At 58.2% G+C, this 370,092-nt stretch carries 272 protein-coding genes, 7 tRNA genes, 9 pseudogenes, 1 CRISPR repeat array and 4 riboswitches; of the genes and pseudogenes, 92 read left to right on the forward strand and 196 right to left on the reverse strand.

From position 1 onward, the window contains the following. Positions 1-5: 5 nt before the first annotated feature. The 4 genes from CUU80_RS03365 (at position 6) to CUU80_RS03380 (ending at position 3,558) form a co-directional block, all read left to right on the forward strand. Positions 6-78 (forward strand) — tRNA-Ala (locus CUU80_RS03365). Between the two features lie 50 nt (positions 79-128). Beyond that, positions 129-201, forward strand: a tRNA-Ala gene (locus tag CUU80_RS03370). A 182-nt stretch (positions 202-383) separates the two neighbouring features. Continuing rightward, a complete protein-coding gene (gene pta, locus CUU80_RS03375) occupies positions 384-2,054 on the forward strand; it encodes a phosphate acetyltransferase (RefSeq protein WP_100495983.1) in 1,671 nt (556 codons plus the stop codon). A 274-nt stretch (positions 2,055-2,328) separates the two neighbouring features. Beyond that, on the forward strand, positions 2,329-3,558 hold the full coding sequence (locus CUU80_RS03380; protein WP_100495984.1) for an acetate/propionate family kinase: 1,230 nt from the start codon (positions 2,329-2,331) through the stop codon (positions 3,556-3,558). Between the two features lie 83 nt (positions 3,559-3,641). Here the strand turns inward: CUU80_RS03380 and aroA are convergent, their stop codons facing one another. After that, positions 3,642-4,982 carry a 3-phosphoshikimate 1-carboxyvinyltransferase gene (aroA, locus tag CUU80_RS03385; RefSeq protein ID WP_100495985.1) on the reverse strand — a complete coding sequence of 447 codons (1,341 nt, stop codon included), beginning with the start codon at positions 4,980-4,982 and terminating at the stop codon, positions 3,642-3,644. Positions 4,983-5,051: 69 nt separating this feature from the next. On the opposite strand from aroA, the gene CUU80_RS03395 reads away from it, so the two are divergent. Next, the gene (locus CUU80_RS03395) at positions 5,052-5,930 is read left to right on the forward strand and encodes a hypothetical protein (RefSeq protein ID WP_207760074.1); all 879 of its coding nucleotides are present in this window, start codon (positions 5,052-5,054) and stop codon (positions 5,928-5,930) included. A 176-nt stretch (positions 5,931-6,106) separates the two neighbouring features. Here CUU80_RS03395 and CUU80_RS03400 read toward each other — a convergent pair. Then, positions 6,107-6,183 (reverse strand) — tRNA-Pro (locus CUU80_RS03400). Positions 6,184-6,504: 321 nt separating this feature from the next. Here CUU80_RS03400 and CUU80_RS03405 point away from each other — a divergent pair. Continuing rightward, entirely contained in the window at positions 6,505-7,671 is a 1,167-nt protein-coding gene (locus CUU80_RS03405; protein ID WP_100495986.1) for an ABC transporter permease, read from the forward strand. Positions 7,672-7,875: 204 nt separating this feature from the next. Here the strand turns inward: CUU80_RS03405 and glgX are convergent, their stop codons facing one another. The 6 genes from glgX to CUU80_RS03435 all read right to left on the reverse strand — a co-directional run bounded on the left by glgX (position 7,876) and on the right by CUU80_RS03435 (position 15,658). Then, complete coding sequence (gene glgX, locus CUU80_RS03410; RefSeq protein WP_165775846.1) at positions 7,876-10,008, reverse strand: glycogen debranching protein GlgX; 2,133 nt, start codon at positions 10,006-10,008, stop codon at positions 7,876-7,878. 72 nt (positions 10,009-10,080) lie between these two features. After that, on the reverse strand, positions 10,081-10,755 hold the full coding sequence (locus CUU80_RS03415) for an NUDIX hydrolase (protein ID WP_100495988.1): 675 nt from the start codon (positions 10,753-10,755) through the stop codon (positions 10,081-10,083). Between the two features lie 47 nt (positions 10,756-10,802). Next, the gene (locus CUU80_RS03420; RefSeq protein ID WP_165775816.1) at positions 10,803-11,711 is read right to left on the reverse strand and encodes a Nif3-like dinuclear metal center hexameric protein; all 909 of its coding nucleotides are present in this window, start codon (positions 11,709-11,711) and stop codon (positions 10,803-10,805) included. A 104-nt stretch (positions 11,712-11,815) separates the two neighbouring features. Then, a complete protein-coding gene (gene polA / locus CUU80_RS03425) occupies positions 11,816-14,677 on the reverse strand; it encodes a DNA polymerase I (protein ID WP_100495990.1) in 2,862 nt (953 codons plus the stop codon). Between the two features lie 54 nt (positions 14,678-14,731). Beyond that, positions 14,732-15,517 (reverse strand): ANTAR domain-containing response regulator, encoded by a 786-nt coding sequence (locus tag CUU80_RS03430; protein ID WP_100495991.1) that lies wholly within the window; start codon positions 15,515-15,517, stop codon positions 14,732-14,734. Positions 15,518-15,584: 67 nt separating this feature from the next. After that, positions 15,585-15,658, reverse strand: a tRNA-Leu gene (locus CUU80_RS03435). A 203-nt stretch (positions 15,659-15,861) separates the two neighbouring features. Between CUU80_RS03435 and CUU80_RS03440 the strand changes: the two genes are divergently transcribed. Then, positions 15,862-16,461, forward strand: coding sequence for an NUDIX domain-containing protein (locus tag CUU80_RS03440; RefSeq protein WP_100496365.1), 600 nt, complete (start codon positions 15,862-15,864; stop codon positions 16,459-16,461). Between the two features lie 168 nt (positions 16,462-16,629). On the opposite strand, the gene pyk is transcribed toward CUU80_RS03440, so the two are convergent. From pyk to CUU80_RS03470, 6 genes are all read right to left on the reverse strand, one after another. Then, positions 16,630-18,072, reverse strand: coding sequence for a pyruvate kinase (pyk, locus tag CUU80_RS03445; RefSeq protein WP_100495992.1), 1,443 nt, complete (start codon positions 18,070-18,072; stop codon positions 16,630-16,632). A 166-nt stretch (positions 18,073-18,238) separates the two neighbouring features. Further along, positions 18,239-19,225 (reverse strand): TerC family protein, encoded by a 987-nt coding sequence (locus CUU80_RS03450; RefSeq protein ID WP_100495993.1) that lies wholly within the window; start codon positions 19,223-19,225, stop codon positions 18,239-18,241. 234 nt (positions 19,226-19,459) lie between these two features. Then, positions 19,460-21,571, reverse strand: coding sequence for an excinuclease ABC subunit UvrB (gene uvrB / locus CUU80_RS03455; protein WP_100495994.1), 2,112 nt, complete (start codon positions 21,569-21,571; stop codon positions 19,460-19,462). A 29-nt stretch (positions 21,572-21,600) separates the two neighbouring features. After that, positions 21,601-22,215, reverse strand: coding sequence for a dephospho-CoA kinase (gene coaE, locus CUU80_RS03460; RefSeq protein ID WP_100495995.1), 615 nt, complete (start codon positions 22,213-22,215; stop codon positions 21,601-21,603). A gap of 73 nt (positions 22,216-22,288) precedes the next feature. After that, positions 22,289-23,764, reverse strand: coding sequence for a 30S ribosomal protein S1 (gene rpsA, locus CUU80_RS03465; RefSeq protein ID WP_100495996.1), 1,476 nt, complete (start codon positions 23,762-23,764; stop codon positions 22,289-22,291). 415 nt (positions 23,765-24,179) lie between these two features. Further along, a complete protein-coding gene (locus CUU80_RS03470) occupies positions 24,180-25,055 on the reverse strand; it encodes a bifunctional methylenetetrahydrofolate dehydrogenase/methenyltetrahydrofolate cyclohydrolase (RefSeq protein WP_100495997.1) in 876 nt (291 codons plus the stop codon). Positions 25,056-25,163: 108 nt separating this feature from the next. Between CUU80_RS03470 and CUU80_RS03475 the strand changes: the two genes are divergently transcribed. From CUU80_RS03475 to CUU80_RS03485, 3 genes are all read left to right on the forward strand, one after another. Further along, positions 25,164-26,450, forward strand: coding sequence for a metal ABC transporter solute-binding protein, Zn/Mn family (locus CUU80_RS03475; RefSeq protein ID WP_100495998.1), 1,287 nt, complete (start codon positions 25,164-25,166; stop codon positions 26,448-26,450). Positions 26,451-26,641: 191 nt separating this feature from the next. Continuing rightward, positions 26,642-27,505 (forward strand): ABC transporter ATP-binding protein, encoded by an 864-nt coding sequence (locus CUU80_RS03480; RefSeq protein WP_100495999.1) that lies wholly within the window; start codon positions 26,642-26,644, stop codon positions 27,503-27,505. A gap of 37 nt (positions 27,506-27,542) precedes the next feature. Continuing rightward, the gene (locus tag CUU80_RS03485; RefSeq protein WP_100496000.1) at positions 27,543-28,379 is read left to right on the forward strand and encodes a metal ABC transporter permease; all 837 of its coding nucleotides are present in this window, start codon (positions 27,543-27,545) and stop codon (positions 28,377-28,379) included. A 25-nt stretch (positions 28,380-28,404) separates the two neighbouring features. On the opposite strand, the gene CUU80_RS03490 is transcribed toward CUU80_RS03485, so the two are convergent. Both CUU80_RS03490 and CUU80_RS03495 read right to left on the reverse strand, forming a co-directional pair. Then, complete coding sequence (locus CUU80_RS03490) at positions 28,405-28,914, reverse strand: 2-C-methyl-D-erythritol 2,4-cyclodiphosphate synthase (protein WP_100496366.1); 510 nt, start codon at positions 28,912-28,914, stop codon at positions 28,405-28,407. Between the two features lie 126 nt (positions 28,915-29,040). Further along, positions 29,041-29,634, reverse strand: a complete 594-nt coding sequence (locus tag CUU80_RS03495) for a CarD family transcriptional regulator (RefSeq protein ID WP_100496001.1) — start codon at positions 29,632-29,634, stop codon at positions 29,041-29,043. A gap of 176 nt (positions 29,635-29,810) precedes the next feature. Here CUU80_RS03495 and glgB point away from each other — a divergent pair, with 176 nt between their 5' ends. The 4 genes from glgB (at position 29,811) to CUU80_RS03515 (ending at position 34,407) form a co-directional block, all read left to right on the forward strand. Continuing rightward, positions 29,811-32,063: a 1,4-alpha-glucan branching protein GlgB gene (gene glgB, locus CUU80_RS03500; protein WP_100496002.1), complete on the forward strand. Its 2,253-nt coding sequence runs from the start codon at positions 29,811-29,813 to the stop codon at positions 32,061-32,063. Positions 32,064-32,091: 28 nt separating this feature from the next. After that, complete coding sequence (locus CUU80_RS03505; RefSeq protein WP_100496003.1) at positions 32,092-32,814, forward strand: response regulator transcription factor; 723 nt, start codon at positions 32,092-32,094, stop codon at positions 32,812-32,814. Continuing rightward, positions 32,811-33,881, forward strand: a complete 1,071-nt coding sequence (locus CUU80_RS03510) for a sensor histidine kinase (RefSeq protein WP_100496004.1) — start codon at positions 32,811-32,813, stop codon at positions 33,879-33,881. The genes CUU80_RS03505 and CUU80_RS03510 overlap by 4 nt, the downstream gene beginning before the upstream one ends. A 109-nt stretch (positions 33,882-33,990) precedes the next feature. Beyond that, the gene (locus tag CUU80_RS03515) at positions 33,991-34,407 is read left to right on the forward strand and encodes a LexA family protein (protein WP_243388619.1); all 417 of its coding nucleotides are present in this window, start codon (positions 33,991-33,993) and stop codon (positions 34,405-34,407) included. Here the strand turns inward: CUU80_RS03515 and CUU80_RS03520 are convergent. Next, positions 34,314-35,084 (reverse strand): ComF family protein, encoded by a 771-nt coding sequence (locus CUU80_RS03520; RefSeq protein ID WP_341476114.1) that lies wholly within the window; start codon positions 35,082-35,084, stop codon positions 34,314-34,316. The genes CUU80_RS03515 and CUU80_RS03520 overlap by 94 nt on opposite strands. A 6-nt stretch (positions 35,085-35,090) precedes the next feature. Next, on the reverse strand, positions 35,091-35,903 hold the full coding sequence (locus CUU80_RS03525) for an HAD-IIB family hydrolase (protein ID WP_100496006.1): 813 nt from the start codon (positions 35,901-35,903) through the stop codon (positions 35,091-35,093). 95 nt (positions 35,904-35,998) lie between these two features. Between CUU80_RS03525 and CUU80_RS03530 the strand changes: the two genes are divergently transcribed. Next, complete coding sequence (locus CUU80_RS03530; protein WP_100496368.1) at positions 35,999-36,427, forward strand: metallopeptidase family protein; 429 nt, start codon at positions 35,999-36,001, stop codon at positions 36,425-36,427. A gap of 36 nt (positions 36,428-36,463) precedes the next feature. Here CUU80_RS03530 and CUU80_RS03535 read toward each other — a convergent pair whose 3' ends face one another. From CUU80_RS03535 to CUU80_RS03545, 3 genes are read right to left on the reverse strand one after another with little or no spacing between them, the layout of a single operon-like run. After that, entirely contained in the window at positions 36,464-38,017 is a 1,554-nt protein-coding gene (locus CUU80_RS03535) for a DUF5719 family protein (RefSeq protein WP_100496007.1), read from the reverse strand. Further along, positions 38,014-41,109 (reverse strand): glycosyltransferase family 2 protein, encoded by a 3,096-nt coding sequence (locus tag CUU80_RS03540; RefSeq protein ID WP_100496008.1) that lies wholly within the window; start codon positions 41,107-41,109, stop codon positions 38,014-38,016. The genes CUU80_RS03535 and CUU80_RS03540 overlap by 4 nt, the downstream gene beginning before the upstream one ends. A 42-nt stretch (positions 41,110-41,151) precedes the next feature. After that, entirely contained in the window at positions 41,152-41,451 is a 300-nt protein-coding gene (locus CUU80_RS03545; RefSeq protein WP_100496009.1) for a WhiB family transcriptional regulator, read from the reverse strand. Positions 41,452-41,737: 286 nt separating this feature from the next. On the opposite strand from CUU80_RS03545, the gene CUU80_RS10945 reads away from it, so the two are divergent. The 3 genes from CUU80_RS10945 (at position 41,738) to CUU80_RS03560 (ending at position 45,660) form a co-directional block, all read left to right on the forward strand. Continuing rightward, the gene (locus CUU80_RS10945) at positions 41,738-43,234 is read left to right on the forward strand and encodes an LCP family protein (RefSeq protein WP_165775817.1); all 1,497 of its coding nucleotides are present in this window, start codon (positions 41,738-41,740) and stop codon (positions 43,232-43,234) included. 275 nt (positions 43,235-43,509) lie between these two features. Beyond that, a complete protein-coding gene (locus tag CUU80_RS03555) occupies positions 43,510-45,279 on the forward strand; it encodes an ATP-binding protein (protein ID WP_100496010.1) in 1,770 nt (589 codons plus the stop codon). A 102-nt stretch (positions 45,280-45,381) separates the two neighbouring features. Further along, positions 45,382-45,660 carry a WhiB family transcriptional regulator gene (locus CUU80_RS03560; protein ID WP_003835265.1) on the forward strand — a complete coding sequence of 93 codons (279 nt, stop codon included), beginning with the start codon at positions 45,382-45,384 and terminating at the stop codon, positions 45,658-45,660. A 203-nt stretch (positions 45,661-45,863) separates the two neighbouring features. On the opposite strand, the gene CUU80_RS03565 is transcribed toward CUU80_RS03560, so the two are convergent. From CUU80_RS03565 to CUU80_RS11295, 4 genes and pseudogenes are all read right to left on the reverse strand, one after another. Next, entirely contained in the window at positions 45,864-47,351 is a 1,488-nt protein-coding gene (locus tag CUU80_RS03565) for a sensor histidine kinase (RefSeq protein WP_100496011.1), read from the reverse strand. Positions 47,352-47,397: 46 nt separating this feature from the next. Continuing rightward, complete coding sequence (locus CUU80_RS03570; RefSeq protein ID WP_243388620.1) at positions 47,398-48,402, reverse strand: serine hydrolase; 1,005 nt, start codon at positions 48,400-48,402, stop codon at positions 47,398-47,400. Between the two features lie 93 nt (positions 48,403-48,495). After that, positions 48,496-49,635: a serine hydrolase gene (locus CUU80_RS03575; protein WP_165775818.1), complete on the reverse strand. Its 1,140-nt coding sequence runs from the start codon at positions 49,633-49,635 to the stop codon at positions 48,496-48,498. Positions 49,636-49,746: 111 nt separating this feature from the next. Next, positions 49,747-49,815 (reverse strand): annotated as a pseudogene (locus CUU80_RS11295) (zinc-ribbon domain-containing protein); the annotation flags it as partial. A 221-nt stretch (positions 49,816-50,036) separates the two neighbouring features. On the opposite strand from CUU80_RS11295, the gene trhA reads away from it, so the two are divergent. Continuing rightward, positions 50,037-51,011: a PAQR family membrane homeostasis protein TrhA gene (gene trhA, locus CUU80_RS03580; RefSeq protein ID WP_243388623.1), complete on the forward strand. Its 975-nt coding sequence runs from the start codon at positions 50,037-50,039 to the stop codon at positions 51,009-51,011. 84 nt (positions 51,012-51,095) lie between these two features. On the opposite strand, the gene CUU80_RS03585 is transcribed toward trhA, so the two are convergent. The 3 genes from CUU80_RS03585 to CUU80_RS03595 form a co-directional block, all read right to left on the reverse strand. Next, positions 51,096-51,575, reverse strand: coding sequence for a GreA/GreB family elongation factor (locus CUU80_RS03585; RefSeq protein WP_100496013.1), 480 nt, complete (start codon positions 51,573-51,575; stop codon positions 51,096-51,098). 122 nt (positions 51,576-51,697) lie between these two features. Then, on the reverse strand, positions 51,698-52,105 hold the full coding sequence (locus tag CUU80_RS03590) for an FKBP-type peptidyl-prolyl cis-trans isomerase (RefSeq protein ID WP_100496014.1): 408 nt from the start codon (positions 52,103-52,105) through the stop codon (positions 51,698-51,700). A gap of 129 nt (positions 52,106-52,234) precedes the next feature. After that, positions 52,235-52,804: a cadmium transporter gene (locus tag CUU80_RS03595; protein WP_100496015.1), complete on the reverse strand. Its 570-nt coding sequence runs from the start codon at positions 52,802-52,804 to the stop codon at positions 52,235-52,237. A 260-nt stretch (positions 52,805-53,064) separates the two neighbouring features. Between CUU80_RS03595 and CUU80_RS03600 the strand changes: the two genes are divergently transcribed. Beyond that, positions 53,065-53,143, forward strand: a tRNA-Leu gene (locus CUU80_RS03600). A 2-nt stretch (positions 53,144-53,145) separates the two neighbouring features. On the opposite strand, the gene CUU80_RS03605 is transcribed toward CUU80_RS03600, so the two are convergent. From CUU80_RS03605 to CUU80_RS03645, 9 genes are all read right to left on the reverse strand, one after another. Beyond that, the gene (locus tag CUU80_RS03605; RefSeq protein WP_100496016.1) at positions 53,146-54,147 is read right to left on the reverse strand and encodes a Ppx/GppA phosphatase family protein; all 1,002 of its coding nucleotides are present in this window, start codon (positions 54,145-54,147) and stop codon (positions 53,146-53,148) included. A 49-nt stretch (positions 54,148-54,196) separates the two neighbouring features. Further along, complete coding sequence (locus CUU80_RS03610; protein ID WP_100496017.1) at positions 54,197-54,763, reverse strand: DUF501 domain-containing protein; 567 nt, start codon at positions 54,761-54,763, stop codon at positions 54,197-54,199. Beyond that, positions 54,760-55,428 (reverse strand): FtsB family cell division protein, encoded by a 669-nt coding sequence (locus CUU80_RS03615; protein WP_165775819.1) that lies wholly within the window; start codon positions 55,426-55,428, stop codon positions 54,760-54,762. The genes CUU80_RS03610 and CUU80_RS03615 overlap by 4 nt, the downstream gene beginning before the upstream one ends. Positions 55,429-55,526: 98 nt before the next feature. Continuing rightward, positions 55,527-56,825, reverse strand: a complete 1,299-nt coding sequence (gene eno, locus CUU80_RS03620; protein ID WP_100496018.1) for a phosphopyruvate hydratase — start codon at positions 56,823-56,825, stop codon at positions 55,527-55,529. 250 nt (positions 56,826-57,075) lie between these two features. Continuing rightward, positions 57,076-58,014, reverse strand: a complete 939-nt coding sequence (locus tag CUU80_RS03625; RefSeq protein WP_100496373.1) for an aldo/keto reductase — start codon at positions 58,012-58,014, stop codon at positions 57,076-57,078. A 136-nt stretch (positions 58,015-58,150) separates the two neighbouring features. Continuing rightward, positions 58,151-61,714 (reverse strand): transcription-repair coupling factor, encoded by a 3,564-nt coding sequence (mfd, locus tag CUU80_RS03630; protein ID WP_439329971.1) that lies wholly within the window; start codon positions 61,712-61,714, stop codon positions 58,151-58,153. Positions 61,715-61,790: 76 nt separating this feature from the next. Further along, a complete protein-coding gene (gene pth / locus CUU80_RS03635; protein WP_100496020.1) occupies positions 61,791-62,390 on the reverse strand; it encodes an aminoacyl-tRNA hydrolase in 600 nt (199 codons plus the stop codon). A gap of 119 nt (positions 62,391-62,509) precedes the next feature. Continuing rightward, the gene (locus CUU80_RS03640) at positions 62,510-63,061 is read right to left on the reverse strand and encodes a GNAT family N-acetyltransferase (RefSeq protein ID WP_100496021.1); all 552 of its coding nucleotides are present in this window, start codon (positions 63,059-63,061) and stop codon (positions 62,510-62,512) included. Between the two features lie 72 nt (positions 63,062-63,133). Then, positions 63,134-66,409: a UPF0182 family membrane protein gene (locus CUU80_RS03645; protein WP_100496022.1), complete on the reverse strand. Its 3,276-nt coding sequence runs from the start codon at positions 66,407-66,409 to the stop codon at positions 63,134-63,136. A 169-nt stretch (positions 66,410-66,578) separates the two neighbouring features. Here CUU80_RS03645 and CUU80_RS03650 point away from each other — a divergent pair, with 169 nt between their 5' ends. Beyond that, on the forward strand, positions 66,579-67,877 hold the full coding sequence (locus CUU80_RS03650; RefSeq protein ID WP_100496023.1) for a glycoside hydrolase family 3 N-terminal domain-containing protein: 1,299 nt from the start codon (positions 66,579-66,581) through the stop codon (positions 67,875-67,877). A 58-nt stretch (positions 67,878-67,935) separates the two neighbouring features. Here the strand turns inward: CUU80_RS03650 and nadD are convergent, their stop codons facing one another. The 4 genes from nadD to glyA all read right to left on the reverse strand — a co-directional run bounded on the left by nadD (position 67,936) and on the right by glyA (position 72,007). After that, complete coding sequence (gene nadD, locus CUU80_RS03655) at positions 67,936-68,682, reverse strand: nicotinate-nucleotide adenylyltransferase (RefSeq protein ID WP_100496024.1); 747 nt, start codon at positions 68,680-68,682, stop codon at positions 67,936-67,938. Then, complete coding sequence (locus CUU80_RS03660) at positions 68,679-69,251, reverse strand: phosphoribosylglycinamide synthetase (RefSeq protein WP_100496374.1); 573 nt, start codon at positions 69,249-69,251, stop codon at positions 68,679-68,681. Before CUU80_RS03660 ends, nadD begins: the two co-directional genes overlap by 4 nt. Positions 69,252-69,277: 26 nt before the next feature. Then, on the reverse strand, positions 69,278-70,573 hold the full coding sequence (locus CUU80_RS03665) for a glutamate-5-semialdehyde dehydrogenase (protein ID WP_100496025.1): 1,296 nt from the start codon (positions 70,571-70,573) through the stop codon (positions 69,278-69,280). Positions 70,574-70,699: 126 nt separating this feature from the next. Further along, positions 70,700-72,007: a serine hydroxymethyltransferase gene (glyA, locus tag CUU80_RS03670; RefSeq protein WP_100496026.1), complete on the reverse strand. Its 1,308-nt coding sequence runs from the start codon at positions 72,005-72,007 to the stop codon at positions 70,700-70,702. A 339-nt stretch (positions 72,008-72,346) separates the two neighbouring features. Here glyA and thrC point away from each other — a divergent pair, with 339 nt between their 5' ends. Continuing rightward, entirely contained in the window at positions 72,347-73,837 is a 1,491-nt protein-coding gene (gene thrC, locus CUU80_RS03675; protein ID WP_100496027.1) for a threonine synthase, read from the forward strand. A 188-nt stretch (positions 73,838-74,025) separates the two neighbouring features. Next, positions 74,026-75,744: an ATP-binding protein gene (locus CUU80_RS03680; RefSeq protein WP_165775820.1), complete on the forward strand. Its 1,719-nt coding sequence runs from the start codon at positions 74,026-74,028 to the stop codon at positions 75,742-75,744. Positions 75,745-75,814: 70 nt separating this feature from the next. Here the strand turns inward: CUU80_RS03680 and CUU80_RS03685 are convergent, their stop codons facing one another. From CUU80_RS03685 to CUU80_RS03700, 4 genes are all read right to left on the reverse strand, one after another. Next, positions 75,815-76,534: an ABC-2 transporter permease gene (locus tag CUU80_RS03685; protein ID WP_100496029.1), complete on the reverse strand. Its 720-nt coding sequence runs from the start codon at positions 76,532-76,534 to the stop codon at positions 75,815-75,817. After that, entirely contained in the window at positions 76,534-77,253 is a 720-nt protein-coding gene (locus CUU80_RS03690; protein WP_100496030.1) for an ABC-2 transporter permease, read from the reverse strand. The genes CUU80_RS03685 and CUU80_RS03690 overlap by 1 nt, the downstream gene beginning before the upstream one ends. After that, positions 77,250-78,182, reverse strand: coding sequence for an ABC transporter ATP-binding protein (locus CUU80_RS03695; RefSeq protein WP_439329972.1), 933 nt, complete (start codon positions 78,180-78,182; stop codon positions 77,250-77,252). The genes CUU80_RS03690 and CUU80_RS03695 overlap by 4 nt, the downstream gene beginning before the upstream one ends. A 101-nt stretch (positions 78,183-78,283) precedes the next feature. Further along, positions 78,284-78,664 (reverse strand): GntR family transcriptional regulator, encoded by a 381-nt coding sequence (locus tag CUU80_RS03700; protein ID WP_100496032.1) that lies wholly within the window; start codon positions 78,662-78,664, stop codon positions 78,284-78,286. Positions 78,665-78,912: 248 nt separating this feature from the next. Here CUU80_RS03700 and CUU80_RS03705 point away from each other — a divergent pair, with 248 nt between their 5' ends. After that, positions 78,913-79,533: a GNAT family N-acetyltransferase gene (locus tag CUU80_RS03705; RefSeq protein ID WP_100496033.1), complete on the forward strand. Its 621-nt coding sequence runs from the start codon at positions 78,913-78,915 to the stop codon at positions 79,531-79,533. Between the two features lie 81 nt (positions 79,534-79,614). Here CUU80_RS03705 and CUU80_RS03710 read toward each other — a convergent pair whose 3' ends face one another. Genes CUU80_RS03710 through CUU80_RS03720 form a run of 3 tightly spaced genes read right to left on the reverse strand, consistent with a single transcriptional unit; the run spans position 79,615 to position 83,081 of the window. Continuing rightward, positions 79,615-80,274, reverse strand: coding sequence for an HAD family hydrolase (locus CUU80_RS03710; protein WP_100496034.1), 660 nt, complete (start codon positions 80,272-80,274; stop codon positions 79,615-79,617). Positions 80,275-80,310: 36 nt separating this feature from the next. Beyond that, positions 80,311-82,128 (reverse strand): DNA repair protein RecN, encoded by a 1,818-nt coding sequence (locus CUU80_RS03715; protein WP_100496035.1) that lies wholly within the window; start codon positions 82,126-82,128, stop codon positions 80,311-80,313. Beyond that, positions 82,128-83,081 (reverse strand): NAD kinase, encoded by a 954-nt coding sequence (locus CUU80_RS03720; RefSeq protein ID WP_100496036.1) that lies wholly within the window; start codon positions 83,079-83,081, stop codon positions 82,128-82,130. The genes CUU80_RS03715 and CUU80_RS03720 overlap by 1 nt, the downstream gene beginning before the upstream one ends. A 253-nt stretch (positions 83,082-83,334) precedes the next feature. Between CUU80_RS03720 and CUU80_RS03725 the strand changes: the two are divergent. From CUU80_RS03725 to CUU80_RS03735, 3 genes and pseudogenes are all read left to right on the forward strand, one after another. Continuing rightward, positions 83,335-84,802, forward strand: a pseudogene (locus CUU80_RS03725) (TrkH family potassium uptake protein). Between the two features lie 91 nt (positions 84,803-84,893). Further along, on the forward strand, positions 84,894-85,565 hold the full coding sequence (locus CUU80_RS03730; RefSeq protein ID WP_100496037.1) for a potassium channel family protein: 672 nt from the start codon (positions 84,894-84,896) through the stop codon (positions 85,563-85,565). A 180-nt stretch (positions 85,566-85,745) separates the two neighbouring features. Further along, positions 85,746-86,423 (forward strand): bactofilin family protein, encoded by a 678-nt coding sequence (locus tag CUU80_RS03735; RefSeq protein ID WP_100496038.1) that lies wholly within the window; start codon positions 85,746-85,748, stop codon positions 86,421-86,423. Here the strand turns inward: CUU80_RS03735 and CUU80_RS03740 are convergent. The 28 genes and pseudogenes from CUU80_RS03740 to CUU80_RS03870 form a co-directional block, all read right to left on the reverse strand. Then, positions 86,405-87,178, reverse strand: coding sequence for a TlyA family RNA methyltransferase (locus tag CUU80_RS03740; RefSeq protein ID WP_100496039.1), 774 nt, complete (start codon positions 87,176-87,178; stop codon positions 86,405-86,407). The two genes, CUU80_RS03735 and CUU80_RS03740, sit on opposite strands and share 19 nt — an antisense overlap. Positions 87,179-87,274: 96 nt before the next feature. Beyond that, positions 87,275-87,442, reverse strand: coding sequence for a hypothetical protein (locus CUU80_RS10765; RefSeq protein ID WP_165775821.1), 168 nt, complete (start codon positions 87,440-87,442; stop codon positions 87,275-87,277). 3 nt (positions 87,443-87,445) lie between these two features. Continuing rightward, positions 87,446-88,489: an HAD-IIA family hydrolase gene (locus tag CUU80_RS03745; protein ID WP_100496040.1), complete on the reverse strand. Its 1,044-nt coding sequence runs from the start codon at positions 88,487-88,489 to the stop codon at positions 87,446-87,448. An 11-nt stretch (positions 88,490-88,500) separates the two neighbouring features. Next, complete coding sequence (locus CUU80_RS03750) at positions 88,501-90,234, reverse strand: hypothetical protein (protein WP_100496041.1); 1,734 nt, start codon at positions 90,232-90,234, stop codon at positions 88,501-88,503. A 76-nt stretch (positions 90,235-90,310) separates the two neighbouring features. Then, positions 90,311-91,633, reverse strand: coding sequence for a tyrosine--tRNA ligase (tyrS, locus tag CUU80_RS03755; RefSeq protein WP_100496042.1), 1,323 nt, complete (start codon positions 91,631-91,633; stop codon positions 90,311-90,313). Positions 91,634-92,261: 628 nt separating this feature from the next. Then, positions 92,262-92,769, reverse strand: a pseudogene (locus CUU80_RS11215) (putative ABC transporter permease); the annotation flags it as partial. Continuing rightward, a complete protein-coding gene (locus CUU80_RS03765) occupies positions 92,769-93,338 on the reverse strand; it encodes an HD domain-containing protein (protein WP_100496375.1) in 570 nt (189 codons plus the stop codon). The pseudogene CUU80_RS11215 and the gene CUU80_RS03765, both read right to left, overlap by 1 nt. A 214-nt stretch (positions 93,339-93,552) precedes the next feature. Beyond that, positions 93,553-93,903 carry a rhodanese-like domain-containing protein gene (locus CUU80_RS03770; RefSeq protein WP_100496043.1) on the reverse strand — a complete coding sequence of 117 codons (351 nt, stop codon included), beginning with the start codon at positions 93,901-93,903 and terminating at the stop codon, positions 93,553-93,555. 60 nt (positions 93,904-93,963) lie between these two features. After that, positions 93,964-94,773 (reverse strand): thiazole biosynthesis adenylyltransferase ThiF, encoded by an 810-nt coding sequence (gene thiF / locus CUU80_RS03775; protein WP_100496044.1) that lies wholly within the window; start codon positions 94,771-94,773, stop codon positions 93,964-93,966. Between the two features lies 1 nt (position 94,774). Beyond that, the gene (locus CUU80_RS03780; protein ID WP_100496376.1) at positions 94,775-95,644 is read right to left on the reverse strand and encodes a thiazole synthase; all 870 of its coding nucleotides are present in this window, start codon (positions 95,642-95,644) and stop codon (positions 94,775-94,777) included. Between the two features lie 92 nt (positions 95,645-95,736). Then, the gene (gene thiS, locus CUU80_RS03785; RefSeq protein WP_100496045.1) at positions 95,737-95,931 is read right to left on the reverse strand and encodes a sulfur carrier protein ThiS; all 195 of its coding nucleotides are present in this window, start codon (positions 95,929-95,931) and stop codon (positions 95,737-95,739) included. Positions 95,932-96,099: 168 nt separating this feature from the next. Beyond that, a riboswitch (TPP riboswitch) is annotated at positions 96,100-96,200 on the reverse strand. Positions 96,201-96,293: 93 nt separating this feature from the next. Then, entirely contained in the window at positions 96,294-97,766 is a 1,473-nt protein-coding gene (argH, locus tag CUU80_RS03790) for an argininosuccinate lyase (RefSeq protein ID WP_100496046.1), read from the reverse strand. A 592-nt stretch (positions 97,767-98,358) separates the two neighbouring features. Continuing rightward, the gene (locus CUU80_RS03795; protein WP_100496047.1) at positions 98,359-99,597 is read right to left on the reverse strand and encodes an argininosuccinate synthase; all 1,239 of its coding nucleotides are present in this window, start codon (positions 99,595-99,597) and stop codon (positions 98,359-98,361) included. A gap of 128 nt (positions 99,598-99,725) precedes the next feature. After that, positions 99,726-100,241 carry an arginine repressor gene (locus tag CUU80_RS03800; RefSeq protein ID WP_100496048.1) on the reverse strand — a complete coding sequence of 172 codons (516 nt, stop codon included), beginning with the start codon at positions 100,239-100,241 and terminating at the stop codon, positions 99,726-99,728. After that, positions 100,238-101,203, reverse strand: coding sequence for an ornithine carbamoyltransferase (gene argF, locus CUU80_RS03805; RefSeq protein WP_100496049.1), 966 nt, complete (start codon positions 101,201-101,203; stop codon positions 100,238-100,240). The genes CUU80_RS03800 and argF overlap by 4 nt, the downstream gene beginning before the upstream one ends. A gap of 104 nt (positions 101,204-101,307) precedes the next feature. Further along, on the reverse strand, positions 101,308-102,603 hold the full coding sequence (locus tag CUU80_RS03810) for an acetylornithine transaminase (RefSeq protein ID WP_100496050.1): 1,296 nt from the start codon (positions 102,601-102,603) through the stop codon (positions 101,308-101,310). Then, the gene (gene argB, locus CUU80_RS03815) at positions 102,593-103,549 is read right to left on the reverse strand and encodes an acetylglutamate kinase (protein WP_100496051.1); all 957 of its coding nucleotides are present in this window, start codon (positions 103,547-103,549) and stop codon (positions 102,593-102,595) included. Before argB ends, CUU80_RS03810 begins: the two co-directional genes overlap by 11 nt. Positions 103,550-103,693: 144 nt before the next feature. Beyond that, on the reverse strand, positions 103,694-104,869 hold the full coding sequence (argJ, locus tag CUU80_RS03820; RefSeq protein ID WP_100496052.1) for a bifunctional glutamate N-acetyltransferase/amino-acid acetyltransferase ArgJ: 1,176 nt from the start codon (positions 104,867-104,869) through the stop codon (positions 103,694-103,696). Then, positions 104,866-105,960, reverse strand: coding sequence for an N-acetyl-gamma-glutamyl-phosphate reductase (gene argC / locus CUU80_RS03825; RefSeq protein WP_100496053.1), 1,095 nt, complete (start codon positions 105,958-105,960; stop codon positions 104,866-104,868). Before argC ends, argJ begins: the two co-directional genes overlap by 4 nt. A gap of 193 nt (positions 105,961-106,153) precedes the next feature. Beyond that, positions 106,154-106,843, reverse strand: a complete 690-nt coding sequence (locus tag CUU80_RS03830) for a hypothetical protein (protein ID WP_100496054.1) — start codon at positions 106,841-106,843, stop codon at positions 106,154-106,156. A 74-nt stretch (positions 106,844-106,917) separates the two neighbouring features. Continuing rightward, positions 106,918-109,527: a phenylalanine--tRNA ligase subunit beta gene (pheT, locus tag CUU80_RS03835; RefSeq protein ID WP_100496055.1), complete on the reverse strand. Its 2,610-nt coding sequence runs from the start codon at positions 109,525-109,527 to the stop codon at positions 106,918-106,920. Positions 109,528-109,534: 7 nt separating this feature from the next. Further along, positions 109,535-110,629 (reverse strand): phenylalanine--tRNA ligase subunit alpha, encoded by a 1,095-nt coding sequence (gene pheS, locus CUU80_RS03840; protein WP_100496056.1) that lies wholly within the window; start codon positions 110,627-110,629, stop codon positions 109,535-109,537. 185 nt (positions 110,630-110,814) lie between these two features. Beyond that, positions 110,815-111,681: a TrmH family RNA methyltransferase gene (locus CUU80_RS03845; protein ID WP_100496057.1), complete on the reverse strand. Its 867-nt coding sequence runs from the start codon at positions 111,679-111,681 to the stop codon at positions 110,815-110,817. A 208-nt stretch (positions 111,682-111,889) separates the two neighbouring features. Then, positions 111,890-112,744, reverse strand: a complete 855-nt coding sequence (locus tag CUU80_RS03850) for an energy-coupling factor transporter transmembrane component T family protein (protein WP_100496058.1) — start codon at positions 112,742-112,744, stop codon at positions 111,890-111,892. Between the two features lie 120 nt (positions 112,745-112,864). Next, positions 112,865-114,403 (reverse strand): annotated as a pseudogene (locus CUU80_RS03855) (ABC transporter ATP-binding protein); the annotation flags it as partial. Positions 114,404-114,406: 3 nt separating this feature from the next. Next, on the reverse strand, positions 114,407-115,033 hold the full coding sequence (locus CUU80_RS03860) for an ECF transporter S component (protein ID WP_100496060.1): 627 nt from the start codon (positions 115,031-115,033) through the stop codon (positions 114,407-114,409). Between the two features lie 283 nt (positions 115,034-115,316). Further along, the gene (locus CUU80_RS03865) at positions 115,317-122,723 is read right to left on the reverse strand and encodes an Ig-like domain-containing protein (protein WP_117434575.1); all 7,407 of its coding nucleotides are present in this window, start codon (positions 122,721-122,723) and stop codon (positions 115,317-115,319) included. Between the two features lie 200 nt (positions 122,724-122,923). Further along, positions 122,924-124,315, reverse strand: coding sequence for a dipeptidase (locus CUU80_RS03870; RefSeq protein WP_100496062.1), 1,392 nt, complete (start codon positions 124,313-124,315; stop codon positions 122,924-122,926). Between the two features lie 93 nt (positions 124,316-124,408). On the opposite strand from CUU80_RS03870, the gene CUU80_RS03875 reads away from it, so the two are divergent. The 4 genes from CUU80_RS03875 (at position 124,409) to glnA (ending at position 129,422) form a co-directional block, all read left to right on the forward strand. Further along, positions 124,409-125,029: a DUF3043 domain-containing protein gene (locus CUU80_RS03875; protein WP_100496063.1), complete on the forward strand. Its 621-nt coding sequence runs from the start codon at positions 124,409-124,411 to the stop codon at positions 125,027-125,029. Positions 125,030-125,221: 192 nt separating this feature from the next. Beyond that, positions 125,222-126,709 carry a dihydrolipoyl dehydrogenase family protein gene (locus CUU80_RS03880; RefSeq protein WP_100496064.1) on the forward strand — a complete coding sequence of 496 codons (1,488 nt, stop codon included), beginning with the start codon at positions 125,222-125,224 and terminating at the stop codon, positions 126,707-126,709. Positions 126,710-126,856: 147 nt separating this feature from the next. Next, a complete protein-coding gene (locus tag CUU80_RS03885) occupies positions 126,857-127,639 on the forward strand; it encodes a DUF4191 domain-containing protein (protein WP_100496065.1) in 783 nt (260 codons plus the stop codon). A gap of 346 nt (positions 127,640-127,985) precedes the next feature. Then, positions 127,986-129,422, forward strand: coding sequence for a type I glutamate--ammonia ligase (glnA, locus tag CUU80_RS03890; protein ID WP_100496066.1), 1,437 nt, complete (start codon positions 127,986-127,988; stop codon positions 129,420-129,422). Positions 129,423-129,581: 159 nt separating this feature from the next. Here glnA and CUU80_RS03895 read toward each other — a convergent pair whose 3' ends face one another. The 5 genes and pseudogenes from CUU80_RS03895 to CUU80_RS11225 all read right to left on the reverse strand — a co-directional run. After that, entirely contained in the window at positions 129,582-129,956 is a 375-nt protein-coding gene (locus CUU80_RS03895; protein ID WP_100496067.1) for a hypothetical protein, read from the reverse strand. Between the two features lie 29 nt (positions 129,957-129,985). Next, entirely contained in the window at positions 129,986-131,125 is a 1,140-nt protein-coding gene (locus CUU80_RS03900) for an Mrp/NBP35 family ATP-binding protein (protein WP_100496068.1), read from the reverse strand. A 56-nt stretch (positions 131,126-131,181) separates the two neighbouring features. Then, positions 131,182-133,869 carry an NAD-dependent DNA ligase LigA gene (gene ligA, locus CUU80_RS03905; RefSeq protein ID WP_100496069.1) on the reverse strand — a complete coding sequence of 896 codons (2,688 nt, stop codon included), beginning with the start codon at positions 133,867-133,869 and terminating at the stop codon, positions 131,182-131,184. 83 nt (positions 133,870-133,952) lie between these two features. Continuing rightward, positions 133,953-135,470 (reverse strand): annotated as a pseudogene (locus CUU80_RS11220) (tetratricopeptide repeat protein); the annotation flags it as partial. 86 nt (positions 135,471-135,556) lie between these two features. After that, positions 135,557-137,483, reverse strand: a pseudogene (locus CUU80_RS11225) (tetratricopeptide repeat protein); the annotation flags it as partial. Between the two features lie 257 nt (positions 137,484-137,740). Between CUU80_RS11225 and CUU80_RS03915 the strand changes: the two are divergent. Further along, the gene (locus CUU80_RS03915) at positions 137,741-139,888 is read left to right on the forward strand and encodes a hypothetical protein (protein WP_243388657.1); all 2,148 of its coding nucleotides are present in this window, start codon (positions 137,741-137,743) and stop codon (positions 139,886-139,888) included. A gap of 40 nt (positions 139,889-139,928) precedes the next feature. Here CUU80_RS03915 and CUU80_RS03920 read toward each other — a convergent pair whose 3' ends face one another. The 3 genes from CUU80_RS03920 to ppgK all read right to left on the reverse strand — a co-directional run bounded on the left by CUU80_RS03920 (position 139,929) and on the right by ppgK (position 142,970). Then, positions 139,929-140,732: an ATP-binding cassette domain-containing protein gene (locus CUU80_RS03920; RefSeq protein WP_100496378.1), complete on the reverse strand. Its 804-nt coding sequence runs from the start codon at positions 140,730-140,732 to the stop codon at positions 139,929-139,931. 29 nt (positions 140,733-140,761) lie between these two features. Then, the gene (locus CUU80_RS03925) at positions 140,762-141,934 is read right to left on the reverse strand and encodes a pyridoxal phosphate-dependent aminotransferase (protein ID WP_165775823.1); all 1,173 of its coding nucleotides are present in this window, start codon (positions 141,932-141,934) and stop codon (positions 140,762-140,764) included. Between the two features lie 268 nt (positions 141,935-142,202). Next, positions 142,203-142,970 carry a polyphosphate--glucose phosphotransferase gene (gene ppgK / locus CUU80_RS03930; RefSeq protein ID WP_100496071.1) on the reverse strand — a complete coding sequence of 256 codons (768 nt, stop codon included), beginning with the start codon at positions 142,968-142,970 and terminating at the stop codon, positions 142,203-142,205. Between the two features lie 243 nt (positions 142,971-143,213). Here ppgK and CUU80_RS03935 point away from each other — a divergent pair, with 243 nt between their 5' ends. Then, the gene (locus tag CUU80_RS03935; RefSeq protein WP_100496072.1) at positions 143,214-143,999 is read left to right on the forward strand and encodes a nitroreductase family protein; all 786 of its coding nucleotides are present in this window, start codon (positions 143,214-143,216) and stop codon (positions 143,997-143,999) included. A gap of 276 nt (positions 144,000-144,275) precedes the next feature. On the opposite strand, the gene CUU80_RS03940 is transcribed toward CUU80_RS03935, so the two are convergent. The 5 genes and pseudogenes from CUU80_RS03940 to CUU80_RS03960 form a co-directional block, all read right to left on the reverse strand. Further along, complete coding sequence (locus CUU80_RS03940; protein ID WP_100496073.1) at positions 144,276-145,289, reverse strand: glycosyltransferase family 2 protein; 1,014 nt, start codon at positions 145,287-145,289, stop codon at positions 144,276-144,278. Positions 145,290-145,341: 52 nt separating this feature from the next. Then, the gene (locus CUU80_RS03945) at positions 145,342-146,109 is read right to left on the reverse strand and encodes a cell surface protein (RefSeq protein ID WP_100496074.1); all 768 of its coding nucleotides are present in this window, start codon (positions 146,107-146,109) and stop codon (positions 145,342-145,344) included. Positions 146,110-146,271: 162 nt separating this feature from the next. Further along, positions 146,272-147,102 (reverse strand): annotated as a pseudogene (locus tag CUU80_RS03950) (class C sortase); the annotation flags it as partial. A 72-nt stretch (positions 147,103-147,174) separates the two neighbouring features. Then, the gene (locus CUU80_RS03955) at positions 147,175-148,956 is read right to left on the reverse strand and encodes a SpaH/EbpB family LPXTG-anchored major pilin (RefSeq protein WP_100496076.1); all 1,782 of its coding nucleotides are present in this window, start codon (positions 148,954-148,956) and stop codon (positions 147,175-147,177) included. Positions 148,957-149,063: 107 nt separating this feature from the next. Beyond that, complete coding sequence (locus CUU80_RS03960; RefSeq protein ID WP_341476118.1) at positions 149,064-157,337, reverse strand: cell surface protein; 8,274 nt, start codon at positions 157,335-157,337, stop codon at positions 149,064-149,066. A gap of 646 nt (positions 157,338-157,983) precedes the next feature. Continuing rightward, positions 157,984-158,136: riboswitch (FMN riboswitch) on the forward strand. 6 nt (positions 158,137-158,142) lie between these two features. Between CUU80_RS03960 and CUU80_RS03965 the strand changes: the two genes are divergently transcribed. From CUU80_RS03965 to CUU80_RS03985, 5 genes and pseudogenes are all read left to right on the forward strand, one after another. Then, positions 158,143-158,790: an ECF transporter S component gene (locus CUU80_RS03965; protein WP_100496077.1), complete on the forward strand. Its 648-nt coding sequence runs from the start codon at positions 158,143-158,145 to the stop codon at positions 158,788-158,790. A gap of 251 nt (positions 158,791-159,041) precedes the next feature. After that, positions 159,042-161,336: an energy-coupling factor transporter ATPase gene (locus CUU80_RS03970; protein WP_100496078.1), complete on the forward strand. Its 2,295-nt coding sequence runs from the start codon at positions 159,042-159,044 to the stop codon at positions 161,334-161,336. Between the two features lie 75 nt (positions 161,337-161,411). Beyond that, complete coding sequence (locus CUU80_RS03975; protein ID WP_100496079.1) at positions 161,412-161,717, forward strand: YhbY family RNA-binding protein; 306 nt, start codon at positions 161,412-161,414, stop codon at positions 161,715-161,717. Positions 161,718-162,010: 293 nt separating this feature from the next. Next, positions 162,011-162,552: pseudogene (locus CUU80_RS10620) on the forward strand (TM2 domain-containing protein); the annotation flags it as partial. A gap of 370 nt (positions 162,553-162,922) precedes the next feature. After that, a complete protein-coding gene (locus CUU80_RS03985; protein ID WP_100496080.1) occupies positions 162,923-163,342 on the forward strand; it encodes a glycerophosphodiester phosphodiesterase in 420 nt (139 codons plus the stop codon). Positions 163,343-163,548: 206 nt separating this feature from the next. Here CUU80_RS03985 and CUU80_RS03990 read toward each other — a convergent pair whose 3' ends face one another. The 6 genes from CUU80_RS03990 to fruE form a co-directional block, all read right to left on the reverse strand. Next, positions 163,549-164,535, reverse strand: coding sequence for a D-2-hydroxyacid dehydrogenase (locus CUU80_RS03990; protein WP_165775824.1), 987 nt, complete (start codon positions 164,533-164,535; stop codon positions 163,549-163,551). A gap of 158 nt (positions 164,536-164,693) precedes the next feature. Continuing rightward, complete coding sequence (locus CUU80_RS03995) at positions 164,694-166,160, reverse strand: MFS transporter (RefSeq protein WP_100496081.1); 1,467 nt, start codon at positions 166,158-166,160, stop codon at positions 164,694-164,696. 380 nt (positions 166,161-166,540) lie between these two features. Next, the gene (gene fruG / locus CUU80_RS04000; protein ID WP_100496082.1) at positions 166,541-167,560 is read right to left on the reverse strand and encodes a fructose ABC transporter permease FruG; all 1,020 of its coding nucleotides are present in this window, start codon (positions 167,558-167,560) and stop codon (positions 166,541-166,543) included. Further along, a complete protein-coding gene (gene fruF / locus CUU80_RS04005) occupies positions 167,557-168,627 on the reverse strand; it encodes a fructose ABC transporter permease FruF (protein WP_100496083.1) in 1,071 nt (356 codons plus the stop codon). The genes fruG and fruF overlap by 4 nt, the downstream gene beginning before the upstream one ends. A 1-nt stretch (position 168,628) precedes the next feature. Further along, on the reverse strand, positions 168,629-170,170 hold the full coding sequence (gene fruK / locus CUU80_RS04010) for a fructose ABC transporter ATP-binding protein FruK (RefSeq protein ID WP_100496084.1): 1,542 nt from the start codon (positions 170,168-170,170) through the stop codon (positions 168,629-168,631). Between the two features lie 150 nt (positions 170,171-170,320). Next, entirely contained in the window at positions 170,321-171,301 is a 981-nt protein-coding gene (gene fruE, locus CUU80_RS04015) for a fructose ABC transporter substrate-binding protein FruE (protein ID WP_100496085.1), read from the reverse strand. A gap of 335 nt (positions 171,302-171,636) precedes the next feature. Here fruE and CUU80_RS04020 point away from each other — a divergent pair, with 335 nt between their 5' ends. Continuing rightward, positions 171,637-171,906, forward strand: coding sequence for a hypothetical protein (locus CUU80_RS04020; protein WP_100496086.1), 270 nt, complete (start codon positions 171,637-171,639; stop codon positions 171,904-171,906). A 177-nt stretch (positions 171,907-172,083) separates the two neighbouring features. On the opposite strand, the gene CUU80_RS04025 is transcribed toward CUU80_RS04020, so the two are convergent. From CUU80_RS04025 to CUU80_RS04050, 6 genes are all read right to left on the reverse strand, one after another. Next, on the reverse strand, positions 172,084-173,832 hold the full coding sequence (locus tag CUU80_RS04025) for an LpqB family beta-propeller domain-containing protein (RefSeq protein ID WP_100496087.1): 1,749 nt from the start codon (positions 173,830-173,832) through the stop codon (positions 172,084-172,086). Next, positions 173,829-175,541: an MtrAB system histidine kinase MtrB gene (gene mtrB, locus CUU80_RS04030; RefSeq protein ID WP_100496382.1), complete on the reverse strand. Its 1,713-nt coding sequence runs from the start codon at positions 175,539-175,541 to the stop codon at positions 173,829-173,831. Before mtrB ends, CUU80_RS04025 begins: the two co-directional genes overlap by 4 nt. 4 nt (positions 175,542-175,545) lie before the next feature. Then, positions 175,546-176,277 (reverse strand): MtrAB system response regulator MtrA, encoded by a 732-nt coding sequence (gene mtrA / locus CUU80_RS04035; RefSeq protein WP_100496088.1) that lies wholly within the window; start codon positions 176,275-176,277, stop codon positions 175,546-175,548. Positions 176,278-176,399: 122 nt separating this feature from the next. Then, the gene (locus CUU80_RS04040; RefSeq protein WP_165775825.1) at positions 176,400-177,845 is read right to left on the reverse strand and encodes a replication-associated recombination protein A; all 1,446 of its coding nucleotides are present in this window, start codon (positions 177,843-177,845) and stop codon (positions 176,400-176,402) included. A 50-nt stretch (positions 177,846-177,895) separates the two neighbouring features. Continuing rightward, positions 177,896-180,466 carry a DEAD/DEAH box helicase gene (locus tag CUU80_RS04045; RefSeq protein ID WP_100496089.1) on the reverse strand — a complete coding sequence of 857 codons (2,571 nt, stop codon included), beginning with the start codon at positions 180,464-180,466 and terminating at the stop codon, positions 177,896-177,898. Between the two features lie 87 nt (positions 180,467-180,553). Further along, positions 180,554-181,594 (reverse strand): PPK2 family polyphosphate kinase, encoded by a 1,041-nt coding sequence (locus CUU80_RS04050; RefSeq protein ID WP_100496090.1) that lies wholly within the window; start codon positions 181,592-181,594, stop codon positions 180,554-180,556. 154 nt (positions 181,595-181,748) lie between these two features. On the opposite strand from CUU80_RS04050, the gene CUU80_RS04055 reads away from it, so the two are divergent. Next, positions 181,749-182,822, forward strand: coding sequence for a zinc ribbon domain-containing protein (locus CUU80_RS04055; protein WP_133119391.1), 1,074 nt, complete (start codon positions 181,749-181,751; stop codon positions 182,820-182,822). 41 nt (positions 182,823-182,863) lie between these two features. Here the strand turns inward: CUU80_RS04055 and CUU80_RS04060 are convergent, their stop codons facing one another. The 9 genes from CUU80_RS04060 to hisS form a co-directional block, all read right to left on the reverse strand. After that, on the reverse strand, positions 182,864-184,435 hold the full coding sequence (locus CUU80_RS04060; RefSeq protein ID WP_100496092.1) for an acid phosphatase: 1,572 nt from the start codon (positions 184,433-184,435) through the stop codon (positions 182,864-182,866). 100 nt (positions 184,436-184,535) lie between these two features. Next, positions 184,536-185,780, reverse strand: coding sequence for an amino acid ABC transporter permease (locus tag CUU80_RS04065; protein WP_243388625.1), 1,245 nt, complete (start codon positions 185,778-185,780; stop codon positions 184,536-184,538). 4 nt (positions 185,781-185,784) lie between these two features. Further along, positions 185,785-186,462 carry an amino acid ABC transporter permease gene (locus tag CUU80_RS04070; protein WP_100496093.1) on the reverse strand — a complete coding sequence of 226 codons (678 nt, stop codon included), beginning with the start codon at positions 186,460-186,462 and terminating at the stop codon, positions 185,785-185,787. After that, complete coding sequence (locus tag CUU80_RS04075; protein ID WP_100496094.1) at positions 186,462-187,301, reverse strand: glutamate ABC transporter substrate-binding protein; 840 nt, start codon at positions 187,299-187,301, stop codon at positions 186,462-186,464. Before CUU80_RS04075 ends, CUU80_RS04070 begins: the two co-directional genes overlap by 1 nt. 45 nt (positions 187,302-187,346) lie before the next feature. After that, positions 187,347-188,147, reverse strand: coding sequence for an amino acid ABC transporter ATP-binding protein (locus CUU80_RS04080; RefSeq protein ID WP_100496383.1), 801 nt, complete (start codon positions 188,145-188,147; stop codon positions 187,347-187,349). A gap of 136 nt (positions 188,148-188,283) precedes the next feature. Continuing rightward, positions 188,284-188,835 carry a YbaK/EbsC family protein gene (locus CUU80_RS04085; RefSeq protein WP_100496384.1) on the reverse strand — a complete coding sequence of 184 codons (552 nt, stop codon included), beginning with the start codon at positions 188,833-188,835 and terminating at the stop codon, positions 188,284-188,286. A 232-nt stretch (positions 188,836-189,067) separates the two neighbouring features. Then, positions 189,068-190,666 (reverse strand): ATP-binding cassette domain-containing protein, encoded by a 1,599-nt coding sequence (locus CUU80_RS04090; protein ID WP_243388627.1) that lies wholly within the window; start codon positions 190,664-190,666, stop codon positions 189,068-189,070. A gap of 249 nt (positions 190,667-190,915) precedes the next feature. Then, positions 190,916-192,715 carry an aspartate--tRNA ligase gene (aspS, locus tag CUU80_RS04095; RefSeq protein ID WP_100496095.1) on the reverse strand — a complete coding sequence of 600 codons (1,800 nt, stop codon included), beginning with the start codon at positions 192,713-192,715 and terminating at the stop codon, positions 190,916-190,918. 52 nt (positions 192,716-192,767) lie between these two features. After that, positions 192,768-194,168 carry a histidine--tRNA ligase gene (hisS, locus tag CUU80_RS04100; RefSeq protein WP_100496096.1) on the reverse strand — a complete coding sequence of 467 codons (1,401 nt, stop codon included), beginning with the start codon at positions 194,166-194,168 and terminating at the stop codon, positions 192,768-192,770. A gap of 121 nt (positions 194,169-194,289) precedes the next feature. On the opposite strand from hisS, the gene CUU80_RS04105 reads away from it, so the two are divergent. Further along, a complete protein-coding gene (locus tag CUU80_RS04105; protein ID WP_100496097.1) occupies positions 194,290-195,738 on the forward strand; it encodes a DUF349 domain-containing protein in 1,449 nt (482 codons plus the stop codon). Between the two features lie 385 nt (positions 195,739-196,123). Here CUU80_RS04105 and CUU80_RS04110 read toward each other — a convergent pair whose 3' ends face one another. Next, entirely contained in the window at positions 196,124-197,962 is a 1,839-nt protein-coding gene (locus CUU80_RS04110) for a bifunctional metallophosphatase/5'-nucleotidase (protein ID WP_100496386.1), read from the reverse strand. Positions 197,963-198,157: 195 nt separating this feature from the next. Here CUU80_RS04110 and CUU80_RS04115 point away from each other — a divergent pair, with 195 nt between their 5' ends. Then, complete coding sequence (locus tag CUU80_RS04115) at positions 198,158-199,846, forward strand: acetolactate synthase large subunit (RefSeq protein ID WP_207760076.1); 1,689 nt, start codon at positions 198,158-198,160, stop codon at positions 199,844-199,846. 218 nt (positions 199,847-200,064) lie between these two features. Here the strand turns inward: CUU80_RS04115 and CUU80_RS04120 are convergent, their stop codons facing one another. Then, entirely contained in the window at positions 200,065-202,683 is a 2,619-nt protein-coding gene (locus CUU80_RS04120; protein WP_100496099.1) for an ATP-dependent Clp protease ATP-binding subunit, read from the reverse strand. Positions 202,684-202,826: 143 nt separating this feature from the next. Here CUU80_RS04120 and CUU80_RS04125 point away from each other — a divergent pair, with 143 nt between their 5' ends. The 3 genes from CUU80_RS04125 to CUU80_RS10955 all read left to right on the forward strand — a co-directional run bounded on the left by CUU80_RS04125 (position 202,827) and on the right by CUU80_RS10955 (position 205,184). Beyond that, positions 202,827-203,792, forward strand: a complete 966-nt coding sequence (locus CUU80_RS04125; RefSeq protein WP_100496100.1) for a universal stress protein — start codon at positions 202,827-202,829, stop codon at positions 203,790-203,792. 438 nt (positions 203,793-204,230) lie between these two features. Continuing rightward, on the forward strand, positions 204,231-204,620 hold the full coding sequence (locus CUU80_RS10950; protein WP_243388628.1) for a hypothetical protein: 390 nt from the start codon (positions 204,231-204,233) through the stop codon (positions 204,618-204,620). A 135-nt stretch (positions 204,621-204,755) separates the two neighbouring features. Next, the gene (locus CUU80_RS10955) at positions 204,756-205,184 is read left to right on the forward strand and encodes a putative endonuclease domain-containing protein (RefSeq protein ID WP_243388629.1); all 429 of its coding nucleotides are present in this window, start codon (positions 204,756-204,758) and stop codon (positions 205,182-205,184) included. A gap of 303 nt (positions 205,185-205,487) precedes the next feature. Here the strand turns inward: CUU80_RS10955 and CUU80_RS04135 are convergent, their stop codons facing one another. The 5 genes from CUU80_RS04135 to CUU80_RS04155 form a co-directional block, all read right to left on the reverse strand. After that, positions 205,488-206,969, reverse strand: a complete 1,482-nt coding sequence (locus CUU80_RS04135; RefSeq protein WP_243388630.1) for a DUF3027 domain-containing protein — start codon at positions 206,967-206,969, stop codon at positions 205,488-205,490. A gap of 8 nt (positions 206,970-206,977) precedes the next feature. Then, positions 206,978-207,367, reverse strand: coding sequence for a cold-shock protein (locus CUU80_RS04140; RefSeq protein WP_100496101.1), 390 nt, complete (start codon positions 207,365-207,367; stop codon positions 206,978-206,980). A gap of 75 nt (positions 207,368-207,442) precedes the next feature. Further along, entirely contained in the window at positions 207,443-209,428 is a 1,986-nt protein-coding gene (locus CUU80_RS04145; RefSeq protein ID WP_165775849.1) for a sensor histidine kinase, read from the reverse strand. Between the two features lie 211 nt (positions 209,429-209,639). Then, entirely contained in the window at positions 209,640-210,371 is a 732-nt protein-coding gene (locus CUU80_RS04150) for a response regulator transcription factor (protein ID WP_100496102.1), read from the reverse strand. Then, complete coding sequence (locus CUU80_RS04155; RefSeq protein ID WP_165775850.1) at positions 210,364-211,017, reverse strand: TPM domain-containing protein; 654 nt, start codon at positions 211,015-211,017, stop codon at positions 210,364-210,366. Before CUU80_RS04155 ends, CUU80_RS04150 begins: the two co-directional genes overlap by 8 nt. Positions 211,018-211,351: 334 nt before the next feature. Between CUU80_RS04155 and CUU80_RS04160 the strand changes: the two genes are divergently transcribed. Further along, on the forward strand, positions 211,352-211,642 hold the full coding sequence (locus tag CUU80_RS04160; protein WP_100496104.1) for a WXG100 family type VII secretion target: 291 nt from the start codon (positions 211,352-211,354) through the stop codon (positions 211,640-211,642). A 139-nt stretch (positions 211,643-211,781) separates the two neighbouring features. Here CUU80_RS04160 and groL read toward each other — a convergent pair whose 3' ends face one another. The 3 genes from groL to CUU80_RS04175 all read right to left on the reverse strand — a co-directional run bounded on the left by groL (position 211,782) and on the right by CUU80_RS04175 (position 214,930). Then, positions 211,782-213,407, reverse strand: coding sequence for a chaperonin GroEL (groL, locus tag CUU80_RS04165; RefSeq protein WP_100496105.1), 1,626 nt, complete (start codon positions 213,405-213,407; stop codon positions 211,782-211,784). Positions 213,408-213,719: 312 nt separating this feature from the next. Then, positions 213,720-213,956, reverse strand: coding sequence for a cold-shock protein (locus CUU80_RS04170; RefSeq protein WP_100496106.1), 237 nt, complete (start codon positions 213,954-213,956; stop codon positions 213,720-213,722). A 272-nt stretch (positions 213,957-214,228) separates the two neighbouring features. Beyond that, the gene (locus CUU80_RS04175; RefSeq protein WP_100496107.1) at positions 214,229-214,930 is read right to left on the reverse strand and encodes a LytR C-terminal domain-containing protein; all 702 of its coding nucleotides are present in this window, start codon (positions 214,928-214,930) and stop codon (positions 214,229-214,231) included. Positions 214,931-215,045: 115 nt separating this feature from the next. Here CUU80_RS04175 and CUU80_RS04180 point away from each other — a divergent pair, with 115 nt between their 5' ends. From CUU80_RS04180 to CUU80_RS04225, 9 genes are all read left to right on the forward strand, one after another. Then, the gene (locus CUU80_RS04180; protein WP_100496108.1) at positions 215,046-215,735 is read left to right on the forward strand and encodes a uracil-DNA glycosylase; all 690 of its coding nucleotides are present in this window, start codon (positions 215,046-215,048) and stop codon (positions 215,733-215,735) included. 115 nt (positions 215,736-215,850) lie between these two features. After that, positions 215,851-216,945, forward strand: coding sequence for an AAA family ATPase (locus CUU80_RS04185; protein WP_100496109.1), 1,095 nt, complete (start codon positions 215,851-215,853; stop codon positions 216,943-216,945). Next, entirely contained in the window at positions 216,942-217,892 is a 951-nt protein-coding gene (locus CUU80_RS04190; RefSeq protein ID WP_165775826.1) for a DUF58 domain-containing protein, read from the forward strand. Before CUU80_RS04185 ends, CUU80_RS04190 begins: the two co-directional genes overlap by 4 nt. Beyond that, complete coding sequence (locus CUU80_RS04195; RefSeq protein WP_243388631.1) at positions 217,889-218,470, forward strand: hypothetical protein; 582 nt, start codon at positions 217,889-217,891, stop codon at positions 218,468-218,470. The genes CUU80_RS04190 and CUU80_RS04195 overlap by 4 nt, the downstream gene beginning before the upstream one ends. Beyond that, positions 218,467-219,525, forward strand: a complete 1,059-nt coding sequence (locus CUU80_RS04200) for a vWA domain-containing protein (RefSeq protein ID WP_100496389.1) — start codon at positions 218,467-218,469, stop codon at positions 219,523-219,525. The genes CUU80_RS04195 and CUU80_RS04200 overlap by 4 nt, the downstream gene beginning before the upstream one ends. Then, the gene (locus CUU80_RS04205) at positions 219,522-220,553 is read left to right on the forward strand and encodes a vWA domain-containing protein (protein ID WP_100496110.1); all 1,032 of its coding nucleotides are present in this window, start codon (positions 219,522-219,524) and stop codon (positions 220,551-220,553) included. Before CUU80_RS04200 ends, CUU80_RS04205 begins: the two co-directional genes overlap by 4 nt. Positions 220,554-220,636: 83 nt before the next feature. After that, a complete protein-coding gene (locus CUU80_RS04210; protein WP_100496391.1) occupies positions 220,637-221,143 on the forward strand; it encodes a DUF6466 family protein in 507 nt (168 codons plus the stop codon). A 231-nt stretch (positions 221,144-221,374) separates the two neighbouring features. Then, positions 221,375-221,704: a hypothetical protein gene (locus CUU80_RS04220; RefSeq protein ID WP_100496112.1), complete on the forward strand. Its 330-nt coding sequence runs from the start codon at positions 221,375-221,377 to the stop codon at positions 221,702-221,704. Positions 221,705-221,710: 6 nt separating this feature from the next. Beyond that, positions 221,711-223,321 (forward strand): PGAP1-like alpha/beta domain-containing protein, encoded by a 1,611-nt coding sequence (locus CUU80_RS04225; protein ID WP_100496113.1) that lies wholly within the window; start codon positions 221,711-221,713, stop codon positions 223,319-223,321. Between the two features lie 123 nt (positions 223,322-223,444). Here CUU80_RS04225 and CUU80_RS04230 read toward each other — a convergent pair whose 3' ends face one another. The 4 genes from CUU80_RS04230 to CUU80_RS04245 all read right to left on the reverse strand — a co-directional run bounded on the left by CUU80_RS04230 (position 223,445) and on the right by CUU80_RS04245 (position 227,346). Further along, on the reverse strand, positions 223,445-224,416 hold the full coding sequence (locus tag CUU80_RS04230; RefSeq protein ID WP_207760077.1) for a sensor histidine kinase: 972 nt from the start codon (positions 224,414-224,416) through the stop codon (positions 223,445-223,447). Next, positions 224,410-225,282, reverse strand: coding sequence for a hypothetical protein (locus tag CUU80_RS04235; protein WP_100496114.1), 873 nt, complete (start codon positions 225,280-225,282; stop codon positions 224,410-224,412). Before CUU80_RS04235 ends, CUU80_RS04230 begins: the two co-directional genes overlap by 7 nt. Continuing rightward, on the reverse strand, positions 225,279-226,226 hold the full coding sequence (locus tag CUU80_RS04240) for an ATP-binding cassette domain-containing protein (protein ID WP_100496115.1): 948 nt from the start codon (positions 226,224-226,226) through the stop codon (positions 225,279-225,281). The genes CUU80_RS04235 and CUU80_RS04240 overlap by 4 nt, the downstream gene beginning before the upstream one ends. 268 nt (positions 226,227-226,494) lie before the next feature. Then, positions 226,495-227,346 carry a response regulator transcription factor gene (locus CUU80_RS04245; RefSeq protein ID WP_207760078.1) on the reverse strand — a complete coding sequence of 284 codons (852 nt, stop codon included), beginning with the start codon at positions 227,344-227,346 and terminating at the stop codon, positions 226,495-226,497. Between the two features lie 98 nt (positions 227,347-227,444). Between CUU80_RS04245 and purB the strand changes: the two genes are divergently transcribed. The 3 genes from purB (at position 227,445) to CUU80_RS04260 (ending at position 232,014) form a co-directional block, all read left to right on the forward strand. After that, positions 227,445-228,881: an adenylosuccinate lyase gene (purB, locus tag CUU80_RS04250; protein ID WP_100496116.1), complete on the forward strand. Its 1,437-nt coding sequence runs from the start codon at positions 227,445-227,447 to the stop codon at positions 228,879-228,881. Between the two features lie 163 nt (positions 228,882-229,044). Continuing rightward, on the forward strand, positions 229,045-231,537 hold the full coding sequence (locus tag CUU80_RS04255; RefSeq protein WP_100496117.1) for a lysylphosphatidylglycerol synthase transmembrane domain-containing protein: 2,493 nt from the start codon (positions 229,045-229,047) through the stop codon (positions 231,535-231,537). 195 nt (positions 231,538-231,732) lie between these two features. Beyond that, positions 231,733-232,014 carry an HU family DNA-binding protein gene (locus tag CUU80_RS04260; protein WP_094667237.1) on the forward strand — a complete coding sequence of 94 codons (282 nt, stop codon included), beginning with the start codon at positions 231,733-231,735 and terminating at the stop codon, positions 232,012-232,014. 123 nt (positions 232,015-232,137) lie between these two features. Here the strand turns inward: CUU80_RS04260 and CUU80_RS04265 are convergent, their stop codons facing one another. From CUU80_RS04265 to CUU80_RS04320, 12 genes are all read right to left on the reverse strand, one after another. Beyond that, entirely contained in the window at positions 232,138-234,720 is a 2,583-nt protein-coding gene (locus CUU80_RS04265) for a glycoside hydrolase family 2 TIM barrel-domain containing protein (protein WP_100496118.1), read from the reverse strand. A 361-nt stretch (positions 234,721-235,081) separates the two neighbouring features. Continuing rightward, a complete protein-coding gene (locus tag CUU80_RS04270) occupies positions 235,082-238,282 on the reverse strand; it encodes a beta-glucosidase (protein ID WP_100496119.1) in 3,201 nt (1,066 codons plus the stop codon). Positions 238,283-238,337: 55 nt separating this feature from the next. Beyond that, complete coding sequence (locus tag CUU80_RS04275) at positions 238,338-238,994, reverse strand: hypothetical protein (protein WP_243388633.1); 657 nt, start codon at positions 238,992-238,994, stop codon at positions 238,338-238,340. Next, positions 238,978-240,588 carry a family 43 glycosylhydrolase gene (locus CUU80_RS04280; RefSeq protein WP_100496120.1) on the reverse strand — a complete coding sequence of 537 codons (1,611 nt, stop codon included), beginning with the start codon at positions 240,586-240,588 and terminating at the stop codon, positions 238,978-238,980. Before CUU80_RS04280 ends, CUU80_RS04275 begins: the two co-directional genes overlap by 17 nt. 124 nt (positions 240,589-240,712) lie before the next feature. Continuing rightward, positions 240,713-242,104 carry a sensor histidine kinase gene (locus tag CUU80_RS04285; RefSeq protein ID WP_100496121.1) on the reverse strand — a complete coding sequence of 464 codons (1,392 nt, stop codon included), beginning with the start codon at positions 242,102-242,104 and terminating at the stop codon, positions 240,713-240,715. Next, the gene (locus tag CUU80_RS04290; RefSeq protein WP_100496122.1) at positions 242,101-242,826 is read right to left on the reverse strand and encodes a LytR/AlgR family response regulator transcription factor; all 726 of its coding nucleotides are present in this window, start codon (positions 242,824-242,826) and stop codon (positions 242,101-242,103) included. Before CUU80_RS04290 ends, CUU80_RS04285 begins: the two co-directional genes overlap by 4 nt. A 92-nt stretch (positions 242,827-242,918) precedes the next feature. After that, positions 242,919-244,424 carry a Pup--protein ligase gene (gene pafA, locus CUU80_RS04295; protein WP_100496123.1) on the reverse strand — a complete coding sequence of 502 codons (1,506 nt, stop codon included), beginning with the start codon at positions 244,422-244,424 and terminating at the stop codon, positions 242,919-242,921. Continuing rightward, on the reverse strand, positions 244,424-244,627 hold the full coding sequence (locus CUU80_RS04300; RefSeq protein ID WP_100496124.1) for a ubiquitin-like protein Pup: 204 nt from the start codon (positions 244,625-244,627) through the stop codon (positions 244,424-244,426). Before CUU80_RS04300 ends, pafA begins: the two co-directional genes overlap by 1 nt. A 42-nt stretch (positions 244,628-244,669) precedes the next feature. Further along, positions 244,670-245,530 carry an inositol monophosphatase family protein gene (locus CUU80_RS04305; RefSeq protein ID WP_100496125.1) on the reverse strand — a complete coding sequence of 287 codons (861 nt, stop codon included), beginning with the start codon at positions 245,528-245,530 and terminating at the stop codon, positions 244,670-244,672. A 17-nt stretch (positions 245,531-245,547) separates the two neighbouring features. Beyond that, positions 245,548-247,275 (reverse strand): depupylase/deamidase Dop, encoded by a 1,728-nt coding sequence (dop, locus tag CUU80_RS04310; protein ID WP_100496126.1) that lies wholly within the window; start codon positions 247,273-247,275, stop codon positions 245,548-245,550. Positions 247,276-247,318: 43 nt separating this feature from the next. Next, positions 247,319-248,887 (reverse strand): proteasome ATPase, encoded by a 1,569-nt coding sequence (arc, locus tag CUU80_RS04315; protein WP_100496127.1) that lies wholly within the window; start codon positions 248,885-248,887, stop codon positions 247,319-247,321. 65 nt (positions 248,888-248,952) lie between these two features. Then, a complete protein-coding gene (locus CUU80_RS04320) occupies positions 248,953-249,672 on the reverse strand; it encodes a DedA family protein (RefSeq protein ID WP_100496128.1) in 720 nt (239 codons plus the stop codon). A gap of 107 nt (positions 249,673-249,779) precedes the next feature. Here CUU80_RS04320 and serB point away from each other — a divergent pair, with 107 nt between their 5' ends. Continuing rightward, positions 249,780-250,466, forward strand: coding sequence for a phosphoserine phosphatase SerB (gene serB / locus CUU80_RS04325; RefSeq protein WP_243388662.1), 687 nt, complete (start codon positions 249,780-249,782; stop codon positions 250,464-250,466). Positions 250,467-250,519: 53 nt separating this feature from the next. Further along, entirely contained in the window at positions 250,520-252,892 is a 2,373-nt protein-coding gene (locus tag CUU80_RS04330; protein WP_100496130.1) for a primosomal protein N', read from the forward strand. 7 nt (positions 252,893-252,899) lie between these two features. Here the strand turns inward: CUU80_RS04330 and CUU80_RS04335 are convergent, their stop codons facing one another. The 9 genes from CUU80_RS04335 to CUU80_RS04375 all read right to left on the reverse strand — a co-directional run bounded on the left by CUU80_RS04335 (position 252,900) and on the right by CUU80_RS04375 (position 262,761). Then, positions 252,900-253,829, reverse strand: a complete 930-nt coding sequence (locus CUU80_RS04335; protein ID WP_100496131.1) for an RluA family pseudouridine synthase — start codon at positions 253,827-253,829, stop codon at positions 252,900-252,902. After that, entirely contained in the window at positions 253,826-254,383 is a 558-nt protein-coding gene (locus tag CUU80_RS04340; protein ID WP_100496132.1) for a signal peptidase II, read from the reverse strand. The genes CUU80_RS04335 and CUU80_RS04340 overlap by 4 nt, the downstream gene beginning before the upstream one ends. A 20-nt stretch (positions 254,384-254,403) precedes the next feature. After that, positions 254,404-255,771, reverse strand: a complete 1,368-nt coding sequence (locus CUU80_RS04345; protein WP_100496133.1) for a DivIVA domain-containing protein — start codon at positions 255,769-255,771, stop codon at positions 254,404-254,406. Between the two features lie 190 nt (positions 255,772-255,961). Then, positions 255,962-256,264, reverse strand: coding sequence for a YggT family protein (locus CUU80_RS04350; protein WP_100496134.1), 303 nt, complete (start codon positions 256,262-256,264; stop codon positions 255,962-255,964). Between the two features lie 112 nt (positions 256,265-256,376). After that, on the reverse strand, positions 256,377-256,856 hold the full coding sequence (locus tag CUU80_RS04355; protein WP_100496135.1) for a cell division protein SepF: 480 nt from the start codon (positions 256,854-256,856) through the stop codon (positions 256,377-256,379). 12 nt (positions 256,857-256,868) lie between these two features. Next, the gene (ftsZ, locus tag CUU80_RS04360) at positions 256,869-258,083 is read right to left on the reverse strand and encodes a cell division protein FtsZ (protein WP_100496136.1); all 1,215 of its coding nucleotides are present in this window, start codon (positions 258,081-258,083) and stop codon (positions 256,869-256,871) included. Positions 258,084-258,236: 153 nt separating this feature from the next. Beyond that, on the reverse strand, positions 258,237-259,478 hold the full coding sequence (dusB, locus tag CUU80_RS04365) for a tRNA dihydrouridine synthase DusB (protein WP_100496137.1): 1,242 nt from the start codon (positions 259,476-259,478) through the stop codon (positions 258,237-258,239). Positions 259,479-259,723: 245 nt separating this feature from the next. After that, positions 259,724-261,199, reverse strand: a complete 1,476-nt coding sequence (locus CUU80_RS04370) for a glycine--tRNA ligase (RefSeq protein WP_100496138.1) — start codon at positions 261,197-261,199, stop codon at positions 259,724-259,726. Positions 261,200-261,315: 116 nt separating this feature from the next. Beyond that, positions 261,316-262,761, reverse strand: coding sequence for a C1 family peptidase (locus tag CUU80_RS04375; RefSeq protein ID WP_100496139.1), 1,446 nt, complete (start codon positions 262,759-262,761; stop codon positions 261,316-261,318). A 173-nt stretch (positions 262,762-262,934) separates the two neighbouring features. Next, a riboswitch (TPP riboswitch) is annotated at positions 262,935-263,042 on the forward strand. On the opposite strand from CUU80_RS04375, the gene thiM reads away from it, so the two are divergent. The 6 genes from thiM to CUU80_RS04405 all read left to right on the forward strand — a co-directional run bounded on the left by thiM (position 263,034) and on the right by CUU80_RS04405 (position 271,309). Next, positions 263,034-263,966 (forward strand): hydroxyethylthiazole kinase, encoded by a 933-nt coding sequence (gene thiM / locus CUU80_RS04380; protein WP_100496140.1) that lies wholly within the window; start codon positions 263,034-263,036, stop codon positions 263,964-263,966. (Overlaps the previous riboswitch by 9 nt.) Positions 263,967-264,118: 152 nt before the next feature. Continuing rightward, positions 264,119-266,854 (forward strand): phosphomethylpyrimidine synthase ThiC, encoded by a 2,736-nt coding sequence (gene thiC / locus CUU80_RS04385; RefSeq protein WP_100496141.1) that lies wholly within the window; start codon positions 264,119-264,121, stop codon positions 266,852-266,854. A 34-nt stretch (positions 266,855-266,888) separates the two neighbouring features. Then, positions 266,889-267,683, forward strand: a complete 795-nt coding sequence (gene thiD, locus CUU80_RS04390) for a bifunctional hydroxymethylpyrimidine kinase/phosphomethylpyrimidine kinase (RefSeq protein WP_100496142.1) — start codon at positions 266,889-266,891, stop codon at positions 267,681-267,683. Positions 267,684-267,694: 11 nt separating this feature from the next. Continuing rightward, positions 267,695-268,066: a thiamine-binding protein gene (locus tag CUU80_RS04395; RefSeq protein WP_100496143.1), complete on the forward strand. Its 372-nt coding sequence runs from the start codon at positions 267,695-267,697 to the stop codon at positions 268,064-268,066. A 359-nt stretch (positions 268,067-268,425) separates the two neighbouring features. Next, the gene (locus CUU80_RS04400) at positions 268,426-269,805 is read left to right on the forward strand and encodes an MFS transporter (RefSeq protein WP_100496144.1); all 1,380 of its coding nucleotides are present in this window, start codon (positions 268,426-268,428) and stop codon (positions 269,803-269,805) included. A 136-nt stretch (positions 269,806-269,941) separates the two neighbouring features. Further along, positions 269,942-271,309, forward strand: coding sequence for a serpin family protein (locus CUU80_RS04405; protein WP_100496145.1), 1,368 nt, complete (start codon positions 269,942-269,944; stop codon positions 271,307-271,309). Between the two features lie 89 nt (positions 271,310-271,398). On the opposite strand, the gene CUU80_RS04410 is transcribed toward CUU80_RS04405, so the two are convergent. The 8 genes from CUU80_RS04410 to CUU80_RS04440 all read right to left on the reverse strand — a co-directional run bounded on the left by CUU80_RS04410 (position 271,399) and on the right by CUU80_RS04440 (position 280,532). Next, positions 271,399-272,463 (reverse strand): ABC transporter substrate-binding protein, encoded by a 1,065-nt coding sequence (locus CUU80_RS04410; protein ID WP_100496146.1) that lies wholly within the window; start codon positions 272,461-272,463, stop codon positions 271,399-271,401. Between the two features lie 286 nt (positions 272,464-272,749). Then, positions 272,750-273,460 carry a PaeR7I family type II restriction endonuclease gene (locus CUU80_RS04415; protein ID WP_100496147.1) on the reverse strand — a complete coding sequence of 237 codons (711 nt, stop codon included), beginning with the start codon at positions 273,458-273,460 and terminating at the stop codon, positions 272,750-272,752. Next, positions 273,457-275,058, reverse strand: coding sequence for an Eco57I restriction-modification methylase domain-containing protein (locus tag CUU80_RS04420; RefSeq protein WP_100496148.1), 1,602 nt, complete (start codon positions 275,056-275,058; stop codon positions 273,457-273,459). Before CUU80_RS04420 ends, CUU80_RS04415 begins: the two co-directional genes overlap by 4 nt. A gap of 51 nt (positions 275,059-275,109) precedes the next feature. After that, the gene (locus CUU80_RS04425) at positions 275,110-275,892 is read right to left on the reverse strand and encodes an ABC transporter permease (RefSeq protein WP_100496149.1); all 783 of its coding nucleotides are present in this window, start codon (positions 275,890-275,892) and stop codon (positions 275,110-275,112) included. A 236-nt stretch (positions 275,893-276,128) separates the two neighbouring features. Next, entirely contained in the window at positions 276,129-277,700 is a 1,572-nt protein-coding gene (locus CUU80_RS04430; RefSeq protein WP_100496150.1) for a glycoside hydrolase family 32 protein, read from the reverse strand. Positions 277,701-277,778: 78 nt separating this feature from the next. Then, positions 277,779-277,913: a hypothetical protein gene (locus tag CUU80_RS11095; RefSeq protein WP_279324975.1), complete on the reverse strand. Its 135-nt coding sequence runs from the start codon at positions 277,911-277,913 to the stop codon at positions 277,779-277,781. A 13-nt stretch (positions 277,914-277,926) separates the two neighbouring features. Beyond that, the gene (locus CUU80_RS04435; protein WP_100496151.1) at positions 277,927-279,267 is read right to left on the reverse strand and encodes an MFS transporter; all 1,341 of its coding nucleotides are present in this window, start codon (positions 279,265-279,267) and stop codon (positions 277,927-277,929) included. Between the two features lie 224 nt (positions 279,268-279,491). Then, complete coding sequence (locus tag CUU80_RS04440) at positions 279,492-280,532, reverse strand: LacI family DNA-binding transcriptional regulator (protein WP_100496152.1); 1,041 nt, start codon at positions 280,530-280,532, stop codon at positions 279,492-279,494. A gap of 205 nt (positions 280,533-280,737) precedes the next feature. Here CUU80_RS04440 and CUU80_RS04445 point away from each other — a divergent pair, with 205 nt between their 5' ends. Next, entirely contained in the window at positions 280,738-281,880 is a 1,143-nt protein-coding gene (locus CUU80_RS04445) for a nucleoside hydrolase (protein ID WP_243388663.1), read from the forward strand. Positions 281,881-282,038: 158 nt separating this feature from the next. Here CUU80_RS04445 and CUU80_RS04450 read toward each other — a convergent pair whose 3' ends face one another. The 7 genes from CUU80_RS04450 to CUU80_RS04480 all read right to left on the reverse strand — a co-directional run bounded on the left by CUU80_RS04450 (position 282,039) and on the right by CUU80_RS04480 (position 291,410). Next, positions 282,039-282,827 carry an isoprenyl transferase gene (locus CUU80_RS04450; RefSeq protein WP_100496154.1) on the reverse strand — a complete coding sequence of 263 codons (789 nt, stop codon included), beginning with the start codon at positions 282,825-282,827 and terminating at the stop codon, positions 282,039-282,041. Positions 282,828-282,829: 2 nt separating this feature from the next. After that, positions 282,830-283,549 carry a DNA repair protein RecO gene (recO, locus tag CUU80_RS04455; RefSeq protein WP_100496155.1) on the reverse strand — a complete coding sequence of 240 codons (720 nt, stop codon included), beginning with the start codon at positions 283,547-283,549 and terminating at the stop codon, positions 282,830-282,832. 60 nt (positions 283,550-283,609) lie between these two features. Next, a complete protein-coding gene (locus CUU80_RS04460; protein WP_205832491.1) occupies positions 283,610-285,343 on the reverse strand; it encodes an alpha/beta hydrolase family protein in 1,734 nt (577 codons plus the stop codon). Between the two features lie 173 nt (positions 285,344-285,516). Beyond that, positions 285,517-286,740: a flavodoxin-dependent (E)-4-hydroxy-3-methylbut-2-enyl-diphosphate synthase gene (gene ispG / locus CUU80_RS04465; RefSeq protein WP_165775828.1), complete on the reverse strand. Its 1,224-nt coding sequence runs from the start codon at positions 286,738-286,740 to the stop codon at positions 285,517-285,519. Continuing rightward, positions 286,737-287,927 (reverse strand): 1-deoxy-D-xylulose-5-phosphate reductoisomerase, encoded by a 1,191-nt coding sequence (dxr, locus tag CUU80_RS04470; RefSeq protein ID WP_100496157.1) that lies wholly within the window; start codon positions 287,925-287,927, stop codon positions 286,737-286,739. Before dxr ends, ispG begins: the two co-directional genes overlap by 4 nt. Next, positions 287,924-289,588: a DivIVA domain-containing protein gene (locus CUU80_RS04475; protein ID WP_100496158.1), complete on the reverse strand. Its 1,665-nt coding sequence runs from the start codon at positions 289,586-289,588 to the stop codon at positions 287,924-287,926. The genes dxr and CUU80_RS04475 overlap by 4 nt, the downstream gene beginning before the upstream one ends. A gap of 109 nt (positions 289,589-289,697) precedes the next feature. Then, entirely contained in the window at positions 289,698-291,410 is a 1,713-nt protein-coding gene (locus tag CUU80_RS04480) for a zinc-dependent metalloprotease (RefSeq protein ID WP_100496159.1), read from the reverse strand. A gap of 133 nt (positions 291,411-291,543) precedes the next feature. Here CUU80_RS04480 and CUU80_RS04485 point away from each other — a divergent pair, with 133 nt between their 5' ends. The 3 genes from CUU80_RS04485 (at position 291,544) to CUU80_RS04495 (ending at position 293,192) form a co-directional block, all read left to right on the forward strand. Further along, entirely contained in the window at positions 291,544-292,404 is an 861-nt protein-coding gene (locus CUU80_RS04485; RefSeq protein WP_100496160.1) for a YlbL family protein, read from the forward strand. 113 nt (positions 292,405-292,517) lie between these two features. Then, positions 292,518-292,934, forward strand: a complete 417-nt coding sequence (locus CUU80_RS04490) for a DUF3052 domain-containing protein (protein WP_100496161.1) — start codon at positions 292,518-292,520, stop codon at positions 292,932-292,934. A 184-nt stretch (positions 292,935-293,118) separates the two neighbouring features. Continuing rightward, positions 293,119-293,192: transfer RNA gene (locus CUU80_RS04495), tRNA-Val, on the forward strand. Positions 293,193-293,203: 11 nt separating this feature from the next. Here the strand turns inward: CUU80_RS04495 and CUU80_RS04500 are convergent. Further along, positions 293,204-294,772, reverse strand: a complete 1,569-nt coding sequence (locus tag CUU80_RS04500) for an ATP-dependent helicase (protein WP_100496162.1) — start codon at positions 294,770-294,772, stop codon at positions 293,204-293,206. Between the two features lie 95 nt (positions 294,773-294,867). Between CUU80_RS04500 and CUU80_RS04505 the strand changes: the two genes are divergently transcribed. Beyond that, complete coding sequence (locus CUU80_RS04505; RefSeq protein ID WP_100496163.1) at positions 294,868-296,670, forward strand: phosphotransferase; 1,803 nt, start codon at positions 294,868-294,870, stop codon at positions 296,668-296,670. A 103-nt stretch (positions 296,671-296,773) separates the two neighbouring features. Beyond that, a complete protein-coding gene (locus CUU80_RS04510; protein ID WP_100496164.1) occupies positions 296,774-296,998 on the forward strand; it encodes a DUF3107 domain-containing protein in 225 nt (74 codons plus the stop codon). A 161-nt stretch (positions 296,999-297,159) separates the two neighbouring features. On the opposite strand, the gene CUU80_RS04515 is transcribed toward CUU80_RS04510, so the two are convergent. From CUU80_RS04515 to CUU80_RS04525, 3 genes are all read right to left on the reverse strand, one after another. Further along, positions 297,160-298,155: an AEC family transporter gene (locus tag CUU80_RS04515; protein ID WP_100496165.1), complete on the reverse strand. Its 996-nt coding sequence runs from the start codon at positions 298,153-298,155 to the stop codon at positions 297,160-297,162. A 109-nt stretch (positions 298,156-298,264) separates the two neighbouring features. After that, on the reverse strand, positions 298,265-299,602 hold the full coding sequence (locus tag CUU80_RS04520; RefSeq protein ID WP_100496166.1) for an MATE family efflux transporter: 1,338 nt from the start codon (positions 299,600-299,602) through the stop codon (positions 298,265-298,267). 266 nt (positions 299,603-299,868) lie between these two features. Further along, on the reverse strand, positions 299,869-302,025 hold the full coding sequence (locus tag CUU80_RS04525) for a GTP-binding protein (RefSeq protein ID WP_100496167.1): 2,157 nt from the start codon (positions 302,023-302,025) through the stop codon (positions 299,869-299,871). A 226-nt stretch (positions 302,026-302,251) separates the two neighbouring features. Here CUU80_RS04525 and CUU80_RS04530 point away from each other — a divergent pair, with 226 nt between their 5' ends. Further along, complete coding sequence (locus CUU80_RS04530; RefSeq protein WP_439329966.1) at positions 302,252-302,986, forward strand: 3'-5' exonuclease; 735 nt, start codon at positions 302,252-302,254, stop codon at positions 302,984-302,986. Between the two features lie 313 nt (positions 302,987-303,299). Here CUU80_RS04530 and CUU80_RS04535 read toward each other — a convergent pair whose 3' ends face one another. Next, positions 303,300-304,589: an ATP-binding protein gene (locus CUU80_RS04535; protein ID WP_243388635.1), complete on the reverse strand. Its 1,290-nt coding sequence runs from the start codon at positions 304,587-304,589 to the stop codon at positions 303,300-303,302. 227 nt (positions 304,590-304,816) lie between these two features. On the opposite strand from CUU80_RS04535, the gene CUU80_RS04540 reads away from it, so the two are divergent. Next, entirely contained in the window at positions 304,817-305,095 is a 279-nt protein-coding gene (locus CUU80_RS04540) for a helix-turn-helix domain-containing protein (RefSeq protein WP_243388636.1), read from the forward strand. Between the two features lie 34 nt (positions 305,096-305,129). On the opposite strand, the pseudogene CUU80_RS04545 reads toward CUU80_RS04540, so the two are convergent. Next, positions 305,130-307,944 (reverse strand): annotated as a pseudogene (locus CUU80_RS04545) (DNA methyltransferase). Between the two features lie 127 nt (positions 307,945-308,071). Continuing rightward, positions 308,072-309,937 carry a dihydroxy-acid dehydratase gene (ilvD, locus tag CUU80_RS04550; protein ID WP_100496168.1) on the reverse strand — a complete coding sequence of 622 codons (1,866 nt, stop codon included), beginning with the start codon at positions 309,935-309,937 and terminating at the stop codon, positions 308,072-308,074. A 216-nt stretch (positions 309,938-310,153) separates the two neighbouring features. Between ilvD and rpoZ the strand changes: the two genes are divergently transcribed. Together rpoZ and metK are read left to right on the forward strand one after the other, a co-directional pair. Then, positions 310,154-310,468 carry a DNA-directed RNA polymerase subunit omega gene (gene rpoZ, locus CUU80_RS04555; RefSeq protein WP_100496169.1) on the forward strand — a complete coding sequence of 105 codons (315 nt, stop codon included), beginning with the start codon at positions 310,154-310,156 and terminating at the stop codon, positions 310,466-310,468. Between the two features lie 207 nt (positions 310,469-310,675). After that, a riboswitch (SAM riboswitch) is annotated at positions 310,676-310,744 on the forward strand. Beyond that, a complete protein-coding gene (gene metK, locus CUU80_RS04560; protein ID WP_100496170.1) occupies positions 310,740-311,963 on the forward strand; it encodes a methionine adenosyltransferase in 1,224 nt (407 codons plus the stop codon). (Overlaps the previous riboswitch by 5 nt.) Before the next feature lie 79 nt (positions 311,964-312,042). Here the strand turns inward: metK and guaD are convergent, their stop codons facing one another. The 4 genes from guaD to ileS all read right to left on the reverse strand — a co-directional run bounded on the left by guaD (position 312,043) and on the right by ileS (position 319,521). Then, positions 312,043-313,425 carry a guanine deaminase gene (gene guaD, locus CUU80_RS04565; RefSeq protein WP_100496171.1) on the reverse strand — a complete coding sequence of 461 codons (1,383 nt, stop codon included), beginning with the start codon at positions 313,423-313,425 and terminating at the stop codon, positions 312,043-312,045. A 113-nt stretch (positions 313,426-313,538) separates the two neighbouring features. Beyond that, a complete protein-coding gene (locus CUU80_RS04570) occupies positions 313,539-314,948 on the reverse strand; it encodes an MFS transporter (protein ID WP_100496172.1) in 1,410 nt (469 codons plus the stop codon). A 59-nt stretch (positions 314,949-315,007) separates the two neighbouring features. After that, on the reverse strand, positions 315,008-315,964 hold the full coding sequence (locus CUU80_RS04575; RefSeq protein ID WP_100496173.1) for a nucleoside hydrolase: 957 nt from the start codon (positions 315,962-315,964) through the stop codon (positions 315,008-315,010). A 191-nt stretch (positions 315,965-316,155) separates the two neighbouring features. Next, entirely contained in the window at positions 316,156-319,521 is a 3,366-nt protein-coding gene (gene ileS / locus CUU80_RS04580; RefSeq protein WP_439329967.1) for a mupirocin-resistant isoleucine--tRNA ligase, read from the reverse strand. 502 nt (positions 319,522-320,023) lie between these two features. Here ileS and CUU80_RS04590 point away from each other — a divergent pair. Beyond that, positions 320,024-320,728, forward strand: a complete 705-nt coding sequence (locus CUU80_RS04590; RefSeq protein ID WP_100496175.1) for an HAD family hydrolase — start codon at positions 320,024-320,026, stop codon at positions 320,726-320,728. Between the two features lie 180 nt (positions 320,729-320,908). Next, on the forward strand, positions 320,909-321,907 hold the full coding sequence (fmt, locus tag CUU80_RS04595) for a methionyl-tRNA formyltransferase (RefSeq protein WP_100496176.1): 999 nt from the start codon (positions 320,909-320,911) through the stop codon (positions 321,905-321,907). A 207-nt stretch (positions 321,908-322,114) separates the two neighbouring features. Here fmt and gmk read toward each other — a convergent pair whose 3' ends face one another. The 6 genes from gmk to efp form a co-directional block, all read right to left on the reverse strand. Continuing rightward, the gene (gmk, locus tag CUU80_RS04600; RefSeq protein ID WP_100496177.1) at positions 322,115-322,711 is read right to left on the reverse strand and encodes a guanylate kinase; all 597 of its coding nucleotides are present in this window, start codon (positions 322,709-322,711) and stop codon (positions 322,115-322,117) included. Positions 322,712-322,806: 95 nt separating this feature from the next. Further along, positions 322,807-323,724 (reverse strand): orotidine-5'-phosphate decarboxylase, encoded by a 918-nt coding sequence (pyrF, locus tag CUU80_RS04605; RefSeq protein ID WP_100496178.1) that lies wholly within the window; start codon positions 323,722-323,724, stop codon positions 322,807-322,809. Further along, positions 323,724-327,107, reverse strand: coding sequence for a carbamoyl-phosphate synthase large subunit (gene carB, locus CUU80_RS04610; RefSeq protein WP_100496179.1), 3,384 nt, complete (start codon positions 327,105-327,107; stop codon positions 323,724-323,726). The genes pyrF and carB overlap by 1 nt, the downstream gene beginning before the upstream one ends. Before the next feature lies 1 nt (position 327,108). Then, positions 327,109-328,359 (reverse strand): glutamine-hydrolyzing carbamoyl-phosphate synthase small subunit, encoded by a 1,251-nt coding sequence (gene carA, locus CUU80_RS04615; protein ID WP_100496180.1) that lies wholly within the window; start codon positions 328,357-328,359, stop codon positions 327,109-327,111. Between the two features lie 189 nt (positions 328,360-328,548). After that, positions 328,549-329,067: a transcription antitermination factor NusB gene (gene nusB / locus CUU80_RS04620; protein ID WP_100496181.1), complete on the reverse strand. Its 519-nt coding sequence runs from the start codon at positions 329,065-329,067 to the stop codon at positions 328,549-328,551. 39 nt (positions 329,068-329,106) lie between these two features. Then, positions 329,107-329,670 carry an elongation factor P gene (gene efp, locus CUU80_RS04625; RefSeq protein WP_100496399.1) on the reverse strand — a complete coding sequence of 188 codons (564 nt, stop codon included), beginning with the start codon at positions 329,668-329,670 and terminating at the stop codon, positions 329,107-329,109. A gap of 557 nt (positions 329,671-330,227) precedes the next feature. Here efp and CUU80_RS04635 point away from each other — a divergent pair. After that, on the forward strand, positions 330,228-331,340 hold the full coding sequence (locus CUU80_RS04635) for a CTP synthase (protein WP_133119392.1): 1,113 nt from the start codon (positions 330,228-330,230) through the stop codon (positions 331,338-331,340). Between the two features lie 223 nt (positions 331,341-331,563). Here the strand turns inward: CUU80_RS04635 and CUU80_RS04640 are convergent, their stop codons facing one another. Both CUU80_RS04640 and CUU80_RS04645 read right to left on the reverse strand, forming a co-directional pair. Beyond that, complete coding sequence (locus tag CUU80_RS04640) at positions 331,564-334,218, reverse strand: FtsX-like permease family protein (protein WP_165775830.1); 2,655 nt, start codon at positions 334,216-334,218, stop codon at positions 331,564-331,566. A 20-nt stretch (positions 334,219-334,238) separates the two neighbouring features. Beyond that, positions 334,239-334,940, reverse strand: coding sequence for an ABC transporter ATP-binding protein (locus tag CUU80_RS04645; RefSeq protein WP_100496185.1), 702 nt, complete (start codon positions 334,938-334,940; stop codon positions 334,239-334,241). Positions 334,941-335,228: 288 nt separating this feature from the next. Between CUU80_RS04645 and CUU80_RS04650 the strand changes: the two genes are divergently transcribed. The 3 genes from CUU80_RS04650 to CUU80_RS04660 all read left to right on the forward strand — a co-directional run bounded on the left by CUU80_RS04650 (position 335,229) and on the right by CUU80_RS04660 (position 337,513). After that, complete coding sequence (locus CUU80_RS04650; protein ID WP_100496186.1) at positions 335,229-335,858, forward strand: TetR/AcrR family transcriptional regulator; 630 nt, start codon at positions 335,229-335,231, stop codon at positions 335,856-335,858. Between the two features lie 134 nt (positions 335,859-335,992). Beyond that, entirely contained in the window at positions 335,993-336,844 is an 852-nt protein-coding gene (locus tag CUU80_RS04655) for a LysR family transcriptional regulator (protein WP_243388639.1), read from the forward strand. Between the two features lie 99 nt (positions 336,845-336,943). Then, positions 336,944-337,513, forward strand: a complete 570-nt coding sequence (locus CUU80_RS04660; protein ID WP_100496188.1) for a sugar O-acetyltransferase — start codon at positions 336,944-336,946, stop codon at positions 337,511-337,513. Between the two features lie 21 nt (positions 337,514-337,534). Here the strand turns inward: CUU80_RS04660 and CUU80_RS04665 are convergent, their stop codons facing one another. Together CUU80_RS04665 and CUU80_RS04670 are read right to left on the reverse strand one after the other, a co-directional pair. Further along, on the reverse strand, positions 337,535-337,849 hold the full coding sequence (locus CUU80_RS04665; protein WP_240950969.1) for a cupin domain-containing protein: 315 nt from the start codon (positions 337,847-337,849) through the stop codon (positions 337,535-337,537). 165 nt (positions 337,850-338,014) lie between these two features. Beyond that, a complete protein-coding gene (locus CUU80_RS04670; RefSeq protein WP_100496190.1) occupies positions 338,015-338,827 on the reverse strand; it encodes a class I SAM-dependent methyltransferase in 813 nt (270 codons plus the stop codon). A gap of 247 nt (positions 338,828-339,074) precedes the next feature. Here CUU80_RS04670 and CUU80_RS04675 point away from each other — a divergent pair, with 247 nt between their 5' ends. Beyond that, the gene (locus CUU80_RS04675) at positions 339,075-340,154 is read left to right on the forward strand and encodes an aldo/keto reductase (protein ID WP_100496191.1); all 1,080 of its coding nucleotides are present in this window, start codon (positions 339,075-339,077) and stop codon (positions 340,152-340,154) included. Between the two features lie 230 nt (positions 340,155-340,384). On the opposite strand, the gene CUU80_RS04680 is transcribed toward CUU80_RS04675, so the two are convergent. Next, positions 340,385-340,921: an aldo/keto reductase gene (locus CUU80_RS04680; RefSeq protein WP_100496192.1), complete on the reverse strand. Its 537-nt coding sequence runs from the start codon at positions 340,919-340,921 to the stop codon at positions 340,385-340,387. Positions 340,922-341,074: 153 nt separating this feature from the next. Between CUU80_RS04680 and CUU80_RS04685 the strand changes: the two genes are divergently transcribed. Then, positions 341,075-341,548 carry a GNAT family N-acetyltransferase gene (locus CUU80_RS04685; RefSeq protein ID WP_207760081.1) on the forward strand — a complete coding sequence of 158 codons (474 nt, stop codon included), beginning with the start codon at positions 341,075-341,077 and terminating at the stop codon, positions 341,546-341,548. Positions 341,549-341,615: 67 nt separating this feature from the next. On the opposite strand, the gene CUU80_RS04690 is transcribed toward CUU80_RS04685, so the two are convergent. After that, positions 341,616-341,981 (reverse strand): winged helix-turn-helix transcriptional regulator, encoded by a 366-nt coding sequence (locus CUU80_RS04690; RefSeq protein ID WP_100496193.1) that lies wholly within the window; start codon positions 341,979-341,981, stop codon positions 341,616-341,618. Positions 341,982-342,124: 143 nt separating this feature from the next. Between CUU80_RS04690 and CUU80_RS04695 the strand changes: the two genes are divergently transcribed. Together CUU80_RS04695 and CUU80_RS04700 are read left to right on the forward strand one after the other, a co-directional pair. After that, positions 342,125-342,640: a flavodoxin family protein gene (locus CUU80_RS04695; RefSeq protein WP_100496194.1), complete on the forward strand. Its 516-nt coding sequence runs from the start codon at positions 342,125-342,127 to the stop codon at positions 342,638-342,640. A 51-nt stretch (positions 342,641-342,691) separates the two neighbouring features. After that, positions 342,692-343,411, forward strand: coding sequence for an SDR family NAD(P)-dependent oxidoreductase (locus CUU80_RS04700; protein WP_100496195.1), 720 nt, complete (start codon positions 342,692-342,694; stop codon positions 343,409-343,411). A 223-nt stretch (positions 343,412-343,634) separates the two neighbouring features. Here CUU80_RS04700 and CUU80_RS04705 read toward each other — a convergent pair whose 3' ends face one another. Together CUU80_RS04705 and CUU80_RS04710 are read right to left on the reverse strand one after the other, a co-directional pair. Continuing rightward, complete coding sequence (locus CUU80_RS04705; protein WP_100496196.1) at positions 343,635-344,066, reverse strand: nucleoside 2-deoxyribosyltransferase; 432 nt, start codon at positions 344,064-344,066, stop codon at positions 343,635-343,637. Between the two features lie 106 nt (positions 344,067-344,172). After that, positions 344,173-344,245: transfer RNA gene (locus CUU80_RS04710), tRNA-Arg, on the reverse strand. 226 nt (positions 344,246-344,471) lie between these two features. On the opposite strand from CUU80_RS04710, the gene CUU80_RS04715 reads away from it, so the two are divergent. Beyond that, the gene (locus CUU80_RS04715; protein WP_100496197.1) at positions 344,472-345,659 is read left to right on the forward strand and encodes an endonuclease/exonuclease/phosphatase family protein; all 1,188 of its coding nucleotides are present in this window, start codon (positions 344,472-344,474) and stop codon (positions 345,657-345,659) included. A 74-nt stretch (positions 345,660-345,733) separates the two neighbouring features. Here the strand turns inward: CUU80_RS04715 and CUU80_RS04720 are convergent, their stop codons facing one another. After that, positions 345,734-346,702 (reverse strand): Ppx/GppA phosphatase family protein, encoded by a 969-nt coding sequence (locus tag CUU80_RS04720; RefSeq protein ID WP_100496198.1) that lies wholly within the window; start codon positions 346,700-346,702, stop codon positions 345,734-345,736. 138 nt (positions 346,703-346,840) lie between these two features. Then, the gene (locus CUU80_RS04725) at positions 346,841-348,085 is read right to left on the reverse strand and encodes a pyridoxal phosphate-dependent aminotransferase (protein WP_100496199.1); all 1,245 of its coding nucleotides are present in this window, start codon (positions 348,083-348,085) and stop codon (positions 346,841-346,843) included. 274 nt (positions 348,086-348,359) lie between these two features. Here CUU80_RS04725 and CUU80_RS04730 point away from each other — a divergent pair, with 274 nt between their 5' ends. Together CUU80_RS04730 and CUU80_RS04735 are read left to right on the forward strand one after the other, a co-directional pair. Further along, the gene (locus CUU80_RS04730; protein ID WP_100496200.1) at positions 348,360-349,418 is read left to right on the forward strand and encodes a Gfo/Idh/MocA family protein; all 1,059 of its coding nucleotides are present in this window, start codon (positions 348,360-348,362) and stop codon (positions 349,416-349,418) included. Positions 349,419-349,527: 109 nt separating this feature from the next. Then, positions 349,528-350,031: a GNAT family N-acetyltransferase gene (locus tag CUU80_RS04735; RefSeq protein WP_165775853.1), complete on the forward strand. Its 504-nt coding sequence runs from the start codon at positions 349,528-349,530 to the stop codon at positions 350,029-350,031. A gap of 155 nt (positions 350,032-350,186) precedes the next feature. On the opposite strand, the gene CUU80_RS04740 is transcribed toward CUU80_RS04735, so the two are convergent. Then, positions 350,187-354,317: a DEAD/DEAH box helicase gene (locus tag CUU80_RS04740; protein ID WP_100496201.1), complete on the reverse strand. Its 4,131-nt coding sequence runs from the start codon at positions 354,315-354,317 to the stop codon at positions 350,187-350,189. Between the two features lie 103 nt (positions 354,318-354,420). Between CUU80_RS04740 and CUU80_RS04745 the strand changes: the two genes are divergently transcribed. Next, the gene (locus CUU80_RS04745) at positions 354,421-355,524 is read left to right on the forward strand and encodes a helix-turn-helix transcriptional regulator (RefSeq protein ID WP_100496202.1); all 1,104 of its coding nucleotides are present in this window, start codon (positions 354,421-354,423) and stop codon (positions 355,522-355,524) included. Between the two features lie 250 nt (positions 355,525-355,774). Beyond that, complete coding sequence (dapD, locus tag CUU80_RS04750; RefSeq protein ID WP_100496203.1) at positions 355,775-356,794, forward strand: 2,3,4,5-tetrahydropyridine-2,6-dicarboxylate N-succinyltransferase; 1,020 nt, start codon at positions 355,775-355,777, stop codon at positions 356,792-356,794. A 416-nt stretch (positions 356,795-357,210) separates the two neighbouring features. Here dapD and CUU80_RS04755 read toward each other — a convergent pair whose 3' ends face one another. The 3 genes from CUU80_RS04755 to CUU80_RS04765 form a co-directional block, all read right to left on the reverse strand. Next, positions 357,211-358,503 (reverse strand): citrate synthase, encoded by a 1,293-nt coding sequence (locus CUU80_RS04755; protein WP_100496204.1) that lies wholly within the window; start codon positions 358,501-358,503, stop codon positions 357,211-357,213. A 303-nt stretch (positions 358,504-358,806) separates the two neighbouring features. After that, the gene (map, locus tag CUU80_RS04760) at positions 358,807-359,589 is read right to left on the reverse strand and encodes a type I methionyl aminopeptidase (RefSeq protein WP_100496205.1); all 783 of its coding nucleotides are present in this window, start codon (positions 359,587-359,589) and stop codon (positions 358,807-358,809) included. Between the two features lie 24 nt (positions 359,590-359,613). After that, positions 359,614-360,501 carry an HdeD family acid-resistance protein gene (locus tag CUU80_RS04765; RefSeq protein ID WP_165775832.1) on the reverse strand — a complete coding sequence of 296 codons (888 nt, stop codon included), beginning with the start codon at positions 360,499-360,501 and terminating at the stop codon, positions 359,614-359,616. A 185-nt stretch (positions 360,502-360,686) separates the two neighbouring features. Here CUU80_RS04765 and CUU80_RS04770 point away from each other — a divergent pair, with 185 nt between their 5' ends. Beyond that, positions 360,687-362,870, forward strand: a complete 2,184-nt coding sequence (locus CUU80_RS04770) for a M13 family metallopeptidase (protein WP_100496207.1) — start codon at positions 360,687-360,689, stop codon at positions 362,868-362,870. 147 nt (positions 362,871-363,017) lie between these two features. Here CUU80_RS04770 and CUU80_RS04775 read toward each other — a convergent pair whose 3' ends face one another. From CUU80_RS04775 to CUU80_RS10655, 5 genes are all read right to left on the reverse strand, one after another. Next, on the reverse strand, positions 363,018-363,653 hold the full coding sequence (locus tag CUU80_RS04775; protein WP_100496208.1) for a single-stranded DNA-binding protein: 636 nt from the start codon (positions 363,651-363,653) through the stop codon (positions 363,018-363,020). 282 nt (positions 363,654-363,935) lie between these two features. Beyond that, entirely contained in the window at positions 363,936-365,738 is a 1,803-nt protein-coding gene (locus CUU80_RS04780; RefSeq protein ID WP_165775833.1) for a proline--tRNA ligase, read from the reverse strand. A gap of 53 nt (positions 365,739-365,791) precedes the next feature. Next, entirely contained in the window at positions 365,792-366,874 is a 1,083-nt protein-coding gene (gene amrS, locus CUU80_RS04785; protein ID WP_100496209.1) for an AmmeMemoRadiSam system radical SAM enzyme, read from the reverse strand. Beyond that, positions 366,861-368,744, reverse strand: a complete 1,884-nt coding sequence (gene amrB / locus CUU80_RS10965; RefSeq protein WP_439329968.1) for an AmmeMemoRadiSam system protein B — start codon at positions 368,742-368,744, stop codon at positions 366,861-366,863. The genes amrS and amrB overlap by 14 nt, the downstream gene beginning before the upstream one ends. An 11-nt stretch (positions 368,745-368,755) precedes the next feature. Continuing rightward, positions 368,756-369,328 carry a PBECR4 domain-containing protein gene (locus CUU80_RS10655; protein WP_133119393.1) on the reverse strand — a complete coding sequence of 191 codons (573 nt, stop codon included), beginning with the start codon at positions 369,326-369,328 and terminating at the stop codon, positions 368,756-368,758. A 408-nt stretch (positions 369,329-369,736) separates the two neighbouring features. Then, positions 369,737-370,092: a CRISPR direct-repeat array (repeat unit 36 nt; unit sequence GCTGGGAATTAGCATTCACCCTTCTTGATAAGCTTG).

Here is a 370,092-nt window from a genome sequence, read left to right on the forward strand (position 1 = left end):
ATTACGGGGCTATAGCGCAGCTGGTAGCGCATCTCCATGGCATGGAGAGGGTCAGGGGTTCGAATCCCCTTAGCTCCACAAAGAGACCACGGTCTCCCCCGATTCCAACGAATCGATAACTGAATTACGGGGCTATAGCGCAGCTGGTAGCGCATCTCCATGGCATGGAGAGGGTCAGGGGTTCGAATCCCCTTAGCTCCACAGATTAAAGGCCGGTGCTTATTAGTACCGGCCTTTTGTTGATCCATCACCATGATGATTTCTCTCACAGAGCAGCCGGTGAATCACGACACCTGCGTAAACGGTAACACTGATTCCCCTGTCGAAGCCATTACAATGAGGGGTGGTCCTGACAGTGTTATTTATCAAAGGAGACAAACATCGTGACCGCTACCCGTGTATATATCGCCAGTCCTGAAGGCGCCAATGGCCGCAACGTCGTGGCCTACGGCGTACTCAATGCGCTGACCTCGAAGTACAAGACCATCGTGTTCCGTCCAGCAGTATCCAATCATGATGATTTCACACCGGTACTGCTTTCCGCTTCAAACGCCGGCCTTGGCGTAGCTCTGTCTACCGGCCTCGACGTGCACAAAGTGCGTGCCGATAAGGACACCGCTCGCGGCGACATCATCGGCGCCTTCAATGATGCGATGGACGTCGCCCGTGCGGATGCAGCGTTGATCGTAGGCACGGACAAGTCACACGTGAACGACCCGACCAGCTACGAATTCAACGCCAATGTGGCTGCGGATTTGCAGGCTGGTGTCTTTCTGGCCGTATGCACCATCGACCGTTGGCCGCATGAGCTGGACGAGACCGTTCAGCTGTCCATTGAAGGCATGGAAGCCGCCGGCAACAGGGTTCTCGGCATCTTCGTGACCGGGTGCGAGCCGCGCCATGCCGTATCCGTCAAGGAGACATTGGCCAAGTATGGACTGCCGGTCTGGACGATTCCGCAGGTGTCCTTCACCGACGCCTCCTCCAAGGATCTCGCTTTGGAGACCTTCCGCAAGAACGCCCCCACTGAGGAGGTACTCGCGGCCCTCAACGTGGATATAGAGCCCCCAACCACCCCATACGCGTTCCAGTTCGGACTACTGGGCAAGGCCAAGACCAACAAGAAGACCATCGTGCTGCCCGAAGGCGAGGAAGACCGCATTATCAAGGCGGCCGATTACCTGCTGGAACGCGAGATCGTGAACCTCATCATCGTTGGCAACAAGGAATCCATTCTGGCCCGAGGCAAGGAACTCGGTCTGAACTACCTTGAGCGCGCTCGCTTCCAAGCCATGGACGACGAAAATATTCTCAAGCCGATGGTCGCCAAGCTGTGCGAGCTGCGCGCCAAGAAGGGTATGACCGAAGAGCAAGCACGCAAGCAGCTGACTGATGCCAGCTACTTCGGCACCATGCTCGTGGTGCTCGGCTACGCTGATGGATTGGTGTCTGGTTCCGTAAATTCCACCGCTAACACCGTGCGACCGGCTCTGCAGGTTATTAAGACCAAGCCTGGACAGAAGCTAGTGTCCGGCGCATTCCTCATGTGTTTCAAGGATCACGTGGCCGTGTTCGCCGACTGCGCCATCAACCTGAACCCGGATGCAGAACAACTCTCCGAAATCGCCCTGCAGTCCGCGGAGACTGCACGCGCTTTCGGCATTGATCCGAAGGTCGGCATGCTCTCCTACTCCACACTCGGCTCCGGCAAGGGCCCCGATGTGGATGTAGTCGAAGAAGCCACGAAGCTGCTCAAGGAGAAGGCCCCGGATCTGCCGGTTGTCGGTTCCATTCAGTTCGATGCAGCCTGGTCCCCCACCGTCGCTGCCACCAAGGCCAAGGGCAACGAAGTGGCCGGACACGTCAATGTGTTCGTCTTCCCGGACCTGTGCGCCGGCAACATCGCGTATAAGGCAGTACAGCGCTCTTCCGGAGCCCTCGCCATTGGCCCGGTGCTGCAGGGTCTGAACAAGCCGGTCAACGACCTGTCTCGCGGCGCTCTAGTGCAGGACATCATCAACACCATCGCCCTGACTGCCATCGAAGCCCAGTGACCATTCTGCTCCATCAACTAATTGCCTAGGTAGCATTTCTGAGGCAGAGTGGAAAGTTTGGGGATGCGATGCGGGACCGTAAGCTTGGCCGAACGGCCTTGAGTGTGTCCAGCATCGCATTCCCAAACTTTCCACGGTCCAATTGCAATCAAATATGCAATGCAGCTCTTTCTTATGCAAAGAACCGCATTTTGTAGCAACTAGCGAGTAATCTAATCAACGGTAACCCGCGTATTCGCGGGACTGAAATATATCACAATGGAGGATGCCCACAATGGCGAAAACCGTCCTTGTCATCAATTCCGGTTCCAGCTCGATCAAGTACCAGCTGGTGGATCTCGAATCCGGCGAAGGCCTTGCTTCTGGTCTGGTCGAGAAGATCGGCGAGCCTGTCGACGGCCACTACAAGCACGAGTACAACGGCGAGAAGCATGAGCTTGAAGAGCCGATTCACGACCACGAGCAGGGTCTGAAGCGCGTGCTCGGTTTCTTCGAGGAGTATGGCCCGAAGCTGTCCGACGCAGGTATCGTCGCCGTCGGTCACCGTGTGGTGCAGGGTGGCTCCATCTTCCCGAAGCCGGCTCTGGTTACCGACAAGACCATCAACCAGGTCAAGGATCTGGCTGTGCTCGCCCCGCTGCACAACGGTCCGGAGGCCAAGGGCGCTGAGGTCATGCGCGCCCTGCTGCCGGATGTGCCGCAGATCTTCGTCTTCGATTCCTCCTTCTTCTTCCAACTGCCGAAGGCTGCCAGCACCTACGCTCTGAACAAGGAGATCGCCGATCAGTACCACATTCGCCGCTACGGCGCTCATGGCACCTCCCACGAGTTCATCTCCTCCGTGGTGCCGGAAGTCGTCGGCAAGCCGGCTGAAGGTCTGAAGCAGATCGTCCTGCACATCGGCAACGGCGCTTCCGCTTCCGCTGAGATCTCCGGCAAGCCGGTTGAGACCTCCATGGGCCTGACCCCGCTTGAGGGCCTGATGATGGGCGGCCGTACCGGTGACATTGACCCGGCTGTGGTCTTCCACCTGATCCGTAACGCCCACATGAACGTGGATGAGCTGGATGCCCTGTTCAACAAGCGTTCCGGCATGATGGGCATGACCGGCTTCGGCGATCTGCGTGAGGTCCACCGTCTGGTGGCCGAAGGCAACGAGGACGCCAAGCTGGCTCTGGATGTCTACGTGCACCGTATCGTCAGCTACATCGGCAACTACACCTACCAGATGGGTGGCTGCGATGTGATCACCTTCACCGCTGGTGTTGGCGAGAACGACGACATCGTGCGCAAGATGGTGTGCGACAAGCTCGCTCCGTTCGGCGTCAAGCTGGACGAAGAGAAGAACGCCACCCGTTCCAAGGAACCGCGCGTCATCTCCACCCCGGACTCCTCCGTGGTCATCGCCGTGATTCCGACCAACGAGGAGCTGGCCATCGCCCGCAAGTCCGCTGCCATCGCCGAGGCCGGCGAAGACACCTACGGCAACAAGTTCGCCAAGTGAATCAACTACCGCTGATTCGCTAACAGAAAGACCCTGATGAATTCCAACAGGATTCATCAGGGTCTTTCTCTAATTATCGTGGACTACTCCCCCAGCATGCCGTTCCACATACCGACGAAGTCCGGCAACGTTTTACGCGTAGTTGTCACATTGACGATTTGTATGCCAGACACCGCCAGTCCGATCATTGCGGCAAACGTAGCCATACGATGATCAGCGTACGATTCCATCACCGCGCCGTGCAGAGATGCCCTTGGCACCGGCGTAATTTCAATGCCATCAGGCAGCTCACGGGCTACTCCCCCGATACGCCTGATCTCGGTGACCAGCGCTTCAAGCCGATTCGTCTCATGCCCGCGCAGATGTCCAATGCCAATCATGCTCGTTGGCTTATCGGCAAATACAAGAATCGCTGCCAAGGATGGTGCGATCTCGCCGGCTGCAGTCAAATCGAAATCGTCAAGACCATGGATATGCCCATCTGACGTCACTTCACAGTAACGAATGCCGTCCTGTTCGGGAAATACGACCTTTGCCCCCATACGCTCCAAATAACCGGGCAGCAGTCCACCCGGTTGAGTCGTTTCGACCGGCCAATGCGGTACACGCACGGTACCACCGGCAATCAGTGCAGCTCCTAAGAACGGTGCCGCATTTGATAGATCCGGTTCCACAACCACACGTTCAGGCAACTGCAACGCACCCGGTTTTACCGTCCACACACGAGCGTCTTCGTTAGCGAGCGCATGGCCGCCGGCACCATTCACATCGGCGACGGTCATACGGATGTGTGGCAGGCTTGGTGTCTTTTCACCCGTATGCTGCAATGTCAATCCGCCGGACAGACGGGATCCGATCAACAACAATCCGGAAATGAACTGCGAAGAGCCGGAGGAATCAATGCTCACTTGGACGTGATCTGCAGGAAGCACAGCAGGTGGAGTAATGGTAAACGGCAACTTGCCGATTTCACCGTGATAATCGACAGTTGCGCCAAGCTGTTCCAGACCGTCAAGTACGGGTTTCATCGGACGTGCATATGCCTGTTCATCACCGTCAAAATGTACTGGTCCATCGGCGAACAGTGCGAGTCCGGGCACAAAGCGCATCACGGTGCCGGCCAAACCACAGTAGACATCAGCATTCCCATGGAATCGACCACCTGCAGGAGGCGTTACGGTAACGGTTGTTTCGTTATCCGGATCGATATCGCAACGCACGCCGAGAGAGACGAGCGCTCCCATCATAAGTTCGGTGTCCCGTGAGCGCAGCAGACCGACGAGCGTAACCGGCTGGGAACCGAGAGCCGCAAGGATGAGATATCGATTGGACAGCGATTTGCTGCCAGGGATGGTGACGGTGGCGTCGAGTGACCCGTTCGCCGTTGGTGCGGGCCATAGTTGGAGATTGTTCGTTTCACTCATGTGCTTTATCGTATCGGTTTCGGTGAAAAACGACGACTGTACGTCCGCTTTCGCGTTATGGTTGATGGCATGAGGGTGATTGAGCGTTTCTGCCGAGGCAAGCGAGACGATCAGTCGTTGAATGAGGATGGGCTGATTGTCACCGATGATTTCGCAGCCGTGGTGGATGGTGTGACAAGCAAAAGCGTACGCCATGTATGGCAGCCGAGCGGCGGAGTCGTCGCGAAAAATATATTGCTGAACGCTATCGCCGGATTGTCCGCGGACGCATCAATGCGGCAGGTGCAGGCGAAGCTGGACGCATGTTTGCGAATACAGTACGGCACGGGTGCCGATGCATCGTTGTTTGAACATGAACCGTGGGAGCGTCTGCAGGCGAATGCAGTCGTTTACGGTACGTATCGGCACGAGGCGTGGCTGTTCGGCGACTGTCAGATCATGGTGAACGGCGTGCAGATGCCAACGGTGAAACGTGTAGATGAGCTGCTCGGCGAACTGCGATCATTCGCCGCTCAAGCGTTGACGCTGCAAAAGGAAAGCTGCGTATCTATGGATAGCGATGAAGATGTCCGACCATCCGACAGCGCCAATGGCCCGGACATACGAACACGTCAGGTCAATGATCCGGCTCGTGACATGATACTGCCGTTTCTGCGTCTGCAGTCGCAGTTTGCGAACAAAACCGGCATGTACGGATATTTCGTTTTCGACGGATTCACCGATCCAACGTATCCGATTCGCACGGTCCCAGTGCACCCCGGCGACGAGGTAGTACTCGCCTCGGACGGTTATCCTCTGCTACGACCGACACTTGCCGAATCGGAACGCGAATTAGATCGTCTGCGCCATGACGATCCGCAACTCATCCGAGACTATCGCACTACCAAAGGTTTCGTTCCCGGTCAGGAATCGTTCGATGACCGCACCTACATGCGATTCATCGCTTAAGCGTCTGCTCTTCACCTTTGAAGTTGTTGCTTACGGCTTAGGGATCCTGACAGGGGATACCGATGAGTGCACACCAGAGGCCGTTCTCCGGCTGTGGTCATCGAATCAAATCGGATGCATCACCTCAAGCCGGGTAAAAGCAGAATCCCCTATTCCCTATGCGGGAGTAGGGGTTTTGGTCGGGCTAGCGGGATTTGAACCCACGACATCCTGCTCCCAAAGCAGGCGCGCTACCAAACTGCGCTATAGCCCGTTTGCCATTGTCTAAATCACTGAGCCAACGGCACAAGCCATTATTGTACCGCATGTACGGACTACGACACGTTCAAAACCGAAATAAGGGTAGAATGTCATAGTGAGTCGAGCGGATCACACGGCAAATGCATGCACGAAACCTGCATACTTCATGTTGTCGGCGTGCCTCAATGCCGCAAAGACATACTGCTGAACTGACGTAAAGTCGTATTTCAGCCGAGTTCGACGAGAAGTCCATACCAGGTTCCATCAGTCGGCTGGACGGACTGCCAGTCGAAAGACGCCCGTATGGGCCGGATGGATATGAGGAGGAGCACGCATGGGAAGGCACCAACGCGCCGAAACCTACGGTTTGGTCTCATTCCTGTTTTGCGCCGCGATAGGTGCCGTATCCATGAACGCATATATGGAATATGCGCCGGCCATTTGGCAGCTCACTCAACGTCGATTCATGGTCTGCTCGGGCATTGTTGCCGGCTGCGGCGTCATCTCGTTCATTATCGGTTATGCCAGCAAATCCCGTTCCTTGAATCTCAACAACGGATGGTTGGCACCGATTCGCCGCATCGTGGAGATCGTAGCTCTTTCAGTAGTGTATGCCGCCACGATATTCCTCTCCTCGTTTGCATTGATGGGTGCCGTGAACGACATGATGGGCAACGCCATTTTTGCCGGATACATCTCCAGCATATGCGCAGGTTTTTCCGGCGTCGTGGGTTATATGACGTTCGTCCAGGCTGAGCTTATGAACGCCAAAACATTGGCCAGCCTATTGCCGTTCTTCGTTATCTCCGGTGTAGCCACCGCAGGCATGACCACCGACGACCCCTACTGGTATCACAACAACTTCTCCCAGCTCGGCGACCGCACCACATTCGCCGCCCGCATGTTCAATTCAACGCTTATGCTGGCGGGAACCTGCATCATCATCGTCAGTTACTTCGCCATATCCGAACTAGTGACCACCGAACGCCTACAGCGACTCTGGCACGATCGCACCAACAAAGACCCGAATCGCGGCTATGATATCCCACATTTCATGGTGCGTACCACCATTCTTTCGGCGCTACTTACCATATCCGGCTTGGCATTCATCGGTATCGGCGTATTCCGATACACACCACACAATCTCCTGCACAATATATGCGCCAAGGGTCTGCCCTTCGTCATGTTGATCCTGTTTGTGTTCCTGCCATGGCTTGCGCCGCGTCTGTCCAAAGCAGTGATGGTCGCCTCCGATCTTGCGGCATTGGTGTGTGCAGGATTCTGGGCCAACATGATGATGGGCCACAACACGCTCACTAACGTGGAAGCGCTGGCCGGTCTTATGTTCTTGGGGTGGTTCATCGTCTTCTCACGCCAGATCGCGGCCATCGAAGCCGATCGAGTCGCAGCACAGTTGCTCCACGCGCAAATGCTGGAAAACGGTTTGACGGACACCCCTGCGGGCACTCCGATTGAGTCGCGTATCGCAGCGGATCGCTAGATTTCCGCCATAGCGGCGCTCTCTTCCCTACTTCCCCGTTTCCCGATACAAGTGCCTTTAATACACCATAGCGGGAAGTCGTAAACGCAGTCTGGGAACGAACTACGCCATCGTAAACTGCTCGTCGGCACAACAGGATGGGGTCCGTCACAGCATTGATAGATAGCCGCGACGGACCCAATCCATATTCGAAACTCAGCCCGGTCAATCCGTCGCGGAACCAAACAACTTCTTCTTCGGCTTCTTGGCACTCATCAGCATCAGGAAGCTTCTGGACGGTGCGGTAATCATGAATCCGGCCTCATAACTCAACTCCGGACCATTGGGATTATGCGTGTCCACGATGAGTTGCCATTTGCGGCCATACCGCTCATCCGGCAACGTGAACATAATCGGCTCATAATGCGCGTTGAAGATCAGGATGAAATCGTTATCGACCATACGGTTGCCGTACCAATCGACTTCCGGAATGTCGGAACCATTGAGGTAGATCATCATGGAGAATGCATGCGTATTCTGCCAATCTTCCATATCCATGATGGAACCGGTATGGTCGAACCACTCGACCTGTGGAATCGTATTGGAGTCATCTCCCGGCTCACGACCAGTGAAGAATCGACGACGATGCAATACCGGATGGTCCAAGCGCAAATGAACCAGACGGGAGACGAATTTCAGCATCTCCTTCTGATCCTTGTTCAAGTTCCAGTTGGTCCAGGAAATTTCGTTGTCTTGACAGTAGGCGTTGTTATTGCCCTGCTGGGTGCGGCAGACCTCGTCGCCCCCGCAGATCATCGGAATGCCTTGGCTGAACAATAACGTGGCGAACATGTTGCGCATTTGGCGTTGGCGCAGATCGTTGACGTCAGGAATGTTCGTAGGACCTTCCACACCGCAGTTCCAGGACCGGTTGTTGGATTCGCCGTCCCTGTTGCCTTCGCCATTGGCCGCGTTATGTTTGTCGTTGTAGCTCACCAAATCGTTGAGCGTAAATCCATCGTGCGCGGTGATGAAATTCACGGACGCTACCGGTCGGCGGCCGTTGACCTGATACAGGTCGGAGCTGCCCATAAGTCGTGAAGCGAATTCCGGCAACGTAGACGGCTGCGAGCGCCAGAAGTCGCGGACGGTATCACGGAACCGACCATTCCATTCGGACCAGCTGGAGGGGAAGCCGCCTACCTGATAACCGCCGGAGCCCAAATCCCACGGTTCGGCGATCAACTTGACGCGAGAAATAACCGGATCCTGTTCCACGATGTCAAAGAACGCAGACAGCTTGTCTACTTCCTGGAACTGTCGGGCCAGAGTGGCCGCCAGATCGAAGCGGAAGCCGTCCACGTGCATTTCGGTGACCCAGTAACGCAGCGAGTCGGTGATGAGCTGCAAAGCGTGCGGCGAACGCATCAGCAGCGAGTTTCCGGTGCCGGTGGTGTCGAAGTAGTGCATCGGATCGCCGTCCACCAGTCGGTAGTAGGAGGCGTTGTCAATGCCCTTGAAGCTCAAGGTCGGGCCCATGTGGTTGCCTTCAGCGGTGTGGTTGTATACCACATCGAGAATCACTTCCATACCGGCACGATGATAGGCCTTGACCATGGATTTGAATTCGTTGACCTGCTCACCGCGTTCTCCGGAGGAAGAGTAGGCGTTGTGTGGCGCGAAGAAGCCGATGGTGTTGTATCCCCAGTAGTTGGACAGGCCCTTCTCCTGAAGGAACGAATCGTTGACGAACTGATGGATCGGCATCAGTTCGATGGCCGTGACGCCAAGCTTCTTCAGATACTCGATGACGCTTGGATAGGCAAGACCTGCATAGGTGCCACGAATATCCGGCGGCACATCCATATTGAGGTTGGTCAGACCTCGCACATGGGCTTCGTAAATAACCGAATCATGGTAGGGAATGTATGGATGCTGATCGTTGCCCCAATCGAAATAGGGGTTGATGACAGCTGATTTCATGGTATGCGATGCTGAGTCCAGCGTGTTCATCGCTGAATTGTCGTCGGGACTTCTGAACCAGTATGAGAACAGGCTTTCGTCGCCGTCGATATTGCCTTCGATCGCTTTGGCGTATGGGTCGAGCAACAGCTTATTGGGGTTGCATCGAAGGCCATGTACCGGGTCGTACGGGCCATACACACGATAGCCGTATCGTTGTCCGGGCTGAAGTCCGGGAATATAGTTGTGCCAAACATACGAGTTCTGTTCGGTCATTTCGATGCGCGTCTCGTTGTCTTGTTCGTCGAACAGGCACAATTCCACTTTTTGGGCGACTTGCGAATACAACGCGAAATTCACGCCGGCACCGTCATAACTGGCACCCAAGGGGTACATTGATCCGGGTCTGAGCTGCATAGTTTCAGTATCCCACTTTCTGATATTGCCGTTGCGTTTGATTGATGAAGGTTAGGCAAACAGTGTTGGCTTATCCGTATCCGAATGCTTGGCGATGAGTCTTCTCAACGCCTCATGCTGAATCGCGATCATCGAGTTTGACGCGGTGATGCGCGTGGCGGTCAGCTCGCTCCATGGAATCCATGTGGATTCCACATGTTCATCCGGGTCCATATGACGCTCTTTGTGCCGGAATGGCCCCAGATGCAGCACCATGATATGCGCCAATTCATCACTCATGCCCTCTGAGGAATAGAAATCTCCGATATAGTCGACACCCATGGCATCACGGTCCGGGACCACACCGGTTTCCTCGGCGAGTTCTCTCAACGCCGCGTCCAGTATGTCTTCGCCCTCGTCCATCAGTCCTGCGGGAAGCCCGTAGGCGAATATATCCGATCCAACACGATATTCGCGTTCGATAAGATATCGATCGGTGGACATGTCATGTACAAGCATCACCACGCAGGGTGCGTGACGTACTACCTGACGATTGATCTCATGGACCCCACCTTGCTTATCGCTCAGGGCGAGCGTCATATCGTCCACATGGAAGACACGACCCGTGTATACGGTTTCGCTACGCACCACTGAGGCTGGCACATCCATGTCGATGCCGTCTGAGGAAGCATTCAACCTGCGATCGAGCTTACGCTCCAATCGCTGCTGCTTATCATCACCCACCATGCTCTCTCCTTAGGCAAACGTTTTCATTATTCTACCGCAGCAACTCATTATTCCTCTGAAGTAATGGTCAGTGTCCACGGATCGGTTGTCTCATGAATCCACTCGACTTCTGGTCTTTGCCCTGTCGCCTGTTCGACGGCCAACGGGACATCCTCGATCGCGTAATTGAACCAAATGGATTCAATCGCGGCATGCGGCGTGTTGATCAGGTTCGGCCGAAGACGAGCATCTCCCGCGCCAAGCATTATGGCATGTGCGCGCATTCGTGCTTCATACCGGGCTTGTTCAATGGCATCCGTCGCCGGATGATGTCTCAAATCGCTGGTCACATACACGTCCACGCCGGCTGCGCGAACCTCATTGAACAGCGAATCACCTGAGCCCGGCAATACGGCAACTGTTTCCACTGATTCATCAAGATCACCGCATACCTGAATCCCGAGCTTGGTAGTCATTCCGCGAGTATTTACCGCGTTGAATACGCTGAGCGCGAAATCCTTAAGAGATACCGGTTGCGGCAACCGTCCGACCCGCCCCAATCCAGCCATCGCGTTGGACTGCGGATCATCGATCGGAACCAAAGGCCGTTGATCGATCAGGCCGAAAGCGTCGGCCGCCGCCTGACCGACGCCACGTGGCGAGGCATCAGCGTTAGTGTGCCCCACCCATAATCCGCATCCGTTCTGGTAGAGTCTGCGCACTATGTCGCCACGGAAACCCAAGCCACCGGTCTCATGCACGGCACGAAAATACAGAGGATGATGGGTGACGAGCAGGTCTGCTCCGGCTTTGATAGCTTTATCTACTATCGAGGATGTCGGATCCGCCGCAAACACGATTTTGTGGACGTCATGACTCAAATCGCCTACGATCAGGCCCGGCTCATCCCATTGTTCGGCGTAACGAAGCGGGTAGAGGGTTTCAAGGACGTCAATGACTTGCTTGAGATTCGGCATATGCCACATTGTAGTGGCCCAGACTGCGAGGCACGGCCAATCCGAGAAGGCGGCCACACTTCACAGCCTGGAACTACTGGGTTACGAACACGGATGGAATGGCATCAGTGCGCAGCGAGCTGCCAGTCAGCACCTATGCCGCAAGACACATCCAATGGCACGGCAAGCTCCACGGCATGTTCCATGGCGTTTCTGACCAATGCGGTAACCTGATCAGCCTCCCCCGGTGCGACTTCAACCACAAGTTCATCATGAATCTGCAGAATGATGCGGCTCCGTACATCAGCCTCCTGCAAAGCCCGTGAGGCCTGAATCATGGCAATCTTCATGATGTCGGCCGCCGACCCCTGAATCGGAGCGTTGAGCGCCGCGCGTTCGGCCGCGTCTCGCGCCACTCGATTCGTGGATTGCAAAGCCGGGAAGTATCGCCTCCGGCCAAACATGGTTTCGGTGTATCCCTTGCTTCGCGCAGTGGTAACCAACGATTCCAAGTAATCATGTACCTTGCCGAAGGTCTCGAAATAGCGGTTCTTCAATGATTCGGCTTCACGCGGAGCAATCTTCAGCTGTTGAGCCAAGCCATAGGTACTCAGCCCATAAGCCAGACCATAGCTCATGGCCTTCACATGGCTGCGCTGGTCTCCAGTGATCTCCTCAACCGGAAGCTTATAGACCATCGACGCCACATATTTATGGAAGTCCATGCCGGATCGGAATGCCTCGATAAGTGCTTCGTCTCCCGACAGATCAGCCATGATACGAAGTTCCACCTGTGAATAATCACAGCTTAGCAACGATTCGTAGCCGTCTCCCGGTACGAAAACGCCGCGAATTTCACGACCGGCAGCGTTCCTGTTAGGGATGTTCTGCAGGTTAGGGTCCACAGAGCTGAGCCGCCCGGTCGCCGCAACCGTCTGCTCAAACGTGGTGTGGATACGCTCATCCGCAGGGTTGACGGCATCGATCAGACTTTGCACGATCTGCTTGAGCTTGTTGGTTTCACGATGCCGAAGCAAGGCACCGAGGAAACCATTCGCCTGTTCATTGTCCACGGATCTTATGTACAGATCCTGCAACGCTGAAGCATTGGTGGTATAGGATCCTGACTTGGTTCGTTTCGTGGGCTTCAGGCCGAAGTCCTCGAACAGCACCTTTTGCAGCTGCTTGGGGCTCTGCAGATTAAGCTGGCTACCGGCAAACTGCCATGCCGTCTCCTGAGCGAAGCGGGCATCCTGAGCGAACTGGTCGCGCATGCTACGCAGACGTACTGTGTCGATTTTCGCTCCGTCTCGCTCCATCTCGAACAGTACGCGAGAGACCGGCAACTCGACTGCGCGCATCAGCCAGTATTGCTCACGCTGATCAATGATCGGGGCGAGTGTGCCAGCCAACTCGCGAATGATGGACAGATCACGCAGTCGCTGTTCATCCGCGTCAGGTTGCGTTGATTCAGCATCGAAATCCAGCATCCCCTGCGCAGGTTGAGTCTCCTCGTTCACCTGAATATCAAGAAAATGCTCAGCAGCCTGAATGAGACCATCGGCATGGAAATCCGGCTGCGCCAAATAACCGGCTAGCTTGGTGTCGAACAACGGCAAATCGAGATCCAGATGAGCCGCGGCAAGCAGGTGCAGCAACTCCTTATACCCATGTACGATGATGCGGCCGTGTTCTTGGCTCAGAAATGTATTGAGCGTCTCATGCAGTGCTGCCTCGCATGGGAGCGCGATCATAGCGGCGTGTTTCCCGGCTTCAATCGCGAGCGCCTGCACATGAGAGCGACCGGGGCGGTCATCGCCCCAAGCGGCAAGCGTCCATGCATGATGGACGTTCTCGCCAACACTGATGTGAGTATCGTGGTCGGAGAAATCCATTGCCTTGAATGTCGCGACATCTTCGCTCACGGCGATGTCGTGGCGATGTTCATCAATCCATGCATCGAACTGCTGCACAGTTGATATCGCGGTGTTGTCCGGCAGATTCAGGGCAGGTTCTGCTTGACTCTGATTATCCGACCGTCCCTCGCCTTGATCAGTAACAGTCTGTCCGCCTCCGGTATTGAAGGTTTTCAGTACACGCGTCTTGGTTCTTGCGCCAAACTCAAGATCCTTGAACAAGGTGTCAAGAGCGCCGGCATCTATCGAGCCAAAGGTCAGGTCGTTCAGTGCTACGCCGAGATCGATGTCTCGTACCAAAGCGTTTACCTTGCGATTGAGCATCACCTGATCGATGTTGGCGCGCAGGGATTCGCCCTTCTTGCCACCGATTTCATCGGCATGTGCCGCGATGCCCTCCAGTGAGCCGTACTGATTAATCCACTTGGCGGCGAATCCATCGCCCACGCCCGGTACTCCGGGAATGTTGTCGGCGGTTTCCCCCCTCAGTGCAGCCAGATCCGGATATTGTGCAGGCGTCACCTTGTATTTATCGATGATGGCCTGCGGATCCATATGCTTCAGATCTTTGAAATGGTGGCCCGGGTAAAGCACGGTGACATTGTCGTCCACAAGTTGGAAAGCGTCTCTGTCGCCGGAAAGCACAAGGGTGTGATACCCTGCATGATCTCCCATTGTGGCGAGCGTGGCGATAATGTCATCGCCTTCATAGCCCGGCTTTTCGATATAGGTGACGCCCAATGCCGTAAGCAGCTGTTGAATCAGCGGCAGCTGGGTAAGCAGCTCTTCCGGTGCCGCCTCACGGGTGCCTTTGTACTGAGGCAGCAACTCGTTGCGGAACGTTCCGCCCTTGACATCGAAAGCCACGCCAAGCAGATCGGGCTGCTCGGCATCGATCACTTGGGCCAACATGGTGGCAAAGCCCCAAACAGCATTCGTGGCTTGCCCTGTTGAGGTGCTGAAATTATCGACCGGCATGGCGAAGAACGCGCGAAAAGCTAGGGAGTGGCCATCCACTACCAATAAAGTGTGCTTGGAACTTCCGGAATTCAAGGTCACAGTATCAGTCATTCTTTTCTATGAAATACGTAAGCCCCGCATGAAGCGGGGCTTGATGGTCAACTATCAGCGCTCATCCGAATCTGAAGGCTTCGGATCACCATATTTGGCGATGATGGCAAGCGCGAGACGCTTCTTCGGAATACGCTGATCCATGGAAGTCTTCTGAATCCAACGGAATGCACCCTGCTCGGAGAAGTCCGCCTTATCCATCAGCAGCCCCTTGGCACGATCCACAAGCTTACGCTCTTCAAGCGTGTCCTCAGCCTTCTTAAGCTTCTCCTCGGTTTCACGCAACTGGTCAGTGGTTTCCTTGAGTTTACGCTCGCTGCGCTCAACGTTGTCCAGCAGATCGTTGATTTCGGCGAAACGGCCCATCGCCACTTCCAGCGTAGGCAGCAGTTTGGATTCCTCATACGGCTTGGTCACATAAGCCATGGCTCCTGCACCGGTGGCTTTCTTTACCAAGTCGGTCTGGGAGAATGCCGTGAGCATCACCACAGGGGCGATGTTTTCATCGCAGATGATACCAGCAGCGGCGATGCCATCCATGCGTGGCATCTTCACGTCCATGCACACCACATCCGGACGGTACTTGCGCGTCAATTCGACGGCTTCCTCACCATTGGCGGCCTGTCCGACCACCTCATAGCCGTTATCTTCCAGCATAGCCACGAGATCCATACGATTCACGGCTTCGTCTTCGGCCACTACAACCGTACGCGGGCCGTTTGGCGTCTTGGCTTCAGCTTCGACTGGTTCATCCGTGCCAGCAGCTGCCTTCAGTTCCTCGTCGGTTAGCACCTCGTCGATGTCGATGCTCGGTTCCTCGGACTTCTTCCTCGCAGCCATGCCAGCCTCTTTTCTTCGACTAACTAACAAAAAGCCTCACCACAATGCGGTGAAGCTCATTACAAAGTGCCCCCGGTGGGACTCGAACCCACACTGCGCAGATTTTGAGGCTGCTTCCTCTACCAATTGGGATACAGGGGCGTGCTTGGCACTCTGAAGAGAGTAACACAAGTTACAGACTGTCACTACAAAGACACGCGCTGAATCGAAAAAACATACAGACAGGATATGTGATTTCGTCGCATGGTTTTCCTACAAACCAACAATGTACAGGCTTACAATGGAGCCGGTTGTGATGTGCGCCAATGTAAGCAATGCGCACGACCGTCATCGAGGAGGGGCATATGAACAACACGACCTATCGTTCTTTCGATCCTTGGCGTCCGTCTCCGGTTAAGGAAACCGTTCGCAAACAGACCACGGAAACCCATTATTTCAATATCGATGAGGTTTCCTACGAATCCAATGACGGCAAGCAATTCACTCGGTACTGCATTCAACCAAACAGTGGCGATGCCGTAGCGGTATTGGCCGTGACCGACGACGGACGCATTCCGCTGGTGGAGCAATACCGCATAGCGAGCCATCGCTGGACGTTGGAGATTCCTGGAGGACATGCCAAGAATCGCGACGAGCAGCCTGCCGATGTGGCGCGCCGCAAGCTTGCGGACGAGGCCGGATTCACGGCCGCACATCTTACTCAATTTGCGCGCTTCCTCAATACACCGAGCTACTCCACGCAGCATACGGCCATTTTCTATGCCACCGGACTCACACCTGCCGATCGGCAGTCGATCGGGCCCGAGACTCCACGTTCCGATGTTCGTCTGGTTTCTGTAGATGAGGCGTACCAGATGGTGATTAACGGTACTATCGTGGACGCCAAGACGATTATCGCCATTCTCAGACTGAAAAGCGGCAGTCTGGATAATGTAACCGACTGAAGCAATCAATCAGCCAATCAGTGTCAATCAGCAAAGATTACGCTTTTGCGGCACTGACGTCCGCAACTCGTTACGTGCATATACGAGAAGGAGGTTCCCACCCGATTTGGGGTGGGAACCTCCTTCTCATTCACGCTCTATGACGCGTTTGACGATTCCTCAAGAATCTCAGTCGCAAGCGCCGACGGTGTGAACGTAGATGGAATCGGTGCGGCCCGGCTGGTGATCGCCCTGAGCGGAGCTCAGGATGACGATCTTGTCACCGTCAACAACCTTACCAGCGTCCTTGAGGATCTTGTCGGTGAAGACCATGAGATCCTTGCGGGACTTGTCGTGGTAGTCTTCCTCGGTCAGGAAGGCCTCGGTACCCCAAGACAGAGCCAGCCAGTGGAAGGTGTGCTCGTTGTTGGTGATGCCGTAGATCGGAGCGGCCGGACGCTCACGGGACACACGGTGCACGGTGGAGCCGGTCTGGGTGTAGGCAACGATGGCCTTGGCGTTGAGCTTGTCAGCCAGATCAACGGCAGCGGAGGACACAGCGCCGGTGGAGGACATGTCCAGGTTCTTGAGCTCCGGAATACGGTCGAAGCCGTGATCGGTGGCGTAGCCGGAGATGCGGGACATGGTGTCCACAGTGACTGCCGGGTACTTGCCGACAGCGGTCTCGTTGGAGGTCATGGTGGCGTCGGCACCGTCGAGAACAGCGTTGGCGCAGTCAGAGGCCTCTGCACGGGTCGGGACCGGGTTGTTCACCATGGAGCCGAGGACCTCGGTAGCCACGATGACCGGCTTGGCGTACTGGCGAGCCAGCTCGATGATGCGCTTGGTAGCCAGCGGAACCTCTTCCAGCGGGCACTCGACGGCCATATCGCCACGAGCGGCCATCACACCGTCGAAGGTCTTGACAATGTCTTCGAGGTTCTCCAGAGCCTGCGGCTTCTCGATCTTGGCGACGATCGGGATACGGCGGCCTTCTTCGTCCATGATCTCGTGAGCGCGATCAATATCGGTGGCGAAACGCACGAAGGACATGGCGATGATGTCGGCACCGGTGCGGATGGCCCAACGCAGGTCAGCCTCATCCTTCTCGGTCAGAGCAGGCAGAGAAACGGCAACGCCCGGCAGGTTGATGCCCTTGTGGGAGGACACCGGACCGGCCACGACGACCTTGGTGTGCACGTTGTTGCCCTCGACCTTGGTGACCTCAAGACGGACCTTGCCGTCGTCGATCAGAATCGGGTCGCCCGGGTGGCAATCGCCCGGCAGACCCTTGAAGGTGGTGGAGGTGATGTGCTCGTCACCCTCGATATCGTCGGTGGTGATGACGAACTCCTGGCCAAGCTGCAGCTGAACCTTGTCCTCGCCCTCGGCGTTCTTCTTGAACCAACCGCAGCGGATCTTCGGGCCCTGCAGATCGACAAGCGCGGCAACGTTGCGGCCGGTTTCCTTGCTGGCCTTGCGAACGTTGTTGTAGACGCGGAGGTGATCCTCAGGAGTGCCGTGGGAGCGGTTCAGACGAGCAACGTCCATACCGGCTTCAACGAGCTTGAGAAGGTTGTCGTATTCCTCGGTGGCGGGACCGATGGTGTCAACGATCTTGGCTTTACGCATGAATGCCTGCCTATTCTAATTGTTGAGTTCCGAGGCCGAAGGCCTCACTTGCCGAAAACCAGTTTACTAGCGCTCACAGCGATATGCCAAGTTTTTCTCTCGGTGTGTTGTGAGCGCTCACATTGTTGCGGATATTAGGTTTTCAGGTTCTATTTTCCTGATTATTTCAGGCTTTCTTACCGGATTCCAAAGTCTTCATCTTGATGACGGATGCAATTGACGCTCCACCGATTGCTACCACAATCACCGCAAGGGACAACCACGTAGGAACCTCAGGCACCCAATGCACGCCATGGCCGCCGTTGATGAACGGCAGCGTATTGCCATGCAGCGCCTCCATGACCAGTTTGACTCCGATGAATCCGAGTACCACAGACAGTCCGGCAGGAAGGTAGACGAGCTTGTCCAGAAGCGCACCCAGCAGGAAGTAAAGCTGCTGAAGACCGAGCAGCGCAAACACGTTAGAGGTGAACACCAGGAACGGATCCTTAGTCAAGCCGAAGATCGCCGGAATGGAATCGAACGCGAACATCACATCGGTGGTACCGATGGTCAGGAACACGATAAGCATCGGAGTCCAGTAGCGTACACCGTTTCGCGTGGTCCTCAACTTCTCACCATCGTAGTCATCGGTGATCTTAATGACTTTACGCAATGTACGAATCAGACCGTTTTCATGATATTCCTCATCGTCATCGCCACCGATCACCAGCTTGACAGCGGTATAAATCAGGAAAGCGCCAAAAATGAAGAACACCCACGTGAATCGGGAGATCAACGCCGCACCGATGAGAATGAAGATGCCACGGAAAATCAAGGCGATGGTGATACCCACCGACAACACATACTTCTGCAGCTGTTTGGGCACTGCGAAATTCGACATGATGATGACGAATACGAACAGATTGTCAATGGACAATGAATATTCGGTCAGCCAGCCGGAGTAGAACTCTATGGCCGGCTTCGATCCGGCGAAGAACCAGATGCATCCACCGAAGATCAGCGCCATGACCACAAAGAAAGCGATATGCTGCACGCATTCCTTGGTGGACGGCACATGCGGACGTCGGCCGATGACGAATAGGTCGACGATGAAGAACAACGCAAGCACCACAAAGGTGATGATTTCAAATGCAAGAGGGGTTTCTGCCATGATTCACTACCCTAATTTATGGAGTTGACGGGCGGGCCGTTCCGTTACCGTTGATTGGTGGAGGGCCGGGGTATGTGCACCTCCACCTCCGCATCGCAGCGTATTCAACCGCAATCACGATGCGGATGGTTATGGGATGTGCTGTAAGACCGTAGGCTTGGCCGAACGGCCTTGAATGTGTCGCACGGCACATCCCATAACCATCCGCAGGTCAATCTTCACGGAACCTAGAACCTACTTGTTTGCCTCGGTCATTTGGCGGAGCTCCTTTTTGAGGTCGCGGATTTCGTCGCGCAGACGGGCTGCAAGCTCGAACTGGAGCTGTTCGGCGGCAGTGTGCATCTGTTCAGAGAGCTGACGGATGAGATCCGCCAAATCCTGAGCCGGCAATCCAGCCTTGAGGATTTCCTCATGACGCTTGTCGGCTTCTTCGGCGTTCATGGTGGGGACACCCAGATGCGTGTTGCCGGCTTTGCCCGCATTGCGATAGCCACCCTCAAGCAGGGTCTGCGTGTCCACATCCTCCTTGGCGAGCATATCGTTGACATCACTGATCTTCTTGATCAATGGCTTGGGATCGATATGATGCTCCTGATTGTATGCCATCTGCTTGGCACGACGGCGATCGGTTTCGTCGATGGCCTTGCGCATGGCATCCGTAGTCTCATCGGCGTACATGATCACCGTGCCGGAAACGTTTCGCGCAGCGCGGCCGATGGTCTGAATCAACGAACGATAAGAGCGCAGGAAGCCTTCCTTGTCAGCATCCAGAATGGCGACCAGCGAGACCTCCGGCAAATCCAATCCCTCACGCAACAGGTTGATACCGACGATCACATCGATCTTGCCTTCGCGCAGCATACGCAACAGTTCCACACGACGCAATGTATCCACATCGGAATGCAGATACTCGACTTTGATACCACGTTCCAGCAGATAATCAGTCAGGTCCTCGGCCATCTTCTTAGTCAGCGTGGTGACCAGCGCACGTTCGTTCTTTGCCACACGATCTTTGATCTCAGCCAACAAATCATCAATCTGGCCTTCGACCGGACGCACGTCGATTTTCGGATCCAGCAGACCGGTCGGTCGGATGATCTGTTCCACTACCCCATCCGACAGACCCAGTTCATAATCGCCTGGAGTGGCGGAAAGATATACCGTCTGCCCTACTCGCTGCAGGAATTCCGGCCACTTGAGCGGCCGGTTGTCCATGGCCGAGGGCAAACGGAACCCATGCTCCACCAATGTGCGTTTACGGGAGGCATCGCCTTCATACATAGCACCGATCTGAGGAACCGTGACATGGGATTCGTCGATGACCAACAGGAAATCATCCGGGAAGAAATCAAGTAGCGTGTGCGGCGGAGTGCCTGGTGCGCGACCGTCGAAATGCCTTGAATAGTTTTCAACGCCGGAGCATACGCCCACTTGGGTAAGCATCTCCAAATCATACGTGGTGCGCATGTTGAGACGCTGCGCCTCAAGCTCCTTGCCTTGCTTATGCAATTCGGCAAGACGATCATCCAACTCCTCACGAATGGTTTTGAGCGCACGTTCCATACGTGCCGGTCCGGCTACGTAATGGGAGGCCGGGAAAATATGGACTTCGTTTTCCTCCGCGATCTCGTCGCCGGTCAATGGGTGCAAAGTGGAGATGCGATCGATCTCATCGCCGAAGAATTCAATGCGTACCGCCAGCTCCTCATAGACTGGGATGATTTCCACGGTATCGCCGCGCACACGGAATGTTCCGCGAGTGAAGGCGATATCGTTCCGTTTGTATTGCATGGCGACGAACTGGCGCAATAGGTCGTCCCGGTTGATCTCCTGCCCCACCTTGAGCAGCAGCATTCGACCGGCGTACTCTTCCGGAGTACCCAAACCATAGATGCAGGAAACCGTAGCGACGACCACGCAGTCTCGGCGGGTCAACAGGTTCGCCGTGGCTTGGTGGCGCAAACGCTCCACGTCGTCGTTGATGTTGGAGTCCTTCTCGATATAGGTATCGGTCTGCGGAATATAGGCTTCCGGCTGGTAGTAGTCGTAGTAGGAGACGAAATAGCTGACGGCGTTATCCGGCATCAGTTCGCGGAACTCTGCGCACAGCTGTGCAGCAAGTGTCTTATTGGGTTCGATAATCAGCGTCGGCCTCTGCAAACGCTCGATAAGCCAAGCGGTGGTGGCGGTTTTGCCGGTACCGGTGGCACCCATCAACACCACATCGTTTTCACCATTCTCGATGCGTTCGGCCAGTTCCTCGATGGCCTGAGGCTGGTCACCAGACGGCTGGTACGGCGATTTGACGACAAAAGGTTTATCCGCACGCTCAATGTTGAATCCCATGGGATCAATCTTAAGGCCATCCCCGAAGACTATGATGCATGAACCTGCGAGCGAAAACCTCGGTAGATATCATCCACTTGGGCCATCATGCGCTCCATAGGCTGAGCTGAATCGATAATGATGTCCGCAATCGCCCGGCGTTCGGATTCGCTGGATTGGTGTCGGATACGGCCCTCGGCCTGTTCAGGACTCATGCCGCGTTCTTCAATCATACGTTCAAGACGCATGCATACCGGCGCCTCCACCGTAATAATGTGGTCGAAATTAAAGGGAATGCTGTCGATGACTTCGGCGAGTAACGGCACATCATGAATGATGATGTCTGACGGGCTGCATGACCGTTCTTGTTGGGCGGCAAGTTGATAGATGAGTGGATGCTCGATGGCATCCAGCCGCTCCCGCGCCCCCGGCTTGGCATGAGCGCCGAAAACATGGTCGGCCATCCAGGAACGATTCAGGCTACCATCCGACAGCAACGCATCCGGTCCAAAGGCCTCGGCGATTTGTGCAATGGCCTCTCCCCCGGGCTCAACAATCCGATGCGCCAGTGCATCATAGTCGATAATCACCGCTCCCAACTTCGCAAAACGCGATGAAACCGTGCTTTTGCCCGCTGCGATCCCGCCTGTCAGTCCAATTCTCATATGGACATGCTAATACGAAAAACCCGGCCCATAAGGACCGGGTTCTCATTACGCACTAAGCGTCAGCAACAGCTCACTTGCCGAGCAGCTGGTCGCGCAGAGCGGCGAGCTGATCGGAATCGGCGAGAGTGCCGGTAGCCGGAGCAGCGGAAGAGTAGTTGGAGGTCTCCTCGACCGGCTTCTCTTCCTTCGGGCCCTGACCGTCGGCGGCAGCAGACTCGGCTGCGTTCGCCAGTTCCTTGGCCACGAACTCCTTGTGCTCCTCCCACAGCTCGTGAGCGGCAGCATACTGAGCTTCCCACTCCTCGCGCTGCTTCTCGAAGCCAGCGATCCACTCGTTGGTGTTCGGGTCGAAGCCTTCGGGGTACTTGTAGTTGCCCTGCTCGTCATACTCGGCCGGCATGCCGTAGATAGCCGGATCGAAGTCCTCGGAAGCCGGATCAACGGAATCGTTGGCCTGCTTGAGGGACAGGGAGATGCGGCGACGATCGAGATCGACGTCGATCACCTTGACGAACACAGTCTCGCCCGGCTTGACCACGGTCTCCGGGTTCTCGACGTGACGGTTGGCGAGCTCGGAGATGTGCACCAGGCCCTCGATGCCGTCCTCGACGGAGATAAAGACACCGAACTGGACGATCTTGGTGACCTTGCCCTTGACAATCTGGCCAGGAACGTGGGTGCGAGCGAAGCGCTGCCACGGATCTTCCTGGGTGGCCTTGAGGGACAGGGAGATGCGCTCACGATCGAGATCGACGTCGAGCACCTCAACGGTGACCTTATCGCCGACCTTGACGACCTCGGACGGGTGATCGATGTGCTTCCAAGACAGCTCGGAAACGTGAATCAGGCCGTCAACGCCGCCCAGATCGACGAAAGCGCCGAAGTTGACGATGGAGGACACGACGCCCTCACGGATCTGGCCCTTCTTGAGCTGGGACAGGAAGGTCTCGCGAACCTCAGACTGGGTCTCCTCCAGGTACTGGCGACGGGACAGGACCACATTGTTGCGGTTCTTGTCGAGCTCAAGGATCTTAGCCTTGATCTTCTGACCGATGTACGGGGACAGGTCACGCACACGACGCATCTCAACGAGAGAAGCAGGCAGGAAACCACGCAGACCGATGTCGACGATGAGGCCGCCCTTGACGGCTTCAATGACGGTGCCCTCAACGACGCCGTCGGCTTCCTTGATCTTCTCAATGTCGCCCCAGGCGCGCTCGTACTGAGCACGCTTCTTGGACAGGATCAGACGGCCTTCCTTGTCTTCCTTGGTGACGACAAGAGCCTCGATGGTGTCGCCGACTTCGACGACCTCGTCCGGATCGACGTCCTTCTTGATGGAAAGCTCACGGGAGGGGATGACACCCTCGGTCTTGTAGCCGATATCCAGGAGAACTTCGTCGCGATCAATCTTGACGACGGTACCCTCAACCAGATCACCATCATCGAAATTCTTGATGGTGGAATCGACTGCCTTGATGAAGTCCTCTTCGGTGCCAATGTCGTTGATGGCAACCTTGGCGACTTCAGTGTTGTTCTCTGCCATGTAAATACTATGGTTTCTCAATAGATGGATGGATAATTACTCGATATTCAATTATGCTTGCATGCCCTTTGAGACATACAAGCATTCAGAATACAGAGAGCTATAGCCAAGAAACCATTGCAATACAAAGGCGTGTCGCGCATTCTCTTTTTGCACGTGGCCACCGGCGGGCGAGGATGTGCATGCCTCGACACACTCAAGGCCGTTTGGCCTCGCTCCGGTGCGTGCTCGCAGAGCTTAGCACACACCTGCGCTGCTCACAGTCGAGGCATGCACATCCTCGCCCACCGGCTTCGCGCTATACATTACGCAAGTCGGAGGTGTCTGGTCATGGTATGCGTTGCGGGGCCGCAGGCTTGGCCGAACGGTCTTGAGCGTGTCGAGCAACACATACCATGACCAGACAGCAGTCAACTCACAGGGAGCGTTCGGCCATTTCCACTACGTTAGCCAGCAGCATGGCGCGAGTCATCGGGCCTACGCCACCGGGGTTCGGCGTGTAGGCAGAGGCCTTGTCATAGCAGGCCTTGTCCACGTCGCCCTTGATACGATAACGTCCGGCTTCCTCGTCGAAGACGCGGCTGACGCCGACATCGACCAGCACCGCGCCCTCCTTGATTTTATCTGGGGTCACGAAGCCAGCCGAGCCCATGGCGGCCACGATCACATCCGCGCGACGCATATGATCCGCTACGTCCTTGGTACCTGTGTGACACAAAGTCACCGTGGCGTTCACAGCATTGCGAGTCAGCATCAGGCCGATGGTACGGCCAATGGTAATGCCGCGACCCAGTACACATACTTCTTTGCCGTTGAGGTCGATATCGTAGGCTTCAAGAAGCTCGATAACACCGCGCGGCGTACACGGCAACGGCGTGGTGATATCGCCGCGCACATGAAGCACCAGCTCACCAAGATTGTATGGATGCATGCCATCGGCGTCCTTGGCAGGATCGATGAGATCAATGATGGCGTTCTGATCAATGCCTTTGGGCAACGGCAACTGCACGATGAAGCCGTTGCAAGCCGGATCCTCATTGAGTTCACGCACCGCGGCGGCGATGTCATCAAAAGAGGCATCAGCCGGCAGGTCCTTGCGGACGGAATTGATGCCGATTTCCGCACAATCCGCATGTTTTCCGGCTACATACTTGACCGAACCTGGATCCTCACCCACCAACAGCGTCCCCAGCCCCGGCGTCACGCCCTGCTCCTTCAACCGGTTCACACGCTCGGCTAAATCGGCTTTAATCGCCGCAGCCACCTGCTTTCCGTCAATTCTCGTAGCCATAGCTCCCCTTTCGCTTCTTCGTTGCGGTGATTATTCGAAACGATAGGCTATCGTTAGAACAAATCACATGCGTTCATTCGTCCATAGCTGAGGCAAAGAAGGCGTTCCATGGGAATTCGATTCATGCATTGCTTGAGGTATGCAGCCGCTGCCCTGAGCGTCACGGCTCTTCTGACCGTCACGGCATGCGGCACCGAAGAGAGCACGCCCGCCGATTCCAACAAGCAGCAGACGGCCACCGAGCAGACCAGCCCGATTACGGTGGTCGCTTCGATCAATCAATGGGGCGCTTTGGCCGCGGAGCTTGGTGGAGAAGACGTGACCGTGACCTCCATTGTGAACACCACAAATGTGGACGCTCATGATTTCGAGCCCAAGACCTCGGATGTGGCGAAACTCTCCAAAGCGCAAATCGTAGTCGCCAATGGTGCAGGATACGATTCATGGGCCACCAAATCGTTGACCTCGTCGTCGAACATAGTTTCCGCGGCCTCCGTAATGGGTGCCGTAGAGGGAGACAATCCACATCTGTGGTTTTCCAAAGATGCACGCGTCGGCATGGCGGAGGCCCTTACCGACGCATTCAGCAAGACGCTGCCCAGCAAAAAAGCAGAGTTCAAGAAACGCCTCAAGCTTTGGAAACAGTCTGAGCAGTCTATGGAAGACTGGGCGGATGACTTCATGAAAAACCATACCGATCTTGCCTACGCCGCCACCGAGCCAGTGGCATACTATCTGATGGCCGACCTGGGATTCAAGGACTCCACCCCCAAAGGATACGCGCAGTCCACTGCGTCAGGCGGAGAGGCCGCTCCAGCCGATCTGCAGTCGTTCCAGAAGATCATCGAAGACCGAGACATCGATCTGCTTATCAACAACACGCAAGCCGCCAACGAAGCGACCAATCTCATCACCGGCGCCGCAGGACGTTCCGAAGTTCCGGTGGTGAAGGTGTCCGAACAGATGCCGTCCGACTCCAAGACCTTGGATGCATGGATCAACCAAATCATCAACAGCATTGTCGACGCCGTCGACCCGGATTATGGCTGCGACACCGATCAGGACGACGAGTCCGCGGACGGGACGGACGCCGACGACGCCGATAAGACCACGAGCAGCGATGACAAGTCCGGGTCCTCATCCGCCGGCGACACCAGTGGCACCGGCGAGAAATCCAACGACAGCGCTTCAACGGAACCGGATTCCTCCGACGCCACCAACGCCGACGAGGAAGATCAAGACATAACCTATATTCGCGAATGCAAATCTTCATCGTCGAATACGTCCACCGATGAGAACAGTAGCGGCAGCACAAACAACGACGGCTCGGGTGCTGACGCCAACAAGGACGACGCTCAATCCTCCGGCGACGACCAGCCCGATCCAGGTAAATAGCCGATAGTCGGGAACATCCTCGGCACTCGGCATCACACAATCGACAACCGAGACGAGAGACCGAGGGACGATGCCCGTTGTTGAAGCACACGATTTCACGGCAGCATCATCGTGGGCAACATATGCTCGTCCACATGGGAACAACACTCTATTGAGAACGATTGTCAGCATCATTTGACACAATCGCGCATATGAGCAAATCCGATTGCATCGTGTTCCGCGATGCCGCTGTACGACGTGGCGAACGCATCATCTGGCAGCATGGCACATTCTCCATTCCCTCGGGGTCGGTGACCGCAATCGTAGGCACCAACGGCACCGGCAAAACAACCATGATGAAAGCCGAGCTGGGGCTGCTTCCCCTTGCCGCCGGAACGTTAACCGTTTTAGGCAAACCCGCCGGAAGCATGAACCATCAGATCGGATATGTGCCGCAAAGCTACGCCTCAGACATCGATTCCAACCTCACTGCCGAACAATCAGTATTGCTGGGCCTGACCGGCACCCGTTTCGGCATTCATATGATCACCAAGGCACAACGGGCCAAGGCTCGCGAAGCGATGGAATTTACGGGCATCGCGGACAAGGCCAAATACCGTCTTTCGGAGCTGTCCGGCGGTCTGCGCCAACGTGTGGCCATTGCACAGGCACTGGCATGCGATCCCAAGCTGCTCATGCTTGATGAACCACTGGCCAACCTTGATCTGGCCAGTCAACGCTCCACTGTTCACGTGCTCGCCAAACTCAATCAAGAACTCGGTATGACCATTCAGGTGGTAGCCCACGATCTCAATATGCTGTTGCCGATCCTGACCGGCGCGGTATACCTGCTGGACGGCCATCCGCATTATGCGGACATGGGAAAGGTGCTCGACTCCGATCTGCTGACGCATCTCTACGGCACGCAGGTGCAAGTAGTCACCACCCCTCAAGGCGACATGTTCGTCACGCCCACACCAGACGAGCCGCGAAACCAGACACAGGACATGCACTCCGCCGACGAAGTGGCGCAGATGCATCACCACGTCCATGCCAGCACAAGCTCCGATCGGTAAAACGTCGCCGGGCAGATATCAACGCAAGGGAAATCCTATGAATGCCATTGATTTTTCGTTTGATCCCGAATGGATGGATACGCTGATGGCTCCATTCATGTCCAATGCCTTCGCAGCCGGCTTGTTTATCGCGCTGGCAGCCGGCGTTATGGGATATTTCACCATAGCGCGTCATTCCACGTTCGCGGCACATGCACTGGCGCATATCGGCCTGCCAGGAGCCACCGGCGCAGTACTGCTAGGATTGCCGGTCTCGTTAGGCATGGGCGTATTCGCGTTAGGTGGGGCACTCGTTATCGGCGCATTGGGCAAACGCGTCTCCGAGCGCGAAATCGCCACCGGCACCGTATTGGCTTTCGCCACCGGCTTGGGTCTGTTCTTTGCGCGTCTGTCCAGTTCCGCATCACAGCAAATGCAATCGATCCTCTTCGGTTCGATTCTGACCATAACCACTGATCAGATCATCGGTTTCGCGCTCTTCGACGTGTTGCTGTTGGTTCTTCTCGCGGTAATCTACCGCCCGCTGCTGTTCAGCTCACTCGACGAACAGGTAGCGCAAGCCAAAGGTGTACCGATTGGTCTGATGAGCGTAGCGTTTATGGCCATTATGGCCGGAGTGATCACCATCGCGGTGCCGGCCGTCGGTACGCTGCTGATTTTCGCTCTGGTAATCACTCCGGCGGCAACCGCCAATATTCTCGCAGGCTCCCCGTTCAAAGCCATGGTGATCGCAAGCGTACTCTGTCTGACCTCAATCTGGCTGGGACTGGTGCTTTCCGCGATGTTCCCCGCTCCCCCGAGCTTCATCATCGTGACGTTGTCCACCCTGTTCTGGGCAATCGCCAAGGGAATCAACACTCTGAAGACTCGTTAAACCGCCGCGATACCGTCGCTCAACGTTACTGTCGAATAACCAGCGCGTTGGCGATAGCGGCGATACCCTCACCACTGCCGGTGAATCCCATATGATCGGTGGTGGTGGCGGTCAGCGAGACGCGGCATCCAACCGCTGCGGAAAGCACAGTCTCGGCTTGCGTGCGACGAGTGCCGATTTTCGGGCGATTGCCGACAATGGCAACGGAGGCGGAAACCGGCTTATACCCGTTGGCCGTCAGATAAGCCGTCGTCTCCTTGAGCATATCCGCACCATGCATGCCGGCACCATGAGCCTCCGCGCCTACACCGAACAACGATCCGATATCCCCAAGCCCGGCGGCGGCGAGCAACGCGTCAATCAATGCGTGGGCGGCGACATCACCATCGGAATCCCCCTCGATGCCTTCATAATATGAAGCTTGCAAAGGATCTGCGTCCTCAGGCACCGGCCAGAGCAACCCAGCCAGCCAAAGCGGACGTCCCGTACCGGGAGTCGCAAAGCGATGTGCATCAAATCCCTGACCGATCATCATATTGACGATATTGGCTTCTGCCACATCAAGATTCATGACGAGTTCCTTCCAGTACAGACGCGAGCACGGTACAGACGCAAATAAAAAAGCCCCGGTCATCGTTTCCGATGAACCGAGGCCCATACATCACTTCTTCTTGGATTTCTTCTGTGCCTCAACACGGGCCAAAGTATCAGGAGCCGCTTCTTCCGGCTCGGCAGTGTGATGTTTTTCATCGCCTGGCTGAGCGGGCTCGTACCCCAGATTCACATCAAGCAGCCGCTGGGCCTCAGTCTCGTCGATCTTCTCCGACAATGCGATCTCCGAGGTAAGAATGGCACGAGCCTTGGTCAGCATACGCTTCTCTCCGGCGGACAGACCATGTTCATCCACATCACGCTGAGCCAGATCCCTCACTACTTCGGCGATTTTGTTGACATCGCCCGTGGCAATCTTCTCGACGTTCAGCTTGTACCGGCGAGACCAGTTCATTTCCTTTTCGATGATCGGCGTGCGCAGAATCTCAAATACCTTGGCCACTTCCGAAGCGGAGACAATGTCTCGTACGCCTACTTTTTTGGCGTTATCCACCGGAACATTGATCACCAAACCGTCGGATGAAAGCACCGACAGCTGCAGGTATTCGCGCGTCACACCTTTGACAGTCCGCTCGGTGATGGCCTCCACCTTCGCTGCCCCATGACGTGGATAGACGACCATATCGCCGACTTTGTAAGACATGTACCCTCCGAGAACTGTTCGGCTTACACACAAAAACTCGATTGATTATGCCATGAGGCCAAGACCTCGTCATTGAGAGCGCTCACAAACCGGCAACACGCCGTAAGTGGCGCAAATTCGCCATTTTTTGAGCCACAATACGGCATTTTCCACTCGACGCACGTAGACTTTGGGACATGGCTAAAGAAACGAAGATCAAGGAAGATACCGTCACCGTGCCTGTCGCCCAAAGCGAACTTGACGCGGTCAGCAACGCTGAGTTCTACAATCCCCATGCGGTACTCGGCGGGCATCTCGGCACCGGCAAGCATGCGGACACCGTCACCATTCGAGTGCTCCGTCCGCTGGCCAAGTCGGTGACCATCGTCACCCAAGATGGCGAATATGCGATGACTCACGAACACAACGGCGTGTTTGTTACCACCGTTCCTGCCGCCGGCACCAAGAAGGAACCGACCATTCCGGACTATCGCGTCCGCACCGAGTGGGAGGACGGCGAAGTGCTCGTCGAAGACGATCCCTACCGCTATCTGCCCACGCTCGGCGACATGGACACCTATCTGTTCGGCGAAGGACGTCATGAGAAGCTTTGGGAAGCTCTTGGCGCACATGTGCTGCGTTTCGACGATCCGATGGGCGGAGCCGATGGTACGCCCGGCGAACAGGTCACGGGCACCGCTTTCTCCGTATGGGCACCAAACGCCCACGCCGTACGCGTGGTCGGCAACTTCAACGCATGGGATGGCCGGCGTCACGCCATGCGAGCCTTGGGGTCCTCCGGCGTATGGGAGATCTTCATCCCCGGTGTCGGAGCAGGCGAAGCTTACAAGTTCCAGATTCTCAACGCCAATTACGTGTGGGAGATGAAGGCCGACCCAATGGAACGCCAGCACGAGGTTCCGCCGAACACTGCTTCCATCGTCACCGAATCTACCTATGAGTGGGGTGACGACGCCTGGATGCAGCATCGTCGTGCGACCAACCCGCACGATGGCCCAGTCGCCATCTACGAGGTCCATGCCGGCAGCTGGCGCAAGGGCCTGACCTACCGCGAACTGGCCACCGAACTGGTGGAATACGTCAAGCAGGAAGGTTTCACGCACGTCGAGTTCATGCCGCTGGCCCAGCACCCGTTCTCCGGTTCTTGGGGTTATCAGGTCACCGGCTATTATGCAGTAGACTCCCGCCTCGGCTCCCCCGATGACTTCCGCTATCTAGTGGACCAACTCCATCAGGCCGGCATCGGCGTGATCATGGACTGGGTGCCCGCCCACTTCCCGAAGGACGCTTTCGCTCTCGGTCGATTCGACGGAACCCCGTTGTACGAGGATCCCGACCCGTTGCGTGGCGAACACCCGGATTGGGGCACCTACGTATTCAACTTCGGCCGTCGCGAGGTGCGCAACTTCCTCGTGGCCAACGCCCTGTTCTGGCTTGAGGATCTGCACATCGACGCACTGCGCGTAGACGCCGTCAGCTCCATGCTCTACCTCGACTACAGCCGCGAACCCGGCCAGTGGAGGCCGAACATCTACGGTGGCCGTGAGAATCTGGAAGCCATCGACTTCCTCAAGGAAGCCACCGCCACAGCGTACAAAAACAACCCGGGCATCATGATGATCGCCGAGGAATCCACTGCATGGCCGGGCATCACCGCCCCCACCTCCGCCGGCGGCATCGGCTTTGGCTTGAAGTGGAATATGGGTTGGATGCACGATACGCTGCAGTACCTGCACGAGGAACCCATCAACCGCAAATGGCATCATGGTGAGATCACCTTCTCCATGGTGTACGCGTACTCCGAGCATTACGTACTGCCGATCAGCCATGACGAGGTCGTGTACGGCAAGGGGTCCGTATACGGCAAGATGCCTGGCAACGGCTGGCAGAAGTTGGCAGGGGTCCGCTCCCTGTTCGGATACCAGTGGGCCCATCCAGGCAAGAAGCTCTCGTTCATGGGCAACGAACTCGCCCAATGGGGTGAGTGGAACCACGATGCCTCTATCGACTGGGATTGCCTGAATTGGGAGGAACATCGCCAGATTCAGAAGTATGTGGCTGACCTCAACGCCTTCTACAAGGCCAACCCGGCCCTGTGGAGTCAAGATTTCGACCCAGCCGGATTCGAATGGCTTACGAGCGATGACGCCGACCACAATACGCTGAGTTTCCTGCGCATCGGCACCAAGGGCGAAACCTTGGCTGTGGTAGTCAATTTCTCCGGTGAAGCTTGGTCCGACTATCAAGTGGCGCTGCCCACCGGCGGTAAGTGGACCGAAGTGTTCACCTCCGACGACGCTGCATACGGCGGATCGGACATCCACAACGGCACGTTCGAAGCGGTTGAGGGCGAATACCATTCACGCCCGTTCTCCGCGAAGATCACCGTTCCAGCACTTGGAGTTGTATTCTTGAAGCCAGAAGACTGAACAGGTCAAGGCTGAAAGGTAACTGTTTATGCTCAATACCACAGCGCGTCAGAATACAGCGCCGCGCACGGTGCTGGTGGTCGAGGACGAGCCCACGCTCGCCACGGCCATCGCCCAGCGCATCACCGCCGAAGGCTGGACGGCCCGCGTAGCCGGAGATGGCGCATCCGCCGTCCAGGCCGCTGCCCAGTTGCGCCCTGATCTGGTGATTATGGACATCATGTTACCGGTGATGGACGGGCTTGAAGCCACCAAGCGTATCGTCGCTGAAAGGCCTGTGCCGGTGCTGATTCTCACCGCTCGCGACGACGAGGCCGATAAGGTTATCGGCCTCGGAGCTGGCGCAGATGACTATATGACCAAGCCGTTCTCCATGCGTGAGCTCATCGCCCGCTGTAAGGCGTTGTTGCGCCGCGTGGAGCGAGCCAAGGTCATAGCGAAGAACTCTGAGAACGAGAAGATTCTCGATTTCGGTTCCATGGTCATTGACCCTGCTCAGCGTATCGTCACCATGAATGGCGAACAAGTGCATCTGACCCCCACCGAATTCGATCTGCTGGCCACTCTGGCGCGCAGGCCAAAATCCGTGCTCACAAGGGAAAAGCTGCTCGAAGAGGTCTGGGACTGGGTGGATGCCTCCGGTACCCGCACGGTGGACAGTCATGTCAAAGCACTGCGCCATAAACTCGGTGCCGATACGATTCGTACCGTGCATGGCGTCGGGTACGCCTTCGAGCCGCCTGCCGCATGAGCAAGCAGCAACCCAAACCCCGGCTTGACACCGTCAAAAGACGTGTCAAGCCGGTCGATTTTTTCTCTTCGCTCAAGCTTGAATTGAGCGCTCTGATTGTAGTAGCCACAGCCATAGCGTTCGCCATGTGTTGGTTCCTGCTGAAATTCGGATGGTCCGGTTGGATCGCCATGCCGTTGACGCTGATCGTGGCTTTGGGCATCACTTATTTCTTCTCCCGAGGTATCACCGCTCCCCTACGCCAGATGCGGGATGTAGCCGAAGCTATGGCCGAAGGCGATTACACCGTGCGTGTAGACATCGATCAGGATCGTCATGATGAGGTCGGCCAGCTCGCACGTTCCTTCAACGCAATGGCCGGAGAACTTGAACATGCCGACAAGATGCGTTTGGACATGATCGCCAACGTCAGCCATGAGCTACGCACTCCGGTCTCCGCCTTACAAGCCATGGTGGAGAATATGGCCGACGGCGTCACCGAGCCGACACCGGCTAATCTGGAGAGCATTCTCACCCAGACTCAACGGCTTTCCGACCTCATTGCGTTTCTGCTTGATCTGAGCCGCATGGAAGCCGGTGCTGCAAGTCTGAACATCGAACAGTTCAACTTCGCCGAATTCCTCGACGAGACCGTGGAGCCCTTGGAAATAGCCGACGGAGGGCACGCTCATGACATCCATCTGGAGGTTCCCGGCAACATCATGGTGGAAGGCGATCAGGATCGCCTTCGCCAGCTGTTCACCAATATCATCGCCAACGCACTCAAACACTCCGCCGACGGGACGACAGTTCTCATCGAAGCTCACGAAGAAACCGACTACGGCACCGTCGTGACCAATGTCGTCAATTTCGGTTCGCAGATCGCTCCTGCCGATCGGTCGAACATCTTCCGACGTTTTGTCACCGGCAAGGCTGGTCCGGGCACAGAATCCGGAGGCACGGGACTGGGACTGTCCATTGCACGCTGGGCTGCGCAACTGCACGGAGGCACTGTCCGCGTGGTGGACGATGAACGAGGAGCCGACTTCGAAATCGCATTGCCGAAATACCATATTTCGGCATCCTAGCGTTGTCTCTTTTGCCGCCTCATAACAATGTGATGATATCTGTTGTTTTGCCCCTCCTCCTACGATATTCGAACGGATGTACTAATATTGTAGGAGGAGGTGAGCACTCATGAACGAATCGGCATACGCGTTACAGTCTCAACATGCCATGTCGTCCCGCGCCACGAACCACACGCTGTATCTGATGCAGATGGCCGGAGATTCCATGATGAACGCCGGCATCCGTAATGGTGATCTGCTTATTGTGGATAAGTCTGCAGCTGCTCATCATGGCGATATCGTGGCCGTAGTATTAGATGGCGAGATCGCCATTAAACGTCTGGCTGTCACGCCACATACCACATTGTTGCGCGCCGATAACCCCTGTTTTGCCGATTATGCAATGCCCGATGGCGCAGCCCCAACGATCTGGGGTACAGTCACTGATGTCATTCACCCGTTGCAATCGTCATCGTATCGGGGCACCACGGCATCCGCCAGCACTATCGCTCCCAGCACACTGATACCCTGCCGTCGCAGCGCATAGGCGCATTCCTTCAGTGTGGCGCCTGTAGTGACAATGTCGTCCACGAGCACCGCCCCGTCACCTGCGCCATATGCCTCGATACGGGCATTTGCAACAATGTGACCGGATACACGCTGCATCCGCTGGGCCGGAGAAATCTGCTGCACTGACTTTCGTCCACCAGCCGTGTGGACAAGCAGACGGCTTACACGCGCATTGATTCCATCGGATCGAAGCGCCGACGCAACGGCATATGCCAGCGGAAGTGTGTGATACCGTCCTCTACGTCGTATCGAGGCAGACGATGAGGGCACGGGAATCACCGCAACAGCAGCATTGCCGTCATACACATTCGCTGCTCTGTCCAAGCAATGCAACAGACCGTGTTTCGTCACCTCGGCGACGACATGCATCAACGGGGTATCCAATTCCACATCGTCATGGTCTTTCCATCCCAGCACCGCATGACGCACCAGGCCTTGATATATCGCCGCCGACCAGACTCGCACCATCGGCTCGCCGCCTAGTATGCGCTCCCTGCAACCGGAGAACATATGCAGGCAGTCCTCGCATAACACGGTATCCGGTCTATCGCAGCCGGCACATCCGCGAGGGAACAGTACATCGCGCACCATACCAACCGCTCCATGCCACACATGTCGCGTATGGCGCGGGTCCGGTATCGATGCGGGGCACATGGCATATCACCGCTCTACACCGAACGTATCCAGACAGGCCAGCAATGCATCCATCAGCGCCAAGGTATCCTGCGGCTCACGTACCATGATGCCTGCGGCTCCGGCGGCGACCGCTGGATAATCGTTGCCGTCTGCGGACATACGGTCTCCCACGAACGCAATCTCATTGGTTTCAATGGACAGCATTTGCGCCAATCGACGTACCGCATATGCTTTGTCCAGCCCATACATGCTGACATCTACGCTGGAATATCCTCCGGCACGTACTCTCAGATCCGGCAAATCACTGCTGACCGCACGAACCAACGCCTGTTTCTTGGTGTTGTCAATGTCCCAAGTCCGTTTGACTTCTACCGGAGCGTATTGGCCCAGTGCCGAAAAAGTGATCTGACTTCCTCTGTTTTCAATGCGCGGCCCCCAAACCTGTTCCTCCCACAAGCCAAGCGCCCTAGCGTGCTTCTCCAAACTGGACCGCACGACGCGCACCGTCTCAGCATCCAAATCATGTGCGTATATCAAAGACCACTGCGAGCCGTTCCACTGGTAATATCGCGAGCCCGACGTGGGCATGACATGCAACTGCTCCCGTCGAGCCTCATCGCCGAGCTGGTCCAATACCTGAGAGGTGACCACTTCCATGCTGCCGCCGGAAATCAGCGCTATCGGAATCCGGTCAAGCAAGGAGATGAACCGTTGCGTCATCTCCGGAGCCATTGGTCGTTTGGAGCTGGCAAGCGTATTGTCCAGATCAAAGCCAAATACCTTGACGCGCGCGCATACGTTATCCAGATCAAGCTCGGTCCAGTGATGCACCATCATCGCGTCAAACCCCCTTGTCGGTATCAGCCATTGGCCCTTTACCAATGAACCTATCCTAACGCAAGTTGCCTGTGCCTTGGCCTATGGTGGAAACCATGCTTCAGCCACCTTGGACCAATCACGTATATCGGAACCGGCATGGACGGGGTATGCGGACCCCGATGTTCGGCACACGTCTGCCTCGATATCGCACTCGTACCGGCATGTTTGATGATATGGTGGCGGCACAGGTGCGTCGACTTCATGAGGCTTGGCCTGAGCTGATACGTCCGCTCCAGTTCGCCGTCGAAGATGTGCCGCCTTCTGATCCTGCCCCTTGGCAATCCGAGCCCAGCATGACCTCGCGCTGCTTCCCCGCAAGCCACGGCATTCCAGCTCGCGTTGTGCTCTATAGAATGCCATTACAGACCGAGACACGCAGCAAGCTTGAATTGCAGCTGGCCATACGAGATGAAATCGCAGCTCGCGTGGCTGAGCTTTACGGACGGCGGCCCGAAGAAATCGATCCAGACTGGGGTCTGTGATCATCACCCATAGTTCGCTGGCCAGTTAGCCGACGGTCAGCGAACTATGGCATCGTTGGCTCGTGCCCAAACGTACGCTGTAGACGGCATCAATGAGGACGCATTGACCATCGCCAACCCGGCAACGGTTCCGTCTCCCAGACCATCATGACCCAAGCGCACACCCCAAGCCACGGCACCGGATTTGTCTTCCAATCGCAGTGCGGCAACCGTATCATGCTGAGACAAATCACCGACTGCATCGGACCATGCCGAATTGGCGTCAAGAGTAATATCCCTGTCGTCTATTTCCTTGCCGGTCTCATCGTAAGCGGTTATTGTCACCGTCTGTTTCACGTTGGTGACATTAACCAACGTCACGTCGGCGTCTACATCATTTGCAAGAGCCAGACCTGAGTAGGCGGCAGGCTCGGCGGCCTGTCCCAATGCGAAATCGGCCTGACCATTCTCGCCGGAGCGGACGGCCCGCACCGAAAACGACAGAGCGTCCTCAGCGGTGGACAGTACGCCCAGCGCACCGTCTGGCGCCTTGCCCAGATCTACAATCTGGACCTTGCCTGCCTCGACCTCGACATTCTTAGCAGATACCAAACCATGATTCGTAACCCATGAAAGCGTGGTTTTTGTTTGCTCATGAGCAAACAGATAAGCGGTAACCGCATCGCCTGAAGCAATTGCCGGTACTGCTGCGGTATCGGACTCGGCAGCTAACGGCACAGCGAAATCCGAGCCTTGCGAAGTCAAACCGTCCATCGAAACCGTACGCACCATAGCGGCGAGGGGAGTCTCCTTGCTTGAGACTGTAACGTACAGACCGTTTTGCTTTTCCGCAGCCGCCGAAAGATCGACGGACGTCTCCCCCTTTGCGGGCACCGACACCGTCGATTGGGTGGATAACGCCATTTTTCCAGCCTGTTCGCTACCCCATGCCATGATATCCACGGTGGTCGCCTTGGCAGAGGGATTGACCACCACAAGTTGCTGTGTAGTGCCGGTGCCGGTGCCGGTAAGCAGGAAGGATCGACTCAATGCGGTAGCCGTGCACGATGCGGCGGAAACTCCCTTGAGATCGCCCTCATCCGCCCAGGAGACAACAGTACCTGCCGTTCCGGTTCCTTGCGCTGCCTGCAGCATATGCGTATCGATGAGTGAATCGGACTGAGCATTGGATTGAGTGCCGATTTTCACATCCGCATCATCGCTGGGATCGCCGTCTTTCAGCGTTATGCTCGTATCCGAGGCGTTAGCAGTGCCGAAAGGCGCTACCGTTGCGCTGTATACCGAGCCAAAAGCCGCAAACCGCTCCTGAGTGCTCAGATTGCCCGCCGTTGCCTGAAAGGCGCTGTCGCCATATGTACCGGTATCCGCCAACTGCATCGGGGCCGGGCAATAGCTTTCTATCTGAGTAGTGCTGACGCTCTGGCCAAGCGCATTGTTTTTTGCCCGCACCGTATCCACCCATGCGATTGGCACCGGCAAGATCATCAACGCGGCGAATGACGCCAACAGCACCAGCATGGTGATGGCGCCCAGCACTGCGGTATAGACCCGAGAACGCCGTGAACGACGGGTAGCGTTGCCTCTGCTCATGCTTGCTCCTCCAATCCACGGGTAAGACGTCTACGCGGCACGGCTACCAGGCAGTACAACACCACTATCACCGCCAAGCACGCCAACCACGCATAACGCCAGGCACTTTGCTGCGCACGCTGCTGCCACGAGGTATCCACGTTCTGCTCGGAGTAGGAACGTAGCGTCAGCCGATAATAGCTGCCAGTATCCGTGGATACCAATGATTGAGTGCCCTCCGTTGCCGCGATGTTGGCTTTCAGCTGCTCATACGGCGAACTGTCCGCCGAGCGAGAGTCGGGAACTACGTATATGCCGCCAAAGCCTAATTCACTGATTGTCGCGATGGCCTGCTCATTCGGATTGGATAGCAATGTAGCGCACACCTGAGCCAGCTGTTGATCAATCTCATCCGGTTTTCCATCAAGGGCACGTACCCTTTGCACCGGCGAACTGTCGATAAGCTCACCGCGGGAGGTGCGCATAATCGAATAGTTGACACTGTTGCGTGTCTCGGCACTCACGGCAAGTACCCGGTGATCATCTCCCGAGTTCAAGTAATCAGTGGTCACCATCGGCAAACCATCGCGAGAAACACCGAGCCCGCCGTCTGCATGACGCTCCAAACCGAACCAGCATTGCACTGCAACGCAACAAGCCAGAACCACCGCCAGCAGGGCACGTCCACAGACAATCAATCTACGGGTACGGGCTTCATCGGCACGCGTGCCGGCATCATCGTACGCCGATGCGTGCAAGGGGTGGAATCGTTTGACCGCACCTCCCGCCACGAGACAGGCACAGGCAAGGAAGCCGAGAATCATCAGCGCGATACCGGGCTGCGCGGACCCGGCCACCACACCGTCATCATCCACAGCAATGGCTACCCGGGCGGAGACCAGGGCGAGCGCTCCACCGCAGACGATGAGCACCCACATCAGTCGTGATGCGCGTAGCGCAAACGGCAGGACCAGCGAAGCGATAGCCAGCAGTGTCATCAATCCGAAGAGTACGGCAACTGCTATGTCGGATGCCGCCCCCTGTGCAAGACGCCAGTCCAAGGCACGCTGCACCGATTGCAACAAGCTCATGGAGGAGGGCTCACCATTCAACGCCGACTGCGGAATCGTGATGTCTGCGAACAGCTGCCGCCACATTCCCTGATTCGCATAACGGACGGCATTGAGTATGGTGGGAGCCACCGCGAACGCGGCAGGCAACGGGATAAGCAGCAGCATGGCATGCTTACGACGCACAAACACAAAAAACACCGGGAAGGCCACGATCAAGGCAAGCAGCAGTTGGGGTTCAGCGGCGATCGGCGGGATGAAACACATCGCGCCTATGGCTGCAGCCTGTACCGATGGCCGAGGCACTAACGGATCTTCCGTGTGGTACATGCCTACGGCACGGAACACGAAAGCGAACGCCGCCGGAAGGAACACCATCACCGTAAGCATCGGCATATTGGCCTGCGCATACCAACCGAACATAATGCCGCTGGAAGCCCATAACAGGCCGCCGAGTACACGCACCACATCAGAACGGGTGAATATGCCTGCTAACGCCCAGAACGAAAGCGCACTCAATGGTGCCGCAGAGAACAGGATCAGCGACAATGCCGCGGCAACATTACCCAATGTGACCAGCGAAGCCACCATAAGCACCAGCAACCAAGGAGTGGGAGGGGCGGGAATACTTGCGCCGAACACCCACTGCGTGGTGGCCGATTGCACCAGCTGCCGATAACTGGCACCGGTCGGCAGCAATACATCCGAATATATCGATCCACCGGAGAACACGGCCCGGAACACAGGCCAGTGCAATGCCGCCACGGACATGAAACACACCAAAGCCATGGCCAGTGCACCACTCCAGCGACGAATCACGCGGGTGCGCAGATGGGCACGTTCCAAAGGACTGAGCAGCACCACATCCCGTTGGCTCAGGAAGGCTTCACGTCGATCGTGGAATTGCCGGATCTGCTGCTGATCTGCGCTGAGCACCTGCAGCGAAGACATCGAGACCTTTGACTGTCTTGCGACGAGCCGTCGCGAGCGTATAGCACCGGGAATAGCGAACAAAGCCAACCAAGGCAGACACAGTTCGACCCACGCCCGATACGGCTTCTTGCTGAACAACATGGCGAGCGCCATGCCAAAGCTACGCAACAAACGCCACAGCCACAGCACAATCCATGATGACATGGCTTTATCGGTGTACAGGTATCGCTGTTGCGAACGAGTCACGGCCATAGCCGGATTGACGACATGATCGGGATTCACAGGTTCTCCGTTACGAGTACGGACACCCTCGTAACGAGCGCGACGGTGAGCGATCTGCGCCTGTGGAACCACCACCACACGACCGCCGCTCAGACATACACGACGGCAGAAATCTATGGATTCGCTGTATGTGGTCATCCAAGGGTTCACGCCACGCAGCCTGATGAATTGTTGCAAAGACACCAATGCGCCAGCCAAGGACACGGCAAATACATCTTGGCGGCCGTCATACTGTTCCTGATCCGGTTCGCCGTCCACCACCAGGGAATGCACGGCATGCCTGCCGGCATACATACCGACATCATGCAGATGTTCACCATCCCAATCGCACTGTTTGCATCCCAGCACCGTGGCACCCGGAGTGTTTCGCCATGCTTCAAGCAGACGCTCCAGACAGGCGCTGTCGCTGGGTCTTGAATCGTCATGCAGCAACCAGAGCGCGCGGGCACCAGCGTCAAGCTTGGTACGGTCCAATGCCCGTTGCACGGCGTCGCCGAAGGAACGCGCGCCTCGCACCGATACGACATGAACCGTCACCTGTTTGGACTGCGGCATACGCGTTACCGGTCCGGACGGCGAAGGAATGACCTCAAATGCACTGGTTTCTTCACGGCCCGTACGCCCCGAGGCATCGGCGATGATCACCTGGGAAGGCAGTGTAAGCTGCGTGAACAGCGCTTCCAACGTGCGTTCCAAGAAACGCATATCGTTTTCGACAGTGACCACGGCAGCCACGCCCTCGTCTACATCCTGTCTGTGCGTGTACGGACGATTGGCCAGAGCCTGCGCCAGCGCCTCGCGAATATCGCTGTTACCTGTCGGATTCATAACCCCCCAGTGTACGCACCGTATATGAAAGAGCCTTCCAGCTCATGCCTGTTCTCGGTGCTCTCTTTTGTATCGGCGGCGTTCGCGTTCGCTCATTCCGCCCCAAATACCAAAACGTTCATCGTGGTCGATGGCCCATTGCAAGCATTGTTCCCGCACCTCGCATTTAGCGCACACCCGCTTGGCGTCACGGGTGGAACCACCCTTCTCCGGGAAGAACGCTTCAGGGTCGGTCTGCGCGCATAATGCCTTGTGCTGCCAAGAGACATCCCCATCCGGCCTGAACAGGCCCCACAGTTCACGTAACGGCTCTTCGGCTGAATCGTCGACCACACCCCACATGCGATTCTCCTTGCCTATTGAGCTTTTCATACGGACTAAATTACACACATGTGACTTCACATTTGTCAAATGCCGTCTCGTGTCATTACCTGTTTTTTCTCTTATCTGTGCTATACACGCTCTGTGCACGAGAACAGTCCGGCGCACGGCTGCAAAACCATGTTCCATGTCACGACGCGCGAATGATATTGTGCCGTTCCTGCGCAGGAACACCACACTGCCAAGGTATTCGGCAGACACTGTGTAAAAGTGGCTTTCAGGCAATCGGCATTAAAGGGAGGTTTGCATGATGCAGGAATCAGGTGGAGCGGATCCGCAGAACAATCCGCCGAGCTTTATTCCCGCAGGTGCCCGACGTACACGCCCTTCCGGTCAAGTTCCCCGATCCTATGCCCCGGCCAATGGGGCACGCACCCGGCACAGTGCTTCTGATCACGCCAATCTCGCTTCGCATACAGCATCGGCCGCCGGCGCATCGAGCACAACCGGCGGCGCAATTCCTCCCAGCTTTTCACCCAACGCCAGTCGAGCCGGACGTCTGGCCGGCTCCCAAACATCGACGAAAGCCGACCCTGTACACGCATCTCAATCCAGTATGGCCCCTTCATCGCGATCAGGGACCCGCGGCATGCCGAACAGCCAACCTGATGGGGCTATGCCACGCAGCATTCCGCCCGCAGCCGCCCGCCGGTCCTCTAGCTCAGCGAGCAACATTGCACGCGTCCGTCAAGCCTCTTTACCCGCCGCCAAGCCACAAGCTTCCCTGAAGCAGGCATCGGCGACAATCGGCAGAGGGTACGGATCCTTATCCTCTGCCGCAACGCCGCGCAAGCGCCATGCCGCACGAATCACAGCCTGCGCAATCGCCGTATTGCTGGCGACGCTGGTGCTTTCCGTATTCGGCGCATGGAACTGGGTGAACGGGCGACTCACCAAAACGGATTGGCTGACCGATGCAGCCGACACGCCGGCACAGACCTGGCTGATCCTAGGTTCCGATGAGCGCGACGGCTCTACCCAATATGGCGGCGTAGAGGATATCTCCGGATTCCGCACCGACACGATTCTTGTGTTGATCAAGCCAAAGAGCGGGCCAAGCTCACTGATTTCCATCCCTCGTGACTCCCTGATTAACATCGACGACCAGTACATGAAAATCAATGCCGTGGCACAGTTGGTGAGCAAACAGAGCCTGGTGAGCACAGTCGAGCAGATTTCCGGACAAAAAATCGATCATGTGGCGCAGGTCAAATTCGGCGGACTGCAGAACGTGGTAGACGCTTTGGGCGGTGTGGAGCTGTGTTACGACCAGGATGTGCAGGACGCCTATTCCGGTCTCGACTGGAAAGCGGGATGCCATACCGCGAATGGTGCGACCGCCCTGTCATTCTCCCGCATGCGTTACGCCGACGTACAAGGTGACTTCGGCCGAAACGCCCGTCAGCGTCAAGTTATCTCCGCCATAGTCAAGAAGGCCTCCAGCGCTTCGACATTGACCAATCCTTCCAAGGTGTTCAAAGTCGCCGATGCCTCGATGAATGCGTTGACCGTGGATGAAAAAGCCACTCCATTCACTTTGCTATCCATGGCGTTGGCATTCAAGGACGCCACCGGCTCTTCAGGTATTTCGGGCAGCGTGTACTGGTCAGATCCGGATTATTACGTGGATGGTGTGGGTTCATCGGTGTTGCTTGACGACACCAAGAACACGGAACTGTTCAAGGAATTAGCCTCCGGCACCCACAAGGCTGGACAAGTAGGCAATCTCGCGGACAACAGCTGATAGCGCACGCTAAGCGATTCAAACAGGCACCCATGTGTCTTTGCAGGTATGCTCAGGTATGCTTCGGACACGAGCGGGTGCGGACGCCGCCAAATATATGTGGATAACTCGTCAAGCTGGGACCACATTCCCCGTTTCGGCTTGCGCCGGAACGCCGGCACATTCACGCTGAATGTATGAACCGCAACCATCGAACGAGATTCCGTTCCCGTACACGTCGCTCCCATAACCCGGCGAAGCAACGCGCTGGTAGGCGAACACGAGCAGAGCGCCTCATGGTGTTCGCCACGGTATGTCCGCTTGCAGCTCAAGTGTTGATGATCATCATCATGGCAATCCATGGGCAGTGGCTGTTCGCAGCGATGATCGTTCCCGGCGCGATCGGCTATCTTGCTTCCATGCTCTCATCCGTCTCCGTGGGAAAACACTCATCGCAGTCCACGCTTGCCCCAGCGCACGAGCACGTTCCTTCCGCAGAAGCAATCACCGGCGAATCATCTCATGAACCTCAGTCCATGGAAGCCGCACCGACATGCACTGTCGAAGCATTGTTGGATTTTGACCATCTGCCGTGGCGCACCATCATCGGCTATTGGACGAATCAGAGTCATCCGGTCGACCTCGCCGTACCCATTGGCATGACGGCTCACGGTCCGTTCATCCTTGATTTGGCGAAGCAAGGGCCCCATGCGCTGGTTGCGGGAACCACCGGATCGGGTAAATCGGTGTTGTTGCAGAGCTGGTGCCTTATGCTAGCGGCGAAGAATCGCCCGGAACTGGTGAATTTCGTCTTTCTGGACTTCAAAGGCGGTTCGGCGTTTCAATCATTGGAGCAGCTGCCACACACTGTAGGCAGCGTCAGTGATCTGGATCTGGCACATGCCGCCCGTGCGCTGCGTGCGTTGGAAACCGAGCTGACCCGTCGCGAGCAATTGGTCGCTACGGCCAAGGCATCCTCAATAGACGATATGCCATCACCTCCTGCACGATTGATTGTGGTTATCGATGAATTTCATGCGCTCAAGGATCGGCTTGCGAATTACATAGACCGTCTGACCCGTATCGCATCGCTCGGTCGTTCTTTGGGAATGCATGTGATTGCATGCACCCAGAATCCGATAGGTCAGGTCAATGCCGATATGAAAGCGAACATGTCGATAAGTATTTGTTTGCGAGTGCGTGATCGTATGCAATCCATAGAGCTGCTTGGCGACGGCAGAGCCGCACGGATCAGTCCATCAGCACCGGGAGCTGCGTTCTGCAACGACGCCGAAGCGGTTACGGCGCTGCGATGCGCTTCGATATGCGATATCGGACGAGTGCAACGACACATCGGATGGGCGTCACGCTTCATGGACAGCCCCGCACAACCGCTGCTTTTTACCGCTCCCCTGCCCCGTAAGGTATCTGATCAGACAAATGCAACCATGACTGGTATAGCTTCAGACCATATCTGGTTCGGGCTTGCCGACAACGGCATCACCCTCGACAATGCTGAAATATCGCTGCACCGCGGCAATGTCGCCGTTATCGGAGCTATAGGCCGGGGCAAAACCACACTGTTGAATGTACTCGCCAGACATGCCGTCAGCGCATCAGGGCTCGTCGTATATCTGTATATCGCACAGCGCAATGGGCGGATTGTGCAACGACTTCGCGCCGAAACCTCATATGACGCATCGCCGAATGTGCGTATGCGAGATGTACCGAAACCGCCGCACACGGTATGGATCGTTGATGATGCCGACGACCTGCTTGATCCGTTCAACACTGCGACGGAAGCGCTGACATTCCGCCGCGCATTGGCGGATAGCCAGATCAGCGTAGTGTTCGCCGTCAGCGCACCGAAGCTCGTTCGTGTTCCCGAGCACTGCACCACTCGGATAATCTTCCCGTTCGCGGACCGCACCACGGATCTTATGACCGGGATTCCAGCGGATCTGCTGCATCAATTCGGTGCGACTGATATGAATATCGCCGGACGGGGCGTATTCATCGATGGCGGCACAGCCTGTCTGGTGCAGTGCGCCGCACAGAATCTGTGACTTTCTCAAGGCAACCTCTTGAAAAACCGCTCGGTTCGTGGTTTCCTTGTTACTGGACTTTAGGAATAACACCAGCCACGGGGCTTTTAAGGGAGGCAAGCAATGAGCAGCGCTTTTGATTGGCGAGCCAAGGCCGCATGTCGTGACAAGGATCCGGAACTTTTCTTCCCTGTGGGCAACACGGGTGCCGCTTATCAGCAGATTGAAGAGGCCAAAGCCGTATGCCGCACCTGCAAGGTGATCGACGCATGCCTCAAGTGTGCGCTGGACACCAATCAGGATTACGGTGTCTGGGGTGGTTTGAGCGAGGACGAGCGTCGTGCTCTGAAGCGTCGCGCCATGCGCGCCCGCCGTTCGCAGGCCATGCAGATGCAGATCTGATTCATTGTCGCCAGTCGCGTTATCCGACACTGACAGCATACGGAAATCGGGGATCCTTCATACTGGAGGGTCCCCGATTTCCGTTATGGGCAGTGTGGGCAACATAGGTAAGCCACATAATAGTGATTGCTTGCTTTCGCCGTTCTTGATGGAGCAAGGGGCAATAAGCAAGCAATCACAGATGCTTAAAATACCGTGTTCGATCACTCCTCCTGAGCAGCCCGAAGCTTCATATCAAGCACCACACGGGTACCGCCTTCCCGCCGCGGCTCCCAATGCACCGAACCACCGAAATCGTTGGTCACGAACGTATTGATGATTTGTGTGCCCAGACCGGAACCGGAGGATCGTGCCAAGCCGCCTTGCTCTTCGGAGCCCAGACCGGAACCATCGTCTTCCACCACTACATTGAGATTCGGGCCGGAACGTCCAACGGAAATGGTGATCTGCCCCTCCTTGCGCCCCTCGAAACCATGCTCCACGGAATTGGTGATAAGTTCTGTCAGCACCAACGACAACGGCGTGGCGTCCTGCGCCGGCATCATGCCGAACTTACCGATGAATCCGATGGAGATATGCTGGTCCTTCATAGTGGCCAAATCCACGGCCATACGCAGCAGGTTGGAAATCACCTTGTCAAAATCGATGATCTCATCAGCGGTCTGGCTTAAGCCCTCGTGGACCATAGCGATGGTCTGCACGCGGCGCTGCGCCTCTTGCAGTTCCTTCTTGACCTCCTCGGATTTGGTTTTACGCGCCTGAAGACGCAACAAGGCAGATACGGCCTGCAGATTGTTCTTCACACGATGGTGAATTTCGGAAATCGTAGCGTTCTTAGTCTGCAGTTCCTGCTCACGGCGTCGCAACTCGGTGACATCGCGACATAGCAGAATCGCCCCGACACGGCCATTGTTGTCATATAACGGCAGCGAGCGCATGGAGACGGCCGACCGGTTGGCGTTCAATTCAGAGTCCACCGCCGCCTTGCCGGCGAGTACCAGCGGCAAGGTTTCAGGAACCGGATCGTTTTCCTGAAGCAGCTGGGTGCCGAGCTCGCTGAGGTAATGGCCCGGCATGGTGGTCAACAGACCAAGACGACGGAAACAGCTGATGGCGTTGGGAGACGCATACCGCACTACACCATCCATGGTGAGAATAATGAAGCCATCCGCCACTCGTGCGATATGGCGCTGGCTCATCACCGCATCCTGATAGGGGAACTGTCCGCGTGGGATCATCTCATACAGTTGCTTACCGGCATTGATGCTTTCGGATTCGTACCGGCCATTGGATTCACGGGTGGCCATATTGGTCTCCCTCACCACCAGACCAAGCGTCTTGCCATTGTGCCGGACCGGAGCATACACATTGCAGACCGTAGCCTTGCCCACGCTGCGCAAGACGGTGGAACGGAACACGACGCTCGACTGCATGGCGGCGTCCAGTTCGCCGGCCATATCCTCGGGCATGATGTCCCCCACCACGTCTTCGGCGCGCAGCGTCATCACCGTGGAGGGACGGCATTGTTCCGCCACCACATATTTACCGTCACCGTTCTGTACCAGCAGCAACAGGTCGGCAAAGCTCAGGTCGGCGATGACCTGCCAGTCGGCGACCAAATGATGAAGCCATTCGCGGTCCTCATCGTCGAAATCAGGACGTGTTGCGAGGATATGTGAAAAATCAGCCATGCCTTCTATCATACGCAGACGAACGGTCTCAACCGAACCGTTGCCGTCAAGATGTCATTGACTCATACACCTGAGCAGACAACGTCGCAATCTGTTGTTGCGCCACTGAGGAAACCACGCCTGAGGTCATGACGACCATCACATAATCATGATCACCGCCACCGGCATCCTTACCCCAGATAATGGCAGCATCATTCTCAACACCAGGCAGCTCACCGGTTTTATTGGCCACCTGAATACCGTTGGGTACACCGGCCGGGATCTTGGAGCGGCGCGTCTGTCCGAGCAACAAGTCGAGCATGGACCGGCTTGCCTGTTCAGATACCAGTTTTCCTTGGTAAAGCTCTTTGAGGAATCGGCCGCAATCGGCGGCGGATGTCCAATTCTCGGTACCGGTGCCGTCCGTTCCGGTATCAGCGAGCGCACGTAGCTGACGAGAATCCCGGAATCCGTATCGGGCCGCGGTCTGTGTGACTCGTTGCATGCCGGTGGCCATATCGCCATCGCCAAGCATAAGTACCAGCTGATTGGTGGCCGAATTCGAGCTAACGGTAATCATCTGGTTCATCAGCATATCGATGTCTTGTCCGTTGGTGTTCAATGTCCCCTGCTCGATACCGTCCTGAACGGCAAGCATGACGTACAGTTTGATCTCTGAAGCAGCGGCCATCGGCTGATTATTGACGTTGACGATTGCGCCCGTGGCCAGATCTTCGACATAGACGGACCACGTGCCACCGTTGTTCTGGACTGCTGTATCGACTGCCGACTGCACGGCGTGGATACGATTTGAAGCTTTCTGCAATGTTGCGTTTGGCGAGGGGACAACATCGCGGTCTAAGGTGTCGGAGCGCGACCCCTCAGCCGCGTTCTGATCCGACTGCGTATGTCGTTCGGCCGATTCGCGCGTATCGGCGGCTGATGATGCAGGAGACTGGTTTTGGTCCGCCGAATCATGCGCGTATAGCACGTACAGGCAACCGGCGCCGAGCGCCAAAGCCACAAGCAAAGCCATGACAATAATCACAATCACATGGTTTTGTCTCTTCATGGCTGCGCCAACCGGCCTGGCATGTTTGCGTCCGGTCTTGTGTGATTGCGGATGAGACTGGATACGTCGAACCATGATTCTCTACCGTTTCACTCATTGATCCAGCGTGCTGTCCACACTGGCCAGCACTTTGCTCATAAGTTCCGCAGCTACCGCTTGCCCCTGATTCTGTGTAACCACCGACACCGCTGCCTTATGGCCATGAGCTTCTACCACGGCAAAATAATTCCATGTATTCTGTATGCCCTGTCCTCGATGGGCATGTACCGTCATACCTGAGGGGATCACCACTCCCTCGGACGCGATATCCACATTCATCAGGTCCGATGCACCTTTGGCATCGACAGCGGCCAACATGCGCGTAGCGTCCTTGGCGGAAGAATAGTTCTCGTATCCGGCGTTGCTGGCGGCCACATCACCGTAATCACGGTTGAACGTTGTATTGCCGTAACCATTCGAGGATGCCCAGGAATTGACGCTGGACCATCCGCCCAACGCTGCTGCCGCGGCATTGCCGGCACCATTATCCATGTCGCTCATCATCACACTTGCTTGGGATTTGGCGTTGTCATCGCCATTGGATTGAGCGGCGAGATAAACCGGCAGGTACAGGCCGGCGGCTACGAACTGGGTTCCAGCCTGTGTGGTTGCGGCGACGGTGGCATCCGCGGCATCGGTATCATCATCAATGACCAGCGCCGCCACGGCAACATCTGACGATGAATACGAATCGGCAATGTCAGACAGCTGGCTGGATGTGATTACCGGCACTGCAGGTTTGGATTCCTTACCGGTCTCTTTCTTGGTGTCGCTCTTGGATTTGTCTGCTCCCTCGGAATCCTCGGATGTGTCTTTCCCGCTATCGGTTTTCTTTCTGTTCTTGGAAGAGCTTCCTTTCGAGTCGGCAGAGTTATCGCTCTGCTCGTCGTTCTCCACTGATTCAGCCGAGGACGTCTGCGCGGTCTGTGTCTGGTCGGATGAGCCCCACACGCCCATGGCATGAGTGATGAACAAACCGATCGCCAGCGCCACCGCGCAGATCGAGACGAGCAGAACTACTATCAGCGCATTGCTGCCCTTGTTGGTGCCGTCGACGTGTCCAGCCCCAACAGATTGCACCGCTGCGGGGATTGCCGGCGTATTGGTCGAGATATTGGACGGCGACGATACGCTCGAAGCGGCGGTTGCCGGCATAGGCATCGGCATGGCGCCTTGAGCGGTGGACCCCGACATATTTGCCGTTGATTGTCCGTTCGCGGCATCCGGATTCATCAAGGTTGGCCCATCACCTTCAAAGCCCGGCATCGGAGGCGCGGAGACGCTGCCGGAAGGGCGTTCCAAAGGAGATCCGCACTGCGAGCAAAAGGTGTCATGCTCATTGTTGGCAAATCCACATTCCGTGCAGTACACCATGTTGCTCTCCCTTTGCTCCCCGCGGACCGATAAATCAATACCCTCATCGTATCGCCGCACGTTCTCTTGTGGCTGCGCGGTCCCGATTTTGCGCGCAACGGCAATGCCACCTGTCCGGAGAGTACTGTTTTCGGTGAGGAATTATTGACAAAGGCAAAAGTTACGCTAACGTAGGTTACGGGAACGTAAGGAAACGTTTGCTCTGGTGAAACGAGGGCCATATGGCATCAGCAAGCAGCGAGGCACACGCCTCCACAACATCGTCCGGAACACAATCCGAGCCGACGACTCCTCATGGATTCAAGCGTATCGGTCACACGTCAGACCCCAGCGTGGAAGCAAAACGTCAGGCCGCCATCGAGGCGCGCGAACAGGCGTTGCAGGCCAAGGCGGACGCAATTCGTGCCAAGGGGCAGTTCAAAGCCGAGACCATTCGCGCCAAAGCCGAGGAGAAGGCACGCCGCGTACTGGCCAAATCGGAAAACCATGCCTTGAAGGTAGAAGGCATAGCCCCTGCGGAAGTGGCACGCAAGATTCGTCTGGACGTGCACGGTCGGCCTAAGCCGCTCATGCGCGGTTGGATTCACGCCATAGCCTCTCCCCTATCGTTGGCCGCCGGTATCGTACTCATTTGCCTGGCACAGGGTGCAGGACTCAAATGGGCGTGCGCGGTGTTCATGACCGCATCATTGGTGTTGTTCACAAACTCGGCCTGCTATCATCTCGGCGATTGGAGCCCCCGTGTAACCGACGTATTGCGCCGCATCGACCATGTGAACATCTTCCTGCTCATCGCGGGTACATACACACCGGTCTCGTTTGCACTGGAACCGTTCTGGCGTAATTTCATCATCATCTCAATGTGGGCGTGCACAACGGTGGCATTGATTATCCACGTCATCTGGATCAATGCGCCTCGTTGGCTGTACACCGTGGTGTACATCATCTTCGGCATCTACGGGCTGGCCTTCATGATGCTGTTCTGGAATTCCCCATTTGCCGGTCCGGCAGTGGTCATTCTGCTGTGCTCGGGCGGCGCATGCTATATTCTCGGCGCCATCGTCTATGCCCTGCGCAAGCCTGATCCTTGGCCACGCGTTTTCGGCTTCCATGAGATTTTCCATTGCGGCACCGTCGCCGGATACGCTTGCCATATGGTGGCGATTTACATGGTGATCGTGTCATTGTGGAGCTGACCGGCACTTGTTGCACGATGATGGGTGGCACCTACCAAAAAGCCTCTCCCCGCCGGGGAGAGGCTTACCAGCATCACAAGGCCGTCAGGCAAGCGGCTTCGCAGCCTTGACCGTCACGGACAGTTCACGACCGTTCGGCGCGGTGTAGGAGACCACATCACCAACCTTCGCACCTTCGATGGCCTTGCCGATCGGCGAATCCGGGGTCATGATGTCATAATCGGTACCGGCCACAATGTCACGGCTGCCCAGCACATAGGTCATCTCATTGCCGTTGAGCTCGATGGTGACCACGGAACCGTTGCCTACCGTGCCTTCCGGGGCATTTTCGATAATCTTGGAATCACGAAGCTTCACAGTGAGCTCGGTGATGCGGCCCTCATTCTTGCTCTGAGCCTCACGCGCGGCCTGATAGCCGCCGTTCTCGGACAAATCGCCTTCGGCGCGAGCCACAGCGATCTTGTGCGCGATCTCCTCGCGCAATTCGCCTTCGCGGTACGCAAGCTCTTCCTTCATCTTGTTGTATGCTTCCTGCGTCAGCAGGTAGACCTTATCTTCAGCCATATTGTCCTCCTGAACCATGGTTGAAATCAGTTGAAACTATTCGTATCAAACTCTTGTGCACATGCTGTGCAATATGCAAAAACGCCGGCAAACACCGGCGTTCCCTTATCCGACGCGAATCGTCAGCGGGTGGAAATGATGTCGATGACGAACACCAGCGTGTCACCGCCGCCAATGCCGGCCTGCGGAATGCCGCGAGAACCATAACCATACTCCGGCGGGATGGAAACCACCAGACGCGAGCCCACATTATGGCCGGGAACGGTCTGATCCCAGCCCTTGATGACCTGGCCGACGCCGATGCCGAAGCTGGCCGGCTGATGACGAGCAAAGCTGGAGTCGAACGGCTCCTCCTTGCCCCACACCACACCGTGGTAGTTCACCGTAACGGTATCGCCACGACGAACCATCGGGCCATCACCTTCGGTCAGCTCCACGACTTTCAGTCCCTTCGGGGCCTCAGGAGCGGGAAACTCAATGACGGGCGTGGTACCGAACTCAGCGTTCACGTTGGGCATCTGTTCTGCCATTAGTCCTCCTTGTACAAACGCAACGCGCCCTACAATAGCACTATTGCACGATTGGATGAAACGGACGATACCGAAATTTCACGGGTTTCTTTGCAAAACAATCCACCGGCGTATCGCCACTATCAGTGGCTAACGGCCAAGTGCCGAAAACATCATTACCAGCACCGCAATACCGGCAATGGCCAAGACCAATTGCACCGCCAGCAGGCCGAAAGCCAACGCCTTGCGCTTGGCAAGCTTGACTCCGTACAACTGCGCCAGCAGGAAGGCAATGAAGCCAAAGACAGCATAATTTGCAGTAAGTGCCATGACATCACCGTTGGCAAGCACCACGCCGTTCAACGGCTGGTCCAATGAGTTCATCAACGAACTCATCACCAGCATGCCCCAAACGCCATATGCGATGGCACCCACTGCGGCGTATACCCACGGTCTGACTGATTCCTTAGTGCGCACGGTCAGAGACTCGGCGCACCACAGCAAGGCAAAACCAACGACATACGAGAACGCCACCGCGACAAACACCACCGCAAGCGTCCAAGGCAGCAACGCCGCCACATTGCCGATCATGGACAGATAAAAGCCTGAGCAAGCGATGGCACCAACGGTCAGAGCAGTGCCTACCATAATGCCTTGGGCAAGCATGGTGGGCAGCATGCCCGTTTCGACTCGTTCGACTTCGGTCCAGCGTGAAGCCATGACATTCCTCGCTTCTCATTGACGGTTCATTACAACGTGGAACAGGGTAACGTGCGTTTGTTTCGAAACAATCCGCCCGTTCACAATGAAGTATAAGAAGCCATAAGAGGATTATGCCGTGCATCCAATTTCAGGTGCCTCCGGTGGGCTGTCCGTAGGCGAAGGGAGCGGCTATGCCGCGACGGCTGAGCGAAGCTCGGCAACCCGCAAGCCGCATCCGTCTCGGGGTGACGTACAATGGTACGGTTGGTTTATCCAACGCCTCCGTGGCGAAATGGTATACGCAGTCGACTTAAAATCGATCGCTTCGGCTTGTGGGTTCGAGTCCCATCGGAGGCACCTTACTGCGCGAGTAGACGACGCCCATAATCGAGCACAATGCCGTCCAACAGGCCATGCTCACTGGCCACATACGAATCGATGGCGGTACCATGATCGGCTTTGGCGGCCTCACTGACCCGTGCAAGCACACGATTCCAAACCACCGCGCCGCCGCCGACCACATCGATACGACCCGGGTGAATGGTCTTGTATTCACTGCGTTCGGCGCGAGTCATGTTGAGGAACTGGTCGTCCACCGCATATGCCGCGTCCAAACTCATCCGATGTCCGTCCACCAGCGTGTGGTCATATTCGGTCAATCCCATGGCCAAGGCGGTCATCGTGGTGACGGTGCCGGACACGCCGATGATGGTACGCGCTTTGCCGGCATCCACATGCGCAAACGCTTCATCGATATGTCGATCGATATCCTCATAGGCTTCCGCGATTTCGCTCTCGGTCGGCGGATCGGTTTTCAGATGGCGTTCAGTCATGCGCACGGATCCGATATTCATGGAGAACGCACCTTGCACTTGCGTGGTAGGCGCACTGACTCCGTCACCGCCAATGACCAGTTCGGTGGATCCTCCTCCAAGATCCACCACCAGATACGGCGCTGGCAAATCTCCTCGGTTGACCACCGAAGTGGCGCCCAAGAAGCTGAGGTCCGCCTCTTCGGTACCGGGGATGACCTCGGGGCGCACACCGAGAATGGATTCGATGCCGTCTTCAAATTCTTCACGGTTCTCGGCATCACGCGTGGCGGACGTAGCCACGAAACGCAATCCGTCCACCGGATGCTCAGCGAGTACTCCGGCAAATTCACGGGCCGCTTCATACGCGCGTTCCAAGGCTTCCTCGGCGAACCGATGGGTTTTGTCTACGTCCTGTCCCAGACGAATTACACGAAGAATACGCGGCACGATAGTGTGCATGCCGCCGGCGTCTACTCTCGCGATTTTCAGCCGAATCGAATTGGTACCGCAATCGATGCCCGCTACGGTTACGCATTGCTTGCTCATGGTTCTCTCCCTGACTTTGCAGTGTATGTTTCCGCTCACTGATCGAGATTTATGCTTCCAACGTGCAACGGCAAACGGTGGGATCGAATTCGTCCTTGACGCGTGCAAGCACCATGTCTCCAATCGGATTGGAGCCCGGTCCCATCACCAGACTCTGGGCCAGCAACGCATGGAGGCACTTGACACGTACGGGCATGCCGCCGGCGGAGGTACCTTCGATATGCTCCTCGCTATCGCCGAGGCGACCGGCGAGTTCATGTCGGAATGCCAGATACAATTTGTGGGCGCGTTCATAAGCCGCCCGCACATCATCCTCGGCGGCGAGCATGTCATTGTATTGCTGCATGACGCCTGCAGCCTCCACATGAGAAGCGGCCTTGACCGCTTCCGGTCCGGTCAAGTAGCACGTAGTGGGGAAAGGAATGCCTCCGGGCAACACCGGACGCGTAATCACGGCCAAAGGACGGCCACATACGCAGCGGGCTCCCACAGCCACCATGCCACGGGGATAGCGGCCGAGCTGACGGTTCACCATATCGATGTCCTGTTCGGTCGCCGGTTCGGCAAGTACACGGTCTACGAGGGCCTTGGCTTGAGCGGTGATGTCAATGGTCACTGTTGAGTGTCCTTCCCTGTGTTCTGGTCAGTGTTTTGCTGTTCAGTATTGTGATCGGTGTTATCTTGCCCATCTTGGCTGCTCTGGTCGTCAGATTCGTTCGATGATGAGCTTTTATGGTCGTCCGAGGATGTCGTGTCTGATGAGTCTTTGCCGGAGGTATCGTTCACCGGTTGGTCCGCCTGTTGGAACGCGTAGGCGAGTTCCTTATACCAGGGCAGCACTTTCTTGTCGGTTCCGCTGGACGACGAGGAATCACCATCCGTGTTCTGCCCGCCTGTGACCGCCTCAGGATGCAGCACCCGCACCGCCTGTTCTCCAGGGAACACGAAGCCGAGACGCTCACGCGCTTGCGCAGTGATATAGGCTTTATCATTCCAACGCTTGATATCGTTCTCCAAATCCTGTTTTTTGGCGATCAGCGAAGCTTCCTCACGCTTCAAACCGTTGAGTTCGGCAAGATTCAACGCGTACGTATGGAACGTAGCAACTAACTGAATGGTGCCAAGCGCCACAATAAACAATGCCACGAAAAATGCTATGGGCCCTGCACTCAGCGTTCTGCGAGCCTGCACCTTGCCATTTCTGCCCGAAGCCGCGGATTTGCCGGTCTTGTCGAGCGCTCCGGACTTACCAGACATGCCGTTTCGGGATTGCTTGCTCATGACATACGAAAATACCCGCCGCATTCGACTGAATGAATACGGCGGGTATTGCAATCACAGGAACATCACACCTTTACAGGCGTTTCAGTTCCTTGAAATCACTTAGCCAGGTACTTCTTGCAAGCCTTGAAGGCGCTGTAGCCGGCGTACTGAGCGGTGGAGCCGAGCTCCTCCTCGATCTCCAGCAGGCGGTTGTACTTGGCAACGCGCTCGCCACGGGCCGGAGCACCGGTCTTGATCTGACGGGTGTTCTTAGCAACGGCCAGATCGGAGATGGTGGTGTCCGGGGTCTCGCCGGAACGGTGGGAGACCATGGAGGTGTAGCCAGCGGTGGTGGCCAGCTCGATGGCGTCGAGAGTCTCGGTCACGGTACCGATCTGGTTGAGCTTGACCAGCAGGGAGTTGGCGGCACCCATCTCGATGGCCTTGGCCAGACGAGCCGGGTTGGTGACCAGCAGATCATCGCCGACGAACTGCAGACGATCGCCCAGCAGCTTGGTGATGGCGGTCCAGTCTTCCCAACCCTCTTCCTGGAACGGATCTTCGATGGAGACGATCGGGTACTCCTCGATCAGCTGCTCGTAGAAGTCGAGCATGTACTGGGAGTCGCGGTCGTCACCCTCGAAGTGGTACTTGCCGGTCTCCTTGTTGTAGAACTCGGAGGAAGCGACATCGAGGGAGATGCCGATCTGCTTGCCGGGCTCATAGCCGGCAGCAGAAATGGCGTCCATGATGTAGTTCAGGGAGTCCTTGTTGGACTTCATCTTCGGAGCGAAGCCGCCCTCGTCGCCAAGGCCGGTGTTCAGGCCTTCCTTCTTCAGGACGTTCTTCAGGGTGTGGTAGACCTCGACGCCGGCACGCAGGGCCTCGGAGTAGGTGTCGAAGCCGTACGGGGAGATCATGTACTCCTGGATGTCGGTAGCGAAGTCAGCGTGAGCGCCACCGTTCATGATGTTCATGTTCGGCACCGGCAGGATGTGACCGTTGGTGCCACCGATGTAACGGTACAGCGGCAGGCCGGCGGACTCGGCGGAAGCGTACAGGGCGGCCAGAGAGACACCCAGAATAGCGTTGGCGCCCAGCTTGCCCTTGTTCGGGGTGCCGTCGAGCTCGATCATCAGGTCATCCAGAGCGCGCTGATCAGCGGCGTCCATGCCGATGACCTTCGGAGCGATAACCTCGTTCACGGCCTTGACAGCGTCGAGAACGCCCTTGCCGCCGTAGACGGACTTGTCGCCATCGCGACGCTCCCAAGCCTCGGCCTCACCGGTGGAGGCGCCGGACGGGACCAGGCCACGACCCTCAGCGCCGTCCTCGGTGTCGAGGATGACCTCGACGGTCGGGTTGCCGCGGGAATCGAGAATCTGACGCGCGTACACGCTTTCAATTACTGCCACAACTACTCCTTAAAACGGTTGTGTATCTAATGACAGTCTTAAGAGTAGTGCGATTTGTGGACGTTACGCACAACACGCCCAAAATTTGGTGTTAGCGCTCACATTTTGAGTTCACATATTGCGTTCACATATTGCGTTCATGTGTTGCGCTCGCACATCGTCGCCATTGCTGTGTCTTGACATGCCATGCACACCACGACACAAATACCGATGGCACCGGCGACGCCCCACCGCCGGTGCCGCCCGTTTTTCATCGAGCCGCATTCCCATTGAGATACTCGATTTCCCCCTGAGACAGACGCAGGTCCACCGCTTGGAACGAATCTTCGATCTCATGTGGATTGCGCGCGGAGGGAATCGTGAACAGATACGGGTATTGTGCCAGCTCCCAAGCAAGCGTGATCCGCTGATACGAACAGTCATGGGCCGCGGCGATTTCGCGGAAACGGTCGAACAGATGCTCGTTGAAAGGATCGAGGAACCCACCGAGCGGCGACCAGCAGACAAAAGCCAGTCCCAGTTTGCTACAGGTTGCCATCGTGTGTTCAGGATCTCGATGAACCGGTGAGAACTGGTTCTGAACCGCCACAAGACGGCTTCCCAGAATGCGGTGAGCAGTTGCGATGTCTGCATTACCGATTCTGGAGATGCCGACGGTTTTGGCCACCCCCTCATCCACAAGCTGTTTGAGCGCACCCATCTGATCTTCGTAGGGCACTTGCGGATCGTTGCAGTGCGAGTACAACAGATCGATCGCATCCACACCAAGACGAAGCGCCGATTCCTTGGCGTTGGCGATCATAGTCTCCGGACGAGCATCTGCTTGCCAGCCATAGTTGCCTTCACTGTCGAGCGTGCGCAACCAGCCGGTTTTGGTAGCTACAAGCACCTCGTCCCGAGGACCGTTCCAACTGGCGAGCGCGTCACGAACCAGATATTCACCGTAGCCCATATCATCTGGCTCTCCAGTACCAGGCTTGCTGGGAAGATAGTAGGACCAAGCGGTATCAAGGTAACGCACACCGGCATCAAGGGCGGCATGAATGGTCATGATGGCTTGCTCTCGATCAGCAGGTCGCCCCTCGATGGCGAGCGCCATCGTGCCCATGCCAAGGCGAGGAATACTGAATCCAGCCAACTCGGCTACCTGGGATGGATAAGGGGGTTCCGCGGCGACCGCATCACCCATACCGCCGCGCATTCCATCCTTCATTGCAAAAGCATCATCACTCATGCATGCCATCGTACCCGTACCACAGTCCCATCCCACTGTGTGGGCATGGCTGTCGTCTCGCGCCCCATGATTCATGGGCCGCGAGACGACATTAGCGTTTACCAGCCGACGGCTTCCATGCGAGATCATCGAGCAGCTGATTGGCCCATAGCACTATCTGGTCGGAGCTCATCGGCCCTTGACCAAGGGATCCGTTGAAGGGTGCGGACACCAGAAGCTGATGGGTGACCGGACGATACTGGGCACCCTTGTAGATGCGGGCCATGCGCATCTGTACGGATTCAGGCATATCGATACGGCCGATGCGTACGCGGTTGGATTGAGCCAAAATCTCCGAGACGCCGAGTTTGCGGGCCTTAAACTTCAGACGCGCCACGTCGAACAGGGTCTCGAATTCCACCGGCGGCTTGCCATAACGGTCAGTGAGCTCCTCCTGCAGATCCTTCAAATCAGCCTCGTTCCGGGCGGAAGCGAGCTTGCGATACGCTTCCAGACGCAACTTGTCTGAATCAATATATTCCACCGGAATGGACGCCTCAATGGGCAGGTCCACGGACACGGCGATCGGCTCAATGTTCTCTTCGGGCTCCTTGTATTTCTCCACGGCTTCGGAAACCATGCGCACATACAGGTCGAATCCCACACCCTCAATATGGCCGGATTGTTCATCGCCGAGCAAGTTGCCGGTGCCTCGCAATTCCAAATCCTTCATAGCCACATCGAATCCTGAACCGAGCGCAGTGTTTTGTGCGATGGTACTCAAACGGTCATGCGACTGTTGAGTCATCGGCTTGGCCGGGTCATACAGGAAATAGGCATACGCGCGTTCACGGCCTCGTCCCACACGACCGCGCAGCTGATGGAGCTGAGAAAGACCGAAGCGATCGGCATGATCCACGATCAGTGTGTTGGCATTGGAAATATCAAGGCCGGTTTCGATGATCGTGGTGCATACGAGCACGTCGATGTCGCGGTGCCAGAAGTCACGAATGATCTGGTCGAGCTGCTTCTCCCCCATCTTGCCGTGGGCGATGCCCACCTTGGCTTCGGGCACGAGTGTATGGATCTTGTCCGCCACATGCGAGATATCCTGCACACGGTTATGCACGTAGAACACCTGACCGCCGCGCAGCAGCTCGCGACGTACAGCCGCGGTGACTTGCGCATCCTCGTAGGCACCTACGTACGTGAGCACCGGCAGACGGTCTTCAGGAGGCGTGGCCAACGTAGACATTTCGCGGATGCCGGTCACGGCCATTTCCAGCGTGCGCGGGATAGGGGTGGCGGAGAGGGAAAGCACGTCCACGTTGGTGCGCAGAGCCTTGAGGGTCTCCTTGTGTTCCACGCCGAAGCGCTGTTCCTCGTCGATGATCACAAGGCCCAGATCCTTGAACTTGATCTTGGGGTTCAGAAGCTTGTGCGTGCCGATGACTACGTCCACCGTTCCTTCTTCAAGGCCGGCAATAGTCTCGTTGATTTCCTTGGTGGTCTGGAAACGGCTCATGGCTGCCACATTCACCGGGAAGCCTTCGAACCGTTCGGAGAATGTCTCGAAGTGCTGCTGCACGAGTAGCGTAGTAGGCACGAGCACCGCCACCTGCTTGCCGTCCTGCACTGCCTTGAATGCGGCGCGCAACGCGATTTCGGTTTTGCCGAAGCCCACATCGCCGCAGATGAGACGGTCCATCGGTACGGGTTTCTCCATATCCGCCTTGACCTCGTCGATGGTGGTGAGCTGATCGGCGGTTTCCTGATACGGGAAAGCGTCCTCCAATTCCTTCTGCCACGGAGTATCCGGGCTGAAGGCGAACCCGCGGGCACGCTGACGTGCGGAATACAGTTTGATCAGGTCGTCCGCAATTTCGTGAACATGCTTGCGAGCTTTCGCTTTGGTGGCCGCCCAGTCAGAGCCACCGAGCTTGTTGAGCTTCGGGGCTTCCGCACCGATGTACTTGCTGACCTGGTCGAGCTGGTCGGTGGGGATGAACAGCTTGTCCGCAGGGGCGCCACGTTTGGACGGAGCATACTCGATGACGAGGTATTCGCGAGTAGTGCGGTTCGCACCGGTGCCGATGGTGCGTTGGCGCATCTCTACGAACCGTCCGATGCCATGCTGTTCATGGACCACGTAATCACCGGCCTTGAGCTCCATGAGATCGATGGCTTTACGACGACGCTTCGGTGTCTTGGCCACGGCTACCGCCGAAGTACGCCCGGTAAGGTCACGCTCGGTCAGGAGTGCGACCTTGGCGGCACGGTCCACGAATCCGTCGATGGCGCGGGAACGAATGGTCTCGAACGTTGTGATGCCGGTAGTGTTGATGGCGCGCTTGAGTCTGGCAAGCGTGCCCGCCGCGGCGGCGGTGATGGTTACAGCGAAGCCGGCATCGATGAGTCCTTCGATACCTCGCGTAGCTTTGGCCTCATCGCCTCGGAATTCGGCCGGATTCTGCGCGTCAAGCTGTACGTGGCCGGCCAACGTAGTGTCAACGCCAAAACTGGTGAGACGAATCACCTCATGTGCGGAATATTCAAGGGAGCTGATGGTTTCCTCGAAATCCAGAAAACTGGCCTCATCGAAGCTGATGGGCGCTCCGGCACCGTGCCCAGATGCAGCCACATGCCAACTGGCGGCAAGGAACTCGTTGGCGGTTTTGGCTAAGTCCTCGGCTGACCGACGCAGTTTCTCCGGATCACTGAGCATGATGACAGCGTGTTCGGGCAGCAAGGCGCTCACCGGCTCCAAATGGTCCACCAGCGCAGGCATCAAAGATTCCATGCCTTCCACCGGGATGGCGTTGGCAATGGATTCGAGCATATCCTCAGCATTGGGGATCGAGCCTATCAAGGCTTTGGCGCGTTTGCGTACGGCGTCCGTGAGCTGCAGTTCGCGGCAGGCCGTAGCCCAAATGGTGGCAAGCCCGGTACCGTAGGTGCGCTGGTCGGAGGCGTGGAATTCCTTGATGGTGTCGATTTCGTCACCGAAGAACTCGATACGCACCGGATGCGGTGCAGTAGGCGGGAATACGTCAAGGATGCCGCCACGCACTGCAAATTCACCACGATCCATCACGAGGTCTACTCGCGTATATGCATTCTCGATAAGACGCTTGGCCGCCTCATCCAGCGCCAATTCCTCTCCGGTCGTGAACACCAGCGGCTCCACGTCACCCAAGCCCTTGACCACAGGTTGGATGAGAGAACGTACCGGCATCACCAATATGCGAATTGGACCGAACATCGGATCGGTTGCGCTGGGGTGTTTCAGACGACGGAATACCGCCATGCGGCTGGCCACAGTGTCCGCACGAGGGCTCAGACGCTCGTGCGGCAATGTTTCCCAAGCTTCGAGTTGAGCGATGTCGTTCGGGTCGCCGTCATACCAGGAACGCAATGCGCCTACGGTTTCTTCGGCCTCACGCCCGGAAGCCACAACCAACACTACCGGTTTGCGCTCGGTGTGGTGATTTCCCGTGCCATCCGAACCGTCTTCGAAACCGCTCATACCTTGCGCGACTGCGGTAGCGAGCGCAGGACGCAGACCTTCGGGGATGCCGACGGTGATGGACGGGTCGGCAGCCGCTTCTTCGGAGGGCTGCACATCACCGGATGCCACTCTACGAAAAACGTCATCTTGCATCAGATCGTGCAGCATGCCGGTCAGCGAACCGTCGATAGGTTCACCGTTGAGTGCTGCAGACGGCAGGGATGACTGTTGAGAGGAACGGGCGTCAGCGGCCATTGAACTTCTCCTGGGTTTTGGCAAGCCCCTTGAAGATGATGTCTTCAGCGGCATCAGCGCCATCAGCCAGGAAGTCAGGCAGCTGTTTGCGCTGGTCGGGGCCGAATCCGCCGAGCACCCAGTTCACCGTGTTGTCGTGCGCGTTGGGGCCACGCTTGGCATGACCCACGCCCATGCGCACTCGTGCATACTTCGGCGTGCCAAGGGACCGATCGATGGATTTGATACCGTTGTGGCCACCTGCAGAACCACCGGATTTGACTTTGATGCGACCGAACTCCAAATCCATGTCATCATGAATGATCACGATATGATCGGGATCGATCTGATAGTAGGCGCTGATGGAGGCCACGGCGTTACCGGAATCGTTCATGTAGGTCAGCGGCTTGGCTAGGAAGAACTTGATGGTCCGCCCGTCGAGATTCATGGCACCCTTGCCAAGCATGGCCAGTCCTTTATGGTCGGCGAAGTGCACCGACCAACGTTCGGCCAGCAGGTCGGCGGTCATGAAGCCCATATTATGCCGGGTGTCCTCATACTTCTTGCCCGGGTTGCCCAGACCCACGATCAGCCAGAAATCCGATGCCATATCCGCTCCTTTACTCGGTCAAACCGTACAGATTGTACTCAACGCCGCCGCCAAGGATGTTGGCGGTCCAAATCCGGCACGCATGACTGCACGTCTGCCATACGCCAGTGCAATGCGCACTACAGGTCGAGATACCAATAGGACATGTCTCGCATGGTGCCGGTCGAATCGGTTGCGGCTGCCGGCATAAGACCGAACCGGGTGAATCCGAACCGATTCATCAGGGCGATGGATCCGGCATTATCGGCGAAAATGATGCCGCATGCCTTACGCATATGGCGGCTGCGGGCCTCGTCCAGCAAATTGGACAGAAGGAACGTGCCCACGCCTTTTCCCTGCCATTCGGGGGCTATGTAGTAGGCCAGATCGGTGACACCGTCATAGCCTGCACGGTTGTAGAACACCGACAATGCGCCGAAGCCCACAACCGGTGAGGCCGTATCGAACGTTTCGAACGGCCCGGGCAACCCATCCGGCTCAGTCGATTCATCTGTGGCTTCCACCACGAAAACGCCGTATGGGGGCTTATGCGATTCCAACCACTCACGGCGCTGTTCAAAGGTGCGCGGTGTCAGGTCGGCGGTGGAGCCGCCGGCCAGTACGGAAGCATTGTAAATATCGGTGATCGACCGTACATCCCGCGGTTCAGCTGGACGAAATGTGTACGCCATAGCAGATCCTTTGCCGTATGCCTGTGGCCCGTCCCTTATATGAGGGACGGGCCACAGGGAGCATTGCATTACTTATTTATCAAGCTCAAGAGCCTTGTTGAGGGCTTCCTCAAGCTGCTGCTGCGCCTTGCCATAGGCGGTCCAGTCACCGTTCTTCATGGCGGACTGACTGTCTTTCATGGCCTGCGCAGCATCATTCAGCGCCTGTTGGAGTTCGGCGCTGCCTGTACCGGAACTTCCACCGGACTGCCCGGATTGATTCTGCTTGTCGGATTGATCGGTCTGCCCGGATTGGCCAGACTGATCAGCCTGATTATCGTCGGACGAGTCGGCCGAACCAGATGAACCAGTGGAGCCAGTCGATTCCGATCCGCCCGCGTTTTGCGCGTCGCCTGCAGAAGCACCGGAATCGCCACCGAATACTTGATCCAACGCCTCGTCAAGCGTGTCGGCAAAGCCCACCTGATCACCGAAAGCAACCAGCGTCTTCTTGAGCAGCGGGAAGGACGTGGCACCCGAAGATTTCACATACACCGGCTGCACATAAACCAGTCCGCCACCGAGCGGCAGGGTGAGCAGATTGCCACGCACCACCTGCGTATCACCGGACTGCAACAGGTTGAGTTCCTTGGAGACATCCGCATTGGCGTTGAAGTTGTTCTGCGCCTGTCCAGGACCTGGCACGTTGGAATCCTTAGGCAACTCCTGCAAACGGATGGTGCCGTAATTCGGGCCTATCTTGCCTTGCTCATTGCCTGCATCAGAATCGACGGAAAGGAATCCAGTGAGAATCTCACGGGTCGACTGTCCTGCCGGAATATATGTGGACGTCAACGAGAAGATAGGCTCTTCGGTGCCGCCGGTCTGCAACGTCAGATAGTAGGGCGGCTGCAGAATGTCCTGATCCTGCTGCGCCTGTGATTCGGTGGGGTCCACCGGTGTTTGCCAGAAGTCTTCGCCGGAGTAGTACTGGTTGGCCGAAGTGACATGATACTTGGACAGCAACTCACGCTGCACCTTGAACAAGCCCTCCGGATAACGCAAATGGCTCATCAAATCGCCGGAGATCTCGCTGAGCTGATGGTATTGGCCGGGGAAGATCTGTTCCCATGCTTTGATCACCGGGTCGGAGACATCCCATACATACAGGTCCACGGAACCGTCGTAGGCATCAACGGTGGCCTTTACCGAGTTGCGGATGTAGTTCGCCTGCTGTGATCCCAGCGAGGAGACCGTATCCGAGGAGACCGTAGTGGAATCCTGCGTCGAGGTGCCGAGGTTGGTCATCTGCGAATACGGATAGGCGTCGGAGGTGGTATAGCCGTCCACGATCCACTTGACACGACCGTCGACCACCGCCGGGTATACACGACCGTCGAGTGTCAGGTACGGAGCTACCTTGGCAACACGCTCCTTGGGAGAACGATCGTAGAGAATCTGCGATTCGCTGGTCACGCGGTCGGAGAAGAGAATCTGATCTGAACCAAAACGAATGGCATAGAGGATTCGAGAGAACAGATTGCCTACGGACGGTCCGCCATCACCCTTGAACGTGGTGAGCGCGCCTTCCGAACCGGTCGGGTAATCGAATTCCCAAGCCTGCGTACCTTCAGGAGCGCCGACAATCGAATATTCAGTGGTGTTGGGAGAGAAATAGATCCGTGGTTCATACTCCTCGGAATCGGCGAGCTTACCTTGTGTGGGAATGCCGGATTCGAAGAACTCCGGCTGACCGTCCGCGGTCACCTTGTTGCCGTAAGCGGCCACGACGCCGTAACCATGCGTGTAGACAGTATGGTCATTGACCCAGTTGCGGTTATCATTGCCGTCAAGATCCAGCTCGCGGGCGGCGATTACCGTATCTTGGGAGACGCCGTCGATTTCGTATTTATCTACGGCAAGCGTGTCTGCGAAGGTGTAGTACTGCTTGGACTGCTGCAACTGTTTGAATGTGGGGCTGACGACCTGTGGATCAAGCAGACGAATCTGCGCGGTGGTGTCCGCTTCCTTGGCCAAGGCACCCTGCTCGCCCTTGTTGGTCACCTCATACTGCTCGGTTTTGAGCTTGTCGAGACCATAAGCGGCACGCGTGGCGTCAATATTGCGCTGAATGTACGTGGATTCCATTTCCTGCGCATTCGGATTCACGCGGAACCGTTGCAGCAGCATCGGCCATGCAACGGTCAGCACCATGGAAATCACCACCACCGTGGCAATGGAAATGACCGGTACACGCCAGGCTTTGAGCGCCGCGGCGGCACGAACACCGATCGAGGCCTGGCCTTCCAACGCATGCGAGCGCATAAGCCACACACCCAACACTACGCCGAGAATGGCGGTCAAGGCGGCCATGATGAACGTAACCGGAATATTGGCGTGTACGGCGGTATAGGAAGCACCGGTGATGCGCGAGCCTTGCACGGTGAGCTGGTCGAATACGCCAATCACCTGACGGGCGGCCCAGGCCAGCATGTTCAGGATCAGCCAGATGCCCAGCTGACGGCGTGCTCGCTTGGTGATGGCGAACAGGCCACGGCCGTGCACCGGCATGGTGATGCGGATGCCTCCCATAAGCACATGGGTGATCAGCGAGAATACAATGCCTACGCCTAGTAGCATGGCCGCGGCCGCCATCACGAGTTTCAGTCCCGGCAACACGAAGACATAGAAGCCATTGTCAAGGCCGAATTGAGGGTCGTTGGTGCCGAAATGCTGTGCATGGAACATCAGCAAAATCTCACTCCAATTGGAGTTGAACTGAGAACCGAAGACCACACCCACGATGGCGGATATCGCCACGGCCACACGACGCGCCGTCTTCGAACTCACTGATTTGCCGACTTCGATCACATCGCCGTTAATACGAATCGTAGAGCCGTCGGCGGAATCAGGGCGTGCTCGAATCGCCAGCCAGGCGGAGACGAAACCGGTCAATGCCATCAGCAGCGCATACGCCACCCACAAGCCCACCTTGACACCGAGCTGAGTCCACACCACCGACTGGAAGCCGAGCTGTCCGTACCACATCAGATCGGTGATGAACCGGGACAAGCCGAAGAACAGACCGACGATGATCACCAGCGCCAGCACCACACCGATCAACACCTTGGATCCGCGTCCTGAACCAGCGGATCCGCGATGAGGCTCCAGACGGCGCGTCAGCCGCGGACCGGAAGGCCCGCGCGGAGGGCGGCCAGAACCGCTGCCGCTTGTATCACGCTGCGAGTTCGCGGGACCGTCCCCATCGGCCTCGACATTGAGAATGATCGGATCATCATCGTTCGCATCGTCTCGGCGGGAACTTCCGCCATTGCCGAACAGGATTGAGAAAGGATCGTTAAAAGACATGTTCTCAGCCTACAGACAGCCCCCGAACGGTAATTATGCCGCCAGCGCATAGGGTGCAGTCTCCATATGTCCAGCACAGTTTCAGCGTTTCGCCTATTTTCCGACGTTCTCGACAGTTGCGGATGCAAGCAAAACGCTACAGAACACGCCATGGCATAGGCTAAGAGGCATGAGAAGAACACGACCACAGCATCTGCATGCCTCGCCCACCCTTCGCAGGGCCTCACATATCGGCACGATAATCACAGCCGTGATCTGCACACTGGTAGTGATCGTTGCCGGCACGTTGGCCTATGGATGGCATACCGGCGCACTTGACGCAGTGCTGGGTCGCCACAAGCCCACGACGTCATCGGCAGCCGGCACAGCCGGTGACGCAGGCGAATCATTGCAACGTTCGGCTTCCCCTACACCGGCGCAGAAGGACTCTCCCAGAACACAGGCAGAACGACTGGTGTCGGCTATGTCGCTCGACGAACAGGTAGGGCAGCTCGTGATGGTGCCGCTGTTTGCTGGTACTGATCCATCCGCGCTATCCACGGCGATTGCCGATTATCATGCCGGTTCCGCACTGATGATCGGCAACTGGACCACTGGTACGGAAGGCGTCAAAGCCGCTACGGATCAGCTTCAGCAATATGCGCCGGCCAATAATCGGCTCATCATCGCCACTGATCAGGAAGGTGGCCAAGTACAGCATCTGACCGGCAATGGATTCGACACCATGCCGTCCGCGACTGAACAGGGAACAATGTCTTCCGATCAGTTGCGCACCGCCGCCAAAGGCTGGGGCTCGCAACTGTCTGCCGCTGGAGTGAATGTGGATCTGGCTCCGGTATTGGACACAGTGACCATAAATCGCGCCGCGAATGCGCCGATCGGCGCGCTGGATCGCGACTTCGGTCTAGATGCCACCGGCAATGCGTCGCATGGTACGGCGTTTATTCAAGGCTTGCGGGACGCCAAAGTCGAATCCACCATCAAACATTATCCGGGACTGGGTTCAGTGACCGGCAATACGGATTTCACCACAACCGGCATTGTGGACACGGCCACTACGCTGGGCGGCGATGAAATCCGTGCCTTTGACACAACGATTCAACAGGCCTCCCCTGCGATGGTGATGATGGCATTGGCCACGTATCAGGCCATCGACCCAGATAACCCCGCCGTGTTTTCGTCCACGATCATCACACAACACCTGCGCACGGATCTGGGTTATGACGGCGTGATCACATCCGACTCATTGTCGGCCGAAGCTTTGAGCGGATACGACACCACCCAGCTTGGCGTGAAGATGGTCGAAGCCGGAGGCGACCTTGCCTGTATTGGCCAGACTGACTACGTGGAACCGATCATCCACGGACTTCGTACCCGTGCAGCCGAAGATCAGGATTTTGCCAAAAAGGTGACGGCATCCGCAGTGCGCGTGATGACGCTGAAAATAGAAATGGGTCTGGCCCGATAATCCCCCGACGTTTCGCAGTCACAGCCGCAACAGTCAACGGCCGCGTTATCAACGGCCGTTACTCTTGTGCATCCTGTGCATACAGACCGTGCTTGCCAATATACTGCACCACGCCGTCGGGTACCAGATACCAGACCGGTTCGTTATGCTCGGCACGACGGCGGACATCGGTCGAAGAAATGGCCAAGGCGGGAATCTCCAGTGTATCCACCTTGCCCTCAGGAAGAGTCACTCCGTCCGGACTGGAATATCCGGGCCGTGTGACGGCGACGAAATGGGCGAGATCCCACATCTTCTCCGCATCCTTCCACTGCATGATCTCGGCCACCGCGTCGGCACCGGTGATGAAGAACAATTCGGCGTCCGGATGCTGTGCTCTGATGTCGCGCAACGTGTCGATGGTGTAGGTCACACCAGGGCGGTCGATATCCACTCGCGAAACGGTAAACTTCGGATTTGATGCCGTGGCGATCACCGTCATCAGATACCGGTCTTCCGCGTTGGTCACATGTTTGTCCAACTTGAACACAGGCCTACCGGTGGGAACGAAAATGACTTCATCGAGATCATATACCCAAGCCACTTCGGATGCGGCGACCAAATGTCCATTGTGAATCGGATCAAAAGTGCCACCCATAATACCTATGCGCAGACGCGTATGCCAGTTACCCCGCGCGGACAGTCTTCCTCGATTGTGAATGCCGGATTCAGACGACCGCACCGACAAATCGGACATCCGGCGTCCACCCTGATCGGTCGCTGCCTGAGACACAGCGACAATTTCCGTAGGCTCATCCACGCTCATGCCTGTCCGCCTTCGTCGGCCACCTGAGTCTCCTGCTCAATTTGGTCGGCGGTGGGATCGGAATCATGCGCATCAATCTTGCCCATATCCTCATCCCATTCGTCCTGCACCACGCGGCGAATCTCGGCAAATGTAGGCAGAGGGAAGTCAGGCTGATAAAGGCGACGCACTTCAGCCACACGCTCGGTGATACGAATCAGCGTATCGGTCATGCCGTCGATGTCGCCACCGTGTTCCATCTGCGTGTATTTGCCGATATAGCCTTCCATCAGTTCCATATGCTCACGCACCGTGTGCAGTTGAGTCTCACTCAGGTCCACGACCTCGGGAGAATCTGTTTCCGGCCAACCGATGAGCACGGCATCAGCGTATTCAAGCGAGGCACGCTGCGCCGCGGAAGCGATGCCGTCTTCGATCTGCACCAAAAACACGTAACGAACGATGCTCAGGCGTTCGGCGGCAATCTTCAATCCCAGCTTAGGATCGTTCAGATCCAGATCGGATCGCAGATCGGTGATGGCGGGCTGTGCCGCGTTTTCAGCGGCTGCGACGGTCGTGTTGCCTGTCATGTTGTCGCCTGTGTTGCCGTTACCACTCATGCTCGCACCTGCCCTGTTCCGTAGCCTATCCATTTGGTCGTGGTCATTTCACGCAATCCCATAGGGCCTCGGGCATGCATTTTTTGCGTGGAGATGCCCAGTTCTGCGCCGAAGCCGAATACGCCGCCGTCCGTGAAACGAGTGGAGGCGTTGACCATGACCACTGCCGAGTCTATACGGTTGGTGAACTGTTCGATGGCCGAGTAATCCTCGGCGATGATGGATTCGGTATGCCCGGTGGAGTGTCTGTTGATGTGGGCAATGGCCTCGTCCAACGAATCGACCACCTTGACGCCCATCTTCAACGCCAAGTATTCGGTATCCCAATCCTCTTCGGTGGCATGGTTGAGCTCGATGCCCTCGATGGCGGCACCTTGAATGATGTCATAGGAAATCGTGTCCGCCTGCAGTACGACGTCTGCCTGCGCTAGAGCCTGGGCGATAGCCGGCAGAAAATCGGCAGCCACGTCTTTATGGATCAGCAGTTTTTCTGCGGCGTTGCACACGCCGACACGCTGAGTTTTCGCATTCAAAACGATGGGAATTGCCTTGGCAAGGTCGCCGGATTTATCGATGTAGATGTGCACGTTGCCGGCACCGGTTTCGATAACGGGAACCTTGGAATTGCGCACGACGGCTTGGATGAGGCCGGCACCGCCACGAGGCACCAGCACGTCGATGTGTCCGCGTGCCTCCATCATGGCGGTGGCACCCGCACGGCCATATTGATCGACGGATTGCACCAGTGCGGCACCGAAACCGTGCGACTCAAGTACCGGGGCAATAACACCAAGCGTTGCGGCGTTCGTGCGTTCCGCAGCATGACCGCCACGTAGCATCGCGGCATTACCTGATTTCAGACACAAACTGGCCACGTCAACGGTGACGTTCGGGCGGGCCTCGTAAATCATGCCGATGACGCCCAGCGGCACACGAGACTGTGTCAAGCGCAGACCATTAGGCAGATTGTAGCCACGCACGATCTCCCCCACGGGGTCAGGCAATGTGGCCACATGACGTACACCTTGCGCCGCGGCGGCCACACGCGGCACATCGAAAAGCAGGCGGTCGAGCTTGCCGGCATCCATACCACTTTCCTTGGCCTCAAGCATGTCCAGAGCGTTGGCCGCCTCGATGTCTCCGGCATGCTCATCCAATGCGTCGGCGATAGCCAGAAGCAAATCATTCTTGGACTCGGTGTTCGCCCTGGCAAGCGATTCCTGTGCACGTGCGGCCTGATCGGCCTGACCGCACACCGCGCGGAACACTTCAGGACTCAATGCTTCACTCATAACAGACAAGGGTAGCTCACCATGCGGCACATCGCTTGTTTCGGCTCGGTTTTAAGCATAGAAAAGGCTCCCTTTTCTGGGAGCCAGTATGTCATCACGGCTCAAGCCGAAGCTTCAGCGAGCCGATCAGTGAATCTGATCGAGTTCCGGGTACAGCGGGAAGTCCTCTACGAGCTTATCCACGCGAGCTTTCAGGGTTTCCACATCGGCAGACGGGCCGGCGGCGAGAGCGGTGCCAATAATGTCGGCCACCTCCTCGTATTCCTTCGGTCCGAAGCCGCGGGTGGCCAATGCGGAAGTGCCGATGCGCAGACCGGAAGCAACCGAGGCCGGACGCGGGTCGAACGGCACGGTGTTGCGGTTGATGGTGATGCCGCACTGGGCGAGCAGGTCTTCGCCCTGCTTGCCATCCATCTCAGAGTTGCGCAGGTCAACCATCACCAGATGCACATCGGTGCCGCCGGTCAGCACGGAGATGCCGTTGGCCTTGACGTCGTCGGCCATCAGACGATCCGCCAGAATCTTGGCACCGTCGAGCGTGCGCTGCATGCGATCCTTGAAGGCCTGAGTGCCGGCCACCTTGAAACTGACGGCTTTGCCGGCCACCACGTGCATCAGCGGACCGCCCTGCTGGCCGGGGAATACGGAGGAATTGAGCTTTTTAGCATACTCCTCCTTGGCCAGGATGAAACCGGAACGCGGGCCGCCGAGCGTCTTGTGGGCGGTGGAGGAGACCACGTCGGCGTACGGCACCGGGCTCGGGTGCAGGCCCGCAGCCACCAGGCCGGCAAAGTGGGCCATGTCCACCCAGAACTTTGCACCCACCTCATCGGCGATCTCCTTGATGGCCTTGAAGTCTTCGATACGCGGATAAGCGGACCAGCCACCGATGATCATGGCCGGGTGCACTTCCAGCGCGCGCTGGCGGATGATCTCCGGATCGATGCGGAAGGTCTCTGGGTTCACGCCGTAGGCTTCGGCATGGTAGAACTTGCCGGAGAAGTTGATCTTCATGCCGTGGGTCAGGTGGCCGCCGTGGTCAAGAGCGAGACCGAGCACAGTATCGCCGGGCTTGACGAGCGCCTGATAGACGGCGGCATTGGCTTGAGCACCGGAGTGCGGCTGCACGTTGGCGTATTCGGCGCCGAACAGCTTCTTGGCACGTTCACGGGCGATCGTTTCGATCTGATCCACGAACTCGCAGCCACCGTAGTAACGACGTCCGGGATAGCCTTCGGCGTACTTGTTGGTGAGCACGGACCCCTGGCACTGCAGCACGGCGCGAGGCACGAAGTTCTCGGAGGCGATCATCTCCAAGCCGTTTTGCTGACGATGCAGCTCATCGTCGAGCAGAGCGGCGATTTCGGGGTCGGTCTGGCTGATGGGCGCATTGAAAGCGTCCGTTGCGGTCTGGGCGAGGGGTGAAGCGGTCATTTCACGTTCCTTTGTCGGTCAATACAACAACCCGCTTGAGCGGTTGTGCTTCAGTGTAAGACGGCAATTGCTTCCACGACATTTCCGTCTCATGTCTGGGCCGGTGTTCGATGGCATTCCGCATGCTCCCAGCCACAGATATGCCATAGAGCATTGGCGGGCGCAGTTTCCAATTTGCGGGAATCACCGTGGAGCCGCCGCAAAACATCACACGATACGCATGATGAAGCCAAACCGTGCTTGTCGTCCACCATTATGCGGGAGAGGTTCCGCCGTTCGACATGGGGCACGATACACTGGAACAGATTCATTTCTCCCCTGCAAGCTAAGGATTTCATCGTGGCATTCACCTTCCACTCCACCCGCAGCACGACAGATTCGCTGACCTCCAAGCAGGCGATTCGAAAGGGCATTGCCGACGACGGCGGCCTGTTCGTCTCGGACGCGCTGGGGTCCAAGAAGGTTGAGATCGCCGATCTTGCCGGCAACACCTATCAGCAGATCGCGGCCAAGGTACTCGGCGCGCTGCTGCCGGACTTCACCGCCGAGGAGCTCGCCCAATGCATTGCCGACGCCTACGGCTCCCAGTGGTCCGATGAGCGTATCACCCCGTTGAAGCCTCTGGGCGATGATTACATCCTCGAACTGTTCAACGGCCCGACTTCCGCATTTAAGGACGTGGCGCTACAAATTCTGCCGCGTTTCATGGCGCACACCACTCCGGCCGACGGGGACAGCGACGAGAAAATCATGATTTTGACCGCCACTTCCGGCGACACGGGCAAGGCTGCGCTGGCTGGTTTTGCGGACGCTCCGGGCACCGCCATCACCGTCTTCTATCCGGAAGGCAAGGTGAGCCAGGTGCAGGAACTGCAGATGACTACGCAGTCCGGCGCCAATGTGAATGTTGCAGCCGTGGAGGGCAATTTCGATGACGCCCAGTCCGCGGTCAAACGCATCTTCGGCGATAGAGTCCTGGCCGAGCGACTTGCCAAGGATTCGCATGTGGTGCTTTCCTCCGCCAACTCCATCAACGTGGGTCGTTTGGTGCCGCAGGTCGTCTATTACTTCTCTGCATATGCCCAACTGCTCGCCGATCAGGTGATCAACGTTGGCGATGAGGTTGAGTTCGTGGTGCCGACCGGCAACTTCGGCGATATTCTCGCCGGTTACTATGCCAAGCTGCTCGGCCTGCCGGTGAAACACTTGGTGGTGGCTTCAGACAAGAACAATGTACTGTTCGAGTTCCTGACCACAGGCACCTACAACCGTCAGCGTCCGTTCTTCCAGACCATCTCCCCTTCGATGGATATTCTCATTTCCTCGAATCTGGAGCGTATGCTCTACTACTTCTCCGAGGGCGATACCCGTCTGATTTCCATGCTGATGAACGATCTGAAGAATTGGGGCACGTACGAGATTCCGGAGCCTTTGCTCGCCAAGATTCGCCAGCTGTTCGGTTGCGGTTGGGCCAATGAGGATCAGGTGCGTGAGATGATCGCCGACTGCTGGAACAAAAACCGCTACGTGATTGATCCGCACACCGCCTGCGCGTACTTCGTGGCCCAGCAGATGCCGCGCGATCCGCTGACCCCGCGTGTGATTCTGGCCACTGCAAGCCCGTACAAGTTCCCCCGCGTGGTGAACGAGTCGCTTGGGTTCGACGCCACCGGCACCGATTTCGAGTGCATGGATGTGCTCTCGCGCGAAACCGGCACCACCGCTCCGGCGGCATTGCGTGGACTGGAGAGCGCCGAGGTGCGTTTCGACACGGTCGTACCGATCGAAGGCATGGAACGTTTCGTGGCCAACGCCGCCGAAGCGCTGTGAAGTAAAACTCAGTTTTCTTAACGAAGACGATTGAGGGGGAGCCCAGGCGTGTTGCCGGACTCCCCCTCAGCTGTATTACACCCGGTAATCCAATTGAAGAGACATCATCATATCAAACATAGTAATTTGTTTGATATGTTTGATATGATGATATTGATATGTACGAGTATCCGATGATGGAGGCGAGCATGTGGACGGAAGAAGAAATCGATGCCCTGCTGAACCCCCTGCGCTCGGCACAATCGGATACTCAATCCATTGAAATCAAGGAAGCTGCAGGAGGTTTACCTGCTTCTCTGACCGAAACCATTTCCGCATTTGCCAATGGCACAGGCGGCACTATCATTCTCGGCATTTCAGAACACGACGGCTTCTCCCCCATCCAAGGCTTTCAGGCGAAACCCATTGCCGAAGCATTGGCACAGATGTGTCGGGATAAAATCACTCCTCCCCTGCAACCACTTATCGACATAGCAACATATCGCGATTCCGCTATTGTTATCGCGGTTATTGATGAAATTGATCCGCTCAGCAAACCCTGCTATATCCGTACTCGAGGACGCTACAGCGGCTCTTTCATCCGTGTTTGGGACGGCGACCGCAAACTCAGCCATTACGAAATCGACCGTTTGCTGGAAAACCGGTCACAACCCACGCATGATCGAGCATTAGTTGCAGACGCCACCATAAGCGATCTCCTACCTGACTTGCTGCAGTCCATTCTCGTTGCACGGCGAAAGCAAAGCCCACGCATTTTCGGCAATCTCTCCGATGAAGAAGCTCTTCAATCGTTAGGAATAGTAAAAGTTGACAGCACTGGTACACTTCGGCCAACCGTGGCAGGTCTGCTGGTTGCCGGCAATTACCCTCAGCAATTCATGCCACGGGTAAATATCACGTTCACTTGCTATCCGGGATATGACAAGGTTTTTGCAGGCGGGGTGAAGTTCATCGACAACTGCTCGTTTGACGGCCCAATTCCGGAAATTCTCGACAACGTATTGAGCTCCGTAAGAAAGAACATGAGAATCGGCGGCGTATTGGACGGCCCGTTCCGCAAAGACACCTACGAATATCCTGAGGATGCGGTGCGCGAAGCTGTAGTCAATGCCATCATGCATCGCGATTACTCACCGATGGCCCAAGGCGGGCAAATTCAGGTCAATATGTACAAGGACCGATTGGAGATACTCAATCCGGGTGGGCTTTACGGCGACGTGACGTTGCAGTCCCTCAGCAGCCCCGGAGCCACATCCACTCGCAACCAGACGCTCGCCAAACTACTGGAATGCACCCCGTTCCACGGTGGCATGGTGGCGGAGAACCGTGGCACCGGCTACAGCCTCATCAATCGTCTGCTGCAAGACAACGGCAACGGCGAGCCGGAAATCTACAGTACATTGAACATATTCTGCGTCACCTTCCGTTCGGCAGATACCTCCCACCTGCCAGACAGTCGTAGAGACCCGAAATATGCAACATGGTCGGATCGCCCTGATGTTGATTACAGCGCCAAACGAGGTTTATCCCACGGAGAATCGGCCACCACACCCCGGCCGAAAATCATCCCCTTCCCACAAAGCGCCGTTCACGGTGTCGAATTATCGAATCAAGAGATGTATGACAGGTACGCAAAAGGCGTTCCCGGATTGGACGAGGCCTATGCGCGCATTCTCGGCGTTCAGGCCAAAGCCTTCGCGGGCAGTGGCGAATCCACTTTGGAAGAAACACTGATTCAGCTGTTGACGGTACGTGGAGTAGCGCAAACACCCGAGTTGGTGAAAGCCACAGGAGCCCCGCGATCAACCGTCACCTATCAATTACGCAAAATGCTGGATAAAGGCATTATTGAACGTACGCAGCCAGCGAGAAGCCCCAAACAATCGTATCGGCTGAAGACCGCATAGGCGAAAAGAGTCCGGGATCTTTCAAAGAAAATACCGGACTCTTCGGCATCGCTTTACGCCCTATGCAGAATCACAGTTCTTTGGCGCTCCAGATGCGCAGGGAGACGCGGTAGGAGACGATCAAAGACAGGATTGCGATGACCGCGATCACAATCCAGCCGATTGGTGACAACGTAATTGACGTGGACAATATCTGCGAACGCAACCCGTCAGGCAACAACAGCAGAATGATCTGCGCGGCGAAGAACAGGGTTATCGCACCGGTGAACAGCCTCGAGTATGCCTTGGTGAAATCGCTGCAGGAGTAGAACACCGGAATCACTATGGTGGCCAGTATTATGAAAGAAGCCATGGCGAGCGGCACGACTGTGGCGAGCGCGCTCAAGCCTATGCCGAACCACAGTCTGGACAATGCGATTTCAATGCCGAGTTCCGCAAAGCAAATCACGAACAGCACGCCGGCGGAACAGTAGCGCATATTGACCTGCGTGCGTCGAGATACCGGCATTACGCCAATCATTCGAGCTGAGGCCAACTGATTGTCACTGTTGAATTGGAATAATACGGCGATAGATGCAATCCAGTACATAACGGTCAGATACGACATAACCGTGAGCGGCAGGCCTGATTCATCCTGCCCTGATTGCCAGGTGAACGCGGTGAATACCAGCGGGGCCAGAAATGCGATAACGTTCGTCACCGCGGAATTGCCAGTGAGGGCAGCGAAATCCATTCGGACAGCGATACGCTCGGCACGCATATGAATACTGTTATCTGCCATAGATGCCATCAGAACTCCTTAGCGAGATAGATGCGCGACGAAACGGCGAACGAGACGGCTGCAGTAACGGTTGCCAGAAACACTCCACCCAGAGCCGGCCACACCACACCTACACCCGACGTGATCTCGGCCAACGACACCATCCATGATATGAGAGCGTCAATCGAAGCCGGAGCCAGTTTGGCGAACAGTGCGAATACAGCGGCTATCGCCGCGCCGAGCCCAATGCAGATGAGCATCATCGTCAGCAACGCCTTCTGATACGTGAACCGGTAGCACAGTGGAATCAGCACCGATTCAAGCAGCGCATACATCACGACCGCAGTCAGCACAGATATTGCCAGCGCTGAAAACTGAATCATTCCGGATTCAAATACCATGCCAGCGCCAACGCAAACCGCAACTTCCAACGCCAGTATCAGTATGCATGCGCCGACCACGAGATACCGGCCAATCACCTGATGGATACGACGAACGGGAATGACACCGTTCATCCAATTGTTCTGACCCTGCTGTTCAAAAGTGAACGCGTTAAGCGGCAACAAGGCGAGCATCGCGAAAACACCACCGATAGCGGCTCCGGGCATATAGCTGACGCCGCCCGAGGTGCTTCCGAGCAGTATTATCGCCGCGGGAAACCCTATAAGCAGCACCAGTATCGAGAACACACCCTGTGAAGTGATTCGCCGCACATCCAGTGCAAAGGCACGCCGTATCCCAATCATCATGCCACCTCCATAGCATGTGCGACGTCACCCGTATTGGTCAGGCGGATGATGTCGTCAATGGAGGCAGATTCGGCGGTGAGAGGCGCCATCCAATGCAGCCCGTCTTCGGCTTTAAGCCCGGCGATTTTGCCGAGATCTTCGGCGCGCACGAGTGCGTCGAAACCAGTCTCATAGCGATGTATACCGACCGCAACGCCCTTGACGTCAGGCGCAAGGTCTTCCGGTCCGCCTTTGACCAGACGGAAGGATTCCTCGAATTCGTCCTTGGGACCGGTGAAGTAGAGTGTGCCACGCGTGATGTAGGTGATGAAGTCGGCGGCACGCTCCAGGTCGGCGGTGATATGGGTGGAGAACAGCACGCTACGTTCACCGTCCGCGATGTAGTTCTGGAGGATGTCCATGAGCTCATCGCGGGCTAGCACGTCGAGACCGCTCGTGGGCTCGTCCAGCACCAGCAGTTTGGCGTCATGGCTCAGTGCCACGGCGAGCATGAGCTTCATCTGCATGCCACGGGAGAGTTCCTTCACGCGCTTCTTGCGGTCCAGGCCGAAGCGTGTGAGATAGCCGTCGAAAGCGGCGTGGTCCCATGCCAGATACATCGGAGCCATGGCCCGTTCGACCTTGTTCACCGTCCAGGTCTCGATGAAATAGCTGGAATCGAACACCACGCCGAGATTCTCCTTGACGTTTTCCTCATCGGCGATATTATCAAGGCCGAGCACATGGATTTCGCCGGAATCGCGATGAATCATGTTCAAGATAAGTTTGATCAGCGTGGATTTGCCTGCACCATTCGGACCAATAAGACCCATGATGTAGCCGGCTGGCAAGTCGAAGGTGATGTCATCCAGCGTGAAGCCGGAATCATAATGCTTGGTTGCGCCGGTGATGGATAACGCCATCGGCGATTGATCAATGGTCATAGCAATGCCTTGCCTTTCATCGGATAACACGCAATAACACATGCACGTCATCCATGTAACTACCCCTCAGTCATACTTCGCACAACAGCTCCCCTAACAAGGGGAGCCTAGGAAGGAAGTTTCTGGTATTCCTCGGCGAGCATCGTTTCCAAATCATCAAGCGAAATGTCGGCGGCTTTGGCTACGCGGACGGCTTCGACAAGGTTCGTGAGGGCCTGGGCTTCCAGCTGATTGCGCATCAGCTCGTTACCCTTGTCCATTACGAACGTGCCTTTGCCTTGGATGTTCTGCACCACGCCCTCATCGGCCAGTTCGTTGTACGCCCTGGTGACGGTAAGTACGGAGATGCGCAGTTCCTTGGCCAGCTTCCGCAGCGAAGGCAACGCCTCCCCCGCTTTGAGTTCGCCATTCAACACACTCGCACGGATTTGGTTCTTGATTTGCTCGTAGATGGGTTCACCGGACACGGATGAGATGATCAGTTTCACCTATGCCCCTTTCGGTTGTTTTTTCGTTTATAGCGCTCGCAGCTGTTTAGCTGTTATACAACACAGTATAACTGTTATACACAACTGTCAAGGTGTGTTATATAACAGTAGAACAGTGAATTGCGATCGAAAAGCAATGCTTGCGCAGCAACGCATGAACACTTGGCGAACAATGCCCGTATCAAGTCCATCTGTCCACGAGTCGAAACATAAGGCATGCCTACAATGACAGCGGAAAGGGGCCTGATATGCCAAACAACGTTGTTACCTTGCGCGCAACAGAGCCAAATGATTACCCATACCTTGAAGCTTGGTGGAATGACCCGTCCGTTGCGGATGGGTGCCGCATCACCACCGATACCATCCCACGAGAACGAGTGGACGCCCAGTTCCACGGCTGGAGTGACACCGACGACGATCACCGATTCGGTCGGACCGTGTTGGACCCAGGCGGCATGCCTATCGGGCATATCGCCGCATGGGACTGCGAAGATCCGGAACGTGACGCCACGATGGGTATTCTCATCGGCCCGTATTTCCAAGGCCTTGGCTACGGCAATCAGGCCATGAAACTCGGCATTAGGCTCGCCGCCGACCAACTCAAAGCGAAGACCATCACCGTCAAGGTCTGGTCATTCAACCTTCGCGCACGGCATATGGTTGAATCTCTGGGATTCAAAGAAGTCTCCCGCAAGTCCGAAGTCGTGGAGCGAGATGGTCATGTCTATGACGAGGTCGTCTACCGCGCGCCGACCGCCACGCTGCTGGAACGCATCGCCTCCGAAAAGGTGGAACGTCAGGAAGGCGAGGAACTGGAACGTCAACGGTTCGAGTCAAACCGCAGCGCAGATCTGCAATCGATTTTCTAACAGTTCCCTTACATAAATAAAGCCGTCAGCATCACATTTCTACGATGCTGACGGCTTGCTGTTGTTTTCGGCAGTCACATGCTACAGGCGTGGCGCATCACGGAAGTCGTGGAGCACGCCATCGGCAACGCGTGTGATTTCAGGCCAGTCGGAGGCCGAGGAATCGTCATACATGGCCCAAGCCTGCATGCCAGCCGACTTGGCGGAACGAATCGCCACCAGCAAATCTTCAAACACTGTGCAGTTCTCCGGCTTCACTCCGAGGCGGCTTGCAGCCAACAGATACACATCCGGCTTGGCTTTACCTACTCCCCCGGCATCATCCACCGAGACGATCGTATCGAAGTATTCGCTCATACCCAGATGATCAAGAGCCGCGATACGCAGCTGCGGCATCAACGTGGTTGCAACACCCAAGCGCACGCCGGCAGCCTTGAGCTCGCGTAAATAGTCCATCGCCCCCGGCTTGGCTTGGACCGTGGTGCCATAAGCGGTGCGAGCCATCTCGTCCCATTCGGACATCAATGCCTCGGGCGTATCCGGCAGACCAAAGCGAGCGATGGTATATTCGGCAATCTGCCTGAACTGCATGGACGCCACTGTAGACATGTAATCATCCGGCACATCAATACCACGACGGCCCAAAAAATCGATGTCGATCTGATTCCAGACGCCCATCGAATCAAGCAGAGTACCATCGAGGTCGAAGATGGCGGCTTTCACAGATTGCAACTGAGCCATTGCTCTCCTTTTGCATTTTGCAGTCCATAGAACCAATCAGAGTGTCGACGAAGCAAGCAGCTCACGAGCATGGTCGAGGGAGGCTTCGGATTCACTGCCGGAAAGCATACGGGCCACTTCATGCACACGTGCGTCATCACGTACCTCATTCACAGTGGTTACCACACCCACAGCATCATCATCGGCATCCGGCGGGATTTTGGTCACCACGAACTGCGCGTCCGCCCATGAAGCCACCTGCGCCAAATGTGTGACGACGATGACCTGCGAAGTTCTGGCGAGACGGGCGAGACGGCGTCCCAGTTCCGCCGCCGTCTTGCCGCCCACACCGGCATCGACTTCGTCAAAGATGAATGTCATATCGGAAGTCGCGGCATCACCGAAGCTCCCGGAGGTGGACTCACGTTTTTTTTCTCTCTCACCGTCCGCACCGGCATGCATATCTGCCGCCGACAGCTCCAAAGCAAGCATGAGTCGGCTCAATTCGCCACCGGACGCGCTCTTGCCCATCGGCAGCTGCGGCGAGCCTTCATATGGCGTGAACAGGAAGGCGATATCATCACCACCATTCTGGTCGAGCGCCCGCTCCTCTATCGCTTCTCTCTTGCCGCCCCCTGTCGTCCCCGAAGTCGCGCGCGGCGTAACGCGAATTTCCAAGGACGCGCCTGCCATGGCCAGCGACTCCAACTCGGCGGTGACCCGTGCGGCCAGACGCGCGGCCGAATCCGCACGAACCGCACTCAATGCATCAGCTGCCGCAACAGCAGCACGATACAGTTGTTCACGCTCCGCTTCCAACTCCGCCAACTTCTCCGGCGAGGCATCCAGATCCTCGATTTCAAACGCAGCTTTGTCGCGCCAAGCCACCACGTCGGCGAGAGTTGGCCCCCAACGCCGCGTGAGTTCGCCGAGTTCATGAATACGCGCGTTGAGCGTGTCCAAATCGGCATCGCCGAAGTCCTCGTCCAGATGCCCGGAAAGCGCGAACACCACATCCTGCAGTTCGGCGTTCAATGATTCCAGACGATCCGCCAGCTCGGCGAAATCGCCAGAAGCTCGAATGCCACGCAACGCCTGGGCCGCCTGCAACAGCAAGTCGGAAGCACCGGCGTTTTCCGAAGACGAATCGTATTCAAGCTGCGATGAGTCCAATGAGGCAAGCGCCCGAGAGACACCCTCAGCGATCTCAGCCGCGTTTTCGATGCGGTCACGCTTGGCCTTGAGCTCCTCATCCTCGCCGGGATGCGGATCCACCTCGTTGATATGATCCACGGATTCACGCAGATAATCGGCGCGCTGCCGGGCGGAGGATTCCTGCGAGCGCAATCGGGCCAAGCGCTCGTCCATTGCCGCGAGCGCACGCCACGCCTCGCGATAGGCGTCCAGTTCCGCATCATCGCCCGCAGCTCGGTCCAGAAAGTCGCGCTGGCGTGAAGGCGAGGCGATTTTCAATTGTTCGGCCTGACCATGAATCGTGATGAGTTCGCCGGCGACCGCGACGAGTACGGATTTCGGTAGGCTTTTGCCGCCCAGCACGGCACGAGAGCGACCGGCAGCACGCACGGTGCGCGAGAGGAACAACTCTCCATCTTCCGGTTCTACACCGGCTTCCCGCGCGATAGTCGCCGCAGTCGAATGATCGCTTACTGCAAAAATCCCCTGCGCCCATGCTTCGCTGGCTCCAGCCGAAACACGACCCGCATCTGCCGGACCGCCTGAAATCAAGTTGAGCGCGGACAGCAGCATGGATTTGCCCGCACCAGTTTCGCCGGTGATGGCGGTCATGCCCGCAGCCGGAGTGATGGTAGCTTCGCGAATCGGTCCAAGATTACGGATATCGAGCTCTTCAAGCATCAGGAAGCCACCTTGCCGGACAAATCCGCAGGAAAAACATGCCCATGGCGCGGCGCATCTGTTTTACCCGCTTCCGCGCGAGCATGTTCACGCCAGCCGACCACGGGAAGATCGAACTTGGACACCAGACGATTCGTGAACGGCACACCGGACAGTCGCGCCAATCGCAAGGTATCGCGTGATTCACGCACGACGACCCGCGTCCCCTGCGGCAACGCCCGTTGACGACGGCCATCACAGCAAATCCACCCTTCAGACATCGATTCGTCCAGAATATCGATGGTGAAGGTCGAGCCGGAACCGATAATCAAAGGACGCGCGAACAGGGCATGCGCCGCCAGCGGAATCAGCTGTAACGCCTTGACATTCGGCCATATGACCGGTCCTCCTGCGGAGAAGGCATACGCCGTGGAGCCGGTCGGCGTGGACACGATCACGCCATCAGCACCGAAGGAATTCATCTCCACATCATCTACCCGGATAGACAGCTCCACCATCTTGCCCCGGTCAGCGCGCTCCAGCGTGATGTCGTTCAAAGCCCAGTCTTCGATAGGCGTGCTTGCCCCCGGCAGCCAAACATCCACGTGAGCGATCATGCGCTCATCGATCGAATAATCATGGGTGGCCACACGACGAATCGCCTCGTCAATCTGGAAGCTTTCAAACTCCGCCAGGAATCCCACGTGGCCCATGTTGACGCCAAGAATCGGCACTTGCGTGCAATGCACCAGTTCGGCGGCACGCAAAATTGTGCCATCGCCTCCCAACACCACGACGATTTCGGTGTCATCGGACACACATGTCGGCCGCATTCCGAAATCGGGTGCCTCGGTGTTGTCGATAATCGTGACCTCGAATCCGGCCACACGTAACTGACTGACCGCTTCGGCCACTACGGTGCCGGACTGCCTGAGCCGGGTATGCGTCACCACCACCGCATTGCGCTTGGCCATAGCATCCTCCTGTCGAATCGGTAGCACATGCCACTATTCTAACCACAAACACCCCACTTATCGTACATGTGTTCGAATATTCATGCCGTATCGGGACGCACGTCAGCCACAACCAGTCGGAAATCGGCCATAACGACCGACTCTTGTTCCACCACTTCGCCTATCGTGGAGCAACGTCGTACAATACAGACGGCATAATCATCGTCGCGTCAGCGTCAACGTCAGTAACGAACAGTGCAAAGGCAGGACATTCATGGCCAACGACTTCGACGAATCCTCCTCGAATGAGGAGTCCTCGCAAGGACTCTCATGGTGGTATTCGGCCGATCCGATGAGCCAGAACAAGGAGATCAAGACCGCTCGCCGTATCCGCCGCATATCGCTTGCGGATCGGCTGCTCACCCATCCGGGCCGGCTTGTCCATCCTGTACTTCTGCATACTCATCGCACTGGTCACGCTGCTGTTGCTATTGCCGTTCTCCACTCATGACTGGGTGTTCACCAATTTCCCCGTAGCGTTCTTCACTGCGGTTTCGGCACTGTCCACATGCGGCATCCCTGTGGTGAACACCGCCGAATACTGGTCTATGTTCGGCCAGGTGGTCATCCTCTTTTCCATCCAGTTCGGCGGCTTGGGCGTCATGACGTTCGCCTCCATCGTGGCGCTCGGGGTGTCCCGACGACTCAAGGTGTCGCAACGCATGCTCACCGCCAGCGAGCTGGGCACCACCAAGCTTTCCGAAATCAAAAGCGTACTCACCGTGGTGTTGGGTACTTCGATCATCGCCGAAGTCGTTACCTTTACCCTGCTGCTTCCCGAATTATTCCGCGTCAATCACGGACAGATCGGCCGGACGCTGTGGCAGGCATTGTTCTACGCTGTCTCCGCCTACAACAACACCGGCTTCACACCGGACGCCACCGGACTTCATGTGAACCGATGGGGTGTCGGATTGCCTATTCTCATCAGCGCATTCGTGGGCACGCTCGGTTTCCCGGTAGTGTTGAACATCGTGCAAAGTGTACGCCGTAGGCTTAGCCCCAAACGATGGACCCTGCATACCAAACTCACCTTGGTCACCACCGGGATTCTGGTGCTTACCTCCCTCGCCTGGTTCCTGCTGGTCGAATGGGGTAACGTCGCCCTCTTCCCCGCGGACGACCCTGGTATGAAGCTCAGGCGCGCATTGTCCGCCGCGGTGATGCCTCGCTCCGCAGGATTCGATATCTCCTGGGTACCGGAAGTAACGCCTGAGACCAAGGTCTTCATGAGTCTGCTGATGTTCATCGGCGCCGGCTCTTCCTCGACCGCCGGTGGCATTCGCGTCACGACGTTCGCCGTGATCATCCTTATCTGCGGAGCCTCGTTCACCGGTCACCGTGACGTGGTCGTGTTCCGTCGTCGCATTCCCCGACGCATACAGATGACCGCCGTGTCGGTAACCACTGCGTGCTTCGCGCTGGTGGTCGTCGGCGCTACCTCGTTGATGTTTGTGACCGGGTGCGATTTCGTGGACGCCGTGTTCGAAGCGTGTTCCGCATTCTCCTTGGGCGGCTATTCCGTAGGAGTGGCCAGTGCCGGCAATCCAAGCAGCATGTTTATTCTCGCCGGCGAAATGATCGTCGGCAGACTCGGACCGCTTACCATCGCGTACGCGATCAGCAGACCGATGGCTCCCGAACCGATCCGCTACCCGCAGGAGAACATCATCGTCGGCTAAATACGGTCAATCATCCGGTCGGAATAAGGTCAGACCAGGTCAGACCAAGCATCACACTCATCACCACCAAATATATAAGGAGACCAATCACATGGCAGCACAATCACATGGCAGCAAAAGCAGTAAAAGCGTGCTGGTCATTGGACTGGGGCGCTTCGGCGGATCGGTGGCATCGACTCTGGATCTTATGGGTCAGGATGTGCTTGCCATTGACAAGGATCCGGAAATCGTGGCGCGCTGGAGCGCGCATCTGCCTACCATCCAAGCCGATATGACCGATGTGATGGCCATCGAGCAGATCGATGCCTCCCAGTTTGATACGGCCGTCGTGGCCATCGGCGACAGCATCGAGGCATCCGTGATCATCACCGGCAATCTACTGGATGCCGGAATCTCCGACCTATGGGCCAAGTCGGTCTCGCAAGAGCACGCGCGTATCCTGCAGCGAATCGGCGCCCGCCATATCATCAATGCGGAAACCGACGCCGGCAAGCGTGTGGGTCACCTGGTGGCAGGCAACTATCTGGATTACATCGAAATCGATGGCCCGTACACCGTAGTGAAAATTCACACCCCGTTGTATGCAGTGGGCCGCAGCATCGAGGACGTGCAGGTGCATGACAAGTATGGCGTGACCGTGGTAGGAGTCAAGGCCCCGGGCAAGGAATTCCAATACGGCTCGAAAGAATTGATCATGCATCGTAACGATGAATTGATCCTCATGGGCAAGCAGGACCAGATCGATCATTTCATCCAAGGCTGATAACGGCTGAGCTGCGTCGTGCGCAAAGCACCGGACACCGGCACGGCCGGCGTTTTGCGCACGACATCCTCTACCTGAATACCGTATGAATACTCAATGAACACATGATGATCACATCGTGAACGTTCGTGCAATGCCATATTCCGGTCTTCCTAGGGTGAAGAAAGGGGGCATAAGCACATGAACGATCATCCACAGACTTGTATATCAGTACATGGCGGAACATACGGGACCATCGCGATCAGCCAACATTCACAACTTGAGGACGGCGTACGTTTCCGGACCATGCTGGTTACCAGCGAACTTGAGGCAGACGAAATCAACGGTGATGAATTAATCGTCGCCAATGGCGCGGTGCGATGTACCGGCGATGTTACCGTACCGACTATTTCCGGCCGTGGACAGCTAGATATCGGCGGCAACATCGTTTGCAATCAGATGACATTCACCGGTACCGTGCATTGCGAAGGCGATATTCGATGTAACGGAACACTATCGGTCAATGGCTCACTCAAAAACGCACAGCATATCAGCGCACAAACCGTGCATCTCAATGGGGTCCTGCACGGACGTGACATCGCAGGTCAAGAGCTGGAAGTGCAACCATTGCGCAGCCAGATGTTCTCCCGATTCAATATGAACGAATATGAATCCGGCCGCTCTGCCGCCACCATCAATGCCTCTACCGTACGAGCACGAGGGCTGACCTGTCGTCTGATGCATGCCGATTCGGTCACATTACGCGAAGGCAGCACTGTGGAGCATGCCACATGCACCATCTCACTGGGCACTGATCGCACTTCCAGCGTTCTGCTGATGGGGCATAATTGCCGGCGGGTTCATCTTAAAACGGCGTAAAGCAGATACTCCGCATTGCCATGCGTACCGGCGATAGGACTGTCCGCGGTGGCCTGCACATCCAAACCATGCTGTTGCGCACACTCCACGACGTCAGCCAGCGCCTGTTCGCGCAGCACCTGGTCTTCGACAATTCCATTTTTCCCTAATCCCTCGCGACCTACCTCGAACTGTGGTTTGACCAGCAGTACGATATGCGCGCCAGGGGCTGCGATCCTCGCGATAACCGGGATTACATAGGTCAGGGAAATAAACGAAACGTCCGAAACGATCATTTCAGGGGCGAAAGGCAAATCATCGGATTTGACCTCACGTATGTTGACGCCGCTCATTTCGATCACGCGATCATCATTGGCGATACGCTGGTCAAGCTGCCCATGACCTACATCCAAGGCGATGACTTGCGCCGCACCGTTACGCAACAGGACTTCCGTAAAGCCGCCGGTGGATGCACCGATATCAAGGCAACGCAGTCCACGCGGTTCAGGCAGTCCTGATGAGGCGAACGCGGTAAATGCGCCGATCAATTTGTAGGCGCCCCGGGAGACGTAATCGTCTCCCTTGTCGACGGCAAGTTGATTATGACCTGCTTTGACCATGAATGATGGTTTGGTGATGGTCATGCCATTCACACGTACATGACCTGATTTGATCAGCCGTTGCGCCTTGGCCCGAGATTCCACCAATCCGGAAGCAACCAACATCAGGTCAAGCCGATCCAACGGAGTGGATGAGTCAAGCGTCTGTTCGCTCATGGTAATCGCCATTCCTGGTTTCAACGGGCAAAGCACATCGCCGAGGGCATCGTGCACCAGTGCGGATTGATCGCCCCTGCCTACAGGTGTCGCCGGTTACCTACGCAAGGTATCCAGTTCACGCCGCAGCTCAGCAAGCACGTCACGATATGTGTCGAGTTGCTGTTCGACAGGCTGATGCTCGATGCCCTCAAGCCTGGGGAATCGCTGCATAAGTGGCATGCGCTCCCCCGGCTTGTGATCAATCGATTGTTGCTCTGCCATCGATCAATGTTCCAAGGCAAAAGCCGGAACCGACGAGGCATCCAACGATGCCTCACCTTTGTCGCTGGCCTCCCACGCGGCGCACAACGCGGCGCGCAACGCGTCCACACTGGTCGTATCGCTGGCATGCACGCTGCCGTTTTCAAACCATGCGCATTCGCGACGGCACTGCCAAGTACCGTCCTCGGCTCGCACCGGTTCAGGCTGCACTTCCAGCAGACCACGCAAATCCGGGCTCACGAACGTGGGACGAAGATGCGCGGGGGCAAGCATGAGTTCGGTAGGGTTGGTGACGCCGGTCAGCACGGCCAACGAATCATAACCGCCTCGATTGCCGGCTTCAATATCCGTGTCCAGACGATCGCCGATGGCAATCGACGCGTCTTTGGCCACGAGCTCATGGCCTTCCGCGGCATTCAATTCCCGGGCCTCGTCATACATGAATGATTCAGGCTTGCCGGCGGATGCCACCGGTTCGACGCCGGTGGCGGCGATCACGGCACGAATCATCGAGCCGCATCCGGGAGCGATACCCAGTTCGCGCGGAATAGTCAGATCACGGTTGGTGACGAAGTAGGTTGCGCCGGCCTCAACCGCAAACGCGACATCAGCCATCATCTGCCAAGTCATCTGCGGATACCAACCCTGAATCACCGCATCCGGATGATCTTCCGGACCATTCACCACGGTCAGACCGTTACGGCTCACCTCTTCACGTAAATGTTCGGCACCCAATACCAGCACTTTGGCGCCTTTTGGCATCGCTTTGGCAACCATGCGGGCGGCCACCACCGAAGAAGTGATGACCTGCCACGGCTGTACATCAAGACCGAAACCTTTGAGCTGATCCGCGACTACATGCTGGAACCGCGAGGAATTGTTCGTCGTGTACTCGATGGTCATGCCCGCCTGCTCGGCGGCACGAATCGAGTCGGCGGCGTGATCCACCGGGTTCTTGCCCCGATACACCACGCCATCCAAGTCCAGCAACGCCAGCTGATAGGCCTCAGCCAGCGGTCGGTCTGTTCCTTTGAGGAAACGAGTCATTCCCGATGCTTTCACTCTGCGGGCTGTTCAGTCGGTTCGTCTGCGGAATCGTTCGTCTCATCCGTAGCGTCTTCATCCGATTTTGACGACTCAGCGGCTGATTCGTCCTCAGATGCACTCTCAACGTCCTCAGCGTCCTCAGTCTCGGATTCGTCCGCTTCGGCTTCAGGCTCCGGCGCATACTGGGCGTCTTCGGGATCGATGCCCAACTTCTCCAGCACCTCGGTATCGTCGGTGATATCAGCCAGATCGTGGTCAATCACCACATCGTCGCTGTTCTCATCGATTTCCTCATCGGCGTACTGATCCTCAAGGCGATCCAGCAGATCGTCGAGCTTCATGGCCTCATCGGAGCGTCCCGCCTCTTCCAGGAAATACTGTTCGGCCTGCACGGCGCGCATACGATACTCGCCAGGAAGCCCTTGGGAGCGGGCCACAGTGTGGGCCACTTCAATGGCCTTGTCCCACAATTCCAAATCGCCCAGAGCGCCGGCGTAAACCAGGAACATTTCGACCTTGGGAGCGCCATGCAGCTGCTTGCCTTCATCAGACAGCGCCATTTCCACGGCCTTCTTCGGGTTGCCCACGCCACGCTCGCAGTCGGCGATGAACGGCAGGTAATCCAGGAAGCCATTCATACGGTAGGCGGTACGGAACTCACGCAACGCCAACTTGTAGTCGCCCTGACGGTAGGCTACAAAAGCCAGCGTCTCACGTGCGAAGTCGATACGGGAGGCCTGACGGGCAACCCATTTGGCATGTTCGAGAGCCGCGGAGGGATCGGTCTCCTCCAGCGCAAAGGCCGCAAGAATATGCAAGCCGATGTTCTCTGCGTGCTCCTTGGACAGGCCGCGCAGACGTTCCTTCTCTTCACGGGAGAGCATCGACCATTCCATGCCCTTTGGCATCTTGGGCTCATCGGGGCGGCGAGCGGTATACGGGTCCTGCGAGGGGAAGCTCATCGTACCGTCGGAGTTGCGACGCGGACGGCTCATATATTCGCCGCGCTTCTGCTCGCGATACTCGCGCTTCTCCTGGGCGGTGAACTCGCGACGCTCACCATCACGGCGATCATCGCGGCGGAAATCCTTACGGTCGTTGTCGCGACGGAAGTCACGACGATCGTCACGATGGAAGTCACGACGATCGTTGTCACGCTTGAAACCACGGTTGTCACGTCGGTCGTCGTCGCGTCGGAAGTCACGACGATCATTATCGCGACGATCATCGCGGCGGAAATCCTTACGCTCGCCATCGTGACGGAAGTTGCGACGCTCACCGTCGCGATGGAAGTCACGACGGTCGTTGTCGCGATGGAAGTTGCGACGCTCACCCTCACTGTGCTGGTAGCGCGGGTTTTCGCCGGCATCGCCGTCACGACGCGGCTTGAAATCGCCGTCGCGACGTGGCCCCTTGTGGAAACCACCGTCACGGCGGAATCCGCCACGCTCGCCGTCCTTGCGGAAACCACCCTTGTGGAAGCCACCGGACTTGCCGTAAGACTTATGGAAGCCACCACGGCTGTTCTCGTTGCCTTCACCATCTCGACGCGATGCGAAACCTTCGCCATCGCGGTGACGAGGCTTGAAACCTTCACCGTCGCGACGCGGCTTGAAGCCGCCCTTGCCACGGGATCCGCCGAATGACTTGCCGCCGTTGCCACGCGGCTTGAAGCCCTTGCCGCCACGGTTGGACGGACGACGATCTCCGTACGACTTGCCGGAACGTTCGTTTCCTTCTGCCATCTACGATTCCTTACTTGTATTTACGTTACTGGAGTATTGATGAAAGTGTGAACACTGACGATGTCAGTACTTGCCGTCAGTGCTTTTCGACCGCGCCGAGCGCCTTCTTGCCGCGACGGATGAGTGCGAAACGGCCAGCGAGGAAATCATCCTCAGCGAGTGCACGCTCCTCATCCTCGACGCGATTGTTGTTGAGATACACACCACCGGACTTGATGGCGCGACGCGCCTCGGAAGCGGACTTGAACAAACCAGCCGACTGGGCGGCGTCGATGACACGATCACCCGGTTCGGCGGACGGGAACACATGTTCGCCGTTTTCGTCCGCCACCTTGAAACCATCCAACACGGATTCGAGTGTTTCCTCATCGATATCCGCAAGATTGCCGCCACGGCCGAACAACGCGCCAGACGCGTCGATTGCAGCCTGCGTGGCCGCCTCGCCATGCACGAAACTCGTAACTTCCCAAGCAAGGGTCTTCTGTGCCTCGCGGGCGCCCGGATTGGTTTTCGACTCCTCGACCAGACGTTCGATCTCCGCCTTCGGCAGGAAGGTGAAGGCCTTCAGAAGGCTTTCCATCTCCACATCCGGGCGGTTGATCCAGAACTGGTAGAACTTGTAGGGGCTCAGCATCGTGGCATCCAGCCATACCGCGTTGCCCTCGGACTTGCCGAACTTCTTGCCCTGAGCATCGGTGATGATCGGGCTGGTGAACACGTTCACATCCACGCCACGCACCTTGTGGATCAGGTCAAGACCGGAGGTCAGGTTGCCCCACTGGTCGGAGCCGCCGAGCTCAAGCGTGCAGTGGTATTCGTCGAACAGGTGCAGGAAGTCGTTGCCTTGCAGGACCTGATAGCTGAACTCGGTGAAGGAAATGCCTTCCTCGGAATTCAGACGACGTGCCACTGTGTCTTTGGCAAGCATGGTGCCCAGACGGAAGTTCTTACCGACATCGCGCAGGAAGTCAATAACGCTCATTTGCGCGGTCCAATCATAGTTGGACACGAATCGCACCGGATTGGCACCCTCAGTTTCCAAGATGCCGCCGATCTGCTTCTTCAGACGCTCAGCCCAGCCGGCCACAACATCCTTCGGGTTCAAGGTACGTTCGCCGGATTGGCGCGGATCGCCAATCAGACCGGTGGCGCCACCGACCAAAGCAATCGGATGGTGTCCGGCAAGCTGCAGGTGACGCATGTTAATCAACTGCACCAGATTGCCGATGTGCAGCGATGCGGCAGTCGGGTCGAAGCCGCAGTAATAGGTAATGGGCTCGCCGTTCAATGCCGCTGCGAGTCGATCCCGGTCCGTGGACTGGGAAATCAACCCGCGCCATTCCAGTTCCTCAAGCAGGGTGTTGAAACCCGCTTCCTTGAAGTCGGTGACGTGAGCCATAGCTGTACGCTTCTCCCTATCGAATTGTGCGATTGAACATGCCTGACTTGGTTTTCAAGCGCCTTCCAGTCTCGCAGAACACACCGACAGTGACGCATCCGCGGGTTGCCCCGAGCACTTCCGCGTTTTGTGCTTAAGCACCATTTGTCGACATCACTTGACATCGCTTAATGTCACTTGACGCCACGATGCAGTCTCTCCATCATCTCGCGCAGCTGCTGCAGCGTTTCATTGTTGCTGCTGGTCTTGAGTCTTGGGAACGAAGCAATCATGCGACGCTGCTGACGGTTGAACATGGAATCCGCCACGTCACGCACGCGCAGCATGAATTCAGCGGATATCTCCTTGCCGTTTTGCCATGATTCACCGACCTTCTCCCCCACTTTGCCCGGCATGCCACCGAATCGCTCGGATGCCCCGTCCATTACGCCGGAGGCCATATTCGCAGCGTTGGAAGCCATGGTGGATGCCATGGAAGAAGCTGCCGAAACCATGTTGGAAGCTGCGTCAGCGGCACCGGAGACCATACTGCCCGTGGCCCCGGAGACGGCATCGCCCACTTTTTCACGCATCGCATCGCCGTACTTGGTTGCTTTGGCCATGGCGATCTTGAACTGTTCGAGGCTCTGCTCGAAGTTCACTATGCCACATACGGTGATTACGGTGTCGACGATAGTGGCCGCCATAAGCAACAGGGACAGCGTATGAACCGTAGACAGCGGCATCAGCGCCGTGACGCGCGCCACTTGGGGTTGCACCACATCCACGATCGCCACGCCTCCAACGCCAAAGATCACGGCTCCTAGCAGGCAGATCCGGCCTTGGATATTGAAGCGAAAATGGGAGTAGTCCCACCATCTGGCGTGGAATAGTTTCTCCATAGCCCAAGAAGTACCGTATTCAAGGATGGAGGCACCGATCATGGAAATCAGAAAAACCGCCAACGGATTGTGCACATTGCCGAGTACTACCACACCAGTCACCGCTCCGGTACCGTATATCGGGCACAGCGGTCCGTTGAGGAAACCACGATTCACCCAACGGCGTTCCTGGCAGGAGACGAGAATCGATTCATACACCCAGCCCACGAAGCTGTAGAAAACGAACCAGAGGAACAGATACTCAATAAACAGCATTACAAGCGTTCACCAGCCCGGGAGCCCTCATGGCGAGAACGACGTGCCTGCAGCGCAGCGCGCAACGGTTTGGTCGGCAAAGCTTTCTTATGGAAACGCCCCATCGAAAAGGTCTCACGGGTGGCGGAAATCTTGTCCGCCAACGTCACCAGATATCCCTCGATGTGCCGAGGAGGAATCGGGGTCATTGGGAACATGTGCTTTTCGATGCTGTCCCGTTCGATGGCATTGAGATCGAAATCCTTCAGGGCGTTCATCAGTGCGGCATGTCCGTGAGTGAATCCGTGCCAACGGTGTTCGCCATTATCCCAATCGTGCCAGTCGTACAGGAAATAATCGTGGAGCAATGCCGCACGAATCAGGGACCGGACATCTACGCGATGCCACAGATGCGCACGATCGGCCATCCACACCGCCAAGCATGCCACACGAATGGAATGCGCAAATGTGGTGATATTGCCGTGCTGGTAGCAGCAACGCTCGATTTGCATATGCTCGTGTTCGAATACGTCATGCCCATGTTTGGCGACTAGTCGTTGAATCTGCATACGTGTGAGCAGGCGTCCCACGGTATCTGGCTCCTCAGCATCGATCAATCTGGCGTACGTTGTTCGCTGCCGATTGTAGGACAAGCACGGAACGGTTCGTTCTCATCCTTGAGGAGGATTCTGCGATCAATCGGTTCCCTCTCGCTCCTTTTTGCGAATATGACTCACTCAATGCCGCTAAGAGCAACATATTCCCAAAGAGAGCTGATCTTTTCGAGAAAAATCGTGCCGTCCGTCAGCGCTGAGTCGCCAAATATCGCTGATACGCGCGGAATCCGCCGTCGAGGCTTGCCACCTCGTAGCCGCGGTCAGCAAGAATTTCAGCGACTTCTTCGCTCCACCAGCCTTCGGCACAGTACACGATGACCTTGCGATCCTTCGGCACGTTTTTGAGCACATGCGCCAGCGGATCGAGCGGGGCGTTGACGGCACCTTCGATTGGATGCGCTTCTACATCCGCCGGTTCTCGAAGGTCCAGCAACGTGACCGTTGATGGGTCGAGAGCCGCAAACTCGGCCGGAGTGATATGGCCGAAAACCGGCTCCGCTTTGTCGGTATCCGGATTGTTATGCAATGCGATTGGCATGGCTGTTGTTCCCCCTCGTGTTTTCGGCTCCCTATTGGTGAAGGGGAACCGAAAACACTATCAAATGGCGCAAGCCGGCTGAATGTAATGAGCCGGATCGATGTCGGTGATGGTCGGATGCTCGCCGCATACCGGACAGTCCGGCACATGCTTGGGCAGCGGCACTCGACGGATATTCATCGTCAGCGCATCGACGGTAAGCATGCGTCCCACCAACGGTTCTCCCACACCCACGATGAGTTTGGCGGCCTCCGTGGCCTCGACACTGCCGATGATGCCTACCACGGCACCAAGTACGCCTGCTTCCTTGCAAGTTGGGATCTCTCCGGCCGCCGGCATATCTCGAAAGATGCATCGGTAGCACGGGCCTTCACCAGGAATGACGGTCATAACCTGACCGGAGAATCCCACCACGCCTGCATGAATGTATGGCTTGTTCGCCAATACACAGGCATCGTTGATGAGGAATTTCGCCGCAAAATTATCCGTGGCGTCAATCACCAGATCATATGGCCCGATGAGAGAAGCAATATTGCTGGCGTCCACCAGCTCGTAGTGTGTATCGATCTGTATGTCCGGGTTCAGTTCGCGAATAGCCGCTGCAGCCGACTCCACTTTAGGGGTGCCGACTGAGGCGGTGGTATGCATGATTTGACGCTGCAGATTGCTCAGGTCAACCACATCGCCATCAACCAGGCCTATGCGTCCCACACCGGCAGCGGCAAGGTACAGGGCGACAGGTGAGCCGAGACCGCCGGCACCGATGATGAGCACGCTGGAGGCCAGCAGACGTTTCTGCCCTTTGACGCCTACGCCCTTCAGAATCAAATGACGGGCGTAGCGTTCCACTTGTTCGTCTGATAATGCCATGTCAGTGCAGATATCCGGTAGTAGGACTGGAGGGGACGGCCTGACCTTCGGTCACTTTGCCAAGACCGGAGAGGTAGGCGGCACGGCCGGCGTTGATGGCGTTCTTGAACGCCTCGGCCATCAACGGAATGTTGCCGGCGGAAGCTACGGCGGTGTATGCCATGACCGCATCGGCACCCATTTCCATCGCATCGCAAGCCTGGCTCGGGCGGCCGATGCCCGCATCGATGATGACCGGCACATGCGCGTTGGCAATGATGATCTCGATGAAGTCGCGCATGCGCAAGCCCATGTTGGATCCGATGAGCGAACCCAACGGCATCACGGCCGCAGCACCGGCTTCTTCGAGCTGGCGGGCCGCAATCGGATCGGGGAACATGTACGGCATGACCACGAAGCCTTCCTTGGCCAGCATTTCGGTGGCACGGATGGTCTCGGCATTGTCCGGCAAAAGATACTTGGTCTCGTGTTCGATTTCGACTTTGACAAAGTCAGTGTGGCAGACTTCACGGGCAAGTCGCGCAATGCGTACGGCCTCTTCTGCGTTGCGCGCGCCGGACGTGTTCGGCAACAGGGTGATGCCTTCGGGAATGTAGTCAAGCACACTGTTTTCGGTGGTTTGCGCACGGCGCAACGCCATCGTGACGATTTGTGTGCCAGCATGCTCCACAGTGGCCTTGATAAGGTTCAGGTCGTAACGGCCGGACCCCAGAATGAATCGGGACTGGAATTCGTGGCCACCAAGGTTGAGCGGCTTGTCTTCCACCGGCAGCATCGGCGCTGCGGTACCCACGGGATTGACGACTGTCGGCTGCGGCGGCAGGGGCGTCGCCTCAACAGATGCTTCAGTGACCGGGTTGATGTTCATAATTGATTCCTTCTTTGGATTAGCTCTCAAACCGCATACGTACGAAAAATGAACTACTTGGTTGGTGTCTGTTGTTGTTCGTATGAAACTTGCGCTCAGCCACCCTGAACGAACTGTACGATTTCCATCACACACTGGTCGTCCAACATGGTTTCAGCACGCTTTTCGCGCGGGATAATCTCGCCGTTGAGTTCGATGGCTACGCGCTCGGCGCGGAATCCATGCGTTTCGAGGTAGTCGGCTACGCTGACCGGCGCTTCGAGCGTGACCTGCTCTCCGTTGACCTGCATGTAAAGTTCCCTCCAATATTGAAAAAGGGCGCACGAAACGAACCGTACCTTAAGTGGTGCGCCCATTCATGAACCCAGTCATGCGACCATGCACGATCTATGGCATTTGGATACCACAAGACGCACACGGCTTAGTTATATGCACGAACTTCAAGTGGAGAGCCCAACAAATCGTAAACCAACGATTCCTTACGGCGGCATGACCCGCGTCAAGTTCCCCGGTCGAAGCTTCGCTTCCTCTCAGCCTTGCGGCTCCCGTTCGTTACGGTTCCCAAGTGTAGGGGCGGCGCGTGACATACGACGACATACAAAATCGGCTCCCCGCTGTCGGGCGGAGAGCCGAAACGAGGGCGAAGTCGTTGTTAGAACGTGCCGGGAGCCTTGTAGGCGGAGCCGTCGGAGGTGGAAGCCGGGAAGAGCTTCAGCTCCTCGACCTGTGCCTTGGCATCAACGATCTGCTCACGCACACGGCCGTAGGCGGTGCCGCCCTTGCCGTTACGGGAATCGACGGAACCGTGGCTGGAAAGCACTTCGCGCACACCCGGGGCCTTTTCGGCCGGCAGGAACGCGGCGAAGGTGTCGATGAAGTCCTGATCAGTCAGGTCCCACAGCTCCTGGTCACGGCCTTCGGCGATCTTGACGCATGCGCCGGAAAGCTCGTGGGCGTGACGGAAGGGCACACCGTTCTTGACCAGCCATTCGGCGATATCGGTGGCCAGAGCAAAGCCGGTCGGAGCTTCCTCTTCCAGACGGTCGGCGTCGAAGTGCATGGTCTTGACCATGCCGGTGAAGGCGGGCAGCAGCACTTCGAGGGTGTCCACCTGGTCGAACACCGCTTCCTTGTCTTCCTGCAGGTCGCGGGCGTAGGCGGTGGGCAGGCCCTTCAGGGTGGCGAGCAGACCGGTCAGGTCACCGATCAGCCGGCCGGACTTGCCACGGGCCAGCTCGGCGATATCCGGGTTCTTCTTCTGCGGCATGATGGAAGAGCCGGTGGAATAGCCGTCATCGAGCTTGACGAAAGCGAATTCCTGGGTGTTCCAGATGATGATCTCCTCGGAGAGGCGGGAAATATCCACGCCTGTCATGGCGGCCACGAAGGCGAATTCGGCCACGAGGTCGCGGGAGGCGGTGCCGTCGATGGAATTGTCGGTTACGCGAGAGAAGCCGAGCTCACGGGCCACGGCTTCTGGGTCGAGACCTAGGGTGTTGCCAGCGAGCGCGCCGGAGCCGTACGGGGAGGCGTTGATGCGCTTGTCCCAGTCGATGAGGCGTTGCACGTCGCGAATCAGCGGCCAGGCGTGGGCCATGAGCTGATGTGCCAGCAGCACTGGCTGGGCGTGCTGCATGTGGGTGCGGCCCGGCATCACCGTACGGCCGGCCTTCTCGGACTGTTCGATCAGCGCGTTGACCAAGTCAAGCAGCAGACCGGCGATCACGCGGGAGTGACGGCGCAGCCACATGCGAATCAGGCAGGCGATCTGGTCGTTGCGGGAGCGGCCGGCACGCAGCTTGCCACCAAGCTCGTCGCCAGCGATGTCGATTAAGCCGCGTTCGAGTGCGGTGGCTTCGTCTTCGTCATCTTCGATCGGGGCGAAAGAACCGTCGTCTACATGGCGCTGCAAGGTGTCGAGCGCGTCCTCCATGCGCTGCAGTTCGTCGGCGGTGAGCAATCCGGCGCGGCCGAGCGCACGGGCATGGGCACGGGACCCGGCGATATCGTCGTCAGCCAGTCGCCAGTCAAACTGTGTGGACTTGGACAGACGGGCCAGCTCCGGGGACGGGCCAGACGTAAAACGACCACCCCACAGGGCCAGATGTTCGTTGTTTTCAGGCATGAATCACTCCTTAATACGCTCTAGGAAGCTTCGCAAAGCTACATATCAGCTGCAAGCAAGGCTATCAGCGCGCGGCTACATCCTCGATGCATTGCAAATTATCCGGCGGCCTGTTGCTCCATAAGATTACTTCATACATTATTCATGAAGCTGATGTTGCGCGAGAGACTCAGGCAAGGCTACCAGCGCGGGGCCGTATCTTCGTTCGTCTCGTCCGAATCAATGCCGTAGCCGCTTTCCATGATGCGGTCTTTTGGCGGTGTGGACGCATGTGCAATGTGGAACTGCCCGAATCGTATGGCACAACATGCGCTTTCAGGGCATTTCTCGGTATTGTGCCGGACTCCTTTGCGGCATGAAATCCCAGGTTATCGAAAAATCAAGGATTGTGTTGGTACGTTTCCGCAATTTCGTATCTGCACGCCGTTTGTGACGAGATCATTTGGTACGACTGCCGATTAGCCCTGAACTGCGAAATCGTACCAACTTTTGGCCTATAGCCCCGGCTTGGGATGCCAACACATCCGCGCATACGACGAAGCCCCTTCCGCAGGGAAGGGGCTTCACGTCAGGCTCAGCTATAAAGCTCGAATCACTCCACGGTGTTGCTCGGAACTTCGATGCCGTTGCCGAACTTGACGTCGCGGGCGGCGGCCACGCGAGACGGCAGACCGTAGATGTCGATGAAGCCGTTGGAGGACTTGGAGTCGAAGCTGTCACCGGAATCGTAGGTGGCCAGGTTGTAGTCGTACAGCGAGCTGTCGGAACGACGACCGGTCACCACGGCGCGGCCACCGTGCAGGGTCATGCGAATCTCGCCGGAGACGTACTTCTGGGTGTCCTCGATGAAGGCATTAAGCGACTGGGTGGCCGGGGAGAACCACTGCGCATCGTAGACCAGCTCGCCCCAGCGCTTGTCGATGTCGCGCTTGATGCGGTGCTGTTCGCGCTCCAGACAGCAGTTTTCAAGTTCCTGATGGGCGGTGATCAGAGCCACAGCACCCGGGGCCTCGTACAGCTCACGGGACTTGATGCCGACCAGACGATCCTCGATAAGATCGATACGGCCGATGCCCTGAGCTCCGGCGCGGCGGTTCATCTCTTCGATGGCCTGCAACGGGGTGACGTCACGGCCGTCGATCTTGACCGGAATGCCCTGCTTGAACTCGATGACCACTTCATCTTCGACCGGCGGGAAGGCCGGATCATCGGTGTAGGAGTAGCAGTCCTTGGTCGGACCGTTCCACGGATCCTCCAGGAAGCCGGTCTCAATGGCGCGGCCCCACACGTTCTGATCGATGGAGTACGGGGACTTCTCGGTCTGAGTGATCGGCAGCTTGTGCTCCTTGGCGAACGCGATTTCCACATCGCGGGTCAGCGCCAGATCACGAATCGGGCTGATGGCCTTCAGGGTTGGGTCAATAGAAGCGATGGATACCTCGAAACGCACCTGATCGTTACCCTTGCCGGTGCAACCGTGGGAGATGGTGTCTGCACCGAACTGGTGGGCGGCGCGCACAAGGTGCTTGGAGATCAGCGGACGGGAGATGGCGGACACCAGCGGGTACACACCTTCATACATGGCGTTGGCCTTGAGGGCCTTCATGCAGTATTCGTTGGCGAACTCGTCACGGGCATCGACCACGTATGCCTCAACGGCACCGCAGGCAAGAGCACGCTGCTTGATGGTCTCCAGGCTTTCGCCGCCCTGGCCGACATCGAGGGACACAGCCACAACGTCCTTACCGGTGCGCTCCTTCAGGTACGAAATGGCGACGGAGGTATCCAAGCCTCCGGAATAGGCCAGAACAAGACGATTGTTGTCTGCCATGAATTCCCTTTCCTATTAAGTCAAAAACAAACTGATGCAAGTATATACAGACCTATGCATATTTATGCACGGCGTGTTGGGGTTGGCTGGCTCAAGATGCGCCTACAGCGCATCGACCTGGCATCAACTCATTTCGAGGCCAACGTCAGCAGCCAGTCGCTACGGGATGCGGCGGCATCATCATCAGCGCAGATCACCATAACGGTGTCGTCTCCGGCTATGGTACCGAGCACGCCATCCAATGGCTGCTTGTCGATCACCGAAGCCACATACTGCGCCGCCCCGGATGGCGTATGAACCACCACCAGATTGCGGGCGGCGGCAACCGAGGTTACCAGTCCGGAAAGCACGCGCGCCATCTGGGCTTCGCCTCGTTGTCCGACTTCATCCCCATCTGCCGCAGGGGCGGCACCACGGGCCACGGCATACGCCACTGTGCCATCCTGCAGACGGGTTTTCACCGCATGCATTTCGTCGAGGTCTCGGCTCAACGTGGCCTGAGTCACCGCTATGCCCTCATCGATCAGGATTTTGGACAGCTGCGACTGCGAGGTGATGATATGTGTGGCCAATGCCTGCTCGATGGCGCTGAGCCTTGCGGCCCGGGTTGCCGGTCGTTGCAGGGACGGAGTGCCTTCACTCATGCGAGCAGACTTTCGTCGCCACGAGCCTTGCCGGTGAGCCATGTCAACAACGCTTTCTGAGCGTGCAGACGGTTTTCGGCTTCATCCCAGACCACGGACTGCGGCCCGTCGATCACATCGGCGGTGACTTCTTTGCCGCGATAGGCGGGCAGACAATGCTGGAACAACGCGTCCGGCTTGGCCAGCGCCATAAGTTCCGGATTGACCTGATAATCCCAGAATGGCTTGGAGCGAATCGCATATTCGGCTTCCTCGCCCATAGATACCCAAGTGTCGGTAAAAATGCAGTCGGCACCTTCGACAGCGGCCTTGGCATCAGTAGTCACGGTGATAGAACCGCCGGTTTCAGAGGCGATGCGCTTGGCGTCAGCCACGATGTCCGGACGAGGCAGGTATCCGTAGGGACCGGCCACGCGTACGTCCATACCGGCCACCGCGCCACCAAGCAGATAGGAATTGGCCATGTTGTTGGCCGCATCACCCAAGTATGCGATGGTCTGGTTCTTCAGGTTATCCACACCGCCACGATGCTCGGCGATGGTCTGGAAATCCGCGAGAATCTGGCAGGGGTGGAAGTCGTCGGTCAACGCATTAACCACCGGATGGGTGGAGTACTTGGCCATCTCTTCGACACGGTCCTGTCCGAAGGTGCGCCAGACCACGCCATAGGCCATGCGATCAAGTACACGGGCGGTATCGGCCACCGGCTCGCCTCGGCCCAGTTGAGAACCCGATTTGTCGATAACCAGTGGATAGCCGCCGAGTTCCGCTACGCCGATGGAGAAGCTGGATCGGGTACGGGTGGAAGGCTTGTCAAACAGCACAGCCACGGCCTGAGGACCGGCGAACGGCTGCTTGTAGAAACGATTCTCATGGAATTTGATGGCGAGTTCGAGAACCTGCTTCTGCTCCTCGTGCGAGAGATCATCATCGCGCAACATATGGCGCAGTTCTGGGGTCATGGTCGTGCTCCTTACTATGAAAGTACAGACAATTACAGCTCCGTCATCCTGTTTTCGCTGGAATGTCCTTCGTTGAAAAGCGGAATACCGGAGGTGTGAGGAAATCAGTCGTCAGGCAGATCAGCGGGAACGTCTTTCAGTACAGCAACCGCCTGTTCCACGTCCTCGGCGGTCACGATCAGCGGCGGTGCGAAGCGCAGCGCATCGGGAGCTACGGCATTGACGATGAGTCCGTGTTCGAGGCAGTAATTCATCACCGCATGAGCGCACAGATGCTTGAGTTCCACGGCATCGAGCAGGCCACGGCCACGTACCGAGACATACAGCGGATTGCCGGTGGACATAATGCCCTCGCGCAACTGCTTGCCACGTTCTTCCGCATTGGCCACGAGATGTTCATCCTCAATCACGCCAAGCGTGGCAAGAGCGGCCGCGGCGCCCAACGGGTTGCCCGCGAACGTGGAGCCATGCGAGCCAGGAGTGAACAGCGCCGCAAGCTTGGCGCCGAAAGCAATCATGCCGCCCATCGGGAAGCCACCGGCCACGCCCTTGGCGAAGGTGACCATGTCAGGCTTTACGCCGCCGGCAAGATCCTCACGTTGGAAAGCAAACCAGGAACCGGTACGGCCGATACCGGTCTGCACCTCATCGATGATGAGCAACGCGTGATTGATGTCGCAGATCTCACGCACAAACTTGACGTAATCTGCACCAAGCGGTTTCACACCCGCCTCGCCTTGGATGAGTTCCAGAATCACCGCGGCAACCGGGCCTTTGCCGTAAGGTCCCATACCGGTCTGCGCGAAAGCGTCATGCAGGGCGATCTTGTCTGCGGCGCGCACGAATTCGATGTTCGGCACGAGCGGATCATAGGGCTTGCGGATATTCGGCTTCCAAGTGGCGGAGAGCGCGCCCATCGTACGGCCATGGAAACCATGGGTCAGGGCAATGATGCGTGCAGGCTTGCCGCCCACAGACGGCAATGCACCCGGCAGAGTGCGACCATAGAGCTTGGCAAGCTTCAGGGCGGCCTCGTTACCTTCAGCACCGGAGTTGCCGAAGTAGACCTTGGAACCTTCGGGAGCGCCGGCAAGCTTGACGAGCTTAGCGGCAAGCTCAATCTGCGGCTCTGATGCAAAGTAGTTGCTGATATGGGCCATACGACCAGCCTGTTCGGCTACCGCCTGAACCCACTTGGGATGCGCATATCCAAGCGAGTTGACGGCGATACCAGCAAGAAAGTCCAGATATTCGTTGCCGTCCACATCCCAGATGTGTGCGCCCTTGCCGTGATCCATCACGCGCAACGGCGTGCCGAATACGTTCATATGGACTTGGGAGTACTCCCCCAGCCATTTGCTGTCTTCGGCACCCAATGTTTCCTTATGTTCAGTAGCCATAGGAGCTCCTCATTTCCAGTCCGTCCTCCGGGACGACCATGGTGCCGATACCAGCGGAGGTGAATATCTCATTCAGGATCGAATGCGGCTTGCGGCCGTCGATGATATGGGCTTGAGGCACGCCACCATCAAGGGCTCGCACGCAGGCCTCCATCTTCGGACGCATACCAGATTCCAGATCAGGCAGCATATCGCGCAGATTCTCCACACCGATACGGCCGATCAACGAATTCTTGTCCGGCCAATCGGCATACAGGCCGTCCACGTCGGTAAGAATGATCAGCTTGTGGGCACCGACGGCAGCTGCGAGAGCGGCTGCAGCGGAATCGGCATTCACGTTCAGAACCTCAGTGGCATCCTCCTCGTTAGGGGCCACTGAGGAAACCACCGGAATACGACCGGCCGCCACCAGATCCTCCACGGCGGAGGCGTCCACGGACACCACGTCGCCCACCAGACCGATATCGGTAGGCTTGCCATCGATAATCGGCTTGCGCTGCATGGCCGAGAACAATCCACCGTCTTCGCCGGACAGTCCAACTGCCAGCGGACCATGCGCGTTGATCAGACCGACCAGCTCACGCGAAACCTTGCCTGTCAGCACCATACGTACCACATCCATGGCTTCAGGGGTCGTGACTCGCAAGCCGCCTTTGAACTCGGACTTGATGCCCAACGCCTTGAGCATATGCGAAATCTGCGGGCCGCCGCCATGCACCACAATCGGATGCAGACCTACCTGACGCAGAAAGACCATGTCTTCGGCAAAGCAACGCTTGAGGTTTTCGTCCACCATGGCATTGCCGCCATATTTGACAACGATGCGCTGACCGGCAAATTCCTCAAGCCAGGGCAACGCCTCGATCAGCACCTCCGCCTTCTGGTCGGCGCGTAGATCGGTATGTACGTCGAAGTGGAACCCAGGTCCCTTCAATTCCGTAGTCATTCCTAATTATTCCTTGTCTTTCATCCCCACGAAGGTAAGGGTTCTTGGTGCTGGCATCCGTTATGAGACCGTAGGCTTGGCCGAACGGCTTTGAGTGTGTCATGCAACGGACACCGGTACCAAAACCAGACAGCTTTCGCGGACTCAGCTTTCGTAGTCGGCGTTGATATGCACGTACTCATGGGTCAGATCGTCGGTCCAGACCGTCGCCTGAGCGTTCGACCCGGTGTTGAGGTCAATGTCGATATGAACCTCACGCGGCGTCATGTCCACTTCGCTGCGGTCTCGGCCAGCGCCACCGTTCTCGCAAATGCGCACGCCGTTGACATCCACGGTCACCTTTTCGGAATCGTAGGGAGCGACATCTTCAGGCACGGTGCCCAACGAGCTCACGATACGACCCCAATTCGGATCATTGCCGGAGATGGCGCACTTCAGCAGATTCGACGCGGCCACAGCACGACCGCAGGCCAGCGCCGCTTCCTCGCTCGTGGCACCGGTGACGGTGATGCGGATGTCATGAGAGGCACCTTCACCGTCACCGATGATCTGGCGGGCCAACGAAGCACAGGCCTCACGCACCAACTTGTTGAATTCGTCCTTGTCCGGCTCCACACCGGAAGCACCGGAGGCAAGCAACAGCACCGTATCATTGGTGGACATGCAGCCATCCACGTCGATGCGATTGAAGGAGTGCTCGGCGGCGACAGCGAGCGCGGCCTGCATCTGACCGGCGGAAACCACGGCATCCGTGGTGATAACGCACAGCATAGTAGCCAGCTGCGGAGCGATCATGCCAGAGCCTTTGACCATACCGCCGATTTTCCAGCCGTTGGAACCGGTCAGCTCGACGGTTTTTGGCTTGGTATCGGTGGTCATAATCGCATGTGAAGCGTCGGCACCAGCCTGAGCGGTGTCGGCAAGATTTTCATAAGCCTTGTCCGCACCTGCAAGCACATGGTTGAGCGGCAACAGCTCACCAATCAGACCGGTGGAGCATACTGCCACGTCTTCCGGCGCGGCATTGACCAGTTCGGCCACTTTTTCTGCGGTAGCCCGTGACTGGGCATAGCCTTCCTGACCAGTACAGGCGTTGGCACCACCGGAGTTCAGAATCACAGCCTTGACATGGCCATCCGCCACAATCTTGCGGCTCCACTGCACCGGCGCGGCACAGAAACGATTTGAGGTGAACACTCCAGCTGCGGCATCAAGCGGGCCGTTATTGACGACCAGCGCCAAATCCTTTTTGCCCTCAACTGCGGAAATACCCGCGACCACGCCGGCCGCGGAGAAGCCTTGTGCGAATGTGACGCTCACGGTGCTACTCCAATCTTGGTCAGGCCTGCATCCTCTGGCAGTCCCAATGCAACATTCAGTGACTGTACCGCTTGACCGGCAGTACCACGGTTGAGGTTATCAATAGCTGAAAATGCGTACAGACGCTGAGACTTGCGATCGACCACGACTTGCAGATGAGCTGCGTTGGAGCCGATCACATTACCGGTCGCCGGCAACATGCCTTCCGGCAGCAACACCATGAAGTCTTGGCCTTCATATGCCTTGGCCCATACTGCGCGAATATCCTCGTTGCTCATGGCCAAAGCCTTCTCACTCAAGCGGGCGGAGACTGTTGCCAGAATGCCACGGGACATCGGTGCCAGAATCGGAGTGAAACCAAGTGTGAATTCACTGGCAGCCGCGGCGTTCTTACCGGCGGCATGGGCGAAGTTCTGCAAAATCTCGGGAATGTGACGGTGCGTGCCACCCACTGAATATGGCAATGCTGACTGCAATGCTTCCGAGGCGAGCAGGTTCGTGCGCTTCAGATTCTTACCGGCACCGGAATATCCGACCACCAGATCAGCCACGATATCGGTCGGTTCGATCAGACCTTCCGCAATGCCTGGCTGCAGTGCCAGCGTGGTCGCCGTAACATTGCATCCGGGACCGGCGATGCGCTTGGTACCGGGCAAGGCCTCGCGCTGACGCACGTATTCACCGGCCTTATTTTTGCCGGTGATGAGCTCCGGCATGCCATACGTCCAGTGCTCGTAAAAATCACCGCCGTAGAACTCATCCCATGCACGGCGTTCTTCTAAACGGTGGTCGGCACCCAAATCCACCACCACGGCATTCGGGTCCAACTGGGATGCCAACTTGCCAGAAGCTCCATGCGGCAAGGCAAGGATAATCACGTCATGGCCGTTAAGCACTTCCGGCGTGGTGTCTTCCACAACCAAACCGGCCAGCTGCGGGATATGCGGCATATGTTTCGCCATGGAATCCCCCACCGAGGAATGTCCGGCCACACAGGTCACCTCAAAATCGGGGTGTGCCGCCAAAATACGCAACGCCTCGCCGCCTGCATAGCCCGTGGCACCCGCCACCGCCACTGTATATTTCGCCATACTCATCTCTTTTCAACTGATGGTTCCCGCACGAGTATACGCGATTATGCAGACTATTGCATAGTTATGCAATAGGCGTGTTGACATACGGATATACGGATACACGGATACACCAGAGCGAATACAACAATGGCGCACGACAAAACGTGCGCCAGAAATCAATCAGGAATCAATGCGGCCGAGCGGCTACACATCACGCGGAAAGAGAGTCGCCAGTGGAGCCTGTACCGCCGCCATTGCCCAGCATCTGCTGCAACGCTTCCTGATAGAGCGCCGAAGGATCGACACCATTCATCGTCAGCCAGATTACAGCAATGGTGTACAGTACGTTGATCACCAAAGCGGCCACCGCCAGGCCGAACCCCTTCACATGGAAGGTACGGGTTCGCCACATGGCCACTGCGCCCATCAGTCCGGAAAGCACCGGGACAGGAAAGAACAAGGCCAATACAAACGAGATGATCGCATACGAATCCCAATGACCGTACAGAGGATTCTGGTTGGGATCATTCATATCGATGCCGCGGTAGTAATGCGGCTGATATGTACCGTTTTGCACACTGTTTGGCGTATTCGCCGCTCCCCAACCGTATGAAGGACCGGTTGAGGAGCCATATCCGGAACCATTGGTGTAACCAGAACCGTTGGTTGGATTCTGTGATCCGGGGTAGCCGCCGGGATAGTAGTTGGCAGACGACTGCTGCCGAGCAGTACCGGTGCTGCGAACGTCGCCCGGCGCCGCTTCGGCATTCTGTTTGCTGTCGGGTTCAGGAGCGCCATAAATATACGGGTTGTAATGAGGCCCGTACTGGCCAGCCATGGCACCGTATTCAGGCTGCTTGTACTGCCCGTACTGCGGCGTGTGCTGTTCCGACTGGCTCATGGCGCTCCTTCATGGTTTCAGATATCGATAAGGCTCCCCTTCTTCTTACGTTCCGAAAGGGGAGCCTATATAACTCAGGCTCGCAACTGGGCTCCGAGCTTGGTGGCCTCGGCTACGATGTTCGCGCGAATCGCTTCGCTGTCTTCGGCGGACAGCGTCTTGTCCGGCGAACGGAAGACCACGGCGTATGCCAACGACTTCTTGCCTTCGCCCACCTGTTCGCCGGTAAATACGTCGAACAGTTCGATAGATTCAAGGTTCGCGCCGGCGGCCTTGCGAATCACGTCTTCCAGCTGAGCCGCAGTGATGGAATCGTCCACAGTGAAAGCCAGATCCTGTTTGACCGGAGGGAACGTGGAAATCGGCTTGGCCTGTACCGGCTTGCCGTCCAGCGTGGAGAACAGATCCGTGAGGTTGAGCTCGAATGCAGCCGAATGCGCAGGAAGACCCAATGCTTCATTCACGCGCGGATGCAACTCGCCCACCCAACCGACGAACACACCGGACGCCAGCACACGGGCGGCGCGGCCCGGATGCCACTGTACCGGCACCTTGCTCGCCTCAGGCTGATCGAAGGTAAGCTTGGCTCCCAAACGGCCATCGATACGACGCACTGCTTCGACCGCATCCGACCAATCGACCGGGCGCTTGCCACCCAGCCAGCCGGAATCCTCGGCCAGGCCGGTCAGAATGCCAGCCACATGGTCAGGCTGATCGGGCAGACCGGCATCAAGCGCGGCGAGCTGCTCGTCAGTCGGCTTCACGCCACCCGGCAGGGCCGGAATAGCGGGAGCCTCGGGATTCCACAGGTACACGTGGCCGAGTTCGTACAGGGACACGTTGTCCAAACCACGGCGGATATTGCGCTGCACAGTGGTGGCCAGCGTCGGCAGAATCTCACGACGTAGGTACGGACGATCGCCGTAGAGCGGGTTGGCGATCTCCACGCTGACCTTCTTGGTGGCTTCAGCATCGTAACCGAACGCCTTGTAATCGTCATCACCAACAAACGGGTAGCTCAGCGCCTCAACCATGCCGTACTCGGCCAACTCGTCCGCAACGCGGCGACGACGGAGCTGATCGGCGGTCAGACCGACCAGTCCCTCGACCGGAGCTGGAGGAACGGTGACCGGAATCTCGTCATAACCAACCAGACGAGCGACTTCCTCGACCAGGTCGCACGGCTGGTTCAGATCCGGACGCCAGCTCGGCGCGGTGACTGCGAACTCACCGTTGCCGCCGCCGGCCACCGTGCAGCCGATATCGGTGAGGATGTCGGAGATACGGTTGATGTCCAGATCGAGACCGGCCACACGAGCCACTTCGGACGCCTTGAAATGAATCACCTTGGCGCGAGGCGTGTTGTTCACATCGTTGGGGTACTTGCTGGGCTCGCCATTGCCGTACTTGGCCAGCAGATCCGCGGCCATCTGCGTGGCAGCCGGCTGCAGAGCGGTATCCACACCACGCTCAAAACGACGAGACGCCTCGGACGGAATCTTGTGGCGACGGGCGGAACGCGCAATCGTCACCTGATCGAAGTGCGCGGCCTCCAACAGCACATTCTTGGTCTCGGCAGTCACTTCACCGTACAGTCCGCCCATCACACCAGCCAGACCGAGGATACGGGACGAACGCTCACCATTCGGGGAATCGGTGATGAGCAGGTCCTCAGGGCTCAGCGCATGCTCTTTGCCGTCCAAAGTGGTGAGCTTCTCACCTTCCTTGGCGCGACGGACCACAATCGGGCCTTCGAGCTTGTCCAGATCGTAGGCGTGCATCGGTTGACCGAGGTCGAGCATCACATAGTTGGTCACATCCACTGCCAACGAGATGGAACGCATGCCGGCACGAATCAGCCGGCGACGCATCCAGTTCGGCGTCTTGGCCTTCGGATCGAAATCACGCACGATGCGGGCGTAGTAGCGGTCGCAACCTGGAACACCGTGAATCGGGTTGTTGTCATCGATTTCGATGTCGATATCCACCTTCGTGCCGGGCTGATAGTCGGCCGGCTCCGGAGCCTTCTCGTTCAGTGCGATGGCCGGATCGGTGTATGCAGCACCGGTGGAATGGTGGTATTCACGAGCCACACCACGGTAGGACAGCGTGTAGCCACGGTCCGGGGTGATGTTGATCTCCAGCAGCGGCTGATCAAGGTGCAACAGGTGCATCGCATCCTGACCGGGCTTCAACGCCTCGTATTCCGCGGCAGAGAAGCCGTAGTCGCGCAGCAGGATAATGCCGTCATGGCTGTCGCCCAGACCCAGCTCACGCTCGGAGGCGCACATGCCGTTGGAAATATGACCATAGGTCTTGCGCGGTTCAATTTTGAAATCACCGGGAAGCACGGCACCCGGCAACGTAACGACAACCTTCTCGCCGGCCTTCATGTTGGGCGCACCGCAAATGATGCCGCGCGGCACTTTGTTGCCGTTCTCGTCGGTCTCGTTCCACTCGTCGCCACAGTCCACGTGGCACCAGTTGATGATCTTGCCGTTCTTCTGCGGTTCGGGGGTGGCGTCCACCACGTAGCCGACCACGATCGGGCCGGTCACCTGAGAGGCGTGAATCTCCTCTTCCTCAAGACCAACCTTGACGAGATCCTTGGCAAGCTGTTCGTAGGTCAGGCCCTCGGGAACCTCCACATGGTCCTTGAGCCAATCGATATCGATCATAGGCATGGGTAACTCACTCCCCCATCACAAACTGTTCGGCGAAGCGCACATCGCCTTCGACCAAGTCATGCATATCGTTGATGTCGCTACGCAGCAGGAGCGTACGCTCCATGCCCACGCCAAACGCGAAGCCGGTGTACTCGTTCGGATCGATGCCGGCGGACTTCAGCACGTTCGGGTTGACCATACCGCAACCGCCCCATTCGAGCCAGCCGGGACCGCCCTTCTTGTCCGGGAACCACAGATCAAGCTCAGCGCTTGGCTCCGTGAACGGGAAGTAGCTCGGGCGTAGACGGGTCTTGGCTTCCGGTCCGAACATGGCCACGGCGAGCTTATCCAGCACACCCTTCAGATCGGCCATGGTCAGATGCTTGTCCACGGCGAGCGCTTCGCACTGATGGAACACCGGCGTATGGGTGGCGTCCAGCTCGTCGGTACGGAATACACGCCCCGGGCTGGCGATGTACAGCGGCACGCCACGGGTGAGCAGCGCACGGACCTGATCGGAGGAGGTCTGGGTACGCACAACCATATTGGAGCCGACGAAGCCGGCGGCATCCTTGGCCTGATTGCCTTTGACGTAGAACGTGTCCTGCATTTGGCGGGCCGGATGATCCGGACCGAAGTTCAGGGAGTCGAAGTTATACCATTCGGCTTCCACCTCGGGGCCGGAGGAGATCTGCCATCCCATCGAGATGAAGAAGTCCTCGACATCTTCCATCAGCTTGGCGAGCGGGTGGCGGGCACCAAGCGGCTTACGGTTCACCGGCAGCGTCATGTCCACGGTCTCGGCGGCGAGTGCGGCATTCTCCGCGGCTTCCTTGAGTTCGGCTTCCTTGGGCCCGAATGCGCGGCCGAAGTCGGCGCGCAGCTTGCCCATAAGCTTGCCGGCTTCCTTCTTCTCGTCCTTCGGCAGCTTTCCGATGGCCTTACTGGCCTGGGTCATCGCCGAATCAGCGCCGGCGTATTCGGTTCTGATGGCTTTCAATTCCTCCAACGTGGAGGCATTCTGGATTTTCGCGATGCCTTCGGCAACCGCATCGGTCACCTTCTGCGCATCGAATAGCGCTTCTGCCACGAGCACCCTTTCCTTGTTGTCGCTTTCCATGCCGCCCAGCTATGCCTGCGAACATGGGTTTTCCAAGCAATGTCCAACATCACATTGTCACGATATGACTCGACATGACCCCCGGGGTCCATTACTCGATCAGTCAAAAACACGAAGACCCACAAGACTGCAGGATGCCCCTATACGTGGAGTCATAATGAAGCCGCACGCAGACAATACAACGTTCAGATCGTTTCCCGACCAGCCATCGCCAAGCTCAGCAGCATCACCGCAGCCGAAGTGCCGAGGTTCAACGACTCGGCCTTGCCGTAGATCGGAATCGAAACAATACGATCGCACTGCTCCAGAATTGCGGGTTCCAAACCACGTGCCTCATTGCCGAACAGCACGGCCTTGCCTGAGGTCACCGAGTCCACATTCGCCAGCACCTGAGGCAGACTTTCCGGCTTGCGCCGCTCGGTACCATATACGTCGGCAGCCCAGACATCCAGCTTACGATCGGCAGCCCAGCCGAAGAACTCCTCGGTTCCCATTCTGAGCACAGGAATATGGAATAGCGATCCGACCGTAGAGCGTACAACCTTGGGGTTGAGCGCATCCACACAGTCGTCAACGAAAATCACGGCATCGCAACCGGCGGCATCTGCCGCACGAATCACCGTACCGGCGTTACCCGGGTCGCGCACCTGCCAGAATGCGGCGATCTGAGGCCTCTCCCCCAATTCAAGATCTTCCGGACCGGTATGCATCGCGCGCGCGTTGCCCACGGCGAGAATGCCCTGCGCATCCTTGCTGATCTGCCGAATCACCTCGCCTGTGCAACGATGCACGTAAATAGTGGCATCCTGCGATTGCTCCACGATCTTTTCCAGCGTGGACGAGATAATACGCGGATGCTCCAACGCCTGCGCGACCTCTACATAGAGGTCCTGCACTATGTCCGGCCGCCAGGCCACCGCCTCGCGCACCGCCTGCGGACCTTCGATGAGAAATCGTCCGGACCGCTCACGGCCTTTGGCGCGCGTGAGATCCGTGATGCGACGCACACGGTCCGACTTCGGATTATCAAGAATCTGGGCATTAATCGGCATAGGCCTTAGCCTACCGCAAGACCATCATGATCATTGTCAGCGTACGTTTTTCCAGAGTTTATTCCCCTACTTCTGCAGGAACGTACGCTGAGTGAACCTCAGTGTACGTTCCCTAAGATGAGGAGCGGTATAGTCTGGAAAAACGTACGCTTATCCGTCTATTGGACATGTCTCCGTCGGAGGTACTTCCGTCGGTGTCGGACGTGCCTCACGCACCGTGCAACGGGGAATGCCAGTTTCCGGTGGCAACGGCGATGCCGACGGCGGTCAGCGGAATGATGATGCTGACGACATACGAAACCCAGTCAATGGTGTGCAATTCGGAGACACGCGCCTGACTGCGCTCGGCATCTCCGCCAAAACCGCGTGCCTCCATGGCCGTGGCCAATTTGGTGGCGCGACGGATGGACAACACCAACAGGCCAAACGCCTGGGAGAAGATGCGCACCACCGCGTTGCCATCCCCCAAACCGCGGGAGCGACGGGAAAGCCCAAGAGCTCGCCAATCCTCCTGCAGCAAAGTGAACATGCGAATGCCGGCCAGACCGCCGTACACGAATCGGGGCGAAAGATGCAGAATCTGCACCAAGCCATCCGCAAGATCGGTGGGATCAAGACCAAGCATGAAAATCACGCTGGGAACCGCAATAGCAGCCACACGCAGGAATGTTGCAGCGGCGATATACAACGATCCGTCACTGATGGTCACCGCACCCCACGAGCAATAGATCGTGCCACCGGTGCGACCGTACATCATGATGGTGATGAAGCCGAAAAACGCGCCCCACCACACGGGCCATGTGCGTCGTATCACCGTGAGCGGGTTGATGCCGCCGATCCACAGCAGAACCAGCACTACACCGAACTGAATGGAGCCGGAGACCACATCCAGCGTGAAGAACAATGGCAGGCTCATCATCAGCGGGCAGATAAAACGACTGACCGGGTTGAGTTTGGCGATGAACCATGATTGCGAAGCCGGTTTGGCCTGCTCATGCCGCTCTTCGGGAGGAGTCACGGCAATGGAGAGGCCTGTAGGTTGCGTTTCAGATGCGCTACTCATCGCACTCTCCTTTCATCTTTCATCAGTTGTCGTTGAGGCCATAGTCGCAGCCTCCTTCGAGGCCATTGTTGATTCGGCTGAATCGTTACCTTCGCGATATGCCGAACCATTTGCCGTAGGCTCGAATTGGATGGGAATCGCACCCAGCGATTCGACCAACGGCTCATCATGGGTGACCATGATCACCGTGCATCCGAGGTCTCGAATACCGGCTATCAGTTTGACCATTTCAGACCACGTGCGGAAATCCTGACCGAACGTCGGTTCATCCATAATCAGAATGCGCGGCGCGGCGGCCAACATGGAAGCGACGGAAAGCCTCCGCTTTTCGCCGCCGGACAAGGTGTAGGGGTTGCCCGGCGCGAATCGGGTGAGATTCATACGCTCCAGCATTTCATCAGCGATTTGATAGGCTTCCTCTTGGGTTTTACCCATCGATTTCGGCCCGATAGCCACCTCATCACGTACCGTGTTGGCGGCGAACTGGTGCTCAGGCTCCTGAAACACCATGCCGATGCGTCCCAATAGCTGGCGGCTCTTCCAATGGAACGGCTCCAGACGATCCGGCTTGGGAGCGAGACTCTGCGCAATGCGAACGTGCCCGGCCAACGGCTTGAGCAAACCGGCCAACGTCAGCGCCAGCGTTGATTTGCCGGCACCGTTGGGCCCCATCAGGGCATATATCGAGCCCGGATAAAAATCAAGATTGATTCCGGTGCCGAGTGCGCTGCCACGGCCGAAACTCAAATCCCGGCATTGCAATACCGGCTCATCAGGGTCAAGAGAGACGTTCAGCGCCGAGGATGAGGCCTGGAAATGAATGCCGTCTTCCTCACGGACATGACCGGCACGGAAATCCGGAATGGCGCGGCCCGGCACCCAGGCACCACCCTGCGCGAGCACATCGCCCATTGCGGAGAACACCTCATCCGGTGTGCCGTCTGCGAGAACACCGCCTTCATGATTGTCACCATCGCCCGAGGCCCCGAGCACGATCACACGATCCACCAAGTCAAGCCACACATCGATATGGTGTTCGACCACCACCATGGTCTGACCAGTGGATTCAACTACATGCTTGACCGCCTCATGGACTTCCTTGACGCCTTCGGGATCAAGGTTGGCAGTAGGCTCGTCGAGCAACAGGAGACCCGGTCTCATGGCCAGTACATCAGCCAATGCCAAACGTTGGCGCTGTCCGCCAGACAAATGGCGGGTGGAGTGGGTCAGTTCCAGCGATTCAAGGCCGACAATGTCAAGCGCCTCGCGGACGCGTCGCCATGTTTCATCACGTGGAATGCCGAGATTCTCGCAAGCGAAAGCGGCATCATCACCGGCGCGTTCCAGAATGATCTGCGAATCGGGATCTTGCAGCACCAAACCGGCTTTGCCACGGGCCGCACGGACGTCCAGTCCGCCTATGGTAAGCTCGCCTTCGCTTTCACCCTCATCATCACTGCCCAAGACACCGGCCATCGCCGCCATAAAGGTAGATTTGCCGGCACCGGATGATCCAAGCAGCAGTACACGCTCGCCAGGGCGAATCGTAAGATTCACGTGGCGTAATGCGAAATCCTTACGAGTAGAATGACGCCAACCCCAGTCGCGTGCTTCGACACCGACTGGGGTTGGCTGTTCAAATTGCGTACGGTTGTTCACCGATCAGACCAGCGCTTTCGTCCTACCGGACTCAAAACGATCCAGCACACCGGTGGCAGCGATGGCGCGCTGCACGAGCCACATGAGGATACCGGCGATCACGGCACCGGAAAGCACAGTGGTGAACAGGTAGCCCAAACCGTAAGCGCCGAAGTAGCCGCCCTCGGTACCGACGTAGCCGCCGACCGGGGAGAACTCGTACAGATAGTTGCCGAATCCTGCGAGCGCACCGGAAAGGGTGACGGTCAACGGGTTCCACTTGCGGTAACGCAGAGCAGCAAAGATGATCTCAGCGAACACACCCTGCACCAGGCCGATAATGATGGAACCGCTGATACCGAACACGCCGCCGGCACCGATGATGTATTCGATGCAAGCCGCAATCAGCTCAGCGTAAATCGCAGCACCCGGCTTGCGCACGATCACTGCGGCCAGAGGACCGGCGAACAGCCAGAATGCGCATACCAGACCGCTAAAGCCCGGAAGCAGCGCATCCAAAGCGGTGGTCGGAATCTTGTAAATCAAATCCCAACCGGCGAAGATAACACCGGATGCAACAGCGATGATGGAAGCGACGACGATATCCACGACGCGCCACTTGTAGTTGGCCTTGGCAACGGCTTCTGCCATAACAGTGCCCTCTCTCTCATTTCGCGCAAGCCATGACGAGTAACCCACGCGGACTTAGTTCAGGCACGGGTAGATAAGAGTGAAGAGCGACAATTCCGTGACGAACGGCATTACCCGGTCACGTTCCATCGGTCGAGACTGACGTCTCCTCTCAGCCGCCCTAACCGGCAGCTCCCGTGTCAACTCCCCGACTATAAAACAACCCGTCGCCAAAGGCAAGAGTGTTGTCTCAAACCAATGGCGACGGGTTTCGTAGGATGTGGCTTTCAGTCAGCGGCAATCGTCAGCGGCGCTTGCGGCTGAAGGAAAGCACGATGCCGGCGAGGAATGCCATCAACGCGGACAGACCGGCGATACCGCCGACCGCGACGCCGGTGGAGGACAGCGGTGTCTTGTTCGGCTTGGCAGCGGAACCGTTGTTATCGGTCTTGTCGTTGCCCTTGTCGGTGTCATCATTGTCGCCGTCGTTATCATCATTGTCGCCGTCGTCCGGATTCGTGGTGGAATCCGCGGTGACGGTGACCGTCGCGGTGATGGTGAAGGTGACGGTCTGCGATTCCTCGGCATCCGCAGCGGCGGCAACGCCGGAAGCGTCAGCTGGCACCGTGACCGTGCCGGAGACGGTAAACGTTCCGACTTTGGCCAGCAGCGCGGTATCGATGTCATTCCACACCACTGCGGCAGCGAGTGTATCGCCGTTCGACCATACGACATCCGTCTCGGCAGGCAGCTGCGGCATCACACCGGCCTTTGTGGTCACCTCGATAGCGCCATCGTTCGCCAGCTTGGACGGAGTGGCCGGGGTGACACGCACCTGGACGCTGACTTCGCCTTCCCAGCCGGCGACTGTGCCCGTAAGCTCGTAGTCGCCGCCGGCCAGCGCCTTGTACGCGTCCGACTCGGCCCACGTGACACCCACCTGAGAGTCAGTGCCATTGGACCAATGCGCAGTCAGCGTGGCAGGCAGGTCGGGAGCCTCACCGGATGCCGTGGTCACCGGATCGGCCGGGGAATCCACACCGGTGATCGTCGCCGCAACGACGGTGACGGCTACGGTAACCGACTGCCCCTTGACGGAGCCGGTCACGGTGAATTCGCCGGCCTGATCCAGCTTCGCTTCGTCGTACGTATCCCAAATGATGGCCTCGGATGAGGTCTCGCCGTTCGACCACGTCACCACAGCGGTTTGCGGCAGCACGGGAGCGACCTTTTCGAGCGTGGAGACACCGGCGGGGCCAGCAGCTCCAATAACCTTGGCGGCCTTCACCTGCACGGTGAACGGCACATCGCCACTCCAGCCGTCCACACGGCCGGTCACAGCCACGTCGTGCGCGGTACGCGGATGATTCCAGCCATCAGGAAGGGTCAACGGCACGTTCACAGTCGAAGTCTTGCCATCGTTCCAGATCAGTGTCGCCTTGCCGGTGGCAGTCGGCTTCGGATCCGTATCAGCGGCGGTGGCGACTTCGATGGATTCGTTGGATGGGGTGACAGCGGTGATGGCACGAGCCGCGACGTTCACCGTAACGGTGACGGTAGCCTTCTTACCGTCGATGGTAATGCCCTTGACGGTACCAGTCACGTCGAACTGGCCTGCCGCTGCATACCGGTCGGCGTCGATCGCCTTCCACGTAACAGCCTCGGTGGTAGTCGTGCCATCGGACCATGTGACGGTGGCCTTCACTTGGCTCAGGTCAGGCTTGTTGGTGGCGATGGTGTCCACGCTGGCGGCAGTCGGCTCGACCTTGACGACCACGTTGGTTACAGTGACCTTCACGGCCTTGGAGGTCACTCCGCCCACGGTTGCGGTGATTTCCGCAGTGCCTTCGGCGAGGGCCTTTATGTTGCCGTTTGCATCAACGGTAGCGACCTTCTCGTTCGAGGAGGTCCAGGTCACCTTCTGGTCGGTGGCGTTGCCGGGCTTGACTGCGGCAGTGGCCTTTGCGGTACTGCCGATGGCCAGATCGGGCGAATCCACGGCGACGGTCACATTCGTCACCGGCACGGCTTCGACAGTCACTGTTGCGGTCACCGGGAAGGTGCGCGTGGTGATTTCCGTCGCGCCTTCGGTCAGACCGGATGCGTCGGACGGAACAGTGACGGTACCGGTAGCGGTGAACGTGCCGACCTTGCCCAGCAACGCGGAGTCAATGTCATTCCATGACACAGCCGCGGCGACCTTGTCGCCGTTGGACCAGACAACGTCCAGCTTGCCTGGCAGCTCGGGAGCTACGCCCGTCTTGGTGGTCGCCTCGACCTTGCCGTCGTTGGCCAGCTTGATTGGAGTGGCCGGCGTGACATGAACCTTGACGTTCACCTTGCCATCCCAACCGGCGACTGTGCCCGTCAGCTCGTAGTCGCCGCCGGCCAGCGTCTTGTACGCGTCCGACTCGGCCCACGTGACACCCACCTGAGAGTCGGTGCCATTGGACCAATGCGCAGTCAGCGTGGCAGGCAGAGCGGGCTTCGTGCCGGAAGCGGTCACCACTGTGTCAGCCGGGTTGTCCACACCGGCGATCGTCGCGGCGGTCACCGTTACCGTGATGGTGACGGTCGCATCCTTACCGTCGATCTGCACGCCCTTGACGGTGCCGGTCACCTCGAAGCTGCCCTGCGCGGCGTACTGGTCGGTATCGATGGACGGCCATTCGATCTTTTCGGCGGAGGTCTCGCCATTCGACCATGTCACCACAGCGGTTTCGGGCAGCACAGGTGCCACCTTCTCTTCGGTTGAGACGCCGGAAGCGGTTGCGCCCGTGGCCGATGCGGCCTTCACGTGTACGGTGAACGGGATGTCCGCATCCCAGCCGTTCACGCGACCAATGACAGCCACATCGTGCGCGGTGCGTGGGTGGTTCCAGTCGTCAGGCAGCGTCAACGACACATCCACGGTCGAGGCCTTGCCGTCATTCCATGTGAGCGTCGCCTTGCCGGTGACGGACGGCTTCGGATCAGCGTCGCCTGCCGTCTCCACCTCGATACGGGTGTCCGACGGCGTTACTGTCGTGATCACTCGGGCAGCGACGTTCACCGTGACGGTAATCGTCGCGTCAGCGCCGTTGATCTGCACGTCCTTGACGGTGCCGGTCACCTCAAAGGTGCCCTCAGCGGCGTACTGGTCGGCACCGATGGCAGGCCAGGTCACGTCTTCGTCCGTAGTCGTGCCATCGGACCACGTGACCTTCGCCTTCACCTTGCCCAGTTTGGCATCTGGCGCGTTCGTAGCGATTGTGTCCACGACGGTCTCGGTCGGCTCGACCTTGGTGGCCACAGCATTGCCGACGGTCACCTTGACGGTGACGGAAGCCTGATATCCGTCCACATTCACCGTACCCTTGACGTTGAAATCTCCAGGCTTGGCGAAGGCGTCGGGCTTGATCTCATCCCATACGACATCAACCGTCTGTGTATCGGAATCACTGCTGGACCAAACGATCGTGGCCTGCTGGGGCAGCTGATCGGTCGGATCCACACCAGCCGGCGTGGACAGTGCGGTCGTATTGACCGTGGCCGACTTGATGGTGGCATGGTTGACGATGATCTTCTGCGTGGCCTTCACGGCGTCCGAACCATCCACGATGCCGACGAGCGTGATGGTGCCGCCCTTGGGCCCCTGCCACGTGTTCGGCATGTCACCCCAGTCAACAGGCACACCTTCACGGGTCAATCCGTTGTCAAGTGTGACCTTCACCGTACTCGGCAGCTTGCCGGTCGGATCAGTGCCGGCTTCGACAGTGATGTCGGCCAGTGTTTCGACCGAGGCAATCGTCGCGTTGACAATTACATACCGTCCGGCATCGTTCTGGATGAACTTCTTATCATCGGCGATGGTGCTCTGGCCGGGGTTCTTGGCGTAGGTGCCGCCGGTGATGTACTTCGTGTATGCCTGATCCTGATCGAAGGATGCAGGGTTCACGTCGAAATCGCCGCCGGTGATGGCGAGCTTGTTGGTGCCGGCGAGGGCGGAGATCGCCACGGTGGAGTCCTTATAGGTGCCGCCGTTGACGGTCAGCGAGGCGCCGTCTGCCTCGGGAAGAACGAAGATGGCCGCCTTGGTAACGGAAAAGTCACCGCCGTTGACGCTCAACGTGCCTTCTACGGAGGCGACCGGCGCACCAGTGCCCTTGTATGTGCCGTCCTCGATGGAAAGGCTGCCGCCTTTGGCCACGTTGAACATGGCGTGCAGGTCATCGTTGTCTTCGTCGGCAGCGACCGAGTTGGATACGGTGCCGTTGCCGGTGACGGTCAGCTCGCTGCCGTCCTTGACATCGAACGTGAAGCCGGCAGTGTCGACTGTTTTGCCGTTCAGGTCAAGCGTGACGTTCTTGTTGACAGTGACGTCGGCGCTGAGGGTGGCGTTGTTCAATGCCTTGACGGTCTCACCGTCGACAGCGGCGGAAAACGCCTCGTCGAAGGTGCTGTAATAGCTGAAGGAGCCATCCGCGTGGGCGATGCCGGCCGGAAGCTGGGCAGGGGCATAGGACATGCCGGTGTTGTCTTTGGTGAGGATGCCGCCTTCGAGCGAATCGCCGCTATTCACGTACAGGCCATATTTGGCCGTACTGCTATTGCCTTCCACGGTGATGTTCTTGTTGGCGGCCTGTCCGAGGCTGGAGGTGAGTCCCACGCCCACAGTGCCGGCGAAGGTGTTGCCCTTGACGGTGACGGTATCCACATTACGCAGCCAGGCACCGTACACTTTGGCCGAGCCCGACGTGTTGACCGTGTTGCTTTCAATGGTGAGGTTCGTCACGCCGTATTCGCCGTTCGTCGCGGCGGTCCAACCCATCACGAAGAAGACAGAACCATCGGTGGAGTCGGCGTTGCCATTGAGCACATTGCCCTTGATGGTCACGTTGGTGGCACGCGCATCAGCAGTGCCGGCAAAACCGATTACTTGCGCAGCACCACTGGTGATTTTGGGCATGTTGAAGGTGTTGTCTTCGATGGTGAGTCCGTCGGAAGTCTTCTGGACATAGATGACTACCCACCCGGCGCTGGTCAGATCGAAGGTGTTGTCCTTCAACACAATGTTCTTGTTGCCGGAACCGTTCACGTTGATCAGCGGAGCGCCAGTGCCGGTGAAACGCACACTTTCTACGGTGACGCCATTGTTGCTGCCATTCGTGCTGGAGAACTCGATGGTGCCGCTCATGGCATGACCGTTGCCGTTGATGGTCAGGTTGGTTTTGCCGCTGATGACAATCTTTTCGGCGGTGTCGTCCTGCAACGTGATGACGTCACCGTCGCCTGCGGCCGTGATGGCTTCGGCGAGGGTCTTGTACTCGGCGTTGGTGCCGTCAGCCTTGGTGACGATGGCGGCCACATGCAGTTTGGCGCCGAAGGTGCCATCGCCGTTGTCATTGACGACGTAATCCTTGGCGAGTTCGCTTTCAGTGGGCTTCACGTTGAACGTGCCGCCGGAGATGGCTACCGACGGGGTGCCGCTGGTGCTGGGTTTGAGGTCGCTTACGCCCTGCTTGTTGCCAGAGGTGAACGTACCGCCGGTGACGGTGATCTTGCCGTTATCGAGCGCACGCAGTGCGTAGCCCTTCTCGCTGACGACCGTAACGTCGCCGCCGATGGCGGTCTCGCCCACATCGCCCTTGGCGTCCTTGATGCCGGAAGCGCCAATCGGGAACATCGGTGCGGTGATGGTGCCGCCGGTGATGTTCGCTTTGTGGTAGGTCAGCACGGCGTAGAAGTTCTCGACGGGCTGGGTGATGGTGCCGCCGGTCATGGTGAAGGTGCCCCAGTCATCGTTCTTGACGGTGATTTTGCCACCGGTAAGCGTGCCGCCCTCAAGCGTGAAGGTGGCGCCGCCGTTGGCTCCATAGGCGTTGGCGGCGGAGTCGCCGTCATTGTCGGAACTGCTGTACCAACCGTTTGCCACCAGGCTGGAGCTCATGCCGGTGTTCGTGTCGGAGAACTTGACGACGGATGGAGCCTTAACGCTCATCGTGCCAAAGTTCTTCAGCACGTAGTAGGAGTTGCCGCCCGAGTTGGCCTTGTCGGTAGCCGGGTCGTAGGTGCTGGCCTCGGTGGAACGGGTGTAGTTGCCTCCGGCGAGGGTTGCGGTGGCACCGCCGTAGTTGACAACCGCAGCCTTGGAATGGGAGACGTTGTCAACGGTGCCGCTCTTCGCCGCGGAGGAATCCGTGACCGTGAGCATGCCCTTGTTGACAATGGTGTGCTTGCCGTCCTCGTTGGTGAGCTTGTGGCCGTTGAGATCGATCGTGACGTTCACACCGGCCGGGACCACGACGGATTCGGTGGCGTCGGCGATCAGCGTGATCGTATCGTTCGCGCCGGCCTTGGCAAGAGCGTCGGCGATGGACATGTAATATTCGCTGCCGACCTGCGCGACGGCGACATTGCCGGTGATCTCATCGGCTTCGCTCGACGTGGCACCGGTCACAGCTGCGGTGAGGTTGTCGTCAACCGTGAATTTGCCTTCGGCCGGGGCCTTGCCTGCGCCCGCGCCGTAATCGGCGACCAGAGCGTAACCGCCCTTGGGCAGTGTGGCGTTCTTGACCGCGTTGTTCTGTACGGTGCCGCCTGCGCTATCGACAAGGCGGCCGACAAGGCCTGCTGTGCTGGATTTGAAGCCGGAGACGGTCGCGTTGGCGACTGAATTACCGGTGATGGTCGCATTGCCCTGCGCGGCACCGATCAGGCCGCCCGCATCCGAGAGCGTGGCCGAAACCGAGACGCCGGTCACGGTGTTGCCGCTGACGGTGGAGCCGTTCTCGCCGATGTATCCGGCCAGACCACCGACTTTCTTGATGCCGGAGATGCCGTTGCCGCCGGTCTGCGTGACTGAGCAATTCGTGATGCTGGCGTAAGCATAGGCGACGATGCCGCCCGCGTAGGAGGACGACCAACCCGTTGATTTGATCGTCACACTGCCCTTGACGTGCGAGTTCACGATCGAGGTGTCCATGAGATTCGCCACGATGCCCGCGGCGCGAGTGACGCCTGTCACATCCACGTTCTCAACGGTGAGATTCTGGATGGCAGGGACCTGCTGGTTGCTCGCATCGACGAAATACAGATTGTTGACGGTACCGAACAGGCCGCCGAATGTGTACTTGCCATCCGTCACGGACGTGGCCTTGGTGACCTTCAGATTGCTGATGGTGTGTCCACCGCCGTCGAAAGAGCCGGCGAAATCGTGAATCGGTGTCCAATCCTCGTTGCCCAAATCGATATCCGCGTTCAGCTTGACGTACTTGCGGAAGTACGGTCGGTTCGGCGTACTGTTCTCCGTTTTGTTGTTCACCGAATCGCGGAACGATGTGAGCGCCGCGAGATCGTTGATGAGATACGGGTCGGTTTCCGTACCAGAACCCGTCGCTCCGGTGAACGGTACGTCGCCGATCGTGTCAGCGTCCACCTGCGCGTCAACGTTTGCGTTGTCGTCAGTCGTTTGACCGTCCGACTGATTCGTCGCGGTAGTGTGATCAGTCGCCTGATTATCGGTTTGATTGGCTTGATCGCCGGAATCTGAATCCTGAGCCGGTTGCGTATCAGCGGTTTGTGTGTCAACCGTTTGCGCGTTGGTCTGCTCGGATGTTCCTTGATCCGCGGGATCTTCGGCATACGCCGCTGGAATACCGAAGCCCAGCACGGCAGCTGCCGTCACCGATGCGGCACCTACCTTCAATCCTTTATATACATCGTTGCCCATGGGCCTGAACCTCTCCCGTCGTAGCGATGCGTTCGCAAGGTGCAAAAGCATAAGAGCGCCCGGAATTACGAGCCATCCTTGGGCTGCGCAATAGGGGCACACTTAGGGGGTAAGTTTACCGGAAACGCATGAAAAAAGCTCTTCCGCAGCGCGTTGCAGAAGAGCTGTAATGAGAACGAAAACAGGCCGGAATAATGCCTCTACTTATCTGCCTTGCCGAGCTTGTCGAGCAGCAACGCTTCGGTGATGACGTTGTCCTTAAGTCCCGGCAGAGAGATGGACTCGTTTGGACTGTGCGCGTTGGCTTTCGGGTCCTCCGGACCGGTGACCAGTACCTGAGCATCCGGGAAGAGACGCTGCAGCTCGGGAATGAACGGAATGGAGCCACCTTGCCCTTGATTGATCGGGGCAACGCCAAACGCCTCCTCCATGGCCTCCAACGCATCCTTGGTGGCTTCCGCATTCGGATCCATGGCCCATCCCATGCCGTTCTCGCCGGCCTCAACCTCCACTTCGGCACCGAACGGCGCGGAACGCTTGAGATAATCCATCAACGCGGACTGAGCTTCCTCTGGACGCTGGCTCGGCGCAGTGCGCAGAGAGAGACGGAATCGTGTCTCCGGGCTGATCACATTGAACGATCCCTCGACCGGCTGGGCGTCGAAGCCAATCACCGTCAAGCTCGGCTTGGTCCACAAACGGGAGGCAAGCGAACCGGTGCCGGCGAGCACATACCCGTCGACCACTCCGGCGTCGGCTCGAACGCCAGTTTCATCCACATCCTGCTGCAGACCGCCTACCGGCTCTTCAGAAGCGACACCGGGCACCGCCAGTTCGCCATTCTCGTTGTATAGCGAAGAGATAAGCATCGCGGCGAGTGTGTTGGAATCCAGAATCGGGCCGCCATACTGACCAGAATGCACCGGATGCTTCAGGCCACGCACAGTGACGTCCACCGTAGTGTTGCCACGCAACGAAGTAGTCAGAGAAGGAATGTCCGCCGCCCAATTGCCTGAATCGGCCACGATGATCACATCTGCGGCGAACTCGTCCTTGTGTGCGGAAACGAAGGGGATGAAGCTCGGCGAGCCCATCTCTTCCTCTCCTTCGATGAATACCTTGACGTTCACCTTGAGATCGTCGCCCAAGGCTTTCAATGCGCCGGAATGGATGGCGATGCCGCCGCCATCGTCAGCCGAGCCGCGTCCATAGAGACGGCCGTCGATCTCGGTCGCGACGAACGGGTCGGTATTCCAAGCGGAAGCGTCCGGCACAGGCTGCACATCATGATGTGCATACAGCAGCACGGTAGGGGCGTCCGGCGAGACGATACGAGAACCGATGACCTCCCATGCGCCCGGAGTGCCGTCCTCGTTCGTGGCCTGCACCACTTTGGCGTCCACACCCACCAGCTTGAGCTCATCGGCCACGAATTCGGCGGAACGCTTCATATGTTCGGCGGTGATGCCTTTGGCGGAAACCGACTGCAAAGCGATTTTGCGCGAAAGCAACTCTACGATGCGATTCCAGTCGGATTCCACGCGCGAACGGATCAGATCGGCGTCCAGCGTGCCGGCGTCAGGTGCGGTCATATGCCCTCCTCTATATATAACGGCGTCATTGCAGCGGTTATGGTCCGCAAACACCACTTGAACAGTGTCTGAACGTCACCGTAACCTCAAAGCATGACATGGAATCCGTTCAAGAAGAAGGAAGAGGCTCAGGCTCCCGCTGAGCCGGCCGTCACCAAAACCAATCCCAACGGGCCGAAGGGTCGCCCTACTCCGAAGATGAAGAAGGCGCAGGCCGCCGGTATCCGTCCTCTGGTTCCCGCCGACCGCAAAGCCAGCGCCAAGGCCGCAAAGGCACGTCTGCGCGAGCGCGAGAACGCCGAATACGAAGCCATGCAGAAGGGCGATCTCAACCACATGCCCAAGTCGGAGCGTCTGCCGTGGCGTATTTATATCCGTGATTACGTGGACGCCCGCATCAATCTCGGCGAATGGTTCATCCCGGTGATGATCGCCGTGCTCATCGTATCCATGGTGGTCACATCCGTATCGCAAAACCCGTGGGCGAACATCGTCATGATGGTGATCATGTACGGCTACCTCGCCGCCATCATCATCGACGTATGGCTGATGTGGCGCAAGCTCAAGGCCAAGCTGATCGCCAAGTACGGCGAGGCTTCCGTGGCCAAGGGCTCCCGTTCCTTCTCCTACGCTTGGAGCCGCTCCATCCAGATGCGTCGTTGGAGGCTTCCGAAGCCGCGTTACGACAAGCGCGGTCATTGGCCGCAGGATTAATCCCCTCGTTGCCGTCGTGCGCGGACCAACATTCTGCGCGCAGAATCATCAACCAGTGATGCTGCCGGCGTAACACGATATGGCTCCCTATGATGGGAGCCATAGTTGTTTTTGCGCACATACGAATACGTACACGAGTCCTGCGGGCATGCCGGGCAACCCGGATAATCCGCATTCGATCAAGGAGGATGCATGAGCGAACAGTTCGACGTGGCGATCATCGGAGCCGGGCCCGGTGGATACTCCACCGCCCTTCGCGCCGCGGAACTGGGCATGAAGGTGGCGCTGATCGAACGCGACGCCACGGTGGGAGGCACATGCCTCAACCGCGGATGTATTCCCTCCAAAGCCCTGATCACCGCAACCCACACCATCGACACCGTGCATCGCGCGGCCGAATTAGGCGTCAACGCCTCCGTGGACGGCATCGATTTCGGCACGCTGCGCGACTACCGACTGCGCATGGTGGACACCATGGTCCGCGGTCTCTCCGGTCTGTTGGCCCACCGCGGCATCACCGTGTTGCGTGCCTGCGCATCCTTCAATGCCGATGAAACGGATGCGGACGGCCGCCATATCGTGCATCTGCTTCCCTCCCCCGGGCAGAATGCCATTCAGGTCTTTCACAAGGCCGACGTACCCGAACCTGCTGGCGAAGCGCTGGATATCATCGCCGCAAATGTAGTACTTGCTACCGGGGCCTCACCCCGTCCATTGCCCGGCAACCCGTTCGCCGGAGCGCTTATCGATTCCACACAGGCGTTGGAGCTAAACGAGTTTCCCTCTTCGGCGGTGATTATCGGCGCAGGGGCCATCGCACTGGAATTCGCTTCGATGTGGAATGCGGCCGGCTCGAATGTCACGCTGCTGATTCGCAAGGACCGCGTACTGTCCGCATGGGATCGCCGTTCCAGCATGACCCTGACCCGCGAGCTCAAACGTCATGGAGTCAATATCATTACCCGCACCCATGCGACTCATGTAGATGTGGGGGCGAATCTTGGAGCCACCGTGCATTACACCCGTGAGGGTCAAGACGGCGAACAGACCGTTTGGGGCGAGATCGCGTTGGCCGCCATCGGACGTACGCCGCTTACCGATTCGGATTGGGGTGTGGACCTTATGGATGGCGGATACGTCATCACCGACGCTTATGGCAGGACCAGCAAGCCAAGAGTCTGGGCCGTAGGCGACGTGACCGCCGGACACGCGCTTGCTCATCGCGCCTTTGAGCAGGGCATCGTCATCGCTGAGTCGCTGGCAGGGCGGTCTGTCAAGCCTGTGGACGAAGACACCGTGCCGCAGATCGTCTTCTCCTCCCCCGAAGCCGCTTCGGTGGGGCTGACCATCGAACAGGCTCAGACGCGCGAAGACCTTGTAGAGGTCAAGGAAACCGTCTACCCGATGTTAGCCAACGCCCGCATGCTGATGAGCGGCCGGGCGGGTTCGCTCACCGTCGTTTCCGGTTGCGATGCCTCCGATCCGGACACTCCGAGGGTGTTGGGCGTACATATGATTTCGCCAATCGCCTCGGATATCATCGCTGAAGCCGAGCAGCTGGTAGGCAACCGAGTGCCGCTCGCAGATGCCGCCCGACTCATCCATCCTCATCCCACGTTCAGCGAGACGCTCGGTGAGGCATTGCTCAAGGCGGACGGCCGGCCGTTGCACACGCGATAGTCTCGGGGAGTATCGGCAAGCCGCGGGGACAGGCCCGAAGCCAACCTATTGCCAAGCCAAGAATCGTGCTATATGCGCGGCAGACTGGACCAGCGCACCTGATACAGTATTGCGCAGTGTGTTTCGTCCCAGCAAAAGGAAGAAGTGATGGCGGAAAAGGACGCTAAGCCGAAGAAGCAGAGCACGATCAAGCAGATCATCCAGATTTATAAGTTCACGGCCAAGGAAGACAAAGCCCTGCCTTGGCTCGAAGCCGGCGCTTTCCTGCTGCCCGTGGTGTTGGGCGTGATTCTCGGCCTGCTCTTCAAGTGGAGCTGGTTGACTTGGATCTTCCTGATGATCACCGCTGTGATGCTCGGCATCCTGCTGGCCACTATGATGCTTACCCGCCGTGCGGATATCGTGGGTTATAAGCAGATCGATGGCAAGCCCGGTGCCGCCATCGGCGTACTGAGCAATATGAGCAAGGCCGGTTTCAACTTCCCGCAGGAGCCGGTGTGGATCGATCCGAAGACGAAGGATGCCATCTGGCGCGGTTCCTCCATGAACGGCATCTACCTGATCGGCGAAGGCGATTACGGCCGTGTGATGAAGGCGATGGATCGTCAGGAGCATGAGATCAAGGGAGTAACCGCTGGCTCCGCCATCCCGGTGTACCGTATCAGCGTAGGTCATGGTCCTAAGCAGGTGTCTCTGGACAAACTGCGTAACACGGTCACCAAGTGCAAGACCTACGAGCCGACCAATCACAAGAACGCGCTGGCGGCAAAGATTCACCCGCGCCGTCGTTTCCTGTTGACCAAGGCCGAGCTGGACATTCTCAACGATCGTCTGCGCACGCTGCAGGCCAAGAAGGGTTACGCCATTCCCAAGGGCATTGACCCCAACCGCCCGCAGAAGGTGTCCCGTCGCGCGATGCGTGGCCGCTGATCGCGAGTCATCAACCTTTGCAGGCCCGGCTGCTTCCCTCATGGAGGCAGCCGGGCCTTTGTCATCGCCGCATATCGTCGAAACTATTCCTGCATCCATAACACAGACCCGCCATCAGTGTCGTCCGTCAGCCCGTCCTTCCAGCTTTCCCCTTCCCCACTGTCCACGTTACGGACGAGACTGACGACCCCTCCCAATAACCTACGACATATATTTCCGCGAAATATCGCGGTTCAGTAGCCCTCGTCAACCAAGCCGAAACATTCTCGTAACCCAAATTACGACCCGGCGAAACGCGCGATTTTACGATAGAGACCGTTACATTCCATATGAAAGGAGCGGTCCCGTGACCGAACTCAAGACCAAGGAAGACGCCGAGGCCCTTATCAACAAGGAAGGCATCGAGTATGTCTCCGTTCGTTTCACCGATCTGATTGGTGTTCAGCAGCACTTCACTGTGCCGGCTAGCGAGTTCCTGAAGGACGCTTTCACCGACGGCATGCCGTTCGATGGTTCCTCCGTGCAGGGCTTCCAGGCCATCAACGAGTCCGATATGAAGCTGGTGCCGGATGTGGCCACCGCCTTCGTCGATCCGTTCCGCAAGCACAAGACCCTCGATGTGGCCTTCTCCATCGTCGACCCGCTGACCGACGAGCCGTACTCCCGCGATCCTCGTCAGGTTGCCGGCAAGGCCGAGGCTTACCTGAAGTCCACCGGTATCGCTGATACCGCATCCTTCGCTCCTGAGGCCGAGTTCTTCATCTTCGACAAGGTTCGCTTCGAGAACGGCATGAACCGTTCCTTCTACGAGGTCGACTCCATCGAGGCTCCGTGGAACTCCGGCGTTGATGTCGAAGAAGACGGCACCCCGAACATCGGCTTCAAGAACCGCGTCAAGAAGGGCTACTTCCCGGTTCCGCCGATTGACCACACTCAGGATCTGCGCGACGACATGGTCGCCAACCTGCAGAAGGTCGGTCTGATTCTGGAGCGCTCTCACCACGAGGTCGCCGGCGCTGGCCAGCAGGAGATCAACTACCGCTTCAACACCCTGCAGCACGCAGGCGATGACCTGATGAAGTACAAGTACGTCGTCCATGAGACTGCTGCTCTGGCCGGCAAGTCCGCCACCTTCATGCCGAAGCCGATCGCCGGCGACAACGGCACCGGCATGCACTGCCACCAGTCCCTGTGGAAGGACGGCAAGCCGCTGTTCTACGACGAGAAGGGCTACGCTGGTCTGTCTGATCTGGCTCGCTGGTACATCGGCGGCCTGATCAAGCACTCCTCCTCCGTGCTGGCCTTCACCAACCCGTCCCTGAACTCCTACCACCGTCTGGTTCCGGGCTTCGAGGCTCCGGTCAACCTGGTGTACTCCGCTCGTAACCGTTCTGCCGCCATCCGTATTCCGCTGGCTGGCACTTCCCCGGCTGCCAAGCGTATCGAGTTCCGTGCTCCGGATCCGTCCTGCAACCCGTTCCTCGCCTTCTCCGCTCAGCTGATGGCTGGTCTGGACGGTATCCTGAACCACATCGAGCCTCCGGAGCCGGTCGACAAGGACCTCTACGAGCTGCCGCCGGAAGAGCACGCTGGCATCAAGCAGGTGCCGAGCTCCTTGGCTGAGGCTATGGATGCTCTGGAAGAGGACCACGACTTCCTCACCGCTGGCGACGTCTTCACCGACGATCTCATCGAGACCTGGATCGGCCTGAAGCGCGATGAGATCGATCAGGCTCGCCTGACCCCGACCCCGCTTGAGTACGAGCTCTACTACCACATCTGATAGGTAGCACTCAGAAACGTTGCAATGACTCCCATTCCCCTTCCGAGGGGAGCCAAATGGGAGTCGTTGAACGCAGAACAAGACCTTGTGGAACTCGGTTTCACAAGGTCTTTTCATATTGGTATGAACTTCAGCCAGGAATTGCCGCATCCTCAACGGTCAGAACAGCGGGTCCATACCTTCCCCGGGCTTGGCACGATGCGGCCGCGGACGACCTATATGACGGGCATATACATACCATTGCCCGTCTCGATTCTCCATACGCGCCTCGAATTGTCCGCTTTCAAATCCACGACGTTCACCGTTACGAATCTTGAGTACCGCTTTATTGGCGGCGGCACGGTTCACCGATTTGCCGACCTCATACCAGCCGGGATGTGCCTTCAGCCATGCGGCCAAGGCTGGACCGTTGCGCTTGATCTGCGGACGCGAATCCTCCAGTTCCGCATCCAGTCCCTTGCGCCGGCATTGCTGAAGGAAATGCGCCGCATCCAGCGGGTCATCAAACTGTACCCTGATCGTCGTCTTTCCCATAGATGGTTAGTATACCTCGCTGCGAAATGTCACTGATTCGCTGCGGGTACCTCCAGTAGTCGCTCCGCCAAAGAGCAGAATGTAACGCCGATGCCGTCTGTGCGCAGCGCACCGTCGGCGTCAAGCACGGCAGGACGTCCGGCCTCACCGGTTTCACGTACTTCGGGAATCAGCGGCAACTGGGCCATCAACGGCACCTCGTAGCCGAGCGCTTCGGTCAGCTGATCGGAGACACGCTGACCGCCGCCGGCACCGAAAATCTCCAACCGCTCGCCGTTATGTTCGTAGTAGCTCATGTTCTCCACTACGCCGCGCACCTTCATCGGCACCTGCAACGCCACCAGTCCGGAGCGCACAGCAATATCCGAAGCGGAGGGCTGAGGAGTCGTCACCACCACCAATTCGGCGTTCGGCAACGCCTGTGCCACGGAGATTGCCATATCTCCGGTGCCAGGTGCCAGATCAAGCAACAGCACGTCAGGCTGCCCCCACCATACGTCGGACAGGAACTGTTCCAGAGAACGCTGTAACCGTGGCCCACGCCACAGAATGGCACGGTCTGCGCCAGCGAACATGCCGATGGAGATTAACTTGACACCCCATGCGGTCACCGGCATGAGCATGCCGTTCAGGTTGGTCGGCTGGGTGTGCACGCCGAACAGTCGAGGAAGAGAAAAACCGTAAATGTCCGCGTCGATGGCGGCGGTATCGTAGCCGAGCGCCGCAAAGGTGGCTGCAAGGTTCGCTGTGACCGACGATTTGCCTACGCCGCCCTTGCCGGAGGCGATGGCGAAGATACGGGTCTTGACGCCCGGTTTGCTGAACGGGTTCTGTTTGCGTTCGGCTTTCAAATCGGCGACCAGATCTTCCAGTTTGTCCCGGCTCATTGACCTGACTTCGATATGCGGCGTGAGCGCGGCATCCGGGTATGAGGCCACGGCACCGTTGATCTGATTGGTGATGGTCTGCGACAGTGGACATCCTTCGACCGTAAGCTCGACATGCACGGTGACGTCGTAGGCGGGATTCGCATTTGACGGTTCAGCGGATGGAACCGCGTTAATGGCGGCGATCATGCCCAAATCAGTCACGGACCGTCCAAGTTCCGGGTCAATGACACGGCTCAAACGGTCGTAGATGGCAGCTTCAATCTCACGGGTATCAGTCATGCATCCTCCTTATTGCCGCGTACCAGAGTAGCGTGTGCCGCGCCGGCATGCCAGAGTCAGACTTCTCCGGTTTCCAGCAACTGCGCGAACTGGGCTTCATTCAGCATTGGAATGCCGAGCTCCTCCGCCTTGGTTGCTTTGGAACCGGCGTTGGCACCGACCACCACGTAATCGGTTTTCTTGCTCACCGAACCTGCGGCCTTGCCGCCGCGCTCCAGAATCGCTTCCTTGGCGGAATCACGCGAATAGCCTTCAAGAGAGCCGGTGACCACAACCGTCTTCCCTGCCAAAGTCTGCGGCAACGTGCTTTTCTCAGCTGCATCCAATCCCACGCCTGCCGCCTGCCATGCGCGCAAGGTTTCTCCTCGCCAATCACCGGGTTTACGGGCGTCGGCGAACCAGTTCACCACCGATTCGGCGATTTCCGGCCCCACGCCGTCAATTTGCGTCAGGTCCTCCACGCTTGCCGACTCGATCGCTTCCAGCGAGCCCAGCGACGAAGCGATCAGGCGTGCGGTCGGCGGACCAAGGCGACGAATGGACAACGCCACCAGCACACGCCACAGGTCAACATGACGAGCCTTGTCCATCTCTTCGAACATCTTGCGTGTGTTCTCGCCGGGACGCACATATACCGGCACTTCCGTGGTGCCGGTGCGCGTGGTCTTATGGTCCACACGCACGATTACGGCATCGGCGGGCACATCGTATTGCGGATATTCCTGCTGTTGCGTCGCATCAGTGCCAGCACCAGACTCGTCTGCCGACGCACGTTCGGCGAGCTGCTTGGCGGTAAGTTTCTTCGCCACGGTCGGCAACGTCCAGAACGCAGGCACCCGATGCCATAGGCCGGAGCCACCCACGTTCTTACGCACCTTCTTCTTGCGCCCATTCGCGCCGACCACGTCATGCACTTCCACAATCGACGCTTCGCGCCAGACGTACACATCCTTCAGGTCGGCGGCGGTCAAGGCGAACAGCCCGGCCTCGCTCGATAGCACCGGTGTCTGCACGGGAGGCAGTTCCAGCCCTGCGACCGGTTCGTACGGTTCGGGTTCCTCACCGGCAGACACGAGGATTTCAGTGATGTTCGGCGCGTAGGTCGCGGCCGAATCCGGCCGGTTCTCCTCCGGATTGGTCAGTGCGATGGCGGATTGTTCACCCAGATGCTCGATGTCGAAGGCCTTGCGCGAGGCGAGTGAGATCACACGCTCGGTCAACTGTGCCGGGCAGCTTTCCACGTTCAGGCAGCGGATATCCTTATCCCCCTCTTTGGCGGGAGCCAGTTTGGCACCGCAGGACGGGCAATATTCAGGCATCACGAACTCACGCAGCTGGTCCTCGCGCCCCTTGCGGCGCTCCAGCACCGGGCCCACAAGCTCAGGAATCACATCGCCGGCCTTACGCACCACTACAGTGTCTCCGATGAGAATGCCTTTGCGCTTGACCTCGAAGGCATTGTGCAACGTGGTACGCGCCACGGTGGAGCCGGCCACATATACGGGTTTCAGAATGGCCACCGGGGTCACGCGGCCGGTACGCCCCACCTGCACGATGATGTCTTTGAGCTCAGTATTCACCTCTTCGGGTGGGTATTTGTATGCGATGGCCCAGCGCGGGGCACGCGAAGTGGCACCTAACGTACGCTGCAGAGTCAAGTCGTCTACTTTGACCACAATGCCGTCGAGCGCATGCTCGATATCGCCACGATGTTCGCCGTAGTAATCGATCATATCGAGAATCTCATCGAACGATGAGACGGCACGGTTGTGCGGTGAAACCGGCACACCCCATTTTTCGTACAATGCGTAGGCTTGTGACTGATCGGCCACCACGTCATGCGTACCGCGCGGATGATCGGCTCCCCAGTCAAGCCGTCCAAGACCGTGGGCATAGAAGCTCAGACGGCGGGTAGCGGTGATACGCGGATCCTTCTGCCGCAGCGAACCGGCGGCAGCATTGCGCGGGTTGGCGAAGGGCGCACGACCGGCATCCTCCTGTTCATTGTTGAGCGCGCGGAAATCATCCCAGCGCATGAACACTTCACCGCGTATTTCCACAAAATCCGGAATATCTTCCTTGGGCCCGCCAAGGTTGACGGGGATGGAACCGATGGTACGCACGTTCAGGGTGATGTCTTCGCCGGTGACGCCGTCGCCACGAGTCAGGCCTTGTTCCAGCACACCGTTACGGTAGATGAGATTCAGCGCAAGACCGTCGATTTTGACTTCGCAGCTCATCGGCAATGCTTTGCCTTGCGGCCAGTCGAGGTCACGGATCACCGAATCGTACCAGTCCCTGAGCTCTTCGATGGAGAACACGTCATCAAGGCTCATCATCCGGCTGGGGTGACGTACCGAGGCGAAATCGTTGGAGAATGTGCCACCGACTCGATGTGTGGGACTTTGCGGATTGTCCAACGATGGGAACGCGGCTTCGAGCTTTTCGAGACAGCGCATGCGCGCATCGTAAGCGGCATCGGAGCTAACGGGCGCATCGTCGATGTAATAGGCGATCTGGTCGGATTCCACCCATGCAGCCACTTTGGTCCACAATCGGGTGGCAGACTCGGAATCAAGCCCGTTCACGTCAAGGCGGTCAAGACGCATGGCGTCGTCATCGGTGGCCGTCAATGCGGCAATCCACGGCAACGAGCCCGGCGCGAAACGGGTTATGCCTTCATCCGGGCGAATCTCCGCTTCAGCGCCATCGTCAAAATCCCATGCCAACTGTTCAATGCTCATAACCGCCTATCCTATCGGAATCAGTCTCGAATCGATCGAGAGCCGGCCTTGTCCTCATGAGATGGGCACCGCCGACAGCGAGTCTACACGCTCAGCGAGCGCAGGAACTGGCCCTGAATCACGTCGATGCCGTCACCTTCGCCATCGTTCATGCGAGCGGCTGCCACCGACAGGGTGCGCGCCGGCACGAACATGCCCTCATCCACGCATACGCGGGCCGCATCCCGCACGATGGTCGCCACCTCGGTATGCGGCCAAACCGGCAAATCATGCATATTCAGCACATGAACGGCCTCGTCCACGGTCTCAGGCACACGAATGCACTGCGAATCGGCGCGAGCGACCAGCTCCTGCAATTCGCTTTCCAACGAGCCGATGGCCCCGGAAGCGATATGATCGCTCATGATGTATGCCGCAGCGGCCGTGTCGAAACGGTCGAGCATCCATTCGGAGTACGCGAAGCGATAGTAGGCGAATGCGGCATCGTCGCGGTCCAAGGCCACGCGCAACGCATTCAGGCATGCGGCACGTGCCGAATCCCAGTCTTCGTTGCGAGCCAGTTGGATGGCGAGCTTCAAATGCGAGAGCGGGTATGCGGGGGCATAGGCCACCATCCGGTTGAGGTGTGGAATCGCCGCCGCCGCGCCTTTGATCTGACTGAGCACGTCGGCCAGCTCCATATGCGCGTAGAACAGATTGTCGGTAATGAGCACGGTATGCTCATCCGGGGTGGCGAACAGACGGTTGTATACCACACGTTCGGCGTAGGAATTGAAGTACCGTGGCACGCCGCCACTGGTCGAAAAGACATAATCCATGCGTGCCACCGCTTTCTCGGCGGCATCGATAGCCTGATCGACCTGCCCGGAGAACAGGAGATCGCGCGCGCGCAGACGTTCCTTATCCAGCCCGTCAGCAAGGGTGAACGTGAAGTCCGGTGTATCGTTGCCATCAATCAGCGCGCTGGTCACCTGCGAGGCCAGACCGGTCAACTCGGGATCGCAGATCGATTCGATCACACGCATGGCACGCTGAGCCTTCTCCACTGAACTCATCGTCTGATTGCGTGCCAGATCATGGAATTCGCTGACTCCATGCTGCAGCAGATCAATGCGCTGGATGGACAGTCCCGCACTGTTCTTTGCGCCGAGCACCCGAGCCGCGGGTTCGCTGAAGCGACGGTCGGCAAGCTCCGGTTCCTCCTGGGCCCCGACCGGGGAGAATCTGCTGTCTGCCAGATCGAAATCAGCGTTGATGGGCTTCAAGCCGCCTTCACCGTCCACATCCATCACTGCACCGAACATGCGGTAGGTCTCTGTCGGATTGTCCAATCCGTCCGTATCGAGCCGCTTGAGGAAGGCGTCACGGGTGAAAGTGACGGTGACCATGTTGCGCACGGTAGGATTGCGGCGCAGCACACCCAATGGATCATTGTTCGCATCCGCGTCGGCGTCCATGGAGTCGCCGCCGATCACGCTGCCGTCGCTGCCGATGGCGCCAAGACCGATGGCATTGTCATCGTCCGAGGCACTGAACGACATTTCGTCGATGTCCAATCCACGCATCAGATCCTCGAACTGCGAGTCGATGGAAGCTGCGTTCTCACGCTGATCTTCCGCATGCCGGTCCGGCTGTGCATGCGCTTCGGCCGACGAGCCGTCACCCGCCAGCCCACCGGTCTGTCCCTCAGCTTGCTCCGCGGCTTGACTATCCGCAGATTGTTCCGGCAAAGCCGTCTGTCTCTCCGCGTTTGGCAAGCCTGAACCGGCTCCGGCTGCTTCCTCACCGGATGCCGTCTGTCCGAAGGACTCCTCGTGGGAGATCGGACGAGTCGGATCCCCATGGAAGTCGCCATCTTTAGGATCCGCCTTGGAACCGGCACGCCCCAATCCCAAATCGCCGCTGCGCAGATGTTCGAAAGCACGCAACGCCTCGCTCATCATCGCCTGAATCGCCGAATCCTGTTCCGCAATGGCCTCTTCCAGACCGATGGAGTCAATATGCAGCGAAACCTGGCGCACACGCTCACTGGTGCCAAAGCTCAATGCTGCCATCATCAATCCGATGCGCAGATTGTAAGCAGAGCTCATTGCGGCACGTTCCGCTCCACTCAGCGCCCGCCATGTACGACGAGTCACGTCATATCGGCTGTCGGGCATCATCGAAGTGCCCGCAGTGGTGAATCCGATGGCCACTTCGCCGCTATCCAGCCGGGAGCGGAACTCCACATCAAAGCGGTACGGCAACCGCAATCGGCGCAACAGGGCGGACAAGGTCTGCCTGTACACCCACTCGTCACTGCTGTTCGTATTCGGTTCCGGCTCCACACCCGGTACAGGATTGGTGCACGGGTCCGGGAATTCCTGACGAATCCGATCAGCCGTATCGGCGGCGGTATCGATCAGGCTGAGCACGGCATGACGCTCGTCGTCACCCTCGTATGGCTCCAGCGCCATAATCGCCGGATTCTCGATCAGCTTCATATCGATCTGCGCGGCCTGAGCGCGAGTGACCGTGTCCTCCGTCAAAGGACGTCCCAGCGAAGAGCTGCGTTCCAGCCATGCGCTCACTGCGGCAAACCGGTTGAGATTGCCTTCGATTTTCAACGACTTGAGTACCTGATTGAACGCCAGAGACTTGTCCCAAGTAAAGAAGTAGCTGTTCGAATAGCTTGCGGTGTACAGGTGCAACGGTTCGGCACCGTGCACGGCCTCAAGACCGGGCAGTTCGTCCAACGCGCCGGCTTCACGCATCAGATCGGCGAAATGATCCTCCAAGCCTGACGCGCGCATGCCATGGGCCCGCGCTTCCAGTGTGTCGCGTACCGAGCGGCGAATCGCCCCGATGGGGGCCTCCCGGTTGAGGCGACGGAAAATATTGCCCGATCCGAAGCCGATAAGCAGCCCGTTGATCTGCGGCAACATGTATGTGGCGAAGAAACCGATGGCCAACGCATCCCGATACTCCAGATCATGACGCATCTCACGCGGCAGATCGGCACGCATCTGCTCCAGCGTGTATCGATTCCCTGATTTCAGCCATGAGGCCAGCCAAACCATGCGGCCGGCGTCATCTCGCCCCACCATGCCGCCGGAAACCACCTTCACACCGTCCTCATGCGAGCCACGATGAGCAAGGTTGCGCATGGAATCGCGAGACATGCGCGCAATCGCAGCGCCAAACGAACGCGGCTCACTCGTGCTCAATCCCAGACGACTGCCGTCCGGCAGCATCATGTCCTTTTCCTTGCCGAACATGAATCGAGGCTGCATGTTCTGCACATCCATATTCGGTTCGGAGCCGGCGAATACACGGCCATACGTGTCGGCAAAGGCCACCTGCGCGAAGTGATCGGCATCGGTGAACACGCCTAGGCTAAATCCGCGCCCCACCGTGCCGGGCAACTGCGCCCATCCCAGCGACAATCCGTCCGGAACATTGTCGAACTGTGTAAACACACGACGCTTCACCAAGGGGCTCAAGGCAACCGCGTTCTTGGTCAATTCATCGACCACACCGCCCTGATGCTTGCCGACGTTGCGCAGTGCGTCGCCGAACGGGTTCGAAGCACTTCGTGGCTTGGTCAATCCCAGATCGACGGCGAGCGCGTTCATCGAACTCCTCAGTCCGTTCAGGAATGCGGCGCTCCGATGATGAAAATGATTCGATTCGCGTTTTGGCATGATTCTCATTGTCTACTGTTTGCCCGACATACCACCTGTCGTAAAGCTTATAGAATAATGAGGTGCATTACGAAGACCACTCCCCTTCTCAGCGACCCCGGCAATCCCAGCGACCCCGCAGCTTCCGTCTGCGTCGGTTATTCGCAGCCATAAGCGTGCTGGCCGTTATCGCCATCGTGGAGTGCGTGATGTTCAATCTGCCGTTCTGGCGCACGTTGGGCGCCAGTACCGACACGAACGCCGTGCATAACACGCTGGGTACGGGATTGTCTCGTACGAACGACGGCATGCTGGTGATCACCGATCCCACTCATGCTTATCTTGAGTTAACGGCGGATGGCACTTCAGGCTACCTGCGCGTGGACACCACCAGTCAAGAGGCAATCGATAAGGCTTATCAGCGTGCCGAAGCCGAGTCCAAAGCCAATGGCGACAAAGCTGCGTCAAGTCCGTTGGGCGCCATTCATGTGCGCGTCGATGTGGCAGACGCCACTGGGCGGGCGACATCGTTGAGCCCGGGTAGCGAGCGCAGCCATTATCTCAGGGCGGATGGCAAAGGCCGGGTACGCGTCTGGATTCAGGAGGCCAAGGGCTCCGTAGTGCCGATCGGCGACGTGCGCGCCAATGTGCGTGTGCCGTTTGCCATCAGCTGGATGCGCATCGGCGCGATGGCGATGCTGTCACTGGCTTTGGCGCTGTGGCGGCCGGGCTCACGACTGTGGCGCATACCGTTCGATCCGGCGAGTGGCCGTCAACGGCTTGCGTTCGCCGGCATTATGGCCATCCCGGTGGTGGTGCTTGGCGTTGCCATCGTGCAGCAGCTGGCATATGGAGCGGCACCGGTGTTCCATGTGGCCGGAGGTTATACATACGATTTCAACCAGTATGGGCATACGGCGGATTCACTGATCGCCGGACGAACATGGCTGGATCTTCCGGTGCCTGACGCGCTGGCGGCCACTGCCGACCCGTATGATGTGACCACCCGTTCCAAGTTGCTGGCTCAGGGTGTGACACCTCTGTACTGGGATTACGCGTACTACCAAGGTCACTGGTATTCGTATTTCGGCGTGCTTCCGGCAGTGGTGCTGTTCGCGCCGTACAAGCTGCTCACTGGGCGTACGCTGCCTACGGCCGCGGCGGAGCTGTTCTTGATGCTGCTGTTCATTATCTTCTTCACGTTGCTGGTACTGCGTGTGATTCATCGTGTGATGCCGAAAACCTCTTTGGCGGCTGCCAGCCTGATCACGCTGTCCTGTCTGTTGGGGTCACAGCTGGGTTACATGCTGTACCGCACGAATTTCTATCAGGTGCCATTGGCTGCATCGTTGACGTTGACTTCGTTGGGCTTGTGGTTCTGGATGGGTGCCACTACTACGCACCGTCCAGTACTGCCCAGCGATCGTTGGCAGGTCGGGAAAACCGCGCCATTGTCGCTGCCGCGGCTGGCGCTTGGCGCATGGTGCATCGCCGCGAATTTCGGCTGCCGCCCTACGTTCACGCTGACCGCATTATTGGCATTTCCGACGTTCTGGCCGCAGATTCGCGCCATGGTGTCAGAGCTGAAGTCGGGTAAGACGAATCGTGTTGCAGGGATGCGTATGCTGTATGCGCCTTTGGCCATGATCGTACCGGCGCTTGCGATTGTGGTGCCGTTGATGCTGTGGAATCACGCCAGATTCGGTTCGCTGTTGAATTTCGGCAACGCCTACCAGTTCAGCATCGCCGATATGACCAAGTATGTGACGCCCACGGCAAGCGTGCCCGTCACCGCTTGGTATTACCTGTTCCTACCGATGCGGTTCACTGCGGCATTCCCGTGGGTGGCGGCCAGCGCCGCGCCGATGCCGGAATGGAGCTACTACGAGGTGATGTCCGGCGGATTGTTCGTCACGATGCCGTTGCTGGCGCTGTCGTTGATTCTGCCGTTCCTGCGCCGTCTGGAAATGCATGGCATGCGCGCCTTGTTGCTCTCTTGCCTTGGGCTGGCCGGCGTGATCATCGTGTTCAACAGTGCCGTAGGGGGTCTCGGCTGGCGGTATACCGCAGACTTCGCCTATCTGCTGGCTTTGGCCTCGATTCCGGGGCTGTTATGGTTGGTCAACGGCCGTGAGCCGAGCACGTCGCTGGCCGGTGCGAATGATGCGGCTTCCGCAGATGGCTTTGCCTATGTCACACCGTGGCGTTGGCTGATGCGTTGGGCGATGCTGCTGGCGGTGCTGTTTATGATTGCGGTGAGTGTGCTCAGCTGTCTGATGCAAGGCCGCAGCGATGCGCTGATCAACAACAATCCCACGCTCTGGCATGAGTTGCAGGCGTGGTTCACGTTGCTGTAATCGGCCGTGTTACTGCCGGCTGTTGCATCAGTCGAACAACTTACTTTGCCGACGTTTCCGCCGACGACATCTCCTCGTACTTCCGGCGAATCAGGTTTTCGTAATAGGTCACGGCTTCATTCGGAGTCCCGTCGAACACGATGCGATGATCGTCAAGAACCAGCGTACGGTCGATGGCGTATTCGCTACGGCGAATCATATCGGTATCGTGCGTGGCGAAAATCACCTGCTTGTCGTAACTGAACAATGCGCGGGCCACATGCGCGGTACCGATCTCGTCAAGTCCTTTGCTCGGCTCATCGGCCACTATCGTGCTCGGGGCGAAGCTCAGCGCGGCGGCGATGGCCAGCAGATGCCGTTTCTCGGAGTCAAGTTCGCTGGCTTTGGCGCGAGCCACCTGAGCCAGGTCGAAATGCGCGAATAGGTTGCCTATGCGCGCATGACGTTCCCCTTCGGCAATCTTATGCTTCTTCAACGCTTCGGAGACGGCTTCACTGATGTTCTCGGCACGGTAGAAATTGTTCGGGATCTCCTCGCGCCGAACCTTGCCTACCAAATCCTCGATGCGCTTGGCGTCCTTCTTGACGCTGGGATCAAGCCGCTCCTCGCCGCCGGAAATGGTTACGATGCCGGAAGTGGCTTTCAGCGAGCCGTCCACAAGACCGAGCAGCGTGGATTTGCCGGCTCCGTTAAGACCGATGATGGCCACGCGCCGCTCGGTGATGGTCAATGATGTGGGTGCGAGACCTACATGCCCGTCATCATAGGTGTGCCCTGCTTGGTCGAGCGTGAAGGCCAAGGATGCCGGACGTGGCAGCTCTTTGGACTTGAAGAAGAATCCCATGCGGCCCATTGTATCCCCGCACGCTTTCCCTAAGCACCTAACTGTGCGGCGACTTCCTCCAGAACCGCCCTCACATTATGCTCGAACTCCTCCGGTTCAGGCAGCAGGGAGATCGCCAAATAGCCATTGGCGGTCATATCGAAGAAGTAGCCGGGCTGACCGCTGATCCGATGATGCTCGATAAGGCCCAGGATCAGATCGTTCTCATCGATAACCGACGGCACACGAAGCAGCACGTTCCAGCCGCCTTCCGCACGCAGCACACTCACCAGACCGTTGGGATCGGCGGCGAGCAACTCATGCAAACGTGTCAGATTGCCACGTACGCGTGCGGCGGTACGTGCGGTCTGCCCGGGTGCCGCTGCCAGCAGATCGGGAATCATCGCGGCGATGATGTCGCTCATCGGCAGATAGTCGTCGGCGATAACATCCAGCCGGCGTTTCGCTTCGGCCACGTCTTCGGCCGGGCCGGATACCTGAATCCAGCCGACTTTGGCGTGCGGCGCGGCGAGCATTTTGGAGAACCCGTCCAGAGCGAAGGTGAGTACATCTTGCTCGCCAGCGAGCCGCGCGTTGCCGGGGAATGGTTCGAGACTGTAGTCGTAAAACACTTCGTCCGCGATCAGGGCGATGCCGTGGCTTTGGCACAGACGTACCAGAGCCTCGCGTTCGGAAGGTTTGACGTATGAGCCGGACGGATTGTTGGGGTTGATTACTATCAGGGCGCGGATTCGCGCACCTTCCGCACTGTTCAGCAGGTCGGCGATGGCGGCGGTGTCGATGAACCAGGAACCGTCGAACTGAAGCTGGTATTCGACCGTTTCCACGCCTTCAAGCCGTGCGATGGATTCGATCAGCGGATATCCCGGTTTGGGTGCCAGTACGGCGTCACCGGGATCGCACAGCAGTTTGATTAACCACGAATAGGCCTCGGATGTGGAGCTCAGCAGATACAGGTCGGATGCATCGATTGTGTGGGCGTCCGTGCTGAGGAATGAGGCCAAAGCCTTGCGCGCACCGTGAGGTCCGCGCGGGTCGGCGGTGTAGATGCTCGGTACCAGCGCCGGAGCCAAACCGTGGCGCGTAGGGTTGGAGTCGTTGAGCTTGCCAAGTGCGATGCCGTCCGCCTTGGCCTGTGCTTCGGCTGCGGCGATGGGATTCGGGGCGCTGATGTCAACGCGGGAGGAAAAATGCACGGTCATAATCCTCCACGATAGAACCTGCCATTCCCGGCCGACGCGTTCCGGAGTTCGTCCGTATGCATATCCGCATGCATATCCGCATGCATATCCGTATGCATATCGAGCTAGGACGACAACGCCAGCGTCCCGGCAATACTCCCGATGAGACGGCATCGGCAGCCGTCAACGATATGCGTAGCACAAGCAAAAAGCTCCCCTTGACGTCAAGGGGAGCCTCGATAGACAATGCGCTTAGTACAGTTGCATCAGAGTTTCAGTATTGCCGCGATCACTGCTGCTTGGTGCTGGCGTAGTAGGCGGCACCAACGATGCCAGCCTGATTGCGCAGCGTTGCCGGCACGATCGGCGTCTTGATATCCACGTACGGCAGGAACTTCTCGCTCATACGGCTCACGCCGCCGCCGACCGTGAACAGGTCCGGGTTGAAGTACTTCTCCATCAAACCGTAGTACTTGGTCAGACGCTTGGCCCACTTCTTGTAGCCCAGTTCCTTCTGCTCGCGAATGGCGGAGGAGGCGTACTTTTCGGCATCCAGATGCTTCTCGTCAAGAATGATGTGGCCGAGCTCGGTGTTCGGAATCAGCACGCCGTCATAGATCAGCGCGGTGCCGATGCCGGTGCCCAACGTAGTGGCGATGACCAGACCCTTCTGTCCCTTGGCGGCACCGTACTGCACTTCGGCGAGACCTGCGGCATCGGCGTCATTGACCACTACGACAGGACGGCCGCATGCTTCGGAGAACACTTCGGTAACGTCCACGCCGATCCAAGACTGGTCAAGATTGGCCATGAAGTCAAGCTTCTGGCCGGGCTTGATCGGAGCCGGGAAAGCGATGCCCACCGGCGCGGATTCCGGCACTTCGAAGTGGTCGAGCTGCTGCTTGACCACAGCCGCCACGGCCTGCGGGGTGGAAACCTCCGGGGTCAGAATCTTCAAGCGAGGTGCGGCGAAATCACCCTTGACCAGGTCGACCGGCGCGGCCTTAATGCCGGAACCACCGATATCCACGCCAAAAGCCTGAGCAGTTTCAATCATCGTTGACCTTTCCTTTCCCAACTTATTGAAGGATTGACTGGTGCCCCTAGTGTAACGCCGTGCAGCAAGCGACACCAAAGTTCGAGCCCACATGTTGCAACCGTGTGCAAGCAGCTATAAGCGAATCCCATGCAAAAAGCCATACGGAATACAGCAGGGACGTGCGGAAATGTGACAGAGCACACGAGACGCAAATCGCGCGGCGTACCGGTCAAATCACTTCGTCGCGCGATAATGGGAGCCATGGCAGAACATACACAACTCATTGATGCAATCAACATCCGTACCGCCGTGCGCGCCTACGACAACGAGCCGATCGACGATGATACGGCCCGTCAACTGGAGATGACGCTCCAGCCGTTGAATCTGATCGCCGATCTCAATATCCAACTGGTGCGCGATCAGCCGAAGGTGTTCGCCGAGGCCAATGCCTCCGGTCATCTGACGAATGCAGCGAATTATCTGGCCATCGTCGGCCCGAAAAACGATGACGAGGCCAAGGAACGTGCCGGCTTCTATGCCGAGCGCGCGGTATTGGCCGCCACGTTGCGCGGCTTGGGCACGCTGTGGGTGGCCGGTTCCTGGGATCGCGCCGAAGCCGCCCGCCACTGCCGCGTGACCGGCGCTCAGGAGCTGTATCTTGGCGTGGTCATCGGACACCCGGAGAACCATCTGGAGTATCAGGCCAAGTCATACGAGGAGCTCGTCGAAGCGCAGCGTACGCATCGATCCACCAAGACGTTCGAGCAGTTCACCGCCGGCATGCAGCAGGATGAGCGCGATGCCGCTCCGGCCTGGTTCAAGTCGGGCGTCGAAGCTGCGATGAAGGCACCGAGCGCCATGAATCGCCAGCCGGTGCTCTTCACGTACAATGCCGCGGACGATACCGCAGCCGCACATATCGATCCTGCCGCGGGAGACGAGCACTGGGCGCTCAACGACCTGGGCATCGCCAAACTGCATTTCCAGATCGGTGCCGGCCAAGGCCAGTGGGCCTGGGGCGACGGTGGCCTGTTCATCCATAAGTGACGGCTACCGCTCAGCAACAATTCCCGCGAATATGTACCACTGACCAACACTGAGCGGTACATATTCGCGAAAGGTGGATATCACCTTTGAGAGATAGGCGACGCGATAGATATTCCTTTTGGAAGCGATAGATATTTCTTTTCAATATGTATCGCTTCCTTCGCGAATATGTACCACTGACCGCCGCTAAGTGGTACATATTCGCGAAAGGTAGGCGACGCCTAGGGACTCCTCTACTGGGGGACTCCGCTATTGGGGATGCCGTCAGGAGATCCGCTACTGAAGCGGCGGCATGGGCTTCCAGTTGGGATCGTGCATCAGCTTGCGCGAATCCCACCAGCCCTTGGCGATTTTGACCACGCCGGTGCGCACATGCTCGCGGTCCACCATCACCAGTCGAATCAGCTCCTTGGCGGCCGTCAGCGCGGTGCCGAGCGCGAACAATGCGGGACGGAAATCACCGTATGTCATGAAGTAACGGGCCATGTAGCCGCGGTTACGCATGATGTGGTAACGGTTCATATCCGACGTGGAGTTGAGCTGACGCACACCGGCGATGTCCCAGTTGCCGATCTCGCGGGTGCGGCGCAGAATCACGTCCGGCACCACAATCGGGTTGGTGACCTTGCTGGCACGATAGCCGTAGATCGTGTCATCCCAGTAGATGAAGAAGCGTGGATCGGGCAGGCCGATCTCCTTGACCACGCGACGGCTGAACAGGCCGCCCTCGAAGCACAGGGTGTCCATTACACGGTATCCGGCAGGACCAAACGCAGCCGGGGCGATCGGGTTCGGAATGCCCAGCGGCACGATGAAATCGTACTGCCAGTAGAACGGACCGCCGTCATAGTCGAATCGTGAGCCTTGAATCACCTCGTGGCGCGGCGTCCACTTGGCGAGCTTGCCGATGGCATCCGGCAGCACGGCCACATCGTCATCCATCACCCAGAACCACTGGGCACCAAGCTCATATGCCTTGGCCACACCTGCGGAGAAACCGCCGGCACCGCCCAGATTCTCGGTCTGCGGCGCGTATACCACACGGCGTTCGTTGCCGGACCGGTCGGCCACGGTGGTACCCCACTGGGCGGTCACCTTGCCGGCGAATCCAGCGACCATCTCGGCGGTCTCGGCGGAGTTCTCGTTGTCCACGATGACGATGCGCCATGGGGCCTGTTCCAGCGCCAGAATCGAATCGAACAACACTTCCAGCAACTGCTGGCGTTTGAATGTGGTGACGATCAGGGCAAGCTTCTCAATGCTGTGCTGTGCGGCGTGCTTTTCACTCATGGGTTCCATTCTAGGCACAGCCTATGCACAGCTGCGCCACGATTCGTAAGAGTCAGTTCGAACGACGACGTTTCAGGTCGAAGATGATCACCGATGCCACCGCCATGCCGATGCAGAACAGGGCCAATGCGCCGACAGCAGCACCGGTGTTGGCCGGAACGGTCGGCCTGCTCGGCTGGGTTGGATTGCTCGGCTTGTTGGGTTCGGGATTCGGATTGGGCGTCGGCGGCGTGACGGTGCCGTTGTCACTGAACTTCGGTTCCGCGGTAACCGCGAACGTCGGCGTACCGTCGCCGGTTTCCGGCACGGAAATCAGGAACGGGTCGCATCCGTATCGTTGATTCGACTCGGCGGCATTGGTGCGGGAGATCAGATACAGTCCCGCATCCAGATCAAAGAATGTGGTACGTCCGGTGGCGTCGGTGACGCCGGTCGCACTGTACAGCTGATGTTCGGTGGCGTAGGTGCCGATCTGCTTGGCCGCAGCGTTCAGCTCGGACGAGGTGAGCGTGGTCCAATCCTCGTCGAACCGTTCGAAAGCACTCACCGTGTGGAAAGAGCGGACGGTACCGTCACCGTCCAGTTCGGCGGAGGCGATGCGAACGATGGCATAGGTGTCGCCGGCAAGTGCGGATTGGTCTGCGGTATCGCGATTCCACTGTGCATCGATGGTGATGCTGCCGACGGTTGCGGCCTGCGCGGTGTGGACCGGCGCGATAACCGAGGCGAACACCATCGCGCATATCGCTGCGACAAACGCAAAGAGCATGTCGTTGCGGCGCACTGCGATGCCTCGTTGCACATGATGCGTGTCTGCCATATCTGGCTTCTCCTTTCCGCTTCTGACATTCAGTTCTTACGAAACAATGTGATGGTGAACAGTTTCGACTCCCCTGCTTCAGGGAAGCATTCATCATCGGTTGGGCACGTGAAATCGGCGGGCGACGCTCACTCACCGCGAGCTGTGCCGTGCGACGATATGCCGTTCGCTGCGCCACCGGTAGATGCGCCAACCGATGAGCAGCGTGATCAGACCGAGGGACGGCAACAGGTATTGCAGAGGAATGTCCACGTGGAACGTGGGCTTGGATTCCTCGGCTTGTTCTGGGGTGTAGGGGATGCGGTGCGCCCGCACGAGCAGTCGGTGTGTGTTCACCGCGTATGGTGTGCAGGTGATCAGGGTCACGAGGTCTTCGCCTTCTTCGATGGCAAGTTCCTTGGTATCGGTGGGCAGCACCGTGGTGATCCTATCGACCTGATACGCGTACGTGTCTTTGAGAATCTTGATGTAGAAACGGTCGCCCTTCTTCATCAGATTCAAGTCGGTGAACAGTTTGGCCGTAGGTAAACCGCGATGACCGGAGAGTGCCGCATGCGTGGTCTCGCCGCCGACCGGCAGCGAGGTGGGTTCCAAATGGCCGATGCCGGACTGCAGCACTTCTTCGGAAGTGCCGTGGTAGATCGGCATGGTTTCCTTAAGGCGAGGCACGGTGATGTAGCCCATCATGCCATCACCGTTGAGGTTCAGCAGTTTGTTGTATTCGCTGCTGGTGACCTCGGTGTTCACGGCTGCGGTCAGCGCATCCGTAGCACCTGCATTTTCGGCGGCTAGCCGTTGGTTGTAAGCGTGCGCGGCATCCAGCATCTGCTGATACTGCTCATCGGTCAACGAGTCCACGGCGGCGTCATAATTGCCGACCACGCGTGAGGCGTTGCGCATGATGAGGAAGTTGCTGATCGTCGGGTAGAACAGCACGAGCAGTCCTACGGCGATAATCAGCAGCGGCACGATGCCGCGCAGCTTGTTCTTCATGAATCTCCTGTTACAGGGTGTGCGATCTCGACTGTTCCGGCTCCCCTATCATAGGGAGCCGGAAAGCGGATCTCAGGCAGTGTGCTTGGAGGACTTACGGTTGGACTTGACGTACCAAGCCGTACCCAGAGCCACAATCAGCACGCCGAACACAGTGAACAGGACGGTGCCGATGCCACCGGTGGACGGCAGGGTCGGGTGATTACCCGTGTTCTGGTTCTGGACCGGGATGACCGGCGGCTCGCCCTTGATGGTGTGATCCTTCTTGTCACTGCCGGTGTAGACAACATTCCAAGAGGTCAGCTTGCCGGTGCCGCCGTTGGTGGTAGTGCCATCGACTTTGCCATTGTCGGTGTCATAGGTGGCGGAGATGACGACCTTGATCTTGCCAGCCAGCTTGTTGTAACCGGCCGGAGCCTGGGTCTCCGCGACCCAGTAGGTGCCGGCCTTCAGGCCGCCCACTTGGATGCGACCATACTTCGGGGTGACGAGTTCATCGGTGTAGGTAGCGGTATTGGTGCCGTCCTGCTTGTCATCGCCAGCGTACTGGGCGACGGCCTGCTTAGTGCCGTCACCCGCCTCAGTGATGTCGAACTTCAGAGCCTTGTCCGCAGCCGTGCCATTGTTGTCGGCGTACACCTTGAAGGTGGCACCACCGAGACGCTCGGAGGACTCGTTGTAGAGCTTGCCGGTGTACTTGTCGATGGTGAAGCCGAAGGTGTGCGTGCGCACTTCGCTCGGAATGGAGGTACCGGTGCCGGTGTTGGACGGGTTGTTGCTGTACTCGACCTTTGCCTCGTTGGTGTTGCCGTCCTTGCCGATAACGGCGGCGGAGTTCAGCTTGGCGGAGTACTCAACGGTGATGGTCTTGCCGGCATCGTTCTGGTGCTTGGTGCGGAAGTCAATCATGTTGATGCCGATGGAGGTGCCGTCGATGGGGTTGCCGTCGGCATCCGTATGAGAGACAGATACGGTGTAGTCGGTGCCCTTCACCAGAGTCTTGTAGGTCTTACCCTGATCAGGATTAATGCTGCCCAGAATCTTGACGACCGGTTCGAAGGTATCCTTGGTGGCCTCATTGTCGTCAGAACCGAGCAGCGTCAAACCCTTGGAGAGGGTATCAGAGAAGTTGAAGGTGTAGCCGAGGTTGTACTCATGCATGTCCGGCACCTTGGAGGTCAGCTTGTAGTCGACCTTGTCGCCGATCTTGTTCTCGGAAGCGTGCTGGTTATTCACGGTCTTGTCGACGGTCGGGAACTCGTGCTTGAGCGAGATGGACACGTTGTGGTCGGTGTCGGTGAGGTTCACGAGCAGCGCCTGATACTTGCCGTCCTGTCCGACCTGAGCATCAGCCGGGGCGATGATGTAGTAGCCGTTGGCAAGGGAATCGAAGGTGTAGGTCTTATTACCGTTGGCACCAGTGCTGGTCTTGTCAGGGGTGACATTGTTGGCTGCGGCCCACTTCTTCGCAAGGTTCGCGAAGTCGGCGCGCTGCGCCTCGGTCAGGGAGTTGATGTACTTGACCGCCTGCTGATCGACCGTCACCTTGGTACCAGTCGTATCGGTGTACTCCACGTAGTTGGTGCCCGGAGTCGTGGTGGTGTCGTCACTGGTGAAGAACGGCTTCCAAGCATCGTTCAGCTTGTAGGCCACTTCGTCGTTGTTGGTGCCAGTCACCGTGGCGGTGAACATCTGGTACAGCTTCAATTCGCCGGCGAAGCTGGTGCTGGTGTTCACCGTGATGGTACCATCGGTACCCGCCGCATTGGCGGTGAAAGTTCCCAGTCCGGCAATGCCGAACATGGTCGCAACGGCGATAATCGCTGCTGCGAACTTCTTGATCAGTGCTTTCATCACTGTTCCTTTCTCCTTATGTTTTCGTATTTTTCGGCTATGAGTCGGAAAGTACGAGATAACTGGACATTGGGTTGCCCGTCACCCGGAGGTGACGGAAATCTTGATCATTGCGAGACGTGACGTCCTCGTCTGCGGGAAGTGCCGGAACCGGAACCGTCACGCACGTACCATGCAACGCCGAGTCCGATCAGAATGAACGCCATCAAAGCGAACATCCGGGTGCCTTCGCCGCCGGTATCCGGCAACGGGAACGTGTTGGTCACCGTGGCGACGTATTCCTTGTTGTTGTTGGCGTTGCCGGTGCGCTTGGTGCCGTAGGTGACGGATGCCACATAATCGGCATCGGCAGGCGTCTTACGAATCTCCTTGCCATCATCATCGTGGGTGATGATCGCGGTTTCGGACACGGTGTACGTGTAGTAGCGCACGATGTCGTTGCCGTTCGCATCCTTGTCCACCCGGGCGACCGGAAGTCCGGTGACCTTGGTGCGCCAAGTATCCGTCCATGGCGAGGCGCCGTCCTTCGCGGTGAGTCGTACCGTCCACGGGTTGTCTTGCGGCTTTCCGGAATCGCATCCACCGTCGTAACAGGTGATCCCGTCAGGCGTTATGACATTGCCGTTCGCATCGGTATAGTGCGCGGTGATGGTCAGCTCAACGGCATCCGGACGAGTCTTGCTGCCGTAATCCCTCCACACCTTCTGCAGCGTGAGGTCCACGGTCTGGCAACCGTCTTCGCCACAGGGATCCTGACCGTCGTCGGGCTCGGGGGTGAGGCCACCGTTGTTGTCGTCCACCGCCTTGTCGAGCATGAGCACGGCCTTGGCAGGGGAAACATACGCATCCATCGCCTTCGACGTGGACATGTCCTTGTCACCGGTCTTCGGACTCCGCTTGATCGTCGCATCCTTGATGCCGACCCATGTGGCCGTTTCGTCGCCGGCCGCACCACTGGATGCGGTGGCGGAATCATAGGCGTTGATGATGTGGTAATACTCAACGTCCCAACGGTCGAGACCGGTGTTCAGCGTGCCGTCACCGGTGTCGATGACTCTGCTTGCAAACGGCTTGTCGCTATCCGCAGCACTGGGCATTGCCTCGCCGGCTGCATCATCGTGGGTGCGGTAGATACGGTAAGTGTTGTACTTGCCGTTATCATCCTTGCCGAGGATGTTGTTCTTGCTCTCGAACTTCCAATTGGACTTGAGTGTGGTCACGGCGAACGGATCGACCAGTCCGCTGGTGCCGCGGATCGTATCGGCGTAGGTCATCGAGTTGCCCTGCAGCACACCTTCGGTATTGAGGCCTGCGAAGCCGCCCGCATAACCGGTGGCGAGCTTCTCCTCACCGTTGGAGTCCTGCGTCGCTCCCCCGCCGAATACGTCGTAGCCGACGGCGATACCCTGCACCGAAGAGTTGGTCACCTTGGTGCGGTTGCCCTTGATAAGCGTGACCTTGAGGTTCGTACGCAGCTGATCCTCGTCAACGCCGCTCTCGCTGCATGGCAGTTTGACGGTCGAGTCGCCGATGGTGATGATCGCCAGGTCGGTCTGTTGCTGGTTTTCGGTACTCTTCTTCGACAGGCCGACGCTGATCTTCAGTCCGAACAGGTTGACGTACAGCACATTGCCTTCCGCCAGCACCTTGAGGTCGAACACATCTTTGATAGCGGGGAACCATGATCCCAGATCGATGACGCCGAGGTTCTGCAACTGGGATGCATAGAGCAGCTTCAGCAACGCATTGACGACCTTCAGGATTACGTCAAGCAGTACCGAACTGACCTCAGTATCAACCAGGTACGCCATCGTCGTTTCACCGACGAAGCCGCCGGCGATCTCGCCGCTGGACACCTTCTTGAGGTCGGCGACAGTGGAACGGCTGACGCGCGCCAGATCGGCGTATCCGGCGAAGCCGCCGGCTACTTCGCGTCCGGTTGCCGCGTCGGTGCCGGCCGCATACTTCTCGCCCTGGTGGGATACGGCGACCGTGAAACCATTGGTGATGCCGGAAACCTTGGAATCGTCCACATGGGAGCCCCAGATATCGAGCACGCCGGCGGTCGCGCCGAGCAGTTTGCTGACCTGCGCATTATCGACGTCGAGCGTACCGGCCTTGCCGAGATGGCCGACGAAGCCGCCCGCGTAGTTGACGCCGTTCACGCTGTTGAGGTTCGTGACCGTGCCGAAATCGACGGTGCCGTTGATAAGTCCGCCGCCGAAGCCGCCGGCCGCACCGGTGTACCGCTTCGAGTCGAGGATGCCCTGCTTGCTGGCATCGTGGGCGCGGATTTGGATGCCGTCAGCCACACCGTTCACCTCCGCATGGTAGATGTACGGGCGGAACGCTTCGAGCGCGCTGATATTGCCGGCCTTGATCAGACCGAGCAACAGCTTGGCGCTCTGGTCGGAGCCGGCAGTGCCGTCAGTACCGGCCACGGACGCAACGGCGGTGGTGTCGGCCTGGCCGAAGAAGCCGCCAGCGTACTGGCCGCCTTCCACACCACGCAGACCGTCAACCTTGAGCGTATCGGTTGCTGATGTGCCACCGTTTTTGCTGCCGGCCACAACAGCCTTCATCGAACCGGCGAAACCACCGGCCGCTCGGGCGTACTTCGTCGTGCCGTCCACAGTGTATGCACCTTCGACGGTGAAGCCCCATGCGGCGGCAGACTGCTCGTCCTTGACCGAGGAGACGCTTGCGCCTCGTACGGTGGACACAGTGGCCTGCACCACCTGCGCCAAATCATTCGGCGTGGAGATCACCGCGTCAAGCAGCTTCTGCAGGATGCCTTCGGAGGCGTTCGTGTTCACTTCGGCCACACCTGCCGCGGTGATCAGGCCCGCGTAGCCGCCGACCGCGTTCGTGCCCTTGACGCGACGCAGGTTGCTCACATTGCAGCCGGTAGCCGTATAGTCCTTGTGCGTGGAGCCGATGGTCCAACGGTCGTCGGACTTGTCGGCGTCCGAGAATGTGGCGTCACCCCAGATCTGCGCGCCAGAGGCATAGCCGACATAGCCGCCGGCGAAGCCGTTCGTATGCGTGATATCGGTGCCGGTCGCCTCGACGGTCATACCGCGGCGGTAGCCGATTACGGACGAGCTCTTGACCACAGGCACGAATACGTTCAGAGCGCTCACGAGCTTGCTCAGGTTGGCTTTGATAAGGCCCAGTACGTCGATTGTGCCGAATTTCGCGGCACCGCCGGATTCCATTGAGCCGGCGAAGCCACCAGCTGCGCGCATGGCCTTGACCTGCTTGGTGTCTTGCGCCAGACCGTTGGTCACGGTGCCGGAACGCATCAGACCGACGTATCCACCGGCCACACCGCCTTGGGAAGCGTTGGCGTTCTGGTCGTAATCGGTACGGCCGGCGACCACGTTCGTACCGTAAATATAGGTGTCGATAGCCTTGTTGAGGTCATCGCGCGAACCGATTTTAAGCAGTTCAGCGAATTCCTTGCCGTACCCACCTCGCGTACCAACGGCATCAGCCCATGCCTTCCAAGTGTCGTAATCGAGGTTGCGCAAGGGTCCGGTGACCTGCGTGTTCTCATCAGTCGGGTAGGCCACGCCGAGCGCACCGAGCAGGTTGCCGACTTCGATCAAGCCGAATAGCAGACTCAGGCTGCCGGTTTCGGCGGTGTCGGCCGCCTCCATGAATCCGGTATAACCGCCGGCGAATTCAGCACCGTACACGCTGCGGATGCGGGCAGCGGATGCAGTGCGCAGGGTGCCCGTGTAATGGTTGTTGCCATCGTTCTCGCTCTTCCAGGGCGCGTTGTTCATGCCCCAGATGTGGCCGCCTTCATCGTGGCCCACGTATCCGCCGGCCATGCCGCGCAGAGCGTTCTTGTCAGATGCCGCCTGAGCGCGGACAGCGCCGCCGCAGGGCACGGCGTCAGTGGATGAGTTACGGATCGTCGGCACGAAGTCCTGCAACAGGGAGGCGAACGTACCACCGGCGCTGACGAGGCCTTTGAGAATGGTGAACGTCGAATCCTCGTTGCCGAGCACGTTGGCCACGTCGCCGGGCGCGATGCCGCCCGCATAGCCGCCGGCAGTGATCTGGCCGATGATATAGGCGAAGTTATGCGCGTTCGAATCCTGAATATGGCCGCCCATGATGCGGCCCGCGAAACCGCCGGCCTCACCGAGCGGGTTATCGGCACTGCCCGCAGTGGGAATGCCATTGCCCAGCTCGGTGTTCTTTTCGCTGGTGTCGCTGGCGATCACCGCATAGCCTGCGGCCGCGCCGGTCACGTCGGAGTGTTCGATGGTGGAGACGACGACGGAAAGCACGCTGGTCACATCGGTAAGCGTGATGCCCTTGCCGAGCAGCTGGATGCCCTTGCCCACGGATGCGGCGGAACCGATATCCATGAATCCGATGTAACCGCCGGCGTAGCGCTTGGCGGAAACCGCGTAGGCACTCTGCTTGGCATCGAAATAGGTGCTGCCGTCGGTGCCTTCGAGAGCTTTGGGCTCAGTGACCTTGGTGTAGCGCAACTGAGTCACATCACTGTGCGAGACCTGCACGCCGGAACCGTAGCCGATGTAGCCGCCGGCCGAGCCGGACGTGGAATCCGTAGCATCGATGCGATCGGTGGAGACCACAAGACCAGGATTGTTCAAATCGCTCGGATCACCACCGCTGATCTTCTCGACGGTGGATGCGTCGGAATGTACGGAAGCGTAGGAGATAAGCGGCACATATCCCTGCACGACCTGCAGCAGGCTGGAAGCGTCAACCGTACCAAGCTTGCCAAGCAGACTGATGCCGCCGTTGCCCGCAGAGACGAGCGCACCGGAGACGACCTTGCCGCCGAATCCGCCTGCATAGGCACCGCCGGTCACATGATCGATATTGACGACCGCCGCGTATCCAGCTGCGGTGACGGTTGTCTGCACAGTAGCCAACGTGGTGTCGTCAGCGAGTTCCTTGTCGGTGAACTGGTTCACTTTTCCGGACTGGAAATTGCCGGCAAAGCCGCCCGCGATATCGCCCTCGACATAGCCGCCGTTGACATAGGATACGGTCGCGTCCTTGTAGTTCGGAATCAGGTACGGCACCGCGCCAAGCAGGTCATCGACGGAAAGCAGGTTGCTGCCGACGAGTGCGTCCAACACGGGCGTCTTGCCGTCCTTGTCGCCCGCGTCGGCGTTGTCGACCGCATCCGCGAGACCGCCGGTGGTCGAGTATCCGACGAAACCACCGGCCACGCCGTCCGACTTGGTTTTGTCAGCGGTGACCGATTTGAGGCTCAGCACATGGCTTTCGCGGGTTTTGGTGGAGTTGGCCTGACCATAGAAGCCACCAGCCGCAAATCGGTTTTTGTCGCCGTCGGTCACACCGGTCGCCTTGACCGTAAAACCGCTCGCGACACCGGTGACATTCGACTTGTTCACCTCGACTGACGAGTATTGCGCTACAGACAGAAGCCCGGAGAGTTTGATCAGGTCGAGCACATTCAATCCGGTGGCACCGACCGCCGACCCCGGTCCAGAGAAGCCGATGAATCCGCCGACTTCGCCAGTGGCAGACAGGCTCGCCAGATTCGTAAGGTTCACGTTCGTCACGTCGCCGCCGGTGGCGCAGCCGATCGCACCGCCCGCGTAATAGTCGCCGGCGGAAACGGTCAGACCGTCGGCCGGACCGGTGACTTCGACGTTCTCGACAAGGAACGTGGCGAATTCGCCGAGCTTCTTCAATGTGTTGGTATCGCCGATCTGCAGCACACTGTTCAGCAGTCCGGCCACCATAACCGGCTGGAGGCTGCCGGCAATGCCGCCGGCATACGATTTCGCGGCGCTCACCTTGGCAAGTCCGGTAACTGTGGTCGTGCTGCTGGCCGGATATACACGGCGCGGATGCAACGTCGTGTCGTATTTCCAATACGACAGCTTGTTGAGGTTGGTCTCGCTGGAATCTCCGATCGTGACGCCTGAGCCAAGACCAACGATGCCACCGGCATAATCACCCTTGGATTCGACGGCAATCGCACCGTTCATTGACAGACCCACAATGGCGGACGGCTTCACACCGGCAACGGACAGGAGTTCGCCGGCGCTCGCACCGCTGCCGTCACCCAACAGGTTGGTGACCGCCTTGACGAGCTGCTTGAGCAACGATCCATTCGTGGCGTCACCGCTGCCGAGCTCCAATCCCCAACCGACGGATGCGCAACCGGTGAATCCACCGGCATATGATGTAGTTGCGGTTACCGTCGTACTACCGGTCATCGTGTCGTTGACCGCATATGAGTTGGCCATCGCGCCGGAGAAGCCGCCCGCGTAGTTCGCCGCGGTCACGGTCACACCACCGGTGGCGGTGAGTGTGCTGTTTTCGATGAGGCTCTGCGGGCGCAATGCGGACATGAGATCGACACCGAGCGAATTGAGCAATCCACCGACGTTGCCGTTGCGTGATACGCCCGCGAAGCCGCCGGCATAATCCGAAGCGAGCACGGTGAACGCGTTTTGGCTGGTCACCGACGAGTTCTCAATGATTGCACCGATCTGCGCGCCGACGAAGCCGCCGGCCTGCGGCTTGTCAGCGCTGCCGAGCGTCGTGCCTTCCTTGAAGTTCGTGACGGTGCTGTTCGAGATGACCGGATTGTAGTAGCCGACCGGAACCAGCGCGTTCAAGCCAAGCGTGCCGTTGAGCAGCCATGTCACCAAATCGCCGAGGCCGAGGAACGGGATGACGTTGAGAACCTTCGCCAGCAACTTGGCGAGAGCATCCACAATATCGGAGACCACGTCGTACCGGGTTGCGCCTTCGACGTATCCGGCGAAGCCGCCGGTCATATTGCCCACGCTGGAGACCTTGACGTCTTCCACTGCACAATTCGTGACCTTCACATCACCGTAGATGCGGCCGGCAAAAGCACCGGTTGCCAAGTTCGAGGGATTGTCCTTATGCAGGGACAGCAGATCCTGAAGATCCAGATCGACATCGACTTTGCCGAACGTGATGAGTTTCAGCGCAGTCAACAGCCCGTCGAGCAACAATCCGACGGCCGTAGTCAATGAATTCAGCAATGTTGGCGGCACATACGCTTCAGAGGCGTTGTTCGTCACCGATACATCGCTGAGTTTGACGTTTGTCACCGTCACCGTACCAGAACTGGCCAGGCTGCCACCGGACAGATTCGTGTCTGATGTAAGCGACGAGAAGAAGCCAATGCCTTGCTGCTCATTGACGTTCATCTTCGGTCCGGCCTGCTCGACCGTCACGTGCGAGATCGTCGGGCGGGCGGCAGTATCGTTCACGCTCACGCCGTCGGTGCCGAGCGTGCTCCATAGGGTACCGGCGGCGGTGTCCTTGCTCATCGCGCCGATCATCGTGCCGAGAAATCGCAGCGGACTCCAGTTCGTGTTGGCCGCATCGGCGGCATTGGAGCTCAGATCGATGTCGCGGAAGATGATGTAGTTCTCGGTGTTGGTGTATTTGAGACCGGTGTTGGGACCATAGGTCTTGTCGGTCACGTCCAGTCGATTGCCGGATGCATCCTTGACGAAATATTTGGTGCGTTTGTCGCCGACGAGGATGCCGCCGCCGTCATGGTCGCTGAATGTGCCGTTGTGCAACGTCTGATTGGAGGCGAGATCCGCGTCGCCGTCGTACGCAATCGACTCTGCCTCGCTGTCGACCCATTCAAGTTTCGGCACAATTGACGTTCCCGTGTTGGTGAGCGTCTGCTGAACTTTATAGACAGTACCGCCTGTGACCGCCTTATCGGAGCCGATGGCGCGCAACTGCTGCTCGTTGCCGATGAGGATATAGGTCTTGCCGTTGATGGTTTTGGTGACCTGACCGGCGAAGTCACGACCACCTAACGTTGCGGCTGCAGCGTTCGTAGCATTATCCGCAGCGTTACCGTCTGCGGCATCGGCATCCGAGCTGTCCGTATCACCGGCTTGCTCACCATCGGCGTTGTCTGATGCGGCGTCGCTGGACTGACTGTCGTCGTTTGCCGTATCCGTGTCAGTTCCGGCGTTTCCAGAGGCCTCGCCAGAATCCGCAGTGGAGTCAGACGAATCAGGAGTCTGATTGGCACCTGACGCGTCACCGGACTGATCGGAGTCAGTAGAACCGGCATTGCTATCTGCGCCATTGTTGTCATCAAGGATGGTTTTGGTGCTGAACGGGGTTTGGGAATCCGTGGAGAATTGATCAATCGTGCGAGTCGTTGCCGCAGTGGCATCAGCATGCGTACCAGTAGTGCGTTTCAGCGCTTCGGCCGCAGACACAACAGCGTTATCAGTGACTACGGTTCCATTGGAGATTACGGTCACACCCGAAGACGAACCGGAGACCACGGTACCGGTGGAGGTCTGTGCATATGCGGTAGGAATTGCGCTTGTCAACATCATTGCAGAGGCCACGATGCTGGCGATGACACGGACACCCTTCCAGGCATGCTTCGCCGGCTCCGTTTTCATGGAGCCCCGGGACCTACGAGAAACCGGCCCTACGCGCATTTTCTCCACCTCTCCTTACTGCGGAGTCAACGATTCGGGAAAGTGATTTATATGAATACCCCCTTACCACGACGAGCAATTAGACAAATAGGCATAAATTGCCCTTTATTACCACATGTTAACTAAACATGACATTCAGATACGTATAACGTGGGATTTGAGGTATTTCTTTATATTTTCAGCATTAACGCTGTTAATATGCACATGCTTGTTATCGCTCACAGCACAAACTTTGCACAAAATGAAACAATGCTCACACTGTAGACACGCCGAAGCGTTCGGGGGCACATACCACCTGAAATCGAGGGCGTTCCGCGCTGTGCCCGCATGCCATATATACCCATATTCAGTCAGCCACGCCGCGACAACCAACAATCCGCCGGATGCCTCGTGGGGATGTGTTGATGAGATACCTCGTTGGGCACTTCACACATGGTCTACATACAGCATTGGCTCATGCGTTGCATAGGCCCTCTCGATTTACGCTCATTATGAAACATCGCTTGCTTCAGTCCTGCATATGGCGTATGAATAAGCCTGTCAGTTTCAGGGAAGGTGCAATTCCTTACTGGCGGTAACCGGCACCCCGGGATTCATAACGGGGCAAGCAGGAAGCCCGCGACCCGCAAAAGCGGCTGATCCGGTGAAAATCCGGAGCCAACGGTTACAGTCCGGATGGAAGAAACGAGGACTCAATATGAGTGTATCTTCGCGTATCCGCATGCAATTCGTTCGTTCCGTCGCACCTGCGGCCGAGGGGGCTGCTTCCGACGCTTCCAGCACTGCCAAACTCGGCTCTCACAATACAGGTGTGGCCGATTCCGGCCGTTGGTCCACCCGGCGCATCGCCATGTACGCGCTGTTCGTGGCGTTGGCAATGGTCACCAGCTTCATCGAGTTCCCGATCACGCCCGTGACCTGGCTTAAATACGATCCTTCCGGCATCGTATGCCTGATCGCCGGCTTCGCATATGGCCCATCCGCCGCAGTCATCGTTTCCGTACTGGGCTTCGTGCCGCACATGTTCGCCGACCCGTGGGGTTCCTTGATGGCGGTGCTGGTGGCCCTGTGCCTTTCGGTTCCGGCTTCGCTGATCTACCGCAAGGTTCGTTCCCGCAAGGGCGCAGCCCTTGGCATTCTGGCCGGTGCCGTGTTGGCTATCGTTGCCGCGCTGCTCGGCAATCTGGTGGTCACCCCGATTTACGCGCATATGTCGTACGCCGCAGTCGCAGCAATGATTCTGCCGATTCTGCTGCCGTTCAATGTGGCCAAGATGGCGATTCACGCGGTGGTGACGTTCCTGATCTACAAGCCAATCTCCAACCTGCTCGCCAAGCAGCAGTGATCGTATGATCGCCGTCAGCGCGGCCGGCCGTCATACGATCACGCCGACGGCGATAACTCCGAAAAGACACTATGTATGCGGCCGAACCAAACTGCCGCGTACATAGTGTCTTTTCATGACCCCAAACCGGCGTTATGCACGCGGCATGCTGGTCCGGCCGCATACATAACGCCGAAACGTACGATACTTACAGAACTTCGAATCCAGCGCGATCCCAACGCACGCCCCACACAACAGACAGTTAAGGTATTATGCCAGCCAATCGTTCCCACTCCCCCGCCATCGCCGCCGAGCTCAACCATATTCGATTCAGCTACGACCACGGTGCAAGCTGGGCGCTGGACGATGTTTCACTGACCATTCGCGCCGGCGAACGCGTATGCCTGGTGGGCCCGAACGGTTCCGGCAAGTCCACGCTGGCCCGACTGATCGCCGGGCTCACCGCACCCGACGCCGGCGACATCACGCTGCTCGATCATCATGTCGTTGCCGACGTCACCCCGAACGCAGACGAATACCGTGCGGCACGACGCGGCATCGGCGTGGTGTTCCAAAATCCCGAAGACCAGCTGCTGACCACCGTACTTGAGGATGATGTGGCCTTCGGCCCGGAGAATCTGGGGCTCGATCGTACCGTTATCGCGACACGCATTCGGCAGAGCCTCGACGCCGTGGATATGTCGAGCGTCCGCCGCGCCGACCCCACGCGCATGAGCGGCGGGCAACAGCAGCGTGCCGCCATTGCCGGCATGCTGGCCATGAACCCTGCCATGCTGGTGTTGGACGAACCCACTGCCATGCTCGATGAAACCGCTCGCGCCGAGGTGATGCGCGTGCTGGACGCTTTGCAGCAACGCGGTACCACCATCGTGCATGTGACGCATCATCCGAATGAGACACGCCATGCCGATCGTGTGATTCACATGGAATCCGGGCACATCGCCGAAGATGCATCCGGTCAAGCCACCGCGCAGTGCCCGGAAACGGGTGTCCTCACACCGCCCCCCGCTGCGGACGATTCCTCTACCCCGCTGCCGGTTCTGTCGAACAGCAGCACGCCACAGAACAACGCTCCCATTATTCGCGTCTCGCACCTGACCTATCGGTATGCGGACGGCGAGCGCCCGGTAATCGACGATCTGTCCTTCTCGATACAGCCGGGCGAAACCGTAGCGTTGATGGGCACTAACGGCTCCGGCAAATCCACGTTGGCCCGGCTGTTATGCGCGCTGGCCAGACCGGAATCCGGCACCATTGAGGCGGCCGGCATTCCCGTGGTGCGGCCGAAGCCCGCTCATCGCAAGCAGATTGCCCAGTTGCGTCGCCGTGTGGGATACGTGATGCAGCATCCCGAGCAGCAGTTGTTCGCGGAGACGGTGGCCGAGGATGTGGCGTACGGTCCACGCAATCAGGGATTGAGCGACGCCGATGTGCAGCAACGTGTGCGCGAAGCCCTCGCGTTGCTGCACATCGAGCATCTGGCTGATCGCTCACCGTTCGACCTGTCCGGAGGACAGCAGCGGCTTGCGGCCATCGCCGGCGTGGTGGCCTGCCGGCCGGATGTGCTGGTGATGGATGAGCCCACAGCAAGTCTCGATGTACAGGCAAAGGCTCGTATTCATGAGTTGCTTCATACGCTCAAAGAGCGCGGCGTCACGATGCTTATCATCACGCACGACCGTGCAGAGGCGGAATCACTAGCCGATCGCGTCGTACGCATGCCGTCGCCGTCCGAAGCGCAGTCATCACCATCTATCCAACGCGATGCCGCACCGCAGTCCAAGACGGACCATCGTTCGCCGGTTCATCAGTTGGATCCTCGCGTGAAGATGGTTGGTTTTCTGGCTGCGATGTTTACGATGTTTGCGGTCAACACGCCCGCGCAACTCGCGACGGGTATCGCGTTCACGTTGGCGGTAATGATGGCCGGACGGCTCAATCCGATTCGTCTGCTTGCCACAATCCATCCGATTCTGGCATTGATGGCGGTAATGAGCCTATGCAATCTGGTGGTGGTGCGCACCGGCACCCCGCTATTCACATGGGGACCGCTAAGCGTGACCGATGACGGCGTGACCATTGCGGTGCTCTACACATGCAGATTCGCACTGGTCATTATTCTGGGTGCGATATTCCTGACCACCACCACGCCCACCGCCATCACTGACGCGTTCGAGGCGTTGCTGCATCCATTTGGCAGATTCGGCTTGCATACACAGGAAATCGCATTGGTGATGAGCTTGGCGCTACGTTTCATTCCTACGCTGACTGACGAGACCCGCTCCATCATCGATGCGCAGGCGGCCCGTGGCGGTTCCATCGAAACCGGCTCCCTGAGCCAGCGCATCAAGGCGATGAGTGCCATCATCGTGCCGGTATTCGCCGGAACATTGCGTCATGCCGACAATTTGTCGCTGGCGTTGGATGCGCGCTGTTATGAGGAAGGCATCGTTCGTACTCATTGGCGGGTGTTCGCGCCTTCCGCGCGCGATGCGGTGTTCGCCGTGACGGTCATCGCCTATATCGTCGCGATCGTGGTGTTGTAATGCTTCATGGCTGCAGTGCAGGTTGACGCGCCCGACGGGTATGCTGTTGGGGTTATCGAAACGTAAGGAATTTCTATGGCATTGACCAAAAAGCAAACCAAGCAGCTGCGCGCGCTGGCCAACTCCCTGAAGCCCCTGTTTTATGTGGGCAAGAATGATCTGACGGAAGCGGCCATCAATCAGGCCGATGAGACCATCGAGAAGCACGAGCTCATTAAATGCGCCGTGCAGGACGGTTCCGGCCTGACCGCCAAGGAGGCCGCCGAAGAGCTGGCCGCCCAGCTGGATGCCGAAGTGGTGCAGTCCATCGGCAATCGCTTCGTGCTCTACCGTCGCTCCCAGCGCAAGGATGTGGAGCATATCAAACTCGTGCGTGAATAAGACGACGCGCGTAGCACAGGCAGGTGTTTATGGCTTCCCCGACGGGAAGCCATTTTTTGTTTGGTCTGCCCGTGCTGTTCCTATCTTCAGCAAAACGTGAGATTATAGTGACCAGCAACGATTCGATACCGTTCGCCTAGAGAAGGGACCCAACGATGAGCGACAATCAACAACCGTACGTACCCGCCCCGGAAGGGCAGCCGCAGAACACGCAATCCAACGCCACGCCGAATACGGCGTACACCGGACAGCCGCAGAACGGATACCCCGGATATGAGGGCTACGCGGCACCGCAACAAGCCGCCTATGGACAGTCGGCAGCAGGACAGCCGGCGTATGGCGAGCCAGTAAATGGCCAGAATGCTTACGGACAGCCGGCGGCTATCAGCAGCCGCAGTACGGCGCTCAGCCAACCAATCCGTATGTGCAACCGCAGCAACCTCCATATGGCCCCGCAGGAGCATACGGCCAGCCACAATACAGCCAGCCACAGTACAATCAGCCACAATACGGCCCCCAGTATGGCCAGCCCGTCAACCCGTATACTCAGCCGTATTCGGCACCGCAATACCCTGCCGGATATGCCGCCAAATCCAAAATGGCCGCCGGATTGCTGGGCATCTTCCTTGGCTCGCTGGGCGTACACAACTTCTATCTGGGATACACCGGCAAAGCCGTCTGCCAGCTGCTGCTGACCTTGGTCGGCTGGATCATCATCGGCCTCGGCCCGATTGCAGCCGCCATCTGGGGCTTGGTGGAAGGCATTCTAATCCTGTCCAGCCAGTACGGATCGCCATGGCATAAGGATGCCAACGGTCAAGAGTTGACGGATTAATCGACCCGAACCGATAATTTCACCACGACACGCCGGTCATGGACTCAATATGACGTCCATGACCGTTTTTGTTGTCCACTTCACCATCAAATCACACATTCTCATTGTTTGATTGTTTGTTCAAATGAACACGCTTATACACAGCACAACAAATCCTCCCAACACCGTTACCGGGAGGTTAATACTTTATATTTTGGCTTTATTTCACCATTTTCAGTGTTAGGCTTAGGAACCAGTACAAGCCAATGTGCACAATATCTTTCACAAATCAGAAGATATTTGATGTGCGTTTAATTTTTGAAACGAACATCTTTGGATAGTACATCCGCGTGCAGTTCACCCTGAGCTGCATCCATGAAAGGACATCACCATGGCGGAAGCAAAAGTTATCGTCGTCGATCCCAGCATGTTCGGCAAGACTCCGGAGGCGAAAACGGCCAAGGCCAACACAGTGGCCAAAAGTTTCGGCATCAGCGATCAAGCGCTGAACGAAGTCGAGTATTTCAAGAGCCAACTGACCAATCACAACGCCTGGGATCTGCCATTCATGGGATATGTGAACGAGGATGGCTACGGCTACGCCTACGTTCCGGACGCCGCCATCACCATGAACCCGTATTGGGATGCCCACAAGGCATTCCTGGCATTGCCGGAAGATGTACAGACCGCATTCGCCATCCGCATGCTGTTCACGCACCGTCCGGTCGACCGCTACGGCGCCGCCATGTTCCTGCATTACCAGCGTGATTTCAAGGTCAATTTCGAAGGTGCCGGCGCCAACAAGTGGTGAATCGGCGAAGCACCGATCTCTTCATTGCGAATATGTACCACTGAGTTCGGTTCAGTGAGTCTTTTTCGCAGAAGATGCCCTTCCCTCCTCCCCTTTCCCGCGAATATGTACCGATGAGCGCAACTCAGTGGTACATATTCGCGGGAAAAGGGAAGGAGGATATCGACGTTGACGCCACTGACCTTGACAGCGGCCTTTTGTGATTATTAACGTCTCACCAGATTGATCAGTTCCTGTTGCCGGGCATAACGGGACACATTGTTGAGCGCAATGCGAATGATCTGGTCTGATGTAGAAGCGAGATGATTGCCTCCAGCCACATGAGGCGTGATCAAACACCGTGGTTCATTCCATAACGCGCTGTTTTCCGGCAACGGTTCCGGTTCCGTAACATCGAGCGCTGCACCACGAATCATCCCCTGATGCAGTGCCGCAGCAAGCGCGTCGTTATCAATGGCGTCTCCTCGACCAGCATTGATCACGATGGCCGTGGGCTTGAGCAGGGCCAGACGCTCGGCATCCAACAAATGATGCGTCTGCGGCGAGCGCGGCACGGCAAGCACCACCACATCCGCCAACGGCAGCAACGCGTTCAGGCGTTCGAATCCATACATTTTCTCAATGCCGCGAGCCGGCACATCCACATGGCGGCGTACGCCGAATGTACGCATTCCTACGCCTTGCGCCAGCTGTCCGAAGTGGGAGCCGATATCTCCCACACCAATGATCAGCGCAATGCCGCCTTCCGGGCTGAGCACCGGTCCCACATCGGACCAATCTCTTCTATTCTGGTTGGCGGCATACTGATTGAGGTTCTTCATCAACGCCCACATCATGGCGAACATGTGCTCGGATACCGACTTGCCATATGCGCCGCTGGCATTGGTGATCATCGTGCCTCGCGGCAGCATGCCCGGACGAGTATAGGCATCCACTCCGGCGCTGAACGTCTGCAACCATTCCAAACGCGTATATTGCGGTGCTTCAGAAACCGGGAAATTGCCGATGATGGCAGTGGCCGCACCGCGAAGCTCCTCGGGAACCGAAGCGTGCCAAACCATATCCGCGCGATGGCTTTCATCACCGACGAAACGCTGCGGCACATCGCGTGCGGCCTTGACGAAAGCCTGTCGTTCCACTTCGTTCAGCGGCAGACAGTTGACGATCAGCTTGTGCGAGTTTTCAATTCCCATGTGTCACCAACCTAGGCCGCAGGGCGGATAATGCGGCTCTCCCCTCTGCCCCCTCGCGAATATGTACCGCTGACGATACCTCAGTGGTACATATTCGCGAGATCTGCGAGACGGGTACATATTCGCGAGAAAGGAGCGGGACGTCAGCGGTCACGCGATCAGCGGGAACGACGGGCGCGAATGCGGAATGCTGTCGCCAAGCAGCACCAGCCGATCACGCAGATCACGATCATTGTGGCGAAGGTCCATGCGCCGCCCACCGCAGTGGCGTGGGCGAACTGTGAGGTGCCTTCTTCGCCCGCACCGGCCTGTGCCACGGCCAAAATCGTGGAGAACAATGCCGTTCCGGCAGCACCACCAAACTGCAGGCCGGTGTTGAAAATGGCGTTGCCGTCCGGACGGAGCTGATGAGGCACTTCGGAAAGGCCGCTGGTCATCACATTGGCATTGCCGATAGCATAGAAGAAGCCGAAAATGAAATAGAAACCGGCCAATAACGCAGGCGTCAGATGCATGGAAAAGACGAGCATCAGTACCGGTCCTGCAATAGCGATGCCAAGCGGAATAAGAATCGGTCGAACCGCGCCGAATTTGTCGTAGAACCAGCCACCCACCGGCGCGCAGACGGCGCCGATCAAAGCGCCGGGCAACACCAGAGAACCCGCTACGAACGCGCTGACACCAAGCGAAAGCTGAGCCACGTTGGTGATTACATAACCGTAGCCGATGGCAACCAGCGGCAGCAGCGTATAGGCAACGGCATGCAGCAGCACGGCCGGGTCACGCAGCACGCCGAGACGCAGCAACGGCGAGAACGCACGTTTGGAGCTTACGACAAACAGCATCAGCGAGCCCAGACCGATGATCAAGCTCACCACGGCCACAATACCGGATCTCAGGGCCGCTCCCCCGCTCACGGCCGCACTGACAGCCACGCCGCCCTGATTGAGAGCAAGCACCAGACCAACCAGCGCGATGATGATGGAGCCAAGCTGAATCGGATCAAGATAAGCCGCTTCGGTGTCCGTACGCTGCTCGATGCAGGCACAGCCGATAATCGCCGCAATGATCATCAGCGGAATCGCGATGACGAAAATGGCTCGCCACGGCAGCACACTGGTGACCGCGCCGCCCACAGTCGGTCCGATGGCCGGCGCCACGGTGATCACCAGTGAGCCCACACCCATCAAACGGCCGATTTTGGAACGCGGGGACTGTTCAAGAATGATGTTGATCATCAGTGGCGTGGCAATGCCGGAGCCAATGCCCTGAATGATACGAGCCACAATCATGAGAGGAAACACCGACGCGACAATCATGATAAGCGAGCCGACCAGTCCCAGCGCAACGGCTGCAAGAAAGATGGTCTTCAAGCGGAAACGGCGTTTCAGGAACGAGCTGATGGGCATCGTGGCGGCCACGGCCAACAGATAGATGGTGGTGATCCACTGCACAGTAGCGGTGTCCACATGGAATTCGCGCATCAGCGCGGGGAACAACACGGTCATCACGGTTTCAGTCAGAATGCCGATGAAGGCGAGCGAACCCACAGCTACGATGGCACCAATCAATTTCAGCGGAATCTTCTCGGTATTCAGTGCACGCGCCTGCTCAGTTTCGGGCATGGAAAACTCCTCTACGTCCTTGGTTACTCAAAATGGAATGTCAGGTTTACCAACCGGCGTATGTGTCTCTACGCGCCCTCTGACAGGACCAGAACAGGTTCCGATGGCGCGCCCCGTTTATAGCCAGAATGCATTTTAAGCCCAAAGCCGGACTCATACAGCACCACGTCGCTCATACTTCATGGGCCACGATCCGAAAAAACGCTGTGGGGCGCGGCCCGGAGAGTCAGGCCGCGCCCCACAGCGCGATGAAAGGAAGAAAAAGGAGAGAAAAAGAAAGGTGATATTCAGTTATCGCAGTATTCAGTTATATGTTGTCCGCTTCCGCATCTCAAAACCTTCGGCTCGCAGCCGTACGTCTTGAGACGCGCAAGCAAGGCCTATTTCTTGTCACCCACCGCCATCACGGCGCGCTGCAACACCACGAAGACGAGGATCATGAGGCCGATCACAATGGTGGTCCATTCGGCCGGCACGCCAAGGTCGGTGGTGAGCGGGTCGAGGATGGAGCGGACCAGTGCGCCGAGCACGGAGCCGAGCACGTAGCCGAAGCCACCGGTGATAATCGTGCCGCCGATGACCACGGAGGCCACGGCATCGAGCTCCCAGCCCACACCCACGGTGTTCTTGGCGGAACCGATGTTCGCGGTGTACACGATGGAGGCCAGGGCGGCCAGCGTAGCGGAAGTCAGGTAGATGATGTACTGCGTGCGCTTGACCGGCAGACCCATGAGCTCGGCAGAGGAACGGGAACCACCAATGGCGTAGATGGTACGACCGGTGCGAGTGTGGTGCAGCAGGATGTAGCCGAACACCACTACCAGCAGGGCGATGATCACGCCGACGTTGATGGTCAGATCGTGGGAGATCTTGGGCTGGTCGATGATCTTGATCTCGGCGGAGATGATGTTGAAGTTGTTTCCGTCGGGGAAGGTCAGCGAATCGGTGGAGATGATGGATGCGAGACCACGGGCCAGGAACATCGTCGACAGCGTGGCGATGAACGGCTGCATGTTAAATTCCTCGATCAACGTGCCGGCGAGCAGACCGAACACGGCACCGATGAGCAGCATGATGATCATGACCAGGACGGAAGGGACTCCGGCGTTGGCGAGCTTGAGGCCGATCACTGCGGTGATGGCCACGATAGCGCCCACGGACAGATCGATGCCGCCGGTCAGGATCGGCAGGGTCATGGCCACGGCCAGAATGATCAGGTAGGCGTGGTCGATGAACAGGGAGGAGACGAAGCCCAGACGCAGGTAGGTGCCGAACAACGCCTGACCCATAATGATCATGAGGATGAAGATCACCACGGCCGCGAGGGTCGGAATCATCTGGCGATCGATCTTGAAGCCCTTCTTGGGAGCCTTCACTTTGTTTGCCGTAGCTGTTGTCATGCTGCCACCGCCTTAGCTTGAGCCTTGAGCGCACGCTTACGCTTCATTTCAGCGCCCAGGTTATGAATCTTCGGAGCCTGCATCACGCAGATCACGATCACCACGATGGCGAAGAAGGCCGGGGTGGCCTCGGCGTTGATGCCCAGGGTGATGATGGTCTTGCGGATCATGGCGATAATCACGGCACCGACAGCGGAGCCGGCGAGAGAGAACTTGCCGCCGAGCAGCGAGGTTCCACCGATAACGACTGCCAGGATGGCGTACATCTCTAGGTCCTGACCGGTCTTGACCACATCCACGCGCATCACGGATGCGGTGGCGAACAGGCCGGCGATGGCCGCGAGGAAGCCGGAGATGGCGTACACGAGGAAGAGGATCTTCTTCGGCTTGATGCCGGTCATGCGGGAGGCTTCCTGGTTGATGCCCACGGCCTCGATCATCATGCCCATGGCGGTCTTGCGGCACAGCAGGCCGACGAGGATCACGATGACCACGGCGATCACGAAGTTGGCGGGGATGCCCAGGATGAAGCCGTTGGCGAGCCACTTAAGCGGTTCGTTGCCGGCGACGGCGGAGGCGTCCGTGTTCTGGCCGGAGGTGATCACCTTGGCCATACCACGGCCGGCGAGCATCATGATCAGGGTGGTGATGAACGGCTGGAGGCCGAGCAGGGAGACCAGCGCACCGTTGATGCAGCCGATGATCAGGCCGACGGCCAGGGCGATGAGGATGGAGACCCACACGTTGGTGCCGTTGGACAGGGTCTGCATGGCCGCGGCGCCGGCCACCGCCATCACGGAACCGACCGAAAGGTCGATGCCGGCGGTGGAGATGACCAGGGTCATGCCGGTGGCGATCATCAGGTAGCGGGCGGATTCCTGCAGCATGGTGATCAGCGGGCCGGCCAAGCCGCCGGTGTTGTTATTCCAGCTCAGAGCGAGGAAGTCATGCTGGAAGATGGTGCAGACGATGACCAAGAGGATGAACGCAAGCACCGACCAGGTCAGGTTGTTGCTCAGAAGCTTCTTGACGAGGGCGTTGCCCTCTTCCTTTGCCTTTTCAGCCATCTCATGCCTCCTTTCCGGTGTTCACGTTGGTGTTGGCGATGGTTTCGACGATGGTCGCCTGAGAGACGGTATCGTCGTTTTCGATTTCTGCGATCTTGTGGCGATCCTTGAGGACCTCGATGTCGTCGGACAGGCGGACCACCTCTTCCAGCTCGGAGGAGATGAAGACTACGCCCATGCCCTTGGCGGCTAGGTCGAGCACGACCTGCTGGATTTCGGCCTTGGCACCGATATCGATGCCTCGGGTGGGCTCGTCCAGAATCAGCAGCTCAGGGTGGGTGGCCAGCCAGCGGCCGATGAGGACCTTCTGCTGGTTACCGCCGGAGAGGTTCTTGATCGGGCGATCCGGGTCGGCCGGGCGAACGTTGAGTTCCTTCATGTACTTGTCGACGATGGCGTCCGCTTCCTTCTTCGGAATCGGCTTGAACATGCCACGGGTCGCCTGCAGGGCGATGAGCATGTTCTGGCGGACGGTCAGGTCGCCGATGATGCCCTCGTCGCGGCGGTTCTCGGTGGAATACGCGATCTTGTTCTTCAGGGCGGTGTACGGATCGGAGATGTTGACCTGCTTGCCGTTGAGCTCGTAGGTGCCCGAATCCGGCTTGTCGGCTCCGAACAGGAGGCGGCCGAGCTCGGTGCGGCCGGAGCCCAGCAGGCCTGCAAAGCCAACGACCTCGCCGGCGTAGATATCGACATCCACCGGATTGATGGTGCCCTTCTTGCCCAGACCCTTGACGTCCACGATCGGCTTCTCGCCGGACTTGATCTCGCGGCGGGCCTTCTTGGCACCGATCTGAGAGAGCTCGGCGGCGGACTTGCCGATCATCATGCCGATCAGCTCGTCGCGCGGGGTGTCCTTGGTCATGACCTCCTTGATGAACTTGCCGTTGCGCAGGATGGTCAGACGGTCGGTGATCTCGTAGATCTGATCGAGGAAGTGGGAGACGAAGAGGATGGCCACGCCCGAGTCACGGACCTTGCGCATGATCTTGAACAGGTCCTGTACCTCGTTGGCATCCAGGGAGGAGGTGGGCTCATCGAGGATGAGCACCTTCGCGTTGATGACCATGGCGCGGGCGATGGCCACGAGCTGCTGCATGGCGATGGAGATGGAGCTCAGCGGGGTGTGCGGGTCAATGGACTCCAGACCCATCTGGGCCAGGTAGGTCTTGGCGGCCTCGTGGGTTTTCTTCCAGTCGATACCGAACGGACCACGCTTTTCGTGGCCCAGCATCACGTTCTCGCCCACGGAGAGGTTGGTGCACAGGTTCACTTCCTGGTACACGGTGGCGATGCCGGCGTTCTGGGCATCCAGGGTGCCGTTGAACTGCTGCGGCTTGCCGTCCACCAGAATGGTGCCGGCGTTGATCTTGTACACACCGGTCAGAGCCTTGATCATGGTGGACTTACCGGCGCCGTTCTCACCCATGAGGGCGTGGACTTCGCCTGGGTAGAGGGTCAGATCGACACCGTCCAAAGCCTTGACGCCCGGGAATTCAATCGTGATGCCCTTCATCACGACGATAGGGGTTTTGTCTGTCATGTCTTTGCCTTATCGAGAAGGGGTTTGTTATCGTTTTGTGATATTTGAGCCAGACATGAATGATGGTGTGGAGGAAGCGGTTCCTCTCACACCATCAATATGTGTTTGGTTCAGTTATCAGTTGTGTTGCTGATGGCCTTCAGTGGCGGATCAGTAAGCGCGGGAGCCGTTGTCCAGAGCTTCCTTGGCACTGGCGGCGTCGAAGGTCTTGGACTCGATCTGGATGTCCTTCTCGACGGTCTTGCCATCGAGGTAGTCCTTGACGGCCTGGGCGGTCTCCTTACCGAAGATCGGGTTGTACTCGATCACGTAGGAGAGGTCGCCGTCAACCAGAGCCTGCAGGGCGTTCTTGGTACCGTCGATGGTGATGATCTTGACCTTGCCCTTGAGACCGGCGGCGTCCACAGCCTGAGCGGCACCGAGGCCCATCTCATCGTTCTGGGCGAAGATGAACTGCGGGTTCTCGGACTTGTACTTGTCGAGCAGGCCGGCGGTCACGGTCTTGGCCTCATCAGTGGACCAGTTGGCGGACTGGGACTCGAGCACCTTGATGTTGGAGGCGACCTTGTTGGACCAGCCGGTGCCACGGTCCTTCACCACGGACAGGCCGGCGGGGCCTTCCAGGATGAAGCCGTTGGCGCCGTCCGGGAAGTTCTTGTTCACGAACTCGGCTGCCTGCTCACCGGCCCACTCGTTGGACGGGCCGATGTGGGAGACGATGGCCTTCTTGGCCTCGGCGTCCTTGACTTCAACGTTACGATCCACGGTGAAGACCGGAATCTCGGCCTCGGCGGCCTTCTTCAGGGAGTCGTCCCAACCGGAGTCCTCGGTGGAGGACAGGATGATGGCGTCCACCTCATCGTTGACGAACTTGTTGAAAGCCTGAATCTGCTTCTGCTGATCGTTGTTCTGGGTCGGCGAATACTGCAGTTCGAAGCCGGCATCCTTGAACGCGGCCTTGATGTCGTCCTCGTTGGCGGTACGGAAGCCGCCCTCAGGACCGACGGCCACAAAGCCGACGACCTTCTTGCCAGAATCGCTACTGCCAGAATTGCTGGAACCGCAGGCGGCGACGCTCACAAGCGCGGCGGCGGAAGCAACGAGTGCAATGGCCTTCTTCCAATTCTTCATGAATACTCCTCCTCGAGCAGTTTTCCTCTGGATGATCGTTCATCCACATTGATGGAGCTTCTTTGATGTTTTCCATCGACAATCTCTAGTATGGTGTGAACGTTCTCGATGTTCAATCGTGAGCGATAACAGTTTGGTAACGGGTCCATAACAGTTTGATAACAGTCCTTCAAAACCGCATCAAACCGCCGTTTTGCATCGCATATGCACGCCATAATAGTGAGTGGCTGCACGGAGGCATTCACCGTCCGGGTACCGAGCGGCAGAGCTGCCGTGTATAGATAACACACCACCGAACAACGACCATGTGCAGGAATGTACAAGAAAGGTGAGCTATGGATACCGTATTTCTGATCATCAAGCAGGTGGAGGGCGTCAAGTCGCTGGCCGGCGTGGCAGCCAACATCGGCGAGGCAGCCAAGCTGCTGGCCAAGTGGGAGCCCGACTGCCCCGACAACTTCAACTTCCTGGGCACCAAGGAGGAGTATGGCGTGACCCGCCACCTGTTCAATATCCCGTTCAACATGGAGTACCTCATCTACGAGGTGCCGATGAACTCCGAAGTGCCGGCCGAATTGTTCAAGAAGGAATACGGCGGCATCTGATCGCAATCGCATCAGTCATACGCACCTACAGCTGCAGCTACAGGTGTATAGGCGAAAACGGTCTGTAGGAGCGATACCCAGCACGGCATCGCTCCTGCAGGCCGTTTTCTTGTACATTGAAGCCGCCCGCCTTATCGTGTTTCGCGCTTGTCATGCCGCCGAGCGCACGCCACGCAGCTACTGTGCGCCCAACGCGGTGACCTGACTGTCGGCGATGGACCACGAACCATCCAACGAGCCGGACACAGAGCGTACGATGCCCAGATCATCAAGCACCGCAAGTCGGCGATACTGGCTGATCTGCCCGGCCGCCAAGGCCACGACGCGGTCATCCGGCAAACATTGCGTTTTCGCGGGCCCGGGAGCGGTCTGCCGATACCCTTCCTGTTGACCGTTGGCGTTCTGCGGCACTGCGATATACACCAGACTCAGGTCGTCGTAGAAGGTCAGCAGCGACACGTTCTTCGCCACACTTACGGTAGCGGCCGTTCTGGCCAGTCCGGTGACCGTGTCGGCATCATTGCGAACGACACCAGTGACCACTACGCCGCTCATCGTCTCCCCGGATACGGCCACGGCCAGACGCGAGCCTTCCGGTGAAACAGTGACGGCCGTCACCGAGCTGTCCGAAGCCAGCCACGGCATCGACAGTTCAGTTTCCTTACTGCCTTGCCGCACATACAGATTGCGGCCATCCGCGCTCACCGCCCAGACTTCGCCGCTAAAACCCGCTGTGATCGAACGCATAGGTGTACCATCGAACATCTCCCCGCATGACGCTCCGTCCTTGGTCAGGCATTCGACCACGTCATCGCCGCGCAATACCGCACCGCCCACGGACGCGGAGAACGCCAAGCCTTCGGCATCGTCGAAACCGTACGCCTCTCCCACGCGCAACGGGCTGGAGCTGGCGAGCGAGACCACATGACCGCCTGTCAACGTATACACATTCACTTTGGGCACATTGACGTCAAGCCGCACATTCTCGTCGGCGTCCGAGTAGTCCACGCCATCGCCGGTGATTTTCAGCGAATATTGTGTATTGCCGTCTCCCAAGGTCAAGCGAATACGATGCACGAGCATGGCGCGCACTTCATTCGGCAATGAACCCATCGCTTGGTTCAGTGTCACGACAGCCGTGCCATTATGTATCGGCACACTATCCGCAGTGATTGCCACACCGTGCATATCCTGCTGTTCAACCGCCCCCGCTAACCAGTCGGAAGCGCGGGACAGCACTTCGCCGACCGCACGCGCACGCCAATTTCGCCAGCTGAGCCAACGCACGTCCGGCACCAACTGGCTGCCGGAGGAACTCACCTGATAGACGGACACCTGACGGAAGATCTGTTCAAAATCAGCTGAGGAGACCACCACACCGTTTTCCAACGAGGAGATGCGCCACTGACCTTTGGTTTTGATCAACGTATAGTCGATCTTACTGGTTTTCGCAGAGTCGTCAGGCGTATATACACCATGCGCATCGAGTGTGCCGACCACTTGCAGACTCACTTCGACGATCAACGAGCTTTCAGCCCCTTGTGGAGCGCTCATCGTGTTGGCGCGACGGCGAAAGTCAGGCGTGCCGGTGTATATGACAGCCGAGGCGTCACCATTCCAACCACCAGCCGCAGACGAGGTGAGGAATTGCTGGGCCACACGATATCCGTCGGACTGTACGCCGGCGGGCATGGCATCATAGAATCCCTGGACGATTCCCTCCGGCTGAGCATCCTGCGCGGGACCTTCCGGGTTCGTATAGACACGTTGCGCCTCCTGCTCGTCAGGGGCGAGCGTCTGTACCAGACCAGAAACCGGCAACCCCAATGGACTGGCACAGGCCGCAAGACCGATACAGCAGGACATGGCGGTCAAAGCGGCGACAGCCAGACGCCAGATGCGCGTATTGCGTCTATTCCCTCTCATAGCGGCCGTCCCATCATCGTGTCATGCGATTCCTCACGCTCAGCCACCACGTTGCTGGAAGCCACGCCAAATCCACCGATCACACCCATCTGATCGCTACGCTCCGAAGCGAAGTTCATCGGCAGCTCGGCATCCAATATCTCCCCCTTGTCGGGGTCGCGCGGCAGCATCACCAGGAACCATGTACCCGAGCCTTTCACGGATCGGACGCGAATAGTGCCATGGTGCAGCAGCGCGTCGGTCATCGCAATGGATAATCCCAGACCCGTACCACCGGTCATACGCGAACGGGAGGGATCACCCCGCCAAAAACGGTCGAAGACATGCGGCGTCTGCTCCGCGTCCATGCCCGCGCCGTAATCCCGCACACTGATGACCACAGCCTTTCGATTGACCGCCAGACGAACTTCCACCGGCCTACTATCGGCGAAATCCACGGCATTGGCCAGCAGATTACGTACGATGCGAATCACGCGGCGAGAATCAATCCGAGCCAATACCTGCACGTTCGGCAGATCGACATGGATCGGCACTGATCGCGCCGCAGCTACGCCGGACACCTGTTCGGCAGCGGTCTGTATCGACTCCCTGACGTCGGTTTCCACCAAGTCCAGCGCGGCATATCCGGCATCGTAGCGAGAGATCTCCAACAGATCGGCGAGCAGATCCTGGAAGCGACTGATCTGGCCGGACAACAGTTCCACGGTGCGTTGGGCGGCTGGATCGAACTCGTCTTTCTTCATCTCCAGCAGATCAGAGGCCATACGCATGGTGGTCACCGGTGTGCGCAGCTCATGACTCACGTCCGACACGAAGCGTTTCTGGGCCACAGTCGCCTGTTCAAGCTCGTTGATTTTCTGATTGAGTGAATCGGCCATCGCATTGAACGAGCGTTGGAGCACACCGATCTCGTCATTACGGTTCACGCTCACACGCGTGTCCAGATCGCCGCCGGCCAAGGTTTCGGCAGCGGTCGCCACATACTCCACCGGTCGTACGATGCCACGGATCGTCAGCCACATCACCACTCCGATGGCGACGCTCAGTAGCACACCGACCAACAACAACGTAAGCTGAATCTGCATCAGCGAACGCTGCTGCAACGTGTACGAATAGATGGCGAAGAATTCCAGATTGCCGGCCACACCGAATTCGAGCGTAGTACCAAGCACGGCACCGGGCGTACCGTTGCCGTTGACCGATATCGATGATTCGATCGGCAGCTCTATAGGCTGGTAGAACACGTTGTCGTCCACATCGGAGGCCACGGCGGAACGCATGTCGTCGGAAATCAACGGCTCATAGCTCGGTTCGGTCGACACCGGAATGATCGAACGGGCCGAGCTGGAATCCCGGCTCCACAGGTATACGCCCACCAGGTTCGAGGAGCCGTCCGATTGCATCGCCGAAGCCAGATCGTTGACCAGCTGTTGGATCTGGACGGTAGTGGCCACGTCCGCCGCGTCCAAGCTGGTCTGCGCCTGCTGCACCATATTCGAGTAGTCGGAACGCGACTGCGAGGTGATCTGCGTGAGCACCGAGGAGCGCACGGACACCATCGAGACCATGGAGAATACGATGGCCACGGCCAAGGTCACGATCACGGTCATCGACACCGTGCGTGCCTGCAAGGACCGACGCACTTCAGCGCGTCCATGGCGCAGCAGGCGACGAAAGCTGAAACGGCGAGGCGGCTTGACGGCGTCCATCACATCAGACTTCAGGCGTTACGAACTTGTAGCCGATGCCACGCACCGTCTGCACGATCTGCGGATTCTCCGGATCATCCTCCACCTTGGCGCGCAGACGCTGCACATGCACATTGACCAGACGGGTATCGCCGGAGTTCTCATACCCCCACACCTTTTTGAGCAGCGTGGAGCGGCTGATGGCTTCGCCGGCCGCAGCAGCCAGCACGAACAGCAGCTCGAATTCCATCGGTGTCAGGTTCAAATCCTTGCCATGCTTGGTGGCGGTGTGCTCCAGCCTATCGATCACAATGGCACCGCGTTCCAGATGATTTGTCTCACCGCGCGCCGCATTCGCATTGCCGCCGCCGCTCTCCTCACCGTCTGCCGCCACAGGGCGTGCGATGCGGAACCGGGCACGGATGCGCGCCAGGAGTTCAGCCACTTTGAACGGCTTGGGTACATAATCGTCGGCTCCAGCCTCAAGACCGGCCACCACGTCAAGCGTGTCCGACTTGGCGGTAAGCATGATGATCGGCACGTTCGAGGTTTCGCGGATTCGCCGGGCCACTTCAGTGCCGTCAAGCCCTGGAAGCATGACGTCGAGAAGAATCAGATCCGGCTGGACGGTCGGGAACATTTCCACGGCCCGCAAACCATCCATGCAGGTCACGGTTCGGAATCCCTCGTTTTCCAGCACCAAAGACAGCATCTCGCCGATTGCCTGATCGTCGTCCACAATGAAAATGGTCGCCATTGCCCGCCCTTCATCGAATATCCGTCCGCTCGCGTATACCACCGGTGAGCGAACACCGCTGTTTCTTCATCATGGAACGTTGTGAGCGCTCTCACCTACGTTCCTGTTACCAATCCGTTATACTACTCCCCTCCCGGCTTCGGAAGCTGTCCCTGCTGACCTTGAAGGTTTCCCGCATGGGTTTCCCTTTGGCCTCCCACTTGACTGTCGCCATGTAGAATGGGGCGGATCTTGGCCAGACGCTGACGCACCTCATGCTCATAGCCGCGATCGTTGGGATGATAGTATTCCGTGCCACGCAGCTCTTCGGGCAGGTATTCCTGAGGAGCCACGGCTCCCGGCCAGTCGTGCGCATACCGGTAGCCTTCGTGATTGCCCCACTCTTTCATCAGTTTGGTGGGCGCGTTCCTCAAGTACAGCGGCACCGCGCCGATATGCCCGGCGTCCACATCCGCCAACGCTTGATTGATGGCGTTGTAGCTGGCATTCGATTTGGGTGCCGTCGCCACGGCGATGGTGGCTTCCGCCAAAATGATGCGCGCCTCGGGCATGCCGATCAATGCCACAGCCTGTGCGGCCGCCACCGTGACCTGCAGTATCTGAGGAGCCGCCAGTCCCACCTCTTCGGCCGCGGCGATCATGATGCGCCGGGCGATGAACCGCGGATCCTCACCGGCCTTAAGCATGCGAGCTAGATAGTGGATGGCGGCATCCGGATCGGACCCACGCATCGATTTGATGAATGCGGAGATCACATCGTAATGGTCGTCACCATCCTTGTCGTATCGCACCGTGGCGGTATCCATCACCTTGGAGACGACTTCGGGCGTGATGATCGGGCGGCGCGCGCCTTTTTTGCGGGCCGCGTCACCGGTGACCGCGCCGGCTGCGGCTTCCAGTATCGTCAACGATTTGCGTGCGTCCCCCCCGGCCATGCGCACGATATCCGCAATGGCTTCATCGGTGGCCTTGACCTCGTTCTTCAGTCCGCGTTCATCTGCTATCGCCCGAGTGACCAATTCCGTCAATTCGTCCGGCTCAAGGGATTCGAGCTTGACGACCACCGATCGGGACAGCAACGGTTTGATAACGGAGAAGCTGGGATTTTCGGTCGTGGCTCCGATGAAGGTGACATCGCGGTTCTCCACGGCGGGCAGCAGCGCATCCTGCTGGGATTTCGAGAACCGATGCACCTCGTCAATGAACAGTACCGTTTCCTTGCCCGAAGCCACTAACCGTTCATGGGCGCGACTCAACACATCGCGCACGTCCTTGACGCCGGAAGTCACCGCGGACAACTCCTCGAACACGCGGCCGGACTGGCCGGCCACGATGGTGGCGAGCGTCGTTTTGCCCACCCCGGGAGGGCCGAAGAGAATCACCGAACTTGGGGCCGTCAGGCTCCCCCGACTGGCCGGATTGGCCAACCGACGCAGGGGGCTGCCCTCACCGAGGACATGCTGCTGACCGATCACCTCATCCAACGTGCGCGGACGCATGCGTACGGCAAGCGGACGGGTCACGCCTTCCGGCGCATCCGTGGCCCCAAACAGATCATTCTCAGTCATGTTCATCACTGTACGACATCGGTCGAACATCCGTTCGATGCACTAACGGCTTAATTGCCGACCTTGTAGTCGTAGAACACCACCTCGCCACTTTCCTGCGTGACGTCCAGATCAACCACACCTTCGATGGCCCAATCATGATCGCCATCGGAGTCATCGATGATCTGGCGGACCTTCCACGTATGCTCGTCACGTTCATGGGCATCGTCCAGCATGAACAGCTTGGGCGAACGGGCGTCCGCGCCGATGCCCACATACTCGTGCTCGTCGTAATAGTCGTCGAGCGCATCCTCCCACTCGCGTACGCCATAGCCCCAATCCTTGTCGAGCGCGCCCAACGTGTCGGGATCATCCAAATCCATGAGCTGCACACGGCGGAACAGGGCGTTGCGAACCAGCACGGTGAGTCCTCGGCGGTCCTCGACCACTTCGTCGCGACGACCCGGCGCGGCAAGCGAGGCAGCCGCCTCGGACGCGCTGGATGAATCGGCCCCGGCGTTCTCCCACTCGTCCACCAGCGAGGAGTCGATGGAACGCACCAGCACACGCAGCCAGGCGATGATGTCTTCCAGCTGCTCGTCGCGTTTCTCGGGCGGTACGGTGCGGGCCAGCGTGCGGTAGGCATCCGACAGATAACGCAACAGTGTGCCTTCGGAGCGGGCGATGTTGTATCGGGCGATGTAACCGGTGAAGTCGGAGGCGGTCTCCACCATGTCGCGCACCACGGATTTGGGGCTTAGGAAGTAGTCGTTGGCCCATGGCACGTCATGACGATACTGATCGAACGCAGCGGTGAGCATGCCCTCCAGAGGCTTGGGGTAGGTGATCTCCTGAAGCTTGTCCATGCGTTCGTCGTAGTCGAGACCGTCCGCCTTCATATCGGCGAGCGCCTTGTCTCGTGCCTGACGTTCCTGTGCGCGCAACACCTGCTTGGGGTCTTCCAATGTGGCTTCAGCCATGGAGATCACGTCAAGCGCATAAGTAGGCGATTCGGGGTCGAGCAGTTCGAGCGCCGCCAGCAGGAATGGGCTGAGCGGCTGGTCGAGGGCGAAGTCGTCCGGCATATCGAGCGTCATGTAGTAGTTCTTGCCGCCATCGGCGCGGTCCTCGGTTTCGATGACCTCCGTATCGAACAAGGTCTGGAAGATCTCGTCGGCGCGCTGGTGCAAATGATCCTTCTGCTCGGGGCTTTGCGCGGAGTCGTCGATAAGGTCGTCAACGCGCGCCCGAGCGTCGCCACCTTGCTCGACTTCGTTCAGCACCATCGAATGCGTGATCTTCAGATGCGGGACCAGCGTTTCCGGGGCGGCGTCGATAAGCTTGTCGAACGTGGATTGGTTCCAGGTTACGAAACCTTCAGGCGCCTTCTTGCGCTTGACCTTCTTGAGTTTCTTCGGATCTCCCCCGGCCTTGGCCACGGCTTTGGCGTTCTCGATCTCGTATTCGGGAGCTTCGGCGATCACCAGACCTTCAGTGTCGAAGCCCATACGCCCCGCACGCCCGGCGATCTGATGGAATTCGCGTGCCCTGAGTCTGCGCATTTTGGTGCCGTCGAATTTGGTCAAGGCGGTGAGCACCACCGAGTGAATCGGCACGTTGATGCCCACGCCGAGCGTGTCCGTGCCGCAGATCACCGGCAGCAGGCCTTGCTGGGCAAGTTGTTCGACGAGTCTGCGGTAGCGCGGGAGCATGCCGGCATGGTGGATGCCGACTCCCGTACGCAGAAGCCGTTGCAGAATCTTGCCGAACGCGGTGGTGAACTTCACACCTTTGATGGCCTCGGCGATGGCCGTGCGCTGCTCTTTGTTCGAGACACCGGTGGAGGCGAGCGCCTGAGCGGTCTCCAACGCGGCGTCCTGCGAGAAATGGACCACGTAAATAGGAGTTTCACCGTTGCGGAAGGCCAGTTCCACGGTTTTCTCCAGCGGGTCGAGCGTGTACTCGTAGCTCAGCGGCACCGGTCGGGGCGCGTCGGCGATCACATCCACATCCGGAGTGTCGTTGAGGTCGGCGAGCTTGTTGGCGATGGCGTCCACGTTGCCCAGCGTGGCACTCATCAGGAGGAATTGGGTCTGCGGCAAAGTCAGCAGCGGCACCTGCCAAGCCCAGCCTCGCTCCGGGTCACCGTAGTAGTGGAATTCATCCATAGCCACAAGCCCCACATCCGCATGGACGCCTTCACGCAAAGCTTGGTTGGCGAGGATTTCAGCCGTACAGCAGATAATCGGCGCATCGGCATTGATATGGCTGTCGCCGGTGATCATACCTACGTTGTCGCGGCCAAACACTTCCACCAGATCGAAGAACTTCTCGGAGACGAGCGCCTTGATGGGGGCCGTGTAATAGGAACGACGGCCGGTGCACAATGCGGCGAAATGCATGCCGAGCGCCACCAGCGATTTGCCGGAGCCGGTGGGTGTGTTGAGGATCACGTGGTCACCGGCGAGAAGGTCCATGATGGCCTCCTCCTGATGCGGCCACGGCTCAACGCCTTTGACGTCCGCCACCCAATCAAAGAAACGTTCGTAAATGTCGTCGGCCGTAAGGTTGCGTTCACGTTCGTTGCCGTCCCATTCGGGGGCGAGCCGCCCTAAAGAGCCATAATCCTTCTCGTCAGTCATGATTCCCTAGCTTACTAGCGGTCCGCATATCTTCCCCATACCTCCACGACCTCCACGCTCTTCCATGGCGCGGTTTTCCCCGCGCGTCTACGCGCCGGCGAGGCGACGACGGGCTTCGGCCGGGTCCACATTGGCTTCCAGAGGCGGCCAGGTCATGTTCATGTTCTTCAGCGTGGTGCGCAGCAGTTCGGACACCACGGCCCGGGAATACCAGCGGTTGTCGGCGGGCACCAGATACCACGGGGCTGCGGCTGTGCTGGTTTTCTCGAATACCTCCTGCCATGCGTTCAGGTAATCGTCCCAGCGTTCACGCGCATCCAGATCAGAGACGTCGAATTTCCAATATTTGGTGGGATCTTCGAGACGACTCAGGAAATGGCGCTTCTGCTCCTCACGGCTGACCACGAGAAAAATCTTGATGATGGCACAGCCCGAGGCGGCAAGATCATGTTCGAAAGCATTGATGAGATCGTACCGTCCACGCCACACGTCCTCGGGGTACGTGCCGTACACGTGCGGCATGACGATATCTTCGTAATGAGAACGGTCGAACACGGCGATCCATCCAGGGTCGGGCAGCTCGCGCTCCACGCGCCACAGGAACCCGTGTTCCAGCTCCTCGGCCGTAGGCTTGCCGAAACCATGGTAGTGGATGCCCATCGGATCGCCTTGTCGGAATACGTGGCGTACGATACCGCCCTTGCCGGAGGCATCCATACCTTGCAGCACGATCAGCAGCCGGCGCGGTGAGCCTTTGACGCCATTGGCGTACATAAGCCGTTGGTAGCGGGCGATCTCGGAAGAGCTCAGATCGATGAACCGTTCGCCGTCGAACTTGTCGCCGTCGAATCCGGGAGTGGAATCGCCGCTCACATCCTGTACCCGTATACCGTGATGGAACATGAGCCGTTGCGCCGGCGGCAGTGACCATACGGCACTCAGCAGTTCGCTGGATTTCGCCGCGTTGGCAAGCCGTTCGGCCACGGTTTCGCTTTCCTCGATCATGCCGATGCGGTCTTCGGCCTGTTTGAGCGCACGGTCGATGCGTTTGCCTGATTGCTTGCCCGGTTTGCCGCCGGATTTGCCGGCTTTGCCATCACGTTGCGTTTTCTTGTCGTCCTTGACCATGGAAGCGATTGTACCGCCTTCCGCTCCATTCACTGCGAATGATCACAGGCGCTGGATTGCGGAAAACCCTTAGAATAGAAAACGGGATCAATCGTATCGGCTATGTGATTCAAGCGCGAAATATGGGATGCCTCAACAATCCAAAGGAGCGAATATGAACTGTCCTCATTGCGGCACACCTTGCGAGCCGGGCACTCAATTCTGTTCCGAATGCGGCGGACCGTTACTCACCTCAATCAACGCGGGCGGCACATACGGGACGAATGCGTCGAACGGGCAGCCTTCGGCCGTGCCGGCACCGCCCGCACCATCCATGTATCCCCAGCAATCCGGCATTCCAACGCAACCGATACCGGTAATGCCGGGTTTAGGCGATTACGCCGCCAGCGGACCTGCATATCGCACGTCGGCCATGTCACCGATTCCTAACGCTCCGGCTTCGTCCGCCGCCGGACCTGCACCCCGTACGACGCGCAGGAAAACAACCGTCATCGTCGCTATCGTCGCCGTCCTATGCGTGGCGACATTGGTGCTTTCCTCCGCGCTACTGTGGACGACGTTCACGAGCAAGTCCAACACGACATCATCGGCACAAACGACGAACCCGCAATCCACCGGCTCCGATTCGTCCGGCACTTCCGACGGCGATACGTCAGACTCCTCGAATTCAACCGATTCCGATTCCTCCGACTCATACGATTCGTCATCGTCGTCATCGTCGTCGAAGAAACGCAAGAAGCAATCCGCCGATTCCCAAGACTCCGCGACGAAGAACGATTCCGGAGATTCCAAAACACACGGCGATTCCACTGACTCCTCCGATTCCGAGCCGCCCTCCTCCACGTTGAAGCCGTATGCCAAACGCAATTTCACCATTAGCGTTCCGGAAAACTTCCAAGAGGTCGGCGGCACCAATGAGAGCCCGGGATTCACATTCGAGGGGTCGGGAGTGGAGATTCTGGCCGGAACCACCACCAATCCCGGCCGTTCGGCCGCCGAGGAGCTGGACGAACTCAAAGCCCGGGCCGCAGTGGACATCACCTACGAGCTCAATGCCGACCCGTCCATATACGTCAGTTATGAGAAGGACGGCGACATCTACTACATCAAGGAATGTGTCTCGGCGAACAGCATCATCAGCGTACAGATCAGATACCCGAAAACCGCTCGCGACTATGGCGATCCTTTAACGGAAACTGTGCCAGCCACCCTGCAGTTCACCGAATAGCGATACCGCGCGATGCCCCCCCAAAAAAAGAACTGTCCGCTCTACTTGTGGCGACGGCGCACGGCGGAAACAGCGACTCCGATGAGTACAGCGGCCGCTGTCGCGACGCCCGTCACGATCAGGGCGTATCGCTGAGCCACATGCACTGTGGCGAGGTCGGGGCCAGCGGCAAGCGCGGAATGTTCGCCGGCGAGCGCGTCGGAAGCCGGATGATCGCCCTTGTCGGCGTACTGCGCATTGACGACTTCCGGCCCGCTAATCGCCGTCTGGTCGGCGGTCTCCACCTTGACCACATCGCCCTGCTCGTTAAGGGTCACACGGGCGCACAGTGCCTTGGCCCAATTGATGCGCTGCCATCCTTCGCTCGACTGCCATAATGGATAGCCGGAGTCGAGCGCGGTGGCCTTAAGGATGGCGTTACGCTGGTCGGCGTGCAGTTGCGGATAGGCGAGACGCAGTACGTCCGCCGCGCCTTTCGGTGCCGTGAACTCTTTGCCGGATTGGGACATATTTTGTGGGAAGGTGTACGTCATACGGGCTGTATAGACGCGTACGGCGGAAGACTGGTCTTTGACTGGCTCGGTGGCCACCGGGTCGAGGAAGTCATTGGTGTAGCCCCCGGTGCCGTTGGCTTTGAGGTTGGCGATGCACTCGGCCAGCGTGGAACCGTGGCCGTCCGCCGCACACCGTTCGGTCAGATAATCGCGCAGCTGACGGGCGGCAGGGATGATGGACGTGGCGAATTCGTTGTGCCAGTATTGTCCATTCTGCGCCGAAGCGCCAATGCGCCCGCCCATGATATCAAGCGGATAATGCACGCCGAGTACGATGCGATTGTTGCCCGCTTCAGAGGCCCGCGCCATGATCTGTGGAGCAAGTTCAGGCAGAAGACCAGCCAGCGCGATGCCCCATGAGTATGCGGCCGTGGTGTGGCCGGATGGATAGGAGCTGTTTTTCTGTAGGGTGGAGTAGCCGGGAATGTGCTCTCCCCAGGAAGGGGCCTGTTTGATGTCAAGCGTGGCGGGCAGACCGGCCAGGTCATTGGTGCCGTTGAATGTGCTGCGGGACCGGTCCAGATACGGTCTGGGATGCATGGCCGCACGTTTAGTCTGGAATGTTGGTGCCACGTTGAATGTGAAGATGTCGGAGACCAGCCCCAGCTTGCCTTGCTGGAACCCTTCCTTCATATACGCGCCGAGCACCGGGCCAAGGGCGTCCGGCATGGTCTCCTCGCCTTGCAGGTCAGAGTCGATCAGGGCACGCTTGCGTTGGCTGTTCAACCCGTTGGTATCGGTTTGTGCGGCACCCTGATGGTTGATCTTGACGGCAAGATCCTGATCCAGCTTCATGGTGTCCACGTCGAGTACCTTGCCGCCGTGGGAGGCGTCCTTGGGAGCCTGCCAATAGTTCTTCTCGTAGTCGGACAGCAACGATACCCAGTCGGGATCCGGCAGGTTGGTCTCGGTGACGCCCGACGCAACTTGTGTGGCCTGAACAGTTTGCGCGGCCTGAGCCTTGACCGGAGTCATAACCGGCATAAGGCCCAACGGCAACGTTACGGATACCGCAAGCGCACATACGCAAACGGAGGATAGGTTGCGGAACAGCTTCATGTGTTCCAACCTATCCTCCGTACAAGTACGTAGCGCACGCGACAGTCAAACACTCAGTGAACTCTTCGTGCCGGCTTAGCACATGGCTAGCGTATCGCCGTCAGATCTTGGAGTGGCCTCCGAGATTCGTGTGTCCTTTGCCGATGTCGTTGCCGTGTTTGAACGTGCGCTCGACTTTCGGCATGGGGTCGACATGACCAGTGCGATCGCTGTGCTCTTCCTCACCGCCATGCGCCTTCAGTTCCTTCGGCTTGCGCTTTTGCTCGGCCTTACGAAACACCGGAAACTCGCCTGTTTCCGGATTGATCTGAGAGTCAGGCTGCGTGGGGTCGTACCCTTGCTCGTACTTGGTCTTACGCCAGTTGCGAATCGAAGCGTTGGTACCACGGTGATGCACATGATACTTACGCGGCGCACCGCCGAACGGCAGTTCCTCGACCTCTTTGGCCACGGCGATCTGGTTCACGTTGGAGGCATCGCCGGCAGCGATCGGCGCGACTGGCTCAGGTTCGGCAGGCGCGGCCGTACGCTGTTGCATACGCTCCGGCAGCCATTCGGCAAGACGCGACAGCAGCCAGCATGCGATGAAGTAGATCACCGCGGCCATGACCAGCGTCTGCAGAATGTTGAAATACATCGAGCCGAGTCGGCGCGATTCCTGCAGCAGATCGGTGTACATGATAATCGAACCGAGCGCGGTATCCTTCAACACCACCACCAGCTGGGTCACGGCGGCCGGCAGCATGGCATAGACGGCCTGAGGCACCTCGATCTCCATCAGGGACTGCGATTCGGTCAATCCCAATGCCAGCGAAGCCTCACGTTGGCCGTTGGGCAGGTTGCCGACGCCGGAGCGCACGAGCTCAGCCACCACGGAACCGTTGTACAGCACCAAGGCGAGCACCACGGCCCAATATGAGGGGCTCGGCAGGCCGGCGAATGCGAACCACCGCCAGAAGAAGATCATGAGCAACAGCACAGGTACGGCGCGGCAGAACTCCACGATAATGGCGGATACGCCACGCACCAGCGGGTTCGGCAGCAGTCGTCCAATGCCGAAGACCAGACCGAAAATCACTGCACCGATCACGGCCACAACCGTGGCCTTGACGGTCATCCATAGGCCCGGCAGATAGAAATCGGTCCACGCCTCACGTTCCACGGCAGGCTTCCACAGCTCCCAGCTGAGCTGGTTCTCACCGTCCGGCGGATTGTGCAAACGCATCAGAATAAGCACCACGAGCACGGCGACGATGAAGCCGGCGACCCAGTTGGCGGTGCGGATAATACGGCGGCCCTTGGGACCGGGCGCGTCGAACAGCACGGAATTCGAAGTATCGGCCATGACGTCACCTCCTCACGGCGAGCTTGTTGGACAGGTACGTGGTGAGCATGCCGATCGGAATGATCAGAATCACATAACCGAACGCGAAGATCAGGAAGATCTGGATGATCACGTCCGGTCGGAATTCGATCATCTCGCTCATCAGCGACGACGTCTCGGTGGAGACGGATGCCGCGGCGGCCACGGTGGAGTTCTTGAGCAATGCGATCAGCGTGTTGCCGAGCGGTGCCACAGAACCACGGAAGGCCTGTGGCAGGATGATCTCGGTGGCGGACTGCATGAAGCCCAAGCCCAACGCACGTGCGGCTTCGGCCTGACCGAGCGGCACCGTGTTGATGCCGGAACGCAGCGATTCACACACGAAGGCCGCCGTGTAGAGGCTCAAGCCCGTAACGGCCAGCCAGAAGAAATTCGTTGCGAAAGTATCGGAGAAGCTGAGTTTGAGCTGCGCATAGGCACCCAGCACCATGAACACCATGATGATGGTCAGCGGCAGGTTCTTGAACAGCTCTACGTAGGCGCTGGCCACCGCGCGCAGCGAGGAGATCGGCGAGATGCGCATGACCACGAGGATCACGCCGAGCACCAGCGAGAACAACGCGCTCCACAGCGTCAGTTCGATGTTGACCAGGAAAGCGCCCAGCACATCGTACTGGCTGAAGAGTTCCAGGAATCCGTTCATCAGGCGTCCTCCCCCTCGCTCGGCGTGGGCGGGTTGTAGCGCACATCAGGCGTGTAATCGGTACCTGCGGTGTTGTCGGCCACGGCCTTCTTCCACGAGCCGTCCTGAATCATGTCCGCGATGGCGTTGTTGATCTTGGTGGCGAGCTTCGTATCGCCCTTCTTGATGCCAACGCCGTAGTATTCCTGCGTGAACGGCTTGCCAACCACACGCAGCTTGCCACGCGAGGCGGAGGCGAGGCCAGCCAAAATGATGTCGTCGGTGGTCACCGCATCCACGATGCCGGAGAACAGAGCGGTCGCGCATTCGGCGTAACCGGGCTGTTCCATAAGCTGCACTTCGGAGGCGAACTTCTCCTTGACGGTGGCGGCGGATGTCGAACCGGTCACGGAGCACAGACGTTTGCCGTTCAAATCCTCAGGGCCGTTAATGGACTGATCATCCTTACGCACCAGCAGATCCTGACCGGCCACGAAGTATGGGCCGGCAAAGGAAACAGCCTTCTTGCGCTCGTCGGTGATGGAGTAGGTGGCGAGAATCATATCCACGTCACCGTTCTGGAGCATGGCTTCGCGCTGCTTGGACGGGGCTTCCTTCCAGATGATCTCATCCTCGGAATACCCAAGCTTCTTGGCGATATACTTGGCCACATCCACATCGAAGCCCACATAGGTGCCGGACTTCTTGAAGCCAAGACCCGGCTGGTCGAATTTGATACCGATGCGGATCTTGCCCGCCTCGTCTTGGCCGCACGCCGCAAGCGACATGGTGCAGGCCACGGCGGCCAATGCGGCGACCACCCGCATGACCCTCCGTTTCATGGTATTGGTAACAGTCATATTCGTATCGTCTCTTCCCTTGCTTCCTCGCTATCGTCCCCGGAATCAGTGGGTGAGGATCTTCGAGAGGAAGTCCTTGGCACGATCGGTCTGAGGGTGCTCGAAGAACTCGTCCGGCGTGTTCTGTTCCAGAATCTGGCCATCGGCCATGAACACGATGCGATCGGCGGCCTTGCGAGCGAAGCCCATCTCATGGGTGATGCAGATCATGGTCATGCCTTCATGGGCAAGCTCGACCATGACGTCCAGCACCTCATTGACCATTTCCGGGTCGAGGGCGGAGGTGGGCTCGTCGAACAGCATCACCTTCGGGCGCATGGCGAGCGCACGGGCGATGGCCACACGCTGCTGTTGACCGCCGGAAAGCTGGGACGGCATCTTGTTGGCCTGAGAGGCAACACCCACACGGTCCAGCAGATCCATGGCGAGCCGCTCGGCTTCCTTCTTGTCCATATGACGCACCTTGATGGGGGCGAGCGTCACGTTCTCCAGAATGGTCTTGTTGGCGAACAGGTTGAAGGATTGGAACACCATGCCCACTTCGGCACGCAAGCTGGCCAGTTCCTTGCCTTCCTGAGGCAGGGGCTTACCGTCGATGCGAATGTCGCCGGAATCGATGGTTTCCAGTCGGTTGATGGTGCGGCACATCGTGGATTTGCCGGAACCGGAAGGTCCTACGACCACGAGCACTTCACCCTTGGTGACCTTGAGGTTGATGTCCTTGAGGACGTGGAGATCGCCGAAATGCTTTTCGACGTGAGTAAGCTCGACAAGCGGTCGGCCTGCGGACTCATTGCCCGGCACCAGCGGCGTCACGGGGCGCGTTTCTTCTTGTTTCTCTGACATAAGCGGCCAGTATAACGGCACTGTGTTACCGAAATAACACCAGCCGGACATGGAATGGTCACTATGTGAGACAAAGGCCAAGACGCGCGGCGGACGCGCTCAACTGCCCCGGTTTGCGGTCGTGCGGTGAGATCGTTCAGGCACGAGGTCTGCCCAGTGCGGAAACGCACTGTACGCCGGGAATGTCCGCGAAGATGGAGCCGTCCACCACGAGTTTGGACGGACGGATGCCGGAGCCCAGATACAGCTTCGGGATCGAGAGGATGTGCTGGTCCACGAGCAGCGGCCAGCCGTCGGGCAGACCGATCGGGGACATGCCGCCGGATTCCATGCCGGTGGCCTCCACCGCCGCATCAATCGGCGCGAAACTCACCTTGGACACCTCCAGCGTGTGCTTGACCACGCCGTTCAGATCGGCACGCGTATCCGCCGTGACGAACGCGGAGGCGAATTCCGGCGGTGCTTTTCGAGTCTTGTGCGTATGAACCACCACCACATTGCCGGTGATCTCGAACGGGATACCGTACTTCGGGCACCATAGGTCCGTATCCGATTCCTCGTCCGTATTGATGGTCACGCCTAGAATCTTGGACTCCGGCACGCCGGCCGCCACCAGTGCGTTGAGCTTGTCAAACACCGGCTTGGCCAGCAGATCCCCGTCATGCCAGTCCAGAATCTCCAACGTCATATGCATTCCCCCTCGTGCCGCACTCACATTTATGGCATCCGGCTGCATACTTTCGCAAATCCCTGGTTATCAGCAAAGACAGCCTAAGAACAGCCTAAGGACCATGCCGCCGGTTTCAGTCATTCCCTGTTCATGGGAATACCGCCTTTGACAGCAATATAGCGACGGCACGATGGGGCAACACCGTTGCCCTTATATATATTGCTTATGGCCGTTTATCTATGGGCCTTTGTCATCGTGCAACGGTTTCTTGCCCAAAGCCCGCAAGATCCAAAAACCATTCGTCATGGGATACGACGATCAACGCGCCCGGATATTCGGCCAGCATCCGCGCCAAAGCTTTTTTGGAGGTCAAGTCAAGATGGTTGGTCGGCTCATCCAGCACGATCAGCTGCGGGCCGGACGGCAGCGCCAAGCACAGCAGCAGCTTACGCAGTTCCCCCGGCGACGGCCGCCCCGAGGCCAGCAGCCGGTCCGGGTTCGCATCGAGCCGCGCATATGCGTTCAACACCTGTGCTCGCGTCTCGGCCGGTAGCGCGAACAAACGATTCATGGCATCGTTCCGATCCTCATCCGTAGTGTTCTGCGCGATAGTCAGGCGTGGCACGTCAACCGCATGAGCAAGCAACGCTGCCACCAGTGACGATTTACCGGCTCCATTCGGTCCGGTCACGGCCACGTGATCGCGTGGACCGATCGAAATCGCCGGAATCATGAGCCCCGTTGCCGTATCACCATTCTCAGGCAGCGAAATACGAATACGATTGCCGGTCTGAATCGCATGGCACAGCGACGGCATCGGTTCGTCGTCTCCAGCCGTTTCTCCAAACCGAATCAGGCTCGGTTCGAGCCGAACAATCTCGCGGCAATGCGCCGGCTTGATATCCATCCAAATGGTGCCTTCGTATCGTTTGGCCGGCGACGATATCTCTTCCGTTTGTCGCTTCACGGCGGCAAGACGCCCATCCAACTGGCTGTAGGCGCGAGTCACGCCCCGATCAAGCCCGGTCATCTTCGCCAATTGCCGGCGATTACGGGCATCGTGATCCCGCCTATCGATACGTTCACCGTGCTGTTTGCGTGATTCCACCTGCTGAACCTTGGCGAACCGTTGCGCTTTCACGGCTGCCAAACGACCGGCTTCCCGTTGCAGCGCATCCGCACGCGCCGTGTCCGCGCCGTCTCGTAGCGCAACCTGCTGCGAAGCCTCGGAGTATCCGCCCCGGAGTGTGGTTACCACCGTCATATTGCGCGAACTCACATGGCGACGTTCGAACATCACGCAACGCACGCACGTTGCATCGATCAACTTCACATCATGCGAAACCGCAACGCCTATGCCCCGATATCGGCGCATTGCAGCGATGATGTGCTCACGCGCCTCGGCATCGACGTGGTTCGTCGGCTCGTCAAGGATGAGCGCATCCGGCCGCATTGCCATCGCGCAAGCAATCTGCAATCGCTTTTGCTGTCCGCCGGAAAGCTGCGCATACCGGTACGGCCAGTCGTCGGCCACACCCAAGTCATCGCGTATGGCAATCGCCTCAGGCGACCAGTCAACGGCAAAATCCTCCAGATTATCCGGAGCGACAGCCGTGTCTTGCGGACAATACCCGATGATCATCCGTCGCGGATCAGGCGCGACGGTTCCTGCATCAGGCAGTGCATTACCACGCGCGATCGCCATCAGCGTGGACTTGCCAATGCCGTTGTCTCCTAACACGGCGGTCCAGCCGACGGGAAACGCCACGTCCACGTTCTCGAACAGAGGTTCCGGAGCGTGAGGATACGTAAAGGTGATCCCATTCATCGTAAGCATTGCGGGCTGCATGATTCACGCCTTTCTTGCAGGCTTCGCCATACCGACCGAGACCAATGATAACGTGACGGCATAAGCAGCGGCCGACATACATATCAGTCATACATATAAGTAATGGGCCTTCCACGGTTCACAACCATGTAAGGCCCATTACTTAAGTTTTCGCAGAAAACTGAATAATGCGTATGGCACGCGAAGCGCGCCGAAGGAAGCGGCACAAGGGTACCGCGACCAAGGCCAACGCAGCTAATGCTGTATTATTCAGTCTTCGTCTTCGTCCGGGTCGTAATCGACACCGGTTTCGGCGCGCTGCTCGTCCGTGATCGGAGCCGGAGCGCCGGTCAGCGGGTCACGACCGCCACCGGCCTTCGGGAAGGCGATGACGTCGCGGATGGTGTCGGCACCGGCCAAGATGGACACGGTACGGTCCCAGCCGAGAGCGATGCCCGCGTGCGGCGGAGCGCCGTACTTGAAAGCCTCAAGCAGGAAGCCGAACTTCTCCTGGGCTTCCTCCGGGGAGATGCCCAGCACGTTCAGGACGCGATCCTGAATATCGTCGCGGTGGATACGGACGGAACCGCCGCCCATCTCCTCGCCGTTGCAGACGATGTCGTAGGAGTCGGACATGGCGTGCTCCGGATCCTGGTCGAACTTGTCGATCCAGTCCTTGCTCGGCATGGTGAACGGGTGGTGCATGGAGGTCCACTTGGAGTGGCCGACCGCCACATCGTCGTCGTCCGGATCGTCGGTGGGCTTGAACAGCGGGAAGTCCACAACCCAAGTGAAGGCGAACTTCTTCGGGTCAAGCAGACCCTCGCGACGGGCGAGCTCCACACGCACGGCACCCAGCAGCAGCTGGGAGGATTCACGGGAACCGGCGGCAAAGAACACGGCATCGCCGGGCTCGGCACCCACGGCCTCACGCAGACCATTGCGCTCTTCCTCAGACAGGTTCTTGGCCACGGGGCCCTTCAGCTCGCCGTCTTCGGCAAAGACCACATAAGCGAGGCCCTTGGCACCACGCTGCTTGGCCCACTCCTGCCAAGCGTCGAACTGACGACGCGGAGTTGCGGCACCGCCCTTGAACACCACGGCACCCACGTACGGAGCCTGGAACACGCGGAACGGCGTGCCCTTGAAGTATTCGGTGAGCTCGACCAACGGGTTGCCGAAGCGCAGATCCGGTTTGTCGGAACCATACTTATCCATGGCTTCCTGCCAAGTGATGCGCGGCAGCGGCAGCTGGACTTCGTAACCGGCGGTCTTCCAGATGGCGGCGATAACCTTCTCGGCCATGGCCATCACATCCTCCTGATCCACGAAGCTCATCTCCATATCGAGCTGGGTGAACTCAGGCTGACGGTCGGCACGGAAGTCCTCATCACGGTAGCAGCGGGCGAGCTGGTAGTAGCGCTCGACGCCGGAGACCATGAGCAGCTGCTTCAGAAGCTGCGGGGACTGCGGCAGAGCGTACCAAGAACCCGGCACCAGACGAGCCGGCACCAGGAAGTCGCGAGCACCTTCCGGTGTGGACTTGATGAACGTCGGGGTCTCCACCTCAGTGAAGTCCATCTCCTCCAGCGCATGACGGGCAGCCTTGGCCATGTCGGAGCGCAACTTCAGGTTGTGCTGCATGGACGGGCGGCGCAGGTCGAGGTAGCGGTACTTCAGGCGTACGTCTTCGCCGGGAAGCTTGTTCTCGGACTCGTTCTCCAGGGCGGTGGACACCTGGAACGGCAGGGCGTCGGACTTGGCGAGAATCTCGATGGTCTCGGCCACGACTTCGATCTTGCCGGTAGCCAGATGGGTGTTCTCGTTGCCGTCCGGACGCAGGCGCACCTCACCGGTGACCTGGATGACGAACTCGGAGCGCAGCGGGCGGGCCATGTCCTCGTCGTAGATGACAACCTGCACCAGACCGGTGTTGTCGCGCAGATCGATGAAAGCCACGCCACCGTGGTCGCGGCGACGATCGACCCAACCGGCGAGGGTGACCTTCTGGCCGACCAAGGCCTCGGTCACGTCAGTGGCATGATGTGTTCTGTAAGCCGTCTGGCTCATTATCTTGTTTCTCCTCGATTTGACTCGAATGATTCGAAAGGGCTCGAATACGTCAGATTTCGACGGATTGCTGGGCAACCACAGTATCCGGCTCCCACGACGTGCAATCGGCGGGCACCTGCTCACCGGTGACGATGTTCTTGACCTCATCTCCGGACGGTTCGGCACCTTCCTCACCGTCTGCGGCAGAAGCCGGGAACCATACATAAGGAATACCGAGCTTGTCCGCGTACTTGATCTGCTTGCCGAGCTTGGCAGCGGTGGGTGCCACATCGGTGGCAATGCCACGGGCGCGAAGCTGAGCGGCGATGCGGTTAGCGGCCGGACGATCCTCCTCATTCCACACGGCCACGAGCACGGCGGCCGGCGAGACGCGGCTGGCATGTGCGCCGGCGGTGTGCAGCATATAGGAGACCAGTCGGCTCAGGCCGATGGACAGACCCACGCCCGGATACTTGCGATTGCCTTGGGAGGCGAGGTTATCGTAGCGTCCGCCGGAGCAGATGGAACCAAGCGATGCCGCGCCGTCGAGGAAGGTCTCGTAGACGGAGCCGGTGTAGTAGTCGAGTCCACGGGCGATCTTGAGGTCTGCGATCACGGAGCCGGGGCGGATGGCCGCGGCTTCGTCCACAATCATGGCAAGAGTGTCGAGACCCTGACGAGCCAACACGTAGGCGTCGGACTCTTGAGCGATGCCGTGCGCGGCGCACAGGTCATCGAACTTGGCGGCCAGCTCAGCACCGTCAGCTGCAGTCAGGCCGGCCAGTTCGAGGCATGCGCGGGCCTGATCCTCGGTGGCGCCGCAGGATTCGACCAGCAGCTTGACCACCTCGTCGGCACCGATCTTGTCGAGTTTGTCGATCTCGCGCAGCACGCCTTCGATATCCGTCAGACCCAGTCCACGATAGAAACCTTCGGACAGCTTGCGATTATTGGCATGCACGGTGGCCTTGGGCAGACCGAATGCACGAAGCTCCTCCAGCGCGGAAACCATGACCAGCGGCAGCTCCACCTCGTAATGGTCCGGCAGATCACCGGCACCGATCACATCGATATCCGCCTGCACGAACTCACGGAAACGGCCTTCCTGCGGACGCTCTCCACGCCATACCTTCTGAATCTGCCAACGCTTGAACGGGAAGGCAAGATCTCCGGAATGCTCCACCACATACCGGCTCAGCGGCACGGTCAGATCGAAATGGAGACCCAGCCGGTCCTCAATCGGCGTGTCCGACTCATGACCGACCTCTTGCAGACGGCTCAGCAGATAGATCTCCTTGCTGGTCTCGCCCTTTTTCAGCAAAGAAGCGCCGGTTTCCACCGCTCGCGTCTCAATGCCGATGAAGCCATTGAGCTCAAAAACCTTACGAAGCGTGTCGATGACACGCTGCTCCACAACACGTTCGGAGGGGAGCCACTCCGGGAATCCTGATATTGATGCACCTTTAGCCACGAAATCAATATAATAGGTGAGGGTTGCGTCAAAGACTTACCGATTTGCCGCCGAGACATCCGGCTAATCGGCATAGACAAGACGCTTCCGCTTACTCACTCTACGCTTTAAGGAGCTGGCCATGGCCGACGAGACTGTCACCGAAACCGAGAACACCGCCGTAAGCGAAGGACAGGCAACAATACCCGCAACCGAAGCCAGTGCGGCCAAGCCGTCCCCCGCCTCGGTTCCGAAGCCGCACGCGCCGTCCCCCGCCGCTTTCGCCCATAAGACCCCCGCAGCGGCACCGCGCGCTGCCGCCCCCACCACTACGCCGGGCGCCTATGCCGAAGCAGATGTCAAGGCCGCCGAAGCATTCGGCCGCGTGGACGACAACGGCACCGTATTCGTCAAGGACGGCGAAACCGAGCGTGAAGTCGGCCAGTTCCCGGATGTGTCCAAGGAAGAGGCGCTGGCCCTCTATGCACGCCGTTTCCTCGACCTCAAGGCGAAGCTTGATCTGCTGGCCACCCGTCTGAATGCCGCAAACATCAAGCCGCGTGAGATCGACGAGTCCGTCAAGCTGCTTGGCGAGGAAACCGCCGAGCCGGCAGTCGTGGGCGACATCGCCGCACTCAAGGCACAGTTTGAGCAGCTCAAGGCCGCCGGCGAAGCCAAGAAGGCGGAGATCGCCAAGGCCCGCAAGGCCGCTCAGGCCAAGGCAGTCGCCGAGCGTACCGCCATTGTGGAGAAGGCCGAAGCACTGGCCGCTTCTCTGGGCGACAACACAAACTGGCGTTCCACCGCCGATAAGTTCCGCAACCTGTTCGACGAGTGGCAGAACCATCAGCGCACCACCGTGCGTATCGACAAGCCGGAAGCCGAAGCGCTGTGGAAGCGTTTCTCCGCCGCTCGCACCACCTTCAACCAGGCTCGCCGCAAGTGGGCTCAGGCTCGCGACAACGAACGCAACCACGCCAAGGAGGTCAAGGAGGCGATTATCGCCGAGGCCAACGAGCTCAAGGACTCCACCGCTTGGGGCGAGACCTCCCGCAAGTTCAACGATCTGATGGACCGTTGGAAGAAGGCCGGTCGCGCCGGCCGCAACGAGGACGACGAGCTGTGGGCCAAGTTCCGCGAGGCCGCCGACACCTTCTTCAACGCCCGTCAGGCCGATCGCGATCAGATGAACTCCGCCGAAAAGGAAAATCTGGCCGCCAAGGAAGCCCTGCTGGTCAAGGCCGAGGCACTGGTTCCGGTCAAGACCGAAGCCGAGGCCAAGAAGGCCCGTCAGGAGCTGGCCAAGATTCAGGAGGAGTGGGATCAGATCGGTTACGTGCCGCGCGACGACATGCGCCGCATCGAAAACCGTCTGGACGCTGTGGACAAGCAGATCAAGGCCATCGAGGACGCCGCTTGGAAGCAGACCGATCCGGAAACCGATGCCCGTCGTTCCAGCTTCGAGGAGCAGCTCAACGCTCAGCTGACCGAGCTCAACGAGAAGATCGCCGCCGAATCCGATCCGAAGAAGAAGGCCAAGCTTGAGGCTGAGAAGGCCACCAAGGAGCAGTGGCTGAACGCCATCAAGTAAGTGACCGCTCCGCTCTGTTGCCCTCTGCCCCGCGCAATAGAGCGGAGCAGAGGGTCATCACCGAGAGAGCATATTCAATAGCAAACAGCCGTGTGCAGTTCGTATTGGTTCGGGTTGCACACGGCTGTTTGCATAGGTACCGGCACCATTGCGTCGCCCAGCTCTTCATTCCGCACCCTTTGTATGTCCGCGCGATTTCAATACCCTGCGCGCACAGACAAAGGAATTCGGGAGCAAAAGCGTTTGTATGTGCGCGCAGGTCTGGTTGTAACCGCGCACGTACAAAGGAATTCAACGCAATCAGCATGTCACAGAAGCGCATTCGCCCCGTCTTGCGTGCGTCTCATGCATCATGCCTCATGTCTGATGCCTCATGTCTGATGCATCAGCTTCGTGTATCCGCTCCGCCAGCTGCGATCGCATGCAAATCAGGGTGCGCTCTTAAATATTCGGTCAGCGGCTGGTTGTACGACATATCCAGCTCCACATAATTGGAACCGGCCGTGAATGCATGATAGCTGTCGCCGCCTTGGAGCAAATACGAGTTCGATGCCGCGATGATCAGATCGTCGTCCTCGATCGCATGCCCGTCAATAGTCAGATTCGTGATACGAACAGGCGATTGATGATACTGCAATATGCTCTGCGATTCGCTCTTGGCCGCTGACGGCGAGCGCGACAATCCGGAGGCTTCGTCATGGTCCGTTAAGGACGCCGCTTGATGTTGCTTCTGATCTTCGGCAGCGCACGGATCATCCACTCCCCCACACGTAATCCGTCGGAATGACACATTCGACGAAATACCGATCCATCGGCTGCGTATCTGCCCATCATCGCGATAAAACTGTTCGGCCAGTATCGCCTTCAGATCGCTTCCGGTGATCGTCTCATAAGCGGCGCGGAATTGCAGCGCCATCAGACTGTCCACTTCTCGCACTGTGACGATGCCATCACCATTGGTATCCAATGTATCGGTGCGCAAACTGCCGTTATTTGAGAAACCGATAACAGGAATGCGGTTTCCGGCATACACGCGTTGCATCACGGTTGCGCGGTTCGCATCCGCAATCAGCATACCCAACTCACCTTTGGGCCTCGTATCGGACTGTTTGAAGAAATGAGTGCCAGTCGCCAATGTGCCGACAGCCATGTCTCCTACATTCGCCGCGAATGATTGCGCATCTGCATAGATCTGTCGGGCCTCAACAACACCATGTACCGTCTGTCCGGCGCTCATCCAAGCCGCCTGGCGTGGATGCGAGTCCATTCCGGTGATATCCAACACGCCATCCGTTCCCGTGGACGTGGCACCATTACCGATATCCACATTCACCACTGTTACTCTAGCCCCAAGCCCGTGGCCGGTGATGACGAGATCCTGTACGGCCATATTCCGCCCATAGCTGCCAGCCTCGTAGATCGGAGCTCCGGCGGAAGTTGTGGCGGATTTGACGGCATGGGTATGCCCTGCATATACGAGATCCACGTAACGGCCAAATTGTTGCGCCGCTTTCGCATCATCATGGATCAACGCCACTACCGCGTCCACCGTTCCTGAGCGTTTAAGCTCGCCGGCCACACGGTTGACTGCGTCTGCTGCGCGCTCGCTCAAATCCGCGTCCTTTGTGATTTCGGGAGTGGCCACAGATCCTAGCTTGTCGGTCAAGGCTCCGATGAAGGCTATCCGTTTACCGTTGACGTTACGAATCGTATAATCCTTGACTCTGTCAAGACGCCCTCCAGCCCGCTTATTCGACGCTGACGTATTGGCGCACAGCCAATCAATGCCATACGACGGATCAGCGATACGCTGGTTGAAATCATCCACGCCACGATCGAGTTCATGGTTGCCTACTGCGGAAATGGTCAGGTTCCATGAACGAGCCATATCCAGTGTGGGTTTGTCCTGTTCCACTGCGGACTCGTATGGGGAACCGCCTACCAAGTCTCCGGTGGAGACCGGAATCATATTGCCGGGATTGTGGTCACTTGCCACGGCGAAGGCGGCGGCATTATCCGCACCACGTTCGATATGCCCATGGAAATCGGTGATATCGGCGATAGTGACCGTACGTGTACCACTGGCTGGATTGTTGCCGGCAAAAGGAACGACTGCTGAAGCACCGATTGCATTGGGTGCGATGAAACCCGCGAGAACGATCGATATGATGATGGTGAGAACGGCCCCCGGCCGTCTGCCGGACCACATGCGCCGGCGATTCATGCCCTTGCTCACGCTATTCAATGTAGGTACGGCGATTAAACGGTTTTCCGCGCGTAATCAACACTCAAGTAAACTCTTAGCGACTTCTTTGTGGATTATGGACTCGCATGCCGTTGAACCCGCACACGTTGTCCTTTCGCCGTCCAACATGCCTCTGCCATCACTCGCATATCCCGACTGTTACACTTCCCTACCGTGAACGCAGCGATTGAAACAACCAACCACATCCGCACTGTGGCCGACTTGTTCGTGGAATGTCTGGTCAACGAGGGCGTCGAAACGATGTACGGCATCCCCGGCGAGGAGAACATCCCGCTCATGGAAGCCATCGAACGTGACGGACGCATCCGATTCATCCTGACCAGGCATGAGCAGGGAGCCGGCTTCATGGCCGCCACGCAAGGACACCTGACCGGCAAGCCCGGCGTCTGTCTGGCCACGCTTGGCCCTGGCGCGCTGAACCTCACCCTGCCAGTGGCGCAGGCGAATGCCAGCACCACACCACTGGTGGCTATCTGCGCGCAGGGCAACCTGTCCCGTCTGTATAAGGAATCGCACCAGATCATCGATTTGGTCAGTGTGTTCCGTCCGCTTACGCAGTGGACATCGATGATTGTGGAACCGGCAAGCGTGCCGGAAATGGTACGTAAGGCCTTCTCTATTTCTCAACGCAACCGTCCGGGTGCCACCTGCCTGATTCTGCCGGAGGACGTGGCGGAAATGCCGGCTCCCGAAGATACCCACCCGCTGCCACTGCCCAATCCGATGAGCTTCGCCCCTACCGAGGACACTATCGCTCGCGCTGTCAGCATCATCCGCGGTGCCAAGCACCCGATCATTCTCGCCGGCAACGGCGTGGCGCGTGGTCATGCCGAAAACCGTCTGTTGGCCTTGGCTGAACAGCTCAATGTGCCGGTGGCCACCACGTTCGAAGGCAAGGGCGTGATCTCCGACCGCATTCCGCTGGCCCTCGGCGTGGTGGGCTTCATGCGCCACGACTACGAGAACTTCGCATTCGACGAGTCGGATCTCATCATCGCGGTGGGCTTCTCCATCCAACAGTTCGATCCGAAAAAGATCAACCCGAACGACGACAAAACCATCATCCATATCAACACGTTTATCGAAGATACGGACGCGCACTACTCCACGGCTCTGAACATCATGGGCAATATCGATGCCACGTTGCAAGCGTTGATCGCCCAGCTCAAAGCCGAGCGCGTGACGTTCGGCGTCTCGCATCCGAAGATTCACGAGCTGCTGCAAACCGAATACGATTCGTATGCCAACGATGATTCATTCCCGATGAAGCCGCAGCGCATCGTGGCCGACACGCGTCGCGCGATGGAAACGGATACGGATATTGCGCTGGTGGATACCGGCGCGCTGAAAATGTGGATGGCACGTCTCTACCCCACGTACTACTCCAACACTTGCGTGATCGACAATTCCTTGTCCACCATGGCCTGGACGCTGCCGGGCGCAGTGGCGGCCTCACTGGAGAATCCGGGCCGACCTGTGCTGGCAGTGATGGGTGACGGATCGTTCATGATGAACGTGCAGGAGATCGAAACCGCTGTGCGCGTAGGCGCTCGCATGGTGATTCTGGTATGGGTTGATGAAGCGTACGGACTGATCAAATGGAAGATGGACATTCACGACGGTTCCCACGAATACGTGGACTTCAATAATCCGGATGTGGTGGAGCTTGGCATGAGCTTCGGCGCCAAGGGCCATTTGATTGAATCCGCTGACCAGCTCTACCCCACGCTGCGCGCCGCCCTGCGCTCGGGCTCCGGCATCGACATCATCGCATGCCCGGTCGATTACTCCGAAAACATGAAGCTCATAGAAAAACTCGGCGAGGTCGACTTCAGCGGCTGAGTTGACCGATGGGTGGTTGGAGACGTATGTTGCGGCACTCTCAAGGCCGTTCAGCCAAGCTTACGGTCTCAACGCACATCTCCGCCATTCATCTTCTCATAGGAGGGTCTTTAGACACCATAGATAACTAATAGCTGCAAGACCGTTCTTGCAATTGTCAAAGCGCCTCGGTTCCGTATGGAATCGAGGCGCTTATGCTTATGTGTTGTCAACTGCGATTATTCAGCGGACTGTTCGCCGGCAGTACCGGCATCGGACGTATCGGAGTCTTCAGCGACCGGAGCGTCGACCGGCACCGGCTTATTACCTTCGCCGCTCTCGGCATCCTTGGCTGCACTCTCGGTGGCCTTGTCCGGTTCCTCGAACGTCTCACCCTTGAAGGTGAACTCGCCCAAGATGCCTTCGCCTTCGGCGTCCACCACCACGCGCTGGCCGTCGGAGAGGTCTCCCATCAGGATCTTCTCGGAGATGGCATCCTCGATATCGCGCTGGATCACACGGCGCAACGGACGAGCACCGAGCAACGGGTCGAAGCCCTTCTGGGCGAGCAGATCCTTGGCGGCGTTCGTCAATTCGAGCGACATATGACGGTCGAACAGACGATCGTTGAGCTGCTTGACGTCGAGATCCACGATCTGACGCACCTCAGGCTCAGTGAGCTGCTTGAAGACGATGATGTCGTCCAGGCGGTTCAGGAACTCAGGGCGGAACTGCTGCTTGAGCTCGCTCGACACCTGATCCTTCATACGCTGGTAGCTCGACTCGTTGTTGGCCCCCAGATTGAAGCCGGTGTTGGCGGCCTTGGCGATGTCACGTGTACCGAGATTGGTCGTGAGGATAATGATGGTGTTCTTGAAGTCCACCTTGCGGCCTTGGCCATCGGTCAGATGGCCATCATCCAGCACCTGCAACAGCGTGTTGAAGATGTCCGGATGAGCCTTCTCAATCTCATCGAACAGCACCACGGAGAACGGCTTGCGACGCACCTTCTCGGTGAGCTCGCCGCCTTCCTCGTAACCCACATATCCCGGGGGCGCACCGAACAGACGGGAGGCCGCGTACTTCTCGGAGAACTCGGACATATCCACGCGGATCAGCGCGTCCTCATCGTCGAACAGGAATTCGGCGAGAGTCTTGGCCAACTCGGTCTTACCCACACCGGTCGGGCCGGCGAAGATAAACGAACCGGACGGACGCTTCGGGTCCTTCAGGCCCACGCGGGTACGGCGAATCGAACGAGACAACGCAGAAACCGCCTCATCCTGACCGATGATGCGCTTGTGCAGCTCGGCCTCCATGTTGAGCAACTTCTTGGACTCAGCCTGAGTGAGCTTGAACACCGGAATGCCGGTGGTCGAGCTGATCACTTCGGCGATCACGTCCTCGTCCACAACCATCTTGACGTCGGATTCGCCTTCACGCCAAGAATTCTCCTTGGCCTTGCGGTCGGCTTCCAGCTTCTCCTGGTTGTCGCGCAGAGTCGCGGCCTTTTCGAAGTCTTGAGCCTTGATGGCCTCGTCCTTTTCGGCGGCCACCTTGGCGATCTTCTCATCCAACTCCTTGAGCTCGGGCGGGGCGGTCAGACGCTTGATACGCAGACGAGCGCCGGCCTCGTCAATCAGGTCGATGGCCTTGTCCGGCAGATGACGGTCCTGAATATAACGAGATGAAAGCTCTGCGGCGGACTGCAACGCACCATCCGTGATGGTCACATGATGGTGGTTCTCATAACGGGAACGCAGACCCTTGAGGATCTCGATGGTTTCGGCGATTGTCGGTTCGTGCACCTGAATCGGCTGGAAACGGCGTTCAAGTGCCGCATCCTTCTCGATGTACTTACGATACTCGTCCGTAGTGGTGGCACCGATGGTCTGAAGCTCGCCACGAGCCAGCATCGGCTTCAACATGTCGGAGGCACCCAACGCACCGTCAGCCGAGCCAGCACCGACGATGGTGTGGATCTCGTCGATGAACAGCACGATGTCGCCACGGGTCTTGATTTCCTTCAAGACCTTCTTCAGACGCTCCTCGAAATCACCACGGTAACGGGAACCGGCCACCATGGAGCCGAGGTCCAGCGAGTACACCTGCTTGCCCTTTAGTGTCTCCGGCACATCGCCCGCGTTGATCTTCTGGGCCAAGCCTTCCACCACAGCGGTTTTGCCCACACCGGGCTCGCCGATCAGCACCGGGTTGTTCTTGGTGCGGCGGGAAAGCACGACCATTACTCGTTCGATCTCGTTCGTACGACCGATCACCGGATCAAGCTTGCCTTCGGCAGCTTCCTGCGTCAGGTTGCGACCAAACTGGTCGAGAATGGCGGAGCCGGACTTGTTCTGCTTGTCCGCTACGCCGCCGGCGTTGGCCAGATCGCCCTTGCCATCGGATGAACCAGTGCCGGAGTTGCCGCGAATCATATCAATGGTGGCGCTTCTGAGTTCGCCCAGATCGACGTCCATCTTGATGAGCACCTGGGTGCCCACGCCTTCGCCCTCGCGAATCAGGCCGAGCAAAATATGCTCGGTGCCGATGTAGCTGTGGCCGAGCTGCAGCGCTTCACGCAGCGAAAACTCCAACACCTGCTTGGCGTGCGGAGTAAAGGGGATGTGCCCGTTCGGAGCCGCGTTGCCTTTGCCGATCATTTCCTCGACCTGCTTGCGGGTGGCATCAAGCTCCACGCCCTTCGAGGCGAGCGCCTTGGCGGCCACGCCTTCGCCCTCGCGAATCAGGCCGAGCAGCAGGTGTTCGGTGCCGATGTAGTTGTGCTGAAGAGACCTTGCCTCTTCCTGCGCCAACACGATCACGCGCCGTGCACGGTCGGTAAACCGTTCGAACATGCTTGTCCTTCCTCAATTAACATTCCGTTTTACTCTACCGATTCACAGTGACGTTTATTCAATAGATTTCACGAATTCCGCTATCAGAGGGAAAGAAACGATATGCTTGGGATAGATGCACCCATCTGCCAAAGGAGGTCGTTATGAGTGACATGAGCGTCAAGTCTGACATTGTTGTTGGCGTCGATGGTTCCGACGAATCGTTCGCAGCTCTGAAATGGGCACTCGAAGAGGCGTCGTTGACCGGCCAACATGTCAATGCCGTTTTCGGATGGACGCACTCGTGGGATATGGGCTCCGAACCGGACAGCGACGAAGCCTGGGCCAAGGTCCGTCATGATATTGCCAATGAGCTGCGCCGTTGGGTGGACCGTGCCAGCGCCGGCATCGATTTCGACCCGGCCGATCTGAAACTCACCTCGGTCAAGGCCTCCGGCACCGCTGCTCTGCTGCAGATTGGCCACGATGCCCAACAGATTGTGGTGGGTCGCCGCTCGCTGGGCCGTGTGGCGCGCTGGTTCCTGGGATCTTTGTCTGCTTCTCTGGCCGAAGAGGCCGAAGTGCCGGTAACGGTGGTACGCACCGTGCGTGGCGAGGAGGAATCCGTAACCGATGCCATCGCCAGCGCGCTGACGCCCGGCAATGATCCCGTACACTATGTCGAGCCTGGGCCGGCCTCCCCGGTGCCGGTTCGTCCTGTGGTCGTAGGCGTAGATGGCTCTCTGGGCTCGGAGGGCGCGTTCCGGTTCGCGGCAGAAGAAGCGCGACTGCACGCCGTGCCGCTTGAAGTGCTGTTCTGCTGGCAACTGAAGGATTTGGGAGTGATTCCCGGTTACGAGAATGCCGTGCCTCCGGTGGATGCCGGCCAACGCCGTGCCGAGGAGATTCTGCTTGATCTCATGACTCGGGTCGAAGTGCCCGAAGGCGTGGAAGTCAATACCCACGCCTTCCATATCCGCGCCTCGAAGGGTTTGATCGCAGCTTCGCGCTACGCCTCTCATCTGGTGGTAGGCTCACGAGGACTTTCCGGCCTCGACGCGCATTTCCTCGGCTCCGTCTCCCGCCAAATCGTCAACTTCGCCGAGTGCACGGTGACCGTGGTGCACTGATTCACCGATCCCGAGAATATACCGCGCTGAGTTACCCTCACCGCGGTATATTCTCGGGCATCAGGCTCTTTTCGAGAATTTACCGCGCTGGCAACGGTTCAGTGCAACTATTTCTCGAAATCAAGGTTATTTTCGAGAATTTACCGCGCTGAGAGTGCATGCAACAAGCATCAAACGGAAGTCGTATCAATTCCGGGTTAGGACGACTCACCGAGCCCAATAGCTTATTGAGGGTTCACACCATTTGCCGAACGGTACGAATCAGTGAACTCTCCATCCGGTACGCATCATCTTTATCAAACCGGCTCCGACACAAATCGATTGTCCATTCGAACAGGTGATACGGATTTCATGCGGATTGTGGATAAACCGGCAAGCTGGAACCACATACCCTGATTCGGCTTGTCTGAGGTGGTCTTGACGTTTTAGCGTCGAATCATGAAGCAGCATAAAGGAGTATCGGCATTATTGCATGCGGCCGAGAGCGAGCGGCGATGCGCCATCGGAGACGGAAAAGCGCTCAGCGATGCCCTGAGACGGCGCGTCCAAGCCGGGGAAATCGTGTCGCCGTATCCCAACCTGTTCGCTTCGGCACTGTACTGGGCTTCGCTGAATGCAGAGGAACAGTCGCTGCATAGCATCCGTGCGCTGTCGAAGTTGCATCCAAAGTGGGTATTCGCCGGGTTGAGCGCCGCATGTGTCTATGGTTACGAGCATTCCTACATGCTTCATGATGGAACAGTGCATATCGCCTGCACCGGTGGCATCACCAAAAGAGACTCCAAACGGTTGCATCGCATCTACATGTCATCGATTCCGCGTTGGTGAAACGGCAACATCCTCATTACTTCGCCGGCACGGACGCTCATCGATTGCGCGGCCCTTCCTTTCGATCGTGCACTAGCCGTGTACGATTCGGCGTTACGATACGGGCACGTTTCCAAGACAGAGGTCAGTACCCTCATGATTCAGACGAACTGCGATGATCAGGCCGTGAAGAAACTGCTGGTTCACGCCAATCCGATGAGGGAAAACGGCGGCGAATCATGGGCGTATGCGCATATCATCGAACTCGGTTACGCTGAACCGTTATTTCAGATCACCTTTGATAATCCGAATAATTATGCAATGCCGTATCGCGTCGATTTCTGCTGGAAACTTGCCGATGGACGCATCATCGTGGCTGAATATGACGGTATGGCCAAGTATGCCGATACCAGCAATCCACACCGTGCGAATCTGAAAGCGAAAATTGCATATGAGCGGCGGCGCGAACAACATCTCAAGGAACAGGGGGTCACCACAGTTGTTCATTTATTCAGCGAAACGGTAGACAACAAACAGCTTCTAGACTCCACACTTATGAATGCCGGAGTGCCCAAGATCCAATAATCACACATAAATTCGAGACCATTGAACACCGTTCGGGTATAGACGAATAACTATCCAGGTTGTCAAGCTCGTTCACATAACAGTGAGGTAGCCGTGGTTCAGACGATGAAGCTATTCACGGCTTATCGCTGCCGCTTAGCGTCTCTCACCGCGGTAAATTCTCAAAGAAAACGGCTATCCCGAGAATAAGTTGCACTGAGTCACCGTCAGCGCGGTATATTCTCGGGCATTAGGCTCTTTTCGAGAATTTACCGCGCTGAGGGTAACTCACCGCGGTAAATTCTCGAAAATCACCGTGTAACGCTACTTCTCGTCCGAGAGCTTCTCCGAAGTGGAACCGGCATCAGTGTCGTCGTAATCGATACCGGCATTGTCGATATTGTCGGCACGGCTTTGACGCAGCTGCTCGATCAGATCAATGACGGTTTCGAGTTCAGGAGCCACGTCGTCGGACGGCTCATCGTCGTCCTCGTCCTCTTCATCATCCATATCGTCATCGTCCGCCACGGTGTTGTTGAGAATATCCTCCTCCGTGGCCTCATCGTCATCTGTGCCATCGATATCATCTGTGCCAGAGAAATCGCCGTTATCAGCATCATCGGCATCGAACTTATCGGCAGCCGTAGCATCCTCTTCCGAATCGTCTTCAGCCCCAATGACATCAACAGCATGCGAATCCGAATCCACAACCGCATGCTCGGCATTATCATCGGCACTACCGGAGGCAACAGCTTCATCCACCGAATCGTCATCTGTCACAGATCCGGCAACTGCAATTCCATCATCTACAGCTGCGGCCTGCGCCACCTCACCGCCGTCATCCACAGTGGTTTCGGCCGTGGTTGTTACCACAGCATCAGCCACGGCAACAGAATCGGCATTGTTCTCAACACCATCAGGCTCATCAGCAACAAGGCCACCGGTCTCGCTCTCATTATCGCCATCATCCGTCTCATGCGCACGTGCAAGCTTCAACACGTCCTCGGCATCCATATCAGTAACTTCATCAGCGGCTTCCGCACGCTTACGCGACGGGGATGCCACCACATCGATATGGAAATCATCGAACGCCGGCTTGGACTGCACCCAGATATGGCTCGGCTCAGGAGGCTCAATCTCGGAGTGCTCGCCACAACCGTGATCCAACGAAACCACACGTCCATCATCCGGGCTCCATTTGTTGGCGCATACGCCGAACATGCGGTCCAGTTCACCGGCCAGCGGCACAAAGAAACCACAAGTGGAGCACAGATTGCCATCTGCGGTTTTGGTACTCAACGCCTTCGGGCCGCGCGGACCCTCATACCAGCGCTGCGCCGCCTGGGCCCGGCCCAAAGGGCTCAGCACATGACGTCTGGTGAGCCGAAACGTCTGCACCGCATCGTTGACGTCCTCAAGAGAGGATTCCGCCACCTCCCCCGGTTCCATACGCTCGTCATCCGGGTCGGTGCCGATGGAATCGGTAGGAGCCAGATCAGTCGGCTCCAGACGATCCTTCCACGGAATCCACTTGGGCGGCATCAACGCATCTTCAGTGGGTATCAGCGAGGATTCGTTGACAGTCCACGAATCGAGTTCCTCATCGTGGTACAACGTCACCGACCACTGCCAGCCTTCATATCCGCGCACATGAGCCGCGAAGCGGAAATCGGTGACGTGGTCTTCCAGCGCCTGGGCGACGACGAAATCCCCCACCTGCTCGGGCTCGTCGGCCACTTCGAGCAGCACGGCACGTGCGATCGCGCGCGGGTCCGGACTTGCGACGGTTTCGGTGGTGTCAGTCATCAATCCAATCAGTCCTGTACGTCGAATTGATCCGCCACGGCACGCAGCAGCGTGGCCAGCTTCTTGCTTTCGGCGGAAGAGGGGTAATGATGGCGACGCAGCGTGTTACCGGCGGCGTCGAGCATCTTGATCAGGTCCTCACAGATGGCAGCCATGTCGTCCGGCTTCGGCCGAGTGGCCTTGACCAAGCTGGGAGCGGATACGATCAGCTTCACCCCCATGGCCTGTGGCCCACGACGGCCATCCACCACGGAGTATTCCACCTTGGCTCCCTTGCGCAGCGTAGTGGCGCCAGCAGGCAGGGCCTGAGCCGGCAGGAACACATCCTTGCCTTCCTCATTGGTGATGAAACCATAACCCTTGGCTGCGTCAAACCAACGAACTCGACCGGTGGGCATTCTCGAACCTTCCTTAATCAATCCTGATACGTCTATGGTAAACCGAAGGTACAGTCTACCTCACAGGTCTTGACCTCACGCTTTGGGCTGAGTCGTCGCGTTTTTACGCTCGCCGGAGAACCAGGAGGTTTTCTGCTTGGCCGGCTTGGTTTTCGTATTCTTAGATGCCGGCACAGGTGTCTCGGCCACAATCTGTTCGATGGGCAGAATCACGGTGAATGTCAAGCCACCGCCTTCCGTGGCCGTGGCGCAGATGAAACCATGATGGGCCTTGACTACGGATTGCGCGATGGAAAGCCCCAGACCGGTGCCGCCCTTCTGACGAGCACGGGATGGATCAGCGGTGTAGAACCGTTCAAATATCTGGGAGCGGGATTCGTCCGGCACACCGGGACCGTGGTCGATGAATCGCAACACCGCATACCGGTAACCGGTCTGCATGGCGTTGCCCACCTCCGCAGCATCGATAAAGCTTCTCAGAGAAGCGTCCGTGGCGGGCATGCTGGCGAGGCGACGCGGGTCGATGGCTGCGGGAATCACACCCAACGCGGCTTCTGACGGCGAATCCACCGGAGTGTACCGATGAATGTTGCCCACGATATTGGTCACCACCTGGCGCAGTCGGGACGCGTCTCCCGGAAGGACCACATCGGGCCACTGCCCCTCAGCGGTTGTCAGACGAGCCGGATGAGTCAGGTCCTGGGCAGGTTCCAAGCGTATGATCTCATGCGTAATGGCTCGTTCCGGGTCAAGCGCGTGCAAATCATCCACCGCGTCGGATACCACCGAGGAAAGCCGCACCGTACCGGTTACATCGATTCCACGTCCTTCGTCAAGACGTGCAAGCGAAAGAAGGTCTTCGACCAGCACGGTCATACGCTGACTGGATTTCTCGATATGCTCGATGGATTCGTCGGCGCGTTCCAGCGCTCCCGGCATATCACGCTGCATCTTGTACAGCTCCGCGTACCCGTGGATAGCGGCCAACGGAGTGCGCAATTCATGGCTGGCGTCCGAGACGAACCGCTTCATTTTCTCCGTGGTCTCCGCCTGTTCGTGGAAACTCGATTCTATTCGGGTCAGCATGGTGTTCAGCGACGCCGCCAATGAGCCGACCTCCGTGTTCTCCGGCGCGGAGGGAATACGCTGGCTCAAGTCTCCGGCTGCGATTTTCGCCGCAGTTTTCTCCATACGCTTCAACGGCGTCATCGTGTGCTGGATGATCAGCGTGGACAGGGACCCGCCAAGCAGCACGACGGCGATACCGACAAGTACGCAGTACCGGGTAAGCGTGTTCACGGTATCGATTTGATCGGCCAGAGACAGGCCGATGTACACCACACCGCGAACCTTCTTGCCATCCTGAGTCGGTTCGGTCCATTGCAACGGCAGAATACGCCATGGCGCGCGCGCTGTGGACAATGTGGAATGGCTGACGTTCGCGGATGGATTCGCCAACATTTTGGTTATCGTGCCAGAGGAATCCGTACTGTCTGAGCCGTTCGAGCCACCCGATCCATCAGAACCGCCGGACTCGGAGCTTTGGCCGTCGTTGGTTTTGGGTGCCGCGTTGTTGTCGGTGGTGTTCTCCCGTACCTGAACAATTTGTTTGGCCACCGACTGGGTGGTGAACTGCTTGCCCAGCGTGATGCCCGAGGTATCCCCATAGGTGGGCAGTATCGGCACGGAGACAACGCCGTCCTGCATCTGCGGCATCAACGGTGTGATCACCAACGGATTGCCATCCTCATCTTTGGTGCCGTCGGTGTACTGAATCTGCAGGAAGTATGAGTTCGGCCCGGAATTGTCGTTGTTGGAGAGCAAATCGATACTCTGGAATATCAAATCTTTCTGCTGCACAAGCTGGGTATCCGTTTTCTGCAGCATATAGTTGCTCACCAACGCACGAATGGAGAACGAGATCACCGTCACGCCGATCAGCAGCACGGCGATCGTACAAGCCATGAGCTTGCTACCCAAGGACACACGGTCCAAATGCCGCATCACTACGTTCTTTTTGCGCTCATGATGTTCCTGAAAATGGGTGGCAAATGCAGGCATGCCGGCACCATATGGCCCAAACTGTGCCGGCTTATCACGCGGCCGACCGTCAGTTGCGCTTTGACGCGCACATGCGTTGGTGTCTGCTGGCTTATCGGAATTACTCATAGGACCGCTTCGTGCAGAGAAAAACGTACAGGGGCACCGTCGGACGATTCGACCAGTGATGATTAAGGCTCGGCCAGGCGAATCCGTTCGACTTATGAATCGACTAGTTCTTCGGCTCGCGAATCATGTAGCCGATGCCGCGCTTGGTTTCGATCAATGGCGTCACCTTATGCGTTTCGCCGTTCTCGTCGGTGTACGTGATGCCGTCCACCTTCTTACGCAGGTAGGAAATATAGGATTCGACGATGGCCGCGTCCCCGCCCCAGTCGTACTGCCATACATGATCGAGGATTTGGGCCTTGGACAGCACTCGGCCTTCATTATCCATCAGGTAACGCAGCAGCTTGTACTCGGTGGGACTCAGGTCAACAGTCTGCCCCGCACGGGTTACGTCATGGGAATCTTCATTGATCTCAAGGTCGGCGACGCGGATAATCGGATCATCTTCGACCTGTTCACGGGTCCGCCTGAGGATGGCACGGATGCGGGCCACCACTTCTTCCAAGCTGAACGGCTTGGTCACATAATCGTCGCCGCCCACGGTCAGGCCCATGATCTTGTCTTGCGTATCATCACGAGCGGTCAGGAAGAGCACCGGCGCATCGATACCCTCCTGACGGATACGACGGGTCACGGTAAAGCCGTCGATATCAGGCAACATGACATCCAACACAATCAGGTCGGGCTGTACCTTTTCAATGACCTCAATCGCTTCGGAGCCGGAAGCTGCGGTATTGACCTCGAATCCGGCGAAATGCAATGAGGCGACGAGCAGTTCACGAATGGACGGCTCGTCGTCTACAACAACAATCGATGCTTCAATAGGCTTACTCATGCTTCCTAGAGTGTCGCGCCCGTCTGGGTGTTTCCTGAATGTCATCTTGGAGTTCCGTCTTGGTGGACTTGGCGATCTTCTTACGATGGCGAATCAGCACGGTCACCACGATGATGAGCACCAGCACGGCCAGTGCCACGCCCATCGCAATCACACCAATTCTCACTGCAGACGAAGATGTAGACGTCTTCTTGGATTTCGCGATCTGATCCATCAGCGCAATCGCGGACTGCGACCAATTCGGCGTACTTTCCATCAAAGGCTGCTGAGCGACTGCGGACAACTTATCGACCGTGTCTTTCTTTTTGAGCCATTCATCGGAGTTCTTCGACACAGCCACCACCAGATTGCCGTCGTTCGAAGCCACGGCCAGCATCACTGTATTCGGCTTGGGATCAGTGGATTCCAACACGTTCTTGGCCCAATCCTCCGGCGTCTGCTCACTGTTGAAGCTGGACAGATACAGCAAATGCACATGCACACCCGTATCTTTTTCGGTTTGGGCGATGGCGTCCGAGACTTCCGCGGCATGCGAGCCCAGCAGATTTTCGGTATCGGTGATGTTCTCGGTGATGGTCACGCCGTTATCGTTGCCATCATTGCCGGTGCCGGAATCATCCCCAAAAGCGCTCGGAGTTATCCACATAACGCTCATCATCACCGCCACCAGTGCGCAAACGGCGAAAACAAGCCACTTTGCGGCTATTCGGCGCCCCTCAATGTAGCGCTTGGTCGAAGCTGGAACCACAATAGTCGTTTTTTCCTCTGCCCAATTCGTCTGTGACATATGCTCAACCTTAGCGTCCGGTATTGGCAATGGAGCTGCATATGCCGTATAGAACGGCATCGGTGACGATATTGGCAGTGTTCCGGAAGGCTGAGTATCCGCCCAACCGACGGTTCTCCTGCATACTACGGGACAATCGAATCGGCAACGGATACAACAAATACAGCAGATACAGATAAGGAAAGGAGCAACGATGCCCCAATATCAGGTGGATTCGGAGCGAATTCAATCATCCTCCGCCGCTGTGGCAGGTTCCATGGCACAGATCCGGCAAGCGGTGAGCGGCATGTATGCCAATCTCAATACGTTGCAGGAGGCATGGCGCGGATCGGCGGCCACGCAATTCTCTGCCGTTGTAGCACAGTGGCGTGCGGCCCAACAGCAGATGGAAACCTCTTTAGAGGCGATTCAGCATTCGCTGACGCAAGCGTCCGCGGTCTACGCCGATGCCGAAGCACAGGCGGCAAGATTGTTCGCCCATTGACCGGCATCGTACGAATAATCGTACGAAAAAGTGGAGGAGACTCCCACAACGAGAGTCTCCTCCACTTACTGTTTAGGCACTACAGTGAACGGTCCGAATCAATTTCGGCCGTTCAGCTGAACTTTCAATCCGCTTGGGATCAGTAGCCCATGTCAGCGCCGGCGGCCGGGGCGGCGGCCTTCGGCTCCGGCTTGTTGGCAACGACAGCCTCAGTGGTCAGGAACAGACCAGCGATGGAGGCAGCGTTCTGCAGAGCGGAACGAGTCACCTTGACCGGGTCGGTCACACCGGCGGCCATCAGATCCTCGTAGGTGTCGGTGGCAGCATTGAAGCCTTCGCCGTCCGGCAGGGAGCGGACCTTGTTGATCACCACGTCGCCGGACACGCCAGCGTTCTCGGCGATCTGCTTGATCGGGGCCTCGATGGCGCGGAACACGATAGCGGCACCGGTGGCCTCCTCGCCGGTCAGCGAGGTAACAGCCTCATCGGACTCGGCCTTGGCAGCAGCCTGGACGAGGGCCACGCCACCGCCGGGCAGCAGACCTTCCTCGATGGCGGCCTTGGCGTTACGCACAGCATCTTCGATGCGGTGCTTGCGCTCCTTGGCCTCAACCTCGGTGGCAGCGCCGACCTTGATGACAGCCACACCGCCGGCCAGCTTGGCCAGACGCTCCTGCAGCTTCTCACGATCGTAATCGGAATCGGTGTTCTCGATCTCAGCGCGAATCTGGGCAACGCGAGCGTCGATGTCTTCCTTGGAGCCGGCACCCTGCACGATGGTGGTCTCGTCCTTGGAAACGATGACCTTCTTGGCGTGGCCAAGCACGGAGACGTCGATAGAATCGAGCTTCAGGCCCAGCTCATCGGAGACAACCTGAGCACCGGTCAGAATGGCCATATCCTGCAGCATGGCCTTACGACGATCGCCGAAGCCCGGAGCCTTGACGGCGCAGGACTTGAAGGTGCCACGGATGTTGTTCAGGATCAGGGTCGGCAGAGCTTCGCCGTCAACGTCCTCGGCGATGATCAGCAGCGGCTTGCCGGTCTTCATGACCAGCTCGGCAACGTGGACGATGTCCTGCTGGGAAGAGACCTTGCCGCTCGTCAGCAGGATGTACGGATCCTCCAGCACGGCGGTCTGATCGTCAGCGTTGGTGACGAAGTACGGAGCGATGTAGCCCTTGTCGAAGCGCATGCCCTCGGTGAAGTCGAGGTCCAGACCAAAGCGGTTGTTGTCCTCAACGGTCACAACGCCGTCCTGACCGACCTTATCCAGAGCCTCAGCGATCTTCTCGCCAACCTCGGGGTCAGCGGCGGAGATGGTAGCAGTAGCAGCGATCTGGTCCTTGGTCTCAACGTCCTTGGCAGCTGCAACGAGCTCCTTGACGATGACCTCGGTGGCCTTCTCGATGCCACGGCGCAGGGCGATCGGGTTGGAACCGGCAACAACGTTCTTCAGGCCCTCGTGGACCAGAGACTGAGCCAGCACGGTCGCAGTGGTGGTGCCGTCGCCAGCGACGTCGTCGGTCTTCTTGGCGACTTCCTTGACCAGCTCGGCGCCGATGCGCTCGTACGGATCCTCAAGATCGATCTCCTTGGCGATGGACACACCATCGTTGGTGATGGTCGGAGCGCCATAGGTCTTGTCGAGCACGACGTTGCGGCCCTTCGGGCCCAGCGTGACCTTGACGGTGTTGGCGAGCTTGTCAAGGCCCTCCAGCATGCCCTGACGGGCTTCCTCATCATAAGCAATGATCTTTGCCATGGTTGTGTGTTCCTCCAAATGGCTATGTATACCGGTTATCACCCGTGGTAGCCGACCCGTGATCACCGACCGTCAGCTGCCGATTATCACTCTCGACCTCCGAGTGCTAACCCAGACATTAGCACTCTCACCCGCCGAGTGCCAACATACGCTTGCGCGATTGTGCTCTCGGCATGAAAAGATGCTTTGATCTGCACAACGCCGCTTTCGCATTGCCGCTTTCGCATTGCCACTTTCTCGGGCAGGTAACAGAAAACCCCGGCCGCTTATGCGACCGAGGTTTCATGTACACATCCTTGCATGCGCTGGGTGTCAGGCTTGAACCTCACCGGAGGACAACTTCACCACATCCTTCGCCTGGGTTCCCTTGCCGGAGGGAGCCGGCGTATACTCCACGCGGTCGCCCTCATGCAGCATCTTGAACTTATTGGTGCTGCCGTCATCCTTGATTTCCGCGTAGTGCACGAAAACGTCCTCGCCGCCGCCGTCCGGCTGGATGAACCCGAACCCTTTCTTGGCAAGGAAGAACTTCACGGTACCTTGTGCCATACTTGATCTTTCCTTTATTCTCATAAGGTGTCGCGACACATACCTATAGGGAACGTAGAAAGAACCGCATCGCGCTCCCCCTACCTCACGACTAAGCCACGATTGTACAGTGACGAGGGAACAATCGTCATCAAGCCAACGGAAAAATGATCAAAATTCGTTCAAATTCTCACTTTTCCGACCATTGTCAGCGCATGCCCGACGACGTCCATACCAACCATTGATATCCCCGCACCGCCTATCAACGCGACGGCCGCCAACAACGGAACCGGCTAGTTGAGCAACACCACCGTAATCGGCACATCAAGCCCCTGAGCCTGTTCGACCGTGGCGATGCCAAGCGTAGAGGCCACATCCTCGGCAGTGGCCTTGTCGGCTTCATTCTGATACCACACCACCGTGGTCGCAGGCAGAGTGGAACCGGTCGGATTGCTCGCCTCAACACTGGTATATCCGGCGGTCTGCAATACATCGGCCTTCTGACCTGCGTATCCCGTCACTCCTGTGGCATTAATCACACGGACCTGAGTGGCCTTGTTCACCACAGCCGTGTCCTGAGCATTGTTGGCCTGATCGTTGGTCTGAGAAGATTGGTCCGTGCCATCAGTGCTCTGGTTGGACGAATTCGAGGAATCAGTGGAGTCGGACGACTGATCGGACTTCTTGCTGTCCGTACTGTCACCCGCCGTGGAATCCGTAGCGGAATCCTTCGTGGAATCACTGCTGGAATCATTCGAGGATGCCGTCTCGGAAGTGGACGGCGAAGAGGAGATGCCGAAGAATGCTTTGTATTCGCCAGACATCCACGCCCATGCACCAAAACCGCACAATGCCGCCACCAAAACAACAATGACGAACGGCCGTACACGAGCCCCCACAGAACGGGGACCACGATGAACGCCGACAGGACCCCGGGGAGGATTATCGAAAGCATCCCGCTGATATGAGTCGTAGGTTTCGCCTTTGCGCGCCATGGCCGCCCTTCCTTCCTGCACAACTACCCACGTAGTGTAATCGGCACCCAGCATGTTGGTCCACTCCACCACGCCCCATGCACCGGATATGCACGTTTGACTACAGTAGTGAACCATGATCAAACCACTCAATGAACTGGTCGAATCCGGATGGGCGCACGCGCTGGCTGACGTCGAGCCGAACATCCATCGCATGGGAGATTTTCTACGCGCCGAAAACGCGGCCGGACACCCCTGGCTACCGGCAAGCCACAATGTGCTGCGCGCTTTCACCATTCCGTTCGACTCCATCAAGGTGCTGATCGTGGGACAAGACCCCTACCCCACACCGGGGCATCCGGTAGGCCTGAGCTTCTGTGTGGCACCGGACGTGCATCCGCTGCCCAAAAGCCTGGTCAATATTTATAAGGAGCTGGTGGATGATCTCGGCGTTCCCATGCCGCCCAACGGCGATCTGACCCCTTGGACGCAACGCGGTGTGATGCTGCTCAACAGATGTCTGACCGTAGGCGTCGGCCGCCCGAACTCGCATCAGGGCAAGGGGTGGGAAGAGGTCACCGAAGCCGCAATCCGTGCACTGAATGCCCGCACGGACGCCGAAGGACATCCCAAGCCACTGGTGGCAATTCTCTGGGGGCGTAATGCGCAAAGTCTTGAACCGTTGCTGACCAATGCGTTCATCATCAAATCCCCTCACCCCAGCCCGCTGTCCGCATCACGCGGATTTTTCGGATCCAAGCCATTCTCCCGAGCCAATCAAGCGCTTGTCAACATGGGAGAGGAACCCATCGACTGGCGTCTCTAGGCCGCCCGAGCAGCTCAGTTTAACGGCGGATTACGGCGAATGCATACCGGGCCCGTACTGAGGGAGCCTTCTTTCTCACAGCGCTCCGTCAGCGCGAGTCGTTACAGTGGTGGGCATGACTTTGTTCCCCACGCAACCGAATCTCCCCCCACAGGCAACCGGCATGAGGCCGCTCAACGTGCCTGCCCCATCACCATCGGCGAACGCATCCGCCCCCGCGTTGAGCATCGATGACGCCAAGCGCGCCCAGATGCTGGCCGATATCATTCGGGCGCGTTTCGCTCAGACGCTGGTGGGCCAAGACAATCTGCGCGAATCGCTGATCGTCACTTTGGTGGCAGGCGGTCATATCCTCATCGAATCAGTGCCTGGACTGGCGAAGACCACAGCTGCGCAGACACTGGCAACCTGTGTGTCCGGTTCGTTCAAGCGCGTGCAGTGCACCCCTGATCTCATGCCTTCCGACTTGGTCGGCACTCAGGTATTCGACTTCGCCTCCCAGAAGTTCACCACACAAATCGGCCCCATTCACGCCAATTTCGTGCTGTTGGACGAAATCAACCGTTCCAACGCCAAAACCCAGTCGGCCATGCTGGAGGCCATGGCGGAAGGCGCAACCACCATCGGCGGGCAACGCATCCAACTTCCCAAGCCGTTCATGGTGATCGCCACCGAGAACCCTATCGAGGAAGAAGGCACCTTCAACCTGCCTGAAGCACAGATGGACCGTTTCATGATGAAGGCGGTCATGACCTATCCGAACGCCGATGAGGAAGCACGCATGCTCGCCATGCTCACCCGCCGAGGTGCCGACATGATCGGCCCGGATACGTTGACCGGCGATCGCATCACAGTGGCGGACGTCGAATTCCTGCGTCAGGCCGCTCGCCGCGTACATGTCGCCGATGCGATCATGCGCTATGCCGTCGATATCGCCGCCACCTCACGCGGTGCCGGCACTCATCCGATCAAGGGGCTGTCTGCACTGGTGCGTCTGGGCGCTTCGCCGCGCGCCACCATCGCCCTGATTCGTATCGGTCAAGCCAAGGCGTTGCTTGCCGGCCGTGACTATGTGGTTCCGGAAGACATCAAGGCTTTTGCCCACGAAGTGCTGCGCCATCGCATCATGCTTACTTTCGAGGCGTTGGCCGACGGCGTAGTCAGTGATCAGATCGTTGACAAAATCGTGGAAACGGTCCCGGTTCCGTGAGTTCCGATTCCGTACGCAGAAAAATCGAGGCCCTCGGCACGCAATTGAATCTGCCCACCGTACGCAAGGCATTGGGTGTGCTGGAAGGCGAACACGCATCCGGACGCCGTGGTGGCGCCGGAGACGTGCTGGACGTTCATGCCTATGAGCCGGGCGACGAATCACGTCTGATCGACTGGAAGACCAGCGCAAGACAAGGTCGCCCGATGGTGGTCGAACGAGAGCGGCTGTCCACGTCCAGAGTCTGGTTGTTGATGGATGTGGGCCGTGAGATGACCGGCGCATGCCCTTCCGGGGAGAGGGCATGGCAGGTGGCGGCGAATGCGTTGCGGATGTTCGCTGCGTTGTCGCTGCGCCGGGCCGATGATATCTCTCTGGTGTTCGGCGACGAGTCGAGCATCACGCGTGTGCCGTTCAACGGCGGTTTCGCGCAATTCGAGCGCACGCTGGACAAAGCTTTGGAGCGCGACTGGGACCATCGGCGCAATATTGATGCATTGCTGGAGTATGCGCGTCGCGTCAAGGACCGTGACGCATTGATCGTGTTGGCCACCGACGAGCATGCGTTGGAGGAACGGCATATCGAAGCCATACGTCGCATTGCCCGCACGCATCCGATGGTGCTGATCGATGTGGGTACGTTGAACCCGTTCACGGTTCCCGCCAAAGGCGAGCGCCGTATCGTCACCGATGGCGTGAGCCCTCGTCGGATACCTGCATTCTTGCGTTCCACAACGGCCGCTGCACAGGTTGATACGCATCGCGCCTATATGGCGACGGCGTTGGAGAAGGAGCTCGCCAAGGCCGGCTCCCATATGATTCATGCGTCTTCCAGCGAAGACATGTTCCGCCGTTTCGTCCGACTGGTCAGCGCGGCGTTGGCCCGCACCACGCGCAACCGGCTGGGGCAGCTGCCTGAATTGAGCGGATTGGCGGGCGTGCAATGATTGAACTGACCGATACGAGAATCACGAATATGCCGACGAATGCCGTCACGCTTGCCGATGAAATCGGCGATCTCAAACCGGTGGATTCCCTGGCCTTGTCCGGCCCGCTGATCGCCGTGATCGCGGCATGCCTGTTGACCGCAGCGGTTCTGATCGTATTGACGGTATTGCTTGCCCGCCCTGCGCGACGGACAAGATCCAGTGCTCCGTCTCGTGGCGCGCACAGCGGCAACGCCTCGAAGAACGTGTGGCGCACACGTATCGATGACGTCGTGAATCGGCATGCGGCCGGCGATCTCGACCGCGCCGAAGCCTTCGCTGAATTGGCGGCCATCGCCCGTCAGTTCGCCAGCTCGGCTTCAGGACGGCAATTCGAGTCCAGTACGCTCACCGATCTGACCTATCTGACGCGCACGCCCGCAAACCGACAAAGTCTGGATACGCTCAAACAGACCATCAGCGCCTTGTATCCGCCGGAATTCGCCGATGATGACTCGTTCCATCGGCAATCCGGTGAGGTCAGTGTGCAGCAGGCTGCTCAATGGGTATCCAATCTGGTGGAAAGGTGGCGTTTCTGATGCTTGCATGGCATTGGCCTTGGGGCTTGCTGGCCGGCACATTGGCGGCGCTGGCGTTCATCGTGTTGGCTTTTGCGTTCGCAAGACGCAGTCGCACCGGCGAAGAGCCCGTATTTTCACTGGACGATGATCTCAATACTGAGTATGCGTCACGCATGTTCCGTCAATGGCGTGTGCTGAACCGTCTGAGCGTTGCACTGATGATTGTGGCACTGGGATTGGCTGTTGTGCTTATCGGCCGCCCCAGTCAGGTGGATTCGGGAGACGAACGTGCGTCGAGCCGAGATATTGTCCTGTGCTTGGATGTTTCCGGTTCCACGCTCCCCTATGATCGGCAGGTGATCGACACCTATCTTGAGCTGGTGAAGCATTTCGAGGGCGAGCGAATCGGTTTGAGTATTTTCAATTCGACGTCCCGCACGGTATTTCCGCTCACGGATGATTATGCGCTGGTCACTGATCAGTTGACGGCCGCGAGCAAAGTGCTGAAAGGGGTCGAGTCGCAGGACGATATCGACAAGATGTCCGATACCGAATACCAGAGCATCGCCCGATGGCTTGAGGGTACGCAAAACCGCAAGGATGCCACTTCATTGATTGGTGACGGCGTGGTTTCCTGCGCGGCGATGCTGCCGGGGTTCGCCTACGGCGATGCGAATCAGACCAATGCGGAGCGGGCTCGTGCGGCCTCCATCGTGCTAGCCACCGACAATGTGGTGTCAGGTACTCCGACATACTCGCTCTCTGAAGCGTTGGACTTGACCAAGCAAACCCAGATTACGGTGGACGGACTGTATTCCGGACCGAAATCCAGCGAAAACGATCAGACCACGCGCGATATGCGGTCAGCGATCGAATCCCACGGCGGGATTTTCCTGACGCAATCAAGCGGAGCGTCGGTCAACGAACTGGTCAGGGATATCCAGTCACGACGTGACACGGACGCGGAGAACAAGGCGCAATCCGCCATGACGGACGCCCCGGGGCTGTGGGTGCTCGCGTTGGTCATCATATTGGCGTTGTGGATCGTATGCGCATGGAGGTTGAAGCGATGACCGGATTCACCTTCTCCCCTGTTTTCGGCTGGCTCATCTCGGGAATCCTCGCCGCTGCACTTGCTTTTATGGCCGTGACGGAAATCGTGTTGTTCGTGCGCCGACGCGCCAACAGCGACGAAACCGTTGTGGCGGCCATACGACGCACGCTGATGCTGCTGATCGCCACGATCATGGTGTTGACGCCGAGCACGGTGTCTTCGACGACCTCCCGCGCGGTCAATGCCACGGATGTGATCGTGGCCGTTGACACCACCGGTTCCATGGCTGTGGCGGACGCCCAGTACGGTTCGGATCAGACTGTCACCCGCATCGAGGCCGCGCGCGACGCAGTACACGGGCTGACCGACGCTTACCCCGACGCCAGTTTCGCAGCCATTCGATTCGGCGCTTCGGGCACGCTCGACGTACCGCTCACACCAGACGTTCCCGCCATCGACAATTGGGCGGATACACTGGCGGTAGAGTCCACATCCACGTCATCCGGCTCCAGTCTGGATACTCCGATCGATCAGCTGCTGGTGACCGCCAAGGCGATTCGTGAAGCACATCCCGATGACGCCATCATCCTGTATCTCATCAGCGACGGCGAGCAGACCTCGAATGTCACGCGCCGCACCTTCTCCTCGCTACGCCAGTATCTTGACGATGGATTCACCATCGGCATGGGATCGACTGCAGGCGGCAAGATTCCGATCATCGCCGATGGCGTCAGCGCCGGTGATTCCAACAACACCGGGCAATGGGTGATTGATCCGGATACCGGCCAGCCGGGAGTCTCCAAGATGGATGAGGACACGCTCAAGGCGATCGCCGATGAGATCAGCGGCACCTACGCGGCGATGAACGCCACCACGACTGCGGCAAACGCGCTCTCAGCCAAGGCTTCGAACCAATGGAAGGTGACCACCACGGTCAAGGAACGCACGCGCGTCACGTCAACGCTATGGCCGTTGGCCATAGCGTTGACGGCTCTGTTGGCGTGGGAGATCGGCGCATGGCTGGCAGCTTCAAGGAGGTTCCTATGATGAACAGCAACGTTGATATGCCGCGCCGTGGCATATCTCGCGCTCCGCTTGGCGTACGTATCGCATTGGCGATTGTCGCCGTACTGTTGATCGTCGTGGCCGGTGTGGCTGCAGTGAATCTCTCGGCCTCCAGGTCGTTCAATCAAGCCACCAAGTCGTTAAACGCCAACATCAAGGCCGCACAGGATGATTCCACGGATATCACCACGTTGCATGCGCAGCAACAACAGACCGATGCTCAGTTCGCCGAAGCCGGACGTATGCGCTCGTTGCTGCTGCCTTCAATTCGCGACGCCATTGACGCGAATGCCGATATATCTTCAAAGCTGACGAAAATCACGCTCAAGCGTGCCGAGGCGCAAAGCAACGGCACAGGCACCGACAACGCTCAGGCGCAGCAGCAGACGGACTCCTCCACCTCCCAGAGCAAGAAGGGCGGTTCGCTCACCGAGGCGCAGAAGAAGCAGGTCGAAGAGCTGCTCAAAGCCAATCAGCAATCCACCGACACGCAGTCCGACGCCACTTCCTCCGAGTCCTCCGAGCAACAAGCCACCGAGCATAAGGGCACAGGTGCGACCAAACCCTGGTAGTCCGGCCATCTTGTACGTCACAATGTATGTCATACAAGGGGTATCGATGAGGCCAATCTGCTGGTTCCGTCGATACCCTTTGTGACATCGTTGCCATATTCCACAGCATGAACTTCCTCTGTTTGCACCATCCACATCATTTGTGCATAACTTAGGCGGAAAACGGCAAGCTGGAACCACATACCTCGGTTCGGCTGGACAAGGCTCATGCCCAAGCCGTTAGCTGGTCCTATGACCATGTATCGCAACTCATACGCCGCTACCGCGCCGCCGCCCATTGATCCGTTCGCCGGCCTCGCCGGCAATTCGTTCACACCATTCGGGTATGACCAATGCCCCTGCCATGACGCCGTGGAGCGCAGCCGCAATCTCATCGCCGTCCATCAGCGATCCACGTTGACACAGTCGGATAATGCCACCGTTGTGGCATCCCGCGCGAAAACCATCGCTTGGACCGGCAAAGCCTCCGATCTGTTTCGTACCCGGATGGACCGTGTCGTGCAGTCAATACTGCTGCTGGATCAGGATATGGCGGCTACCGTCGCCATCGCTCAAAGGTAGCCGATCATGAGCGAGCAGAACGATTGGTGGCAAGTGGAGTCGTCGGTATACGGCGGCGTGGGCTATGCTCCGGCACAGGTCGCCGAATACACAGCTTTGGCCAAGGCCTTGGACGATGAGGCAGATGGCTTTGCGGCGCTATCGAGCGCTTGGGGATCGGTGGCGTTGCAGCTCCAGTCACATCGCAACAGTACGCCCATGTGCTCCACGCTCATCAGCGGGAATCCATCCATGACCCTTCCGGGGCATGAAACCCTCGACTATGCGACGCTAGGAGAGCGTTGCCACATGCATGCGACGGCGTGCCAGCAACTGCGCGACGATCTCTACGCCACCGCCAATCTGCTGATTCGTGCGCACAGCCTGTATTCCGAAACGGAGTTGGCCAACCGGCGCGCGTTCACCGAATTGTTGCAAGCCGGCATACAGGCCGCTCCGGTGCACGGTCTCATCGGGCTCGGCGCGGTGGCCACAGGTGGTTTGCTGGCAGGCTGGGGCATTGATGGCAAGCCCGATCCGTCGTGGATGTCCACGTTCACTTCCCCGCTGCAGGAGGGGGCCATCAGCGGCATCGGCGCTCTGGTGGGAGGCGTGCCGATAGGCAAAGGCGTGGCCCATACCGATGAGGTCAATAAGGGTGCCGGCAAAATCGCCAGCGTATCCGGACCGGTCAAGGACATCATGCAAGGCAATCATCTCACCGTACGCGAGGTCACCACCGACGTCGATGTGGTGCGTGCCAGTGGAACGGTCAGCGAATCGATGGAGAATCTGCGGCGATTGGCGGAAGAGCGCCTCGGCAAGGTCGATCTGGGCAGCGGACTGGAATATGGCACCATAGCCATTCAACGATATGAACGCGGCGACGGCACGAATGCCTGGCTGGTCACCATTCCCAGCACGGACGGGCAGCCGGACTCTCCATTCGGTTGGGAACAGAATGTGGAGCTCATGAGCTCCGATCAGGAACGTCGACGCAGAGCGGATAGCGCACGGATGGTCGTCGAGGCCATGCAACAGGCAGGCATCGGCACCGATGAGCCTGTAGCGATGGTAGGCCATTCGCAAGGCGGAATCGTGGCGGCGACCATCGCTTCAGATTGGGCGGATGACTACACCATAGAGCATGTGGTCACCGCCGGCTCTCCCGTGGCGAATCATCCGATTCCGAGCAGCACGTGGGTCACCAGCGTGGAAATCGATGATGAGTTCGTAGCCGCGCTGGACGGTGCCGCCAATCCGTCCACCGACAATTGGCTGACCGTCAGCGGGCATGTGTCACCCGCCCCGGCTCCGACGGAAAGCACCGTGGATGAGGATGGCGCATGTACTCCAGGTGCTACACGCATTTACGGGCTTACACCTTATGATGCCGCTCCGGTCGCTGGCGGCGCCACCGACGGCAAGGAGATCAGCCATTGGCTCAAATACCATCAGGCCGCCTACCACAATGCCCTTGATATCGGGTCTCCGGCGGTCGAGCGCCATGAGCAGCATTTCCAAGACACCATTCGCGGTGAATTGAAGGAAACCCGCTATTTCGAGGGTCGCATGACCAGTACCGCCACACTGGCCCCGGACTCCCCCTCCTCCGAGATCCAACCGTTCGCCGACTAGTCGCCGCGTTCCGGTGCGGATAGGTCGTTATCAAAAAACAGGTCGTCGATATCGGCGTATCGCGGCAACGCACCCATCAGCCGCTCAACGCCTGAATCATCTGAATCACCTGAATCACCTGAATCATGAGTTAGTCGGTGTGATCGCAACGGACAGCAAGGCATCCGCAGCATCGGAGTTTGTGGCACGCTCCACCGTGGCGGACAGATGAAGGTGCATGGCCCCGGCCAAGGATTGGGCTACCGCGAGCCCTAGGCCTGACCCTTTGGAGCCGCGGGCGTCATCCGCCTGATAGAAACGGTCGAACAGCCGAGCAGTATCGATGCCGGCGGCGGCTTGAGCGGCAATGGGGTTGGAGAATGCAATCACGTCGCCGCGTTGCGTGATGACCGGTGCCCCGGCGCCATGTCTTAACGCATTGGTGACGAGATTGTCGATAATGCGACGCAGCGCGGTCCGATCAGCTTCCAGCATGAATCGCTCATCGTTAAATTCGAGTATCGGCTCCCACCCACGCTCCTCAAATTCGGGATAATGCCCCACGAGCACCTCGGCGATCAACGGCTGGACGGCAACCGGCTCAATATCAAGTATCTGATCAGGATCAGCGGCGCGCGCATAGGAGAACAATTGGTCAAGCAGATCTCGCACGTCATCCAACCGCTGCAACGCCACCTCCAAGTGGCGCTCGCGATCGGACGCCGGATGGGGTTGCATCTCGGTTCCCGGATTCCTTGTTGCCTGGCTACGGGCATCTTCCATCGCCAATTGAATATGCCCCTGCGCTCCCATAAGCGGCGTACGCACATCATGCGCAAGCGACGACAGGTCACGCTGGAATTCCTGCGCCTTGACCATCGCAGTGATCCGTTCGGTCTGGATCGTATCCAGTTGCGCGTTGATCGCCCGGGCAAGTTCACGGCTCGACCCGTCAGGCAGTTCCACGCTCAACCGTGCATTGCTCTCTGCCGGACGTTCGCGCAGGAAGCGCGCCATCCGCCGTATCTCGCGCCCATACACGGCCGAGCCGATCGCGATCCCCACGACCAGCCCGGCCAGCAGTCCCATCATCACCATGTCACCGATTGTCAGCACACGTCACGACGGCGGTTGATGAGGAGCGTCGCGCCGACAGACAGGATGATCCAGCCGGCGAAGCAGACCAGCGCATGCGCCCAGACCGGCATGCCGAGCGATGCGCCGCCGGCCGTCGTGGCGAACAGTCCGGTGCCATCGGTGTACAGCTTCACGTTGTTCGACGGCAGCCACGGCGTCAGTCGCGCCATCCACGGCAGATACATGGCGGCCGACGACAGGACGATGTTCGCCAGCGATCCCAGGATACCCGCGCCAACCAGCACCGCGGCGGCGACTCCGAACGCCTTGCTGCGCACAATCATCGTCAGCGCGACGACGATCAGCACGAACGTGACCACGCCAAGTATCTTGAGCCCGCAGAATCCCAGATAGACGCCGACACGTTCCGCGTGGCGGAACCGAACGCCGAGCGCAAGGCACGCCAACTCCAGCGAGGCGATCGCCACGACCATGTTCCATACGGTCAGCAACGCCGCCAGCACCAGTCGCCCGGCGACATAGCCCGACCTGCCGCGCCGTCCGGCGAGCAGGTTCTTGGCGAAGCCGGCGTCCCAGTCGTCCATCACGGCCAGTACGGCGAGCACGGCGACGAACATGGCCAGCATGGAACCGCCGCCCAGTCCCGAGCTGGACAACATCGCGGTATGTGAGTCCATCACGAGTCCGGACGCCGTCAGACCGGCGGCGTTGGCCGTAACCGTGACGCCGTCGGCATCGGTCTGCGTAGCCCCGGCGGCACCGCCAAGCAGCACCAGCGTGACGAGCAGGCCGGCGGTCAGCAGCACCGACAACACGGTGACGACCCAGAATTTGCGGCCGTGGATGAGGCGGTACAGGTCGGAATGCAGCAGGTTGAACATCATCGGTCCCCTTCCATACGGGCGTCGTCCATGAGGGCGACGAAATAGTCCTCCATGTCACGCGATTTCGCGGACAGTTCGAGGACGGTCTGGTTGGCGTCATGCAGAACGCGCGAGACTTCGGCCGCGTCGAAGCCGCCGGAGATAGTGATCGAGCCGTCGGGTTCGGCAGTGAAACGCACTGGATTGGCGCAGTCGTCTGCCAGCCGCTCCTCAAGAATCGCGAGTGCGGCGGCGGTGTCGGCGGTACGTACGGTGAGGCTGTCTCCGCAGTCGGCCTGCACCTGTTCGGCGGTCATCTCGCGCACCATGTGGCCGTTCGCGATGACGCCGTAATGAGTGCACATACGTTCCAGCTGGTCGAGGACATGCGAGCTGACGATAATGGTGATGCCACGCTGCTGGTTGAGTCGTACCAGATAATTGCGCATGCCCCGCGCCCCTTCCGGGTCGAGGCCGTTGAATGGCTCGTCGAGCAGGAGCAGGTCGGGGCTGCCGACGAGGGCGAGTGCAATACCGAGACGCTGTTTCATGCCAAGTGAGAATCCTTTGGTCTTTTTCCGACCGGTATTGCCCAGACCAACCTGGTCGAGCAGGGCATGGCAAACGGGTTTCGGATCGGCGACTCCGAAGGCAAGCGCCTGCGCCATCATCGTGTCGAATGCGCTCATATGCGGCAACAGACCAGGATTTTCGATAAGCGCTCCGACACGCTGCACTCCACCAGACCTGTCGGCTGTTGCGGTGGCCATATTGCCGAACAACGTGATTTCGCCGTCGCTCGGCGTCGCAAGCCCTGCGATCATCTTCATGACCGTCGACTTGCCGGCACCGTTTTTGCCGACGAATCCGTAAATCGCCCCTTGCGGTACGGTCATGTCAAGCTTGTCGACCACTCTTTTGCCGACGTACTGCTTGGCAAGCGAGCGTATGCGAATCGCATCCATCGTGCGTTCCTTTCCCGTCCATCATGCGTTGATGGGACTTACCGTACGGAATGGTTCTTGCGCAACGCTCACGCAGTGCTCGCGCAAGTCTTACGAAATCCTTGCGAAAGTATGACGCACCATCAGGCATTGTCGTGAAGCCGTTTGTATGTGCGCGCGATTTACGACGGCCGCGCGTACATACAAAGGATTTGGCCACATGAATCCTTTGTATGTTCGCGCCCATGTGCCGATTTGCGCGTACATACGAAGGATTCTCACGCGGCGCTCACATATCAAGCTTGAAACCGAGCCCCCAAACGGTTTTGATGTACGTTTCGGTGCCAGAAGGCTTCAATTTGGCTCGAATCTTGCTCACATGCGCGGTGACGGTGTTGTCGTCCACCATATACGGCTCGTTCCAACACAACTCGTATACCTGCTGTTTGGTGAAAACCGCATTGGGATGGGTCATCAGCAGTTCGATAATGCTGAATTCAGTGTTGGTGAGCGCCACCGGCTGCGCATCGACGGTGAACACATGGGAGAACGGGTCAAGAGTCCATCGTCCGGCAGTGACAGCATGGCCTTGCGCACCGTCCACGACCGCAATGTTATGCGCTTCCCCGCTCTGCCGAGATGATTGCCCTTTCCGCGGCACAGACCGGGAATCGCCGACGCCGCCTTCCGCCGGAGCCACGGGCGTCTCAGCACAACGGCCATATCCTCGGCCGCGCAATTGGGCTTCGACACGCACGACGAGCTCGTCCAGATCGAACGGCTTGACGAGATAATCGTCGGCACCGAGCTTCAGCAACGTCACGCGATCGGCCACGGTGTCCCGCGAGGAAATCACGATAATAGGCACGCCCGCGCCGCGTTCACGGAGCTCGGCTATCAACCGCTCTCCACTGAGACCTGGAAGCATGAGATCAGTGACGATGCAGTCGTATGCGCATAATTCGTCAGATCCTGCAGCATCCCGAATACCGCAGGAGCCGGCACCCCGGTCCAACAGCAACCGCGCCTCTGAACCGGAATATGCGGGAGTGCAGGAGCAACCCGCCTTCGCGAGCCGTGTGCAGACCACCTCGTTGATATCCGCATCATCCTCAATGACCAGTATTCGCGCATTGTCCATAATCACTCAAGCGTACAGCCACCGCTGCTCGACGGTCTTATTCCCGCCCGCCAAGGTACGACACCACCGGTTCACGGCTGGAAGTACCCTAGGAGATTATGAAGCTTACCGACATTTCCCCCGCAATCGCACTGACCCCGCTTGACGGCCGTTATCATAACGCCACCGCTCCGCTTGTGGAATACCTGAGCGAGCCTGCTCTGAACCGCGAACGCATGCGCGTCGAGGTCGAGTGGATGATTCTTCTGGCCAACGGATTCGAAGGCAACGGCAACCAGCCGGTCGTGGACGGCGTCAAGCCGTTCACCGAGGAAGAGAAGTCCTTCCTGCGCGCCATCCCCGAGGATTTCGGCGCCGAAGGCATCGCCGCCCACGCCGCCCACGAAGCCGTCACCCACCATGATGTGAAGGCTGTGGAGTATTACATCGACGATCAGATCGACAAGGCTCCGGCCGAGCTGACCAACATCAACGACGCCTTGAAGACCTTGGTGCATTTCGCCTGCACCTCCGAAGACATCAACAACCTGTCCATCGCCCGTTGTGTGAAGAACGCGATGGAGAACGTCTGGACCCCGGCGTTCAAGGAGATCATCGACCACTTGGCCGAAAAGGCCGAGGAATACAAGGATAAGGCACTGCTCTCCCTGACCCATGGTCAGCCGGCAACCCCCACCACGCTCGGCAAGGAGCTGGCCGTCTATGTCTACCGTCTGAACCGTCAGTTGAAGAACATCGAAAACCAGGAGTATCTGGGCAAGATCAACGGTGCCACCGGCACGTTCGGCGCTCATTTGGCCGCCTGCCCGGATGTGGATTGGATCGCCGTCTCCCGCGAGTTCGTGACCAACCGCATGGGACTGACCTGGAACCCGCTGACCACCCAGATCGAATCCCACGACTGGCAGGCCGAGCTCTACTCCACCGTCTCCCATGCCAACCGCATCATGCACAACCTGTGCGTGGATGTCTGGATGTACATCTCCCGTGGCGTGTTCGCCCAGGTGCCGGTCAAGGGTGCCACCGGTTCCTCCACCATGCCGCACAAGGTGAACCCGATTCGCTTCGAAAACGCCGAAGCGAACTTCGAGATCTCCTGCTCGCTGCTCGACACGCTGTCCGCCACCCTTGTGGAATCCCGTTGGCAGCGCGATCTGACCGACTCCACCACCCAGCGCAACATCGGTTCCGCGCTCGGCTACTCCCAGCTGGCCCTGTACAACCTGATGGGTGGCCTGAAGTCCATTCACCCGAACGATCATGTGATCTCCCGCGAGCTGGACGAGAACTGGGAGGTGCTTGGCGAGCCGATCCAGACCGCCATGCGCGCCTGTGAGCTCAGGAGCCTGCCCGGCATGGACAAGCCGTACGAGAAGGTCAAGGAGCTCATGCGCGGTCACGAGATCAACAAGGAACAGGTCGAGGCGTTCATCGACCAGCAGTCCTTCGATCCTGAAACCGCGGCGCGTCTCAAGGCTTTGACGCCTGCTACATACACGGGTGTGGCTTCCAAGCTCGTTGAGTTCGACCGCTGACCCGTTTGACGAAACCGGCTGACAGGCACGAGTCCACGCGGCACTCCGCAGGGCTTGTGCCTGTTCTGCTTTCAGCTTCCTATAACTCTCACGTCCCGGACTTTTCGGTCCAGGTTGCCTTCCCATCATCCAATCCGGTATAAGGCAGGTGCGACACCGATCCATGGCCAGTGAACATCAGTCCCCAGCGGAACGACACATAAGCGCAGCGACACCGTCACCGAACACCGAGCGGACGGCGTCGGACGGCCCGTTTATCGAAGACGTGCCCCCACGTCGGACACATGATTTTGCTGATTTGACCCGCGCTGCACTCTCACTGCTGATGGCCGCGGTGGTTATGGTATTCGCCGTATACCTGGGCGGCATGACGCGCGGCGTGGAAGACGACGCACACACCGCCGCGCAGGCCATCAACTGGCTGGCGGATTTCCCGTCCACCGTGCTCACTCAGCTGGCCACCATCGTCATCGTGGTTATTGTGCTCGGACAGTTATTGCTCACACGCGCATGGCTGGAAGCTGCGGTCTCGGCACTGTCCATGTTCGCCGGATATGGCGCGGTATGGGCGATTTCCGTATTGATCAGCGGCCTCCATGACGCCACGTTATCGATGGCGTTGGTCTCGGCCGCCACCACATTCGGCTCCACATTGCTACCGGATATCTACGCGGGTATGGCCGCGTTTCTGACCGCCGCCGGCCCCCGGCGCATCCGCTCCTCGGTGAAATGGAGTTGGAACATACTCTATGCCACCGCTGCGGTGATGGTGGTGCTTTCCTGGCATTCGGTCACCGGCATGCTGGTATCGATGGCCGCCGGACGCACGGTAGGCATGCTGATCCGATTCCTCATCGGCACACAGAACACCGGCGTATGGGGCAACGAGTTGATCAACGCGCTCAAGGGTATCGGCTTGGATCCGGTTTCGCTGATTCGCCATCAAGACGCGCCCCTTGCCGGGCATGGCTCACTGGCGGCCACCCTTGACGACGATCTGGCTGAAGGCTCACGCATCTACGACTTGGAGACTACGGGAGGACGTCGTTTCATCGTCTCCGTACTGGACGCACAATCCCATTCCGTGGGCTATCTGAAGCAATTATGGGACTGGGTGCGGTTCACCAGCGTATCCATCAGGCGAGATCGTTCGGTACGTGAATCCGTGCAGCATCATTTCGCGATGCTGTTGGGCCTCAATGCCATCAAACTGCCCGCTCCCAGCCCGTACGGCATGGCCGACACCGATGAATCGGCCATTCTGGTGCTTGATGCGCACACCATAGGTTTGCCGGCGAATTTGCGTACGCTGACCAAGGCCGATGCCGTGGCGTATATGCGTTACCTGTCCGTGGCCAATCGACGAGGATATACGCATCGACGCATCACACCGAACACGTTGGCCAGACTCGACGACGGCACCCGGGTGATCGCCGGCTGGCATAACGGTGACAATGCTTCAGCCCCCGCGAACATGGCGCTTGACAAAGTGCAACTGCTGGCCCTGTTCGCCGCATTGATCGGCGTGGACGACACCATCGAGGCGGCGCATGAGGCTTGGGGACAGACCACGTTGACCATGCTGGTGCCGTTTATCCAGAAGGTCGCCGTGCCTTCCGCCACACGCGCGTTAGGCACATGGGACAAGCAGCTGCTCGCCGACTTGCGTACCCGTATCAACGCGATGACGGACGAGGAACTTGCGGAGAACACCGAACCGGTCACGCTCGCCCGCTTCTCCTGGCGATCGATGTTGACCATGCTGCTGATCATCGTGGCCGTAGTGGTGGTGTTCACGCAGCTCAATCCCGAAGAGATCATCGCCGCGATCAGGAACGCGAACCCGATCATGGCATTGGTGGTCATGGCGCTTGGCGTATGCGGTTGGATCGGTTCGTCCATTTCGCTGGGTGCGTTGATGAACCGCAACCGACGCGATACCGTAGGCGTGTTCATGAGCCAGGTCGCCGGCGGATTCGCCACCGTGTCCATGCCAGCCGGCGTGGGACCATCGTTCGTCAACCTTCAGTTCCTGCGCAAATCCGGCTACCGTAACACTCAGGCCACGGCTATCATGAGCGCCGCACTGGTGGTGTATTACGCCGTGTATTTCACGATGCTGGTCATCATCGGCCTGTTCACCGGTCGCAATACCTTCACCGGATCCATTCCGACGAACACGTTGGTGATTGTGCTGGGCATCGTGGTCGTGGTGCTTTCGGTGACGATGATGATTCCGCCCGCACGTCACTGGGTGACTCGCCGCCTGATGCCCTTGGCGAAGAACTATGTCAATCAGCTGCTCGATGTGCTGTCGCACCCGCAGGAGTTGACGGCGAGCTGCCTCGGCGCCCTGTTCCAGAACATCACCACCGGTCTGGCGTTCTGGGCGGCGCTATTGGCTTTCGGACAGGCCGCGAATCCGATCGAGGTCACTTTCGTGTTCATGCTCGCCTATGCACTGGGTTCGGCCGTGCCCACACCCGGCGGTTTGGGCGGCGTGGAGGCCGCGTTGACATTCGCGTTCGTGGCATTCGGCGTTCCCCAAGGTGTTGCGCTTTCCGCCACGTTGCTGCATCGTGTGGTGTTCTATTGGCTGAGAATCCCTCTGGGAGCCGCTGCGATGAAATGGCTGGACAACCATAATCTCGTCTGAACGGACGCTTAGGAACCAGTTCATTCCGGTTTACCCCCTTTCAGAACTCGTTCAACGCCTATTTCGACGTACAAAACGGGTAAAAAGTTGTGAAAACCCTTATAAATCGCGGGTTTCGGCAGATTCATGCGCTATCATCATGTGATGACGCGGACAAGCGGCAGTGCTTGTCCCCTGACCCAAGAAGGATGCTTTATGGCATACAACAAGTCTGATCTCGTCTCGAAGATCGCCCAGAAGTCTAACCTGACCAAGGCCCAGGCTGAGGCTGCTGTCAACGCCTTCCAGGATGTGTTCGTCGAGGCTCTGAAGTCCGGCGAAGGCCTGAAGCTCACCGGTCTCTTCTCCGCCGAGCGTGTCAAGCGCGCTGCTCGCACCGGCCGCAACCCGCGCACCGGCGAGACCATCAACATCCCGGCTTCCTACGGCGTGCGCATTTCCGCCGGCTCCCTGCTGAAGAAGGCTGTCACCGAGTGACCCTTCGCTCATAGCGAGCATTAACAGAGACGACAACGAATGGACCCTGACCACGATGGTCGGGGTCCATTCGTATGTGCTGCATGCTCGAAAGGCTACGGAGTCTGCCGGCCAATCAGCCCATCAGCCAACCGGAATGGCAAGTGATGCGGTACGACCGCCGTCGCTCACCGTGAGGCCGACAACATCACCAGGGGCGGCGGTTTCAGGAGCCTGTACTACAGCGAGCGCTTCACCATAGTAAGTGTCCGTCACGCCGGTCACGAAACTGCCGGTATTATAGGGGGCCGCACAACCGAAACCAAGCAGGATGCCGCCCTTGACCGACGCGCGCAACGTGCCTCGTTCAAGGGGTTTGGTAATGCCGTGCTCATCGGTGTACCGTACACGTACAAAAGCAAGATGCCCGGGAGCGACGGTTACCGGTTCGTTGGCGGCGACTGGCCCAGCATGACCGTTACCGCACGATCTGCCGGCACCCGACCACTCGACTTCGGCGGCCAGCATAGTATGTTCGGACGCACTGGTCAGTGACGTACGCCCGATTTCATGGCCGGAAGCATCGTAGGAGACCGCTTCGATTATGCCCGGCCGCCAAACGACTGCGAATAGCGCGAGGCAGGTATCGTTCAGTTCCTTGCGATCCACTTCCTTGCCGTTGATCAGCAATGCCACCGATGCGGCGCGCGCGTACACTTCAACATTGGCTTTGGCTCCCTCGCAGCCGTTCCAGCTCCACGAATCGCGGGCACCGGTCATCTTCCACGAACTGGGCGAATGCTTGCGATCGGTATGATTGACCGGGCTGACGGCAATGTACGGACCGGGTTCAGCTTCCAACGCCACACGGGTATACAGCGCCTCGCCGAGCGGTTTGCCAGTCAAATCGAGGCGTCCGGACCCTGCGGTCAGCCAGCCGAATTCAATGTTCAGACTGGCGTAATCCTCATACTCCCAAGCGCCTACGCCGGCTTCACCAAGATAATCGATTCCGGACCATACAAAGTCGCCGATAAGACGCGGATTGTTTTTGACGAATTCACGGAACCGGTAGGCGTCACTGCAGAAGGTCTCAGAACCGAGGATGAGCCGGTCCGGGTACTTCTTCAAATCATGGGCGTACCGTTTGATGCCGTAATTGTAGCCCGCAATGTCCATCCGTGCGAAGGCATCGCGCGTAACCCAATCGCACATGGGCAGAGTGGCCATGGTTTTCATGAAACCGGCACCGAGTTTGCTGGTCATGGCATTGAAGAACTCACTGCCGACAACGTTGCGCTTGTGCACCATTTTCCCGGCGGCGCGACGCTTTTGCGCGACTGCGGCTTCTTTGGCGGCTTTGTTGTCCGAAAACTGACCGATGCCGATGGACGTGAGGAAATTAAAGAAGATGTTGATGCCGCAGGTCACCGGACGGATCGGGTCGAGGCGGTGCAGAAAGTCGGTCATGTCGCCGGCGAGCGCAATTCCGCGCTTTTGGGCGGTCTCCCCCACCTCGTTGCCGGTGGAGTACATGATGACACTCGGATGGTTGCGGTCCTTGACGACCATATCCGTCAGGTCGGCCTTCCACCACTGGTCGAAGTAATCCACGTAGTCGTGTTGGGTTTTATGGATGTACCAGTGGTCGATGTATTCGTCCATGACGAGCATGCCGAGCCGGTCGGCCGCGTCGAGCAGGGCCTTGGAGCAGGGATTATGGGCGGAACGGATGGCGTTGTAGCCATTGGCTTTCAGCAAGGCGATTTTGCGTTCTTCGGCATCCGCATAGGCGCAGGCGCCGAGTATGCCGTTGTCGTGATGGATGCAGGCACCTTGGACGATGACGCGCTTGCCGTTGATGGTAAGACCGTCACGTCCCCAGGCAAGTTCGCGGATACCGAACGTGACGTCTGTTGCGTCGGTGATGGTTGGATCAGTGGCGGAAACGTAAGCAATGTGCGCGGCGTACAGGTTCGGTTCGTCCGGCGACCACAGGCGGGCGCCCGGAATATCGAGGGTGATGGTGGCTTTGTGCTCGCCGTCAGCAACCGTTTGAGGGGGCGACTGGATGGTATCGCCGGAAGTATTGGAATAGTCATCTCCGGTCACGTCGAACGTGCCGGCGCTTACCGTTGGGAGTTGCTCAATAGCGATGGAAACTGCACCGGGGGCGGTGGTTTCTACAGTGAATTCGACTTGTGCCGGCTCGGTGCCATTCGGTGAGCCTGAGCCGATGGAAACGGTGCGTACGGATACGCCGTCGAGCTGAATGTGATCGTGTGGGGCGATCCATAGCGTCACCGGACGATAGATGCCGGCACCGGAGTACCAGCGGGAGTTGGGCTGGTCGGCGTTGCGCGCGATGACCCGGATCTCGTTCTCTCGGCCAACGATGAATCGGTCGGTCACGTCCACTGTGAAGTTCGTGTACCCGTACGGGCGGAATATGGCCTGTTCGCCGTTGATCCAGACTTCGGCATTGTGATACACGCCTTCGAATTCGAGAATCATCGTCCGGCCGGCAAGCTCAGGGCCGGGGGTGAACCGACGCACGTATTCATAGTCCCTGCCCTCGAACCATCCGGAGTTCACCCCACTGACCGCAAGCGGGGTGCGCGCCTCGCTGATCATCGCGTCATGCGGAAGCGTCACCGGAACAAACGCTTCATCCGAGACGTCGAGATGGCGGTAAGACCAATCGTGATTGAATTCGATGGCGTGCATGAGGGCTTTCGTTTTCTCTATGTTCTACACAGTGTCGAATACGGCGGCATATTACACACTGTGGTCAATTGCTCATGATGCGGGGATATAGAACAGCATATTCGCGCCAATCCATAATACTTCTAATACCCCGCAAACCGCAGCAGCGAAAAGTCCTCCTGCGGCAGACCGTTTCAATATGGTCCACAGCGTGAAGCGGCCGGGACAGGTGCCCGGAGGAAACACCCATCCCGGCCGCAACCGGAGGAAGAGGAGAAGGATAGAGCATCAAGCAGGTTATCAGGCCAAATGCAGAGGCATATCGACTGTCAACCTATGCTCCTTGTTGAAAAACCGATTTGTTCTAAGTAGTGGATTAACCTCACTTTCCGCTTCTTTTGCTCTTATAATTTTCAGGGTGAAGTTTCTCGTCCTTGGCTCGGCGCAGAGTCATAATGACTCCTAGTACTACACCAGCTGCAACAATCGCATCCACAGCATATACTCCAAGACGCCACGGTGAAGTTCGGTAATACATCTTTCCACCGGGAACGAGATTATTGGTCTGTGCGGAGTTGGCCATAGTGTATAGCGTATTTTTCACCGCACGACGAAGTGCGGCCTTGCCTGTAGCTGTGCCGGTTGACGTGTATTTGCCCGGGCTCAGCGTCTTGTCAATCATATGCTGATCAACGCCGGCACGCACCATACGGTTCACCGCAACATTGTCGTGCGGGCCGTTGCCTTGATCGTAATCAGTGATGACAAATCCTTGGAAGCCCCACTCGTTGCGCAGCACATTCGTCATCAGGTTGTAGTCATATGCAGTCCACAAACCACCGATGCCCGACCAACCGCTGGTCATCATACAATCAGCAGCCCGCATGGTCTTCGTGGATACGGTGCCCTTGTCATCGGAAATATACTTGATGGTTTTCTTCGCTTCCTTAACCGCGATCTCAAACGGCTTCAAGTAAATCTCGCGTACAGTCTGTTCTGTAGCCCATGAAGATGGAATCCAAGAGCGCCATTCTTCTTGCTCGATCATGGCGAAATGCTTGAGTGCACAATACGTACCTTTATCGCCAGCACCAGAGATAACCTGCGCGGCCATCTTACCGGAAACCAACGGATCCTCGGAATAGTATTCGTAATTGCGACCCGAGAACGCGGACCAATGCATGTTCACCGCAGGTGCGTACCAACCACCACCATTTATGAAGTAGTTTTCCTCTCCGACTGCGGAGCCCATTGCATAGGCGAGCTTGACATTGAAGGTTTGCGCCATAGTCGTCTCCGATGGGAATGAGCAGGCATTCACCCAACTGTTGCCGGAGTTGTCGTTCAGCGCTAACCCCTGAGGGCCATCATGTTCGGACGTGGCCGGCTTGCCCACGGAATCAAGTTCACCAGATGCATAACCGTTGGCGAACAGCGCAAGGTTAATCTGATCGTCGTTATAGTCAAGCTGATCAAGGAGATTGTCCCACCGCTTGTCGTAATAGCTTAATCCTCGCATGTTTGACATGGTTAAGCCGTTGTCTTTGCCAGATGCGGGCGCATCTTTCTCAGCGACGTAGACTTTGCTGTCTTTGTCGTTGCCGATGGTCGGATCATTATCTTCGTCCCATTCACCATTGCCGAAATTCTCGCTAGTGGCATACCCGTAATCCAGCCACTTCTTGACAGTGTCACTGGCTTGCCGCGTTTCGTCGGTGGGTGCGGAAGGCTGCGTATTGTTCCAATCGGCGCGGGTAAGGATGGTGACATCGTGACCAACCGAACTATCGGTCATGTACTGGTTGGCATGTTCAAACTGATTCGACGCGGCAACATATGTTGCATTAGGATTCTCTTCAGTCCGAGCCGGCGTATCTGTCGTCGTGCCATCATCTTTGAGTTGCGACTGCGCGGTCTTCTCGGATTCGCGAATATTGCCGTCCTTGCCGTTGTACCAGACTGTTTCAGCGATATTGGTTGTACGCTCATCGAGGACATCATGACTGTCGGCGCGCAGAGTAATGGCATAGTCACCCTTTTCCAACACATAGGAGCCGGTGGTGCCATTACCATTGGCATGCGTATAGCAGTAAGACGCCATATCCTCTTTATCAAAGGTCAGGGTGACGGTTTCAGACGCGCCAGGCTGTAATTCTTCGGTCTTGCCAAAGGCAATAAGGTTAGCCGTCGGCTTTTCGATGGAATTGTCAACATCGAACTGCGTATAGGGTGCTTTATAGTAAAGCTGCACAACCTCCTTACCGGCCACATCACCGGTATTCGTCACCGAAACGTCAACCGTGATGTCATTACCGGAATCATCATATTTGACAATTTCCTGTTTGAAGGTGGTGTACGACAAACCATAACCGAACGGATATACCACACCGTTATCGCGGTTATAGTAAGAGTCAGCTTCTCCCGCTGGCAGGTTTGAGGATGTGAAATATCCTACATCAGAAGCGGTTTCATACCAGCGATACCCCATATACACACCTTCTTCGTACTCACGGAAGGGTGCTTTAAATTCCGCACCGCCAAGATACTGAGCCAGCCAAATGTTTCTGGTATAGCTGGTGTTTTCATAATCCGACATGCCTGTGCCATTATCGAAATTGGCATATGTTGGACCGGTGGTCAGATCGGCAACGAACGTATCAACCGTACGTCCTGACGGGTTGACCGTACCATTGAGGATTTTGCCAAGCGATTTGAAACCGAGTGCACCAGGAGTGGCAATTTGCAGAATCGCGTTAATCTGATTGTCATCCTGCAATTCAGGAACCTGCATAGTGTTTGTCGAATTCAATACGACAACCACGTGTTTGCAGTTTGTTTTCGCGTAGTCGAGCATGTTACGCTCCGCTTGCGTCAATGCAAGTTCATGTGGGGTTCCATCCTCATACTCCAACGAATACAGGTCGCCGCCCTCGCCGGAAACACGTCCGATGAATACGATGCCGACCGTATCCTTGCAAGTTGACGCCACCGATTTCAAATCAGCAACATCGTATTCGGTAATGTTCAGCCCACTGCCAAGAAAAGCCGTCTTCCCGCCTTCACCACTGGACGCCTTCGGTGCTACTTCGATAGTGGCGGCCTTTTTCATCGCGTCCACAAATTTGGTGTTCACGTTGTTGAAGGCTTCCGTGATGCCTTTTTCCGCACTGTAAACGTAATCGGAAGATGTATTGGTGCTGCCCGATCCGGAACCGCTCATCACCGGATTGAGATAACGATAGCCCATAGGCGTAACCGCTGTGGTTGATTTGAGCGGCAACGTGCCATCGTTCTTCAACAACACTTCACCTTCATCGGCAATCTGTTCGGCAATCACCGCACTGTTCTTTAACGCTTCTTCGGAATTGGAAGCATCAAAATCGTAATAAGAAGCGTTCCACCCCGAAGTTCCCTTGGGATTGGAATATGCTTTCGCTCCCTTACCGAGGAATGCGTCCAGTGACGGGGTGAAATAGTTGGTGACAACGGTCAGTGCAACCGCAAAAATCACGAACACCGACATGATCGGGATGACGATGGCACGGAATATTCCTCCGCGCATCCTGAGTTTCTTCTGCTTCATTGCATATCTCCTTTACTTGTGTGAAATACGGTGTCACCGAGCAATAGAGCCCGATTTATCGCTGCTTGAAAATCAGTTTCATGATTGGGTAGAAGACCCAGAACGAGAGGGTGCAGTTGATGATCATGGTGATGAGGTCGGCGGCGGTGGCACCGGCTCCTCCACCCATCACGTTGATGCACCATCCGTAAAGCGGGGCTTTGTACAGGCCTTGCAGGGCGGCTGCGCCGATGGTGATGATCACGTAGGCGAGCACATACCAAGCTGCGGCCTTCCATACGCTGCCGGTGGATTTGAAGGTCACTTTGCGCTGGGTGATGAAGTTGATCACCTGCGCGATGGCCATCGTCAGTTCCACGGCCAGGAAGTAGGCCAATCCGCCGCCGCCCGCGATGCCGGCCGCATCGGTGGTGCCGATGGCTCCGGCGGCATAGTCGAACACGTAGTATGCGCTGCCGTCGAAATTATGACCGACTGGAAGCACTTGGAAACTCGTAGCGACCAACGGGGTCAGACCGAACAGCCATTTGAACACCGGCATCAATACCAGTTGCAGTACCGTGACCGCATTGCACACGATGAAGAACATGATGAATTCGGCGATGCCATGATGTTTGGCGTCGAATCGAGCCCAACCGCGCCGTATGGCGCCGACAGGCCCGCGTCCACCTACCGCCACCGTAGACTGTGCATCTTCATTGGCTGTTGTCATTGTTCACCTCCTTGACCTGATCATGAACGAATTCAAACTCAAGAAAATCGATGGAACCGGAGCCGGTGTACCGCAAATACAGCGGACAGGAATGCATGTGGATTTCAACTGGTTTGTTTTGCGCACTCCCCGCCGTGGTTTCGATGCCGTTCGCCCCGTCCGCAGGAGGCAATGACGCTTCCGCCCGGAACGTCTGCCAGCCATCGGCCCTGTTGACGGTAATCGGCACCGTGGAGACAATAACCGAACCAGCCGGATCCAAGGAAACCACGAACGCTCCCTTGGCCCCTCCCCCGCCGCGATGCGCGCGAACAGTCGCCGAAATGCCGTTCAGAGGCCAAGAATTACCGCAATCAAAGTATTTGAATCCAGCCACCGCACCGTCACGCATGTTAGCGATGTACTGACGGGCTGCAACCGGACCGGCTTCGGCCTTGGCGTCACGTTCGTCCTGTGTGAAATAGGGATGTGCGGCCAGCCGTCTGGCCGGATGCGAGCCGTCGTACCGGCCGGCACCGTCCTTGCTCCATAGGTTGCAGGCGATGCGGGCCTCATACTTGCCGCTTCCCCGCAACGGCCCGCCATTCAAGCCACAACTCGTGACTTCGGCTTGAGCGAACCGCCATTCACCGGTTGCAGCATCAAACGTGGCGTCAAGCCGTTCGGCACAGGCCTGACGGGCGTAGGAGCTGCGATTGGTCTGGCGATGGTAGAACGTGTAGAAATCATTGCCGATGCGCAGCATGCCACCGTGCGTGTTGCCGGTGTAGTTCGAGGCGCTGGATTCGTCGTCATGTCCAGGCAAACCGACATCGCCTATGCTCACCAGCGTGCCGCCATAACGGAATCCGTCAGTCGGAGAATCGGAAACGGCATAACACAGCTCATGATTGAGCCGGGACGAGTATACGAAGTAGTATTTGCCATCCCACTTGCGCATCGAAGAGGCTTCGAAGAACTCATGTCCCGCGAACGAACCGGGCCCGGTTTTAGGGAACAACAGTTGTTCAGGCGTGCGAATGGTCACCATGTCAGATTCCAGTTCGAGCACATAACCACCGTCGAAGCCCAGTGAGCGGAAACCGGTGACCGCGGCGGGCACGGGAGTGTAAAAACCGGAGTACAGATAGACACGGCCGTCATCATCCACGAACACGCCCGGGTCGAAGGGGAAGGAATCGCCTTTGCGTCGCCCCCAAATCGTGCCGTCCGTGTAATGCACATGCCCATAGAACTCGTACGGGCCGGCGGGCGAATCAGCCACCGCCACGCCCATCAGCCCCCAGAAATCAAAGGCATAGTACAGGTAGTAGCGGCCGTCAGGGCCAACTGTCACATCCGGGGCGAACAGGAGCCGCAGACCGAAACTGTTCTTGGGATCCTGACGCTTGCGGTAGATCACACCCTCATAACGCCAGTCAGACAGGTCATCCACTGGCGCGGACCAGCAGACATAGTCGTTGACGCAGAACATCGGAGCGCCGAAACGGTCATGCGAACCGTAGATGTACACGCGATCACCGAACACGTACGGCTCGGCATCGGGGATGTACTCCCCTGCCGGAAGATACGGGTTGAAGGCCTGACGTTCCACGATGCGCTCCCTGTCGAGTCCGAAGATGCAACGGATTCAGCAATGAATCTTGATGATTCCATCATCGGGGAAATGACGGCTCAGGAAAGGGCAATTGCACGAACGGTTGGCTTATTGCACGAAATCATCGAGGAATGAGTACGGTCAGGTCGAACCAACCGTCACGTTTGGCGATGGTCAGGGTGCCGCCGTATGTGCCGGCCGTGTGACGGATGCTTTTGAGACCGAACCCGTGGAATCGCTTGTCCGCTTTGGTCGTGGAAGGCAGGTCACTGTCCGCACCGCCGGTCAAGCCATCGCCATCGGCTGGACCGCCGGCCGCATCATCGGACTGCAGATAGTTCTCCACACGAATCAGCGTGAAGCCGTTCACATCCGAAACCGTCACGTGAATCAACCGGTGCGAGGCGTCCGTGATTCGTCGCTCATATTCGATGGCGTTGTCAAGCGCGTTGCCGAATATCGTGCAGATATCCATCTCACTGACCCGGTTCAGCAGCGAGCCGTCCGCCACACAGGTCAATTCGATGCCGTCGCGCGCACATATCAAACCTTTGCCAGTCAGCATCGTGTCCAAAACCGCGTTTCCGGTTTTGAAGCGAGCCTCGTACTCCTTGATGCCATGTTCGATATCGTCGAGATATTCCTCACGTTTACCGGGGTCGGACTCACGTCGCAGCACGGCAATCTGATGCTTTAAATCGTGATACTTATGATTGATGACGGCGATGCTTTCCTTGGACTGCTGGTACTGCGCATACTGCATCTGCAATACCGTTCGCATCGAGTCGAGTTCACGCCGGGCATGGTTCTCACACAGTTGGACATGGAAAGCGTAGAGGAAGGCCACGCCTCCGAGTCCGACCAAGGTACGGATGTTGAACACTTCGGTGCCGATGGTGCTGGTGAATGGTGTGGCGGTAGACACGTAGCTCAGATTGCTCAACGTAAACGTCGTAATGGCGATAATGGCTGTCACTGTGAGGTCCCGCCCACCCACATCCAGCGCCGCAGCGTTCTGTCCGCGTTCCAGCAGCACCACCACGGCGAACACCGCGCCATACATGACGATGAGGAACGGGAGTTCAACCCATGACGCACGCGCGGGCCAGCCATATCGTCCCGACAGATAGTAGTACAGCTGCCATTCGAGCGAAGCGGCGAACTCTGCGATCACGAACGCGCGCATCATCCAATACAGGCAGGTCGGTGCGGAGCAATCACAACACAGACGAATCGTCACCAGCATGATGGCCAACGCCACGGCCATTCCGGGCAGCCACAACGCCACCGGCACCATGCCGATACCGATCTGCACCGCCACAAGCGCTGCCAACGAGCCGATCAGCACACCGATTTTTCGTACATCCGGCATGGTGCGCGTCACCAGGAGAATCAACGTCACGCAAGCCAGCCATTCGGCGAGCGCCGTATGCGTTTTCGGGATGTCCGGCACTGCGCCCACCGTATTGACGACATCGGCCGCTGCGATGATGCTGAGATCCACGCCGATCATTTGATCACGTTTCCCAAGTAGGCAGTAAGTGCGGTAAGCAGGTCACGCTGTTTGGCCCGGCTGACCGGAATGCGTGCTCCGCCGCCGATCACAGCGCTTCCGTCTTCCATGCCGCGCACATGCGCAAGATTCACCAGAATGCCTTTATTGCACCGGAAGAACGATTCGCCAGCGAGTTTGTCCTCGACTTCCTTCATTGAAGAGGCGGTGGATTCGAATACTCCATCGGCCGTATGGTATGCCAGCCTGTGGCCGCTGCTCTCGATCCACAATATTCGGGAGATCGGCACGCGCATGGTGCTGGATTTGGAGGTGATGACCAGATATCGCTCTTCCGCACGCGATCTGGTCTGCATGCGGGAGATGGCGCGCCCGAGCCGTTGCGTGAACGCGAAATACGAAATGGGCTTCAGTACATAGTCCAGTGCGTCCACACGGTAACCCTGAATGGCGTATTGGGCCATATTGGTGATGAAGATGATGACCACCTGACCATCCACTTCGCGGATACGTTCGGCGGCGGTCATGCCGTCCATGGACGCCATTTCGATGTCCATCAGAATGATGTCCCATTCGGCGCGATAGTTCTCCACGATGTCTTCGCCGTCGGGGAACACCGTAATGTCGAATCGTTCGTGGATTTCCTCGCTGTAGCGGTCCAGATATTCGCGCAGAGTCTGTGCGTAAGCGGATTCGTCCTCCACAATCGCCACACGAATCATATGCCGCGTCTCCTTCGCCGCTGACCAACCATGTACCGTATCACTGTAATGCACGATGGCCGGCAGCGGCAGCACAGACACTCAGCAGACGTTCAACGGCCGAGGATCGCCATAAGATGCTCGAATTCGGCAGTGGCTTCAGCACTGAACGGGTCCAGAAGGATGGCTTCGCGGCGTTCGGGGGCGGTTACGGTCAGGTGAGTCCAGTCGGCGGAGAACTGGGCACCTGAGGCCAGAGCGGCTTCCACGAACCGTCCGCGCAAGGCAGCACGGGTGTCCTGCGGCGCTTCATGCACCGCGCGTTCCACTTCGTCACGGGTCATCAACTGGTGTAGCTGTCCACGTGAAACCAGCGAATCATAGAGATGTCCGTTGGCCACGTCATGGTAGTCGAGCTCCAACTGTTCCAGCTGGATAGCGGTCACGTCCGGACGGCGGCGACGCAACGCCTCGAACACCCGACGTTTGGCGGCCCAGTCCACACGATCGGCAAGCGCCTCGTAATCATGCGCCTCCAAGGCCTGCAGCACACGGTCCCATTCCCCTAAAATTACAGCCGTCGGCGAATCTGTAGCGACATCTGTCGCATGCTTCATCATCGACGTACTGACGGCAAACGCGGCGTCCATCGCCTCACGATGATCAGCTACGAACAGGGCGACCGCATGGAAATATCGACGTTGCAATGCGAGCGCGCTCACCGTTTCTCCCGAGGCGAGCGTCAACGCGGCATCCGGTGCATCCAAGAACCGGCTGACCGCACGGTTGGCGGAGGCCGGGTCGATAAACGCCCAATCCTCGAATCCGGACGGCTTACCGCGGCGGAACGCCTCTTCGATGACGCACAGCACGAGATGCGTCACCACAAGTTTCATCCATGTGGCCCATTGCGAACGGTTGGAGTCGCCGATGATCACATGCAGACGACGGAACGCGTCGGGGTCGGCGTGTGGCTCGTCACGAGTGTTGACCATCGGGCGCGAGCGTGTAGTGGCGGAGGAAATCGCTTCATCCAGGAAGTCAGCGCGCTGCGTGATCTGGAAACCATCCGGGGTTATGCGGCCTGCGCCCGTGTACAGCTGACGGGTGATCAGGAACGGCAACAGCTGGTGCTCCACGGCTTCCAACGGTACAAAGCGGCGCACCAGATAGTTTTCATGGCAGCCGAAAGCATGGCCGGCCGAATCCACATTGTTCTTGAACACGTGAACAGTGGCATGCTCGCCGTATGTTTCGCGCAGTCTGGTCTGCGCCTTCAGGGCGAGCCCGCGCATCACCCGCTCGCCGGCAAGATCCTGTGCCAATGCCTCATGCGGGGCGCGCGCCTCGGCAGTGGCGTATTCGGGATGGGAGCCGACGTCGAGATAGAGTCGGGATCCGTTGGTCAGATAGGTGTTGGTGGAGCGGGAGCGGGAGACGATGGGCTGGAACATGGTCATGGCCACCTGTCCGGCATCCACAGGCTTTTCAACTCCGGTCACTGCCACACCGTATTCGGTTTCCACGCCGAAAATACGGCAGAACCCGTCCATCTCAGCGGATGGCACGGGTTCTGTGGCGTGGAGGGTACGAGTACCGCTATCACGCAGTTGAGGCATCACTCGCCGCCTTTTTGCACGAAGCTGTTGACGTATTCCTCGGCATTGGTTTCCAGAGTGGACTCAATATCGTTCAGGATGTCGTCCAATACGTCGGACTGATCCTGAGACTGGTCCGCACTTTGGGGAGCGGATTGGGCGAGCACGTCGTCTTCGTGGGTTTCCTGTGTCTGGGATTGGGGCTGTTCGAATTGCTGTGGCATGAAGGTCTTCTCGATGTTTTATTGGTAAAGGCTCAGTAGGGACTATTTCAGATACTGCTTGAGTTCACGACCGATCAGGCCATTGGTGGCCACCACGTCATTGTCATGACGCCAGTGGATGCGTTCACCGTCCCACCGGCTGAGCGTACCTTGCGCTTCCCATACCACCACGGTGCCGGCCGCGATGGCGGGAATGTCCCACACGTGCAGCATCGGCTCGAAATAGGCGTCGTACGTACCGTCCGCCACCTTGCACAGATCAAGGGAAGCCGGCCCCACACGCTTGATATCGGCCGGGCGTCCTGCCAGCGACGAGGCTACTTCCAATGCGCGGCGGGATTCGTCGGGAATGAAGGACATGCCGTAGCTCAACACGGAGCCATCCAGCGACGAGGTCATCGAAGGAACAACCTTGTCTCGCTTCTCACCCACCGTAGTCTTGTGGATACGTACGGCACCTGCGCCCTTGGCCGCCAGATACGTGAGGCCCAGAGCCGGGGCATGCACCACGCCGATAATGGGTTTGGGCTCGTTGTTCTCATCGAATTCGAACAATGCAGCGGTCAGCGTCCATTCGCTCATGCGACGCAGGTAATTGATCACACCGTCGATTTTGCCGATGTACCAGTAACGCTGGCCGGGGCGGCTGGAGGCCGGGCGAGTGGTCCAGAAGCCATCGAAATGAGCGATGTCCGCAAGACGGGTACTCATGAAGCGCAGGATCTTGCCGTCAACCTCAAGTTTGGTGCGGGAATCCGCGACCTTGACGTCACTCGGCTGCGCAATGCTACGCGGATTGAGCTGGGCCTGCAAGGCATGCTGGCCAGCTTCCTCAAGTAGGCCGGCGACTTTGAGCGCCAGGCCTCGCAGATACTGTGGAGTCTCTTCGCGTGTTTCTTCCATAATCCCTCAGTGTATCTTTACCGGCTGCCGTACGCCAATGCTTTGAGCAGGTCGATGGCGTGTTCGGCAGATTCCATCGGCTTCGCACAGTGCGCTTTGTCGAAGGCGAGTGGATTGGAGATGTCCAATGAGAACAGTCGGCGGTCAGGAGCTGCCATGTGCCCGGCATTGCCGTAGAACTCCTCGGAATCGTCGTCGTTCATGGTTTCGGGCTCGCGGGCGGTGAGTCTGGACCAGCTTACGGCGGCCACTTCCGAGCCGAATCGACGCACCAGCATGGCTCGCAGCCATGCACGGGTGTTTTCGGGAGGTTCGGCGGCGGCAAACGTCACCTCGGCGGATGTGTTCACCCGTTCGGTGCGGGGCACAAGCTTGGTAAAAACGCTGTCTTCGGGGTCAAGAGCGGCCCACTTGAGGTCGATGACCTGTAGACGTGGGTCCGCCCATCCGTAGGCGGCATCGGCGGTTCCCGAACGGACGTCGGATACGACAGACACGTCATCATCCGCGCCAGCAATATCACGGCCGACGTTCGCCCCCTTGACGATCTTCCTACGCAGCTTTTCCAGCAGTTGCCATTTCAGCAGCCATTCCACGCGGCTTGCCTCGCCGGTCATGTTCAGTCGCTCATCATCAGACGCATGGCGTATGGCGGCCACGTCGGCAAGGGCCTGTCCCCACATCGCCATTACGGAGGTGGTGGGCTTGTCCGGCCATTGAGGTTCGCCGGCGGTATCAGTACCGTTCACGAGCGCCGCCACCTGATATACGGCCTGCCGCAGTTTGAGCTGAATCAGCCAAGCCGTGGTTTCGCCGCCCGATGCCAGAGGCAAGACGGCATTGAGACCCAAATCATGGGAGACGGTATGCATAGCCTCGACCGGATCGGCCAGTTCCAATCCATCCAGGAAAGCGGATACGTCAAAACCGGCTTCATCGGCATGCTCCAGCAGCCACAGGAGCATGCTGGTGGTGCCCAGTTTCAGAACTTGAGGCACATCCATGCGATTGGCGTCGCCCACGATCACATGCAGGCGGCGACAATCATCCGTCGAGTGCGACTCGTCGCGCGTATTGATAATCGGACGCTCGAATGTGGTCTGCAGACCGACGCGCGCATGAATGTAATCGGCTCGTTGGCTCAGCTGATAGCCGGCCGTTTCGCTGCGTTCCCCCAGTCCCACACGCCCCGACCCGGCATAGATCTGTCGGGTGACGAAGTGCAGGGTCATCAGACGGCTGACCTGATCGAACGGCACGGCGCGATTCATCATGTAGTTCTCATGCGTACCCCAGCTTGCGCCTTTGCCATCCACATTGTTGCGGTGCAGTTCAATCGGCTGGCCGGTATCGGCCCTGGCCCGCTCACACGCCTGCTGCATCAGCAGATTGCCGGCATGATCGTACTTCACCGCTTCAAACGGGTCCGTGGTCTCCGGTGCCGAATATTCCGGATGTGCGTGGTCGACATAGACGCGTCCGCCGTTGGGAGCTATTACGTTGGTGATGTTGAGCTGCGGCGCGTCGGTGAGCATGTCCGGACGCGCGTTGGCCCGTTCCAGACGCATGCCGCGCGCATCGTTGACCGGATCCTCCTGCCGGTAGTCCCATCGGATATTGCGGCTGTGCTTGTCTGCCGCCGCACTGACCACGTCGAAGGACAATTGCACCGGATTATACCGACCGGCACCCTTCACCGACACCGCGTATTCGGTTTCGGTGCCCATCACCCTCCGTACGGTCATGCCATGCTCCTTGCCTGTTCGTCGTTCAACTTGCCGTCTGATGCTACTGTCTGCATGCACGGATGCGACGTATCGGATCCATACCGTTGATCAGCGCCCACTGTACAGGGTCCACATCCACCATCGAATCACTGGACTCGCGATATTCGTCCTCCACCGCGGCGGCGAGCAATGGCACGGTGATGGCCACGGCTTCGCCCGATTCGATGGACTGCTTGACGGCGCGGGTTTTGGCGCGGTCCACCACGTTCTTGAGCATGGCACCGGAAACCACGTCCTTCAGATACAAAGCGGACCATTGGCCGTCCTCACCCTGCACATCACAGAGATGACGCCGTTCGGTGGCCTCGTATATGTCCTGCACCAGCACCTCGGACAGGGCATGGGCGTCCACTCCGGCTTCCAGCGGCAGATCATCGGTCAGGTAATGGTTCACGATGGCCACGGCTTGGGCGCGAGAGGGCCGCCCCACACGGATTTTGACATCCAATCGTCCCGGCCTCAGTACCGCGGGGTCGATCATGTCCACACGGTTGGAGGCACCGATCACCATCACATTGTCCAAAGTTTCCACGCCGTCGAGTTCGGAGAGGAACTGCGGCACGATGGTAGTCTCCACATCCGAGGAGACACCGGAACCGCGGGTTCTCAGCAGCGAATCCATCTCGTCGATGAACACCACCACCGGTTTGCCTTCAGCGGCACGTTCGCGAGCCCGCTGGAAGATGAGTCGGATGAGTCGTTCGGATTCGCCCACATACTTATTCAGCAGTTCCGGACCTTTGACGGAAAGGAACACGCCTTTGACCATGCGTTCGGCATCGCTGACGATTCCGTCACCGTCCACATCGTATCCACCTTCGCATAGGGCGTTCGCCACGGCCTTGGCGATCATCGTTTTGCCGTTGCCGGGAGGTCCGTACAGCAGTACACCTTTCGGAGGCTTCAAGTCGTAACGCTCGAACAACGCACGATGTTGGAATGGCAGCTGCACAGCGTCACGTATGCGGCCGATCTCCTCATCCAAGCCGCCGATGTCACGGAAGGTAACGTCCGGCGTCTCTTCAAGTACCAGATCACGATCGCCTTCTGCCGGCAACAGTTCGATGGCCATCCTTACGGACGGGTCCACAATCACCCGGTCACCTTGATTGACGCTTTGATGTGCAAGCGCAGTAGCTCGTCGAACAAGTACAGGATTGCCGGATGCGTCAGCGACGATGATACGACCGTCGTCAAGTGGCTGGCGAACGGTGCGAATCTGACCGACGGTGTCCGCGTCCCGCTGTTCCACCAATACCAGCTTCTCGTTGAGCATCACCGTGGCGCCGGCAACCAATCGCGCGGCATTCACATTAGCCGCCACAGGTACCACCATGCGCCGGCTACCGGAGATGACCTCCGCCGAAGCATGCTGGATGCCATCGTCGTCGGTCCGCGTGGAGTCCACCTTGATCATGGTTGCGAAGGTGAGCGGCGGCTGCGCCAACTGGGCAAGCTGCGACTTGGCTTTGGTGAGTTCCTTGCCGGCTCGGGTGAGCGCTTCGGCGAGCGCATGGTTCTTGGCCATGAGCCGATCATTGAGTTCGGCGAGATCTTCGGTTGCGGTCATGTATTCCTTCTTGGCGCTTGAGGCCGAGCGTATCGGCGTGGGCTGCGCCGACGATCGAATCCCATTCACTCGGACTCGTGAGCCGACTTCCTGCTACGCAACAGCGTACGCACTTTGCGTGCGATGAGCCAGACGATGATCACAATCACCGCGCCAATGACCACATCCTCGAACACGCCGAGCGCTCCTTGGATGGAGCACCACTGGTCGCCGAGCAGATAACCGGCGGAAACCAGAATGGTGTTCCATACAGCCGAGCCGAGCAGGGTCCATCCGGTGAAATGCAGGAAATTCATACGATTGAAGCCGGCCGGAATGGAGATCAATGAACGGACCACTGGAATCACACGACCGATCAGCACCGACCATGTGCCGTACTTGGTGAACCAGTCGTTGGCTTTGCCTACGTCCTTACGGCTGACGCCGGGAATCTTATCCGCCGCACGGTTGATGCGATGCAGCCCCACCCAACGGGAGATGCCGTACAGCATCCATGCGCCCAGCACCGATCCCACGGTGGCCCAGATAATGGCGGCCGGTAGGCTTAACGTGCCTCGTGCCGCGGTGAATCCGGCCAGTGGCAGGATCACCTCCGAGGGAATGGGCGGGAATACGGATTCCAATGCGATGGCAAGCGCCACACCGATTCCCCCGACGGTTTCCATCAGGGTGATCAGCCAATCGGTGATGGTACCGATCAGTCCACCTTCGGATGTGGTGCATATCGGTGCCTCAGCGGCAAGTACGCCATGGGACACGGCAATGACAGCAGCAGAAAAACTCATAGGGGGCATTGTCCCAAGGTTTTTCGAGAATCGAAGGCATGACGCAAGAAGATGTGCATTTTGTTGACAACTCGGAAACCGGACTGCATGACCTGCATGGTTTTGGCATGGACTCCGACCAGTCACAGACAGATGAGCATGGGATGCCGCTCGCCCCGACGCTGGCCAAGCCGGGACTGCTGGTGATGGATGTGGACTCCACGCTCATTGACGAAGAGGTCATCGACGAGTTGGGAGAGGCCGCCGGCTGCGGTGAGGAAATCGCAGCCGTGACCGAACGCGCGATGCGTGGCGAGCTGGAGTTCTGCGATGCGTTACGAGCCCGTGTGGCGTTGCTGAAGGGCCTGCCGGTTTCCGTATTCGACACCGTGCACGACAAACTACACTTCACCCATGGCGCATTGGAGCTCATCGACACCCTGCATGCTCATGGTTGGAAAGTGGGCGTGGTTTCCGGAGGCTTCCATGAAGTTGTAGACCGATTGGCCGCCGAGGGACATATCGATTATTGGATCGCGAACCGTCTCGACGTGGCCGACGGCAAGCTCACCGGCAAGGTGCTGGGCGATATCGTATGCAAAACCGTGAAACTGCACGCATTGAAATCATGGGCGGAACGTCTTGGCGTGCCGATGAGCCAGACCGTGGCCGTAGGAGATGGAGCGAACGATATTCCGATGATTCAGGCCGCAGGCCTTGGTTTGGCGTTCTGCGCCAAACCGAAAACACAGCTTGCCGCTGACGATGCGATCAACGTACGCGACCTGACTCGCGTACTTGATTATTTGCGCTGAACTGACTTCGGTAAAATTTTACCGAGTATTGCTGCGCCGCTTATAGTGAGGGCATGACTGCTGTGGACGCCGAACAATTGACGCTTGCGGGATTGGCACCGCGCAAGCGGCGTAAGCGTGCGCCCGCAGAACATGTTCCGGCTGCGGAATTCCCGATTGCCCAAGTGGTACTGGACGTGCAGGCTTTGCATCTGGGCCAGACGTTCGACTATCTGGTCGACGAGAAGGACGATGAGGCCGCCCGGCCCGGTGTTCTGGTACGTGTACGGTTCGGCGGTCGGCGGGTCAGTGGCATCATCTGGTCTCGTGCAGCTGATTCTGGCACTCCTCGTTCATCGCTGCGTTATCTCGATCGGGTGTTGAGCCCGGATGTGCTGGTGCCTGATTCGATGCGCCGTGATATCGGGTTGATAGCCCTCGCCTACGGCGGGACACGAGCCAATATCCTCCGTTTTGCCGTGCCTCCACGAGTGGCCAAAGTGGAGACCGAACAGCGTATGGCCGCTTCATTCGCCCGTCCGGTAGGTGGTGCTCTGTCGTTTGCGCAAACTGAGACCAGAGCCGACGCTGGAGACAGTATTCAGTCTGCAAGTTCTGCCGGCACTGGATTCGCCGGCCGCGGCTTGCGATCCGACGACATGTCCAAATACGACGCCGATGCGCCGTTTTCTGTGGCTGCCAGCGTACGAGACGGAGTGGAACAAGGGTATCGACGCATTGCCGCAAGTTACGCCAATGCCAGTATGCTCAAGGACGCGTTATCCGGACAACGATTTCATTCCTTGGTGTTCGATGCCATGCCGGGAGCTCGCCAATGGCAACGCGATATGGCATGGATGGTGGCCAGTGCGCTCTGCGCCGGCAAACAGGCCATAGTCGAGCTTCCCACCATGCGTGAGGTAGATGATCTGCTGTTGACATTGCGCAATTATGGACTGGTTCCCTTTGCGCCGGGGCCCACCGGAGGATGGGTGGGCGATGTGGCCGTGCTCAACGCGGAGACTATGCCATCCGCAGACCGGTACCGTGCTTACCTGGCTGTGGCATTGGGACAGGTCAAAGTGGTGATCGGCACACGATCGGTAATGTACGCGCCGGTCGAAGGACCGGCCTTGTTCGCCATTCTGGAGGATGCTGCCTATCAGAATATGGACGGTATGATGCCCTACCCGCAGGCACGTGGTGTCATGCGGCTCAGAGCGAAAGCACATAACGGTGTATTCGTGGCTATGGCACAGGCACGTACTGCGCAAAGCCAGTGGGAATGCGACACCTCCGCGCATACGGTAGAGACGCCGGTCAGCGGTTTTTCCGTCGATATTCATCCATTGGCCTCTCCACTGAAAGACGCCACGCCTTGGGTTCGTTGGCTCAACCGCGATGAACTGGCCCGACTGGCTGATCCCTCCATCGGCGCGCGCGTACCGCATACCGCGGTGCGTGTGCTGAACAAAGCACTGGAAACCGGTCCCGTACTGCTTTCCATTCCGCAAGACGGCATCGCCGAGACGCTCAGCTGCGCGCATTGTCATAAGCAAGCCCGATGCGCAAAGTGCTCAGGCCCTTTGCAGCTGCCTGCCGATCGTCAGGATCCCACTCCACGATGCCGCTGGTGCGGTGCCGCCGCTTTGCATTGGCAATGCCCCGAATGCAAACACGAACGCATGCGAGTGGTCCGTGTGGGTGCTGCCGGAACCGCAGCCGAACTATCCGGTCTTTTCCGAGGGGTGCCAGTAGTGCTTTCCAGCAAAACACAGGGACTGGTACGCGATGTGGCGTGCCGCCCCGCCATCGTCATCGCCACACCGGGTTTCGAACCTCGCGTGCGTCCGATCAGCGCCGAACAAGGTTCCGGCGGTCATGAATACCGAGCCGTGGCCATTCTGGATGCATGGACCAGTTTGTACGACCTTGGAGTGGACGCACGACTGGATACGCTTACCGCATGGATGCGTGCGGTAAGTCTTTGCGCACCTCGGTCACGGGGCGGCCAGGCACTGATCCTCGGAGAGACCGATCCGGTCATCGCGCAATCGTTGATGCTGTGGGATTCCAGGATTCTCGCGACTGATGATCTCCAAGAGCGCAAAGCCACCGGCATGCCGCCCACTGTGGCAGCCGCCTGCGTATGGGGGCGTAGAGATGCGGTGATGACGCTGATGGACCGTATCGGCGTTCTCAGCGGTGATTGGGCGGTATGCGACGACATGCCAGCTCTGCTTGGGCCGGTACCGATCGCCCAGCCGCAGACCGTGGATGCCCGCGAGCTTGAGGCTACAGCCGATCGGGTGAAGGTAGTGGTCCGTGTCCCGCAAACGCTTCGTAGCGCATTGGCGGAGCGTCTGCACCGGGAGACCGCCCGCCATGTGGCTGCACGCGAGCCCGGCGAGCTCCGTTTCCGCATCGATCCTAAAGACCTGATTTGAGACGGACTCAATCCGATTCGGTATGACGGGCACGCATAACAGCAAGGGCACCTGCCAAGTCGGCCGGATAATGGGATTCAACAGTGGTCCAAACCCGAGTACGCGGGTGACGGAATTCGAGTTTCATGGCGTGCAACCACTGACGTTCAAGGCCGAGGGCTTCAGCAAGCACCGGATTGGCGCCATACATGGGATCTCCGCACAGCGGATGCCCGATCGAGGAGAAATGCACACGAATCTGGTGAGTGCGTCCGGTCTCCAGATTGACGCTTACCAGTGTGGCCTCATGCCCGAAACGCTCCATCACATCCCAATGGGTCACTGCCGGTTTGCCGGCAGGCGTGACGCAGAAGCGAAAATCGGATACCTTGGCACGCCCGATCGGAGCCTCAATGGTGGCCCTATCCTGCTTCAATACTCCCTGTACCAGCGCATGATAGGTTTTGCGAACCTCGTGTTCGGAAAACTGCCGACGCATTTCGGTGTATGCCAGATCCGATTTGCACACCAGCATCAGGCCGGATGTTCCCACATCGAGACGGGAGACGATGCCTTCACGCCCCGCAGCACCATATGAAGTGATATGGACGCCACGATCACGCAATGAGCCAAGCACCGTAGGGCCCGTCCATCCCACGGAAGCGTGGGCGGCCACGCCTACCGGCTTATCCACCACGACGATATCGTCGTCCTCATAGACCACGGCCATATCGTCGGCAATAGGTTCCGGCTCGACCTGTTCCTGAACCAAATCGAATTCTACGGTCTCCCCCGCCGCCAGCGTGCTGGATCGAGACACTTGCTTGCCCAATATGCGGGCCTGACCATCGTCAATCAGATCGGCGGCTTTGGAGCGGGATATACCCAGCATTTTCGCGACGGCTACATCAAAACGTTTGCCGACCAAGGCGTCCGGCGCAGGAACCATACGGCTCATAGGACGTCCGCCTTCGAATCGGCACTCCCGTCCTGTGAGTGTTCTTCGGTTGCCGGTTCCAGATCCTTCTCGCTGAACGGTTCTCCCATAAGAATCAGCAGGACCATAACCACCCCGGCCACAACAAGGTAGATATCCGCCACATTGCCTACAGACCAGCCGTAGTTGAGGAAATCCACAACCTTGCCGTTCAAAAAACCATCCGCATACATCACTCGGTCGATGAGATTGCCCAACGCTCCGGCAAATGCCAGAGCAATGATCATGGACCATTTCATCGAAACCGTACGCACGCCCAGTATCGCCATGGCCACACAAGCAACCAACGCCACAAGGCTGATCATCCACGTGGCACCTGATCCCATGCCCAGTGACGCTCCGGGATTACGCACTAACGTAAACGACAACAGACCGGGAATCACTCGGACCGTCTGCCCTCCGGATAGCGCCGCCATTGCCCACGCCTTAGTGAGCTGGTCGACGATCAACGCGATTGCCGCCACACATGCAAAGACGGCCACGCGGGTGCGCAGCCGTCCCTGTTGGTTCGTCATACGACCGTACCTGCCTACGCTCAGTCGTTCTTGGACGAGGTCTGGTCGGCGTAGTTGTTCGACTCGGACACCTGAGCGGCCAGCTGGCCGAGGTATTCGGTCAGACGAGCACGGTATTCGGTTTCGAACTGCTTGAGGCTCTGGATGTTGCCCTCCACGACCTTGGACTGGTTCTGGAGGTTGTCACGAACCTGCTGAGCATACGTATCGGCGGCGTTGCGAGTATTCTTGTCATACTCGGCGGCACGCTGCTGCACTTCCTTCTCGTAGTTGTCCGCATCCTCGTGCTGGGTCTTGGAGTAGTTGTCCGCATCCTGACGAGTCTTGACGGAATAAGCATCCGCCTCGGAACGAGTGTTCTGCGAGTAGGTCTCGGCATCCGCATGGGTCTTATCGCGGTAGGCGTCCGCCTCGCTACGGGTGCGATCGGAGTACGTATCCGCCTCGGAACGAGTGCGAGTGGAGTACTCGTCTGCCTCGCTACGGGTACGATCGGAGTAGTTGTTCGCCTTGGTCACCAGATCGTTGTAACGGTTCTGGCTGGCCTCGGTGATCTCCTTGGCCTTGTTCTTGCCCTTTTCCACATACTGGTCGTGCAGCTGCATGGCCAAGGTAAGCATGGCGGTGGCGCGCTCCGGCTCGGTACCCGGCATAGAGGCAGCGCCGGCGATCTTCTGCAGGGAGCCGGTCTCGGTGCTCGGCTCGACCTTGGAGACCTGAGTACGCAGCTGGTTCTCACGCTGCTTGGCTTCTTCCAGCTGACGAGAAAGATCCTGAATCTGGGCGGCCTGCTGCTGGGCTGCGGCACCCTGCTGCTGGGCTGCGGCACCCTGCTGCTGGGCGGCAGCGAGTTGACGCTGGAGCTCTTCGTTGGCGGCACGGAACTGGTCGCGCTCCTGCTGAATGGCGGCGATCTTCTGGCCGACGGCTTCCTGATTGCCGGAAGCCTGAGCCGCCTGAGCGGTGAGCTGGTCGATCTGAGCGTTGAGCTGGTCCACTTGACCCTTAAGCTGCTCGTTCTGAGAGGAGAGCGCACGGTTGGATTCTTCGGCCTCATTGAGCTTGGCGTTAGCCAGCTGCGCAGCCTGATCACCGCTTGCCTGAGCGGCCTGCTGCGCCTTTGCGGCGGCTTCCTTCAAACCGGCGTTCTCAGCCTGCAGCTGCTGGACCTGACCATTCAACTCGGAAATCTTGGCATTGAGCTTGCTCACATCCGGACCCAAAGACTGGGTGGCCTGACCGCCGGCTACCGCCTGACGGCCCAGAGCCTCAACCGTTTCCGTAACCTGATCGAGGAAGTCGTCGACCTCGTCGACATCATATCCTTCCTTGAATCGGACCGTTTGGAAGGTATGCTCCCTAATATCCTTCGGCGTCAACAGAGCCATAAATCTTGCACCTCGCTTTGGGGCATTGCCCGCACTTACGTTGGTCTCAAATCAGAATGCTATCACGACCCCATCGTTTCGGGGCATAAACAGTGGTTTTTGTTGCATATATCAGACCAAAAACCGCTTTAGTGGTCCTTCGCATCATCACCGCAATGCATGTGCCCGCAAAACGTTGCAGGAAAAGGCCTTAGAAGATCACCAAAACAATATTTTCGAGTACCACCAGAGCGAAGTAGAGCACGATAAAACTCACATCGAGATAGATACCCCCCAAAGGCAGGGGGCGAATGTACTGACGCAGCCATCTCAACGGCGGTTCGGTAATCGAATAGACTACGTTGATCAGCTGGGCTACGACGCCGCGCGGATACCAGTTGCGTGCCAGCACCGAAACCCAATCGAGAATCATACGGATGAAGAGCACGGTGATATAGGCGTTGATCAGCCATGCAAGCACACGGCCGATGATGGCGAAAGTCAAAGAAAGCATAGTGCTCACAGTAACAATTGCGCGCGAACAGTATGCTTGAAGCACAATGAACAACAGCCGACTCCCCGCTGGGAATCGGCTGTATGTACAAGCTGTATGAACGATATACGGCTCAGTCTGCGAACAGATCGTGCGCCGAGGACGGTTTGGACGGTTCCTCCACCTTGATGTTCACCTGTGCTGGACTGAGCAGGAACACCCGGGGAGTAACACGTTCCAGAGAACCGCGCACACCGAACACCACGCCGGCGGAAAAGTCCACAATGCGATACGCCACGGCTTCTGCCACGCCGGTCAGGTTCAACACGACAGGCACGCCGTCACGTAACGCACGACCAACCAGCTGCGCATCCTCATACGACTTCGGATGAATGGTGGTGATTCGATTCACACGACCGCCGGGGAACGGCTTGGTATTCGAGGAAGGTGTGGAAGGAGCGGTCGAAGCCATCGGCGTCACCGCATGATCAGAGTCGAAGGCAGACTTGGCGGCCGGCTTCTGCTCGTCCTCCTCCTCGAAGTACTCGTCGTCATCATCCACAACATCGCTCATACCCAGATAGGACATCGCGTTTTTCATGAATCCTGCCATGGATCAGTCCTTTCAGCGCAGGAAATCGGGAATGTCGAGATCGCCGGCGGGATCATTGACCGTAATGTTCGGCTGTGCGGAAGTCGGGTTGTCGAACGGCAGCGAAGTTGGAGAAACCGTAGGGGCCGCCGGCATAGCAGGAGCGGCTGCAGGCTGAGCCGGAGCGGATGCGGGCTGAGCCGGAGCGGATGTCGGAGTCTTAGGGCTAACCGCAGCGGGCTTCGCCACCGGCATCGGGATAGCCGGAGCAGCCGGTTCGTCCTGAGGAGACACCGGATCGAATCCAGCGGCGATGACGGTGACACGCACTTCGTCGCCGTAAGCGTCGTCCAAGGCGAGACCCCAAATGATCTGCGCCTCCGGATGAATGGCCTTACGCACCAGTTCAGTGGCGGCGGAAGCTTCCTGCAACTTCAGATCGGTCGGACCAGCGATGTTAATCAGGGCGCCATGCGCACCCTCGATGCTCTCTTCCAGCAACGGGGAGCTGATGGCGATCTCGGCCGCCTGAGTGGCGCGATCCTCGCCCCGCGCCGAACCGATGCCAAACAGCGCAGTACCGGCACCGCGCAGGATGGAGTTCACGTCGGAGAAATCGACGTGAATGTACGAATTCATGGAAATCAGATCGGTGATGCCCTGCACGCCGGCCAGCAATGCCGTATCCGCGGTCTTGAACGCCTCGATGATGCCGATGGAACGATCGGAAAGCTCCAACAGACGGTCGTTGGGAATCACAATCAGTGCATCGACTTCCTTGCGCAGGTTATCGATGCCGTAATCTGCGGAAGCGGCACGCTGTGGGCCTTCGAAGCTGAACGGGCGAGTGACAACCGCGATGGTAAGAGCGCCCTGCTGGTGCGCGGCACGCGCAACAATGGGGCTTGCACCGGTACCGGTACCACCACCCTCGCCACAGGTGACGAACACCATGTCCGCACCCTTAAGGGACTCTTCGATATCCGACTGATGATCCTGGGCCGCCTTCGCACCCTTCTCCGGATCGGCACCGGCGCCCAGACCTCGACTGGTCTTGTCAGACAGGGAGATTTTCACGTCGGCATCGGAGCGCAGAAGATCCTTCGCATCGGTATTCACCGCCACAAATTCAACGTTCTGCAAGCCTTCGGCAATCATGCGGTTAACGGCGTTTCCACCGGCTCCGCCGACGCCGACGACCTTGATATTGGTCTTGTCGTTGAACTCTGTCTGCGCGATCTCGCTCACGTTTGGCTCCTGTCACTTCACGGTTACACCCAAGAGTAGCGCAAACAGGCTACTGCCGGGGGAAATTTCACACGCCCAAAAGCGCGTGTTGTGTGTATTTTTTTCGTGGTTTGCACGCCCAAAAGCGCCTTATGCATGTCTTGCTGCATCTGGTCAGTAGCTGGCATCCATCGGATCATCACCGAACAAGGTCTCCCGCTCCTCATGTGTGGTAGTTCGGGAATCCAGCCATCCGTAGGGCAGATGCACCTTCTTGGCGAACCTCACTCGGCCTCGCGGCTTGTCGATGACACGGGGAGGGTATTCGATCGTCGGGTCGAGACGATCGATCTGACGGTTCACGTCATCCAACGTCTCGCATTCCATGAACGCCTTGCGCGTGGAGCCTCCGACTGGGAAGCCCTTCAAATACCAAGCGATATGCTTGCGCAGATCATGCACAGCCATCGTCTCATCACCGTCATAGAACTCGGTGAGCAATTCGGCATGGCGTCGGATGATCCGCCCGACCTCGCCAAGGTTCGGATTGATGCGCTCGTCGCTGCCCTCGAAGGCATTCTTGATATTGGCGAACAGCCACGGCCGGCCTTGACAGCCGCGGCCGATAGCTACGCCGTCGCATCCGGTCTCGCGCACCATTTCCAATGCGTCTTCGGCACCCCAGATGTCTCCGTTACCGAAGACCGGAACATCAAGATGCGCTTTAAGCTCGCCGATACGCGACCAATCGGAATGGCCGCCATAGTATTCCGCAGTAGTTCGGGCATGCAAGGTCACGGCCTTGGCGCCCTCTTCTTGCGCAATGTGGCCGGCTTGAAGGAAGGTCTCATGATCATGATCGATGCCGACGCGAATCTTCGCGGTTACAGGGATGCCCGCCGGTTCGCATACGGCGACCACACGATGAATGAGTTCGGTGAAGATGTCGGTTTTCCAAGGCAACGCTGAGCCGCCTCCACGGCGGGTGACCTTGGGCACCGGACAACCGAAATTCAGATCCACGTGATCAGCCATGCCTTCATCAACCACGATGCGCGCAGCCTGCTCGGTGATGGACGGATTCACGCCATACAGCTGCAACGAACGGATTTTCTCGCTGGGTGCAAACCGGCACAGGCGCAACGCTTTGGGATTGCGCGCCACCAATGCACGGGCGGTGATCATCTCAGCCACGTACAGGCCGTCTGGACCATATTCTTCGCACAGGACGCGAAACGGCCAGTTGGTCACGCCTGCCATGGGCGAGAGCACCACCGGGGTCGGCACGGTGATGCCGCCGAGCTGTACGGGTGCCATATGCACCGGCTCTGCCGGTCGGACCGGCGCATCCGTGCGCGGATCAAGGTTATCGGTCTCGCGAGGCGCGGTGATTACGGTTTCGGGGGTATCTGTCACGTTGCTTTCTGTCTCCTTGGCTCGCCTTTGCCATATCGAGCCGTGAACACACAGGAATCCCAGTGGGTCTTTCTATACACGAAATGAAGGTCGACTTGCAGAATATTCCACAACGCACGCCGCAGCGTGAGCCGACTGAGGGGTAGCCCGGCCTCCACCGCTCTGGCGATGGCCTTCGACTACCCCTCAGTTTCGCGTTACATTTCCGCTTCCGACGCTCAAGAAGAACGGAAATGGCAGGTGGATCAGTACAGGCCGCCGGCCTCGTTGATCTTCACCGAATCCGGCCAGGGCTCGCCGCCCAGAGCAACCGGCTTCATCGGCACGCGGGTGCGCTTTTCACCGATACGGGCTGCCACATAGTCAGCCACCTTGTCCAGTGCGACGCGCTCCTGATTCATCGTGTCACGATCGCGAATGGTAACCGCCTGATCCTCAAGCGTATCGAAATCGACAGTGATGCACAGCGGAGTGCCGATCTCATCCTCACGACGGTAACGACGGCCGATGGCACCGGCCTCGTCGTAGTCGATCATCCACTCGTTGAAGCGCAGATCAGCCGCCAGGTTCTGCGCCACGCTCTGCAATTCCGGCTTCTTGGAGAGCGGCAGCACAGCGGCCTTGACCGGGGCGAGCCTCGGGTCGAGACGCAGCACGGTACGCTTGTCCACGCCGCCCTTGGTGTTCGGGGCCTCATCGACGTCGTAGGCGTCCACGAGGAAGCACATCAGCGAACGGGTCAGACCTGCGGCCGGCTCGATCACGTACGGTACGTACTTTTCGCCGGTGGCCTGGTTGAAGTAGCTCAGATCCTCGCCGGAGTGCTTGGCATGAGCGGACAGATCGAAGTCGGTGCGGTTGGCCACACCTTCGAGCTCGCCCCAATCGGAGCCCTGGAAACCGAACTTGTATTCGATATCCACCGTACGCTTCGAGTAGTGGGCCAGCTTCTCCTTCGGATGCTCATAGTGACGCAGGTTCTCCGGCTTGACGCCAAGGTCCAGATACCACTGGGTACGGGCATCGATCCAGTACTGATGCCATTCCTCATCGGTACCGGGCTTGACGAAGAACTCCATCTCCATCTGCTCGAACTCACGGGTACGGAAGATGAAATTGCCGGGCGTGATCTCGTTACGGAAGGACTTGCCCATGTTCGCGATGCCGAACGGCGGCTTGGAACGGGACGAGGTCATCACGTTCTTGAAGTCCACGAAAATGCCCTGAGCGGTTTCGGGACGCAGATAGTGCAGGCTGTTCTCATCCTCGACTGGGCCGAGGTGCGTGCGCAGCATCATGTTGAAATCACGCGGTTCGGTCCACTTGCCACGGGTACCGCAGTCGGGGCACACAATATCGGCCATACCGTTCTCAGGCAGCTTGTCGCCATGCTTCTCGGCATAGGACTCCTGCAGCTTGTCGGCGCGATTGCGCTTGTGGCAGTTCAGGCACTCCACCAGCGGATCGTTGAATACGGCGACGTGGCCGGAAGCGACCCACACCGGGGTCGGCAGGATGATGGAGGTATCGACACCGACCACATCGGGGCGGGTGACGACCATCGAACGCCACCATTCGCGCTTGATATTGTCCTTCAGCGCGACGCCGAGCGGGCCGTAATCCCAAGCGGAACGGGTGCCGCCGTAGATCTCGCCGGCGGGGAACACGAAGCCGCGACGCTTCGCAAGGGATACGACTTCATCAAGTTTGGATTGAGCCACAATGCACCTTCTGGTTTGAACGGTTTGGGGACTTGGTTACAACCGCTTCAGAATAGCGGCACTCCCCTACATCCCCGGCGATAACTAAAAATGGTGATGACTAAGAAACCTGATCATCAGCGGCAGGGTCGGGTCAACGGCTCCCACGGTTCGATCTCGACCGGTTCGGACTGGGCGACGGCCAGCGTGGCATCATCGAGCATGTCCTTGCGGATGATGAGCTCGGTGACGAACTGGTCGAACCAGGCGTCGGAGGCCACATAGTAACCGTCCTTGCCGTTATCCTTGCCCCAGCTGTTTTCGATCTTCCAACGGTTCGGCTTGCCGTTTTCGTCCAGATTCACGCCGGTAAGCGTCATGGCATGATTGCTCGGACGGTCGCCGTACTCAAGGCCGTCCGCCTTGTCGAACGTGAACTCGGTACCGAACAGCTGGTCCACACGCACGGTGTCACGGTCGAAAACGCCTTCGCCACGCAACGCGAACTGCATGCAGTCACAGGCAAACCAGATCGGGTGTCCGGCGGCGATCTGATCGACCGCGGCCTTCTTGAACACCTCCAACGGCACGTTGACGAATTCCATGTCTCCGGCTTCGATCACGTTTGCCGAATAACGGATGCGGTAACGCCTGCCGAACGGGGTACGGCTCATCGGCGCATTGGATATGGTCACGAAATCGTTGACGTCCACCGGCACGTACTTCTTGTAGAACTCCATCGGCGTAATGCCGATTTCGCGAATCTGCTTGCGCTCGTCCTTGCCGGATTCGCCGGATTCTGACTTGGCCTGTCCGGCTTCGCTCGTTGTGCTGGCCTTGTCATCGGCCTTACCGGCACCATCCGTATCGTCATCATCCTTGACGCGAGCCAGAAAATCAAATGTCGCAGGCGGCTCGCCGAGCGCAATCGCACAGATGCGATAGACGGTGGCCATATCATCACGCTTGGTTGCACACAAAGCATCCATCGGCTCTCCGGCAGCGTGACGGCGACGCAGATCAGCGGCGAATTCACGCAACTTGGTGTTGAGATACTGCTTGAACGCGTCCGAATCGCGTGAGTTCGCCGATTCGGGATAAGCGGACTTAGGCACCAGAGCATACTTGTTCACCAATGCGGCGAACATCTGCCACCAGCCGCCATCATCCGAAGGACCGGCATTGATGCTTTCGAACACACGGGAATCGGTGGGCTCATCCAGCGTCTGCAGCACATATTCCAGATACGTGTTGGATTTCTCGATGGCGTCCCAGAAGAAGAGATACGTTTCAGAGAATTCAAAATCCTCAAGATTCCAGTGATGCATCAGCTCATAGCGCAGCGTGTTCAGCGATGCGAACATCCAGCATCGGCCGGAACGTTCCTGATTGGTGATCGAGCCCTGCTTGAGCTCAACAGAGAAGTCGCGCGGCAGGGACCGCATCCCCTGGTAGTCGGTGGCGGCGGCGAGCACGCCGGTGGACACGGCGGCGTTGGCGGCCACGAGATTGGCCCGGTCGGCGTTGAACGCGCGCGAATAGTCCTTGAGCTGCTCGATATTGACGGCGGATTGATCGGTCATGGTTCTCTCCCAATACATGTAAGGCTCACGCAAACGGTTTCATCCTACACGCGTCGAAAGCCGGTTCGGCCTATTACCACGGCGGCGAGCGACGCGCCAGAGCCAACGGCCGCAAATCAACGGTTCTGCGCAATTTTGTGACGAAATTGTCGGTGTTCAGGCATACGTTGAGCCTTGTAATGCAGGGGGACCCGCGTCAACGGCGGGTTGAGAATGGCTTTGCGCCTGACCCTTTGAACCTGTTGGTTAAGACCATCGTAGGGAGCAGTGATATGAGCAATGATTCGCACGTACATTGTGGTACATCCATCCATCATCCGACCGAATGCGCTGATGAGCAACACGAAGGCGGCTCACTCGATCTGGCCCCATTGAGGGAATGCATTGCGCAGGCGGTACGCGACGTGAAGTCCAAGACGCCGCTGGCGCAGTCGTTCACCAACTTCGTGACCATCAATCTGGTAGCCAACGCTCAACTCGCCGCCGGAGGCACGGCGGCCATGAGCTTCCTGCCGGACGACGTCATCGACACCGCCGCGATTTCCGGCGCTGACTACATCAATGTAGGCACGCTGCTGCCGTTCTATAAGGATGCGCTGCCACAGATCGCCCGCGCATTCCACAAAAACGGACATCGGTGGGTGCTTGACCCTGTGGCGGCCGGTATCGGCAAGACACGCACCGAGATTCTGCGCGCGTTCCGTGCCGCTCCCCCGACGATCGTACGCGGCAACGCCTCGGAAATCATTGCATTGGCGACCATGTGGGGTCTGATCTCACCGGATGAGGCAAGCCGCCCCGCAGGAGTGGAATCGGTAGACGACGTGGATGCCGCGGTCGGACCGGCCAAAAAACTGGCACAGTTCCTCGCCGACGCCGCACCTGACCATCAGGCTGCCGTAGCGGTTTCCGGCGCGGTCGACCTCGTTACCGACGGCGCACAGGTATACCGGTTGCCCGGAGGCAGTGCGTTAATGGCCAAAATCACCGGCGCCGGATGCTCGCTGGGCGGTGTGACCGCCACGTATCTCGCTGTTGCCGAACCACTGACGGCGGCTTTGGCGGCCTCACTGTTGTACAACCGCGCAGGTGAGATCGCCGAAGCCAAGGCCGAAGGCCCGGGATCGTTCCAAGTGCATCTGCTGGATGCGCTGTGGAACCTGACGCCCGAGCAGGTGTCCAGCTCCCCGATCACCGTCGGGTAAACGGCAGCATTCCAACGGTATTGCAGATTCCCGCACGTTTTCTGCATGTATTCCACTCCCTAAAGCTTTTCGTATAGGGAATCCCGAATTTCAGCGATAAACAAGCACAACACACAACAGACTTCCTATATATCAATCAAAGGAACAAACCCATGAGCAACGAATATCCGTACGCATCCATGCGTGACTCGTTCGACCTGTCCGCGTACTTCGTGGTCGGCCCCGAAGACTGCAAGGGTCGTCCGCTGACCGACGTGGTGGATCAGGCCCTGCGTGGCGGCGCCACGTTCCTGCAGCTGCGCGCCAAGAAGGCGGATGCCTCCGAACTGACTTCGATGGCACAGGACATCGCACAGATCATCGAGGACAACGGCAAGTCCGATTCGGTGGCCTTCGTGATCGACGACCGTGCCGATGTGGTCTGGCAGGCTCGCCGCAAGGGCATCAAGGTGGACGGCGTGCATATCGGCCAAACGGATATGGAGCCGCGTGAAGCACGCGCGCTGCTGGGAGACGACGCCATCGTGGGTCTTTCCGCCGAGACCGAGGCGCTGGTCAAGCTCATTAACGAGCTGCCGGACGGCTGCATCGACTATATCGGCGCGGGTCCGCTTCATGTCTCCACCACCAAGCCGGAAGCCTCCGTGGGCGGTAATGACGGTTCCGGCAAGACTTTGGACGCCAAGCAGATCGATACCATTTGCGCAGCCTGCGACTTTCCTGTGGTGGTCGGAGGCGGCGTAACCGCTGCCGACATGGACATGCTGGCGCATACCAAGGCGGCCGGCTGGTTCGCGGTCTCCGCCATCGCCGGTGCCGATGATCCGGAAGACGCAACCCGCGCAATGGTCGAAGGCTGGAAGGCCGTGCGCGGCGAGCAGAAGCATGGCTACGCGCCCCGCATTGTGACCCATACCCCGGCTGCGGACACACAGGCAGCACAGGAAGGCACTGCACCGGCCGGCAGCGAAGCCACCGAAAAGAAGTTCACCAATGCCAAGGAGGCCAAGGAAGCCGCCAAGCTCGCCAAGCAACAGCGTGTGGACATCGCCGCCCGCGGTTCCAAGCAGCGCGATAAGGCGCATATCCGCAAGACCAAGCCCGTGCATTTCGAGAACCAGTTCGGCTCCTACGATCTTGAAGTGCCGTACACCGAGATCAAGCTCTCGGACACCCCCGGCGTCGGCCCGAACCCACCGTTCATCGACTACAACACCGAAGGTCCCAAGTGCGATCCGAAGGAAGGCCTCAAGCCTCTGCGCCTCGATTGGATCAAGGACCGAGGCGATGTCGAGGAGTACGAGGGCCGCGCCCGCAATCTGCAGGATGACGGCAAGCGAGCCATCAAACGTGGTCGCGCCACGAAGGAATGGCGCGGTCGCACGCACCAGCCGATGCGTGCCAAGGATCATCCGGTGACTCAGATGTGGTATGCACGCCACGGCATCATCACCCCGGAGATGAAGTATGTCGCCGAACGCGAGAACTGCGATGTGGAGCTCGTACGCTCCGAGCTTGCCGCCGGCCGCGCGGTGATGCCCTGCAACATCAACCATCCGGAAGCCGAGCCGATGATCATCGGCACCAAGTTCCTCACCAAGCTCAACGCCAACATGGGCAACTCCGCCGTGACCTCCTCCATCGATGAGGAGGTGGAGAAGCTGACTTGGGCCACCAAATGGGGTGCCGACACCGTGATGGATCTGTCCACCGGCAACGACATTCACACCACCCGCGAATGGATCTTGCGCAACTCCCCCGTGCCGATCGGCACCGTGCCGATGTATCAGGCACTGGAGAAGGTGGAAGACGACGCCTCCAAGCTCAGCTGGGAGCTCTTCCGCGACACGGTGATCGAACAGTGCGAGCAGGGTGTGGATTACATGACCATTCACGCCGGTGTGCTGCTGCGCTTCGTGCCGCTGACCGCCAACCGTGTGACCGGCATCGTATCACGCGGCGGCTCGATCATGGCCGAATGGTGTCTGCAGCACCATCAGGAAAGCTTCCTGTACACCCACTTCGACGAATTGTGCGACATCTTCGCCAAGTACGACGTAGCGTTCTCGTTGGGCGACGGTCTTCGCCCCGGCTCTCTGGCGGACGCGAACGACGCCGCGCAGATCGCCGAGCTGATGACCTTGGGCGAGTTGACGCAGCGTGCCTGGGCCAAGGACGTCCAGGTGATGATCGAGGGGCCGGGACACGTACCGTTCGACACGGTGCGTATGAACATCGAGATGGAGAAGGCGATCTGCAAGGACGCCCCGTTCTACACGCTAGGACCGCTGACCACCGATACTGCGCCCGGCTACGATCACATCACCTCCGCCATCGGCGGCGTGGAAATCGCCCGCTACGGCACTGCCATGCTGTGCTATGTGACGCCGAAGGAGCACCTTGGTCTGCCGAACAAGGATGATGTGAAGCAGGGTGTGATCGCTTACAAGATCGCCTGCCATGCGGCCGACATCGCCAAGCACCATCCGCACGCGCAGGATCGTGATCTGGCCATTTCCAAGGCTCGTTTCGAGTTCCGCTGGCTCGACCAGTTCAACCTCTCCTACGATCCGGATACGGCCATCGCATTCCATGACGATACACTGCCCGCCGAGCCAGCCAAGATGGCGCATTTCTGCTCGATGTGCGGCCCGAAGTTCTGCTCGATGGCCATTTCGCAGAACATCCGCAAGCAGTTCGGCGGCGCGGCCGCGCAGGAGCAGCTGGTGGCGGATACGTTGGCCGGCAAGATTCCCTCCGCGCAGGAGGCTCGTGGGGCGATGACTTCCCCGGCCACCGCCAGCGCAGAGGACATCCAGGCCGGCATGGCTGAAATGAGCCGCAAGTTCCAAGAGGGCGGTTCCAAGCTGTACCAGAGCGCGCAGTAACATAAAGCCGACCTCATATCAGAAAGGAATCATCATGTCTACGTTGCCGCCTGTACTCGCCATCTCCGGATCGGACTCCTCCGGCGGCGCCGGCATGCAGGCAGATCTGAAGACGATGATCGCCTGCGGCGTGTTCGGCATGAGCGCCATCACTGCACTCACCGCGCAGAACACCACCGGCGTGCGTTCCATTCAGGACACCAAGCCGGAGATTCTTGCCGATCAGATCGACATGGTTTTCGAGGATATTCCCCCGCTGGCGGTGAAAATCGGCATGGTCTCGGCGACGGACATCATCGACACCATCGCCGACCGTCTGACAGCCCACCACGCCACGAACATCGTACTCGACCCGGTGATGGTGGCCACTTCAGGTGCCAAGCTCATCAGCGACGACGCCATCGCCGCGCTCACCGGCCGTCTGTTCCCGATGGCCACGGTGGTTACGCCGAACATTCCCGAGGCCGAGGTGCTCACGGATGCGCTGATTCACGATCAGGAAGACATGGAGGCCGCGGCGCGCCGCATCGTTGACAAGTTCGGCTGTGCGGCGCTGGTCAAGGGCGGCCATGGCACCGAAGACGCCAACGACGTGCTGGCGGAAACGGACGGCACTGTGACTTGGTTCGAGGAGACACGTGTCGACAATCCGAACACGCACGGCACCGGTTGCACGCTGAGCTCCGCCATCGCCTCGTATCTGGCACAGGGCGACTCGCTGCCGAAGGCCATCAAGCATGCCAAGAAGTATTTGACCGGCGCGCTGAAAGCTCAGCTTGATCTGGGGCACGGGTCCGGCCCGATGGATCACCTGTGGAAGTACCGCTGAGAGGACGAATCATGGTTCTTGACCGCAATGCCGTGAAGCAGGAAGTGCCGATCGACCCCGAAACCGGCAAACCGTATCTCAACACGGTGGCTGCCATTCAGGTATCCGCCGCAGGTGTGGGTTCGGAGGTATCTCCATATGTGTCTCAGGCCATCGAAGTGATTCGAGAATCAGGCCTGCCGCAGGAGACCAACGCTCTGTTTACCAACGTGGAAGGCGATCTGGACGAGGTGCTCAAGGTGGCCGGCGAAGCCGCCAAGAAGCTCGCCGAACAGGGATACCGCACCTCACTGGTGCTGCATATGGATATCCGTCCGGGATTCACCGGCCAGCTGACCGAGAAACCGAAGCTGGTAGACGAAATACTAGCCTCAAAGCAGTAACTCGGCTCCTCTCTCGACGTCTATAGAAAGGGTTCTGGGCCTTTCTATGGTCGGAATAGGCCCAGAATAATTGGTACGCCCATACCCAGAATCGATCTATGGTGATGGTTGAACACCGTTCACAATGTGGCCGCAGCCGGGTAACCTGCGGAAGCGCACCTATAGTACTTCTCTGACGTACGTGGGCAATCTCACAACGATTGTCTATCGTGGGTGAATTCAAGATTTCGACCGCGTCCGACGCCCATCCCACACAATGGGAGGACGACCGGAGATGCAGGACGGGGTCAAGAGTTCGCCCGTCGGCAATATACCGTTGAGCGGTTGCCGTCGGGCAGGATGTAGAAGAGGCGCTCATTATGACTGCTGCTGAACAGCAGATTTCTCGCAATTCCACGGCCATGGACTCCACGCAGGCGCGTGAGGCCGTCGGCAATCGCGCTCAGGTAGAAGAAATTGTTTCGCGCATGGATCGTGCGCATGAGACCCCGATGTTCTATCGCATCGTCGCTCTGGTGGCGGCCGGTATGTTGATGGACAGCATCGACGTATATATCGGCAGCGCCGTGGCCTCCAGTGCGCTGTCTACCCACTGGTCCACCGTGGCTCAGAACTCCAGGTTCATGTCTGCTGGCTTCTTGGGCCTGTTGGTCGGCTCCCTGTTGGCCGGCTTCGTCGGCGATCTGAAGGGTCGCCGCACCGCCTACCAGATCAACCTGTTGTTGTTCGGCGGATTTACCTTCCTCGGCGCGTTCGCCCCGAACATGACCGTTCTTTCGCTCTGCCGCCTTGGCGCGGGTCTTGGCCTCGGTGCCGAAATCGTAACCGGCTTCGCCATGGTCAATGAGTTCGCTCCGATGAACCGCCGCGGCCACTGGTGCGCGATCGTCTCGCTGGTGGCCAACTGCGGCGTACCGATCGCCATGCTGCTGTGCGCGTTCATTATTCCCCGTTGGAGCTGGCGTCCGCTGTTCGTAGGCATCGGCCTAGTGGCCGCTGTGATCTGGTGGCTGCGCCGCGACATCCCCGAATCTCCGCGCTGGCTTGCGGTACATGGTCGTTACGACGAGGCCGACGCCATCGTCAAGCAGCTTGAGGCCAACGGCTCCGAACCGGCCGCGACCGCAGCTACCGCCAATACTGATTCCGCTCGCAACGCCGGCGGCCGTTCCCTCGGCATCTGCCTGCTCGTGGCCATTGTGGCCGTAAGCGCCACCAACGTGTGCTCCTACGCCTTCACCTCTTGGGTGCCGACGATTCTGGTCAAGCGCGGCATCAATCTTTCCGCCTCGCTGACCACCTCCACAATGATGATGCTCGGCGCCCCGGTGGGTTGCCTCATCGGATCCCTACTTATCGACCGCATCGGCCGCAAGCGCACCATTGTGCCGGCATTCCTGTTCACCGGTGTGTTTGGCATGCTCTACGCTTTCCAGACCTCCACCACCGGTGCCATCGTCGTGGGCTTCCTGCTCATGATGTGCCTCTACGTACTCATGGCCTCCGTGGTGGCCGTGTATGCGCCTGAACTGTTCGCTACCAAGGTGCGCTTCCGCTGCGTGGGCGTGGCCAACGCCATCGCCAAGCTGCTCAACGTGCTGATGCCTATGGTGGTGGGCTGGATGCTCGTCTCGCTCGGTGCCACGTCCATCTTCGTGTCCATCTCCGTGATCGCCATTGCAGCGATGCTCATCGTCGGTATCTTCGGTGTGGAGACAGCTCGCCGTTCAGTGAACTGATAACCAGTTCACTACCGCTTGTAGAGGGATATTCGTAACGGGCTTGGTTGCAACCATTCGTGTTGCAACCAAGCCCGTTTTATTGCCTTATTATGGAACTGTCAGCATGCCGTTTTCAATGGAGAGGAGACATGCCATGACCTCGTCAACTCCTCTTGAGCATCCTCGCAAGCAGCAACACGGGCGAAAACGCCTCATACGCATTATCGCCGGGATAATAACGGCGTCTCTGCTCATCACCGCGGGCGGCATGTGGTGGACGACTGGAGAAGGGAAGATCATTGTCATGAATCTGTTCAAGCCGGCCGCACGCCCCGCCACACAAGCCGCAGCCGACAGCGTCTCGGCATTCGCCTACCAATCCTCGCCGGAATTCCTCACGATGAAATCCACCCAGGACTCGAACGGCAACGTGAACTACTCCCCCACTTCGATGTGGATGGCGCTGGCAATCGCCGCACAGGGGGCCGACGGCACGACACGTTCGCAAATGGATGATTTACTGGGCACGAAATCGTTGAGAACAGACGATTATCAGTCGCTATTACGCTCCATCAACGGACGGTACAACGGCTCGAAATCCGAGATGAGCGCAGCCAACTCATTGTGGGTGGACAGCCAGTACACACTGGCCGATGCTTTCAAAGCGACCGTTAAGGGCTCCTTCGACGCGAACATACAATCGTTGCCGTTCAACGACGCCGCGGCCAAGCAAATGAGCCACTGGATCTCCAGCCATACCAAGAATGTACTGAAACCGAACATCACACTGCAAGACAAGGAAGTCATCTCCATCATCAACACCGTGTTCGCGGACGGCCGCTGGAAAGACCCATTTGAGCCCGAGGAGACCACGAGCCAAACCTTTCGCGGCGAGGACGGCGACACTGAAGTGCCGATGATGCAGCGCCTGTTCGATGACATGGTCTGGGCACACGACAGCGATAACGACACGTGGCAGCGGGTTTCAATCCCGTTCGACAATGGCGGCTCACTGACCATACTGCTGCCTGCAGCCGGCCATTTCGACGAAATCGCTTCGGACACGGAGAAACTACGATGGGCGATGAGCACATGCCTCGACTCGGAATATGGCTGTACGACTGACGCTCCCGCCGGATGGGGCGTCGCCGCCGAAGCCGTAATGGTCGACGTATCGCTGCCGAAATTCACCATCGACAGCACCTTCCCTTCAGACCAGACCATAGCGACGTTCAGACAGCTGGGACTTACTGACGCGTTCATGCCCGGCACCGCCGATCTGAGCAAGATGACGGGATCAGCCTCCGACGATCTGTCCATCGGGTCCATCATTCAAGGCACACGCATCGAAGTGAACGAAAACGGTGCCAAAGCGGCGGCGTTCACCAAGATGGGCGTCGAGGCCGCCGGCGCACCGGCCGAGCAACAGTTCGTGGAATTCACCGTGGACCGGCCATTCCTCTACGCCCTGACCACGCCAGATACCATCCCGCTGTTCATCGGCGCGGTGCGCAACCTGTGAGTTAAAACGCAAACGGCGTTGTGTTGAGCCCATCCTTCCGCGGATGACCTCAGCACAACGCCGTCAGACTAATGCCGTCGAGCTATTGGCTATTTGGCCAGGAATTCGTTGGTGGCGAAGTCCTTGGTATTGGGAGCCTCGTGGATCACGTTGTCGTGTGAATCCGTGTAAGCGTCCTCTTCGGCCAAGAAGTCGAAGTACTTCTGCGGCTCGACAAAATCATTGGTGCCGAGCACGAACGAACCGTCCTTGATCTTGGCCGGGTCGCCCCAGTACTGGCCATCGACGATGGTCTGCATGCTCTTCTTGACGAAGTCGAGCTTCAGATTCGCCTCGGGTGCCTCGTCTACCAGAATCTTCGCGGCATCATCCGGGTGCTCGTAAGCGTATTCGTAGCCCTTCTGGGTGGCCTGCGTGAACTTCTTCACCAGATCAGGATCGTTCTTGATGGTCTTCTCATTGGTGATCACGCCGATGGCGTCCGCATTGCCGGGCACACCATAGTCAGGCTCGGTGAAGCAGTTGAGCGCCGGACCGTACATTTCGGCCTGTACGCCCTCCCAAGTGGCATAGAAACCACCGAAATCGGCCTTGCCGGACTCAAGCGTCTGGAAGGTGGACGTGCCGACAGTTACCTTGTCGAACTCGCCCTTGCCGCCGTCGGTCTGAATCATACGGCGCACCACGGCGTCGGACTCGTTCGAGCCGAACGTGGCGAACGTTTTGCCATCCAGATCCTTCGGGGACTTGATGGCAGTGTTCGAGGCGAGCGCGCACCAGATGGCGCTCGGCTTCTGCTGGACCTGCAACACCTGCTTCAGGGTCGCGCCCTTGATGTTGTACATGCCTACATTCGTAAGGTTGGACAGCGCGAAGTCGGCGTTGCCGTTGTTCACGGCCTGTTCCGCGCCGGCCTGAGCGACGGCTACGATATCCACGTCAAGGCCTTGATCCTTGAACCAGCCCTTGTTCTTGGCCACGTAGACGCCGATATGGTTGGTGTCCGGTGCCCAAGACAGCATGAATGTGACTTTCTTGAGGCTTTCGCCGTTGGAATCGGATGCATTGTTGGTCTGTCCGCATGCGGCGAGACCGATCGTCATGGCAATGGCGCCCACGAGGGCGATGGCCTTGTGCGCAAGGCTGTGCTTCATGATGAATCCCTAGTTCGTTATCTCTCAATCGTTCTCTGGGTGGTGCTTCGAGCGGATAATCGGCAGAGAACGATAGGAAGGGCCTGACAATCCGCCCGACCGACGCCCCGACCGAATTCCCAATGAAGCAAGAAAAAGGGAAAGGCCGTTTGCCACACGCCGGGCAAGCGTTTGTCATTATAGGCGGAAGGGTAGAAGGATGGCCATTGGGCTGGTACGAATCGTTATCTATGCCGGTATCTATGCCGGTTCTGATATCGAATGGAGCGTATTCGATCTATCGAGATCAAGCTCTATGGATTGCCAATGCCGCAGTGATGGTAGCGATAAATTTCTCATAAGTCAGCGTTGGACTTGGTTCTGAAACTTCGCCGCTATCCGGGTCCGCATACACCAACCAGACAGCCTGATACAGGTTCGATGCACGCAACCTTTCGCAGAGAATTCGGAAACGATCCAGATACGATGCATCTTGGAACACCGGATCAACGGGGAACAGCGATGGCTGCGCAGTCCTTCCGGATTCACGACTTTGCAGACAACTTCTGACAATCATGACATAGCCCAGAGCCGGAGGCATAGAATCAACGCCATAGAGATGCTCGGTAAAGGCAGCATGCGAATCAGTCGCGCTTCCTAAGGCTTCCTCAACACGATTGTTCGCGTTGTTACCGAACGAGCTGTTGATAGATTTCAGTTCGATGGCGGCGACCAGGTCGTCCTTTCCGTTAAGCGCAACGATATCCCAATCCTTTGAGCGGCGGTACCAGCCTGGCAGCCTCAATTGATATGCATGTCCATGGAAGATGTCCTCTGGACGGAAGCCTCCAGAGATGAGGTCCTCACGAATCAATTCGGCAAGTGGATCAAGATGCCGTCCGGACGTGGACTCAGCCCTATGCCCGCGATCTACGTCTCCAGCGATTCTCTGTCTTTGGCCTGCTTCAGCAAGCATACGATACATATGCAAAACCGCTTCTTTAACATCGTTTCTCACGATAAACCTCCCAGATACGCTTGTCGTGCCGATGCCGTTGCCAATTCCCGATCATCAGTATCGAACGCACACGCCAACGCGTCGCGCGTTTTCGCCGTGATGTCCCTATACCGAGGGACGTGCAGCAAACGTAGGTATTGTGCTTGAAAACGCAACGTTCGTCCGCGCATTTTCACGCCGAGACAATCGATGAATGTCTTGGTTTGCTCGCTCATTAACAGTCCACCAAGGACTCGTAAATCCCATACATCGCTGGAAATCCAATAGCAATTGTGGTGAGGGTATTTACCATAGCTCAGAATCGGATCCGGCAGTGCTGCCATATCGGGCATCAGCAGAAGATCACGATGCATCAGTGTCGGATTCAGCTTATCGATGGTCCGATACCAAGCCGATGCGTTTCGTTTGGCGATATGTCGTTTGGTGAGTTTGGCTCGATTCTCATTAAAGTAGGCCTTCATAATCGGATAATTGTCAAGGTCCACCAGAGAACCATCTGGATTCCACGGATTGACGAGCCAACGTTGCTTATCGATGTGACGCCGATGGTCGCGCATATAGAACAATGGCAGCATCCGGTCCTTTTCCACGAGGTTTGGATCATCCGTTATGAAGACCGCGTCACAGCCAGTGGCTATTCCGATGCCAAGATTCACACCCGTTGATTCCAGTTTGGGCAGCCGCTCCTGAGCTTGCATCACGAATCGCATATCATCAGGGGCTCCCAGTGGGAACATGTCCGATGGATATTGCGGTTTGCGTGCGACCGTCGCAGAGAATCGAGCCGAAGCGATGTTCGACGGGGAACCCAGCCACGCAAGTAAGGAAGATACATCTGAATCGGTGAAATCCGTCACACAATCTGCGTATTTCAATGATGAGGATGGGCTGGATTTCGTAATGAGGGTAATCGCCGGATAGGCATCCACTTCTTCAACGAAAGCGTCTACACCATGCATGCGAACCAATGTATCGAAGTTCGCTTCGGTAGCGACTTTCTCTCGAAGACGGGTACCGTATTGGTTTTGCAACCATCGGTCAGAGCATATGAAACAAAGCCTGCCATCCGGTTTGAGAGCATCAATGCCATGATCGAAGAATCCAACATAGATATCAGTTCCGGCAGTCATCGAATCATTGACAGCCATATAACGATCACGTATGGCGGCATCCATATCCGTAGCTCGTATGTAGGGAGGATTGCCGACGACCCAATCCGCTTTAGGAATCCGAGAAAGCAAGAAGTCCGCATTGTTGATCCAGCAGTCGGCCAAGTCTTGTGCAATGTCGTAGGGGCAACCGGAATCCTGCAGCATGCGAATCGAAGTTTCACGGCAACTAGCTGTAGCCTGCGCGTCGATGTCGTATGCTCGTACAGCATCGGACAACTGCGCCCATTCCTCTTTCGTTGCAGGATGAGAATCCGCGATGAGCCGTCTGATAATCTCGCTCAGGAACACGCCATCCCCGCAACTCGGTTCTACGACCAAATGTTGGGATAACAATCGATCAGAGCCCTCGACATACCCGGCCATGTCGAGCATAAGACCTGCTACCCATGGCTTCGTGTATACGACTCCGGCTGTTTCCTGATTCATCTGTCCCAGTGTATACGGCGTCCGGATCGGCACGTCAATCGATTCGGCTGTTCACTGATCGGCGTCCGGATCGGCGTCCTCTCCTACCGGGCCGAGCAACAGCCGTTCGCTCAGGTTCACGGCGATAAGCAGCAAGCAGGTCATGGCTATGATCGTGAACGTCGCGGAGAAGATCAACGGCGTGCGGAACGAGTTGTACGCCGCCTGCAGCCAGATGCCCAATCCCCTTCGCGCGCCCAAATACTCCGCGGTGGAGGCCGTGGCGAAAATGTAGGCTGCGGTCACACGAATGCCGCCATAGATCTGCCGTGCGGCAACCCTGAGCTTGACATGCCACAAGGTCCACGCACGGGTAGCGCCGCAGGTGAGTGCCACATCCGAGTAGAATTCCGGTACCGCTTCCAAACCTCGTACCGTCTGCACGGCCACAGGGAACAGGCCGAATACGGCGGTGATCACGATCTTGCCGTACGTTTCGAAGCCGAACCAGATCAGGAACAGCGGGGCGATGGAGATCAGCGGCATGGTCTGCGCGGCGGCAAGCAGCGGATAGAACGCCGCGTTGAACGTACGCGAGCAGTACAAGCCAATGCCGATCAGGATGCCGAGCAATACCGCGAACAGAAAACCGACCACACCCTCGTAGGTGGTGACTGCGGCCGCCGGTCCCAGTGTGGGCCATACTTCGACCGTGGCCTGCGCGATCTCGCTGGGGGCCGGAATCATCGTGGAGGGAACATGTCCGATTCTCACCCAGGCCTCCCATATGGCGAGCAGCGCCACCACTGCGATCAGGGTGGGCACGTGACTGGTGAGACGTTTTGTGAAGGACATGATTCACCTTGCTTTCCAGCTGCAACCGGTGCGTGGAGCAGTAAGGTGAGGAGCCTGCGCGCCGCCGGTCGAGCGTTGATGGACACATTTGCCGTCCAACAGTATAAAGCCCGGGTACGAATCATGTTCCTGATGGCAAACATGATTCGCACCCGGGCTGTGCTTGTGTGAAGGCCGGCTAAGCGGCCTGATGTCGGAGCCGATCGATTATCGACTCCGACAGATCAATGGACTACCTACTCCAGTCCGATGGACTTCAGGTGGTGCAGCTTCAGCGACGCCACCTTGAGGGAGCCGGATTCGGCTTCCAGCTTGATGGCACGCGGGCCCTCAGCGGCATACGAGTAGAAGCTCAGCACCTGATGACCGCCGTTGACGTATACCTCGACGGAACCGCGATCGACGAACACGCGCAGGTCCAGCGTATCGGCGGCGAGCTCGGCTTCGCTCAACGGTGCGGTACGATAACCGCGATCGCCGTACTTCATGGCCTGACGGTCCACCACCACGCGGCCGAGCTGGTCGTCATATGCCACATACGTGCACGAACCGTCCTGGGTGGCGTGAATCTTCAGACCGGCGCGTTCGGCGGTGGAATGGGCCAGATCGATGGTCATTTCGATTTCCACGGCTTCGGCATCATCGGAGATGACCTTCTCGCCATCCATGTCCAGCGTGATCTCACCGTGGTCGAACGTGTCTTCGCGTAAAGCTTCGATCTCCCTGACCGGAGCGGTGACCACATCGCCGTCCTTCCCCAGAGTGATCTCGCGAGGCAGGGTCAGCTGGCCGCACCAGCCATCCTCCTGCATCGGAATCGGCTCGACGAACGGGCTCAGCCAGCCGTAGACGATCTGCCGTCCGTCCTCGCTGCCGTCGGCAACGTTGAACGACTGCGGCGCGTAATAGTTGTGGCCGCAATCCCACAGACGGAACTCGGTTTCCGGCTTGAATTCACCGCCCGGCTCCCAAGTGCCGATCATGTAACCGGCATTGTTCACGTTGCGGTTCATGAAGCCGTGCTTCTTGGCACCCATCGCGGAGAAGCCGATCACCCACTTCTCGTTGCCGTCCTTGTCGTGGATCGGGAAGAAGTCCGGGCATTCGAGCATGAACACATCCGGATCCGGATGTTCGAACAGCACGCGCTCGTAGGTCCAACGAACCATGTCGTCGGAGGAGAACAGCCACATCTGGCCGCGCTTCTCGGCGGAGGAGACGCCGAAGGTCATGTACCACTTGTCACCGGTCTTCCACACCTTCGGATCACGGTAGTGGTGGTCCACCTTGTCGGTCGGGCAGTCGATGATCATGCCCTGCTTGGTGGCGGAGGTCAGTTCGTCGTTGTCCGGGGTAGCCAGCATCTGCACCTGCCAGTCGCCGCCGGTGTTGTCATGGCCGTTGGCCCAACGGTGACCGGTGTAGTAGAACTTAAGGTCTCCGTTGTCGTCGATGACGGCGGAACCGGAGAACACACCGTCCTTCTCCTGCTCCAGCGAGGGGGCGAACATGATCGGCTCGCGCTTCCAGTTGACCATATCGGTCGAGGAGACGTGGCCCCAGTGCATCGGACCCCACTGGGTGCCGTACGGGTGCAGCTGGTAGAAGACATGCCAACGGCCCTTGTAGAAGCACAGACCGTTCGGGTCGTTGATCCAGCCGCCGTTGGAAGCGATGTGATACTTCGGGTACCAGCGGTTGTTGCGCTTGGCCGCCAGCGCGGCGACACCGGCCTCGGCTTTGGCGAGTTCTTCGGCATGGTCGCGGATAGGGGTGAGCACGGGATTTGCAGGGGTGAAATCAGTCATGGCACGTCCTTGTGAGGTTGGGGTTTGCGACGAGGAGGATTGAGTTGTACGAGAAGAGCGAGGAGGGAAGGCAACCGGTTAGGGGCCAAGCCCACCGGTCGCATAGCGCTCGGAGATGATTGGGCGGCGCAGGAAAGGGGAAAACCACGCCGCCCAAATATCCCAGCTACCTTGCAGCCGGACCGCGATGCGCAGCTGCATGACGCGGTCCATGCGGATTCCGTTATCAGGCCGCAGCCTTGCCGGCTTCCATGGCCTTAAGCTGCTTGTCGGTGTAGAACGGATCACCGCCGACGTCCTGATCGTCCTTCTTGATGACGAAGAAGCCGTAGATCAGGGCCAACAGCACGATGCCGGAGATCATCCAGAAGGTGATGCGGACACCCATGTCGTTGGCAGGCATGAGCTCCTTCATGTATCCGTGCAGCACACCCAGCGGGGTGGAGAAGACGATCTGACCGATCTGCGAAGCGATCTGGAAGCCGACCATGTACAGCGTGGCGGAGAGCTTGGTGTCGAAGTGCAGGGTGAAGTAGCGGAACGCCGGCAGGCAGAACAACGGCACCTCGATGGAGTGGAACATCTTGACGATGGATACGGTGATCGGGTCGTGGAACACGCCGCACAGACCGATGCGGGCGAACATCACGAACGCGCCGAGCAGCAGGGAGTTGCGCACGCCGATCTTGCGCATGATAATCGGGACCACGCCCATCATGGCGGACTCAAGGAACACCTGGAAGCTGTTGAGGGTGCCGTAGGTGGCCTGGCCGATCTCCGGCGTGGAGAACAGGTTGCGGTAGTAGACCGGGAAGAACTGCTGGTCGAACACCACGTAGAAGGTGTTGGTGAAGAGCATGAACACCACGAGCACCCACAGGGTAGGCATGCCCAGCACAGAGACCATTTCCTTGAACGACGGTCCGGACTTCTCCGCCTTGGGATCGGCGGCGGCCTTGAGCTTGTCACGCTGTTCGGCGGGCACCCAGAAGGCGTAGATGAGCAGCATGCCGAAGCCGCAGGCGGAACCAACCCAGAAGTTGATCAGCGGGTTGACGTTGAACAGGAAGCCGGCGAACAACGCCACGATGGCGTAGCCGAAGGAGCCCCAGGCACGAGACTGTCCGTATTCGAAGTTGAAGTAACGAGAGTAGCGCTCGGTCACGGCTTCAAGCAACGAGCATGCGGCCATGAATCCAGCGGACAGGACGATGGAGCCGATCACCGCGCCCGTCCAACGGGTAGCCCCGCCGGCTTCGATCATCGGGGCGTAGACGAACTGAACAAAAGGTCCGACCAACGCTGCGATAGCAGAGGTGACGATCACCAGCTTGCGCTTGATGCCGAGCTGATCCTGAATGGCACCGTAGGCAAACATGATGACCATGGTCGCGGCGGAGTTGATGGTGTAGACGAGGCCGGCCTCACCGTCGGTCAGGCCGATGGATTCCAGCCAAACGCGGAAGAAGGACCACCAGATGCCCCACGAGCAGAAGAACATGAAGATGCCCAGGGAGCTCTGCAGATAAGAGGGATTTCTCCATGCAGATTTGGATGCACTTGCCATAATCATCCTTTGATTACTACTACTTGATTGTTTATCGCTCCGTTGCTTCGCTTTGGCCGCTGCGCCTTTGCTGAAGTTTCTGTTGCAGTAGCAATTATGCGGCGTCAATCGATTTACGTCAATCGATTGACGTTTACGGCGTGTCGCCACCGGTATGCCAAAATCACCATTGGCCAACAGCCGGCACGAATGTCATACAGCGTGCCGGCGGCGGAACGGCATGATCAGCGCACCGATTCCTTTTCGATCAGCGTGCAGTGAATCTTCGCCGACCCCACGGCGTCAAACGGCGGCATCGCCGCCGTGGTCTCAGGCAGTTCAAGGTCATGCAGGGAACGGTCTTCGATCAAGGAGATCAGTTTGGCTGCAGCCCAGTATCCCATTTCGAAGTGAGGCAGTTCGATGGTGGTCAGCATCGGCGAAAGCGTTTCGGCGAATACACGATGGTTGTCCACGCCGACCACGGAAATGTCACGCCCCACGGTCAGGCCGCGCCGAGCCGCGCATTCATAGACATACCACGCACGGGCGTCGTTGAAGCAGAAGAAGCCATCGGGATGTTCGGCATCGAACAGACCTCTTACCGCCTCAAGCGCCGGACCGTTGTTCAGCACATTGACCACCAGACGCTCGTCAAACGTACGACCCGCATCTTCCAGCGCCTTCCTATACCCCGCCAAACGCCCCTCCTGGGCGATCATCAATTCAGAGCAGCCGACATAGGCGATACGTTCGCATCCCGCGTCAATCAGCCGACGGGTGGCATCGTATCCGATACGGAATTCATCCGGCTCCACGCTGGGAATCAAGCCTTCCTCATCAGTGGCGTCCACCAGCACCAACGGAGTGCCGCGCAACGATTTGGGAGCTTTGGTCACACGGTTCGACATTTTGGCATATAGGAATCCGTCAGTGCCGTACCGCTTCAGCGCGGCGATCTCCTCGTTCTCACTGGCCTTGCCGTCCGTGCTGACGGTGATCAGCATGTACCCCAGCTGACTGGCGGCACTTTGCGCGCCCAGAATTATGCCACCTGCATAAGGGGTGGTGGCCACTTCCTCACTGATGAAGCCGAGAATGCGGGTGCGGCCGGTGCGCAGCGAGCTGGCCAGAGGATTCGCACGATAGCCGAGTTGTTTGGCGATGGTACGCACATTGCTTGCGATCTCGCTTTTCACACGCCCTTCATCGCGATTGTTGAGTACCAGCGACACCGTGGAGACGGATACCCCCGCCTTGTTGGCAATCTCCTTCATCGTAACCATAACGTCAAACGATACACCCTAGGAATCGTCTTGTCCGGCAGTGAAACCCGACAGCCATGGGCACAAGCCGTATCGGCCAAGATGCCCCTGTATCATAGCCGGTATGCGCAACCCCCATGAGCATTCCGCAGCAGGCACCCACTCGCCTGATGCATCGGTCTTGTCAGTTCCGTCGGCGGTGCCAGCTTCATCGGGCCGGGCAGATATCGGCAACCGGAATCGGACACGAATCATCGCCTGCGTCGATACCGGTGTGGACGACGCGCTGGCATTGGCGTACCTGCTTGCCTCCCCCGCATGCGAGCTGGTTGGCGTCATCGCTGGATACGGCAATGTGGATGCCGCCACAGCCATACGGAACACGAACGCCGTACTTGCACTGTTCGGCCGCTCTGATATCCCCGTATATCAAGGCTCGACGCACCCCTCGTGGGCTTCATCCTTTATCCCGGACGCCGGGTGTGCGCAGTTCCACGGACCGGACGGATTGGGTGGCTATCTCGACGGTCGTGCGACCGCAACAACCACCAACGCGGCTGCCAGCAATACGAACATGACGGCTTCTCAGGCCGATGTTGACGGCGGCATCGTTTCGGTCGGCGGATACCCATTGGGCGACCCCCATGCGAATCCGGCGCATCCTTACGCCCTGCCGCTTTCAGCACAACCCACTTCGACACCACGATCTGAAGTACAGGGAACCGACTTTCTTATTGGGCAGGTGCGGCGATACGGACATAACGTCACGGTTCTGACCACGGGACCGCTTACCGATGTGGATGCGGCACTCACCAAGGCGCCGGCTATCGCCGAGAAGCTGCATCTGGTGATGATGGGAGGCACGCTCACCCAACCCGGCAACTGTTGGGACACGGTGGCCGAGACCAACATCATCCAAGATCCTGAAGCCGCGAATCGCGTGTTCCATTGCGGTGCGGATATCACGATGGTCGGGCTTGACGTCACGCACCAATGTCTGCTGCCTCAGACCGCCGTCGATCGATGGACGGCGACAGGCACGGAACGCGGCCGCTTCCTCGCCCGACTCGCCGACTTCTCCATCGCCGCGAACCGTCAGGCGGATCCGGCTCTGTTCGCCGACGGCATGCCATTGCACGACCCGCTTGCAGCAGCCGTGGCCTTGGACCGCACGTTGGTCGGATGTCTTGACATCGCGATGCGCGCCGAAACCAGAACCGGCGATTTCGCCGGCGTACGAGGCCGCACCACCGGCGATCCAGTCGGTTTGGTCACTCCGTCCATGCCACGCATCCATGTGGCGCTCACGGTAGATGCCGCACGATTTGTCAACGACTTCATCGATCGGTTGACCGGCCTTTGCCGGTAACCCGGCTCGACGGCGTGAAGTAAAGGACAGTCCACCGGACTGTCCTTTACTTCACGCCCCCAGCAAGAACGGACTGCCTCCGGCAGACCAGCATCACCTCACCGAACGCTACCGCGCCCGGCTCGGCGGCGCGAACGGACAGTCCACCGGACTGTCCTTTACTTCACGCCGCCAAAACGTCGATCACGGTGGATGTAGTGATCGATGGAGCGCCAGAGGACTTCACGACCGCAGTCAGGGAAGAGCTCGGGCACGAAATCCAGTTCCGCATAGGCGGCCTGCCACGGCAGGAAGTTCGAGGTGCGCTGCTCGCCGGAGGTGCGGATCACCAGATCGCAGTCGGGCACATCAGGCAGATAGAGATGGTCGGCGAGCATCTTCTCAGTGACACGGTCGCCGGAAATCTTGCCGTCGCGCACCTCTCGCGCAATCGCCGCGCAAGCATCGGCGATCTCCGCGCGTCCGCCGTAATTGATGCAGAACACCACGTCGATGACCTTGTTGTTCTTCGTACGCTCCTGCGCGACTTCCAGCTCGTCGATCACCGACTTCCACAGCTTCGGCCGGCGGCCGGACCACCGTACGCGCACACCCCAGTCGTCCATCTGCGCCACACGACGATGAATGATCTCACGTGAGAAGCCCATCAGGAATCGCACTTCCTGAGGCGAACGCTTCCAATTTTCAGTGGAGAACGTATACAGGCTCAAATACCGCACGCCCGCCTCGATCGCACCGGCGATGGTGTCGAACACCACCGGTTCGGCGGCCTGATGGCCGTTGGTGCGAATCAAGCCTCGCTGCTTGGCCCATCGGCCATTGCCGTCCATGATCACGCCCACATGCCGGGGCACTTTGTTCTTCGGGAAATCGGGGATACGGCTGGGATCGGAAAACGGTGCCGCGGGGATATCCAATGATGTGTAATCGACGTTCTCAAAAGCCATACTCATGAATCTATCAAGCGCAGCGAACGAATCGGCCGCTCCAGATAATATTCTCCCCAATCTTCAACCAGTTGACGGCATACGGTCTCCAATGGCGAGCCGTCCAGCACGGCCCAGTCGCCACGGGTCAAAGCCTCGAATTGTCGCAATGCGAGCGGCGAGACGCGGCGCGCATCGGTGGTGTGGTCAGCTTCGCACATCACGCCACCGGCCGCAATGGACAGATACGCCCCTGTCTGCCTGCCGCACACCACGCAAGCATTGAGACGCGGCGTCCAACCGGCCAGCGCGACCGCGCGCATCACATATGAGCCGGCGATGGCATCGGACGCGTGGGCGTGCTTGGCCAGCGCGTTGAGCGCGCCGATCACCAACCGGTATTGGCCGCGATTCTGCTCATGCTCCACTCCCACAAGCTTGTCTGCGGTTTCCACAATAACGTTGGCGGCCTCGTACGCGTCATAGTCGGCTGCGATGGCGGCACCGTATGCGGCGATGGATTCCGCCTGCGAGACCACATCCAGAGAGCGGCCTTCGGCGATCAGCACATCCACGCGCATGAACGGTTCCAGTCGTGCCCCGAATCGTGATCTGACACGCCGCACGCCTTTGGCCACAGCACGGATCTTGCCGTGCCCGGCGGTAAGCAAGGTGATGATGCGGTCGGCCTCGCCGAGTTTCGCGGTTCTCAAGACCACGGCCTCGTCACGGTAGAGCGGCATAACTATCTCCCTGCATGAATTCCATGAATCGGTATACGAGTCGGCTGCCATCGACACAGCTCAGTACACGAACAGTCCCCAGAACGCGAAGAACAGCAACACATACAGCATCGTAACCGTGACCAGCCAGAACAACACACGTCCAAGCCGAGTGGAGGCAAGTACCGGTTCGGCACCGGTGATGATGCCGCGCACCGCCCCTTTGCGCGGCGGCCATTGGATAAGTCCGCGCATTGAGGCGACCTCGATCAGCCGCATGAACACACGGGACCATGCCCAGATCACCATGATGGACACCACTTGGATCACCGGCCAGCTCCAGTACATGACGCCGGGTTCTTCGCTCGGCGCCGCACCCCAGGCAAGATGCACCACTCCCATGATCACCTGCCCCAGACCGGCGAAGAAAACCAGCAGCGTGGCCATGGTGGTCAAGGTCAAGGTCAGCAGCGCGTTGCCGAATCCATGCGCAAAGCCAAGCGCACTCGGCTTGCCGGCAATCGCACCGCCATGTCCATGCCCGTCACGTGCGTCACGTGCAGCACGCCGCCATCGCGCCCGCACACGCAGTACACGTGCCAAAGCGATCAACGCGAGCACCGCCGAAGCACAGAGCAGCAATAGCATCGTCACGTGAATGACCAGTCCGTATACGGTGCCGACCGGCCGCGGCTGCAACGCGCCGGGCAGTCCGATCGACTGGTAGAGATTGGCTCCCGCCACCCGTTCGCTGGTCTGTTTCAACCCTCGCGAGGTTCCTACGGACCAATCGATCAGGTCGCTCACATAGGCGTCGGCGAACGGCGTTCCGGATTCGGATTCGTCGCCGAGACGCAGCACATGATTGGCGACCGGATAGCTGCGCACAGTGACGTCCCAATTGTCAGCCTGATGCGCTTCATGCAGAATCGCACGTACGCCATCCACTTGCGCGGTCATCACATCCTTGGAACCATAGGCAACATACGTGGGGATTGCATAGGCCGTGGGATTCAAGGTGTGGATATCGAGATTGCCGAGCCCCAGCATGCCGGTATCGGCGCTGAACACGCGCTGGACAATGGACTGGTAACCGTCATGCGCGCCGGCAAGCGTGAAATCCTGCGTGACGAAGAATCCCAAGGATTGCCGGGGAGAGAACACCATCGGACTCAAGAGGATCTGGAAGGCGATCTTCGGATCGTCGGCAAGCAGATATGAGGAAATCCATGTGGATTCGGAGGTGGCATAAATGCCGACCTTGGAGTCATCTACGCTGTCCAGCCCGCGCAGGTATTTGATGACCTGATCGTATGCCTTTGCGGAAGCCGGATAGTCGCGGGTGATGTCGGTGGTGTTCCATACCGGCTTGTCGAGCACGGCGGTGACGAATCCGGCTGAGGCAAGGTCTGTGGCGACATCGCCGAATGAGTTGTCGCAGGTGCCGTAACCGGCTCCGTGCATGAACACAACGGCGGGCAGCGTGCCGGTCGTGTTGCCCGATTCGGTTCGGGGCTCACGAATCAGCACCTTGACTGCTTGGACGCCGTTCTCGCCCGCCGTATTGCGCACGCCGGTTTCGTTGCTTAAGGACCCATCTCGCGCAATGTTCAACGTCACGTATCGTTCGGTGACTTCGTAGGTGCCTTTGGTCGGCAGAACCTCGCCGGATGAATTGGCGAAAGTGACGGCAGTATCGTCGGTCAGAGTTGCCATGGTCTGTCCGGTGGGTTCGATATTCCACGGCACGGTGGTCAGATTCGAAATCGTGACGAGAATGCCGAACAGTATCACGAAGATAGGCAGACTCACCATCAACCGATGGCCACGGGTCCATGGCTGGGATGTTGGTGATGATTCCTGATTCGACACGCAGCCCATTGTAGGCACCGGCCCTACCCTGCTGCGTCGGGCCGTTACGTTGGCGGCGAACAACTGGGCTCGCCGCCGGGCATCTTGCTGCGGAAAAAAGAAAACGTCGGATCGGGTCAGCGGTTCGGGTGCTGGATCGGCACGACAACCGGGCCGGTGGAGCCGGCAGGAACCTGTCCGTCCGCTTCCATCTGGGCGGCGATCTCTTGGGCCTTGGTGAGCAATGTTTCCACGATCTGGTCTTCAGGCACGGTTTCGACAACCTTGCCCTTGATGAAGATCTGGCCTTTGCCGTTGCCGGAAGCCACGCCGAGGTCAGCCTCTCGCGCCTCGCCGGGTCCGTTGACGATACAACCCATCACGGCCACGCGAATCGGCGCGGTCACATCCTTCAATCCTTCGGTCACTGCGGAGGCGAGCTGAATCACATCCACTTGGGCGCGGCCGCAGCTCGGGCAGGAGATGATGTCGAACTTGCGCGGACGCAGCCCCATGTACTCCAAAAGCTTGCAGCCCACCTTGACCTCTTCGACCGGAGGCGCGGAAAGGGACACGCGAATCGTGTCGCCGATGCCTTCGGCAAGCAACGCGCCAAAAGCAAGGCAGGATTTGATGGTGCCCTGCCAGGCGGGACCGGCTTCGGTGACGCCGAGATGCAACGGCCAGTCGCCTTTAGAGGCAAGCAGACGATACGTTTCCACCATGGTGATCACGTCATGGTGCTTGACGGAGATCTTGAAGTCATGGAAGCCCACATCTTCGAACATATGCGCTTCCTTGAGAGCGGAAGCTACAAGCGCCTCAGGGGTGGGTCCACCGTATTTGGCGTAGAGCTCCTTGTCGAGCGAACCGGCGTTCACACCGATGCGCAAGGAGATGCCGGCATCCGTAGCGGCCTTGCAAATGGAGGGACCTACTTCGTCGAACTTACGGATATTGCCGGGGTTCACGCGCACCGCAGCGCAACCGGCATCAATGGCCTGAAACACGTACTTGGATTGGAAGTGAATGTCTGCGATAACAGGAATCGGCGACTTCCGGCAGATCTCCGGCAAAGCGTCCGCATCGTCCTGACTGGGCACTGCGACTCGAACGATGTCGCATCCGGCTGCGGTCAGTTCAGCGATCTGCTGGAGCGTCGCCGGCACGTTGGCAGTGAGCGTATTGGTCATCGACTGCACGGAGATGGGCGCGCCACCGCCAACCGGCACCGGTCCGACCATGATGCGACGCGACTTGCGCCGCGGATGTAATGGCGATTCGCTGGTCAGCTCGATCGGATTGCCGGTTTTGCGGAACGGTTTGTCAATGGGTTTTTCCATATTCAAGGTATTCATCATTGCTTGTCTATCAGATCGTCGGCCAGACGACGTGCTTCCAATTCGATCTGGTTCATTTCCTCCACGTCCGCAAACAACGGATTGCCACGCAGTTCAGCATCCATCTCGTCAAGCACCGCTTTGACAGTATCGACAATGCCGAGATATGGCAAGCGGTGATCCAGGAACGCGTGAACCGCCTGTTCGTTGGCGGCATTGAGCACCGCCGCATGCTTCTCGGAAGCGCTCAGGCAATGCCGTGCCAGCTGAACGGCCGGGAACGCCTCGTCATCCAACGGCTCAAATGTCCACGAAGCGGCCTGTGTCCAATCGCATGCCGCCGCCACATTGTCCATTCGCTCCGGTGCGGATAGTCCCAAAGCGATGGGCAGACGCATGTCGGGCGGCGAGGCCTGACAAATCGTGGCACCGTCAACAAATTCAACCATGGAATGCACGATGGATTGCGGATGCACGGTCACGGCGATACGGTCCGGGGGTATGTCAAACAGACGGGATGCTTCGATGACTTCCAACCCTTTGTTCATCAGGGTCGAGGAATTGATGGTCACCACCGGCCCCATGTTCCATGTGGGGTGATGCAGCGCCTGTTCCGGGGTGATCTGAGCCATATCGGCACGATGCCAGCCACGGAACGGCCCGCCCGAAGCCGTAACCACCAGTTTGGCGACTTCGGCATGGGTACCGGAACGCAGCGACTGCCAGATTGCGGAATGTTCGGAATCCACCGGATTGATTTGGTTGGCACGCACCTGCGAGTCAAACAGCAGATGGCCGCCGGCCACTACGGATTCCTTGTTGGCCAACGCCAACTGGGATGAGGCTCGCAACGCGGCGATGGACGGTTCAAGGCCAATGGAGCCGGTGATGCCATTGAGTACGACATCCGCACCAGAACCGGCCATCGCGACAACCGCCTCGCGGCCGGCGCTGACGGCAACATCTTGCGCGCCGGCCTGAGCCAGGGCCTCGCGCAGTGCGGGAACCTTGGCCTGGTCGAATATCGCCACCCGCGGCACATGGAATTGCGCGGCTTGGCGGGCGAGCAACTCAACATGCGCTCCTCCGGCGGCAAGTCCTGTGACGACGAACCGTTCAGGATGACGGCTGATAACATCCAGCCCTTGAGTGCCGATAGAACCGGTGGAGCCAAGAATCACCACCGTAGAGGTGCGGGTCACGCTCAACGTCCCTTCTTTGTCGAATCGTTCAGAGTGGGGAATGACAGGTCCGGAATCTCCGTGTCAAGATCGCTGCTCATCGGGAACAGCATCGCGAACGGGTTGGCGGCGGCGCTGTCATGTTTCGGTTCCTCGGGCTTTGCCTCAGGCTGCTCAACCTGCGACTCGGGTTCAGGTTCAGCGACAGGCACGGCAGACTTGTGCTCCGGAGTGTGCTCGACAGGCTGCACCGAAGCGGAGGAACCGGCATAGGCATGTGCCGGAGCAGTGGTCTCGCCGGCCGAGCGGTCGGCCGAGGAACCTGCCGGAGCGGCAAACGGCGCAGACGGAGCAGCCACCGGTGCGATGGGCTCGGGAAGATCGCTGAGCTTCAGCTGCGGCGAACCGAGATCCGGCAGCTTGGGAGTGAACGACTGGGTGTTCACCACAGGAATCTCCTGTGAAATCTCTGCCATATGGGCCAGCGCGGCCAATGAAGAATCACTCTGACCGGCATTGTCGGTATGGGCATCGAAGATGGACGATTCTTGTGTGGGCTGCGACGGAGCGAAGCTCACCGGTTGCGTTGCGGTGGATGGTGCAGGCACTGCGCTCGGTGTCGCAACAGGCTCGGCCGCAGGCGTCACGGGTGCAATCTTGTGTTCCGGAACAGGTCCCGGATGGGCCACCGGCGGCTGTGCGGCAGCGTACGGCGTGCCAGCAGACGCAGATGACGATGTTGCCGTCTGGGGAGCAAAGGAGGGAGGCACTGCAACAGGGGCCGCCACTGGGGCCGCCGCGGCAACGGTTGCGGCGGGTGCCGCCGCTACCGGCGAAGTCGGAGCCGGGGCTGCAAACAGATTTCGCTCAGCCTGATGCAGCGCGTCAAACGAATCATCATGGTCCGTTGCAGGAGTGGCCGTAGGACGGACATCCGCAGCAGGCGGCTGCGCCCCAGCCGCGAACAGCGAGGGAACACTGTCGGCGTTCGCAGACGGTGCCGGGACGGAAGCCGACGCAGATGGCGTCGACGCAGGTTCACCGGAAACATAGTCGGCCACGCGCGCATAGGATTCCAATCGGCTGAGCAGCTGCACGCAGGAATTCAGGAAGTAATCGACCTGACGTTCGTCATAGCCGCGCTTGCCTTTACGCTGCGTGAACACCACATTGTTCACCGTGTTGGCATTCAAATCCGCCAATGCGCGCACATCCGCTTCGCTCACGCCGTCAATGCCCAGAGACGCGGCTGCTTTGTCGACAATCTGATCGACGAGGCGGTCCACCTGCTTCTTGTCGTACGAAGGCTGCTTGGGCGCTCCCGGCTTGAACCGTTCACGTTCGGCACGTTCCGCGTGGGACTGCACCTCACGATACAGCTTCTCCGTCGTGGCTTTCCATGTCACGCGGCCGAATTGCGCGATCTCCCATGTGGTCTGCTTGTCCACAACCGCTCGCTCCAGCCGGCCGAGCGCGGCATCCACCTGAGCGATAACATAACCGTTTTTCTTCACATCGAAGGAAACGTCCTGAATGTCATGCTGGGTGAGCTTGACGCCGTCACTGTCATACAAGGCATGGGCTCGCTCCAGAAAAGCATCCACCTGCTCGGGGTCGTAACCCCACTTGCGCTTGCCTGCGCGGGCGATGCCCGTCTTAGCGTCCCCTTCACGAAGTTCCTGCGCCATCGGCTCTTCAACCTCCTGCTGGATAAATACACTCCAGCACAACTTTACGTGACTATTGCGACGCAATCCGTCGGCTTGGCCCAATCACGCGACCCGCCAAGACCGTAAATCATCGGTCGGCATCGGTTCCCGTGTCGTTCTTCGCATCCTCCCCGTCATCGCCGTCGAGCAGCTTGGAGAGCTCCGCGTCCCAATCGATGGCATCCGATGCCCCCTCAGCGGAGGGATGGACTGGGCCGGCACCAGAACCAGCCGCATTGGAACCAGCCGCACCAGCGACGGCACCGGTGCCCGCACCGGCACCTGAACCGTCCGCCGCCAATACCGGCAACAGGTCGGGGTGCGCCCATTTACCATCGCGCGCATCGGAGCCTTCGGCGGAGGTGATCATCTCCCACAGCCCTGCGGCCTCACGCATGCGCTTGGGGCGAAGCTTCAGGCCGAGCAGACTTTCGAACGTACGCTCCGCAGGTCCTCCCATGGCTCGTTCGCGACGCATCATCTCACGCAGCTGTTCGATATGCGGCAAATGCGCCATACCGGCACGCCATACCACGCAATCAACCCAGCCTTCCACCATGGCCAGCAACGATTCAAGCGAAGCGAGCGCCTCACGCTGTTCCGGCGTATCCGGAATACCGACCTTGGTAAGGTTCACGGCACCGGAGATGGATTCCGGATCCATCGACACCGCATCGCGCAGCTGCTCCTCCATGGCATCCAAATCGATGGAGATGCCGCGCGCATATTTGCCGATCAGCGCCTCGAATCGCGGCATCAGCCACGGCACGGATGCATACAGCCGGGAATGGGCCATCTCCTGCAGGGCGAGGAATGAAAGCACTTCTGATTCCGGAATGCGCTCAGTGGCACCGAATCCGTTGAGCGCGTCCTCAAATGCGGCTGCTTCACCATCCGCATCGATACGCACATGATCCGCGTCCTCGGGCATGTCCTTCTTGGCGGAAGTGAAGCCGATCGGAGCCCGATGCGCATCGGCGTTGGAGGATGGGACATCACCGGCGGATGCTTCATCCGCCGGTCGATCACCATTGAGCAATGCCGAGTATTCGATGGCGTTCTGCGCGATCAGCCCGCCTGCGGGGTTCTTCAGCAATGCAATGCCCTGATCGAAGCTGCCATGCACTTCGCGGCTCAGATCGCCGGCCGCATGGCCCAATTGCATGGCGAACGAGGTATTGCCGAGCAGCTTGATCAATTGTGCAGGATCCTTCATACCGTCAGGAATCGGAATCGGAACCGGCCCGGCGAACATGCCGGAGATCTCACCTTCGCCCAGCATGCCGCCCAATCGGTCTGAGATCACTGATGCGAGCGCCTCATTCATCGACTCGGCCACGGGTGCGGCGAATTTGGCCCACTGGTCGATGGTGCCTTCCACCCAAGCCTGACGAGTCAGCACATCCGGCTCCCCCGGTGCCGGGTCGAAGGCGCAGGCGGTGTCCAGCCACAGGTTCGCCTCGCTCATCGCTCGACGCGCCGCCTCACCGTCCAACGCGGATACGCTGGAGCTCGATCCTGAAGCATTGGCACGTTGCAATGCCAGCGACTTTGCGAGCTTGACGTTGATCGGTCCTTCCTCCACGGTGCGCTGCATATCGCCCATGGTGTTCAATCCGCCGGCGGTGAATGCGGCCATCATCTGCTGCACTTCACTGGGGTCAGGCAGACGGCTGGGATCCTGACTCATCAGTTGCTCGCGAATCGAATCCGGCAACTGGCTGATCTGCTGCCAGGCCATTTCGCCTTGAATCGGGCCGAAGCATTTGATCAGCCATTCGTGAATCGCGTTGTCATCCATGCGCATCCTTCTTTGCTCAGCGGTGTTACCACAAGTGTAGGGGGTTGTCTCGCCGTTCGCTGCCGGCCAAGCCCGAAAACGATCGAGTCTGCGTTTTCCTTCCGGCGGATACATTACGCATACACTGTTGCGTATGGTTGAACGTCTCAAAGGTTTCCTTCACCACATTCGCGATTATTTCGCAGCACGGTCGATACGCCATCTCGCCGGCCTGTTCGCTGTGGTACTTGGCATGGTGATTCTGCTGCTGCCCAGCTCTTACGTCATCGAAATGCCCGGTCCTACGCAGAATGTGCTGGGCAAGGCATCCGGCGAAGAGGTCATTGCGGTACAGGGCAAAGGAGTGACTACCTATCGCGATTCCGGCAAACTGCTGTTAGTCACGGTCAGTGCCTCAGGCGTACCCGGATATCCGATCATCAACGCACAGGCTGTATGGGGATGGGCCAATCCTCACGTGGAGGTGATGCCCCAGGAGGCAGTCGTGCCGGTGGGGCAGACCGCCGATGAATACCGGCAACAGATCGACGACGATATGACCGGCTCTCAGGATGAGGCCAGCGAGGTGGGGCTGCGTTACGTCCGCGAGCATGCGCAAGAACTTGGCGTAGATGCCGATGCTCTGGCCAAGGCCAAGGTGACCATGCATGTTGACAGCATCGGCGGCCCATCCGCAGGCATGATGTATACGTTGGGACTGATCGATAAGCTCACACCGGCCACGGAAAGCGGAGGTCTGACCATCGCAGGCACCGGCACCATCGACAAGCAGGGCAAGGTGGGCAGCATCGGCGGCATACGGCTCAAAATGCTCGGGGCCAAACGAGACGGTGCCACATGGTTCCTGGCCCCTGAGGCGAACTGCTCATCCGTGGTCGGCCATGTGCCCGATGGACTGCGCGACGTGAAAGTCTCCACACTGGACGAGGCGTATCAGGCATTGGTCGCCATCGGCAAGGGGCAGGGCGATGATCTGCCGCACTGCACCGCCTGAGAAGCCGCACAAACCATGCATGCCGCTTCCGCCTTTCATTCCTCTGCCCACATTGCGAAGTTTTTCGGCCGAGTTAACGCATTTGTTCGCCAAGACTTGCTAATGTGTCCCCTGTGAATCAAACCGCATCACAAAAGGCTGAAGAATTCGGATTCAAACCCGGCGACATCGTCCAGGAATGGCTCTGGGACGATGACGTGGACGACTCCGTGCGCGCACAGATCGAGAAGCTCACGGGCGAGGAACTCGTAGACGAGGACTACGACTCCGCCGTGGATGGCGTCATCGTGTGGTGGCGTGACGGCGACGATGAGGACGAACTGTCCGACACCATCGTCGATGCCTATTCGGTACTGGGGCAGGATGGTCCGATGTGGATTTTGACCCCCAAGCCTGGTCGTCCCGGCGCTCCCGGCTCCTCCACCGTGCAATCCGCGGCACAGACTGCAGGCATGAACGCAGCCACGCCGTTGACGGTCAGCCCCGATTGGAACGGCATTCGTCTGCGCGCCTTCGGCAAAGGCCGCTGACCGGTCCGGGCAAGTCACCACGACCATAGGTCATCGTCAGCCCATAAAACCGTAAGGACCATAGGCGTACGCCGTTACGGACGTTCAGGCCACCTCGTGAAGTCGAGATGTGACCTGAATAATGTGATTTTGTGTGCGTTTCAGCGTGTCGCTGTGCCGCCCATACGGTACTGTGGTCACTTGCGGGCGATTAGCTCAGTTGGTTAGAGCGCCACCTTTACACGGTGGATGTCGGGGGTTCGAGTCCCTCATCGCCCACAGTTTTCAGTTCATAGAAAGCGCGAAGGCCTCCGTTGCTGTGCGCCATATCCATCTTTGGTTTTCGCATACGAGAGTTGCAGACTGTCTTCCGCACGCGTAATGCCCACATACATGAGCCTTCGCTCCTCTTCCAGCGCCTCTGACGACTCAGGCGCTCCAAACGGCAGCAGTCCTTCGGAACAACCGATCAGGAACACATGCTTGAACTCCAGACCCTTTGCCGCATGAATCGTGGAGATCGTCACGCCCGGGTCGTCATCTTGCCTCATGCCGGACGGATCCAATCCCATGGCCTCCAGCAAAGCGCGTTTGGAAGCCATTTCATCGGCCAAAGCCGTTGACTGCCATCCTGAATCCCGACGCACCCGGCATTTGATCCCCAAGGCTCTCAGCGCCGAAACGAACGCCGCTTGCTGCGCGTTGATGCGCGTCAGGATCGCGCAATCGGAAGGCTTCGCTCCCTGCGCGATCAGACGAGCTATGCGCGCGGCCACTCCTTGCGCCTCTTGCAGATCGGTGTCATAGGCGATTCTCCCTACGCGGCGTCCTGGCTCCCGGGCCGAAACAAGACGGAGATAATCACCACGATCCGGTGCCGAGGCAAGTACCCGATTCGCCAAGGTCACCACTTCCGGAGTCGAACGGTAATCCGTATTGAGATTGATATCCGCGGCCAGCGGGCCGAATTCCTCGCCGAATTGCAGCAGATCCCAACTGGATGCGCCAGCGAACGAATAAATCGTCTGCGCCGGATCCCCCACCACGCAGATATTGCGATTCAGCACCCGATCGTCCTCGGCTCCCCCGCCGAGCCAGAGTCTCAATAACCGATGCTGCAACGGAGAGACATCCTGATACTCGTCGACGGTCAGCCATCCGATCGAAGCACGTATGCGAGCGGCCTCATCGGGAAAGTCATCCATGATATGACACACCAGCAGCAGAATGTCATCAAAATCAATTTCCCCTCGGGATGTCTTCTCCTGCTCGTACGCCGCATAGACGTCAGCGAACTTCGCCGGGTCAAGACCTGCCGGATTCTGGCGGCCAACCATCGCGGCGATACGCGCATAATCGTCAACCGGCACCAGCGAGATCTTGGCCCAATTGATTTCGGCAAGTACATCGCGCACGATCAGCGGATCGATATCCGCAATCGCCGTGGCGCGCGTGATCGCGCGAGATACTACATCGCGCTGATCCTCGATCAGATGAGGGAACGGCGCTTCGCATACGTCCGTCCATACCTCATTGAGCTGGCGCAACGCCGCGGAGTGGAACGTCGCCGCGGTCACGCCTCGGCCGCCTCCCTCGGCGAGGCCACCGGTCGAACCTGCCACACCGAGCTGTTCCAAACGCGCACGCATTTCCGCCGCAGCCTTCACCGAGAAGGTCACGGCAAGAACCCGTTCGGGCTTCCACGCCCCGGTGGCACAGGCGTAGGCGATGCGTCTCGTCACCGTTCTGGTCTTGCCGGCTCCGGCTCCGGCGATGATGCGCACAGGTCCGTGCAGCGTGGTCACCGCCTTGCGCTGTTGATCGTCAAGCCCTTCAAGAATCCCCTGCACCTGTTCCATACCTTCCATTGTGGCATGGAAACCGTGACGCGAACCGTCCATACGTCTTACAGAACGTGTCACGAAGACACGGCATGTATTAGTGTGGAAGGGTGATGAAACGTAGCGAATATATGTTGGCGGCGCTTGCCTCGGCGGTTCTGCCGAATCTGGGAGTGTCCGGCGTGCGCGCGAACGTACAGCCCAGCGCGACCGATGAAGCCAACGGCATCGATCAGACCGTGGTTCAGGACGCCTCTGGCAAGTCGTACGACGTATATGCCACCACCACCAAGGAGGGGCGGTCCCGTCTGATTCGCCGAGTGAAGGCCGCACAGACCTTGGATGCGGCGCGAGAGCCCGGTGGACTCGGCTTTGAGCTGGATCATGTCATCGCTTTCGCCCGGGGAGATGTTTCGCAGCCGGGTCAGACCGCCACCGCACAGGCGCTCGGCCGGCAAGCCCGGCAAGAGGATGAGACGCCGCGCGCCGCGAAGAAGCCCGGTCCCACCGGTGAAACCACCGTGATGGTGACCACGCATAACGATGGCGAAGCGCGTTCGCTCGATTTGCTGACTTTGGATGATTGCACCGCCGTCGGCACTGCAATCGGAGCCATTCATCGGCTCTCCCCCGCATTCCTGTCCGCCGCCAAATACCCGGTGTTCACCACCGGGCAGATTCGTGCGCAGCTGACTGCATGGATTCGCCGACTACGCAATGCGGGGCATGTGCCGACCGAGATTACGGACAGTTGGGCACGCATCATGGAAACCGAAGGATTGTGGTCCTTCACCACATGCACGGTGCATGGCGGTTTCAGCGACGGTGACTTCCTGTTCTCCAACTCCACCATCACTGCGGTGACCAATTGGCAGGACATGCAGGTGAACGACCCTGCGCGCGATCTGGCGTGGATTTTCGGCAAACTCGATGAGAACCACCGCAATGCCGTGCTTTCCGCATACGGACGCATGATGGGCTCCCGGCTCGACGATCTCATCATGCTCAGGGCCAACCTGTGGCTGCAGATGGAGCAGGTGGGCGATTTCATTCAGGCGCTGAATCGTGCGGACAACGACCGTATCGTCCAGTTCAAGGCTCAGGTGGAGCGTCTGGCACATCAGCTGGGCGTTATGCGTCATGAGACCGCCACCACGGTTCCGGCCGCGGGGGCGGCGGCCAAGCCCGGCTCCCCCTCCACCATCACCGTAGGCGCATTGCTGCAGGACCAGCAGCGCCCTGCCTCCGCACAGCCGCAAGCTTCGCGTTCCGCTTCCGCCACGCAAACCGTGCAGCCGGCCGCTACACAGCCGGCATCCGCCACGCGACCGGTCTCCCCCATGCAGACCGCCGCTACGATTGCCCAGCCGAACGATGATACGCCGGATCCGGATAAAACCGGTTCCGCTGAAATCGTGGCAGCCGGAGACGTGGACGTGACCGGTGCCGAGGCAGCGGATCGCACCGACAATCATCCACAAACCGCCATGCCCTACAGCGCGTCCGACAAAACCGGCAGCAGTCGGGTCCAGACGCCGAACGCCGTCGAGTCCTCCGCCGCATATACCGCGGCCGGCTCCTCCTCTGTGACGATCACACTGAAGGAGCTTATCGACATGAACGATGCGCAATCCGGCGCGGTCAAGGAAGCCAAGGCCAGCGGACCCGCAACAGGCACCATCGACGCCACCGGCACCGCAACGGGCACTCGACGTGCGGCGAACGCCACCACCGATGCACGCCCCACGCAACCGGTCAATGCGACTACCTCCAGCAATCTTTGGCACGGATCGCATAGCTCTCCCGACGCGCAGACCACGGTAATCCCACTGTTGGAGCGCGAGGAGCGCGCCCTGCGCGATGCACGCGCCGGACTGGACGGTTATGACAGCGAGGGCAACCCGCTGTCCAGGTAAGCGTCATCGGCCCTGCGAAAGCCTCTTCCCATTGACGGGGTACAGCATCTTTCCCGACCGTAACCATTCAAAGAACAACTCAAGGAAAAGGAACACAATCATCATGGATATTGAACTGGGCATCCAGAACGTTGCACGTCCGGTGAATTTCAGCACCGACGACTCGGCGGATCAGGTTGGTGCCGCCATCGCCCGCGCCGTGAACGACGGCGAATCGATTGATCTGACCGACGATAAGGGTCGTCGTATCATCGTGCCGGCCAAGGCGCTGGGCTACGCCGTCATCGGCTCCGAGACCAAGCATGCCGTGGGCTTCGGTGCACTCTGATATCGCACTCTGATATCTTCAGACCGCTTCCGCTCACAACATATGTGAATGTGCGCTGATACCCGACTGCGGAACACCGCAGGGAGTACCAGCGCACATTCGTTTATGTCATAGCGACGCTATCGACAACAACTCACTGATCGCAAGACCAGCGCAAAACGTCAGAATACGACGGCGGAGACGATGGTGAGTGAAACCAGCGAGAACAAGGTGCTCACCAGTACAAAACCGACGGCGTAGTCGGGCATGTTGTTTTTCCGGCCGGTGAACATCGCGATCGTGGTCATCGTCGGCAAGCCGGCAATAACAGTCATCATCAATATCATGTCATGGGTGACCGGCAGCCACGGGCAGACGGCGGCGAGCGCGGTCAGCAACGCATAGAATCCGAGCGGGAAGGCGATCATCTTGGTCACCAATCCCACATACAATTCGTAGCGTTTCAATACGCCCCACCAGCGCGTCAGCGCGAACAGGCCACCGAGATAAATCAGCGACATCGGCGTGGCCATGCCTCCGATGGTATGCAACGGTTTCAAGATCAGTTCGGGCACGCGTATGCCAAGCAAAATCAATGCCAGCGCAATCATCACACCGATGAAGGCGGGATTCACGAAACGCTTCGCCAGATTCAGCAGGTCGTCGCGCAATGATGCGAACGGATTCGTGCGGTGAGGGGCGAGGTGTTCATGATCGGACACCGGTTCGCACAGCCATACGCCGTATGTCCACAGCAATGCCTGATCGACCAACGACATCAACGCCACATAAATGGCACCTTCATGCGCAAACAGTGCCATAACCAATGGAATGCCGATGAAACCGGCGTTGCCGAAAATCAGCGAAGCTTGGAATATATGGCTGCGGGAACCATGCAGACGCAGCAGCCGTGCCACGATGGCGAACGCCAATATCAGCAGACCATACATGATGGCAGTCAGCAGCATCACGCCACGGTTGGCGAACAACTGTGCGCGATTCGTACCGTCCACGGCGTTCGAGAACACCAGCACGGGGATCAGCACGTTAAGCAGCAGCGAGCACATGCCGTCAAGCGCCACCTTGCCGTAGAACCGCAGACGCACGCACCCGTAGCCGACCATCAGCATGATCAGGAATCCGACCAGTTGGCCGATCATGACGCCGAACTGGCCCATGTCCATCTCCTCCTGTTTCTCTTACTCGTAGTATTGCGATTGCGGTGCTCGTATTGCTCGTGATGCCGATACCGTATCCGTTGGCCGTTAGGCACCGGTCCGCCGGAGGTCAAGACCGTTGCGCACCCTGCGTACGACGTTGCCCAAGAACGTTGCCCAGCAGATACCGCAGGAACGGAATCGTGGTGACGAACGTCATCATGTCGGCGATGGATTGGGCGACCACCACGCCGGTCAGGCCGATGAAATACGGCAGGACAAGCACCAGCGGTGCCAGATACAGGCCGGTGCGGCATACCGCCAGGAATGATGCGATACCGGTTTTGCCCATGGTCTGGCTCATCATATTGCCCATCATGTTGACGCCGTTCGTCCATGCCGTCAAACATTCGAAGTGCAATGCCGCCACGCCGACCGACACTACGGCAGGATCGGAGCGGAAGATTTCCACGAGCTGAGGCGCGCCGACCCAGATCGCTATGGACAGCGCTACCAGCACGCCGGTGGCGAGCCACACGCAGAACCAGAATCCTTCACGTACGCGGCTGAATTTGCCGGCACCGTAGTTGTATCCGCATACCGGTTGGAAGCCCTGCCCGAGGCCGACGATCACCGAGTTGACGCCGAGCATAATGCGCATCACGATGGCCATGCCGGCGATCGCCGCATCCCCGAACGGGTTGGCGGCAATGTTGACGCAAGTAGTGGCGATCGAGCCAGCGGACTGGCGGACCAACGAGGGAAGGCCGCCGCCGAGAATCTCGCGCAGCAGCAGCGGATCGGGTTTGAAATTGCGCAGCGAAAGCTTCAATACGCCGAATCGCGCACTCATGACGACGAGAATCACGAAACTCACGCTCTGACAGATACCGGTGGCCAGTCCGGCACCGAAAATGCCCATGTCCAGCACGAAGATGAACAACGGTGCCAACATGAAGTTGAGCAGCGATCCGGTGACCAGACCGATCATGCCGAACGCCGATTGACCTTGATAGCGCAGCAATCCGTTCAATGCGAAGGAGCCGCACACGCATGGTGCGGCCACAAGAATCGGTGTCAGATATTGCACGGCATATGGTGCGATGGTCTCCGTGGAGCCGAGCATCACGACCAGAGGGCGCAAGGTGGCCAAGCAGATGATGGCGACCACAAGACCAAAAGAGAACGCCGCCACGAATCCGATGGCCAGCAGTCTGGATGCACGCTCGTTGTTGCGTTTGCCGAGTTCACGGCTCATCGAATTGCCTGCACCGTTGCCGCAGAAAAAGCCCAGCGCCTGAAGAATCGTCATGATGGAGAAGGCGATGCCAATGGCTCCGGATTGCGCAGTGCCGAGCTGCCCGATAAAGAATGTGTCGGTGAGATTATATGCAGTGGTCACCAGATTGGAGATCACCGCCGGCACGCTCAACGTCAGGATCAGGGAGGGAATCGGCTGTTCGGTCATCTGCCGGTATTTCGCGTCTGCCGACGCCCGTCGTATTGCCTGATGCACCTGAGTCTGAGCCACGGTCGGTTATCCTACTCGCACATGCGGCCACGGCATCCCCCGCACCCGAATACCGGCCGCGCCCGCTCTCCCCAATGTCTGCTTTTTGCTCGGCCGGGTGTACCCTGATCAATCAAACGCTTATCAGAACGCTCACGAGCGCCCACCAAAGGTCCAGTACACAGATCGTCCGCCGACAGGTTCCATTCGCCGCGCCGCCTTGCTCAATCCGCGGCATAAGGAAGATGCATGAATTCGGGCACTTTGTACCATTTGACGGGGTAGCCGGCACCATGGGCGCAGAATACGGAATCTGGCGTATTGTCCAGATCCGATTCGGGATCATATGCGCACTCGCGAACCACGCGTTCCTCGTCATGGCAGGGGCGGTAACCGCCGAAGGTGGCGGAGAAGCGGCCATGACCATGCGTATAGCGGTTCACGTCCATCGCGTAATCGCGCATTTCGGAAACCGGTGCGGTTCCTTCGATCAGTGCATAGGAACCATCCTCCGTTGGCGGGTCGAATGCGCCGCTCATCCGTTGAATGTCACTCATGGCCCGTCCGATCATGTCCGCCGGCACTTCCAGACGGAACTGGTACCAAGGTTCCAAAAGCCGGCAATTCCCGATGCCGGAGGTATCTGGACGCTGATCCACAGGCGTGGACGGATGACCACTCACCCCGGCGTGCAACTCCATCAGCCCTTGGCGGATCGCACGATATGTGGCCTGACGGAAGTCACCGCCCTCGGTATGTTTGAGATGCGCCTTGCCGGCCACCAGAGTCATCCGAATATCGGTCAATGGGGCTCCGACCAATACGCCAAGATGCTCCCGTTCTGTCAGATGCGTGAGAATAAGCCGCTGCCAGCTGCGATCCAACTCGTTTTCCGACAGCACTGACGAGACGACAATGCCGCTGCCCGGCTCGCCTGGTTCCAGCCGAATATGCGCTTCGGCGTAATGCCTCAGCGGTTCGAAATGCCCTACGCCTTCAATCGGCGCGGTAATGGTTTCCCTATAGAGAATGGAACCGGGACTGAACTCCACGTCCAAACCGAATCTGGAGTGGAGCGTCTGCTGGACGATTTCCAGCTGAACGGCACCCATCAGCTGCACATGAATCTCTTGCAGACGCTCCACCCACACCACATGCAGCAGAGGATCCTCATCCTCCAATTCCCGCAACGCCGCGATGACCTTGTGCAAAGTCAAATCATCGAATGCCGGACGGCGCGCTATCGGCTGAGAGGCCGACGCCGGTTCGTCGCCGCTCTCATCAGTGACCTCGCTTGACGATTCGGCGCCATGATCAGCGGCCTGTGCCGCCGCTCCTTCGGGCAGTACGGTATAGGTCAGCACCGGCTGCAGCGACGGAGATTCCGCATTCGGTTCCGCACCCAATCCTTCGCCGGGGAACGTACCGTTCAGACCGGTCACTGCACATACCGCTCCCGCCGGCACTTCGGTAACCGTTTCGAATTTCGCACCGTTATATACGCGCACCTGATCGATCTTCTCGGATTCGTCTCCGACATCGATCACCTCTTTGGCTTTCAACGTTCCACCGGTCACTCTCAGCCAGGTCATACGGTTATGCTGCGCATCATGCGCGATTTTGAACACCCGCGCACCAAACAACTCCGGCCATTGCGTCTCGGCCGTGAACTGCTCCAAACCATCCAGGAATTCCTCGATGCCATCCAGCTTCAGGGCGGAACCGAAGAACACCGGGAACAGGCTACGCGCAGCGATCATCGACTGCACACGCCCCACCGTCAATGCGCCGGATTCCAGATACTCATCCATCGCCTGTTCGTCCAACGTGGCCACGTCCTCAGCCGCATCCCCGAATGGCACGATCCGGCCCAGCGGCTGCACGTTTGAGGTCTGAGCGTCTCGCGTAATCGCAGGCAACGCGAACACCGCATCACCAAATCGCTGACGCAGCTGCATCAGTATCCTGTCGCGATCGAAGCCATCCGTATCGCATTTGTTGACGAAGATGAACGTCGGCACTTCATATCGTGCGAGCAACCGCCACAGGGTTTCCGTATGCCCCTGCACACCATCCGTACCAGACACCACCAGAATCGCATAGTCCAATACCCGCAGCACCCGTTCGGTTTCCGCACCGAAATCGACGTGGCCCGGGGTGTCCAGCAACGTCAGACGCATATCACGATGCTCTACAAGCGCCTGATGAGCGAAGATGGTGATGCCACGAGCCTTTTCCAACACATTCGTATCCAGAAAAGCATCGCCGTGGTCCACTCGGCCCAGCTTGCGAATCTCACCACTGCTGTAGAGCAGCGCCTCGGACAGCGTCGTCTTACCGGCATCCACATGCGCCACAATGCCAGCCACAATCCGCTTCATACAGCCTCCTTCCGCACTCGTGATGCAACAGTCGATGCAGTTAGCATAGCCAGGCCGTGTCGTCCAGACAACACGCCATGACGATCAGATCGGCCCAACGCCACAGTTCTCAAATCAACTGCACACCAATATATCTGCATCATGAAGACCCCGGTAAATTTTTACCGTCCACCGTGCCGTGCCGCTACAATAAGTCGAAGCATCGTCCCCACGGCAAGGAGCACCAGTGAGCACTTCCAATATTGGCGTATTCGGAGTCCCACCTACAGACCACGAATACGAGAGCGGCACCGCTGGCCCCCTCACCAATTCGATTCAGCGTATAACGGATGATCGCGCCGGTTTCCCACTGAACTATGTGACCCTCGATCTGGAAACCACCGGCCTGTACCCGAACCGTTGCGCCATAACGGAAATCGGTGCCGTTCGCGTACGCAACGGCAAAATCGTGGACCAGTTCCAGCAGCTCATTAACCCCCGTCGCCCGATTCCGCGGCAGATCACTGCATTGACCGGTATCAGCGACGCGATGGTGGCCAATCAGGATCCCATTGACGATGTGCTCCCCCAATTTATCGACTGGCTGGCCGAGCCATTGGACGGATCCACCCCTGAACCGATTGTGGGTCATAATGTCAGCTTCGATCTGCGGTTCTTGGAATACAATGCGCAGCATGTAGCCGGTATCCCATTTGCCTGTATGGATTATGACACCATGCAGATCAGCCGTGTGCTGTTCCCGGAACATCGGCATCATCGTCTGGCCGATCTGATCGTGCGATTCGGCATTGCCGACAACGAGGAACACCGTGCCTTAAGCGACGCCATCCAAACCCAGCAATGCTTTGAATGGATGCGCGGCTACACCACCTCGCACCGGGATCTCTCCCATCTTGGATGGCGCATGATTCCCTCCAAGGTCAGCGCCGAAATCTTTGACCATCAGCTGGTACTGCGCTAAGCAATCGACGAGCCGCCCCTAGCCGTTCAAGCTTCACATGCCCGACTGGACCCACAGTACTGAAACTTATTAAGACCAGAATACAAGGTAAAGAGTGGTGTAAGCGCCGCCGACTGGGGTCGGAACACCCGTCTCGGCGAATCCATCTGTGTGAGGTAATCGCTTCGCAATATCGCTGCATAGTCAGAGCGATTGTACATTTTACACCATTCTGACTTTACATTTTCCACCACTTCGGTGGTACATTTTCCACCGCCTGAACTGTAGGGCTGTTCTAAAGAACCCACGATGCTTAGACTCGCAGTCAATCCGATCAGGCTCCGAGTAACGTGATCGGCACCACGTATACACCTTCCGGTGTTTTTCTGGCAAATACACCATTGCCAACAATCACCATAAGGAAGGATGGCTCTTGCTGCTGCGAGTAGGGGTTGGCCATGATGGTATCCCGCACTTTGATAAGTGAATCTATACCTTCCTGAGCTTTGTTCTCACCGAGCTTGATTTCGACTGCAGCCCATCGGCCATCCGCCAATTCAATAATGGCATCTGCCTCCAGACCCTTGTCATCGCGATAGAAATAGACTTTAGGACGCTCGATGCCAACCCAAGCAGAGGTATAAACCAGCAGGTCACGAATCACCAGATTTTCGAACATGTCTCCGAAGACCTGACCATTAGTCAGCAATCGAGAAGGATTAATACCCAATGCCGAAACCGCAAGTGAAGGATCCACGAAATAACGTTTGGACTTCACACGCATTCGGTTCCGCGCTTTGATAGGAGCATCCCAACTCGGCAATTCCTCAATAAGGAATTCACGAATCAACATGTCAACATAACTGGTAGTAGTGGATCGAGCCGGCTCAGCGTCAGATGCCTCGTCAGCCGCATACAGGTCTCGGCTCAACGTTTTTACGGTCGCGGCTTTCGTGTTGTTACGGGCCAGAGACATAATGATGCGTCGTGTCAGTTCCGGGTTTTTCCCCATTCGAGGCGCATTATCTTCGCATACAGCTTCAAGATACTGCTGCGGAATATATAGAGCGCTTTCAATGTCGCTGTCTAGCGAGGCCGGCCAACCTCCGCGGCAAGTCCACTCCGCGATTTGCGCCAATGACGTTTGTGTGGATGCAGGTTCGAAATCCCCCTCAAACAATCCCCGCAACGAGACCGTACCTGTGGAAAGACTCTGCTCATACAAGCTCATTGGACGCATACGCAAATGAGCAATCCGTCCGGCTCCGCTATGCTCATACTGCTCCAATGGAGGAGCGCTTGACCCAGTGAGCAGGTATTGTCCGGCACGATTGGCTGTCTGATCAATTGCATGACGGACGGCATCACGTACAGCAGGAACAGTCTGCCACTCGTCAATCAGGTGTGGCTGATCTCCGATAAGCGACATGGTGGGATCGGCTTCGGCTAAAGGACGAACACGATAATCATCAAGCCCGGTAACACTATTGGCATGCGACAGCGCGCACCATGTTTTGCCGCACCATTTCGCACCATCGATCTGCACTGCTCCAAACACGTTGAGCATTTTCAAAACAGGCGCATCAAGCAGCCTCGGCCTGTATTCATCTGGCTTGAGCGTCATATCCCCGACCCTATCTTACATTTTACACCATTTTCATCTTACATTTTACACCATTCTGACTGTACATTTTACGCCACTTTGGTTGTACATTTCCACCGTCTTCTTTGACGCAGCACAAAAAGAGGCAAATCTGCTACAGTCTCATATTGTCGCAAAGCTATCTCTCGTGATTGATACCGAGGATGGTGAACGTGGTTCTTTTCATGAAACGGTGAGGAGCACTGATTATGCCTACCATGAGTTTCGAGCAGCATTTCGCAAAAGCCAAGGACGATCCTATCGCGCGAGAGGAAATCGAGGAGGAGAGCCGTCGACTTGATGCAGCCGTGGCGCTTATGCGTGCACGCGAAGAAGCAGGACTCTCCCAAGAACAGCTTGCATCGCTCTCGCATATTTCTCGTAGCACCATTAACCGAATCGAGAAAGCTCGAATCAGCCCATCCATCCGGACCCTTGACGCACTTGCTCAGGCTATGGGCAAACGTGCATCCGTCATCATCTCTTGACCGTTGCGTCCCGCGACCACAGAGGTCACCCGCATTATTGATTGGTAAGGGCGGCGTAGTTGGCGAAGAGGAGGGTGAGGCGCTCGTCGTTGGAGCGGCAGGGTTTCTTGGCACCAAAGGCCACATCCACCACCTTGTCCAATGCTTCGTGGGCCTTGCGCAGGTCGACGGGCATGAAATCTGGATCGTACAGGTCCGCCAATGATTGGCCGGGGTGATTCGCACGAGCCGCCAGCACTCCCCTACCCGCTTCGATGACTTTGATACGCATGTCGTCAGAAAGTTCAGGTAGCGGCAAATTATTCCAAACGACTGTGTTAGAAAAACGACATCGGGATTCAAGTCGCCCACCAACGGTCTTCTGCCAAACCATGAACATACTGGATTCGATGATTGCAAAGGCCAATCCTTTGGGATCAATGCAGGTATAGACCATATCGCCAGCGATAATATCCGGTGTATACCAATCGCAGGTCATATATTCACGGTCTTCGCTGAACACTTTGGGAATCGCGAGATAATTGGTGTCCTGCTGATGATCATCTCGGAACAGCCAAGGTGTGGTCCTATGCTTGTAAGCATCACCCTTGACCGGCGCATTTTCGCGATATTCACGACAAGCCTTTATTTTTTCGCGTAAATAAGATGAATTTCTCAATTCATTCGGCTCAGCATCATTCAGCCACAGGCACCATCGCCCAATATTATTGATAAGCTCCTTACCCATACGGAATGGACGTACATACTTTGCTGCAACGGAATCCGACATTGCCTTGTCATATTCCTCGCGAGTATTAATGATGAGATTGCCGCCATCCAACGGCATCGACCCCGAATCGACCAGATTAAGCATCGGAGAAATCGGCCCTGCCTTCTGACTACGCTTGACAATAAATATGTCCGGCCCGTCAATCAGATAGGGATTGATATGTGATGCCCTGATTTCAATGGGGTCACCATTTATTTCCATATATTCAAATAGCCTTAGGGGGGGGGGCAAGTCTTTCGCCGGTATCTTTGCGCATACCAATAATCACTACATGAACATGCGCAACATCGGTGGATTGCGCATCCCATGCGAACGTGCGATGAGCGAACGCGATATGCCATCCGTCTGCGAACAGTGGCTTGAACAAGGATGCCACAGGCTGTCCCTGAACAACAGAGTTCGTGGACACAAATGCGAACGCCGAATCCGATCGAGTCAAATACTGTGATGCCTTGCGATGCCATCCAGTCGCATAATCCAGGTACCCGTCGTAATCCTTGCCCCACACCAGTTTCATATCCTCAGCGGTCTGGCCGGTACGTGAGATATGCCCGATAAACGGCGGGTTGCCCATCACATAGGAGCACTCGGCACCCGGCAGCAGCTCGTTCCAGTCGTATTGCAATGCGTTCGCCTGTACGATGTTGCCGGAATCATGCAGTGGCAGATGATTCAACGTCTGACCGGCGATATCCTCCGTATCATCCAACGCCTGCTGTTCGGCGATCCACAGCGCGGTCTTCGCCACGGACACGGCGAAGTCGTTGATTTCAATGCCGTGGAACTGATCGATACGCACCTTGACCAGCGAACCGGCATCGGAATCCTGACCGAAATCCACATACCCCTGCCCATGCAAACGCGCCGCAATCACCTTGTTCTCCAACTCACGCAACTGGAGGAACGTTTCGGTCAGGAAGTTACCGGATCCACAAGCCGGGTCAAGGAATTTCAGACCGGCAAGCTTATCCTGATACTTCGTCAGACGATTCAGCCGAGCTTGCTCGCCAATGGTCGAATCATCCAGAATGCCGTTAAGCTCATTCTTCAAATCATCCAAAAACAGCGGATCGATAAGCCGGTGAATGTTCTTCACCGTGGTGTAATGCATGCCGCCCTTGCGCCGCTGGTCATGGCTCAGCGTCTCCTCCATCAGCGAGCCGAAAATCACCGGACTGATGTTCTTCCACGAGAAATGCTCGCCGGCATGAATCAACGCGTCACGAATCTCATCGGTGAACGGCGGAATCTCAATCGAACCACGGAACAAACCACCATTCACATACGGGAAGTGCTTAAGCTCATCCTCCAGATACGGGTCGCGCTCGGATTCCGTGGTATCAAGCACCCGGAACAGATCGATGATGGCGCGACGCAGATGCCCGGCATCATAGGATTTCACGTAATCGCTGAAACCATCAGACGGGAACAAGCCCGCATCCTCCGCATAAAGCGCGAACACGAGACGCACAGTGAGCAGAGCAAGGCTGTGATGCGACACCGGATCGTCAGGATTCACATATTGAGCCGCCAACGCGTTATGCAGATTCGCCACCAGCACACCCGCATGCTCGGAAAGCTTCTGCTGCACCACCACACGGGAATGGTCACGGGAGAAAATCCGTCGCAACATATCCACATGTTCAGGCAACTGATCCAACGTGAACTCATCCACCGGAGCACCTGATGCCAGCGGATCGGTCTCCAAATCGTAGAACCGGAAACGATTGAAATTACACGTGCACAGCACGGACGGCTTCAACGAGAACGGCAACGCCTGCGCATACCTGAGCGCCTGCTGCACCGGAGTCACCGGCGTACCCTGACGAATCTCCGACTTATCCAAATCAACGCTGCTGCTTTTCTGCTCCACCAACAGCCGAGCATCCGGGCACAACACATCGATGAACCCGTTGCCCACCGTCCGGTATTCGAATTTCGTTTCCGCCAACGCATTCTTGCGACCAAGCACATTGCCCAACAGGTCAAGCCAAAACGTCTGCGTTTCCTGCTTCTCATCACCACGCCCAGACCACCGGTTCACAAACTCCTGCGTCACCTGCTCCAGCGTCGTTGCCATAGTCACTCCCGAATCTCTGCGTAATCAGCTTTCTCAAGTGTATCCACAACAAAATAGCCTTTCGCGACTTGGCGAAAGGCTATTTCAATGGAACGTCACGCAGCTGAACTGCAACGCGCTAAAGCTATCAGGCGAGACCGGAAAGCTTGTTGATCAGGTCAGGATCCCTAGTAGCACCCTTGTCGGCGGAGCGGGCGAAGGCGGCGTAGGCCTTCAGGGCCTGGGAGACCTTGCGGTCGCGGTGAGCCACGTAGCCGTCTCCGGCTTCCAGCTCGGCGCGGCGCTCAGCCAGCTGCTCGTCGGTCAGCTCAACGTTCACCGAACGGTTCTCGATATCGATGTTGATGATGTCGCCGTTCTTGATGAGCGCGATCGGGCCCTTGTTGGCTGCCTCAGGAGCGATGTGGCCGATGGCCAGACCGGAGGAACCGCCGGAGTAACGGCCATCGGTGAGCATAGCCACCTGCTTGCCGATGCCCTTGCCCTTGACGAAGGAAGTCGGATACAGCATTTCCTGCATGCCCGGGCCGCCCTTCGGGCCTTCATAACGAATCACCAACGCCATGCCGGGCTTCAGGGTGTCATCCAGAATCACCTTGATGGCTTCTTCCTGGGATTCGACCACCAGAGCCGGTCCACGGAACTTCCAGATCTCCTGCGGCACGCCGGCGGTCTTCACCACGCAGCCGTCAGGGGCCAGGTTGCCACGCAGCACGGCGAGGCCGCCCTCGTGGATCTCCGGATGATCGATGTCGTGGATGGCACCGTTCTGGCGATCGGTATCGAGCGTGTCGAACAAGGTGGTGTGCGTCCACGGCTCCGGGGAGATGATGTGGCCTGGAGCGGCCTTGTACATCTGCTTGGCTTCCTCGGTGCAGGTGTCGCGCATGATGTCCCAATCGTTGAGCTTCGCCTCAAGGGTCGGGTAGTCGATGGAGTGTACGTTACGGTGCAGTTTGCCGGCGCGGTCGAGCTCGCCCAGAATGCCGGTGATGCCGCCAGCGCGGTGCACGTCGGAGATCTCCCACTTGCCGGACGGCGAGGCCTTGCAGATGCACGGCACGGTATGGGAGATGCGCTCGATATCATCCAGCGTGAAGTCCACGTCTGCGGACTGGGCCATGGCCAGAATGTGCAGCACGGTGTTGGTGGAGCCGCCCATGGCCACATCCATGGTCATGGCGTTCTCGAAGGCTTCCTTGGTGGCGATGGAGCGCGGCAACACGGAATCGTCGGAGTCGCGGTAGTACTGGTTGGCGATCTTGACCACCTGCTCGGCGGCGCGCTTGAACAGATCCTTGCGGTAGGAGTGGGAGGCCAGAATCGTGCCGTTGCCCGGCAGGGCCAGACCGATGGCCTCGGTCAGGCAGTTCATCGAGTTGGCGGTGAACATGCCGGCGCAGGAACCGCAGGTCGGGCACACGGTCTTCTCGTAGTTGAGCAGATCCTCCTCGGAAACGTTATCGTCTGCGGAGGCGTACATCACGGAGATCAGATCAGTGTTCTTCTTGACGGTGCCGTCGGCCAGCACGGTGGTGCCGGCTTCCATCGGACCGCCGGAGACGAACACGGTCGGGATGTTGAGGCGAAGGGCCGCCATGAGCATGCCCGGAACCACCTTGTCGCAGTTCGGGATGCAGATCAGGGCGTCGGCGCAGTGCGCGTTGCACTGGTATTCCACGGTATCGGCGATGATATCGCGGGAAGGCAGGGAGTAGAGCATGCCAGTGTGGCCCATGGCAATGCCGTCGTCCACGGCCATCGTGTTGAACTCGCGCGGAATGCCGCCCGCTTCCTTGATGGCTTCGGAGACGATGCGTCCGACCTTGTTCAGGTGGACGTGACCGGGCAGGAACTCGTCGAAGGAGTTGGCGATGGCGATAATGGGCTTACGGCCCATGTCGTCGCCGCTGACGCCGGCGGCACGGTAGAGGGCTCGCGCGCCTGCGAAGACGCGGCCGGACATGAGTTTTGCAGATCGCATTTCAGTCATGCTTCTATTCAAGCCCTTGCGAGGGACACGCGTTTTGTCAAGAGTCGAATAGTGGAATTTTCAAAAACGTAACCTTTTTCACACCATCTCACGACACTTCTCGCCTCACAAACTGGTAGAAGAACAACCTCGATCCGCGATTGCCGCGAAGTCCCGGCGCAAGGCTAGACTTTGTTCGGTTGAGATAGATTTTCCAACGTTTGGAGACACATACTTATGGCAGAAGAAACCGAGGTTAAGGGTAACGAGGCGTTCGGCACTGACCCGCACCCCACCGGTCTTGCAAATCCGCCGATTGACGACCTGATGAAGCACGCTGACTCCAAGTACGCGCTGGCCATTTTCGCCGCCAAGCGTGCCCGCCAGATCAACTCCTACTTCACCCAGCTGAACGAGGGCCTGCTGCAGAACGTCGGCCCGCTGGTCGAGTACCAGAACAACGAGAAGCCGCTGTCCATCGCCTTCCGCGAGATCGACGAGGGTCTGCTTGAGGAGACTCTGGGCGAGGACGACGCCAACGAGGGCAACTGATCTACGGATCTACCGCCGCTTTCGACTGTGGCCAACCACAGACACGAATCGCAGACGTGAATAAGAGAAGGGCTCGCGCCACCGCGCTGGTTGGCACGGGCCCTTCTCTCGTATCCGCTTGACCCGCCGCCCCGCTCACACCGGGCATGCAACAGTTTTCATAATTGAATATCGCGATAACTGAACAATCACACACCATAACCAATACGTATCATTGTGCTTCGTGCCCGATTCGGCGCGGGGCGATAAGTCCTGACACGAAAGGGATGATATGACAGAAGAAAAGCGGCTTATCTCAGCCGAATCCGTTACCGAAGGCCACCCGGACAAGGTCTGCGACCAGATTTCCGATGCCATTCTTGACGACCTGCTGGCCCAAGACCCCACCAGCCATGTGGCTGTGGAGACCTCAGCCGCTACCGGCGTATTCCTGGTCTTTGGCGAGGTCACGTCCGAAGGCTACTGCGACGTGCAGTCCAAAGTCCGTGAGACCTTGCGCAATATTGGCTACACTTCCTCTGAAGTCGGCTTGGATGCCGACTCCTGCGGCGTTATCGTGGCGATCACCGAGCAGAGCGCCGAAATCAATCAGGGCGTAAGCCGCCTGAATGCCGAAGAAGAATCCGCTGCCAGCCGCGAACAACGCTATGAGGCGCAAGGCGCCGGCGATCAGGGTGTGATGTTCGGCTATGCCACCGCCGAGACGCCCTCACTGATGCCGTTGCCGATTTATTTGACCCATCGCCTCGCCTTCCGTCTGACCGAAGTACGCAAGTCCGGCGAAGTGCCTCACCTGCGCCCGGATGGCAAAACCCAGGTGACCATCGAGTACGACGAGCACGACAATCCCGTACGTTTGGATACTGTGCTGATCTCCACCCAGCATGACCCCGAGGCGACTCACGCATGGCTTGAGGCTCAGCTCAAGGAGCATGTGATCGACCCGGTACTCAAGGAAGTGCTTGGTGACAAGGTGCCTTATGAGGGCTACCGTCAGCTGGTCAACCCCACCGGTTCGTTTATCCTTGGCGGCCCCGCTGCCGACGCCGGTCTGACCGGCCGCAAAATCATCGTGGATACCTACGGCGGTGCCGCACATCACGGCGGCGGCGCATTCTCCGGTAAGGATCCCTCCAAGGTGGACCGTTCCGCCGCCTACGCCACCCGCTGGGTCGCCAAGAACATCGTGGCCGCCGGTTTGGCGCGCAAGGCCGAAGTGCAGGTGGCCTATGCCATCGGCGTGGCCGATCCGGTATCCATCAATGTGGAGACGTTCGGCACCGAGCGCGACGGCGTGACTCGCGGCCAGATCGCCGCCGCGGTGCGCAAGGTGTTTGATCTCCGCCCTGCAGCCATCATCGACGAGCTCGACCTCAAGCGCCCGATCTACCTGAAGACCGCCGCTTATGGTCACTTCGGCCGTACCGATGTTCAGTTCCCGTGGGAGCGTACCAATAAGGTCGAGGAACTCAAGGCTGCGATTGCCGCAGAGTAATTTCAGCCGGCACCAACAATAAAGGGCTTCCTGCTTCGTATGGCAGGAAGCCCTATTGCTTATGCTAGGCGAGCATCTCTCAGCGAGCGCCGTTCTCCTTATTGACTACTTTGCGCCCCTGCACCCAGACAGTGCGAACATTCTCCGGCACAGCCAGATTCATGATCTTCTGGAAGATGTCCGAAGCCGGCTCGTTCGGCTCAAAGATAGGCAGCCGAGCACCCGGATGCCGTGTATCAACCACTTGGGCGTCCCAAGCATATCCGGCTTCCAATCGTCCGATCGGCAGCCCCAGCGATTCTCCGCCGCCGGCGGTGGCCAGATAGAACGCGTTGCTCAGTGTCAGGGCACTGCCTTCCACACCACGCTCCTGCGCCGCCAAATCACGGTTCACGCCGGTTTCCAACATGCGTGAGGAAATCATCGCCTGACGAATCGCACCATACAGGTCCGGGTTATAGCCGCCGGAGATATCGCTGCCCAACGCCACATGCATGCCTGCCGCCAAGTAGCGCCGAATCGGTGCCACCGCACCGGCGAAGAACGCATTGGACAGCGGGCAGTGCACGGCGATCGCACCGGTTTCAGCGAACACACGCATATCCTCTTCGCTGGGATATACGCTGTGCGCCAGAATGCTACGGTCGGTGAACAGTCCGAACTCGCGCAGCATATGCGTGTCGCTTCTGCCGTAACGCTCGTAGGCGTAGCCATGCTCCCAGTCGCTTTCGCTGCAATGGGTTTGAATGTAGGCGTAGGTCTTGTATCGTTCGGCCAGTTCACCCAGTCCACGCAACGCCTCGTCGGTGCAGCTCGGAATGAATCGCGGAGTGATGACCGGGTAGACGCCCTGAACGCTGTGTTCGTTCAGTTTGGCGACTTCGTTGATGAATCGTTCGGTCTCCTCGATGGCAGCCTGAGCGGAGGCATCACGGTAATACTCCGGATTCGCCTCCGGATCGTCCATCACCACTTTGCCCACCAAGGCACGTTGACCGAGCCGCTCAGCCCCCTGAGCCAACACCAACGAACCATTGCGATGCACGGTTGCGTAATAGGATGCCGTGGTGGTGCCGGTGGAGAGCATGCGAGTCACCAAATCCTCATACACCGTGTGAGCGAAGGACTCATCGGCGAACTTGGATTCCGTAGGGAAGGTGTATTTGCCGAGCCAAACCTCCAACGGTTCATCCAGACCGGTGCCGTCCTGCGCCCACTGCGGCGCATGGACATGAAGGTCGATGAAACCAGGCAGCAGGTAGGACCCGTCTGCGATGGACTGATACGTTCCATTCGCCTGCGCTTGGGCCTTTTCGCTCTGATAGCATTCATCACCGGGCTCAAGCACGGATTGAATCACACCGTGCTCATCAATCACAAACAGCGCATGTTCGAAATATCGAACTTCATCACGGGTTTTCGACGTGAATCCCGATCCTTCGATAGCCAGCGATATCGTCATCGGCAATCTCCTTTGGTACGTTGGCATGTTGGCAATAAACAAGAAGGCTCGCAGCCAACTGGAAAACCGGTGGAGTAGCGAGCCTTGACGAGCAAACCGAACTGTATCGAGTATCAGTTCTGGCTGTAGATCTTCTTGCGGAAGAGCAGGAACACGATCAGGCCAAGCAGCATCACGCCACCGCCGATCAGCAGCAGGTTGGCGTAGCCGGCGGCCGCACCGGTGGCACCGGTGATGCTGGAGCCGGCCAGCGACTGCGAGCCCATCAGACCGCCGATGACGGTGATGCCGATGGATGCGGTGACGTTCATCACCAGATCATTCATGCCCACGCCGCGGCCGGACTCCTCCTGCGGCAACGTATCGATCACGGTGGAGACCACCGGAGAGTACAACAGACCGACACCGCAGTAGAACAGGCATGCGGTGAGCGTCAGCGCTAGGAAGCCGGCGTTGACGGCAAGAGCGGCGGCCACGAAACCGGCGATCATCAGGCATGCCGCGGTGATCAGTGCCGGCTGACGGCCGATCTTGCCGATGATCCAGCCGGAGGAGGTACCGACCACGGCCGCGCATACGAATGCCCACACGATGTAGGTGGACACCTGTGCGGTGGTCATGCCGTAGACGGACGTGCCGATGGCGTTGAACAGCGGGGAGATGCAGTAGTTGGTGAAGTAGAACACCAGAATCAGGCTGATGGCAGCAAGCCAACGGGTGTTCTTGAAGAACTCCGGAGTGATGAACGGGTTGGCGGCCTTGTGGATGTACACGGCGAAGATGGCGAACAGGGCCACGGCCACGGCCAGCATCCACCAAGCCATGTAGGAGAAGAACAAGGTGAGGAAGGCGCTGGCCAGACCGAAGATGGTGAAGCCGATCCAGTCAACATGCTCGTTACCGCCCTGACGGCCCGGCAGGTTCTTCAGCAACGTCGGCAGGAAGAAGATGGTCACCACGGGGATGAGGAACAGATACTGCCATGCGATCGAGCTCAGGATGCCGGCCGCGAACACGCCGATGGAGGCGGACAGCTGGTAGGCGGCGGTGTACAGGCCGAAGAATACGACCTTAAGCGACGGCTTCAAATACTTGGTGGCAATGACCAGGAACACGGAGCCTGCCACCTGCTCGCCGGCGGTCTGCAGAACGCGGGCGATGATGACGGTCCAGATGTTCGCGGTGAAGAAGAAGTTCGCCACGAAACCGAACACGGAACCGACCAGCAGGGTCACCAAACCGGCGACGACCAGACGCTTCAGGGAGACGAAATCACCGAGGGAACCGTAGATGAAGCAGACGATGCCGAGCACCAGCGAGGGGAACGCGGTGATCAGCGAAGCCTGGGCCGGAGCGCCGACGTCTTCACCCACCTGGCTGAACACCAGATTGAAGCCCTGCAGACACAGGGTGCCGAGGATGAAGGTGATCAGCAGCAGAATCAGGGCCTTGATGGCCATCTTGTTGCTGGTTTCCGGATCGGTCCAAGGATCGGCAACCGTGGTTGAAGTGGTTTGTGTCATTATTTGTTTTCCTTTATTGCTTTCTCTCTTTTGGGGAAGACTGAGTCAGACCGGCTCTCTTACGCGTTCTTGGCGAGCGCGGTGATGCGGGTCATGAATTCGTTGAGGAAGCGCGGTACATCGACATCGATGGCGGCCTTCATGGTTTTAACCGGGTCGTTCATGCGCGTGTTGTCGCCGATGGTGCGTCCGCGGGTCGGGCCTTCGACATCCACCTTCATGTTGATGGGCAGCGCGGTGATCAGCGTCGGGTCCACGGCCACGCCCACGGCGAGCGGGTCATGCAGTCCGCAGCCGCCCAGATGCGGGGATGTGGTTTCGTAGGCCTTGATGTAATAGTCGGTCATATCGGCGAGGAACTTGCCGGCCTTGGTGTTCAGGTCACGCCAGATCTGGGTTTCCTTGTACGTCAGCAGGGTCTGCAGCGTAACGTCGAGGCCGACCATCGTGGCGGGGGCGCCAGAGCGGAACAGGTAATCGGCGGCTTCGGGATCCTGGGAGATGTTGGCTTCTTCCCAACCGTTCACGTTGCCGCAGACGGTCAGGGCACCGCCCATCAGCACGATCTTGCCGATCTCGTCCTTGATTTCCGGAGCCTTCTTCAAGGCTGCGGCAATGTTCGTCATCGGGCCGGTGGGCACGTAGGTCAGATCCTTGCCGTAGGTTTTCACCGCGTCGATGATGAAGTCCACTGCGGATTCGGTTTCCGGTTCCCGATTGGAGTCGGGGATCTCCACGTCACCAATGCCGTTCTTGCCGTGGATGAGAGCCGAGATATCGAGCACTTCAAAGGAATCGGTGGTGCTGGAGTGCGGGATGCCCTTGTAGACCTTGACTTCCGGGTGCCCCAGCAGATCGGTGATGGCCAGAGCGTTGCGCACACCCTGATCGAGCAGCACGTTGCCGTACGTGCCGGTGATACCGATGAGTTCGACTTCCGGGCTGCCGAGCGCGTAGGAGATGGCGAGGGCGTCATCCACACCGGTGTCAAGATCGAGAATCAGTTTCTGAGCCATAGGAGTGCCTTTCCCGTGCTGTCATCATGGTCGGATGGCCATTGATTTACCTCGTTAATAGTAACGGGGCGATGTACAGCGGGAAGGTTCCGGGCGTGGCACAGCATGTTAATGACGGATAAACGCAGGAAGCCTAGCCGCCCATACGGATATGGGAGCTAGGCTTCCTACGTAGCGCGAGGCTATATTATTCAGGCCTTCTGCACCTCGACGGCAAGCTCGTCGCCGGCCTTGATGTCGAGGGAGGTGGCGAGCGTTTCGTGGGCGATGAGGTCCTTGAACTGCTCGGCCTTGGCCACATCGGCGGCCGGCACGGTGAGTGTCAAGGCGATGCGGTCGGAAATCTCCAGACCGGCGTCCTTACGGGCGTCCTGCACAGCGCGAATGGCGTCACGGGCGTAGCCTTCAGCCACCAGATCGTCGGTCAGGGCGGTGTCGAGAATCACGAAGCCACCGGTCGGCAGTGCGGCGGAGACGGAAGCCGCGGCTTCAGCAGCGTTCTCCTCTTCCACACGGTTGATGAGCTCGTACTCGCCAGCTTCCAGTGCGACTTCGCCGTTCGGGGTTTCCACCACCGGAGCGCCGGAGGCATCCACATGCCACGCACCGGTCTTGGAAGCCTTGATGGCGAACTGCACCTGCTTGCCAAGACGCGGACCTGCGGCACGAGCGTTGACCTTCAACTGGTGCACGATCTTCAGACCCTGAGAGCCGGCGTCCTCCATCGTGCAGAACTCGATATCCTTCACGTTGAGCTCGGACTTCAACACCTCGACGTACGCCTTGACGTCGTCCACGTCCTCGACCACCACGGTGAGCTTGGACAGCGGCTGGCGCACGCGAATCTGGGAGGCCTTGCGCAGGGACAGGGTGCCGGAGACGACCTCACGCACCTTCTCCATGGCATTGACCAGCTTCGGATCATCGACCAGCACACGGCCCAGTTCGGTGGTCTCACCGGTCTTCTCGTCCGTGACATACGGCCAGTCGGCAAGATGCACGGATTCGCCGCCCGTCAGTCCTCGCCACACAGACTCGGCTTCCATCGGGGCGAGCGGGGCCAGCACGCGCATGAACACCTCAAGCACGGTGTACAGGGTGTTGAAGGCGTTGGCGTCCTCGTTCCAGAAGCGGTCACGGGTGTTGCGAATGTACCAGTTGGTCAGCACGTCGATGAAGTCGGAGGCAGCATCGCAGGCGTCGGAAATGGCGAACTCGTCGAGGGACTTCTCCACTTTCTCCACCAGTCGGCGGGTGCGGGCCAGCAGGTAGCGGTCCATCTCCGGCAGGTTCGCGACCTCGTCGGCGGTGAGCTGACGAGCATCGAATCCCTTGCCGCCGTTGGCCGCGTTGGCGTACAGCGTGAAGAAGTAATAGGAGCTCCACACCGGCAGCATGACCTGACGAACCGTGTCACGGATGCCTTCGGCGGTGACGATCAGGTTGCCGCCGCGCAGAATCGGCGAAGACATGAGGAACCAGCGCATGGCGTCAGAGCCGTACTGGTCGAACACACCGTTCACATCCGGGTAGTTGCGCAGGTGCTTGGACATCTTCTGGCCGTCGGAGCCGAGCACGATGCCGTGGCAGATCACGTTCTTAAAGGCCGGACGGTCGAACAGGGCAGTGGCCATGACGTGCAGCAGGTAGAACCAGCCGCGGGTCTGGCCGATGTATTCGACGATGTAGTCGGCCGGGAAGTGCTGTTCGAACTTCTCCTTGTTCTCAAACGGATAATGGAACTGCGCGAAGGACATGGAGCCAGACTCAAACCAGCAGTCGAGCACATCCGGAATGCGGCGCATCGTGGACTTGCCGGTCGGATCATCCGGGTTCGGGCGGGTCAGGTTGTCGATCCACGGACGGTGCATGTTGATGTTGCCGTCCTTGTCGCGCGGGTAGTCGCCGAAGTCGTTCTTCAGCTCTTCGAGCGAACCGTAGACGTCCACACGCGGGTATTTCGGATCGTCGGAGACCCACACCGGAATCGGAGAGCCCCAGAAGCGGTTGCGGGAGATGGACCAGTCGCGGGCGTTGGCCAGCCACTTGCCGAACTGGCCATCCTTCACGTTCTCCGGAATCCAGTTGATCTGCTGGTTGAGTTCCAGCAGGCGCGGCTTGATCTTGGTCACGGACACGAACCAAGAGCTCACCGGCTTGTAGATCAGCGGGGTGGCGCAACGCCAGCAGTGCGGGTAGGAGTGCACGTAGCTCTTCTCCTGGAAGAGGATGGCGCGCTTGTCCTCGTCGATCTGGGCGAGCGGGCCGTCGCCGGCACGCAGGTTCCTGAGGATCGGCAGGTTGGCGTCGAATACGAACATGCCTTCGTATTCCGGGCACTGGGAGGTGAAGCGGCAGCCGGCGTCGAGCACGTCCGTGCTCTTGATGCCCTTGGCGTTGAGCGTGTTCATATCGTCTTCGCCGTAGGGGGCCTGATGGACCAGGCCGGTACCTTCGACGGTGTCCACGTAGTCGGCGGTGAAGATGGTGTAGCCGTTCGGGCCGGGCACATTGCCCTCGGTCTCGGCCTTCTCGCCCGCGAAGTACGGGAAGACGGGCCAGTAGCGGCGGCCGGCCAGCTCGGAGCCCTTGAGCTCGCGCACGACCTCATAGTTCTCGCCGAGTTCCTTGGTGTAATGGGCCAGCAGGTCCTTGCCGAGGTAGAACTTCTTGCCGGCGAACTTGCCTTCGGTGGGCTGGACTTCCACGTAATCGATGTCGGCGCCGACCACGATGGCGAAGTTCGTGGGCACGGTCCACGGGGTGGTGGTCCAGAAGACGGCGTAGGCGTCTTCATCGCGCAGCTTGACGGCCACGGAAACGGTGGTGTCCTGACGATCCTGGTAGACGTCGGCGTCCATGCGAAGCTCATGGGCGGACAGCGGCGTGCGATCCTTCGGGCAGTACGGCAGCACGCGGTAACCCTGATAGGCCAGGCCCTTGTCGTACAGCTGCTTGAAGGCCCACATCACGGATTCCATGTACGGGATGTTCAGGGTCTTGTAGCCGTGCTCGAAGTCCACCCAACGGGCCTGACGGTGCACGTAGTCCTGCCATTCACGGGTGTACTTCAACACGGATGCGCGGCAGGCGTCGTTGAACTTGTCGATGCCCATCTTCTCGATCTGGTCGACCGAGTCGATGCCGAGTTCCTTCTGAGCCTCAAGCTCGGCCGGCAGACCGTGGGTATCCCAACCGAACACGCGATTGACCTTGCGGCCCTTCATGGTCTGGTAGCGCGGAATCACATCCTTGGCGTAGCCGGTCAGCAGATGGCCGTAGTGCGGCAGGCCATTGGCGAACGGCGGGCCATCGAAGAACACGAACTCGTTCTGGGAGTGATCACCGGAAGGGTTGCGCTCCACGGACTTCTGGAAGGTGTCATCCTTGTCCCAGTAGTCCAGAACGGTCTGCTCCATGTTGGGGAAGCTGGGGTTCGGCGCCACGTTCGCGGTTTCGCCGCCCTCGTTCGCCTTGGGATATACGTTTTCGCTCACCGTAAATCTCCTGTATTGTTTGCATTCGCTGGTCCTGCGGCAGCGACGCAACAGTTCCATTCCGGGAGATTCGTTTCGGGTAATCCGTTCGCAAGCAGTATGAGCCGTCGCAAAATGGCGGCCGATACCTCGCAGCCGGAAAACCGTTCACGTTTCCTTACCGGAACGACTGCATTCGTCGTTCCCGCTACGAGGACGATGAGGACGTCTGTTTTCCGCCCACACCGCGGTACCACCTCGCTTGCCGCAACGCATTCGACCGATTCGAAACCCACAGCAGTGATTTCCGAGCCGGCTGTCTGCGCGCAACCGCTTGCGTTCGGCTGTTTCGGGCCGATCCCGTCGGTTCTACTGGGCGGCTTGTTGCAGCTGTTGATATGATGCTGCGCTCACGCCACCGTTCTTCCGAAGGCTCCCCGCTGATAACGGATCACTGCCTTGACTTCGGTTGCACATCCTAGCACGGCGTAGTGCCAAACCGTTCTGTTCGGGCCAATCGTCGTCGATGCATGAAACGATGGACTCGCATGATTATCGGCGGGTGTTATTCAAGGAGGCTGTTATGAAAGGCTGGCCCGGAGAACCGGATATGGATTATGACGTGCTGGTGGCGGATGGCGAAGCGGCCGTCAACGCCGGCAAGCCGATCACCGACGTGATTTTCGATTTTGGCAATGTGCTCATTTATTGGGATCCCGCAGCGGTACTCGTACCCCGATACAGCAAAACCACCATCGATGAGTTTCTGGACAACGACATCTCCGGCTTCTATGATGTCAACGACCTGATGGACGCCGGCATGGCACCGGAAGAAGCCATTGCGATCATGCGCCGGGACAAGGGAGACAAGTGGGCCGACATCCTCGCCTACTATATCGACAACTTCCGTGATTCACTGACCGGTATCGTGCCCGGAGCCCGCGTACTGGTCAACGATCTCAAGGCCGCCGGCGTCGGCGTTTGGGGACTGAGCAACTGGGAGGCCAGCCTGTTCCATGTCGCCGAAGAGCAGTGCGACATTATCCAGCAACTCGACGGCAAACTGGTTTCAGGCTTCGTCAAATTGCGCAAGCCGCACAAGGAGATCTATGAGGCGGCTCTTCACCAGTTCGGCATCAAGGCGGACGGCGCATTGTTCATCGACGACAAGGCCATGAACATTGTGGGATCCAACGCCGCCGGCATTCGCGGCGTACGCTTCCGGGATCCGGTCAAGCTGCGCGAGCTGCTTATCGCCAACGGGGTGGATATTCCCGCCGTGCAGTGATCATGCAGTGACCAAGCAATGACTGCAACGGTGACACTGTTTGCGGCGTACGCCTCGCAGACAACGTCACTGTCGCAGTATCACTGTCCATCTCAATCCCATGTATTCATGGCATATTCGCGGCGTTCCGTCACCGCGCGGAACGCTCTCATATCCGTAAAGTATCTGTAAAGGAGATTCATGCTCAGACTCGTATTCGCCGGCACGCCCGACGTGGCCGTGCCATCGTTGCAGGCGTTCGCCGCGGATCCGCGTTTCGATGTGGTCAGTGTCATCACCCGCCCTGATGCACCTACCGGTCGCGGTCGTAAACTCACCGCCAGCCCGGTCAAAGCGGCGGCATTGGAGCTCGGAGTGCCGGTTATCGATCTCAAACCCCGCTCCCCCGAGTTTCTAGAGGCGCTGCACGCACTGCACGCGGATATCGCCGCAGTGATCGCCTATGGCAACATTCTGCCGAAAACCGTGCTGGATGCAGTGCCGATGGGCTGGTACAACCTGCATTTCTCCAACTTGCCCAAGTGGCGTGGTGCCGCCCCGGCCCAACGAGCCATCTGGGCCGGCGATGCCACAACCGGTGCCGACGTGTTCAAGGTGGGCGAAGGTTTGGACGATGGCCCAATCGTGGCTTCAATGACCATTGATCTCAACGGTCGGGAAACCTCCGGCGAGTTGTTGGAGCGTTTGGCTCGTGAAGGCGCGCCAATGTACGTGGAGGCTTTGGCGTCTGTGGGAGATGGCACGGCTACGCTGACACCGCAGCCAGCGGAGGGCTTGGAATACGCCCATAAGATCACCGTGGAAGACGCCCGTATCGATTGGACGGATTCCGTTGAGGCGATCGATCGTCAGATTCGCGCCTGTGCACCTCATCCCGGCGCGTGGACCGCACTGTATGCCGATGGCATCGGTACCGCCGATGGCGGCTCTGACACTGATACCGACGCCAAGCCGCCGGTGTTGCATGTACTTTCCGCACAGCCGGCGGATGTGACCAATCCTCAGACGCCTGAAAGTCTGCTCCCCGGTGCAATCAAAACAGGCAAGAAGAACGTCTGGGTGGGCACCGGTACTACGGCATTGGAGCTCACCCAAGTCAAGGCACCCGGTAAAAAAGCCATGCGCGCCGCCGACTGGGCTCGCGGCGCCCGCCTGTCCACCGCGGCTTGTGTGCGGTAGTACAGCAGCGACGCGGAGACAGCACGGCGATCTGTACCGTGCCCCATGCGACTCTGCAGACCGTGCGTTACCGTGACAATGCGCTGTACATACCGTGAAGGCGGGAGTCGGACTCACACTGCACTATTGCAGTAGTTTGAGTCCGGCTCCCGCCTTCATCGTATTCATCGCATCATCGGACGCGTTACTGCCGCCCGTACGCGATGGTCACGATTGCAGACCGTATTCCTCGGCGATAACAGACCACAGTTCGTCGGCGGCACGTTCGACAGTATCGTTGACGATCGTCACATCGAACTCGGATTCAGCGGCGAGCTCCACCTTGGCGGTTTCCAGACGGCGAGCTTGCTGTTCGGGGGTTTCGGTGCCACGCCCGGTCAGGCGGCGCTTGAGTTCTTCAAAGCTCGGCGGGGCGATGAACACATACACCACTTCCAAATCGAGTTCGCTGGCCCGCTGGCGTACGCGACGGGCCCCCTGCAGATCGATTTCCAGAATGGTGGGGATTCCGGCGGCCAAGTGTTCCTCCACCGGCTTCAACGGCGTACCGTAATGCGCCATGCCATGTACCACCGCGGTTTCCAGGAACTCCCCCGCCGCTTCTTTGCGCAGGAATTCCTCTTCGCTCAGGAACCAGTAGTTCACACCGTTCACTTCGCCAGGACGGGCCGCACGGGTGGTGGCGGACACGGACACCCATACTTCAGGGTGATCGGCGCGCAGTTTGGCTTCCACCGTACCCTTGCCCACGGCAGTGGGACCGGACAGAACGATAAGACGACCAGCGTGAGTGTGCTCAGTCATGGCTTCCTTTCACATTGTCGGCGATTTGTGGCCGGCGAAAAACAGGCCACGGCAATATCGCACGATACTGCCGTGGCCATCAATCGTTATCGTTGTTAGTCTTCGACGCCTTCATTTGTGGCTTCCATCAATGCCTGACGTACATCCCAAGCAATCGACTCGGTAGCCTGGCTCAATGCCGCGATATCCGGGCCATGCGAAGCGATGAAACGGGACACCGTGACCAGCACGTTGCCCTTGGTGCCACGGAACACGGTTTTGAGATCCTTGGCCTCAGCGCCTTGCCAGCCATAGCCCGGGGACAGAATGGGACCGGTGAACTTGGAGGGGTCCACACCGGAATCCTGCATCCACTGGCCGATGGTCGCTCCGATGATCAGACCGACCGAACCCATGCCTTCGATGCCGACATTATGCTTCTGCGCGGTGGAGGCGATGCCGTATGCCACGGTATGACCCTTATATTCACCACCCTGACGCAACGCTGTCTGCAAGCTCATGCCTTCAGGGTTGGAGGTCAGTGACGCGATGAACACGCCACGGCCATTCTCCAGCGCCTCGGTAATAAGGCCATTGAGCGAACGGGCGCCGTAGTATGGCAGCAACGTGATCGCATCGGCCAGCAACGGCGCGCCCGGCTTGAAATAGGCATCCGCGATGGCGGAAATCGTGGTGGACAAGCCACCGTGCAGACAGTCCACGATAGTGATGACGCCCATCTGACGAGCGGCGTACAGCACTCGTTCGAGCGCTTCAAAGCCTTTCGACCCGTAGCGCTCGAACATCGTCGTCTGGAATTTCACTGCGGCGGCCCTGCCATTGGCCGCCTGCAGCATACGCATGGAGAAGAGCTCGGCACCTTCGGCGTCGACGTTATACCCCCAGTCGGTGAGGAGTTTGCGGTGAGGATCGATGCCCACGCACAAAGGCCCGTATTTTGCCATCGACTGGCTCAGCCTCAAACCGAAATCGGACCGCTGAGCCTTCAATTCCTCACCACTGGGTGTACTCATCAGAACTCTCGCCTCTCCAACTCGAACAGCTGCTTCGAATGATCCTGAATGCTCATGATCTGATAATCATTATGCTTCACGGCCTCGATAGCCAGCAGTGCGGCCTGGAACTCGGTGATGGTGGTGAACTGGGGCAGATCGGCCGCAATGGCGGCTGCGCGGATGGAGTAGCCATCCGAGCGGGAGCCACGCGAGTTCGGCGTGTTGAGAATCATATCGATCTTGCCGTCCTCGATGAGCTGAACCACGTTCTTGCCCACAGAGCCCGCAGCGTGGTGAACCTCGACCGGAGCTTCCGGATCGGAATCCACACGGGTGCTGATCTTGTCCACGATGCTTGAATCGATGCCGTAGCGGCGCAGCACGGATGCGGTGCCCTCGGTGGCCCAGATCTTGAATCCGAGCTCTTCGAGACGCACGGCGATCAGCGGCAGCTGACGCTTGTCGGTATCGTTCACGGAGATGAACACGTTGCCATGGGTCGGCAGACCGCCGTCATAGGCGGCGAGCTGGCTCTTGGCGAAGGCGTGCGGGAAGTCGCGGTCAAAGCCCATGACCTCGCCGGTGGAGCGCATCTCAGGTCCCAGCAGGATGTCCACGGTCTTGCCCACCGGAGTGCGGAAGCGCTTGAACGGCAGCACGGATTCCTTGATGGCCACCTGCTGGCCGGGGTGCATCACGCCGCCGTCGCCCTTGGGCAGCAGCAGACCGTTCTTGCGCTGGTCGGCGATGGTCTCGCCGGCCATGATACGGGCTGCGGCCTTGGCCAGGGCCACGCCGGTGGCCTTGGATGCGAACGGCACGGTGCGGGAGGCACGTGGGTTGGCCTCGATCACGTACAGCGTGTTGGCCATGAAGGCGTACTGGACGTTGATCAGGCCCTGCACATGGCAACCCTTGGCGATGGCGTAGGTGCCTTCCCTCAAGCGACGAATCTGATCGTCGGACAGGGTGGACGGCGGCAGAGTGCAGGCGGCGTCGCCAGAGTGCACACCGGCCTCCTCGACGTGCTCCATAATGCCACCGATGTACAGTTCCTCACCGTCGAACAGCGCATCGACATCGATTTCGATGGCGTCCTGCAGGAACTTGTCGATGAGCAGCGGGGAGGGCAGACGACCGGAAACCACGGTATCGGCCTTGGCTTCGGCCAGCGCACGATCCACGTACTTGGTCAGCTGCTTATCGTCGTACACGATCTCCATGCCGCGGCCTCCGAGCACGTAGCTCGGACGGACCAGCACCGGATAGCCGATGCGGTGGGCGGCTTCCATGGCTTCTTCGAGGCTCAGGGCGGTGCCGTAGCGCGGAGCGTTCATCTCCGCCTTCTTCAGCACTTCGCCGAACAGCTCACGGTTCTCGGCCAGATCGATGGATTCCGGCGTGGTGCCGAGAATCGGCACACCAGCGGCCTTCAGACGCGCGGCGAGCGAGAGCGGGGTCTGGCCGCCGAGCTGCACGATAACGCCCTTGACCGGTCCCATCTTCTTCTCGGCCTCATAGATCTCCAGCACATCCTCGAAGGTGAGCGGTTCGAAGTAGAGACGGTCGGACATGTCGTAATCGGTGGACACGGTCTCCGGGTTGCAGTTGACCATGATCGTGTCGTAGTCCTTGCCGAGCTCCTGCACCGCGTGCACGCAGGTGTAGTCGAACTCGATGCCCTGACCGATGCGGTTCGGGCCGGAGCCGAGGATGATCACTGCCTCACGCTCACGCTTACGCAGCTCGGTCTCATCGGCGTAGCAGGAGTAGTAGTACGGCGTGACCGCGTCGAACTCGGCGGCGCAGGTATCCACGGTCTTGTAGACCGGGCGAATGCCGTAGTTCCAGCGCAGCTCGCGGATAATGTTCTCACCTTCGTCGCCGAGGCCACGCAGATGTGCGATCTGCACGTCGGACAGGCCTGCAAGCTTGGCCTTCTTCAGCAGCTTCGGGGTCAGATGCTCGGCTCCGCGAACGGTCATGGCCATATCGTTGATGAGCATGATCTGCTTCAAGAACCACGGGTCGATCTTGGTGGCCGCGTACAGCTCTTCGATGGTGGCACCGCCCCAGATGGCGCGCATCAGCTGCAGGTAGCGGTGTTCGGTCGGCACCTTGGCGGCGGCGACCAGTTCGGCCACCTCCTCAGGCGTAGGCTTGTCGCCATCCCAGTTGAAGCCCATGTGGCGCTTGTCGATGGAGCGCATGGCCTTGCCCAGAGACTCCTGGAAGTTACCGGCCAGGGCCATGGCCTCGCCCACGGACTTCATCGAGGTGGTCAGCGTCGGGTCGGCACCCGGGAACTTCTCGAACGCGAAGCGCGGCACCTTGGTGACCACGTAGTCGATGGTCGGCTCGAAGGAGGCCGGGGTGGACTGGGTGATGTCGTTGCGAATCTCGTCCAGCGTGTAACCGAGGGCCAGCTTGGTGGCGATCTTGGCGATCGGGAAGCCGGTGGCCTTGGACGCCAGAGCGGAGGAACGGGAAACACGCGGGTTCATCTCGATGACGATGATTCGGCCGGTCTGCGGATGGATGGCGAACTGGATGTTGCAGCCGCCGGTATCCACGCCCACGCCGCGGATGATGGCGATGCCGATGTCACGCAGCTTCTGGTATTCGCGGTCGGTCAGCGTGAAGCAGGGGGCGACGGTGATGGAGTCACCGGTGTGAACGCCCACCGGGTCCACGTTCTCGATCGGGCAGACGACCACCACGTTGTCGTTGCGGTCGCGCATGAGCTCCAGCTCGAATTCCTTCCAGCCTTCGATGCCCTCTTCGATCAGCACCTCATCGGTGGGCGAATAGTGGATGCCGGCACCGGCGATGCGATGCAGCTCCTCCTCGTCGTGCGCGATGCCGGAGCCAAGACCACCCATGGTGAAGCTCGGGCGGACCACCAGCGGATAGCCGAGTTCCTCGGCGATGCGGTCGCATTCCTCAAGCGTGTGAGCGATGCGGGAGCGTGCGGATTCGGCACCTGCCTCGTCCACGACCTTCTTGAACAGCTCGCGGTCCTCGCCACGGTCGATGGCCTCCAGAGAGGCGCCGATGAGCTCGACATTGTACTTCTTGAGTACGCCGGCCTCGCCAAGCGCCATGGCGGCATTCAGCGCCGTCTGACCGCCAAGCGTCGGCAGCAGCGCGTCCGGACGCTCCTTGGCGATGATCTGTTCGAGGATCGGGGTGGCGATCGGTTCGATGTAGGTGGCGTCGGCCATCTCGGGATCGGTCATGATGGTGGCCGGGTTCGAGTTGACGAGGATGACGCGGATGCCTTCCTCACGAAGGACGCGGCATGCCTGGGTGCCCGAGTAATCGAACTCCGCAGCCTGACCGATCACGATCGGGCCGGAGCCGATGACCATCACGGATTTGATGTCGGTGCGCTTCGGCATATCACTTACCTTCCTTGATGTTGCTGTTGGCGCGAGCATCGCGCGGATTGTTCTTCATAAGTTCGCAGAAACGGTCGAACAGGTAGGCCGCATCGTGCGGGCCTGCCGCGGCTTCCGGGTGGTACTGCACGGAGAAGGCGGGGATGTCCACGCACTGCAGACCCTCAACCACGTCGTCGTTCAGATCGATGTGGGAGACGAACACCTTGCCGTACTTGCCGTCCTCGAACGGAGCATCCACCGTCTTGCCGATCGGGGCGTCCACTGCGAAGCCGTGGTTGTGGGCGGTGACCTCCACCTTGCCGGTGGTCACGTCCTTGACCGGCTGGTTGATGCCGCGATGGCCGAACTTGAGCTTGTAGGTGCCAAAGCCGAGTGCGCGGCCAAGCAGCTGGTTGCCGAAGCAGATGCCGAAGAACGGATAGCCGGCATCCAAGACCTTCCTCAGCAGTTCGATTTCCGGACCGGCCTGCTCCGGATCGCCCGGGCCATTGGAGAAGAACACGCCGTCCGGATTCAGGGCTTCGATCTGCTCGAACGTGGTGGTGGAGGGCACCACGTGCACGCGGCAGCCGCGCTCGGCCATGCGGTGCGGGGTCATGCCCTTGATGCCCAGATCCACGGCGGCCACGGTGTACAGAGGCTCCTTGCCTTCGTACTCACCGCACGGTTCGATGGTGTACGTCTCCTTGGTGGAGACCTCGTCATACAGGCTCAGGCCCTGCATCTGCGGGGTGGCCTTAACCGCTTCGAGCAGAGCATCAACATCGCGCAGCTTACCGGAGACCGGATCGAGCAGCGCCTCGCCGGAGAAGATGCCGGCGCGCATCACGCCGGCGGAACGAAGGTGACGCACCAGCTTGCGGGTGTCGATATGGCTCAGACCAACGATGTCATTCTTCTTGAGGTCGTCGTCCAGGCTGCCTTCGGCGCGCCAGTTGCTCACATTCGGAGAGGGATCGCGCACGATGTATCCGGCAACCCAGATACGGGAGGATTCCGGGTCTTCGCTGTTGACACCGGTATCGCCTATATGAGGGAAGGTCTGCACCACGATCTGACGATCGTAGCTGGGATCGGTGAGCGTCTCCTGATATCCGGTCATACCGGTGGCGAACACGATCTCACCGGTCGTCTCGCCGAGAGCACCATACGGCTCTCCCACATATACCTGTCCGTCTTCCAAAACGAGGACTGCATCGTCCTGGTCATACGTCGGAATTGCGATGGTTCCGGACTCGTTCTGGCTCACCAAAACCCCCTTATGTTTCGTCGGGTATTCGTACCAAGGTTAACGGCCAGCGCAGACTCACACGCCGCGGCGCGTAAGCTTCGGCCCGCCGACCGGGCCACCGGCGTTACAGCCGATGGGAAGCGATGGGGAGCGGTCATATCCGCTCATAAAAAAGCCTCCCGTATGGGGAGGCTTGAAAAAGAAAAACTAGTCTACCGTCGGCTGATTGTCAGCAGACGGATCGGACTGAGCGGCAGGGTCATTACCGGACTGATCGGCGGCATCATTATTCTGATCATGCTGCGCCGAATCCTCGGTAACAACGGAATCCTTATCGGCACATACCGCAGACAGCAGACCGTGGATGAAAGCGGGCGAATCGTCATCGCACAAGGTTTTGGCCAATGCCAGAGCCTCATCGATGGCCACCCTGTCAGGCACCTCGCCGTTGAACAGAATCTCCCATGTGGCGATACGCAGAATATTGCGATCGACCACACCCATGCGACGCACCTTCCAGCCAGTGGAATGTTCATCCAAAGTCCGGTCGATGGTGCGCAGATGATCGGCCACGCCACGCACGATTTCGATGGCGTATTCGGGAAGCGGGGTCTGGGCACCGGGGTGTGCGATGCGCTCATCCAACAGGGACAGGATGTCCTGGCTCTTTTCATCGGCCTCGTACAGGGTGTTCAATGCCCTCTTGCGCGCGGTGGAACGTGCCATGCTTCTAGTCCTCCAGTTTTACGGGTGATACGGGAAGGATCAGTTCTCGCGGCCGGTGTAGGAGCCGTCGGTGGTGTTGATCTTGACGCGATCGCCCTCGTTGATGAACAGCGGCACCTGGATCTCGGCGCCGGTCTCAACGGTGGCCGGCTTGGTGCCAGCGTTGGAGCGGTTGCCCTGCAGGCCCGGCTCGGTGTGGGTGATGGTCAGGACCACGGAGCCCGGCAGCTCGACGTTCAGCGGGGTGCCGTCGTGGAAGGAAACGAGGCAGTCAGTGCCTTCAAGCAGGAACTTGGCCTTGTCGCCCACGAGGGTCTTCGGAACCATGATCTGGTCGTAGGTGGTCATGTCCATGAACACGAAGTTGTCGCCGTCCTCGTAGGAGTACTGGAGGGTACGGTTGTCAACGGTCTCGAACTCCATCTTCATGCCGGCGTTGAAGGTCTTGTCCACGATCTTGCCGGAGAGCACGTTCTTGATGGTGGTGCGCACGAAGGCGGGGCCCTTGCCCGGCTTGACGTGCTGGAACTTCAGGACGGTCCACAGCTGGCCGTCCAGGTTCAGGACGGATCCGTTCTTGATGTCGTTAGTAGTCTGTGCCACGGTATTCACCTATTTTCAAATTCGACTCACTGGGGCAATGCCCAAAAATTGCCTTGGCAATTATGCCACAACCGGTATACAGCAGCGCATCCCAGCGTTCCCGCATCCCGCACTATGCTTTTTCTTCCCTCCCGTCCCCCGCTGCGTCTGCCGCTTCTCCTCCCCCTCTGCCGCTCCTTCGACCTCCCGCACCAATGTCCGTCCCCTCACCCATCCATGCAGCCCCATCCGCCATCCCTGCCACTCCTTCGTGTGTTCGCGCGATTAACGAGACCCACGCGAACATACAAAGGATTTCGGTCCCAAATTCCTTCGCATGTTCGCGCACTACTCGTTAATCACGCGAACATACAAAGGAAAAGATCGCCGCAACATAATCACTCGGCCCGGCACACGGCACCGTCACACAGCACCGTCACGCAGTCAATCGCACGTTTCGAGACATATCGGACCGGCGAGTTATCCACATTCGCAACGCGACACGCCGCGAAAACAACAGTTATCCACATACCCCGGATTGGCTTGCCCCAAGCGCTCACCATGCCCATCATGGCCATATGAACACACACCACGCCATAGAACGACTCTGCAACGATGCGGAACGCCACCGTCGCTGTTTCTACCCGTCCACCGAGGCGGAGCGTCAAGCCATATATACCCGACTGCGCAACGGCATCCTGGTACGCCCGCATAGAAACATCTATGCCCGCCGCACCTACTGGGATGCGATTCCTCCGCCGGAGAAGCACCGGCATATCATACGAACACTATCTCAGCAATATCCGCAAAGGGTGTTCGCGGACATCAGCGCCGCCGCCATATTCAATCTGGAATACCACTGGAATCTGCATCAGCGCCAGACCATATTCATTGCTGCGTCAAACGGCAATTCCGCTCGCGTACATGGCAATGTTCAACGCGTATTCGCAAAGAATCCACCCATCTGCAGCGTTGTCCGATATCAGAGCAGCGGACGTCTGCGCACCGTGCTCCTCCCGAACACCACCACGGGACCCGCAACCACAGCACCCTCACTTCCAGCCAATGCCGTAATCATCGATAGGGTATCCGTCACGTCTCCGGCACGGACACTGGTCGATTGCGGACTGCACTACCCATTCACGCAAACAATCGCCATGTTCGACTCCGCGTTACGACGAGGCATCGTAACGCGAGAACAGATACTGGAAATCTGCGACACAATGCAGCGTGATTGCGGGCCGGTGCAACGGCTGCTCTACTATACGAACCCGTTGAATGAAAACGGCGGCGAATCCTTTTGTTACGGGACCATCATCGACGAGGGATTCGCCGTCCCCGAACTGCAGCACGTCTTCATCGCCCCACAATCCCCGCAAGGCACCTTACGAGTCGATTTCGTATGGCACACTCACGACGGAAGGGTCATTGTCTTGGAATTCGACGGGACAGACAAGTATGTCAACCCTTCCATGACGAACAAACGCGGCATCAGGCAAGTCGTGCATGACGAACGTCGTCGCGAAGATTTTTTGAAGCAAGCCGGTGTGACCACAATCATTCGTGTCAACTATGCCGAGGTGGAACAACGAACCCCTCTGACAAGAAAGCTTCTCGAAGCCAATGTTCCTATGGCCCGAGCCCATCCGTTTTATGAACGATATACCGACGTTGCGGGCCGCGTGTGGTGACCGCGGTAACGGGCATGCATCGCCACCGATGCAAATGCACAGATACGCCGCATGACGAAGCGCTTTCATCTCCGCATCCGTTTGTATGTTCGCGCGATCGACGGACCCCACGCGAACATACAAAGGATTTCGGCCTCAAATTCCTTTGTATGTTCGCGTATCACCCGTCAATCACGCGAACATACAAAGGAAAGGAGTAGCAGCTCCATGGTAGACAAGCATGTCACTCCGGGCTCTTCAAAGCACCAACCATGTCGATACGGTCAAGCGCTCGGTTGGTCGCGAGACTCACCAGCAGCGTAAAGGCGAGCGCCAGCGCCGCGGCACCCGCATAGCAGAACCAAAGCACGTTCGGCACGATGTTCATGCCCGGCAGGTCCAGCTGGCTCACGAGGAAGCCGAGTAGCGCACGTCCGCACGGCATACCAATCACAATGCCGATGGCGCTCAGCAGCAGCATCTCCTTGTTCACATACCCATGCACCTCGCGCTTACGAAAACCGAGCACCTTGATGGTGGCCAATTCGCGTTCGCGTTCGGAGATGTTCGTGCTGGCCAGCGTGTAGAGCACCACGACGGCCAGGATTGCGGCCATGACCACAATGAAGCCGATCATGATGAAGAACAAGCGGAAGCTCTTGGAGAAATCACGCTCCTGCTTGGCGGAACTCGTCACCGACAGGTATTCACTCTGTTCGGCCAGATCATCCGCAAACGCTATTTGTGCATCATCGTCGCCTTTCACGTTGATGAGGTCGGCGTTCGGCGCATAATCCGCGTCAAACATCTGCTCATACGTGGACTGGGACATGACTACCAGATTGCCGGTGTAGTACTGAGCGATTTCGTGCACGGTTGCGTCGGCGGTGTTGGCCATCTGATCGGTGAGGTTCACGCTGGAACCGGCGGCGAGCGCCAACTTGCGTGCGGCATTGGCGGTGACGATAACGCCGTCATCCGCAAACTTCAGTTCGATGGGTGAGCCATCAGTCGTTTGCAGGTTGATGTAGCCGTCCGTTGACTTGCCGTCCGGAATGACCATGAGCTGCGCGGTGAGCTTGGCATCGTCTGCAGTATTGCCAGCGCTCCCGCCCTCCTGCGCCGGCGCAAGCGTGACACTGCCGAGCTGCAACGGCAACGTGGACTCCACATCGGAATCCTTATCCAGGTCGGATTGCGCCTTCTCGTGATTGGCCGCCGAAGTCACGGCCATCACATCGTATGGTGCGATTTCACTGTGCTGGCGCGGCATGAGGGTCAGCGCCGAGCTGCCCATGCCGAATCCGGCGGTCATCAATGCCGTGCAACCGAGCACGCCGATGATAACCATCAGCGCACGGGACTTGTAGCGGAACAGGTTTCGCGCAGTCACTTTGCCGAGGAAGCTCAAATGATTCCAGATGAATCCGATGCGCTGCAGAACAATGGTCTTGCCTGCCTTAGGCGCCTTGGGACGCATCAATTCGGCTGGCTCCAATCGCAGCGAACCTGTGCAGGCCGCCATCGCGGCACCGGTGATGATGATCACGAACAGCAGTATGCCGCCTAACGCGAGTCGCCAGTCCACCAGCAACGGATAGTTCGGCAGCACATACATATTGGTGATGATTTTGCGCGTGAACGCGAATGGCAATCCAATAAGACCCAGCACATCGCCAATCAGTCCGCCGAACAGGCATGCAGCGGCCGCATACACTACGTACTTGAGCATGATTTCGTGGCGCGTGTAACCAAGCGCCTTATAGGTACCGATAAGTCCGCGATCCTCCTCAATCATGCGCGTGATGGCGGTCAGGCTTACCAAGAGCGCGATGATCAGGAACAGTACTGGGAACATCGTGCCTAGGCGCGCGATCATTTCGGTTTGGGTTTTGACATCCTCATAACTGGTCACGGCGCTGCGGTCGCTGATGATCCATTTGGCTTTCGGCATGGCATCAACCGCGTTCTTGGCTTGTGTTTCCGCTTCGGCGATCTTCTGCTCGGCGGCTGTTTTGGCCGGCAATCCGTCCGGCAATGCCTCGATTTTGGCTTTTTGCGCATCAATGGATGCCATGGCCTTGTCCAGTGCGGCTTGATGCACAGCATCCGTACGCGCCTGCTCGCGCTCGGCCTGGATGGATTCGATATTGGAGACTGCATCATCAACGGTGTTGAGGTAGTCGTTCTCATAGGTGTTCAACGCTTTCGCGCCAGAGACCGCAACAACCACCGAAGTATAGGGACTCTCAGCATTATTCAGCGCTTTTTCGGCAACGAACATTGGATAGACGGTTTTCGCACCGGAGACCAAAGCCAGTGGACCGCTCGGGTTCACGATATCGTTCGGGTTGATCACGGTGCCGACAATGGTGTATTCACCATCCGCGAACGTGCCGGACGTCGAGGTTGCGGCCGTGGACGTGAGCGAATCATCGGGCGTGAACGTCAGGGTATCGCCCAGTGCTTTGTCGCTGTCGTTCAGGTACTGTTCAGTGACTGCGATTTCGTGGGCCGACTTCGGCAGTCTGCCATCCTTGAGATATGGCTGTTCAACACCCTGATTATTGAGGGTGGTGACGGTTGCCGAGGATTGTTTGCCGTCGATAGTCGTGGTCACGCTGGCGGTATGCTCGCCGGAGACCTTGGCAACGCCGTTAACCTGTTGCAGTGCGGCGATATCGTCATCATCAAAGCCGAGGGTGGAAATAATGGCCACGTCGTGCATCGATGTGGAGTCAAAGAATTCGTCCAAACCGGCGCGAATGTCCTTGGCGATGGTATTGAGACCGCCGAGCATCATCACGCCGACCGCCACGATCACCAGCATGGCGGCGAAGCGTTTGCCGTTCCCGGCGATGGCGCGCCACGCGTCTTTCCAAAGTGCTGTCTTCTTCATGACTGTTCCTTGCCGCTCTCCTACCATTCGATGTCCGCGATAGGCGTGGGATTCGGATTCTTCGTGATTTCGGTGACTTTGCCGGAGCGGAAGCGAATCAGACGGTCACCCATCGGCGCAAGCGCGGAATTATGCGTCACCAGCGCCACGGTGATGCCATGCTGCCGGCAAGAGTCCTGCAGAAGCTGCAACACTTCCTTGCCGGTGTTGTAGTCAAGTGCGCCGGTCGGCTCGTCGCACAGGAGCAACTTCGGGTTCTTGGCGAGCGCACGTGCGATGGAAACGCGCTGTTGCTCGCCACCAGATAGCTGTGCCGGGAAGTTGGCGAGACGCTCCCCCAACCCGACTTTTCTTAAGGTTTCGCGCGCATCAAGTGCGTTCGGGCAGATCTGCGAGGCAAGCTCCACGTTTTCGAGCGCGGTCAGATTGGGTACGAGGTTGTAGAACTGGAAGACGAAGCCCACGTCGAATCGACGGTAGTCGGTCAGTTGGGATTCGTTAGCTTTGGTAATGTCTTTGCCGTCGATCACCACGGAGCCTGAGGTGGCTCGGTCCATGCCGCCCAGAATGTTCAACGTGGTGGATTTGCCAGCGCCGGATGCGCCAAGAATGACGGCAAGTTCGCCCTGTTCGATGTCAAAGCTGGCATGGTTCAATGCCAGCACTGCGGATTCGCCGCTTCCGTACTGTCGCACTACATCATGGAATTCAAGGAAAGCCATGGTATGTCAAGTCCTCTCTTGCGATGGCTGTATTCAATCATTACATCCTTGGCTCTCAAACGCTCTAGCCAGAAGCCACCAGCAGTAGCTGGTTGAGAACCGGATGCAGACCGATGCTGTTGGCGCCATGCATCGCACCTCAAGAAATACATCACTATGTTGGGTAATAAAATCCACGTAATACGGCATTGTGTTGGGTTTCTACCTGAAAACCGCAGTATTACGCGAAAAACACGATACGATGTTGAGTTATTGATTGGTATAAAATAACAGCAAGAAGAGGCGCATATGGCCAGACCGAAAACAGGTGAGCAAAGCGCACCTGAGAAAATGCAGGATGCGTTCTGGACACTGCTGGAGCAAAAACCGTATGCGCAAATCACCATCAGCGATGTCACGCGAATGAGCGGCTTGAACCGCAGCGCGTTCTACTACCATTACGGCAACATTCCTGAATTGGCAGACGATGCCATCGCCTCGATTTATGACGATCCGGATATCACCGCGTTTATCGCGCATATCATTCGGCAAGATGAAGGCATTGACGCACTTCGTGATTACGCCATTGCCAACATTATCAATCCGCAGCGGGTTGCCAGCATCCGACGGCTAGCGCTTATCGCCGGCCCGCATGGCTCCACAGGACTGGCCAATCAGCTCAAAACCCATGTCATCGAAATCTGGCTGTCAGCACTCGGCTGCGATTCGGCTGCGCTCAATCCAGGTCAGCGCATCATACTGGAATTCGCATCCAGCGGCATACTCGGCGTCTTGGCCAAAGCACCGGAGGCATTCACACCGGAGAATATCGAATGGCTAAGTAGTTCGGTATTACCAACCATCGTCGCCCAGCTCATCAATTCGCTGAAGGACAACGGCAGTACATCTGCGCAGTCGTCACGCGCAGTTACTGCCTGAATAAGCCGAAAAACCGGCAGTAACTGCGCACGGGTATCGTTCGAGCGCGCAGTTACTGCCGCAACGACCCTATCCATCTACAATGGTGGCATCACATCAGCTGCGAATGGGGACCAATCATCATGGAATTGCGCGTGCTCAGGTATTTTCTGGCGGTGGCCGAGGAAGGCAATATCACATGGGCGGCGCAGTTGCTGCGTATCTCCCAACCGACGCTTTCCCGGCAGTTGAAACAACTGGAGGAGGAGCTCGGCGTCACCCTGTTCGAGCGCGGCAGTCATACCATCACACTGACCGAAGAAGGTCGACTATTGCGCGACCGTGCGCAAACCATCGTCTCCTTGGCAGATAAGGCGGAATACGAGCTCAAACAATCCAGCTACGAATTAAGCGGTGACATTATGGCCGGTTGTGGCGAGGTACGTGCCATGACCTTCCTTGCCGATCGCATGGCAGCGTTCCGCACTTTGCATCCCGGCGTGCGCTTCCATGTGGTCAGCACCACTGCGGATGTGATTCAGGATCAGCTTGAACAGGGATTGTTGGATTTCGGCCTGCTCGCCGACCCGGTGGATACCAGCCGATATGAATTCCTGCGCACCAATATCACCGAACATTGGTGCGCGATGATACCGGACGGCCACCCTCTGCAAGCCCAAGAGTCCCTCTCACCCGCCGATCTGGCCAATGAGGCGCTGATCCTGCCCGCGCGCGAGCCGGTGCGCCGTGTGGTGATGAACTGGTTCGGGCCTTATGCCGCGCATCTCAACATTGCCGGCACATGTAACCTACCGGCCAATGGCGCGGCAATGGCATCCAGCGGTCTCGGACTGTACCCGTGCCTTGACCTTGGCACCACCTATCCGGGAGTGCGCGGGATACGTCTTGCGCCACCGCTGGAAAGCAGCTCGGTGCTGGTGTGGAAGAAGCAGGGAACCGCATCCCCCGCGGCGGCAGCGTTCGCCAAGTTCCTGCAAACCATGTGAACAATGCCTCGACGGCATGCGATCGCATAAACCATAGGTATTAGACGGCACCTGAACTCACGCGGTTCAATGATGGCAGAACACCACCAAGGAGCCATCATGACAACCAAAGCAGCCGACATTCTTGAACACGACCGCACCGGGAAGCCAGTCAACCCATACGATCCCGGCTACTGCGCCATCGCCACCATTATCAAAGAGACCAAACGGCTCTGCGTCGAGCTCAACACCGGCTATCACGAACCGCAGGAGACACACACCCTGTTCGAACGCATCGTCGGCCATCCGGTCGACCCGTCTTTTCGTTTGAATCCCCCGTTTTACACGGATTTCGGGCACAATATCGAAATCGGCCGAGGCGTGCTCATCAACTGGGGCTGCACGTTGATGGATCGCGGCGGCATCACCATCGGCGACGGTACGTTCATCGGCCCGAACGTGCAGCTCATCACCATCAACCACAGCAAGAATCCGATGGACCGCGCCACCACCATGAGTCTGCCCATCACCATCGGCAAACGTGTGTGGATCGGCGCGGGAGCCATCGTGCTGCAGAACGTGACCATCGGCGACGGTGCCATCGTGGGCGCGGGCGCAGTCGTGACCCATGACGTGCCAGCGGGAAGCATCGTGGCAGGCAATCCCGCCCGCGAAATCGGGCGTGTGTGAGCACGACTGCGCTAACGCCAATCAGTGACGCATCATAATCAGCATCATCTTGGAAGCTTCCTCGGCGTAGACCGCGTGCGGCAGACGGGTCGGGAAATGCAGGATGCCGCCCGGCTTGAGGTCCACGGTCTTGCCGCCGCCGGTCACCTTGAGATGCCCTTCGAGGCACTGCACCAGCACCGGCATGGCGGCGGTGTGCTCGCTGAGCTCCTGGCCTTTGTCAAAGGAGAACAGCACCACATTGGCCCCCTCCACCTGCATCACCGTGCGGGAGACAGTGGCCTCCGGCTGGACTTCGACCAGCGGATTCAAGTCATCGATGAATTCCATGACCATCGGATCAGTGTTTTGGGCTTTGATTGCGTCAGTCATACCAGGCTCCTTCAGTATAGGCAAGTTGCCAATTGTCAATGTTGCACACGGCTTCGATGCCATGCACAACCTACGTTTGCGATATTGGACTTAGGTACCAGCTTAGTCTCGCAGTCCAGGTTGCGGGTATCAAGCCTTGCGCCGTACCACAAACGCGATGCCGGTGAGCGCATCACCATACGTATTGAATACGCGGCGCATCTCGAACACGCGCGCACGCAGATCCGGGTGCATCAGCACATTGCGCATGATGCGCAGCACGCCGCCGATGCCCTCGTCCGCCAGATTGCGGCGCATTTTGAGCAGGGCCATCGGCTCCACGCCGCTCCACAGCACTTCGAATCCTTCCGATTCCAGTACAGCTTGCCATTCGGCCGCGGTCAGCGGACGTGCGTTGACCTTGATGGCGCGGGCCAGATCCTTGCGAATCGAATCCTTGATGGATTCGTCCAAATCGTCCGGCGCAAGACCCATTTCATGAATCGCATATACGCCGCCCGGCTTCAGGATGCGATGGGCCTCGCCGATGATCGCATGCTTGCCGCGTTCGGACTGCATGGTCAGCATCGCCTCGCCAATCACCACGTCCGCCGATTCGTCCGGCAGGCCGGTCTGTGCAGCGTCGGCATTGATGCATGTACCGCCCACCGATGCAGCCAGCGGACCAATGATCTTCACCACCTGTTCGTCCCGGTCGACGCCGGTGTACCCGGCAGGGCCAGCATTCAGAATCAGCCGAGTAGTGCGGCCCAGCCCCGGCGCGAACTCCACCACGCGCTTACCGGCGATCGGCAGGTGCGCCAGCATGTGTTTGGTCAGCTTCTCGCCACCTGGCCTGAGCACACGTTTGCCAAGCTGGGCCAGCACCCAGTGGCCCTGCATATGTTCCGCTCCACGATCGGCTTGAGGCAGCTGCGATGATTCAATGGACGTTGCCGACATAGTACTGTTACGTTCGTTCATAGGCCTCAAGCATACGGAATCAATCACAGACGTAACAGACTGGTTTTTCAGTGTCAGATGTGATATGTACTACAGGCACTCTGACTGTTCTGACAACAATCGTACCTAGATTCATAGCTCATAGGCATTGCGGAGCATGAGCCGCAAGTATTGGTAATGCATCATTCCCAGCGATTCAATGGAGGCGCAATAGGCCTTGCAACGAGTCTGCGTGAAAGGAACGATTATGTCTGACGTCAATACCGATACTGCTGCAATCACGCCGCTGAATCTGCCGAAACGAACGCTGGGCACCGGAGCCGCGGCACTGGAGGCGTCTGCAATTGGCTTGGGCTGCATGGGATTCACGATGAGCTGGCCGCCGTTCCTACCACATGATGAATCGATTCGTGTGATTCGTGCGGCCTATGAGATGGGTGAACGGTTCTTCGATACGGCCGAGGTGTATGGCCCGTTCATCAACGAGGAATTGGTGGGCGAGGCATTGGAGCCGTTCCGTGACGACGTGGTCATCGCCACCAAGTTCGGTTTCGCCTTGCACGGCGGGTTCGGCGAGGATGAGGGTTCCGCGCAACTGGATGCTTCCGGCCGCATACAACAGACCGATTCACGCCCCGAAACGATTCGCAAAGCCGTCGAAGGCTCGTTGAAGCGACTGCGTACCGATCATATCGACCTCTACTATCAGCATCGCGTGGATACCAAGATGCCCATCGAGGATGTGGCCGGCGTGATGGGTGATCTGATGGCTGAAGGCAAGATCCTGCATTGGGGCCTGTCGGAGGCCGCGCCCGCGACCGTGCGCCGCGCTCATGCTGTGACGCCGGTGACCGCCGTACAGAACGAGTATTCGATGTGGTGGCGCAAACCGGAAGAGGAGCTGATGCCGATGCTTGAGGAGCTGGGTATCGGTCTGGTACCGTTCAGCCCGCTCGGCAAAGCCATGCTGGCCGGCAGGTTCACTGCCTCCACCCGTTTTGCGGATGACGACTATCGCAGCCGTATCCCACGCTTCTCCCCCGAACACATGGCGCACAACATTCGCATGAGCGAATATGTGCAGTCGCTGGCGGATGCGCGCGGCGTCGCTCCGGCGCAGATCGCGCTCGGCTGGCTCTTGGCACAGAAGCCTTGGATCGCGCCGATTCCCGGCACCAAACACATCGACCGTCTGCGTCAGAACCTGGGTGGCGCGGCCGTCACGTTCACGCCCGGCGAGTTGGCCGAGATCAACCGCACGCTTGACTCCATCACCATCGAAGGTGCCCGTTACCAGCCCACGCAGGAAGCGCTGACGAACCACTGATTGCGGGCCGACCTGCAATTACGAGCCTGATCGTCAGCCAATCCTTTGTATGTTCGCGCAACTGACGAGTACTGCGCGCACATACAAAGGATTTTGATAGGGAAAACGTTCGTATGTTCGCGCAGGGTCCGTGGATTGCGCGAACATACGGACGTTTTGAACCTCTGGGAGGCGATGCAAACCCCTTGTACCCGCAATATCGGCGAGTACGACGGCATTCTCAACAGCAATCAGTGGTTGAAGGCCATCACGCCGACGAGCCTGCGCGGCACGTATGACTCTTCTAGGTAGGCGATCTCCTCATCCGTAAGCTTCAACGCCACGGCGTCGAGCGCACCATCCACATGGTGCGGCTTGGTCATGCCGACCACGGGCGCGGTCACCTTGGTCAGGAGCCAGGCGAGTGACACGGCGGTCATCGAAGTGCCACGCTTGGCTGCGACTTCGGCCACACGCTCGATGATCACGTCATCCTGAGCTTCGGTGGCATCGTACTTGGAATGCGCCACCTGATCTTCGGTCAGGCGCTTGCTGGCGATGGAGCGCAGCGCACGGCCCACATATTCCTCGCTGGTGCCTTCCGCGTAACCGATGGCGGTGTCGTAGAACGTGATGCCATGCTCGAAGCCGTACTTGATGATCTCACGCGACTGGTCGGCGTCGAGAATCCAGGAATGATGGCCTTTGGTAGCGTCACCGAATCCCATACAACCCATGCAGATCCGGGACACGGTCACGTCGCTGTTGCCTAACTTGGTGTATTCCACTGCACAATCCCCTTAACCTCAATGTGGCCGAACATACGATGCATCATTACCAGCGTCTTGCCCAGCCGCTCATAAGCTTCCGTAATGCATTACACAACGAGCCGCTTTCCGTGCCTAATACTCCTGATTCATACCCAGCCATGCATGTCGAGCATGAAATTCGCATGCGGCTTATACACTGGCCGCATGCAGTTGACGGTCAAACGGTTCGAAGAGCTCAGCGCGGCGGAATTGTATGAGATCTACCGTGTGCGCGTGGCGGTGTTCGTAGTGGAACAGCACTGCGCCTATCAGGAGGTGGATGAAGCGGACCGACACTGCTGGCATGTGTTCCTGCATGACGAGAACGGCATTGCCGCTTACTGCCGCGTCATCGACCCAGGCATCACATTCCCGGAAGCATCCATCGGCCGCGTACTGGCCACCCATCGCTGGCAAGGACTTGGCACTCGTATTGTGCGTGAGGGATTAAAAGTGGCACAGGAGCGCATGCACACCGATACCGTGCACATCGAGGCCCAAGCCTACGCACGCAAACTCTATGAGCACCTCGGTTTCACTCAGGTCTCCGACGAATTCCTGGAAGACGGCATCCCCCACATCGGCATGATCTGGCGGGCGGAATAGCACAAGTCCGCAGGGCGACGTTACCAGGCGGCGTAATCCGCGTGCAGTTCACGAAAGAGGGAGGCATTCAGTCTTGAATGACGTCTTCTTTCGTGTCAAGCAGCAGCTGGCCCCACTTTTCGAATTCCTTGAGGGCGGGGATGATGGCGTAACCGTTGGAGGTCAGTGAGTATTCGACGCGCGGAGGCACCTCGTTATATTGGGTGCGATTGACGAGCCCATATTCCTCAAGATCGCGCAAGGTGTTGGTAAGCATCATATTGGTGATGCCAAGCTCACGTTTGATTTCGTTGTATCGCGCAGCGCCGCGTTCACTGAGCACGTACATGACCGGCAGCTTCCATTTGCCCTCAATGGCTTTGAACGCGTAGCCCATCGCGCACGTGGGCGAGGTGATGCCGTCAGTTCCAGTGTTCTCAACATGCTTGCTCATGGTCTCCCATCCTAACATCGTTGCCATATCGCAAAAATCAGTTTTTTATTCTAAGAACGAAAAGTATATGTACTGATGCATACTGTCCTTATCAAGAACGCGGCGGCATAGCCGCGACACCATTGAAAGGAACAGGAATCATCATGACCAAGCACATTCTCGTCATCCAAGGCAGCCCGACCAAGGGCGGCAACGCCGACATGCTCGCCGACGCATTCATCGAAGGCGTCGAAGCCGCAGGCAACACCGCCACCAAGCTCACGATTGCGGATATGAATATCGCCCCATTCACCGGTTATGACCAGCCGGCCGACGATATGACGCAGGTGATGGAACAGATGAAAGCCGCGGATGGCATCGTCATTGCCACCCCGACCTACTGGATGCAGTTCTCCGCGCAGCTCAAGGCGATGATGGACCGTCTGCCGTTCGACGCGCACGACGATCTGGCAGGCAAGGAATCCGCCCTGCTGGTCGCTGGCGCCAGCCCTGAAGAGGTGCTCGCCAAGAACGTGTTCGGCTACTACCAAATGTGCTTCGGCGAAAGCCTCGGCTGGAAGATCAAGGGTTCGGTGATTGCCGCCGGCGTATTCGCCCCCGGTCAGGTGGCCGGCACCCCGTACCTCGACAAGGCCCGCGAGCTCGGCCGCGAGTTCTGATCCATCTCTTTGAGACTCGCTTAATCGCACATCATTCCAAGGAACATCATCATGCAAATCGCACTTATTACCGGCTCGGGCCGCAAAGGCGGCCTCGGGTACGAAACCGCCCGCCAGCTTGGCGAAGCCGGTTATCACGTCATTCTTGCCGCACGCCGCCCCGAGCTCGCGCAACTCGCCCAGGCACTTATTGACCAAGGCATCTCCGCCAGCTATGTGGCGATGGACACCACCGATGAGGCCAGCGTCAAGGCCGCGGCTGCGGAAGTCGACCGTCGATTCGGCAGACTCGACGTGCTCATCAACAATGCGGCATCCATGCGTGCAGGAGACTCGGTGGAGCAGCAAAACCTTACTGAAATGCGCATGGTGCTCGACACCAATGTGATCGGCACATGGAATGTCACCCAGAAGTTCATTCCGCTGCTGCGCAAGTCGGAGCACGGCCGCATCGTCAACGTGTCCAGCGGCGCCGGCTCCTATGGCGACCCGCAGTACGGTTTCCTGCATGGTTCGATGGGCATTCCCGCATCCGGCTATGGCATCTCCAAGCTTGCGCTCAACGGCTTGACCATCAAAACCGCGAAGGAACTGGCCGCAGACCGTATTCTCGTCAACGCGGTCTGCCCGGACATCACCGACACCTTCGGCTCGGGCATGTTTGGACGCCCGGTCGAGGTCAGCGCAAAAAGCGTGACCTGGGCTGCAACATTGCCCGACGACGGCCCGACCGGCGGTTTCTTCCGCGACGGTCAGCCGTTGCCATGGTGAAGGCATGACGATATCGCTGTACGTATGAGGGGTGGGGTCCGGACAACAATTTCCGAACCCCACCCTTGCGCATATCGTCAGCCGCTTATATGTCGACTCGACCCGATCAGGTCAAACCAGCTCGAAGATCGAAACGAATCAGCATCGATACGCCGCTAAGCCGCATGAGATGCCCTTAGCCGTACACGGCGATCATCACAAACCCGGCACCCAACGCAACCGATCAGAACTGAATGTAATCAACCTCGGTGTGTTCGCCGGTTTCCAGATATTTCGCCAAATCCTCAGGACCGGAAAACACCATATTCACGGCCTGCGCCACCATGAGATTTACACGGTCCATCGGAGTAAGTCCCTCACGATAGCCGAATACGGGAATTCCCCGAGAATAGGCATATCCGATTTCAAACATGGTGCCGGCATCCTCGTCCATGAGGTTGGCGATCACCGCTTTGGCGGAGTTAATGCCGCGAATATCGTCTGCGAAGCATCCTTCCGGACCGACATCTTCGATTTGGCTGACGAATCGCGGCTTGAACAGCTTGCACCCATGATCTTCCATCACCTGTTCCAGACGTTCCATGCTTTCCGTCTGTTCGGGATCGAAGAACGGGCCGGCCACGTAATAGTCGTATTCCTTATCGCTATCGCTCATGGCTTACAGTCATACCGCAGCCACGACGACCTGCATATCAAGAAGTCACTTTATGGACAGCCGTCCGAATACTGATCATTCGATATTTGCCTTAACGTATGGCAAGTGCCCGAGATCGGATTCGAACCGACGACACCCGCTTTAGGAGAGCGGTGCTCTATCCACTGAGCTACTCGGGCAACGACGTTCCATTGTACACGGCCCGTTCCCCGACGCCGCCGATGCGAACAAAACGTGCCGGTTTGGTGCGGACGACCGTCTTCGGTCCACTAAAATCGTCTTTTCCTCAAATTTGCACGATACAGTGGCAAATCGCACAAGAATCCATTCATAACCGACATACAACATTCGGGTGTGTCAGGCATACAGCAATACGGCAGGCAGGGAACGACGATCGGGAGCGCTATGGCGAAATCACCAAATGCGGCGAACAGAACCGCCATCAAAAAGCAGGGTAAAGCTTTGGTACGAGCCGCAACCACACCATCAGGCAAGATCAACGGCAAAGGAAAGTCCCGCAATCAGAAGAATCGCCCTTTGAAATCGCACTACAACACCCGAGACGCCAAGGCGAAAGCTGCAGCACCGCAACGCGGGAAACGCCGCCTATCAGGCTTTCTGGCCACGCTGTTCGCGTTGGCTGCGTTGATCTGCACCACCGCGCGCGAATTACCCAGCGATTTGCAAGAGCTACCATATGTGCCGGTTATCGTATCCGCCACGCCCTGGTTCATGCTTGCGGCGATTGTGGCGCTGCTGCTGGCGATTGTCTCGCGCCGGGTGTTCTCGGCTCTGCTGGCCATAGCTGCACTTGGACTCAACGGCTACTGGCAATACCCCTTTTTCATGTCCAACGATCCGTTGCCTCAAGCCGCATATAACGCCGTAGCCTCGTCTGAGCCAAATACCGCCGACGCATATGCGCGAGTGATGACGTTCAACGTGTACAAAGGGCAGGCCGATCCTCAGGCCATTGTGGATCTGGTCAGCGATCAGCGCGTAGAGGTGCTGGCTCTGCAGGAAACCACGGATGATTTTGTCAAACGACTCCATGCGGCAGGCATCGAACACTACTTGCCATACTCGCAGATATCCTCGTCGGACGGCGTGTACGGCAACGGCTTGTGGTCAGCCACTCCCCTAGCCGACCCGAAGGATGATGATGTGAATTCCAGCGCCTCATTCATGCCCGGCGGCACCATAGATTTGGGCGGCAACCGGATTCGCTTCGTTTCGGTGCACACCACGGCCCCGGTGCCCGGCTATTGGAGGCAATGGAAACGCTCGCTGGATGAATTGGGTCTGATGCGCGCAAATACCGATACCCGTTATATTTTTATGGGTGATTTCAACGCCACGTATGATCACACCCCGTTCCGCGATTTTCTTGGCGATCGGTTCCTGGACGCCACTCGCACCTCAGGGCATGGTTTTACCTTCTCTTGGCCCACAAACCGCTCGGGAGTGCCGATGTTCGCTGGTATCGACCATGTGGTGCTCGATCAGGGCATGCGGGCCGGCCAATGCAAAGTGGTGAAAGTGGACGGCTCCGACCACGCGGCGTTGCTGGTCACCGTGGATGTCATGCAATAGCGCAGTAACTCAGGCAACCGCAACACCGCGCAACACCGCGCAGCAAGCGCAACAACGCCAAGTTGGCGCGTGCGTCAGAATCCCAACCGGGTGCGACCGAACTGATCAAGCCAACGAAGAATGGCGCCTTCGCGCAACGCCCACGGACAGATTTCGACTTCCTGAATATTCAGGGCCTTCATAATTTCGTCAGCCACTACGCCGCCACCCACGATCTGCATCGTACGTTCAGGCGTGATGCCCGGCAATGCCACACGCTGCTCAGGTGCAATTGCGGCCAAACGAGGGATCCAATCCTCCAACTGTTCACGAGTCATAATCCACGTATCTTCGCGACCGGGCTGACGGACCACGGCACCGCACAGTCGAGCCAGAGACCGGAATGTCTTGGAGGTACCGACCGCATGGTTGGGATGCTTGGACTGCGGGAATACCTTGACCATCGGTTCCAGCACCTTGCGCACATTCTTGCGCACTTCCTCAAGCTCCTCGGGCGTGGCGGTACCGGAAGGCAGGAATTCGGTAGTCACTCGTCCGGCACCAGCCGGAACGGACAACGCCACAGTCGGTTCCTCATCGGATCCCATCGCCACTTCCAGCGACCCTCCGCCAATATCCAGCACGAGCAGTCGTCCAGCATCCCAGCCGTACCAACGACGGGCGGCGAGGAAGGTCAAACGAGCCTCGTCCGTGCCGGAGAGCACGGTCACACCTTGGCCAATCCGCTCCTCAATCTTATGAATCACCTTGTTGCCGTTGGGCGCCTCGCGAAGCGCGGATGTAGCCATAGCCAGCAACTGGGTGATCTCGTATTCTTCGGCAAGCTTCATGCACTGGTCCACAGCAGCGAGAATCGCCTCGACGCCAGCCTTCTTGATTGAGCCATCGTCCTTGAGGTACTTCATCAAGCGCACGGTGGATTTCGTACTGGCTTCCGGATCAGGTCGCGCACCGGGAGCGGCATCCACAATCAGCATGTGGATGGTGTTGGAGCCGATATCAAGCACGCCAAGGCGCGTGGTATGCGAACGCAAATTAACCATTCTTGTTGTAATCCCTTTTTCTCTATAGTCTGCGAAGACTCTTCCGACTCCCCAGACTCCCCAGACTCCTCAAGTGACCGAAAACGAATCCAGCCCGAATCCAGCCCCGCCCTATCGGCGTCTCACGTCCGGCTATTGTCAGCTTTCCAGCGTCGCCACGAACTTGCCGAGCCGTTCCAGTCCTTCGCTCAGCGCCTCGCGCGAGGCAGCGTAGCTCAGGCGCACATGCGTATTCGCGGTGGCGGCCCCAAAATCACGCCCCGGAGTCAACGCCACATGGGCCTCCTCCAGTGCACGTTCACAGAACGTCCAAGCGTCCAAGCCGGTGCGCGAGATGTTGAAGTAGGCGTAGAACGCACCGTTAGGTTCCACTTCCACCGGCAAACCGATACGCTTGAGGCCATCGATCACAATGCGCCGGCGAGCCAGCAACTCCTGACGTCGCGCCTCGCATTCGGCCAGACTTTCGGGAGTGAAACAGGCAAGCGCCGCATGCTGCGTAGGCGTATGGGCGCACAGGTAATAGTTGGTGGCAAGATCATCCACCGCTTCAAGCACGGTGGCGTCGTCCGGCAGAATAGCCCAACCGAGACGCCATCCGGTCATACCGAAGAACTTCGAGAAACTATTGCACACGATGGCACCCGGATCACAGGCGAGCACAGACTTGACTTCGGTGCCATCCGGTTCACGATCCGCCAAGTCCAGATAGGTTTCGTCCACAATTCGCCATGCCCCATGCTCGGCGGCGAATGCAGTAACATCCTTCAGCACGTTGAAGTCGATGGTGGTGCCGGTCGGGTTCGAGGGGGACGTGATCATCACGGCTTTGGTGCGATCGGTCCAGTATTCACGGCACAGGTCTGCGTTCAGATGGAAGCGCGTAGCTGCCGAGGTAGGCACATCGATAACGTTACCCTCGAACGAGCGGACAAGCTCACGATTGCATGGGTAGGAAGGATCAGCGACGATAACGTCATCACCGGGGTCAACCGTCAGAGCGGTAGCCAACAGCAACGCCGCGGAACCGCCAGCGGTTACGCAGATGCGCTTGGGATCGATATCAAGATCATGCCGGTCACGGTAAAAGTCTGCGATGGCCTGCCGCAGTTCAGGCAACCCCATGGCGGCGGTGTATGGCAACGCACGGCCGTCATACTGCTCACGCATCGCGTCACGTACAGCGGGCGGCGCTCCAAAGTCGGGCTCGCCAAGGCTGAGTTTGATGACATCGATGCCGTGGGCGATCATCGTGTCCGCCTTCTCGCCGAACACCATCGCTCGGAACGGGTTAATTTCGCGCGCCCTACGCGACATGATCGGGGACGGCGTTGTCGGGGACGTTACCACAGACGCGGGCTGCTGCACGGCTTCATTTTCCATACCTCGGTTCTATCCGGCCGTTGGGACATGACCGGATATGGTCATTCGAGCGCAACCGTCCGTGCCTCTATTCCATGCCGCCCACCTGCTCTATCATCATTGCGTAAACATCTCCTCGCCATCCCACAGCCGTATCCCACAGCCGCATCCCACAGCCGTATCCCACAGCCGTATCCCGCAACCATTCCCGCCACTCCCCTATAATCGCTTATAGTTCAACGAATGAACCAACAATGACAGCATCCGGCATCATCTCTTGTTCAAGGAGGAGCACATGAGCAGACTGAACGGCAACCGAGCACTGGTCGAAAGCGGGCAAGCCAAGGTCAACGTCGCCATTTTGGGTGCGGGCCGCATCGCACATACCATGGCGGATACGTTGAACCGAATGGCGTCGGACCCGCGTTACGCATCGTGGATTCACCCCTATGCGGTGGCGGCACGCGACTTGGATCGCGCGCAGGCGTTCGCCGACCAGTGGCATCTTGACAAGGCATACGGCTCGTACGAGGAATTGACAGCGGATCCGGATGTGGACCTTGTCTATATCGCCACCCCGCATAGCTTGCATGCCGAGCAAGCCGAGTTGTGTATGCGCGCCGGCAAGAACGTGCTGGTGGAGAAGTCGTTCACAGCGAACACCGAACAGGCTCGCGCGATGCTTGCCGTGGCCGAGGAAACCGGAATGCTGTGTACGGAAGCGATCTGGACGCGATATATGCCCAGCCGCGCGTTGATCAATGGAGTTATTGCATCCGGCGAGATCGGCGAAGTCAAGGCAGCGAGCGCCAATCTGTGCTACCCGGTTTCCGACAAGGCCCGTATGACCGATCCGGAATGCGCCGGAGGTGCGCTGCTGGACGTGGGCGTCTACCCGTTGAACTTCCTCGACATGGCGATCGGAGCCGATCATGGTCGCACGATTGATCATTTCGAGACGTCGATGTCGCCGTGGCCGCAGACCGGTGTGGACGCGCATAATTCCACTACGCTGTACTATGACGACGGCACGATGGCCGTATCCGTCAGTTCGATGCTGGTCACATCTGACCGTGGCGGTTACGTATGGGGCACCGAAGGATATCTGGTGGTCACCAATATCAACAATCCGGAAGCCATTGACGTGTATGACAATGACCACAAGCTGGTTCGTCGCATTGAGGTCCCGGCCCAGCTGACCGGATACGAATATGAGGTTGCAGACGCAGCCTCGGCACTGCTGGACGGCAGCATTGAATGTGAGGCCATGCCGCATGCGGATACGTTGCGCATCATGGAGCTTATGGATGCGATTCGTGACCGCTGGGGGATGAAGTTCCCGTTCGAGAAGTAGTCGCCATTCCGTGCGACAAGATGCCAAAAGCATGAATAGCAAGGCGAGAAGTACAAGGTGCAGCAACCCCTGAGGTGATATGACTGAAGGCATGACAACAGATAAAGCAATGGATGCTGCCACGGCAGCGAAGGTTCCAGCCTTGACGATTCGTCGCGCCAGTGCGGCCGATATTCCTCGCATCGATGATCTGCTGTATCAGGTGGCGCAGGTGCATCATCAGGGGCGTCCGGATTTGTTCAAAGCCGGTGCCAAGAAATATACCGACGATGAGCTTGTCGGTATTCTTGCCGATGATGAGACGCCGGTGTTCGCCGCGTTCAACGATGAGGGAACGCTTGTGGGGTATGCGTTCTGCATATTCCAACAGCATCCCGGCAGTCACGTGCTTACGGATGTCAGAACCCTGTACATCGATGATCTGTGCGTGGACGAACACGCACGCGGTCTGCATGTGGGTTCCGCGTTGTACCGGTATGTGCTGGATTTCGCCCGCCAATCCGGCTGCTACAACGTGACCTTGAACGTATGGTCCTGCAATCCTAGCGCCCAAGCCTTCTACGAGCATATGGGACTGACCCCATACCGTATCGGCATGGAGCAGATTCTCTGAACTGTGCATGCACGTTCATCAATGGCCGCGCATAATTCAGGCATCTGAGCCTTTGGGAATAGGACTTGGTCTTACCTCTCGCTCTACAGAGTCCCCCAAAAAAAGAGCATATTCCAGGGGATTATCCTGCTGGGATATGCTCTTTTTTGGGGGATTTATCCCAACAGACCCAGTAGATCATCCCTGGTAAGGGTAGCGATGGAAGCCGGTGTCTGTCCGGCAAGGGTATCGTCCGTTGTACCGTCACGGCCGCCGACGAGCAGCGAAGCGTCGGTGAACTGACGGGCCAGCTCACTTTTGGTGTGCTGCAGTTCAAGGATGCGCTCTTCGATGGTGTCTTTGGCCACCACTTGATATACGTTGACGTTCTGCGTCTGGCCGATGCGATGCGCACGATCCGTGGCCTGGTTCTGCGCAGCTGCATTCCACCACGGGTCGGCATGGATGACCACGCTGGCACCGGTCAGATTCAATCCGGTGTTGCCTGCCTTCAATGAGATGAGGAAAGCCGGAGTCGTATCATCGTTGAACTGATCGACCAGTTCAAGACGGCGTTTCTTCGCCGTGGACCCGGTAATGGTGTAATAGCTCAGCCCCATCGAGTCAAGACGTTCGGCGATCAGCGCGAGGAAACTGGTGAATTGGGAGAACACCAGCGCTTTCTTGCCTTCGTCCGCGCAGGTTTCCACCAGTTCGGCAATGGCGGCGAGCTTGGCCGATTGGTCTTTGGCATTCGCGTACAACAATCTCGGATCGCAGCATATTTGCCGTAGCTTCGTCAATTCCGCGAGAATACGAATCTTCGAGGTGTTGAAATCGGATTGGTCGCTATGTTCCAATTGCATACGCAACCGCTGCTCGTGAGCGGCATACAGCTTGCGCTGCTCCCCCTCAAGCCGAACGGTTAACGTGGTTTCCAGTTTGTCCGGCAAATCCGTAAGCACTTGAGACTTGAGTCTGCGCTTGATGAACACGCCCACCAAGGACTGCAGTTTGTGGGCCACACGGGCCGACTCAGGATTGACTTGAGCTGCGGCATTGCCTTCCGGCGTTGAGGAGTCCGCCGCACGTCCGTTTGCGATGGCCAGCTCGTAACGCTCGTGGAACTGCTTGTAAGATCCCAGCAATCCCGGCATCAGAAAGTCGAATATGCTCCACAGCTCGGAAAGCCGGTTTTCAATTGGTGTTCCGGTCAACGCAAACCGATGTTTGGATGGTACCGATTTGACCGCTTTAGCGATTTTCGTCGTATGGTTTTTGATGTATTGCGCCTCGTCCAAGGCCATAATCAGGAATCCGGGCAGTTTTGTTGCCTGATCGCCGGTTTTGCCGGCGCCTTGCTGCACGTATTCGTCGACATCTCGACGCAGCAAGTCATACGAGGTGATGAGTACGGTGGGCTCGGTCGTCTGGAAGGCACGTCCGATGGCCATGCGGCGTTCGGATTTGCTGCCGGAGACGACTACCGCGTTGAGTACGGGCGCGAATTTGGCGAATTCCGCCGCCCAGTTATATACCAGAGACGCCGGGCAGACAATCAATGACGGAGGGGCAGCATCATCGCCGCGCATATGCTCATATCGAGCAAGCAACAATGCTATGAGCTGCACCGATTTGCCCAGTCCCATCTCGTCGGCCAGAATGCCACCGAAGCCTTTGTCGCACAAGGTACTGAGCCATCGGAATCCCTCCTGCTGGTATGGGCGCAAAATAGGCTGAAGCGATTTGGGCACCACATAGGATGTCGGGTCGATAACCTTCATGTCGTCGATGTAATCCACGAATGAGGCATCCTTGACCACGTCGCTGCCGTCATCCGGCAGTTCGCCATCCAGCAGAAACGCTTGCCCGCCAGGCAATTCGATAACACCGGCGTTAAGATCGTCTTCGCTCAAATCAAGATCACGGGCCAGAGCGTCCAAGGTGTTGAGCTGTGCTCCGCTCAAGGCGACGAGTGTACCATCCTTCAGCTGGTGATAACGCTGCCGTCTTCGGTATGAGGCAAGCAAAGAACCGACCTCATCCGGAGGCACTTCATCAGCAATGGGCGATATTTCCACCAGATTGCCTCGTACGGACAATCCGACCTTGACCGTAGGCGGTTTCGGAGCGACAAGACGATCAAAAGACGGTGTAGTGAATACTTCGCCCATTTCCCGCAAGGAGGACAGACCCTCGTCGAACAGACGGACAATCCGTTGTGTGTCATCCTTGTCGATGATGGCAGCACCATTGCCGGCAAGCTCACGTATACTGCCGCCGACGCGCTGCCGTCTTCCCTGTACTCGTGCTGCGTTACGGGGACTGTGCGTATCGGCGGAAATCTGTTCACCAGGCAATGTGAAATATTCCCGTACAACGTCAAGCGCCAGATGCTCGGTATCGAAATCACGTCCGATGACGGCGGCGTTTCCAAAGTCATGCGCTGTCTCGACTGTGCCTTGCGCGGACATGGTTGCCCCTCTCGGCAGCAACGGCACAAGGGCATTGCCATAGCGTGCTTTTACTTCGCATTGCACGCCATGCTCATCCCGATCCAAGTAGAAGGACGGTACGCATTCGGCAGGGCTGAGCTCGGCTAATTCACGAGGGATTTCCCCCGCCTCCAGCAGCCCGGCTTCCACCAATCGTGGCAACAGGGTACGGGCGAACAAAGCAATATCCTCCGCTCCGATGACCTGATCACGTCCACCGGTTCGGAACAGTTCTTCCAGAAGACCGTGTAATGGCTGCAATCGTTTCGGGCAACGCACGAAACGGCAACCCGCAGCACTGATGCGTTGGGATCCTGCCATCATTGCAGACATGTACTGCGTCGGATTGTCAGATGCCAGCAACAGCCATGTCTCCCGCTCTCCCTCGACAACGGTTTCGACCGGAGGCTCTCCATGCAATATGTAGCCGATATCAGCTCCATGCATGGTCAGGTCCCGGCGTCGCAGGTGCAAACTCAGCTCAGGCTCGCCCTCATCCACTGGCACGAATGCCGGCTGGCCGACGAACCATGAGTCCAAGACCAGCTGCACGCCGAATCCCACGCGCAGCGAGAGTAGTCGCGCGACTTCCGAAACAGATAACGTCAGTCGTCGGTCAATGGCGATATGTCCGTAATAACGGTCCTGCTGTTCAGCGGCACGACGTATGCCGATTGCGGATTGAAGAAAGCCGAGCAGCGGGCGAGAACTGGAATCCAGCATGTCCGGCACATGCGTGAAAGCGAGTTTGCGACCGTATTCCTCGTATTCGCCGTGTGCCATGACGTCGATGAATCGCGGAATTGATTTCAGCACGTAATCAGCGCCGACCGCATCCGATCCGATGTGAAACTCGACGCTCCAGATTCCGTCCAGAAAACTCAACGTGGGCCTAAGCCATACCTGACCGGTACCGACCGTGTCGTTGGGCCCGTTATACCCATCACGATCGGCAGGACGACCGCCGCGTTTTCTGCCGAGCCGCAACGGCTGATGGTTGTCGGCGTGCTGATCGCCGATTCGACTCATCACAGCACGACGCCGAGCGGATTTGCGCTGACTTTCCTGCTTATCGACTCGTTCCATATATGCGAGCAACGACCGCGAGGGGCGAACTGCACCGGCTCCGTATCCTTCAAATCGTTGTGGTTCGTCGCAGAACTCCAAGGCAAGCGCCGCCATATGCTTGCACATGCCGTATCCGCGACCGTACGCGGGGCAAGTACATGTCCCGCCGCTTACTTCTCCGGTCTCCATATCGATCTGCACCGCAGTACGGTAACGGCTCGATGGGCTGGTGGTGCCACGCACCAAAGCGGAAAGATCAGCATAACCGGTATGCGAATCAGCCTCATATTGGGGTTTGACGAACATCGTGTCAGCTTGCCGCATAATGCCACGCGCGCGGTCCAATACGGCACGTGACACCGACGTCTTGACATCAGTACGCAATGCAGCGAACGGTATCATGTCCTCCGCCGTCACATTATTCCCCGACAACGCGCTATGTCCAGACATCTTGCCGCTTTGAAGCGCATCCGACCATGGATCCTGCTCGACAGGCGCATATCCCCAGTCGGATACCGGCTCATCGCCCCAGGAAGCTGAATCCATGTCATCCTCATTAACATCCTGCGCGTCGATATCGTCACAATCATTGACAACGTCAACGGCATCGTCATCATCATATTGACGAACCCGCCGGTTCCATCGGCGTGACTTGGCTCGTGCGGCACCGACACCATCGTGCGCCTCATCGAATGCATCATCATCGTCAGACACGTGGCCAAATACGCCATATCCCATAACCATCGACGCACCTCTTCCCCGACAAGCCATTTCCAGCACATAATCGCAGCGCATCATCCTTGCCCAATGTTTCCATCCTAGATGAATCACGCGGTAGCCTTAAACCATGAGCACAGACGATCGACCGAAGCGCAAAGCGTACGCGGGCAATGCCGCACTGGATATTTTCGAAGTGCTGTGGCGTTACAGCTACTTTGGTCATGGCCTGACCGTACGTCAGATTCTTGATCATCTGGCGCAGATGCACCGCTATGACGAAGCCGATCTGCCAAGCGAAAAAACCGTGCGAAACCAGCTCAAGCGTCTGGCCACCGCCCAGTTCCTCGGTCGTCGCATTGGGCATCTGACCGAAGAGGACCTTATCGGCATAGAGTGCGCCGAACCACAACCTGGATGGTATATGGAGGCGTTCCTTTCAGCAGCCGAAATGCGACTCTTAGCCGACAGCCTGACACTTTCGCGTATCAGCGTGGACGCCATGGACGATCTGGTCGGCAAATTGCGTGAACTGTCCGGTTCGGCCGGCGACGGCATCAACTATCTCGACCATGTTGCCACCTACACGCATATCAACAGCGAATTCCTTTCCACCATCGATCAGCTCAACCAAGCCATCGAGGATGGGCATGGCGTCACCTTCCAATATCGCGACTATGGGCCGGACGGCACATTGATCCCTCATAAAAGCAGGACCGGCACGGGTAGCACATACACGGCGGACCCGTATCAGATGGTGTACAAGAACGGCCGCTACTACCTGATCTGCCATCTGCATGGCGAGGATCATCTGCGTATTTTCGTAGTCAACCGCATCACCAATGTGAGCGCCAAAGGTCTGCACGGTAGCGTGCCATTGGAAAAGCCCGCACCTCAAGGCTTCGACGCAGTGAACTTCATGCGGCATCGTCCCTATCCCGTAGCGGATGAGCCGATACGCATCCGTATGCTTGTGCGAGGCGCATCCATGCTCAATAACGTGTTCGAATGGTTCGACGATCCACAAATCACACCGGGCACCGGCAACGGACAGTACGAAGTGACGATAGATTCTCCCGAACGAGCAGTGTTCTGGTGGGCTCTGCAATATTCGTGGGATGGGCGTGTAACGATTCTTGAACCCGATTCGCTCAAGCACAAGCTGTATGAGGCCGGAACGCGCATGGCGGCTGCGTATGCGCCTCAATCCGACCAGCGACGTCAGCAGCACTGACAGTCTCTTGGCAACGTCAATCAATATGGCCGCGATCATACGCACCTCCCTCCCAGCATGGTTTTCCGTATATTCCACGGACAGACGCGTTACGTACATCCTCCCATCGCTCATGCAAGGCGGTAAATTTTTACCGAGCTCCACGAAAACAAGCCGTTCCTGAGCATTCACGCCCCATATGCCGGCTTTTACGGCTAAGGTGGAGTGCATCGCCACTCACGGCACACAGTCAAACAATGGAGGAATAAGCATGAGCGAAGCGCGTACCGCATGGGGCTGGGGCTTGGCCAGCATTGACGCGGCAGGCAACACCTTGGACGTCTGGTACCCTGCACTGTCCTTAGGACCGGCACCTGCCGAGGCTGACCGCCCGAATCATAACTTCGGCACTCTGGCCACTGCGGAAGCAGACGCCCGAGGCATTCGCCGCATTCCGGTATTCACCATCAGCCAGCTGGACGAGCCAATCGCCAGCGCCGAGGAGGCCTATCTCAAACTCCACTTGCTGAGCATGCGTTTGGCCAAGCCGAACACCCTGAATCTCGAAGGCATCTTCACCCAGCTCAACAACGTTGTGTGGACCAATTACGGACCGTTCGCAGTCGAGGACTTCGCCCTGCGTAAGGCTGACGTGGAGCGCGCCGCCACGGACGCAGCCCAAGCCTTCGCCACTCAGGTGGGTCTGCCCGCTGCAGCCCCCGCCGCCACTGTGAATGCATTCGGCGTGGATAAGTTCCCGCGCATGATCGACTATGTGGTACCTACCGGAGTGCGCATCGGCGACGCCGACCGTGTGCGACTGGGCGCTTATCTGTCTGAGGGCACCACCGTCATGCATGCCGGATTCGTGAATTTCAACGCCGGTACACTGGGTGTCTCCATGGTTGAAGGCCGCGTTTCCCAAGGCGTGGTGGTCGGCAATGGCTCCGACATCGGCGGCGGCGCTTCCATCATGGGCACACTGTCCGGCGGCGGCAAACTTCGCAATTCCATCGGCGAGCATTCCCTGCTTGGAGCCAATGCCGGCATCGGCATCTCCCTGGGCGACAACTGCACCGTCGAAGCCGGACTGTATATCACCGCCGGCACCAAGATCACCATCTGGGACAAGGCCAAGGCCGCCGCGGGAGAGCCGCTCGAAGTGGTCAAGGGCGCTGACCTGTCCGGCAAGAACAACATCCTGTTCATCCGCAACTCGGTCAGCGGCCGTATCGAAGCTCGCTATCGCAAGATAGGTATCGAGCTCAACGAGAAGCTTCATAAGAACTGATTTCATCAGTTCTTATGAAGCTTCTCGCAGTACAGCTGCTCCCCTCACCTACGGACAGTCCACCGGACTCTCCGCCTCACGGCTCGGCATAACCAGCCACATATATGAGAAAACGCCTCATCGGTATTCCAGTGAGGCGTTTTCTCATGCCAACCGAGGATTTGCCCCGCTTGGCATATGCCCAACGAGGCAAACCATCGGCTCAATAGTCAAATTGCTCCAATGAGCCTTCTTCAAGATACATGTTCACGATTCACCCAAGGTTTTGCCTCACTGAACACCACTCAGCAGGGCAAATCCTCAAGTGAATCGAGATTTCATACGCAAAGTATTACGTACTGAGCAAATAACGCTCGCATATCAAACCGGCTTCAACCGGCATAAACATAACCAGCATCAATCCGCAGGGAAAACGATCATCGCTCCTCAAGCGGCACATAGTCACGCTCGGTCTCACCGGTGTACACCTGACGCGGGCGGCCGATTTTGGTATTCGGATCGGCAAGCATCTCGCGATACTGGGCAATCCATCCCGGGATACGCCCCAGCGCGAACAGCGTGGTGAACATGGCGGGATCGAAGCCGATGGCGCGATAGATCAGACCCGTGTAGAAGTCCACATTCGGGTACAGATTGCGTGAGACAAAGTACTCGTCATGCAGGGCAATGTCCTCCAGTTCGGTGGCCACATCGAACAACGCACGCTCGTCGGCCGGCAGCTTGGACGTATCCTCACGTTCCATGATCTTTTCCAAGTACTGCTTGGCGATGGCCGCACGCGGATCATAAGATTTGTATACGCGGTGGCCCAAGCCGGAGATCTTCTGTCCGTTCGCCTTGGCTTCGGCAACAAACTCACGCACCGACTTGCCGGAATCGCGAATCGCCTTGAGCTGGCGGAGCACAGCCTCGTTCGCGCCGCCATGCAGCGGCCCGGAAAGGGCATTGACGCCAGCTGCCACCGCGGAATACAGGTTGGCGTGGGCCGAACCGGCGATGCGCACCACCGAAGTCGAACAATTCTGCTCATGATCGGCGTGAATGATGAGCAGTCGGCCAAGGGCGTGCACATACAACGGATCGGATTCAAACGGCTCGTACGGCACGGCGAAGCACATGCGCAGGAAATCGTCCACGTAGCCACGAGCGTAATCCGGGTACAGCATTGGCTCATCACGACGACGACGGAAGATATAGGAGACGATGGTACGCACCTTGGCCATGATGATTACCGCGGCTTCATCCAACTGATCGGAATCGGTGATGTCCGTGGTGTCCGGATAGAACGTGGCCAGCGCGTTAATGGCGGAAGCCAGCACGCTCATCGGATGCGCAGTACGCGGGAAGGAACCCATGAACGTACGGAAATCCTCACCCACCATCGTGCGATGATTGATATCAGAAACGAATCGCTCATACTGCTCTTTGTTCGGCAATTCGCCGTGGCGCAGCAACCATGCGACCTCAAGAAAATCGGATTGATCGCACAACTGCTCGATGGGATAACCACGGTAGCGCAGGATGGAATGCTTGCCGTCGATATAGGTGATTTTCGATTCACACTGTGCAGTGGTCAGGAATCCTGGGTCAAGCGTCACCCAACCGTCGTTGCGCAGTTTCGAGACGACAATACCATCTGCGCCCGCGGTTGCTTTGACTACAGGCAGAGTATATTTGCTGTCATCTACATTCAGCTGGGCTGTTGCCATACTTATTGCTCCCCTTAGATACGGGCCGATGCCGACGGGCTGACCGTCCGGCTCAAAAGTATGGCTCACTATATGGCATGCGTGTTTCAGCGCAAGTTGCCGTCTCAAAAACGTGCATCACCGCACCGCCTGCACCAATAAAAAACACCCCACGGTGCGGCAACTCCCCCACAGTGTGGCAAACATCCATTATGACATTCCGCTAAAACAGCGGATTAAGCCATTTTCATTTGCCACACCGTGGGGAATCGCCACACCGTGGAGGGATTATTACACCGTGGGATGTGATTGCCGCTTGGGCAATCACAGGTTGGTGCGATCGGTGAAGATGATCGGGCCGTTCTCCGTGATGGCGATGGTATGTTCGGAATGAGCACCGCGCGAACCATCGGAGGAGCGCAGAGTCCAACCATCCTTCTGATCCTGATAGATCTCGTCCGTGGTCTTGAGGAACCACGGCTCGATGGCGATCACCAGACCCTCACGCAGCTTGTAACCGTGATGAGCACGGCCATCGTTCGGCACATGCGGATCGCCGTGCATGATATGGCCTACGCCATGGCCGCCGAACTCCAAGTTGATCGGGTAGCCGTATTCACGGGCGATGTCACCGATAGTGGAGGAGATATCCCCCAGACGGTTGCCCGGCTTGGCCACGTCGATGGCGGCGGCGAGCGCCTCTTCGGTGCACTTGATCAGTCGCAGATCTTCCGGGTCGGGATCCTTGCCGACCACGAAGCTCACCGCGGAGTCCGCAACCCAACCGTCCACGGAGATCGCAAGATCAAGGGATACCAGATCGCCGTCCTTCAGGCTGTAATCATACGGAATGCCGTGCAGTACGGCGTCATTGACCGAAGTGCAGATGTAATGGGCGAACGGACCGGTGCCGAAGTCCGGAGCGTAGTCCACGTAGCAGGATTCTGCACCCTTACGGTCCACGATCTTCTTGTGGACGAATTCGTCGATTTCCAGCAGATTGGTGCCCACCTTGGTGGTTTCCTGCAGTTCCTTGAGGATTCCGGCGACAAAGCGGCCGGCAGGCTTCATTTCCTCGATTTCACGAGGGGTTTTCAATTCGATCATGCCTGCCAGCCTACTCACAGCGCCCTACTTGCGCGGCTTGCCGAAGGTGAATGCGCGCACCACAGCGGTGACGCCCATCACCACCATGGCGCATCCTCCGAAGATCACCATGAATACGGTAGAGCTCAGCGGGCTCATCAGCACCACGAATCCGGCGATAATCGAGATGATCGCATAAGCGACCGCCCAGCCGGAGTTCGGAATGCGCCATGATTCCACCAGCGCCATCACGCCTTCCATCATCCAGCCGAACCCCACCATCAGGGTGACGAGCAGAGCCAGCGTCTGACCGGTAAGTCCATAGTTGCGTACGACAACCACGCCGCCGAACGTCAGCAAAATACCGACCAATACATCCAGCACACGCCATCCGCCCGGTAAGCCACGCTCCACCAGAGCGCTTATGATACGCACCACGCCCGAGATCACGAAGTATACGCCAAGCAGCAATGCAGCCAGAGCCAACGTTTTGGACGGCACGAGCAACAATGCCAATCCCAATGCGATGGCGGTCACACCCACCACGCCATACACCACGCGAATGGTGTTTTTAGCCCGTTGCGGAAGCCATTCCTCAATAAGACGGAATGGGTTGAAATCACCTGAATACCAGCCGGGCTGTTGTCCGAATCGATCCTGCTGATGATACGAAGCATTCTGAGAACCCGAGCCACATGATTGCCCATAGGGGTTAAACGGCTGCCCATTCGGGTTGGTGGCGTAGGGACCGTAATAGGGCTGCCCATATTCATTCTGCTGAGGTTGTGAACCGGATTGATCGGCATATTGCCCGGCCGGCCCAGCCTGGCCATTGCCGTATTGAGGAGGGTATTGACCGCCATGATTGGCGTCATAGGCACCATACTGCGGCTGATTTTGACCATTGTTCGCAGTACCGCTCGGCTCACTCATCATTCGCTCCTTACGCTCGTATGACCACGTACACAACTCCTTCGTATTTTAGACACTTTGACCAATTCACACCATGAACAAAAATGGACATATCGTCTAATAATCATTGCATGCCATACCGGAAAATCAGCTCACAGCCGACCAATCTGCCGCAGCTTCTCCCCCGCCGGCATTAGGCTGGGGGCATGAACAACACCAACGAAACACTGAAGCCGGGCATCGACCCGACTTCGTTCTCCTCCACCATCAAGCCGAACAACGATCTGTTCCGCTACGTCAATGGACCTTGGATTGACACCTATCGCCTGCCGGATGATCGTTCGCGCTACGGTTCCTTCGACAAACTCGCCGAGAACGCCGAGAACCAGGTGCGTGAAATCCTTGAAGACGAGGATTGCCCAGCCACCAAGTCGCAGGCCCTGTACCGCTCCTTCCTCAATACCGACGCCATCGAAGCCGCCGGCTTGGACCCCATTCGCGACGAGCTCGATCTCATCGACTCAGCCATCGACAAGCCGGCCCTGACGCGAGTGTTGGGCACCATCAACCCAGCCGGCGGACCTGACCTGTTCGGACTAGCTGTATACGGCGACCCGGGCAACCCGGACCTCAACATCACCCACATCGAACAGTCCGGCCTGATGCTGCCAGACGAGGCCTACTATCGAGAAGATCACTATGCTCCCGTACGCGAGGCGTACGTGACGATGGTAGCCACCCAACTGGTGAACGCCGGATACGCGCCGGCCGCCGAGATCGATGACAACGACGCCAACGATTCCGATCCCACAGCCAACGCCGACACTGAGACGTCATCCGTAGTACCAAGCGAAGCCGCACTGGCCATGGCCCGCCACTTCCTCGACGTGGAAACCCGAATCGCCGCCAATCATTGGGACAATGTAGCCACACGCGATTCGGTGAAGACCTACAACCCCACCGATTTCGCCGATCTGACTGCCACTTTGCAGCATTTCGACCTCGTCTCTTGGATTAACGCATGGCAGCGCGCATATGACGCAACCGAGGCGGCCAAAGCTCAGCCCATCGATTTCAAGTCCATTTTCGGCCACACCATCGTGCATGAGCCCAGCTTCCTGACCGGACTCGACCGTTTCTGGGCCGAAGCCGACCTGGCCGATCTCAAGCTGTGGGCTCGTGTCCATATGATCATAGGCTCTGCGAGCATGCTGTCGCGCGCGTTCGACACCACCAACTTCGACTTCTTCGGCAAGGTGCTTTCCGGTGCCAAGAAGCAGCGCGATCGCTGGAAGCGCGCGGTGAGCTTGGTTAACGGCGTATGCGGCGAGGATGTGGGCCGCGAGTACGTGCGTCGCCACTTCCCGGAAAGCGCGAAGCAGCGCATGGAGCAGTTGGCGGCCAATCTTATCGACGCCTACCGCGTCTCCATCGCCAACTCCGACTGGCTGGGAGAGACCACCAAGAACAAGGCGCTAGAGAAACTCTCCAAGTTCACGCCGAAGATCGGCTACACCAACCACTGGCGCGATTACTCGGCATTGAGCGTCTCCGCAGATGCTCTGCTCGCCGAGAACGCCAAGGCCGCGAATCTGTACGAAACCGGTTATCAGCTGGCCAAGGTGGGCAAACCCGCCGACAAGGACGAATGGCTGATGAACCCGCAGACCGTGAACGCCTACTACGAGCCAAGCATGAACGTCATCGTATTCCCGGCCGCCATTCTGCAACCGCCGTTCTTCGATCCAGAAGCCGAGGATGCAGCCAACTACGGCGGCATCGGCGCGGTGATCGGCCACGAAATCGGCCACGGTTTCGACGATCAAGGCTCACAGTACGACGGCGACGGCAAGCTCAACAACTGGTGGACGGACGAGGACCGCAAGAACTTCGAGGAACGCACCAAGGCGCTCATCGAGCAATACAACGGCTTCGTACCTCAGCAGCTGGTCGAAAAGTATGCCGACGACCCAAGCAAGGCACCACACGTCAATGGCGCGCTGACCATCGGCGAGAACATCGGTGACCTAGGCGGCGTAAATATCGCGCTCAAGGCTTACGCGTTCTCCTTAGGCAAGGCCGCAGGCACGATCACCGGCAATGGCGACGAGGACGGCTCCCCCGCCGCCATCAAGGAACTGCTCGACACCGCTCCCGAAATGGACGGTTTCACCGGTCTGCAGCGCTTCTTCCTGAGCTATGCCTCCATCTGGCGCACTAAGAACCGCGATGAGCTGGCCGAACAGTATCTGCAAATCGACCCGCATTCCCCCGCCGAGTTCCGCACCAACGGGATCGCCAGCAATGTAGACCTGTTCTACGACGCCTTCCACGTGTCTGAAGGCGACGCCATGTGGCTCGCGCCCGAGGCCCGCGTACGCATCTGGTAAGCAAGCGTCTCAGGCATATATCATCCCGCCTAATGCCGCTTATCAGATAAGCACCTCGCAACCAGCCTGCAGCTGCACATATGCACGTGCCGCTGCAGGCTTTTCTGCTGTGTATGCACGCAGCCACACGCGCCTACACAGCAATCGTCACATTTCCGGTTCTTCAGTAAAACCATCAGCATAGGATTGTTGCACGGCAAGCTGGGCGGGTCCGTCAACCACATCGGTAGGTAACGGCTGCGAGCCACTTGGTTCACACTGCACGCCGGCATCACCGAGCTCAACCGGCGGCGTTGGCGTCGATGCCGCAACAACACCGGATATGGGATCTTGAGCGTCTCCACCAGAAGGTGGATTGCCAGTACCTGTATTACCAGTGCCAGTATTCCCTGAGACCGGAGCGTTTCCGTTATTGGCGCGTTGCGTTTTTGTGAGATTCGTAGTACCGAACGTCAGATCATGACCGATATTGGTCGCTTCAAGAATGGTCCTGCTGCGCAACTCCCCTTGTTCGGTATTCCATTGTTCAGTGTTCAGTACCCCAACCGCAATAATCCGATCCCCTCGCCGTATTGATTGCAGAGCATTATTGGCCAAGGATCGAAACGCTTTGACCGTAAGCCACGCGGTACCGAATTCCTCCCATTGTCTGGTATTCGGATTCAGCCGACTGCGCGTACTGCCCATGCGGAAAGTCAGCACCGTAAAGTCACCTTTGCCGCCTTTGACCAAATCACTGGCCACAAAGCCGGTTACCGTTACTGCTGCTTGCTGGTTTGCCATGATGAGTCCTTTCCTGTTGCGCCCACAAGCGCGTATACGTCTGGACCGCCGATCAACCGCGCATCCTTGCGAACGAGGTGACCGGCGGTATGATCACTGTGCAATACGGGGCGCTCGCCGCACAAGGGCAATCGGCAAATGTGGATACTGTGACGGGGCTTGAGGCCATGTGGATAACTTTCGGTTATCCACACCACCAACACACCACCAACACAACGAAAAGCGCCACCCCGTATCAACAGGATGGCGCTATCGATGTCGAATCGTACGATTCACAACTTATTACAGCCGCTCAAGCAACGTTTCGACGGCCTGATCGGCAGGTACGGCGACCTTGTTCTCACCATTGCGGTCACGAATTTCAATCGTGCCGTCGTTGACGAAGTCACGGCCCACCACGGCGATGGTCGGCACACCAATAAGCTCGGCATCCTTGAACTTCACGCCCGGGGAAACCTTCTTACGGTCGTCGTAAATCACCTCGACGCCCTTTGCCTCCAGCGCCTCGACCAACTTCTCGGCACCTTCGAACGCCGCTGCATCCTTACCGGTGGCCACCACATGCACCTGAGCCGGGGCAATCACGGACGGCCAAGCGAGGCCTGCCTCATCGTGATGCGTTTCAGCAACGCACGCGAGCACGCGAGACACACCAATGCCATAGCATCCCATCCACACCGGCACGGCCTTGCCGTTCTGGTCGAGAACCTTCAGGTCCAGAGCCTTGGAGTACTTCAAGCCCAGCTGGAAGACCTGACCGATTTCCACGCCGCGCTCGAAGCTCAACGGACCGGAGCCGTCCGGGCTCATATCGCCGTGGCGAACCTCAACGGCCTCAACCACGCCATCAGCCTCGAAGTCACGGCCGTACACCAGGTTGTAGTAGTCAACCTCGTGTTCGTCGGCACCGGTGAACCATGCGGAACCCTTGACCACATGAGCATCCACAAAGTAGCGCAATGGCTCCTTGACGCCGGCAGCCTCAGCCTGCGGTCCAAGCACCATCGGGCCAATGTAGCCCGGCACGAGCTCAGGATGCTTCTTGAGGTCCTCTTCAGTAGCCTCTTCAAGCTCGGACGGAGCGAACTGCGCTTCGAGACGCTTCATATCGACAGTACGGTCTCCCGGCACGCCGACGACAATCAGCTCGCGCCACGGTTCGTCATGCTCCTCATCCTCCGGATGCTTGACGGCGATGACCACGTTCTTCAGAATGTCCGAAGCAGCCCATTCGCGACCATCTGCACGCGGATGGTCGGCGTTGGCGCGCTCAATCATCTTGTCGATGGTCTTGGCATCCGGCGTGCTTTCCTTGGTGGCAGCCGGAGTGTTGGAAGCATCGATTTCCGGCAGTTCCGGCGTATGCAGCGCCTCAACGTTCCACGCCTTACCGGAAGGAGCCAACGCGAAGGTATCCTCGCCGATCGGCATCGGAGCCAGGAATTCCTCGGAAGCGGAGCCGCCCATCGGGCCGGACATGGCGAACACCGGCACGTACTTGAGGCCGATGCGCTGGAACACGCGCTCGTAGGCGCCACGCTCATCCATGTACGCCTTGCGCATGCCTTCTTCGTCCACGTTGAACGAATAGGCGTCCTTCATCACGAACTCACGACCGCGAATCAAGCCGGCACGCGGGCGGAACTCGTCACGGTACTTGGTCTGAATCTGGTACAGCACAACCGGCAGATCCTTGTAGGACGAGTACATGTCCTTGACCAGCAGGGTGAACATTTCCTCGTGGGTGGGAGCCAGCAGGTAATCAGCCTGATGACGGTCCTTCAGACGGAAGATGTTGTCGCCATACTCCTCCCAGCGGTGGGTGGCCTCATACGGCTCGCGCGGCAGCAGGGCCGGGAAGTGCACTTCCTGGGCACCGATGCCGGCCATCTCTTCGCGGATGATGGCCTCGATCTTATTGAGTACGCGCAGGCCGAGCGGCAACCAGGTCCAGATGCCGGGGGCGGCCTTGCGGATGTAGCCGGCGCGCTGCAGCAGCTTGGCGGAATCGACATCTGCATCCGCCGGGTCTTCGCGCAACGTGCGCAGGAACAAAGTAGACATACGAAGGGTATTGGAAGTCATAGGTTCCAAGATATTCGCGTGAACCGACAAGCCCGCCAACCCACGACCCTCAGCTACCATCGTCCGGCAATTGCAGTGCCACATTCCGAGCAGCATCCATCGGTTCCACTCAGTCGGTCAATGATAATGCGATACCAATCACGTTCGATCAGCACCGCTCTGCAATCCGGGTCCGGACAGTAAGTAGTATCCCCCGCACGATCGTGCACGTTGCCGGTATACACATAATGCAGTCCTTCGTTAAGGGCGATTCCACGCGCACGAGTCAACGTCTCATGAGGGGTCGGCGGCACATCCTGCATCTTCCACGCCGGATGGAATGCGGAGAAATGCAGCGGCACATCAGGCCCAAGATGTTCTCGAATCCATGTACATTCGGCGTGCAGCTGAGCATCGTCGTCGTTCAGCCCCGGTATGAGCAGCGTCGTAAGCTCGACCCATACATGACCACCGTCCGGCGTACGTGCCTCATTCACCGCATAATCAATGGTGTCCAGCACGTCCTGCAAATGCGTACCGGTCACTTTCCAATAGAAATCCTCAGTAAAACCTTTCAGATCGATATTCGCCGCGTCCATGGCCGCATAAAAGTCTGGACGCGCCGCCGCACTCATGTATCCTGCGGTAACAGCAATCGGATGGATGCCCCGAGCGCGGCATTCGATCGCTGTGTCAATCGCATATTCGGCGAACACAATCGGATCATTGTAGGTGAACGCTACCGAATCAATATCATGATCCCGCGCCACTTGCGCGATCTTCTCCGGACTGGCCTCAATGCCGAGTCTATCGAAGTTGCGAGCTTTGGCAATATCCCAGTTTTGGCAGAACCGGCACCCAGAGTTACATCCTGCGGTGCCGAAACTCAGCACACTGGAGCCTGGATGGAAATGATTGAGCGGTTTCTTTTCTACAGGGTCTACGGCGAACCCGGAACTGCGGCCATAAGTATCCGAAACAATAGCACCATCATGGTTCGAACGGACGAAGCAGAATCCGCGCTGGCCGGGCCTCAGCACACAACGGCGCGGGCACAGTTCGCAGCGGGCGCGATTGCTGCCATCACTGAACTTGGTCTGCCATCGACCGATCGCGGCGCGTGGCATTGCGTCCAGCTTGGTATTAACGCTCGGCATAGGCGCTCACCTCGTACCGTTCGCATTCGATTTCCCCGTTAGCCCAGTCATAGTCAGCACCGATTCCAGCTTTGACCAGCAAGTGCGATACGAAATCATGCGGCACCGGCAGTTGCTCCCAAACCTGCGGTAAGAACGTCGCCCTGCGGCCGTGCCGGTCGGTCAAGATAAGGCCGTCTTTTCCGGGGCGCAACGTCTGTTCCAGTTCCTCACGCGAGCGCACTGGCATTGCGCTTGGTCTGCCCAGCACGGACACCTCCACATCAAGGAATGGATATTCTTCCGCAGTCACCGGGAAAAATCGTGGATCATGAGCGGCGGCATCCACGGCATGATCAGCCACGTCCCCGCCAAGCGAACGATAGGCCTCAAGCGTGCCGACGCATCCGCGCAACCGACCGTTTTCCGTTAACGTCACAAAACTGGCTCCTGGCTCGCTAAGCCAAGGATTACGGGCGATAATAGCGTTTGGGCGGTTCTCCGGAGCATCATCAAACCCGAGATGCCGGCGTATGGATGCACGGGCGAGACCGAGCAGCACATTCCGGCGCGTTTGCGGTGCAGCCGTATCAGCATTTGATTCGGCCGTTCCCGGCAATTTCCCGGATGCCACATGATTCGTCGGGATCGACATGGGATTGCCAACGGCATCGCCGTCTTGGGCAACGCCGGCATCTTGCGTGGTTTCATCATTGGCACAACTGACACAATCGACACAATCGACACCGTTGCCACTCTGCCAAATCGCAAACGACGCATAGCCCACTACTGGTTCATCTGGAGTATTCATGGCCGGACGTGGTCGACCTGCGAGCGCCACCACGGAGTCGTCGCCAGACGTACTGCGTCCCAAAAGCCGCAAATCAAATTGCGGGGTACCACGGTCGTCGTTCGAAGCGCTGCCGCCCCACTCGCCACTTAATGTTTCACAAGGTGTTTCACGTACCTCACGAAGTGTTTCACGATACGTTTCACAAGATGTCTCATGAATGATTCCATCTTGAGACGGCTGAAGTCCGCGCACCAATACGTCCAGCAGACCATTGATCGGATGCGCACCGCAAGCCCTTCGCGGATGGATCGGAAGCCGGCAGTGGGCAATATCATCTATGGTTTTCTCATCAAGCTGCCGCGCATACTCTTGAGGATGATAATGCGACAGATCCGAACTGATGATAACTACCGTCTCCGGCCCGCCCCACAACGCGCGCAAAACATCTCCCACTGCCTCAGGGCTGGCATCACCGGCGTTCAGTGGCACGATAGTCAGATCCGGACCGAATATGGTTTGCAAAAACGGAATCTGCACTTCCACCGCGTGTTCTCGCGCATGGGTCGGGTCGTTGACGATCAGCGCGGGAGCTGAGACACTGACACGCCGAGCTCCAAGCAAATTCAGCGCCTTGCGCTCGGCATCAGTGTCCACCGGGACCTGGCCCAGCGGGGTCTGCCACGTATCGGCACTCGAACATGCGACGCCACGAACGGGCACACGATGGGTCGGACCAATGATCACCGCACGCTTCACCACCCCACGCCCTCGTTCAAGCAGCGCGTAGGCGAGCGACGACGTAGTGCCGGAATACACGTATCCGGCGTGTGGCACGATCACCGCTTTCGGACAGCCTGCCGGCAGTTCGGGCTCAAGTTGTTTCATCAAGGCACGCCCGTAATCGAGCTGATGACTGATCAGCCGTTTGAGCGCAGTTCGGTCATCCGGATAAAATGACCCGGCCACAGCAGCCGGACGTATCAATCCACTCGACTTGGGTCTGCAAACATCATCGTCGGCATCATCGTTCTTGCGGAACATTTCGGATAGTCCCATAACTACCACCTCTACGAACCATGGTAGTCGGGACCTCCCCATCCAGCTATCCACTACCGTGGAGGTATCACACGGGCTCCGGTCAACGGGTAAAGAACCGTTCCAGCCTGTTGAATCGACCGGCTGGAAATACTCACATTCCGCACGGTCCGAGGCGCATACACATCAGCATCTGGGTCTACAGGTTGCTCGTTAGTCAACGTAACACCTACGCACCAAGCATCCGAACCGAAGAAATACCGATAGTCTTTGCTGGCCGAGTCTGCTATAAATTTCACACTTTCCGGAGTCTGCAGCATCAATGGCAGTACGAATAATTTATCTTCAGTAATACCTCGATTATGTGCATGATGGATACGCAATTCTTTGCACCTACCAGAGAGCAAACCATCAAAGAATACTTCGCATTTCGCTGGCTTCGCTCCGAACCTATACAAACGTTGCGGCACAATGCAATCCAAACCACAAAGATGCATAAAGTGATGTTTCTGCCAATGCACATCGAATGCGGTGCTATTAAATTCAAGGATTACATGTCGACCAAGAAAATTATCTGCATAGCATTCAGCAAGAGGGCGCAGCCGCTCAAGCATTGCGGGAATATCATCATTCCTGCGCCCCACCATCGAATGCTCCCCCTCAAGCAAGTATGTAAGCCGGAGGAACGCGATTCTTCCTCCGGCCCCGCTGTTGGGAATCCATGTTTATATTGCCCTCTGCTAGGCGACCCGTGACGCGAACGGATCTACGGGAGACTCAGCCTTTCAGCTGCTTCGCCTGCTCCCAAGACTAGGTGTTCCTTCGTGGCCACCGCAGGCAGCGGCTGCGAACATCACGGCAGAGAATTCCATGTTGCGGTAAGCTTAAGCATCAGCCCCGACCTCCGACCGGAAGAGGAGCATGGGCTAAAGCTATACTTTAAAAGTATCTCGCTCCATCACCGCAGTCAAATTGTTACGCGGTTGGTGTACTGGCATGCATTATCGGATACCCTAACTTCCATAAATGCACACAACGTAACCGCGCTCGAAGAAGCCGAGAATTAGCATTCACCCTTCTTGATAAGCTTGGTGACGGTGGCGCTACCACTGGCAAGTGGCTGGGAATTAGCATTCACCCTTCTTGATAAGCTTGCAACGAAAAGGAACAACCAATGACCGAGGCTGGGAATTAGCATTCACCCTTCTTGATAAGCTTGCTCGCATACCCAGACACGGGCGAGATTCGCTGGGAATTAGCATTCACCCTTCTTGATAAGCTTGACACGATCATGACACCCGTGTTAGTCCAGCTGGGAATTAGCATTCACCCTTCTTGATAAGCTTGCAACGAAAAGGAACAACCAATGACCGAGGCTGGGAATTAGCATTCACCCTTCTTGATAAGCTTG

This window comes from Bifidobacterium scaligerum (assembly GCF_002802865.1).
Taxonomy (GTDB): domain Bacteria; phylum Actinomycetota; class Actinomycetes; order Actinomycetales; family Bifidobacteriaceae; genus Bifidobacterium; species Bifidobacterium scaligerum.

Bases quoted from the DNA above. Each gene is read 5' to 3' on its own strand.
- CUU80_RS04255 (WP_100496117.1), top strand. From the start codon at position 229,045: ATGGCCAGTGAACATCAGTCCCCAGCGGAACGACACATAAGCGCAGCG.
- CUU80_RS03450 (WP_100495993.1), bottom strand. From the start codon at position 19,225: ATGGCAGAAACCCCTCTTGCATTTGAAATCATCACCTTTGTGGTGCTT.
- CUU80_RS03590 (WP_100496014.1), bottom strand. From the start codon at position 52,105: ATGGCAGAACAGATGCCCAACGTGAACGCTGAGTTCGGTACCACGCCC.
- CUU80_RS03505 (WP_100496003.1), top strand. From the start codon at position 32,092: ATGCTCAATACCACAGCGCGTCAGAATACAGCGCCGCGCACGGTGCTG.
- CUU80_RS04480 (WP_100496159.1), bottom strand. From the start codon at position 291,410: ATGGATGACAACGCGATTCACGAATGGCTGATCAAATGCTTCGGCCCG.
- CUU80_RS03540 (WP_100496008.1), bottom strand. From the start codon at position 41,109: ATGAATCCGACAGGTAACAGCGATATTCGCGAGGCGCTGGCGCAGGCT.
- CUU80_RS03680 (WP_165775820.1), top strand. From the start codon at position 74,026: ATGTGGACGGAAGAAGAAATCGATGCCCTGCTGAACCCCCTGCGCTCG.
- CUU80_RS04340 (WP_100496132.1), bottom strand. From the start codon at position 254,383: ATGACGAACCAACAGGGACGGCTGCGCACCCGCGTGGCCGTCTTTGCA.
- CUU80_RS04070 (WP_100496093.1), bottom strand. From the start codon at position 186,462: ATGAACGGATTCCTGGAACTCTTCAGCCAGTACGATGTGCTGGGCGCT.
- CUU80_RS03795 (WP_100496047.1), bottom strand. From the start codon at position 99,597: ATGGCAGACAACAATCGTCTTGTTCTGGCCTATTCCGGAGGCTTGGAT.
- dapD (WP_100496203.1), top strand. From the start codon at position 355,775: ATGAGCGAAGCGCGTACCGCATGGGGCTGGGGCTTGGCCAGCATTGAC.
- CUU80_RS03645 (WP_100496022.1), bottom strand. From the start codon at position 66,409: ATGTCTTTTAACGATCCTTTCTCAATCCTGTTCGGCAATGGCGGAAGT.
- CUU80_RS04720 (WP_100496198.1), bottom strand. From the start codon at position 346,702: ATGGTTAATTTGCGTTCGCATACCACGCGCCTTGGCGTGCTTGATATC.
- CUU80_RS10950 (WP_243388628.1), top strand. From the start codon at position 204,231: ATGAAGCAGCATAAAGGAGTATCGGCATTATTGCATGCGGCCGAGAGC.
- CUU80_RS04020 (WP_100496086.1), top strand. From the start codon at position 171,637: ATGGATACCGTATTTCTGATCATCAAGCAGGTGGAGGGCGTCAAGTCG.
- CUU80_RS04270 (WP_100496119.1), bottom strand. From the start codon at position 238,282: ATGAAGCAGAAGAAACTCAGGATGCGCGGAGGAATATTCCGTGCCATC.
- CUU80_RS04330 (WP_100496130.1), top strand. From the start codon at position 250,520: ATGACTGCTGTGGACGCCGAACAATTGACGCTTGCGGGATTGGCACCG.
- CUU80_RS03640 (WP_100496021.1), bottom strand. From the start codon at position 63,061: ATGGCGTACACATTTCGTCCAGCTGAACCGCGGGATGTACGGTCGATC.
- CUU80_RS04335 (WP_100496131.1), bottom strand. From the start codon at position 253,829: ATGAGCCGTATGGTTCCTGCGCCGGACGCCTTGGTCGGCAAACGTTTT.
- CUU80_RS04290 (WP_100496122.1), bottom strand. From the start codon at position 242,826: ATGATTCGTGTGGCGATTGTGGAGGACGAATCCGCTTACGCACAGACT.
- CUU80_RS04505 (WP_100496163.1), top strand. From the start codon at position 294,868: ATGAAACGTAGCGAATATATGTTGGCGGCGCTTGCCTCGGCGGTTCTG.
- thiF (WP_100496044.1), bottom strand. From the start codon at position 94,773: ATGGCATTATCAGACGAACAAGTGGAACGCTACGCCCGTCATTTGATT.
- CUU80_RS03955 (WP_100496076.1), bottom strand. From the start codon at position 148,956: ATGAAAGCACTGATCAAGAAGTTCGCAGCAGCGATTATCGCCGTTGCG.
- CUU80_RS10945 (WP_165775817.1), top strand. From the start codon at position 41,738: ATGATGCAGGAATCAGGTGGAGCGGATCCGCAGAACAATCCGCCGAGC.
- uvrB (WP_100495994.1), bottom strand. From the start codon at position 21,571: ATGGGATTCAACATTGAGCGTGCGGATAAACCTTTTGTCGTCAAATCG.
- CUU80_RS03515 (WP_243388619.1), top strand. From the start codon at position 33,991: ATGAACGAATCGGCATACGCGTTACAGTCTCAACATGCCATGTCGTCC.
- arc (WP_100496127.1), bottom strand. From the start codon at position 248,887: ATGACCGCAACCGAAGATCTCGCCGAACTCAATGATCGGCTCATGGCC.
- thiD (WP_100496142.1), top strand. From the start codon at position 266,889: ATGTCTACGTTGCCGCCTGTACTCGCCATCTCCGGATCGGACTCCTCC.
- CUU80_RS04345 (WP_100496133.1), bottom strand. From the start codon at position 255,771: ATGGCTCTGTTGACGCCGAAGGATATTAGGGAGCATACCTTCCAAACG.
- CUU80_RS03750 (WP_100496041.1), bottom strand. From the start codon at position 90,234: ATGGCAGAAGGAAACGAACGTTCCGGCAAGTCGTACGGAGATCGTCGT.
- CUU80_RS04435 (WP_100496151.1), bottom strand. From the start codon at position 279,267: ATGGCAAGTGCATCCAAATCTGCATGGAGAAATCCCTCTTATCTGCAG.
- CUU80_RS04155 (WP_165775850.1), bottom strand. From the start codon at position 211,017: ATGTGGATAACTCCGAGCGCTTTTGGGGATGATTCCGGCACCGGCAAT.
- coaE (WP_100495995.1), bottom strand. From the start codon at position 22,215: ATGAGAATTGGACTGACAGGCGGGATCGCAGCGGGCAAAAGCACGGTT.
- pafA (WP_100496123.1), bottom strand. From the start codon at position 244,424: ATGCCTCAACTGCGTGATAGCGGTACTCGTACCCTCCACGCCACAGAA.
- CUU80_RS04400 (WP_100496144.1), top strand. From the start codon at position 268,426: ATGACTGCTGCTGAACAGCAGATTTCTCGCAATTCCACGGCCATGGAC.
- CUU80_RS04125 (WP_100496100.1), top strand. From the start codon at position 202,827: ATGAGTGACATGAGCGTCAAGTCTGACATTGTTGTTGGCGTCGATGGT.
- CUU80_RS03380 (WP_100495984.1), top strand. From the start codon at position 2,329: ATGGCGAAAACCGTCCTTGTCATCAATTCCGGTTCCAGCTCGATCAAG.
- CUU80_RS04185 (WP_100496109.1), top strand. From the start codon at position 215,851: ATGACTTTGTTCCCCACGCAACCGAATCTCCCCCCACAGGCAACCGGC.
- CUU80_RS03830 (WP_100496054.1), bottom strand. From the start codon at position 106,843: ATGAGCCAGTCGGAACAGCACACGCCGCAGTACGGGCAGTACAAGCAG.
- glgB (WP_100496002.1), top strand. From the start codon at position 29,811: ATGGCTAAAGAAACGAAGATCAAGGAAGATACCGTCACCGTGCCTGTC.
- pheS (WP_100496056.1), bottom strand. From the start codon at position 110,629: ATGGAAAGCGACAACAAGGAAAGGGTGCTCGTGGCAGAAGCGCTATTC.
- glgX (WP_165775846.1), bottom strand. From the start codon at position 10,008: ATGTACCCCTTGGGTGCCAGTTATGACGGTGCCGGCGTGAATTTCGCG.
- fruF (WP_100496083.1), bottom strand. From the start codon at position 168,627: ATGGCTGAAAAGGCAAAGGAAGAGGGCAACGCCCTCGTCAAGAAGCTT.
- CUU80_RS04430 (WP_100496150.1), bottom strand. From the start codon at position 277,700: ATGACTGATTTCACCCCTGCAAATCCCGTGCTCACCCCTATCCGCGAC.
- CUU80_RS04450 (WP_100496154.1), bottom strand. From the start codon at position 282,827: ATGGCTTTTGAGAACGTCGATTACACATCATTGGATATCCCCGCGGCA.
- aspS (WP_100496095.1), bottom strand. From the start codon at position 192,715: ATGAGCCAGACGGCTTACAGAACACATCATGCCACTGACGTGACCGAG.
- pheT (WP_100496055.1), bottom strand. From the start codon at position 109,527: ATGCCTATGATCGATATCGATTGGCTCAAGGACCATGTGGAGGTTCCC.
- CUU80_RS04740 (WP_100496201.1), bottom strand. From the start codon at position 354,317: ATGGTTATGGGATATGGCGTATTTGGCCACGTGTCTGACGATGATGAT.
- CUU80_RS04180 (WP_100496108.1), top strand. From the start codon at position 215,046: ATGATCAAACCACTCAATGAACTGGTCGAATCCGGATGGGCGCACGCG.
- recO (WP_100496155.1), bottom strand. From the start codon at position 283,549: ATGCCGCTCTACCGTGACGAGGCCGTGGTCTTGAGAACCGCGAAACTC.
- CUU80_RS04475 (WP_100496158.1), bottom strand. From the start codon at position 289,588: ATGGCGCAGGAACTTCGTGAAGGGGACGCTAAGACGGGCATCGCCCGC.
- CUU80_RS04205 (WP_100496110.1), top strand. From the start codon at position 219,522: ATGACCGGATTCACCTTCTCCCCTGTTTTCGGCTGGCTCATCTCGGGA.
- CUU80_RS03625 (WP_100496373.1), bottom strand. From the start codon at position 58,014: ATGGGTGATGCGGTCGCCGCGGAACCCCCTTATCCATCCCAGGTAGCC.
- CUU80_RS03900 (WP_100496068.1), bottom strand. From the start codon at position 131,125: ATGACTGATACCCGTGAGATTGAAGCTGCCATCTACGACCGTTTGAGC.
- CUU80_RS04220 (WP_100496112.1), top strand. From the start codon at position 221,375: ATGACCATGTATCGCAACTCATACGCCGCTACCGCGCCGCCGCCCATT.
- CUU80_RS03520 (WP_341476114.1), bottom strand. From the start codon at position 35,084: ATGTGCCCCGCATCGATACCGGACCCGCGCCATACGCGACATGTGTGG.
- CUU80_RS04410 (WP_100496146.1), bottom strand. From the start codon at position 272,463: ATGAAGCACAGCCTTGCGCACAAGGCCATCGCCCTCGTGGGCGCCATT.
- CUU80_RS03575 (WP_165775818.1), bottom strand. From the start codon at position 49,635: ATGTCGGGGTCCACCGCTCAAGGCGCCATGCCGATGCCTATGCCGGCA.
- CUU80_RS04685 (WP_207760081.1), top strand. From the start codon at position 341,075: ATGAAATTCGCATGCGGCTTATACACTGGCCGCATGCAGTTGACGGTC.
- CUU80_RS03875 (WP_100496063.1), top strand. From the start codon at position 124,409: ATGACATGGAATCCGTTCAAGAAGAAGGAAGAGGCTCAGGCTCCCGCT.
- CUU80_RS04635 (WP_133119392.1), top strand. From the start codon at position 330,228: ATGAACACACACCACGCCATAGAACGACTCTGCAACGATGCGGAACGC.
- CUU80_RS03810 (WP_100496050.1), bottom strand. From the start codon at position 102,603: ATGGCTACTGAACATAAGGAAACATTGGGTGCCGAAGACAGCAAATGG.
- CUU80_RS03895 (WP_100496067.1), bottom strand. From the start codon at position 129,956: ATGGGAAAGACGACGATCAGGGTACAGTTTGATGACCCGCTGGATGCG.
- CUU80_RS04080 (WP_100496383.1), bottom strand. From the start codon at position 188,147: ATGTCAGAGAAACAAGAAGAAACGCGCCCCGTGACGCCGCTGGTGCCG.
- glyA (WP_100496026.1), bottom strand. From the start codon at position 72,007: ATGACCGCTTCACCCCTCGCCCAGACCGCAACGGACGCTTTCAATGCG.
- CUU80_RS03730 (WP_100496037.1), top strand. From the start codon at position 84,894: ATGGCAGCACAATCACATGGCAGCAAAAGCAGTAAAAGCGTGCTGGTC.
- CUU80_RS03690 (WP_100496030.1), bottom strand. From the start codon at position 77,253: ATGATGATTGGGATACGGCGTGCCTTTGCACTGGATGTGCGGCGAATC.
- CUU80_RS03565 (WP_100496011.1), bottom strand. From the start codon at position 47,351: ATGGCTGATTTTTCACATATCCTCGCAACACGTCCTGATTTCGACGAT.
- CUU80_RS04300 (WP_100496124.1), bottom strand. From the start codon at position 244,627: ATGCCACAGCAATTCGAACAGCCCCAATCCCAGACACAGGAAACCCAC.
- CUU80_RS04745 (WP_100496202.1), top strand. From the start codon at position 354,421: ATGAGCACAGACGATCGACCGAAGCGCAAAGCGTACGCGGGCAATGCC.
- CUU80_RS03935 (WP_100496072.1), top strand. From the start codon at position 143,214: ATGGCAGAACATACACAACTCATTGATGCAATCAACATCCGTACCGCC.
- CUU80_RS04240 (WP_100496115.1), bottom strand. From the start codon at position 226,226: ATGGATGCGATTCGCATACGCTCGCTTGCCAAGCAGTACGTCGGCAAA.
- mtrB (WP_100496382.1), bottom strand. From the start codon at position 175,541: ATGGACGCCGTCAAGCCGCCTCGCCGTTTCAGCTTTCGTCGCCTGCTG.
- CUU80_RS04670 (WP_100496190.1), bottom strand. From the start codon at position 338,827: ATGTCGGCAACGTCCATTGAATCATCGCAGCTGCCTCAAGCCGATCGT.
- CUU80_RS03715 (WP_100496035.1), bottom strand. From the start codon at position 82,128: ATGCTTGAAGAGCTCGATATCCGTAATCTTGGACCGATTCGCGAAGCT.
- CUU80_RS04725 (WP_100496199.1), bottom strand. From the start codon at position 348,085: ATGGAAAATGAAGCCGTGCAGCAGCCCGCGTCTGTGGTAACGTCCCCG.
- CUU80_RS04085 (WP_100496384.1), bottom strand. From the start codon at position 188,835: ATGACGTTGGAGATTCTGGACTGGCATGACGGGGATCTGCTGGCCAAG.
- thiM (WP_100496140.1), top strand. From the start codon at position 263,034: ATGAGCAATGATTCGCACGTACATTGTGGTACATCCATCCATCATCCG.
- mtrA (WP_100496088.1), bottom strand. From the start codon at position 176,277: ATGGCGACCATTTTCATTGTGGACGACGATCAGGCAATCGGCGAGATG.
- CUU80_RS04175 (WP_100496107.1), bottom strand. From the start codon at position 214,930: ATGGCGCGCAAAGGCGAAACCTACGACTCATATCAGCGGGATGCTTTC.
- CUU80_RS03845 (WP_100496057.1), bottom strand. From the start codon at position 111,681: ATGCCGATTAATGCCCAGATTCTTGATAATCCGAAGTCGGACCGTGTG.
- CUU80_RS03605 (WP_100496016.1), bottom strand. From the start codon at position 54,147: ATGAGCAAGCAATGCGTAACCGTAGCGGGCATCGATTGCGGTACCAAT.
- serB (WP_243388662.1), top strand. From the start codon at position 249,780: ATGGACTCCGACCAGTCACAGACAGATGAGCATGGGATGCCGCTCGCC.
- CUU80_RS04715 (WP_100496197.1), top strand. From the start codon at position 344,472: ATGGCGAAATCACCAAATGCGGCGAACAGAACCGCCATCAAAAAGCAG.
- CUU80_RS04045 (WP_100496089.1), bottom strand. From the start codon at position 180,466: ATGACTGACGAGAAGGATTATGGCTCTTTAGGGCGGCTCGCCCCCGAA.
- CUU80_RS04235 (WP_100496114.1), bottom strand. From the start codon at position 225,282: ATGATGTTCAACCTGCTGCATTCCGACCTGTACCGCCTCATCCACGGC.
- CUU80_RS04735 (WP_165775853.1), top strand. From the start codon at position 349,528: ATGGATGCTGCCACGGCAGCGAAGGTTCCAGCCTTGACGATTCGTCGC.
- nusB (WP_100496181.1), bottom strand. From the start codon at position 329,067: ATGGCACGTTCCACCGCGCGCAAGAGGGCATTGAACACCCTGTACGAG.
- CUU80_RS03865 (WP_117434575.1), bottom strand. From the start codon at position 122,723: ATGGGCAACGATGTATATAAAGGATTGAAGGTAGGTGCCGCATCGGTG.
- CUU80_RS03985 (WP_100496080.1), top strand. From the start codon at position 162,923: ATGGCGGAAGCAAAAGTTATCGTCGTCGATCCCAGCATGTTCGGCAAG.
- amrB (WP_439329968.1), bottom strand. From the start codon at position 368,744: ATGGGGAGGTCCCGACTACCATGGTTCGTAGAGGTGGTAGTTATGGGA.
- CUU80_RS04425 (WP_100496149.1), bottom strand. From the start codon at position 275,892: ATGTCCTTCACAAAACGTCTCACCAGTCACGTGCCCACCCTGATCGCA.
- CUU80_RS03480 (WP_100495999.1), top strand. From the start codon at position 26,642: ATGAGCAAATCCGATTGCATCGTGTTCCGCGATGCCGCTGTACGACGT.
- CUU80_RS03965 (WP_100496077.1), top strand. From the start codon at position 158,143: ATGAGTGTATCTTCGCGTATCCGCATGCAATTCGTTCGTTCCGTCGCA.
- CUU80_RS03995 (WP_100496081.1), bottom strand. From the start codon at position 166,160: ATGCCCGAAACTGAGCAGGCGCGTGCACTGAATACCGAGAAGATTCCG.
- CUU80_RS03595 (WP_100496015.1), bottom strand. From the start codon at position 52,804: ATGGCTTCACGCTGGACCGAAGTCGAACGAGTCGAAACGGGCATGCTG.
- thiC (WP_100496141.1), top strand. From the start codon at position 264,119: ATGAGCAACGAATATCCGTACGCATCCATGCGTGACTCGTTCGACCTG.
- nadD (WP_100496024.1), bottom strand. From the start codon at position 68,682: ATGAGCGTGGATGAGCCTACGGAAATTGTCGCTGTGTCTCAGGCAGCG.
- CUU80_RS04665 (WP_240950969.1), bottom strand. From the start codon at position 337,849: ATGGTCATGGAATTCATCGATGACTTGAATCCGCTGGTCGAAGTCCAG.
- CUU80_RS04575 (WP_100496173.1), bottom strand. From the start codon at position 315,964: ATGGCTCAGAAACTGATTCTCGATCTTGACACCGGTGTGGATGACGCC.
- CUU80_RS03745 (WP_100496040.1), bottom strand. From the start codon at position 88,489: ATGACTCGTTTCCTCAAAGGAACAGACCGACCGCTGGCTGAGGCCTAT.
- CUU80_RS03770 (WP_100496043.1), bottom strand. From the start codon at position 93,903: ATGCCAATCGCATTGCATAACAATCCGGATACCGACAAAGCGGAGCCG.
- metK (WP_100496170.1), top strand. From the start codon at position 310,740: ATGACAGAAGAAAAGCGGCTTATCTCAGCCGAATCCGTTACCGAAGGC.
- argB (WP_100496051.1), bottom strand. From the start codon at position 103,549: ATGACTACGGAATTGAAGGGACCTGGGTTCCACTTCGACGTACATACC.
- CUU80_RS04590 (WP_100496175.1), top strand. From the start codon at position 320,024: ATGAAAGGCTGGCCCGGAGAACCGGATATGGATTATGACGTGCTGGTG.
- CUU80_RS10655 (WP_133119393.1), bottom strand. From the start codon at position 369,328: ATGGTGGGGCGCAGGAATGATGATATTCCCGCAATGCTTGAGCGGCTG.
- amrS (WP_100496209.1), bottom strand. From the start codon at position 366,874: ATGCCGAGCGTTAATACCAAGCTGGACGCAATGCCACGCGCCGCGATC.
- polA (WP_100495990.1), bottom strand. From the start codon at position 14,677: ATGACTGATACTGTGACCTTGAATTCCGGAAGTTCCAAGCACACTTTA.
- CUU80_RS03920 (WP_100496378.1), bottom strand. From the start codon at position 140,732: ATGGGATTCTTCTTCAAGTCCAAAGAGCTGCCACGTCCGGCATCCTTG.
- pyk (WP_100495992.1), bottom strand. From the start codon at position 18,072: ATGCGTAAAGCCAAGATCGTTGACACCATCGGTCCCGCCACCGAGGAA.
- CUU80_RS10765 (WP_165775821.1), bottom strand. From the start codon at position 87,442: ATGGCAGAGCAACAATCGATTGATCACAAGCCGGGGGAGCGCATGCCA.
- CUU80_RS04395 (WP_100496143.1), top strand. From the start codon at position 267,695: ATGGTTCTTGACCGCAATGCCGTGAAGCAGGAAGTGCCGATCGACCCC.
- CUU80_RS04705 (WP_100496196.1), bottom strand. From the start codon at position 344,066: ATGAGCGATAGCGATAAGGAATACGACTATTACGTGGCCGGCCCGTTC.
- CUU80_RS03925 (WP_165775823.1), bottom strand. From the start codon at position 141,934: ATGACCGTGCATTTTTCCTCCCGCGTTGACATCAGCGCCCCGAATCCC.
- CUU80_RS04245 (WP_207760078.1), bottom strand. From the start codon at position 227,346: ATGGACAATGCGCGAATACTGGTCATTGAGGATGATGCGGATATCAAC.
- CUU80_RS03850 (WP_100496058.1), bottom strand. From the start codon at position 112,744: ATGAGTAGCGCATCTGAAACGCAACCTACAGGCCTCTCCATTGCCGTG.
- CUU80_RS04305 (WP_100496125.1), bottom strand. From the start codon at position 245,530: ATGGAAGAAACACGCGAAGAGACTCCACAGTATCTGCGAGGCCTGGCG.
- CUU80_RS04160 (WP_100496104.1), top strand. From the start codon at position 211,352: ATGCCCCAATATCAGGTGGATTCGGAGCGAATTCAATCATCCTCCGCC.
- fruE (WP_100496085.1), bottom strand. From the start codon at position 171,301: ATGAAGAATTGGAAGAAGGCCATTGCACTCGTTGCTTCCGCCGCCGCG.
- CUU80_RS03585 (WP_100496013.1), bottom strand. From the start codon at position 51,575: ATGGCTGAAGATAAGGTCTACCTGCTGACGCAGGAAGCATACAACAAG.
- pth (WP_100496020.1), bottom strand. From the start codon at position 62,390: ATGGCATCGGATTTCTGGCTGATCGTGGGTCTGGGCAACCCGGGCAAG.
- CUU80_RS03705 (WP_100496033.1), top strand. From the start codon at position 78,913: ATGCCAAACAACGTTGTTACCTTGCGCGCAACAGAGCCAAATGATTAC.
- fruG (WP_100496082.1), bottom strand. From the start codon at position 167,560: ATGACAACAGCTACGGCAAACAAAGTGAAGGCTCCCAAGAAGGGCTTC.
- CUU80_RS04730 (WP_100496200.1), top strand. From the start codon at position 348,360: ATGAGCAGACTGAACGGCAACCGAGCACTGGTCGAAAGCGGGCAAGCC.
- CUU80_RS03880 (WP_100496064.1), top strand. From the start codon at position 125,222: ATGAGCGAACAGTTCGACGTGGCGATCATCGGAGCCGGGCCCGGTGGA.
- CUU80_RS04065 (WP_243388625.1), bottom strand. From the start codon at position 185,780: ATGGCCGATACTTCGAATTCCGTGCTGTTCGACGCGCCCGGTCCCAAG.
- CUU80_RS03420 (WP_165775816.1), bottom strand. From the start codon at position 11,711: ATGCCGAATCTCAAGCAAGTCATTGACGTCCTTGAAACCCTCTACCCG.
- CUU80_RS04040 (WP_165775825.1), bottom strand. From the start codon at position 177,845: ATGACTGAGAATGATCTGTTTGGGGCCACGGATGCGCCGGAAGGCGTG.
- ilvD (WP_100496168.1), bottom strand. From the start codon at position 309,937: ATGACTGAAATGCGATCTGCAAAACTCATGTCCGGCCGCGTCTTCGCA.
- CUU80_RS04675 (WP_100496191.1), top strand. From the start codon at position 339,075: ATGTCTGACGTCAATACCGATACTGCTGCAATCACGCCGCTGAATCTG.
- CUU80_RS04460 (WP_205832491.1), bottom strand. From the start codon at position 285,343: ATGGTGAGTCTGCCTATCTTCGTGATACTGTTCGGCATTCTCGTCACG.
- CUU80_RS04695 (WP_100496194.1), top strand. From the start codon at position 342,125: ATGACCAAGCACATTCTCGTCATCCAAGGCAGCCCGACCAAGGGCGGC.
- CUU80_RS04485 (WP_100496160.1), top strand. From the start codon at position 291,544: ATGGTTGAACGTCTCAAAGGTTTCCTTCACCACATTCGCGATTATTTC.
- CUU80_RS04060 (WP_100496092.1), bottom strand. From the start codon at position 184,435: ATGAAGCTGTTCCGCAACCTATCCTCCGTTTGCGTATGTGCGCTTGCG.
- CUU80_RS03530 (WP_100496368.1), top strand. From the start codon at position 35,999: ATGCTTCAGCCACCTTGGACCAATCACGTATATCGGAACCGGCATGGA.
- mfd (WP_439329971.1), bottom strand. From the start codon at position 61,714: ATGCTGCACGATCTGATGCAAGATGACGTTTTTCGTAGAGTGGCATCC.
- CUU80_RS03870 (WP_100496062.1), bottom strand. From the start codon at position 124,315: ATGACCGCACCTGACGCCGGCACGCTGGACGCCGATCTGATCCGTTCG.
- CUU80_RS03970 (WP_100496078.1), top strand. From the start codon at position 159,042: ATGCCAGCCAATCGTTCCCACTCCCCCGCCATCGCCGCCGAGCTCAAC.
- CUU80_RS03525 (WP_100496006.1), bottom strand. From the start codon at position 35,903: ATGATGGTGCATCACTGGACCGAGCTTGATCTGGATAACGTATGCGCG.
- CUU80_RS04515 (WP_100496165.1), bottom strand. From the start codon at position 298,155: ATGGGCCAGTTCGGCGTCATGATCGGCCAACTGGTCGGATTCCTGATC.
- argF (WP_100496049.1), bottom strand. From the start codon at position 101,203: ATGACCCCAGAACTGCGCCATATGTTGCGCGATGATGATCTCTCGCAC.
- CUU80_RS04260 (WP_094667237.1), top strand. From the start codon at position 231,733: ATGGCATACAACAAGTCTGATCTCGTCTCGAAGATCGCCCAGAAGTCT.
- CUU80_RS04355 (WP_100496135.1), bottom strand. From the start codon at position 256,856: ATGGCAGGATTCATGAAAAACGCGATGTCCTATCTGGGTATGAGCGAT.
- CUU80_RS04025 (WP_100496087.1), bottom strand. From the start codon at position 173,832: ATGAGAGGGAATAGACGCAATACGCGCATCTGGCGTCTGGCTGTCGCC.
- CUU80_RS03960 (WP_341476118.1), bottom strand. From the start codon at position 157,337: ATGATGTTGACAAGCGCAATTCCTACCGCATATGCACAGACCTCCACC.
- CUU80_RS04375 (WP_100496139.1), bottom strand. From the start codon at position 262,761: ATGACCGATCAATCCGCCGTCAATATCGAGCAGCTCAAGGACTATTCG.
- CUU80_RS04540 (WP_243388636.1), top strand. From the start codon at position 304,817: ATGCCTACCATGAGTTTCGAGCAGCATTTCGCAAAAGCCAAGGACGAT.
- CUU80_RS03800 (WP_100496048.1), bottom strand. From the start codon at position 100,241: ATGAGTGAAGGCACTCCGTCCCTGCAACGACCGGCAACCCGGGCCGCA.
- CUU80_RS03395 (WP_207760074.1), top strand. From the start codon at position 5,052: ATGAGGGTGATTGAGCGTTTCTGCCGAGGCAAGCGAGACGATCAGTCG.
- CUU80_RS03940 (WP_100496073.1), bottom strand. From the start codon at position 145,289: ATGAGTGAAAAGCACGCCGCACAGCACAGCATTGAGAAGCTTGCCCTG.
- CUU80_RS03945 (WP_100496074.1), bottom strand. From the start codon at position 146,109: ATGGCAGACACGCATCATGTGCAACGAGGCATCGCAGTGCGCCGCAAC.
- CUU80_RS04535 (WP_243388635.1), bottom strand. From the start codon at position 304,589: ATGACGCTCAAGCCAGATGAATACAGGCCGAGGCTGCTTGATGCGCCT.
- CUU80_RS04055 (WP_133119391.1), top strand. From the start codon at position 181,749: ATGAACTGTCCTCATTGCGGCACACCTTGCGAGCCGGGCACTCAATTC.
- CUU80_RS04645 (WP_100496185.1), bottom strand. From the start codon at position 334,940: ATGGCTTTCCTTGAATTCCATGATGTAGTGCGACAGTACGGAAGCGGC.
- thiS (WP_100496045.1), bottom strand. From the start codon at position 95,931: ATGCAGGTCAACGGAGAGCAGGTCACGCTCGAAGCGCCGGTCAGCGTA.
- guaD (WP_100496171.1), bottom strand. From the start codon at position 313,425: ATGACGATATCGCTGGCTATCGAAGGATCGGGATTCACGTCGAAAACC.
- CUU80_RS03555 (WP_100496010.1), top strand. From the start codon at position 43,510: ATGGTGTTCGCCACGGTATGTCCGCTTGCAGCTCAAGTGTTGATGATC.
- CUU80_RS11095 (WP_279324975.1), bottom strand. From the start codon at position 277,913: ATGGACCGCGTCATGCAGCTGCGCATCGCGGTCCGGCTGCAAGGTAGC.
- CUU80_RS10955 (WP_243388629.1), top strand. From the start codon at position 204,756: ATGATTCAGACGAACTGCGATGATCAGGCCGTGAAGAAACTGCTGGTT.
- CUU80_RS03405 (WP_100495986.1), top strand. From the start codon at position 6,505: ATGGGAAGGCACCAACGCGCCGAAACCTACGGTTTGGTCTCATTCCTG.
- CUU80_RS04285 (WP_100496121.1), bottom strand. From the start codon at position 242,104: ATGATCGGCGTGGATCTCAGCATCATCGCAGCGGCCGATGTCGTCAAT.
- CUU80_RS03720 (WP_100496036.1), bottom strand. From the start codon at position 83,081: ATGGCCAAGCGCAATGCGGTGGTGGTGACGCATACCCGGCTCAGGCAG.
- CUU80_RS04520 (WP_100496166.1), bottom strand. From the start codon at position 299,602: ATGACCGAACAGCCGATTCCCTCCCTGATCCTGACGTTGAGCGTGCCG.
- CUU80_RS03440 (WP_100496365.1), top strand. From the start codon at position 15,862: ATGAACAACACGACCTATCGTTCTTTCGATCCTTGGCGTCCGTCTCCG.
- CUU80_RS04195 (WP_243388631.1), top strand. From the start codon at position 217,889: ATGATTGAACTGACCGATACGAGAATCACGAATATGCCGACGAATGCC.
- CUU80_RS04150 (WP_100496102.1), bottom strand. From the start codon at position 210,371: ATGAGTAAGCCTATTGAAGCATCGATTGTTGTTGTAGACGACGAGCCG.
- CUU80_RS03915 (WP_243388657.1), top strand. From the start codon at position 137,741: ATGTTCAATCTGCCGTTCTGGCGCACGTTGGGCGCCAGTACCGACACG.
- pyrF (WP_100496178.1), bottom strand. From the start codon at position 323,724: ATGAGTACACCCAGTGGTGAGGAATTGAAGGCTCAGCGGTCCGATTTC.
- CUU80_RS04405 (WP_100496145.1), top strand. From the start codon at position 269,942: ATGACCTCGTCAACTCCTCTTGAGCATCCTCGCAAGCAGCAACACGGG.
- CUU80_RS04090 (WP_243388627.1), bottom strand. From the start codon at position 190,666: ATGCAGCCCGCAATGCTTACGATGAATGGGATCACCTTTACGTATCCT.
- CUU80_RS03470 (WP_100495997.1), bottom strand. From the start codon at position 25,055: ATGGCTACGAGAATTGACGGAAAGCAGGTGGCTGCGGCGATTAAAGCC.
- CUU80_RS03710 (WP_100496034.1), bottom strand. From the start codon at position 80,274: ATGGCTCAGTTGCAATCTGTGAAAGCCGCCATCTTCGACCTCGATGGT.
- fruK (WP_100496084.1), bottom strand. From the start codon at position 170,170: ATGACAGACAAAACCCCTATCGTCGTGATGAAGGGCATCACGATTGAA.
- purB (WP_100496116.1), top strand. From the start codon at position 227,445: ATGAAGCTTACCGACATTTCCCCCGCAATCGCACTGACCCCGCTTGAC.
- CUU80_RS03885 (WP_100496065.1), top strand. From the start codon at position 126,857: ATGGCGGAAAAGGACGCTAAGCCGAAGAAGCAGAGCACGATCAAGCAG.
- CUU80_RS03495 (WP_100496001.1), bottom strand. From the start codon at position 29,634: ATGTCTTACAAAGTCGGCGATATGGTCGTCTATCCACGTCATGGGGCA.
- CUU80_RS04275 (WP_243388633.1), bottom strand. From the start codon at position 238,994: ATGACAACAGCCAATGAAGATGCACAGTCTACGGTGGCGGTAGGTGGA.
- CUU80_RS03665 (WP_100496025.1), bottom strand. From the start codon at position 70,573: ATGAGTGAAGCATTGAGTCCTGAAGTGTTCCGCGCGGTGTGCGGTCAG.
- CUU80_RS03560 (WP_003835265.1), top strand. From the start codon at position 45,382: ATGAGCAGCGCTTTTGATTGGCGAGCCAAGGCCGCATGTCGTGACAAG.
- map (WP_100496205.1), bottom strand. From the start codon at position 359,589: ATGATCGAATTGAAAACCCCTCGTGAAATCGAGGAAATGAAGCCTGCC.
- argH (WP_100496046.1), bottom strand. From the start codon at position 97,766: ATGCCTGAAAACAACGAACATCTGGCCCTGTGGGGTGGTCGTTTTACG.
- CUU80_RS04075 (WP_100496094.1), bottom strand. From the start codon at position 187,301: ATGACTGTTACCAATACCATGAAACGGAGGGTCATGCGGGTGGTCGCC.
- carB (WP_100496179.1), bottom strand. From the start codon at position 327,107: ATGCCGAAGCGCACCGACATCAAATCCGTGATGGTCATCGGCTCCGGC.
- CUU80_RS04120 (WP_100496099.1), bottom strand. From the start codon at position 202,683: ATGTTCGAACGGTTTACCGACCGTGCACGGCGCGTGATCGTGTTGGCG.
- CUU80_RS04780 (WP_165775833.1), bottom strand. From the start codon at position 365,738: ATGACTTCCAATACCCTTCGTATGTCTACTTTGTTCCTGCGCACGTTG.
- CUU80_RS04765 (WP_165775832.1), bottom strand. From the start codon at position 360,501: ATGAGTGAGCCGAGCGGTACTGCGAACAATGGTCAAAATCAGCCGCAG.
- CUU80_RS04775 (WP_100496208.1), bottom strand. From the start codon at position 363,653: ATGGCAAACCAGCAAGCAGCAGTAACGGTAACCGGCTTTGTGGCCAGT.
- CUU80_RS04770 (WP_100496207.1), top strand. From the start codon at position 360,687: ATGAACAACACCAACGAAACACTGAAGCCGGGCATCGACCCGACTTCG.
- CUU80_RS04110 (WP_100496386.1), bottom strand. From the start codon at position 197,962: ATGAATCGCCGGCGCATGTGGTCCGGCAGACGGCCGGGGGCCGTTCTC.
- gmk (WP_100496177.1), bottom strand. From the start codon at position 322,711: ATGACTGAGCACACTCACGCTGGTCGTCTTATCGTTCTGTCCGGTCCC.
- CUU80_RS04755 (WP_100496204.1), bottom strand. From the start codon at position 358,503: ATGGCAACAGCCCAGCTGAATGTAGATGACAGCAAATATACTCTGCCT.
- CUU80_RS03685 (WP_100496029.1), bottom strand. From the start codon at position 76,534: ATGGCATCTATGGCAGATAACAGTATTCATATGCGTGCCGAGCGTATC.
- CUU80_RS04640 (WP_165775830.1), bottom strand. From the start codon at position 334,218: ATGAAGAAGACAGCACTTTGGAAAGACGCGTGGCGCGCCATCGCCGGG.
- argC (WP_100496053.1), bottom strand. From the start codon at position 105,960: ATGGCGAAATATACAGTGGCGGTGGCGGGTGCCACGGGCTATGCAGGC.
- CUU80_RS04265 (WP_100496118.1), bottom strand. From the start codon at position 234,720: ATGCACGCCATCGAATTCAATCACGATTGGTCTTACCGCCATCTCGAC.
- CUU80_RS03975 (WP_100496079.1), top strand. From the start codon at position 161,412: ATGGCATTGACCAAAAAGCAAACCAAGCAGCTGCGCGCGCTGGCCAAC.
- CUU80_RS04650 (WP_100496186.1), top strand. From the start codon at position 335,229: ATGGCCAGACCGAAAACAGGTGAGCAAAGCGCACCTGAGAAAATGCAG.
- CUU80_RS04320 (WP_100496128.1), bottom strand. From the start codon at position 249,672: ATGAGTTTTTCTGCTGCTGTCATTGCCGTGTCCCATGGCGTACTTGCC.
- CUU80_RS03545 (WP_100496009.1), bottom strand. From the start codon at position 41,451: ATGTGGGGTGTGGTCGACGATTCAGCCGAAGAGCCGTTACGTGAACTG.
- trhA (WP_243388623.1), top strand. From the start codon at position 50,037: ATGGCATCAGCAAGCAGCGAGGCACACGCCTCCACAACATCGTCCGGA.
- CUU80_RS03430 (WP_100495991.1), bottom strand. From the start codon at position 15,517: ATGGCTGCGAGGAAGAAGTCCGAGGAACCGAGCATCGACATCGACGAG.
- rpoZ (WP_100496169.1), top strand. From the start codon at position 310,154: ATGGCAGAAGAAACCGAGGTTAAGGGTAACGAGGCGTTCGGCACTGAC.
- CUU80_RS04145 (WP_165775849.1), bottom strand. From the start codon at position 209,428: ATGCCTGCATTTGCCACCCATTTTCAGGAACATCATGAGCGCAAAAAG.
- CUU80_RS04690 (WP_100496193.1), bottom strand. From the start codon at position 341,981: ATGAGCAAGCATGTTGAGAACACTGGAACTGACGGCATCACCTCGCCC.
- CUU80_RS03740 (WP_100496039.1), bottom strand. From the start codon at position 87,178: ATGAGCGAACAGACGCTTGACTCATCCACTCCGTTGGATCGGCTTGAC.
- rpsA (WP_100495996.1), bottom strand. From the start codon at position 23,764: ATGGCAGAGAACAACACTGAAGTCGCCAAGGTTGCCATCAACGACATT.
- CUU80_RS03660 (WP_100496374.1), bottom strand. From the start codon at position 69,251: ATGACAGGCAACACGACCGTCGCAGCCGCTGAAAACGCGGCACAGCCC.
- aroA (WP_100495985.1), bottom strand. From the start codon at position 4,982: ATGAGTGAAACGAACAATCTCCAACTATGGCCCGCACCAACGGCGAAC.
- CUU80_RS04105 (WP_100496097.1), top strand. From the start codon at position 194,290: ATGGCCGACGAGACTGTCACCGAAACCGAGAACACCGCCGTAAGCGAA.
- CUU80_RS04510 (WP_100496164.1), top strand. From the start codon at position 296,774: ATGGATATTGAACTGGGCATCCAGAACGTTGCACGTCCGGTGAATTTC.
- CUU80_RS04050 (WP_100496090.1), bottom strand. From the start codon at position 181,594: ATGGTCAAGGACGACAAGAAAACGCAACGTGATGGCAAAGCCGGCAAA.
- dop (WP_100496126.1), bottom strand. From the start codon at position 247,275: ATGACCGTACGGAGGGTGATGGGCACCGAAACCGAATACGCGGTGTCG.
- CUU80_RS04440 (WP_100496152.1), bottom strand. From the start codon at position 280,532: ATGGTTACGATGAAGGAGATTGCCAACAAGGCGGGGGTATCCGTCTCC.
- CUU80_RS03510 (WP_100496004.1), top strand. From the start codon at position 32,811: ATGAGCAAGCAGCAACCCAAACCCCGGCTTGACACCGTCAAAAGACGT.
- ileS (WP_439329967.1), bottom strand. From the start codon at position 319,521: ATGGAACTGTTGCGTCGCTGCCGCAGGACCAGCGAATGCAAACAATAC.
- CUU80_RS03485 (WP_100496000.1), top strand. From the start codon at position 27,543: ATGAATGCCATTGATTTTTCGTTTGATCCCGAATGGATGGATACGCTG.
- CUU80_RS04700 (WP_100496195.1), top strand. From the start codon at position 342,692: ATGCAAATCGCACTTATTACCGGCTCGGGCCGCAAAGGCGGCCTCGGG.
- groL (WP_100496105.1), bottom strand. From the start codon at position 213,407: ATGGCAAAGATCATTGCTTATGATGAGGAAGCCCGTCAGGGCATGCTG.
- CUU80_RS04500 (WP_100496162.1), bottom strand. From the start codon at position 294,772: ATGGAACAGGTGCAGGGGATTCTTGAAGGGCTTGACGATCAACAGCGC.
- CUU80_RS04525 (WP_100496167.1), bottom strand. From the start codon at position 302,025: ATGAAGCGGATTGTGGCTGGCATTGTGGCGCATGTGGATGCCGGTAAG.
- CUU80_RS03735 (WP_100496038.1), top strand. From the start codon at position 85,746: ATGAACGATCATCCACAGACTTGTATATCAGTACATGGCGGAACATAC.
- ispG (WP_165775828.1), bottom strand. From the start codon at position 286,740: ATGATGAATACCTTGAATATGGAAAAACCCATTGACAAACCGTTCCGC.
- CUU80_RS03535 (WP_100496007.1), bottom strand. From the start codon at position 38,017: ATGAGCAGAGGCAACGCTACCCGTCGTTCACGGCGTTCTCGGGTCTAT.
- ppgK (WP_100496071.1), bottom strand. From the start codon at position 142,970: ATGATTGAAACTGCTCAGGCTTTTGGCGTGGATATCGGTGGTTCCGGC.
- CUU80_RS03860 (WP_100496060.1), bottom strand. From the start codon at position 115,033: ATGGCAGAAGCCGTTGCCAAGGCCAACTACAAGTGGCGCGTCGTGGAT.
- ligA (WP_100496069.1), bottom strand. From the start codon at position 133,869: ATGAGCATTGAACAGTTGGCATGGGATTTTGACGATGGCGCTGAAGCG.
- CUU80_RS03475 (WP_100495998.1), top strand. From the start codon at position 25,164: ATGGGAATTCGATTCATGCATTGCTTGAGGTATGCAGCCGCTGCCCTG.
- tyrS (WP_100496042.1), bottom strand. From the start codon at position 91,633: ATGGCTCACGTCACCGACTTCAAGGAAGCGGGTTTCAACACCCTGCTT.
- CUU80_RS03570 (WP_243388620.1), bottom strand. From the start codon at position 48,402: ATGAAGAGACAAAACCATGTGATTGTGATTATTGTCATGGCTTTGCTT.
- CUU80_RS03615 (WP_165775819.1), bottom strand. From the start codon at position 55,428: ATGAGCAAGCAATCCCGAAACGGCATGTCTGGTAAGTCCGGAGCGCTC.
- CUU80_RS03415 (WP_100495988.1), bottom strand. From the start codon at position 10,755: ATGGTGGGTGATGATAAGCAGCAGCGATTGGAGCGTAAGCTCGATCGC.
- CUU80_RS04350 (WP_100496134.1), bottom strand. From the start codon at position 256,264: ATGCTTTCTTTGACTTTCGCCATCATCGGCCGTGTGCTTGCATGGCTG.
- CUU80_RS04170 (WP_100496106.1), bottom strand. From the start codon at position 213,956: ATGGCACAAGGTACCGTGAAGTTCTTCCTTGCCAAGAAAGGGTTCGGG.
- CUU80_RS04140 (WP_100496101.1), bottom strand. From the start codon at position 207,367: ATGCCCACCGGTCGAGTTCGTTGGTTTGACGCAGCCAAGGGTTATGGT.
- CUU80_RS03650 (WP_100496023.1), top strand. From the start codon at position 66,579: ATGAGAAGAACACGACCACAGCATCTGCATGCCTCGCCCACCCTTCGC.
- fmt (WP_100496176.1), top strand. From the start codon at position 320,909: ATGCTCAGACTCGTATTCGCCGGCACGCCCGACGTGGCCGTGCCATCG.
- CUU80_RS04225 (WP_100496113.1), top strand. From the start codon at position 221,711: ATGAGCGAGCAGAACGATTGGTGGCAAGTGGAGTCGTCGGTATACGGC.
- CUU80_RS04420 (WP_100496148.1), bottom strand. From the start codon at position 275,058: ATGAATCAGGAAACAGCCGGAGTCGTATACACGAAGCCATGGGTAGCA.
- CUU80_RS03990 (WP_165775824.1), bottom strand. From the start codon at position 164,535: ATGGGAATTGAAAACTCGCACAAGCTGATCGTCAACTGTCTGCCGCTG.
- CUU80_RS04660 (WP_100496188.1), top strand. From the start codon at position 336,944: ATGACAACCAAAGCAGCCGACATTCTTGAACACGACCGCACCGGGAAG.
- CUU80_RS04570 (WP_100496172.1), bottom strand. From the start codon at position 314,948: ATGACACAAACCACTTCAACCACGGTTGCCGATCCTTGGACCGATCCG.
- CUU80_RS03490 (WP_100496366.1), bottom strand. From the start codon at position 28,914: ATGATGATCGGTCAGGGATTTGATGCACATCGCTTTGCGACTCCCGGT.
- CUU80_RS04135 (WP_243388630.1), bottom strand. From the start codon at position 206,969: ATGACTGACACCACCGAAACCGTCGCAAGTCCGGACCCGCGCGCGATC.